This window comes from Streptomyces sp. NBC_00466 (assembly GCF_041433995.1).
Taxonomy (GTDB): Bacteria; Actinomycetota; Actinomycetes; order Streptomycetales; family Streptomycetaceae; genus Streptomyces.
The window spans coordinates 1-456416 of sequence record NZ_CP107896.1; the positions used below are offsets into that span (position 1 = coordinate 1).

Annotated in this window: 406 protein-coding genes, 2 tRNA genes and 10 pseudogenes (1 of these 418 running past the window's edge); 186 read left to right on the plus strand and 232 right to left on the minus strand. The window is 70.5% G+C overall.

The features are described from left to right. Positions 1-128: 128 nt before the first annotated feature. Entirely contained in the window at positions 129-1001 is an 873-nt protein-coding gene (locus OG210_RS00005) for an SDR family oxidoreductase (RefSeq protein ID WP_328333984.1), read from the minus strand. 91 nt (positions 1002-1092) lie between these two features. On the opposite strand from OG210_RS00005, the gene OG210_RS00010 reads away from it, so the two are divergent. Next, entirely contained in the window at positions 1093-1845 is a 753-nt protein-coding gene (locus OG210_RS00010; RefSeq protein WP_328333982.1) for a TetR/AcrR family transcriptional regulator, read from the plus strand. A 63-nt stretch (positions 1846-1908) separates the two neighbouring features. On the opposite strand, the gene OG210_RS00015 is transcribed toward OG210_RS00010, so the two are convergent. From OG210_RS00015 to OG210_RS00050, 8 genes are all read right to left on the minus strand, one after another. Further along, positions 1909-2757 (minus strand): alpha/beta fold hydrolase, encoded by an 849-nt coding sequence (locus OG210_RS00015; protein WP_328333980.1) that lies wholly within the window; start codon positions 2755-2757, stop codon positions 1909-1911. 89 nt (positions 2758-2846) lie between these two features. After that, on the minus strand, positions 2847-3131 hold the full coding sequence (locus OG210_RS00020) for a cupin domain-containing protein (protein ID WP_328333978.1): 285 nt from the start codon (positions 3129-3131) through the stop codon (positions 2847-2849). A 122-nt stretch (positions 3132-3253) separates the two neighbouring features. Then, entirely contained in the window at positions 3254-3667 is a 414-nt protein-coding gene (locus OG210_RS00025; protein WP_328333976.1) for a cupin domain-containing protein, read from the minus strand. Between the two features lie 45 nt (positions 3668-3712). Beyond that, the gene (locus tag OG210_RS00030; protein WP_328333974.1) at positions 3713-4033 is read right to left on the minus strand and encodes a carboxymuconolactone decarboxylase family protein; all 321 of its coding nucleotides are present in this window, start codon (positions 4031-4033) and stop codon (positions 3713-3715) included. A 262-nt stretch (positions 4034-4295) separates the two neighbouring features. Then, a complete protein-coding gene (locus tag OG210_RS00035) occupies positions 4296-4625 on the minus strand; it encodes a hypothetical protein (protein WP_328333972.1) in 330 nt (109 codons plus the stop codon). 11 nt (positions 4626-4636) lie between these two features. Continuing rightward, on the minus strand, positions 4637-6625 hold the full coding sequence (locus tag OG210_RS00040; protein ID WP_328333970.1) for a choice-of-anchor P family protein: 1989 nt from the start codon (positions 6623-6625) through the stop codon (positions 4637-4639). Positions 6626-6873: 248 nt separating this feature from the next. Beyond that, positions 6874-7986, minus strand: coding sequence for a M20 family metallopeptidase (locus OG210_RS00045; protein WP_328333968.1), 1113 nt, complete (start codon positions 7984-7986; stop codon positions 6874-6876). Between the two features lie 42 nt (positions 7987-8028). After that, positions 8029-9036 carry a LacI family DNA-binding transcriptional regulator gene (locus OG210_RS00050; RefSeq protein ID WP_328333966.1) on the minus strand — a complete coding sequence of 336 codons (1008 nt, stop codon included), beginning with the start codon at positions 9034-9036 and terminating at the stop codon, positions 8029-8031. Between the two features lie 143 nt (positions 9037-9179). Between OG210_RS00050 and OG210_RS00055 the strand changes: the two genes are divergently transcribed. The 8 genes from OG210_RS00055 (at position 9180) to OG210_RS00090 (ending at position 19637) form a co-directional block, all read left to right on the plus strand. Then, positions 9180-9932, plus strand: a complete 753-nt coding sequence (locus tag OG210_RS00055; protein ID WP_328333964.1) for a glutamine amidotransferase — start codon at positions 9180-9182, stop codon at positions 9930-9932. 141 nt (positions 9933-10073) lie between these two features. Beyond that, the gene (locus OG210_RS00060) at positions 10074-11087 is read left to right on the plus strand and encodes a DMT family transporter (RefSeq protein ID WP_328333962.1); all 1014 of its coding nucleotides are present in this window, start codon (positions 10074-10076) and stop codon (positions 11085-11087) included. Next, complete coding sequence (locus tag OG210_RS00065; protein ID WP_328333960.1) at positions 11084-12166, plus strand: phosphotriesterase-related protein; 1083 nt, start codon at positions 11084-11086, stop codon at positions 12164-12166. Before OG210_RS00060 ends, OG210_RS00065 begins: the two co-directional genes overlap by 4 nt. A 124-nt stretch (positions 12167-12290) precedes the next feature. Then, a complete protein-coding gene (efeU, locus tag OG210_RS00070) occupies positions 12291-14444 on the plus strand; it encodes an iron uptake transporter permease EfeU (protein WP_371534650.1) in 2154 nt (717 codons plus the stop codon). A 103-nt stretch (positions 14445-14547) separates the two neighbouring features. Beyond that, a complete protein-coding gene (gene efeB / locus OG210_RS00075) occupies positions 14548-15780 on the plus strand; it encodes an iron uptake transporter deferrochelatase/peroxidase subunit (protein WP_328333956.1) in 1233 nt (410 codons plus the stop codon). A gap of 201 nt (positions 15781-15981) precedes the next feature. Next, positions 15982-16254, plus strand: coding sequence for a hypothetical protein (locus OG210_RS00080; protein WP_371534652.1), 273 nt, complete (start codon positions 15982-15984; stop codon positions 16252-16254). Continuing rightward, positions 16166-16801, plus strand: a complete 636-nt coding sequence (locus tag OG210_RS00085; protein WP_371540116.1) for a condensation domain-containing protein — start codon at positions 16166-16168, stop codon at positions 16799-16801. The genes OG210_RS00080 and OG210_RS00085 overlap by 89 nt, the downstream gene beginning before the upstream one ends. Positions 16802-16805: 4 nt before the next feature. After that, on the plus strand, positions 16806-19637 hold the full coding sequence (locus OG210_RS00090; protein WP_371534654.1) for an amino acid adenylation domain-containing protein: 2832 nt from the start codon (positions 16806-16808) through the stop codon (positions 19635-19637). 99 nt (positions 19638-19736) lie between these two features. On the opposite strand, the gene OG210_RS00095 is transcribed toward OG210_RS00090, so the two are convergent. After that, positions 19737-20186, minus strand: a complete 450-nt coding sequence (locus tag OG210_RS00095) for a spore-associated protein (protein ID WP_328333952.1) — start codon at positions 20184-20186, stop codon at positions 19737-19739. Positions 20187-20893: 707 nt separating this feature from the next. Between OG210_RS00095 and OG210_RS00100 the strand changes: the two genes are divergently transcribed. Then, positions 20894-21238 (plus strand): MerR family transcriptional regulator, encoded by a 345-nt coding sequence (locus tag OG210_RS00100; RefSeq protein WP_328333950.1) that lies wholly within the window; start codon positions 20894-20896, stop codon positions 21236-21238. Between the two features lie 170 nt (positions 21239-21408). On the opposite strand, the gene OG210_RS00105 is transcribed toward OG210_RS00100, so the two are convergent. Further along, positions 21409-21864, minus strand: a complete 456-nt coding sequence (locus OG210_RS00105; protein WP_371534656.1) for an anthrone oxygenase family protein — start codon at positions 21862-21864, stop codon at positions 21409-21411. 96 nt (positions 21865-21960) lie between these two features. Between OG210_RS00105 and OG210_RS00110 the strand changes: the two genes are divergently transcribed. Next, entirely contained in the window at positions 21961-22539 is a 579-nt protein-coding gene (locus OG210_RS00110; RefSeq protein ID WP_328333946.1) for a TetR/AcrR family transcriptional regulator, read from the plus strand. 107 nt (positions 22540-22646) lie between these two features. On the opposite strand, the gene OG210_RS00115 is transcribed toward OG210_RS00110, so the two are convergent. The 4 genes from OG210_RS00115 to OG210_RS00130 form a co-directional block, all read right to left on the minus strand. Then, on the minus strand, positions 22647-23240 hold the full coding sequence (locus OG210_RS00115) for an RICIN domain-containing protein (RefSeq protein ID WP_328333944.1): 594 nt from the start codon (positions 23238-23240) through the stop codon (positions 22647-22649). A 364-nt stretch (positions 23241-23604) separates the two neighbouring features. Next, on the minus strand, positions 23605-24690 hold the full coding sequence (locus tag OG210_RS00120) for an ABC transporter substrate-binding protein (protein ID WP_371534659.1): 1086 nt from the start codon (positions 24688-24690) through the stop codon (positions 23605-23607). Positions 24691-24836: 146 nt separating this feature from the next. After that, positions 24837-25715 (minus strand): ABC transporter permease, encoded by an 879-nt coding sequence (locus tag OG210_RS00125; RefSeq protein WP_328333940.1) that lies wholly within the window; start codon positions 25713-25715, stop codon positions 24837-24839. Then, complete coding sequence (locus OG210_RS00130; RefSeq protein WP_328333938.1) at positions 25712-26572, minus strand: ABC transporter ATP-binding protein; 861 nt, start codon at positions 26570-26572, stop codon at positions 25712-25714. The genes OG210_RS00125 and OG210_RS00130 overlap by 4 nt, the downstream gene beginning before the upstream one ends. A gap of 293 nt (positions 26573-26865) precedes the next feature. On the opposite strand from OG210_RS00130, the gene OG210_RS00135 reads away from it, so the two are divergent. Together OG210_RS00135 and OG210_RS00140 are read left to right on the plus strand one after the other, a co-directional pair. Beyond that, entirely contained in the window at positions 26866-28524 is a 1659-nt protein-coding gene (locus tag OG210_RS00135) for a sensor histidine kinase (RefSeq protein WP_328333936.1), read from the plus strand. Then, positions 28521-29210, plus strand: coding sequence for a response regulator (locus OG210_RS00140; protein ID WP_328333934.1), 690 nt, complete (start codon positions 28521-28523; stop codon positions 29208-29210). Before OG210_RS00135 ends, OG210_RS00140 begins: the two co-directional genes overlap by 4 nt. A 61-nt stretch (positions 29211-29271) precedes the next feature. Here the strand turns inward: OG210_RS00140 and OG210_RS00145 are convergent, their stop codons facing one another. The 5 genes from OG210_RS00145 to OG210_RS00165 form a co-directional block, all read right to left on the minus strand. Next, complete coding sequence (locus tag OG210_RS00145; protein WP_328333932.1) at positions 29272-29979, minus strand: glycerophosphodiester phosphodiesterase; 708 nt, start codon at positions 29977-29979, stop codon at positions 29272-29274. Beyond that, positions 29976-31343 carry an ABC transporter substrate-binding protein gene (locus tag OG210_RS00150; protein ID WP_328333930.1) on the minus strand — a complete coding sequence of 456 codons (1368 nt, stop codon included), beginning with the start codon at positions 31341-31343 and terminating at the stop codon, positions 29976-29978. Before OG210_RS00150 ends, OG210_RS00145 begins: the two co-directional genes overlap by 4 nt. Next, positions 31340-32218, minus strand: coding sequence for a carbohydrate ABC transporter permease (locus OG210_RS00155; RefSeq protein ID WP_328333928.1), 879 nt, complete (start codon positions 32216-32218; stop codon positions 31340-31342). The genes OG210_RS00150 and OG210_RS00155 overlap by 4 nt, the downstream gene beginning before the upstream one ends. After that, positions 32215-33174 carry a sugar ABC transporter permease gene (locus OG210_RS00160; RefSeq protein WP_328333926.1) on the minus strand — a complete coding sequence of 320 codons (960 nt, stop codon included), beginning with the start codon at positions 33172-33174 and terminating at the stop codon, positions 32215-32217. The genes OG210_RS00155 and OG210_RS00160 overlap by 4 nt, the downstream gene beginning before the upstream one ends. A gap of 316 nt (positions 33175-33490) precedes the next feature. Continuing rightward, on the minus strand, positions 33491-34825 hold the full coding sequence (locus OG210_RS00165) for an MFS transporter (protein ID WP_371534663.1): 1335 nt from the start codon (positions 34823-34825) through the stop codon (positions 33491-33493). 171 nt (positions 34826-34996) lie between these two features. Here OG210_RS00165 and OG210_RS00170 point away from each other — a divergent pair, with 171 nt between their 5' ends. From OG210_RS00170 to OG210_RS00185, 4 genes are all read left to right on the plus strand, one after another. Then, positions 34997-35911 carry a LysR family transcriptional regulator gene (locus OG210_RS00170; protein ID WP_328333921.1) on the plus strand — a complete coding sequence of 305 codons (915 nt, stop codon included), beginning with the start codon at positions 34997-34999 and terminating at the stop codon, positions 35909-35911. 139 nt (positions 35912-36050) lie between these two features. Continuing rightward, the gene (locus OG210_RS00175; protein WP_328333919.1) at positions 36051-36185 is read left to right on the plus strand and encodes a hypothetical protein; all 135 of its coding nucleotides are present in this window, start codon (positions 36051-36053) and stop codon (positions 36183-36185) included. Between the two features lie 40 nt (positions 36186-36225). Beyond that, on the plus strand, positions 36226-37293 hold the full coding sequence (locus OG210_RS00180; RefSeq protein ID WP_328333917.1) for an NAD(P)/FAD-dependent oxidoreductase: 1068 nt from the start codon (positions 36226-36228) through the stop codon (positions 37291-37293). 33 nt (positions 37294-37326) lie between these two features. Then, complete coding sequence (locus OG210_RS00185) at positions 37327-37860, plus strand: DinB family protein (RefSeq protein WP_328333915.1); 534 nt, start codon at positions 37327-37329, stop codon at positions 37858-37860. Positions 37861-38018: 158 nt separating this feature from the next. Here OG210_RS00185 and OG210_RS00190 read toward each other — a convergent pair whose 3' ends face one another. Then, positions 38019-39395 (minus strand): MFS transporter, encoded by a 1377-nt coding sequence (locus OG210_RS00190; RefSeq protein WP_328333913.1) that lies wholly within the window; start codon positions 39393-39395, stop codon positions 38019-38021. Next, on the minus strand, positions 39392-40237 hold the full coding sequence (locus OG210_RS00195; protein WP_328333911.1) for an alpha/beta fold hydrolase: 846 nt from the start codon (positions 40235-40237) through the stop codon (positions 39392-39394). The genes OG210_RS00190 and OG210_RS00195 overlap by 4 nt, the downstream gene beginning before the upstream one ends. A 92-nt stretch (positions 40238-40329) precedes the next feature. On the opposite strand from OG210_RS00195, the gene OG210_RS00200 reads away from it, so the two are divergent. Then, on the plus strand, positions 40330-41298 hold the full coding sequence (locus OG210_RS00200; RefSeq protein WP_371534667.1) for a LysR family transcriptional regulator: 969 nt from the start codon (positions 40330-40332) through the stop codon (positions 41296-41298). 274 nt (positions 41299-41572) lie between these two features. On the opposite strand, the gene OG210_RS00205 is transcribed toward OG210_RS00200, so the two are convergent. Both OG210_RS00205 and OG210_RS00210 read right to left on the minus strand, forming a co-directional pair. Further along, on the minus strand, positions 41573-42097 hold the full coding sequence (locus OG210_RS00205) for an NUDIX hydrolase (RefSeq protein WP_371534668.1): 525 nt from the start codon (positions 42095-42097) through the stop codon (positions 41573-41575). 260 nt (positions 42098-42357) lie between these two features. Beyond that, positions 42358-42783 carry a helix-turn-helix domain-containing protein gene (locus OG210_RS00210; protein ID WP_328333905.1) on the minus strand — a complete coding sequence of 142 codons (426 nt, stop codon included), beginning with the start codon at positions 42781-42783 and terminating at the stop codon, positions 42358-42360. Between the two features lie 293 nt (positions 42784-43076). Here OG210_RS00210 and OG210_RS00215 point away from each other — a divergent pair, with 293 nt between their 5' ends. Both OG210_RS00215 and OG210_RS00220 read left to right on the plus strand, forming a co-directional pair. Further along, positions 43077-43721, plus strand: a complete 645-nt coding sequence (locus OG210_RS00215; RefSeq protein ID WP_328333903.1) for an NAD(P)H-dependent oxidoreductase — start codon at positions 43077-43079, stop codon at positions 43719-43721. A 192-nt stretch (positions 43722-43913) separates the two neighbouring features. Beyond that, the gene (locus tag OG210_RS00220; RefSeq protein ID WP_328333901.1) at positions 43914-44633 is read left to right on the plus strand and encodes an SDR family NAD(P)-dependent oxidoreductase; all 720 of its coding nucleotides are present in this window, start codon (positions 43914-43916) and stop codon (positions 44631-44633) included. 117 nt (positions 44634-44750) lie between these two features. On the opposite strand, the gene OG210_RS00225 is transcribed toward OG210_RS00220, so the two are convergent. Together OG210_RS00225 and OG210_RS00230 are read right to left on the minus strand one after the other, a co-directional pair. Continuing rightward, positions 44751-45572, minus strand: a complete 822-nt coding sequence (locus OG210_RS00225) for a hypothetical protein (RefSeq protein ID WP_371534671.1) — start codon at positions 45570-45572, stop codon at positions 44751-44753. Positions 45573-45649: 77 nt separating this feature from the next. Beyond that, on the minus strand, positions 45650-46297 hold the full coding sequence (locus tag OG210_RS00230; RefSeq protein ID WP_328333897.1) for an RNA polymerase sigma factor: 648 nt from the start codon (positions 46295-46297) through the stop codon (positions 45650-45652). A 222-nt stretch (positions 46298-46519) separates the two neighbouring features. Between OG210_RS00230 and OG210_RS00235 the strand changes: the two genes are divergently transcribed. The 5 genes from OG210_RS00235 (at position 46520) to OG210_RS00255 (ending at position 52617) form a co-directional block, all read left to right on the plus strand. After that, positions 46520-48880 carry a GH92 family glycosyl hydrolase gene (locus OG210_RS00235; RefSeq protein WP_371534674.1) on the plus strand — a complete coding sequence of 787 codons (2361 nt, stop codon included), beginning with the start codon at positions 46520-46522 and terminating at the stop codon, positions 48878-48880. Positions 48881-49129: 249 nt separating this feature from the next. After that, entirely contained in the window at positions 49130-49996 is an 867-nt protein-coding gene (locus OG210_RS00240; RefSeq protein WP_328333893.1) for a helix-turn-helix transcriptional regulator, read from the plus strand. Further along, the gene (locus OG210_RS00245; RefSeq protein WP_328333891.1) at positions 49993-50892 is read left to right on the plus strand and encodes an aldo/keto reductase; all 900 of its coding nucleotides are present in this window, start codon (positions 49993-49995) and stop codon (positions 50890-50892) included. Before OG210_RS00240 ends, OG210_RS00245 begins: the two co-directional genes overlap by 4 nt. A gap of 83 nt (positions 50893-50975) precedes the next feature. Next, positions 50976-51791: an alpha/beta hydrolase gene (locus OG210_RS00250; RefSeq protein WP_328333889.1), complete on the plus strand. Its 816-nt coding sequence runs from the start codon at positions 50976-50978 to the stop codon at positions 51789-51791. A 238-nt stretch (positions 51792-52029) separates the two neighbouring features. Then, positions 52030-52617 (plus strand): hypothetical protein, encoded by a 588-nt coding sequence (locus OG210_RS00255; protein WP_371534677.1) that lies wholly within the window; start codon positions 52030-52032, stop codon positions 52615-52617. Between the two features lie 283 nt (positions 52618-52900). Here the strand turns inward: OG210_RS00255 and OG210_RS00260 are convergent. After that, positions 52901-52974 (minus strand) — tRNA-Pro (locus tag OG210_RS00260). 136 nt (positions 52975-53110) lie between these two features. Between OG210_RS00260 and OG210_RS00265 the strand changes: the two genes are divergently transcribed. Further along, a complete protein-coding gene (locus OG210_RS00265) occupies positions 53111-53791 on the plus strand; it encodes a transketolase (protein WP_328333885.1) in 681 nt (226 codons plus the stop codon). A gap of 26 nt (positions 53792-53817) precedes the next feature. Beyond that, positions 53818-54735 carry a transketolase gene (locus OG210_RS00270; protein ID WP_328333883.1) on the plus strand — a complete coding sequence of 306 codons (918 nt, stop codon included), beginning with the start codon at positions 53818-53820 and terminating at the stop codon, positions 54733-54735. A 117-nt stretch (positions 54736-54852) separates the two neighbouring features. Here the strand turns inward: OG210_RS00270 and OG210_RS00275 are convergent, their stop codons facing one another. From OG210_RS00275 to OG210_RS00300, 6 genes are all read right to left on the minus strand, one after another. After that, complete coding sequence (locus OG210_RS00275; protein WP_371534679.1) at positions 54853-56043, minus strand: Gfo/Idh/MocA family protein; 1191 nt, start codon at positions 56041-56043, stop codon at positions 54853-54855. Positions 56044-56171: 128 nt separating this feature from the next. Further along, positions 56172-58394: a right-handed parallel beta-helix repeat-containing protein gene (locus OG210_RS00280; RefSeq protein WP_371534681.1), complete on the minus strand. Its 2223-nt coding sequence runs from the start codon at positions 58392-58394 to the stop codon at positions 56172-56174. Beyond that, positions 58391-59851, minus strand: coding sequence for a M1 family metallopeptidase (locus OG210_RS00285; RefSeq protein ID WP_371534683.1), 1461 nt, complete (start codon positions 59849-59851; stop codon positions 58391-58393). Before OG210_RS00285 ends, OG210_RS00280 begins: the two co-directional genes overlap by 4 nt. After that, a complete protein-coding gene (locus OG210_RS00290; RefSeq protein ID WP_328333875.1) occupies positions 59848-61521 on the minus strand; it encodes an extracellular solute-binding protein in 1674 nt (557 codons plus the stop codon). Before OG210_RS00290 ends, OG210_RS00285 begins: the two co-directional genes overlap by 4 nt. Before the next feature lie 65 nt (positions 61522-61586). Beyond that, a complete protein-coding gene (locus tag OG210_RS00295) occupies positions 61587-62447 on the minus strand; it encodes a carbohydrate ABC transporter permease (RefSeq protein WP_328335685.1) in 861 nt (286 codons plus the stop codon). A gap of 85 nt (positions 62448-62532) precedes the next feature. After that, on the minus strand, positions 62533-63543 hold the full coding sequence (locus OG210_RS00300) for an ABC transporter permease subunit (protein ID WP_328333873.1): 1011 nt from the start codon (positions 63541-63543) through the stop codon (positions 62533-62535). 340 nt (positions 63544-63883) lie between these two features. Here OG210_RS00300 and OG210_RS00305 point away from each other — a divergent pair, with 340 nt between their 5' ends. The 5 genes from OG210_RS00305 (at position 63884) to OG210_RS00325 (ending at position 72026) form a co-directional block, all read left to right on the plus strand. Beyond that, complete coding sequence (locus OG210_RS00305) at positions 63884-64870, plus strand: hydroxyacid dehydrogenase (RefSeq protein ID WP_328335684.1); 987 nt, start codon at positions 63884-63886, stop codon at positions 64868-64870. A 62-nt stretch (positions 64871-64932) separates the two neighbouring features. After that, positions 64933-66027: a LacI family DNA-binding transcriptional regulator gene (locus OG210_RS00310; RefSeq protein ID WP_328335683.1), complete on the plus strand. Its 1095-nt coding sequence runs from the start codon at positions 64933-64935 to the stop codon at positions 66025-66027. Positions 66028-66169: 142 nt separating this feature from the next. Then, a complete protein-coding gene (locus OG210_RS00315; RefSeq protein ID WP_371534686.1) occupies positions 66170-67597 on the plus strand; it encodes a M60 family metallopeptidase in 1428 nt (475 codons plus the stop codon). 37 nt (positions 67598-67634) lie between these two features. Then, positions 67635-70082 (plus strand): polysaccharide lyase 8 family protein, encoded by a 2448-nt coding sequence (locus OG210_RS00320; protein ID WP_371534688.1) that lies wholly within the window; start codon positions 67635-67637, stop codon positions 70080-70082. A 75-nt stretch (positions 70083-70157) separates the two neighbouring features. Next, positions 70158-72026: a DUF2264 domain-containing protein gene (locus OG210_RS00325; RefSeq protein ID WP_371534690.1), complete on the plus strand. Its 1869-nt coding sequence runs from the start codon at positions 70158-70160 to the stop codon at positions 72024-72026. Between the two features lie 84 nt (positions 72027-72110). Here the strand turns inward: OG210_RS00325 and OG210_RS00330 are convergent, their stop codons facing one another. The 5 genes from OG210_RS00330 to OG210_RS00350 are packed head-to-tail and all read right to left on the minus strand — an operon-like array spanning position 72111 to position 76046. Continuing rightward, on the minus strand, positions 72111-72680 hold the full coding sequence (locus tag OG210_RS00330; RefSeq protein WP_328333864.1) for a GAF domain-containing protein: 570 nt from the start codon (positions 72678-72680) through the stop codon (positions 72111-72113). Beyond that, entirely contained in the window at positions 72677-73318 is a 642-nt protein-coding gene (locus tag OG210_RS00335; protein WP_371534692.1) for an ATP/GTP-binding protein, read from the minus strand. Before OG210_RS00335 ends, OG210_RS00330 begins: the two co-directional genes overlap by 4 nt. Continuing rightward, positions 73296-73667, minus strand: a complete 372-nt coding sequence (locus OG210_RS00340) for a DUF742 domain-containing protein (protein WP_328333860.1) — start codon at positions 73665-73667, stop codon at positions 73296-73298. Before OG210_RS00340 ends, OG210_RS00335 begins: the two co-directional genes overlap by 23 nt. Positions 73668-73669: 2 nt before the next feature. After that, positions 73670-74104, minus strand: coding sequence for a roadblock/LC7 domain-containing protein (locus tag OG210_RS00345; protein WP_328333858.1), 435 nt, complete (start codon positions 74102-74104; stop codon positions 73670-73672). Further along, positions 74094-76046, minus strand: coding sequence for an ATP-binding protein (locus OG210_RS00350; protein WP_371534695.1), 1953 nt, complete (start codon positions 76044-76046; stop codon positions 74094-74096). Before OG210_RS00350 ends, OG210_RS00345 begins: the two co-directional genes overlap by 11 nt. A 392-nt stretch (positions 76047-76438) precedes the next feature. Here OG210_RS00350 and OG210_RS00355 point away from each other — a divergent pair, with 392 nt between their 5' ends. Next, positions 76439-77695, plus strand: coding sequence for a cytochrome P450 (locus OG210_RS00355; protein WP_328333854.1), 1257 nt, complete (start codon positions 76439-76441; stop codon positions 77693-77695). 239 nt (positions 77696-77934) lie between these two features. On the opposite strand, the gene OG210_RS00360 is transcribed toward OG210_RS00355, so the two are convergent. Continuing rightward, a complete protein-coding gene (locus tag OG210_RS00360) occupies positions 77935-78663 on the minus strand; it encodes a DJ-1/PfpI family protein (RefSeq protein WP_328333852.1) in 729 nt (242 codons plus the stop codon). A gap of 180 nt (positions 78664-78843) precedes the next feature. Between OG210_RS00360 and OG210_RS00365 the strand changes: the two genes are divergently transcribed. The 3 genes from OG210_RS00365 (at position 78844) to OG210_RS00375 (ending at position 81049) form a co-directional block, all read left to right on the plus strand. Continuing rightward, positions 78844-79017, plus strand: a complete 174-nt coding sequence (locus OG210_RS00365) for a hypothetical protein (RefSeq protein WP_328333850.1) — start codon at positions 78844-78846, stop codon at positions 79015-79017. Positions 79018-79169: 152 nt separating this feature from the next. Continuing rightward, entirely contained in the window at positions 79170-80396 is a 1227-nt protein-coding gene (locus OG210_RS00370; RefSeq protein WP_328333848.1) for a cytochrome P450, read from the plus strand. Next, positions 80393-81049, plus strand: coding sequence for a TetR family transcriptional regulator (locus OG210_RS00375; RefSeq protein WP_371534698.1), 657 nt, complete (start codon positions 80393-80395; stop codon positions 81047-81049). Before OG210_RS00370 ends, OG210_RS00375 begins: the two co-directional genes overlap by 4 nt. A 90-nt stretch (positions 81050-81139) precedes the next feature. On the opposite strand, the gene OG210_RS00380 is transcribed toward OG210_RS00375, so the two are convergent. The 4 genes from OG210_RS00380 to OG210_RS00395 all read right to left on the minus strand — a co-directional run bounded on the left by OG210_RS00380 (position 81140) and on the right by OG210_RS00395 (position 84232). Next, the gene (locus tag OG210_RS00380; RefSeq protein WP_371534699.1) at positions 81140-82201 is read right to left on the minus strand and encodes a hypothetical protein; all 1062 of its coding nucleotides are present in this window, start codon (positions 82199-82201) and stop codon (positions 81140-81142) included. A 127-nt stretch (positions 82202-82328) separates the two neighbouring features. After that, positions 82329-82925: a hypothetical protein gene (locus OG210_RS00385; RefSeq protein WP_371534701.1), complete on the minus strand. Its 597-nt coding sequence runs from the start codon at positions 82923-82925 to the stop codon at positions 82329-82331. Positions 82926-83198: 273 nt separating this feature from the next. Continuing rightward, positions 83199-83408: a DUF397 domain-containing protein gene (locus tag OG210_RS00390; protein ID WP_328333841.1), complete on the minus strand. Its 210-nt coding sequence runs from the start codon at positions 83406-83408 to the stop codon at positions 83199-83201. Beyond that, the gene (locus OG210_RS00395; RefSeq protein ID WP_371534703.1) at positions 83390-84232 is read right to left on the minus strand and encodes a helix-turn-helix transcriptional regulator; all 843 of its coding nucleotides are present in this window, start codon (positions 84230-84232) and stop codon (positions 83390-83392) included. The genes OG210_RS00390 and OG210_RS00395 overlap by 19 nt, the downstream gene beginning before the upstream one ends. 258 nt (positions 84233-84490) lie before the next feature. Here OG210_RS00395 and OG210_RS00400 point away from each other — a divergent pair, with 258 nt between their 5' ends. Then, the gene (locus OG210_RS00400; RefSeq protein WP_328333837.1) at positions 84491-84778 is read left to right on the plus strand and encodes a hypothetical protein; all 288 of its coding nucleotides are present in this window, start codon (positions 84491-84493) and stop codon (positions 84776-84778) included. Further along, positions 84775-85050, plus strand: a complete 276-nt coding sequence (locus OG210_RS00405; RefSeq protein WP_371534706.1) for a hypothetical protein — start codon at positions 84775-84777, stop codon at positions 85048-85050. Before OG210_RS00400 ends, OG210_RS00405 begins: the two co-directional genes overlap by 4 nt. A gap of 108 nt (positions 85051-85158) precedes the next feature. Here OG210_RS00405 and OG210_RS00410 read toward each other — a convergent pair whose 3' ends face one another. Beyond that, positions 85159-85452 (minus strand): hypothetical protein, encoded by a 294-nt coding sequence (locus tag OG210_RS00410; protein ID WP_328335681.1) that lies wholly within the window; start codon positions 85450-85452, stop codon positions 85159-85161. 335 nt (positions 85453-85787) lie between these two features. On the opposite strand from OG210_RS00410, the gene OG210_RS00415 reads away from it, so the two are divergent. Both OG210_RS00415 and OG210_RS00420 read left to right on the plus strand, forming a co-directional pair. Then, positions 85788-86300 carry a hypothetical protein gene (locus tag OG210_RS00415; protein WP_328335680.1) on the plus strand — a complete coding sequence of 171 codons (513 nt, stop codon included), beginning with the start codon at positions 85788-85790 and terminating at the stop codon, positions 86298-86300. Further along, positions 86297-86647, plus strand: a complete 351-nt coding sequence (locus tag OG210_RS00420; RefSeq protein ID WP_328333835.1) for a transcriptional regulator — start codon at positions 86297-86299, stop codon at positions 86645-86647. The genes OG210_RS00415 and OG210_RS00420 overlap by 4 nt, the downstream gene beginning before the upstream one ends. A gap of 79 nt (positions 86648-86726) precedes the next feature. Here OG210_RS00420 and OG210_RS00425 read toward each other — a convergent pair whose 3' ends face one another. Further along, positions 86727-87794, minus strand: a complete 1068-nt coding sequence (locus OG210_RS00425) for an AsnC family transcriptional regulator (RefSeq protein ID WP_371534709.1) — start codon at positions 87792-87794, stop codon at positions 86727-86729. A 168-nt stretch (positions 87795-87962) separates the two neighbouring features. On the opposite strand from OG210_RS00425, the gene OG210_RS00430 reads away from it, so the two are divergent. The 6 genes from OG210_RS00430 to OG210_RS00455 all read left to right on the plus strand — a co-directional run bounded on the left by OG210_RS00430 (position 87963) and on the right by OG210_RS00455 (position 95263). Beyond that, the gene (locus OG210_RS00430) at positions 87963-88865 is read left to right on the plus strand and encodes a polysaccharide deacetylase (protein ID WP_328333831.1); all 903 of its coding nucleotides are present in this window, start codon (positions 87963-87965) and stop codon (positions 88863-88865) included. A gap of 328 nt (positions 88866-89193) precedes the next feature. Continuing rightward, a complete protein-coding gene (locus OG210_RS00435) occupies positions 89194-90498 on the plus strand; it encodes an MFS transporter (RefSeq protein WP_328333829.1) in 1305 nt (434 codons plus the stop codon). Continuing rightward, the gene (locus OG210_RS00440; protein ID WP_328333827.1) at positions 90498-91334 is read left to right on the plus strand and encodes an SDR family oxidoreductase; all 837 of its coding nucleotides are present in this window, start codon (positions 90498-90500) and stop codon (positions 91332-91334) included. The genes OG210_RS00435 and OG210_RS00440 overlap by 1 nt, the downstream gene beginning before the upstream one ends. Next, entirely contained in the window at positions 91331-93577 is a 2247-nt protein-coding gene (locus OG210_RS00445) for a 2-dehydropantoate 2-reductase (protein WP_328333825.1), read from the plus strand. The genes OG210_RS00440 and OG210_RS00445 overlap by 4 nt, the downstream gene beginning before the upstream one ends. 212 nt (positions 93578-93789) lie before the next feature. Then, positions 93790-94632, plus strand: coding sequence for a hypothetical protein (locus OG210_RS00450; protein WP_328333823.1), 843 nt, complete (start codon positions 93790-93792; stop codon positions 94630-94632). Positions 94633-94744: 112 nt separating this feature from the next. Further along, entirely contained in the window at positions 94745-95263 is a 519-nt protein-coding gene (locus OG210_RS00455) for a DUF1203 domain-containing protein (protein ID WP_328333821.1), read from the plus strand. A 51-nt stretch (positions 95264-95314) separates the two neighbouring features. Here the strand turns inward: OG210_RS00455 and OG210_RS00460 are convergent, their stop codons facing one another. Both OG210_RS00460 and OG210_RS00465 read right to left on the minus strand, forming a co-directional pair. Further along, positions 95315-96511, minus strand: coding sequence for an MBL fold metallo-hydrolase (locus OG210_RS00460; protein ID WP_328333819.1), 1197 nt, complete (start codon positions 96509-96511; stop codon positions 95315-95317). A gap of 139 nt (positions 96512-96650) precedes the next feature. Next, on the minus strand, positions 96651-97442 hold the full coding sequence (locus tag OG210_RS00465; protein WP_328333817.1) for an SGNH/GDSL hydrolase family protein: 792 nt from the start codon (positions 97440-97442) through the stop codon (positions 96651-96653). A 271-nt stretch (positions 97443-97713) separates the two neighbouring features. On the opposite strand from OG210_RS00465, the gene OG210_RS00470 reads away from it, so the two are divergent. Continuing rightward, complete coding sequence (locus OG210_RS00470; protein WP_371534715.1) at positions 97714-98529, plus strand: tyrosine-protein phosphatase; 816 nt, start codon at positions 97714-97716, stop codon at positions 98527-98529. A 13-nt stretch (positions 98530-98542) separates the two neighbouring features. Here OG210_RS00470 and OG210_RS00475 read toward each other — a convergent pair whose 3' ends face one another. From OG210_RS00475 to OG210_RS00560, 18 genes are all read right to left on the minus strand, one after another. Next, positions 98543-98686, minus strand: a complete 144-nt coding sequence (locus tag OG210_RS00475; RefSeq protein ID WP_327294176.1) for a DUF6126 family protein — start codon at positions 98684-98686, stop codon at positions 98543-98545. An 88-nt stretch (positions 98687-98774) separates the two neighbouring features. Beyond that, positions 98775-99341 carry an XRE family transcriptional regulator gene (locus OG210_RS00480; protein WP_328333813.1) on the minus strand — a complete coding sequence of 189 codons (567 nt, stop codon included), beginning with the start codon at positions 99339-99341 and terminating at the stop codon, positions 98775-98777. Between the two features lie 87 nt (positions 99342-99428). Then, positions 99429-100826: an aspartate aminotransferase family protein gene (locus tag OG210_RS00485; protein ID WP_328333811.1), complete on the minus strand. Its 1398-nt coding sequence runs from the start codon at positions 100824-100826 to the stop codon at positions 99429-99431. Further along, the gene (dxs, locus tag OG210_RS00490) at positions 100823-102703 is read right to left on the minus strand and encodes a 1-deoxy-D-xylulose-5-phosphate synthase (RefSeq protein ID WP_328333809.1); all 1881 of its coding nucleotides are present in this window, start codon (positions 102701-102703) and stop codon (positions 100823-100825) included. The genes OG210_RS00485 and dxs overlap by 4 nt, the downstream gene beginning before the upstream one ends. A gap of 196 nt (positions 102704-102899) precedes the next feature. After that, positions 102900-103922, minus strand: a complete 1023-nt coding sequence (gene hpnH, locus OG210_RS00495) for an adenosyl-hopene transferase HpnH (RefSeq protein ID WP_328333807.1) — start codon at positions 103920-103922, stop codon at positions 102900-102902. Between the two features lie 5 nt (positions 103923-103927). Next, positions 103928-104572 (minus strand): 1-hydroxy-2-methyl-2-butenyl 4-diphosphate reductase, encoded by a 645-nt coding sequence (locus OG210_RS00500; protein ID WP_328333805.1) that lies wholly within the window; start codon positions 104570-104572, stop codon positions 103928-103930. Continuing rightward, positions 104572-106590: a squalene--hopene cyclase gene (gene shc / locus OG210_RS00505; protein ID WP_328333803.1), complete on the minus strand. Its 2019-nt coding sequence runs from the start codon at positions 106588-106590 to the stop codon at positions 104572-104574. The genes OG210_RS00500 and shc overlap by 1 nt, the downstream gene beginning before the upstream one ends. 101 nt (positions 106591-106691) lie before the next feature. Next, positions 106692-107774, minus strand: a complete 1083-nt coding sequence (locus OG210_RS00510) for a polyprenyl synthetase family protein (protein WP_328333801.1) — start codon at positions 107772-107774, stop codon at positions 106692-106694. Further along, on the minus strand, positions 107771-109159 hold the full coding sequence (hpnE, locus tag OG210_RS00515) for a hydroxysqualene dehydroxylase HpnE (protein WP_328333799.1): 1389 nt from the start codon (positions 109157-109159) through the stop codon (positions 107771-107773). The genes OG210_RS00510 and hpnE overlap by 4 nt, the downstream gene beginning before the upstream one ends. 127 nt (positions 109160-109286) lie before the next feature. Continuing rightward, positions 109287-110237 (minus strand): presqualene diphosphate synthase HpnD, encoded by a 951-nt coding sequence (gene hpnD / locus OG210_RS00520; RefSeq protein WP_371534720.1) that lies wholly within the window; start codon positions 110235-110237, stop codon positions 109287-109289. Continuing rightward, on the minus strand, positions 110234-111154 hold the full coding sequence (gene hpnC / locus OG210_RS00525; RefSeq protein ID WP_371534722.1) for a squalene synthase HpnC: 921 nt from the start codon (positions 111152-111154) through the stop codon (positions 110234-110236). The genes hpnD and hpnC overlap by 4 nt, the downstream gene beginning before the upstream one ends. 470 nt (positions 111155-111624) lie before the next feature. Further along, the gene (locus tag OG210_RS00530; RefSeq protein ID WP_328333793.1) at positions 111625-112410 is read right to left on the minus strand and encodes an ABC transporter ATP-binding protein; all 786 of its coding nucleotides are present in this window, start codon (positions 112408-112410) and stop codon (positions 111625-111627) included. Beyond that, complete coding sequence (locus tag OG210_RS00535; RefSeq protein WP_328333791.1) at positions 112403-113332, minus strand: ABC transporter permease; 930 nt, start codon at positions 113330-113332, stop codon at positions 112403-112405. Before OG210_RS00535 ends, OG210_RS00530 begins: the two co-directional genes overlap by 8 nt. A 97-nt stretch (positions 113333-113429) precedes the next feature. Beyond that, the gene (locus tag OG210_RS00540; protein ID WP_328335679.1) at positions 113430-114275 is read right to left on the minus strand and encodes a glycosyltransferase; all 846 of its coding nucleotides are present in this window, start codon (positions 114273-114275) and stop codon (positions 113430-113432) included. 50 nt (positions 114276-114325) lie between these two features. Continuing rightward, a complete protein-coding gene (locus OG210_RS00545) occupies positions 114326-115105 on the minus strand; it encodes a CDP-alcohol phosphatidyltransferase family protein (RefSeq protein ID WP_328333789.1) in 780 nt (259 codons plus the stop codon). Beyond that, a complete protein-coding gene (locus tag OG210_RS00550; RefSeq protein WP_328333787.1) occupies positions 115083-116144 on the minus strand; it encodes an iron-containing alcohol dehydrogenase family protein in 1062 nt (353 codons plus the stop codon). Before OG210_RS00550 ends, OG210_RS00545 begins: the two co-directional genes overlap by 23 nt. Further along, positions 116132-116884 (minus strand): sugar phosphate nucleotidyltransferase, encoded by a 753-nt coding sequence (locus tag OG210_RS00555; protein ID WP_371534726.1) that lies wholly within the window; start codon positions 116882-116884, stop codon positions 116132-116134. Before OG210_RS00555 ends, OG210_RS00550 begins: the two co-directional genes overlap by 13 nt. Next, the gene (locus tag OG210_RS00560) at positions 116881-118656 is read right to left on the minus strand and encodes a DUF5941 domain-containing protein (protein WP_328335678.1); all 1776 of its coding nucleotides are present in this window, start codon (positions 118654-118656) and stop codon (positions 116881-116883) included. The genes OG210_RS00555 and OG210_RS00560 overlap by 4 nt, the downstream gene beginning before the upstream one ends. A gap of 263 nt (positions 118657-118919) precedes the next feature. On the opposite strand from OG210_RS00560, the gene galE reads away from it, so the two are divergent. From galE to idi, 3 genes are all read left to right on the plus strand, one after another. Further along, positions 118920-119903, plus strand: a complete 984-nt coding sequence (gene galE / locus OG210_RS00565; RefSeq protein ID WP_328333779.1) for a UDP-glucose 4-epimerase GalE — start codon at positions 118920-118922, stop codon at positions 119901-119903. Positions 119904-120045: 142 nt separating this feature from the next. Next, positions 120046-120987 (plus strand): cation diffusion facilitator family transporter, encoded by a 942-nt coding sequence (locus OG210_RS00570; RefSeq protein ID WP_371534729.1) that lies wholly within the window; start codon positions 120046-120048, stop codon positions 120985-120987. 297 nt (positions 120988-121284) lie between these two features. Next, the gene (gene idi, locus OG210_RS00575; RefSeq protein WP_371534731.1) at positions 121285-121845 is read left to right on the plus strand and encodes an isopentenyl-diphosphate Delta-isomerase; all 561 of its coding nucleotides are present in this window, start codon (positions 121285-121287) and stop codon (positions 121843-121845) included. On the opposite strand, the gene OG210_RS00580 is transcribed toward idi, so the two are convergent. Beyond that, positions 121811-122314 carry an ATP-binding protein gene (locus tag OG210_RS00580; protein WP_328335677.1) on the minus strand — a complete coding sequence of 168 codons (504 nt, stop codon included), beginning with the start codon at positions 122312-122314 and terminating at the stop codon, positions 121811-121813. The genes idi and OG210_RS00580 overlap by 35 nt on opposite strands. A gap of 248 nt (positions 122315-122562) precedes the next feature. Between OG210_RS00580 and OG210_RS00585 the strand changes: the two genes are divergently transcribed. The 3 genes from OG210_RS00585 to OG210_RS00595 all read left to right on the plus strand — a co-directional run bounded on the left by OG210_RS00585 (position 122563) and on the right by OG210_RS00595 (position 126911). Then, positions 122563-123327: an enoyl-CoA hydratase-related protein gene (locus tag OG210_RS00585; RefSeq protein WP_328333773.1), complete on the plus strand. Its 765-nt coding sequence runs from the start codon at positions 122563-122565 to the stop codon at positions 123325-123327. A 140-nt stretch (positions 123328-123467) separates the two neighbouring features. Continuing rightward, the gene (locus OG210_RS00590) at positions 123468-124322 is read left to right on the plus strand and encodes a hypothetical protein (RefSeq protein ID WP_328333771.1); all 855 of its coding nucleotides are present in this window, start codon (positions 123468-123470) and stop codon (positions 124320-124322) included. Positions 124323-124496: 174 nt separating this feature from the next. After that, positions 124497-126911, plus strand: coding sequence for a Tex family protein (locus OG210_RS00595; RefSeq protein WP_328333769.1), 2415 nt, complete (start codon positions 124497-124499; stop codon positions 126909-126911). 186 nt (positions 126912-127097) lie between these two features. Here the strand turns inward: OG210_RS00595 and OG210_RS00600 are convergent, their stop codons facing one another. Continuing rightward, on the minus strand, positions 127098-128735 hold the full coding sequence (locus OG210_RS00600) for an ABC-F family ATP-binding cassette domain-containing protein (protein ID WP_328333767.1): 1638 nt from the start codon (positions 128733-128735) through the stop codon (positions 127098-127100). 238 nt (positions 128736-128973) lie between these two features. On the opposite strand from OG210_RS00600, the gene OG210_RS00605 reads away from it, so the two are divergent. Continuing rightward, positions 128974-130461, plus strand: a complete 1488-nt coding sequence (locus OG210_RS00605) for a M1 family metallopeptidase (protein WP_371534734.1) — start codon at positions 128974-128976, stop codon at positions 130459-130461. 191 nt (positions 130462-130652) lie between these two features. After that, a complete protein-coding gene (locus OG210_RS00610) occupies positions 130653-131687 on the plus strand; it encodes a LacI family DNA-binding transcriptional regulator (protein ID WP_328333763.1) in 1035 nt (344 codons plus the stop codon). Here the strand turns inward: OG210_RS00610 and OG210_RS00615 are convergent. After that, positions 131650-132567: an oxygenase MpaB family protein gene (locus tag OG210_RS00615; protein ID WP_371534735.1), complete on the minus strand. Its 918-nt coding sequence runs from the start codon at positions 132565-132567 to the stop codon at positions 131650-131652. The two genes, OG210_RS00610 and OG210_RS00615, sit on opposite strands and share 38 nt — an antisense overlap. Positions 132568-132868: 301 nt before the next feature. Here OG210_RS00615 and OG210_RS00620 point away from each other — a divergent pair, with 301 nt between their 5' ends. After that, entirely contained in the window at positions 132869-133630 is a 762-nt protein-coding gene (locus tag OG210_RS00620) for a MerR family transcriptional regulator (RefSeq protein WP_328333759.1), read from the plus strand. 22 nt (positions 133631-133652) lie between these two features. On the opposite strand, the gene OG210_RS00625 is transcribed toward OG210_RS00620, so the two are convergent. The 3 genes from OG210_RS00625 to OG210_RS00635 all read right to left on the minus strand — a co-directional run bounded on the left by OG210_RS00625 (position 133653) and on the right by OG210_RS00635 (position 138344). Next, a complete protein-coding gene (locus OG210_RS00625) occupies positions 133653-135824 on the minus strand; it encodes a 3-hydroxyacyl-CoA dehydrogenase NAD-binding domain-containing protein (protein ID WP_371534737.1) in 2172 nt (723 codons plus the stop codon). A 46-nt stretch (positions 135825-135870) separates the two neighbouring features. Beyond that, entirely contained in the window at positions 135871-137085 is a 1215-nt protein-coding gene (locus OG210_RS00630) for an acetyl-CoA C-acetyltransferase (protein WP_328333756.1), read from the minus strand. A 110-nt stretch (positions 137086-137195) separates the two neighbouring features. Then, positions 137196-138344, minus strand: a complete 1149-nt coding sequence (locus OG210_RS00635; protein WP_371534740.1) for a CaiB/BaiF CoA transferase family protein — start codon at positions 138342-138344, stop codon at positions 137196-137198. 129 nt (positions 138345-138473) lie between these two features. Here OG210_RS00635 and OG210_RS00640 point away from each other — a divergent pair, with 129 nt between their 5' ends. Further along, complete coding sequence (locus OG210_RS00640; RefSeq protein ID WP_328333754.1) at positions 138474-139712, plus strand: ROK family protein; 1239 nt, start codon at positions 138474-138476, stop codon at positions 139710-139712. Between the two features lie 144 nt (positions 139713-139856). On the opposite strand, the gene OG210_RS00645 is transcribed toward OG210_RS00640, so the two are convergent. Continuing rightward, the gene (locus OG210_RS00645; RefSeq protein ID WP_371534742.1) at positions 139857-142586 is read right to left on the minus strand and encodes a beta-N-acetylglucosaminidase domain-containing protein; all 2730 of its coding nucleotides are present in this window, start codon (positions 142584-142586) and stop codon (positions 139857-139859) included. Positions 142587-142830: 244 nt separating this feature from the next. Here OG210_RS00645 and OG210_RS00650 point away from each other — a divergent pair, with 244 nt between their 5' ends. The 4 genes from OG210_RS00650 (at position 142831) to OG210_RS00665 (ending at position 147231) form a co-directional block, all read left to right on the plus strand. Then, entirely contained in the window at positions 142831-143247 is a 417-nt protein-coding gene (locus OG210_RS00650; RefSeq protein ID WP_328333750.1) for an SsgA family sporulation/cell division regulator, read from the plus strand. Between the two features lie 66 nt (positions 143248-143313). Then, entirely contained in the window at positions 143314-144183 is an 870-nt protein-coding gene (locus OG210_RS00655; protein WP_371534744.1) for a class I SAM-dependent methyltransferase, read from the plus strand. Between the two features lie 278 nt (positions 144184-144461). Next, positions 144462-146060 carry an ABC-F family ATP-binding cassette domain-containing protein gene (locus OG210_RS00660; RefSeq protein ID WP_328333747.1) on the plus strand — a complete coding sequence of 533 codons (1599 nt, stop codon included), beginning with the start codon at positions 144462-144464 and terminating at the stop codon, positions 146058-146060. A gap of 193 nt (positions 146061-146253) precedes the next feature. Further along, a complete protein-coding gene (locus OG210_RS00665) occupies positions 146254-147231 on the plus strand; it encodes an acyl-ACP desaturase (RefSeq protein WP_327294211.1) in 978 nt (325 codons plus the stop codon). A gap of 173 nt (positions 147232-147404) precedes the next feature. Here OG210_RS00665 and OG210_RS00670 read toward each other — a convergent pair whose 3' ends face one another. The 5 genes from OG210_RS00670 to OG210_RS00690 all read right to left on the minus strand — a co-directional run bounded on the left by OG210_RS00670 (position 147405) and on the right by OG210_RS00690 (position 152869). Further along, the gene (locus OG210_RS00670; RefSeq protein ID WP_328333746.1) at positions 147405-148679 is read right to left on the minus strand and encodes an ABC transporter permease; all 1275 of its coding nucleotides are present in this window, start codon (positions 148677-148679) and stop codon (positions 147405-147407) included. Continuing rightward, the gene (locus OG210_RS00675; protein WP_371534748.1) at positions 148676-149398 is read right to left on the minus strand and encodes an ABC transporter ATP-binding protein; all 723 of its coding nucleotides are present in this window, start codon (positions 149396-149398) and stop codon (positions 148676-148678) included. Before OG210_RS00675 ends, OG210_RS00670 begins: the two co-directional genes overlap by 4 nt. Beyond that, complete coding sequence (locus OG210_RS00680; protein ID WP_328333744.1) at positions 149395-150864, minus strand: peptidoglycan-binding protein; 1470 nt, start codon at positions 150862-150864, stop codon at positions 149395-149397. The genes OG210_RS00675 and OG210_RS00680 overlap by 4 nt, the downstream gene beginning before the upstream one ends. Then, a complete protein-coding gene (locus tag OG210_RS00685) occupies positions 150861-151805 on the minus strand; it encodes a hypothetical protein (protein ID WP_328333743.1) in 945 nt (314 codons plus the stop codon). The genes OG210_RS00680 and OG210_RS00685 overlap by 4 nt, the downstream gene beginning before the upstream one ends. Before the next feature lie 164 nt (positions 151806-151969). Continuing rightward, positions 151970-152869, minus strand: a complete 900-nt coding sequence (locus tag OG210_RS00690) for a DUF3152 domain-containing protein (protein WP_371534750.1) — start codon at positions 152867-152869, stop codon at positions 151970-151972. A 203-nt stretch (positions 152870-153072) separates the two neighbouring features. On the opposite strand from OG210_RS00690, the gene OG210_RS00695 reads away from it, so the two are divergent. The 3 genes from OG210_RS00695 to OG210_RS00705 are packed head-to-tail and all read left to right on the plus strand — an operon-like array spanning position 153073 to position 156010. After that, on the plus strand, positions 153073-153759 hold the full coding sequence (locus OG210_RS00695) for a response regulator transcription factor (RefSeq protein WP_328333739.1): 687 nt from the start codon (positions 153073-153075) through the stop codon (positions 153757-153759). 14 nt (positions 153760-153773) lie between these two features. Beyond that, entirely contained in the window at positions 153774-155426 is a 1653-nt protein-coding gene (locus OG210_RS00700) for a sensor histidine kinase (protein WP_371534752.1), read from the plus strand. Between the two features lie 11 nt (positions 155427-155437). Next, a complete protein-coding gene (locus OG210_RS00705; protein WP_371534754.1) occupies positions 155438-156010 on the plus strand; it encodes a hypothetical protein in 573 nt (190 codons plus the stop codon). A gap of 40 nt (positions 156011-156050) precedes the next feature. On the opposite strand, the gene OG210_RS00710 is transcribed toward OG210_RS00705, so the two are convergent. Both OG210_RS00710 and OG210_RS00715 read right to left on the minus strand, forming a co-directional pair. Beyond that, entirely contained in the window at positions 156051-156296 is a 246-nt protein-coding gene (locus tag OG210_RS00710; protein WP_328333733.1) for a WhiB family transcriptional regulator, read from the minus strand. A gap of 71 nt (positions 156297-156367) precedes the next feature. Continuing rightward, entirely contained in the window at positions 156368-157147 is a 780-nt protein-coding gene (locus tag OG210_RS00715; protein WP_328333731.1) for a VOC family protein, read from the minus strand. Between the two features lie 240 nt (positions 157148-157387). Here OG210_RS00715 and OG210_RS00720 point away from each other — a divergent pair, with 240 nt between their 5' ends. Then, positions 157388-159754, plus strand: coding sequence for a DEAD/DEAH box helicase (locus tag OG210_RS00720; protein ID WP_371540120.1), 2367 nt, complete (start codon positions 157388-157390; stop codon positions 159752-159754). Between the two features lie 98 nt (positions 159755-159852). On the opposite strand, the gene OG210_RS00725 is transcribed toward OG210_RS00720, so the two are convergent. The 15 genes from OG210_RS00725 to OG210_RS00795 form a co-directional block, all read right to left on the minus strand. Beyond that, a complete protein-coding gene (locus OG210_RS00725; protein ID WP_328333729.1) occupies positions 159853-161292 on the minus strand; it encodes a gamma-aminobutyraldehyde dehydrogenase in 1440 nt (479 codons plus the stop codon). A 172-nt stretch (positions 161293-161464) separates the two neighbouring features. Continuing rightward, positions 161465-162694: a lytic transglycosylase domain-containing protein gene (locus OG210_RS00730; RefSeq protein ID WP_328333727.1), complete on the minus strand. Its 1230-nt coding sequence runs from the start codon at positions 162692-162694 to the stop codon at positions 161465-161467. Between the two features lie 97 nt (positions 162695-162791). Then, positions 162792-163583 carry a hypothetical protein gene (locus OG210_RS00735; RefSeq protein WP_371534758.1) on the minus strand — a complete coding sequence of 264 codons (792 nt, stop codon included), beginning with the start codon at positions 163581-163583 and terminating at the stop codon, positions 162792-162794. Between the two features lie 37 nt (positions 163584-163620). Further along, on the minus strand, positions 163621-164163 hold the full coding sequence (locus OG210_RS00740; RefSeq protein ID WP_328333723.1) for a hypothetical protein: 543 nt from the start codon (positions 164161-164163) through the stop codon (positions 163621-163623). 13 nt (positions 164164-164176) lie between these two features. Next, positions 164177-164809, minus strand: a complete 633-nt coding sequence (locus tag OG210_RS00745) for a hypothetical protein (protein ID WP_328333721.1) — start codon at positions 164807-164809, stop codon at positions 164177-164179. Continuing rightward, positions 164806-165318, minus strand: a complete 513-nt coding sequence (locus OG210_RS00750) for a hypothetical protein (protein WP_328333719.1) — start codon at positions 165316-165318, stop codon at positions 164806-164808. The genes OG210_RS00745 and OG210_RS00750 overlap by 4 nt, the downstream gene beginning before the upstream one ends. Beyond that, complete coding sequence (locus tag OG210_RS00755; RefSeq protein ID WP_328333717.1) at positions 165315-166577, minus strand: MlaD family protein; 1263 nt, start codon at positions 166575-166577, stop codon at positions 165315-165317. Before OG210_RS00755 ends, OG210_RS00750 begins: the two co-directional genes overlap by 4 nt. Beyond that, positions 166577-167788 carry an MCE family protein gene (locus tag OG210_RS00760; protein WP_328333715.1) on the minus strand — a complete coding sequence of 404 codons (1212 nt, stop codon included), beginning with the start codon at positions 167786-167788 and terminating at the stop codon, positions 166577-166579. The genes OG210_RS00755 and OG210_RS00760 overlap by 1 nt, the downstream gene beginning before the upstream one ends. Next, the gene (locus tag OG210_RS00765; protein ID WP_328333713.1) at positions 167785-168969 is read right to left on the minus strand and encodes an MCE family protein; all 1185 of its coding nucleotides are present in this window, start codon (positions 168967-168969) and stop codon (positions 167785-167787) included. The genes OG210_RS00760 and OG210_RS00765 overlap by 4 nt, the downstream gene beginning before the upstream one ends. Then, positions 168966-170015, minus strand: a complete 1050-nt coding sequence (locus OG210_RS00770) for an MCE family protein (RefSeq protein WP_328333711.1) — start codon at positions 170013-170015, stop codon at positions 168966-168968. The genes OG210_RS00765 and OG210_RS00770 overlap by 4 nt, the downstream gene beginning before the upstream one ends. After that, on the minus strand, positions 170012-171043 hold the full coding sequence (locus tag OG210_RS00775; protein ID WP_328333709.1) for an MCE family protein: 1032 nt from the start codon (positions 171041-171043) through the stop codon (positions 170012-170014). Before OG210_RS00775 ends, OG210_RS00770 begins: the two co-directional genes overlap by 4 nt. Continuing rightward, positions 171040-172281 carry an MCE family protein gene (locus tag OG210_RS00780; RefSeq protein ID WP_328333707.1) on the minus strand — a complete coding sequence of 414 codons (1242 nt, stop codon included), beginning with the start codon at positions 172279-172281 and terminating at the stop codon, positions 171040-171042. The genes OG210_RS00775 and OG210_RS00780 overlap by 4 nt, the downstream gene beginning before the upstream one ends. Then, positions 172278-173081 carry an ABC transporter permease gene (locus OG210_RS00785; RefSeq protein WP_328333705.1) on the minus strand — a complete coding sequence of 268 codons (804 nt, stop codon included), beginning with the start codon at positions 173079-173081 and terminating at the stop codon, positions 172278-172280. Before OG210_RS00785 ends, OG210_RS00780 begins: the two co-directional genes overlap by 4 nt. Positions 173082-173084: 3 nt before the next feature. Then, positions 173085-173951 carry an MlaE family ABC transporter permease gene (locus tag OG210_RS00790; RefSeq protein ID WP_371534764.1) on the minus strand — a complete coding sequence of 289 codons (867 nt, stop codon included), beginning with the start codon at positions 173949-173951 and terminating at the stop codon, positions 173085-173087. Then, complete coding sequence (locus tag OG210_RS00795; RefSeq protein ID WP_328333701.1) at positions 173948-174937, minus strand: ATP-binding cassette domain-containing protein; 990 nt, start codon at positions 174935-174937, stop codon at positions 173948-173950. The genes OG210_RS00790 and OG210_RS00795 overlap by 4 nt, the downstream gene beginning before the upstream one ends. 678 nt (positions 174938-175615) lie before the next feature. On the opposite strand from OG210_RS00795, the gene OG210_RS00800 reads away from it, so the two are divergent. Beyond that, the gene (locus OG210_RS00800; protein ID WP_328333699.1) at positions 175616-176560 is read left to right on the plus strand and encodes a hypothetical protein; all 945 of its coding nucleotides are present in this window, start codon (positions 175616-175618) and stop codon (positions 176558-176560) included. A 148-nt stretch (positions 176561-176708) separates the two neighbouring features. On the opposite strand, the gene OG210_RS00805 is transcribed toward OG210_RS00800, so the two are convergent. Both OG210_RS00805 and OG210_RS00810 read right to left on the minus strand, forming a co-directional pair. Continuing rightward, positions 176709-178214 carry a DUF6801 domain-containing protein gene (locus tag OG210_RS00805; protein ID WP_371534767.1) on the minus strand — a complete coding sequence of 502 codons (1506 nt, stop codon included), beginning with the start codon at positions 178212-178214 and terminating at the stop codon, positions 176709-176711. 198 nt (positions 178215-178412) lie between these two features. After that, entirely contained in the window at positions 178413-179015 is a 603-nt protein-coding gene (locus OG210_RS00810) for a hypothetical protein (protein ID WP_328333696.1), read from the minus strand. 613 nt (positions 179016-179628) lie between these two features. On the opposite strand from OG210_RS00810, the gene OG210_RS00815 reads away from it, so the two are divergent. The 7 genes from OG210_RS00815 to OG210_RS00845 all read left to right on the plus strand — a co-directional run bounded on the left by OG210_RS00815 (position 179629) and on the right by OG210_RS00845 (position 189578). Continuing rightward, entirely contained in the window at positions 179629-180831 is a 1203-nt protein-coding gene (locus tag OG210_RS00815) for a helix-turn-helix domain-containing protein (protein WP_328333694.1), read from the plus strand. A gap of 216 nt (positions 180832-181047) precedes the next feature. Next, a complete protein-coding gene (locus tag OG210_RS00820) occupies positions 181048-181509 on the plus strand; it encodes an SCP2 sterol-binding domain-containing protein (RefSeq protein WP_328333692.1) in 462 nt (153 codons plus the stop codon). A gap of 178 nt (positions 181510-181687) precedes the next feature. Beyond that, entirely contained in the window at positions 181688-183751 is a 2064-nt protein-coding gene (locus tag OG210_RS00825; protein WP_328333690.1) for an MDR family MFS transporter, read from the plus strand. A gap of 178 nt (positions 183752-183929) precedes the next feature. Next, positions 183930-184301, plus strand: coding sequence for a BlaI/MecI/CopY family transcriptional regulator (locus tag OG210_RS00830; RefSeq protein ID WP_328333688.1), 372 nt, complete (start codon positions 183930-183932; stop codon positions 184299-184301). Beyond that, complete coding sequence (locus tag OG210_RS00835) at positions 184298-185239, plus strand: M56 family metallopeptidase (RefSeq protein WP_328333686.1); 942 nt, start codon at positions 184298-184300, stop codon at positions 185237-185239. Before OG210_RS00830 ends, OG210_RS00835 begins: the two co-directional genes overlap by 4 nt. Positions 185240-185344: 105 nt before the next feature. Next, on the plus strand, positions 185345-186628 hold the full coding sequence (locus OG210_RS00840; protein WP_328335675.1) for an FAD-binding protein: 1284 nt from the start codon (positions 185345-185347) through the stop codon (positions 186626-186628). A 58-nt stretch (positions 186629-186686) separates the two neighbouring features. After that, entirely contained in the window at positions 186687-189578 is a 2892-nt protein-coding gene (locus tag OG210_RS00845) for a glycoside hydrolase family 2 TIM barrel-domain containing protein (protein ID WP_371534771.1), read from the plus strand. A gap of 63 nt (positions 189579-189641) precedes the next feature. Here the strand turns inward: OG210_RS00845 and OG210_RS00850 are convergent, their stop codons facing one another. The 3 genes from OG210_RS00850 to tdh are packed head-to-tail and all read right to left on the minus strand — an operon-like array spanning position 189642 to position 192808. Next, positions 189642-190556 (minus strand): LysR family transcriptional regulator, encoded by a 915-nt coding sequence (locus tag OG210_RS00850; RefSeq protein WP_328333682.1) that lies wholly within the window; start codon positions 190554-190556, stop codon positions 189642-189644. Beyond that, positions 190553-191740 carry a glycine C-acetyltransferase gene (locus OG210_RS00855; RefSeq protein WP_328333680.1) on the minus strand — a complete coding sequence of 396 codons (1188 nt, stop codon included), beginning with the start codon at positions 191738-191740 and terminating at the stop codon, positions 190553-190555. Before OG210_RS00855 ends, OG210_RS00850 begins: the two co-directional genes overlap by 4 nt. Positions 191741-191779: 39 nt before the next feature. Next, positions 191780-192808, minus strand: coding sequence for an L-threonine 3-dehydrogenase (gene tdh / locus OG210_RS00860; protein WP_328333678.1), 1029 nt, complete (start codon positions 192806-192808; stop codon positions 191780-191782). Between the two features lie 364 nt (positions 192809-193172). Here tdh and OG210_RS00865 point away from each other — a divergent pair, with 364 nt between their 5' ends. Next, positions 193173-193568, plus strand: a complete 396-nt coding sequence (locus tag OG210_RS00865; RefSeq protein ID WP_327294241.1) for a ribonuclease domain-containing protein — start codon at positions 193173-193175, stop codon at positions 193566-193568. Between the two features lie 6 nt (positions 193569-193574). On the opposite strand, the gene OG210_RS00870 is transcribed toward OG210_RS00865, so the two are convergent. Continuing rightward, positions 193575-194063, minus strand: coding sequence for a YchJ family metal-binding protein (locus OG210_RS00870; RefSeq protein WP_328333676.1), 489 nt, complete (start codon positions 194061-194063; stop codon positions 193575-193577). 242 nt (positions 194064-194305) lie between these two features. Between OG210_RS00870 and OG210_RS00875 the strand changes: the two genes are divergently transcribed. Beyond that, positions 194306-195229 carry a GNAT family N-acetyltransferase gene (locus tag OG210_RS00875; protein WP_328333674.1) on the plus strand — a complete coding sequence of 308 codons (924 nt, stop codon included), beginning with the start codon at positions 194306-194308 and terminating at the stop codon, positions 195227-195229. A gap of 10 nt (positions 195230-195239) precedes the next feature. Further along, positions 195240-195533 (plus strand): YciI family protein, encoded by a 294-nt coding sequence (locus OG210_RS00880; RefSeq protein WP_328333672.1) that lies wholly within the window; start codon positions 195240-195242, stop codon positions 195531-195533. Positions 195534-195762: 229 nt separating this feature from the next. On the opposite strand, the gene OG210_RS00885 is transcribed toward OG210_RS00880, so the two are convergent. Then, positions 195763-196416 (minus strand): TetR/AcrR family transcriptional regulator, encoded by a 654-nt coding sequence (locus OG210_RS00885; RefSeq protein ID WP_328333670.1) that lies wholly within the window; start codon positions 196414-196416, stop codon positions 195763-195765. Between the two features lie 189 nt (positions 196417-196605). Between OG210_RS00885 and OG210_RS00890 the strand changes: the two genes are divergently transcribed. Beyond that, a complete protein-coding gene (locus tag OG210_RS00890; protein ID WP_328333668.1) occupies positions 196606-197598 on the plus strand; it encodes a phosphatase PAP2 family protein in 993 nt (330 codons plus the stop codon). Further along, positions 197595-198656 carry a DMT family transporter gene (locus OG210_RS00895; protein ID WP_371534774.1) on the plus strand — a complete coding sequence of 354 codons (1062 nt, stop codon included), beginning with the start codon at positions 197595-197597 and terminating at the stop codon, positions 198654-198656. Before OG210_RS00890 ends, OG210_RS00895 begins: the two co-directional genes overlap by 4 nt. On the opposite strand, the pseudogene OG210_RS00900 reads toward OG210_RS00895, so the two are convergent. Then, positions 198580-200757, minus strand: a pseudogene (locus OG210_RS00900) (alpha-galactosidase); the annotation flags it as partial. The gene OG210_RS00895 and the pseudogene OG210_RS00900 overlap by 77 nt on opposite strands. 270 nt (positions 200758-201027) lie before the next feature. Between OG210_RS00900 and OG210_RS00905 the strand changes: the two are divergent. Continuing rightward, positions 201028-202113: a terpene synthase family protein gene (locus OG210_RS00905; protein ID WP_328333664.1), complete on the plus strand. Its 1086-nt coding sequence runs from the start codon at positions 201028-201030 to the stop codon at positions 202111-202113. On the opposite strand, the gene OG210_RS00910 is transcribed toward OG210_RS00905, so the two are convergent. From OG210_RS00910 to OG210_RS00935, 6 genes are all read right to left on the minus strand, one after another. Further along, a complete protein-coding gene (locus OG210_RS00910; protein WP_328333662.1) occupies positions 202107-203609 on the minus strand; it encodes a cytochrome P450 in 1503 nt (500 codons plus the stop codon). The genes OG210_RS00905 and OG210_RS00910 overlap by 7 nt on opposite strands. Before the next feature lie 82 nt (positions 203610-203691). Next, positions 203692-204306, minus strand: a complete 615-nt coding sequence (locus OG210_RS00915) for an ATP/GTP-binding protein (RefSeq protein WP_328333660.1) — start codon at positions 204304-204306, stop codon at positions 203692-203694. Continuing rightward, a complete protein-coding gene (locus tag OG210_RS00920; RefSeq protein WP_328333658.1) occupies positions 204287-204661 on the minus strand; it encodes a DUF742 domain-containing protein in 375 nt (124 codons plus the stop codon). Before OG210_RS00920 ends, OG210_RS00915 begins: the two co-directional genes overlap by 20 nt. Then, positions 204658-205065, minus strand: a complete 408-nt coding sequence (locus OG210_RS00925) for a roadblock/LC7 domain-containing protein (protein ID WP_266851262.1) — start codon at positions 205063-205065, stop codon at positions 204658-204660. Before OG210_RS00925 ends, OG210_RS00920 begins: the two co-directional genes overlap by 4 nt. After that, on the minus strand, positions 205062-206642 hold the full coding sequence (locus OG210_RS00930) for an ATP-binding protein (protein WP_328333649.1): 1581 nt from the start codon (positions 206640-206642) through the stop codon (positions 205062-205064). The genes OG210_RS00925 and OG210_RS00930 overlap by 4 nt, the downstream gene beginning before the upstream one ends. A 259-nt stretch (positions 206643-206901) precedes the next feature. Next, positions 206902-209535 (minus strand): AAA family ATPase, encoded by a 2634-nt coding sequence (locus OG210_RS00935; protein ID WP_328333647.1) that lies wholly within the window; start codon positions 209533-209535, stop codon positions 206902-206904. A gap of 323 nt (positions 209536-209858) precedes the next feature. Here OG210_RS00935 and OG210_RS00940 point away from each other — a divergent pair, with 323 nt between their 5' ends. Next, positions 209859-210632, plus strand: a complete 774-nt coding sequence (locus tag OG210_RS00940) for a DUF2127 domain-containing protein (RefSeq protein WP_328333645.1) — start codon at positions 209859-209861, stop codon at positions 210630-210632. Here the strand turns inward: OG210_RS00940 and OG210_RS00945 are convergent. Beyond that, positions 210622-211245, minus strand: a complete 624-nt coding sequence (locus OG210_RS00945; RefSeq protein ID WP_328333643.1) for a histidine phosphatase family protein — start codon at positions 211243-211245, stop codon at positions 210622-210624. The genes OG210_RS00940 and OG210_RS00945 overlap by 11 nt on opposite strands. Before the next feature lie 878 nt (positions 211246-212123). Between OG210_RS00945 and OG210_RS00950 the strand changes: the two genes are divergently transcribed. Continuing rightward, positions 212124-213551 carry an alkaline phosphatase family protein gene (locus OG210_RS00950; RefSeq protein WP_371534778.1) on the plus strand — a complete coding sequence of 476 codons (1428 nt, stop codon included), beginning with the start codon at positions 212124-212126 and terminating at the stop codon, positions 213549-213551. Between the two features lie 78 nt (positions 213552-213629). On the opposite strand, the gene OG210_RS00955 is transcribed toward OG210_RS00950, so the two are convergent. Then, the gene (locus OG210_RS00955; RefSeq protein WP_328335674.1) at positions 213630-214064 is read right to left on the minus strand and encodes an HD domain-containing protein; all 435 of its coding nucleotides are present in this window, start codon (positions 214062-214064) and stop codon (positions 213630-213632) included. A gap of 128 nt (positions 214065-214192) precedes the next feature. Between OG210_RS00955 and OG210_RS00960 the strand changes: the two genes are divergently transcribed. From OG210_RS00960 to OG210_RS00980, 5 genes and pseudogenes are all read left to right on the plus strand, one after another. Beyond that, the gene (locus OG210_RS00960; protein WP_328333639.1) at positions 214193-214918 is read left to right on the plus strand and encodes a response regulator transcription factor; all 726 of its coding nucleotides are present in this window, start codon (positions 214193-214195) and stop codon (positions 214916-214918) included. Positions 214919-214964: 46 nt separating this feature from the next. Next, positions 214965-217025, plus strand: coding sequence for a sensor histidine kinase (locus OG210_RS00965; RefSeq protein WP_371534780.1), 2061 nt, complete (start codon positions 214965-214967; stop codon positions 217023-217025). Positions 217026-217147: 122 nt separating this feature from the next. Beyond that, positions 217148-217639: a hypothetical protein gene (locus tag OG210_RS00970; protein ID WP_371534782.1), complete on the plus strand. Its 492-nt coding sequence runs from the start codon at positions 217148-217150 to the stop codon at positions 217637-217639. 125 nt (positions 217640-217764) lie between these two features. Continuing rightward, complete coding sequence (locus OG210_RS00975; protein WP_371534784.1) at positions 217765-218418, plus strand: class F sortase; 654 nt, start codon at positions 217765-217767, stop codon at positions 218416-218418. A gap of 162 nt (positions 218419-218580) precedes the next feature. Next, positions 218581-219009, plus strand: a pseudogene (locus OG210_RS00980) (SPW repeat protein); the annotation flags it as partial. Between the two features lie 183 nt (positions 219010-219192). Here the strand turns inward: OG210_RS00980 and OG210_RS00985 are convergent. From OG210_RS00985 to sucC, 4 genes and pseudogenes are all read right to left on the minus strand, one after another. Next, positions 219193-219277: transfer RNA gene (locus tag OG210_RS00985), tRNA-Leu, on the minus strand. A 204-nt stretch (positions 219278-219481) separates the two neighbouring features. Further along, positions 219482-221023, minus strand: a complete 1542-nt coding sequence (locus OG210_RS00990) for an aldehyde dehydrogenase family protein (protein WP_328333631.1) — start codon at positions 221021-221023, stop codon at positions 219482-219484. 163 nt (positions 221024-221186) lie between these two features. Beyond that, on the minus strand, positions 221187-222095 hold the full coding sequence (gene sucD / locus OG210_RS00995) for a succinate--CoA ligase subunit alpha (protein ID WP_328333629.1): 909 nt from the start codon (positions 222093-222095) through the stop codon (positions 221187-221189). Between the two features lie 94 nt (positions 222096-222189). Next, positions 222190-223316, minus strand: a pseudogene (gene sucC, locus OG210_RS01000) (ADP-forming succinate--CoA ligase subunit beta); the annotation flags it as partial. Positions 223317-223480: 164 nt separating this feature from the next. Here sucC and OG210_RS01005 point away from each other — a divergent pair. The 4 genes from OG210_RS01005 (at position 223481) to OG210_RS01020 (ending at position 230008) form a co-directional block, all read left to right on the plus strand. Beyond that, positions 223481-225163, plus strand: a complete 1683-nt coding sequence (locus tag OG210_RS01005) for a thiamine pyrophosphate-binding protein (RefSeq protein WP_328333625.1) — start codon at positions 223481-223483, stop codon at positions 225161-225163. Between the two features lie 12 nt (positions 225164-225175). Continuing rightward, a complete protein-coding gene (frc, locus tag OG210_RS01010) occupies positions 225176-226405 on the plus strand; it encodes a formyl-CoA transferase (RefSeq protein ID WP_328333622.1) in 1230 nt (409 codons plus the stop codon). Beyond that, entirely contained in the window at positions 226405-228540 is a 2136-nt protein-coding gene (locus tag OG210_RS01015; RefSeq protein WP_371534787.1) for an acetate--CoA ligase family protein, read from the plus strand. The genes frc and OG210_RS01015 overlap by 1 nt, the downstream gene beginning before the upstream one ends. Before the next feature lie 70 nt (positions 228541-228610). Then, positions 228611-230008: an OFA family MFS transporter gene (locus OG210_RS01020; protein ID WP_371534789.1), complete on the plus strand. Its 1398-nt coding sequence runs from the start codon at positions 228611-228613 to the stop codon at positions 230006-230008. Between the two features lie 168 nt (positions 230009-230176). Here the strand turns inward: OG210_RS01020 and OG210_RS01025 are convergent, their stop codons facing one another. Further along, on the minus strand, positions 230177-230854 hold the full coding sequence (locus OG210_RS01025; protein WP_328333616.1) for a GntR family transcriptional regulator: 678 nt from the start codon (positions 230852-230854) through the stop codon (positions 230177-230179). Positions 230855-231054: 200 nt separating this feature from the next. Next, the gene (locus OG210_RS01030) at positions 231055-231993 is read right to left on the minus strand and encodes a beta-ketoacyl-ACP synthase III (protein WP_328333614.1); all 939 of its coding nucleotides are present in this window, start codon (positions 231991-231993) and stop codon (positions 231055-231057) included. Between the two features lie 297 nt (positions 231994-232290). On the opposite strand from OG210_RS01030, the gene OG210_RS01035 reads away from it, so the two are divergent. From OG210_RS01035 to OG210_RS01060, 6 genes are all read left to right on the plus strand, one after another. Beyond that, positions 232291-233304: a 2-dehydropantoate 2-reductase gene (locus OG210_RS01035; protein ID WP_328333613.1), complete on the plus strand. Its 1014-nt coding sequence runs from the start codon at positions 232291-232293 to the stop codon at positions 233302-233304. 107 nt (positions 233305-233411) lie between these two features. After that, a complete protein-coding gene (locus OG210_RS01040; protein ID WP_328333611.1) occupies positions 233412-235379 on the plus strand; it encodes a molybdopterin-dependent oxidoreductase in 1968 nt (655 codons plus the stop codon). 4 nt (positions 235380-235383) lie between these two features. Continuing rightward, a complete protein-coding gene (locus OG210_RS01045; RefSeq protein ID WP_328333609.1) occupies positions 235384-237321 on the plus strand; it encodes an NAD(P)H-dependent oxidoreductase subunit E in 1938 nt (645 codons plus the stop codon). Beyond that, complete coding sequence (locus tag OG210_RS01050; protein ID WP_328333607.1) at positions 237318-238175, plus strand: 2Fe-2S iron-sulfur cluster-binding protein; 858 nt, start codon at positions 237318-237320, stop codon at positions 238173-238175. The genes OG210_RS01045 and OG210_RS01050 overlap by 4 nt, the downstream gene beginning before the upstream one ends. 78 nt (positions 238176-238253) lie before the next feature. Further along, entirely contained in the window at positions 238254-239093 is an 840-nt protein-coding gene (fdhD, locus tag OG210_RS01055) for a formate dehydrogenase accessory sulfurtransferase FdhD (protein ID WP_328333605.1), read from the plus strand. Positions 239094-239239: 146 nt separating this feature from the next. Beyond that, positions 239240-239887 carry a hypothetical protein gene (locus OG210_RS01060; protein WP_328333603.1) on the plus strand — a complete coding sequence of 216 codons (648 nt, stop codon included), beginning with the start codon at positions 239240-239242 and terminating at the stop codon, positions 239885-239887. A 14-nt stretch (positions 239888-239901) separates the two neighbouring features. Here OG210_RS01060 and OG210_RS01065 read toward each other — a convergent pair whose 3' ends face one another. Further along, positions 239902-240924, minus strand: coding sequence for a bile acid:sodium symporter family protein (locus tag OG210_RS01065; RefSeq protein ID WP_328333601.1), 1023 nt, complete (start codon positions 240922-240924; stop codon positions 239902-239904). Positions 240925-241042: 118 nt separating this feature from the next. On the opposite strand from OG210_RS01065, the gene OG210_RS01070 reads away from it, so the two are divergent. Next, positions 241043-241909 (plus strand): LysR substrate-binding domain-containing protein, encoded by an 867-nt coding sequence (locus OG210_RS01070; RefSeq protein ID WP_328333599.1) that lies wholly within the window; start codon positions 241043-241045, stop codon positions 241907-241909. A gap of 26 nt (positions 241910-241935) precedes the next feature. On the opposite strand, the gene OG210_RS01075 is transcribed toward OG210_RS01070, so the two are convergent. Further along, a complete protein-coding gene (locus OG210_RS01075; protein ID WP_328333597.1) occupies positions 241936-242940 on the minus strand; it encodes an Lrp/AsnC family transcriptional regulator in 1005 nt (334 codons plus the stop codon). A 154-nt stretch (positions 242941-243094) separates the two neighbouring features. Here OG210_RS01075 and OG210_RS01080 point away from each other — a divergent pair, with 154 nt between their 5' ends. Next, the gene (locus tag OG210_RS01080) at positions 243095-244603 is read left to right on the plus strand and encodes an MFS transporter (RefSeq protein ID WP_371534794.1); all 1509 of its coding nucleotides are present in this window, start codon (positions 243095-243097) and stop codon (positions 244601-244603) included. A gap of 448 nt (positions 244604-245051) precedes the next feature. After that, on the plus strand, positions 245052-246872 hold the full coding sequence (locus tag OG210_RS01085; protein WP_328333593.1) for an AMP-dependent synthetase/ligase: 1821 nt from the start codon (positions 245052-245054) through the stop codon (positions 246870-246872). A 66-nt stretch (positions 246873-246938) separates the two neighbouring features. On the opposite strand, the gene OG210_RS01090 is transcribed toward OG210_RS01085, so the two are convergent. Next, the gene (locus OG210_RS01090) at positions 246939-247931 is read right to left on the minus strand and encodes a chitinase (RefSeq protein WP_328333591.1); all 993 of its coding nucleotides are present in this window, start codon (positions 247929-247931) and stop codon (positions 246939-246941) included. Positions 247932-248270: 339 nt separating this feature from the next. Between OG210_RS01090 and OG210_RS01095 the strand changes: the two genes are divergently transcribed. Beyond that, positions 248271-249107, plus strand: coding sequence for an aldo/keto reductase (locus tag OG210_RS01095; protein WP_328333589.1), 837 nt, complete (start codon positions 248271-248273; stop codon positions 249105-249107). Positions 249108-249246: 139 nt separating this feature from the next. On the opposite strand, the gene OG210_RS01100 is transcribed toward OG210_RS01095, so the two are convergent. Together OG210_RS01100 and OG210_RS01105 are read right to left on the minus strand one after the other, a co-directional pair. Beyond that, positions 249247-250110 (minus strand): class I SAM-dependent methyltransferase, encoded by an 864-nt coding sequence (locus tag OG210_RS01100; protein WP_328333587.1) that lies wholly within the window; start codon positions 250108-250110, stop codon positions 249247-249249. A gap of 134 nt (positions 250111-250244) precedes the next feature. Beyond that, entirely contained in the window at positions 250245-250550 is a 306-nt protein-coding gene (locus OG210_RS01105; protein WP_328333585.1) for a 4a-hydroxytetrahydrobiopterin dehydratase, read from the minus strand. 49 nt (positions 250551-250599) lie between these two features. On the opposite strand from OG210_RS01105, the gene OG210_RS01110 reads away from it, so the two are divergent. Further along, the gene (locus OG210_RS01110; protein WP_328333583.1) at positions 250600-251406 is read left to right on the plus strand and encodes a helix-turn-helix transcriptional regulator; all 807 of its coding nucleotides are present in this window, start codon (positions 250600-250602) and stop codon (positions 251404-251406) included. Positions 251407-252247: 841 nt separating this feature from the next. Further along, the gene (locus tag OG210_RS01115; protein WP_371534798.1) at positions 252248-252652 is read left to right on the plus strand and encodes a hypothetical protein; all 405 of its coding nucleotides are present in this window, start codon (positions 252248-252250) and stop codon (positions 252650-252652) included. Between the two features lie 148 nt (positions 252653-252800). On the opposite strand, the gene OG210_RS01120 is transcribed toward OG210_RS01115, so the two are convergent. Further along, positions 252801-253205, minus strand: coding sequence for a nuclear transport factor 2 family protein (locus tag OG210_RS01120; RefSeq protein ID WP_328333579.1), 405 nt, complete (start codon positions 253203-253205; stop codon positions 252801-252803). Positions 253206-253243: 38 nt separating this feature from the next. Beyond that, positions 253244-254086, minus strand: a complete 843-nt coding sequence (locus OG210_RS01125) for a DUF1684 domain-containing protein (protein ID WP_371534799.1) — start codon at positions 254084-254086, stop codon at positions 253244-253246. Positions 254087-254545: 459 nt separating this feature from the next. Here OG210_RS01125 and OG210_RS01130 point away from each other — a divergent pair, with 459 nt between their 5' ends. After that, the gene (locus tag OG210_RS01130) at positions 254546-255529 is read left to right on the plus strand and encodes an NAD(P)/FAD-dependent oxidoreductase (protein WP_371534800.1); all 984 of its coding nucleotides are present in this window, start codon (positions 254546-254548) and stop codon (positions 255527-255529) included. A 110-nt stretch (positions 255530-255639) separates the two neighbouring features. After that, positions 255640-255774, plus strand: a pseudogene (locus tag OG210_RS01135) (IS481 family transposase); the annotation flags it as partial. Here OG210_RS01135 and OG210_RS01140 read toward each other — a convergent pair. From OG210_RS01140 to OG210_RS01150, 3 genes are all read right to left on the minus strand, one after another. Then, complete coding sequence (locus OG210_RS01140; protein WP_328333572.1) at positions 255771-255995, minus strand: hypothetical protein; 225 nt, start codon at positions 255993-255995, stop codon at positions 255771-255773. The pseudogene OG210_RS01135 and the gene OG210_RS01140 sit on opposite strands and share 4 nt — an antisense overlap. Before the next feature lie 123 nt (positions 255996-256118). Then, complete coding sequence (locus tag OG210_RS01145; protein ID WP_328333570.1) at positions 256119-256490, minus strand: hypothetical protein; 372 nt, start codon at positions 256488-256490, stop codon at positions 256119-256121. 82 nt (positions 256491-256572) lie between these two features. Further along, entirely contained in the window at positions 256573-257976 is a 1404-nt protein-coding gene (locus OG210_RS01150) for an NADP-dependent succinic semialdehyde dehydrogenase (protein WP_328333568.1), read from the minus strand. 139 nt (positions 257977-258115) lie between these two features. On the opposite strand from OG210_RS01150, the gene OG210_RS01155 reads away from it, so the two are divergent. Further along, a complete protein-coding gene (locus tag OG210_RS01155; RefSeq protein ID WP_371534803.1) occupies positions 258116-258595 on the plus strand; it encodes a MarR family winged helix-turn-helix transcriptional regulator in 480 nt (159 codons plus the stop codon). Between the two features lie 200 nt (positions 258596-258795). Beyond that, complete coding sequence (locus tag OG210_RS01160) at positions 258796-260853, plus strand: phosphocholine-specific phospholipase C (RefSeq protein WP_371534805.1); 2058 nt, start codon at positions 258796-258798, stop codon at positions 260851-260853. A gap of 133 nt (positions 260854-260986) precedes the next feature. Here OG210_RS01160 and OG210_RS01165 read toward each other — a convergent pair whose 3' ends face one another. Beyond that, a complete protein-coding gene (locus OG210_RS01165) occupies positions 260987-263068 on the minus strand; it encodes a phage holin family protein (RefSeq protein ID WP_371534807.1) in 2082 nt (693 codons plus the stop codon). A 488-nt stretch (positions 263069-263556) separates the two neighbouring features. Between OG210_RS01165 and OG210_RS01170 the strand changes: the two genes are divergently transcribed. The 6 genes from OG210_RS01170 (at position 263557) to OG210_RS01195 (ending at position 269223) form a co-directional block, all read left to right on the plus strand. Next, positions 263557-264327, plus strand: coding sequence for an MBL fold metallo-hydrolase (locus tag OG210_RS01170; RefSeq protein WP_328333562.1), 771 nt, complete (start codon positions 263557-263559; stop codon positions 264325-264327). Further along, the gene (locus OG210_RS01175) at positions 264324-264956 is read left to right on the plus strand and encodes a DedA family protein (RefSeq protein WP_328333560.1); all 633 of its coding nucleotides are present in this window, start codon (positions 264324-264326) and stop codon (positions 264954-264956) included. Before OG210_RS01170 ends, OG210_RS01175 begins: the two co-directional genes overlap by 4 nt. A 171-nt stretch (positions 264957-265127) precedes the next feature. Further along, positions 265128-266096 carry an alpha/beta hydrolase gene (locus OG210_RS01180; RefSeq protein WP_328333558.1) on the plus strand — a complete coding sequence of 323 codons (969 nt, stop codon included), beginning with the start codon at positions 265128-265130 and terminating at the stop codon, positions 266094-266096. Continuing rightward, the gene (locus tag OG210_RS01185) at positions 266089-267255 is read left to right on the plus strand and encodes an acyltransferase (RefSeq protein WP_371534810.1); all 1167 of its coding nucleotides are present in this window, start codon (positions 266089-266091) and stop codon (positions 267253-267255) included. Before OG210_RS01180 ends, OG210_RS01185 begins: the two co-directional genes overlap by 8 nt. Continuing rightward, on the plus strand, positions 267248-268558 hold the full coding sequence (locus OG210_RS01190; protein WP_371540123.1) for a sensor histidine kinase: 1311 nt from the start codon (positions 267248-267250) through the stop codon (positions 268556-268558). The genes OG210_RS01185 and OG210_RS01190 overlap by 8 nt, the downstream gene beginning before the upstream one ends. Beyond that, on the plus strand, positions 268555-269223 hold the full coding sequence (locus OG210_RS01195; protein ID WP_371534812.1) for a response regulator: 669 nt from the start codon (positions 268555-268557) through the stop codon (positions 269221-269223). Before OG210_RS01190 ends, OG210_RS01195 begins: the two co-directional genes overlap by 4 nt. A gap of 30 nt (positions 269224-269253) precedes the next feature. Here the strand turns inward: OG210_RS01195 and OG210_RS01200 are convergent, their stop codons facing one another. Then, positions 269254-270399, minus strand: coding sequence for an MBL fold metallo-hydrolase (locus tag OG210_RS01200; protein WP_328333550.1), 1146 nt, complete (start codon positions 270397-270399; stop codon positions 269254-269256). Positions 270400-270430: 31 nt separating this feature from the next. Then, the gene (locus OG210_RS01205) at positions 270431-271648 is read right to left on the minus strand and encodes an aminotransferase class I/II-fold pyridoxal phosphate-dependent enzyme (protein WP_328333548.1); all 1218 of its coding nucleotides are present in this window, start codon (positions 271646-271648) and stop codon (positions 270431-270433) included. Positions 271649-271942: 294 nt separating this feature from the next. Here OG210_RS01205 and OG210_RS01210 point away from each other — a divergent pair, with 294 nt between their 5' ends. After that, the gene (locus OG210_RS01210) at positions 271943-273448 is read left to right on the plus strand and encodes a phosphatase PAP2 family protein (protein WP_328333546.1); all 1506 of its coding nucleotides are present in this window, start codon (positions 271943-271945) and stop codon (positions 273446-273448) included. Between the two features lie 106 nt (positions 273449-273554). Here the strand turns inward: OG210_RS01210 and OG210_RS01215 are convergent, their stop codons facing one another. Then, positions 273555-275423 (minus strand): transketolase, encoded by a 1869-nt coding sequence (locus OG210_RS01215; RefSeq protein ID WP_328333544.1) that lies wholly within the window; start codon positions 275421-275423, stop codon positions 273555-273557. Positions 275424-275748: 325 nt separating this feature from the next. On the opposite strand from OG210_RS01215, the gene OG210_RS01220 reads away from it, so the two are divergent. After that, positions 275749-276558 carry a methyltransferase domain-containing protein gene (locus tag OG210_RS01220; RefSeq protein ID WP_328333542.1) on the plus strand — a complete coding sequence of 270 codons (810 nt, stop codon included), beginning with the start codon at positions 275749-275751 and terminating at the stop codon, positions 276556-276558. A 96-nt stretch (positions 276559-276654) separates the two neighbouring features. Next, positions 276655-277023, plus strand: a complete 369-nt coding sequence (locus OG210_RS01225; RefSeq protein WP_328333540.1) for a VOC family protein — start codon at positions 276655-276657, stop codon at positions 277021-277023. Positions 277024-277059: 36 nt separating this feature from the next. Here the strand turns inward: OG210_RS01225 and OG210_RS01230 are convergent, their stop codons facing one another. Then, the gene (locus OG210_RS01230; RefSeq protein ID WP_328333538.1) at positions 277060-279000 is read right to left on the minus strand and encodes a DUF5107 domain-containing protein; all 1941 of its coding nucleotides are present in this window, start codon (positions 278998-279000) and stop codon (positions 277060-277062) included. Between the two features lie 296 nt (positions 279001-279296). Between OG210_RS01230 and OG210_RS01235 the strand changes: the two genes are divergently transcribed. Next, a complete protein-coding gene (locus tag OG210_RS01235; protein WP_328333536.1) occupies positions 279297-279632 on the plus strand; it encodes a DUF6204 family protein in 336 nt (111 codons plus the stop codon). A 170-nt stretch (positions 279633-279802) separates the two neighbouring features. Here the strand turns inward: OG210_RS01235 and OG210_RS01240 are convergent, their stop codons facing one another. The 6 genes from OG210_RS01240 to OG210_RS01265 all read right to left on the minus strand — a co-directional run bounded on the left by OG210_RS01240 (position 279803) and on the right by OG210_RS01265 (position 286891). Continuing rightward, the gene (locus OG210_RS01240; protein WP_328333534.1) at positions 279803-280357 is read right to left on the minus strand and encodes a GNAT family protein; all 555 of its coding nucleotides are present in this window, start codon (positions 280355-280357) and stop codon (positions 279803-279805) included. Positions 280358-280419: 62 nt separating this feature from the next. Continuing rightward, complete coding sequence (locus tag OG210_RS01245) at positions 280420-281502, minus strand: LD-carboxypeptidase (RefSeq protein WP_371534817.1); 1083 nt, start codon at positions 281500-281502, stop codon at positions 280420-280422. Beyond that, the gene (locus tag OG210_RS01250) at positions 281499-283490 is read right to left on the minus strand and encodes a prolyl oligopeptidase family serine peptidase (protein ID WP_371534819.1); all 1992 of its coding nucleotides are present in this window, start codon (positions 283488-283490) and stop codon (positions 281499-281501) included. The genes OG210_RS01245 and OG210_RS01250 overlap by 4 nt, the downstream gene beginning before the upstream one ends. Positions 283491-283503: 13 nt before the next feature. Further along, the gene (locus tag OG210_RS01255; RefSeq protein WP_328333530.1) at positions 283504-284850 is read right to left on the minus strand and encodes a M20/M25/M40 family metallo-hydrolase; all 1347 of its coding nucleotides are present in this window, start codon (positions 284848-284850) and stop codon (positions 283504-283506) included. Then, the gene (locus OG210_RS01260) at positions 284843-285676 is read right to left on the minus strand and encodes a M55 family metallopeptidase (RefSeq protein ID WP_328333528.1); all 834 of its coding nucleotides are present in this window, start codon (positions 285674-285676) and stop codon (positions 284843-284845) included. Before OG210_RS01260 ends, OG210_RS01255 begins: the two co-directional genes overlap by 8 nt. A 267-nt stretch (positions 285677-285943) precedes the next feature. Beyond that, a complete protein-coding gene (locus OG210_RS01265) occupies positions 285944-286891 on the minus strand; it encodes an asparaginase (protein ID WP_371534822.1) in 948 nt (315 codons plus the stop codon). Between the two features lie 198 nt (positions 286892-287089). On the opposite strand from OG210_RS01265, the gene OG210_RS01270 reads away from it, so the two are divergent. Both OG210_RS01270 and nhaC read left to right on the plus strand, forming a co-directional pair. Further along, positions 287090-287767: a GntR family transcriptional regulator gene (locus OG210_RS01270; protein ID WP_328333524.1), complete on the plus strand. Its 678-nt coding sequence runs from the start codon at positions 287090-287092 to the stop codon at positions 287765-287767. Positions 287768-287937: 170 nt separating this feature from the next. Further along, a complete protein-coding gene (gene nhaC / locus OG210_RS01275; RefSeq protein WP_371534824.1) occupies positions 287938-289407 on the plus strand; it encodes a Na+/H+ antiporter NhaC in 1470 nt (489 codons plus the stop codon). Between the two features lie 92 nt (positions 289408-289499). Here nhaC and OG210_RS01280 read toward each other — a convergent pair whose 3' ends face one another. Beyond that, complete coding sequence (locus OG210_RS01280) at positions 289500-290363, minus strand: SGNH/GDSL hydrolase family protein (RefSeq protein WP_328333520.1); 864 nt, start codon at positions 290361-290363, stop codon at positions 289500-289502. Between the two features lie 472 nt (positions 290364-290835). On the opposite strand from OG210_RS01280, the gene OG210_RS01285 reads away from it, so the two are divergent. Then, positions 290836-291828, plus strand: a complete 993-nt coding sequence (locus OG210_RS01285) for an MASE1 domain-containing protein (RefSeq protein ID WP_371534827.1) — start codon at positions 290836-290838, stop codon at positions 291826-291828. A 36-nt stretch (positions 291829-291864) separates the two neighbouring features. Here the strand turns inward: OG210_RS01285 and OG210_RS01290 are convergent, their stop codons facing one another. From OG210_RS01290 to OG210_RS01305, 4 genes are all read right to left on the minus strand, one after another. After that, positions 291865-292587: a class I SAM-dependent methyltransferase gene (locus OG210_RS01290; protein ID WP_371534829.1), complete on the minus strand. Its 723-nt coding sequence runs from the start codon at positions 292585-292587 to the stop codon at positions 291865-291867. A 111-nt stretch (positions 292588-292698) separates the two neighbouring features. Next, positions 292699-295101, minus strand: a complete 2403-nt coding sequence (locus OG210_RS01295; RefSeq protein WP_371534831.1) for a SpoIIE family protein phosphatase — start codon at positions 295099-295101, stop codon at positions 292699-292701. 191 nt (positions 295102-295292) lie between these two features. After that, positions 295293-297698: an MFS transporter gene (locus OG210_RS01300; RefSeq protein ID WP_371534833.1), complete on the minus strand. Its 2406-nt coding sequence runs from the start codon at positions 297696-297698 to the stop codon at positions 295293-295295. A gap of 186 nt (positions 297699-297884) precedes the next feature. Beyond that, positions 297885-298340 (minus strand): SRPBCC family protein, encoded by a 456-nt coding sequence (locus OG210_RS01305; RefSeq protein ID WP_328333273.1) that lies wholly within the window; start codon positions 298338-298340, stop codon positions 297885-297887. Between the two features lie 146 nt (positions 298341-298486). Here OG210_RS01305 and OG210_RS01310 point away from each other — a divergent pair, with 146 nt between their 5' ends. Next, positions 298487-299542, plus strand: a complete 1056-nt coding sequence (locus OG210_RS01310; protein WP_328333271.1) for an Rv2578c family radical SAM protein — start codon at positions 298487-298489, stop codon at positions 299540-299542. 116 nt (positions 299543-299658) lie between these two features. Here OG210_RS01310 and OG210_RS01315 read toward each other — a convergent pair whose 3' ends face one another. From OG210_RS01315 to OG210_RS01330, 4 genes are all read right to left on the minus strand, one after another. Then, entirely contained in the window at positions 299659-300258 is a 600-nt protein-coding gene (locus tag OG210_RS01315; RefSeq protein ID WP_328333269.1) for an adenylosuccinate lyase, read from the minus strand. 132 nt (positions 300259-300390) lie between these two features. Then, positions 300391-301089 carry a gamma-glutamyl-gamma-aminobutyrate hydrolase family protein gene (locus tag OG210_RS01320; protein ID WP_328333267.1) on the minus strand — a complete coding sequence of 233 codons (699 nt, stop codon included), beginning with the start codon at positions 301087-301089 and terminating at the stop codon, positions 300391-300393. A gap of 72 nt (positions 301090-301161) precedes the next feature. Next, positions 301162-302640, minus strand: coding sequence for an ethanolamine permease (gene eat, locus OG210_RS01325; RefSeq protein ID WP_371534836.1), 1479 nt, complete (start codon positions 302638-302640; stop codon positions 301162-301164). Between the two features lie 158 nt (positions 302641-302798). After that, the gene (locus tag OG210_RS01330; protein WP_328333263.1) at positions 302799-303530 is read right to left on the minus strand and encodes an FCD domain-containing protein; all 732 of its coding nucleotides are present in this window, start codon (positions 303528-303530) and stop codon (positions 302799-302801) included. 74 nt (positions 303531-303604) lie between these two features. Between OG210_RS01330 and OG210_RS01335 the strand changes: the two genes are divergently transcribed. The 12 genes from OG210_RS01335 to pssA all read left to right on the plus strand — a co-directional run bounded on the left by OG210_RS01335 (position 303605) and on the right by pssA (position 318406). Then, entirely contained in the window at positions 303605-304972 is a 1368-nt protein-coding gene (locus tag OG210_RS01335; protein WP_371534838.1) for a glutamine synthetase family protein, read from the plus strand. A 20-nt stretch (positions 304973-304992) separates the two neighbouring features. After that, the gene (locus tag OG210_RS01340; RefSeq protein WP_371540124.1) at positions 304993-306357 is read left to right on the plus strand and encodes an aldehyde dehydrogenase; all 1365 of its coding nucleotides are present in this window, start codon (positions 304993-304995) and stop codon (positions 306355-306357) included. A gap of 1 nt (position 306358) precedes the next feature. Next, on the plus strand, positions 306359-307144 hold the full coding sequence (locus OG210_RS01345) for a 3-oxoacyl-ACP reductase (protein WP_328333257.1): 786 nt from the start codon (positions 306359-306361) through the stop codon (positions 307142-307144). Between the two features lie 402 nt (positions 307145-307546). Next, the gene (locus OG210_RS01350) at positions 307547-309328 is read left to right on the plus strand and encodes a 3-hydroxyacyl-CoA dehydrogenase family protein (protein WP_371534839.1); all 1782 of its coding nucleotides are present in this window, start codon (positions 307547-307549) and stop codon (positions 309326-309328) included. Between the two features lie 91 nt (positions 309329-309419). Continuing rightward, positions 309420-310235 carry a TetR family transcriptional regulator gene (locus OG210_RS01355; protein WP_328333253.1) on the plus strand — a complete coding sequence of 272 codons (816 nt, stop codon included), beginning with the start codon at positions 309420-309422 and terminating at the stop codon, positions 310233-310235. 386 nt (positions 310236-310621) lie between these two features. Beyond that, positions 310622-312016, plus strand: coding sequence for a crotonyl-CoA carboxylase/reductase (gene ccrA / locus OG210_RS01360; protein WP_371534840.1), 1395 nt, complete (start codon positions 310622-310624; stop codon positions 312014-312016). Between the two features lie 9 nt (positions 312017-312025). Beyond that, positions 312026-314038, plus strand: a complete 2013-nt coding sequence (locus OG210_RS01365) for a protein meaA (protein WP_328333249.1) — start codon at positions 312026-312028, stop codon at positions 314036-314038. Further along, positions 314035-315009 (plus strand): CoA ester lyase, encoded by a 975-nt coding sequence (locus OG210_RS01370; RefSeq protein WP_328333247.1) that lies wholly within the window; start codon positions 314035-314037, stop codon positions 315007-315009. The genes OG210_RS01365 and OG210_RS01370 overlap by 4 nt, the downstream gene beginning before the upstream one ends. A 2-nt stretch (positions 315010-315011) precedes the next feature. After that, on the plus strand, positions 315012-315515 hold the full coding sequence (locus tag OG210_RS01375; protein WP_328333245.1) for a MaoC family dehydratase: 504 nt from the start codon (positions 315012-315014) through the stop codon (positions 315513-315515). A gap of 27 nt (positions 315516-315542) precedes the next feature. Next, complete coding sequence (locus OG210_RS01380; RefSeq protein ID WP_328333243.1) at positions 315543-316748, plus strand: acyl-CoA dehydrogenase family protein; 1206 nt, start codon at positions 315543-315545, stop codon at positions 316746-316748. A gap of 169 nt (positions 316749-316917) precedes the next feature. Then, complete coding sequence (locus OG210_RS01385; protein ID WP_371534841.1) at positions 316918-317565, plus strand: phosphatidylserine decarboxylase; 648 nt, start codon at positions 316918-316920, stop codon at positions 317563-317565. Next, on the plus strand, positions 317552-318406 hold the full coding sequence (gene pssA, locus OG210_RS01390; protein WP_328333239.1) for a CDP-diacylglycerol--serine O-phosphatidyltransferase: 855 nt from the start codon (positions 317552-317554) through the stop codon (positions 318404-318406). Before OG210_RS01385 ends, pssA begins: the two co-directional genes overlap by 14 nt. 57 nt (positions 318407-318463) lie before the next feature. Here the strand turns inward: pssA and OG210_RS01395 are convergent, their stop codons facing one another. The 5 genes from OG210_RS01395 to OG210_RS01415 form a co-directional block, all read right to left on the minus strand. Further along, positions 318464-318910: a MarR family winged helix-turn-helix transcriptional regulator gene (locus OG210_RS01395; protein WP_371534842.1), complete on the minus strand. Its 447-nt coding sequence runs from the start codon at positions 318908-318910 to the stop codon at positions 318464-318466. Between the two features lie 132 nt (positions 318911-319042). Then, positions 319043-320203, minus strand: a complete 1161-nt coding sequence (locus OG210_RS01400; protein WP_328333237.1) for a glycerate kinase — start codon at positions 320201-320203, stop codon at positions 319043-319045. A gap of 94 nt (positions 320204-320297) precedes the next feature. After that, positions 320298-320834: a methylated-DNA--[protein]-cysteine S-methyltransferase gene (locus OG210_RS01405; protein WP_371534843.1), complete on the minus strand. Its 537-nt coding sequence runs from the start codon at positions 320832-320834 to the stop codon at positions 320298-320300. A gap of 32 nt (positions 320835-320866) precedes the next feature. Next, complete coding sequence (locus tag OG210_RS01410) at positions 320867-322336, minus strand: AlkA N-terminal domain-containing protein (RefSeq protein WP_328333233.1); 1470 nt, start codon at positions 322334-322336, stop codon at positions 320867-320869. A 148-nt stretch (positions 322337-322484) separates the two neighbouring features. Then, a complete protein-coding gene (locus tag OG210_RS01415) occupies positions 322485-323900 on the minus strand; it encodes an NAD(P)/FAD-dependent oxidoreductase (RefSeq protein ID WP_328333231.1) in 1416 nt (471 codons plus the stop codon). Positions 323901-323986: 86 nt separating this feature from the next. Here OG210_RS01415 and OG210_RS01420 point away from each other — a divergent pair, with 86 nt between their 5' ends. After that, a complete protein-coding gene (locus OG210_RS01420; protein ID WP_371534844.1) occupies positions 323987-324790 on the plus strand; it encodes a nucleotidyltransferase domain-containing protein in 804 nt (267 codons plus the stop codon). Positions 324791-324808: 18 nt separating this feature from the next. Here the strand turns inward: OG210_RS01420 and OG210_RS01425 are convergent, their stop codons facing one another. After that, the gene (locus tag OG210_RS01425; protein ID WP_328333228.1) at positions 324809-326293 is read right to left on the minus strand and encodes a cytosine permease; all 1485 of its coding nucleotides are present in this window, start codon (positions 326291-326293) and stop codon (positions 324809-324811) included. Positions 326294-326494: 201 nt separating this feature from the next. Here OG210_RS01425 and OG210_RS01430 point away from each other — a divergent pair, with 201 nt between their 5' ends. Then, entirely contained in the window at positions 326495-327253 is a 759-nt protein-coding gene (locus OG210_RS01430) for a GntR family transcriptional regulator (RefSeq protein WP_328333226.1), read from the plus strand. A gap of 14 nt (positions 327254-327267) precedes the next feature. On the opposite strand, the gene OG210_RS01435 is transcribed toward OG210_RS01430, so the two are convergent. The 5 genes from OG210_RS01435 to OG210_RS01455 are packed head-to-tail and all read right to left on the minus strand — an operon-like array spanning position 327268 to position 331846. Further along, positions 327268-328773, minus strand: coding sequence for an aldehyde dehydrogenase (locus tag OG210_RS01435; RefSeq protein ID WP_328333224.1), 1506 nt, complete (start codon positions 328771-328773; stop codon positions 327268-327270). After that, a complete protein-coding gene (locus tag OG210_RS01440; RefSeq protein WP_328333222.1) occupies positions 328745-329524 on the minus strand; it encodes an alpha/beta fold hydrolase in 780 nt (259 codons plus the stop codon). Before OG210_RS01440 ends, OG210_RS01435 begins: the two co-directional genes overlap by 29 nt. Next, positions 329521-330072 (minus strand): amino acid synthesis family protein, encoded by a 552-nt coding sequence (locus OG210_RS01445; RefSeq protein ID WP_328333220.1) that lies wholly within the window; start codon positions 330070-330072, stop codon positions 329521-329523. The genes OG210_RS01440 and OG210_RS01445 overlap by 4 nt, the downstream gene beginning before the upstream one ends. Further along, positions 330069-330671, minus strand: coding sequence for an amino acid synthesis family protein (locus OG210_RS01450; protein WP_371534845.1), 603 nt, complete (start codon positions 330669-330671; stop codon positions 330069-330071). Before OG210_RS01450 ends, OG210_RS01445 begins: the two co-directional genes overlap by 4 nt. Beyond that, positions 330668-331846 carry an LLM class flavin-dependent oxidoreductase gene (locus OG210_RS01455; protein WP_371534846.1) on the minus strand — a complete coding sequence of 393 codons (1179 nt, stop codon included), beginning with the start codon at positions 331844-331846 and terminating at the stop codon, positions 330668-330670. The genes OG210_RS01450 and OG210_RS01455 overlap by 4 nt, the downstream gene beginning before the upstream one ends. A gap of 303 nt (positions 331847-332149) precedes the next feature. On the opposite strand from OG210_RS01455, the gene OG210_RS01460 reads away from it, so the two are divergent. Together OG210_RS01460 and OG210_RS01465 are read left to right on the plus strand one after the other, a co-directional pair. Next, positions 332150-332641, plus strand: coding sequence for an ester cyclase (locus OG210_RS01460; protein ID WP_371534847.1), 492 nt, complete (start codon positions 332150-332152; stop codon positions 332639-332641). After that, complete coding sequence (locus OG210_RS01465; protein WP_371534848.1) at positions 332638-333198, plus strand: flavin reductase family protein; 561 nt, start codon at positions 332638-332640, stop codon at positions 333196-333198. Before OG210_RS01460 ends, OG210_RS01465 begins: the two co-directional genes overlap by 4 nt. Positions 333199-333251: 53 nt before the next feature. Here OG210_RS01465 and OG210_RS01470 read toward each other — a convergent pair whose 3' ends face one another. From OG210_RS01470 to OG210_RS01500, 7 genes are all read right to left on the minus strand, one after another. Then, the gene (locus OG210_RS01470; RefSeq protein ID WP_371534849.1) at positions 333252-334079 is read right to left on the minus strand and encodes an inositol monophosphatase; all 828 of its coding nucleotides are present in this window, start codon (positions 334077-334079) and stop codon (positions 333252-333254) included. Positions 334080-334120: 41 nt separating this feature from the next. Then, positions 334121-335923 (minus strand): gamma-glutamyltransferase family protein, encoded by a 1803-nt coding sequence (locus OG210_RS01475; protein WP_371534850.1) that lies wholly within the window; start codon positions 335921-335923, stop codon positions 334121-334123. 210 nt (positions 335924-336133) lie between these two features. Next, positions 336134-337156, minus strand: a complete 1023-nt coding sequence (locus OG210_RS01480; RefSeq protein ID WP_371534851.1) for a zinc-dependent alcohol dehydrogenase family protein — start codon at positions 337154-337156, stop codon at positions 336134-336136. 82 nt (positions 337157-337238) lie between these two features. Continuing rightward, complete coding sequence (locus OG210_RS01485; protein ID WP_328333204.1) at positions 337239-338654, minus strand: DUF2252 domain-containing protein; 1416 nt, start codon at positions 338652-338654, stop codon at positions 337239-337241. Positions 338655-338788: 134 nt separating this feature from the next. Continuing rightward, entirely contained in the window at positions 338789-339307 is a 519-nt protein-coding gene (locus OG210_RS01490; protein WP_328333202.1) for a DUF2231 domain-containing protein, read from the minus strand. Positions 339308-339445: 138 nt separating this feature from the next. After that, positions 339446-340213, minus strand: coding sequence for an FAD:protein FMN transferase (locus tag OG210_RS01495; RefSeq protein WP_328333200.1), 768 nt, complete (start codon positions 340211-340213; stop codon positions 339446-339448). Continuing rightward, complete coding sequence (locus OG210_RS01500) at positions 340206-340436, minus strand: hypothetical protein (RefSeq protein WP_328333199.1); 231 nt, start codon at positions 340434-340436, stop codon at positions 340206-340208. The genes OG210_RS01495 and OG210_RS01500 overlap by 8 nt, the downstream gene beginning before the upstream one ends. Positions 340437-340744: 308 nt before the next feature. On the opposite strand from OG210_RS01500, the gene OG210_RS01505 reads away from it, so the two are divergent. From OG210_RS01505 to OG210_RS01520, 4 genes are all read left to right on the plus strand, one after another. Continuing rightward, positions 340745-341431 carry a CBS domain-containing protein gene (locus OG210_RS01505; protein WP_328333197.1) on the plus strand — a complete coding sequence of 229 codons (687 nt, stop codon included), beginning with the start codon at positions 340745-340747 and terminating at the stop codon, positions 341429-341431. Between the two features lie 369 nt (positions 341432-341800). Further along, a complete protein-coding gene (locus OG210_RS01510; RefSeq protein ID WP_328333195.1) occupies positions 341801-342442 on the plus strand; it encodes a CBS domain-containing protein in 642 nt (213 codons plus the stop codon). A 24-nt stretch (positions 342443-342466) separates the two neighbouring features. Next, positions 342467-342916, plus strand: coding sequence for a cyclic nucleotide-binding domain-containing protein (locus OG210_RS01515; RefSeq protein ID WP_328335670.1), 450 nt, complete (start codon positions 342467-342469; stop codon positions 342914-342916). A 134-nt stretch (positions 342917-343050) separates the two neighbouring features. Continuing rightward, the gene (locus tag OG210_RS01520) at positions 343051-343755 is read left to right on the plus strand and encodes a response regulator transcription factor (RefSeq protein ID WP_328333193.1); all 705 of its coding nucleotides are present in this window, start codon (positions 343051-343053) and stop codon (positions 343753-343755) included. Between the two features lie 34 nt (positions 343756-343789). On the opposite strand, the gene OG210_RS01525 is transcribed toward OG210_RS01520, so the two are convergent. The 3 genes from OG210_RS01525 to OG210_RS01535 all read right to left on the minus strand — a co-directional run bounded on the left by OG210_RS01525 (position 343790) and on the right by OG210_RS01535 (position 347055). Further along, positions 343790-345367, minus strand: coding sequence for a GAF domain-containing protein (locus OG210_RS01525; RefSeq protein WP_371540126.1), 1578 nt, complete (start codon positions 345365-345367; stop codon positions 343790-343792). A 147-nt stretch (positions 345368-345514) separates the two neighbouring features. Further along, the gene (locus OG210_RS01530) at positions 345515-346381 is read right to left on the minus strand and encodes a universal stress protein (RefSeq protein ID WP_328333191.1); all 867 of its coding nucleotides are present in this window, start codon (positions 346379-346381) and stop codon (positions 345515-345517) included. Continuing rightward, on the minus strand, positions 346378-347055 hold the full coding sequence (locus OG210_RS01535; protein ID WP_328333189.1) for a CBS domain-containing protein: 678 nt from the start codon (positions 347053-347055) through the stop codon (positions 346378-346380). The genes OG210_RS01530 and OG210_RS01535 overlap by 4 nt, the downstream gene beginning before the upstream one ends. A gap of 233 nt (positions 347056-347288) precedes the next feature. Between OG210_RS01535 and OG210_RS01540 the strand changes: the two genes are divergently transcribed. The 3 genes from OG210_RS01540 to OG210_RS01550 are packed head-to-tail and all read left to right on the plus strand — an operon-like array spanning position 347289 to position 349531. Beyond that, entirely contained in the window at positions 347289-348275 is a 987-nt protein-coding gene (locus OG210_RS01540; RefSeq protein ID WP_371534852.1) for a nitroreductase family protein, read from the plus strand. 42 nt (positions 348276-348317) lie between these two features. Then, complete coding sequence (locus tag OG210_RS01545; protein ID WP_371534853.1) at positions 348318-349226, plus strand: universal stress protein; 909 nt, start codon at positions 348318-348320, stop codon at positions 349224-349226. A 26-nt stretch (positions 349227-349252) separates the two neighbouring features. After that, positions 349253-349531, plus strand: a complete 279-nt coding sequence (locus tag OG210_RS01550; protein ID WP_328333185.1) for a dsRBD fold-containing protein — start codon at positions 349253-349255, stop codon at positions 349529-349531. A gap of 24 nt (positions 349532-349555) precedes the next feature. Here the strand turns inward: OG210_RS01550 and OG210_RS01555 are convergent, their stop codons facing one another. Next, complete coding sequence (locus tag OG210_RS01555) at positions 349556-351100, minus strand: AAA family ATPase (protein ID WP_328333183.1); 1545 nt, start codon at positions 351098-351100, stop codon at positions 349556-349558. Between the two features lie 231 nt (positions 351101-351331). On the opposite strand from OG210_RS01555, the gene OG210_RS01560 reads away from it, so the two are divergent. From OG210_RS01560 to OG210_RS01570, 3 genes are all read left to right on the plus strand, one after another. Beyond that, complete coding sequence (locus OG210_RS01560) at positions 351332-352036, plus strand: pyridoxamine 5'-phosphate oxidase family protein (RefSeq protein ID WP_328333181.1); 705 nt, start codon at positions 351332-351334, stop codon at positions 352034-352036. Between the two features lie 103 nt (positions 352037-352139). Further along, positions 352140-353483, plus strand: coding sequence for a ferric reductase-like transmembrane domain-containing protein (locus tag OG210_RS01565; RefSeq protein ID WP_371534854.1), 1344 nt, complete (start codon positions 352140-352142; stop codon positions 353481-353483). Between the two features lie 11 nt (positions 353484-353494). Further along, positions 353495-353947, plus strand: a complete 453-nt coding sequence (locus OG210_RS01570) for an FMN-binding protein (RefSeq protein ID WP_328333177.1) — start codon at positions 353495-353497, stop codon at positions 353945-353947. Between the two features lie 18 nt (positions 353948-353965). On the opposite strand, the gene OG210_RS01575 is transcribed toward OG210_RS01570, so the two are convergent. From OG210_RS01575 to OG210_RS01605, 7 genes are all read right to left on the minus strand, one after another. Then, on the minus strand, positions 353966-354958 hold the full coding sequence (locus tag OG210_RS01575; protein ID WP_328333175.1) for an oligopeptide/dipeptide ABC transporter ATP-binding protein: 993 nt from the start codon (positions 354956-354958) through the stop codon (positions 353966-353968). Beyond that, entirely contained in the window at positions 354955-356043 is a 1089-nt protein-coding gene (locus OG210_RS01580; protein WP_328333173.1) for an ABC transporter ATP-binding protein, read from the minus strand. The genes OG210_RS01575 and OG210_RS01580 overlap by 4 nt, the downstream gene beginning before the upstream one ends. Beyond that, complete coding sequence (locus OG210_RS01585) at positions 356040-356876, minus strand: ABC transporter permease (protein ID WP_371540129.1); 837 nt, start codon at positions 356874-356876, stop codon at positions 356040-356042. The genes OG210_RS01580 and OG210_RS01585 overlap by 4 nt, the downstream gene beginning before the upstream one ends. A gap of 35 nt (positions 356877-356911) precedes the next feature. Beyond that, positions 356912-357865, minus strand: a complete 954-nt coding sequence (locus OG210_RS01590; RefSeq protein WP_371534855.1) for an ABC transporter permease — start codon at positions 357863-357865, stop codon at positions 356912-356914. Continuing rightward, the gene (locus OG210_RS01595) at positions 357862-359445 is read right to left on the minus strand and encodes an ABC transporter substrate-binding protein (protein ID WP_371534856.1); all 1584 of its coding nucleotides are present in this window, start codon (positions 359443-359445) and stop codon (positions 357862-357864) included. Before OG210_RS01595 ends, OG210_RS01590 begins: the two co-directional genes overlap by 4 nt. Positions 359446-359718: 273 nt before the next feature. After that, the gene (locus tag OG210_RS01600) at positions 359719-360177 is read right to left on the minus strand and encodes a hypothetical protein (protein WP_328333167.1); all 459 of its coding nucleotides are present in this window, start codon (positions 360175-360177) and stop codon (positions 359719-359721) included. A gap of 20 nt (positions 360178-360197) precedes the next feature. Beyond that, positions 360198-360566 (minus strand): BlaI/MecI/CopY family transcriptional regulator, encoded by a 369-nt coding sequence (locus tag OG210_RS01605; RefSeq protein WP_328333165.1) that lies wholly within the window; start codon positions 360564-360566, stop codon positions 360198-360200. 163 nt (positions 360567-360729) lie between these two features. Here OG210_RS01605 and OG210_RS01610 point away from each other — a divergent pair, with 163 nt between their 5' ends. From OG210_RS01610 to OG210_RS01630, 5 genes are all read left to right on the plus strand, one after another. Continuing rightward, a complete protein-coding gene (locus OG210_RS01610; protein ID WP_328333163.1) occupies positions 360730-361389 on the plus strand; it encodes a DedA family protein in 660 nt (219 codons plus the stop codon). Further along, positions 361386-361991: a phosphatase PAP2 family protein gene (locus OG210_RS01615; protein ID WP_328333161.1), complete on the plus strand. Its 606-nt coding sequence runs from the start codon at positions 361386-361388 to the stop codon at positions 361989-361991. Before OG210_RS01610 ends, OG210_RS01615 begins: the two co-directional genes overlap by 4 nt. Further along, positions 361988-362701 carry a phosphatase PAP2 family protein gene (locus OG210_RS01620; protein ID WP_371534857.1) on the plus strand — a complete coding sequence of 238 codons (714 nt, stop codon included), beginning with the start codon at positions 361988-361990 and terminating at the stop codon, positions 362699-362701. Before OG210_RS01615 ends, OG210_RS01620 begins: the two co-directional genes overlap by 4 nt. Positions 362702-362816: 115 nt before the next feature. Beyond that, entirely contained in the window at positions 362817-363662 is an 846-nt protein-coding gene (locus tag OG210_RS01625) for a hypothetical protein (RefSeq protein ID WP_328333157.1), read from the plus strand. A 100-nt stretch (positions 363663-363762) separates the two neighbouring features. After that, positions 363763-364812 carry a biotin/lipoate A/B protein ligase family protein gene (locus OG210_RS01630; RefSeq protein ID WP_328333155.1) on the plus strand — a complete coding sequence of 350 codons (1050 nt, stop codon included), beginning with the start codon at positions 363763-363765 and terminating at the stop codon, positions 364810-364812. 29 nt (positions 364813-364841) lie between these two features. Here the strand turns inward: OG210_RS01630 and OG210_RS01635 are convergent, their stop codons facing one another. Next, on the minus strand, positions 364842-365840 hold the full coding sequence (locus OG210_RS01635; RefSeq protein ID WP_328333153.1) for a TIGR03842 family LLM class F420-dependent oxidoreductase: 999 nt from the start codon (positions 365838-365840) through the stop codon (positions 364842-364844). Positions 365841-366282: 442 nt separating this feature from the next. Next, on the minus strand, positions 366283-366675 hold the full coding sequence (locus OG210_RS01640; protein WP_328333151.1) for a metalloregulator ArsR/SmtB family transcription factor: 393 nt from the start codon (positions 366673-366675) through the stop codon (positions 366283-366285). A 95-nt stretch (positions 366676-366770) separates the two neighbouring features. On the opposite strand from OG210_RS01640, the gene OG210_RS01645 reads away from it, so the two are divergent. Further along, positions 366771-368732, plus strand: coding sequence for a heavy metal translocating P-type ATPase (locus OG210_RS01645; protein WP_328333149.1), 1962 nt, complete (start codon positions 366771-366773; stop codon positions 368730-368732). Positions 368733-368883: 151 nt separating this feature from the next. Next, entirely contained in the window at positions 368884-369843 is a 960-nt protein-coding gene (locus OG210_RS01650; protein ID WP_371540131.1) for a cyclase family protein, read from the plus strand. A 30-nt stretch (positions 369844-369873) separates the two neighbouring features. Here the strand turns inward: OG210_RS01650 and hydA are convergent, their stop codons facing one another. The 12 genes from hydA to OG210_RS01710 form a co-directional block, all read right to left on the minus strand. Then, a complete protein-coding gene (gene hydA / locus OG210_RS01655; protein ID WP_371534858.1) occupies positions 369874-371277 on the minus strand; it encodes a dihydropyrimidinase in 1404 nt (467 codons plus the stop codon). 69 nt (positions 371278-371346) lie between these two features. Next, entirely contained in the window at positions 371347-372627 is a 1281-nt protein-coding gene (locus tag OG210_RS01660; protein WP_328333145.1) for an aspartate aminotransferase family protein, read from the minus strand. Next, a complete protein-coding gene (locus tag OG210_RS01665; protein ID WP_328333143.1) occupies positions 372624-373466 on the minus strand; it encodes a nitrilase-related carbon-nitrogen hydrolase in 843 nt (280 codons plus the stop codon). Before OG210_RS01665 ends, OG210_RS01660 begins: the two co-directional genes overlap by 4 nt. A gap of 227 nt (positions 373467-373693) precedes the next feature. Beyond that, positions 373694-375520: a gamma-glutamyltransferase gene (gene ggt, locus OG210_RS01670; RefSeq protein ID WP_328333141.1), complete on the minus strand. Its 1827-nt coding sequence runs from the start codon at positions 375518-375520 to the stop codon at positions 373694-373696. Positions 375521-375671: 151 nt separating this feature from the next. Next, on the minus strand, positions 375672-376544 hold the full coding sequence (locus OG210_RS01675) for a JmjC domain-containing protein (RefSeq protein WP_328333139.1): 873 nt from the start codon (positions 376542-376544) through the stop codon (positions 375672-375674). 4 nt (positions 376545-376548) lie between these two features. Next, the gene (locus tag OG210_RS01680; RefSeq protein ID WP_328333137.1) at positions 376549-377889 is read right to left on the minus strand and encodes a TfuA-like protein; all 1341 of its coding nucleotides are present in this window, start codon (positions 377887-377889) and stop codon (positions 376549-376551) included. 8 nt (positions 377890-377897) lie between these two features. Then, positions 377898-379208, minus strand: a complete 1311-nt coding sequence (locus OG210_RS01685; protein WP_371534859.1) for a YcaO-like family protein — start codon at positions 379206-379208, stop codon at positions 377898-377900. Beyond that, entirely contained in the window at positions 379205-379894 is a 690-nt protein-coding gene (locus OG210_RS01690; RefSeq protein ID WP_328333133.1) for a nitroreductase family protein, read from the minus strand. The genes OG210_RS01685 and OG210_RS01690 overlap by 4 nt, the downstream gene beginning before the upstream one ends. Further along, positions 379872-381548 (minus strand): TOMM precursor leader peptide-binding protein, encoded by a 1677-nt coding sequence (locus OG210_RS01695; RefSeq protein WP_371534860.1) that lies wholly within the window; start codon positions 381546-381548, stop codon positions 379872-379874. The genes OG210_RS01690 and OG210_RS01695 overlap by 23 nt, the downstream gene beginning before the upstream one ends. Then, the gene (locus OG210_RS01700) at positions 381545-382201 is read right to left on the minus strand and encodes a TOMM precursor leader peptide-binding protein (protein WP_328333129.1); all 657 of its coding nucleotides are present in this window, start codon (positions 382199-382201) and stop codon (positions 381545-381547) included. Before OG210_RS01700 ends, OG210_RS01695 begins: the two co-directional genes overlap by 4 nt. Beyond that, complete coding sequence (locus tag OG210_RS01705) at positions 382180-383367, minus strand: YcaO-like family protein (RefSeq protein WP_328333127.1); 1188 nt, start codon at positions 383365-383367, stop codon at positions 382180-382182. Before OG210_RS01705 ends, OG210_RS01700 begins: the two co-directional genes overlap by 22 nt. Positions 383368-384018: 651 nt before the next feature. Next, positions 384019-384636 carry a hypothetical protein gene (locus tag OG210_RS01710; protein WP_328333125.1) on the minus strand — a complete coding sequence of 206 codons (618 nt, stop codon included), beginning with the start codon at positions 384634-384636 and terminating at the stop codon, positions 384019-384021. A gap of 220 nt (positions 384637-384856) precedes the next feature. Between OG210_RS01710 and OG210_RS01715 the strand changes: the two genes are divergently transcribed. Continuing rightward, complete coding sequence (locus tag OG210_RS01715; protein ID WP_371534861.1) at positions 384857-386446, plus strand: CocE/NonD family hydrolase; 1590 nt, start codon at positions 384857-384859, stop codon at positions 386444-386446. Positions 386447-386653: 207 nt separating this feature from the next. Here OG210_RS01715 and OG210_RS01720 read toward each other — a convergent pair whose 3' ends face one another. The 5 genes from OG210_RS01720 to OG210_RS01740 form a co-directional block, all read right to left on the minus strand. Beyond that, positions 386654-387097, minus strand: a complete 444-nt coding sequence (locus OG210_RS01720; RefSeq protein WP_328333121.1) for a DUF6278 family protein — start codon at positions 387095-387097, stop codon at positions 386654-386656. An 83-nt stretch (positions 387098-387180) separates the two neighbouring features. Beyond that, complete coding sequence (locus OG210_RS01725; RefSeq protein ID WP_328333119.1) at positions 387181-387960, minus strand: exodeoxyribonuclease III; 780 nt, start codon at positions 387958-387960, stop codon at positions 387181-387183. A 30-nt stretch (positions 387961-387990) separates the two neighbouring features. Continuing rightward, positions 387991-388629, minus strand: a complete 639-nt coding sequence (locus OG210_RS01730; RefSeq protein ID WP_371534862.1) for an MBL fold metallo-hydrolase — start codon at positions 388627-388629, stop codon at positions 387991-387993. Positions 388630-388642: 13 nt separating this feature from the next. Then, complete coding sequence (gene pcaC, locus OG210_RS01735; protein ID WP_328333115.1) at positions 388643-389944, minus strand: 4-carboxymuconolactone decarboxylase; 1302 nt, start codon at positions 389942-389944, stop codon at positions 388643-388645. A 20-nt stretch (positions 389945-389964) separates the two neighbouring features. Next, positions 389965-391167 carry a site-specific integrase gene (locus OG210_RS01740; RefSeq protein ID WP_328333113.1) on the minus strand — a complete coding sequence of 401 codons (1203 nt, stop codon included), beginning with the start codon at positions 391165-391167 and terminating at the stop codon, positions 389965-389967. 967 nt (positions 391168-392134) lie between these two features. Between OG210_RS01740 and OG210_RS01745 the strand changes: the two are divergent. Then, positions 392135-392672 (plus strand): annotated as a pseudogene (locus OG210_RS01745) (transposase); the annotation flags it as partial. 11 nt (positions 392673-392683) lie between these two features. Here OG210_RS01745 and OG210_RS01750 read toward each other — a convergent pair. After that, a protein-coding gene (locus tag OG210_RS01750; RefSeq protein ID WP_371534863.1) for an IS5 family transposase occupies positions 392684-393491 on the minus strand; the annotation gives its coding sequence in 2 pieces (ribosomal slippage) (positions 392684-393140 and positions 393139-393491; 810 coding nt in all). Positions 393492-393804: 313 nt separating this feature from the next. Between OG210_RS01750 and OG210_RS01755 the strand changes: the two genes are divergently transcribed. Beyond that, positions 393805-394200 (plus strand): hypothetical protein, encoded by a 396-nt coding sequence (locus OG210_RS01755; RefSeq protein WP_328333111.1) that lies wholly within the window; start codon positions 393805-393807, stop codon positions 394198-394200. Between the two features lie 263 nt (positions 394201-394463). Here OG210_RS01755 and OG210_RS01760 read toward each other — a convergent pair whose 3' ends face one another. From OG210_RS01760 to OG210_RS01785, 6 genes and pseudogenes are all read right to left on the minus strand, one after another. Beyond that, positions 394464-394943 carry an SMI1/KNR4 family protein gene (locus OG210_RS01760; RefSeq protein WP_328333109.1) on the minus strand — a complete coding sequence of 160 codons (480 nt, stop codon included), beginning with the start codon at positions 394941-394943 and terminating at the stop codon, positions 394464-394466. Next, a complete protein-coding gene (locus OG210_RS01765) occupies positions 394940-399220 on the minus strand; it encodes a ricin-type beta-trefoil lectin domain protein (protein ID WP_371534864.1) in 4281 nt (1426 codons plus the stop codon). The genes OG210_RS01760 and OG210_RS01765 overlap by 4 nt, the downstream gene beginning before the upstream one ends. Positions 399221-399951: 731 nt before the next feature. Next, a protein-coding gene (locus OG210_RS01770; RefSeq protein WP_371534865.1) for an IS5 family transposase occupies positions 399952-400760 on the minus strand; the annotation gives its coding sequence in 2 pieces (ribosomal slippage) (positions 399952-400421 and positions 400421-400760; 810 coding nt in all). A gap of 224 nt (positions 400761-400984) precedes the next feature. Further along, positions 400985-401914 carry a hypothetical protein gene (locus OG210_RS01775; RefSeq protein ID WP_371534866.1) on the minus strand — a complete coding sequence of 310 codons (930 nt, stop codon included), beginning with the start codon at positions 401912-401914 and terminating at the stop codon, positions 400985-400987. Positions 401915-402012: 98 nt separating this feature from the next. Beyond that, entirely contained in the window at positions 402013-402444 is a 432-nt protein-coding gene (locus tag OG210_RS01780; RefSeq protein WP_328333101.1) for a hypothetical protein, read from the minus strand. Between the two features lie 161 nt (positions 402445-402605). Continuing rightward, positions 402606-402716, minus strand: a pseudogene (locus tag OG210_RS01785) (cation diffusion facilitator family transporter); the annotation flags it as partial. A gap of 241 nt (positions 402717-402957) precedes the next feature. Here OG210_RS01785 and OG210_RS01790 point away from each other — a divergent pair. The 9 genes and pseudogenes from OG210_RS01790 (at position 402958) to OG210_RS01830 (ending at position 410400) form a co-directional block, all read left to right on the plus strand. Next, entirely contained in the window at positions 402958-403566 is a 609-nt protein-coding gene (locus OG210_RS01790) for a phosphotransferase (RefSeq protein ID WP_328333099.1), read from the plus strand. Positions 403567-403639: 73 nt separating this feature from the next. Then, on the plus strand, positions 403640-404206 hold the full coding sequence (locus OG210_RS01795; protein WP_328333097.1) for an NUDIX hydrolase: 567 nt from the start codon (positions 403640-403642) through the stop codon (positions 404204-404206). A 17-nt stretch (positions 404207-404223) separates the two neighbouring features. Continuing rightward, on the plus strand, positions 404224-404856 hold the full coding sequence (locus OG210_RS01800) for a M15 family metallopeptidase (protein ID WP_328333095.1): 633 nt from the start codon (positions 404224-404226) through the stop codon (positions 404854-404856). A gap of 37 nt (positions 404857-404893) precedes the next feature. Beyond that, complete coding sequence (locus OG210_RS01805) at positions 404894-406405, plus strand: methyltransferase (protein WP_371534867.1); 1512 nt, start codon at positions 404894-404896, stop codon at positions 406403-406405. Positions 406406-407112: 707 nt separating this feature from the next. Further along, positions 407113-407637 (plus strand): TetR/AcrR family transcriptional regulator, encoded by a 525-nt coding sequence (locus OG210_RS01810; protein ID WP_328335665.1) that lies wholly within the window; start codon positions 407113-407115, stop codon positions 407635-407637. 115 nt (positions 407638-407752) lie between these two features. Next, positions 407753-408163: a DUF4260 family protein gene (locus tag OG210_RS01815; protein ID WP_328333091.1), complete on the plus strand. Its 411-nt coding sequence runs from the start codon at positions 407753-407755 to the stop codon at positions 408161-408163. Positions 408164-408237: 74 nt separating this feature from the next. Further along, positions 408238-408908 (plus strand): annotated as a pseudogene (locus tag OG210_RS01820) (prolipoprotein diacylglyceryl transferase family protein); the annotation flags it as partial. Between the two features lie 515 nt (positions 408909-409423). Further along, positions 409424-409606, plus strand: coding sequence for a hypothetical protein (locus OG210_RS01825; RefSeq protein WP_328333089.1), 183 nt, complete (start codon positions 409424-409426; stop codon positions 409604-409606). Between the two features lie 146 nt (positions 409607-409752). After that, entirely contained in the window at positions 409753-410400 is a 648-nt protein-coding gene (locus OG210_RS01830; protein WP_371534868.1) for a hypothetical protein, read from the plus strand. A gap of 330 nt (positions 410401-410730) precedes the next feature. Here the strand turns inward: OG210_RS01830 and OG210_RS01835 are convergent, their stop codons facing one another. Next, positions 410731-411081: a helix-turn-helix transcriptional regulator gene (locus tag OG210_RS01835; RefSeq protein ID WP_328333085.1), complete on the minus strand. Its 351-nt coding sequence runs from the start codon at positions 411079-411081 to the stop codon at positions 410731-410733. Between the two features lie 230 nt (positions 411082-411311). Between OG210_RS01835 and OG210_RS01840 the strand changes: the two genes are divergently transcribed. Next, a complete protein-coding gene (locus OG210_RS01840) occupies positions 411312-412109 on the plus strand; it encodes an SDR family oxidoreductase (protein WP_328333083.1) in 798 nt (265 codons plus the stop codon). A gap of 17 nt (positions 412110-412126) precedes the next feature. On the opposite strand, the gene OG210_RS01845 is transcribed toward OG210_RS01840, so the two are convergent. From OG210_RS01845 to OG210_RS01860, 4 genes are all read right to left on the minus strand, one after another. Beyond that, entirely contained in the window at positions 412127-414538 is a 2412-nt protein-coding gene (locus OG210_RS01845) for a site-specific integrase (protein ID WP_328333081.1), read from the minus strand. After that, positions 414535-414885, minus strand: a complete 351-nt coding sequence (locus OG210_RS01850) for a helix-turn-helix transcriptional regulator (protein WP_328333079.1) — start codon at positions 414883-414885, stop codon at positions 414535-414537. The genes OG210_RS01845 and OG210_RS01850 overlap by 4 nt, the downstream gene beginning before the upstream one ends. Positions 414886-414902: 17 nt before the next feature. Continuing rightward, the gene (locus OG210_RS01855; protein ID WP_371534869.1) at positions 414903-416006 is read right to left on the minus strand and encodes a tyrosine-type recombinase/integrase; all 1104 of its coding nucleotides are present in this window, start codon (positions 416004-416006) and stop codon (positions 414903-414905) included. 65 nt (positions 416007-416071) lie between these two features. Then, positions 416072-416248 (minus strand): hypothetical protein, encoded by a 177-nt coding sequence (locus OG210_RS01860; RefSeq protein ID WP_371540134.1) that lies wholly within the window; start codon positions 416246-416248, stop codon positions 416072-416074. On the opposite strand from OG210_RS01860, the gene OG210_RS01865 reads away from it, so the two are divergent. Together OG210_RS01865 and OG210_RS01870 are read left to right on the plus strand one after the other, a co-directional pair. Beyond that, entirely contained in the window at positions 416201-416344 is a 144-nt protein-coding gene (locus tag OG210_RS01865) for a hypothetical protein (RefSeq protein WP_371540577.1), read from the plus strand. The genes OG210_RS01860 and OG210_RS01865 overlap by 48 nt on opposite strands. Positions 416345-417092: 748 nt before the next feature. Continuing rightward, a pseudogene (locus OG210_RS01870) lies at positions 417093-417335 on the plus strand (class I SAM-dependent methyltransferase); the annotation flags it as partial. A 153-nt stretch (positions 417336-417488) separates the two neighbouring features. On the opposite strand, the pseudogene OG210_RS01875 reads toward OG210_RS01870, so the two are convergent. Then, positions 417489-417877 (minus strand): annotated as a pseudogene (locus OG210_RS01875) (winged helix-turn-helix transcriptional regulator). A 282-nt stretch (positions 417878-418159) separates the two neighbouring features. On the opposite strand from OG210_RS01875, the gene OG210_RS01880 reads away from it, so the two are divergent. Then, entirely contained in the window at positions 418160-419065 is a 906-nt protein-coding gene (locus OG210_RS01880) for an NADP-dependent oxidoreductase (protein ID WP_371534870.1), read from the plus strand. Positions 419066-419516: 451 nt separating this feature from the next. On the opposite strand, the gene OG210_RS01885 is transcribed toward OG210_RS01880, so the two are convergent. Then, a complete protein-coding gene (locus tag OG210_RS01885) occupies positions 419517-419918 on the minus strand; it encodes a helix-turn-helix domain-containing protein (RefSeq protein ID WP_328333058.1) in 402 nt (133 codons plus the stop codon). Between the two features lie 101 nt (positions 419919-420019). Between OG210_RS01885 and OG210_RS01890 the strand changes: the two genes are divergently transcribed. Next, positions 420020-420871, plus strand: coding sequence for an alpha/beta hydrolase (locus tag OG210_RS01890; protein ID WP_328333056.1), 852 nt, complete (start codon positions 420020-420022; stop codon positions 420869-420871). A 135-nt stretch (positions 420872-421006) separates the two neighbouring features. On the opposite strand, the gene OG210_RS01895 is transcribed toward OG210_RS01890, so the two are convergent. From OG210_RS01895 to OG210_RS01905, 3 genes are all read right to left on the minus strand, one after another. Next, entirely contained in the window at positions 421007-421822 is an 816-nt protein-coding gene (locus tag OG210_RS01895) for an SAM-dependent methyltransferase (RefSeq protein ID WP_371534871.1), read from the minus strand. Positions 421823-421904: 82 nt separating this feature from the next. Then, positions 421905-422123, minus strand: a complete 219-nt coding sequence (locus OG210_RS01900) for a DUF397 domain-containing protein (RefSeq protein WP_371540136.1) — start codon at positions 422121-422123, stop codon at positions 421905-421907. Positions 422124-422152: 29 nt separating this feature from the next. Continuing rightward, positions 422153-423019, minus strand: coding sequence for a helix-turn-helix transcriptional regulator (locus tag OG210_RS01905; RefSeq protein ID WP_328333050.1), 867 nt, complete (start codon positions 423017-423019; stop codon positions 422153-422155). A gap of 316 nt (positions 423020-423335) precedes the next feature. On the opposite strand from OG210_RS01905, the gene OG210_RS01910 reads away from it, so the two are divergent. The 3 genes from OG210_RS01910 to thpR all read left to right on the plus strand — a co-directional run bounded on the left by OG210_RS01910 (position 423336) and on the right by thpR (position 424982). Further along, positions 423336-423794, plus strand: a complete 459-nt coding sequence (locus tag OG210_RS01910) for an ATP-binding protein (RefSeq protein ID WP_328333048.1) — start codon at positions 423336-423338, stop codon at positions 423792-423794. A 205-nt stretch (positions 423795-423999) separates the two neighbouring features. Continuing rightward, complete coding sequence (locus tag OG210_RS01915; protein ID WP_328333046.1) at positions 424000-424380, plus strand: hypothetical protein; 381 nt, start codon at positions 424000-424002, stop codon at positions 424378-424380. Then, positions 424377-424982 carry an RNA 2',3'-cyclic phosphodiesterase gene (gene thpR / locus OG210_RS01920; RefSeq protein ID WP_328333044.1) on the plus strand — a complete coding sequence of 202 codons (606 nt, stop codon included), beginning with the start codon at positions 424377-424379 and terminating at the stop codon, positions 424980-424982. Before OG210_RS01915 ends, thpR begins: the two co-directional genes overlap by 4 nt. A gap of 58 nt (positions 424983-425040) precedes the next feature. Here thpR and OG210_RS01925 read toward each other — a convergent pair whose 3' ends face one another. Further along, a complete protein-coding gene (locus OG210_RS01925; RefSeq protein WP_328333042.1) occupies positions 425041-425601 on the minus strand; it encodes a TetR/AcrR family transcriptional regulator in 561 nt (186 codons plus the stop codon). A gap of 540 nt (positions 425602-426141) precedes the next feature. Here OG210_RS01925 and OG210_RS01930 point away from each other — a divergent pair. Further along, the gene (locus tag OG210_RS01930) at positions 426142-426822 is read left to right on the plus strand and encodes a DUF4232 domain-containing protein (RefSeq protein ID WP_328333040.1); all 681 of its coding nucleotides are present in this window, start codon (positions 426142-426144) and stop codon (positions 426820-426822) included. A gap of 311 nt (positions 426823-427133) precedes the next feature. Here the strand turns inward: OG210_RS01930 and OG210_RS01935 are convergent, their stop codons facing one another. Further along, positions 427134-427292, minus strand: coding sequence for a hypothetical protein (locus OG210_RS01935; protein WP_328333038.1), 159 nt, complete (start codon positions 427290-427292; stop codon positions 427134-427136). A gap of 791 nt (positions 427293-428083) precedes the next feature. Beyond that, a complete protein-coding gene (locus tag OG210_RS01940) occupies positions 428084-428512 on the minus strand; it encodes a helix-turn-helix domain-containing protein (RefSeq protein WP_328333036.1) in 429 nt (142 codons plus the stop codon). Positions 428513-428600: 88 nt separating this feature from the next. On the opposite strand from OG210_RS01940, the gene OG210_RS01945 reads away from it, so the two are divergent. The 3 genes from OG210_RS01945 (at position 428601) to OG210_RS01955 (ending at position 430500) form a co-directional block, all read left to right on the plus strand. Beyond that, positions 428601-429245, plus strand: coding sequence for an MBL fold metallo-hydrolase (locus OG210_RS01945; protein WP_371534872.1), 645 nt, complete (start codon positions 428601-428603; stop codon positions 429243-429245). 201 nt (positions 429246-429446) lie between these two features. Beyond that, positions 429447-430085, plus strand: a complete 639-nt coding sequence (locus OG210_RS01950; protein ID WP_328333031.1) for a fumarylacetoacetate hydrolase family protein — start codon at positions 429447-429449, stop codon at positions 430083-430085. Positions 430086-430239: 154 nt separating this feature from the next. Beyond that, on the plus strand, positions 430240-430500 hold the full coding sequence (locus OG210_RS01955; protein ID WP_371534873.1) for a hypothetical protein: 261 nt from the start codon (positions 430240-430242) through the stop codon (positions 430498-430500). An 839-nt stretch (positions 430501-431339) separates the two neighbouring features. On the opposite strand, the gene OG210_RS01960 is transcribed toward OG210_RS01955, so the two are convergent. Continuing rightward, the gene (locus OG210_RS01960; RefSeq protein WP_371534874.1) at positions 431340-431675 is read right to left on the minus strand and encodes a VOC family protein; all 336 of its coding nucleotides are present in this window, start codon (positions 431673-431675) and stop codon (positions 431340-431342) included. Between the two features lie 680 nt (positions 431676-432355). On the opposite strand from OG210_RS01960, the gene OG210_RS01965 reads away from it, so the two are divergent. Beyond that, positions 432356-433234, plus strand: coding sequence for an NAD(P)H-binding protein (locus OG210_RS01965; RefSeq protein WP_328333025.1), 879 nt, complete (start codon positions 432356-432358; stop codon positions 433232-433234). A 92-nt stretch (positions 433235-433326) separates the two neighbouring features. On the opposite strand, the gene OG210_RS01970 is transcribed toward OG210_RS01965, so the two are convergent. The 6 genes from OG210_RS01970 to OG210_RS01995 form a co-directional block, all read right to left on the minus strand. Next, positions 433327-433908, minus strand: a complete 582-nt coding sequence (locus OG210_RS01970; RefSeq protein WP_328333023.1) for a hypothetical protein — start codon at positions 433906-433908, stop codon at positions 433327-433329. Continuing rightward, positions 433908-435053, minus strand: coding sequence for an ROK family glucokinase (locus tag OG210_RS01975; RefSeq protein ID WP_327294388.1), 1146 nt, complete (start codon positions 435051-435053; stop codon positions 433908-433910). The genes OG210_RS01970 and OG210_RS01975 overlap by 1 nt, the downstream gene beginning before the upstream one ends. A 25-nt stretch (positions 435054-435078) precedes the next feature. Next, the gene (locus tag OG210_RS01980; RefSeq protein ID WP_328333021.1) at positions 435079-436074 is read right to left on the minus strand and encodes an ATP-binding cassette domain-containing protein; all 996 of its coding nucleotides are present in this window, start codon (positions 436072-436074) and stop codon (positions 435079-435081) included. Beyond that, positions 436071-437108 carry an ABC transporter permease gene (locus tag OG210_RS01985; RefSeq protein ID WP_266851542.1) on the minus strand — a complete coding sequence of 346 codons (1038 nt, stop codon included), beginning with the start codon at positions 437106-437108 and terminating at the stop codon, positions 436071-436073. Before OG210_RS01985 ends, OG210_RS01980 begins: the two co-directional genes overlap by 4 nt. Further along, a complete protein-coding gene (locus OG210_RS01990) occupies positions 437105-438109 on the minus strand; it encodes a sugar ABC transporter substrate-binding protein (RefSeq protein WP_328333018.1) in 1005 nt (334 codons plus the stop codon). The genes OG210_RS01985 and OG210_RS01990 overlap by 4 nt, the downstream gene beginning before the upstream one ends. A gap of 317 nt (positions 438110-438426) precedes the next feature. Further along, the gene (locus OG210_RS01995; protein ID WP_328333016.1) at positions 438427-439191 is read right to left on the minus strand and encodes a GntR family transcriptional regulator; all 765 of its coding nucleotides are present in this window, start codon (positions 439189-439191) and stop codon (positions 438427-438429) included. A 76-nt stretch (positions 439192-439267) separates the two neighbouring features. Here OG210_RS01995 and OG210_RS02000 point away from each other — a divergent pair, with 76 nt between their 5' ends. Further along, positions 439268-440272: a Gfo/Idh/MocA family oxidoreductase gene (locus OG210_RS02000; protein WP_371534875.1), complete on the plus strand. Its 1005-nt coding sequence runs from the start codon at positions 439268-439270 to the stop codon at positions 440270-440272. 40 nt (positions 440273-440312) lie between these two features. Here OG210_RS02000 and OG210_RS02005 read toward each other — a convergent pair whose 3' ends face one another. The 5 genes and pseudogenes from OG210_RS02005 to OG210_RS02025 all read right to left on the minus strand — a co-directional run bounded on the left by OG210_RS02005 (position 440313) and on the right by OG210_RS02025 (position 444422). Next, positions 440313-440738, minus strand: coding sequence for a PaaI family thioesterase (locus tag OG210_RS02005; protein ID WP_371534876.1), 426 nt, complete (start codon positions 440736-440738; stop codon positions 440313-440315). Between the two features lie 43 nt (positions 440739-440781). After that, entirely contained in the window at positions 440782-441969 is a 1188-nt protein-coding gene (locus tag OG210_RS02010) for a cytochrome P450 (protein WP_328333010.1), read from the minus strand. Between the two features lie 97 nt (positions 441970-442066). Next, a pseudogene (locus OG210_RS02015) lies at positions 442067-442195 on the minus strand (response regulator); the annotation flags it as partial. Between the two features lie 11 nt (positions 442196-442206). Then, positions 442207-443421 (minus strand): sensor histidine kinase, encoded by a 1215-nt coding sequence (locus OG210_RS02020; protein ID WP_371534877.1) that lies wholly within the window; start codon positions 443419-443421, stop codon positions 442207-442209. Between the two features lie 164 nt (positions 443422-443585). Continuing rightward, positions 443586-444422 carry an AIM24 family protein gene (locus tag OG210_RS02025; protein ID WP_328333006.1) on the minus strand — a complete coding sequence of 279 codons (837 nt, stop codon included), beginning with the start codon at positions 444420-444422 and terminating at the stop codon, positions 443586-443588. Positions 444423-444658: 236 nt separating this feature from the next. Here OG210_RS02025 and OG210_RS02030 point away from each other — a divergent pair, with 236 nt between their 5' ends. Beyond that, on the plus strand, positions 444659-445396 hold the full coding sequence (locus OG210_RS02030; protein WP_328333004.1) for an SDR family oxidoreductase: 738 nt from the start codon (positions 444659-444661) through the stop codon (positions 445394-445396). Between the two features lie 65 nt (positions 445397-445461). On the opposite strand, the gene allB is transcribed toward OG210_RS02030, so the two are convergent. Further along, positions 445462-446799 (minus strand): allantoinase AllB, encoded by a 1338-nt coding sequence (gene allB, locus OG210_RS02035; RefSeq protein ID WP_371534878.1) that lies wholly within the window; start codon positions 446797-446799, stop codon positions 445462-445464. Positions 446800-447097: 298 nt separating this feature from the next. On the opposite strand from allB, the gene OG210_RS02040 reads away from it, so the two are divergent. After that, on the plus strand, positions 447098-447901 hold the full coding sequence (locus OG210_RS02040) for an IclR family transcriptional regulator (protein ID WP_328333000.1): 804 nt from the start codon (positions 447098-447100) through the stop codon (positions 447899-447901). 71 nt (positions 447902-447972) lie between these two features. Here the strand turns inward: OG210_RS02040 and OG210_RS02045 are convergent, their stop codons facing one another. Next, positions 447973-448665, minus strand: coding sequence for an ABC transporter ATP-binding protein (locus OG210_RS02045; protein WP_328332998.1), 693 nt, complete (start codon positions 448663-448665; stop codon positions 447973-447975). Then, positions 448662-449705: an ABC transporter permease gene (locus OG210_RS02050; protein ID WP_371534879.1), complete on the minus strand. Its 1044-nt coding sequence runs from the start codon at positions 449703-449705 to the stop codon at positions 448662-448664. Before OG210_RS02050 ends, OG210_RS02045 begins: the two co-directional genes overlap by 4 nt. 135 nt (positions 449706-449840) lie before the next feature. Between OG210_RS02050 and OG210_RS02055 the strand changes: the two genes are divergently transcribed. Beyond that, a complete protein-coding gene (locus tag OG210_RS02055; RefSeq protein WP_371534880.1) occupies positions 449841-451046 on the plus strand; it encodes a sensor histidine kinase in 1206 nt (401 codons plus the stop codon). Then, complete coding sequence (locus OG210_RS02060) at positions 451043-451687, plus strand: response regulator transcription factor (RefSeq protein ID WP_328332992.1); 645 nt, start codon at positions 451043-451045, stop codon at positions 451685-451687. The genes OG210_RS02055 and OG210_RS02060 overlap by 4 nt, the downstream gene beginning before the upstream one ends. On the opposite strand, the gene OG210_RS02065 is transcribed toward OG210_RS02060, so the two are convergent. Beyond that, positions 451656-452012, minus strand: coding sequence for a VOC family protein (locus tag OG210_RS02065; RefSeq protein ID WP_328332990.1), 357 nt, complete (start codon positions 452010-452012; stop codon positions 451656-451658). The two genes, OG210_RS02060 and OG210_RS02065, sit on opposite strands and share 32 nt — an antisense overlap. A 13-nt stretch (positions 452013-452025) precedes the next feature. Further along, positions 452026-452334 carry a DUF5955 family protein gene (locus OG210_RS02070; protein WP_328332988.1) on the minus strand — a complete coding sequence of 103 codons (309 nt, stop codon included), beginning with the start codon at positions 452332-452334 and terminating at the stop codon, positions 452026-452028. A gap of 264 nt (positions 452335-452598) precedes the next feature. On the opposite strand from OG210_RS02070, the gene OG210_RS02075 reads away from it, so the two are divergent. The 3 genes from OG210_RS02075 to OG210_RS02085 all read left to right on the plus strand — a co-directional run bounded on the left by OG210_RS02075 (position 452599) and on the right by OG210_RS02085 (position 455896). Then, positions 452599-453168 (plus strand): NTP transferase domain-containing protein, encoded by a 570-nt coding sequence (locus OG210_RS02075; protein ID WP_371540139.1) that lies wholly within the window; start codon positions 452599-452601, stop codon positions 453166-453168. Between the two features lie 213 nt (positions 453169-453381). Then, the gene (gene aceB / locus OG210_RS02080; protein ID WP_328332986.1) at positions 453382-455004 is read left to right on the plus strand and encodes a malate synthase A; all 1623 of its coding nucleotides are present in this window, start codon (positions 453382-453384) and stop codon (positions 455002-455004) included. A 271-nt stretch (positions 455005-455275) separates the two neighbouring features. Further along, complete coding sequence (locus OG210_RS02085; RefSeq protein WP_328332984.1) at positions 455276-455896, plus strand: TIGR03086 family metal-binding protein; 621 nt, start codon at positions 455276-455278, stop codon at positions 455894-455896. Between the two features lie 15 nt (positions 455897-455911). Here the strand turns inward: OG210_RS02085 and OG210_RS02090 are convergent, their stop codons facing one another. Further along, a protein-coding gene (locus tag OG210_RS02090) for a cytosine permease (RefSeq protein WP_371534881.1) crosses the window boundary here: on the minus strand, positions 455912-456416 show its 3' end. 914 nt of this gene lie beyond the right edge of the window; only the last 505 of its 1419 coding nucleotides appear in the window; the start codon falls outside the window, past its right edge — the gene reads right to left on this strand; the stop codon is at positions 455912-455914.

The following is a 456416-nucleotide window of genomic DNA, read 5'->3' on the forward strand; positions in this document are numbered from 1 at the left end:
CGCCGTCCACCGGGAATGGCCACTGGGCGAGGGCGTCGTCGTAGGCGGCGCGGAAATGCGGTGACGCTGAGACGGCCGGCATGGTGGCCATGTTACGGAGCGGCGGCGTCGCCGCAGAGCGGAAGTGGTCAGCGGGCGTCGTTGGGGGACAGCTGCTCGCGCAGGAACGTGGTCAGGGAGATGGGCTCGCGGCCGAGCAGGGTCGCGAGTGTCGGGTCGACGGCGGCGAACTCACCGGCTCGGGAGGCCGCGAAGATGCCCAGCAGCTGGTCGGCCACCTCGGCGGGGGCACCGCCGTCCGTCAACTGCTCCCGGAACCGCTCGTCGGGTGCGGTGGTCCTCGTGATGGTGCGCCCCGTGACCTCCGCGGCGATGCGGGCCAGGTCGGCGAAGGTCAGCGCCTGCGCCGCGGTGAGCGGCGGTGTGGGCCCGTCGAAGCGGCCTTCGTCGGCCAGGATGACGGCGGCCGCCTCGGCGAGGTCGGCGTGCGTGGTCCAGCTGACAGGACCGTCGGAGGGAAGCGCGACCTGGCCGGACTCCAGGCCGTGGCCCGCCAGTTGCAGTCCGCTGGCGGCATAGAAGCCATTGCGCAACGACGTGAACGGCACGCCGGACGCGCGCAGCGCCTCCTCGGTGGCAGCATGGTCGCGGCAGGCCTGGAAGTGGGACGAGGCGCCGGCGCCGATCTGGCTGGTGTAGAGGATGCGGCGGGCGCCCGCGGCGACGGCCCCGTCGATCGCGGCACGGTGCTGCCTCACGGTCTCCTCGCCCATCCGGTCGACAGAGACGATCAGCACCTGGGACACACCCTCGAAGGCATGGGCGAGGCTCTCCGGGTCGGTGAAGCTGCCGTGCCGCACCCGTATCCCCCGGTCGGCGAACGTCTGCGCCTTCTGCGGGTCGCGGACACTCACTCCGATCCGGTCGGCCGGGACACGCTCCAGCAGGCTCTCGACAATCCGGCGTCCGAGCTTTCCATTGGCTCCGGTAACGATGATCACGGTGAACTCCCCACACTCTGTTTCCACTGGAATCCACTTCACAGTATCATCGATATTACCGAGGGAACCGCCTGGAAGGTATCGTTGATATATGCCACCACCGCCCACCAGGGACAGCGCCACCGCCGACGAGTCCGACACCGCGGCCACGGACCGCGAGCAGCCCCGGCAGCGGGTCATCGAAGCCGCGGCCGACCTGCTGGCACGTGAGGGCCGCGACGCGGTCACCACCCGCGCGGTCGCCGTCGCGGCCGGTCTGCAACCACCGGCCATCTACCGGCTGTTCGGCGACAAGGCCGGGCTGCTCGACGCGGTCGCGGAGTACGGCTTCGCCTCGTTCCTGGCGACGAAGAAGGCCAGGAACACGGACGCGGGCCCGCAGGATCCCATCGAGGGGCTGAGGGCCGGCTGGGACCTGGCGGTCGAGTTCGGCCTGGCCAACCCCGCCCTCTACTCACTGATGTACAGCGAGCCCACCAGGGCCGAGTCGGCCCCCTTCAGGGCCGGCATAAAGATTCTGAAGGGCCGCATCCAGCGGCTCGCGGCCGACGGCTGGCTCCGGGTCGACGAGGACCTCGCGGCCATGCTCATCCACGCCACGGCACGCGGCGCGGTGCTCACCTGGCTGTCCCAGCCCGAAGACCGGCGCGACCCGGCCCTGTTGACCACGATGCGGGAGTCCATGGTCGCCGCCGTCACCAACGAGAAGCCGGCTGTGCAGACCGGGGGCCCGGCCGGCGCCGCCCGCGCCCTGCGCGCGGCGCTGCCCGAACAGACGACGCTCAGCGGCGCTGAGCAGCACTTGCTGCGGGAGTGGCTGGGGCGCCTCGCCTCGGACGGCTGAGGCGAGGCGCCATGTACACCCGATGCGTTGGCCGCTGCTTGTCCCTGCTGGGGTTGAGTGCCGTCAGGAGGCCGTGGGCCGGTCCCCCTGGGCGGGTTCGGACAACCGCGTCCGGAGGAAGTCGAGCAGCACGGCGTTGAAGCGCTCGGGCTGTTCCGCGCCCGGCAGATGCCCGGCGCCTTCGATGACGCTCACCGTGGCGTACGGAACGAGCCCGCCGATCGCCTCGGCCTCGGTGACAGGTGTGTAGACGTCGTCCGCGCCGACCACGATCAGTGTGGGCACACCGGCGGCGGCGACGGTGACGAGCGTGTCGCGGTAGTCGGGACGTTCGGCACGGCCGCGCAGCGCCGCGGCAGCCCCACGGGGATCGGTGGCGCGCATCAGGCCGAGCACGTGTGCGGCCACGTCCGGGAGAGCAGCGACGTTGTACGGAGCGAGCATCTTGTCGATGACCTCGTCCGCGTAACCGTCCATCCCCTCGGCGAGCAGCCGGTCCGCGAGGCGGTTGCGGAACGCCTTGCCCTCGTCGGTCTCGGCGGGGGCCGACGTGTCGGACAGGACGAGCGCCCGTACCCGCCCCAGGTGGCTGCGGCAGAACTCCATACATATCTGGCCGCCCATGGAGACACCGCCGATCACCGCGCGTTCGATGCCCAGACGGTCCAGGAGGGCGGCGATGTCGTCGGCGAAATCGGCGAGGAGCACCTTGCCGGGCGTCACGCTGCTCTCCCCGTAACCGCGCAGGTCGGGGGTGATCACCCGGTACCCGGCCGCGCTGAGCGCTTGGGCCTGGGGGGTCCACAGCGTGCGGTCGAACGGGTGCCCGTGGATCAGCACGACCGGAATCCCGTTCGACGGGCCGAGGTCGTCGTAGTGGAGCGTGGCGTCGTTCACGGTGATGCGGCTCATCGCGTGCCTCCCTGGCGTCGCTCGTCGGCGCCGCGGGGGTGCGGCGGCGAGACATCGGGCCGCGTCGCGCGGCGGTGCGGCCACATGAGTTACTTCAGCTCGATCTCGACGAAGGCCAGTGGTGAGGTTCCGGCGTTGACGACTTCGTGTTCGCCGCCGGCCGGGCGTGCGTAGGACTCCCCCGCCCGCAGCTCCGAGGCGGTGACCGTGCCGTCGGGGGTGATCACGCTGGTCCGGCCATCGACGACCGGCACGACTACGTAGTCGTGTTCGTGCACATGGCGACCGGTGCTCTCGCCCGGCTCGAAGTCCCAGCGGGTGACGCGTACCCGCTCGTCCTCGTGCTGCTGTGTCGCGCGGGCGGTGGTCGTCATGACGTAACTCCTCATCGTCGGCTGCCCATGACGCTGCGGCCCGGTGGGCCGCAGCATTCCAGGTGGCAGGCTAACCGGCAGCCTCTACAGCTGTGGGGCGGGGCGCAGGCCGGCCAGGGTGGTCAGCGGCCGGCGGACTTCAGTGCCGCGGTGTACTGCTCGTCGGTGACCGGCTCCAGCCAGCTGGTGCCGTCGCTGTTCTCGTCGCCGACGAGCATGGCGATATGGGCCATGAGCGTGGTGTCGGTGGCGCCGTGCCAGTGTTCCTCGCCGGCCGGGCATTTGACCGTCTCACCGGCGGTGGCCAGCACGACATCGCCGTCACGGGTGCCGACCAGGCCGACGCCGTCGGTGATGTGGAGGGTCTGGCCCTTGGCGTGGGAGTGCCAGTTGGTGCGGGCGCCGGGGGTGAAGCGGACCAGGGCCGCGACGAGGCGGGCCGGGTCGGACGGCGTCTCGATCGAGTTGAGGTAGACGTCGCCGGTGAAGCGCTCGGCCGGGGCCTTGGCGGTGGGGGTGGAGGTGATGTGTTCCATGGCAGCTTTCCTTGATCGAGAGGGGGCGCGGGGCAGCGGGGCCGGTCAGGCGGGCTGCTCATCGGCGATCTTCTTCAGCAGCGTGATCGCGGTCATCGCGTTGGGCCAGCCGGCGTAGAACGCCAAGTGCGTGATGGCCTCGGACAGCTCCTCGACGCTCAGCCCGTTCTCCAGAGCCTTGCCCAGGTGGTACGGGAGCTGCTCGCTGCGGTAGAGCGCGGCCAGCACACTCACCGTGACCAGGCTCCGGTCGCGGGGGGACAGCTCGGGGCGCTCCCACACGTCGGCGAACAGCACGTCGTTCGTGACCTCGACCAGCTTCGGTGCGATCTGCGCCAGCTCCTGGGGTGCGGACTGCTTCGCCATGCGATGACTCCTTGCGATGGTGCGAACACGTACACGGCAGATCCGCTCTCGGTGAGAGCGGCCCGCCCGGCAGCCGCAGCCACTCCGAGATCAGCACCGGGATGGCGGCCGACTGCCTTCGCCATCGAGGAAACCGCAGGTCACCCGGGCGCGGAAGGTACTGTCGTGACACGTACTGACAGGACACCCCTCAGGCCCGGCGAAACGGCCCCGGGGCCGGTGGTCAACCGGCCGGCCCGCATTCTGAAGGATTCCCCGCCTGCTACAGCAGGACGTCAGCCCCGCCGTCCGCTCCCACCGTGTAGCGGCGGGTGAGGACGCGCTCCCTCAAGTGCTCGACGTAGAGCGCGACTTTGATCTCCAGCGGGAAGTCCGGGGGCCAGACCCCGCGTGTGTAGTGGAAGCGGAGGTCGCGGTAGGAGAAGGACGTTTCGGCCTGTACCTCCTCGCCCTTCTCCACCAGGGCGAAGCGCTCAAGGTGCCCACCCGCCAGACCGGCGACGCTTCCCGGCACGAAGAGTTCGGCGATTCCCTCGTGCGCGAGGACGCGGAAACGCTCCACGTAGGCGTCCCGCGTCTCCTCGGCCTCCATGGCTCCCGCCCTCACTCAGCGCAGTTGTGGACGGCGCTCGTGCTCGATCCGATGACGATATCCCCGAGGCCCCCGGCGACCACGAGGTGAACGGCGTTGACCGTGAGTCCGTGGTCGGCCCCGGCGACCGGCGTCTGCTCGTTGATCACCAGCCGGGTACCGCCGGGCAGGCTGATCGTACTGTTCGGCGCCGTCGGTACGGTGACGGTCGCGCCGCCGATCGTCAGCGCCGTCAGGGTGGCGCTGCCCGTCGCGCCGTCGCAGCGGGCGGTTGCCCTCGCGGTCAGCCCGGAGATACCGATCACGGGGACTCCGGGGAGGCCGATCGAGGCCGATTCGACGTGCGTGGTGGCGGTGGCGGTGCCCGGATCGAGAGTCGTGGTCACACCGGAGCAGAGCGCCTTGACGTCGAGGACGACCGCTGACACGGCGGCCGTGCAGGGCGGCGTCACGGTGGTCGCCCCGGCTGTCCTGACCTGGCCGGTGTCCGGCTGGTCGGGCAGGTGGACCGGCGGCAGGAGCGGCAGGTCCAGCTGGGCCGACAGACCGAAGGCACGGCCGGTGTAGTACTGGAGGAGCAGGGACGCGTCGGCGCTGGACTTCAGGTAGTTGGCGTCCCCGGCGAAGGCCGCGTGCAGCGGCACGGTCGCCGCGGCGTTGAGCGGCTGGCCGGTCACGCCGATGGTGCACCGTGCGGCTCCGGCGCTGTCGGTGGTGGCGTCGCAGGACTGCGCGGTGGCCCCCGTACCGAGGGCGAAGTGCACGGACCTGCCGGTGACCGGTGCGCCGAGGTAGTCGTCGAGCTCGCCCGAGAGCCGGACGTCCTTGCCGTTGGCGATGCGGGCGGGCCCGGTGTACTTGAGCGTCGTCGGCGACTGGACCGCCACCGTGGCGGTCGCCGATGAGGCCTCGTAACCGGAGTCACCCGCGAAGCTCACCGCGACCGGGACCGAAGTGGGCGGCTGGCGCAGGGAGTTGATGGTGCAGTCGGCGCCTCCGGTCGTACCCGTCGTACCGTCGCAGGACTGTGCGGCGTCGCCCGAGCCGATACGGAAGTGGACGGTCCGGCCGGTGACGGGGCTGCCCGTGTAGTCGGAGAGCGTGGCGGAGAGCTTCAGCGGGCTGCCGTTGACGGCGTGCGCGGGTCCGGTGTACGAGAGCTTCGTCGGCGAGGTGGGCACCACCGTGGAGGAGGTCGACGAGGCCTTGAATCCGTCGTCGCCCGCGAAACTCACCGCCACCGCAACCGACCCGGTGGGCTGGTGCAGTTGACCGATGGTGCAGCGAGCTGTACCCGCCGCGCCTGTCGTGCCGTCGCAGGACTGCGCACCGTCGCCCGACCCGACGCGGAAGTGCAGCGTCTTGCCCGCGACGGGGATCCCGAGGTCGTCGACGAGGGAGGCGGAGAGCGTCAGCGGGCTGCCGTTGGTGCCGTGGCGGGGCCCGGTGTACGTGAGGGTCGTCGCCGCGGCCGGTACGGGCGGGCCGCCGCCGCACTCGAGCCGGGGACCGGCGTCCGACGGCGCGATGCACGGCAGCATGTAGAAGGCGGTGATGATGCCGAAGGCGTACGCGTCACCGGAGCGGGGGTCGAGGACCGGGCTGTACACCACGAAGAGGTTGGTCTCCGGGTTCAGGCAGCGCACCCGGGCATCGGCGCCGGGTATGCAGTTCGCCGGGGTGCCGATGGTGTCCTGGATGTCCGTGGACGGCGGGACCGCGCCGTGGCCGCCGTCGGACGCCTCGATGTGCACCCGCCCGAAGCCGTCGAGCGGCGGCGGGTCGGACGGATCGTTGTAGTCCTCCTGGCCGGTGCGGAGCGGGACGTCGTGACCGTACTGGTCGTAGAAGAGCTTCTCCACCTTCCAGTCGATCGGGTTCGGGTTGGTCGTCGCGGCGTAGGCCGTACTCGCGGCCGCGCCCACGCCGAGCAGCCCGGCGACAAGGCAGAGAAGGGCCGCGAAGATTTTCCCGCGCAGCCATGTGGTCGGACGCTTCACCCGAATCCCCCCGAGGACCGGCGGCTGTGCGCGGTGGACAGCGCGGAACCGCCGTGGTGTAGAAGGCCAGTGGTGTACAGAGCCAGTGCTGTACATGCCAACGGGGCAGTCTAGCGGCGGACCCCCGCGCTGCCCAGGGGCTGCCGTACGCGGCGCGCCTCACCAACGACCGGTACGGGAACCGCAGTTCGGCAGCGCGGTCCAGCGGGCCTGCGGGCCTGCGGCGACCAGCTCCGGACAGGCCTTCCTCAGCGCAAACGTGACGCGCCGTCAGCCATTTCGCTCCAGGACGCGAGCAGCCGGTGGATGGCCTCGGCCGCCTCGGGGATCGCGGCCACGGCGCAGGTCTCATCCGTGACGTGCGCCTGGTCGGGATCGCCCGGGCCGTAGATGACGACCGCACGGGCGTCCAGCTTCCCGGCCAGCACCGACGCGTCGGTGAAGTAGGTCGCGTACTCCGGTCGCCCGCCGGCGTCCGCGGGGCGCAGGACATCGGCGAGGTCACGGACGAGGGCGGTGGCGGGGTCGGTGGCCACGCCGTTCAGGTCGAGCACTCGCTCGATCCTGGTCCCCGGGCCGGCGAGCCGCTCGACCGCCAGGAGCGCGTCGTCGGAGCCGAACCCCGGAATGGTACGGATATCGACCATCAACTCGGCGTGGTCGGGGACGAGATTGGGCTGGACCCCGGCGTGGAACGTACCCACGTTGACGGTGGCCGCACCGTGTGTCGCGCTGCGCGGCCAGTCCTTGTACTCGTGGATCCGGACCGCCGCCGCGGCGAGCCTGGCCAGTGCGTTGTCGCCGAGTTCGGGCCGGGATCCGTGCGCGCTGCGGCCTTCGGCGGTGAGCCGCAGCCACAGAACACCCTTGTGCCCGAGGACGATCTTGTTCGCGGTGGGTTCGGCGACCAGCAGCACCGGACTCGGCGTCAGGCCCTCCAGCCGGGCCGCTCCCTCGCAGCCGGTCTCCTCGCCGAAGGTGAGGACGAGTTGTACGTCGGTCCCGTCGGGGTGGGTCGAGACCCGGTGGGCCGCGGCAGCCACCATGCACGCCACACCCGCCTTCATGTCGCTGCTGCCGCGCCCGCGGAGCCGGTCACCGTGGATGTCGCCGCTCAGCGGATCGAAGGACCAGCCGGAGGCGTCGGCGGGGACGGTGTCCAGATGCCCGGTCAGGGTGACCGGGGTGCGGGTGCCGTAGCGGGCGACGAGATTGACCCGGCCGGGCTCCGGCTCGTCGGTCCGCACACTGAAGCCGGCGTCGGTGAGGATCGGAGCGAGGAGTCCGGCGGCGGACTTCTCGTTCCCGGCCCTGGTGTCCAGTCGGACGAGCTGCTGTGTCAGCGATACGGGGTCGAGCACGCGGGGATCTCCTGTCAGTGCTGCGGGGGGGAACCGCGGATGTCAGTGCTGCGGGGGAACCGCGGAGCCGCGGATCACGAGGTGCAGGGGGAAGGACTTCGCCACCCGGGCGCCGTCCGGGGCTTCGATCCGGTTCTGGACCACTTCCAGCGCCGAACGCGCGAGGTCGGCGACGGGCTGCTGCAGAGTGGTGAGTTTGGGGCGCAGCCACTCGCCGACACGGATGCCGTCGCAGCCGATGACGGAGAGGTCTTCGGGGATGCGCAGCCCGTGCAGTTCCGCCGCGCCGAGGATGCCGACCGCGACGATGTCACTGCCCACGAAGGCCGCTGTCGGCGGTTGTGCGGCGCGCGCGAGGTAGGGGAACGTACTGGCGCCGAACTGCTCCGTGTACGGGCCGTGCAGGACGAGGTCCTCGTCGACATCCAGTCCGGCGTGATCCATGGCATCCCGGTAGCCGCGCAGCCGGTCACGGGTGGTGGACAGCTCGCGTGGTCCGGCGATGTGCATGATGCGCCGGTGCCCGAGCTGCGCGAGATAGGCCGTCGCCTGGTAGGCGCCGCTGTAGTTGTCGACGGCGATGGTGTCGACCTCGGCCGGACTGGCGACCTCCTCGTCCAGGAGGACCACGGGCAGCCCTTCGGCGATCGCCCGGGTCAGCCGGGGGTTCTGGCGGTGCATCCCGACGTAGATCAGCCCGTCGATGGCCTCGGTCGAGGCGGCGAAGTCACTGAAGAGCGACTCGCGGCGGGCCTGCTGGCCGGTGATCCCCACGACGAGCGCCACTCCGCTGACGGCAGCCGCGGCGGCGACCTCTTCGGCCAGTTCAGCGAAGAAGGGGTTGATCAGGTCCGGCACGACCAGTGCGATCACCGGGCGGCCGGCGCGTGGAGCGGACGGGGCCGCGGCCGGTACCTCGTAGTTCAGCTCGCGTACGGCGGCATCGATCCGAGCCGCTGTCTCCGGCTGCACCTTCAGCTGCCCGCGCAAGTACCGCGACACCGTCGATGCCGACACCTGCGCATGTTGCGCAACGCTGGTCAACGTCATCCGAACCTCCCTCGCCTTGTCCGCAGTCTAGTGCGCGATCAGTTGGGCATTGACGGCGCATCGACTCGCTTCTATTGTTGCGCAAAACCAGCGCAACATTGCGCAAGATTCATATTGCGCAAGATCACCAGAAGGAGGTACGTGTGAGCCGCGTACTCATCGCAGGCGAGTCCTGGATCAACGCATCCACCGACTTCAAGGGCTACGACGCCTTCCCCCACGCCCAGCTGGAGGTGGGCGTCACCCCGCTGCTCCAGGCCCTGCGGGGTGCGGGCCACGAGGTCACGCATCTGCTCTCGCACGATGTGGCGACCCAGTTCCCGGAGACCCTGGAGAAGCTCGACGCCTATGACGTGGTGATCCTGTCGGACATTGGCGCCAATTCGCTGCTGCTCCACCCGCAGGTGTTCGCACAGGGGCGCCCGTTCCCCAACCGGCTCAAGCTCCTCGCGCAGTGGGTCCGGCAGGGCGGTGGCCTCGCCATGGCCGGTGGCTATCTGAGCTTCCAGGGCTTCCAGGCCAAGGCCAACTACCACGCCACTCCGATCGAGGACATCCTGCCGGTGGAGATCCTCCCGTACGACGACCGCGTGGAGTGCCCCGAAGGCGTAGGCGGCGAACTCACCGGGGAAACGCACGAGGTCACAGCCGGGCTGGCGCCCGAGTGGCCGATCCTCCTCGGCTACCAGCGGCTCACCGCGAAGCCGGACGCGCGCGTGCTCGCCACGATCGAATCGCGCCCCCTGCTCGCGGTCCGTGAGGAAGGCGCCGGACGCACGCTCGCCTTCGCTTCGGACATCTCACCGCACTGGGCCCCGGCCGAGTTCATCGAGTGGAAGGGCTACCAGCGGCTCTTCGACCAGGCCGTCACCTGGCTCGCCGGCGACCCGGACTGACCCCACCGACGTGCCGGGCCCGTCGGGCTCCCCCGCCCGCCGGGCCGACAAGGCCGCAACGGCCGCTATGAAACAGCCCACACGCCCAGAGATTGCATCGGTCCCGTCGGACATACTGGCTCAAAGGAGAGCGAATACACGATGACAAGCCTCAACACCGCAGGACCCGAACCGGACACCGTGTCCACGGCACCCGCGCGGACCGCCCGCCGAACCACCACGGCGGTACTGGTCCTGGCCACCGTGCTGGCCGGGCTGCTCAGCCCCCTGCAGTCCACCGTCAACGGCGCTCTGGGCAAGAACATCAACGACGGAAACGCCGCAGCCGTCATCTCCTTCGGAACCGGCCTGATCCTGATGGCCGTCATCGTGTTCGCCCGCCCGACCACCCGCCGGCAGGCGCTGAGCCTCCCCCGCCTGCTCCGCGACGGCACCATTCCCTGGTGGAACTGTGTCGCCGGCCTGTGCGGCGCCGCCGTCGTACTCTCCGAAGGCGTCACGGTGGGCACCCTCGGTGTGGCCGTCTTCCAGATCGCGCTGATCTCCGGGCTCGTCATCTCGGGCGTGGTCTGCGACCGTTTCGGGGCGACGTCCACGGTCAAGCAGCCGATCACGCTTCCCCGCGGACTGGGCGCCCTCCTCGCGATCGCCGCGACGGCCGTCGCGATATCGCCGAACTTCCAGGTACCCGGAACCATCGCGCTCGCGGTCCTGCCGTTCGCCGCCGGACTGCTCGCCGGCTGGCAGCCCGCGGGCAACTCGGCCGTGGCTCAGGGCAGCGGATCCATGCTGGTCTCGATCGGCCTCAACTTCCTCGTCGGATTCGTCGTCCTCGGGATCGGTCTGCTGGTGCGCGCCTCCACCGGCTCGGTGAGCTTCACGCTCCCCAGCACCTGGTGGATGTACTCGGGCGGTGTGCTCGGCCTGCTCTCCATCGCCCTCATGGCGCTGCTCGTACGGGGTCTCGGCCTGCTCCTGCTGGGACTGGCCTCGATCGCCGGCCAGTTGGTCGGTTCGCTGATCCTCGATGTGATCAGCCCCTCCGTCGGCCAGCCCCTGCACGCCGTGACCGTCCTGGGCACCGTCATCGCCCTCGTCGCGGCAGGTATCGGCATGATCCCCTCCCGCTCCACGCCCTCGGTGCGGACATCATGACCGGGCGCACGGGCGAGCGACCGTACGTACAGACTGTGGCCGGAGCCGTGCCCGCGGCCGAACTGGGCCTCGTACTGCCCCACGAGCACCTGTTCAACAACCTCTCGGGCGTTCTGGACAAACCGAGCTACCCGTTCTCCGCCGCACTCAAGGACGAGCAGGTCAGCGCCTCGTCCGCCTGGGCGCTGCGGCACGACCCCTACTGCTGCGCCGACAACATCGCCGCCAAGCCGGTCGAGGACGTGCACCGTGAGGCGGCTGCCTTCCAGGCCATCGGCGGGCGCACGATCGTCGACGTGACCTCCAGCTCCGCCATCGGACGCGACCCGCAACGCCTCCTCGACCTCGCGCGGCGCAGCGGCCTCAACATCATCATGGGCTGCGGCGCCTACCTGGAGAAGTTCGAGGCCGCGCGGACCCCGGCCGGCACGGTCGACCAGCAGGCGGCCGCGATCGGGAACGAGCTCACCAACGGTGTCGGGGATTCCGGCATCCGGCCCGGCGTCATCGGCGAGATCGGGGTGTCCCCCCAGTTCACCGCGGCCGAGCACGGATCGCTCCGGGCGGCAGCTCTCGCCCAGCTCGACCACCCGTCCGTTCCGTTGATGGTCCACCTGCCCGGCTGGCAACGGCGGGCGCACGAAGTGCTCGACGTCGTGCTCGGCGAGATCGGCGTCGAACCGGCGAAGGTCGTCCTCGCACACATGGATCCCTCCGGCTCCGACGTCGACTACCAGCGCTCGGTGGCGGATCGCGGTGTATGGCTCGAATTCGACATGATCGGTATGGACGTCACGTTCCCCAAGGAGGGCGAGTCGCCCGCGTCCACCGCCACCGCGGACGCCGTCGCCCGCCACATCGACCACGGCTACGGCGGCCAACTCCTGCTCAGCCACGACCTCTTCCTCAAGCAGATGTGGACCCAGCACGGTGGCAACGGGCTCATCCATGTGCCCACCGTCTTCGCCGAAATGCTCGTCGCACGGGGGATCGACCGCGATCTGATCGACACCCTCACCCGGCAGAACCCCGCCCGGATGCTCACCGGCCCCTCGCAGCGCCGGTGCGACCGGCCGTGAGACCGGCCGGATCAACGGGGGCCGAGTCCACATACAAGGGGGCCGAGTCCTCGTACGAGAGCGCCGAGTCCACGTACGAGGGGGCCAAGGCCATCACATCTGAGGCATGGCTTACCTTACTTCTATGACTTGGGCTGACGCGTTCCCCAACCTGCTGATCGGGTTGCGGGAGGGACTTGAAGCGGGACTGGTGATCAGTATCCTGCTGGCCGCGCTGCGCCGTACCGCGGGCGAGGGCCGCCGTACGTCCACCGCGCCCGTGTGGCTGGGCGTGGTCGGGGCGGTGGCCGTCGCGGCGAGCTTCGCGACGGTGCTGACGTTCTCCACCGATGTGCTCTCCAGCAGCGGCCAGGAGACAGTGGGCGGCCTGCTCAGTGTCCTGGCGGTGATCCTGGTGACCGGGATGGTCTTCTGGATGCGGAAGACCGCCGCGAGCCTGTCGGGCGAGCTGCGCTCCAAGGTGGCGGCCGCCTCACAGGTGGGGGCGGGCGCACTCGCCGCCACGGCCTTCCTCGCCGTGGGCAGGGAGGGCCTGGAGACCACTCTGTTCCTGTGGACGGCTGCCCGGGCCTCCGGCGAGACGGTGTCCCCGCTCGTCGGAGCCGGACTGGGGCTGGCGCTCGCCTGCCTGGTGTGCTGGCTGCTGTTCCGCCGGGCGATCCGCATCAACCTGGGTGTGTTCTTCTCCCGTACGGCCCTCGCGCTGCTCGTGATCACCGCGGGCGTGCTGGCGTACGGCCTCGGCGAGCTGCAGAACGCCGGCCTGCTCCCCGGCCGCACCTGGCTGGCGTTCGACGTCAGCGGGACGATCCCGACCAGCTCGTGGTGGGTCACTCTCATCACCGGCGTGACCGAGCTCACCACACGGATGACGGTGCTCCAGGTCGTCGCGTGGGCCGTGTACCTGGCAGTCGCTGTCACGCTGTTCGTCAGGGCCTCACGTTCCCCCGCGACCGCCCGCCCAGCGCCGGAAGCGAATCCCTCTCCCGCGACTGCCGGCCAGCCGGCCGGCACACAGGCTCCGGGCGCCCCTGCCCCGCAGGCGCAGAGTGTCCCCGCGGGCGACTCCCCCGCCCCGCGCGACCGCGCCGGTTTCCTGAGCCGCCGCAGCCCGTGGGCGGTCGGGGCCGTGATCGTGCTGGTGCCAGCTCTCCTGGCGACGGGCGCCGTGGTGTTCCTGCCATCGGGCGGCAGCGCCGCGGCCGGCACGCGGGTCACCGTGACGTCGTCCGGCTGCGCCACAGGGTGGTCCGCCGCGCACAGCGGCACGCAGACGTTCCAGGTGGTCAACCGGTCCGGGCGGGCAGGCGAGATCAACCTCGACAACTCCTCGGGAGCCATCGTCGCCGAGATCGAGACGCTCGGGCCGGCCACCACCGGCTCGATGAGCGCCACACTCGGCGCCGGCGAGTACACCTTCAAATGCCTGATGTCGGGCAAGGGGACGACGAGTTCACAGACCGTGACCATAGGCGCCGGGTCCGGCTCCGGAGGCAAGGCCCCGGTCGCCGTCAAGCGGGTGTCCGTGGCTGAACTCAAGCCCGCGGCAGCCCAGTACCGCGCCTACGTCGCACCCAAGCTGGCCACCCTGGCCAAGCAGGTCGCAGCGGTCCGGCGCGACATCGACGGCCACCACTTGGACACCGCGCGCAAGGACTGGCTGCCCGCCCAGCTCACCTGGGACGAAATCGGCGCCGCCTACGGGAGCTTCGGGGACCTGGGAGATGCCATCGACGGCCTGCCCCAAGGGCTGCCCGGAGGCGTCCACGACAAGAACTTCACCGGCCTGCACCGCCTGGAATACGGCTTGTGGCACCACGGCAGCACCGGCGAACTCCTGCCCGTCGCCAAGCGGCTGGAGACCGACGTCGCGACGTTGCGCAAGAAGCTTCCCCAGGTCACCGTCGACCCGACCGACCTCCCGGTGCGCTCCCACGAAATCCTGGAGGACGCCCTGCGGGACCGCCTGACCGGCGCGGCCGACCAGGGCTCCGGCGACATGTACGCCGAAACCGAGGCCGACATCAAGGGGACCCGGGTGGTCCTGGACGAGCTGGCACCACTCATCAAGCCCCGTTCGCCCAAGCTCCTGCCGACCGCCGCCGCACAGCTCGACGCGCTGGAATCGGCGCTGCGGGCGACCCGCACCGGCAGCGGCTGGCAGCCGTTCCCTGACGTGCCCCTGGCCCGGCGCCAGCAGGTCGATGCCCGCATCGGCACCGTGCTGGAGACCCTCGCCTCGGTCCCCGACCTCCTTGAGGTGCCCATCTCCCGCTGAAGCGCGCGTCCGCGCCGGACGAAACCGGACCGAAATCCGCCGGGCGTCCCCCACCTCTTTCCGCTATCCGCTCCGCCGTCACGACCGATCAAGGAGACCTGCCATGGGCGTCAGCCGACGCACGTTCATACAGGGCGGCGCCGCCGGAGCCGCCGGCACCGCCCTGACGGGCGGACTTCTCGCCGCGGGTGCCCGCGCCGACGCGAACAGCGGCGGCCACAGCTCCCACGAGGCGTCGTCCTACCCCTTCCACGGCGCCCATCAGTCGGGCATCCTCACCCCGGGCCCCCCGCACCAGCAGCGCTTCTCCGCCTTCGCCGCGTTCGACGCGACGGCGGCGAAGCGCCCGGAGCTGGTCGACCTGATGCGTACTCTCACGGAGCGGGCCCGCTTCCTCACCTCCGGCGGAACCCCACCGGACCTGGGCGTCAGCCAGCCTCCTTCGGACAGCGACGTACTGGGGCCCGATGTCCCCGCCGACGGTCTGACCGTCACCCTCGCCGTCGGATCCAGCCTCTTCGACGACCGGTACGGCCTGTCCCGTGCCAAGCCGCTGCGCCTGACCCCAATGCGGACCTTCCCCAACGATGCGCCCGAGGCCCGCTGGAGCCACGGTGATCTGCTGCTCCAGCTCTGCGCGAACCACCCCGACACCCTCCACCACGCGATCCGCGACCTGACCAAGCACACCCGGGGCGGCATGCAGCTGCGCTGGAAGATGGAAGGGTACGGATCGCCGCCGCGCCCCTCCGGCGCCCCTCGCAACCTGCTCGGCTTCAAGGACGGCACCGCGAACCCCGCCCCCGCGACGGCACAGGGCCTGGTGTGGGTGGACGACCCGGCCGAGCCCGCCTGGGCGCAGGGCGGTACCTACCAGGTCGTCCGGCTGATCCGGATGCTCGTGGAGTTCTGGGACCGGGTCTCGATCAACGAGCAGGAGATGATGTTCGGCCGCCGCCGGGACAGCGGCGCCCCGCTGGACGGCAACGCGGAGACCGACGTCCCCGACTACGCCAAGGACCCGCACGGCCAGGTGATTCCGCTCAACTCCCACATCCGGCTGGCGAACCCGCGCACACACTCCACAAGCAGCCAGCGCCTGCTGCGCCGCTCGTACAACTACGACCTGGGAATGGACGAGAACGGCAACGTGCAGTGCGGGCACATCTTCGCGTGTTACCAGCAGGACCTGCACCGCCAGTTCGAACAGGTCCAGCAGCGTCTGATCGACGAACCCCTCGTGGACTACGTCCAGCCCTTCGGCGGCGGCTACTTCTTCACCCTCCCCGGAGTGCTCAACTCCCGGGACTGGTACGCACGTCGGCTGCTCACCTGACGGCACCGTACGGGCTCCGGGGGAACCGCCCGGCCTCGGAGCCCGTCATGTGAAGTACTTACGTCGTCGACCCGCCGGATGCTGCCCCGCCGTACGCCGCAAGCCTGCGCACAGGCGCCGGGGTCCGCGACGGCCCGCACCGGTATGCGCCGGAAGAGGCTGGTCGACGCGGGACAGAGCAACTGATCCGGAGCGGTACATATGTCGAGCCTCAACTGGAGACCGCTGACCGCCGCCCAGGAGGGCATCTGGTACGCGCAGGCGATCGATCCGAAGAACCCGGACCAGAATCTGGTCGACTACCTGGACATCCGGGGGCCCTTACGGCTTGCGTTCCTGGAGAAGGCGTTCAACCAGGTGATGGCCGAGACCCGGATCCGCGCGTCTGCGGTTCCGTCAGGACGAAGCCGGACCACGGCAGGCCGTCGAACCTCCGCGCGACCACCGGCTGCCTGTGGTCGATCTGCGGGATGAGCCCGATCCTGCGGCGGCGGCCGAGGCGTGGATGCGCAGTGACGCGGCGCGTGCGGTGGATCTGCAGAACGAGCCCGTGTCCATCGTGATCACCGCCCTCCCGGTCGGCGACGACAGGACCCTGCTCTACCTGCGCACGCACCACATCACCCTGGACTTCCTGGGGTACGCCCGGTGGCTGGACCGCCTGACGGAGATCTACACCGCGCTGGAGGACGGGCGGGAGGCCCCGCCCACTCCGTTCGCGTCGCTCGACGACGTACTCGCCGACGACGCGTCGTACCGTGAGAGCGAACACTTCCGGCGTGACCAGGCGTACTGGGCCGAGCAGATGGCCGACGTACCGGAGGGTGTGACGCTGACCGGCCGGACGGCACCGGCGTCCCACTCCACGCATCGCCGGACCGGTGTGACCCCTCCCGGTGTCATGCGGTCGCTCCGGGTACTGGCGCGTACGTCGGGCGTCGCCCTGCCCGCCCTGCTCATCGGCGCCGTGGGCATCTACCTGCACCGGATGGCGAACACCCCCGAGGTCGCCCTGGGATGAGAAGTTGCCCCGGTTCGGGCGCTGCGAGACCACCTCACGCACGTATCTGGCCAACGGTGAGGTGGACGATCTGATGGTCGTCTTCTACGAGCGAGCCGACGGCCTGCGGGTGGACTTCGTCGCCAATCCGGCGCTCTGCACGGAGGAGGAGAACACCGCACACCACGAACGGTTTCTGCGACTGATCACCGCCTTGGCACGGTTGGAACCCGATGCGCTCATCGAGGAACTGGACGTGATCACCCCCCAGGAGCGCACGGACGTACTGGAACGGTGGAACGACACGGCGCGGGAGGTTCCCGAGGCCACGCTTCCCGAGTTGTTCGAGGGGCAGGTGGCACGGACGCCGGACGCGGAAGCAGTGGTCTTCGAGGGGGCCCGGCTGACGTATGCGGAGCTGAACGAGCGCGCGAACCGGCTGGCCCGGCTGCTGTCCCACGGCGCGGGCCCCGAGGGGCGGGTCGGGGTGCTGATGGAGCGTTCGGCCGATCTGGTTCCGGTGCTGCTGGCCGTGCTCAAGACGGGGGCCGCGTACGTACCGGTCGATCCGTCCTACCCGGCCGACCGCATCGCGTACCTGCTCGACGACGCGAAACCCGCCCTCGTCGTCACAGCCGCCGCGGTCGGTACGGCAGGGGCGTCAGGGGATGTACTGCCGACAGGCGTCCCGCGGTTGACCGTGGACGATCCCGGCACCTTCGCCGTGCTGGAGACACTGGACGGGCACAACCTCTCGGATACCGACCGTCCGACGGCGTTGGCGTCGTCGCATCCGGCGTACGTCATCTACACGTCGGGCTCGACAGGCCGGCCCAAGGGCGTGGTGGTGTCCCATGCGGGTGTGGTGAACCGGCTTGCATGGATACGGGATGTGTACCGGCTCACGCCGGAGGACCGGGTGGTGCAGAAGACACCGTTCGGGTTCGACATCTCGGTGTGGGAATTCTTCTGGCCGCTGAGCGAAGGCGCGACAGTGGTGCTCGCGCGGCCGGGTGGCCATCGCGATCCGGAGTATCTCGCCGAGCTGGTGCAACGTGAGCGCGTCACGGTTGCTCATTTCGTACCTTCCATGCTGCAGCTGTTCATCGCCGAACGTACCGCCCGGAACTGCACATCCCTGCGGACGGTGGTCTGCAGTGGTGAGGCGCTGCCCGGGGTGTTGCGTGACCGGTTCCATGCGGTACTGCCGATCCCGCTGCACAACCTGTACGGACCGACCGAGGCATCGATCGAGGTGACGGCGTTCACCTGCGAACCGGGTACCGACACCGGTGATTTCGTTCCCATGGGCCGCCCGGTGTGGAATACCCGTACCTATGTACTGGATGCGGGATTGCGGCCGGTGCCGGCCGGAGTGACCGGGGAGCTGTACCTCGCCGGTGCCCAGCTCGCTCGCGGCTATCTCGGCCGCCCCGGTCTGACCGCGGAGCGGTTTGTGGCGAATCCGTTCGGGGCCCCGGATGAGCGGATGTATCGCACCGGTGATCTCGTACGGTGGAATGCCGGGGGCGAGTTGGAATTCGTGGGGCGTGCGGACGATCAGGTGAAGATCCGCGGCTTCCGTATCGAGCTGGGTGAGATCGAAACGGCGCTGCAGTCCCACCCCGCTGTCGGCCGGGCCGCGGTACTGGTCCGGGAGGACCGGCCCGGTGACAAACGCCTCGTCGCCTATCTGGTCGCCGCCGCGGGCACCCAGGTCGACATCACGGCCGTCCGTACCCGGCTGGCGGGTACGTTGCCGGAACATATGGTGCCGTCGGCGATCGTCCCGCTGGATGTTCTGCCGTTGACGGTGAACGGGAAGCTCGACCGCAAGGCTCTCCCGGCCCCGGAGTACGCCACCGATGCGACCGGCCGGGGCCCTTCGAGCATGCGGGAGGTGATCCTGTGCGAGATTTTCGCGGACGTCCTCGGTCTGCCCACCGTCGGAGTAGACGACAATTTCTTCGAGCTGGGCGGGCATTCCCTGCTGGCAACGCGCCTGACCAGTCAGATCCGGACGCGACTGGGCTTCGACGTGCCCTTACGGGCATTGTTCGGAACACCCACCGTCGCCGGCCTCGACAACTCGCTCGCCGAAGGGCCGCGCCTCGCCAGGTCCGAGGAAGCATTGGCAAGAATCCTGCCGATCCGGACGCGGGGCACCAGCAGTCCCGTTTTCTGCATCCACCCCGCGACCGGGGTGAGTTGGGGCTTCTCGCCGCTGGCAGCATCGATACCCGCGGACTATCCGCTGTACGGGGTGCAGGCTCAGGGCCTCACCGGTGGGGAGGAACTGCCGCAGTCGATAAGGGAGATGGCCGCCGACTACGTAGAGCAGATCCGTTCCGTCCAGCCAACCGGTCCGTATCAGCTGCTGGGTTATTCGCTCGGCGGTGCAGTGGCCCATGAAATGGCATTGCAGCTGCAGGAGGCCGGCGACGTGGTGGGCGCCATCGTGATCATGGACTCCTATCCGGCTGACCGGATTCCGGCACTGTTCGGCCTGGACGCCCTCGCCCTCGACGCACAGGACGGCCTCCTGCCGGCCGAGTGGGAGCAGTTCATCCTCCGGGACGACGAGAAAGCCTTCAACCTCCGGGTCCTTGAGAACAGTTCGGCCATCGTGCGTGCCCATATTCCTCGTGCGTATGAGGGTGATGTGCTGCTCATCGTGGCCGCCGCGGGCAAGGTCGAAGGCTCGAATCCCGCTGAGGCGTGGGCGCCGTATGTGACGGGGGAAGTGCGAGCGGAGAGTCTGCCGTGCAGCCATGAGGAGATGACCCGACCCGACATGCTCACCCTGGTGGGAGAGCTGACGTCGAAATGGCTGAGTGAATGCCGGCGACGTCGCTGACGGGTCGCCAGAAGTGATCCGGGCCGGTTCCGGATTTCTCCGAAGCCGGCCCAGAAGTTCTCCCGGTGCGGTCCCAGGAGCCCGGGGAACGATACCGGGTCAGCGGGTTTCGGTGACCCGGTACTCCTTCAGGGCGGCGCAGTTGGAGTGCTCCACCGACACGGACACGTTGTCGATGGTGCCACCCCAGCTCACGCAGTGACCCTTGCCATAGGCGTAGGCCGGCCCCGCGTAGGACGTGTAGTTGCCGGAGTCGTCGGCCGACGCCTCCGTGTCGGGAACGTAGATGTAGGTGGACATGTACGTGGCCTTGCCCGGGGCGGAGCGGATGGTCACAACACAGTTCTTGCCGTTCGAGGAGTTGTACGTGAGGTAGACGGTGCCCCGCGAGCCGATGGCCGCCGAGTTCACGGTCTTGTAGGCGCTGCCGCAGGCGCCCTGGGGTGTGACGTTGGGTGCGGCGGAGGCGGTCGTGCCGAGCGCGGTCGTGGCGCCCACCGCCAGTGCGGTCAGCGCCCCGGCAGCCGCGATATTGTGCGCGATTCTCATATTTCCCCCTTGCGTCCCCGGGAGCGGTTTGCTCCCACTTGTTGTGACCCGCGAGCGGCACGGATAGTTGTGCCGCCTTCACGGCGGGACCCGCGGGCGGGCGCGGCGGTCACGCTTGCGGTGGGGCGACGGATCATGTGCCGGCCGAAGCCACGCGCGGCGGAGACGCTTTCCCCGGGTGCGACACGGTAGAACCACTCCCCCGCGCCACGAAGAAAATCTATCGCGGCCAGAGTAGACATTCGGCTTCGCCGGAGTTAGCGTCTTCTCGTAGCCAAGACATCGAAGAGGGCACGGCAGACATGAACTGCCGTGCATGCAGGTCAAGCAGATCGCGGAACGGCAGTGGAGTGGCGGGGCCGGAAACGGTGGGTCCCACGACTGACTGCCGGGCCGAGCGGCTCCAGGAGCCGCGAGCAGTACCGCAAGTCCAGCAGTACGACCGATTCACCGAAACCGAATGAGATAAGGAGCAGACACCGTCAGGATCGCCCGGGCGAGGAAGAAGGCCGCCCGGGTACCGCAGACCCCAGAACGGAAGGTGGTCCCCGGTCACGCATACGCGATCCCCGCACTCCCGCCCTCCCAGGCGGATACGCGGAACAAGAAGGCCGGCGCGGTCAGCCGGCAGATGGTGTTGAAAGCTCGGGGCCCGGGTGCCGTACGGCACCCGGGCCCCTCGATGCGTCCCCGAAAGAAGAGGTTCTATGCCCCCTCGCAGTCCCCGCCCCGCCGACAGCCTCGATGACGACGACTATCCCGCTTACACCATGGGGCGGGCCGCAGAGATGCTCGGCACCACCCCCGCCTTCCTCCGCACCCTGGGCGAGAACCGGCTGATCACCCCGCTGCGCTCCGAAGGCGGCCACCGACGCTACTCCCGCTACCAGCTGCGCATCGCCGCCCGAGCCCGCGAACTCGTCGACAACGGCACCCAGATCGAAGCCGCCTGCCGCATCGTCATCCTCGAAGACCAGCTCGAAGAAGCCCAGCGAATCAACGAGGAACTGCGCGCACACAACACCGGGCGGGACCCGAGGACCTCGACCTGACCCAGCGGCGCTGTGCGGTGAGGTGGAGCGGCACGGCGAACCGGGCTCGGCCCTGCGGCGAGGGCGGGGGTGGCTTCAGGCGGGCCGCGGAACGGGCATTGCCGGAACGGCCGCGACCTCGCGGGTCTCGCGCATGATCAGCAGGCCGTTGGTCACCATCGGCGTCGCGGTCAGGGCGTACAGGTGAGGGCGGCGGCCAGCAGGGCGAAGGCGGCGATGAGGGCGGCGACGCGGACGTAGTGCCAGCGGTTCCAGCGGTTCATCTGCTCCTTCCAGTCCTCGGGCCGGTTCTCAGGGGTCCACGTCTTGTTCCGGTTGTTGATCGGGACGAGCAGCAGGAGCGACATGACCACGGTGAGGATCAGCAGCGCGCCGGCGGTGACGACGAGGCCGGTGCCGTGGTGGTGCCATCCGGCGACGGCCCGGACCGCGACGAGGACGAGCGAGCCGATGTACCAGACCGGCATGACGGCGCCGAGCATCCGGCCCCCGTGGGCGTGGCCGAGTTGGCCGCTGTCCTCGGGGAGTGCGTCGAGGATCGGGCCGATGACGAAGGCGACGGAGAACTCCACCCCCACCATCACGCCGACGACCACGGTGGTGACGACCTCAAGTGCGCTGAGCATGATGACCCTCCGATATCTAGCATCTAGCGTTGCTAGCTGATGAGGCAACGCTAGTACTACTGCCGCTTGATTGTCTAGCGGTGCTAGGATCGAATCATGTCGGTACAGGAACGCAAGCAGCGCGAACGGGCGGAGCGCGAGCGCCTCATCGTGGCGACGGCCCGCGAACTCGCCGAGCAGCAGGGCTGGGACGCGGTCACCACCCGCCGGCTCGCCGAGAGCATCGAGTACAGCCAACCCGTCCTCTACAGCCACTTCCGCGGCAAGCGCGAGATCATCGGCGCCGTCGCTCTCGAAGGCGCCGCCGAGATGGCCGTGGCGCTGCGGGCCGCGACCGCCGCCGCGGACGGTCCACGCGAGCGGGTCGCCGCCCTCGCCCGCGGCTACCTCGACTTCGCCGCACGCAACCCGGCGGTCTACGACGCCCTGTTCCAGCTCGACGGCGGCCTCGCGTACGCGCAGGAGGACACCCCGGAACCTCTCAAGGACGCGTTCGCCGCCCTTCTGGAGTGCCTCGGAGAGGTCGCAGGGGACAGTGTCCACCCGGGGCTGTTCACCGAGGTGTTCTGGGCATCCCTGCACGGGCTGGCGACCCTGACCCGCGCGGGACGGCTGCCGCCGCAGGAAACCGGGCCGAGGGTGGAACTGCTGGTGGACCGCCTCACCGTGCTCTGACACACCGTCCCGGCGGGCACGCGGCCGGGGCCCCCGGGGGCATGGCCGCGCCCCGGCCGGCCGGAGCCGGACACGGGGCGCAGCGCGTGGGTGCGGGGTCGGTCGGTTCAGGTCCAGATATCCCAGCCCTGGTAACCGTTGTCCTGAGAGGTTCCGTTGCAGACGTATCCGCGCAGGAGGTCGCTGCCGTTGGGCCCTGCGTTGGAATCGTCCAGGCAGCGGCCGGTGGCGGCGTTCTGGAGCACCTGCTCGTAGTAGCCATTCGCTCTCGTGCGGTTGACGATCCGCCAGCCCTGCCAGCCGCCGCTGAGGCTCTGGGGGTAGCAGGGGAAGCCGCGCAGATAGTCGGTGCCGTCCGAGCGGGTGGAGTCGTCCAGGCACAGTCCGGTGGCGCCGTTCTTGAGCTGGGCGTAGCCGTTGGCCATGGCGTTCACCTTCCACTTCTGCCAGCCCCCGTCGTAGTTGCTCTGGAAGCAGGGAAAGCCGCGCAGCAGGTTGCCGTCCGGGAGGCTGGGCGCGGACGAGTCGTCCACGCAGCGGCCGGTGTTGTTGTTTCCGCCGAGCCAGTAGGGCAGGCCGTTGGGGTTCCACCAGTCGGTGTTGCCGTACGCCTGCGCGGAGCCGCCGGTGGCGGCGATGCCACCGAGTGCGAGCGTCGCGGCGAGGGCGCCTTGGATGGCGCGTTTGGTGATGGTACGCATGCCGGATGAACCCCCCGTTTGTGCGTGGAGGACAGCCGTGATGGGTCCCCCTGTCACCGACGAGGCTACGGCTGTCTCCCAGCGCGCCAGGGAGACGAGAACCGGCCAAGGTGTCACCTATGCCCTGATTTCCAGGGTCGGCCCACCAGGTCGGCCCACCAGGGTCGCCCCACCTGGGGCGGACCTCCTCCACCGACCGCCTGCTACCGACTTGTTCCCCGGGGCCGTGGACGGCAGGTCCCGGCCGGGGTGCCGGCTGACAGCGATCCGGGGTGTCCCGCCTGCAGAACGGTGAACAACGGTGAACAGCCCCGTTGCCGCCCGGGCTTCGTTCGCCGGGGCGGCACCGTGAGCGCGGATCGGGTCAGCCGTCGGCACCGGCCGGGGACGTGGTGGTGGTGAAGCCCTCCTTCTTGTTGGCCTTGACGGCGAAGTCGTTGGTGAACGTCTTGCTGAAGTCCACGGGCGTGGTGACGGTCCCGACCAGTTTCTCGGTGGCCATCGCGGTCTTCGGGCCGCCCGCCGGCATGATCCCGTCCGGCAGGAACTGGCCCTTGTCCTGGTCCAGGGCCTTTATGTAGTCGGCCTTGGTGACCAGCTGGTTCTGTACGAACGACGCCGGCAGCTTGTCGGTGATCTGGGTCGCGCTGTGCTTGTCGATCCAGTGCATGGTGGCGACGAGCGCGTCGACGACCCTCTGCACCGAGTCCTTGTGCGAGTTCACCCAGTCGCTGCGGGCGAGCACGCTCGCGCCCGGATAGGCGCCTCCCAGAGCCGACTTGGCGCCGTCCGTGGTGGCCAGGTCGACCGCCGAGGCGCCGACGCCCTTCTTCTCGATCGCGGCGACCGTCGGCTGTGTCGTCATGACGCAGTCGGCCTTGCCGTTCTGCAGCGCGGAGACGGCCGTGGAGCCCGCACCGACCGCGAGCCGGTGGAACTGGTTGGTCTTGACGCCCTTCGCCGCCGCCATGGACTGGGTGAGAGTGTCCGTGCCCGAGCCCAGGTCGGTGACGCCGAGTGTCTTGCCCTTGAAGTCGGCAGCCGATTTCACGCCGCTCTTCTTGGTGCACATCTCCCGTTCGCCGGGCGCACCCGACAACTGGACGACGTCCTCGACCGCCTTGCCCTTCGCCTGGAACTCGATCGTGTGGTTGTACCAGGCGCCGGCCATGTCCACCTGGCCGGAGGCCATGGCCTCCTCGGCTCCGACACCACCGTTCTCCTCGGTGCTCAGCTGGACCTTGACGCCGTACTTCTTGTAGAGGCCGAGGTTCTGGGCGAGTTGGTAGGGCAGGTAGATCTGCTTGTCGATGCCGCCGACCATGAGCTTGACGGTCGGGGTGCCCCCGGAGCCGGACGACCCGGAGCTGCCGGAGTTGCTGGAACACGCGGTGGCGGTGCCGAGGGCGAGGACGGTGATGATCGCTGCGGTGAGGGTTCTCCTGAGCATGGCGAGGCTCACACCTTTCGGGATTGCTGATGTCTGTTCGGGCAGGCGGGTGCGGAATTCCCGGAGCGGGGACGGCATTCTTCGTTGCCGGTGAGGAAAGAAGGCACGGAAGCCGAGGAAGGGAATACGGGACAAGAGGGCTTGGGTCAGAGGGTGTTCGCCTCGGACGGGGCCGGCGGGCGCCAGGACAGCAGCCGGTGTTCGAGCTTGCCGATCAGCCACTCCGCGCCGAGCACGATCACCGCGATGACGAGCATGGTGGCGAACACGCCGTTGGGGTCGAAGTTGTTCTGCGCGGTCTTGATGACCAGGCCGAGCCCCCTCTGCGCGCCGAGGACCTCGCCGACGAGAGCTCCGACGATGGCGAAGCCGAAGGCGCTGTGCAGGCTGGCGATGATCCACGTCAGCGCGGAGGGCAGAATGACGTGCCGGGTGGTCTGCATCCGGGAGGCGCCGAGCACCTTGACGTTGGCGAGGACGTTGCGGTCGACCTCGCGGACGCCCTGGAAGGCGTTGAAGAAGACGATGAAGAACACCAGCACAGCGGCGAGCAGGATCTTCGGGGTGACACCGATACCGAAGGCGACGATGAAGATCGAGCCGAGAACGATGCGCGGGATCGCGTTGACCATCTTGATGTAGGGACCGAGCACGTCGGAGAGGTATCGGCTCTGCCCGAGCGCGACACCGAACACGATCCCGGTGAGGGAGCCCACGACGAAGCCGACGAGCGCCTCCTGGATGGTCGTCCAGATGTTCTGGTAGAAGGAGCCGAACTGGGTGCCGTGCTGGAAGAGGTCGATCAGCCGTTGCCAGATGCCCGACGGCTGCCCGAAGAAGAACGGGTCGACAATGCCCCAGCTGGTGAACGCCTGCCAGCCGCCGATCACGAAGACCGCGAGGCCGATACGGCCCGCCCACACCCGGGCGACACGACGCCGCGCGGCCCGCTGCGCGTCATTCACGGCCGGCCCCTTGCCGCCATCGGCCACCGGAACCGCCGGAACGGTGGATGTCGTACTCATGCCTTGCCTCCTGCGGTGAGTGCGTAGGCGCGCTCCACCTCTTCGCGCAGCGTGTCCCAGATCTGATGCTGGAGTTCGATGAACCGGGGCTGGAAGCGGATCTCCTGGACCGAACCGCGCGGGCGGGGCAGGTCGATGTCGAAGACCGCCTTGACCGAGCCGGGGCTGGACGTCATCACGACGACCCGGTCGGCCAGTGCCACCGCCTCGTCCAGGTCGTGGGTGATGAAGACGACGGAGGGGCGGATCTGCTCCCACAGGCTCAGCAGCTCGGTCGACATGATCGCCTTGGTCTGCACGTCGAGGGCGCCGAACGGCTCGTCCATGATCAGGATCTTGGGTTCGTTGATCAGGGCCGCGGCCATCGCCACGCGCTTGCGCATACCGCCTGACAGCTGGTGAGGGTAGCGGTCCTCGAACCCGGTGAGGCCGACCCGGCGCAGCCAGTCGCGCGCCGAGGCCTGTGCCTGCTGCTTGGGCACCCCACGGAAGACGGGGCCCATCAGCACATTGCCGAGAACGGTCTTCCACGGCAGGAGCGCGTCGCTCTGGAACATGAAGCTGACGCCGTCGGTGATGCCGTCCACCTCCCGGCCACCGACCTTGACCGAGCCCTCGCTGGGCCGGTCGAGACCGGACACCAGGCCCAGCGTGGTCGACTTGCCGCAGCCGGTGGGACCCACCACGGCGCAGAACTGGCCCGGCTCCACAGTGAACGAAACGCCTTGCAGCGCTGTGAATACCTCTCCGGCGGGGGTCAGGAATCGCTTGGTGAGTCCGGAGATCTCGATGCGCGCGTTCGCCTGGTCCGCCGCACCGGCGCCCGGGCTCGTCGCGACATCATTTCGCGAAGCCATGTGGGGCCGCTTCCTTTCTGCTTCTCGGATTTCCTCGACTGTCCCGGGAGCCTCCCGGGAGAATTCCCGGGGCCTCTCGGGCCGAGGAACAGGACGCTAGAGGCGGCCACGTATGACGTCGACGTTTCCGAGCTATCTCGCGATGGTTGCGTAAAGCGGGCTTCTGCTCGTATTGCTCAGCGGACGGAGTGTGGGCAGCGTCCCGGCCATGAGGCACAATCACGCCACCCGGGCATCCAGCGTGGCCGGCCCGGCACCTCTCACCACGGAACGAAGAGGCACCCGTGATACCCATGCGACTGGGGGCACACCGCGGAGGAAGGCGGAGGCTTTCCACCCGGATCTTCGCCAACCAGCTGGTCATCCTCGCGCTGACCGGACTGATCGGCTACGTCCTGTTCGCCTTCGCGCAGCGGGCCGAACTCGACCGCTCCTACGAGCAGCGGGCCCTGGACATCGCCCGGACCACGGCTGCGGAGCCGCAGGTCGAGCGAGCGATGGCGGACGGGGGCGGCGGTGACGTGGTGCAGACGGTCGCCGAACGGATCCGCCGGGCGTCCGGGGCCTCGTACGTGGTCGTGATCGACCTGCACGGCATACGGCACTCGCACCCCAGACCCGACCTGATCGGCGACCCGGTGGCCGAACCGGTCGTGGTGAAGGACGGCCGCCCGCACGTCGGCACCGACCAGGGCGCGACCGGACGGTCGGCCAACGGCAAGGCCCCCCTGTACGGGCCGTCCGGTGCGTTGATCGGCGAGGTGTCGGTGGGCCTCCCGGAACACGACGTGCTCGGCGAGCTATGGCACGAACTGCCCCTCTTCGCGCTGTATGCCGCGATCGCCACCGCGATCGGCGCGGCAGCGGCCTATCTGCTGGCGCGGCGGCTGAAACGGACCACGTTCGGCCTGGAGCTGGAGGAGATCGCCGGCCTGCTGCAGGACCGCGAGGCGATGCTGCACGGCATCCGGGAGGGCGTCGTCGCCTTCGCTCCCGACGGGAGGATCACCGTCGTGAACGACGAGGCAAGGCGGCTGCTCGGCCTGGGCAGCGCGCTCGGCCACCGGCTGGAGGAGGTCCTGCCCGACGGCCGGCTGCGCCGTGCCCTGGACGGCACCCTGACCGGCACCGACGTCAGTGTCCTGACCGACGACCACTGCCTCGTCGTCAACCACATGCCGGTCACCCTGCAGGGCCGTGAGCTGGGCGCCGTGGTCACCGTGCGCGATCGCACCGAGCTGATCGGACTGATGCGCGAACTCGACTCCGTACGCGGACTGACCGATGCCCTGCGGGCCCAGCAGCACGAGTTCACCAACCGGATGCACACCGTGGCCGGGCTGCTGGACATCGGCGAGCACGAGTCCGCATACGAGTACGCCATCGAGACGGCCCGCTCCGGGCAGGCCCTGACCGAGGCCGTGCGCCGGCACATCGGCAACCCGCTGATGGTCGGGCTCATCGTTGCCAAGACCACCGTCGCCGCCGAACGCGGGGTTCGCGTCTCCCTCACCGACGACTCCGCTCTCGGCGACGACCCACCACACCTGCGGCGCCTGCTGACCATCGTCGGCAACCTGCTCGACAACGCCATCGACGCGACGGCCGAGGCACCACCCGCCGCCGGAGGACGCAGGATCCGGCTGACACTGGCCGAGGGCGACGGGCTGATCGTCATCCGGGTGGCGGACAACGGTCCCGGCATCGGTCCGGGCACCGCCCAGTCGATCTTCGAGGACGGCTGGTCCACCCGCCCCGAACGGGACACCGCACGCCGCGGCCTGGGGCTGGCCCTGGTGCACCGGCTGGTGCAGCGGCACGGCGGCACCATCACGGTCAGCGAAGGCCCGGGCGCGGTCTTCACGGCCCTGCTGCCGCAGCCGGCCACATCACCGGTATCGCAGGCCGCACTGTTCCCTGCCGGGTCGGCACAGGGAGGCGACCGCCGATGATCCGCACCCTCGTGGTGGACGACGACTTCCGGGTCAGCCACATCCACAGTGACTACGTACGCCGGATCCCGGGCTTCGAGGTGGTCGGCGAGGCGGGGAACCTGGCCGAAGCACTGACAGCGGTCCGCAGCCTGCACCCGGACCTGCTGCTGCTCGACATCTTCCTCCCCGACGGCAGCGGACTCGACATCCTGCGCCGGCTCAGCCTCGACCAGGACGACACCCGCCCCGACGCCCTCATGATCACCGCCGACCACGACATCGCTTCCGTACGCGCCGCGATGAAACTGGGTGCGGTCGGCTACCTGGTGAAACCGTTCGGCTCCGCCGACCTCGCGGAACGGCTCAACGCCTACCGCCAGCTCCACGACCGCGTCGACTCCCTCAGCCGGACGACCACAGCCGACCAGGCCGACGTGGACGCGCTGTTCAGCGCCGCCCGTCCGCCGGCCATCCCCCGGATCCCGGCCAAAGGTCACTCCGCGCCCACCCTCACCACGATCCACCGGGCCCTGCGCACCGCCGGCAGCGCCCTGTCGGCCGCCGAAGCCGCCGAGGCGACCGGCGTCTCCCGCGCCACGGCCCAGCGCTACCTGTCCTACCTCGTCAAGGAGGGCACGGTCCGCCTGGAACTCCGCTACGGCACCAACGGCCGCCCCGAACACCGCTATCGCATTCAGAGCTGACGCGTAGATTCACTCCCCCGGCCTCCTCCTCCTCCCGCCGCCGAGGAGACCGGACACGTCGTCAACTGCCGGACGTGGCAAGCCACTCGCCGATCCGCCCCGGGTGGTCCGTGGTCACGGCGTCCGCTCCGATCCCGACCCAGCGGAGCAGGTGGGCGCGCTCCCCCGTGGGCCAGGCATCCACCTGGATACCGGTCTCGTGACAGCGGTCCACGAGGTCCCGGGTGAGCTCGGGCTTCAGCTCCGGGCACACCCAGGTGGCCTTGAGGTCCAGCGCATCCTTGATCATTTCGACGCCGGGGTGGTGGGTGATCAGACCACGGGGGACGTGCGGCAGCCATCGGGCGGCCTCCTCCACCGCGGCCTTGCTGAAGGAGGTCAGCACCACCGACGCGGGCAGCGGGGTACGGCGCTCCCGCTCGGCAAGCGCCTGCACCGCCTCCAGGGCCTTGATCTCGATCTGGACGACGTCCCCGCAGACTTCCATCGCCTCGTCGAAGGTGGGTATGCGCTCCCCCTCCCCCGCGTCCAGCGCCTGGAGATCGGCCAGTGTGAAGTCGACGACCAGACCGGTGCCGTCGGTCGTACGGTCCACGGCCTTGTCGTGGATGACGACGAGGTGGCCGTCGGAGGTGAGGCGGATGTCGAGTTCGATGCCGTCGGCGCCGAGCGCGAGAGCCCGCCGGAAGGAACGCAGGGTGTTCTCCGGCTCGTCGGCCCGGGCTCCACGGTGTGCGTACACCACGGGACGCCTCACGGGGTGGTTCACAAGTGCTCCTCGATCATGGGGCCGTAACGGTCGACGCCCTTGCGCAGCTGGTCGGCGACCTCCGAAAAAGCCTGCTGTGCCGGGGCGTTCGCCGACCATATGCGCTGCAGAGCGGTGTAGATCCGCACGTTCGCATTCGGAATCGTCATGCGCACCTGGTCGCAGGCGCGCGTGAGGTCCAACTGTCTGACGGCCGTGGCGAAGTTCGGGTCGTCCTTCATCAGCTTGGCGAGGGTCGGCTCCTTGACCGCAGCCGGAACCACGGGCAGGTATCCGGTCTCGACGGCCCACTGCGCGGCGTTCTCAGGGCGGGCCAGAAAGCGTACGAACCGGGCAGCGGCCTCCTTGCGTTCCCGCGGCACGCGCTTGAATATGCCCAGGCCGCCACCGCCCGTGTTGACCGCGAACTTCTCCTTCCTCGGCAGGAAGCCGGTGCCCAGCTCCCAGCCGTTCGCCTTCGCCAGCTCGTTGATCTTCTTCAGGCCGCCGGTGGAGGTGACGAGCGTGGCGATCAGCTGGTTGCCCAGGTCGGCGGTGGGCTCGGTCGCCATGTAGGCGATCTTGTCGTGGAAGATCAGCTTGCGCTGCCACTCGCCCGCCGCCACGGCGCCGCCCTCGTCGATGGTGACGTCGAGGCCCTTGGAGTACGCCCCGCCCCACTGCCAGGCACTGCACTGGAACTGCCAGTCCCCGTCGACTGCCTGGTACGCCTCCAGGGCCACCCGCTTGCCGCCCACTCTCTGCCGGGTGATGTGGCGCGACCAGTCGTAGAGCTCGTCGTAGCTCTCCGGGGGGCGTACTGGTACGCCGGCCTTCTTGAAGAGGGTCTTGTTGTAGTAGAAGAGCGGCGTGGAGCGCGCCAGTGGCAGCCACCAGGTGTGCCCCTTGCGGGTGCCCTCGCTGAGCAGCCGCGGATTGTAGGTCCGCTCCAGCTCACCCCGTGCGAAGTAACTGTCCCAGGGTTCCAGGGCGTCGCCGAAGTAGAACTTGTACCACTTCACGTCGGACAGTACGCACAGGTCGGGGGCCTGTGCGCCGAGCAGGCTGATGACCGCCTTCTGGGCGCACTCGTCGTAGGTGCCCTGGAACTGCACCTCCACGTACACGTCCCGCTGCTCGCGGTTGAAGGCGTCGACGAGTTTCTGCAGGGCCGGGCCCACCGGATCCGCGAACGTCGACCAGAGCACCACCCTGGTGCGCCCCTTGAACGCATCGGGCACCGACCCGCCGGGCTGTGCGACAGTCCCCGTGGTCTGGCCGCAGGCGCTCAGTGCCGCGGCCAGGCCCAGCCCCGCGCCTGCCCCGAGCGCCCTGCGTCGGCCGAGCACGGGTCCCGCGAGCTCCCGCAGCGACGTACGCGTCATTTCCCGGCTCCCTGCGTCAGCCCCGCGATGATGTAGCGCTGGGCGAAGAAGAACACGACGAGGACCGGCACGATCACCATGACGGCACCGGCAAGGATCACTCCCCAGTTGGCGAAGGTCTCGGTGTTCTTGAGGAAGAGCAGGCCGATGGGGAGGGTTCGCATGTCCGCGCTGCTGGTCACGATCAGAGGCCAGATGAAGTCGTTCCACTTGCCGACCATCACGACCAGGGCGACGGTGATCACCATCGGGCGCGACATCGGCAGCACCACCCGGAACAGAATGCGCAGATGCCCCGCACCGTCGATCTTCGCGGCGTCCGTGACCTCCTGAGGCAGTGTCAGCATGTGCTGGCGCAGCAGGAAGGTGCCGAACACCGAGCCGAGGCCCGGCGCGATCAGGCCCGCATAGGAGTTGACCCAACCGAGCTGGGCGATGGTCAGGAAGTTCGGCAGCAGCGTGACGTGGCCGGGCACCATCATCGCGCCCAGCAGGAACAGGAAGAGGACCTTCTTGCCGGGGAACGGCAGGAACACGAATGCGTACGCACACAGCAGGGCGGCGATCAGCTCGATCGCGGTGCCGATCACCGACACGATCAGAGAGTTGAGGAAGAACCGGCCGAACGGCGCGGCGTTCCAGGCGTCGGAGAAGTTGGACCACCGCAGGTCCGTGGGGATCCAGTGCGGGGGGTAGCTGTAGATCTGCGGGTTGGTCTTCAGCGCCGAGGAGATCATCCAGTACAGCGGACCACCCGCGATGACGGCGACCAGGACGAGCAGCGCGTACAGGCCGAAGCGCTGGGCACGGCGGGCACCGGAGGGGCTGTCGGTGGCGACCGGGCGGGCGTCCGGCAGGGAGTCGGTGCTTGTCACTGGTAGTGCACCTTTCGCTGGAGGAAACGCGCCTGGAATCCAGTGATCAGCAGCAGCACCACGAACATGATCATCGCGCCGGCCGATGCCCGGCCCGCGTCGAAGGTGCGGAAGCCCTGGTCGTAGATGAACCAGCTGAGGATCGAAGTGGAGGTGCCGGGGCCGCCGTTGGTCATCATGGCGATCACATCGAATGCCTGGAAGGTGCTGATGGTGCAGGTCACCAGCAGGAAGAAGGTGACGGGCGAGAGCAGCGGCAGAATGATGCGGCGCAGCCGCGTCCACGCTCCCGCGCCGTCCAGGGCCGCCGCCTCGAACACGTCCCGGGGCAAGCCCTGCAGACCGGCGAGGTAGACCACGGCGACGAAGCCGGTGTTCTTCCAGAGGTAGACCAGGACGAGACCGGACAGCGCCCACTTGGAGTCGGTCATCATCGCCGGGGCGGTCAGGCCGAGGGGGGCGAGCAAGGGGCGTATCAGCCCGTAGTTGGGATCGAAGAGAAACAGCCACAGGGTGCCGACAGCGGCTCCGGAGAGCACGTACGGGGTGAAGGCCAGCGTCCGTACGACGTCCCGCCCGCGCAGCCGCTGGTTGAGCAACAGGGCGGTGGCGAGGCCGAGTACCAGTCCGCCCGCGACGATTCCGACGACGAACAGCACGGTCGTCCACAGGCTGCCGCGGAAGTCCGGGTCGGCGAACAGCGACGTGTAGTTGTCCAGGCCGATCAGGTGCCACGACGAGGAAACCATGTCCCAGTCGGTGAGGCTCAGATAGGCGTTGTAGATCACCGGCCAGTAAGCGAAGACCAGCAGGAAGAAGAAGTTCGGGGCGGCGAAGGCGGCGAACAGCAGGTACTCGCGCCGCCGGCGCCGTGCGCGGGTCCTGAGCCCTGTCCCACCGGCAGTCGCCGGACTTGGCGGGGCGGCTCTGCCGTCCTGCATTAACTCGCTCGTCAAGACAGCGTTGTCCTTCCGGTGAGGCGTACGGCGCCCCCGGCCGGGCGCGGTACCGGCCCTAGGAATACCAACAAAGTGAACGAGAAGAGAACACCGCTGCGTGTTACGAATTGGCAGCCAGGACGCCGGACGACCCCCGCGCGATATCAACTATTTCCGCCCTGACCTGGCGCTTTCCTGAGCGTCAGGGGGCGGCGGCCGTCTCACATCTGTCGTGCGATGACGGCCCGGCGAGCGCGGCCGACGACCAGGAGGGCGCCGGCCCGGAAGGGCGGGGCCGGCCGGCGGTGGCCGGCGCCGCGGTCGGGGAGGGCGGTCAGCGGGCCCGGGCGAGACGGAGCCGGAAGAAGAGCACCGGCAGGACGAGGACCATCGCCGCGGCGTTGAGCCCGCCGAAGCCGATGTGGTGCATCAGGGGCCCGGCCAGGCCGGCGCCCACGGCCGCGACGACGTTCATCGCGGTGTCCGTGGCGCCCTGCACACCCGGCCGAAGCGCGGTGGGCGTGGCCTCGCTGAGCATCGCGGAGCCGGCCACCACGCTGAAGGACCAGCCGAGGCCGAGCAGGAACAGCCCGGTCATCAGCAGGGCGACCGAGCCATGGCTGAGCCCCGACAGCAGCGCGGAGGCGAGGAACACGGCCTGCCCGGCGAGGGCGATCGGCAGATGGCCGAACCGGTCGGCGAGAGCGCCGACGACGGGCGAAAACGCGTACATGCCCAGCAGATGACCGCTGATGGTGATGCCGACGACGGTGAGCGTCGCGCCGTGCTCCGCCATGCCGACGGGCGTCATCGTCATGACCGCCGCCATCGTCGTGTTGGCCACGACCATGCTCACGAACGCGAAGGCCACCCGCGGCGAGTAACGCAGATGGCGCAGGCCCGCGCGCACCGTACCGGTCCGCGCATCCCGCGCCTGTGCGGCGGCCCCGCCCGCCTGCCCCTGTGCACGCGACCCGCCGGCCGGCTGTCCTTCGGTGTCGGGGTTCTGCTGGGCGAGCAGCAGCGGGTCGGGGCGGAGCCCGGCCCACAGGAGCAGTGCCGCCAGCGCCACACCGAGGGCGGCCAGGACGAACGCCCCGGCCAGCGGGGGAAGGTGCAGTACGGAGGCCACCCGGTCGCCGGGACCGGCGAGGTTCGGGCCGATGACGGAACCGATGGTCGTCGACCACACCACGACGGACAGGGCACGGGCCCGACGGTGCGGGGCGGCCAGGTCGGCCGCCGCGTAACGGCTCTGCTGGTTCGTCGCGCTGCCGACACCGAAGAGCAGCATCCCCACGATGAGCAGGGGTACGGACACAAGCACCGCGGAGATGACCAGGACGGCCCCGCCGACGGCGGCCGTGAGCCAGCCGGTGCTCAGAGCGGTCCGCCGTCCGCGGCGCTGTGCGAGGAGGGCGAGGGGGATGCCGATGACGGCGGCGCCCGCGGTGGTGGCGGTGCGGGCCAGGCCGGCGTAGGTCTCGCTGTGGGCGACGGATTCGGCAAGGAGTGAGCCGATCGACACCGACACCCCGATACCGATCCCGCCGAGAATCTGGGCCGCCGACAGAAGCCGGACCGTGCGCTTCTGCACGGCACGCACATGCGCTTCGCTCTGCCACGGCACAGCGCGTATGCCCTGTTCCTGCCCTTGTGACGCGGTCACGTCCCGGTACTCCTTCCGGATGCCACCTGGTGGCGCACAGCTGGTGCGGGATGCTGGACGGACGGCCCCGCACATAGCCTTCGGTTATGTTGGACGAACGACCGCCAACCATAAGAGCAGTACGTGACCCCCAGTAGGGCACAGCACTGAATAGGGATATAGACAATGGCTATGAGCGAGCGGATGAACCTCGAAGGGCTCCGCTACGCGCAGGCGGTCGGCGAGACCAAGTCGTTCACCGCGGCCGCCCGGGCGTACGGCGTGACGCAGCCCGCACTGTCGAACGGGATCGCCAAGCTGGAGGAGCGCCTGGGCGAGAAGCTGTTCGACCGTTCTCCGCGCGGGGTGACCCCGACCGCCTTCGGCGCCCGGATGCTGCCGCTGATCTCCTCCGCGGTGGCCGCCCTGGACGCCGTCGCGGCGGAGGCCAGGCGGCTGACCGAACCCGGAGAGCGGAAGATCCGGATGGGGATGTCCCCGCTGATCGCACCGGACCTGGTCGCACGGTCCTTCGCCATGGTCCGCGGCCTGCCCGTGGCCCGTGACCTCGTACTGCGCGAGGCGGACATGGCGGAGCTGCGCGCGGAGCTGCGCGCCGGTGAACTCGACCTCATCCTGATCCCGGCGGTGTCCGCGATGCCGCGCTTCGAGCACCGGGTCATCGACGTCGAGCCGATCGTCGTCGTCGGCCCCGAGAACGGCTGGGGGGACGCGGAGCCCGGTGAGGGGGCTCCGGTGGAACTGGCGGAGGTGGAGAACGAGCAGTTCATCCTCGTCCCCGACACCTGCGGCCTGACGACGTTCACCAGCCGGCTCTTCCAGGCCCACGAGACCCCGCTGCGCACCTATCCCGGCGAGGCCGCCAGCTACAGCGTCCTGCAGCACTGGGCGAAGCTGGGCCTGGGCTCGGCGATGGTCCCCCGCTCCAAGCTCGCCTCCCCCGGCACGCCCTACCGCCCACTGATGGACGACGGGCGCGCGGTACAGATCTCCTTCGAGGCGGTGTGGAGCGCCGAATCCCCTCTCGCGGCCGACCTCATCCGGCTCGCCGACGGGCTCGCAGCCACCCGGCAGACGGCAGCCTGAGACCCGCAGCCATACCGTCTGGCCATACCCGGATTCACCGGCCTCGCCTACCGGGCACCGTAGACGGCTCGTAACGTCCCAGGAGTCGAGCGGTTCACCACTGGATCGCACACCTCTCACAAGCCTGCGAGGCATCACCATGGCCCATCTCGAAATGACACTGCAGGTCGACCCGAGTCCGGGCCCGCAGCAGGCCGCTGGCGCGGTCCGCGCGGGGCACGCCCGCCTCCGGATGGTGCGTGCCACCGAACCGGCCGACACCGCCGACGCCTGACGGAATACACAGAGAGGCGTACGCAGAGAAGGGATTCGCCTTGCCGCAGCAGGCAACGCATGACGTCATCGTGGTCGGCGCCGGCATCGGCGGCCTCGCCACGGCCACCGCACTGAGTGGCGCCGGACGCGACACCCTGGTCCTGGAGGCCCGCGGCCGGGTGGGCGGCCGCGTGCTGAGCATCCCCGCCGAAGGCGGCGCCATGGACCTGGGCGCCAGCTGGTTCTGGGACAACGAGCCGCGCATCGCTCAGCTCGCGGAAGACCTCGGCGTCGACTCCTTCGCCCACCGCCTTGCGGGCGACACGATGTTCCAGACCGCCGAGGGAGTGCAGCGTTACCCGGGCAACCTGGCCGAGGGACCCGCCCGCCGCTTCGTGAAGGGGACCGCCGGTCTCGCCCACGGCATGGCAACCAGCCTCCCCGACCAGGCCGTCCGGTTGAACACCCCGGTGACCGCGATCCGCCGCGCCGCCGCCGGGCAGGGCCTTGAGGTGTACACCACGGACGCGGTGCTGCGCGCTGGTCACGTGGTGCTCGCCGTACCCCCGGCGCTCGCCGTCGCCCGCGTCGACTTCGACGGCGGGCTCCCCACGGATCTGGCCGAGGCAGCCCGCTTCACGCCCGTGTGGATGGGCGCCGTCGCCAAGGTCCTCGCCCGCTACGAGCACCCGTTCTGGCGCGAAGCCGGTCTCGCGGGCGCGGGCGTGAGCCGCCTCGGCCCGCTGCAGGAGGTGCACGACATCTCCGGGCCCGACGGCAGCCCCGCCGTGCTGTCCGGCTTCGCCCGGGCCCAGCCCGCCGGCCGCCCCCGCTTCGAGGACCGGGTACGCGCCCAACTCGCCGCCATGTACGGCCCCCAGGCCGGGCACCCCGCCGAACTGCTCGTACAGGACTGGGGCCAGGAGGAGTGGACCTCCCCCGGGGATGTGCTCCGCCTGACCACCTACCAGCTGTTCGGCCATGAGCTGTACCAGCAGCCCGCCCTGGACGGACGGCTGCACTGGGCCTCCACCGAGACCGCCCCGGACTTCGCCGGCCACATCGAAGGCGCCCTCGCCGCAGCGGAACGGGCGACGCACACGATCATGTCCGGTCTGTCCGGCTGAAACCCACGTCCCCCAACTGAGGAAGGCAACCGTATGCACCGCATCGACGCCCTGCTGCGCGAGTACGATCGCGCCCGCGCCTACACCGACGACCTGTGGAAGGACCTCACCCCGGACGAGGTGACCTGGCGACCCCACGAGAACTCCAGCGCCATCGGCTGGCACCTCGGCCACCAGGCCCATGTCGCCCACTTCATGATCCGCAACCTCACCGCCGCCGAACCCAGCCCCGACCCGGAACTGGACGGGCTCATGGACTCGGCGAACCCGGAGAAGTTCCGCGGCGCCCTGCCCACCGTCGGACGCCTCACCGCCTTCCGCGACACCGTCGCGACACGCGTCCATGCCCGCATCGGAGACATCGCCGCCGGCAAGGTCGGCGCTCCCGCCCAACTGGCCGTCGTCGCTGATCACTTGCTGACCGTGCTGATCAACCACGAGTACCAGCACGACCAGTGGATCAGCGAGGTCCGCGCCGACAGCCTCGGCCACGCCCTCCCTCCGGATCCGGCCTCGGACTGGCTCAGCCGCGTCGACGGCTACCTCGTCTGCAACCCCTGTGCCTGACCCCGGCTCCGCCGGATCCGCCTTGATCCCGCCGAGCACCACATGTGGGCCATCCACGACCTCGCCGGCTGGCGGGAGTTGATAGCGCCCCGGGCGTCTACCCGTCCCGACGCCGTCGTCGGAGCTCAGCTGCGCGTCCTACATAAGTGCCCTTCGGCTTAACCACTGTGGCCGTGCACAGGCTCGGTGTCAGGCCGGTGGCGGAGCCGGAGGCTGATCAGCGCGGTGATCGTGAAGGCGGCGACCTGGTAGAACATGGCGTGCCGGAACGCGGTGTCCGCATCGGCGGCGGGGGCGTAGTAGGCGAGTCCGGCCGCGGTCACTCCGATGGATCCGCCGAGCTGCTGTGCTGTGGGCAGCAGTCCGGAGACCGAACCGGCGGCGGGGCCGTGCACCTCGGCCAGGACCAGGGCGAACACCGACGCGGTGAAGGCGCCGAACGCGGCTCCGCCGACGGCCAGCACGGGCAGTGCCGCCTGGCGTCCCGCCGCCGAGTCGACGAGCGGGGCCAGCGCCAGGCACATCCCGGCCAGCACCAGGGAGGCGACGGTGAGCACCGTCGGCCCGTGCCGGCGGGTGAGAGCGGGCGCGGCTCTGCTGCCGGCGACAGCGGCGGCGGCGAACGGTGCCGACGTCAGCGCGGCCGCCAGGGCCGAGTACCCGACGGCGGACTGGAGGTGGAGGAAGAGCAGGTAGGTGAAGGAGGGAACGCCCGTGTTGAACACGAACACCAACAACGTGCCCGTCCGCGCCGACCGGTCACGCAGCACCGCGGGATGGATCAGCGGGTCAGGCCGGTGCGGGAGGCTCCGGACGAAGTGGCCGAGGGCAGCCACAGCCACGGCGAAACCGGCCCACGTCCACCAGGGCCAGCCTGCTTCCCGCCCCAGCGCCAGGGGCAGGACCAGCGCGCCGGCTCCCACGGTGACCAGCAGCCCACCCAGCTTGTCGACGCGGAGTCCGTACGCCCCGCGGGTGCGAGGCAGCGCGGTCGCTCCGGCCAGCGAGGCGAGCGCCACCGGCACGGTGAGGAGCATCACCGGCCGCCAGCCGAGGCCGAAGAGATCGGCACTGAGGACGAGGCCGCCGATCAGCGGCCCGGCCAGTGACGCGACGGCCATGGTGGCGCCGTACAGGCCGAAGGCGCGCGGCCGGCGTGCCGCGGGAGTGGCGGCCTGGATGAGCGAGAGGACCTGGGGCGCGACCAGACCACTGCCCGCGCCCTGCACCAGCCGGGCCGTGATCAGCGATACGGCGTCGGGGGCGCACGCGCCGGCCACCGAACCCGCGGTGAAGATCACGGTGCCCGCCACGAACAGCCGGCGGTAGCCGTACCGGTCGCCCAGCCGTGCTGCGGGGATGAGCAGGCACGCGTACGTCAGGGTGTATCCGGCGAGGACCAGTTGCACGGAGCCCGGACCGGCGCCCAGGCCGGCCTGTATCGCCGGCGCAGCCACCTGGGCGACAGTGACGTTGAGCAGTTGCACAAAAGTGGCGCTGAGCACCACCGGCAGCACGAGGCGTCCGCCGCTCACGGCAGCAGCGCCGCGGCAAGCTCACGGGGCCGGGCGGCGAACGGGCTGTGGCTGCCCGGGAGGGTGCGCACGGTGAACGGGTTGCCGGGCATGGCCCGGTCGGCTTCCGCGATCATCAGATCCTGCACGGCCGGCGGCAGCGCCCGGTCGTCCGCGCAGCGCAGGAAGGTCCGCGGGACGCTCCCCCAGCGTTGCGGAGTCACGATGACCGGGGTGGTTGGGATCGCCAGCGGCAGGTCGGGGCTCAGTGCCGAGCGCCAGCGGTCGAAGCGGTCCGGAGCGGTGTCGTGGTAGTGGGTTTGCCGCAGTTCCTCGACGTAGGCGGGATCCTGCGAGAGCGGATTGATCCGCACAGCACCCAGTTCCGCGGGGTCGCCGAGGTTGAGGCTCTGGCCCCGTGCCGTGGCGTTCTCGGGCGAGCCGAGATAGTCGAAGAACCGGGGCCGTCCGGCGGGTACGAAGGCCGACAAGTAGATGATCTCGTTGACGAGTTCGGGTGCGCGCTCGGCGGCCAGTGACGCGGGGCCGCCGCCCGCGCTGTGCGCGACGAGCACGACACGACAGTGGTGGCGGGCCTGGCGCAGCGTGTCCAGCACGGCCTCGGCGCTGTCGTCCATCGTCACGGTGGCGAGCGCGGACTTCTCGGTCAGCAGACCCGGCTGGCCCGGCTGAAGGTATCCGGTGGGCAGTGGCGCATCGAAGCCGTGCCCCGGCAGATCGATGGCCATGCTCGCGGCACCCAGTGCGGCGAGTGCCCGCTGCGTCGCCGCCCACTGCCCGGAGCCGTGCCAGGCCCCGTGCACGAAGACGAAGACGGTGTCTGTGGAAGAAGAATCAGTCATGCCCGCATTCCACGCGACCCGGCCCCGATCATCCAGCGAAAGATCTGACAAGCTGGCCGACGATACATGTGAGATATGGCTGGGAGGCTGACATGGAGGCGCGGCACCTGCGGTACGCACTGACCCTCGCCGAGCACGCCCACTTCGGCCGGGCGGCCGGTGCGCTGGGTATCGCGCAGCCTCCGCTGTCCAAGCAGATCGCCGACCTCGAACGGGAAGTGGGCGCCCGCTTGTTCGATCGCACCCGCCAGGGGGTGTTCCCGACGGCTGCGGGCGCGGCCTTCCTCTCCCGGGCGCGCAGGGCGCTCGACGAGATCGCGGCGGCCTCGGTCGACGCGGCCAGGGCAGCGCGCGGCGAGACGGGACGGCTGCGCCTGGGGTTCATCGCCTCGGCGCTGCTCGAACCCCTGCCGGACGTCCTCGGCCGGTTCGGCCGCGAACGGCCCCATGTGCGGCTGGAACTGCACGAGATGGCGACCAGGCGCAGCACGGCTGCGCTCGTCGCCGGCGAACTGGACGTGGCGATCGGCCTCGGCCGGCCAGGGGGCGTGGGGGCCGAGCAGTTGGTATCGGTCCCGATCGGACACGACCACCTGGTCGCGGTCGTGAGCAGCACGCACCCGTACGCGGGGCAGTCGTCGGTGGACGTGGACCAGCTGCGGCGACAGCCGCTGATCGTTGCGCCGGGGGAGGACGAGCCCGCTGTCGCCACCGGGCTGCGGACCCTCCTGGGCAAGGACTCCCCAGCGCTCTCCGGCGCGACCGTCGCGAGGGACATCCACACCATCATCGGCCTCGCCGCCTGCGGGGTGGGCGTCGGCCTGGGGCCCTCTCGCATGCTGACGGCCCCACGACGGGGCACGTGGTTCTGCGAGGTGACCCCGCGCACGCCTCTGCCCGATCTGGTCCTGTCCTTCAGCGCCCGGGACCGTTCCCCGGCACTGAACGCCTTTCTCGACGTCATCCGCAAGAACTGCCCCGAGGTCGGTGCCGCGCTCGACCACCGGCTCGGCCCACTGGTACCAACAGAAGAAGGCGACCGCGACTCGACCCTTACCTGACTTCGCCTCTGCGTGTTCAGCGACGGCAGCCGCGCCACAGCAGTTCGGCCCCGGTCGCGGCGGCGGCCGTGTACAGGTCGCAGGGGGAGAACCGCGGTCGGCCAACAACAGCATGCCCGGCACCGGGACGGCTTACGGTGGCGTACCCGCGCCGGAAAGCCCTGGCGGGCCGTGCCCGAGCGATACGGCCCGTGGGACCGCGATGTGTTCACCGCCGCCTGCGGGGACCAGCTGTCCGAGCTGCGCGGCCCGAAGCCGCGACCCGCATCGCCGGTCATCCGGCCGCCGGCTCGCCCGCACCGCCGCCGCCGAATCCGGACTCCAGATACCGGCGCAGAGCCTCCCGCCCTCCCGGAACGAAGAGCCATTCGTCAGCGACTTCACGCAGTGCGTCCACTGTCATCCAGTCCTGCCAGCCGATCTCATCCGGGTCCGGCACCAGAGCGTCCGACACGACGGCCTCATGCACCCCGAACCAGACGGGGCTGATCCCAGCCCGGCAAAGGAACTTGAACAGGAACCGCACCGGCACACGAACGCCCAGCTCTTCGGTCAGCTCGCGGACTGCCGCCTGCTCGTACGACTCGCCCACGTCCACGGCGCCGCCGACCATCACGTCGTAGTAGCCGGGGAACCGGGACAACGTCTCGGCCCGCCGCAGCACCAGGATCCGCCCCTCGCGATCACGACAGATCGTCGTTGCGATGCGATGCGGCCAGTTCTCACGCACCGCCTCATCCCGGTCGACGACTCCCAGTACGCGGTCCTGCTCATCGACATGCTCCACCAGTTCACTCATGGAGGCACGATCTCAGCCCCCACTGACAACAAGGCCGTGCGGGAAGGGACCGCCGCCGGCCCAGGTCTTGCCGGGGACAAAGAAGCTCTCCAAGAGCGAACTCATCAACTCGCGCTCCAAATAGTGCAGTTCAGCATGGCGGCGACATCACGGTCAGCCGCGCCGCCTCCTTCCGGAAGACGCGGATCACCGTGCGGGGTTTAGGCCACCGAATGCCCCGGACTTGTGGCTCCCGTGCCCCAGGGAGCCGTTCCCGGCCCTCAGCGCGCCGTGGCCGCGGTGGTTTCCCCGGCGCGGGCACGGCTCTCCCTGATTTCGTCGTGATGGTCGGCGGCCCAGCCGATCAGCTGCATGACGATCTCGTGCAGGCCGCGGCCGAGCGGGGCGAGCGCGTACTCCACACGCGGCGGCACCTCGGCGTAGGCGGTGCGGGTGATCAGGCCGTCCTCCCGGAGCTGGCGCAGCGTGTGGGTGAGCATGCGCTGAGAGATGCCAGGGATCTGGCGCTGCAGGTCGGTGTAGCGCAGTGGCCCGCCCTGCAGGACAGCGATGATCAGCATGCTCCACTTGTCGCCGACCCGGTCCAGAATCTGCCGGATCAAGGCCATCCGGTCGGCGGGGATGCCCGCGCACGGCCCGATCGCCGCCGTCATCTCCATATCAGCACTGTCCTGCATGGCGTCCATTCCTCTCCGTCGCGCACACCGATGTGCCTTTTGTAGCGCCTTCCATACTGGCGCATCATGGCGTTACGAACAAATGAGAGGAATTGGAGGTCAGGCCATGAAGGCAGAGATCTGAGCCGAGATCACCTGCCCCTGCTCGACCTGCTGCGTACCGCCTGGGACGCAATCCACCCGGTCACTCTCACTGCTGCGGGCGGCGCCCAGAGCTGTGGCCCCGACGGCTGCGCCGTCCCGGGCGCCCCTGACTCGCCGCCCATCCCTACCCCTGCATCTCGGTGAAAGGCCCAACCGCCATGTCGTACCTGCTGCACATCGACTCCTCCTCGCTCGGCGAAGCCTCCGTTTCCCGTCAGGTCGCCCAGTCCTTCCGCGATCAGTGGCAGGGCCCGGTCGTCCACCGCGACCTCGCCGTCTTCCCGGTGCCGCACCTGACGGCTGCGGGCATCTCCGCCCGCATCACCGACCCGGCCCAGCACACCCCCGAGCAGGCCAGGGCCGCCGCGCTCCAGGACGAGCTGATCGAGGAGTTCCTCGGCGCCGGCGCGTACCTGTTCACGGTGCCGATGTACAACCTGTCGATGCCGTCGGTGTTCAAGGCGTGGCTGGATCAGATCATCGTTATCGAGCGCACCATGAGCCACACCGGTACCTCCCCGGCTGCGGGCCGCCCTGCCCTGGTGATCTCCGCACGGGGCGGCGGCTACGGTCCCGGCACCCCCAGAGAGGGCCTGGACCTTGTGGTGCCCACGCTGGAAGCCGTCCTGGGCCACGACGATCTCCTCGGCCTGGACGTCACCACCGTGATACCCGAGCTGACCATGGCCCCGACCGCTCCGGCCCTGGCCCCGCTCCTTCCCGTGCACGAGGCGTCCATGACGGCCGCTCATGACCGGGCCCGCACCCTCGCCACGGCCTTCGGCACACCGCGTGCCGCCTGACGCATCTCCAGGTGATCCCCGTGTCCCACCGCCGGGGGGCGGCGGCCTCCTGGAGCACCTGGAGTCCGGTGCGGCCGCTGCCGCCGGAACAAGCGTCACCGCGTCAGGGCCCTGGCCCGCGATCCCGATGCCCTGCAGGCCCCGGCCGGTGTCGAACTGATCCAGGGCACGCCTGACAACTCAAGGAGAACCATGTCCCAAGTCATCGCCATCTTCGGCGCAGGCCCCGGTCTCGGCACCGCGGTCGCCCGCCGCTTCGCCGCCGAAGGCTTCCGCGTCGCCCTGGTCGCCCGCCGCAAGGAGCGCCTCGACGCGCTCGTCGAGCAGCTGACCGCCGAAGGGGCCGACGCGGCAGGCTTCACCGCAGACCTGTCCGCCCCCGAAGAGATCGCCACGGTCATCGGCGCCATCCGCGAGCACTACGGCCGCATAGACGTCATCGAGTACGGACCGATCCCCAGCAGCGGATTCACCCCCGCCGCCGAGTTGCAGCCCGACGCCCTGGCCCAGGGCGTCCCCCTCCTGATGCTCACCCCGCTCGCCCTCGCCCAAGCCGTCCTCCCGGAATGGAAAGAGCGTGGCGACGGCGCCTTCCTGATGACCACCGGCGCCACCGCCGTCCACCCCATGCCCTACGCGAGCGGCGTCGGCCCGCTGATGGCCGCCGCCCGCAACTGGCTGTACTCCCTCAACGGCGAACTCGCCACGTCCGGCATCTACGCCGGCACCCTGTCGGTCGCCGCCTTCATCACCGGCAGTGAAGCCGCGGAAGCCGCCGCGGCGGCAGGCGACCCCACACTGGCCGCGGTGCCGGTCGTCGACCCGGCCGAACTGGCCGCGCTCTACTGGGACATGTACACCAAGCGTGACCGCGTCGAGCAGGTACACCCCGAGCCGCACGGCGGCCAATAGCCCGGCCCACCCGGTACTCGGCGGACAACGACGCCGCCGAGCAAGGACATCATCCGGCCATCGCTGCCCCGGCACATCGCCGGGGCAGCAATGAGGTCGGTCGAAAGGGCCGACTGACTACTTGTCGGCGAACTGCGGGTCCTTCTCCTGGTTGTAGATCTCCTTACCGGATGCGTCGTAGGCATGGACGTAGGGGCTCGGGCCCGCATAGTGCGGGCTGGTGTTCTTGGTGGAGAGAGCGGCCGCGTAGACGAACGCGCCGCCTGCCATGACCGCCGGGTACTGCTTCGGGTTGTCGCCGTAGCTGATGGTGATCCTGGCAATGTTCGATGCGTAGTGCCCGGCGCCCAGCATGAGGTAGCGCCCCTTACCGGCGGGCTCGCGCACGGAGTCGAAGTACTCGACCGTATGACCAGTGCCCCACAGGCGATTGTTGATGAACGTGGGCGGGGAATCCTGGCTGTTGCCCTTGTCGCCCTTCGACTCGCATTGCACGTACTGATGGGCGGAGTTGACGGCGATGACCACGCCGTCCCCGTCCTGCGAGGTGACGGGAGCGCGGGCCGCGACCACCGCCTGGTACTGCGATGCGTCCGAACCCAGACAGGAGGCCAGGATCTTGGCGACGGTCCCGGCGTCGATCGGGGTCGTCGTACCGCTGGTGATGGTGAATGCGTCCGGGGTGGACGTCGTACGAGTCGAGGACGGCGACGAGCCGGTTCCGGCCGACGTGGAGCCGCGCGCTGTGCTCGGACTCGGTGACGCGGTGGCGCTCGTCGGGTTTCCGGCGGGGTCGGCCAGGAGCGGCTTGGCATCCCCTACCCCGCTGAAGACGGCCACCGCCGCGACGCTCACCGCCGCAACACCGGCGGCAACACCCAGCGGCACCCCCCACCCGCGTCGCAGCGAAGCACGGTTGTCCTCTGGACCGATCTTCATCAGTAGCTCCTCTCGGGTCCGCCGGTGGTCCGGCAGATCACGATCGGAAGGAGCCGCAGGAATGCCCTGCATGTCATTCATCGTGCGACCTCTTCCACATGGACGGGATTCTTGGAAATCAATGGCGCCGGAACCGCGGCTCCGCCGAGGAGGTCGGCCCCCAGCCTCCGCCGCGCCCGGTGCAGTCTGGACTTCACGGTTCCGACCGCCACCCCCAGCACTGCCGCAGCCGCCTGCTGATCCAGGCCCGACCACACACAGAGCTCGACCACCTCGCGTTCGTGGCGCGGTAGCCGGGCCAGCGCCCGGTGGATCTCCGACATACGACGCTCGTCGTCGACCAGCACGGCGACGCGGTCCGCGTGGTCGCCCACCGGCTCGTCATGCGAGACGAGCCGGTGCAGCAAGGCCTCGGCCCGCCTCAGCCGCCGCCGGGTGTTCGACAACAGGCGGTCGGCGATGCCCAGTAGCCACGGCAAGGCCGAGTCACGGTCCAGCACCGTCTCCGACCGCCGGCGCCAGGCATGCAGGAACACGGTCGACGTGAGGTCTTCGGCCTCGGACCAGTCGGCCGTCCGCCGGAACAGGTAGTTGTAGACGGTCTTCCCATGACGGTCGAAGATCCGACCGAACGCCTCCCGGTCGCCGTCGACAGCCCTCGCCCACAGCTCCCGGTCAGATATCCCCCCGCCCGGTACGGCGGGACCGGCGTTGTTCAGTTCCATGCCCTGTACGTGTCCGGCAACCGGCCGAAGGTTCCCGCTGAGCCGGTTCCGTTGTGACGGACCGATCCGGCCCCGCTGCGTCAGCGGCACTGGGCGGCCGTTCAGCGCCCGGCCGTCCACCGAGGTCGGGGCAAATCGTCTCTTGCGGTCAACTGGATTGACGGAGCCGGAGTTGGAGGGCAAAGTTCGCACTTTGACAACGTTGTCACAGAAAGGATCGCGATGAGAACGTGGAAACGCGTGTTCGCCGCCTTGCTGCTCGCCACCACCGTGGCCGCGGCGTCCTCCACGCCCGGGGTCGCAGACACCAAGGAGCGGGGGCCGGAGTTCGCCGCCGACCCCACCACACTGGTCGACACGTCGATCGGCAACAACGGTGACGGGACCACTTTCCCCGGCGCCTCCGTTCCGTTCGGCATGGTGCAGTTGAGCCCGGACACTCAGCTCAATCAGTACGCGTCCTACGACTACAAGCAGGACAAGATCCTCGGCTTCAGCCACACGCACCTCTCGGGCGTCGGCTGTCAGACGATGGGCAACTTCCGCTTCATGCCGACCACCGGTGCGGTTACGTCGTCCGACCCGGCGCAGTACGCGGCGAAGTTCAGCCACGCCAACGAGACCCGCGCGCCCGGCTATTACGGAGTGAAGTTCGACAACGGCATCCAGGCCGAGCTCTCCGCGACACAGCGGACCGGCCAGCACCGCTACACGTACCCCGCCGGATCAGGCCCCGAGAACGTGCTCATCGAGACCGGGGAGAGTAACGGCAGCACCTACGCGGGCGACGTCCATGTAGTCGGCGACGACACCGTCGAAGGCTGGCTCCAGGGCGGCAACTTCTGTGGTGAGACCGGTAAGGAGCGTTACCGGATCTACTTCAGCGCCACGTTCGACCGGAAGTTCTCCAGCTTCGGTACCTGGACCGACGGCACCCTCACCCCGAACCGGCGCGACGCGTCGCGCGGCACCAAGCGGGCCGGGGCCTGGGTGACATTCGACCAGACCAAGGGCGCCCACGTCGGCGCTTCGGTGGGGCTGTCCTACACCTCGGTCGGCGGCGCGCGCCTCAACCGCAAGGCGGAACAGCCGAAGTCATTCGACAAGGCTCGTACCTCCGCGCACCACACCTGGCAGCAGGAGCTCAGCCGGATGCGAGTGGCCGGCGGCAGCACCGCCGACCAGCGTACGTACTACAGCGCGCTTTACCACTCGCTGCTGCACCCGTCCGTCGGGTCCGATGTGGACAACCATTACCGCGGCTTCGACGACCGAGTGCACCGCGCGGATTCCACGTACTACCAAATGTTCTCGCTCTGGGACACCTACCGCTCACAGAATCAGCTGGTGGACCTGCTGAACCCCGACAAGGCCGCTGATATGGCCAAGTCGGTGCTGCACATCTACCAGGACGGTGGCTGGCTGCCACGCTGGGCGCTCGGCAACAGCGAGACCAACGTGATGAGCGGCGACCCCGTCACGCCATGGATCGTGGACATCTACAACCGCGGCCTGCTCGACAACCGCACGGCGCACCAACTCTTCGGCGCACTGTGGAAGAACGCCAATGAGGTCCCCGCCGACCAGTCGGTCTTCCGCGGTCGTGACGGCAACCCCACGTATGTCAAGAACGGCTGGGTGGGTTACCAGAATCTGCCCGGTTACAAGTACGGCGACAGCCGCCAGTCGGGTTCGGCCACACTTGAGTACTCACTCGCCGACTGCGCACTGTCCACGATGGCCGGCGGCCTCGGCTACAAGGACAAGGCCGCGACACTCGCCGCGCGCTGCGACAACTTCACCAAGCTCTGGGACCCCAGCATCACCTCGCAGGGTTTCTCCGGATTCCCGGTTGCCAAGAACGCGGACGGCACCGTCGCGGGCGACCCCGATCCCGCCCAGGCGAGCGCGTTCCACGAAGGCACCGCATGGCAGTACGAGTGGCTCGCCCAGCAGGACCCGCAGAAGCTCTTCGGGCTCATGGGCGGCCCCTCGCAGGCCGAACAGCGGCTCGACAAGTTCTTCGACATGCCGACCGTGCTCACCGACCCGGCGAAGGCCGCTTCGGACTCATGGGTGACCGGCGCGTACGACTACCACAACAACTTCGCCTTCAACCCCAACAACGAGCCCGACTTCCACACGCCGTGGATGTACGCGTGGACGGGCGCGCCATGGAAGACCTCCGCCGTGCTGCGTGCCATGCGGACACTCTTCACCGACAACGTGTACGGAATGCCCGGTAATGACGACCTCGGCGCCACCTCCTCGCTACTGGTCTTCGCCATGGCCGGCATCTTCGAGGCCCAGCCCGGCTCCGCCACCTACGTGATCTCCGCGCCCATGTTCGAGAAGGTCGAGATCCGGCCCGAACATGGCCGCACGATCAGGATCGACGCCCCGGGCGCCAACGCGTCGAAGCTCCAGTACGTGTCCTCTGTGGCCACGGACAAGGGCGCGTTGCGTCAGAGCTGGCTGTCCCACAAGGACCTGCTCCGCTCCGGCACGATCAAGATCAACCTCTCCGGCAAGCCGACGAGTTGGGGAGTCGACGCCGCCCCGCCCGCCATGGCCCGGCCGTAAGCCTCCGGGGTGCGGGCCCTCCCGCGAGGGACCGCACCCCGGGTCCCCGAGAATGACCGAGGGTCGGTTTCGGATTGCTCCGAAACCGGCCCTGACCAGTCCAGCAGGTGAGGGAAGGCACTGGCTGTATTGCCCTGTGAGGTCGGGGACGCGGCCGGCGACCGGCTTCCATACGGGATGCCGCCGCAGCCCCGGGTGGGTGCATCGCACCCACGCCCCGACCCATGGGCCGGGTCTAGCGTGGCGGACATGGAAAGCAACAACGAGCTCGGCGAGTACCTGCGTGCTCGCCGCGCGACAGTCACGCCGCGAGATGTCGGACTGCCCGACGGCGGGGACCGGCGTGTGCCGGGGCTGCGGCGGGACGAGGTGGCGCTGCTGGCTGGGGTGAGCACGGACTACTACATCCGCCTGGAGCAGGGTCGTGAGCGGAACCCGTCCGAGCAGGTGCTCCGGGCGATCGCTGCGGCACTGCGGCTGGACGGTGCCGCGACGGGGCACCTGTACCGGCTCGGCCTGCCCGTCTTCGCCGCGGCGGCCGCGGCACCAACCGTCGCCCCGGAACTGGTGCGGCTGATGGACGGCCTGCGCGACGTGCCGGCCTTCGTGGTCGGCGCGGCTCAGGACGTACTGGCCGCCAATGCGATGGCGTCCGAGCTGTACCGCGGGTTCGCCCGGTACGACAACCTGCTGCGAATGATCTTCCTCGACCCATTCGCGCGGGAATTCTACGTCGACTGGGACAAGGCGGCGCGCACGGCTGTGGGCAACTTGCGGGCGTCCTCCTCGCAGTTCCCCGAGGACGAGCGGATCGAGCGGATCGTCGGCGAGCTCAGCGTGCGCAGCCCCGCCTTCACCGCACTGTGGGCACGTTACGAGGTCCGTCCCCGCACGCAGGAGGACAAGCGCTTCCGGCACTCCCGCGTGGGTGAGGTGCAGCTGCACTTCGAGGCGCTGGCCGTCACCAGCGCCCCGGGACAGCACTTGTCCGTCTACAGCGCGGAACCGGGCAGCACCAGCGCCGATGCCCTGGTCCTGCTCCGCCGACTGGCCGATCGGGGCTCGGCTTCCACCGTTCCGGACACCACCGCAGAGGAAGAAGGCCTCCGATCATGACCGCCGCTTTGTCCGGCACCGCCGGCACCTTCAAGATCGCCGGCAAGGAAGTCACCCGTCTCGGCTTCGGCGCCATGCGCCTGACCGGGCTCGGTGTGTGGGGCGAGCCCGACGATCGCGACGCGTGCGTCCGCGTGGTGCGCCGGGCAGTCGAACTCGGCGTGCAGCTGATCGACACCGCGGACTCCTACGGCCCCCACGTCAGCGAGGAGATCATCCGGGAGGCGATCCACCCCTACCCCGACGACGTGCTCATCGCGACGAAGGCCGGACTGACCCGCAACGGCCCGGACGTGATCAGGACCCGCGACGGGCTGGTGCGCTTGGGCCCCGACGCGTGGCCGCCGGTCGGGCGCCCGGAGTACTTGCGCCAACAAGCCCTGATGAGCCTTCGCCGGCTCGGCCTGGACCACATCGACCTGTTCCAGCTGCACCGCGTCGATCCGGGAGTCCCGCTGGAGGACCAGGTCGGTGAGCTGAAAAGGCTCCAGGACGAGGGGAAGATCGTCTCGATCGGCCTGTCCCAGGTCACCGTCGACCAGATCGAGCACGCGCGCACGATCGCGGAGATCGCCACCGTCCAGAACCGCTACAACCTGACCGACCGCAGCTCCGCCGACGTCCTGGACCACTGCACGCGCCACGGCATCGGCTTCATCCCCTGGGCGCCGGTAGCTGCGGGCGAGCTCGCCCGCCCCGACGGGCCACTCGACCGGATCGCGACCGCCCACGGCGCCCGGCCGTCCCAGGTGGCACTGGCCTGGCTACTCGCCCGCTCCCAGGTCACGCTGCCCATCCCCGGCACCTCCAAGGTCGCGCACCTGGAGGAGAACCTGGCCGCGGCAACGCTGCGCCTGACCGACACGGAACTCGGCGAACTCACCGACGCCGCATGACCCGCACCCGCCGCGGGACCGGTCGCTGCACCTGCACCGGCCGACTCTGCCGCACACACTCACCGAAGAAGGCACCTCAAACCATGCTGCTCCCCTTCACCGAGGCGGGCCGGGGACGGCCCGTCGTCCTGCTGCACGCCCGGCCCACCGACCGCACCATGTGGGGCGCCCACCTCCCGCTGCTCGCCGAGGCGGGCGTGCGGGCTATCGCCCTTGACCTGCCCGGCCATGGCGATGCGACCGTGCCCGACCGCCGCGAGGTGGCCCCCTGGTCGGACGTGCTCGACACGCTCGACCACCTCGGGGCCGACAGCTTCGTACTCGCCGGGAACTCACTGGGCGCCCTGGTGGCACTCCAGGCCGCCGTCACGGCACCCGAGCGGGTGGAGGGCCTGGTACTGGTCGGGTACCGGCCCCACGACCAGCCCGCCTCCTCACGTCTGGACGCCGCCTGGGAGGCCGAACGGACGGCGCTGGCCGTCGGCGACCTGGACGCCGCGGTGAAGGCCGGCGTCGAGGCATGGACCTCGGCCGAGGCCACCGAGGAGGTACGCACCCACGCCGCCCGCATGCTCCACCGGCAGCTGACCGAACAACTCACCCATGGCGAACCGCCGCAGGCGGCGGATCCCCTTGGCGCGGGCCCGGCAGCGCTGCGCACGCTGAGGGGCGTGCCCGCTCTGGTCAGCGTCGGCGAGCACGACATGCCCGACTTCCACGAGGGCGGCGATGGACTGGCCCGCGACCTCGATGCGGACCGGACCACCGTCATCCCCGGCGCCGGACATCTGGCGCCGCTGGAACAACCCGCGGCGTTCTGCGCCCTGCTGCTGGACTTCGTCCGCCGCCTCCCACAGCAGCCGTCGCCCGCGCACAGGTCATCGTCCTGCAGTCACTGAAATGGGCCGGAGAAGATCCGCGACGTCGCCCAGGCCGCCCCGGCCGCGGTAGAGGTGAGTGACGATGAGACCGAGGGCTGGGCTGAGGAGCATTCCCGTCTTCATGGCACCATCCGTGCCTCGCGATGTTCTGTTGGACAGACAAGAGATCGCCCTACGGAAGCCACCCGCCTGTTACCCGCACCAGTTTCGTTCCGGGGGGCTGCCGAACACGGCAGCCCCCCGGCACACTGCCCCCATGGAGACGAGCGAAGCAGCACGGAGAGAATGGGAGGAGTGCCGCTCTCTGGCGGAGAGCATCCGCGCCGCTGGGGATGCTCACGTCAGTGACGCGGCTGCCGATCGACACGACCGCTTCCACACCTGGAAGATCAGTAAGGAATCCGGCGAAGCACTCACCACCACGCTCATCGGCCTCGCGATCCACGCTCAGCTCCAAGACCAGCGCGCCGCGACACCACTCGCGGGCGCCCCGGGCGGCCTGGACGGGGTGCTTCTTCGGACGCTGGCGGAGAGCCTCAACTCCCGCCCGCGCCACGAGCTGTTCTCCGGCGTCTCACAGGATCTTGCCGATGAGGACCGGTCCCGGATCGAGGCCTTGCGCCTGATGACGTACAGCATCCGGCCCACGGCCGTTCTATCGCTGGAGCGCCTCGCCCAGGTAGCCCGCACCGTCATCCTGCAAACGGCAGAGGCCGGTACTGACCCCGCCCGCCGACGGCTTTCCCCGTACCCCTTTGGTGCTCCCAACCGCCCGGAGAACCACCGCACTTGCCCCCGAACCAATAGCAGATTCCACGAACCACCAGCCGCGCACGGAAAATGAGCACACTGCCCATCTCGGCCGAGATGGCGCTCTTCCGTCTCTCCTGACGGGACGGCTGCACTACCGGTCGGGCCGGCGGATACCTGGTTCGCCGACGCGGGGCAGCCGGCACCGCCCTCTCCGCACACCTCAGCGTGCTCCGTGCACCGCGCACCCTGCCGAGCCCGATCGCCATGACCGCTGACCCCGGCCAGTGAGGCAGGTCCCCAACTGGTCCCCGACAATGGCCAAGGGCCGGATTCGGATTACTCCGAAACCGGCCCTGATCTACGACTGTCTCCAGTCGGGACGACAGGATTTGAACCTGCGACCCCTTGACCCCCAGTCAAGTGCGCTACCAAGCTGCGCCACGTCCCGATGCCCGCTCCGGACCGGGGCTGGCCCGGCCGAACGCGCACCGAAACAATACCGCACTTCAGCCGGTGGTCACGAACTCGATCCTCCGGCCGCTCCGCTTGACCTCAAGTGCGCTTGATGTTGGATCGTCGGCTGCATGGACACGGACACAGACCTGAACCGGCTGATGGCCCTCATGACGGGCGACGAAAAGCACGGGCCCGCGGCGACCTCGACCCTGGACGCGCTCTGGGTGCTGTACGACCGGGTGCTGCGGGTCACGCCGCAGACCGTCTCTGCGCCGGGCCGGGACCGCTTCCTGCTGTCGAAGGGGCACGGCCCCATGGCGTACTACGCGGTCCTCGCGGCGAAGGGGTTCTTCCCCGACGCGCTGCTGGCGGGCTTCGGCTCGTACGACTCGCCGCTCGGCCACCACCCCGACCGGCTGCTCGTGCCCGGTGCCGAGATCGGCAGCGGGTCGCTCGGGCACGGGCTGCCGCTCGGCGTGGGCACGGTGCTCGGGCTGCGGGCGCAGCGGCTCACCGAGCCGCGGGTGTGGGTGCTGATCGGGGACGCCGAGCTGGACGAGGGCTCGGTGCACGAGGCCATCGCCTACGCCGGGCCCGCCGGCCTTGAGCAGCTGCACACCGTGGTGATCGACAACGCCTCCGCAAGCTACAGCGCCCCCGGTGGGATCGCGGCCCGTTTCGCGGCGGGCGGGTGGTCCGTCGAGACCGTCGACGGGCGGGACCACGAGCAGCTGTACGCCGCCTTCACCGCACCGCATCCGGGCCGGCCGCACGCCGTGGTCGCCCGGGTCGAGCCCAAGAACACCTGAGCGGGACCATTCGAGAGGGATTTGTCATGGACAACATGCGTGAGCGCTTCGCCGCCACCACGTCGCGGCTGCTGGACGAGGACACGCGGCTCGCCGTCGTACTGGCGGAGATCACCCGCGACGGTTTCGCCGGCGCGGCACGCGCCCACCCCGACCGGGTGGTCAATGTGGGGATCCGGGAGCAGCTGCTGATCGGCGCGGGCGCCGGGATGGCGCTGACCGGGATGCGCCCGGTCGTGCACACCTTCGCCAGCTTCCTGGTCGAGCGCCCGTTCGAGCAGGTCAAGCTGGACCTCGGGCACCAGGGCCTGGGGGCCGTGCTGGTCAGCGCCGGGGGGTCCTACGACTGGCCGGCCGGTGGTCTCACCCATATGGCGCCAGGCGATGTGGCGCTCCTGGACACGCTCGACGGCTGGACCGTGCACGTACCGGGCCATCCTGACGAGGCGGAGGCCCTGCTGCGCCAGGCCGTGCGCGGGGACGACCGGGTGTACGTACGGCTGTCGATGCAGGCCAATCGGCGAGCGCAGCCGGTCACCGGGGACGGGTTCCACACCGTGCGGGAGGGGCACGGCGGGGTCGTGGTGGCGGTCGGACCGATGCTGGACGCCGTTCTGGAGGCGACGGAGGGCATGGACGTCACCGTGCTGTACGCGACGACCGTGCGGCCCTTCGACGGCGCGGCCCTCCGCTGGGCCACCGATGCCCCGGACCGGGCCGACGTGGTGCTGGTCGAGCCGTATCTGGCGGGCACGTCGACAGCCGCGGCGAACGACGCCCTGGCCGACCGGGCGCACCGGGTGCTCGGCCTCGGGGTCGGCAGGAAGGAGCTGCGGCGCTACGGGGAGATCGAGGAGCATGTCGCCGCGCACGGCCTGGACGCCGCCTCGCTGCACCGGAGCATCACCGGATTCCTGACCGGGGCCGTCCAGCCGCAGGGGTGAGCCCCGCCGCCGGGCCGCGAGCGGCGGCCCGGCGCACCCGGGGCAGAGCAGCGAACGGCGGCCCGGCTCACCGGCGGGTCGGAGCCACGAGCGGCGGCCCGGCCCCGCCCCTGCCGGTCACCCCGTGCGCTGCTGGCCGCGGTCGAAGTAGTCCGCGAGCGCCGGGGCGAGCGGGGTGATCCGGCGCGGGGTTCCGCCGTCCCGGAGCGAGTCCGTGGCCCGTACCCCGGCGGCCACCGCCATCCGGGCGGCGACCGGTGAGGTGTCGGTGCGGCCGCCCTCGCGCACGAACCGCAGGAACTCGTCCATCAGCAGCGGGTCGGCGCCGCCGTGGCCCGCCTCGTCCTGCGCTTCCGGGACGGCGTGGATCTCGTCGGCGTCCTCGCGGTAGAGGGAGCGGCGGGTGTTCCAGACCTTCACCTGGCTGCCCGGCCCGTCGCCGAAGTTCTCCAGGCGGCCCGCGTCGCCGATGACGGTGTAGTTGCGCCAGTAGTCGGGGGTGAAGTGGCACTGCTGGTAGGAGGCCAGCACGCCGTTGTCCAGGCGCATGTTCAGCAGGGAGACGTCCTCGATGTCGATGACGGGGTTGAGGGCGCGCTGGGTGTGCGGCGGCCAGTGTCCGTCCTTGGTGTACCAGTCGGCGGCCTTGGGCTCACCGGGCGCACGGCGGTTCGGGTTGTCGCCGTAGACCATCAGGTCGCCCATGGCCTGGACGTCGCGTGCGTACCCGCCCGCCAGCCAGTGCAGCACGTCGATGTCGTGGGCGGCCTTCTGGAGCAGGAGTCCGGTGGTGTGCTTCCGCTCGGCGTGCCAGTCCTTGAAGTACCAGTCGCCGCCGTAGCCGACGAAGTGCCGGACCCAGACGGTCTTGACCTCGCCGATCGTGCCGGCCGCGATGAGGTCGCGCATCAGCCGGACGACCGGCATGTGGCGCATGTTGTGGCCGATGTACAGACGGGTGCCGGTCTCGTACGCGGTGCGCAGGATCTCGTCGCACCGCTCGACCGTGATGTCGAGGGGCTTCTCCACGAAGACCGGTTTCCCCGCGCGCAGCGCTTCGCAGGCGAGCTCGGCGTGGGTGTGGTCGGGGGTGACGACCAGGACCGCGTCGATGTCCGGGGCGTCGATGACCGTGCGGTGGTCGGCGGTGATCAGTGCGTCGGGGAAGGCCGTGGCCGCCTCCGTACGGGCGGCCGGGTCGGGGTCGGCGAGTGCGGTGACGCGCGAGCCGGCTCCGGGGCGGTGGGCGGTGCGCGCGATGCTGCCGCGCAGGCCGTAGCCGAGGACGCCGATACGGAGGTCGGACATGGGGCTTCCTTCGCTGGTGCGGATGGGGCGGGCCCTCGCAAGGGCCCGCCTTCGGGCTGCCTCTTCAAGCTTCGGAGCTACGGAGCTTCGGAGCTACGGAGCTACGGAGCTACGGAGCTACGACAGCCTTACGGATGGACGGCGACCTGGGCGAGCCCGACCCTCCCCGTACCCGTGAGCTGGATCTTCACGTACCGGGTGTCGGTGTTCAGGTCCAGCACCGTGGGCCGCAGCGCCTTGCCGCTGACGTGGACGGTCTTGTTGTCCGTGCGGACGTCGAAACCGGCCGTCGTGGTCGAGGCGTCGTTCCAGATCTCGATCCGGCCGACGTGCCGGACGGACCCCAGATCCACCTGCCACCAGGCGCCCTGCTCGGAGAGCGTCCGGGTGTCCGTGGAGGTGTCCCCGTCGATGGCGAGTGCGGCGGCGGCCCCGTCGGTGGACGACTGGGTGGCGGTGCCGGTACGGGCCAGGTCGGGGCTGAGCTGCTCGACGGGGCCGTGGTGCGCGCCGGCCGCCGAGGCGGTCTTCAAGGCTGCCGCCGGGAGCTCTTCCAGGCGGGTGTGGTTGTCGCTCATGGTCGAGCCGGTCCCGGCCATGGCGGGCGCGTCGGTGTCGACCCAGTTTCCGCGTGCGGTGTTCTTGATGCCGTAATCGGCCCAGTTGGAGACCCACTTGTAGCCGAGCCGGGTCAGGACGTTGTTCTCGACGGTGATGTACGAGGACTGCTCGTCGAGGTAGATACCGTTGCCGTCGCGCTCGGTGTTGCCGTACGCGGAGCGGTTGATGTAGTTCCCCGAGATCACCGTGCCGGGCTGGGCGCCCTGGGTGTAGATCGCGCCTCCGTCGTGCTGGGCGTCCTTGACCTGCATGACGTTGGTGATGCGGTTGTCGGTGATCCTGTTGTCGCGCAGCACCGACTTCTGCGACTCGGGCTGGTTCCAGCCCCAGCCGACCGAGATGCCGGAGTAGGGCAGCTGGTCGAGAGTGTTGTGGTCGACCGTGAGTCCGGCCTCGTAGCCCGCCCAGACCGCGGCCGCGTCGGTGTACTCGACTGCTGCGCGGGTGACCGTGTTATAGGCGAACGTGTTGCGCTCACCGGCCAGTTCGGGGGCCGGCATGGGGTCGGTGTCGCCGATGTACGCGGCGCCCGACGACAGGTCGGTGAAGTCCGAGTGGGTGATCCCGGAGTCCTTCGTACCGGCTTCGAGGATCGCACCGGCCCCACCGAGGTGGGTGAACGACGCCCCGTCGACCGTGACATGCCGGCCGCCGTGCACGGTGAGCGCGGCCGATGGCTTGGTGTAGTAGCGGCCGGAGTGGTCGACAGGACCGGTGGCGCCGGTGAGGGTCAGCCCGGCCTGCATCCCGGCGTAGCCCTCGTCGGTGTCCGGCTGGCGGTAGGCGGCGTACGCGAAGCCGATCCCCCGGATGGCGACGTCGTGCGCGCCGTCGACCGTCACCAGCTGCTCGGTGGCGGGTGTGACAGCCGTGGCGTGCCGCATGTTCTCGCCCTTGCGCGGCAGGTACGTGATGGTGTGCGTGGCCGAGTCATGGACGAACTCGCCCGGCTGGTCCAGGAGTTCGGGTGCGTTCTCGAAGAACGCGACACCCGAGTAGCGGGTGGAGTCCACAGTCGTGGAGTCCCAGGCGGGGCCGGTGCGGTCGGTGCCGCTCGCCGAGTTGGTCCAGCAGGGCTGGGCGAAGGTCATCGTGTCGCCGCTGACCCCGGCGATCCGGCAGTGGTAGTTGCGCCAGCGGACCTTGATGACCGCCTCGGCGTCGGTGGGCCGCTTCCAGTCGGCGATCCCGGTGGCCTTCGCGCCGGTCATGCCGGTCTTGGTGGCGTCGCAGACACTGGCGGCGCAGGCTCCGCCGCGGGCGGGGGTGGCCCGGACGCCGTTGACGAAGAGCTGTCGGGGTGTGATGCCGTCGGGCACCCGGGCGGTCCAGGCCCCGCCGGACGTCCTGGTCCAGCCGGTGACGGTGTCGCCGCCGGAGAGGACGGGGCGGGCTCCGGGCGCCGCAGTCCAGGTGGTGCCGGAGTCGGCCGCGGTGAGCTTCAGGGCCGCGGTGCGGGTGTACGTACCCCCGGCGAGCTGCACGGTGACGTCATCGCCGTCGAGGGTGCGGGCCTTGTCGCGGGCCCCGTCCAGGGAGCAGGGGCGGCTGTGGGTGCAGGACGCTCCGGCGCCGTGCGGGGCCGCGTAGAGAGTGACGGCGTGCGTGGGGCCGGCGGCCTGCGCGAGCGGCGCGGTGGCGAGCAGCGCCGCGACGGCGGCGAACGCGGTGCCGATACGGCGGGCGGCCGGGCGGTGCGTCGCCGGGCGGTGGATGGTGCGGCGGTTCATGCGGCGGCCTTCCAGTCGGGGTGGCCCGGCATCGGCGGGTTGGTGGCGCCGAACAGCCAGTCGCGCAGAAAACGGTCCAGGGTGCGGTCGCCCGTGACGTCGACGGTGTGCCGGATGAATATCTCGCTGGTGTACGTCGAGTCCTTGAAGCGCTTGACCCACTCGCGCATGATCCGGTCGAACGTACGCTGACCGACCTGCTGGTTGAGCGCGTACAGGACGAGCGCCCCGCCGTCGTAGATGTTGGCGCCGCCGAGCGCCTTGGGCAGTCCTGGCGGACCGTCCTTGGCGCGGACCGCGTCCAGCGTCCCGTAGGTGGCCTTCATCTTGTCCGCGACGACCGACCAGCCGCACTCCTCGCTGTACACGGCGGCGTAGTAGGTGGCGGGCCCTTCGTTGAGCCAGGCCTGCTGCCAGTCGTGCGGGGTGACGGAGTCCCCGAACCACTGGTGGGTCATCTCGTGGACCATGGTGTTCTCGTACGTCGGGTTGCCGTCGGCGTTGAGCTTGAACCAGTTGGTGCCCATCAGGGGGAGGGTCTGGTTCTCCAGCGCGTCGGTGTAGCCGTCATAGATGTGGAGCCCGTACGTGGAGAACGGGAACCGCCCGAACTTCGCCTCAAGCCAGGCCAGATGGTCGGCGGTGCGCGCGACGATCGGCGCGTACGTGTCCTCGTGGCCCTGCGGCACGATGTGGCGCAGCGGCAGACCGGTGTGGCTGCTGCCGTACAGATAGGTGCCCTTGACTACCGCGATGCCGAGCAGTTCGGTGGGCATCCGCTCGCGGAGCGCGAAGTGCCAGACCGCCGAGCCGTCGGCGCGCGGGGTCCGGTGCAGCAACTCGCCGTTGGCGGCGGCCACATAGCCCTTCGGGGCGCTGATGTGGAAGGCCCAGGTGGCCTTGTCCGACGGGGTGTCGTTGCAGGGCAGGAAGGTGTCGGCGCGGGAGGACTGCACCGCGGAGGCGAAGCCGCCCTCGCTGCCGAACACCCAGCCGTTCAGGCCGGTCCGCTTGTCCTTGCCGTTGCCGTGGTAGCGGATCTCGACGGTGAAGGGCCGGCCGTCGTGCAGCGGGCGGGCCGGGGTGAGCGTCAGCTCCTGGCCGCTGCTGCCGGCCGACAGCTCCCAGCGGGCGGCGGCGCCGTCGACGGTGACCGCGTCGATGGTGTGGCTGTCGGTGTCCAGGTTGAAGGCGGACAGATCCTGGGTGGCCTGCGCCGACATCCGCACGGCGGCGGTGAAGTCGTAGGTCACCGGGGTGAAGTCGAAGGTCAGGTCGTAGTGCGTGACCTGGTAGCCGCCGTTGCCGAGGGTCGGGAAGAGCGGGTCGCCGACGCCGCTGGAGCCGGGCTTCGGGTCGAAGGAGCGGGCCAGGGCTGGCGTACCGAGGACCGGTACGGCCGCGGCGGCGGCCACTGCCGCGCCGCCGAGCTGGAGGACGGTGCGCCTGGTGGTCACTTCTTCCCCTTCTGGACGGCCTCTTCGAACTCGTGGCGGGCCTGCTCGGCGCCGTGCGACAGGTGTTCCTTGGTCAGCTGGTCGTAGTACGACATGGGCTTGCGGCCGGACACGATGTCCTTGAGACCGTCCAGCTTGAGGGTGTAGAGGCTGCCGTAGCCCTTGGAGTCCCAGGTGGGCGACGAGACCTTGAGGGTCGGGTCCTGCTCCATCATCGGGATCATCTTCGCGTACGCCTCGTGGACGTACCGCACCCCCTTCTCGGTGTCCGTGCTGAACACGGCCGGGACGGCGGAGGCGAGCATCTTCCACGGAACGGTGGCGTCCTGGCTGCCCTGCTTGGTGAGGATCGGGTTGCCCTTGGCGTCACGGGTGAAGTCGGTGCCCTCCACGCCGTAGTTGATCAGCGTGTACTCCAGGCTGCCGAACGGCGACGCGGCGAAGTCGGCGAGTGCCAGGAGCTGCTTGACGCGCTCGGTGGACGCCTTCTTGATGTGCGTGTTCTGGAGCGCGACATTGTCCATCCAGGCGATGGCCTTGTCGCTGAACGGGGTGATGGGCCGGGGGTCGAACTTCTTGTTGACGGCCGCCATCGCCGCCACGTACCCGGTGCTGGGGGTGTAGTACGACGGCATCCCGTCGTACACATAGGCACCCTTGCCGTTCTTGAACATGTCGGTGTACTGGGACTTCTGCGCGCCCGACATGCCGATCGTGCCGGGGTAGTAGCAGCCCGCCTTGTACAGCTTGCGCGCCGTCTCGATCGCCAGGCGGTACTCGTCGGTCTCCAGGTCCGTCACGAACTTGCCGGTCCTGGGGTCCATCCGCCAGTCCTTCGGCGCCCCCGCCGACATGGCGAGCAGGTTGTTGGCGCCCGCGATGATGGCGTACTGGTCCTTCTTCGGACGGGTCAGCTCCTTGCAGACCTCGACGAACTTGTCGAGGCTGGTGATCTCGTCCAGGCTGGAGATCCCCACCTCGGCGAAGAGGTCGTGGCGGTAGAAGCCCGCGCCGCCCGTTCCCATCCGGGAGATCGGGATGCCGAAGAGCTTCCCGCCGAAGATGGCGCCCTCCCAGGCCGCCTGCGGTATCGCCGCGAGGTTGGGGTAGTCCTTGACCTTGTCACCGGCCAGGAACGGCGTCAGATCCGTGCATTTGGCCGCGAGGAACGCCGCCCTGTTGTCGACTCCGCCGGTCTCCGGGTACATGAAGATGTCCGGCAGGGTGTCGCTCGCGACCATCGTGGTGAACTTGGTCGAGTAGTCGTCGGTCGGCACCGCGGTGACGTCGACCTTCCCGCCGAGCAGCTTCTCGATCGCCTGCCAGGCCGCGTTCTTGCCGCGCGCCGGGGGCGGCGGGGAGAAGGTCTCCATGGCCGCCGATACCGGCTTCGCGCCCTTGAGGACCTGGCCCTTGGTGGCGCGCGGGGTGGTGGCCGGGTACCGGTAGAAGGCCTGCGGCACCCCCGCGGCCGTGCCGGGCAGGTCGGGCTTCAGGCCGACGTTGCGCACCGTGGTGGTGGGCAGCAGGTCGGCGCTCTTGGCCTCGGCCTTGGCGGCCGTACCGCCGTCGCCGCAGGCGGCGAGCAGCGGGGTCGCGGCGAGGCCGAGGCCAAGGCCCGCTCCCATGCGGAAGAGAGTTCTGCGGTTCATCGGGGTGGAGCTCGGCACGGACATCTCCTTGAGAGAAGGGAGGGAAGGCCGGGGGGTGGCGGAGCGGGTCAGCAGGAGGCGGTTCAGCCCTTGATGGCGCCGGTGAGTACGCCCTTGGTGAAGTAGCGCTGGACGAACGGGTAGACGAGCAGGATCGGTACGACGGCGACCACCAGGACGCCCATCTGCACGGCCTCCTGCGGGGCGACGCTCTCGCCCGCCGCGGCGCCGCTGAGGCTCTGGCCCTGCAGGACGAAGGTCCGCAGCACCATGGGCAGCGGCCACTTGTCCGAATCCTGGAGGTACAGCAGTGAGTTGAAGAAGGCGTTCCAGTACGCGACGGCGTAGAAGAGGCCGACGACCGCGATGACCGCCTTGGAGAGCGGCAGGACGACCTGGAGCAGGATGCGGAAGTCCCCGGCGCCGTCGACGCGCGCCGCGTCGTACAGCTCCTCGGGCAGGTTCATGAAGAAGGCGCGCAGCACGACCAGGTTGAAGGCGCTCATCAGGGTGGGGATGACGAGAGCGGCGTACGTGTTGTAGAGGCCGAGCTGGTTGACCAGCAGGAAGTTCGGGATGATCCCGGCGTTGAAGAGCATCGTGAACAGGGCCGTCATCAGGATGAAGCGGGAGCCCGTGACACTGCGGCGGGAAAGCCCGTACGCCATGCCGATGGTGGCCAGCAGGCTGGCCGCGGTACCGAAGACCGTGATGCCCACACTCACCAGGAGCGCCCGGGTCACGACACCGCCGGTGAAGATGGTGCGGTACGCGTCGAGCGTCGGGTGGTCGGGCCACAGGACGAGACCGGTGGACTTGATGATGTCGGTCTGCGAGGCGAAGCTCGTGCCGATCACGCCCAGCAGCGGGTAGGCGACGGCGACCACGACGAGCACCAGGACGATGCCCTTGCCGGTGAGGCCGAGGCGGGTCGGGCGTTCCATCCACGGCGGGCGGCCGTCCGACGGCCTGATCGCGGGCGCCGCCGCCGGGGGCGCCGCGGTGACGGGGGCTTTCACCGGTGACTTCTCAGCTGTCCGCACCGCGGTACACCCCTTCATGGCCGAGACGGTGGGCGAACTTGTTCGCGCCCAGGACGAGGACGGTTCCCACGACTGCCTTCACCAGGCCGACAGCCGCCGAGATGCCCCACTGGTTGTCCTTGATGCCGTGGTAGTAGACGTAGGTGTCGAGCACTTCACCGGAGCCGGGGCCGACCGCGTCGCGCTGGAGCAGGATCTGCTCGAAGCCGACGGAGAGAATCTGGCCGAGGTTGAGGATCAGCAGCAGGATGATCACCGGGGCGATGCCGGGGAGCGTGACGTGCCACAGCCGGCGCCAGCGGTTGGCGCCGTCGATGGCCGCCGCCTCGTACTGCTGCTTGTCGATGCCGAGCAGCGCGGCGAGGATGATGATCGTCCCCCAGCCCGCGTCCTTCCAGATGGACTGGAGGGCGATCAGCCAGGGAAAGGCGTTCGGGTCGCTCATCATGTCGTAGCGGGGCAGCCCCACGTCCGCGAGCAGGTCGGGCAGCAGCCCGGCGCCGCCCAGGACCTGCTGGAAGATCGAGACGATGATGACCCAGCCGATGAAGTGCGGCAGATAGACCACGCTCTGGATGAACCGGCGGAGCTTGTCGCTGACGATGCTGTTGAGCAGCAGGGCGAGCGCGATCGGCACGGGGAAGAAGAAGATCAGCTGTACGAAGGCGATCTCCACCGTGTTCGCGGTCGCCGACCAGAAGGCAGGGTCGGCGAAGGCGCCGGAGAAGTTGGCGAAGCCCGTCCACGCGCTGTGCATGTATCCGAGGTACGGCTGGTAGTCCTGGAAGGCGACCATGTAGCCGAGCAGCGGGATGTAGTGGAACACCACGAAGTACAGCAGTCCGGGCAGGGTCAGCAGCAGCATCACCTTGTCGCGCTTGATCCGCTGCCACAGGGACAGCCGGTGCTGGGCGACAACGGATGGGGATGGCGGTGATGGCGCTTTGGACTTCCTGCGCCGCTTGTCCAGCGGCATCGGAGGTGCTGTTTCAGCCATGGTGCGGTCCTGTTCGGCTGGGGTGGCGCAGAGCGAGCCTTCTGCCGCCGCAACGTAGTAAGCGGTTAACCCCACCGTCAAGGGATCGGAAGAAACGTCTGCGTTACTCGATGTTTCTGCCATGAAGATCGCCCGGAAAGGTCCCCAAATAGCGGCTCAAACAGGGCAGATGGCCCCGCAGATCGCTTGACGTGCGACGCCTGCGCTCCCTAGCGTGCCGCTCATCAATAGAACGCGTTTACTGTCCGGAGGCAGGGTGCGAACCACCGACGAGGCACCGGCCCAGACCGGTACGGACGAGCCGGACCCGCCCCCGCGGCGGCCTCGCACCGTACTGGCCATGGACCCCGGACTGATCGACGACATCTTCCCGCCACGGGTACGGACCCGTCTCGAGGAGTCGGCCGATCTCCATCCGCCCTATGTCATCAGGGAGTTCAGCTCCCCCGACGCCGCCGCCGCACTGGCCGGCGCCGAGGTGCTGCTCACCGGCTGGGGCTGTCCGCCCATCGACGCCGGGCTGCTGGAGCGGGCGCCGAAGCTGCGGGCCGTCATCCACGCCGCGGGCACGGTCAAGACGTTCCTCGCCAGGGAGGCGTACGAACGCGGGGTCGCCGTGTCGTCGGCGGCCGACGCCAACGCGGTACCGGTCGCGGAGTTCACCCTGGCGGCGATCATCATGGGCGCCAAGCGCGCCTTCCCGTTCGCCGGGCTCTTCCGCGAGCGCCGCACCCACCGCACCGCGGCCGACCTCCACCGGCAGCACTGGATCGGTACGCACGGCCTGACCATCGGCGTCATCGGCGCCTCCCGGATCGGCCGCCGGGTGATCGAACTGCTCCGGGTGCTCGAAGCGGACATCCTGCTGTACGACCCCTATGTCACCGCCGCCGAGGCCGAGTTGCTGGGGGCCGCCTCCACCGACCTCGACACGCTGATGGCCACCAGCGACGTGGTGACCGTGCACGCGCCCGACACACCCGTGACCCGGCATCTGCTCGACGCCCGGCGGATCGGGCTGATGCGCCCCGGCACCCTGCTGGTCAACACCGCGCGCGGGCGCCTGGTCGACACCGAGGCGCTCACCGGGCACCTGGTCAGCGGACGGCTCGACGCCGTACTCGATGTGACCGACCCCGAGCCGCTGCCCCCGGGGCACCCCCTGTGGGACCTGCCGAACGTGTTCATCACCCCGCACATGGCGGGCGCCCAGGGCAACGAGGTCGGCAGGCTCGGCGCGCTCGCCGTGGACGAGCTGTGCCGTTACGCGGGCGGGCTGCCGTTCAATCACCCTGTCCACCTGGCCGACTTGGAGCGGATCGCATGAACGGCCCCGTCCCGCAGGCCATAAGCTCAGCGGCACAGGACGACAACCAGGGGGTGGGACGGATGCGCCGCCAGACCTCGGCAGCCGACGGCCGACGACGCGCGACCGTCACAGACGTGGCACGGCTGGCGGGGGTGTCGACCGCGACCGTCTCCCGTGTGCTCAACCGCAACTACCCGGTGGCCGCGGCGACCCGGGAGCGGGTCGAGGAGGCGATGCGTGAGCTGGGCTATGTCGTCAACGCGCACGCCCGCGCGCTGGCCGGGGTGTCGGGGCGCACGGTCGGCATCATCGTCAACGAGCTGATCGACCCCTTCTACGCCTACATCGCCCGCGGCGTGGAGCGGGAGGCGAGCCTCGGCGGACGGCTCTGCCTGGTCTGCTGCACCCAGGGCGATCCCAAGCGCGAGCTGGCCTTCATCGAGCTGATGCACGAGCGCCGCGCCGACGCCGTGGTCGTCGTCGGCGGCAGCGTCGCCGACCGCGCGCACACCGCCGAACTGGGCCGCAGGGCCCGTGACCTGGAGTCCGGCGGATCGAAGCTGGTGCTGTGCGGGCGGCCGTCGCTCGGCGAGGAGGCGTGCGGCGCGGCCGTCGAGTACGACAACGAGGGCGGCGCCTTCGTCATCACCGACCATCTGCTGGCCCAGGGCCATGAGCGCATCCTCTACCTCGGCGGCCCGCCGGCCCTCTCGACCACCCGTGACCGGCTGGCCGGGCACCGGCGCGCGCTGGAGCTGCGCGGCGTGACCAGGGACCCCGAGCTGGAGCAGCTCGGCTCGTTCAGCCGCACCTTCGGGCGTAGCAGGATGGCCGAACTCCTCCGGGACGGACCGGACTTCACCGCGGTCTTCGCCGCCAACGACAATGTCGCGGCCGGCGCGGCCCAGGCCCTGGAGGAGGCAGGCGTCCGGGTACCGCAGGACATGTCACTCGCGGGGTACGACGACATTCCGGTGGCGCAGGAACTGCGGCCCCGGCTGACGACCGTGCACATCCCACTGGAGGAGATGGGCCGCCAGGCCGTACGGCTCGCGGTGTCCGGCGGCGACGAGGACGAGTGGCGGGAGCCGGCCACCGGGACCGTACGGCTCGGCACCCATCTCGTCGTACGCGATTCCGTGGCTCCGCCGCCGGCGCGCGGCCGCCGGCCGTGACCGCTTACTTACGGCCTGTCCCCAGTTGGCCATAGTAAAAGACAGTAACTTCCCCGATCCCCTTGCGGGTTGATAGCAACCGCTTACATGCTGACGCGCAGTTCGTACGCCACTCCACCACCTCTGCCCCCTGGGAGTCCGGATGCGCCCTGCCCACCTGCCCCTCACCGCCTCCGCGGTCAGCCGCCGCTCCGCGCTCGCCGCGCTGGCGGGTGCCGGAGCCCTCACCCTGCTCGGCACCGGGAGCGCTTCGGCGGACGGCTCCGCCGGCCGTACCGGCGGCCCGGCGGACGGCCTCTCCACCGGCCTCTCCACCGACGGCCCCACGCTGCTGATCGAGGCATTCCCCGGCGCGGAGACCGAGCGGCTGCGGCTCGACCGGTCGCTGCGCGCCAGCGAGTTCATCCCGACCGGCCGCTACACCGCCCCCGGCGCACAGGTCACGGTGCGGATCCGGCCGGGGCACGGGGCGCTGCCCGTCCTGCACATCGGGACCTTCGACGACTACAACACGAACCCCGACCTCAAGGCCCCCCGGGTGTTCCCGCTGCGGGCCGGCCTCAACACGGTGTCCGACGTCTACGGCGGCCCCCTCTATCTGAGCTTCGCAGGACACGGCCAGCAGGCGGCGGTCACCTTCGTCTCCGGTACGCAGCGGATGGCCGGATTCGAGCTGGGGCGCACCTCCGAGGCGGACTTCCAGCGGCAGTTGGACAGCATCACCGATGTGCCGTGGGTGGAGCTGACCACCGGGCACGCCATCCTGACGCTGACCCGCGAGGGCGCGCTGCTCTACCGCGGTGAGGACCACGCCGCGCTGCTGGGGCTCTTCGACACCATCATCGACTCGCACAACAGAATCAGCGGCCTGGACGGTTCGACACGGCTGAACCGCCCCAAGGCCGGCCGGTACCACTTCAACGAGGTGAGCGTCGTCCCCAAGGGGGTCGGCGCCTACGCCTGGCACGGCTTCAACGGCTTCCCCCGCGCCTATATGGACCGCCTCTGCACCGTGCAGGGGCTGCGCACCCGGGGCTGGGGGCTCTACCACGAGCTGGGCCACCTCAACCAGCAGGCCGCCTACCAGGCGGGCGGACTCACCGAGGTCACCGTCAACATCTACTCGCTGGCCGCCCAGCGCACCCTGGGCCAGCCGTCCAACCTGCTCACCAAGGACGCGACGACCGGCCTCAACTGGTTCCAGTCGGCGGCGCCCAAGGTCGGCACGCCCGGTATCGCGTACGAGACGACGTTCGGCCCGTACGAGCAGCTGGTCCCGCTGCGCCAGCTGGAACTGGCCTTCGGCGACGACTTCTGGCCGAGGCTGCACCAGCTGGTCCGCACCGAGCACCAGCACGACGCACCGGTCGAGGACTACGACCACGACCCGGCCGTGGAGGCCAGGCAGTACCGGGCGCTCTCCACCTACGCCAGCCGGGTGTCGGGGTACGACCTGACGGACTTCTTCGTACGGAAGTGGGCCTTCCCCATCGATGCCACCGGGGTCGCCGAGATCGCCGCGCTGCGGCTGCCGAGTCCGCCCGTCGACCCCAGCTCGCTGAGCGACTGACACCGCCCGACCGACTCCGGAACCGAAGGGAACCGCCATGGAACAGCCCCATTCCGCCCTCAGCAGGAGAACGCTCCTGGCCGCCGGGGCCGCGTCGGTCGTCGTCCCGGTCGTCACCGGGGCGGCGGGCGCGGGAACGGCACAGGCCGCCGCCCGGACCACCACCGCGGCCGGTGCGGCCGACCCCGCCGACCCGTACGAGGCCGCGCTGACCCGCGCCGAAGAGCTCATCACCGGGGGCGCGTTCGACGCCTCCGACCCTGACTTCGCCGCCGCGCTCGCCGCCCTCGACGCATCGGCCGCCGACTTCTGGAAGCGGCTCGACCGCACCGCCGCCCGTACCGCGCTCTGGCCGGACTACGTCCCGGTGACCGATCCGGGGATGTTCAGCCAGAGCTACACCCGGCTGCGGACCCTCGCCACCGCCTGGGCGACCACCGGCGCCGCGCTGAGCGGCAGCGACGAGGTGGCGGACGCGCTGGTGTCCGCGCTGCGCTTCCTGCACGACACCGCGTACAACAAGGACAAGCGCGAGAGCGGCAACTGGTGGTTCTGGGAGATCGGGGCGCCGCGCGCCCTGCTGGACTGCTGTGTGCTCCTCAGGACGCGCATCCCCGCCGACGACCTGGCGGCCCACCTGGAGAGCGTGGCGAAGTTCGCGCCGAATCCGGACCGCCGTACCAACTCCCCGACGCTGGCCGAGACCGGTGCCAACCGGTCGGACAAGGCGGTGATCGTGGCCCTGCACGGGCTGCTCGCGAAGGACACGGCGATGGTCGCGCTGGCCCGCGACGGCCTCTCCGACGTGCGCGACAAGGGCCTCAACAGCCTCTTCCAGACCGTAACTTCGGGTGACGGTTTCTACGCGGACGGCTCGTTCATCCAGCACGACACGGTCGCGTACACCGGCTCGTACGGCACGGTGCTGCTCGGCGGGGCCGCGTACCTGAGCGCGCTGCTCGCCGGTTCGCCCTGGGCGGTCACCGATCCGCAGATCTCCGTGATGTACGAGGCGGTCACCGGGACCTTCTCGCCGGTGATCTTCGACGGGCTGATGATGGACGCGGTGCGCGGGCGGGCGATCTCGCGCGAGCGGGCCGCCGACCACACCGACGGCGCGGCAGCCGTATCGGCCATCCTGCTGCTGGCGAGCGCGGCGCCCGCCTCCGTCGCCGACGGCTGGCGGGCGACGGTCAAGGGCTGGATCGAGCGCAACCGCACCGACCCCTATCTCGGTCTGGTCGGCATCCCGCAGGTCGCGCTCGCCAAGGGGCTGCTCGCCGACCGGAGCGTCACGGCGGCGGACCGGGTGACAGGTCACCATGTCTTCGCTGACATGGACCGGGTGGTGCACCGGCGGCCCGGCTGGTCCCTGTCGCTCGCCCTCTCGTCGAAGCGCATCGCCGCCTATGAGGCGGGCAACGGCGAGAACCTGCACGGCTGGTACACCGGTGACGGCATGGCGTACCTCTACACCGGCGACGACCTCGGCCAGTTCGGCGACGGCTTCTGGCCGACCGTCGACCCCTACCGGCTGCCCGGCACCACGGTGGACACCCGGCGGCGCGCGGACCTCACGACCGGCTCGGGTACCGGGACCTACCTGCCGGTGAACAGCGTCGCGGGCGGCGCGGTGCTCGAAGGCCGGTACGGCGCGGCGGCCATGGAGCTGGCGGCGCAGGGCAGCACGCTGCGCGCCCGCAAGTCGTGGTTCCTCCTCGACAACGCGGTGATCGCGCTGGGAGCGGGCATCACGGCGAGCGACGGCCGCACCATCGAGACCGTCGTGGAGAACCGCAATCTGCATACGTCCGGTGAGCCGCGGCTGACTGTCGACGGCCGGCGCCAGCCGTCCGGGCAGGGCTGGAGCGGCACGTTCGACGGCGCCCGCTGGGCCCATCTGGACGGTGTCGGCGGCTATGTGTTCCCGTCGTCGGGCACCTCGCTGAAGGCGCTGCGCGAGGAACGCACCGGCCGCTGGAGCGATCTGGACACGGGCGCGGACACCGCCGGTTCCACCACTGCGGTCACCCGCCGGTACGCGACGCTCTGGCTCGACCACGGGGTCTCCCCCACCGACGCCTCGTACGCCTACATCCTGCTGCCCGGCGCGTCAGCGGCCGCCACCGCGGTCCAGGCGCACACCCGCCCGGTCCGGATCGTGGCCAACAACGCCACCGCGCAGCTGGTCGAGATGGCCAGGACAGGGCTGACCGCGGCCACGTTCTGGCAGGCGGGGACCGCGGCGGGTCTCACCGCGTCCGGCCCGGCATCGGTCCTGCTCCGGAGGCACGGCGGCGGCTTCTCGGTCGCGGTCGCCGACCCCGGGCACGAGCAGCACACACTGACGCTCGAACTGCCCTTCCGCGTGCGGGAGGTGGTCCGTGCCGACGACACGGTGACCGTCGCCACCGGGCGCCGCCCGGTCCTGACGATCGCGGTGGCCGGTTCACGCGGTCACACGCACACTGCCGAACTCCGCTGACCGCCGGTGCCGGTGGGGCCCGAGGGCCCCGCCGGTACCGGCCCACACTTCCCACAGCCCAGGAGCACCACCCGGATGACCCCGCCCTTCCTCACCCTGCCCCCGACCGACCGGCTCCTCTCCTCGCGCACCGGCTGGACCCGCGCCCACTGGGAGGCGCTGGCCGACCGGATGCTGGACGCGCTCGTGCCGTACGCGACCCCCGGTTTCGCGCAGTACCGGCTGCCGGGGCGCGGCAGTTGGTCGGGGGTGGTGTCGGACGGCCTCGAAGGGTTCGCCCGCTCCTTCCTGCTCGCCGCCTGCCGGATCGCGGGAGCGGGCGAAGCGGCGGACCCGCGGCTGGTGGAGCGGTACGCGCAGGGCCTGGCCACCGGCACCGATCCGGGGTCGCGCGAGGCCTGGCCGAGGCTGACCGAGTGCTCCCAGCAGATGGTGGAGGCCGCGTCGGTCGCGGTGGCGCTGCACGAGACCCGGCCCTGGATCTGGGACAAGCTGGATACCCGGGTCCAGGAGCGGGTGGTCGACTGGTTCTCCGGCTTCGTCGGCAGCCGTACGTGGGACAACAACTGGCGGCTGTTCCAGGTGGTGTCCGAGCAGTTCCTCGCCTCGGTCGGCGCCCCGTACAGCCAGTCGGACATCGACGGCGGTCTCGACCGGATCGAGGACTGGTACGTCGGCGACGGCTGGTACACCGACGGCGACGGGCAGAACTTCGACTACTACATCGGCTGGGCGCTCCATCTGTACCCGCTGCTCTGGTCCCGGATCGCCGGTGAGGACCCGGACACCGGGCGCACCAAGGTCTACCGGGAGCGGCTCGGCCAGTTCCTCGACGGCTACCAGCACTTCTTCGGCACCGACGGCGCACCGGTGCACCAGGGCCGCTCCCTCACCTACCGGTACGCGGCGCTCGCCCCGGTCTGGATGGGCGCGCTGGCGGACTGCACCCCGCTCTCCCCCGGCCGTACCCGCCGCCTCGCGTCGGGCACCATGCGGCACTTCGCGGAGCGCGGGGTGCCCGACGAGCGGGGGCTGCTCACGCTGGGCTGGTACGACACCTTCCTGCCCACCACGCAACCGTACTCGGGGCCCGCTTCTCCGTACTGGGCGTCGAAGGGCTTCCTGGGGCTGCTGCTGCCGGCCGACCACCCCACCTGGACGGCGCGTGAACAGGCCCTGCCCATCGAGGAGTCGGACCAGTACACCGCGCTGCCCGCACCCGGCTGGCTGCTGCACGGGACCCGGGACGACGGCATCGTGCGGCTCATCAACCACGGGAGCGACCACAACCCGCCGCAGGGCGAAGGGGAGGACGACCCGCACTACGCCACGTTCGGCTACTCCTCGGCGACCGCGCCCGAGTCGGCGCCCCACGCGCGGGTGCGGGCCGTGGACAACCATCTCGCGGTGATCGGCCCGGACGGTGTGCCGTCGCGGCGGCGGCGGATCAACAGGCTGGCCTGCGAGGGGCGGACCGCGTCCTCCTGGTACGAGGATGCCGGGGCCCGGGTCGAGACGACCAGTGTGCTGCACGGCCCCTGGGAGATCCGGGTGCACCGGGTGGATGCCGCGCAGGGCGTGACCGTACGCGAGGGCGGCCATCCGGTGGCCGCCGGGGAACGCCCGTGGTCCGACGAGGGAACCGGGTGGGCGCTGACCCGTACGGCGGACGGTCTGACGAGTGCGCTCGTGGGGCTGTACGGCTGGGACGGAGCGGAGGCGGCGGTCGCCCGCGATGTGCAGGCCAACGCGTACGGCCCGCACTCCGCGACGCCGTGTCTGAGCCGCGGCCGGCACCCGGGCGGGCGGAGCGTGCACGTCAGCCTGGTCGCTCTCTCGCGGGACGCGGTGCACCCCAGGGCGCTCCAGGAGTCGGTCGCGGTCGCGGTCACGGACGGCTCGGTCGAGCTGGCGTTCCCGGACGGCACGACCGTGACCGCCTGACCGCCCCGTCCGCAGCCGTCTTGCGCCGGAGGAGGGCCGGTGTGCCGGCGAAGGGCGGCGTACCGGACAAGGGGCGACGGGTGGTCAGATCCCGCCGTCCTCCCGGTGGTGGATCTGCGCGACCAGCTCCGCCGCCGCCGCTTTGATGGTCTCCAGACCGGCGAGCCCCCACTGCCTCGGCACGGTGTCCACGACGCACACCGCGCCGAGTGCGGTGTCCGTACGGTCGATGAGGGGCGCGCCCAGATACGAGCGGATGCCGATCTCGTCCACCACCGGATTCCCGGCGAACCGCGGGTAGTCGCAGACGTCCTCCAGGACGAGCGCCTTGCGGCGGGCGACCACATGCGGGCAGTACCCGTGGTCGCGGGCCATGACGCGGTTGATCCCGAAGGCCGCGGCCACCGCGCTCAGATCGCCGCCCGAGTGGGTCCCGGCCGGGGTGTGCAGTCCGGCGAAGAACTGCCGGTTCTCATCGATGAAGTTGACCAGGGCGTACGGCGCCCCGGTCGCCTCGGCGAGCCGCCGGGCGAACTCGTCGAAGACCGGGTCGGGGTGCTGCCCCAGGCCGAGTCTGCGCAGCCGCCGGCCCCGGACGCTCGCATCCCGGTCGACGGGGGTCAGCAGCAGCCGCCCGGTCGGGTCGTACGTCATGGATGGACTCCCTGGGTGGTGACCCGATCCGATACCTGGCCGGTTACCGGGTCTGTTGCCGGGCCGGCCTCCGGCGCGGTGTCGAGCAGATGGCCCACGAGGGTGACCAGGGTGCGGATTCCCGAACTGGCGATACGGGCGTCGCACAGCACCACGGGGATGTCGGCCCGCAGGTCGAGTGCGGCCCTGATCTCATCAGGCCCGTAACGGAACGCGCCGTCGAACTCGTTGACGGCGACGATGAATCCGATGCCCCGCTGCTCGAAGAAGTCGATCGCGCCGAAGCACTCGGTGAGACGGCGGGTGTCGGCGAGCACCACGGCGCCGAGTGCGCCGGCGGAGAGTTCGTCCCACATGAACCAGAAGCGCTCCTGGCCGGGCGTCCCGAAGAGGTACAGCACATGCTGCGGGTCGAGGGTGATTCTGCCGAAGTCCATGGCGACGGTGGTCGTTGACTTGGACTCGACCCCCTCCAGGCTGTCCGTCTGCTCACCGGCCTGGGTGAGCATCTCCTCCGTGCTCAGCGGTGAGATCTCGCTGACCGCTCCCACGAAGGTCGTCTTGCCGACCCCGAAACCGCCCGCGACCAGGATCTTCAGCGCGGTGGGAAAGAGATCAGAGCCGTCGTCGTAGGCCATCGAGCACTGCCTCCAGCAAGGAAAGGTCGGTGGGGTCTTCGTCGGAGCGGGGCGCACGCGTGGTGACCGCCCCGCTGTCCATCAGGTCGGAGAGCAGTACTTTGGCGACGACGACGGGCAGCCGCAGATGGGCCGCGATCTCCGCCACCGAAGTGGGCCGCTCGCTCAGCCCGAGTGTCTGCGCGTGATCGGGGCCGAGGTGGGCCGGGAGCGGCACCCCGGTCGCCATCACCTGGGAGAGCAGGTCCAGCTGGGCTGTGGGCCGGGTGCGGCCGTTGCTCACGGCGTACGGGCGGATCAGCCGGCCGGCCGCCTCGTCGAGCCATGGGCTGTCCTGCTGGAACGGCACGTTCAGCGCCCCGTGGCGCTCGATGCGCCGACCCGGCTGCGGGCCGGTGTCACCAGATAGGGCCGCACACTCTTCACCAGCATGGCCATCTCGTATCCGAGCACAGCCGCGTCCGTCTCGCGCCCGGCCAGTACGGCGAGACAGGTGCCGGAACCCGCGGTGGAGACGAACAGCAGGGTGGTGTCGAGCTCGACGACCACCTGCCGGACCTCCCCGCTGTCGCCGAAGCGGGTCCCGGCGCTGCGGCCGAGCGAGTAGAGGCCGGAGGCGAGGGCCGCCATGTGGTCGGCGCTGTCGGCGTCGAGCCCGTGCACGGACTTCACCAGTCCGTCGGCGGAGAGCAGGACGGCGTTGCGGGTGAATGGGACGCGCTGGACCAGGCCGCTCAGCAGCCAGTCGAGATCGGACACATGCGCGGTCGGCGCTTCACTCGCCATGGTGCATCTCCTCCTTGGAGGATTCGTCGGAGAAACCGTCGGGGAAATCGTTGTCACGGTGCGGCGGTTGGCCGTGGTCCGCGCTTTCGGGCTCGGCGTCGGGCCCGGCCTCGGGCTCGGCCTCGGCGAGGCTGATGCCGCGCTGGAAGGCCGCCATCAGGCCCGGGTCGTGAACGGCGGGGTGCTCCTCGTCAGGCCGGGGGGCGGGCGCGTCCTTGAGCTGGGGGACCAGGTTCTGCTGGCTTCTGCGCCGGGGCAGATCGGGCCGGTTCGCGGGCGGGAGCAGCGGTACGGGCCCGGTGTCGTACCGCGCGCTGTCGGTCACCGCTCCGGCGTCCGGCGGCAGTCCGTGGTGGGCGCCCGGGAGGGCCGCGGCCGGATTGGGCCGCTCGCCCTCCGGCTTCCGTACGGGCAGCGGCGGGGCGGAACGGCCGGACGCGGCCGCCGGCTCGTCGGGGGCGAAGGGCGAGTGGGGCCCGGCCTGGAGCAGTGCGTCCGTCGTCCGCGGTCCCGGCAGCAGCGGGTCCTGGTGTGCCTGTGGGGCCTGGAGTGCCTGTGGGGCGTGCGGTGCCGGTGTGGCCAGGGGTTCCTGTGAAACCTGGTGTGCCTCGGGTGCCTGCTGGGCCTGCTGGGCCTGCGGTGTACGTCCGGCCGCCCCCGTCTGCAGCCCGGTCTCGTCGGCGCCGAGCAGGGCGGTGGGCAGGACGAGTACGGCCTGGACCCCGCCGTAGATATTGGTCTGGAGCCGGACCGAGACACCGTGCCGACGGGCCAGCGCGGCGACCACGTACAGGCCGATCCGGCCGTCCTGGAGCAGATGGCCGACATTGACCTGGTCGGGCTCGGCGAGCAGGGCGTTCATCCGGTCCGTCTCGGTGACGGACATGCCGAGGCCCCGGTCCTCGACCTCGACGGCGAGTCCGGCGGTGACGTGCTGGGCGCGCAGCAGCACCTGGGTGTGCGGGGCGGAGAACACCGTGGCGTTCTCGACCAGTTCCGCCAGCAGATGGATGACGTCGGCGACGGCGTGGCCGCGCAGCGTTCCGTCGACCGGCGGCACCAGTTTGACGCGCGGGTACTGCTCGACCTCGGCGACAGCGGAGCGCATCACCTCGGTGAGGGAGACCGGGTTGGACCACTGGCGCCGGGAGATGGCGCCGCCGAGCACCGCGAGGTTCTCCGCGTGCCTGCGGATACGGGTGGCCAGATGGTCCACCTGGAAGAGGCCCTTGAGCAGTTCGGGGTCCTCCACCTGGTTCTCCAGCTCGTCGAGCAGCTGGATCTCCCGGTGCACCAGCGACTGGAGGCGCCGGGCGAGATTGACGAAGACCTCGACTTTCTGCTCGTCGACCGTGGTCACGGCGGGCGGGGCGATCCGCGCGGCCCGCACCACGGACTCCACGGCGGCTTCCTGCGCCCGGTTCAGCTCAAGGGCGAGCAGGTCGAAGGCGTCGCCCCGGGACGGCCCGGCGGTACCGTCCCGTCCGCCGGGCGGCGCCTCCCCCCTGCTGAGCCGGTCGACCACGGCCCGCAGGTCGGCCTGGCCGCGCGCGCTGGAGCGGCGCAGCCCGTTGCACCGGTCGAGGACTGTCCTGGTGACCCGGTCGGCGCCCAGCGCGGCGGCGGCCATGGCGGCTGCGGCGAGCGCGGCGCAGCCGGCCAGCACCCCGCGCAGCGCCACCGAGGGGTGGACCCCGGCGGAGTGGATCGTGTAGACAACGGCCGCGGTGCCGCTCAGCGCCGCCACGACGGTGGGGAGAATGGCGGTACGCAGCAGCTGAGGCCGTATGCGGGCCTCGGGTGCCGGCGGTACGGACCGTGAGCGGCGGGCGGACGAGGCCGGGGAAGGGCCCGGCCGGGGGGCCGGGCGGTGGCCCGTCCGGCCGTGCCGTCCGCCTTCCGGCCGGTCGTTCCGCGCTTCGGGTGCGCGTGGTTGAGACATCAGCGTCCTCGGTACGTGGGATACCAGGGCTCACCGACAGGGAATGCAACTCACCTGACGCGTCTCCCTGTTGATCAGCAGCCACTCACAGTAGTCGCCACGCCGTGCGGCCCGATGTCTAGTTGCCGAACTTGCGCGCCGATCGTCCCGCTCTGGTATGAGGGCTCGTACGCGCGGCCGAAAATTATGCTGGTGTCACGGCCCCGATATGGCTGGCGGCGCCGACATGACCGACGGAGCTGACATGACGGGCGGAGCTGACCATGGCTGACAGGGTCAACAGAGCTGACGGTGCCGACAGAACTGCCGGTGCCGGCCGGGCATCGGGCCTGCGGAACGGCCGGGCATATGGTCCGGGCAGTATTGCGCGCATGACGAATATCCGTTCACGCATGACCACGTGGCTGGGCCGCCGGTATCTGGCGAATATCCGCAAGAAGGGCTTCGATCTTTCCCGCGCTTCGATGCTTCCCGAGGCGACCCTCATGCCGTTGCGGCGCACCGGCCTCGACCCGGTGGCCGATCTCGGCGCACTGCGGGAGCGGGAACCGGTCAGCAAGCTGTCCGTACCGCTCGCTATGAACATCTGGCTGGTCACGGGCTACGAGGAGACCAAGGCGGTACTGGGCCGCACCAAGGGCTTCAGTAACGATTTCACCAATTTGATAGGCAGCGGCGGCGTCACCGAGGACCAGCAGCACCCGGGCGGCCTCGGCTTCTCCGACCCGCCGGTCCACACCCGTCTGCGCCGCCTGCTCACGCCGGAGTTCACCATGCGCCGGCTCGCCCGGCTCACCCCGCGCATCCACGAGATCGTCGAGGAACGGCTCGACGAGATGGCGCGGACACCGGGCCCGGTCGACCTCGTCCAGGCCTTCGCGCTGCCGATACCCTCTCTGGTCATCTGCGAACTCCTCGGCGTCCCGTACGAGGACCGGGAGGACTTCCAGCGCCTGGGCACCACCCGCTTCGACCTCTTCGCCGGGGCCGACGCCTCGTTCGGCGCGATCTCCGAATCCCTCTCCTACCTCCGCGACATCGTCAAGAAGCAGCGCGAGAACCCGGGCGACGGCCTGCTCGGCATGCTGATCAAGCAGCACGGCGACGCCATTGACGACGAGGAGCTGACCGGCCTCGCCGACGGCGTGCTGACCGGCGGCCTGGAGACCACCGCCAGCATGCTCGCCCTGGGCACCCTGGTGCTCCTCCAGAACCGGGACCACTTCGAGTCCCTCCGCGAGGACGACGCGGCCGTGAGCCCCTTCGTGGAGGAGCTGCTGCGCTATCTCACGGTGGTCCAGGTCGCGTTCCCGCGCTTCGCCCGCGAGGACATGGAGATCGCCGGTACCCAAATCTCCGCCGGTGACATCGTGCTCTGCTCCCTCAGCGGCGCCGACCGGGACGCGTCCCTCGGCCCGGACATGGACACGTTCGACCCCACCCGCCCGTCCTCCTCGCATGTCGCTTTCGGTTACGGCATCCACCGCTGCATCGGCGCCGAACTCGCCCGGATGGAACTCTGCGCGGCCTACCCGGCCCTGCTGCGACGCTTTCCGGCTATGTCGTTGGCAGTACCGGAGGAGGAGCTCGCGTTCCGCAAGTACTCCGCCGTCTTCGGCGTCGACTCGCTGCCCGTACACCTGGGCTGACCGGCGCCGGCCGGCGTGCCGTCCGGTCCCGCCGGAGCAGGGGCGGGCGGGACCGGCGGGACCCGGGGACCGAGCCCCCGCCCGCTCGGGATCGGCCCGCCTGTTCCCAGCATGTCCTCCCAGCGGCTGGTCAGACACCGCTGGGTGGTGGAGCGCACCCACCATGTCCTGGCTTTCCGCTGCTCCCTCCCCTTACTCGACCGAGTCCTTTCATCTGTCCCGGGCGGGACCGCCCTCGGTCAATTCTTCCGCCAGACGGTTCCGCGCGCCTCGTACTCCAGCATCGTCTCCGCGCCTGTCGCCACATCCGGCCCCAGTTCACGGTTGACCAGCCACAAGCCCAGGTCGAGACCCGAGGTGATACCCCCGGCCGTCACAAGATCCCCGTCATCGACCACGCGGGCGTCCTTGACGAGACCGCCCTGTTCCCTCAGATAGTCTTTCGCGCCGTGGTGTGTTGTGCACGGGCGTCCCGTCGTCAGGCCGGCCGCAGACAGAATCACCGCTCCGGTACACAGCGAACTGATCGTCAGCCCTTCACGGGGAGCGGCAGCGAGGGCACGGGGGAGAGTGGCGCCATCGATTTCGGCCCATACGCCGGGACCTTCACGGTGGGCGTAGCCGCCGCCCGGCACGATGACCACGTCCGCCGCTTCCGGCGACCACCGATACTTCACCTCTATGCCCGTGCCGTATCCGCAGCGGACCAGCCCAGGCTGTCCCGTTGTGACGTATCGGACCTCGATGCCGTTCGGACTGTGCATGGCTGCGGCGGAGAAGACCTCGTACGGGCCGATGCAGTCCATCTCCTCAACACCGTCGAACATCACGATGTGGACGCGCAGCGCGCCTGTGCGCCGCGTCGAGGCGACTGCTGCGCCGTCGTCCAGGGCGGTGGCAGCCAGTGCCCCTGCGGACAGGACGCCCGCGGCTGCTGACGTGTGGCGGATGAATTCTCTGCGGTGCATGGATGTGCCTTCCTGCGTGTGCGCCGGGGGCGTTGGTATCGGGCCCGCTTTGTGGCCCGCCCTCTGTAGTGGTCGTTCCGGGCGGTCGCAGAGTTCCTGCACGAGGACGTGTTTCCGCAGGGGGACGGTACTTATGAGTCAGCGGGCACCCACAACCTGCTGATCACCATGTGGCTGCGGATGGTTGACGACGTACACCGGCTGGAGACGAAGTTCGCCGTCACGTACCCCACACTGCGCGTCCTGGACCGGACGGTCACCCTGCACGTGCCGAAGCGCATGGGGCAGATCTTCGACGCCGACGGTCACGCCTCCGCGACGGTCGCGCTGGGATCGTGGGCCGGCGTGGCCTGATCAGGCCCCACGCGGCGAAGCCATGACGGAGCCAGGCCATGGCGGAGGGGTGCCCTCTTTTTAAGTCACACGCTTGACTTATGTCGGCGGGCTCCCTTCACTGATCGCGTACGCCGGAGACGACCCGGGCACGGGATGGCGAAGGGGCCGTGATGACACAGGACTTCCGCGAGGGCACGATTGACTACCCGCTGGAGATGGCGAGCGCGCTGGAACCGCCGGCCGAGTGGGCGGAGCTGCGGGACAAGTGCCCGGTGGCGGGCATCAGACTGCCCAGCGGGGACGAGGCGTCGCTGCTCACACGGTACGAAGACGTCCGGCTGGTCCTGTCCGATCCGCGCTGCACACGCCGGCTGGACGCGGACGACGCCGCCAGGATCTCGGAGAACGACACCGGCGGAGTCTTCAACGACTCGATGGCGGAGTCCATCAACTCCGCCGGGCAGGCGCGCTGGCGGCGGATGCTGACCAAGTGGTTCACCGCGAAGCGGATGACCGCGCTGCGCCCGGGGATCGAGGCGATGACCCATCAGCTGATCGACGGGATGATCCAAGGGGCCGCCGGGGGCCGCAACACCGCGGACCTCAAGGCGAGTGTCGGGTTCCCGCTGCCGGTCTGGGTGATCTGCGATCTCCTCGGCGTCCCGGACACCGACCGGGACCGCTTCGCCCGCTGGTCGGACATGCTGCTGAATCTGACGCGGTACGGCCAGAGCGAGATCGACGCCGCGAAGGCCGAGTTCCACACGTATCTGGCGGAGCACCTGGAGACGAAGCGGGCCGAGCCGGGCGACGACCTGCTCAGCGCGCTGATCACCACCGTCGATCCGGACGGCGGACGGCTCACCGACGACCAACTCGTCGCCACCGGACAGGCGTTGCTGGTCGCCGGACATGAGACGACGGCCAACATGATCGGCAAGATGATGGCCATGCTGCTCGCGGACCGCGGGCGGTGGGAGCGTCTGCTCGCGGACCGCTCGCTGGTGCGTCCGGCGGTGGAGGAAGTGCTGCGGTTCGACGCCAACCCCGGGTTCGGGATGCCCCGTTACGTGAACGAGGACATCGAGGTCTCCGGCACCGTACTGCCCCGTGGCACCACCGTGGTGTGCAGCATGGCCGCGGCGAACCGGGACGAGGCCGCGTTCGACGGGGCCGGCGCCATGGCGCTCGACCGGCGCCCCAACGCCCACCTCGCCTTCGGCGCGGGCCCGCACTCCTGCCTGGGGCAGTCGCTCGCGCGGACCGAGCTGCAGACCGTGCTGGACGTCCTGCTGGAGCGGCTGCCGACTCTGGAACTCGCTGTCCCGGCGGACGAGTTGCGCCGGGTCGAGGGTCTGGTCGTCGGCGGGCTCCGCGAGCTTCCGGTGCGGTGGTGACCGTGTCCGCCGCGAGAAGCACCCGTTCCCCGCGGGCCGACGGGACAAAGGAGGCCATTCTCGACGTGGCCGAGCGGATGTTCGCCGAGCACGGCGTGTTCGCCGTCTCCAACCGTCAGATCAGCGAGGCCGCGGGGCAGGGCAACAACGCCGCCGTCGGCTACCACTTCGGCACGAAGACCGACCTGCTGCGCGCGATCGTCCGCAGGCACAGCGAGCCGATCGACACCGTACGGCGGCGCATGGTCGACGCGGCCGGCGACTCGGCCGACGTACGGGACTGGGTGGCCTGCCTGGTCCGTCCGAGCACCGAGCACCTGGCCGAGCTGACCCACCCCACGTGGTACGCACGGTTCGGCGCGCAGCTGATGACCGATCCGGTACTGCGCGAGATGGTCATCGACGAGTCGTTCGGCCCGTCGGTCCAGCAGACCCTGGACGGACTCAACCGCTGCCTGCCCGGACTGCCGCTGCCCGTACGGATCGAGCGCGGCGACATGGCCCGCAACCTCCTGGTCCACATGCTCGCCGAACGCGAACGCGCCCTCGCCGACGGAGCCCACACAGCCCGGGCCAGCTGGCACACGTACGCGACCGGCCTGATCGACGCGATCACCGCGATCTGGCTGGCCCCTGTGACACCTGCCGACTGAGCGGTCTGCCGGCCCATTCCCGGTCCGCGCGCTGCCGCCTTGGCCTGCAAGGGGGCGCAGGGGTCTCCCCGGCCGCCAGGACCGGGGAGGTCACTCCGGCTTGCCGGCCTGCGCCGGGCTCAGTTCCGTGCGGAGGAGTGCGAGTGCCGCGCTGACCGGGGGCACGACCAGTGCCGTCAGGAGCAGCAGACTCACGGCGGCCGGGACGATCTCCATCACGGAGCCGGCGGCGTAGGGGTTGTCGTTCGTGAGCCACAGCACCGCGAGGCCGACCGGGTGGGCGAGGGGCTCCGCCGCGTACGACAGGGCGAGGTACGCGGCGACGGCGGCGGCCGTGAGCAGCGCGCAGACGGGCAGCGCCCGCCGGCGTCGTGCGCCGCCCGTCAGCGACCAGGACCGGCGTACGGCAGCCCGGGCGGTCGACGCGCCGTTCGCCGCGGCGGCGGTGGCGAGGCTCAGGCGGAGCCATACGAAGAGCGCGACGATGACGACGACGGACGTCAGACCATTGGCCAGCAGCCGGTAGCGCGTACTGCTCCAGTAGTCGAGTGGCTCGAACTCGATGCCCATCATGCCTCCGTGCCGGAAGAACCCCGCCACGAAATAGGCCAGCAGAGCCAGGGGCACCGTGCACAGGAGCGTCAGCAGCTGCACACGGAAGGCGAGCCAGAGGTACGGGCGGCTGCGCCGCCACAGCTCACCGGGGCCCAGGTGCCGGCCGTCCGCCTCCGCGTCTCGAACGGCCACGGCGTTCGCGATGTGCAGCAGGGCGAGGGCGAAGAAGGCGAAAAGCAGCAGCAGTCCCATGAAAGGGAGGCTCCTGAGGAAGATGGAGGTGTACTGCTCCGGGAAGTAGCCCACGGGCGGATCCTCGTACGCTATGTCGGAGCGAGCGAACTTCCACGTGAGGGCGAAGTTGTGCCAGGAGAGGGCGAACGCCGCGGCCACCAGCGCGGAGCCCACGAGCGCGGCGAGCAGTGCGACGCCGAACGAAAAGCCGTACAGGCCATGCCAGTTGCCGCGGATGAGCCCCAGGGTGTCCGCGGTGAGCCCGCGCCGTCGCGGCGGCCGTCCCTGGGTTCCAGTTCCCTCCGGGAACTCCCGGTTCTCCGTTCCGTCCGGCAACGCTGCCTGCCGGTTCTCACGCGTCACTGCTCGCGCCCCTCTCCGTACCGTGTCGGCGGAGCCGTCCTCCGCCGGTTCCGCGTATGCCCCCACCGCATGACGTCAGTCACCGCCGCTGTCCTCACTCCGGAGACGCGGCGCTGAGGACGCCCGGTCAGTGCTTGACCGGCGGGCAGTAGCCGGTGTCCGCGCCGATGGAGTTGATCTCGGCGTTGGAACGGGAGTCTCCGGCGTAGTTGATCTGGTTGGTGCAGCTGACTCCGGACTTCGCGGGGGTACCTGCGGGCGTGCTCTTCTTCTCCGGTGCCGGGCAGTGGCCGGTGTCCGCGCCGATGCTGTTGATCTCGGCGTTCGAACGGGGGTCGCCCGCGTAGTTGATCTGGTTGGTGCAGCTGACTCCGGACTTCGCGGGGGCACCTGCGGGCGTGCTCTTCTTCTCCGGTGCCGGGCAGTGGCCGGTGTCCGCGCCGATGGAGTTGATCTCGGCGTTCGAACGGGGGTCGCCCGCGTAGTTGATCTGGTTGGTGCAACTCACCCCGGACTTCGCGGAGGTGCCGGAGGTCCCGCCCTTGGCGGACTTGGATGCGGGAGCGGGGGACTGCGCACTTGAGGAGGAGGAAGAAGAAGAGGACGAGCCGGCCTGGGAGGACGAGGCCGAGTCGGTGCCGTTGTTGTCACAGGCCGTGAGCGCGAGGCCGGCCGCCACAGCGACGAGGGTGAACATCGAGATCTTCTTCTTCCGAACGAGCATCATTCTCTCCTCAACGAGTTCCTGCCCCCTTGCGGGCAGGCGCCATCTGACCTTGGGAACACCGGCCGACCGGCCGGTGACCGGGCCTCTTGCCGTGGTTCTGCAAGGTGTGATGCCGGAGTGTCCCCAGGAAGTTCCTGGCAGGATCGCCGTATGACAGGACCGTGACATTCGGCCCGGAGGACTGACTTGGCGCTCACGAGCAACGACACAGCCCCCGCCGACCAGTGCCGGTCGGCGGGGGCTGTCGGTGACTCAGGGTTGCGGCTACGGTCAGGCGCTCAACTCGCCGTCCCGCAGGGCAGAGACGAACGCCGCCCACCCGTGCGCGGCGAACGTGAGCGCGGGACCGTGCGGGTTCTTGCTGTCGCGTACGGGAACGATGGCGGCGAAGTCGTCGGAGACCTCGACGCACTCGCCGCCATCCGAGTTGCTGTACGAACTCTTGCGCCAGGACACCGAGCTCAGGTCGAGGGATCGCACGGTACTTCCTCCAACAGATTCAAAACGAACTTCCGCGACTCAGCAGGGGACATCGCCAGGTCACGCACCTCATCGTACGTGCGTTGGAGCCGATCCACCGGATTGTTCTCCTCGATGAGATCGCCCCTGTACGCATTCTCTGTGTACGCGACCGTACGCCCGTCCGGAAGCCGTAGGAACATCAGCGTCGTGCTGTCCAACCCGTACGGTCCCGCGCTGAATGGGAGAACGTGAAGTGTCACGTTGCCGCGCTCCGCAGCCTCCGCCAGGTACTCCAACTGCCTCCGCCACTGGCCAAGATCGCGCAGTGGCGTCCGCAAGACCGCCTCCGAAAGGATCGTCCGGAATGGAGGCGCGCCCGCCCCTTCAAGCAACTCCCGCCGCCCCATCCGAGCCTCCACCTGCTGCGTCAGCTCAGGCTCCTTGATCCCACCAGCAGCCAGCACTTCCCGCGCGTACCCGGGCGTCTGCAAGAGCCCCGGCAGCACGCTGACCCCGAAATGCCACAGGCTGGTCGCATCCGACTCCAAGGACATGTACTGCCGGTACCGCTCCCGGAACTGCGTACGGTCCCTCATCGCCAGCTCCCACAGGACGAGCAGCATCCCCTGAGTGCCGAAGAAATGGTCCAACGCCTGGGCCACCTCGGGCCCACCCAGTGTCTCGCCCTTCTCCATCTTGCCGAAGAGCGAATAGTCCCAGCCGACCCGCTCACCGAGCTGCCGCAGACTGATCCCGCGTTCGACACGCAGATTCCGTAACTCCTCCGCGAACCGCTGACGCGGCTCCTGGCTGCGGCTGGTGACGAGGCGTCGTTGCGGCATGGCGCTCCTTCCAGGGCGGTCCCGGCCTGCCCGGAATCCGCCCCCGTACCGGTACACATACACGCGCGCCCGCCCGTCCCCCGCATTCCCAGTGGAACGTGTGGAACGACCCGGACCGCAGGAGAACGAGAACGCGCCATCGGTGTACCCCGGCCCACCTGGGCGACATTCTCGTAACACCCCCACTACGCACCGTAATTCACCGCTGGTGGGCCCGGCAGCGAAACCGCCCAACAATCCGCGAGGAGACCCCAAGCCATGTCGACGCCTCCCCCGCTCCCCCGCCGTACCCCCCACAGCGGCCCCTCCACCGACAGCCCGAAGGTCCAGGAGGCGCTCGACGCACGGGACACGCTCGCAGAGGCTCTGACCACCGCCGGCATCCAACTCCCCGCCATGGACGTACGCACGCCCTGGTTCGAGCCCGGGCCGGACCAGGACGACACCCCGGCGAGCACCCGGTACGCGCTGGTGTATCTCGGTGTGTGTTCCGCGCCGGTCGCGCTCGCGCTGGCCGCCGTCATCGCGAAGGGCGCGGGGCAGTGAGCGCCATCCGGCAACCGGACCCTTCCCCCACCGCGCTCCCCCGTCCCGGAACGGCCGTTCGCGACATCGCTAGCAACCGCGTCGGCATCGTCATGGCGCACGAGGGCCCTTGGATCCAGCTCCGGCCGCTGGGTGGCGGTCGCGAGTGGGACGCCGACCCGGCCCGCGTACGCCCGGTCGGCCCGGCCGAACTGCTACAGGCCCGCGTCGCCGAGGCCAACGCCCGCAGCCGATCCGGCCTGGGCACCGGCACCGCACCGGAGCCGAACTGAACCTCGCACAGGCGTCGGTCTCGCCCGAGGGACGCCGGTCCGGCCGGCGCCCCTCGGTCACTGCTGCGCGAGTACCGGGTCAGCACTGTGCGGGTGCTGACCCCTTGGTCACTGCGCCCCGGAGCAGATGCCCTGGACGGTCACCCAGATGTTGTTGTCGGGGGTGGTGCCACTGGCCACCACTCCACCGGATTCACAGCCGGGCGGAAGCTTGTAGTCCGCGTTCGCCCGGGCACCGTCCAGCGAGCTGCTGACCCCGGTGACATAGACGTAGTAGGTGGACGAGTCCATCGACACCACTCCCCGCACCGGCGCGGCAGTGGCGGCCGACGCCGGGGCGGCCAGCGCCACCCCGGCCAGCAAGGCCGCCGCGACCGCGGCGAGTCTGGTCGTCGCTAACATTCCGTTCAAGGGATTCTCCCCATCAATGGCCTTACGGCGCACGGTAGTTACGCCGCACGCATGGAATTTAAGGGGCAACTCCGTGCGCTGCAACAGCCGTTGCATCCTGCGCAACCGAGGGCAGCGCGATGCGGATGGGCAGCACACCGCAGCACATCGGCCAGGCCGAAGACGACCAACAGCACCCGCGGTGACGGCCCGCAAGTGGAGGCCGGTATCCACTGATGCCTCTCACTGAGGGCGACGGACGGGCAACCACTTTCCACACTGGAAAATATGTGGCACGATGGAAAACGTCAGTCCGATCGTGTGCCCCAGGGAAGGTCCGTGTGCTCATGCCGCCGCAGGAGAACGAGTCCGCGCTCAACGCCGAAACCGGCTCGGTGGAGTACGCCGCGGGTGCCCTGCGGGACGTGGAGACGGCCCAGGAGCGGGCCCGCCTCCGGTCCGGTCTTCTCCCGGCGTGGTACGGGCCGACCGCGGCTGTGGCCGTGATCGTGCCGAGCGCGGTGCGGGCCTGGAGCGACGACAAGGGCGGTCAGGCAACCCTGATAGCGCTTGTGGTGGCGCTTCTGGCATTCGCCGTCATCGTCGTGCTCGCGCGGGCAGCGCGCAGGGGAGCCGGGGTTCTGATCGACCGGTCCTGGCCCGCGCGGCTGTGGCGGAGTCGGATCGCGCTGCCGGCCGTCTTCCTGGCCGGCGGTCTGGCCGGATGGCTGTGCTGGGCCCTCGGAACAGGCCAAAGCACCGCGCAGCTCACGGCGTTCGTCGTGGCCGGGCTCGGTGTCTGGGTGACGTGCCTGGCCCGCAACGCGGTGATCAGACGGACCCTGGCGGAGCTGGCATGACGGGCACTCCACCGGGACAGGGACGGCCGGCGCTGGACGAGACGATCCAGCATCCGACCCGGCTGGCCGTCGCCGCCTTCCTCTCCGCGTGCGACGAGGCCGACTTCGCCGCCGTACGCGACGGCTGCCAGGTGTCCGACTCGGTCCTCAGCAAGACCGCCTCCGCGCTGGAGGCAGCCGGATACCTGGACATCCGCAAGGGCCATGTGGGCAAGCGCCCCAGGACCTGGCTGTCCCTCTCCCCCACCGGCCGGCAGGCGCTGGACGACCACCTCACCGCGCTGCAGGACATCGTGGCCGCGGCCCGGCAGGCCAGCGCCCGCGAGCAGGCCGGGCAGGGCGGCTGAGCCACGGGGCATCTCGACCCGGCCCCGGGCAGGCGTCACGAGGAGGCGGGAGGGGCCGAGGCCTGCCGGCCGCAGCGGGTCACCCCGCCTCCGGGACCGCGATGTCTCCGTCGCACCACGGGTCGATGGGTGCACTCTCCAGACAGCGCCCCAGTTCGTCGAGAATCCATCCCTGGCGCTTCACCGTCCGCAGCACGATGCCGTGGTCGGCGATCTCCAGCCCCGGACACTCCGCCCCGATGCGCTCCTCCAGGTCGTGGGCGCTGTCCACGGAGTGCAGCCACGTGGACATGAGGATGTTCGTCTCGCCGCTGGTCGCCGTCAGCAGCCGGATGCCCGACATCCGGCTGAGCCGCTCACAGATCTGTCGCCGCTGCGGGACCGCCACCCGCGCCCACATGAGTGAGGTGACCGGCCACCCCGTGATGTGCTGGGCGATCTCGCAGCGGAACGCGACGGCGCCCGTCCGCTCCAGCCGCGCGAGACGGCGACGGGCCGCGGTCTGGCTGGTACCTGTGCGCTCCGCGAGATCGGAGACGGGCAGTCGGCCGTCCGGGGCGAGGGCCAGCAGCAGGTCTCTGTCCGGACCGTCCAGCGTGCCGGGCAGGGCCTGGCGCGGCGCGGTCTCGTCCGCGACGGCCTGGAGGAGCAGCTGCTCCGAGCGAGGGAGCGCATCCAGCCGCCAGTCGCTCCCGGCGACAAGGATGCGCGTGGTGATCTTGGTACTGACCCGCACCACACCGGGCAGACGGCTCACCCGGTCCAGGATGAACCGGGACAGGCCCGGCAGATCCCGGGTCACCGCGTTGATGTGGATGTCCCGTCCGCTGGCCAGCTCCATGACGGATTTCGTCCGTGGGTCCCTGGCCAGGGCGAGTGCCACCTCGTGCCGGGCCGACGGCTCACAGTCCACGTCGATGAACGCGTTGCACAGGGATCGCCACAGGCCGGGGCTGCCTGTCGCGGTGACCCAGGCCAAGCCGCGGTCCGAGATCCGGCCCCAGCGGCGCGCGACCGTCACCGCGCTGAGTCCGAGCACCTCGCCGATCGCCGTCCAGGAGGCCCGTGGCGCGATCTGCAGGGCGTGGGCGATGGCCATGTCCGTCTCGTCCAGCTCGGCCTGGAGCGCGACGGCGGAATCCTTCACACGAAGACGGTCCATGGCGATTCTCTTCGATTTCCTGGGTCGGTGGACGGGAGGTGCCCACGATGGGCCATCAGCAACGGGCCACGCAAGAGTGGCGGACGGAGCGCTGTCTCCTCGGGCGACCCCGGAGAACACAGAGCGCATCTCTCACGAAAGGGTCGGATTCCGATGACGCAGAGTGAGCAGCAGCCGTGGGAATGGGACGAGTCGACCTGGCGCGGCCATGTCGGGCACGTACGCGCCGGGCGCTCCCTCGCACCGGACGCCTGGCCCGGCGGCGCCCGCTGCGCGGTAGCCGTGTCCTTCGACTCGGACCACGAGACCCCGGCTCTGCGCGACGGTGAGACGCGCCCCGCGAAGCTCGCCCAGGGCGAGTACGGCGCCCGCGTGGCCGTGCCCAAGATCCTTGACCTGCTGGAGCGCCACCGCATTCCCGCGAGTTTCTTCATGCCGGCCGTCTGCGCGCTGCTGCGTCCGCAGGAGGCGAGGGCCTACACGGCCGCGGGCCACGAACTGGCCGTCCACGGCTGGATCCACGAGCGCAACACTCTGCTCACCGCGGGGACCGAGCGTGAGCTCCAGTTGCGGTCCGCCGACACCCTGGAGCGGATCGGCGGCGTACGCCCCGTCGGTATCCGCACACCGAGCTGGGACTTCTCGCCGCACACCCTGGCGATCACCCGTGAGATGGGCCTGCTCTACGACTCCTCGCTGATGGCTGACGACGAGCCCTACGAGCTGGTCGAGCACGGCGAGGCGACAGGCGTGGTGGAGATCCCCGTGGAGTGGATCCGCGACGACGCGCCCTATTTCATGATGGATCGCTTCGCCTCGCTGAGGCCCTACATCGCGCCGCGCGACGTACTCCGGATCTGGCAGGACGAGTTCGCCGCCGCGTACGCGGCCGGCGGCCTGTTCCAGCTCACGCTGCACCCGCATATCATCGGCCACCGCTCGCGCCTCGTCGTACTGGACGAGTTGCTCGCACACATCGGTGAGCACGACGCGGTGTGGTTCGCCACCCACCGGGAGATCGCCGAGCACTGCCTCGCGCAACGCCCGGCCCGCTGACCTCAACGGCCGCCGCACTGCTGATCGTTACAGACGACGGCGCCTCATCGCCCCACCCGGCACAAGCCGCATCCGTCACATCCGGACGCACCTCGGCGCCCCGGCTCCCGTTCGCGACCCCCGGGGCCCGCTCCCACGCCGCCGTGCCCGCTCGCCGGCCCGCGTGACCACACACCGCGCGACTCCCCCCGGCGCGTCCATCCCCGTTCCACCGAGTTCATCCCGCTCACCCCCACCCGGCATCACCGCTCGCACCCAGGACTCTGCCCCCGTGCTCCCGCCGCCGATCCGTCCCCCGTGACGCTCCAAGGAAAGCGAGGATTTCCTCGTGCCACTCGACACCGCCGCATCCGGTATCGCCCCATCTCCCAAGCTGACACCCCGGCAACGCAAGGCCCTCGTCGCCGGAGCCGTGGGCAACACCGTCGAATGGGTCGACTGGGCCCTCTACGGCATCTTCGTGAAGATCATCGCGGATGTCTTCTTCCCGAAGGCCGACGGAACGGTGGCACTGCTCTCCACCCTCGCCGTCTTCGCCGTCGGCTTCGTGATGCGCCCGGTGGGGGCCGCCTTCCTCGGCGCGTACGCCGACCGGCACGGCCGCAAGAAGGGACTCGCCCTCACGATCGGCCTGATGGCAGGCGCCGGCTTCGTCATCGCTCTGACCCCGGGCTACGGGACGATCGGCATCGCGGCCCCCCTGGTCCTCCTGCTGTCGCGGCTGGCCCAGGGCTTCTCCGCAGGGGGCGAGTTCGGCTCGTCCTCGGCGTTCCTGGTGGAGTCCGCCTCGCCCGGCAGACGTGCCTTCGCCGGGTCCTGGCAGCAGGTATCCGTGGCGGGCGGCGTCCTGATCGCGTCTCTGCTCGGCACCACCTTCACCTCGTTGCTCAGCGAGGACGCCCTGCACGCCTGGGGCTGGCGGGCCGCCTTCATGATCGGCGCACTGCTCGGTCTGGCCGGGCTCTGGCTGCGGGTCTCCGTCGAGGACACCGACTCCTTCAACGAGGCCAGGGCCGACGGCCAGGCCAGGAAGAACCCGTTGAAGGCCATGCTCGTCGAGCACCCGGCCGCCGCGCTCCGGGTCGCGGGCATCACGGTCGCCGGCACGCTGACCTACTACATCTGGGTCAGCTACCTTCCGACGTACGCCAACCTCACCACGGGTATACCGCTGAACCGGGCACTGCTCTCCCAGACGCTGTGTCTGATCGTCTTCCTCGTGCTGCTGCCTTTCGCGGGGCTGCTCTCGGACCGGCTCGGGCGCAAACCCACCATGGCGGGCTTCGCGGCCGGCTTCGTTGTCCTGGCCTGGCCGATGCTGCACATCCTGAACGACAGCTTCCTCGTGCTGTTCCTGGTACAGCTCACCGGCATGCTGCTGATCCTCGGCTACTCCGCGAACTGCGCGGTGATCATGGCCGAGCAGTTCCCGCCGGAGGTACGCGCCACCGGCATCGCTCTCCCGTACGCGCTGGCCGTCGCCGTCTTCGGCGGCACCGCCCCGTACGTCACGACCTGGATGAGCGACTCCGGTCACGCCGACAAGCTCTGGCTGTATGTCTCCGGCTCCGCCCTGATCTCTCTCATCATCTACCTGACCATGCCCGAGACGAAGGACAAGGAGTTCACCTGATGGCGCACGTACTGGTCACCGGTGCCGCGAGCGGCATCGGACGGGCCGTCGCCGAGCACTTCGCCGCCGCCGGCCACCGACTGACGCTCGTCGACATCGACGCCACCCCACTCGCGGACACGGCGAAAGCACTGGGCGCGGCCCACCAGGTCCGTGACCTGTGCTCGGCCGACGGCCCGTCCGATGCCGTCAGCGACGGATGGCAGGCCCAAGGGCCGGTGGACGTGCTGGTCAACGCGGCCGGTATCTACCCGTCGCTCGACATGGCCGAGGTCACCGCCGCCGACTGGGACCGCGTCCTCGCCCTCAACACCCGCGCCCCGGTGCTCGCGACGGCCGAATTGGCACGGCGGGCCATCGCCTCCGGCAGGACCTCGTCGGTGGTCAACATTTCGTCCGGCGCGGCACTGCGTGCCCGGCCCGGCGGGGGCCCGTACGCCGCGTCGAAGGCGGCGCTGGAGATGGCGACCCGCGCAGCCGCCCTCGAACTGGGCCCGCACGGCATCCGCGTCAACGCCGTCAGCCCCGGCTTCATCGACGTCGACAGCACCTGCAACCCCGTCACCGATGCCTACGCGGCGGCTGTCTCCGTCAACCCGCTGGGACGGCCCGGCACCCCGGCGGACATCGCCCGCGCCGTCGTGTGGATCGCCGGCCCCGACGCCTCCTGGGTAACCGGCGAGATCCTGCGCGTGGACGGCGGCAGCGGCACCGGTGCGACCCACCTGCCCCGGCTGTGGCCCCCGCCGGTCACCTCCCCCACCGGCGGCACCGCCGCCACCGGTACTCCTGCGCCGGACCCGGACCCGGACACCACGAAGGGACTCACCTCATGACCGGCGATGCCTACACCGTTGTCGGGGCGGGCGCCATCGGCGGCACCCTCGCCCACAGTCTCGCGGCCGCCGGACACCCGGTCACCGTCATCGACACCGACGCCGGCCACGTGGCAGCGATCCGGGCGGACGGGCTGACCATCCTGCGCCGCGGGGAACGCGAGAGCGTCCGCCTCGACGCGGCCACCCCCGACACGTACCAGGGGCCACACCTGGAGCGTGTCCTGCTCAGCGTCAAGGCACATGCGACCGAGCAGGCCATGCGCTGGATCGCACCGCGCCTCGCCCCGGACGGCTACGTCGTCTCCGTACAGAACGGCTTCAACGAAGCGCTCATAGCCGAACACATCGGCGCCGACCGCACCGTCGCCGCCTTCGTCAATATCTTCGCCGACCTCGTCGAACCGGGCGTGGTGCGCGACGGCGGTCCCGGCGCGTTCGTCATCGGCGAAGTGGGCGGGGCGCCGGTCTCCGCCCGGGTGCGCGCCCTGGTCGCCGATCTCCAGGCGTGGGGTCCCGCACTCGCCACCGACAACGTCGAGGGCTACCTGTGGGCGAAGGCCGCGTTCGGCGCGATGCTCTCGGCCACCGCGCTGGCCGACGCCCCCATGGCGGACCTCACGGACCGCCACCGCGCCACCATGTACGCGCTGGCCGCCGAGGTATACGCGGTGGCAGACGCGGCCGGTGGGCGCCTGGAGTCCTTCGACGCCTTCGAGGCGCCCGCCTTCCGGCCCGACAACGACCCCGCCCTGCGCGGCGCCGCATGCGACCGGCTGACGGCGTGGCTGCGCACCCAGCCCAAGGACCGTAGCGGCATCTGGCGCGACCTGGCCGTCCGCCGCCGCCCGGTGGAGGTGACCACGCACTACGCACCGGTCCTCGAACAGGCGCGGCGCGCGGGCCTGGATGCTCCGGTGCTACGGGCCGTCCTGGACGGTCTGCGGGAACTGGAGCAGGACCCGTCCACCATGTCCGAGTCCCGGCTGGACGCCCTCGACCGCCTCGCCATGTCCGGCGGCCGCACAGCCGGGACCGGCGGACCCGACTGCCACACCCTGCCCGCGGGGCCCGTGCTCACCGAGGCGCAGGCCGTCGCCGTCCACGGCTGGCTGGACGAACACCGTGACGCGATGGACGCCGACCTCGCCGCCTACACCTCCCAGGAGAGCTCCAGCGACGACACCGTGTCCCTCGCCGCCTGCCTCGACTGGCTGCGCGGCTGGCTCGACGCCTCCCTCGGCGCACCCGCGAGCGAGGAGGTGCACCCGCGCGAGGACGCGGGCGACATCCTGATCCGCCGCTACGCCGGCACGGGCCCGTCAACAGGGGCCCCGGTACTGCTCGTCGGCCACTACGACACCGTCTGGGCCACCGGGACCCTGCCGGACTGGCCCTACCGCCGGGAGGGGGACCGCATCTCAGGGCCGGGCGTGTTCGACATGAAGGCAGGACTCGTCCAGGCCGTCTGGGCCCTGCGCGCGCTCACGGCGCTCGACTTGCCGCGTCCTGAGTGCACCTTGCTGCTCAACGGGGACGAGGAGACCGGCAGCAGGGCGTCGAGCGACGTCATCGTCGCCGAAGCGCGGAAGTCCCGGGCGGCACTGGTTTTCGAGGCGAGCGCGGACGGGGCGGTGAAGACGACCCGTAAGGGGGTCGGACTGTTCTCCCTCACCATCACCGGTGAGGCGGCCCACGCCGGCCTCGACCCGACATCCGGTGCCAGCGCGGTCAACGAGATCGCCCGCCAGGTGCTCGCGCTGGAAGCCCTCGCGGACCCGGCAGCCGGGACCACCCTCAACGTGGGCGTGCTGCACGGCGGTACCCGCAGCAACGTCACGGCGGCGGAGGCGACCGCACAGCTGGACATCCGGGTCGCGACCGACGACGAACGCGCCCGTCTGGACGTCGCCCTGGCCGGACTCGCCCCGGCCGACACCCGGACCAGCCTGCGGCTCGCCGGAGGATGGAACCGTCCTGTCTTCGAGCGCACCGAGGGCGTCGGCCAGATCTTCGCCCTCGCCAGGTCCTGCGCCGCGCCGCTCGGCCTGGATCTGCGCGAGACAGCCGTGGGCGGCGCCAGCGACGGGAACTTCGTCCTCGCCGCGGGTACCCCCGTCCTGGACGGACTCGGCGCGGTGGGAGGCGGTGCCCACGCCCGCAGCGAGCACGTGAAGCTCAGCGGCATGGTCGAACGCTCCGCCCTGGCGGCGGGCGTCCTCGCCGCCTTCGTCACCGCCTGACGCGGGGCACCAGCGGGTGACGGTGTGGCGCCTTACGTCCCGGGTCGAACGTCGGCCCGGGACGTAGGGGCCCGGAGAGGGCCCGGAGTAACTGCCGCTGGTAGCGGCGTTGTCCGGGTTCGACGACGTGACGGCAGTACGGGCGGCTGGGTGGCCGCGTCCGGCGGCGTTGCGCCCGGCTGAGGGACCGGCGGGCCGTCTAGTATCGGCCTGTGGGACAGCCCGACCAGCGCGCCGAAGGCGCGGGACCGTTCACCACCCGGCTCACCTGGCACCCGCCCGGCGGCGGCACCGCCATCTGGGAATCCCGGCTCGCCCGGCGCCGCGGACTCATCGCCGTCCACCCACGCGGAGCGGCCACCGTCCATCACGCCAGCGCCGACGACACCGCCGTCGCCCGCCTGCGCAACCTCAACGCGATCGCCGCCACCGCCTTCATCATCGGCGGGGCGCTCTTCGCGGCCGGTGCCGCCGTCGCCCAGTTCGGCTCCGGCGACGCCACCACCTCCGCGTCGATCTACTTCGCCGGCGGTCTGTTCTTCAACACCGGCGGGTATGTGTCCCTGCTCCAGGTCATCAACGCCCCGCGCCCCGTGGCCGGGGGCGAAGGCGCCCTGGTCACCCGGAACTGGCGGTGGTGGAGTTACGAGCCGAAACACCTCGACTGGCTGGGCGCGTTCGTCCTGTTCGTCGGCACCCTGGTGTTCGCCGTCAACCTGCTCGACTCCTTCCTGCACGGCCTGAACGTCCAGCAGATCAACCGACTGATCTGGTCGCCCGACGTCATCGGCTGCGGGCTCTTCCTCATCTCCGGCCACCTCGCGTTCGTCGAGATCTGCCACGGCCGGCCGTGCATCCGGCAGCGCAGCCTCGGCTGGTGGATCGTCGCCGTGAACCAGCTCGGCTCCGTCCTGTTCATGGTCTCGGCACTCGCCGCCTACACCCGTCCCGCCACCGGCAGCCTGGTCAACGCCGGCATCGCCAACTGGGGCACGCTCACCGGTGCCCTCTGCTTCGCGCTCGGCGGTGTCCTCCAGCACGACGAGCACCCCTGACCTGGCCCCGCCAACGCCGTGACGGCTCCCGGTCTCACGCCCGCCACGGCCGGCCGGACTCGGCGTCAGAATTCCGCCAGCACCTCCGGGGCGCGCCGCCGACAGTGGAGCCATGACCACTTACGCAGCTCTTCCCATTCCGCCCGCCGCTCTGCGGGAACTCCGCGTCTCCGACGACTCCGGCCGGCCGCTGCAGCCGTACACCGCCCGCGAGGACGGCGTTCCCATCGACTGCGTGGGCAGCCCGCTGCGCTGCTGTCTGCGGTCCATCGAGCCCGGTGAGCGGGTCGCTCTCGTCTCGTACGCACCCGTGCGGCGCTGGGCGGCGGCGACGGGCGCCGCCCCCGGGGCGTACGACGAAGCGGGGCCGGTGTTCATCCACGCCGACGCGTGCGAGGGCCCGGACGGCGCCCACGGCTACCCCTTCGCGCGGCCGGGGGCGCTGCGCACCATCCGCCGGTACGACGCCGACGGGCACATCGTCGGCGGGCGCCTCTTCGAGATCCCCGAGGACGCGGGCGCCGGTTTCGACCGGGCCTTCGATGAGGCGTTCGCCGTCCCGGAGGTGGCGATGGTGCATGTACGCGCCCTGGAGTACGGCTGCTTCCAGTTCGCGGTGCGGCGGCCGTAGGCAGTCAACTCCCGCTCACCCGCCGGGGAGGTGAGCGGGGGCCGCCCGCGCTCAGGAGTGCTGCTCCTCCGCGAGGTCGAGACCGCTCCGGCCGACGGCCGGGGCGGTGTCCGGTCCGGCGGAGAGGCGCCACGGGTGGGCGATCGGCGGGGACACCGCACGCCACCACGGCTCGGACGGGATCTTGCCCGAGGGCTCGAAGGGTTCACCGGCCCGGGGCAGCGCCACCGCCTGCCCGGCCTCGCCGGCGGCGTCCCGCGTCCACTCGCCGGGCTCCGCCCACGGGTGGGTGGCGAGGTTGAAGGTGCCCCAGTGGATGGGCAGCAGCACGCCACCGGGCTTACCGCCCTGCAGATCGAGATGCGCCCGTACGCCTTCGGCCGGGGTCATGTGGATGTCGGGCCAGTACTCCGAGTACGCGCCGATCTGGATCATCGTGGCGTCGAAGGGACCGTGCGCGGCACCGATGTCCTTGAATCCGGGGAAGTACCCGGTGTCGCCGCTGTGGTAGATCCGGTGCTCGGGTCCCGCGACGGCCCAGGACGCCCAGAGCGTGTGCTGCTGGTTGCGCAGCCCGCGGCCGCAGAAGTGCCTGGCCGGCGTGGCGGTGAGCCGGATGCCGGCCACCTCCGCGGTCTCGTTCCAGTCCAGCTCGCGCAGCCGGTCGGCGGGCACGCCCCAGCGCTCCAGGTGGGCGCCGACGCCGAGCGGTACGGCGAAGACCGTGTCGGTCCCCGCGAGTGCCTTGATGGTGGGGAGGTCCAGGTGGTCGTAGTGGTCGTGCGAGATCACCACGACGTCGACGGGCCCGAGAGCGGCGAGCGGCAGCGGCGCGGGGTGCAGCCGCTTCGGCCCCGCGAACGAGAACGGTGAGCAGCGCTTGCCCCAGACGGGGTCGAACAGCACCCGTCGGCCGTCGATCTCGGCGAGCACGGTCGAGTGACCCATCCAGGTGAGCCGCAGGCCCGATGCCGGCGGCTTCGCGAGGTCGGCGACGGTGGTGGCGTGGACGGGCACGGTGCCTTCGGGGAATCGGAGGACCCGCTCCTCCTTGCGGAAGTAGACCTTCGCGAACTCGGCCATGGAGCCGGACGGCCGGGTCCTGGCGCCCACCGGGTTCTGGAACACGCCATCGGCGAAGTTCGGTGAGCGGCGGATACGTGCCATCCGCTCTCCGGCCGGGTCCGCACCGAAGCCCTCCGGCCGCAGCGCGCGGAGCCGGGGCGACAGAGAACGGGAATCGGGCACGAGGACCTCCAGGTGTGCGATGTCGATCCATTATGTGCGGCGGGCACGACGGTGGAGGAACGGCCTCGTGAACGGTCGCCGCCGCCACCGGGCACGGATCTGTCCCCGCCGGATCCGTGCCGGTGCGTACCGGCCCGTGTCAGAGCGGCAGCAGGTCGGGGCGCTTGGCCTCCACGTGGTCGCCGGAGGATTCTCCTCGGAGCCTGCGGCCTATCCACGGCACCAGGTGTTCACGGGCCCAGTGGATGTTGTCGCGCCGCACCTCGGCCGAGCCGCGCGGCGGCTCCGGGGGCCACGGCTGGTCCGGGTCGGCCGGTACGTCGAGGCCGAGCACCTGCGCGGCCCGCAGCGCGACACGCGTGTGGCCCTCGGGCGACAGATGCAGCCGGTCGTCGTCCCAGGCGCGCCTGTCCTGGATGGTCTTGAGGGACCACAGGTCGAGCACCGGGGCGCCGTGCCGTGCGGCGATGACCCGTACGTGCTCGTTGTACGTGGCGATCTTGCCGCGCAGATGGCGCAGGACCGGGACGCCGCGGGTATCGAACCCGGTGGTCACCATGACGGTGCCGACCGAGCCGGTCAGATCGGCGAGCGCCCGCTCGAAGCGCTCGGCCGCGTCGTCCGGGTCGGAGCCCGGCCGGATGATGTCGTTGCCGCCCGCCGAGAAGCTGACCAGGTCGGGGGCGAGTTTCTTGGCCCGCGGGACCTGCTCTTCGACGATCTGGTCGAGGAGCCGTCCCCGTACCGCGAGGTTCGCGTAACGGAAGGTGTGTTCGGGGACGCGGTCGTCCAGAAGTACGGCGAGCCGGTCGGCCCAGCCGACGAACTTCCCGTCGGGTCCGGGGTCCCCGACTCCCTCGGTGAAGCTGTCGCCGATCGCCGCGTACGACCCGATGATGTCTCTGTTCTTGATTGCCGAATCGTCTGCCACAACGGCCAATCCTGCACCTCACGATGTGACCTACGCGACCGTATTTAGGGGGTGACAGGCCGTGAGAAAAGCCACCTGGTCAGTTTGCCTGAAGAAGGAATAAGGGAGGCCACCGTGGATCTCCGGGGCACGATGCCTGCATGGCGCACCGATGTCGTATCGTCAAAAATCCAGGGCCGTTACGACACGGCCGGCGGCGGGTGCCACGGCACCGGCCCACCACGCGCCGACGGCGGCGACCAGCCACGCCGGCAGGACACCGAGGAGCCCCGTGACGCAGCAACTTCCGCAGGTCCCGTCGGCAGAACCCGACCTTGCCGGGGTGCGCAACTTCCGTGACGTGGGCGGGCTGCCGACCGTGGACGGACGGCGGGTGCGCCAGGGCAGGCTGTTCCGCAGCGGTCACCTCGCGCACGCCACCACGGAGGACGCCGTGTTCCTGTCCTCGCTCGGGCTCCACACGATCTTCGACTTCCGTAACGCCGCCGACGTGGCCCTGGACGGAAAGGACGTCGAGCTGGCGGGCGTCCGTCATGTCAATATCCCGCTGACGGACCCGGCCGACGGTTCCGAGTTCTGGCGCATGGTCCGCGACGGCGATCTGGACCATCTGCGGCGGGTCCTCTCCGATGACCGGGCCGCCGGCCGGATGTCCGCCTCGTATCGCTCGATCATCACCACCAAGACCGCCGAGCACAGCCGGGTGCTGCACTCGCTCGCCGAGGACAGCGTGCCTGCCCTGATGCACTGTGCGGCGGGCAAGGACCGGGCGGGGCTCTCGATAGCGGTGACGCTGCTCGCGGTGGGCGTGGAGCGCGACGCCGTCGAGGCGGACTACCTCAAGTCGAACGATCCCCGGCGGCGCTACCTGGTCAAGCGCAGTGACGAGTCGGCCGACGCGCACTCCACCGAGGTCATGCAGCTGCTGAGCCCGCTCTTCGAGGCCCGTGCCGAGTATCTGGAGACGGCCTTCGCGACCATCGACGAGACGTGGGGCACGACCGAGCGGTATCTCACCGAGGGGCTGAAGCTCGCCCCTGAGACACGCGAGAAACTGCGCGCCCGGCTGCTCGACGACGCCGCCTGAGCCGGGAGGACGGCTACTGCCGGCCGCCGAGCGTGAACAGCAGATAGACGAAACCGGCGAAGAGGTGGCCCGCCACCAGATAGGCGACAAGCCGGATGACGAGTCCACGGGGGAACTTCTTCTCCTCGTTCGCCTTCACCGGATTGGTTTCTGGCATGGCGGGGCCTCTCTTCGGAACGGATCGCGTGCGGGACTGGGCTCGTTGCGGGACTGGCTCATGGCGGAACTGGAGTGCAGGCCGGAGGTCAGTGCAGGTCGGGGCTCTGCAGCAGGGTGTGCATGAAGAGCAGCTCGGTCCCGCTCCGGGTCGCGGCGGCGATCCGGTGCGGGGTGAGCGAGTCGAAGTGGGCGCTGTCCCCGGGGTCGAGGTCGTGCGCCGCGTCGCCCAGGGTCAGCCGCAGCTTCCCGCTGAGGACGTAGAGCCACTCCTCACCGGGATGGACCCGGACGAGCTCGCCCTGCGCCCCGTACGGCACCTCCACCCGCAGGGCCTGCATCGCCCGGCCCGGGGAGCCCGCAGTGTGGTACGTCCAGCCGTCGGCCTCCACGGAGTCCCGGCGGCCGCCCCGGATGACGGGGTCCCGCTCGGGCGGCACCTCGCCGAGCAGCTCGGAGACCGACGTACCGTAGATGCGGGCCAGTGACAGCAGCATGGGCAGCGACGGCTGCCGAGCACCGGTTTCGAGCCGGGAGAGGTGCGCCGGGGAGAGACCGGCCCTGCGGGCCGCGGCCTCCAGGGTGAGCCGCCCGCGCCGGCGCAGTTCACGCAGGCGCGGGGCGACATCGGGCAGATCCTCCGCGGGGGTGCTCATACACCCCATTGGGACAGCAGAATGCCTCAGAGGCAAATAATTTGCCTCTGAGGCAAAATGCTCGGCCTTCCGCGGCCCGGTCGGGGCTCAGCGGTTGGCGACCGCCTGCTTCACCAGGGTCCGCCCGAAGTCCCACATGAGTCCGCCGCCGCCGTGCGCGTCGTCCATGACAGCGGTGAACGCCTCGACGAAGCGGTCGACCTCCGCCTCACCGATGACCAGCGGCGGGATCAGTTTGATCACTTCCAGATGGTCCCCGGAGACCTGCGTGAGGATGCGGTGCTTCTGGAGCAGCGGTACGACGACCATCTGCGCGAAGAGCCCCTTGCGGGCAGCCTGGAGCATGGTCCACCGGCTGCGGAGCTTCAGCGAGGTGGGGCGGCCGAACTCGATGCCGATCATCAGCCCCCGGCCGCGTACGTCGTGCAGCAGCTCGTACCGGGGAATCAGGGCTGCCAGCCGGGACTTCAGCAGCTCGCCGGTCGCCCGGGCGTGGGCGACGGTCTCCTCGTCCTCCATCACCGAGAGCACGGCGAGCCCGGCAGCCATCGCCTGGGCGTTGGATCCGAAGCTGGCCGAGTGGACCAGCACCCGGTCCATGGACGAGTAGACCTTCTTGAAGATCCAGTCCTTGCCCAGCGTCGCACTCACCGGCACGTACCCGCCGGAGAGCGACTTGGCCACACAGACCAGGTCCGGTTCGACGCCCTCCTCGTGCTGGTAGGCGTAGAAGTCGCCGGTCCGCCCCAGTCCTGTCTGCACCTCGTCGGCGATCAGCAGTGCCTTGTGCCGGTGCAGCAACTCCTGTGCCGCGCGCAGGAATCCGGGCGGGGACTCCAGGACCCCCTTGCCCTGGATCGGCTCCACCACGAAGCCCGCCACGTCCCCGCGCTTCAACTCGCGTTCCAGCGCGGCCAGATCGCCCATCCCGATTGCGGTGTCGGGCAGCAGCGGCGCGAATCCGTCGCGGAAGCCGTCCTCGCCGTTGACCGAGAGCGAGCCGGTCGTCAGCCCGTGGAAGGCATGCGAGCAGTACAGGATCCTGGGCTTGCCGGTGGCGTACCTGGCGAACTTCAGCGCCGTCTCGACGGCTTCGGTACCGCTGTTGCCGAAGAACACCCGGTCCAGGTGCGGCGAGTGGGCCAGCAGCTTCTCGGCGAGCAGGCCGGGCAGCGGCTGGCAGTCGAAGCGGGTCAGGTCGGCGAGCGAGGCGTCCAGGACGTCGTGCAGCGCCTTGCGGACGACCGGATGGTGCCGGCCGAGCCCCATGACCCCGAAGCCCGCGAGCATGTCGAGGTAGTCGTTGCCGTCCGCGTCCCAGAAGTGGGCACCCTCAGCCCGCTCGTAGACGTTGTCGAAGCCGATGGTGTGCAGCATCCTCGGCAGCTGGTGGTTGAGGTACCGGGTGTGCAGCTCGTAGCGCTCGGCGCCTCGCTCGGCCAGCAGGCTCGTCAGGTCGAAACCCTTGGGTGCGCCTTCCGTCATTCCGTCTTCTCCTTGGCTTTCAGGGCGGCGCTGATCCGTCCTGCGATCTCGACGGGCGTGAGCCCGATGTCGGCCAGCACTTCGGCACGTTTGGCGTGCGGGAGGAACTGCTCGGGGATTCCGAAGGTCCGCAGCGGTACGTCGACCCCGGCGTCCCGCAGCGCCTGGCCGACCGCCGAACCCACGCCGCCGCTACGGCTGTTGTCCTCGGCGACCGCGACCAGCCGGTGCCCGCCGGCGAGCCCGGGGAGTTCGGCGTCCACGGGTTTGACCCAGCGCGGGTCGACGACCGTGCAGCCGATGCCGTGGCCTTCGAGCAGTTCGGCCGCCCGCAGGCAGACCGGGGCGAGCACCCCGACGGCGACCAGCAGCACCTGCGGCCGGTCGGCCCGGTGCAGTACGTCCATACCGCCGACCCGGCCGACCGCCGGGAGCGGCTCGCCCACCGACTCCTTGGGGAAGCGCAGGACGGTCGGCGCGTCGTCCACATCGACCGCCTCCCGCAGCTGGGCGCGGAGCTGGCCGGCGTCCCGGGGCGCGGCGATCCGCAGTCCCGGTACGGCCTGGAGGACGGACATGTCCCACATGCCGTTGTGCGAGGGTCCGTCGACGCCGGTGACCCCGGCCCGGTCGAGGACGAACGTCACCCCGCACCGGTGCAGGGCCACGTCCATCAGGAGCTGGTCGAGTGCCCGGTTGAGGAAGGTCGCGTACACGGCGACCACCGGGTGCAGACCGCCGGTGGCGAGTCCGGCGGCCGAGACCGCCGCGTGCTGTTCGGCGATCCCGACGTCCCAGACACGGTCCGGGAAGCGCTCGGCGAACTCGGTGAGGCCGACCGGGTGCAGCATCGCCGCCGTGATGGCGACGACATCGGGCCGCTCGGCGCCGATCGCGGCGATCTCGGCGCCGAACACCGAGGTCCAGGAGGGGCCGCCGGGCGGGGCGAGCGGCGCGCAGGTCAGCGGGTCCATGCCGCTGATGGTGTGGAAGCGGTCCGCCTCGTCCTCCAGCGCCGGCCGGTAACCGCGCCCCTTCTCGGTGAGGCAGTGCACGAGCACCGGCCCGTGGAAGCGCTTGGCCCGGTTCAGTGCCGACTGCACGGCCGCCAGATCGTGCCCGTCGACCGGGCCGACGTACTTCAGCCCCAGGTCCTCGAACATGCCCTGTGGCGCGAAGGCGTCCTTGAACCCCTTCTTCGCGCCGTGCAGCGACTCGTACAGCGGCTGTCCCACGACGGGCGTCGCCTGGAGCACATCCTTGCCCCAGGCGAGAGCCCGCTCGTAGCCGTCGGTCGTGCGGAGGGTGGCGAAGTGGTTGGCGAGGCCGCCTATCGTCGGGCCGTACGAGCGGCCGTTGTCGTTCACGACGATGATCAGCGGGCGGTCCCTGGCGGCCGCGATGTTGTTGAGCGCCTCCCAGGCCATGCCGCCGGTGAGCGCGCCGTCGCCGATCACGGCGACCACATGGCCGGTCCTGCCGAGCACCTCGTTGGCCTTGGCGAGGCCGTCGGCCCAGCCCAGCACCGTGGAGGCGTGCGAGTTCTCGATGACGTCGTGCTCGGACTCCTCGCGGGAGGGGTAGCCGGAGAGGCCGCCCTTGCTGCGCAGTTTGGAGAAGTCCTGCCGGCCGGTGAGCAGCTTGTGCACATAGCTCTGGTGGCCGGTGTCCCACAGGATGCGGTCGACGGGTGAGTCGAAGACGCGGTGCAGCGCGATGGCGAGTTCGACCACCCCCAGGTTCGGCCCCAGGTGCCCCCCGGTCCTGGCCACCGCCTGGATCAGGAACTCCCTTGTTTCTACGGCCAGTTCACCGAGTTCCGCCTCGGCGAGCGCCTTCAGGTCGTGCGGTCCCCGGATATTCTCCAAGATCGACACGCTTGGGCCCCCTCTCGGATTTCGTTCAGCTCACACATCCGGTGCCGGTCGGTGACGGAGCCTGCGCCCGGGTCATCGACAGCACCGGGACCGGCGCGTACGCACGTACGCGCCTACGGCCGCCGGCCCGACCTGGACAGGTCGGGCCGGCGGCTCGGGGAGCCCGGGTGCGGCAGGCTCTCCTGCGACCGTCACGTCACCCGCGGTTTCCTGAAACCGTCTCGCGGGCGGCGCGGATGGTCTCCTTGAGGGAGCCCATCGTGGCGAGTACGGCAGTCGGCTCGTAACCGCAGTGCGCCATGCAGTTGGCGCAGCGGTCGTCCTTGCCCCGGCCGTACTTGTCCCAGTCGGTCTTCTCGACCAGCTCCTTGTACGTGGGGACGTACCCGTCGTTCATCAGATAGCAGGGGCGCTGCCAGCCGAAGAGCGAGTAGTTGGGAATGGCCCACGCCGTGCAGGGGAAGTCCACCTTGCCTTCCAGGAAGTCCAGGAAGAGCGGCGAGTGGTTCAGGCGCCAGCGGCCCCTGTTCCCACCGGCGAAGGACTTCTTGAAGAGTTCCCGGGTCTGTTCGACCCCCAGGAAGTGCTCCTGGTCCGGGGCCTTCTCGTAGGCATAGGCAGGCGAGATCATCATCTCGTCCACCTCCAGATCGTCATTGAGGTAGTTGAGCACCTCGATGATGTTCTGGGGGGTGTCCGTGTTGAAGAACGTGGAGTTGGTCGTGACGCGGAAGCCGCGCCGCTTGGCCTCCTTGATGGCCTCCACGGCCTCGTCGAACACCCCCTCCTTCGCCACCGACTCGTCGTGCCGCTCGCGCAGCCCGTCGATGTGCACGGTGAACGCGAAGTAGGGCGACGGCGTGAACTTGTCCATCTTCTTGCGCATCAGCATCGCGTTGGTGCAGAGGAAGACATATTTCTTCTTCGCCACCAGCTGGCGCACGATCTCATGGATCTGCGGGTGCATCAGAGGTTCACCACCCGCGATGGAAACCATCGGAGCACCCGATTCAAGGACGGCCCCCACTGCCTGCGCCACCGGCATGCGCTGCTTGAGCACTCCCGCCGGGTGCTGGATCTTCCCGCAGCCCTCGCACGCGAGGTTGCACGCGAAGAGCGGCTCCAGCTCGACGATCAGCGGGAACTTCTCACGCTTGCGGAGCTTCTGTTCGAAGAGATACGTCCCGACCCTGATGGTCTGACGGAGCGGCATGGCCATCTAGCTCACCTCCTGGGGAGCAGCAAAGAACGGTGCCATTCATAGAAAGCTGGAAGGACGGCACGGAGTACACGGAAGGCCGATATTCCACCGCGCACCGTCCCAATACGGACGAGTTCATGTTCTGGAGCGTCCACGACCACTCGTACGGCCGCAACCGGGCGGGGCCCGGTCCGTACGGCGCTCCAGAGCGTCGCCGCGGATTCCATGTCCACGGCGATCGCCCCTGTGGCACGCAGCTCGGCCCTTTCATGGCCGCGTACAACATGGTCTGACCCGGTCAGCGGACCGGTGTGCACAGTACGCCCGGGCAGGGCGGCAGCGAGTGCCTTCGCGAGCACCTCGGTACCCACGCAGGCGGTGGCGCCCCTGCTGTCCCTGGTCTCATCGGCGACGATCACGTCGCCCGGATGCATTCCGGGTGCGAGACCGGCGCAGAAGCCGGACGCGAGCACGGCGGTCTCCCGCGAGGGGAGCTCGCCGAGTGTGCGGGTGACGGCGTACGCGGCCGCCTCGGGCCCCATGCCCGTACGGAGTACGGTCACCGGGCCCGGTGCGCCGCCGCGGCGGGCGCCCGTGCGCAGGGCGAAACGCTCGATGCCCAGCGCACAGGCGATCAGCAGCGGGGCGCTGCCCGGAGCCTCTGCCATCAGCTCCCCTGCCGGATTCCGGCGAAGGGCTCACCGTTGACGTACCGTCCCAGCGCGGTCAGCGGGAAGACCTGCCGGTAGAGGTTGTAGTTGATCGAGAAGTCCCAGGGGAAGCCGGTACCGGTGAAGTACGGCTCGTCCCAGGCGCCGTCCTGGCGCTGCGTTTCGGCGAGCCAGCAGACACCCCGCTCCACGGCCTTGTTCTCCCGCTCCCCCGCCGCGAGCAGCGCAAGGAGCGCCCAGGCGGTCTGGGAGGGCGTCGAAGCGCCGTGCCCGATCCACTCCTCCTCCTTGTACGAGCGCAGGTCCTCGCCCCAGCCGCCGTCCTCGTTCTGTACGGACTCCAGCCAGGAGACCGCACGGCGGATCGCCGGATGGGAGACGGGCAGCCCGGCCGCGGTGAGCGCCGGGACCACCGACCCGGTGCCGTAGATGTAGTTGACGCCCCAGCGCCCGAACCAGGCGCCGGTCGCCTCCTGTTCGGCGAGCAGCCACTCGATGCCGCGCCGGGTGCGCGGGTCGTGCGCCTTGCCCTCGATGGCGAGCATCTCCACGACATGGCCGGTGACATCGGCCGATGGCGGGTCGATGACCTCACCGAAGTCGCAGAACGGCAGCCTGTTCGGAAAGGGGCTGGTGTTGTCGGCGTCGAAGGCGCCCCAGCCGCCGTCCTTGGACTGCATACCGAGGTTCCAGCGCACACCGCGTGCGATGGCCCCCTCCAGCCGCGCCCGGTCCGGCACCCGGACCCTGCGCAGTGCGAGCGCGACCTCGGCGGTGTCGTCGATGTCGGGGTAGTTGTCGTTGTGGAACTCGAACGCCCAGCCGCCGGGGGCGAGTCCGGGGCGGCGCACCGCCCAGTCGCCGGGCCTGTCGATCTCCTCGGCGAGCATCCACTCGGCGGCCCTCACGAGCGCCGGATGGTCGGGGCTCAGACCCGCGTCCGCCAGCGCGATCGTGGCCAGACAGGTGTCCCACACCGGGGACTGGCAGGCCTCGATCATGCGGGCGCCGTCCTCGCGCCAGATGGCGAACCGGTCCAGCGACTCCAGGCCCGCCCGCAGCACGGGGTGGTCGATGTCGTAACCGAGCAGATGGAGCGCGATGACCGAGTACACGGCGGGCGGCTGGATACCGCCCCAGCAGCCGTCGTTCTCCTGCCGCTCGATGATCCACCGGGCCGCCGCGTTCATGGCCACCTTGCGGAGTCTTCGCGGGGCGACCTTGTGGTAGATGTGCAGCACCTTGTCGAGGTGCTGGAACGCTCCGTCCCAACTGACCAGCGGGGCAGGCCGCTTGGCCGGATTCGGGTCGGCCGGGTCGGTGTGCAGCTCGTCGAGCGGGAAGGGAGCCGGGCGGACCGGGCGCTTCGCGGAGACGACGGTGAGCGGCACGATCGTCTGCCGGGCCCAGCAGCCGAAATCGTAGATGTTGAGCGGGAACCACTTGGGCAGGAAAATCATCTCAGGTGGTAGCTCGGGGAGGTCGTCCCATTTCCACCAGCCGAAGAGAGCGAGCCAGATCCTGGTGAACACCCTGCTCGCGGCCACGCCTCCGTTGGCGCGGATGAAGGCGGACGCCAGCGCCATGTGCGGGGCTTCGGGGTCGTCCCCGGCGAGCCGCAGCGCCACGTACGCCTCGATGGTGGTGGAGAGTTCGCCGGGGCCCTCGAAGAACGTGGCCCAGGTGCCGTCCGCGCGCTGCTCACCCCGGATGAACTGCCCGGCGGCCTTGGTGGTGCGCTCGTCCTGGATTCCGAGGAACTGCCGCAGCAGCAGGTCTTCGGCGTCCATGGTCACGTTTGTTTCCAGGTCGCCCTTCCACCAGCCCTGGGCGTCCTGGGCTTCCAGCAGGTACGCGACCGAGCGCTCCGCGGCCCGCTCGGCGGCGTCATGCACCGGGTGACCGGCAAGAATCGTTTCGGTGGTTTCGGAAATTGCAGTTGTTTCAGCTGTTCCGGTTGCCGAGGCTGCGCGGGGCTCCATGGCTCCCGGGCTTCCGTCGGTCGTCGCTGTCATGGCTTCCCCTTCGTGCAGTGCTTCCTCTGCTGTGCTGGGGTCTCCGTCGGCCGGTGTCCCGTGGACACCGGCCGGCGACGCGAATTATGTGGCGATGGTGATCATCTCTTCCGTACTACGACGAAGTCGGCGAGCGCGATGAGCTGCGCCCGCACCCTTTCCGGCATGTCGACCCCGGTGAGCGCGTCGATCGCGATCGCGTGCTGCCTGCGGGCCTCCTGCGAGGTCCACTCCCGGCCGCCCGCCTCCTCGATCAGAGCCGCCCGTGCGGCGAACTCCTCCTCGGAGAAGGTGTCGAAGTCACTGCTCTTGGCGTCGGCTGCGAGCAGTTCGCCCAGCCGTTCCGACGCCGGTCCGCCGGCCGCGAGTGCCGCGACGACGGGCAGGGACTTCTTGCGCTGGCGCAGGTCGCTCCAGGTCTGTTTTCCGGTGGTCTCCGGGTCGCCCCAGATGCCGAGCAGGTCATCGACGGCCTGGAACGCCAGGCCGAGGTGGTAGCCGTACGCCTCCAGCGTGTCGGCCGTGCGGTCGTCGGCGCCGCCGAGCACCGCACCGATGGAGACGGCGCAGGCGAGCAGGGCGCCCGTCTTGTTGCCCTCCATCTCCAGGCACTCCTCGACGGTGACCCGTTCGCGGTGCTCGTAGGAGATGTCCTGGGCCTGACCGTCGATCAGTTTCCTGGTGGCGGTGGTCAGCCGGCGCGTGGCGCGGCCGGCCTCGACGGTGCCGAGCTCCAGCAGGATCTCGTTCGCGAGCGCGAAGAGCGCGTCGCCGACAAGGATCGCCTGCGCGGGGCCGTGCACCTTCCAGACGGTGTCCCGGTGGCGGCGCTGTTCGTCACCGTCCATCAGGTCGTCGTGCAGCAGCGAGAAGTTGTGCACGAGTTCCACCGCGACGGCGCCCGGGATCCCGGCTGCGGCCGAGGCGCCGGCGGCCTCCGCCGACAGCAGTGCGAGCGCGGGGCGTACGGCCTTGCCGCCGTCCCCGTCGGCGGGGCGCCCCTGGGCGTCGATCCAGCCGAAGTGGTAGGCGGCGACCGTGTCCATGGGCGGTGCGAGCCGGTCAATGGCAGCGCGCAGCACCGGTGAGGACAGGGTCCGTCCGCGCTCCAGGAGCGCGACAATATCGACGGTGTCTGCGGCCGGGGTCACAGGCTCTCCTCTTGTTCCAGTAACAGTGCTCATGCCGCCTCCTGAAGCGGATGGTCGTGGGTACGGCCGAGCGTGGTGAGCACGGCACCGGCGGCGCTGAGACCGCTGCGCACCGCGCCCTCCATGGTCGCGGGCCAGCCAGTGGCGGTCCACGCCCCGGCCAGACAGAGGCCGGGGATGCGGGTACGGGCACCGGGACGCAGCCGTCCGACGCCGGGGGCGGGTGCGAAGGTCGCGGTCCGCTCACGGGTGACGAAGAAGTCCCGTACACCGGCGCCGCGCGCCGCGGGCAGCAGGCGCTCCAGCTCCGGGAGATAGCGCTCTCTGAGCACGGAGACGGGCTGGTCGATGTCGTCGTCGGCAGCGGACTGGGACACCGCGAGGTACTGGCCGCCGCCCTGCAGGCCCGAGGATTCCGTACGGTCGAAGACCCACTGGACCGGAGTGCCGAGCGCGGCGAAGAAGGGCCGGCGGAGCACCTTGCGGTCGTACACGACATGGACGTTGAGGATCGGTGACGTACCGATCTCCAGCAGCCTGTCCGGTGCGTCGAGCGCCCCTTCGGGGAGCAGCGCATGGGCCTCGCGCTGCGGTACGGCGAGTACCACGGCGTCGGCCTCCAGCGTCTCGCCGTCCGTCTCCACCCGCCAGCTCCCGTCCGCGGCCCGGACGGCGCCGGAGACCTTGGCGCGCAGTTCAGTGCGTACTCCCGCCGCGTCGAGGGCCTTGCGGGCGAGCGTGTCGTGCAGGTCACCGAGCGGCGCCTGGGCCCAGCCGATGTCGGCCGCACCCGCCTCGGAGAGCAGCCCGGTCTTGAAGACCATCGCGGCGAGACCGAGCGAGGCGTGCGGCGCGGTCGCGTTGAGCGTCGCGACGCCCACCAGGTCCCAGAGGGCCTCGATGGTGCGGTCGGACTGCCCGTGCGCGCGCAGCCAGCTCGCGAAGTCGGTGTCGTCCAGGGCGGGATCGGCGAGGTCGAGCCCCTTGAGCGCCATCGCGGCGCGGCCGACGCTCGCCCGCTCTGCGAGCGAGAGATGCGGGTATGTCGCGAGGCTCCGGGCGAGGTGCAGCGGCACCGGCAGTCCGGTGCGGCGCAGCCGGCCGAGGCGCGGGCCGCCCGCGGGCGCGATGTCGAGCACGGGCACGTCGAGCCGGTCCTGCAGGGGCGCGAGGGCGGCTCCGCCGACCCGGTCGAGGAACCACCGGTAGGCGGTGCAGCAGCGCAGGTACACATGCTGGCCGTTGTCCACGGTCAGTTCGCCGCGCCGGAAGGAGAAGGCGAGACCGCCCAGCCGGGGCCGGCCTTCGAGCAGGGTCACGTGTACGCCCGCGTCGGCGAGTTCGAGTGCGGCGGTGGTGCCGGCCAGCCCTCCGCCGACCACGACCGCGCGCGTCGGCCGTGCCGCGTCGGCTGTCATACGCCCCCCTTCCGGAACCGGCCGTCGGCGTACGGACGGCAGGTCGTCGAAGTCAGGGACGCGTGATCTTCCCCGGAGGTTGAGTACCGCTCGGCGGACCGTCGCGGAGCGGGTCTGTCGAGGGGCATCAGGCGCGCCTCCGGGCGCTCTGACGTGTGATGTTCCGGGTGTCGAGTCCGGAGAGACCACGGACCGCGACGTACGCCTTCTCCCGGCCCGGCAGCGAGACCCGGCCGCGCAGGACCGCCTCGGGGTCGCGCTCGATGCGGTCCAGGAGGCGCCGGTAGATACCGGCCATCGCGGCGACACACGCCCCGCTGCGGCGGTCGAGGAAGGGCAGCAGCCGGTAGCCCTCGGCGAACAGGGCGCGGGCGCGGCGGACCTCGAAGTGCACAAGACCGGCGAAGTCGGAGCCCGCGGGCGGTGTCGCGCTGTGGAAGCCCTCCGAGCAGCCGAACTTGGCGAGGTCCTCGGCGGGCAGATAGGTGCGGCCGTTGCCCGCGTCCTCACGGACGTCCCGGAGGATGTTGGTGAGCTGGAGGGCGAGTCCGAGCGTGTCGGCGTACTGGGACGCCCGGTCGGCGGCGGCCGCACTCGCCGCGTTGCCGAAGATCCCGAGCGAGAGCCGGCCGATGGCGCCCGCGACACAACGGCAGTAGACCTCCAGGTCGTCCCAGGTCTCGTAGGTCTCGCCGCGTACGTCCATCAGTACGCCGTCGATGAGTTCGTCGAGCCCGCCGAGCGGGATCGGGAACCGGCGTGCCGCGTCGGTCAGGGCCACCGCGACCGGGTCGGTGTCGTCCTCCTCCACGGCTCCTTCGCGGATCCGTCCGAGGAGTTCGCGCGTCGACTCCAGCCGCTCCCGCTTGACGTCGGGTGCCAGCTCCCCGTCACCGATGTCGTCCACGCGTCGCGAGAAGGCGTACAGCGCGGACATGGCCTGCCGCTTGTCGGCGGGCAGCAGCCTGATGCCGTACGCGAAATTACGCGCCTGCTGTCCTGTGACGGCCTCGCAGTACGTGTACGCGGCCACCACGGGCCCCGAAACCGGCGTTTGTCCCTCCACGGTCCGGCTCACCCCTCTCTACGCGTTCCTCGCAAGACGGCTCCCGTTTCGCGCAACAGGCCGAGCTTGGTGGCTTTGGGCGGTCCGGGGAGCACGTCGAATCCGGCGGCGGAGACCGCCTGGAGAGCGGCGCTTCCACCGGCCACGAACCCGGCGAGCAGCAGCTTGAGCCTGCCATGGACGCTACCCACCAGCGGGGCGCCTTCATTCAGCAGACCCCGGGCGCGTTCGGCTTCGTAGGCGATGAGCGAGCGCACCGATGCGCCCGCGCTCGGGACCGCCAGATCCGCTTCCTGGACGTGGAACTCCTTCATGTCCTGGGCGGGCAGGTAGATGCGGTCGCGGCCGAGGTCCTCGGCGACGTCCTGGAGGTGCTCGGCGATCTGCAGCGCCGTACAGACGGCGTCGGACCGCCGGATGCGTTCGGGGCTCGCCGTGCCCGTGATCTGCAGGACGAGACGGCCGACCGGGTTGGCCGAGAGCTCGCAGTACGCGAGGAGGTCCTCGTAGGTCTCGTAGCGCCGGACCGTCTGGTCCTGGCGGTTGGCCGCGATCAGCCCGAGGAACGGCTCAGGGGTGAGGGCGCAGCGGCGGACGGTCGGCCGGAGCGCGCGCAGGATGGGGTGGCGCGGCTGCTCGCCGGGTCCGGCGAAAACCCTGCGGAGGTCGGCCTCGAACGCGTCGAGCATCGCGAGGCGGTCGTCGGCGCGCGCGGGGTCGAGCCCCAGCAGCCGGGCCTCGGCCGCAGGGGACGCGAGGTCCCCGTCGCCGATGTCGTCGACGAGCCGGGCGTAGCCGTAGACCGCCATCAGGTCGTCGCGCCAGGCGCGCGGCAGGAAGAACGGCGCTACCGGGAAGTTCTCCCCGGACGCCTTGTCGAGTGTGGTGCGCGCATGGCTGTCGGTGCCCGCGTCCCGGACGCCCGTCACCGCATACTGCCAGGCGCGGGAACGGCGGAACCATCGCGGAGCTGGGACACGTCCGTTGCCATTGCCGTCACATCTCCCGTTCTACACTGCCGACTCAATACAACCCATTTCGGACACGCCGCGCGGACCGTCAGGCAAGGCGACGCCGGGCTGGCGACGCAGGGTGAAGACCCTGCTTGCCGTGAATCAGCACCGGTACAGCTTACGTTGTACAACGACTGGCACGTCAGCGGGGTGCAGCGTGCATCACAAGAACACTCCAATCATCCGCAACCTTCCCCGCACGCACAGTACTTGACGATCACTTGACTCGCCCGGACCTGTGTACGACGGTCTGTCATTGGCCTGAACACCCTGCTCGCACCGGCGTGTCGGGATGTTGCGTCCGGCGGGTGACCGCACGGCAGCGGCCCCCGCCGGAGGTTCCGGCGGGGGCCGCTGCGGGCAGGCGGGAAGATCCGGCCAGGCAGTTACTTGCCTGTCTCCTTCTCGTACGCCTTGACGACCTCCTCGGTCGGGCCGTCCATCAGCAGTTCGCCCTTCTCCAGCCACAGGACGCGGTCGCAGGTGTCCCTGATCGACTTGTTGCTGTGGCTGACGAGGAAGACCGTGCCGGCTTCCTTGCGCAGTTCGCGGATGCGCTCTTCCGAACGGATCTGGAACTTGCGGTCGCCGGTGGCCAGCGCCTCGTCGATCATGAGGACGTCGTGGTTCTTGGCCGCCGCGATGGAGAACCGGAGCCTCGCCGCCATGCCCGACGAGTACGTCCGCATCGGCAAGGTGATGAAGTCGCCCTTCTCGTTGATGCCGGAGAAGTCGACGATCCCCTGGTACCGCTCGCGGATCTCCTCGCGCGACATGCCCATGGCCAGACCGCCGAGGATGACATTGCGCTCGCCGGTCAGGTCGTTCATCAGCGCGGCGTTGACACCGAGCAGCGACGGCTGGCCGTCGGTGTAGACCTTGCCGCTCTCCGTCGGCAGCAGTCCGGCGATGGCCCGCAGCAGGGTGGACTTGCCGGAGCCGTTGGAGCCGATGAGGCCGATGGCCTCGCCGCGGTAGGCCGTGAAGGTCACCCCGCGTACGGCATGCACCTTGCGGACACCGCGCGCGGCGCTCTTGTCCTTGCCCACGATGCGGCTGAGCGCGGCGGTGGCCGCGCCCTTGCCGCCACCGCCGGCGTTGACGCGGTACACGATGTGCACGTCGTCCGCGATGACCGTGGGGATGCGCCCCTGATTGATTACCTCAGCCACGGCCGTACCGCTCCTCAGCCTTCCAGAAAAACACGAAGCCCACGAGGCCCAGCAGGACCGCCCAGGCCGCTGCGGCCGCCCAGACGTGCGGAGGCAGGTTCTCGGCGCCGTAACCGTCGATCATGGCGAACCGGACCAGGTCCATGTAGACGGTGGCCGGATTCCACTGGAGTACATGGGCGATCCACGGCGGCTTGCCCTTGAGCATGACCGTGATGGAGAACATCACGCCCGACGTGTACATCCAGGTACGCATGATGAACGGCATCAGCTGCGCGAGGTCGGGCGTCTTGCTGCCGAGCCTGGCCATGATCAGGGCCAGGCCCGTGTTGAACACGAACTGCATCACGAGAATGGGGATGACCAGAAGCCAGGACAGCGAGGGATAGCTGTGGAAGCAGACGGCGACCACGATCAGCACGATCATCGAGTACAGCAGCTGCTGGAGCTGCTGGAGCGCGAACGAGACGGGCAGCGAGGCGCGCGGGAAGTGCAGCGCCCTCACCAGCCCGAGGTTCCCCGAGATCGCCCGGACTCCGGCCATCACCGAGCTCTGCGTGAAGGTGAAGACGAAGACCCCGGTCACCAGGAACGGGATGAAGACGTCGTGCGGCAGCCCCCGCCTGGTGTTGAGGAGCAGGCCGAAGATGAAGTAGTAGACCGCCGCGTTGAGCAGCGGGGTCGCCACCTGCCAGACCTGGCCGAGCTTGGCCTGGCTGTACTGGGCTGACAGTTTCGCGGACGAGAAGGCCAGGATGAAGTGGCGCCGTCCCCAGATCTGGCGGACGTACTCCATGAGTCCAGGCCGGGCACCGCTCACCGACAGGCCGTACTTCCCGGCCAGCTCGGCCGAGGACAGACCGTCGTCGGGAGACGGGCGGTCGCTCAGCGCGACTGCTCCGTCATGGGTTGTGTCACTCACAAGTTGAAACTTTCGTGTTCAAGATGCGCTGCCGGATCGGGACCGGGCTCGGATGCCGGGTCCCGGAGTACGTCCGATGCTCTCAGAATCGAGCTTCTCAGATCACCGGAGGCCGACCCAGCCGGGTCAGCCGCCAGACCGTACGCCATTTCATCGGTCGGCGTGGTCCGCAGGGAGTCGTCCAGCCCTCCTTGAACCCGCCGAACCATGCCTTGAGCGCGGCTCCGGAGGGGCGGCGGACCAGCGTGAGCAGCATCCACACCCCCAGGTAGACCGGCACCAGCGGTGCGGGCAGGTTCCGGCGGGCCAGCCAGACGCGGTTGCGGGCCACCATGCGGTGGTAGACCGCGTGCCGGGACGGGGCCGTGGTGGGGTGGTGCAGCACCATGTCGGACCGGTAGTCGATCATCCAGCCGGCGTCGAGGGCCCGCCACGCCAGGTCGGTCTCCTCGTGTGCGTAGAAGAACTCGCCGGGGAGCGGTCCGGCCTCGGCGATGACCTTGGACCGTACGGCGTTGGCCCCGCCGAGGAAGGTCGTGACGCGCGAGGAGTGCATGGGGTCGGATGCGCGCAGCCGGGGAACGTGGCGGCGCGCGGTGACCCCGGTGTCGGGGTCGGCGATCCGGAAGCTGATGATGCCCAGCTCGGGGTCGGCCGCGAAGGCCCGGCGGCACAGCTCGGCCGTGTCGGTGTTGGGCAGCAGACCGTCGTCGTCGAGGAAGAGCAGGATGTCGACGTCGGTGCCGGCCGGGCCGAAGGCCTCGATGCCGACGTTGCGGCCGCCGGGGATGCCCAGGTTCTCGGGCAGTTCGACGGTCCGTACGCCTTCGGGGACGTCCGGCACGGGCGCGCCGTTGCCGACGACGACCGTCTCGACCGGGTCGCCGTCCTGCTTGGCGACGGAGTCCAGCAGTGCGCGCAGCTCGTCGGGGCGGTTGCCCATCGTGATGATGACCGCGCCGACCTTCGCGGAGCCGCTTGCGCCGGGGGCCGTCACTTGAGCCTGCTCGAAGCGAGGACGGACACGAGGTGGAGCACGGACTGGAGCAGCGCGATACCGGCCAGCACGGCGACGCCGAGCCGGGTGAAGAACAGGTCGCCCCTGATCTGGTCCACGATCGCGAGCACCAGGATCAGCAGCGACGCCTCGATCCCGAGGACGAGCCGGTGGAACTTCAGCGCCCCGGCGGCCCTGCGGGCCAGCGCCATGCCGGAGGAGCGCGGCTCGGACGCCGTCTCCTTGACCGGCGGCAGCCCCTGCTGGTGACGGGCGACACCGACGAGGTCGGTCTCGGACTTGATCATGACGGCGCCGAGGGCGGCGAGGGTGCCGAGGAAGGCCCACAGCCAGTCGATACGCCCGGAACCCCAGATGTCGGCCGCGCGCAGCCCGAAGCCGACGAGGACCGCGGCGTCCAGTACATAAGCGGCTACGCGGTCCACATAGACGCCGACCATCGAGTACTGCTTCTTCCAGCGGGCGACCTCGCCGTCGACGCAGTCGAGAAGCAGATAGAGCTGAGCCATCAGCACGCCGAGCACCGCGCCCCAGATCCCCGGCACGAGGAGGGCAGGGGCGGCGAAGGCGGCGGCGACGGTCATCACGTAGGTCAGCTGGTTGGGCGTGATCCGCGTGTTCACCAGGTGCCGGTCCACGCGCAGCGATACCTCGCGCATGTAGAGCCGGCCACCCCAGTGCTCGCCGCTCCGCCGGTCCTTGACGCCCGGAGGGTGAACGACCGGGCGGAGTTCAGCTACCGATGGCTTTTGCATAGTCGGCGTAAGCGTCCTTGATCTGGTCTGCGGACAGGTTGAGGTGTTCCAGGATGGTGAAGCGCCCGGGGCGGGTCTGCGGGGCGTACTGGACGGCCTGGACGAACTCGTCCACGCTGAAGCCGAGTTCGCCGGGCAGTACGGGCAGGCCGTGCCGGCGCAGGACGTCGGCGAAGAGTGCGGCCTCCTCGGCCGCGCCGCGCAGGTGCATCGCGAAGGCCGCGCCGAGGCCGACCTGCTCGCCGTGGCTGCCGGCCCGCTGGGGGAAGAGCAGATCGAAGGCGTGGCAGATCTCGTGGCAGGCGCCGGACGAGGGCCTGGTGTCGCCGCTGATCGAGATCGCGATGCCGGACAGGACGAGCCCCTCGGCGAGCACCATCAGGAACTCGTCGTCGCCGACCCCGCCGGGGTGGCGCAGGACCGCCTCGCCCGCGGTGCGGGCCATGGCTGCCGCCAGGCCGTCGACCGCCTCGCCGTTGATCTTGTGGGACAGCTCCCAGTCGGCGATGGCCGAGATGTTGGAGATCGCGTCGCCGACGCCGGAGCGGATGAAGCGGGGCGGTGCCTCACGGATCACATCGAGGTCGATGACGATCGCGATGGGGGTCGGGACCCCGTACGAGCCCCGTCCGTTGTCGTTGTCCAGGGTCGACACCGGTGAGCAGATGCCGTCGTGCGAGAGGTTCGTCGCGACGGCGACCATCGGAAGGCCCACCCGGGCCGCCGCGTACTTCGTCACGTCGATGATCTTGCCGCCGCCGAGGCCGACCACCGCGTCGTACCGCTTGCCCTTGATGCCGTCGGCCAGCCGCACCGCGGAGTCGATGGTGCCGTCGGCGACCGAGTACCAGTCGGCGCCGGGCAGTACCGGTGCGAGCCGCTCGCGCAGCGCCCGGCCGGAGCCGTCACTGACGGCGAGAGCGAGCTTGCCCGAGGCCGAGATCCGCTGGTCGGCGAGGAGGCCCGCCAGGTCGTCGAGGGCGCCGCTGCTGATGTCGACGACGACCGGGGACGGGATGAGCCTCGTCAGTACTGGCACGCGATGCCACGGCCCTTCGCGAGGTCGTCGTGGTTGTCGATCTCGACCCAGGCGACATCGCCTATCGGGGCCACGTCGATACGGAAGCCGCGGTTCACCAGCTCCTGGTAGCCGTCCTCGTAGTAGAGGTCGGGGTCGCGCTCGAAGGTGACCTCGAGTGCGTCCGCGAGTTCCCCGGCGGCCTCGGGCTCGATGAGGGTGACGCCGATGTACTCACCGGTGGCCGTCGAGGGGTCCATCAGCTTGGTGATCCTGGTCACGGCGTCGGTGCCGTCCGTGATGACCTTCATCTCCTCGTCGGCGAGGTGCTTCACCGTGTCGAGGGCGAGGACGATCCGGCGGCCGTCGCCGCGCGCGGCGAGCAGCGTCTTCTCGACGGAGACCGGGTGCACGGTGTCGCCGTTGGCGAGGATCACACCCTGCTTGAGCACCTCACGGGCGCACCAGAGGGAGTAGGCGTTGTTCCACTCCTCGGCCTTGTCGTTGTCGATCAGCGTGATCTTGACGCCGTACCTGGCCTCGAACTCCGCACGGCGGGCGTACACCGCCTCCTTGCGGTAGCCGACGACGACCGCGACCTCGGTGAGTCCGACCTCGGCGAAGTTGCTCAGCGCGATGTCGAGAACGGTGATCGGCTCGCCCTCCCCCTCGGGGCCGACGGGCACGAGGGCCTTGGGCAGCGTGTCGGTGTAGGGGCGCAGACGCCTGCCTGCGCCGGCCGCCAGTACGAGGCCGATCATGCGGGTTCTCCTTCGTCATGTACAGCGGGTGCTCCGGAGGACACCCAGAAGCGGATGCTCTCCGCGAGCACCACGATCGCCACGGCCACGGCAAGCACCGTGAGCGCGACAGCGAAACCGTCACCGGTGGTGTGCCGAGTCGTGAGTACGGCGGCGAGTACGGCGACCACCAGGGTCCGGCCGTCGTGGCCGCCGATCGTACGCACGAGCCACCGGGGCGGCGCGCCGGTGCCGCCCTTGATGCGGTAGACCGTGTCGTAGTGATGGTAGGCGACAGCCGCTACCAGGCCGAAAGCCGCGGGCAGCGCCTCGTGGACGTCGGAGCGTGCCGCGAGCACCAGGACGGTGACGTATTCGGCGGCCCGGAAGACCGGGGGCACCAGCCAGTCGAGCGCGCCCTTGAGCGGGCGCGAGACGGCCGTTCCGGAGAGTACGCAGTACACGGCGGCGGCCGCGGCGGGCCACCAGCTGCCGACCGGCGCGAAGAGCGACACCGCCACCACGAGGGCACCGCCCGCGAACGCGATCACCGGCAGGGCGCCGCGCGGTCCCCTGAGGAACCGTGCGAAGAACTGGGCGAGCGGGCCGGAGTCGGCGAGATCGGCGAGTGCCTGGGCGGCGCGGTCGGTACGGGTGGCCCGGCGGGTCAGCGAGCGCAGGATCCGGCCGGCCGTGGTGTAGCAGGCGGCCAGGGCGCAGCCGATGAGGAGCGCGTAGAAGACGATCCGTGGGGTGGTCACGGCGGTGAGCACGGCGATCATGGCCCAGCGTTCACCGATCGGGAGCACGATCATGCGGCGCACCCAGACCGTCCAGCCGACGCTGTCGAGCTTGTCGGAGAGGGCGGCGGTGGGGCTCGTGTTGCCGCTCGCGTCGTGGTTGGCCTCGTTGAAGGAGAAGTCCACGACGTGGCGGCAGGTCTGGAGGACCATCGCGCCGAGGGCCAGCACCCAGATGTCGTCGCCGTTGCGGGCCGCGCCCAGCGCGAGCCCCGCGTAGTAGGCGTACTCCTTGGCCCGGTCGAAGGTCGCGTCCAGCCAGGCGCCAAGCGTCGAGTACTGGAGCGAGTACCGGGCGAGCTGTCCGTCCGTGCAGTCCAGGACGAAGGAGCAGAGCAGCAGCACTCCGGCGGCGATGTATCCGCCGCGGGTGCCGGTCGCGGCGCAGGCCGCCGCTATCAGCGCGGTGATCAGCGAGGCGGTGGTGACCTGGTTCGGGGTCAGCCCGTGGCGGGCGCACCAGCGCGCGATGTACCGCGAGTAGGGGCTGATGCAGTACGTCGTGAAGAAGCCGTCCCGGGACTTCACCGCCGTACGGAGCCGCACGGCCTCGTCATCGACGGCGGCGACGGCGGCCCTGGCCTCGTGGCGGGACTGCGGGTCCTGCGGGACCGAGGCGATGAGGGTGCCCAGCTCGGGGCGCTGCACGGGGGTGCCGGCGCTCTCCAGGGCCGTGGCCAGGGCATCGGGGCGCGGTTCCGCACCCGCCAGTACGCGGTTGAGCGCGGGGCGCGCCTCCGGCTGGACGGTGAGCGCACCGGGGACCGCGGCCGCCGCGAAGCGGGGATCGGTCAGCCCCAGCCGGAGCGAGTGGAGGTGGCCGACGAAACGGGTGTCGACGACCGCCACGCGCTCGTCTGCGGGTGCGGCGGTGAGCAGCTGCGCGGTCTCTGCCGCGTCGGCTGCGATGCGTACATCGAAGCCCAGCGACCGCAGATCGCCCTCCAGCGACGATCCGGGTACCGGCGCACCGGCGAGGATGGCGGTCGACAGACGAACTCACTCCTTGGAGCTGGCGTGACACACGCGGAGACGGCCCGCTCCCGGCAGGGGCGGGCGGCATGTCGGCAGAGGCTATCGGATGGACGGAAGCAGGAGTTCACGGCCCGTTTACGTCCCGATTACGTCCCGGTCCGACCGGTCATGACCCCGGGCCACCTGCTGCGGTCATCATGATCGATCCATGCCTCGCCCCACAAACCGTGCTCCCGCTCCGCTCGGAAGAGGCGGAGCCGGGGTGTCTTAGGGTGGCCGGTATGACGTGGCTGATCACAGGTGGGGCGGGGTACATCGGAGCGCATGTGGCGCGGGCGATGGTGGCGGACGGCGAGCGGGTCGTCGTGCTGGACGACCTGTCGAGCGGGCTCGCCGAGCGCCTTCCGGCCGGAGTCGAGCTGGTGCGCGGCTCGGTGCTCGACCGCGGACTCCTGGACGCCACCCTGGCCGCTCACGGAGTCACCGGGGTGGTGCATCTCGCGGGCAAGAAGCAGGTCGGGGAGTCCGTGGAGCACCCGCTGAGCTACTACCGGGACAATGTGCACGGCATGACCGTGGTGCTGGAGGCCGTGGTCGCGGCCGGGGTGCGGCGCTTCCTCTTCTCCTCGTCGGCCGCCGTCTACGGGGTGCCCGATGTGGAGCTGATCACCGAGTCGACGCCCTGCGCGCCGATCAATCCGTACGGCGAGACGAAGCTGGCCGGCGAGTGGCTGGTGCGGGCGGCGGGCAAGGCGCACGGGCTGTCCACCGCCTGCCTGCGCTACTTCAATGTGGCGGGTGCGGCCGCGCCCGGGCTGGCCGACACCGGGGTCCACAACGTCATCCCGATGTTCTTCGACCGGCTGACCCGGGGTGAGGAACCGCGGATCTTCGGCGCCGACTACGCCACACCCGACGGCACCTGTATCCGTGACTACATCCATGTCGCCGATCTCGCCGACGCCCATGTCGCCGTAGCCCGCAAGCTGTCGCCCGACGGCGGTGCGGGGGATCTCACACTGAACGTCGGCCGGGGTACGGGCGTATCGGTGCGCGAACTGGCGGATCTCGTCGCCTCGGTCACCGGGCTGCCGATGTCCCCCATGGTCGAGCCGCGCCGCCCGGGCGACGCGGCGAAGGCCGTCGCTTCGGGCGAGCTGATCGCAACGGAGCTCGGCTGGAAGGCCTCGCGCGGGGTGCGCGAGATGGTCGAGTCGGCCTGGGACGGCTGGTGTCTGCGACACCCCGGCGCGCGCCGCAAATGATCTCGCGCCCCATCCTGACCTGCCATTATTTCCGCAGGTCAGGGTGGCTGACAATGGTGTTCGGTCTCGTGTTGCCCGATACCCCTACCCCGTAGTTGGCTGACCTCTCGGACCGGCACGCTCACGATCGGGAGGCGCTCTCATGGGGGCTGGGCACGACCACGGGCATTCGCACGGCGGACCGCCGCCGACCGGAACCGCCGGGGCCGCTCACCGGGGCCGGCTGCGCATCGCGCTCTGCATCACGCTGACCGTGATGGTGGTGGAGATCACCGGCGGTCTGCTGGCCGACTCGCTGGCGCTGCTCGCGGACGCGACGCATATGGCGACGGACGCGCTCGGGCTGGCGATGGCGCTCCTGGCGATCCACTTCGCCAACCGCCCCGCCAGCGGGAACCGGACCTTCGGCTATGCGCGGGCGGAGATCCTGGCCGCATTCGCCAACTGCCTTCTGCTGCTGGGCGTGGGCGGTTATGTCCTGTACGAGGCGATCCAGCGCTTCATCACGCCGACCGCGACGGCGGGCGGCCTGACGATCGTTTTCGGCCTCATCGGTCTGGTCGCCAACATGATCTCGCTCTCCATCCTCGTCCGGGGGCAGCAGGAGAGCATCAATGTCCGCGGCGCCTATCTGGAGGTGATGGCCGACGCGCTCGGCTCGGTCGCCGTGCTGATCTCGGCCACCCTGATCCTGACGACCGGCTGGCAGGCGGCCGACCCCGTGGCCTCGATCATCATCGCCCTCATGATCGTTCCGCGTACGGTCAAGCTGCTGCGCGAGACACTCGACGTACTGCTGGAAGCGGCCCCGAAGAACGTCGACATGGGCGAGGTGCGGGCCCACATCCTGGGCCTTCCCGGGGTGGCCGACGTCCACGATCTGCATGCGTGGACGATCACTTCGGGGATGCCGGTCCTCTCCGCGCACGTGGTGGTCAGCCCCGACACCCTGGACGCGATCGGTCACGAGAAGATGCTGCACGATCTGCAGGGCTGCCTCGGCGCCCACTTCGACGTCGTGCACTGCACCTTCCAGCTGGAGCCGGGCGGCCACGCGGAGCACGAGGCGAAGCTCTGCCACTGAGGCTTTCGCCGCCCCGCTGACCGAACAACCCCTCTCCGGCGGCATGTTCGATCCCGTCCGGGCGGAAGGCGTGTGGACCACCGCGAGTACGGCGACGCATACGGACTGTGCAGCATATGTGCTGTACGCGATGCACGGGGCCGGTTTCCCGGCAGCCGCCGAATTCTGATATTCCGGTCGGTGGCTCTGCCACGCAGTGTGGCGGGGGCACCGACACGTCCCGCGCTCCGAAGTGCGGACAAGCCGCTTTTGTACGGCAGACTGAGGAGCCGGTGACGCCCGATGCGAAGGATGGTTATGTCGAACGGCGCAGCAGAAGCGATCATGCTCGAACTGGTCGATGAGAGCGGCAGGACCATCGGAACGGCGGAGAAGCTCGCCGCCCACCAGGCACCCGGTCAGCTGCACCGGGCCTTCTCGGTGTTCCTCTTCGACGGGGCGGGACGGCTGCTGATCCAGCGTCGGGCACTGGGCAAGTACCACTCCCCAGGCGTGTGGTCCAACACCTGTTGCGGGCACCCTTATCCGGGCGAATCCCCCTTCGCCGCGGCGGCCCGGCGCACCTACGAGGAGTTGGGCATCTCCCCGGCGCTGCTCGCCGAGGCGGGCACCGTGCGTTACAACCACCCGGACCCCGACTCGGGCCTGGTGGAGCAGGAGTTCAACCACCTGTTCGTCGGACTCGCCCAGGCGGAACTGCGGCCGGACCCCGACGAGGTGGACGACACGGCGTTCGTCACCGCCACCGAATTGGGCGAGCGGCACTCCTCCGCGCCGTTCTCCTCGTGGTTCATGACGGTGCTCGATGCCGCACGCCCCGCCGTCAGAGAGCTGACGGGGCCGAACGGGGGCTGGTAACGACAGGGGCGAGCGGCAGTGCGGACCAGATGACCTTGCCGCCGCTCGCCGTCTGCTCGACACCGCAGGTCCCGCCGGCCTCAGCGGTGACCTCGCGTACGAGCATCAGACCGCGCCCCCCGGTCTGCCCCTGGTCCGCGTCCAGCGCCTTCGGCCGGTAGGGGTGGTTGTCCTCGACCGACACCCGGATCCAGGAGGCCCCGACGGCGACCTCCACGGCCACCTCCGGGGAGAGCAGCGCGGCATGGCGTACGGCGTTGGTGACGAGCTCGGAGACGATCAGCAGCAGGCCCTGGACGGTGTCGCCGCCGACCGGTACCTGCTGGCGCGACAGAAGGTCGCGTACGGCGTGCCGGGCCTGCGGTACGGAGATGTCGACCGCCGGGGCGGTGAACCGCCAGACGCCTTCGTAGGGCAGGGAGCCGGCGACCGCCGGGTCGGGCGGGCTGTTGGTCCCGCGGCTCTCCATATTCCGGCTCCCGCCCTCGCGCTCGATGGTGACCACGCATTGAGTGTTGGGAATGAGCTGGTCCGCACCGAGCAGCTGAACAGAAGTCAGCACCAATCGGCGCTATTCGATGGAATGCGACTGACCCTGTTAAAAGCGTGACAACTTCTGGTCTTCTGATTCCGTTCTCTTCATTCTGGTCTCCTGTCGAAGACCGTCAGCACGATCCGTCCGATCACCAGCGGGCCGGGCCGGATAGCATCCGGCCCATGGAGCCGCAGCTGCAGCACACCGTCGCCGACGGGGTCGCCACCGTCGTGATCAGCAACCCCGCCAAGCGCAATGCCATGACGGCTGCCATGTGGCGGGCCCTGCCCGTGCTGCTCGACCGGCTGGCGGACGATGACGCCGTCCGCGTCCTGGTCCTGACCGGAGCCGGGAACACTTTCTGCGCCGGCGCCGACATATCGACACTCCGGGACCCCCGCGAGGACCCCCAGCGGCTCGCCGTCCGGGCCGAGGAGGCCCTCGCCGCCTTCCCCAAGCCGACGCTCGCCGCCGTGCGCGGGTACTGCGTGGGCGGCGGCTGCCAGCTGGCGGCGGCCTGCGACCTGCGGTTCGCCGAGGAGGGGTCCCTGTTCGGGGTGACTCCGGCGAAGCTCGGGATCGTCTATCCGGCGGCCTCCACCGCACGGCTGGCCTCGCTGGTGGGCCCGGCGACCGCCAAGTACCTGCTGTTCTCGGCCGAGTTGATCGGCACGGACCACGCGCTGCGGACCGGCCTGCTGGACGAGGTGGTACCCGTGGACCTGCTCGGCCCGCGCGTGGCGGAGTTCAGCCGGGTGCTGGTGTCGCGCTCGCAGCTGACGCAGACGGCGGCCAAGGAGTTCACCGCGGGCCGGGACGACCGGGGCGCGTACTGGCGGGCGGCGGCGCGGGACTCCGACGACCCGGCGGAGGGGGTCGCGGCGTTCCTGGAGCGGCGGGAGCCCCGCTTCACCTGGACCCCCCGCTCCGGGGCGGTTCCGCGGTGAGACCCGTCCCACTTTCCTGACATCCGCCTTCCGTCTTCCCCGCCCCGTCCGCCGCCCGCCTTCCCGCCTTCCCGCCTTCCCGCCATCAGCTTTGCCGCCGTCCCTTCCTCCCGTACCGACCAGTCGGTAACATCCAGGCCATGACCTCGCTCCAGCCGCGCGCCGGCCGTCGCTGCCACCATTCCGTCAACCCCCTGCACTCGACGCTCTACTTCTCCCCCGACTTCACCGAGCAGCTCGCCGGTATCGGGATCGACGACGCGGGCGCCGCCTACTTCGCCGGGCGCGGTGCGGCGATGGGGGCCGTGGGCCCCGGCACGATCGCCGCCGCCTTCTACAACTTCAACCCCGAGCTGATCGCCAGGCACGTACCCGCCGTGTGGGAGACGGCCGCACCGCAGGCCGTGCTCGACGCCCGGCTACGCGCCGCCGACGCCACGCTGCGGCGGCTGCTCGGCGATGAGGCGGTCGCGTCCGACACGATGGCCGAGGCGGCGCGGCTCGCACTGCGCGCGGCCGAGGCCTGCACCCGGCACGCCCGGCCGCTGTACTCCGCCCACGCCGACCTGCCGGTCCCCGAGCAGCCCCATCTCGCGTTCTGGCACGCGGCGACGCTGCTGCGCGAGCACCGGGGCGACGGCCACCTCGCCGTGCTGCTCGCCGCCGGGCTCGACCCGCTGGAGGCGCTGGTGAGCCACACGGCGACCGGCAAGGGCATGGCGCCCCGCTGGATCCTCGCGACCCGCGGCTGGAACCGGAGCGACTGGGACGCCGCCGTGGAGCGGCTGCGCGGGCGCGGGCTTCTGGACGCGGACGGCGGGCTCACCGAAGCGGGCACCCAGCTCCGCCAGGACGTGGAGTCGGACACCGACCGCCTCGACCTCGCGCCGTACGAACACCTCGGCGCCGAGGGCGTAGAGCGCCTCACCGAGCTGGCGCGCGGCTTCCTCACCACCGCGGCGGCGGCCGGCGCCTTCCCGTCGAGCCTCAGCTGATCCGGGCCGGAGCGGCGTGATCCCCGCCCTGTCGGCGCCGCCTGCCACAATGCTGATGCACTGTTTTCCCGCGCGGCGGCGGTCCGGCTCCCACCGGCGGACCGTTCACCCCGCGGGGTCCGGGGGCTGCTCCGGAAGAATGCGGCAAGCTCAGCGAGAAGGCGGTACGGGATCGTGACCACGACCACCCCAGTTTCCATCGAAAGCAGGATCGCGGAGGAGCTCGGCGTCAGGGAACGGCAGGTGAAGGCCGCCGTCGAGCTGCTCGACGGCGGCTCGACCGTGCCGTTCATCGCGCGCTACCGCAAGGAAGCGACCGAGATGCTCGACGACGCACAGCTGCGCACGCTGGAGGAGCGGCTGCGCTATCTGCGGGAGCTGGAGGAGCGGCGGACGGCAGTTCTGGAGTCCGTACGGGAGCAGGGCAAGCTCGACGACGCGCTGGAGGCGCAGATCCGGGCCGCGGAGACGAAGGCCCGGCTGGAGGACATCTATCTGCCCTTCAAGCCGAAGCGCAGGACCAAGGCCCAGATCGCGCGTGAGGCCGGTCTCGGGCCGCTCGCCGACGGGCTGCTGGCCGACCCCTCGGTGGAACCGCTCGCGGCTGCGGCGGCGTTCACCGATGCGGACAAGGGCGTCGCCGATCCGGCTGCCGCACTGGACGGCGCACGCGCCATCCTCACCGAGCGGTTCGGTGAGGACGCCGACCTCATCGGTGAGCTGCGTGAGCGGATGTGGACGCGCGGGCGGCTCACCGCGAAGGTGCGGGACGGCAAGGAGGAGCAGGGCGCCAAGTTCGCCGACTACTTCGAGTTCGCCGAGCCGTTCACCGCGCTGCCCTCGCACCGGGTGCTGGCGATGCTGCGCGGCGAGAAGGAGGACGTGCTTGACCTGGTACTGGAGCCGGAGGAGCCGTCGGACACCGCAGGGCCCTCGGCGTACGAGTCGATGATCGCGCGGCGCTTCGGGGTGGCCGACCGCGGCAGGCCCGGCGACGCATGGCTCGCCGAGACGGTGCGCTGGTCCTGGCGCACCCGCATCCTGGTCCACCTCGGTATCGACCTGCGGCTGCGGCTGCGGACGGCGGCCGAGGACGACGCGGTCAAGGTCTTCGCGTCCAATCTGCGCGACCTGCTGCTGGCCGCGCCCGCCGGGACCCGTGCCACGCTCGGACTCGACCCCGGGTTCCGTACGGGTGTGAAGGTCGCCGTGGTCGACGCGACCGGCAAGGTCGTGGCCACCGATGTGATCCACCCGCATGTCCCCGCGAACCGGTGGGACGAGGCGCTGGCCAAGCTGGCCCGGCTGGCGAAGGAGCACGCGGTCGACCTGATCGCGATCGGGAACGGCACCGCATCACGCGAAACGGACAAGCTCGCCGGTGAACTGTGCGCGAAGCACCCGGAGTTGAAGCTGACGAAGGTGATGGTCTCCGAGGCGGGGGCTTCCGTCTACTCGGCGTCCGCCTTCGCCTCGCAGGAACTGCCCGACATGGACGTGACGCTCCGGGGCGCGGTGTCGATCGCCCGCAGGCTCCAGGATCCCCTCGCCGAACTGGTCAAGATCGACCCCAAGTCGATCGGGGTCGGGCAGTACCAGCACGACCTCTCCGAGGTGAAGCTCTCCCGTTCGCTGGACGCGGTCGTCGAGGACTGTGTGAACGGTGTCGGCGTGGACGTGAACACCGCGTCCGCCCCGCTGCTCTCCCGGGTCTCCGGTATCGGCTCGGGGCTGGCCGAGAACATCGTGGCGCACCGCGACGCCAACGGCCCCTTCAGGTCGCGCAAGGCGCTCAAGGACGTGTCGCGGCTGGGCCCCAAGGCGTACGAGCAGTGCGCGGGCTTCCTCCGCATCCGGGACGGCGACGACCCGCTGGACGCGTCGAGCGTGCACCCGGAGGCGTACCCGGTGGTGCGGACGATGACCAAGAAGGCGGGCGGCGGCTCGCTCGTCGGGAACGCCGCGCTGCTGCGCTCGCTGGATCCGGCCGAGTTCGTGAACGACACCTTCGGACTGCCGACGGTGACGGACATCCTGCGCGAGCTGGAGAAGCCGGGGCGCGACCCCCGGCCGGCCTTCAAAACGGCCACCTTCAAGGAGGGTGTCGAGAAGCTGGGCGATCTGACGGCGGGGATGGTCCTGGAGGGCGTGGTCACCAATGTCGCCGCGTTCGGCGCGTTCGTCGACATCGGGGTGCACCAGGACGGCCTGGTGCATGTGTCCGCGCTGTCCAAGACGTTCGTCAAGGACCCGCGTGATGTGGTCAAGCCGGGCGACATCGTCAAGGTGAAGGTGATGGACGTCGACATCCCGCGCAAGCGGATCTCGCTGTCCCTGCGGCTCGACGACGAGGCCGGGGCCAAGCCGGGCGGCGGCGGCAGGGATCGGCAGGACCGGGGCAGGAAGGCGCAGGACGGCCAGGGCGGCCGGCCTCCGCAGCAGCGGCAGGGCGGCGGAGGCCGGCGCGGCGGCGGCAGTGGCGGCGGCCGGGCGGCGGCCCCGGCACCGGCCAACAGCGCGATGGCGGACGCACTGCGGCGGGCCGGGCTCACGGACCCCGGGCAGAGCAAGGGCAAGGGCCGCGGCTGACCCGTGGTTCCTGCCGCCGGATGACCTGACGCACAGGCCGGGCGCGCCCATCAGGGCCCGCCCGGCGCGTGCGTCAGCGCGCGTGCATCAAGGCGCGTGCGTCAGAGCGCGTGCGTCTGAGGGGCCCGGCAGGGCGGTGTGCCGGGCAGTGGGTCAGGAGGGGGCCCGGGTCAGGAGAGGCTCGGGTCAGACTTCCGTGACCTTGCCGTCGGCCACCTCGATACGGCGCGTCGTTCGGACCGCGTCCAGCATCCGGCGGTCATGGGTCACCAGCAGCAGAGTCCCCTCGTACGAGTCGAGCGCCGACTCCAGCTGCTCGATGGCCTCCAGATCCAGATGGTTCGTGGGCTCGTCCAGCACCAGCAGGTTGACGCCCCTGCCCTGCAGGAGCGCGAGGGCGGCCCTGGTCCGTTCCCCCGGCGAGAGCGTGGTCGCGGGGCGCAGCACATGCGCCGCTTTCAGGCCGAACTTGGCGAGGAGCGTACGGACTTCGGCAGGCTCGGTGTCCGGGACCGCCGCGCAGAACGCGGCCAGCAGGGTCTCCGTACCGTAGAAGAGGCCGCGGGCCTGGTCGACCTCGCCGACCACGACGCCGGGGCCGAGCGCCGCGTGCCCGGTGTCCAGCGGTACCCGGCCCAGCACCGCGCCGAGCAGGGTGGACTTACCGGCCCCGTTGGCCCCGGTGATGGCGACCCGGTCCGCCCAGTCGATCTGGAGGTGCGCGGGGCCGAAGGTGAAGTCCCCGCGGACGACAGTCGCGTCCCGCAGGGTGGCCACGACGGAGCCGGAGCGCGGAGCGGCCGCGATCTCCATCCGCAGCTCCCATTCCTTGCGGGGTTCGTCCACGACGTCGAGGCGCTCGATCATGCGCTGCGTCTGCCGGGCTTTGGCCGCCTGCTTCTCGCTCGCCTCGCTGCGGAACTTACGGCCGATCTTGTCGTTGTCGGACGCCTTGCGGCGGGCGTTCTTGACGCCCTTGTCCATCCAGCCGCGCTGCATCTGGGCCCGGCCTTCGAGGGCCGCCTTCTTGTCGGCGAACTCGTCGTACTCCTCCCTGGCGTGCCTGCGGGCGGTCTCCCGCTCCTCCAGATAGCCCGCGTACCCACCGCCGTACAGGGTGATCTGCTGCTGGGCCAGGTCGAGTTCGAGGACCTTGGTGACCGTCCGGGTCAGGAACTCGCGGTCGTGGCTGATGACGACGGTGCCCGCGCGCAGCCCGCTGACGAAGCGCTCCAGCCGGTCCAGGCCGTCGAGGTCGAGGTCATTGGTCGGCTCGTCGAGCAGGAACACGTCGTACCGGGAGAGCAGCAACGAGGCAAGACCGGCGCGGGCCGCCTGGCCGCCGGAGAGGGAGGTCATCGGCTGGTCGAGACCGACGGTGAGCCCCAGCGACGCCGCCACCTCATCGGCACGCTCGTCGAGATCGGCCCCGCCGAGGTCGAGCCAGCGCTCCAGCGTGGTGGAGTACGCGTCATCGGCTCCCGCGACCCCGTCGACCAGGCCCTGGGTGGCCTCGTCCATGGCGCTCTGGGCGGCGGCCACACCCGTACGCCTGGCGAGGAACTGGCGTACGGTCTCGCCCTCGCGGCGCTCGGGCTCCTGCGGGAGGTGGCCGACGGTGGCGGTGGGCGGCGAGAGCCTCAGCTCGCCCTCCTCCGGGGTGTCGAGCCCGGCGAGCAGGCGGAGCAGGGTCGATTTGCCCGCGCCGTTCACACCGACGAGACCGATCACGTCTCCCGGCGCCACGACGAGGTCGAGGCCGGAGAAGAGCGAGCGGTCGCCGTGGCCCGCGGCGAGGTCTTTGGCGACAAGGGTTGCAGTCATGAGGGAACCGATCCTAATCGGGCTGTGCCCTGCTCTCCGGACCAGGGAGCCCCTCCGGACCGGGCCGCGAGCCGGGGGCAGGTAGTGCGGCGGGACGGGCGGCGCCGGCTGCGGTGGTGCGGCTGGTCCATGTCGGCCGAATGGCGATCCTGTGACAGCTGCGACCGTGGACATGACCAGTGGCGGGTGGGCTGAATAGGGTCGAACACAACGACGACCCCCACGACTTGGAGCATCAGTGCACCGCAGACTCATCGTCCCGAGCGTGCTCGCGGCCTCGCTCATGCTGGCGATCCCGGCATCGGCGGCCGACTTCACGCCCGGGGCACCGGGCATCGGCGACCCGTACTACCCGGCGTACGGCAATGGCGGATACGACGTCTCGCACTACGACCTCAAGCTGAAGTACCAGCCGTCGACGGACCGGCTGGACGGCACCGCGACGATCCTGGCCACCACCACCCAGGACCTCTCCCGGTTCGATCTGGACTTCCTGCTCGATGTGAGCGAGGTACGCGTCAACGGCGCCAAGGCCTCCTTCGCCACTTCGGGGCAGCACGAGCTGGTGGTCACCCCGGCCAAGGGGCTGGCCAAGGGCTCCGCCGTGACCATCGTGGTGCGGTACAGCGGTGTGCCGTCCACCAAGTCGGCGTACGGCTTCAACACCTGGCACCGCACCCCGGACGGCGCGGTCGCCGCGGACGAGCCCGAGTCGGCCTGGTGGTGGTTCCCGAGCAATGACCACCCGCTCGACAAGGCCACGTACGACGTGTCGGTATCGGTGCCCGACGGCACCCAGGCGATCAGCAACGGCGTGCTCCAGTCGCAGCGATCGCAGCTGGGCCGGACCACGTACAACTGGCGGTCCAGCAAGCCGCAGGCCACCTATCTGACCACGCTCGCGGTCGGCAAGTTCGACATCACCACCGGCACCTCGGCGGCCGGCGTGCCGATCACCAACGCGTACAGCAAGGACCTGGGCGACAACGCCGGAGCGGCGCGCGCCAGTGTGGAGCGGACCGGTGAGGTCGCCGACTGGCTGAGCGGGTACTTCGGCCCCTACCCCTTCAACGCGCTGGGCGGCTATGTGCCGAACACCACCACCGGGTACGCGCTGGAGACCGAGACCCGGCCGTTCTACAGCCCGAAGCAGTTCGCGAACGGCGCCAACGTCTCGGTGGTCGTCCATGAGCTGGCGCACCAGTGGTACGGCGACGACGTATCCCTCAAGGGCTGGAAAGACATCTGGATCAACGAGGGCTTCGCGTCCTACGCCGAGTGGCTCTGGTCCGAGAGCCAGGGCGACGGAACGGCGCAGGAGCTGGCGGACTACGTGTACGCCTCGCACCCGGCCGACGACGCGTTCTGGAAGGTGAAGCCGGGCGACCCCGGCCCGGCGAACCAGTTCGACGACGCCGTCTACGACCGGGGCGCGCTCGCCATCCAGGAGCTGCGCGACAAGATCGGCGACACCGCGTTCTTCAAGATCCTCAAGGGGTGGCCCACCGAGCACGCCTACGGCAACGCTTCGGTGGCCGACTTCGAGAAGTACGCCGAGCAGGTCTCGGGCAAGCCGCTGGCCGCCTTCTTCGACACCTGGCTGTTCACGCCGTCCAAGCCCGCCGCGCAGTCGGGACAGGCCCGGACCGTGCGCCCGGAGGCCCGGCCCGTGGCGCCGAAGTCCTGGCGGCAGATCGAGCGGACGCACACCGTCCACGACCGCTGACCTGCGGCCACCGGAGCCGCGCCGCCCCACTGACCGGGGGCGGCGCGGCTCCGCGTCTCGCGTACGGCCGGGGCGGCGCGGCTTCCGGCGTACGGCAGGCGGTGGTTACGCTGCTCCGGCACCGCGGCGCGAGCACCGCCGCGGAGCGAGTGCCCGCACGCCCCGCTGCCGCGCCCGACGAGGAGTACCCGTTGCCCGATCCGATCCACGGCTCCCGGCCGACTCTGGAGGCCGTCGCGGCCCGCGCGGGCGTGTCGCGGGCGACGGCCTCGCGCGTCGTCAACGGCGGCGCCGGTGTGCGGCAGCCGCTGGTGGACCGAGTCCAGCAGGCTGTCGAGGAGCTCGGCTACGTACCGAATCACGCGGCCAGGACGCTTGTCACCCGGCGCAACGGCGCGGTCGCGGTCATCATCGCCGAGCCGGAGATCCGGATCTTCTCGGACCCGTTCTTCTCCCAGCAGCTGCGCGGTATCAGCCGCGAACTGACCGCGCATGACTCGCAGTTGGTGCTGCTGCTGGTGGAGGGCAGGAAGGACTACGACCGGATCGGCCGCTATCTGGCGGGCGGCCATGTCGACGGTGCGCTGGCCTTCTCCCTGCACACCGAGGATCCGCTGCCCGCGGTGATCCACCGGGCCGGCATCCCCACGGTCTTCGGCGGCCGGCCGGTGTGGGCGGGCCCGGAGTCCGGTCTCGCCCTGCCCTACGCCGACTGCGACAACCGGGGCGGCGCCCGCACGGCGGTCCAGCATCTGGTCTCGCTCGGACGCCGGCACATCGCGCACATCGCGGGCCCGCAGGACCAGACATCGGGGATCGACCGGCTGGACGGTTACCGGGATGTGCTGCAGGACGTCGACCCCGGGCTCACCGCGCAGGGGGCCTTCACGGCGGAGAGCGGCGCCGCCGCGATGTCCGGACTCCTTGAGCGGCGGCCCGAAGTGGACGCGGTGTTCGCGGCCAACGACCTGATGGCATCAGGGGCGCTCCAGGTGCTGCGGGAACACGGCAGGCGGGTCCCCCACGACGTGGCGGTGGTGGGGTTCGACGACATGGAGAAGGTCGCGGAGTGCACCGACCCGCCGCTGACGACGGTCCGTCAGGACATCGAGGGCATGGGGCGGTTGATGGTACGGATGCTGCTCCGCCTCCTGGACGGGGAGAGCGTCACACCGCCGGATTCCGTGATCATGCCGACCGGCCTGGTGCGCCGGGCCTCCGCGTGACGTCGGGCGCGCCGCCGGACATCGCGGCCCGGTGGCCGGCCCGCGCCGCACGGGCCAGCGGCAGATAGCGCACCCGCTCGGGCAGCACCGGCACCACGGCCCGTACACACCGGCCGAAACGGCGCAGCGCCCGCTCCTGGGAGTCCGTCCACTCCAGACCGATCGCCTGGCGCGCCTCCGGCGGCATCAGCCCCACGGTGACGAAGTGCCGGAAGCGGGCGATCGGCGGCAGCAGCACCGGCCAGAGCATCCGGAGCAGCACGCGGAGCGGGCGGGGGCCGCGGTCCGGGGGCGGTACGGGACTGTCCGGGTCGGTCAGCTCCCGCACCACCGGGGTGGCCTCGATCTCGTCGGCCAGCATTTTCCGGTAGTACGGCCAGAACTCCTCGATGGTCTGCGGCATGTCCCGGTCGGCGATGCCGAGGACCCGCCCGACCTGGAGCCACTCCGCGTACAACTGCCGTTCCTGCGCGTCGGTGTAGGGGCGTCCGAGGTACTTCCGGCCCTGCAGGAAGACCGGGAAACCAGTGGCGTGCACCCAGGAGAAGGTGGCCGGAGCGAGGGCCTGGTACGGGCGGCCACGGGTGTCGGTGCCGCGGATGGTCCGGTGCATACGGCGCAGCCTGCGCCCCTCTTCGGCGGCGGCCTCCCCGCCGTACACCCAGAGCTGCATCGAGCGCAGCGAGCGCTCGCCGCGGCCCCACGGATCGGTACGGAAGACGGAGTAGGCGTCGACCCCGGCGCCGACGGCAGGGTGGGCCACCTGCATGGTCAGCGCCGCGGGCAGCGTGAGCAGCACCCGGATGTCCCCGACCTCGCTCCACAGCACCCCGCCCGGCGGTGGCGGTGGCGGCCCCGGCGGCGTGGTGCGGCTCCTCATGCGTGGGCTCCCGTCGCTGCTCCCGTCGGCATGGCGGGCTCCGGCCGGATGCCCGCTCTGTTCCAGTATGCGACGGCCGGGGTCGGAGGGGCGCGGGGGAAGGGAGGTACGGGAGGTACGGGAGAGGCTCGGCGGCCCCGGCCCCGGCCCCTGACGACCCGGCGGGCGGCTCGCGCTTTCACACCCGGGCTTTCACAGCCGGGCTTTCACCAGGGTGGTGGGACAGCAATACTGTTGCACCGGACCAGCCGAGTGATCGACCCAGTGCTCGGCCGGGTATCCGGGAAACGAGGCACAGGCAGTGGCGACCTGCCCCGACAACACGGCCGCGGCCACCGCCGCGGCCCTCACGGTCGACGAACTGGCCGCGCGCGCAGGGGTGACCGTCCGCACGGTCCGTTTCTACAGCGCGCGCGGCCTGCTCCCCCCGCCGGTGATCGGGCCGCGCCGCGTCGGCCTCTACGGCCCCGCGCACCTGTCCCGTCTCGCCCTCGTCGAGGAGCTGCGGAACCACGGGATGACGCTCGCCGCGATCGAGCGCTATCTCCGGCAGCTCCCCGACGACCTGAGCGCACACGATCTGGCCATCCACCGCGCGGTGGTGGCCTCATGGGTGCCGGAGGGGGCGGACGACGCGACCCGTGCGGAGCTGGAGCGCCGGGCCGGGCGGCCGCTGCCCGAGCCGGACATCGACCGGCTCGCGGCGATGAACGTACTGGAGCGGGTGGAGGGCGAGAGGGACGCCTTCCGGGTGGATCCGGGGCTGCTGGCGCTCGGTGTGCAGCTGCTGGACGTGCCGATCGCCCACGAGACGATCCTGGCCGCGCGCACGGTGGTCCTGGAGCACACGCGGGCCGCGGCGAAGGAGCTGACCCGGCTCTTCCAGGACGAGGTGTGGGGCCCCTACCGGGAGCGCGAGAGCGACCCCGAGGCGGTGGAGGCGATGAGGTCGCTCTCCGCCGACATACAGCCCATGGTCGTGCAGGCGCTGGTGACTGCGTTCCAGCGGTCGCTGAAGGAAGAGCTGCGGGCCCGTTACGCGGACGGGCCCGCAGCCCCCTGACCTGCTTCGGGGAGATCCGGCCTCAGCTGTCGCCGAACGTCTCGCCCCGCTCGGCCTTCGCGATCAGCAGCGCGGGCGGCGCGAACCGCTCCCCGTACCGCTCGGCGAGTTCACGGGCGCGCGCCACGAAGCCCGGCAGGCCGCCCTCGTAACCGTTGATGTACTGGAGCACACCGCCGGTCCAGCCCGGGAAGCCGATGCCGAGGATCGAGCCGATATTGGCGTCGGCGACCGAGGTCAGGACGCCCTCCTCCAGGCAGCGGACGCTGTCCAGCGCCTCGGAGAAGAGCATCCGCTCCTTCATGTCGGTGAAGGGGACGTCCGCCCCGGGCTTCGTGAAGTGCTCGCGCAGCCCCGGCCAGAGTCCGGTCCGCTTGCCGTCCTCGTACTCGTAGAACCCCGCTCCCCCACTGCGGCCCGTCCGGCCGAACTCGTCGACCATCCGGTCGATGACCGCGTCCGACGGGTGCCCGGCCCAGGTGCCGCCCGCCTCCTCGGTGGCTCGCTTCGCCTCGTTGCGGATCTTGCGCGGCAGGGTGAGCGTCAGTTCGTCCATCAGCGAGAGCACCTTGGCCGGATAGCCGGCCTGGGCGGCGGCCTGCTCGACCGACGCGGGCTCGACGCCCTCGCCGATCATCGCCACGCCCTCGTTGATGAACTGGCCGATGACGCGCGAGGTGAAGAACCCGCGGGAGTCGTTGACGACGATCGGGGTCTTGTTGATCCGGCGTACGAGGTCGAAGGCGCGCGCCAGCGCCTCGTCACCGGTCCGCTCGCCCTTGATGATCTCGACCAGCGGCATCTTGTCCACGGGCGAGAAGAAGTGCAGCCCGATGAAGTCGCTCTGCCGCTGGACGCCTTCGGAGAGCAGCGTGATGGGGAGCGTGGAGGTGTTGGAGCAGAGCAGCGCGTCGGGCTCGATGACGCCCTCGATCTCCTGGAACACCTTGCGCTTGAGCGCCACGTCCTCGAAGACGGCCTCGATCACCGCGTCGCAGCCCGCGAGGTCGGCCGGGTCGCCGGTCGGGGTGATGCGGGCGAGCAGCGCGTCCCGCTGGTCCTCGGTGGTGCGGCCGCGCGAGAGCGCCTTCGCGAGCAGCTTCTCCGAGTACGCCTTGCCCTTCTGCGCGGCCTCGGCCGACACGTCCTTGAGGACGACGTCGATCCCGGCGCGTGCACAGGAGTAGGCGATGCCCGCGCCCATCATTCCGGCGCCGAGCACGGCGACCTTGCGGACCTCGCGGGGTTCGACGCCCTGGGGGCGGTTGGCACCGGAGTTGACCGCCTGGAGGTCGAAGAAGAACGCCTGGATCATGTTCTTCGCGGTCTGTCCGGTGACCAGCTCGGTGAAGTACCTGGCCTCGATGGTCAGCGCCGTCTCGAAGTCGACCTGGGAGCCTTCGACGGCGGCGGCGAGGATGTTGCGCGGCGCGGGATAGGGGGCGCCCTGCAGCTGCTTCTTCAGGTTGGCGGGGAAGGCGGGCAGGTTGGCGGCGAACTTCGGGTTGGACGGGGTGCCGCCGGGGATCTTGTACCCCTTGACGTCCCAGGGCTGCTGCGACTCGGGGTGGGCGTCGATGAAGGCGTGTGCCTGGGCCAGCATCTCGTCGGCGGTGGCCGCGAGTTCGTGGACCAGGCCGTTCTCCAGGGCGCGCCGCGGGTTGTAACGGGTGCCCTGCAGGAGCACCTTGAGCAGCGCGTCGGCGATGCCCATCAGCCGTACGGTGCGGGTGACGCCGCCCCCGGCGGGCAGCAGACCGAGGGTGACCTCGGGCAGACCGATCCGGGAGCCGGGCGCGTCGAGGGCGATGCGGTGGTGGCTGGCGAGGGCGATCTCGTAACCGCCGCCGAGCGCCGAGCCGTTGATGGCGGCGACGACCGGCTTCCCCAGTGTCTCGATGCGGCGCAGCGAGTTCTTGATGGCCGTACCGGTGTCGAAGGCCTGCTGGGCCTGAGCGGGACCGACCTGGATCATGTCCTTGAGGTCGCCGCCCGCGAAGAAGGTCTTCTTCGCGGAGGTGTAGATGATGCCGCGGATGGAGTCCTTCTCGGCCTCCGCGCGGTCGGCGACGGCCGCGATCGACTCCTTGAACGCCTGGTTCATGGTGTTCGCGGACTGGTTGGGGTCGTCGAGGACGAGGGTGACGACGCCGGTCCCGTCCTGTTCCCAGCGGATGGTGGTGTTCTCGCTCATGGTGTGGCTGCTCCGTGAGGGCCGTGGGTCGTGGGAGGGGACGCGGTCAGAGACGCTCGACGACGGTGGCGACGCCCATGCCGCCGCCTACGCAGAGCGTGGCGAGGCCGTACCGCTGGTCGCGGCGCTCCAGTTCGTCGATGAGGGTGCCGAGGATCATCGCGCCGGTGGCGCCGAGCGGGTGTCCGAGTGCGATGGCTCCGCCGTTGACGTTGATCTTGTCCAGCGGGAGTTCCATGTCCCGGGCGAAACGCAGCACGACACCGGCGAAGGCTTCGTTGATCTCCACGAGGTCCATGTCGCCGATGGTCAGACCGGCCTTGGCGAGCGCCTTGCGGGTGGCGGGCGCGGGCCCGGTCAGCATGATCGTCGGCTCGGATCCCGAGACCGCGGCCGAGACGATACGGGCCCTGGGGGTCAGTCCGTACCGTTCGCCGACCTCGCCGGAGCCGATGGCGACCAGCGAGGCGCCGTCCACGATGCCGGAGGAGTTGCCCGCGTGGTGGACGTGGTCGATCTTCTCGACCCAGTGGTACTTCTGCAGCGCCACCGCGTCGAAGCCGCCCATCTCGCCGATGGCGGCGAAGGACGGTTTGAGGGCGGCCAGCGAGTCGGCGGTGGTGCCCGGCCGCAGGTGCTCGTCGTGGTCGAGGACGACCAGGCCGTTGCGGTCGGTGACGGGGACGACGGAACGGGCGAACCGGCCGTCCTTCCACGCCTCGGCGGCCCGCTCCTGCGAGAGCGCGGCGTAGGAGTCCACGTCGTGCCGGGTGAAGCCCTCGATGGTGGCGATGAGGTCGGCGCCGACGCCCTGGGGTGCGAAACCGGTGTCCCAGTTGGTCATCGGGTCCATCGCCCAGGCTCCGCCGTCGGAGGCCATCGGGACGCGGGACATCGATTCGACCCCGCCCGCCAGGATCAGGTCCTCCCAGCCGGAACGGACCTTCGCGGCGGCCAGGTTGACGGCTTCCAGGCCGGAGGCGCAGAAGCGGTTCTCCTGGACACCGGCCACCGTGTCGGGGAGGCCGGCCGCGACGGCCGCCGTGCGGGCGATGTCGGAGCCCTGGTCGCCGACCGGGCTGACCACGCCGAGCACGATGTCGTCGATGGCCGCCGGATCGAGACCGGGGAACCTGCGGCGCACCTCATGGATCAGCCCGACGACCAGGTCGATCGGCTTGGTGCCGTGCAGGGCGCCATTGGCCTTCCCGCGCCCGCGTGGGGTGCGGATCGCGTCGTACACAAACGCTTCGGTACTCAAGACGGCAGCCTTTCGGAAATGCGGATCGGGTTGCGGATCGGGATACGGCGGGTGGGCGTCGGGCGAGGAGCGAGCGGCCGGTGATCTCCTTCATGATCCGGTCTCCCCGGTCATGGCGCTCGTCCGGACGGACCGGCCGGTCCGGTGAGGCCCGGCACGTCCCAGTCCCGGGCGACTCCGGCCGTGTCGGCGCCGGGCTGGGCGGGTCCGAGCCGTACGGAACCGGGGGTGGCGGAGAAGCGCGGCGCGGGCGCGGGCTGGGTGATCCCGCTGTGCTCGGTGAACGTCCCACGGGCGGCGAGATGCGGATGTTCCGGCGCCTCACGCAGCGAGAGCACCGGCGCCACGCAGGCGTCGGACCCCTCGAAGAGCGCCGTCCACTCCGCCCGGGTCCGGGTCAGGAAACGGGCGGCGATCGTCTCGCGCAGCCCGTCCCAGCGTGCGAAGTCCTTGCGGGCCGGGGCTTCGGACGCGATACCGAGCAGCTCCACGAACTCGTCGTAGAACTGCGGCTCCAGGGCGCCCACGGCCATGTACTCGCCGTCCGACGTCTCGTAGCTGCCGTAGAACGGACAGCCCCCGTCGAGCAGGTTCGCCCCGCGCCTGTCCTGCCAGCCTCCCGCCGCCAGCATCCCGTGGATCATGGTGGCGAGGTGCGCGGCGCCGTCCACGATCGCGGCGTCGACCACCTGCCCCGCTCCCCCTTCGGTGCGCGCGTGCTGGAGCGCGGCGAGGATGCCGATGACCAGATAGAGCGAGCCGCCCGCGTAGTCACCGACCAGGTTGGCGGGGACGGTGGGCGGCTCGCCGGAGCTGCCGATCATCCCGAGGGTGCCGGTGACGGCGATGTACGCGATGTCGTGCCCGGCGCGTTCCGCGAGCGGCCCCTCCTGCCCCCAGCCGGTCATCCGTCCGTACACGAGCTTCGGGTTGCGGGCGTGGCACTCCAGCGGGCCGACGCCGAGACGCTCGGCGACGCCCGGCCGGTAACCCTCGATCAGGATGTCGGCGCGCTCCACGAGTCCGAGGACGCGGGCGGGCCCGTCGTCGGCCTTGAGGTCGATGAGCACGGAGCGTTTGTTGCGGTTGGTGAGGTCGTACGCCGGGTTGACCGCGAGCCCGCTGCCGCCCGGCCGGTCGACCCGTACGACGTCGGCGCCGAGGTCCGCGAGGACCATCGCGGCGAAAGGACCGGGACCGATCCCCGCCAGCTCCACCACCCGGATTCCCGCCAGCGGACCGGTCCCTGCCTCTGCCATCACGCCCCCAGGACTGTGACACAACTGATGTGACATCAATGATGTTAAGAACGTGTTCCACTCCGCACAAGACTTTTGGCTGAGCATCCGCTTAGTGAGGCAGTGCGGGGTCGCATAGGCTCGGCGGCGATGACCAACAACCTCACGCCGCTCGGTCCCAAGGCCGACAAGGACACCGTACGGCGGCACAATCTCAGTCTGGTGCTGCGCGCCGTACGGGAGCAGGGCGAGGCCACCCGGGCGGGTGTCGCCGCACGGGTGGGGCTGACCCGGGCGGCCGTCTCGTCGCTGGTCGAACAGTTGCTCGAGAGCGGCTTCCTCGCCGAGTCGGGCAAGACGTTCAGCGGGCAGGCCGGGCGGCCCGGCACGGTGCTCAAACCGGCCCGCACGGGGGTGGCGGGCGTCGGCGTCGAGATCAACGTCGACTATGTGTCGGTCTGTGTGGTGGACCTGGCGGGCACCGGCCGCGTACGCCTGACCGAGCACCTGGACAACCGGGGCGCGCCCCCGGCCGGTGTACTGGCCCGCGCCGCCCGGGTCGCGGCGCGGGCACTGGAGTCGGCCCGGGAGCAGGACCTGCGCCCCGTCGGCGTCCAGCTCGCGCTGCCCGGCCTGGTCTCGGGCGGGACCGTGCGGCAGGCGCCCAACCTCGGCTGGAACCGGGTGGCGGCCGAGGGGGTTTTCGCCCAGGCGCTCTCGGCGCTGCGGCCGGACAGCCGCCCGCTGCCGGTCAGTTCGGAGAACGAGGCCAATCTGGCGGCGCTGGCCGAGCTGTGGTTCGGCGGGATCGGGGCGATCCGCAGTTTCCTCTATCTGACCGGCGAGATCGGGGTGGGCGGCGCCCTGGTCCTGGACGGTGAACTGCTGCGCGGTGCGCACGGGTTCGCCGGTGAGATCGGCCATGTGGTGGTGGATCCGGCGGGTCCGGAGTGCCGGTGCGGCTCGCGCGGCTGCCTGGAGCAGTACGCGGGCCAGTCGGCGCTGCTGTGGGCCGCCGGTATCGACGAGAGCGCCGGACCGGCCGGGGTCGCGGAGCTGGAACGGCGTGCGCACTCCGGCGACGAGCGCACCGTGGCCGCCATCTCGGAGGCCGGGGTGATGCTGGGACGGGTGCTGTCGGGAGCGGTGAACCTCTTCGACCCGGACGCGGTGGTGCTCGGCGGGATCTACCGCGGCCTTATGCCCTGGCTGGCGCCCGGCGCCGACCGGGAGCTGACCGGGCGGGTGATCTCCGGGCTCTGGCCGCGCGGCAGCGGCAGGCTGCGCGCCTCATCGGTATCGGGGGACGCCGCGCGGGGTGCGGCGGCGCTGATCGTCCAGGAGGTGCTGGCCGATCCGGTCGCGTACACGGAGCAGCGGGCGGGCTGAGCGCGGGCCGGGAGCCCTCTGCTGGGGCTGCCCGGCGGGCTCCGGTGCGCCGGGGCCGATTTCGCAGCGCTGTCGGGACAGGCCGTGGGGGCCCGGCGGTTCGTGGCCGCCCGGCCCCCACGCCCCTGCGCGGTGTTCCCGCGGCTACTGCACGGCCACCTCGTTGATCTGCGGCGCCGCCGAGCCCTCGGCCCACAGCAGGCGGACCGCGTCGGCGGTGACCGCACCGGTCGTGATGCGTGTGTACGGGCCGGTCGTGGCGCCGAGCGTCCGCCACTGGCCGCCGGTACGGATCTGCACGGCCGCCTTGACGCCCTGCACTCCTTCGGGAGCCAGTACGGTCACCGTGCGCACCGCCTCGGCCTGCGGCAGGGCGACGTCCAGGGACTCACCGGCCGCGGGCGCCCGCGAGGCGCGGTAGACGCTCTCCGCGTTCCCGTCCGCGGCGGATGCCTGGCTGCTGCCGTCCGCCGCGGGCGGGTTGCCCGTGACGGCCGGTGCGTCCGCGCCGCCCACGTGGAACTCCCGTACCACCACCCAGTTGGTCTGGTCGGCGGTCGCCCGGGCCCGTACGTACCGCGCGGTGGTGCCCCCAGGTGCCGTCGCCGTGACCGTCGGCTGATCCTTGAACGAGCCCAGCTCGTGCCAGGTGCTGTTGTCCGACGAGTACTCCAGGACACCCTGGTGGAGGTAGTCGGACTCGCTGCCGGACTTGCCCATGGTGACGGTGACATCGGTGATGGGGCGCTGGGCGCCGAGGTCCACACCGACCCAGTCGTCCTTGGCCGCGGCGGCGCTGCTCCAGAAGTAGGTGGAGTCGTCGCCGTCGGTCATCCGGGCCGGGGCGTTGCCCGAGTAGACGCCCAGATCGCTCTGGCCCACCGGCTGCGGCGGAAGCCCGATGAGCCGGCCCTCCTCGGTGAGCGCCCGGGTCACGAACGCGTCGAGCACACCGTCACCCACGACCACCGGGATCTTCCCGCCGTTCATGTCGGTGTAGACCGGTGCCTTCGCCTTCGCGACCAGACCGGCAAGCTGCTGCCGCTCCTGCCACGCGGCGGCGCCGTGCCCGGCCTTCGCGTCGTCCAGCATCCGCAGCGCGGCGAGTGTCGCCGTGCCCCACGCCTGCGCGGAGTCGAGCCACGGCCCGGCGTCGGTGACGAACCCCTTGTCGGGCAACTGCGCACGCAGCACACCGGGGGCGTCGTGCAGCTCGCGCAGAGATGCCGCGAGGGTGCCGGACGACGCCTTGCCGTCCCAGTAGCGGGAGATGACCGCGGACAGCTCGGGCGCCTCCTGCTTGTTCAGCGACGAGCTGTAGTTGACGTCGGTGAAGGCCCGCAGGGCCCGCTCCACCCCCGGGCTGCCGCCCGAGAGTTCGTGCACTGCCTGCCGGTAGGAGCGGTCGGCGTCGTACGCCGCGTCGTTCCACGTGTAGTCGGCGACGGTGTACAGCGCGAGCTTCGACGCGTACGGCTGGATCATCGGGTTGGCCGTGATCCCCGCGAGCTGTTCGGCGAGCCCCTTCTCCCGCCCGTTGAACGGGCCGAGCAGCAGCCGGTTGGTCACGTAGTCGTTGACCGGGTAGTTGTCCCAGGTCAGGATCTGATGGCCGAACACCGTCCGGGCCGACTTCGCCTGTGCGACCGTCATGGTCGGTGCGACGACACCGACACCGGTCCACTCGACCAGGACGTCCTTGTCGAGCTGCCCGGCGATGGCGGTCTTGTACGGGGACGGGGTGACGTCGTAGTACTCGGTCGGCACCATCTCCAGCGGCTGTGCGCCCTGATGGGTCTTGATGAACTGCTGGTTGACCCGGTTGAGCAGATACGCCTGCGCGGCTCCGGCCGCACCACCACCGGTGCCGAACTTCGCCTGGTCGGCGTCACAGTTCCAGTGGGTGTAGCTGATGTCGTCGAGCGGGACGGCGAACTGCCGCACACCGATGTCCCAGATGGTCTGGAGCTTGTCGACCAGTGCCTTGAGGTCGTCGTCGGAGCTGTAGCAGGCGCTCAGTCCGGGCGAGAGCGCGTAGGTGAACTGGACGTGGTTGGCGCGCGCCCGGTCCACCAGTTCCTTGATCCGGTCCAGCTGGTCCGGCGGGTACGCGTCGCGCCACTTGTCGCGGAGGTAGGCGTCGTCCTTCGGCGAGTACACGTAGATGTTCATCTTGTGCGCGCCGTAGAAGTCCATCTGATCCAGGCGCGCGGCCTGCGACCACGGGGTGCCGTAGAAGCCCTCGATGGTGCCGCGTACCGGTGTGGACGGCCAGTCGCGCACCTGCAGGCCGGGCACCGGGGCACCGGGGCCGCTGCGGTGCGGGAGCACCTGACGCAGTGACTGGGCGGCGTAGTAGGTGCCGGTCGTGTCGGTCCCGGAGAGCACGATCCGGCCCGCGCCGTCGCCGTGGGCCCGGCCGGCCGCGAGTACGTAGCCCTCTGCGGCGAGACCCTGCGGGCCCTGCACTCCGAGTGCGGTGAGGGCGGCGGCGGACGACGGGTTCTCGCCCGGACCGCCGACGTAGACCGCCAGCCGGTCCTGGCCGGTGCTCTTCGGCCCGACGGACAGGTGGGCGGCTCCGGCGGCCTTCAGGGACTTCTCCACCAGGGAGAGCGCGGCGGCGTCGGTCGTGCTGCCGGTGACGATGTCGACCGACGGGGTGATACGCACGCTGTCGGAGCGGGTGGACTCGGACTGCGGTGCGGGGGTGATGACGGGGGCGGCCGGCTTCGGGGCCGCGCTCGCGGTCCCGGCGGTGACCGCGCTGAGCGGGGCCGCCGACAGGGCCAGCGCGAGGCCTGCCACGAGGGGGCTGAGCAGAGGCCCGGAGAGCGGTCTGCGATGCGGTCCGGCCGGCTTTTTGCGGAACATCAACGATCCTCCACGGTTCGGCACCGACCCCTGAGCGGGGCCGTAGAGGACTAGACCACTCGCCTGATTGTGTGTCAATGATGCGCGCAGGAAGGCTCTTCCGAGCAGTTGCGCGCATAAGTCTGCACCTTTCGCCGCGGGGTGATGGATGTCACTCGGTCTCCCGGTGCACGGAACGGTCCCGCCGGTCGTCTGACCCTTCGAGGGAACACTGCCGGCCGAACCGCGAGAAGGGAGCGAGACCTTGCCTCACGTCGTCATACAGGCAGTCCAGGCTCGCCTGGTCACACCCGCACCCCGGTTGGAGACCGTCCCGACCACCCTGCGCTACGACCGTGCGGACCCCTTCGCGGTCACCGTGGGCTTCCCGCCGCAGGCCACGCTGGCGGGTGTGGCGGTCTCCTGGGCGTTCGCACGCGACCTGCTGGGCGCGGGGCTCCGTGCGCCTTCCGGTGTGGGCGACGTACGGATCCGGCCGTTCGGCTACGACCGGACCGTCCTGGAGTTCCACTCCCGCGAGGGCGTCGCGATGGTCCATATCCACACCGCCGAGCTGCGCCACTTCCTGAAGCGGACGGAGACGCTCGTACCTTCCGGGCGCGAGCACCGCTATCTCGACGTGGACCAGGACGTCGTGGAACTGCTGCGGGACGCCTGCTAGCGCGACGGCCGGGCACCTGCCGGGCCTGCGCTCCCGCGCCCGGCCAGGATCGGCGATACTCGCGGCATGGCTGACCATGGTGCGGACGACGGCGCGGACAACGGATACCTGCTCGACAACCAGCAGGCGGAAGCCGGCATCCGCTTCGACGCCCTGGCCGAGCTGTTCGATCCGGTGACCTTCCGGCACATCGACCGCCTCGGCATCGCAACGGGCATGCGGTGCTGGGAGATCGGCGCCGGCGGCCCCACCGTCCCCCTGGGGCTTGCCGCACGGGTCGGCCCGGACGGCGCCGTGGTGGCCACGGACATCGACACCTCGTGGACCGAGTCCGCGCTGGGCACCGGCACCGGCACCGGCACCGGCACCGGCACCGGCGGGACCATCGAGGTGCTGCGGCACGACGTGGCGGCCGACCCGCCGCCGCCCGGCGGATTCGACCTGGTCCACGCCCGGCTGGTCCTGGTCCATGTCACCGACCGGGCCGAAGCCCTGCGCCGGATGGTGCAGGCGCTGCGTCCCGGCGGCCGGCTCCTGATCGAGGACGCCGACCCAGGACTGCAGCCGCTCCTGTGCCCCGACGAGTCCGGCCCCGAGCAGCGGCTCGCCAACCGTCTGCGGTCGGGTTTCCGCGAGCTGATGGCCGCGCGCGGTGCGGATCTCGCGTACGGGCGGACGCTGCCCCGGCTGCTGCGCGAAGCCGGCCTGGACGACGTACAGGCGGACGCCTACTTCCCCATCACCTCGCCGGCCTGCACTGTCCTGGAAGCTGCCACCGTGCGCCAGATCCGCTCCCGTCTCGTGGCAGCCGGGATCGCCACCGACCACGACATCGACCAGCATCTGGCGAACGTCGCGACCGGCCGCCTCGACCTGGCCACGTCCCCCATGATCTCCGCCTGGGGGCGCCGCCCCGCTGTCCGGCCGACGGTGTGACCGCGCGCTACGGCGCACGACCGGACGCCTGCGCGGTAAATCGCTTTGCGGGCGGGCCGGATCGGCCGTAACGTTCTCCCTGGCCCTGTCGTCGTTGATCGGAGTAGGACATTGCGCTACTGAGGTCTTGAGACACCGTGCCGTGCAGTGACCACACCTGCGCGCACCGCGTGTGACCTCGGTATTCGAGCTGTCCTCCCGGAACAGGGCCTTCTCTGTGCCCTGCGGTGTCTCCACCCGTTGCCCCCACCCCTTTTCGCAGCAACCGGGAGACCCGTATGTCAACCCATTCGTCCACCCACATCTCCTGCACCGCGCTCTCCTTCTCCTGGCCGGACGGGACCTCGGTCCTCGACCGGTTCCAGCTGGCCGTCGGCCCCGGCAGGACGGGCCTCATCGGCGTCAACGGGTCGGGGAAGTCGACCCTGCTCCGGCTGATCGCAGGTGAGCTGACCCCGACCGAGGGAACCGTCCGCGTCACCGGCGACATCGGGTACCTCCCGCAGAACCTCGTGCTCGACACCGCGCTGCGCGTGGACCAGGCGCTGGGCATCGACGTCCAGCGTGCCGCGCTGCACGCCATCGAGGCGGGTGACGCGAGCGAGGAGCACTTCACGGCGGTCGGCGACGACTGGGACGTGGAGGAGCGCGCCCACGCGGTGCTCGGCCAGCTCGGACTCGGCTCGGTCGGTCTCGACCGGACCATCGGCGAGGTCTCGGGCGGCGAGTCCGTCCTGCTGAGGCTCGCCGCGCTGCTGCTGCGCAGGCCGGACGTCCTGCTGCTCGACGAGCCGACCAACAACCTCGACCGGCACGCCAGGCAGCGGCTGTACGCGGCGGTCGACGCCTGGCCCGGTGTGATGGTCGTGGTCAGCCACGACCGTGAACTCCTGGAGCGCGTCGACCAGATCGCCGACCTGCGGGACGGCGAGGTCCACTGGTACGGCGGGGCACTGTCCGCGTACGAGGAGGCGCTCGCCGTGGAACAGGAGGCGGCCGAGCGCATGGTGCGGGTCGCGGAGGCCGATGTGCAGAAGCAGAAACGCGAACTGGCCGACGCCCAGGTCAAACTGGCGCGACGCAAGCGGTACGGGCAGAAGATGTCGGACCAGAAGCGCGAGCCCAAGATCGTGATGGGTGCGCGGAAACGCGCGGCGCAGGAGTCGGCGGGCAAGCACCGCATCATGCACACCGAGCGGCTGGACGACGCGAAGGAGCGGCTCAGCGAGGCGGCGGACGCGGTGCGGGACGACGACGAGATCCGTATCGAACTGCCGTACACCAAAGTGCACCCCGGCCGGAGCGTGCTGACCCTGCGGGAACTCCACCTGCCGTACGGGAGCGGTGTCGAGGGCGAGTTCACCGCCCACGGACCCGAGCGGATCGCCCTGGTCGGGCGCAACGGAGCAGGGAAGACCACGCTGCTGCGGACCATCGCGGGTCAGCTGGAGCCGGTCTCCGGGGAGGCGACGGCGCATGTGCCGCTCCGGTTCCTGCCGCAGCGGCTCGACGTGCTCGACGACGGGCTGAGTGTCGTGGAGAACGTGGCACGCAATGCGCCGGAGGCCGGTAACAACCTGATCCGGGCACGGCTCGCCCGGTTCCTCTTCAAGGGGGCGCGTGCCGACCAGCCGGCCGGCACGCTGTCGGGCGGCGAACGGTTCCGGGCCGCGCTCGCCGCGCTGCTACTGGCCGAGCCCGCCCCGCAGCTCCTGATGCTCGACGAACCGACCAACAATCTGGACATGGCCAGCGTGCGCCAGCTGACGGCCGCGCTGGAGTCCTACGAGGGGGCGCTGATCGTGGCGAGCCACGACCTGCCGTTCCTGGAGTCGGTCGGTATCACCCGGTGGCTCACGCTGGGGGGCAGCGAATAGCCGGAATCCGGCAGCGAATAGCCCGGCATCGAAGCGTGATATGGCTCTCCGTATCGAGGCCCGACCTGGCGGCATAACAGACCGTAACGGCACATATCGGAACAGGGGGTTGGCTGGGGCTTACTGCCGCCTTAACCTACGGATACGTAACCTACGAATCCGTAGGTAAATACTCCCGTCCCCAGGAGCCCCCGTGACGATCACCTCTCCCCACCTCGGCAGTACGGACGCGTGGACAGACGCCCGGCTGCTGTATGCGCTGGAGGAGGTGGTGGAGAAGGAACTCAACCGCCATCTCTCCGTGGCCAAGGACTGGATGCCCCACGAGTACGTGCCGTTCTCCGACGCACGTAACTTTCCCGGCTTCTTCGAGGACGGGAAGGCGTGGGAGCCCGAGCAGTCCAAGGTCACGGACATCGGCAGGACCGCGCTCGTGGTCAACCTGCTGACCGAGGACAACCTCCCCAGCTACCACCACGAGATCGCCTCGCTCTTCGGGCGCGACGGAGCCTGGGGCACCTGGGTGCACCGGTGGACCGCGGAGGAGGGCCGGCACGGCATCGTGATGCGCGACTACCTGCTGGCCTCGCGCGCCGTCGACCCGGACAAGCTGGAGCAGTTCCGGATGGCGCACATGTCGGAGGGCTTCGAGTCCGACAACCGGCACTCGATGCTGCACTCGGTCGCGTACGTCGCGTTCCAGGAGCTCGCCACCCGGGTCTCGCACCGCAACACCGGCCACCAGTCGGGCGACCCGGTCTGCGACCGGATGCTGGCGCGGATCGCGACCGACGAGAACCTGCACATGGTCTTCTACCGCAATCTGCTGGGCGCGGCCTTCGAGATCGCCCCGGATCTCACCATGCAGTCGGTGCGCGACGTCGTCGTCGACTTCCGGATGCCCGGACACGGGATGCCCGGCTTCGAGCGGGCCGCCGCACAGATGGCGATCGGCGAGATCTACAACATGCGGATCCACCACGACGACGTGCTCCAGCCCGTGCTGCGGTACCTGAAGGTCCTGGACATCGACGGGCTCGGCCCGGAGGGACTGAAGGCGCAGGAGGAGCTGGGTATGTACATGGGCGGCCTGGACGCCGAGGCCGCCAAGTTCGACGCGAAGCTCGCGGCCCGCAAGGCCCGGGTGGCCGCACGCGCCGCAGCGTCGTAGACCCGGAGAGGCCGTGGGCCCTCCTGCCGTAGCCGGTGGCTACGGCAGGAGGGCCTGCGTCTTACACGGCGCAGCCACCGTCTTCCACTGCGCCGTCACCGTCGCGGCGGTCCGCTCATGGCTCCGCCGCGAGCACCCCCGGGCCGCGGCCCGGCCTCCCTTCCGGGGCTCGGCTACGAGCGCAAGGCGTCGACCGGTTCCATGCGGGAGGCCCGCAGTGACGGGTAGAGGCCGGCCAGAAGTCCTACAAGGGCTCCGGCGACCGGGGCTCCGAGCGCGAGGCGCACGTCCAGGACCGGGGTCCAGTCCCTGACGGCGGAGACGACCACCACCACGACCATGCCCAGGGCGGCGCCCACGACACCGCCGAGCAGTCCGATCGTCGTCGACTCCACCAGGAACTGGCCGGCGACCTGACGCCGCGAGGCCCCGAGGGCACGGCGCAGTCCGATCTCCCCGATCCGCTCCATGACCGTCACCAGCGTCACATTGGCGATACCGATGGCCCCGACCACCAGCGAGACCAGCCCGAGGACCAGGAACAGGCCGTTGACGTCGCCCTGCACTCCCTTGCGGGCCCTGGCCGGATCGGGCGGTGCCGTCACGGTCAGGGAAGCCTCGGCGCCGGGGGCCAGCGCGGTCGGTGCCTGGTGGGCGACCTGGTTCGCCGCGCCGAGCGAGGTGTTGATCAGTATCCGGGTCACGGTTCCCAGCCCCATCCGGTCCGCGGCCGTCGTGGGCGGCAGGATCACCGCGGTGGCGAGCTGCTGTTCCCGCTCCACTCCGCCGAGTATCCCGATCACCGTGTACGCCTGGCCCTTCAGGAAGACCGCGGGAGCGTCCTCGACCGAGCTGATGCCGAGGAGCCGCGCCGCCTGGTCGCCGAGGACCGCCAGCCGGTCGTGCCGGGCGATGTCCCCGTCGTCGAAGAAGCGCCCGGCGGTCATCCCGCCCCGTACCGCGGCCGGCAGCGTGGGAGACGCCGCGACGACCGCCATGGTCTGGCCGCTGACCTCGCCGGGAGCGACCACGTCGTTGGAACGCACCTCGACGCTCGCGGTCTCCTGGGAGTCGGCGATCGCCGCCACCGACTCGACCCCGGCCAGCCGGCGCACCGCGCCGACACCCGACCAGTCCACGAGCGGGCCGGAGCCGGCCGACGCCACGGAGGGCACCCCCACCGTGACCGAGGTGGCGGCGAGGGCGTCGAACCGGCCCACGATCTGGTTGCCCGCCGTGGACGAGATCCCGATGGTGATGACCAGGGTGGTGATGCCCAGAACGGTGCCCAGCGTGGTCAGGGCGGAGCGCATCGGGCGGGCGAGCACCCCCGCCAGCGCCTCGGACCACAGGTCCCTGAGGTCCATCCAGGGGCGCTCGACGGCGCCCCCGGCCCGTGCTGTGCCCCCGGGAGCCGCAGCTTGCACGGCGCGTGTCCGGGACCTCATAGGTGCTCCTCGGTGAGCCGTCCGTCGCTGATCCTCACCCGCCTGTCGGCCCGCCGGCTGACCGCCTCCTCGTGAGTGATCACCACCAGGGTCATGCCCTGCTCGCCGAGCCGGCCGAAGAGGTCCAGCACCGACTCGGTGTTCTCGCTGTCGAGGTTGCCGGTGGGCTCGTCGCAGAGCAGCAGGGCGGGCTCGCTCATCAGCGCCCTGGCGATCGCCACCCGCTGTCTCTCACCGCCGGAGAGCCGGTCCGGCCGGAAGCCGGCCCGGTGCGCCAGGCCCACCCGTTCCAGTGCCTGCTCGGCCCTGGTGGGGCGGCCCGCCCGGCCGCGCCCGGGGCGCGGCCGGCGGTAGGTCTCGGCCAGCATGACGTTCTCGTCCACGGTCCGGTACGGCAGCAGGTGGAAGGACTGGAAGACGAACCCGATCCGGCTGCCGCGCAACGAGGTGCGCTCCAGGTCGCCGAGCACGTTGGTCTGCACCCCGTCGAGCCAGTAGGCCCCCGATGTGGGGCGGTCCAGCAACCCCAGGGTGTTGAGCAGTGTCGACTTGCCGGAACCGGACGGACCGACGATCGACAGGTGCTCCCCGCGCCGGACGGTCAGGTTCACGTCCCGCAGGGCGTGCACCGGCGGTTCGGAGTCGAAGGTCCGGTCCACGGCAGTCAGTTGGATGACAGTGTCCGCGTCGGGCACGACGGAGGACGGCGGACCGGTCATCGCCCGACCACCACCTGGTCGCCGGCCTTCAGCGCGGCACCGGACGACGGGGTGACCTCCACCTGGCCGTCCGCGGAGAGCCCGGCCTCGACGGGTACGTCCACCACCCTGCCGCCGCGCGCGACCTGCACCCGGGCCTTCTCGTCGGCGGAGGTGTGCAGCGCGGCGACGGGCACGGTCAGTACCTTGCCGTCCGACGAGCCCACCTCAATGGTGACCTTCGCGGATTCGGTGGCGTTCTTGGTCAGCTTCCCCGCCGGCACGGAGATCTGCACCGGTACGGGAGCCGAGGTGCCCTCGCTCCCGCCGGCCGGGGTCCCCTGCTGTTTGTCGGCGTCGGCCGAATCGCCCTTCGGTACGTCGTCGGCGAGTGCCACCACTTCTCCGTCCGCCTTCGTGCCGTCGGTGGTCTCCACCCGGGCCTGCATGCCCTTGTGGAGCAACTTGGCGTCCTCGGCCGGGACCACGGCCTGCACCACGACCTTGGAGCTGGTCACCGTGGCGACCGGCCCGGAGGGGGTGTCTCCGGTCTTCGCGGACACCTTGTCCAGCCGGGCCGGGAGGTCCGGCAGGAAGACCACCTCACCGGCGGGGACCTTGGTTCCGTAACCGGCCTGGAAGGCGGAGAGCGCGGCGTCGGCCGCGTCCAGCTGTTGCTGCGCCGATTTGAGTTGCAGCTTCGCGGTGTCCCCGCCGGTGCCCGCGCCGCCACCCGGGACGCTGCCGGATCCCTTGGAGCCACCGGTTCCCTTGGAGCCGTCGGTTCCCTTGGAGCCGCCGCCCGGGTTCCGTGCCGCGAGAAGGGCCTGCTGTGCGGTGGTCACCGCCGCTTCGAGCGTTCCCAGCTGCTGCTTGTCGGCGACGGTGGGCTCCATGGCGCGGTAGCCCCGGCTCTTGTACCAGCGGCTCACCGCCGCTGCGTCCGGCTGCCCGTACGTCCCGTTGGCCGAACCGGGGTTGAAGCCCAGCCGGGTCAGCGCCTGCTGGAGCTGCCTGACATCGTCCCCGGAGGCGCCGGGGCCCAGCGTGCGGTACATCGGCACGGTGCCCCGCAGCACCAGGACCGGCCGGCCGCTCACCTGCATCAGTACATCCCCCTCCTTCAACTCCGCCCCGGCGGACGGTGCCTTGGTGACCCGCTGGGCGACGCTGTCACCGGCCCCCGATCCGCCGGACCCGGACCCGGACCCGGAGTCCGGAGAGCCGACGGAGCCGGCCAGGGTCACTTTCCTCGGCGAGCCGAACTCCACCGAGCCCTGGGCCACCACACTCGCGGTCAGCGAGCGGCGCTCGACCGTGACGGTGACCGGACGCGCCTTCGGCGGCCGGTGCGCGGCGGCGGCGTCCGCAGGCGACTGCATCCGCGATCCGGCGAACCAGCCGCCCGCTCCGACCAGCGCCACCGCGGCGACGACGACCGTCAGCTGTCCGGGACGGGTACCGATCAGCTTGGGGCGCTTCCTCACCCGGCACCGCCACCGCTGGTCGGGGCCTTCAGGAACTTCGGGAAGTAGGCGGCCCGGAACTCCTTGCCGCACTTCAGGTCCTGCATCGCCACCTCGATGTCCTTGGTGAGCAGAGGGAGGGCGTCCTTCTTGCTCATGGACTTGCGGGTGTTCCCGTCCGCTTCGACGGGGGCGATGCCGCCGGCCCCGGCCGGAGCGGACTTGAGCGCCTGGAGCCTGACCATCTCCCCGATGCCGGTCGGCTGCGTGGTCGTCACGGAGATGCCGTCCTTCGTCAGACACGAGGCGTACGACTGCGCCAGCGCGACCAGCTTCGGATCTCCGTTGAGTGCTTGCGCGTTGGCCTGGTTCTGGTTCGCGGTCCTGGTGCTCCGCTCCTGGGCCGTCGCGGAGCCGTAGACCTTCTTGTCGGCCTCTCCCTGACAACCGGTCCAGTTCTTCTCCCCGGTCTTCGGGTCGGGGGGAGCACCCAGCGCCTTGTTGTACGCGGTCTTCTGCTCGGGAGTGAGCGTGTCCACATAGGCCGCGTTGGGCGTCCTGCCCGAGTCCTTCCGGGCGGCCGTACTCCCCGATGAACCGGCGTCGTTGGGGTAGACGATGCCCGAATAGATGCCGAATCCGTACTTCTGCCGGTACTTCTTCGTCAGCGCGTAGTCCGCCCCGTCGGTGGCCCAGGAGGCGGCGGGATCCTCGGGTGCCACGGGGGTGTAGGTGAATCCCTGCTTCTTCATGCAGGCCGCGATCGCGTTCTCCAGGAGGTACTGCTTCTTGAGATCGGCGTTCGCGTCGGCGGGGATGTCGAGCTGTCCCGACGAGCCGGCCGTGGTCTTCGCTCCGTTCGCCGAGTGGGATTCCGAGCCGGTGCCGGTGCCGCAAGCCGCCAGCAGCGGCAACAGGCTCACCGCCGCGGCCAGTCTCCGGACAGCGCGGGATCGATTCATTACTTCCATCCGATCGGGAGGGGGGTTCTGCCTGCGGGCGCGGGAGAACGTGGAGTTCACAGTGGCGCCGGCAGTTCATGGCCGTGGGTTCGGCACATGACCGGGCTGTAACGGCCCCCGCCGTATGACCGCCCCCGGCGACCGCCCTCAGCGACCGGCGCCGGTCATGCAGGCGGCCCGGTGACCAGGACACCGTTCTTGTCGTAGGGCCAGGCGTTGGCGACGCACCCGTGCAGGCCCTTGATCTGCTGCATCATCACGGGGGCCAGTCGTCCGGCGCCCGCGCAGGTCACATGCGAGTAGCCGAGGAAGTGCCCCATCTCGTGGTTGATGATCAGCGCCCGGTAGTCATGGATGGGTCCGTCGAAGGTGGGCGAGCCCTTGACCCAGCGCTTGAGGTTCACCACCACCCCGCCGGGAACCTCGCAGTTGTACTCGCCTTCGGTGTCCTGGTGGATGCCCGTCCAGCACAGGGCGTCCGCCGTCCCCGGTGTCGCGATTCTCACCGTGAGATCGTGCGGCGCTCCCGCGCTCACCAGCTGGAACGCGAAGTGCGGATCGTGGGTCCAGCCCCGCGGAGCGGCCAGTATCCCGGCGATCTCCTTGGCCGCCTGGGACGCCGAGGTGTCGAGGCCGGTCTCGACCTCCACGACGTAGCGCAGCGGGTGGGGACCGCTGCCCACCGTCGCGCCACTGGCCTGTGCGGTGACGAACGTCCCGCTGCCCTTCGAGGGGACGGCGGTCCCTGTCCGGCTCGGCTTGGGCGTCGGCTTGGGGGTGTGAGTCGGCGTGTGAGTCGGAGTGGGGGTGGGGGGAGGAGTGGGGACGATGTGTGTGCTCAGCGGGCGCGGTGCGTCGCTCGACGCGTCGCTCCGCCCACTCCCCAGGTAATACGTCGCCGGGCCCAGCAGGCCCGCGGCCACCAGCGCGCCGATCAGCAGTCTCCGGCCCCGGCGGCGCGGGCGTGCCCGGCCATGGGAGGACCGGCGCCGACGGCCGCCGCGGTGAACGGCCGGAGTGCTGCCTGCAGGGGGTGCGGATTGACGCTGTCGTGCCGAGTGCATGACAGCTCAACATGGTCGTTTCAGTTGACCGCCATGAGCCAGGACCGTAACAAAATGGCAACAACACATGGTTTCAGGGTGGCTTCCGCCGATTCGGGCCCGAACACCCGCCACCCCCGGCCCGTTGTGATCGTTGTGTAACGGCCCTCGGAGAGGGTCCTCCTCAGGACAGCCATGTCATCCGATCTGCTTACACTTTCGAAATGTCACGGATCCTGATCGTCGAAGACGACCAAGATGTCCGCAGGGCTGTCCAGTTGGGCCTGCGGCATCAGGGGCATGAAGTCCTCGGCGTGGAAACGGGTGAAGAGGGGCTGGAACAGCTCCGCCCCTTCCGGCCGGACGTCGTCGTACTCGATCTCATGCTGCCCGGCATCTCCGGCCTGGACGTGTGCCGCCGGATCAGGGACCGCCACCAGGTGCCGATCATCATCGTGACGGCCCGGGGGGACGACATCGACGTGGTCGTGGGGCTGGAGGCCGGCGCGGACGACTACGTGGTCAAGCCCGTACAGGCGCGGGTGCTCGACGCACGAATACGGGCCGTACTGCGAAGACAGGACGCGTCGGTACCGGGCGGCGCCCGGCCCCGGGCGGAGACGCACGGCGAGCTGATGGTCGACCGGGCCGGGCTCGTGGTGACGCACCGCGGCGAACCCGTCCCCCTCGCCCCCTCCGAACTACGGCTGCTGCTGACCCTGTCGGCCTCGCCCGGCCAGGTGTTCAGCCGCCAGCAGTTGCTGGAAGCGGTCTGGGAACACAGCTACCACGGCGACATACGGCTCGTGGACGCCTGTGTGAAGCGACTGCGCAACAAGCTCGGCGAGGACAGGAATCCCTGTTACGTGCAGACCGTACGCGGATTCGGCTACCGCTTCGGCACCTCGTGAGCGGCCGGACATCCATGCGGACGCAGAAGACCGCGCCGGCGCGGAGAACCGTGCGGGCACGCAAGGCCGAGCATCTCCACGAGGCCGGCACGGCCGACGAGTTCCCCGCCGCCGTACGGGGAACCAGCCCCCTGCGGTTCCTCCGGGCGGCCTTGGCGCGCATCCCGCTCCCGCTGCGCGGCCTGCGCCCCCGTCTGCTGGCGGCCTTCGTCCTGGTGGCCATGGCCAGCGCCCTGGGCACCGGCCTCCTCGCCTTCCGCGAGGCGCGCACGGGGGTGCTCCAGCAGAGCCAGGACTCCGTCATCCACCAGTTCCGTACGAGCGTCAACGCCGTCGCGCCCTACCTCACCACCACACCGGACCGGTCGAATCTCCAGTCGGCGGTGAACCAGGTGCTGTACGCGAACCCGTCGTCGGGGTGGCGGGTCATGGCGACGTCCGGCCGCCTCCGCGTCTATGCGCCGAGCGCTGATTTCGACGAGCCGAGCCCCGCACTGCGCCGGTCCGCGCGGGACAGACGTGCCGCGGTGTTCCAGCGGGTGAACGTAGACGGGCGTCCTCGTCTGGTCGTCGGCATGCCCATCACGTACACCTCCGGCCAGGGAACGGAGGCCAGGCTCTCCGGGGTCGTGATGTACCTGGAGGTCCCGCAGAACACCGAAGAGGCGTACGTCAAGGCCATGGTCAGCGGCATCGAACGAGCCACCCTGGTGGCCCTCAGTCTCGCCGTCGTCCTGGCGCTGCTCGCCGCGAGCGGCGTACTGCGCCCCGTACGGGCGTTGCGCGGGGCGACGCGCCGAATGGCCGCAGGGCACCTCGACGTCCGGCTGGCCGTCACCGGTTCCGACGAACTCGCCGACCTCTCCCGGTCCTTCAACGAGACGGCAGCCGAACTGGAGCGGACCGTGGGTGAGTTGCGCCGCCTGGAGTCCCAGGCACGCCGCTTCGTGGCGGACGTCTCCCACGAGCTGCGCACGCCTCTGGCGGCGATGTCGGCGGTCACCGACGTGCTGGACGAGAAGGCGCTGCGTCTGGAAGGGGAGACCGGTGACGCGCTGCGGCTCATCAGCGAGGGGACGGGCCGGCTGAGCGGACTGGTGAACGACCTGATGGAGATCTCCCGCTTCGACGCGGGGGCGGTCGAACTCAACCGGGACGAGATCGACCTGGCCGAGTCCGTACGGCGCACCCTCGCCTCCCGGGGGTGGCAGGGGCAGGTGGAGACCCGGCTGCCCGGGCCGGGTGAGCTCCGCGCGCGCGTCGATCCGCGCAGGCTCGATGTGGTGATGGCCAATCTGGTCGGCAACGCGCTGCGGCACGGGGCGCCGCCCGTGCGGCTGACCGTGGGGGTACGGGAGGAGGGGGCGGGCGTGGCGTGGGCCGTCATCGAGGTGACCGACAACGGACCGGGGATCGCCGAAGAGGCCATGCCCCATGTCTTCGAGCGGTTCTACAAGGCGAGCACCTCCCGGACCAGGAGCCAGAGCAGCGGGCTGGGCCTGGCCATCACGGCGGAGAACGTGCGCCTGCACGGGGGGCGCGTCCGGGCGGCGAACCTGCCCCGGGGCGGCGCGGTGTTCACGGTCGAACTCCCGCTGCTCCGCGACGACACCGATACCCATGCCGATACCGATACCGATGCCGACGTCCGCGGGGGTGCCCGGTGAGGGGCTCACGGGTGGCAGCGCTGCTGACCGGGCTCACGGCCGCGGTCACGCTCGCGGCGTGCGGAGTCCCCCCGTCCGGTGCCATCGAGGCCGGTGAACCGGCGAGCGGCATGTTCTCCCCCAGCTCGCAGCCCACGACGTCCACCACCGTCTTCCTCTTCTTCCTGCACGACGGAGACCTGACGGCCGTCCCCCGCCGGACCGACGACCCCGGGAACCTCGGAGCCATTGCCCGTCTGCTGTTCGAGGGGCCGACCGCGAGAGAGGCCGCGACGGCCACCACGGAGCTGCCCCATCTGACGGATACGCCTCGGGTGTCGACCGGCAACGACGGCACCGTCTCCGTCCGGCTCCCCGGCGTCGCGGCCCCGCTGAGCCATCAGGCCGCGCTCCAACTGGCGTGCACGGTGGCTCCGTCGATCCCGCCCTCGGTCCCCCGCACGCAGCGGGAAACCGACGGCGCTGCCGCGCGAAGCACCTCCGCGCACAGCAGCGTCCGTGTGCTCGGGGACGGGTGGACGATGACGCGGTCGCACTACGCGTGCCCCGTCGCGCACCAGCCGCAGGAGGCGCCGGAACGCTGACCCCACGGTCCCTCCGGCCTGTGCCCCCGCCCGGCCCGCGTCAGCTCGCGTCGCGTCTCAGCCCGGACCGCTCCTTCTCGGAGAGTCCTCCCCAGACTCCGAACCGCTCGTCGTGATCGAGTGCGTACTCCAGACAGGCCACTCGCTCCTCGCAGATTCCGCAGAGCCGCTTGGCATCACGCGTGGAGCTTCCGGGGTCGGGAAAGAAGAACTCCGGCCCCGTCTGGGCGCACAGTGCCCGCTCCTGCCAAGCGAGCTCAGGCGCGTTGCTGATGGTGATCGACATGATGGACACAGTGCCCGGCAGCGATCAATGTCCGGTCAACAAACGATGAACGAGCATCCCCGCGACGGGTCTCACCCACCGCCGGACTCACCCTTGATCAGCGCGAACCGCGCTCCGTAGGGGTCGGTCGCCTTGGCGATCCGGCCCACGCCCGGCAGATCGACCGGCTCCATGACGACGGAGCCGCCCAGCCGCTGCGCGGATGCCACGGCCGCGTCGGTGTCGGACACCTCGAAGTACGGCAGCCAGTAGCCCGCGTCGGCAGCGCCGGCCTGGACGAAGCCCCCGATGTTGGCCTCGGGGCCGCGGCCCGCCGGGGCCGCCATCGTGTACGTACCCCCCTCGTACGGCGCGGAGTTGGTCTCCCAGCCGAACACCGAGTGGTAGAACGCGGCGGCAGCGGGGACATCCGTGGTGTACAGCTCGGTCCAGCAGAGCGTGTTCGGGTCGTTCACCACGCCCATTCCCTTGTGCTCCTTGGGCTGCCAGGTCGAGAAGGACGCACCTGTCGTGTCCGTGAATCCGGACATGCGGCCCAGCGTGGCCACGTCGTGCGGTCCGAACAGCGATCCACCGCCCGCCGCCTCGACGGCCCGCACGGTCGCGTCGGCGTCATCGGTCTGGAAATAGACGGACCAGGACGCCTTGCCCGCCGGGCCCTCCGTCCCCTGCATCACCCCGCCGACCATTTTCCCGTCCAGGGCATACATGCCGTAACCGCCGAACTCGGGGCCCGCCGACTGGAACTCCCAGCCGAACAGCCCGCCGTAGAAGGCAGTGGCCCCCTCCTGGTCGGGGGTCGCGAGATCGATCCAGTTGGGTGAGCCTGCGACAAACGGAATGCTCAGCATGGTGCGCTCTCCTTGGCTTGGGGGGCGGTGTCCCCCGTCGACCTGCGTTTCCGAGTCTTGCACCGGGCACTGACAGTCCGGCCCGCCACGGGCCTCCGGGTACGGCCGGGCGGGTAGCGGGGCGACCCCAATGGCGTACCTGATCCACACCCCGGACGGCGCCGCGCCCGCACCTCCGGCGTACTCCAGGACCGGCCGGAGTTGTCCGCATCGCGTGAGATCATCCCTCCGGTGAGCGGCGTGAAGCAGGGTCCGGCCCCGGTCGGCAGAAAAGCCCGAGCCCTCCTCCTGGAGGCGGAGCGGCTGTTCGGTGCGGCGCGGGCCGTCGTCGCCGACCGTGCCGCGGCGGCCGACGCCGTACGGAGCGCGCTCACCCCGCTCCAGCAGGAGCTGGCCAGGGCCGAGCTGGAGCCGATCCCGCTCTCCCGGCTGCGGGACGTCACCGAGGGCCGGCTGCGGCTCGGCGCCCTGGAGCAGGCGGGTTTCACCACGGTCGCCCAGGTGCACGACGCGGGCCGCTACGCGCTGCGGCAGCTGCCCGGCGTCGGCGCCCAGACCGCCGACCAGGCCGTCGCCGCCGCCGGACAGATCGCCAGGGCGGTCGAGGAGACCGTCACCGTACGGATCGACATCGACCGCCCCGAACCGCGCACGACGGCGCTCGTCAGATCGCTGCACGTACTGGCCCAGGCCGGGCCCGAACTGCGCCGCGCCCATGACGCGGCGCAGCGGCTCGGTACCGAGCTCGACCGGCTCCTGCCGCAGGCCGGGCCGGGTCGCAGCAGGCTCCGGACGGCGCTGGCCGGCCGGACCCGGCGTACGGAGGTGCTCGCCGCGCTCGAAGCCGTCGCGTGCCTCACCCGGCAGTCGGCGGCGGACGGGGTGCCGCTGCTGCTCGCCCAGGTATCGGCCGATCTGCTGCGGGTGCCCGTGTCCGACGCCGAGGCATGGGTCGGGTTCGAGCTGCGCTCCGCCGACTACTACAGCCTCCTGGCGGAGTTCGCGGGCCAGGGCCCCGATCTCGCCGCGGCGGAGGGGTTCGTGCCGTCCGGCATCGCCGGGCGGGTCCGTGCCCAGCCGCTGGACGACAGCAGGCTGCGGGTGTCCCTACGTGGCTACCAGGCCTTCGGCGCACGGTTCGCCCTGGTGCAGCGCCGGGTGATCATCGGTGACGAGATGGGGCTCGGCAAGACGGTCCAGGCCATCGCGGCGATGGCCCATCTCGCGGCGGGCGGCGCCACGCACTTCCTGGTCGTCTGCCCGGCGAGCGTACTGATCAACTGGACGCGCGAGGTGGGCTCCCGCTCCACGCTGGCCGTCCGGCCGGTGCACGGACCGGGTCGCGGGACGGCCTTCGCGGAGTGGTGCGAGCGGGGCGGGGTCGCCGTCACCACCTTCGATGTACTGCATCTGCTCGCGGTCCCGGACGACGTACGCCCGGGGATGCTCGTCGTCGACGAGGCGCACTTCGTCAAGAACCCCCTCACCCGGCGGGCGAAGGCCGTGGCGGACTGGACCAACCCCTCCGAGCGGGTGCTCTTCCTGACCGGTACGCCGATGGAGAACCGGGTCGAGGAGTTCCGCAGTCTGGTCCGCAGGCTCCAGCCCGAGCTGGTGCCCGCCGTCCGGGACCGGGACGCGGCAGCCGGCTCACAGGTGTTCCGCAGGGCGGTCGCTCCGGCCTATCTCCGCCGCAACCAGGAGGATGTCCTGACGGAGCTGCCCGCGCTGGTGCACGTGGACGAGTGGGAGGAGCTCAGCGCGGGGGACCTGGCCGCCTACCGGGAGGCCGTGGCGGACGGGCACTTCATGCGGATGCGCCGGGCCGCGTACGCCCGCCCGGAGAGTTCGGCGAAGCTCCGGCGGCTGCGCGAGCTGGTCGGTGAGGCAGCCGCCAACGGGCTGAAGGTCGTGGTGTTCTCGTACTTCCGCGACGTACTGGCCACGGTGGGGACGGCCCTCGGCGGGACGGCGTACGGGCCGGTGGAGGGCGGTCTGCCGGCTGCCCGCCGCCAGGAGCTGGTCGACGCGTTCTCGGCGGCCCCCGGGCACGCGGTGCTGCTGAGCCAGTTCCAGTCCGGCGGGGTGGGCCTCAACATGCAGGCGGCTTCCGTCGTCATCCTCTGCGAGCCGCAGATCAAGCCGGCCATGGAGCACCAGGCCGTGGCACGCGCCCACCGGATGGGCCAGGTCAGAACGGTGCGGGTGCACCGGCTGCTGGCCGCCGACAGCGTGGATACGCGGATGCTCGGCGTACTGGCCGACAAGGCCCGGCTGTTCGACGCGTACGCCCGGCGCAGCGAGGTGGCCGAGGCGACGCCCGACGCGGTCGACGTCTCCGACGGGAGCCTCGCCCGGCGGATCGTGGAGGAGGAGCAGCTGCGGCTGTTCCTGGCGAAGCGGGAACTCGCCGAGCGGGCAGTCGCCGGGGAAGAGCCCGCAGAGGGGCAACTCCCCGCGCGGGCGACGCCGGAGACCCGGGAGACGCGGGAGACGCGGGAGACGCGGGAGACGCGGGAGACGCGGGAGCTCCCGAGGCAGGGGACCTCGAACGAAGGGACCCCGGAGCTGCGGGTATCCGAGCGGGAGGCGGCCGGGGACGGGTGAAGGCCCGCATTCCTGCGGGCCTTCACGGGTACCGGTGCCGCGGCGGACCGTCAGGGGTCAGTGCGCGGTCATCAGGGTCGGAGCGCGGTCATCAGGGGTCAGAGCGCGGTCATGACGTGCTTGATGCGTGTGTAGTCCTCGAATCCGTACGCCGAGAGGTCCTTGCCGTAACCGGAGAGCTTGAATCCGCCGTGCGGCATCTCGGCGGCGAGCGCCCCGTGGTTGTTGATCCACACGCAGCCGAAGTCCAGGCTCCTCGACATCCGCATCGCGCGCTGGTGGTCCTTGGTCCACACCGATGAGGCGAGGGCGAAGTCCACGCCGTTGGCGTAGGCCACGGCCTGGTCCTCGGTGGTGAACGACTGGACGGTGATGACCGGGCCGAAGACCTCGTTCTGGATGATCTCGTCGTCCTGGTGCAGTCCGGAGACGACCGTGGGTGCGTAGAAGTACCCCTGGTCGCCGACCCGGTGACCGCCCGCCTCGACCGTGGCGTGGCCGGGCAGCCGGTCGATGAAGCCGGTCACCTGGGCCAGCTGGTTCGCGTTGTTCAGCGGGCCGAAGAACGCGTCGGCGACGTCCGGGCCGCCGGTCGTGGTGGCTGTCGCCGCCTTGGCGAGCGCGGTGACGAACGCGTCGTGGACGGACTCGTGCACGATGACCCGGGTCGCGGCCGTGCAGTCCTGGCCCGCGTTGAAGTAACCGGCCACCGCGATGTCCTCGGCGGCCTTGGTGAGAGCTTCGTCGTCGAGGTCGTCGAAGACGACGACCGGCGCCTTGCCACCCAGCTCCAGGTGGACCCGCTTGACGTCCTTGGCCGCCGAAGCCGCGACCTGCATGCCCGCCCGTACCGAACCGGTGATCGCGGCCATCGCCGGGGTGGCGTGCTCGACCATCAGCCGGCCGGTCTCGCGGTCTCCGCAGAGGACGTTGAACACGCCTTCGCTGTGGCCGAGCTCGGCCAGCACTCCGCCGATGATCTCCGCGACCAGGACGGTCGACGCGGGGGTGGTGTCGGACGGCTTGATGACGACCGTGTTGCCGGCCGCGAGGGCCGGGGCGAACTTCCAGACCGCCATCATCAGCGGATAGTTCCACGGCGCGACCTGCGCCACGACGCCGACCGGCTCCCGCCGGATGATCGAGGTAAGCCCCTCCATGTACTCGCCGGCCGACCGGCCCTCCAGCAGCCGGGCCGCCCCCGCGAAGAAGCGGATCTGGTCCACGACCGGCGGGATCTCGTCGTCCGTCAGCTGCGCGAGCGGCTTGCCCGTGTCGCGCGCCTCGGCCGCGATCAGCTCGGCCGCACGCTCCTCGAAGACATCCGCGACACGCAGCAGCACCTTCTGGCGTGCGGCGGGGGTCGCGTCGCGCCACGCGGGGAACGCGGCGGCCGCGGCCTCCATGGCGGCGTCGACGTCGGCGGCCCCCGACAGCGCGGAGGTCTCGTACACCTCTCCCGTGCAGGGGTCGATCACATCGAGAGTGCGGCCGTCGGCCGCCTCCTTGAACTCACCGTTGATGTAGTTGCGCAGCATGCACACCAGCCTCACGGAATACACGGCCCGCGTGACCGGACAATGTGGAGCATCCGCCACCGCCATCCCCTACAGAACGGCACAGTCGGAGGAACGGCACGCTCGGAGGAATGGCACGCTCGGAGGAGCAGTGCAGCCGCCGGAGCGGCAGTGCAGTCGCCGGAGGGGCAGGTCAGGACGGCGCACCCGGGTCTGCGGGGCCGGACGCGCAGCCGTCGCCCGGCGTGCCCGTCGGGCTCGGGCCTGCGGTGGGCGAGCCGGACGGGGACGGTGACGGCGACGGGCAGTCCGGCGGTGTGCTGCCGCCGCTGCCGGGATCGGGCGACGAGGTGTCCGGCGGCCCCGATGTGGGGCCCGACGAGGGCGAGCCGGTGCCGCCCGGATCTCCCGGGGCACTCGGTGAACTGCCGGGCGGAGTCGGCGGGCCTCCGGCGGACGGGCTCGCGGACGGGGTGTGGGAGGGCGCGGGACCGATGACGATCCCGCCACCGCCATGGGCTCCGTGTCCCTGCCCGTGCCCGTCTCCGCCGTGGTGCGCCTTGCCGGGCGGCGTACCGCTGCCGTCGGACACGCTGCCTGCGCCCGGGCTGCGCGGCAGGACCCCTTCGCCGTCCGGGACCTCGTGCGTCCCGTTCCGGTAGAAGGAGAGCCAGGACAGCACCAGCCGCAGATAGGCGTCCGAGTGGTTGTAGCTGAGGACCGCGCTGTCCAGACCGCCACTGCTGCGGAGATCACGGCCCCCGGCGCAGAGGTAGTGTCCGGCGGCGAGCGCCGCGTCGAAGACGTTGTTGGGGTCCTTCTTGCCGTCGTGGTTCCCGTCCTGCCCCCAGGTCGCCCACGTCGACGGGATGAACTGCATCGGGCCCACCGCCCGGTCGTACGTCGTGTCCCCGTCGTACGCGCCGTGGTCGGTGTCGGGGATGTGCGCGAAGCCCGAGCCGTTGAGCACCGGGCCGAGGATCGGCGCGAGGGTGGTGCCGTGCTTGTCGACCGCCCCGCCCCGCGCCTGCCCCGATTCGACCTTGCCGATCGCGGCGAGCAGCTGCCAGGGCAGCCCGCAGGCGCGGTCGCTGCGGCGCAGCTGTGCCTCGGCGGACCGGTAGGCGGCCAGCACGGTCGCCGGGATCCCGGACTGCTCGTACACCGGTCCCGCACCAGTGGCGTCGACCGGATTGCCCGGCGGAGGCGGAGTGACCAGCGGCGGGATCTCGGTGTGGAACGAGTTGTCCGTGGGGCCTTCGACCTGCGCGGTGGGCTCACCGGCCGGTACGGACGATCTCTTCGGCAGCGGCAGCTGATGGTGCACGAGTCCTGGTGCCTGCGAGGCGGTGAGCGCGGCCATGGCCACCGCGGCCACCGCGCTTCCACCCAGTCCCCGCCGCATCCGCCGCACGTGCCTCATACGCCGCTCCCTCATCGGAATTCCGGAATCCTCGGGCTGTTCGCGCTGTGCTGGTCACCGAACCGGATCAGGCTTGGCCGGGTCAGGCTTGGCCGGGTCACCGGGCGAAGGTGTCGATGTTCGCGATCCGCCACTTGCCGCCCCCGCGCACCGCGTCGACGGCGAACATGGCTGCGGCGTAGGTCGTCCGGTCCTTCTTCGCCGCCGTGTCGGTGTTGCTCTGGTCGGCGTAGAGGAGCACGCGCGCGCGGTCGCCGTCGATCAGCTCCACACCGCTCTCGGTGACGGTGGTGGTCAGCACGAGCTTCTGTTTGGCTGCCTGCGCGCGTACGGCCGCCAGCATGTCCTTGTGCTGCTTGACCGCCTTGCCGGTGAGGAGGGTCGCCGCGGCCCGGTCGGCCTTGGCCGTGTTGGTGTAGTCGTACGAGAAGAGGGCGTTGACGGCGCTGGTGACCTGGCCCTTCACCTCGGTCGTACGGGCCACGTCGGTCAGTGCGCCGTTACTGGTCGCGGCGTCGTCGTGCAGGGCGGACGCCCGTGTTCCCGCGTAGGCGGCGAACCCGCCGAGCAGCACGGTGAGGACGGCGAGCAGCACGGGCAGCCGCACCAAAGTACGGAGCCACGGACGTGGAGCGCCGGCTTTCCCGGACGCGGATCCGGCCCCGGCCCCCGTAGTCCCCGCCTCTTCGGGTTCGGCTTCTACGGGTGCGGTTCCTACGGGTTCGGCTTCTTCGCCTTCAGGCCCTTCGCCTTCGGGCCCTTCGGCGTCGGCATCGGGACCGGGGCCTGGTGCTTCGGGCGGTTCCTCCGCCGGCCGCGGTCTGACGCGCACCGGGGCCACGGCCGCCAGTCGCCGCTGCCGGTTGATGAGATGACGGGTGGTCGACATGTCGTCCTCAGCTCCTCTCCTGGGTCAGCCGGTTGGGTCAGTCGGCGGTGTTGCCGACGGGTGCCTGGCCCAGGGCGCTGAGTTTCCAGCCCCCGGACGTACGCGTGAGCTCACCGAGCAGCCGGCTCTCCTTCTCGGCCGGCTTGCCCTTCGGCGCGGTCACCGTGATCCGCAGCGCCACCATCACGCTCGCCCTGCCCGCCCGGTCGTCCAGTTCGGTGACCGCGCCGGAGAGCACCTTCGCCGTGGAGACCGTCTGCGCCTGCTTGATCTGCTTCTCGAACTCGGGCCTGCCATCGGTGAGTTGCTTGTGAAGATCCCCCGTCGTCGACGCCTCCCACGTGTCGAGCCCGGTCGTCAGCTTCCGGTGGTCCAGCGTGTTCATGTTCTGTACGGCCTGCTCCCCCGCGGCCAGTACCCGGTCCCGCGACCGTGCGTACGCTGCGGAGCCGTCGTGCGCGGCCGCGTACCAGGACCACCCTCCCCAGCCCGCCGCACCCGCGGCCAGCAGCGCCAGCGCGAGCGCCACGACCGTCAGCGGATTCCTTGCCGTGCTCAGCGTATGGAGCGTCCTGGACATGTACGTGTCCCCCTCAGCGGGCCGTGATGTCGGTGATCAGCCAGTTGCCGCCGCGCAGTTCGGCGGTCACCGACAGCTGCGCGGCCACCACCCCCGCCGGTCTGCCCTTGCGCTGTGCGGTCTGGTCGAGGAAGACCAGCAGCTGCGCCTCGCTGCCGGTCAGCCGGGTGACTCCGGCCCGTACGACCTGGGTGGTGAGCGTCAGCTTCTGCTCCTTCGCCCGCTTCCCGACCTGCCCGAAGAGCGCGTTGTACTGCTTCGCGGCCTTCCCGGCGAGCAGTTCGCGCGCCGACTGCGCGGTGACGTCGGTGGCTTGCGGTGTGTAGGAGAGGACCTTGCCGAGCGTGTCGCTGACGTCCCCGGTGACCTGCGAGGTGGCCTCGGTGTCGGTGAGGGCGTGGTTCCCGGCGGCCGGGGTGGTCCTCAACTGGTGGGCCCTGAACAGCATTCCGGCGCCACCGAGCACCAGCAGCAGGACGGCCAGGCCTGCCGCGACCAGGGCCCGGCGGCGGGCACAACCGCTCGCCCCGGGCGCCTCCTCGTCCGGAGCATCCGAGGCGTCCGAGGCATCCCGCGCCTCCCGGGCGTCCTGCGCGTCCTGCGCGTCCTGCGCGTCCACTCCGGTGTCCTCCACAGTGCCGCTCACGCGCCCTCCTTACCGACCGGCACTGCGCTGAGTGCGGTGACTTTCCAGCCGTCCGGGGTGCGGGCGAGCGTGGCCGTGAAGCGTTTGCGGTCGGTCGTCGCCGTACCGCCCCTGGGGGTGATGGCGACCTGGACGGTGGCGATCATCGCCGCAGTGCCCGCCCTGTCGTCGAGCGCGGTGAGCGCGGCGTCGGTGACGGTGCCGCGCGCGGAAGTTCCGGCCTTGGTGAGGGTGGTGCGGTCGGTGGCGCGAGTGGCTGCCAGCTTGTCGTGGAGCGCTCCGGTCGACGCGTCGAGCCACTGCGCCAGCCCGCTGTCGGTGTCCTTCACATCGAGTGTGTTGAGCTCGGCGACCCGCTCGCGCCCGGCCGCCAGCGCGGCGTCCCGCGATGCCGCGAACCTCAGCGAACCGTCCTGGTGCGCCTGCCAGTACACCCACCCGGAGACGGCGCAGAAGACGACGGCCACCACGACGGCCAGCAGGCTCAGCACCTTGGTACGAGTCGTCACGCGCCGCCTCCGAGACCGAGCAGGCCGCCCAGACCGGTGGGGCCTCCGGCGGGCAGCGCGGGTGTCCCCAGGGCGCCGGGGAGTGACCCCGGCCCTCCCGCGTCCGTTCCCAGAAGCAGGGATCCGGGCTTGGCGGGCGCCGGGACGGGGCCACCGCCCGGTGCGTTCGCCGAACCGCGCACCTCCTTGCCGGTGCTGGGCGGCGAGGTGCAGCGGGCGCTGGTGTTCAGCTCCGAAGTGGCGCTGGTGTCCAGGCCGTTGCGGTACGTCGTCCCGCCGTACCCGGCGGTGCACGGCAGGGGCGAGAAGAAGGTGACGGCCATACCGAAACGTGCTCCCTTGGCGTTGATCGCTGTCGACCCCGCCGCGGCCACCGCCGGCAGTTTCACCAGCAGTTCCTCCGTACCGCGCTGCCGGGTGACGGCCACGTCGGAGGTGGTCAGCAGATTGGCGACGACCACACTCAGATCGGGGTTCAGATCTCTGAGCAGTCCGCTGACCTGTGTAGCGGCCTCGGGGGTGGCCGCGATGAGCGCGCGCAGATCGGTGTCGGAGTCCACCAGCTGTCCGGCAAGCCCCTTGGCGCCCCTGGCGAAGGACTTCAGCGCCTCGCCCTCCTGCGTCTGGGTGCTGAGCACGGTCTCGCCGTCGGTCATCAGCTTGGTATCGGTGGGCAGCGCCTTGTCCGCGGCCTTGAGGAAGTCCCTACTGCTGTCCATCAGGACCTGGAGGTCCTCGCCCCGCCCGTCGAACGCGGTGCCGAACTCGTCCACGACCGTGCGCAGCGCGTCCGTATCCACCGAGGACGTCAGGTCGTTGACGCTGGTGAGGACGTTGGTCACCGGGGCCGGGATGCTGGCGTCGGCCCGAGCGATCCGGGAGCCGTCCTCCAGGTACGGGCTGCCCGTGGCGGTCGGCCGCAGGTCGATGTACTCCTCACCGACGGCCGACAGGTTGGCGACGACCGCTTTCAGGTCGGCGGGGATGGCGGGCGCCGAGTCGCTGATCCGCAGGTCGGCCTCCACTCCGTTCCCGGTCAGCCGGATCGGTCCGACCCGGCCCACCGAGACGCCCCGGTAGGTGACGTTGGCATGGGTGAACAGGCCCCCGGTCTCCGGGAGTTCGACTTTCACCACGTAGTAGCCGCGCAGCCCGACCAGATGCCCGAGGTCGGCGTAGCGGGCGCCGAGGTAGCCGAGGACGAGCACCGCGATCAGCAGGAAGGCGATGTTCTTCAGCCGGGTGGCCCTGGTGACCATCAGTGGCCGCCTTCCGTGGACGGGGCGGTGATGGAGGGCAGCGGCAGCGGCGGGGTGGCAGGGCCGGCCTTCCGCGACGCCGTGGCACCGTCGGTGCCGCCTCCCTGGGCGCCGCCTCCCGACAGGGTGATCGGCGGAACGATCCGGGTCCCCGGCACGGCCGTCACATCCAGATAGACATTGAGGTAGTCGCCCTTCACGCCGCGCAGCACCTCGTCGGTGAAGGGGTAGGTGAAGAGCACCTGCAGCGAGTCGGGCAGGTCCTTGCCGGAGTCGGCGAGCTGCTGGAGCGTCGGCGCGAGCGCCTTCAGGTCGGCGACCATGTCGGCCTTGCTCTTGTTCACGGTGTCGACGGCGACTCCGGAGAGGGTGTCGAGCGCCTTGAGCATGGTGAGCAGGGAGCCGCGCTGCTTCTCCAGCACCTTCAGCCCGGGGCTGAGCCCGGTGAGCGCTTTACCGATCGACTGTTTGCGGGTGGCGAGCGTCGCGGAGAGCCGGTTGACGCCGTCGAGTGCCTGGGTGATGTCGCTCTTGTGCCCGTCCAGGCTGGTCACCAGGGTGTTGACGGACTGGAGCGTGGAGCGGATCTGCGGCTCCCGGCCGCCCAGGGTCTTGTTCAGTTCGGTGCTGATGGTCTTGAGCTGCTGGACGCCGCCGCCGTTGAGCAGCAGCGAGAGCGCCCCGAAGACCTCCTCGACCTCCGGGTTGCGGTTGGTGCGCGAGATCGGGATGGTCTGGCCGTCGCTGAGCCGGTCGGCCGAAGCACCCTGGTCCGGCGCGGTGAGCTGGATGAACTTCTCACCGAGCAGGCTGGACTGTTCGAGATGGGCGTAGGCGTTCCGCGGCAGGCGCACCGTGCCGTTGACCCGCATGGTGACCCGCGCCGACCAGTTCTCCGGCGAGAGCGTGATCTTCGAGACCCGGCCGACGGCCACGTCGTTCACCTTGACCGCGGCCTGCGGGACCAGGTTCAGTACGTCGCCGAAGTCCGCGGTGATCTCGTACGGGTGCGAGCCGAGGTCGGCGCCGCCGGGCAGCGGCAGGTTCTCGATGCCGGAGAACGACGGCGCGGCGCAGCCGCCGAGCGTGACGGTGCAGCCGACGGCCAGGGCGACCACGGCCGCGATGCCCGTACGAGAGGTGCGGGACGTACGCGAGGTGCGAGAGGTGCGGGACGCACCGGAACTGCGGGAAGCGGTGGTCCGGCTCATCGGGCGGCCCCCTTGTGTGCCGTGGGTTCAGCGGCCGTCTTCGACGGGGAGCCGTACACCTCGCCGACCGCCGGGAGCGGCAGCGTGGGCAGCGACTTCTGCTGTGACGGCGGTACGGGGACCAGACCGTCGAGCCCCGCGCCGGCGGGGACCCCGCCGGCAGCGCCGCCCGCCGGCCCGGCCGTGGACTCGGCGTCCGCACCGCTGAGCCGGCCGTTCATGCTGATCTCGTTGAGATTGCCCCGGCCGTCGATGGTGCGGTGCACCGGGTCGTAGGCGTTGAGCAGGTTCCCGGCGGCGAGCGGTGCGTCGTCCAGCATCTCGGCGAGCGAAGCCCGCTGTTGGACCAGGGTGTCGGTGATGGGCCGCAGCCGGCTGACGCTCTTCTTGAGCGACCCGCGGTTCTCCTCGATGAAGGTCTTCACCTGGCCGAGCGCGATGCCCAGTTCCTTCAGGGCGGTGCCGAGATCGTCCTTGTCGGCGTCGAGGAAGTTGGAGACCGTGGCGAGCTGCTGCTCCGCCGTGTGCACCTTTCCGTCGTTGCCCTTGAGCATCGTGGTGAAGGACTGGAGGTAGGCGAGGGTGTTGAAGAGGTTGCCGCTGCTCTTGTCGAGTGTCTTGGCCGCCTTGCCGAACTGCTCGATCGAGTCGCCGATCGCCTTGCCGTTGCCGTGCAGGTTGGCCGCGCCGGTCTTGAGCAGATCGTCCAGCGCGCCCTTCGAGTTGGCGCCCTTCGGCCCGAGTGCGGTTGCCAGCTGGGTGACGCTCGCGTACAGCTGGTCGACCTCGACGGGGGTGGCGTTGCGGTCGGCCGCGAGTGTGGCCCGGTCCTTGAGCTGCGGGCCGCTGGTGTACGCGGGTGACAGCTGCACGTACCGGTCGGCGACGATGCTCGGCGCGACGATCAGGGCGCGGGCATCAGCCGGCACCTTGACGCCCTCGTCGAGGACGAGCACCACCCGTACCTCACGGCCCTCCGGCCGTACGGAGTCGACCGTGCCCACCTTGACTCCGAGGATCCGCAGGTCGGAGCCCGCGTACAGGCCGGTGGCCCGGTCGAAGTAGGCGGTGATCCGGTGGCCCCCCGCGCTGTCGAGGGCCAGGACCCCGGTGGTGGTCACGCCCGCGACCAGTACGAGTCCGGCCCCGATGCCCACGAAACGCCTGGTGGTGTGGTTCATCGGCTGCCTCCCTGGGTCTGCCGGGGCGACATGCATCCGGTGGCCGGAGGCGTGCCCGCCGGCAGGTAGTTCTTCGGGACGAGCCCGCAGATGTAGCTGTCGAACCAGCGGCCGTTGCCCAGGGTGTTGCCGACGAGCCGGTAGTAGGGCCCAGCCAGTGACAGCGCCTTGTCCAGGCTTTTGCGGTTCTTCAGCAGCACGGTGGTGACCTTGTCGAGTGCGGTCAGCGTGGGCTTCAGCTGCTTGTTGTTGTCCTTGACCAGACCGGTCAGCTCGGTGCCGAGGTCGGTTGTCCCGGTGAGCAGCAGATGGATGGAGTCCCGCCGGTTCTGGATCTCGCCGAGCAGCAGATTGCCGTCCTTGAGGAGGGCGTCGAAGCTGCTGTTCTTGTCGGAGAGGGTCTTGGTGAGCTGCTTGCTGCCCTTGAGCAGCCTGGCCAGTTCGGCGTCGCGCTGCGAGACCGTCCGCGACAGCGCGGAGAGACCGGTCGCCGCGTTCTTCACATCGGGGGGCGAGTTCTTGAAGGTGTCCGAGATCGTCTCGAAGCTCTTCGCGAGCTGCTTGGTGTCGAGGTCTCCGATGGTGTCGCTGAGTCCGCTGAACGCCTGGGTGACGTCGTACGGCGATGTGGTGCGGCTCAGCGGGATCCGCTCCGAGGGGTTCTGCGGCCGGGTGCCGACCGGGTCGAGTGCCAGGTACTTGTCGCCGAGCAGCGTCTTGATGGCGATGGCCGCCGTGCTGGAGTCGCCGACCCAGGCGCCCTTGACCTTGAAGGACACCTTCACCTTGGCGCCGTCGAGCGAGACCGCTTTCACCTGGCCGACCCTGACCCCGGCGATCCGTACCTCGTCGCCGGGGCTGATGCCCGCCGACTCGGTGAAGTCGGCGGTGTACGTGGTGCCGCCGCCGATGAAGGGCAGCGAGTCGGCGCGGTAGGCGGCGAGCCCGATCAGCGCGAGCACCAGCAGTCCGACCACGCTGACGGCGACCGGGTTGCGCTCCCGTACGGGCCTGAGCCGCGGGAGCCGCAGACGGGGCGGGTTCATCCCTGGCACCTCGATTCGGTGACCGCGATGCCGGTGGGCGGTTTGCTGCCGTCCGATGTGGTCACGCCCGTCACCCGGGCCTGGCAGAGATAGAGGTTGAGCCACGATCCGTAGGAGGCGAGCCGGGTGACGGCCTGCATCTTGGCGGGTGTGTTCCGCAGGAAGTCCTGCAGCTGCGGTGTGGCGTCGCCCAACTGCTCGGACACCCTGCCCAGTTCGCTGATGTCCTTCTTCAGCGGCGCCCGGCCGTCCTGGAGCAGTCCGGCGGTCGAGTTCGTCAGTGCGCCCATCGCGGTGATCGCGTCCCCGAGGGGCTTGCGGTCCCCGGCGAAGCCGGTGACGAGCTGCTGGAGGGTGACGACGAGGTCGTTGAAGTCCGACTCCCGGTCGTTGACCGTGGTCAGTACCGTGTTGAGGTTCTTGATGACCTGGCCGATGACCTTGTCCTTGGCGGCGACCGTGGTGGTCAGCGATCCGACGTGCTGGAGCAGGCTGTCGACGGTGCCGCCCTCGCCCTGGAGCACCTGCACGATGGAGTTGGCGAGCTGGTTCATCTCGGCCGGGGCCAGCCCCTGGAGGAGCGGCTGGAATCCGTTGAACAGCTCGGTGAGGTCCAGGGCCGGTGTGGTGTGCGAGAGCTGGATGGTGTCGCCGGGCGCGAAGTGCTTCCCGACGGGCCCGGTGCCCTGCTCCAGGTCGACGTACCGCTGGCCGACCATGTTGAGGTACTTGATCGACGCGGTCACCGACGCGGGCAGCGTGCGTCCCTTGTCCACCGCGAAGCGCACCTCGGCGAGCCGCCGGTCGGCGACCTTCACGGACTCGACCTGGCCGACCTTCACCCCGGCGATCCGTACGCTGTCCCCGGCGATCAGCCCGGTGGCGTCGGTGAAGCGGGCCCGGTAGGAGACGGTGTCACCGACATCCGTGTTGGCGATGCTCAGCCCGAGGACCGCGGTGGCCAGGGACGTCACCAGGACGAAGACCAGGGACTTGACGAGCGGGGCCGTCAGGCTGCGGCGCTTCACTTGAGCTTCACCTCCGCACCGCGGAAGACCGGGCCGGCCAGCAGGCTGCTCCAGTCGGGAAGGGACTGCGCCGGCGTCTTCGCGCCGGGGGCCAGCAGTTCATTGACGAGCTGGTTCTCCTGGGGCGAGTTGGGCAGCCCGAGGCTGTCGGACCTGCCCGCCCCGGTGGCGGCGGTCGGCACGGTCTTGCCGGTATAGGGGACGGAGTAGCAGTGCGGCCCGCCGCTCGCGGTGTAGGACGGGGTGTCCCGGCCCGGTGTGTACTTCCCGAGCGAGGGGACGGAGACGAGGCTGACATGGAGTCCCGGCTCGTCCGTTCCCTTGCCCAGTGCCTTGTCCATGGCGGGGACGAAGCCCGCCAGGGTGCTCAGGGTGCAGGGGAACTCGGGGGCGTACTTCGCGAGGAGTTCCAGGGTGGGCCGGCCGGTCGCGGAGAGCCGGATGATGTTGTCCTTGTTCTGCTGGAGGAAGGCCGTGACGTCCTGGGCGGTCCTGGTGGTGGTGGAGTACAGGCCCGCGAGTCCGGCCTGCTTCTCGGCGAGGGTCGAGCTGGTGGTGGTGAAGTCGGTGAGCGCGGTGAGGATGTCGGGCGCCGCGTCCGAGTAGACCTTGGTGACCTTCACCAGTTCCGCGATGTCCCGGTTGAGCGTGGGCAGTTGCGGGTTGAGCTTCTTCAGATAGGTGTCGAGGGTGACGAAGGTGTCGCCGAGCTGCTGGCCCCGGCCGCTCAGCGCCTGCGAGACGGCGGTCAGCGTGGCGGAGAGTTTCTGCGGCTCGACCGCGGTGAGCAGCGGGAGTACGTGATCGAGCACCTGCTCCAGCTCGATGGCGTTGCGCGAGCGGTCCTGCGGAATGGTGTCGCCCGCCTTCAGCGCGCGGGTGGACGCGTGTGCCGGGGGTACGAGTGCGACGTACCGCTCGCCGAACAGCGTCGTCGGCAGCATCTGCGCGGTGACGTCGGAGGGGACCTGGCCGAGCTTGTCCGGCTGGATGGCGAGGGTGAGCCGGGCGCCGCCGCCGTCCGAACTGATGCCTCGCACCTGCCCGATGACGACACCGCGCAGCTTTACATCGGCGTTGAGGTGCATCTCGCTGCCGACGGTGTCGGTGTCCACCCGGACCGTCGCGGAGTCGGTGAAGTCCTTCTGGTACACGGCGATCGACAGCCAGATCAGCAGTGCGGGGACCACGATGAAGACCACACCGGCGAGCCTGCGCCGTACGGTCCGCGCGCTCATCCCGCCACCTTCACGGTCGTCGTGGCGCCCCAGATGGCGAGGGAGAGGAAGAAGTCGGTGACGCTGATGAGCACGATGGCGTTGCGCACCGAACGGCCGACCGCCACCCCCACCCCGGCGGGGCCGCCGGTCGCGCGGAAGCCGTAGTAGCAGTGGGCCAGGATCACCAGCACGCTGAAGATCAGCACTTTGAGCACGGAGAGCAGGACGTCGTCCGGGGAGAGGAACAGGTTGAAGTAGTGGTCGTAGGTGCCGGACGACTGCCCCTTGAAGAGGACGGTGACCAGCCGGGACGCGACGTACGAGCTGAGCAGCCCCATGGCGTACAGCGGGATGATCGCGACGACCCCTGCGATGATCCGGGTGGTGACGAGGTACGGCATGGAGCGCACCCCCATCGCTTCGAGGGCGTCCACCTCCTCGTTGATGCGCATCGCGCCGAGCTGGGCGGTGAAGCCCGCGCCGACGGTCGCGGAGAGGGCGAGTCCGGCGACCAGCGGGGCGATCTCGCGGGTGTTGAAGTACGCGGAGATGAACCCGGTGAAGGCGGCGGTGCCGATCTGGTTGAGCGCGGCGTATCCCTGGAGGCCGACGACCGTCCCGGTGAAGAGGGTCATGCCGATCATCACGCCGATGGTGCCGCCGATGACCCCGAGGCCACCGCTGCCGAAGGCGACCTCGGCGAGCAGTCGCTGGACCTCTCTGATGTAGCGGTGCAGGGTGCGCGGGATCCAGATGAGCGCCCGTACGTAGAAGACGAGTTGGTCGCCGGAGCGGTCGAGCCAGCCGAGCATGGACATCTCTCAGCTCCCCTTCGCGGGGACGATCTGGAGATAGACCGCCGTGAGGACCATGTTCACGAAGAACAGCAGCATGAACGTGATGACGACGGACTGGTTGACCGCGTCACCGACGCCCTTGGGGCCGCCCCTGGGGTTCAGACCGCGGTAGGCGGCGACGATCCCGGCGAGGAACCCGAAGATCAGCGCTTTGACCTCGCTGATGTAGAGGTCGGGCAGCTGGGCGAGCGCGGAGAAACTGGAGAGGTAGGCGCCGGGTGTGCCGTGCTGCAGGATCACGTTGAAGAAGTAGCCGCCGAGTGTGCCGACGACCGAGACCAGTCCGTTCAGCAGGACCGCCACGAACATGGTGGCGAGTACCCGGGGGACGACGAGGCGCTGGACGGGTGAGACGCCCATGACCTCCATCGCGTCGAGCTCCTCGCGGATCTTCCGGGAGCCGAGGTCGGCGCAGATCGCCGAGCCGCCGGCGCCCGCGATCAGCAGCGCGACGATCAGCGGGCTGGCCTGCTGGATGACGGCGAGCACGCTCGCTCCGCCGGTGAACGACTGGGCGCCGAGCTGCTGGGTGAGCGAGCCGACCTGGAGGGCGATGACCGCGCCGAAGGGGATCGAGACCAGGGCGGCGGGCAGGATGGTGACGCTCGCGATGAACCAGAACTGCTCGATGAACTCCCTTACCTGGAAGGGTCTTCGGAAGACGGCACGGGTCACGGTGGCCCCGAGGGCGAAGAGCTTCCCGGTCTCGCGCAGCGGCGCGAGTACCCGCAGCGGCGGGCGGGGCTGCCGGTACTCGGCCGCCTTGCCACCGGCGCCGTTCCCGGACGGCCCGGACGGCCCGGACGGTCGGACCGGAACCTGTGCGCTCATGGCCGGCCACCGCCGGAGGCCGGGGCGGTGTAACTCCTGAGGATGGCGGTGCGGGCCGCTTCGGGCAGCTCCGCCAGCATGCCCAGCACCCGTTCCCTGCGCCGCAGTACGGCCTGGCGCTCGGGCAGCCCTTCGGACGGTTCGAGCTGCGGGACGATGGGCCGCGGCACCTGCGGGCGGGAGCCGGCCGCGCTGCGCTGCTCGGCCGCGAGGGTCGCCGCGTCCTTCTCCTCGGACATCCCGATCGGCCCTTCGCGCCGGCCGCTCAGGAACTGCGCGACCACCGGCTCCTCGCTGGTGAGGAGCAGTTCGCGGGGCCCGAACGTGACCAGGTTGCGCAGGAAGAGCATCCCCATGTTGTCGGGCACGGTGGCCGCGATGTCGAGATTGTGGGTGACGATCAGCATCGTCGCGTCGAACTGCGCGTTCAGGTCGATGAGCAGCTGGGAGATGTACGAGGTACGGACCGGGTCGAGTCCGGAGTCCGGTTCGTCGATGAGGATGATCTGGGGGTCGAGTACGAGGGCGCGCGCGAGACCGGCCCGCTTGCGCATTCCGCCGGATATCTCACCGGGGAGTTTCTCCTCCGCGCCCAGAAGGCCCACCATGTCCATCCGCTCCATGACGATGCGGCGGATCTCGGACTCCTTCTTCCTGGTGTGCTCCCGGAGCGGAAAGGCCACGTTGTCGAAGAGGGTCATCGATCCGAAGAGTGCACCGTCCTGGAACATCAGGCCGAAGAGCTTGCGGGTCTCGTAGATGTCGCGCTCGGGGCTGTTCACCATGTCGACGCCGTTGATGAGCACGCTGCCCCGCTCGGGTTTCAGCAGCCCGATCAGAGACTTGAGGAACACGGTCTTTCCGGTTCCGGAAGGGCCGAGCATCACACTGACCTCACCGGCCGGGAGCGTGAGTGTCACGTCCTGCCAGATTCTCTGCTTGCCGAAAGACTTCGTGAGCCCTTCAACAACTACTTCGATTCCCATCTCACCTCCTGCATGCACTCACGAAGTGACAGAAGTGCGCCGAGAGGCGCACGTTAAGTTCACCGGCGCCGTCGGGACAAGCCCTTGAACAGGTAACTCCCCAAGAAATTGAGCTACTTGTCATAGGGTGACAAGCCCGTGCGGAAACCTTGTTGAAAAGTGCTCACTCACAGCAGGGACGCAGGTGAGGGACTTACGCCCCGGCCTCAACCGGCCGAGTGGTTCGCGGAGAGCGACGTTACGGCCGGGTAACCTGGCGCCGCAATACCAGTCCCCCAAGTTTCGTCCCGCCGTCGTGCCGCCACTCTCTTCTTTGCGGTGAATGAGTAGCGCGGGACGGAAACTCATCCAGAAGTGATAAATTCCGCCGGCCGTCGGGAACCGCGTGCGGGCGCGGTATGCGGGCGAGGTGTGCGGGCGCAGCGTGCGGCGGCACCGGCATATCGGGGGACCATGCGCACCGGTGCGCACCAACTGACAAGCGGCGCCTACCCCTTGCTCATCCCGGCACAAGAAGAACCGGGCAGCCGAAGTTCATCAAACAGCGGGATTGTGCAGCGGTGTTTCCCGCCAGTAACCTCACGGCTCGGTGAATTCACACCTGTTCCGGCACGCCGCAGACCCATCAGGTCCGAGTACGGCACCGCCTTACGGCCGGCTGCCGAAAAAGGGGAAGACATGAGATCCGTTTCCACCCGGTTGCGTCTGGGGCTGCTCGCCGGCTCCACCGCCCTCACCGCGTTCGTGTCCGTGGGCACGGCCACCGCCGCCGGCGGGCCCGTCAGCCTCAACGGCAGCTGGGCGCCGTTCTCCCGGTGCCCCGTGGACGCTCCGGCCATGCTCGCCGCCGACGGGCAGAACGACACGGCGCTCTGCGTCTCCTCACACTCGGCGAACGGCTCCATCAAGCTCGGCAACTCCGTCGTACCCACCGGGGCGAGCGATCTGCAGCTCGGAGTGATCACCCACCCCGACGGATCGTCGACGCTGGTCTCCCCCGCCGGCGGCGCCCTGGTGGCCGACTCCGCGCAGCTCCCGGGCGGCCTGCTCGGCCTGATGTGCCCGAGCAACGTCCCCGTGGTCAGCGGCATCTGCAAACAGATCACCGACAACACCCTCAACAGGGTCACCGCCACCATCGAATCGGTGAACAACCCGAGCGGCTTCACCCTGCTGGCCGGGGCCACCACGGGGAAGCCGATCGTGACGCTGCCGGTCCGGATCCATCTGCAGAACCCGTTCCTGGGCGACAAGTGCTACATCGGCACCTCGTCGGACCCCATCCTGCTGCGCCCGCAGAACCTCACCGCCCCGACCCCCGGAACCGAGGCGTTCGACGCCGACGGCACCGCCGACCCGGACGGCGCCCTGGGCCGGATCAACCTCGTGGGCGCGAACCAGGGCGACTCGTCGTACGCGGTCCCCGGCGCCAGCGGCTGCGGGCTTGACCTGCTGAACTGGGCGGTGAACCTGAAGACGGCGCTGCCGTCCCCGTCGGGTAGGAACAGCGTGACCCTGAACAGCGCGGCGACCTATGTCGCCACGCTCAACGACCCGGGGAGCGTCGCCCCCGGCGAGGGCAAGGCACTCTCGGACGCCTGGCACTCGGCCGTCCGTCCCTGACGGTCCAGCACGGCCTGCCCCGATGGGGCCGCCCCGGCAGCCGGGGCGGCCCCATCGGCCTGCCGGCCCCGGTGGCGCGGCCCGGCACAGGGCCCGGTGCCGACAACCAGCCATTCATGACGGGCGGCCGATGTGACGGAGCGTCACATCACCGCTTGGCGGCCCCGGAGCCCGGGAGTTCCGGCATATCGGGCGGGCAGAGGTTGTTGGGCGAGTCAGGAATGCACGTCGTCCCCTGGTTCATCTCGATACTGTTCCCGGGCCCGGAAAGGGATGCGGTGAAAAGCGGGTCCAGGTCCTCACCGTTCGCACCGCACCCGGAGAACCTGGGAATGTCTATCGTGCCGTCGAGTGTGCCGCCGTAGAAGACATTGGTGTATTTGGCACCACCGTTGAGAACCACCTTGTACGGCGTCGCGGTCCGGCAGGAACTGCCGACATCCAGAGGGGTCCCGTTCACCTTCACGTCGTACAGGCGCAGGGACTGTTTGAACGAGATCACCGAGAACACGCTCGTGCCGACATTCCCGGTCGATATGGTGACCGGCCCTGTCTCGAAATGCACCTTCGCCGTGACCGGCTGGAAGCCGAACGTCAGAAACGTCGATTCGGCGTCGGGGAGCCGCAGGTCCGCCAGCGAGTCGAGCCGCAGATAGAGGCCGCCCGGCTGGACGCTGGACCGCACCGATGAGTGGACGACCGCCAGCACACTGATCGTCACCGGCTTGTGCTTCGGGTCATTGATGATCATCGCGCCGTTGAGCTTGCTGACGTTGGCCACCCCGAGGGCGTACGCGCAGCCCGGACTCCCGGGCAGGTCGTACTCCCCGGGTGTGGCGCCCGGCGGCGCCACCGGCGCGTCGCTGATGTCGACCTTCCCCTTCGGCAGCACGGTCGGGCACTTGCCCACCGGGGCGGGGTCGGACCTGGGCTGCACCGTGACGCCGCCGTCCGCCTCCTTCCGCCCCTTCCCGTCGGCCGGAGTGCTGGGCTCCGGGCTGCCAGGCGCCGTGGAGGGTCCGGCGCTTCCGGCCCCCGGCACCGGAACGGTCCCCAGCCGCAGGTCCTGTCCGGCGGCCGGCTCGCAGCTCAGCGGCACCGGTTCCGGGGCGCCCTGCTGTCCGGTGGAGGGCGTCGCGCTCAGCAGCCCGAGCTTCAACTCGCCTGCTGCCAGGGTGACATCACCCGTGCCGCCCACTGTGACGGTGGGCACAGGGCCCGAGTGGACGAGCCGCACATCGCCCTCCGCCGGGACCGGCGTACTGGGCGCGGCGAGATCCGACCACATCGCCGTGGCCGACTGGTCGTTCTGGCTCACCTTGACGGCGAGTGACGCGGTACTCAGTACCGCGTCGGCACCCTTCGGCAGCAGCGCCGACAGGTCCTGGCGCGCCAGCCCGACCGTGACCTTCACCGGCCCCGGCTGCACCGGTTTGCCGACCTGGGCGGATGCCGGCAGGTTCATCGCCACCTCGACGGTGGCGTGGCCGGAACCGGAAGGGAGGCCGCAGTCGTACGAGAGGGTGGCCGGGGTACCGCCCTCACCGGCGGCCGAGCCGTTGCCGGCCAGCAGTCCGGCGACGAGCGCGGCCGCCGCGGCGGAGGCCAGCCGTACCGGCCGTCTGCCGCCCTGCAAAGGTGTCCTGGGATTCATGCCGGCCCTGCCCTCCGCCTCATGAGGCGCCTCATACGGTCTGTTCTCTGTTCTCCGGCGGTCGTCCGCCGCCGCGCGGTCCCGCCGGACCGTCCCGCCGGACTGCCGCGCGGCCTGTCGGCTGCCGGACCGCAAACGTGAAATCCGGGCCGGAGGCAGCCCTGCTGCCTCCGGCCCGTACCGCTGCGCCCACCGGGGTTACGGCGTGCTGATCACCGGCAGGGTGCTCACGGCGTACGAGGCGTTGAAGCTCGCCACGTCACCGTTGTTGATGAGGCCCAGGCAGCTCGCGTTCGACGCGACCAGGCCGTTGCCGGTGCCGTCGATCACCAGGGCGTGGGCCGTGTTGTCGTAGTGGCCGTTGACCGTACCGGTGAAGTCGGCCGCGCAGCCGACGCCCGAGATGTGCGCCGAGATGGCGCTGACGGTGCCGTTGACCCAGGTCGGGTGGGTGGCGTTCATGCTGACCGCGTTGATCTTCCACGGGGTGGCCTTCATCGTGACGTTGAAGGAGATGCCGGCCACGCTGCAGCTGGTGAACTTGATGGTGCCGATGGTGCCGATCCCGACGCCGTCGGGGCTCGTCGCCTGGAGCGAGCCCGCGGTCACGTCGGACGAAGCGCAGTTCAGAGTCGCCGCGGGCACCGCCAGTGAGGGGTTGACGGCGTGCGCGGTGTAGGCGCCGGAGTGGGTGACCGTCCACGAGGACGTGGCGGTGGCCGAGGCCGATGTCGCGGCCAGCCCGACGGCCGCACCGATGGCGGCGGTCACGACTGCGGCTCTTGCGGCAAGCTTGTGCATGGTGTGATTTCCCTTCGTGGCGTCTTGATCAGATTCCCGGAGTTCCGTCCCGAGCAGAACGGAGCCCCCACGAGGTTCACTTGGCCGGACGGCGGTTTCGTCCCGGGCGACCGCTTGTCCCGACCGTGCGGCGATGACGCTACGATTGAGTAACCTGAGTCCGCAATGGCCCGTACGAAGAAATCCGGGCGCGGGTTCTGCGGGTTCGATTTCCTGTTGTCCGGCGAGTAAGGGAACAGGTCCGCATTAGCCGAAAGTGAGTAATTCCGCACGGCCCGCCGTGCACCCCGGCGTCAGCTGCCCGTTCCGGGACGGACCAACTCACGGTGTCACAGCACCCGTTCCGGCCCGTGCTTTTTCTTGTCAGGAAATGACAAGGGAACGCGCCGGAACAGGAGAGGAATTGACCGGCCGACCCGTCCGGCGACCGGAACTCACGCCACCGGTTGGCTGGATACGCTCCCCGCTCACCTCCGTCACTGTCATGGCTGTGTCCACCCGCCCCCGGCTTCGGCTATGTTCGGCAACCCAAATTGGTACGCACCTGAAGGTCTCCGGGAGCGCTCTCCCGTCGGCCACCCCCACCGGGCGCCGGAGAGCAAGGGGTCGAGGAATGCCGGGAGTTGCACAACCCTCGGACATAGGAGAACCACTGGGACCGCTTCCCCAGGAGTTCGCGGCCGTCATGCGGCCCGAACTCCCCAGCCTGATCAAGGAAATCGGGCTCGAGGTCACCCGCGCCTACCCCGAGTACGCACGGCTGCTCGAAGGCCCCTACGCCCAGGGCATCCGGATCGGCGTGGAGCAGAACATCTCCGTCTTCATCGACCAGGTCGCCGAGCCCACCACGTCGTCCGCGCTGCGGGACGAGATGTGCCGGAGATTCGGCCGCTTCGAGGCGTACGAGGGCAGGAGCCTGGACCAGCTCCAGGGCGCGTACCGGCTCGGCGCCCGGATCGCGCTGCGGCGGGCGAAGCGGGTGGGGCGGCGCTACAACCTCTCCCCCACCCTGATGCTCACCTTCGCCGACGCGCTGTTCACCTATGTCGACGAGCTCGAAGCGCTCTCCCGCGAGGGCTATCTGGAGGTCAGGACGGCCGACGGCGACCAGCTGGACACCCAGCGGCGCCGCCTGCTGCATCTGATCCTCGCGGGTTCACCGGTACCGCGCGCCGCCGTCGCCGAACTCGCGGAGCAGACCTGCTGGACGCTTCCCGAGCAGGTCACCCTGGTCGCCCTGCGCCCACCCGCGGGTATCCCTACGGCCCTTCTGGACAACGATGTCCTCGTCGATCCGGCGGAGCCGCAGCCCCATCTGCTGGTTCCCGGGCCTTTCGACGAGCGAAGACAGCGCATGCTCGACGCCGCACTCCCCGGAGCGCACCGCGCCATCGGCCTCGACGTCCCACTCGCGAACGCCGCGGACTCGCTCCGCTGGGCCCGCCGGGTGCTCGACCTCGTCGACACCGGGATCATCGGGGACGCGCCGACGATCCGCTGCGAGGACCACCTGGTGACTCTCTGGCTGCTCTCCGACCGGGCCCTCCTCGAACAGCTGGCCGGGCGTGAGCTGGCCCCCGTCTCCCACCTAACCGCGAACCGCAGGGACCGTCTCCTGGAGACGCTGCACGCCTGGCTCGCGACCCGCGGCACCGCCGCCCAGCTGGGTGAGGTCCTGGACGTGCACGCACAGACCGTCCGCTACCGGATGCGCACCCTGGAGAGCATCTTCGGCCAGCAACTGTCCGATCCGGAGCGGCGGTTCGCCATCGAGATCGTCCTGCGCGCGATGCGGCTCGAATCGAGCGGCAGCTGATCCCGTCCGCTCCTCCAGGCCCCCCTCGCTTCTTCAGGCCCCCTCGCCCCTTCAGACCCCCTCGCTCCTTCAGACACCCGCTTCGTCAGACCCCCGCCTCTGCGGGCACACTCCCCCGGGACGCCGGCCCGGCCGTGGACCGCTCGCCTTGCCCGTACGCCTACCGCGCCATAACGTGACCCATCAGTAAGTTTACTCAGCAGTAAGGAAGCGCTCGTGGCGGACAGCATCAGCGAGAGACTCGCGGAGCTGGATTTCGCGTCCGTCTCCCCGCAGGAGTTCGCGAAGATCATAAAGGGGCTCTCCACCAGGGAACTCGGTGAAATCGCCCGCAGCGACCTGCGACAGCGGGTGCTCGCGGAGGTATTCGGGCGCGTGGAGCGGCAGTTCCGCCCGGAGAACGCCGGTTCGCTCGCCGCCGTGATCCGCTGGAAGGTCACAGGCGCGAGCGACGTGGTGTACGAGACCACGATCGGCGACGGGGTGTGCACCGTCACCGAGGGGCGCTCGGAGGCCGATCCGCGTCTCACGCTCACCATGGGCGACGCCGATTTCCTCAGGCTGGTGTCCGGCAACGCGAGCCCGGTGGCCCTCTTCCTGCTGCGCAAGGTCAAGATCGCGGGAGACGTGGGCCTGGCCTCGGGACTCACCCGGTACTTCGACATTCCCAAGGCCTGAGCAAAACCTGAGACGTGGTCAGAAGACAGGTGGCCCGGAGGACCGCAGCACGCGTGGACCCGGGCGTCATATCCACTGAGTCACGGGTACCGCCGAACGGCTGAACCTCACGGCCGGGCGATCGCTGGTCCGGGCCCCAGCGTGTGCGCCGTTCGCGCGCCGGTGTGAGGGTGCCACTGTGACCACCGCCAGCAGTACGGCCCCTGCCGCGCCCCCGGTCCTCGACGTACGGCAGCGGAACATCGTGTTCGGCACGATCATGCTGGGTGTGCTGCTGGCCGCTCTCGACCAGACGATCGTCGGTACCGCGCTGCCGACGATCGTCTCGGACCTGGGCGGGGCGTCGCACATGTCCTGGGTGGTCACCGCGTATCTGCTCGCCGAGACGGTCTCGACCGTCCTGGTCGGCAAGTTCGGTGACCTCTTCGGCCGCAAGCTGATCTTCCAGGTGTCGGCGATCATCTTCATCACGGGCTCCTTCCTGTGCGGCCTGGCCACGGACATGTCCCTGTTGATCTCCTGGCGTGCGGTCCAGGGCATCGGCGCGGGCGGGCTGATGGTCACGGCGATGGCCCTGATCGCGGATGTCATCCCACTGCGCGAACGCGGCAAGTACCAGGGCGCGATCGGTGCCGTCTTCGGGGTGTCCACGGTGATCGGCCCGCTGCTCGGCGGTGTGTTCACGGACCATCTGACCTGGCGCTGGGCGTTCTACGTCAACGTCCCGATCGCCGTCCTGGTGGTGATCGCGGCCGCCCGCAACATCCCGTCCGTCAGATCCGCCAGCCGGCCGGTCATCGACTACCTGGGCATCGCGCTGGTCACGGTCGGGGCGAGCGCGCTCATCCTGGCCACCAGCTGGGGCGGCAACCAGTACGCCTGGGGCTCCGGCGAAATCATCGGTCTCTTCGCTCTCGGCCTCGCCGCGCTCGCGCTGTTCTGCGTCGTCGAGACGCGTGCGGCAGAACCGATGCTGCCCATGCGGCTGTTCACCAACCCGGTGTTCGCGGTCTGCTCGATCCTCAGCTTCATCGTCGGCTTCGCGATGCTCGGGGCGATGACCTTCCTGCCGACCTATCTGCAGTACGTCGACGGGGACTCGGCGACGATCTCCGGTGTACGGACGCTGCCGATGGTCGTCGGGCTGCTCATCGCCTCCGTGTTCAGCGGGAACGTCGTCAGCAAGACGGGCAACTACCGGATCTTCCCCATCGCCGGATCGCTGGTGATGGCGGCGGGGCTGTTCCTGATGTCCCGGATGGGCCCGCACTCGGGGGTGTGGCGCGAGTCGCTGTACATGTTCGTCCTCGGCCTCGGCATCGGGCTCTGTATGCAGGTGCTGACCATCGCCGTGCAGAACACCGTGGACTACGCCGATCTGGGCACCGCGACCTCCGGCGTGACCTTCTTCCGTACGCTCGGCAGCGCCTTCGGTACCGCGGTGTTCGGCACGATCTACGCCAACACCCTCAAGCCGAAGCTCAGTACGGCCATCGGTGAGGCGGCGGGGGTGTCCGGTACCGCCCCGGCGCAGATCGCCCGGGCCGCACAGGACCCGAAGTCGCTGCACCGGCTCCCCGGCGCCACGGCGGCCCCGATCATCCAGGCGTACGCGCACACCATCCACACCGTCTTCCTGTGGACAGTGCCGGTCGCGCTCATCGGTTTCGTCGTGGCGCTGTTCCTGAAGCAGGTGAAGCTCCGCGACTCCGCCCGCGCCGGGTCGACCGACATGGGTGAGGGCTTCGCCGCCCCCGCGTCCGGTGACTCGGCCAAGATGCTGGAATTCTCCGTCGCGAAGATCCTGCACAGCCAGGATCCGGACCTGGCCCGCCGGATCGTCGCGGAGTCCGACACCCGGCTCGACATGGCGGGCGCGTGGGCCGTGATGCAGGTCGAGCTGCTCACCCGGCTGGTCGGGCACGCGAGCATCGGGGTGACCGCCGCCCGGTACCGGATCCCGCCGGAGGTGCTGGTGCCGGTCTTCGACCGGATGGTCGACGAGGGCTACCTCACCCGGGACGGCAACCTCTTCTCGCACACCGAGGCCGGCCTCCGGGAGGCCGAGACGATCACGGCGGCCTGGGCGCACTGGCTGAACACCCGGCTGGAGGCGGACACCGGCAGGCCGCGCAGCGCCGAGCTGCGGGCGGCGGCGGACGCCATCGCCAAGCGGCTGCTCGCCGAGGATCTGGCGACCGGTCTGCCGCGCGCCCGCGGGACGGCGACGGCCGCGCGCTGACCCGGGCCGGGCTCGGCGTCCCCCGGGAGAACGCCGCAGGTCAGGGGGGGCCGGAGTCAGAAGGCCGGGCGTTCTTTCATAATGGTGTTCGGAGCTTCCGCTGCGGAGGCCCCGGACGACCACGGCAGTCAGGCCCGCCGGCCGGACCAGCAGCGCCCATTCCTGGAGGAAGAACCGCATGAGCGAGGAGCACCCGGAACGGCGCCCGGCCGGCGAGCTGGAGGCGAGCGTGCTGGCCGTGCTGTGGGCGGCCGGGGAGCCGCTGACCCCCGCCGATGTGCAGAGCACCCTCGGCCGGGGGCTCGCCAGGACCACCGTGACGACGATCCTGAGCCGGCTGCACGACAAGGGATGGGTCACCAGGTCCCGGGAGGGCCGCGGCTTCGCCTACACCCCGACCGAGGACTCCCCGGGGCTCACCGCCCGCCGGATGCACTCCGAGCTGGAGAAGGAACAGGACCGCTCCACGGTGCTCGCCCGGTTCGTCTCCCGGCTGAGCTCCGACGACGAGCGGCTGCTGCGCGAGCTGCTGGAGAGCGAGGGCAAGTGATCTACGCGGTGTGGGTACCCCTGCTGATGCCCCTGCTCGTGGCGCCCGCCGCCCGGTGGCTCGCCGAGCTGCTGGCGCCGCGGCAGGCCGTGCGGCTGCTGACGGCCGCGGCGCTCACGCTCGGCGGCTGCTCGGCCACGGCGCTGGGGCTGCTCGTCGTGGCGGGTCTGCTGCGGCTGCCGCCGGTCGCCGCCCTCGGCCGGCTGATCCACCCGGTGAGCGGTGGCGGGCCGGGCACCACCGTCGCGGCCGTGGCGGCCGGTGCGGCGCTCGCCGTCTGCGCCACCGCGCTGGTACGGACCGTACTGCGGCAGCGCGCCGAGCTGCGCGCCGCCCGGCGCCACGTCGGGGCCGGCGGTGAGCTGGCCGTGGTCCGGGACACCGCCCCCGACGCGTACGCGCTGCCCGGCCGCCCCGGCCGGATCGTCGTCACCACCGGGATGCTGCGGGCCCTGGCACCGGCCGAGCGCGAGGCCCTGTTCGCCCATGAGCGCGCGCACCTCACGGGCCGCCACCACCTCTTCATCGCGGCGGCCGAGCTGGCGGCGCACTGCCACCCGGCGCTGCGCGGACTGCGGGCACCGCTCGGTTACGCCCTGGAGCGCTGCGCCGACGAGTCGGCGGCCGGGGCCGTGGGCGACCGCTCGCTCGCGGCCCGTGCCATCGGGCGCGCCGCGCTGGCCGCCCACCGGGTGCCCGCCGCGCGCCCCAGCGTCGTACTCGCCGCCACGGCCGGTCCTGTCCCTCGCCGGGTCGCGGCGCTCCTGGGCCACCGTCCGGCCGGCGCCCCCCGCCACGGGTGGCACGGGCGGGCCGCCCGTGCCCTCGCCGGGGCGCTGCTGGTGTGCCTCTCGCTGTCGGCGGGCGGGGCGCTCGACGCCGCGACCGATCTGCACGGCGGCATCGAGGCGGCGCAGGCCGCGTCCGGCCACCACTGACGCGTCCGCCGGGGCGTTGCTCCAGCGCACCGGACGCGCACCCGATGCGCCCCGGCGGAATGCCCCACTCAACACCCCTGCTGTGGCGGCCGACCGCCGATTAACATCTCGAAGATGTTGACGAACTGGGCGGGGAACATCGCCTTCACGGCACAGCGCATCGACCGGCCCACCACCCTCGACGAGCTCCGCAGGCTCGTCGCCACCTCCGCCCGGGTGCGCGTGCTGGGCAGCGGTCACTCGTTCAACACCATCGCGGACACCGGCGGCACGCTGGTCTCGGTGGCCGGGCTGCCCCCGGAGATCGAGGTGGACCGGGCCGCGTCCACGGTCCGGGTCGCGGCGGGCGTACGGTACGCCGAGCTGGCCAGGGAGGTGCACGCGCACGGACTCGCCCTGCCCAACATGGCCTCCCTCCCGCACATCTCCGTTGCGGGCTCCGTGGCCACTGGTACCCATGGGTCGGGGGTCGCACTGGGCGGGCTGGCCACTGCGGTCAGGGAGCTCGAACTGGTCACAGCCGACGGCGAGTTGCGGACGATCGGCCGCGACCGGGACAGCGAGCGCTTCGCCGGGTCCGTGGTCTCGCTGGGCGCGCTCGGCGCTGTCACCTCGCTCACCCTGGATCTGGTGCCGGGCTTCGAACTGGCGCAGCGGGTCCGCACCGGGCTGCCCCTGTCGGTCCTGGACGAGCACTTCGACGCGGTGACATCGGCGGCGTACAGCGTCAGTCTCTTCACCGACTGGAGCGGTCCGCACTTCGGGCAGGTGTGGCTCAAGTACGCGGCGGGCCACGAGCCCGAGTTCCCCTGGGCCCCCGAAGCGCCGGGTCCGCTGCACCCCGTACCGGGTGTGCCGCCCGTGCACTGCACCCAGCAGCAGGGCGTGCCGGGGCCGTGGCACGAGCGACTGCCGCACTTCCGGGCGGAGTTCACGCCGAGTTCGGGCGAGGAGATCCAGTCGGAGTATCTGGTGGACCGGCGCCACGGGCTCGCCGCGCTGCACGCCGTGGACGCGATCCGGGACGTTGTCGCACCGCTGCTGCAGGTCTGCGAGGTGCGGACGGTGGCCGCCGACGACCTGTGGCTGAGTCCGGCCTACGGCCATGACACGGTCGGGCTGCACTTCACCTGGCTCAAGGACACCGCGGCCGTCCTGCCGGTGCTCCGGCTGCTCGAAGAGCGGCTGGAGCCGTTCGCCGCGCGTCCGCACTGGGGGAAGCTGTCCACCGTGCCGGCCGGGCGGCTGCCCGCGCTCTATCCGAAGCTGGCCGACTTCCGGCGCCTGGCCAGGGAGTCCGACCCACAGGGCAAGTTCACCAACGCCTTCCTGGCGCCGCTGCTCGATGACGCCCGAGCGACGGACACGAGCTCGTCGTACCCGTCGTAAGGGCGTTGTCGCGCCCACCCCGGCCCGGGAGACCCCAGAGCGAGGAGAGCAAGCACCGATGAGCACCCCGTACTACGAAGACGTGTCCCCCGGCAGCGGCGTCCTTCCGGCGCGTGCCAGGTATGCGGCATCCGATGCCATGGCCATGTCGCTGAACGGAAGGTGGCGCTTCCGGCTCTCGCCGACCGCCGACGCGGCCGACGACTCGTTCGCCGCGCGGGGGTACGACGCGAGCGGCTGGGACGAGGTGGCGGTCCCCGGCCACTGGGTCCTCCAGGGACATGGTGCGCCGATCTACACCAACCACCTCTACCCCTTCCCGGTCGACCCGCCACGCGTACCGACCGGCAACCCGACCGCCGACCATCTGCACACGTTCGACCTGCCGTCGGAGTGGCCGTCGGCCGGTGACGCCGTGCTGCGGTTCGACGGGATCGAGTCGTGCGCCCGGGTCTGGCTGAACGGCGAGGAGCTGGGCGAGTTCAAGGGCAGCAGGCTGCCCCACGAGTTCGCGGTGGGCGCACTGCTGCGGCCCGGCGGCAATGTGCTCGCGGTCCGCGTCCACCAGTGGTCGTCCGGGTCGTACCTGGAGGACCAGGACCAGTGGTGGCTGCCGGGTATCTTCCGCGATGTCACGCTGCTGCACCGTCCGGAGGGCGCTGCGGGGGACTTCTTCGTGCACGCCGCCTACGACCATGTGACCGGCCTGGGGACCCTGCGCGTGGACAGCACGGTCCCGGGCCGGGTGACCGTACCGGAGCTGGGGGTCGAACTCGCGGCAGGCGCCGAGGTGTCGGTGCCGGTCGAGCCCTGGACGGCGGAGACCCCGAGGCTGTACGACGGTGAACTGGCCACGGCCGGTGAGCGGGTGGCGCTGCGCATCGGCTTCCGTACGGTCCGGGTCGAGGACGGCGTCATCAAGGTCAACGGGCGGCGGATCCTCTTCCGCGGGGTGAACCGCCACGAGTTCCACCCGGACACCGGCAGGACGCTGGACCTGGCGACCATGCGGGCCGATGTGACGCTGATGAAGCAGCACAACATCAATGCCGTACGCACCAGCCACTACCCGCCCCACCCCGACTTCCTCGGTCTCTGCGACGAGCTGGGGCTCTGGGTAGTCGACGAGTGCGACCTGGAGACCCACGGCTTCACCGAGCAGGACTGGCGCGACAATCCGGTCGACGACGAGCGCTGGACCCCTGCCCTGCTGGACCGGGCGGCCCGCATGGTGGAACGCGACAAGAACCACCCGTCGGTCGTCATCTGGTCGCTGGGCAACGAGTGCGGGACCGGACGCGGGCTCACCGCGATGGCCGGCTGGATCAGGGACCGCGACCCGGACCGGCCCCTCCACTACGAGGGCGACCCGTCGTGCGCGGACACCGACATGTACTCGCGGATGTACGCCTCGCACGCCGAGGTGGCGGCCATCGGCCGCGGCGAGGACGGCGGACCCGCCGAGCGGCGCCGACTCCCCTTCATCCTCTGCGAGTACGGGCACGCCATGGGCAACGGTCCCGGTGGCCTCACCGAGTACCAGCAGCTCTTCGACGCGTACGAGCGCAACCAGGGCGGCTTCGTCTGGGAGTGGATCGACCACGGTCTGACCCACCCCGGACTCGGCTACGCGTACGGCGGTGACTTCGGCGAGGAACTGCACGACGCCAACTTCGTCTGTGACGGGCTGCTCTTCCCGGACCGCACCCCGTCCCCCGCGCTCGCCGAGTACAAGAAGGTCATCGAGCCGGTCGGTATCGACGGCGGTGCGGCGGCGGGGACGGTCCGTATCCTCAACCGCTACGACTTCACCGGTCTGTCGCACCTCGTCTTCGAGTGGTCGTACGAGGCGGCGGGCGGGACCGTGGGTACAGGCGTCCTCGACGTACCGGCGCTGGCACCCGGCGAGCGGGCCGAGGTACCGCTCCCCGCACCGCCGGACACGGACCCGGACACCGAGAGCTGGTGGACGGTGCGGGCGCTGCTCGCCGACGGCAGCCGCCACGAGGTCGCCTGGGCCCAGCTGCCCGCCGCGCCCCGGCAGCGGACGGCCCCGGCCGTGCCGGAGAGCGCCGGCCCGCGCCGCGACGGGGAGCTGATCACCCTCGGCCCGGCCGCCTTCGACGCGCGCACCGGGGAGTTGCGGACGGTCGGGGGCACCGCGCTGCGGGGGCTGCGGCTGGACGTCTGGCGGGCGCCGACGGACAACGACAACGGCAGGGACCCGGTGACCGGCGCCCGCTACGGGCAGCTCTGGCGCGAGCTGGGGCTGCACCGGATGCAGCACCGCCTGGACGCCGTCGAGCTGTCCGGCACCGCGCTGACCGTACGGACCAGGGTGGCGCCCGCGGCGCGGGACGCCGGCCTGGCGACCGTGTACCGGTGGACCGGCGACGGGACCCGGTTGCGGCTCACGGTGTCCGTCACGCCCGAAGGCGGGTGGACGGTGCCGCTCCCCCGGCTCGGCATCCGCTTCGCGCTGCCGGCCGGCGCCGACTCGGCCGTCTGGTTCGGCGGCGGCCCCGGCGAGGCGTATTCCGACACCCGGGCGGCGTCGCGGCTCGGCCGGTGGGAGTCGTCGGTCGACGGCCTCCAGACGCCGTACGTCCGCCCGCAGGAGAACGGCGCCCGGGCCGACGTCAGGTGGGCCGCGATCGGGGGCGTACGGGTGGCGGGTGACCCGGAGTTCTCCTTCACGGCGCGCCGCTGGACGACCGAGCAGCTCGACGCGGCGGAGCACCGTACGGACCTGCGCCCGGCCGGCCGGGAGGTCTGGGTGAACCTCGACCACGCCCAGCACGGCATCGGCTCGCAGTCCTGCGGGCCCGGTGTCCTCCCGCAGCACCAACTCCACGCGGAGCCAGCCGAGTTCGGCTTCACCTTCACCGAGGAGACCGGGGAGACCGAGGAGACCAGGGAGACTGAGCAGTCCGTCGAGTCCGTGTCCTGAACCGGTACGCACAACGGGCCGGGCCGGGCCGGGCCGCACACCGGCGCCGGGCCCGGTGTGCGGTCAGCCCGTGGGCAGTCCGGCCGCGGCGGCGACCAGGGCGTCGAGGAGCGGCCGGAACAGCGGATGGTCCTCGGCGCCGCTGCGTACGGCGGCGAACACCCGGCGGGTGGCGGCCGGGCCCTCCACCGGGCGGACCACCGTGTCCTTCAGCTCCATCCCGCGCAGCGCCGAGCGGGGCACCAGCGCGACCCCCGCGCCCGCGCCGGCGAGCGCGACGACCGCCCTGAAGTCGTCCGACGAGTGCACCAGGCGTGGCTGGAACCCGGCGCGCTCGCAGGCGAGGAGCACCACGTCGTGGCAGGGGTTGCCCGGATAGGGCCCGATCCACTCGCTGTCGGCAAGCTCCGCGAGGGTGACGTGCGGGCCCTGGCCGAGGGGGTCGTCCGCGGGCAGCACGGCGTCGAAGGGCTCGGCGTACAGCGGCACCCGGGCGAGCCTGCGGTCGTCCTCGCGGGGAGCGCCCCGGTACTCGACGGCCAGCGCCAGATCGGCCTCCCCGTCCAGGACGAGGGTGAGGCTCTCGTCCCCCTCGGAGTCCCTGGCCCTGACCCGGATGCCGGGGCTGCGCTCGGCGAGGCTGCGGATGGCCGGGGCCAGCACCTCGGCGATCCCGGTCGCGAAGGCGGCGACGGTCACCTCGCCGGATGCTCCGCCCGCGTAGGAGGCCAGCTCGGCCTCGGCCCGCTCCAGCTGGGCGAGGACGGCGTGGGCGTGCGTGAGCAGGATCTCACCGGCGGCCGTCAGCCGGACCCCGCGGCCGCTGCGGGTCAGCAGCGCGTGCCCGGTCTCCTGCTCCAGCGCGGCGAGCTGCTGGGAGACGGCCGATGGGGTCAGATAGAGCGCTGCGGCCGCGGCGGTCACCGTACGGTGGTCCGCCACGGCCCGCAGGATGCGCAGGCGGCGAGGGTCGATCACCCTGCCATTGTCGCCCGTGCGTCGATGAACGCCGCCACGGCCCGCTCCACGTCGGCGGTGGAGTGCGCGGCCGAGAGCTGGACCCGGATACGCGCCTTGCCCATCGGGACCACCGGGTACGAGAAGCCGATCACGTAGACCCCGCGTTCGAGGAGCAGCTCGGCCATCCGGCCCGCCTCGGCGGCGTCGCCGATCATCACGGGGGCGATGGCGTGGTCGCCGGGGAGGATCTCGAAGCCGGCTTCGGTCATCTCCGTGCGGAACAGCCGGGTGTTGGCGTCGAGGCGCTCGCGCAGCTCACCGGCCGACTCGATCAGGTCCAGGACCTTGAGCGACGCGGCGGCGATCACCGGGGCCAGCGAGTTCGAGAAGAGGTACGGGCGCGACCGCTGGCGCAGCAGGGCGACGATCTCGGCGCGGGCGGCGACGTATCCGCCGGAGGCTCCGCCGAGCGCCTTGCCGAGGGTGCCGGTGATGATGTCGACCCGGTCCATCACCCCGTGCAGCTCCGGGGTGCCGCGGCCGCCCGCGCCGACGAAGCCGACGGCGTGCGAGTCGTCCACCATGACCATCGCGTCGTAGCGGTCGGCCAGATCGCAGATCTCGGCGAGCGGGGCGACGTACCCGTCCATGGAGAACACGCCGTCCGTCACGATGAGCCGGCGGCGGGCCCCGCCCTCGGTCGCGGCCTTGAGCTGCTGCTCCAGGTCGGCGAGGTCGCGGTTGGCGTAGCGGAAGCGGCGGGCCTTGGAGAGGCGGATGCCGTCGATGATGGAGGCGTGGTTGAGGGCGTCGGAGATCACCGCGTCCTCGGCGCCGAGCAGCGTCTCGAAGACTCCGCCGTTGGCGTCGAAGCAGGACGAGTAGAGGATCGTGTCCTCCTGGCCGAGGAAGGCCGACAGGCGCTGCTCCAGCTCCTTGTGGACGTCCTGGGTACCGCAGATGAAACGTACGGACGCCATGCCGTAGCCCCAGCGGTCCAGCGCATCCTTGGCGGCGGCGACCACGTCGGGGTGGTCGGCGAGGCCGAGGTAGTTGTTGGCGCAGAAGTTCAGTACCTCGCCGGACGCGACGCCGACGGCCGCGCTCTGCGGGGTGGAGATGACACGCTCTGGCTTGAAGAGACCAGCTTCGGTGATCTCGTCGAGGGTGGCGCGCAGACCGTCGCGGACGGACTCGTACATCAGGGTGCTCCTCGTGGTGTTCGGGTCAGGAGGTCCGGGTCAGGCCGTCCAGTCGAGAATGATCTTGCCGCAGTGGCCGCCGGCGGCCTCGTCGAAGGCCGCGTCGAAGTCCTGGTACGCGTACTTGCCCGTGATCACCGGGGAGAGGTCGAGACCGCCTTCGAGCAGCACCGTCATCGCGTACCAGGTCTCGAACATCTCCCGGCCGTAGATGCCCTTGACCGTGATCATCGAGGTGACGATCTTCGCCCAGTCGACGGCGAACTCCTCGGCGGGCAGGCCCAGCATCGCGATACGGCCGCCGTGGGTCATGTTGTCCACCATGTCGCGCATGGCCTCGGGCCGCCCGGACATCTCCAGACCGATGTCGAAGCCCTCCTTGAGGCCCAGGCTGCGCTGCGCCTCGGCGATGCCGCTCTCGGCCACATTGAGCGCGAGGGTCGCACCGGCCTTGCGGGCCAGGTCCAGGCGGTAGGGGCTGACATCGGTGATCACGACGTTGCGCGCACCGGCGTGCTTCGCCACGGCCGCCGCCATGATGCCGATCGGGCCCGCGCCGGTGATCAGCACGTCCTCGCCGACCAGCGGGAAGGAGAGCGCGGTGTGGACGGCGTTGCCGAACGGGTCGAAAATCGCGGCGACATCGAGGTCGACCTTGGTGCGGTGCACCCAGACGTTCGACGCGGGGAGCACCACGTACTCGGCGAACGCGCCGTCGCGTCCCACGCCGAGGCCCACCGTGGAGCGGCACAGGTGCCGGCGTCCCGCGAGACAGTTGCGGCACTTGCCGCAGACCAGGTGGCCCTCACCGCTGACCAGGTCGCCGACGGCGATGTCGCTGACGTCGGCGCCGACCTCGGCCACCTCGCCGACGAACTCGTGACCGAGGACCAGCGGTGTCCCGACGGCCTGCTGCGCCCAGCCGTCCCAGGAGCGGATGTGGAGGTCCGTGCCGCAGATGCCGGTGCGCGCCACCTTGATCAGTACGTCGCCGGGTCCGGCCTCGGGCTCGGGGACGTCCAGGAGCCACAGCCCGGGCTCGGCATGCTGCTTGACAAGGGCCTTCATCGCGGCGGCTCCAGGCGTGACGGTGACGTACGGGACGTTCGGGACGTCCGGTGGACATCACCAATCTGCCGAGCGGCGGCCTCCCAAGTCCATCGAGGATTTCTTAAGCGGGGTCACAGCGGAGCTTCACGCGGCGTCCCGGCGGCCTTCGCCCGCCCTCTCCGAACCGCCCCCGAGCCACCCCCGAGCTGTCCCCGAGCTGTCCCGCCGGCAGCCCAGGACGCTCCCCGGAACCACACACCGACCGGCCCACGCACGCGCATCGCGTGAAAGTTCGGTGGAGGTCAATCACCCCCGGGTAAAGCGGAAGTGACGGTTCATCACTTCTCTTCCGCTGGGCTCCCGGCCCCTTCATCCTGGACCCATGCGAATCACTCTACGCGCGTTGCGCACTCGTGCTGCTGCCGTCGGCATCGCCACCGCGATCGTCGTCACGCCTACCGTGTTCCTCGCGACCGAAGCCCACGCCACCGTGAGCGGCACCATCTGTTACGGCGCCCTCCCCTCCCAGGCACACGACACACTGGACCTCATCAAGACCAACGGCCCGTTCCCGTACTCGCAGGACGGAGTCGTCTTCCAGAACCGGGAGGGCGTACTGCCGTCGCAGTCGACCGGCTACTACCACGAGTACACGGTGAAGACCCCGGGCAGCCCGACCCGCGGGGCCCGGCGCATCATCACCGGTGAGAAGACCGCCGAGGACTACTACACCGCCGATCACTACGTCACGTTCAAGCAGGTCGACTTCACCTGCTGACCGGGATCACCGCTCCGCTCCGCCGTCTCCGTCCATGACCCCGTCTCCCTCCACGGATCCGTCCACGTACACCCAGGCGCCCTCGTACCGCTCGAACCGGCTGTGCTCGCGAAGCTCGCCGGGCTCCCCCCGAAAGGTGTAGTGGGCGCGGAAGGTGACGGTGCCCGTGGTGTGGAAGGCGGTGCCCCCGGTGGTCGCCAGGATCTCCAGGCGCTGCCACCGCTGCCCCGCGTCGAAGTCGACGCGGGGCGGCCTTGTTTCCGGGTGCCAGCTGCGCAGGAGATACGCGGAGTCCTCGACGGCGAAAGCGCTGAACCGGGACCGCATCAGGGCCTCAGCGGTGGGCGCGGCGGACTGCCCGCTGTGGAAGCGCCCACAGCACTCGCCGTACGGGGCGGGCAGACCGCAGGGGCAGGGCGCGTCGGCGGCGGGCCGGCTCCGCTGGGACTGGCGGGGCTGCTGGGGACGGTGTGACCGGGGAGTACGTCGGGACATACCCAGCATTCTGCCCGCAGACGGCATTCGGCGGCGCGGGGGCTCCCGTACGGGGCGGACATCCGCCTGCCGGATATCCGCTTGCTGCGGCGGCGGTGCGCTGACTAGGTTCACCGGGCCTCCCGAACCGCCTTCGCCGTACGAACCGCCCTCGCCGCCCGAAGGTCCTCGCGATCCGCACCGCCCTCGCGATCCGCACCGTCCTCGCCACCCGAACCGTCCGCATCTGCCCTGGAGTTGCCTTGTCCGTTCGCGTCACTCCGCTGACCGACCCGGGGAGCAGCCCGTCGAGCCACCGCCTGGTCTGGCTGGCGTCCGACGCGGACGGCAACCCTGTCGGCTCGCTGTTCCTGCGGCTGTTCACCAAGCCGGGCCAGGACCATCTCGCGGAACTGGAACTCCAGGTGCACCCGGCCGAGCGGCGCAGGGGTACGGGGTCGCTGCTGCTCGAAGCGGCCGTGGACGCCGCCCGGCAGGACGGCCGCGGCACCGTCATCGCCCAGGCCGGAGCCGGTTCCGACGGGGCGGCCTTCCTGGCGGGCCGGGGCTTCCGTGCTGTCCTGAGCCTCACCTTCACACGGCTCGCGCTCGCCGGCGCGGACCTCCCCGCCCTGGCCCGCATCGTCGCGCAACGCAGGCCCGGCTACCGGTTGCTGTCCTGGGACGGGACGGTGCCCGACGAGCTGGCGGACACGTTCGCGGCGTCGCACCGCGCGATGGACGACATGCCGATGGGCGACACGGACTACGGCACGGTGGTCTGGGACGCGGACCGCGTCCGGGAGGCCGCCGCGGTCGTCCGTGAACGGGGCGACCTGCTGTACACCGTGGCGGCGGTGGACGAGTCGGACGGCTCGATCGCCGGGTTCACCGAACTGGTCGTCCCCGGCGACGGTACGGGCGACGCCCAGCACTACGGCACCGGCGTACTGCCCGGGCACCGGGGGCGCGGACTGGCGCGCTGGATGAAGGCCGAGGCGATCCGCCGGACCCGCGAACGCCACCCCGCGCTAGGCGGGCTGCTCACCGACACCGCCGACAGCAACCTGCCCATGCGGGCCGTCAACGACGCGCTCGGCTACACACCGACCCACCGGACGACCGAGTACCAGCTCGATCTGGACCCGAGCGGGGAGCGGGGAGCGGCAGCCGCACCGGCCAGCTAGCCTGCGGATCATGTTCGTACTGGAATTGACCTACACCGGCCCCATCGAGCGCGTGGACGAGTTGCTCGGGGAGCATGTCGCCTGGCTGGACACGGCGTACGCGGCAGGCGTCTTCATCGCGTCGGGCCGCAAGAACCCACGCGACGGCGGGATCATCCTCGCGGTCGGCGACGACCGCACATCGATGGAGAAGCTCACCGCGACGGACCCGTTCGCCATCGCGGGCGTCTGCGCCTACCGGATCACCGAGTTCATCGCGACGAAGACGGCACCCGAACTCAACGCGTACCGCCAGGAGTTGTAGCGCGGAGCGGTGGTCCGGCCGCCGGGCAGCCTCCCTGCGCCGCCCGGAGCCCGCCGTCGTACGGGCGGGCTCCGGGCGGAGGGGCGCGCCGCCCCCGTCCCCACGGTGCGGCGCAGGCGGTCCGCCGTCATCCGCTCGGCGACGGCCGCCAGTCTTCAGGGCCCGTGTCTTCCGGGCCCGGTGTTTTCAGGGCCGGGTGTTTTCAGGCACCCGGGCCTCTCGGTGTGCGTCAGGCCGGACTCGCGGGGTCCGGCACCTTCGGGGCCTCGCGGTCACGGGAGCGGCCCGCCAGTCCCAGCGCGGGGAGTACCGCGCCCTCGATGAAGCGGCCGAGGTACTCCGCATCACCGTAGTGGCCCTCCAGCATCGGCCGGATACGCATGGCACCCAGCAGCTGCGGCGCGACGAACTCCAGCGCCGGGCTGTCCGCCGCGACCTCTCCACGGGCCACCGCACGGGCGACCATCGCGTTGATCGCGGCAGCCGCCGGCTCGACCAGTCCTTCGCGCAGCGCCTCAAGGAGCTCCGGGTTCTGCAGGGCCGCGTGACTGAGCGCGTGCATCAGCGGGGTGTCGCGCCCCGAGTGCGCCCCCAGCGACTTCGCGGTCTCCCGCAGGTCCCCCGCGAGCGTACCGGTGTCGATGCTGGTGAGGCTCCCGCCGCGGGTGCCGCGCAGGGCGCAGGCCACCAGCTGCGGCTTGCTCCCCCACTGCCGGTAGAGCGTGGACTTGCCGCAGCGCGACCGGGACGCGACGCCCTCCATCGTCAGCGAGTCGTAGCCGCCCTCACGGAGAAGTTCCAGTACCGCCTCGTAGAACTCCTGCTCACGCTCCGGTGTGATCTTGGAGCGCGAGGACGGCGTCGCGGAATCCTGGGACGACATGGCTTCTCCCTTTCCGTTTCCGTGTGACGAGCGGCATCGCCACTTCATCCTACCGATACGCCAGTGTACCGATACGCTGGTGTACCGATACGTCTCCGTATCGGTACACTGTCGTTTCGATGAGGTGTGATCCGGATTCCCTGGACCCCGCCTCGAACTTTCGGTACGGAATGCAAAGGAGTCGGGGTGATGGGTGCCCTCGCCGAGCCAGTCGAACGGGAGCCGGACACCACAGCCCGGCCCCCGCTCGCCCGTGAGCTGCTGCTGGTCGTCGGACTCTTCCTTGTCTACAAGCTGGGCCGTCAGGTGGCGAGCGGTCACGTGGCCGAGGCGTTCCACAACGCGGACCGCGTCTGGAGCTTCGAGCGCGCGGTGCGTCTTCCCGACGAGGGCTCGGTCCAGCGGGCGCTGCTGCACAGCGATTCGCTGATACACATCGCGAACACCTACTACGCCGCCGTGCACTTTCCGGCGATGATCCTCTTCCTGGCCTGGCTGTACTGGCGTCGGCCGCCCCACTACGTATGGGTGCGGCGCGTCCTCACGGCGTTGACCGGCGCCGCGCTGGCCCTGCATCTGCTCGTCCCGCTGGCGCCGCCACGGATGCTGGCCGAGGCGCACCTGGTCGACACCGGGCAGGTCTACGGCCCGACCGTGTACGGCTCCGCACCGGCCACCGACTCGATGGCCAACCAGTACGCGGCGATGCCTTCGCTGCACTTCGGCTGGGCGCTGATGACCGCGATCGGCCTGATCGCCGCCACCCGGTCCCGCGCACGGTGGCTGTGGCTGCTGCACCCGCTGGTCACCCTGCTGGTGATAGTCGGCACGGCGAACCACTACTGGCTCGACTCGATCGTCGCCACGGCGCTGCTCGCCGTCGCGCTGGCCTTCATCCGGCTGCCGCTGCCCGGAACACTGCCGGGCCGGCGGGCCGGCGGCCTTCGCGGCCGGAAGGGGCGGGCCACCGCTGCGGGGCTCGCGGCCGACCCGCCCGCGGTCGCCGTACCGGGTCCCGCAGTGCTCGTAGCCGCGCCCGCCACGTCCGGCGTCTCCGAGCCGCCCCGTGTCTCCGAGCCGTCCCACGACCCCGAGCCCTCCCATGTCCCAGGGCCGGCCCCCGACCCCGAGCCGTACCCCGAGCCCGCCCGCGCACTCGCTGCCCGAGGAGCGTGCCCATGAACGCCACCCTGGCCGCCGTCGCCCTCTCGCTCCTCTCCGCCGTCGGCTACGCCACGGCCGCGGTCGCGCAAGAGCGCCTCGCGTCCCGTACCCGGCCGGGCTCCGGGCTGCTTCGGATGCTCGGCCACGGTGCCTGGTGGTGGGCGGTCGGCCTCAACGCGGCAGCGGCCCTGCTGCACGTGGCGGCGCTGAAATACGGGTCGCTCACCCTCGTACAGCCGCTCGGCGCACTCACCCTGGTCGCGGCCGTCCCGCTGGGAGCGCGGCTCGCCGGGCGCCGGGTCGCCAGGACCGAGTGGCGCGGCACCGTCCTCACCCTTCTCGGCCTGGCGGCGCTGCTGCTGGCCGCCGGGGGCACGCCCCCGCACGAGACGCTCTCGCTGCCCGAGGCGCTCGGTATCGCGGCGATCGCTGTCGTGCTGGTCGCCGCGCTCGTACGGCGCGCGGGCAGGCCGGGCGCACGTCCCGGGCTGCGGTTCGCCACCGCCTCCGGGCTCGTATCGGGCGTCGCGTCGGCGCTCACCCAGACCGTGACGGTCTCGGTCACCGACCACACCCACGGTCCGGTGATCAGCTGGCGCACGGCCGTCGTGGCGCTGCTCGTCGCGGCCTTCGCGGTGGGCGGGCTGCTGCTGTCGCAGACCGCGTACCGGGGTGGCCTCGGCGCCCCGCTCGCCATGGTCACGCTCGCCAACCCCGTCGCCGCTTCGGCGATCGGCCTGGCCCTGCTGGGCGAACGCCTCCAAGGCGGCGCCGTCGGAGTGCTGCTCGCTGCCGTGGGGGCGGTGGCCGCCGCCCGGGGCGTGGTCCTCCTCACCCGGGCGACCACCACCGCACCGGAGGCTGCTCAGCCACCGGCCGCACCGCCGTCACCCACCGCGGCCGAGCCGCCCGCCCTTCCTCCGCCGGCCGCCAGGACCGAGCTGCCGACCACCGTCACAGTCCGGCCGACGCAGGCCCCGCCTGCACCGTCCGGTCCGCCCCCGCCACCCTCCGTACCTCGATCAGCAGTGCCTGCCCCGGATCGAGTACCGGCATCGGCACCCCAGCTCCACTGAGCACCGCTCCGGGCAGCGCCACCCACCCGTCCAGGGCGGCCGTGACCCAGGCGGGCGCCACCACTTCGCGGAACGACGGCAGCCCGGCCTCCGTCCTGATCCGGACCCGGTAGCTCCCCGTACGGGCCAGTCCTGGCAGCGCGATACGCCCGGCCTGGGCCTCCGGCGACGTGGCCAGCTGCGCCCAGCAGTACACGGCGGCGCTGATTCCGGGGGCCACCACCCCATGCAGCAGCGCGGCGTCACCGTCGAGATCCGCGCGGACCACCCGTCCGCTGTGCAGCAGCGGCCGCAGCTCCTTGTAGAGCGCGCCCCAGGCCCTCAGCTCCGCCAGCTCGTCCGGTGAGCAGGCGCCGAGGTCGCGCTCGATTCCGGCATGCGCGAACAGCGCGGTGAGCAACCGGAAGGAGCTGTCCGTGAGCCGCCCGGTGGTGTGGCTGCGGGCCTCGCCGACATGCGAGCCGATCAGCTCGGGCGGCAGCAGCTGACCGGTCCAGCGCTGGATGGCCTGGCGCTCGACGGGGTCGTTGCAGTCCGAAGCCCATACCCGGTCCGTGCGGTCCAGGACCCCCAGGTCGACGCGGGCCCCGCCGCTGGAGCAGCTCTCGATCTCAAGACCTGGGTGCCGTTCCCTGAGTGCGTCGAGCAGCCGGTACAGCGCCTCGGTCTGCGCGTGCACGCCCGGCCGGTCGCGGCCGTCCGCCGACCGCTGGACGGCTTCGTGCAGGTCCCGGTTGTGGTCCCATTTCAGATAGTCGACGGAGTACCGCGTGACGATCGCGTCGAGCGACTTGAGCAGATGCGCCCACGCCTCGGGGTGCCCGATGTTGAGCGCGTACTGATGGCGGGAGCCGGGGCCGAGTCCGGCGCTCGGCCCGAGGATCCACTCGGGGTGGGCGCGGGCCAGCTCCGAGTCGAGGTTGACCATCTCCGGCTCGACCCAGAGCCCGAACTGCATGCCGCGTTCGTGTACCCGGTCAGCGAGCGGGGTCAGCCCGTCGGGCCACACCGAGGTGTCGACGGTCCAGTCCCCGAGCCCGGCGGTGTCGTCCCGGCGGCCGAGGAACCAGCCGTCGTCCAGCACGAACCGCTCCACTCCGATGTCGGCCGCCGTGTCGGCGAGGGCGACAAGACGCTCGGGCCGGTGGTCGAAGTACAGGGCCTCCCAGCTGTTCAGCGTCAGCGGGCGCGGGGTCACCGGATGCGAGGGGCGGGCCCTGAGCAGCGCGTGGAACCGGTCGGCGAGCCCGTCGAGCCCCATGCCGGACCAGCCGAACCAGCAGACCGGCGCGGTGTACGTCTCCCCCGGCGCCAGGCGTATCTCACCCGGCGCGAGGAGTTCCCCGCCGCCGAGCACGGCGGCGTGAGCCCCGGCGCCCTCGGGCAACCGCTCGGCCAGCCAGCGCTGGTTGCCGCTCCAGCCGATGTGGACGCCCCACACCTCGCCGGCGCGGAATCCGAAGCCGGGCACCCCGGCCGTGAGGAGGTACGGGGCGTCCTGGCCGGTCCTCCCCCTGCGCTGCTCGCGTACATGGCTGCCGTGACCGAGCGGCCTGCGCTGCGGGGACCGTTCGCGACACCATCTGCCGGTGAAGTCGAGGATCTCCGAGGCCCTGCGCGGCAGCGGCAGCAGAGTGGTGACACCGCTGAGGTCGTACGGAACGGGGTCCGCGTCCGGCCGCCGGGCGACCGTGGTCCGTACCGCCAGCACCCCGGAGGGGTCCAGCCGGTAGGCGAGGGTGAGATCGAGACCCGCGCCGTCCTCGGTGAGGCGGACGACCAGTTCGCCGTCGCTCTCATCGGCGGCGACGAAACGGGGCTTCGGCGTGGTGGCGGTGCCTGCCAGATGGCCCTGGTGGGCGGGGGTGCCGGACCAGCCGTCGGCCTCGGTGGGCCAGACGGTGAACTGCCGTGGTTCGTCCAGGGAGTTGTGCAGCGCGGCGCCGTCGGCGGTGAGCGCGAGCGCGGCGCACTCCTCGTCCGTCAGGCCGCCCAGATCCTCACCCCAGTGCAGGATCCGGGGCAGTGGAGCGGACAGGTCGACGACCAGACCGACACCGGCTGCGCGCAGTTGGACGGTTCTGGGGGCGGTGCAGGTCATACGGAGGGTCCTCTCTGCCGGCCCCGGCGGCGAGGCCACCGAGTACCGGATACATAGGAGGTACCGGACAGATACGGGTACCGGCTGCATCTCGGATCCAGGCCCGGGTCACAGACCATCGACCGCGGAACACACCTGCGCTAGATTCGATTCAAGACAATTATTGATCAATTGAGGTCACACGTCCGGTAGTTGTAAGGTAAACAACGATCGGGCCTGGGCGTATACGCTCCAGCGCATCGTCAGGCATTCCGCACTTGGAGGCTGATCATGACCATCGCCCCGCAGCAGCGGCTGGTTCAGCAGCTCCCAGCAGCGCCTTTCTACTGCCCGGTGCCACCCGCCGCACACCCCGCGTCGGCCTCGCTCAATGAGGCGACCGTACGGTGGATGCTGCAGCAGGACCTGGACACCGACGAGCAGCAGCGGCGCCGTCTCACCCTCTGCGACTTCGGTGGCCTGACCGCATCGACCATGCCGTACGGATGGATCGAGCCACTGACCCTGATGGCCCGGCTGCACGCCGTACTGTTCTCGCTCGACGACGGACTGTGCGACGAGTCCTACGCCACCGCCGGCCTGCTCGCCCAGGAGACCGGCCGCATCATGCGCGCCGTCGAGGCCCCGTACGCGGCCCCCGCCCCCGGCGAGTCCGCGCGCACGGCCGCGTTGCGGTCGATCAGGCTCGACCTCGCCCGCCATGCGACACCGGTCCAGCTGCGCCGCTGGACCGAGGCCATGCGCGTCTACACCTCCGGGCTCGTCTGGGAGGCGTCCTGGCGCAGCAGCCCCGGCCTCCCCTCACTGGACGACTACGTCACCCTCTGGATGCGGGCCATAGGGATGGCCCCCTCCACCGCGATGATCGAGATCACCGGAGGGCTGACGCTCACCGACGAGGAACTGGAAGACCCCCGGATACGCGCGCTGACCGAGATCGCCTGGACGCTGGTCAGCTGGGACAACGACCTCTACTCCCGCAACAAGGAGATCCTGCGCGCCGACGACGATCTGAACCTGATCGACGTACTGGCCCAGGAGTACGGCATCGACGCGCACCGCGCCCAGCAGGAGGCCGTGGTGATGCGCGACCGGGTGATGGTGCTCTTCATGCGGCTGCGGGAGCGCGCGCTCCCGGACGCCGGACCCCAACTCCGGCAGTACGTCGACGGGTTGGGCCAGTTCGTGCGCGGCCACCTGGACTGGGCCTCGGTCTGCCCCCGGTACACCGTGCCGGGCGCCCCCTCCACCGGGCCGGACGGCTGGTGGAAGCGGCTCCCGGCCGTGGTGGACCAGGACCCGCTCCCACTGCCGTCCGTCTCCTGGTGGTGGGACCAGCTCGACGAGGGTCAGTAGCCGCGCCACCAGCTGGTCATCGCGCGCCAGAGCCGCTTCGGGGCCGAACCGCGCTGGGCCGGAACCGCTGCTGCGGGCTGCGGCGTTGCTGCGGGCGGCGCCTGGACCGGCGGTGCGGGCTGCGGTACGACGGGCGGCGCGGCCGGTGCGTGTGAGGTGACCTCCCAGTCGGCGCGGGGCGGCGGCATCGCCGCGGGGGACGGCGCCACCATGATGTCCTGTGGCGGGCGCGGCGCGAACGTCACGGGCAGCTGGTCCAGATGACGGGACATCAGCGAACCGGTCCAGCTCAGTTCGTGCTCCTCCAGGGCCAGTTCCACATCGGGCAGCCGCATCAGCAGCGCGTCGACACCGACGTCGGCGATGGCGCGCCCGATGTCCTGCCCGGGACACTCGTGCGCACCGCCGCTGAAGGCGAGATGGGCCCGGTTGCCCTGCATGGAGGCGTTCGGGTCGGGGCGGACGACCGGGTCGATGTTGGCGGCGGCGATCCCGACCACGAGGGCGTCGCCCCCCTTGATCTGCTGGCCCCCCAGCTCGGTGTCACCGACCGCCCAGCGGCCGAAGATCGTGGTGAAGGGCGGTTCGTCCCACAGCGTCTGCTCGACCGCCTCGGGCACCGTCATATGGCCGCCGCTCAACTGGGCCCTGAACCGCGGGTCGGTGAGGACCATGCGCAGCACGTTGGCGATCAGGTTCGCGGTGGTCTCGTACGCGGCGATGAGCACCAGCCGCAGGTGCTGGCTCACCTCGTCGTCGGTCAGCCCGGCGGGATGCTTGATCAGCCGGCTGGCGAAGTCATCCCGCGGTGCTGATCTGCGCTGGGCCACCAGCCGGTTGAGCGCGGCCATCACGAAGGCGTTGCTCACGATGGCCGTCTCGGTGCCCTTGATCATGTCGCGGGCGGCCTGCACCAGGCGTTCGCTGTACTCCTCGGGCATCCCGAGGATCTGGCACATCACCATCATCGGCAGATGTTCGGCGAACCGGCTGACGAGATCGGCCTTGCCGTCCTGGCAGAAGTCGTTGACCAGCCGGTTGCTGTAGCGGTTGATGAAGCGCCGGGTGCTGCGGGTGTCGATGTGCGACATCGCTTCGGTGACCGCGCCGCGCAGCCGCTCGTGTTCGGCGCCATCGGCGAAGACACAGATCGGCTGCCAGGTGAAGATCGGCGCGAGCGGGTGGTCGGGGGCCGCCGTGCCGTCCTGGAGGGCGCGCCAGCGGCGGGAGTCACGCGAGAAGAGCGAGGGCGTACGGGTCATGTACAGGTTCTCGCTGTGGCCGAGCACCAGCCAGGCGGGAACGTCGCCGTGCAGCAGCACGGGTGCCACCGGGCCGTGCTCGGCGCGCAGCTTCTCGTACAGGCCCATCGGGTCCTGCTCTGCCTCGGTCCCGTACAGCCGCCGCAGCCCGCCGGGCCCGAGCCCGTGGGCCGGGCACTGCGGCGGCGGGACTGCCGCGCCGGTGCCGGGCTGGTGGTCGAAGGGGGTTGTCACGGTCACTCCAATACGTACGGACGGGACGGTACGAGAGGGTCTGAGCACGTCACGCGAGGTCCAGGACTGTGTCACGAGGGGTCTAGGCACGCCGCATGGCGAGGGAGTGCAGATAGCGCATGAGGGCCATCAGGGTGTCGCGGCTGGAGGCGCGCCGGCGCGCGTCGCAGTCCACGATCGGGATCTCGTCGGGCAGGTCGAGTGCGGTCCGCAGCGCGTCCAGGCGGTGGCGTGGCGCGTCCGGGAAGGTGTTGATGGCGACGATGAACGGCACGCCGCGCTCCTCCAGCCTGCCGATCACGTCGAAGCTGACCTCCAGCCTGCGGGTGTCGACCAGGACGACGGCGCCGAGCGCGCCCTCGAAGAGGCCGTTCCACAGGAACCAGAAGCGCTCCTGGCCGGGGGTGCCGAAGAGGTAGAGCACGAGTTGTTCGCTGATACTGATCCGGCCGAAGTCCATCGCCACGGTGGTGGCGGTCTTGCTCTCCACACCGGAGTTGTCGTCGACTCCGACCCCGGCCTGGGTCATCGTCTCCTCGGTGGTCAGCGGGCGGATCTCGCTCACCGAACGCACCATCGTCGTCTTGCCGACCCCGAACCCGCCCACGATCACGATCTTGACCGCGGCGGTGGCCGTGTCGGGCAGTACGTCTTCCCTCCTGGGGCCTGCGATCGTGTCAGAGCTTCTGGAGTCCATGCATCACCGCTTCGAGAAGGGCCCGGTCCGGCAGCGCGGCGCGGACGATGGGCGCGCGCGACTCGACCAGTTCGGCCGCGAGGAGATCGGTCAGCAGCGCGGTCACCACGCTGAACGGCAGGCGCAGATAGGCGGAGATCTCGGCCACGGACAGCGGCGACTTGCACAGCCGTACGATCGCGGCCTGTTCCGGCTGGACGGTCGGGGACGGCTCGGCCCGGGACACCACGATGGTGACGAGGTCGAGCGCGGCCCGTTCGCCGCCGTCCGGTCCGCCGGTGATCACATAGAGCCGTTCAGGGTCCCCCGAGTCCGGCTCCGCCTTCCGGCGTTCTCTGCGGGGCGGCGAATTCATCCGGCCTTCCCGTCGTGCCGCGGCGGACTGGCCAGATGGGCCCCGATCCGTACCACCATGTCGCGCATCTGCGCGCCGACCAGGCCCGCTTCGACCCGTTCGTCGGTGAGGACGGCCAGATAGGAGCCGGTGCCCGCGGCCATCAGATAGAAGAACCCGCCGGTGATCTCGATGACGACGAGCCGCATTCGGCCGTCGCTGTCCGGGATCTCGGTGGCGACCGCCGCTGCCAGGCTCTGGAGTCCGGCGCAGGCCGCGGCGAGCCGGTCCGCGCCGTCCGGGTCACCGCCGTGCCGGGCGATCCGCAGCCCGTCCGCCGAGAGCACCACGATCTGCTGGATCCCTGGAACCCCGTCGGCCAGCTCCTTGAGCATCCAGTCCATGCTGCCCAGTTGCTGAATCACGCCAGGTCCCCCTTGTCCCATGGTTCGCCGGACTCTCCGACGGCCGACGGCTCCTGCGGCACTCCGTTGGCCGCCTTCGTGAAGGCCTCCAGCCAGATTCCCGGCTGGGGCTCCTCCTTCTCCGGTTGCTGCGTCTCCTCGGGCGCCCGGGGCGTGTACGGGTCGGGCTCGGGCGCCGGTGCGGGCACCGCGGCCTGCTCGGAGCCGAAGGACGAACGGAGGCGGCTGCGGCGCTGCGGCAGTCCGTTCGGGGTCCACTCGGTCACCACCGGTACGTCGTCCTCCATCGACAGCGCCGCCGGGGCGGGCCGCTTCGGCGCGGGGGTCTTGCGCGGCGCCCTGGAGGGGACGCGGTCGGCGAACGCGCCGATGTCCGTGTCCGCTCCGGTGCGGGGCTGTCCGGCCGCACCGATTCCGTGTGCGATCCCGGGGGCGGGGCCCGTGGTGATCATCTCGCGGGGCACGATCAGCACCGCCCGGACGCCGCCGTACGCCGACTGACGCAGCGCCACCTTGAGGTTGTACATCTGGCTCAGCCGGCCGACGACGGCCATGCCGAGCCGGGGCGACTCGCCCAGGTTGTTCAGGTCGGCGCCGGCCTGCGCCTTGATCAGCATGCCCTCGGCCCGCTTGCGGGCCTCCTCGCTGAGGCTGACCCCGCCGTCCTCGATCTCGATGGCGATCCCGGTCTGCACCTCGACCGCGGTGACATGGACGCGGGTCTGCGGCGGCGAGTAGCGGGTCGCGTTGTCGAGGAGTTCGGCAACGGCGTGGATCAGCGGTTCGACGGCCGGGCCCACGATGGCGACCTTGGCGATGGAGTGCAGGTCGACCCGCGGATACTCCAGGATGCGGGACATCGCGCCGCGCAACACGCTGAACAGCGGTACGGGCTTGGGCCACTGGCGTCCCGGCCGGGCACCGCCGAGTACGGAGATGCTGTCGGCGAGTCGGCCGATGAGCGCGTTGCCGTGGTCGAGCCGGAGCAGGTCGTCGAAGACCTCCGGCTGGCGGCCGTGGTCCTCCTCCATCTCCCGCAGTTCCGCCGCCTGCTGGTGGACGATGGCCTGGACGCGGCGGGCGATACCGACGAACGCGAACTGCGCGCCCTCCCGCTGCGACTCCTCGTCGTCGACGATCTTCAGCAGTGAGGCGAGGATCTCGCGCTGCGCGGAGGGGAGGTCGCGGTACATCTCGCTGTTGTCGACGAGGATGCGCATGACCTCAAGGGGCGACTCACCGTGCTTGAGCCGGTGGATCGCTGCGGGCATCAGCTCCTTGGCGAGCCGCACGGTCTCCGCGTCATGCGCGGCGAGCCGCTGTTCCAGGAACGCCAGCCGCTCACCGTAGGCCCGGTGGAGCGTGCGGGTCGCGGAGGCGCGGCGGACGAGTGCGGTGACGAGTACGGCGATGACGACGGTGGCCAGTGCGCCGGCCCAGACAAGGGGTATCCGGGCGGCCCGGTCCACCGCGACCGCGCCGACGGCCGTGGCTGCCGACGTCAGAACGACGGAGAGCAGCAGCGCACGAACCAGTGGCGCTGTCCGATCGGTTGGAGGCGCCTCAACGCGAACCATGTGATCCCTCTGGCAGTTGACGGTGGGGAGAATCGAACTATCAAGACATGTGGGAACAAGTGCATGAATACATGTCATCTCAACTCACAATGAGCGAGCGTAGCCCGATCAGATCACCGCGGCGGCATATTCTCCCAACCTTGTGCGGTGGCCACTCCAGAGGAATAGACTCGCCGGTTTTACACAGTCAGCTCCCTTTCACACACGGGGAGTCACCGAACATGTGTCCCAACTGCCCCCGAACAGGGACAGGTTGGTATCAGCGCAGGTGCAGGGCGCGCCGGGCCCGGTCGGCAAGACCGTCGGCGCCGCAGGACTCCGCGAGGGCGAGCCCGCGTACGAGGTCGGGCTCGGAGCGGGCGGCGATGGCGAACTCCACCCGGGCCTGGGCGTGTTCGTACGCGCAGGGTGACGCTTCGAGATAGGCGACGGCTCCGCCGAGCAGCTCCACGGCACGGCCGCCGGTCTCCAGGACGGCCGCGGTCCGCAGCGACTCACCGATGGCGGTGTCCGTACCGAACCGTTCGGCCCGGTCGCGGACGTACGTCACCAGCCGCGCCGCGCGGGCCGGGTCCTCGGTGGCGAGGGCCCGCACCAGATCGGCAGCCCAGGGTGCCATGACGCTGTTGTGCCGGCCGCGCCCGCGCAACGCCTCGCCCGCGGCCTCCAGTTCGGCGATGGCCTCCTTGGTGCGGCCGCAGGCCAGCAGCAGCCTGCCGCGCACGGAAGGCGCGTCGGGAATGACGATGGTGGAGGGGTACGGGGGCGCGAAGCCGTACTGTTCCGCGGCCGCGCAAGCGGCCTCGACATGACCCCGGGCCAGCAGCGTGTCGATGAGCATGCAGGCGGCGTCCCAGTTCATCGGGAGGCCGTTGCCGACCCGCTCCGCGAGGCGCAGGCTCTCACGCAGATAGGTCTCCGCCTCGGCCAGCCGGCCGCGCCTGCGCTGGAGATAGCCGACGAGCGCGTTGGCGAAGGAGAGATGGCCGCCGCTCCAGCCGGACACCTCGAACGAGCGGAGCGCCTCCGAGAAGAGGCTCTCGGCCCGGTCCAGCCGGTCGGCGAAGGCATACGAGAGGCCGAGGAGCGCGGCGGGCTCGAACCCCCAGGAGGTGCCGGTCCAGCCGATGCCCGGTGGCAGCCGTCCGTTGACCAGGGCCCGGTCGCAGATCTCGACGATCTCCTCGGCGCTCTCGCCGCGGGCGGTGCCGTCGAACGCGCGCAGTATGAGCAGGATCCGCTCGGAGTTGTCCTGGCCGCCCAGGCTGTCGGCCATCTCGGCGAGGCGGCGGGAGCGCGCGGGTCCGTCGTCCTCGACCGCCTGGACGCCCTCCCAGAGGAAGTGCGCGGTCTGGAGCCGCCGCCTGGCGGGCCCCGGCTCCGTCACCTGCGCCTCGGCTGCCACCACCTCGGCCGCCTCACGGGTCTGGTTGTTGTGGGTCAGCGCCTGGGCCAGCCGGAAGACCGCGTCCACCCGCAGGGCGTCGTCGAGCCCCGGCAGGGCGAGCGCGGCCCGCAGATGGCCGACCGTGGTGGCCGGTGAGGTCAGCAGCGTGGCGCAGCCCAGCTCGTACAGGACGCTGGCGCGCACGGTCGGCAGCGGCGGCTCGTCGAGCGCCCGCTCCAGACACCGCCTGGCCGCGTCCGGCGCGCCCACCGCGAGGTGTTCGGCCGCCGCCTCCCTCAGCTGTGCGACCAGTTCGGGGTCGTCATCGGGGTGGACCTGGAGCAGATGCGGTGCGGCGGCCGCCGCGCCCCGGCCCGCCATGGTGACGGCCCAGGCCGCCTGGCCGTGCATCGCGGTACGGGTGGCGGACGGCACGGCCCGGTAGACGACGCCTGCGATCAGCGGGTGGACGAACTCCATCGGGTCGGTGCCGGTCAGGATGCGGGCCGACCTCAGCCGCGCGGCGCAGTCGGCCGCCTCGCCCTCGTTCATGCCGGCCAGCCGCCCGGCCAGGCTCAGCGAGATGCCGGTGCCCAGGATCCCGGCGGCCCAGGCGAACCGGGTGGCTCCGGTGCCCAGTTCCTCCAGCCGCGCGATCAGCCCCGAGCCGCGCGCCGACGCACCCAGCGCGCGCAGGGCTCCCGCCGACTCCTCCACCGGGTCCAGCGCGTCGTCCCGCACCCTGGCGAGAAGCTCGACGGTCTCGTACGCGTTGCCGCCGGTGACCGCCCAGACCTCGCGGCAGAACGGATCGTCGGCGTGCTCGCCGAGCGCGCTGCGGGAGAGCTGGGCGATGGCGTCGGGCGTGAGCGCACGCAGCTGCACGCTCTTCTGGGCCGCCGATTCCAGCATCCGCAGATACTCCGCGGCGTCGCCCACCGCCTCGCCCGTGCGGTACGCGAGGACCACGAGCACCGGCGGGCCGCCCTCGCGCCCGGTGAAGGAGGCCAGCCAGGCGAGCGTCTCCAGATCACACCACTGCGCGTCGTCGACGATGAACACCAGCGGACGGAACAGATCGGCGATCCGCACGGCCACCACGTCCAGACCGTCGCGGACCCCCTGCGGGTCGGCCTGCTGCGCGCTGGGCGGGGCGACGCCGAGTGCGGGCCCGACGATGTCGTACCGGTCGCCGAGCAGATCGCGGGCGTCCCGGACCCCGGGCATCGTCAGTGCGGGCTGCAGGAGTTGGCGCACGACGTGGAAGGGCACGGAGGTGAGCGTCTCGCCGCCACGGGCCGACCACACCGTGCAGCGGCCGGCCGCCCTGGCGCTGACCGCGTCGAGCAGCGCGGTCTTGCCCAGACCCGCCTCGCCGCTGTAGATGAGGAGGCCCCCGGCGGACTCCCCCGCGCACAGCGCGTCGACGGCGCGCACACCCACGGCGATCTCGTTCTCCCGCTCCAGCAGCGGTACGGCAGCCGGGCGTTCCTTCCGGGACCCCATCGTTCCTCCCCTGCCTGCAAACGGACTTCGAGAATATCCCGGCAGGCCGAGGCTGCGGGGCGGTCCGGAGGGACCGGTTCACGAGTGAGCAGAAGTTCGCATGCCCTTCGGGCGTTGGCAGTAATCTTGTTGACCGCCCCTGTCTTGATCTCCCGCGCCCCGTTCTCCCCTGCCGTGATCCTTCCCCGGCCTCGTCTCCGCCGCCTGTCGGTGCCCTGTCATCCGGGCGCATACGATGCCCTGCTACGGTCCGCGCTGGACCGGTCCGGCCGGCGCGGCCGCCGCCAGGAACACCAAGAACCGACGAGCACGGGGACGACTGCATGAAGATCGACTGGGACCGGCGCACCTGCGCACGGCGCGGGCATGTGACATACGCCCCGCAGGAACCGGAACTGGCGGCGCGGCTGCGCGCCGATACGGGGCTCGGCGAGGCCTGGCGCTGCCTCCGCTGCGGGGACTTCGCCCTGGGGGACCCGCACGGAGCGGGCCCCGCGCAGGACGCTCCGCTGGTGCCGCGCGGCAAGGTGCTGCGCGATCTGTTCATCCTGCGCTTCCTCGCCGTGGAGCGCGCGGTGCGCGGCGTGTTCATCGTGCTGGCGGCGGTGGCCGTGTGGAAGTTCAGCAACAGCCAGGACTCGGTGCGCCGACTCTTCGACGAGAACCTGAACGTCCTGCGCCCGGTGTTCCGCCACTTCAACTACGACCTGGACAACTCGCCCGTGGTCGGCACCATCCAGAAGACCTTCGGCTACAAGCACTCCACGCTGCTGCTCGTGGCCGTGCTGCTGCTCGTGTACGCGCTGATCGAGATCGTCGAGGGCGTCGGGCTGTGGCGCGCGAAGCGCTGGGCCGAGTACCTGACCGTCGTCGCCACCGCGATGTTCCTGCCACTGGAGATCTACGAGCTCACCGAGAAGATCAGCTGGCTGAAGATCGCCACGCTGACGATCAATATCCTGGCGGTGCTCTACATCCTGCTCGGCAAGCGCCTGTTCGGGCTGCGGGGCGGGCACGCGGCCTTCGAGGCGGAGCGGCAGAGCGCCTCGCTCCTCGAAGTGGAGACGACGGCCGGGGTGGCGCCCGTCACCCGCTGACGGGCCCCGGGACCTGGTTCCACACGGCGAGGGCGGGCCGGCCGTGTTCGGTACCGATCCGGCTGACCGATGCGGTGTCCAGCCGGAACAGCGCTCCGGCGGAGGCCGGCAGACCGAGGCGCCGGGCCGTCAGCACCCGCAGGAAGTGGGCGTGCCCGACCAGGACGACGTCTCCGCCCTCGCCGTCGAGGTCGGCGTCGCGCAGCGCCACGTCGACCCGCTTGAGGACACGGTCGGCGCGCTCGCCGACCTGCTGCGGGGTCTCACCGGGGTGCTCGGGCGGCCCCTCGGCCACTCCGTCGGTCCAGAGGTCCCAGTCGGGCCGGTCCCGGTGGATCTCCGCGCTGGTGATGCCCTCGTACGCCCCGTAGTCCCACTCGTGCAGGTCGGCCTCGGCGAGGGCGGGCACCAGCCCGGCCAGCTCGGCCGTCCGCCTGGCCCGGGCCAGGGTGCTGGTCAGGGTGAGCGCGATCCGCCGCTCGGCCAGCAGCGGTGCGACCTTGCGGGCCTGCTCCTCACCGGACGCCGTCAGCGGCAGATCCGTCCAGCTGGTGTGTTTCCCGGTGCGGCTCCAGCTGGTCTCACCGTGCCGTACGAGAATCAGCTCTCCCATGACCGCCCTGCCTTTTCGCGTCTGTCACCTCGGGCCGCCGATGTGCTGCCGGTGGCGGCGATGACGTCTCTGTTGATGTCGTACAAGGGCTTCAGCCTGTCACGACCAGCGAAGATTCCCGTGGAGGGGGCCCACGGGTGTGATTCCCGGCGCACTGCACGCCGTCCCCCGTGACCCGTCCCTCCAGCGGAGCGCACCGGCCGCGGGCGCGCACCCCGGGTCACGACTCCAGCGGCCGTCCGATGCGCAGGTTCCACCGTCCGGCCCTGCCGCTCTGCCCCGGTCAGGGTCAGCGGCGCCGCGGCCGGCCGCCAGAACACCTCGGCGGGAAGGCCGTCGCGTGCAGTACGGCTGCCCGCACCACGGCGGGGCCGGCCACCGCGGGACCCGGCCGCCCTCGCCGGCCGGTCCTGCCGGCCGGTCACCGGTCCGCTCGCGCAGCCCGTGCAGCCCGTGCAGCCCGTGCAGGGTTCACCGCGGTGCGGCGCAGCCGAAGGGTCGGCCGGCCAGGCGGCCACCGCATCCGGTCCACGCTTGGTCAGCCCCGTCAGAGGCCGCTCTTCGGTCACCTCGCCGAGCGTCATCTCCTGCCGAGGTCAACCCCCGCACGCGACGCGAACGGCGCGGCCACGCAGACGGCTGCTCCTGTCAACTGAGCGCGGGGCGACCGGACTTCGACCGGTGACCTACTGATCCCGTCCGGACCAGGTCCGGGCGGGATCCTCCTCTGTCCGAACACCAGGTTCTGGCTTGGCCAAGCCCTTGCCGCTCGTTGGCCACCTCTTCATCGTTTCACGCCTCCCCTCCTCACCGGCCGCCCGGGAAAGTTCGGAAGGGCCCGCAAAAAGGGCCCGTCCGAGCTTGAGAAGGGGATGTTCATGGCCGAGTTGACGCGACGCAGACTCCTTGGCTCAGCGGCAGGCGCCGTCGCCGGTAGCGCGGCACTCTCACTGCTGCCGCCCAGCGTGCAGAAGGCGGTCGCGGCCGGACCGCCGCGCCACGGCTCCCTGCGCGACATCGAACACGTCGTCATGCTGATGCAGGAGAACCGCTCGTTCGACCACTACTTCGGCACGCTGTCCGGCGTGCGCGGCTTCAGCGACCCGCACGCGCAGAAGCTGGCCCATGGCAAACCGGTCTTCTACCAGCCCGACGCGGTGAACCCGAAGGGCTATCTGCTCCCGTTCCACCTGGACACCCACACATCGAGCGCCCAGGCCATCCCGTCCACCAGCCACGCCTGGTCCGTTCAGCACGAGGCGTGGAACGGCGGCCGGATGGACCAGTGGCTCCCCGCCCACCGCAAGGCCGACGGCCTCAACGGCCCGTACGTCATGGGCTATTACACCCGCGAGGACATTCCCTTCCAGTTCGCGCTGGCGGAGACCTTCACCATCTGCGACAACTACTTCTGCTCGGTGTTCGGTCCGACCTGGCCGAACCGGCTGTACTGGATGACGGGCACCCTCGACCCGAACGGCACCCATGGCGGCCCGATCCTGAACAACACGGCCCCCACCCCGTACCGTTGGACGACCTACGCCGAGCGGCTGCAGTCGGCGGGCGTCAGCTGGAAGGTCTACCAGCAGGACGACGACTACGGCTGCAACATGCTGGAGAACTTCCAGACCTTCAAGAACGCCAGACCCGGCGACGAGCTGTACGAGCGCGGGGTGCGCCCGCAGCCGGAAGGCACCTTCGAGGACGACGCCCGCAACAACCGGCTGCCGGCCGTCTCGTGGATCATGCCGACGAGCTACCAGTCCGAGCACCCGGACTACCTTCCGGCGGCGGGCGCGGACTTCGTGGCCCAGAAGATCGAGGCCATCGCGTCCCATCCGAAGGTGTGGGCGAAGACGGCCTTCATCCTCAACTACGACGAGAACGACGGCCTGTTCGACCATGTGGCGCCGCCGACCCCGAAGCCCGGTACGACGGACGAGTTCGTCCAGGGCCTGCCGATCGGCGGCGGCTTCCGGGTCCCCGCGATCATCGTGTCGCCCTGGACCGTGGGCGGCTGGGTCGCGGGCGAGCGCTTCGACCACACGTCGGCACTCCAGTTCCTGGAGCGGTTCACGGGCGTACGGGAGCCCAACATCACCCAGTGGCGCCGCCGTACCTTCGGCGATCTGACCTCGGCCTTCCGCTTCTCCGACGCCCAGCACCGCCCGCCGCACCTGCCGGAGGACACGGCCGAGCAACTGGCACAGGCGAAGGAGGAGGTGGCCAAGCTCCCGAAGCCGACGCTGCCGGGAGCCCACCAGAGCTTCCCGCGGCAGGAGCGGGGGCACCGGCCGCGTACCTGACCCTTCCGGATCCGGATCAGGCCGGGTCCGGTGCGCGGTACGGGACCCGGCGCACTCGGTATGGGACCCGGCGCAAGGTCAGCCGAGCCCCAGAAGACCGCGCATCCGGGCGTACTTGGCCGTGAGCCGGTCCCTGGTCGGGGTGTCCAGTGCGGCCAGCCGCCGCGGGTCGGCGTTGTGCGCGATATCGGCTTCCTTGATCAGCAGCGCGCCCGGAACCGCGAGGATCCGGGCCGCGTAGGCCTCCGGGCTCTCCCCCGTCCGCTTGGTCATGGCGAACACCATGTCCTTCACACCGCGCGACAGCGGTGCTTCCTCCAGCCAGGCCGCGCTCAGCGCACCGTCCTCGACCGAGTCGTGCAGCCAGGCGGCGGCGATCTGCTCATCGGTGCCGCCGCGTACGGCGACTCCTTCGGCGACCGCCGCCAGGTGCACGGTGTACGGCCGGCCCGCCTTGTCGGTCTGCCCGGCGTGCACCCGGCGGGCGAGCGCCTCGACCTCGGGCAGGCTCAAGTGGCCGCCGGGCCTTCCCGGCACGGGGGACGGTGCGGTGTGTGCTCCGGCCGGCTGTCCGGCCTTCTCCCAGTTCGCCATGTGCCGTCATGATAGGCGGGTTTCCGAACTCATCTACGATCAACAGCGTGTGCGCACATGTCATCGTCGCTGAAGACGACGAGAAACAGGCCGAACTGGTACGCCGATACCTGGAACGCGAGGGCCACGCGGTCACGGTGGTGGGTGACGGCCTGGCGGCCCTGGAGGAGGTACGGCACGGAACACCGGACCTCCTGGTCCTGGACGTGATGATGCCGCGCGCCGACGGACTGGACGTCGTACGGATCCTGCGCGCCGAGTCACGGGAGCTGCCGGTGCTCATGCTGACGGCCCGTACCACCGAGGACGATCTGCTGCTCGGGCTCGATCTGGGCGCGGACGACTACATGACCAAGCCGTACAGCCCGCGGGAGCTGATGGCGCGGGTCCGCACGCTGCTCCGCCGCTCGCAGCGGTCCCCGGTGACGGCGCCCGTCGCCGATCCGCTGCTGGCGGTGGGCGCGCTGGTCGTCGATCCGGAGCGGCACTCGGTGTCGGTCGGCGGCCGGCCGGTCGACTGCACCCCGGGCGAGTTCCGGGTGCTGGCCGCGATGGCCGCCGAGCCCGACCGGGTCTTCACCCGGCAGCAACTGCTGGCCGAGCTGCACGGCTTCGACCGGTACATCAGCAACCGCACGGTCGACGTACACGTCATGAACCTGCGCAAGAAGATCGAGACGGCCCCGCGCAGGCCCGCCCGGCTGCTCACCGTGTTCGGCGTCGGCTACAAACTGACCGACCCGGCGAAGGGCGCCCACCTTGCGTCGCAGTAGTCGCATCAGTCGCAGCAAGAATCCCGGTGAAAGCCGGGCCGGGCGTGTGGCGCGGACGCGGCTGCCGCTGCGCAAGAGTCTGCTCGGCCGGCTGCTGGCCGTGTCGGCGCTGGTGGCAGCGTGTTCGGTGGTGGCGACCGCCTGGCTCGCCGCACAGACCACATCCGGTGCGATCAAGCAGGAGCAGGGCCAGAATCTCACCGCCGACACCCGCATCTACAACACCCTGCTCGGCTACGCCGCCGCGCATCCCCGGTGGGACGGCGTCGAGGCGACGGTACGCGAACTGGCCCGCCAGTCCGGCCGCCGGATCGCCCTGACCACGGAGAACCACCAGTCCCTCGCCGACTCCGCGGCGGCCCGGAAGCCGCTGCCGGCGCTGCCGCCCCAGGTGTCGGCGGTCGTCGACCCGCTCTCCCTGGACACCACGCTGGCGGCGCGGAGTTCCGCCAAGACCGACACATCGGCCGACCGGATCGACCCACGGGCGGTCGGCCCGTTCCGGCTGCCCGCGTCGGAGCGCGAAAGGCTGAAGAAGGCCGCCGACCACGCCGTGACCTGCCTCAGCGGCCTCGGGATCGCGTCGGACGCGGTGGTGGGGCCGAGCGGCCGTCCCCGTATCCAGCCGGTGGGCAACGACCCGGACCGCACGCAGGGAACGAGGTGCGGGACGGAGGCGCTGGACGCCCCCACCCCGACCGAGCGGAAGGCGCTCACCGCGCTCAACCACCTGGCGGACGCCTGTCTGGACCGCCAGCACCGCCCCGCGATACAGCTGAGCCTGAACCTCTCGTGGAACGAGTCGGCCGCCGTGGCCGCGGTCCCCGAGCCGAAGGCGGGCTCGCGACTCGCGTCCCCCGAGCCCACTCCCGTACCGCCGAGCGTCCGCAACAGCGACGACGACCGGGCCATCGCGTCCTGCGTCGGCACCGCGCGCCGCGAACAGCTCAGCTCGTACGTCGCGTCGCCCGCCCTGCTGTTCATCGGCGACCAAGGCGGGGCCACGGTCCCTGGGTTCAACCTCTCCCCGGCCAACACCGCCCGTATCGCGGGTGTCGCGGCTCTCGTTCTCGCCCTCACCGTCGGCGCTTCGGTGCTCGCGGGAGCCCGGCTGGTACGCCCGCTGCACGCGCTCACCAACGCGGCGCAGCGGATGCGGGACGGCGGAAGCTCGGAGCCCGTCGAGGTCACGACGGACAACGAGATCGGGCGGCTGGCGGCCACGTTCAACGACATGTCGGCGCACCGCGCACGTCTCGAGGAGCAGCGCAAGGCGATGGTGAGCGATGTCGCGCACGAGCTGCGCACCCCGCTCAGCAACATCCGCGGCTGGCTGGAGGCCGCACAGGACGGCCTGGCCGAACCCGACCCGGCCTTTGTCTCGTCGCTCCTGGAGGAGGCGGTGCAGTTGCAGCACATCATCGACGACCTCCAGGACCTGTCGGCCGCCGACGCGGGGGCGCTGCGGCTGCATGTGGAGCCGGTACGGATCCAGGACCTCCTGGGCCAGGTCGCGTCGGCCCACCAGGCCCGCGCGGAGACGGCGGGGGTGACACTGACGGTGACCGGCGCACCACCGGGAACCCCGGCGCTGGTCCTGGCGGCCGACCCGGTGCGGCTGCGGCAGGCGGTGGGCAACCTGGTCTCCAACGCGGTACGCCACACACCGCCGGGCGGACAGGTCACGCTGCGGGTGCGGGGCGGCACGCCGGATCCGGCCGGAGGTCCGGCCACGGATGCGCCCTTCACGAAGGCGGCCGTCACTGCGCCCTTCACGGATGCGGCCTTCACGGAGGCAGTGGTGGAGGTGGCCGACACCGGTACCGGTATCCCCGCCGAGTACCTTCCCTATGTCTTCGACCGCTTCTGGCGCGCCGAGAAATCACGTAACCGCCGTACGGGCGGCAGCGGCCTGGGTCTGGCGATCGTCCGCAAACTGGCCGAGGCGCACGGCGGCACCGCGAGTGCGGCGAGCGCGGAGGGAGAAGGCTCGGTCTTCACCCTCCGGCTGCCCCTGGGACGGCCGGAGTTGGCAACGGACGGGGCCGACGAGCCGGCCGGGAGAACACAGAGCCCGGCGGCTGAAACATCGCCGCCCTCGCCCTGATCCGATGACCACAGCGTCCTGACAGCTTCCTCATAACTGCTTGCCAGTCTGTCGCTGTGCCCGGCGCCTGCTGCGAACCGCAGCCAGGAATCACCAAGGCCGGGCTGGAACTGGAGCTGTTCATGTCCCCTCGTCTGTCCCTGCGTACCGCTGTGCTCGCCGCCGTGGCGGTCGGCACGGTGATCGTCCCTTCGACCGCCGCCTTCGCGTCCGACAGCCCCAAGCCCGTTGCCCCCAAGGCTGAGCCGTCGGCGGCTTCGTCCGCCCGCGGCACCGCCAAGGCCGAGCCGTCCGCGGTGCCCTCCGACCGCAGGTCCGAGGCCGCGAGGCGGGCGGCGGCCGAGCGGCCGACGGTGGCCCCGCGAGGTGGCGTGGCCGCGGGCGACAAGCCCACCCCGGCGGCGCGGGCCGCCGCACCCGCCGTGAACCCCCGGGACGCCAAGGCCAAGGCAGCGGCCGCCACGCCGCGAGGCGGTGTCGCCGCAGGTGAGCGGCCCGCCGGGAACAGCAGCAACACCACGGCGCTCATCGGCTCGGCAGCCGGGGCCGCCCTTCTCGCGGGCGCGGGCACCATCGTCCTGCGCCGCCGCTCCGCCGCACAGCGCAACGGCTGACGCACCCCCCAGCAGTGGCGCCGTCCGTCACCGGGCGGCGCCACTGCCTGCGTCCCGCGCCCTCACCCGTGTTCTCCCCCAGCCCCGCGCTGCTCTCCCGTAGCCCTGAACGTCCTGGAGCCCTCATGTCCCGTACGCACCAGCCGATATGGCGATCCGCCGCACTGTCCGCAGCAGCCGTCTGCCTCACCCTGGCAGCGCTCACGGGCTGTTCGTCCGGGTCCTCGGACTCAGGGCACAAGTCCACCGCTACGGCAGGCACCGAGTCGGGCTCCGACGCCGGCAAGAGCACCGCGACCGGAGCCAAGACCGACACCAAGCCGGACACGAAGCAGCCCGCGCCCCCGACAGAGGTGTCGATCCCGTCGATCGGGGTGAAGAGTTCGCTGCTGCAGCTCGGCCTCAACGCGGACCGCACGGTCGAGGTCCCGCCGGCGGACAAGGGCATGACGGCGGGCTGGTACACGGGCAGCGCCACCCCCGGCGAACCGGGAGCCGCCGTCCTGATCGGCCACAACGACACCCGCTTCGGCAGGGCCGTCTTCCACGACCTCAGGAAGATCCACAAGGGCGCGGACATCGCCGTCCGCAACACGCTGGGCAAGACAGCCCACTTCACGGTCACCGGCACGGAGAGCGTCAGCAAGAAGGCGTTCCCGACCGACCAGGTCTACGGCAAGACCACGGACCGCGCCCTGCGCCTGATCACCTGCGACGGATCGTTCGACGCACAGGGCCACCCGGTGAACAACCTGATCGTCTTTGCCACGCTGCACTGACCGCCGGCCCCTCCCGGAGCCGTTGCCCCGGACGGTCAGGGACCGAAATCCAGGGCGTTTTATCTTCTCTATACAAAGCACCCAAACAGGCGCAAAATGGAACTTGCGCGGCTTAGCCGTGCAAACGCGGTCGGACTTGCAGCAGAGAAGGAGGCGAGTCGCATGGCCGACGTCTCACACACAAGAGGCGATCTAGCAACCCACCCCGACGTTCCAGAAATGCGGGCCCGGTATGACCGGATGCTCGGCGGGCGCGATGTGGTGCTCGTGGACGGGCCGGTGTTCCTCGTCGGTGTGTACTGCGCGGTGTCCGCGTGGGTGATCCACTTTTCGAGCACCCAGTCGGCGCTGACATTCCACAACCTCATCATGGGCATCGCGATCGCCCTGCTGGGCCTCGGATTCACGGCCAGGCCGGAGCGGATGTACGGCCTCAGCTGGGCCATGGTAGTCATGGGCGCCTGGCTGGTCGTTGCCCCGTGGGTCGTGGGCAGCCACCCGGACAAGGGCATCATCTGGAGCAACGCGGTCATCGGAGGCGTCACCGCCCTACTCGGGTTGGTGTGCACCGTCGTAGCAGCCAGGCGTAGTCGTACCGCTCACGCGGCGGGCTCCATGGGTTCCAGCGGAGCAAGCCGCCTCAGTCGCGCACGGCGACCCGACCGCGCCGACTGATGTGACGTCCAGCGAAAACGGGAAGTGACAGGAGTACGAAGAGACGGGTGGTGTGGACCGGATATCCGGTCCACACCACCCGTCTCTTCGTACTCGAAGTGTCCGAGGGGGGACTTGAACCCCCACGCCCGATAAAGGGCACTAGCACCTCAAGCTAGCGCGTCTGCCATTCCGCCACCCGGACAAGGTGCCTGTCGACCGCGTCGTATTTCCCCGCGGCGACAAGGACAACAATACCAGGGGTTTGCGGTCGCCCTCACCTGCATTTGCCGTGGTCAGCGGCGGGCCGCGCGCAGCGGCCCGCGCTCTTCGGTGACTCCTCACCGCCGTCGGCACCCTGGGTTACCGATGGCTCACCATCGGTGTCCGGGGACGCCCCCGAGGGCTGTCAGGGCTGGAGCTGGTAGTCCGGGAAGTTGCCCGGCGCGCCCTCCCCCGCCGAGCCCTCCGTCACCGCGTGGACCAGTAGCTCACCGCCCACGAAGGAGCCGCGCCATGATGCCCCGTGGCCGCCGAAGAGCTCGTCGCGGTCGCCTCGCGAGCGTGGCTTGGAACGGCCGACCTTGAAGGCCCGGATCTGCGGAGCCAGCCGCTCGTACGTCTTGGGGTCGTCGGTCGACAGGGTGGCGACCAGCGCTCCGTTGGAGACGTTCATGGCGGCCAGCAGTTCCGCCTCCGTATCGACCAGGACGATGGAGTCGACCGGACCGAAGGGCTCGGCGTGGAAGAGCGGGGAGGACGGCGGCGGGCTGAGCAGTGTGACCGGAGCAAAGTAGGCGCCGGTGTCCTGGCCGGCGAGGAAGCGGCCGCCGGCCAGGCTTCCCCGGTGCAGCGGGATCGCGCCGCGGTCGATGGCCCCGGCCACCTGGTCGTCCAGTTCCCTGGCCTTCGCCGCGTTGATCAGCGGCCCGAAATCCAGCTCGGGGAGCGGATCCGCGGGGTCCTCGACAGCCAGGGGGTGGCCCGTACGGATGGAGCGTACGGCGGGCAGATACGCCGCCAGGAACGCGTCGAACGCGCTGCGCTGCACGACGAACCTCGGGTAGGCCGTGCACCGCTGCTTCCCGTAGTCGAAGAGCTTGGGAATCACCGCGGAGAGCGCGGACCAGTCCGTGTAGTTCCAGAAGCCCCAGGTGTTGAGCCCCTCCTGTTCGAGGATGTGCCGCTTGCCGAGGTCGGCCACCGCGGTGGCGATCCTCGCCCCCGTGTCACGGCCGCCCACGAACGAGACACACCCGATCTCCGGGGAACGGACCAGAGCCTCGGAGAGCTCACCGCCGCTGCCGCTGACGAGGGTGACCGGAACGCCCTCCCTCGCCGCGAGTGCGCAGGCCAGTGTCAGACAGGCGACACCACCGTCGGTCGGCGCCTTGGCGATGACCGCGTTTCCGGCCAGCGCCTGCACCAGCATCGCGTGGACCAGCACCGACATCGGATAGTTCCAGCTGGCGATATTGGAGACCGGGCCTTCGAGCGGGGCCCGGCCTTCGGTCATCGCCTCGATACCGGCGACGTACCAGCGCACACCGTCGATGGCGCGGTCGACATCGGCCGTGGCCAGCCGCCAGGGCTTGCCGATCTCCCAGACCAGCAGGAGGGCCAGCAGTTCGCGGTGGGCGGTGAGCGCGTCGAGCGTGGCGGAGACCCTGGCACGGCGTTCGGGCAGCGGGACGTTCCGCCAGGCGCGGTGCTGGTCGAGGGCCGCCCGTACGGCCTGCTGGGCGGTGGGGGCGTCGAGGCGTGGCGGGCCCGCGATGCGGCTGCCGTCGACCGGACTGGTCGCGGGCAGCGCACGCCCGTCGGCCCGCCATGCGCCGTTCCAGAGGTTCAGTACGCGGTCGTCCCTGAATGCCTCGGGCGCGACGGCGAGGCAGCGCTGCCAGGCGTCGGCCCAGGAGGTTCCGGGCTTGAGGGTGAGGGTGGGTGCCATCGGTGGTCTCCGCTCATGAGGGGCGGGGCAGGTGGTGGCTTTCCTGGTACGGCGGTCCTGCCGGTCTTGGTGGTCCTGGTGGTCTTGGTGGTCCTGGTGGTCTTGGCGGTCCTGGTGGTCTTGGCGGTCCTGGCGGAGTCGGCGCTGTGCGGCAGTGCCGCGGTCAGCGGACGCCCTGTGCCGTGCCCCGCAGGGCCGTGAGACGCGCCAGGACCAGTGCCGCGGTCTCCGAAGGGGTCGAGCCGACACTCACGCCCGCCGCTTCGAGGGCCGCCTTCTTGGCCTGGGCGGTTCCCGACGAGCCCGAGACGATCGCTCCCGCATGTCCCATGGTCCTGCCCTCCGGAGCCGTGAAGCCCGCGATGTATCCGACCACGGGTTTGGTGATGTGCCCGGCGATGTATGCGGCGGCCCGCTCCTCGGCATCACCGCCGATCTCTCCGATCAGGACGATCAGCTCGGTGTCCGGATCGTCCTGGAACGCCGTGAGGCAGTCGATGTGTGTGGTGCCGATGACGGGGTCTCCGCCGATACCCACGGCCGATGAGAAGCCCTCGTCGCGCAGCTCGTACATCAGCTGGTAGGTGAGCGTGCCGGACTTGGAGACCAGTCCGATCCGGCCGGGGGTGCCGGCGATGTCGGCGGGAATGATGCCGGCGTTGGACTGTCCTGGGCTGATCAGGCCCGGACAGTTGGGTCCGATGACACGCGTGCCCCGGTTTGCGGCGTACGCCGTGAAGACTACCGCGTCGTGCACGGGGACGCCCTCCGTGATGACCACGGCGAGGCCGATCCCCGCGTCGGCGGCCTCGGCGACCGCGGCTCCTGCGGAGGGCGGCGGGACGAAGACGACGGTGACGTCGGCCCCGGTGGCCTCGATGCCCTCGCGCACCGAGCCGAAGACCGGGACGGTCACACCGTCGAAGTCGACGGGCAGTCCGGCCTTGCGGGGGTTGACTCCGCCGACGACGCGCGTCCCCGCGGCGAGCATCCGCCGGGTGTGCTTCATGCCTTCGGCGCCGGTCATGCCCTGGACGAGTACCTTGCTCTCCGCGGTGAGGAAGACGGCCATCTCAGGCTCCCGGGTCGGTGTGGGCCACGGCGTGGGCGCCGGTGAGGGCATCGGCCGGCGTGGCATCGGTGGGTACGGCACCGGAGGGTGTGCCGGTGCCCGCGAGGACGGCTGCCCGGCGGGCCGCGCCGTCCATCGTGGTGACCTGCTGGACGAGTGGGTGGGCGCGGCGGTCGAGGACCGCACGGCCCGCTGCGGCGCTGTTGCCGTCGAGCCGTACGACCAGCGGCTTGGTCACCTCGACCGACTCCAGGGCCTGGACGATGCCGTCGGCGACCGCGTCGCAGGCGGTGATACCGCCGAAGACATTGACCAGGACCGACTTCACCTGGGGGTCGGAGAGGACGAGCGCGAGGGCGTCGGCCATCACGCGGGCCGACGCGCCACCGCCGATGTCGAGGAAGTCCGCAGGCCGGGCGCCGCAGCCGGCGACGACGTCGAGGGTCGACATGACGAGGCCGGCGCCGTTGCCGATGACGCCGACCTCGCCGTCGAGCCGGACGTAGTTGAGCCCCTTGGCCAGGGCCTGCGCCTCCAGCGGACCGCCGTACGGCTCGGTTTCGTCCGCGCCCCAACGCGCCTGCCGGAAGCGGGCGTTGTCGTCGAGGGTGACCTTTCCGTCGAGGGCGAGCAGCCCGCCGCCGGTGGTCCGTACGAGCGGATTGACCTCCACCAGCAGGGCGTCCTCGTGGACCATGACCTGCCAGAGCCGCTGGAGCACGCCGGCTGCCCCGGCGGGCAGGCCCGCGGCGTGCGCGATCGCTTCGGCCCTGGCCGCGGTGACGCCTTCGGCCGGATCGACGGGGACCCTGACCACGGCGTCGGGCCTGGCCGCCGCCGTCTCCTCGATCTCCGTACCGCCATCGGCCGACCCGATGGCGACGAAGGTCCCCGCCGCGCGGTCGAGGACGTAACTCACGTAGTACTCCGCCTCGATGTCGGCCGGCCGGGCCAGCATGACCTTGTGGACCGGGTGGCCCTTGATGTCCATGGCGAGCATCTGACGGGTGGTCATTTCTGCTGCGGCCGGGTCCGCCGCGAGCTTCACACCGCCCGCCTTGCCCCGGCCGCCGGTCTTCACCTGGGCCTTGACCACGACGCGGCCACCGAGGAGTTCCGCGGCGCCCGCGCCTCGCGCGGGGCGGCGACGACGGCCGCGTCCGGTACCGGGATGCCGTGGGCCTTGAAGAGTTCCCTTGCCTGGTGCTCGTACAGATCCATGCCCGTACCTGCTCCCTGTGCTGTGAAGGAAAGTGCCGCACGCCCCCTGGACACCAACCACCGGATGAGGGATAACAAGTTCATACAGTATTCGTCGACTGTATGCAATCTGCGCGCAGCTCGACCAGAGCTCCAGTACCCCTACGAAGGGAACGGACTTCGCCATGCCCGACCCCAGCCAGGACCTCATCTCCGGTGGGCACTTGGTCGCCAAGGCGCTCAAAGCGGAGGGTGTTGACGTCGTCTACACACTCTGCGGTGGCCACATCATCGACATCTACGACGGCTGTGTGGACGAGGGCATCGAGGTCGTCGATGTCCGCCACGAGCAGGTCGCCGCCCACGCCGCCGACGGCCACGCGCGCATCACCGGCAAGCCGGGCTGCGCCGTCGTCACGGCGGGTCCCGGCACGACCGATGCCGTCACCGGTGTCGCCAACGCGTTCCGGGCCGAGTCACCCATGCTGCTGATCGGCGGTCAGGGAGCGCTGAGCCAGCACCGGATGGGGTCCCTGCAGGACCTCCCGCACGTCGACATGATGACGCCGATCACCAAGTTCGCCGCCACCGTGCCGCACACCGCACGCGCCGCCGACCTCGTCTCGATGGCCTTCCGCGAGTGCTACAACGGCGCGCCGGGCCCGTCGTTCCTGGAGATCCCTCGTGATGTGCTCGACGCCAAGGTGCCGGCCGCACAGGCCCGTGTCCCGGAGGCCGGCCGATACCGGGCCTCGACCCGCTCGGCCGGTGATCCGGCCGGTATCGAGAAGCTCGCCGATCTCCTCGTCCACGCGGAGAAGCCGGCGATCCTGCTCGGCAGCCAGGTGTGGACGACCCGGGCCACCGAATCGGCGGTCGAGCTCGTCCGTACGCTCAATGTCCCCGCGTACATGAACGGCGCGGGGCGCGGGACACTGCCGCCCGGCGACCCGCACCACTTCCAGCTCTCCCGGCGCTACGCCTTCTCCAACGCCGATCTCATCGTCATCGTCGGCACCCCCTTCGACTTCCGGATGGGATACGGGAAGCGCCTCTCGCCGGACGCCACCGTGGTCCAGATCGATCTCGACTACCGCACGGTCGGCAAGAACCGGGACATCGACCTCGGGCTCGTCGGCGACGCGGGGCTGATCCTGAAGTCCGTCACCGAGGCGGCGTCCGGCCGGGTCAACGGCGGTGCGGTCCGGCGGAAGGCCTGGCTGGACGAGCTGCGGGCCGCCGAGCAGGTGGCGATCGAGAAGCGGCTGCCGTCGCTGAAGTCGGATGCCTCGCCCATCCACCCGTACCGCCTGGTGAGCGAGATCAACGACTTCCTCACCGAGGACTCGGTCTACATCGGCGACGGCGGCGACATCGTCACCTTCTCCGGGCAGGTCGTGCAGCCCAAGTCGCCCGGCCACTGGATGGATCCGGGGCCGCTGGGCACGCTCGGCGTCGGCATCCCCTTCGTGCTCGCCGCGAAGAAGGCACGGCCGGACAAGGAGGTCGTGGCGCTCTTCGGGGACGGGGCCTTCTCGCTCACCGGCTGGGACTTCGAGACGCTGGTCCGCTACAACCTGCCCTTCGTCGGGATCGTCGGCAACAACTCGTCGATGAACCAGATCCGTTACGGCCAGGCGCAGAAATACGGCCCGGAGCGCGAGCGGGTCGGCAACACCCTCGGAGACGTCCACTACGACGAGTTCGCCCGGATGCTCGGCGGCCACGGCGAGGAGGTCCGCGACCCGGCCGACATCGGACCGGCGCTGCGGCGCGCCCGCGAGTCGGGCAAGCCCTCCCTCATCAACGTCTGGGTCGACCCGGACGCGTACGCACCCGGAACCATGAACCAGACCATGTACAAGTAGGGGAGCCCCGCCATGACCAAGGCTCTTGAGGGCGTACGCGTCCTCGACATGACCCACGTCCAGTCCGGCCCCTCCGCCACCCAGCTGCTGGCCTGGCTCGGCGCCGACGTCGTCAAACTCGAAGCGCCGCACGGCGACATCACCCGCAAGCAGCTGCGGGATCTGCCCGATGTCGACTCGCTCTACTTCACGATGCTCAACTGCAACAAGCGGAGCATCACCCTCAACACCAAGTCCGAGCGCGGCAAGGAGCTCCTGACCGAGCTGATCCGCCGGTCGGACGTGATGGTGGAGAACTTCGGCCCCGGCGCCGTCGACCGGATGGGTTTCACCTGGGAGAGGATCCAGGAGATCAACCCACGGATCGTCTACGCCTCCATCAAGGGCTTCGGCGAGGGCCCGTACACCAACTTCAAGGCGTACGAGGTCGTCGCCCAGGCCATGGGCGGGTCGATGTCCACCACCGGCTTCGAGGACGGTCCGCCGCTCGCCACCGGAGCGCAGATCGGCGACTCGGGCACCGGTGTCCACCTCGTCGCCGGGATACTCGCGGCGCTCTTCCAGCGTGAGCACACCGGCCGCGGCCAGCGCGTCAACGTCGCCATGCAGCACGCCGTACTGAACCTCTGCCGGGTGAAGCTGCGCGACCAGCAGCGGCTCTCGCACGGCCCGTTGGCCGAGTACCCGAACGAGGACTTCGGCGACGAGGTGCCGCGCAGTGGCAACGCGAGCGGCGGCGGGCAGCCCGGCTGGGCCGTCAAGTGCGCGCCGGGCGGCCCCAACGACTACGTGTACGTCATCGTCCAGCCCGTCGGCTGGCAGCCGATCAGCAGGCTGATCGGCCGGCCCGAGCTGGCCGACGACCCCGACTGGGCCACGCCGGAGTCCCGCCTGCCCAAGCTCGGCAAGATGTTCCAGCTGATCGAGGAGTGGTCGTCGACCCTTCCCAAGTGGGAGGTGCTCGACCAGCTCAACGCCCACAACGTGCCCTGCGGACCGATCCTCTCCACCAAGGAGATCATCGAGGACACGTCCCTCGCCGCGAACGAGATCGTGGTCGAGGTCGAACACCCGGAGCGCGGCACCTTCACCACCGTCGGCTCGCCGCTGAAGCTCTCGGACTCCCCCGTCGATGTGCGTACCTCGCCGCTGCTCGGCGAGCACAACGGGGAGGTGTACGTGGGTGAACTCGGCCTGGGCCACGAGGAACTGCGGCTGCTGAAGACGGACGGAGTCATCTGATGGGGCAACAGGACAAGGCGGCGGTACGGGCGGTGCTCGACGCCGCGCTGGCCGGTGGCCGCCGGGCGCTCACCGCGCCGGAGGCGAAGCTGATCGCCGACGCGTACGGCATTCCGGTCCCGGCCGAGGCGCTGGCCGAGTGTGCGGACGAGGCCGTCGCGCTCGCCGACCGGATCGGGTTCCCGGTGGTGCTGAAGATCGTCTCTCCGGACATCGTGCACAAGACGGACGCCGGCGGGGTGCGGGTCGGAGTGCGGTCCGCCGCCGAGGTGCGGGCCGCCTTCACCTCGATCGTCTCCAACGCCCGTGCCTACAGCCCCCAGGCGGCCATCAAGGGCGTCCAGGTCCAGCAGATGGTGCCGGCCGGCACCGAGGTACTGGTCGGCACCGTCACCGACCCGACCTTCGGCAAGATCGTGGCCTTCGGCCTCGGCGGGGTGCTGGTGGAGGTGCTCAAGGACATCACTTTCCGTCTCGCACCCGCCTCGCGCGACGACGCGCTGTCGATGCTGGACTCGGTCCGGGCCGCCGAGGTGCTCCGCGGGGTCCGCGGCGGGGCTGCCGTGGACCGCGCGGCACTCGCCTCGCTGATCACCGGGGTCTCCGGACTGGCCGCCGACTTCCCGGAGATCGCGGAGATCGACCTCAACCCGGTCTTCGCGTCCGAGGACGGGGTGATGGCCGCCGACGTACGGATCCTGCTCGACCCGTCGCCCGTGACACCGCGGCGCAGCTACAGCCGCGCCGAGATCCTCACCTCGATGCGCCGGCTGATGGAGCCGCGGTCGGTCACCGTCATCGGCGCTTCCAGCGAGGACGGCAAGATCGGCAACTCGGTGATGCGCAATCTCGTCGACGGCGGGTTCGCCGGGGAGATCCACCCGGTGAACCCCAAGGCCGACGACATACTCGGCCGTAAGGCGTACAAGAGCGTGCTGGATGTTCCCGGTGAGCCGGATGTGGCGGTCTTCGCGATCCCCGCGAAGTTCGTCGCGGCCGCCCTCGAAGAGGTCGGGCGCAAGGGCATACCGAACGCCGTGCTGATCCCCTCCGGCTTCGCCGAGACCGGGGAACACGCCCTGCAGGACGAGATCGTGGCGGTCGCCGAGCGGTACGGAGTCCGGCTGCTCGGCCCGAACATCTACGGGTACTACTCGACGTGGCAGGACCTGTGCGCCACGTTCTGCACGCCGTACGACGTCAGGGGCGGGGTGGCGCTCACCTCGCAGTCCGGCGGGATCGGCATGGCCATCCTCGGGTTCGCCCGTACGACGAAGACCGGTGTCTCGGCCATCGTGGGGCTCGGCAACAAGTCGGACCTGGACGAGGACGATCTGCTCACCTGGTTCGGCGAGGACCCGCACACCCAGTGCATCGCCATGCATCTGGAGGACCTCAAGGACGGCCGGGCGTTCGTCGAGGCGGCCCGGGCGACCGTGCCGAAGAAGCCCGTCGTGGTGCTGAAGGCGGGCCGTACCGGTGCGGGCGCCAGGGCAGCGGGTTCGCACACCGGCGCGCTGGCCGGTGACGACGCGGTGTACGAGGACATCCTGCGGCAGGCGGGAGTCATCCGGGCACCGGGTCTCAACGACATGCTGGAGTACGCGCGTGCGCTGCCCGTGCTGCCCACGCCCCGGGGCGACAACGTCGTCATCATCACCGGGGCCGGGGGTTCGGGGGTGCTGCTCTCGGACGCGATCGTCGACAACGGGCTGTCGCTGATGGAGATTCCGCCGGATCTGGACGCGGCGTTCAAGGCGTTCATCCCGCCGTTCGGGGCCGCCGGCAACCCCATCGACATCACCGGCGGTGAGCCTCCGGCGACCTACGAGGCGACGATCCGGCTCGGCCTGGAGGATCCGCGGATCCATGCGCTGGTGCTGGGCTACTGGCACACGATCGTCACTCCCCCGATGGTCTTCGCGGAGCTGACCGCGCGCGTCGTCGCGGAGTTCCGGGCGCGCGGCATCGAGAAGCCCGTCGTGGCGTCGCTGGCCGGTGACGTCGAAGTCGAGGAGGCCTGCCAGTACCTCTACGAGCGGGGAGTCGTCGCGTACCCGTACACCACGGAGAAACCGGTGGAGGTACTCGGCGCGAAGTACCGCTGGGCCCGGGCGGCGGGGTTGCTCGGCTGACCCCGCCTCCTCGGAGCGAAAGGTTTGGACAGGGGGCGCTGGCCAGTTCTTTCGAGACCAAGGGGACCTGATGAGTACAGGGAACGAACGGTCGGCGGCCGGGACGGTCGCATACCGGGAAGTGTCGGACAGCAAGGGCCGCGTCTACCGCGTCGGCGAGACGGACCGGGATCTCCTGGGCCACTCGCGCAAGCTCATGGTGTATCTGCCGTGGGTCGCGATGATGGCCATCAGTGTGTCGGAGTACGCATACGGTTCGGCCGAGGACACTCTCTCCTCGGCTCATGGGTGGACGCAGAGCAACACCTTCTGGATTCTGAGTGTCTGGGTCTTCTTCCAGGCCGGAATCGCCTTCCCCGCGGGCTGGCTGCGGGAGAAGGGGATTCTCAACGCCCGCCGGGCGACGGTTCTGGGCGCTGTTCTCTGTCTCGTCGGTTTCGTCGCACTCGCCCATCTCGACAATGTCTTCCTGGCGATCTGCGGTTTCGGCGTCATCGGCGGACTCGGCTCCGGCCTCGTCTACGCCACCTGTATCAACATGGTCGGCAAGTGGTTCCCCGAACGGCGCGGTGCGAGGACGGGGTTCGTCAACGGCGGATTCGCCTATGGGTCACTCCCCTTCATCTTCATCTTCAACTACGCCTTCGACACCTCCGATGCCGCCGAGGTACTGGATCTGATCGGTGTCTATGTGCTGATCGTCGTGGTGGTCTGCGCGTGGTTCTTCAAGGACCCGCCGAAGAACTGGTGGCCGTCGGAGATCGACCCGCTGAACTACAGCGGCAACCGGAAGAGCGCACGGAGCCTGGCCAAGAATCCGCCCGCGGTGAAGCAGTTCACCCCGATGGAGGCCATCAGGAGCGGCATGCTCCCGTTGATGTGGGTCACCGTGGTCATAACCGCCGGTGTTTCGATATTCGGTATCTCCTTCCAGGTCGACTTCGCGAAGCAGGTGGGCTTCGGCCCGCTCGTGGCGGCCACGTCCATGGGCTTGATGGCGGTCGTCAACGGCGTCGGCAGGGCGGTGGTGGGCTGGCTATCCGATCTGTGGGGACGCAAGCTCACCCTGTTCTTCGTCATCCTGGTCCTGGGTCTCGCGCAGTTCGGCGTGATCTGGGCCGGTGACATCCACAGCGAGTGGCTGTTCCTGGTCTTCGCGTTCCTGTCCGGATTCGGCGGCGGTGCGTTCTACCCGATGTTCGCGGCCCTGACCCCGGACTACTTCGGAGAGAACTACAACGCCACCAACTACGGTCTGGTGTACAGCGGAAAGCTGGTCAGCGGACTGTTCGGCGGCGGGCTGGGGTCGATGGTGGTCGACGCCTGGGGGTACAACGGCGCGTACGCACTCGCCGGGGGCATCTCCGTGGTGGCCGCGGTCATCGCGCTGCTGCTGAGGCAGCCGGGGCGGCCACGCGCCGCCGGTATCGCTCCGAACCCGCTGCCGGTCAGCAGGGAAGCCGTCTGATCCGGGCCCTCATCGGGGTGCGGAACGGCGCAGCGCAGCAAGTGGCCCTCCACACGGCTCGGTTCGAGCCGCGCGGAGGGCCGCTGCCGTCGCCGTGTACCGGCTGTCCGCACCGGATGGCGGCAGGACCGCACCGGCGGCCCTGCCGGCCGCCGGGCATCCGGGCGTTCAGCCCTTCTCGCGCTGGTGGTAGGTCGTACGGGTGTGCTCCGTGTGCGCCTGCATGACCGCTGTCGCGGCCTGCTCGTCCCGTGCCGAGATCGCCGCGATCAGCGCCCGGTGCTCGGTCCAGGACTGGGTGCCGCGCTGCCTGGCGACCGGCTGGTAGTACCAGCGCACCCGCCGGTCCACCTGCCCCGCCAGCTCCGACAGGACGACATTGCCGGCCAGTTCCATGACCTTGGCGTGGAACTCGGCGTTGGTCGCCACGGCCAGGTCGACGTCGTCGTCCGCGACCGCACGCTCGCCCTTGGTGCACAGCTTCTCCAGCGCGGCGATTCCCGCGGACCCGGAGTTCGCCGCGGCCAGGCGTGCGGCCTCGGCCTCCAGGAGCGTACGGACCGAGAGCAGCTGGTCGGCCTCCTGCTCGGTGGGCTCATGGACGAACGCGCCCTGTGCGGGCCGCAGATCGACCCACCCCTCGGTGTTGAGCCGCTGCAGCGCTTCGCGCACCGGCTGGCGGGAGACTCCGAGATGTCCTGCGAGTTCACTCTCGACCAGATGCTGGCCCGGGGTCAGCGCCCGTGTGGTGATGAGTTCGAGCAGCGCCTCGTACACCCGCTCACGCAGCGGTCCAGGCCGTTCGAGCTTCGGTACGGCCCCTTGCGGCAGTCCTGTGGACAACATCACGGTCCCCCTTCTGACCCGGAGGGGCCAGCGGCGTGTCGGCGTAGAGCGATTGGCTATCGTCTACAGTCTACCGAGCGCAATGCGCCGTAACCGGACTACCCGGCCCCAGTGACGTACCCCTCACCCGCTCCCCGCGGCCCGGCCCCGGGGGGCGCGGCCGGCGGCGGGGCAGCGGTGCGGGAGGGGCGCGCGGGCCGTCACGGGCAGCGGACGACCTGCCCCGCGTACGAGAGGTTCCCGCCGAAGCCGAAGAGCAGGACCGGCGCTCCGGACGGGACCTCCCTGCGCTCCACCAGCTTGGACAGGGCCATCGGGATACTGGCCGCCGACGTGTTGCCGGAATCGACCACGTCCCGTGCGATCACCGCGTTCACGGCGCCGATCTTCGCGGCGAAGGGCTCGATGATCCGCAGGTTGGCCTGGTGCAGCACGACGGCCGCCAGCTCCTCGGGGGTGATCCCCGCCTTCTCGCAGACCTTGCGGGCGATGGGCGGCAGCTGGGTGGTGGCCCAGCGGTAGACGGACTGCCCCTCCTGAGCGAAGCGCGGCGGTGTCCCCTCGATCCGCACGGCGTCCCCCATCGCGGGGACCGAGCCCCACAGCACCGGGCCGATGCCGTCGTCCGCGCAGGCCTCGACCACGGCTGCGCCCGCGCCGTCCCCCATCAGGACACAGCTGGAGCGGTCGGTCCAGTCGGCGATCTCGGTCATCTTGTCGGCACCGATCACCAGAGCACGCTCGGCCGACCCGGCGCGCACCGCGTGGTCGGCCACGGCCAGGGCGTGGGTGAAACCCGAGCAGACGACGTTGACATCCATGGTCGCGGGCGAGCCCATGCCCAGCTTGGCGGCCACCCGGGCCGCCATGTTCGGCGAGCGGTCGATCGCCGTGGAGGTCGCGACGAGTACCAGGTCGATCTCGCCCGGCGCGAGCCCGGCGGCGGCGAGAGCCTTGGCTCCGGCCTGGGCAGCGAGTTCGTCCACCGGCTCGTCCGGTCCGGCGATGTGGCGGGTCTTGATGCCCACCCGGGTCCGAATCCATTCGTCGCTGGTGTCGACAAGGGCGGCGACATCGTCGTTGGTGAGCACCTTGGCCGGCTGGTAATGGCCGAGTGCGGCGATGCGTGTTCCGGTCATGCCCGGGACCCCTCTGCTGCTGATGTCAGGAGCCCTCCAGTCTCGTCAGCGACTCACGGGTACGACGGCATGTAAAGCAACAGGATTCGGGCGTTCCTCTTGGAGGCTTCGGATCACCGCCGGGCGTGGACCGGGCGGCAGCGGCGGGCGGGGAAGTGCGGCACCACCCCTTGTCGACCGAAGCCCGATACTGTAGACACTATTTTGTCGACAGAGTGTGCGTACGTCGGCAGACTTCGAGCACTCCGAGTGATCACCCGGTTTCCATCGGTACCTTCGACCGAACGGAGAGCCCTCGTGAAAGTCGCAGTTCTCGGCGCCGGAGCGATCGGCGCCTATGTCGGAGCCGCGCTGCACCGCGCCGGCGCCGACGTCCATCTGGTGGCCCGTGGACCGCACCTGGCGGCCATGAGGCGGGACGGAGTCCATGTCCTGAGCCCGCGCGGTGACTTCACCGCACGGGTCCACGCCACGGACGACCCGGCAGCCATCGGCCCGGTCGACTATGTCTTCCTCGGCCTCAAGGCCAACTCGTACGCGGCGTGCGGGCCGCTCGTCGCACCGCTGCTCCAGCGGCACACCGCACTGGTCGCCGCACAGAACGGCATCCCCTGGTGGTACTTCCACCGGCACGGCGGCCCGCACGAGGGCCACCGCATCGAGAGCGTCGACCCCGGCGGCGCGGTCACCGCCGTCCTGGCACCCGAGCGCGCGGTCGGCTGCGTCGTGTACGCGGCGACGGAGCTGGCCGGGCCCGGGGTGGTCCGGCACCTGGAGGGAACCCGGTTCTCCATCGGCGAGCCGGACCGGTCGACATCGCGGCGCTGCCTGGACTTCAGTGCCGCGATGACGGCGGGCGGCCTCAAGTGCCCCGTCGAGGGCGACCTGCGCAAGGACATCTGGATCAAACTGCTCGGCAATATCTCCTTCAATCCACTGAGCGCCCTCACCCGGGCGACCATGCGTCAGATGTGCGTCCACCGCGACACCCGCAGGGTCATCGAGGTCATGATGGCCGAGACGCTGCAGGTCGCCACGGCGCTCGGCAGCCGCCCCGACATCTCCATCGAGAGGCGGCTGGCCGGCGCGGAGCGGGTGGGCGACCACAAGACCTCCACGCTCCAGGACCTGGAGAAGGGCAAGCCGCTCGAACTCGACGTGCTGCTCGCGGCGGTGGTCGAGCTGGCCGGGGTGACCGGCGTCCCGGTGCCCACGCTGCGGACCGTGCACGCCATGGCGGACCTGCTGGGCCGTTCGACCACCGCACCGGCGGCACCACCCGCGACGAGTGCGACGAGCGCGACCGCCTGACCGGGCCCGGCCGACCCGCAAATCCCTTGCGCGGGGCTTCCGTTCGGCCGTCGCCTACAGGATACTGTATGCAATTGGGCGCTGATCATCTCCATGAGGTCATCTCCATGAGGAGCGCAAGCGTGAAGAAGCGAGACCGAATCCCGAAGACCTACGCCCGGCTCACCCATCCCCTGGTGCGTGACAGCAACGGCACGCTGCGCAGGGCGAGTTGGGACGAGGCGCTGGACCGGGCCGCCGAGGGCTTCCGGGCGGCGCGCGGCGCCTTCGGGATGTTCTCCTGCTCCCGGGCCACCAACGAGATGAACTATGTGGCGCAGAAGTTCGCCCGGGTCGTGATGGCCACCAACAACGTCGACTCCTGCAACCGAACGTGCCACGCGCCCAGTGTCGCGGGGCTCTCGGCGGCGTTCGGTTCCGGCGGCGGCACCTCGTCGTACGGAGAGGTCGAGCACACCGATCTGATTCTGATGTGGGGCTCCAACGCCCGGTTCGCCCATCCGATCTTCTTCCACCACGTACTGAAGGGGATCAGGAACGGCGCCCGGATGTACGCGGTCGATCCGCGCCGCACTTCGACCGCCGAGTGGGCGGAGAGCTGGCTCGGGCTGAACGTCGGCACCGACATCCCGCTGGCGCACGCCGTGGGCCGCGAGATCATCCACGCGGGCCTGCACAACAGGGCGTTCATCGAGCGGGCCACGACAGGGTTCGACGCGTACGCCGCCGAGGTCGAGCCGTGGACGCTCTCCGCCGCCGAGCAGGTCACCGGGGTACCGGCGGAGGCCATCCGCGACCTGGCACACGCCTACGCACGCGCCGAGCGGGCCCAGCTGTGCTGGACGCTGGGCATCACGGAGCACCACAACGGCACCGACAACGTACGGGCGTTGATCAACCTCTCGCTGCTGACAGGACACGTCGGCCGGTACGGCTCGGGCGTACAGCCGCTGCGCGGGCAGAACAATGTGCAGGGCGGCGGCGACATGGGCGCCATCCCCGACCGGCTGCCCGGCTTCCAGGACATCCTGGAACCGGCGGTCCGCAGCAAGTTCGAAGCCGCCTGGGACACCGTCATCCAGCCCTCGTACGGTCTCAATCTGACCCGGATGTTCGAGGCCATGGAGAGCGGCGGCCTGAGAGCCGTCTACTGCGTCGGAGAGAATCCGGCCCAGTCCGAGGCCGACAGCGAACAGGCCGTGGACCGGCTGCGGCGGCTCGACTGCCTGGTCGTGCAGGACATCTTCCTGACGAAGACCGCGGAACTGGCCGACGTGGTACTGCCGGCGACCGCCGCCTGGTGCGAGACCGACGGCACCACGACCAGCAGCGAACGGCGGGTGCAGCGGGTGCGCAAGGCGGTCGGCCCGCCCGGCGAGGCGCGCGAGGACATCGAGATCATCTGTGACCTCGCCGGGCGGCTCGGCCATCCCTGGAAGTACGCCGACGCGGAGTCCGTCTGGAACGAGCTGCGGTCGGTCTCCCCCGAGCACTGGGGCATGACGTACGAGCGTCTTGAGGAGCACCAGGGCATCCAGTGGCCGTGCCCCGACACCGGGAAGCTCGAACCGCCCTTCCTGCACGCCAGGTTGTGGGAGTCCGAGCCGGGACGGCGGGGCCGGCCCGCGCCGTTCGGAATCGTCCGGCACGACCCGCCGGTCGATCTCACCGACGAGGGCTTCCCGATCCGGCTGACGACCGGGCGGCGGCTCGACTCGTACAACACCGGTGTGCAGAGCGGCAGTTTCGCCTCGCCGCTGCGGCGGGGCGAGTACATCGAGCTCTGTCCCGAGGACGCCGCGGCGTACGGGGTGGAGGCGGACGAGGAGGTACGGATCGCCTCACGGCGCGGTTCGGTCGTCGCCCCGGTGTGGATCGACCCCGGTCTGCGTCCCGGTCTTGCCTTTATGACGATGCACTTCCCGGACGAGGTGGACACCAACCAGCTCACCATCGAGGCGAACTGCCCGATCGCCGGCACGGCCGAGTTCAAGGCGTCGGCCATCCGGATCGAGAAGCTGTCCGCCGCGGTGGTGACGGACAGCACGGACAGCATCGCGGCCGTGAGGAGCTGACGCAGTGGACCTGCACTTCGGTGACAGCAAACCGACCGACGAGGAGCGGGAAGCGGTCGACGCGCTGCTCGGACCGCCCGCTTCGGCCTGGGAGGGCGGGGCGGAGCGCACGGACGCGGATCTGCGCTGGGCCGTCGGCGGCCGGGCCGCACGCGAGCGGCGCGATCTGCTGCTGCCGGCCCTGCACGCGGTCAACGACCGGACGGGCTGGATCAGCGAGGGGGCTCTGGACTACCTGTGCCGCCGGCTGACCGTGCCGCCCGCCGAGGCGTACGGGGTCGCGACGTTCTACTCGATGTTCGCGGTCCGGCCCCGGCCGGCCACAGTGGTGCACGTCTGTACCGACCTGGCCTGCGCGGTGAACGGGTCCGCCGGGCTCTGCGCGGGGATCGAGGAGCGGCTGGGTGCGGCCGGTACGGCCGCCGGAGGTGCGAGCTGGCAGCCGAGTCCGTGCCTGGGGCTGTGCGAGCGGGCGCCGGCGGCGCTGGTGCTCCGGGCCGGTGAACCCGCGCCCGCGCCCGGGGCCGGCCGGCCGGCTGCCGACCGCGGCGCCCCGCGGCGCCGGGCCTCCGCCGTAGTCGCTCCCGCCACCGCCGATGGCGTCGCGCGGGCCGCCGCCGCTCCCGGGGCGGCCGCGGCCGGACCGCCCGCCGCCATGGCCGTACCGCAGGCCGGGCAGGACGGGCTGATCCTCCTGCGGCGGGTCGGCGTCGTCGATCCGGCCTCGCTCGACGACTACCGCGCGCACGGCGGCTACTCCGCGCTGCGCCGCGCCTTCGACCTCGGTCCCGTGGGGGTGATCCGCGAGGTGACCGACGCCGGTCTTGCCGGACGCGGCGGCGCCGCCTTCCCCACCGGGCGCAAATGGCAGGCCACCGCGGGTCAGCCGGCCCATCCGCACTATCTCGTCTGCAACGCGGACGAGTCCGAACCGGGCACGTTCAAGGACCGGGTGGTGATGGAGGGCGACCCGTACTCACTGATCGAGGCCATGACCATCGCCGGGTACGCGACGGGCGCCCACCGGGGGTACCTGTACATCCGCGGCGAGTACCCGCTGGCCGTGGCCCGGCTGGAACACGCCATCGGCCGGGCCAGGTCCCGCGGGTTCCTGGGCGATGACGTCCTGGGGCAGGGGTACGCGTTCGACATCGAGCTGCGGCGCGGCGCGGGCGCGTACATCTGCGGCGAGGAGACCGCCCTGTTCAACTCGATCGAGGGCTACCGGGGTGAGCCGCGGTCCAAGCCGCCCTTCCCGGTCGAGAAGGGCCTCTTCGGGAAGCCGACGGCGGCCAACAACGTCGAGACGCTGGTCAATGTGGGGCCCATCCTGACGATGGGCGCCGAGGCCTACGCCGCGATCGGTACGGAGGCGTCCACCGGGCCCAAGCTCTTCTGCGTCTCGGGACGGGTGGCACGGCCCGGGGTCTACGAGCTGCCGTTCGGTGCGACCATCGGCGAACTGCTGGATCTGGCGGGCCGCCCGGAGTCCCTGCGGGCCGTGCTGCTGGGCGGAGCCGCGGGCGGCTTCGTACGCCCGGACGAGCTGGACATCGCGCTCACCTTCGAGGGGACCCGGGCGGCCGGGACGACTCTCGGCTCCGGTGTCGTCCTCGTCATCGACGACACCGTCGAGCTGCCCCGGATCCTGCTGCGGATCGCGGAGTTCTTCCGTGACGAGTCGTGCGGGCAGTGCGTGCCCTGCCGGATCGGGACCGTACGGCAGGAAGAGGCGCTGCACCGGCTGCTGGACCGCGAAGGCGCCGGCGCGGCGGCCGATGTGGCGCTGCTGCGCGAGGTGGGGCAGGCGATGAAGGACGCGTCGATCTGCGGTCTCGGGCAGGCGGCCTGGAGCGCCGTCGAGTCCGCGATCGACCGCCTCGGCGTCTACGGAACACCGCGGGGATCAGAGACCGGGCAGGGACCGAGGGGTGACAAGTGACCGCGATACCGCTGCAGCCGCCGAGGCGGCTCATCGAATTCAGCCTGGACGGGGAGGAGACGCGGGTTCCCGAGGGGTCCACGATCCTGGAGGCGTGCCGGGCGGCGGGAAAGGACATCCCGACGCTCTGCGAGGGCGACACGCTCACCCCCAAGAACGCCTGCCGGGTCTGCGTGGTCGAGGTCGAGGGTGCCAGGACCCTCGCACCGGCCTGCTCGCGCCGGGCGGAGCCCGGGATGGCGGTGCGGACGGACACCGGGCGCGCCCGGCACAGCCGGAAGACCGTCCTCGAACTGCTGGCATCGGCGACAGACCTCTCCACCACACCGCGCGCCGCCGAATGGATCAAGGAGTACGGCGCCGAGCCCGGCCGCTTCGGGACGGACGCGGCCCGGCTCAACGAGGAACCCAAGGTCGACAACGACCTGTACGTCCGCGACTATGACAAATGCATCCAGTGCTACAAGTGCGTGGATGCCTGCGGTGACCAGTGGCAGAACACGTTCGCGATCTCGGTGGCGGGCCGCGGCTTCGACGCCCGTATCTCCACCGAGCACGACGCACCGCTCACCGGTTCGGCATGTGTGTACTGCGGCAACTGCATCGAGGTGTGCCCGACCGGGGCGCTCAGTTTCAAGTCGGAGTTCGACATGCGCGAGGCGGGGACGTGGGACGAGTCGGCGCAGACGGAGACGACCACGGTCTGCGCCTACTGCGGGGTGGGCTGCAATGTCACCCTCCACGTCCAGGACAATGAAATCGTCAAGGTCACCTCGCCGCACGACAACCCGGTGACCCACGGCAACCTGTGCATCAAGGGCCGCTTCGGCTTCCAGCACGTCTCGCAGCACTGAGTCACCGCTGATCACCGCAGTATTGATCACCGCAGTACTGATCACCGCAGTACCGATCGAAGAGTAGGACTGATTCCCATGGGCCGGGTCACCGAACGCCGCCGCACCATCCGTATCCGGGACGGAGCGGTGACGACCCGCCCCGACACCCTGGTGGCCGAGGAACCACTGGAGATCCGGCTGAACGGCAAGGCCCTCGCCATCACCATGCGCACCCCGGGCGACGACTTCGCCCTGGCCGCCGGCTTCCTGGTCAGCGAGGGCGTGCTCGGTTCGGCGGACGAGCTCCAGTCGATCGTGTACTGCGCGGGGGCCACCGCCGACGGCTCGAACACCTACAACGTGGTGGACGTCAGGCTGGCGCCGGGCGTCGAGCTTCCCGACATCACGCTGGAACGCAACGTGTACACCACCTCGTCGTGCGGGCTCTGCGGCAAAGCCAGCCTGGACGCGGTCCGGACCACCGCGCGCTTCCCGATCGCCGACACTCCCCCGGTCCGGGTGGACCCCGAAGTGCTCGCCGTTCTCCCCGACCGGCTGCGGGCGGCGCAGCAGGTGTTCGACCGGACCGGGGGTCTGCACGCGGCCGCGCTCTTCACGCCGGAGGGCGAACTGCTGGACATACGCGAGGACGTGGGCCGCCACAACGCGGTGGACAAACTGATCGGCCTGGCCCTGCAGAGCGGCCTGCTCCCGCTCTCCCAGGTCGTTCTCCTGGTCTCCGGCCGCGCCTCCTTCGAACTGGCCCAGAAAGCGGTGATGGCGGGGATCCCGGTCCTCGCCGCCGTGTCCGCCCCGTCCTCGCTGGCCGTCGACCTGGCTGCCGAGTCCGGCCTGACCCTGGTCGGTTTCCTCCGCGGCTCCTCCATGAACGTGTACGCGGGCGACGAGCGGGTCGCCCTGCACTCCGGGGTCTGACACGCCCCGCGGCACGGGTCGGCGGACCGGCCGGCGGGGAGCGCCCCCTGCGCCGGCCGGCCCCGGGCCCGCCGTTCGCGTCCACGCCCCGAAGGGAGCCGGCAACCGCTGTCGCTGTGCCGTCCGGCGGCAGTACGGTCAGGAACATGACCCGCCAGCCGTCCGCAGCCCAGCGCCGGGCGATCCGCACCGCCGACGCCGAGTCCGGACTGCTCCGGGGCCCATCGGCGGCCCTGGCCTCGCTGGTCACCCAGGGGCTGGCACTGCGCCACCCACGCCCCCCGCACCGGCACTATCTGACGCCGGCCGGACAGCGGATGCGGGAGCGGCTGGCCGCCGAGCCGGTCAGGCTGGTCCCGCCGCCGGAGCCGGGCCCCGCACCCGTGCCGGAATCCGGGGCCGGGGAGCCGCCCGGCGTGTTCCACGCCCGTACCGCCACCGGAAGCGCCGAGACCGCGGCAGCGGACCCGGACCCCGTACGGGAACGTGAGGTGCGCAGCGCCTGGGCCGGCCTGGTCGAGATGCGCCGGGTCACCAACCCCGACCGCTCCGTGGAGCGGCCGTGCGACTGGGAGCGTACGCATCTGACGCAGGCCGCGGCCCTCGCGCTGGAGGCGGGCTGCTGCCGCGGCTATCTGGTGAGCGAGTCGGCGCAGCCCCAGGCGGTCCGGGTGGACGGTCCGGGCTCCCGGGCGTACGCGGAAACGCTGGAGCGTGCGGGCTGGCAGACCTCGGCGCATACGGACCGGCGCGTGGGCACGGCCTATCTGCTGGCCTCACCGCGACGCGTCTGACCTGACCGCCGGACTCATGTCATGGCGGCCTCGGCGGATGCGGCCTGCTCCACCTCTTCGGGCAGCGGGTCGCGCGAGCGGCGCTTGGCGATCACCGCGCAGACCATCAGCTGCATCTGGTGGAAGAGCATCAGCGGCAGCACCGCCAGCGAGGCCTGCGCGCCGAACAGCACACTCGCCATGGGCAGTCCGGCCGCCAGGCTCTTCTTCGACCCGGCGAACTGGATGGCGATCCGGTCACCGCGGGCGAAGCCGAGCCGCTTGGCCCCGTACCAGCTCAGGGCGAGCATGAGGGCGAGCAGCACCGCCTCGGCCGCGAGCAGCCCCAGCAGCCGGACGAAGCTCACCTGGTGCCAGACACCGCGCACCATGCCCTCGCTGAACGCGGCGTAGACGACCAGCAGGATCGAGCCCCGGTCGACATAGCCGAGGACCTTCTTGTGCCGTACCAGGAAGCCGCCCACCCAGCGGCGCAGCAACTGCCCCGCCACGAAGGGCACCAGCAGCTGGAGCACGATCTTCAGCAGGGAGTCCGTGGAGAAACCGCCGCCGCTGTTGCCCAGGACCAGCGCCGCGAGCACCGGGGTCACCACGATGCCGGCGAGCGAGGAGAAGGAGCCGGCGCAGATCGCCGCGGGCACATTGCCGCGGGCGATCGAGGTGAAGGCGATCGACGACTGGATGGTCGACGGCACCAGGCAGAGGAAGAGCAGCCCGTTGTAGAGCTGCGGCGTCAGCACGAACGGCACGAGCCCCTTCGCCGCGAGACCGAGCAGCGGGAACGCTACGAAGGTGCAGGCCAGGACCGTGAGATGGAGCCGCCAGTGCTTCAGCCCCTCGACCGCCTCGGCGGTGGAGAGCCGGGCGCCGTAAAGGAAGAAGAGGAGGGCCACCGCTCCGGTCGACGCTCCCCCGGCCACATCGGCCGCCGTGCCACGGGCCGGCAGCAGCGCCGCCACCGCGACGGTGCCGATCAGAGCCAGGATGTACGGATCGATCGGCAGCCAGGACGGGAACTGCATCTTGCGGCGGCTCATGTTCTCCACTTGCTCTCGGGGGTCGGAGGTTGCCCTCCCCATCGTCCACGCCCTCTCCATGATCGGGAATCCTGCATACCACTCTGACTGAGATCACGATGCGCGATAACCTCGCCTCATGTACGACCCCGCGCAGCTGCGCACCTTCCTGACCGTGTCGCAGACCCTGAGCTTCACCCAGGCCGCCCACCGCCTCGGGCTGCGCCAGTCGACGGTGAGCCAGCACGTCCGCCGGCTGGAGGACGCGACGGGCCGGACGCTCTTCACCCGTGACACGCACAGCGTGGAGCTGACCGAGGACGGCGAGGCGATGCTCGGCTTCGCCCGGACGATCCTCCAGGGGCACGAGCGGGCGGCGGCGTTCTTCGCGGGCACCCGGCCGCGCGGCAGGCTGCGGTTCGGCGCGTCGGAGGACTTCGTGCTGACCCGGCTGCCGGAGATCCTGGAGTCGTTCCGCACCAACCACCCGGAGGTGGATCTGGAGCTCACCGTCGGCCTCTCCGGCATCCTGCACGAGCAGCTGGCGGCAGGCGCGCTCGATCTGGTGCTCGCCAAGCGGCGCGACGGGCACAGCCACGGCGAGCTGGTCTGGCGCTCCACCCTCACCTGGATCGGCGCCCCCAGGCTGCGCATCGACCCCGACCGGCCGCTCCCGCTGATCCTCTTCCCGCCGCCCGGCATCACCCGCGCCCGTGCGCTGGAGGTACTGGAGGAGGACGGCCGTGCCTGGCGCATCGCCTGTACGAGCACCAGCCTCAGCGGACTGATCGCGGCGGCCCGCGCGGGCCTCGGCATCATGGCGCACACCCGCGGCCTGATCCCGCCCGGGCTCACCCAGATCCCGGCCCGGGCCGGGCTGCCCGACCTCGGGGGCGTGGAGTTCGTCCTGCTGCACGGCCGTGCGGGCGGCAGCACCCAGGAGGCCGCCGACGCACTGGCATCGGCGATCCTGACGGGCGCCGACCGGCTGCACCACCAGGCCTAGGGCGGCCTGGTCCCAACGCAAACGCCCTAGGAGACCGTGCGGCCGGTGAGCCGCTCCTCGTACTTGAGCTGCTTGACCCGGCGCAGCATCGGGGTGCACTCCACGTGCTGGACCCCTTCCAGCCGGCCGAGGCGTGCGCTCACATACGCGTACAGCTCAGGGGTGTCGCGGCAGACCACCACCGCGAACAGATTGCACGGCCCCGAGACGGCGCTCGCGGTGGCCACTTCCCGGTGGGTCGCCAGCGCCCGCCCGACGGAATCCAGGGCCGAAGGGGCCGCGGTGATCCACAGCAGGGCCGCGACGCCGTACCCGAACTGCTCGGAGTCGAACTGCACATCGACGAAGAGAGTGCCGGAGCCGAGCAGCTGGTCGAGCCTGCGGCGCACCGCCGATTCCGAACGGCCCGTCGCTTTCCGGAGTTCGGCGAAGGTGGCGCGGCCGTCGCGTTCGAGCGCGGCGACCAGTGGCTCGTCATCCGCGGTGATGCCGGAGTCCTTGATACCGGTGCCCTCCGTCCGCCCGGCCCAGGACGGACGGAGCGCCGCCACCTGCGCCTCGGTCAGGACGCGGCTCTTGCCGAGCCAGCCGGCGGGACCGCCGTAGAAGCGGTGCAGCAGCTGGTGGGCCCTGATCTCGGTGATGCTCGGGGTGCGCGGCAGCTTGCCGAGCAGCAGCTCCTCGTGTTCGCCGCGGGTGCGCGCGCTGGTCTGGCCGACCACTTCCGTACCGCCCGACGTGAGTCCGATCCAGGCGGTGTCGGGGCGGCGGGCGAGCGCCCTGGCGATCGAGTCGGCGGCGTCGGGCGCACAGCGCAGCCGGAGCATCCAGGTGTCCTGACCGAGGCTCGCCACGTCACGGACCCCGATCACCCGCAACCCGCCTTCGGTGTACAGCCTGCGGTACCGGCGGGCGACCGTCTGGTCGGAGACGCCGAGTACGGCCGCGAGCCGGCTGAAGGAGGCACGCGCGTTGACTTCGAGTCCGTGCAGCAGCCGGAGGTCGAGCTCGTCGAAGTCGTGCGATTCCACCGGATCTCGCCTCCTGGTGTCGGGTTCCGGCGGATTTTCCGGCCGTGGTTAACACATCCTGCCGTCGACCACCGATCGTACGGGTGGCCGGAGGCAGTACGGACAGCCGCCGCGGAACACGGAACAACGGAACACGGAAACACGGGGAAACGATATGCGTAAGTGGGGGCCGCTCATAGCGGTCTGTCTGGGCACCTTCATGCTGCTGCTCGATGTGACGATCGTGATCGTGGCGCTGCCCGACATGGCGGGTTCGCTGCACGCGTCACTCTCGGATCTCCAGTGGGTGATCGACATCTACGCGCTCGCGCTCGCCGCGCTGCTGCTGGGTGCGGGGGCGGCGGCCGATGTCACCGGGCGGCGCAGGCTGTACGCGGCGGGCACCGCACTGTTCGCGCTGGCCTCGCTGGCGTGCGGGCTCTCGACGAGTCCGGCGATGCTCATCGCGATGCGCGGGCTGCAGGGGGTGGGCGGCGCCGCCATGTTCGCGACGACCCTCTCGCTGCTCGGCGCCGCCTACCAGGGGCGGGACCGTGGCGTCGCGCTCGGGGTGTGGGGTGCGGTGAGCGGCGCCGCCGCGGCCATCGGCCCGGTGCTCGGCGGGGTGCTGACGCAGTCGCTGGACTGGCGGTGGATCTTCTTCGTCAATCTGCCGGTGAGCGCGGCAGCCATCTGGATCACGCTGCGTACGGTCACCGAGTCGCAGCGGCAGACCGACCGCAGGGTCGACTGGGCCGGCACCGCGGCCTTCGCGGTGTTCGCCGGAGCCCTGACGTTCGCCGTGGTGCGCGCGGACACCGTGGGCTGGACCTCAGGACGTACCGGGGCCGCCGTGGCCGTCGCCGTGGTGGCGCTGGCCGCGTTCGTGGTGGTCGAACGGCGTGCCGCCCATCCGCTGCTCGATCTGGGGCTGCTGCGCCGGCCGTCGTTCGCCGTGGTGATGGTGGGCGCGCTGGCCTTCAACGCCGCCGCCTTCGGCGTGCTGCCCTACACCTCGATCTGGCTCCAGACGCTGCTCGGGATGAGCCCGATTCGGGCGGGGCTCGCCGTACTGCCGCTGGCCGTGGCCTCGTTCGTGGTGGCGGCGGCCGGTGGCCGGCTGCTGCACGGCAGGTCGCCCAGGCTGGTGATCGGCGGTGGGCTGGTCCTCATCGGCGCGGGGGCGCTGGCCCAGGCGACGCTGGACGCGGGGTCGGACTGGACCGGTCTGTCGGCCGGGCTGGTGCTGGCCGGGATCGGGGTCGGACTGGTGTCGCCCGCGCTGGCGGGCGCGGCGCTCGCCTCCGTACCGCCGCGCAACGCGGGCATGGCGGGCGGCGCGGTCAACACCTTCCGCCAGCTCGGGTTCGCGCTGGGCGTCGCGGTGTTCGGCACCGTGCTCACCTCGCGGATGGAGGGGGCGCTGCCCGGCCCCTCCGCACCGGCGCACACCGCCGCCCATGTCCTGGCGGGCGGCGGGGCGTCCGCGCTGCGCTCCCGGATCCCGGACGCGACGCTGCACGGCGCCTTCGCATCGGGGCTCAACGGCGCCGCGCTCATCGCGGGCATCCTGGGCCTGGTGGCCGGAATCGCCGTGCTGGCCTTCCTGCGGCCCGCGCCCGCCGCGCCCGCCGCGCCCGCGCCGGTACGCGTCGAGGAGCCGGAGGTCGCCGCGGTGCGGTGACCACGCTCCGCTGATCCGGCACGGCCGGAAACAGCGGCCGGAGGCAGCGCACGCAATCACGGAGGGTGCCCGGACGAGTCGTCCGGGCACCCTCCGTGTTTTCATCCCGCCCCCTGTGACACCCCCGCGATCACAGAGGGATCACAGGGACGTCACGGGTGGCTGCCGCCGACGGAACGTCCGCTCCACACGCCCACCGCAGGTCACAGCGGTTGAGCGGCCTCCGTGCCTTCTCCGTACAGATTCGGTGGAGATTCCACCTCGCGGAACTTACCGTTCGGTCAGGAACGTGCCCAACGCTTTCCCAAGTGGGCACATTTCACCCGCCGGGCCCCTGCGGAGCCTCGCGATATCCCCACATTCCGGTCACCGGACCCCTCTCCCGCCGGATCTCGCGTTGGGGTAGCGTCACGGCGCTGTGCGGAGCGTCACATAGGAGCAGGTCATTTTGCGCGAGTTCACTGTCCCACCCATAGTGACGGCGCCCCAGGTCGGCGGACTGGCGGACGTCGTGTTCGAGCACGCCGACGACGATCCCCACCGGTCTGCCCTCGGCCGGAAGGAGAACGGGCACTGGTACGACATGACGTCCGGCGAGTTCCGCGACCAGGTGCTCGCGCTCGCCAAGGGACTGCTCGCCGACGGAGTGCGGTTCGGCGACCGTGTCGCGATCATGTGCCGGACCCGCTACGAGTGGACGCTCTTCGACTTCGCCCTCTGGTCCTTGGGCGCCCAGCCGGTGCCCGTGTACCCGACCTCGTCCGCCGAGCAGGTCTTCTGGATGCTGTACGACTCCGAGGTCAGCGCGTGCATGGTCGAGCACGAGGACCACGCCATGACCATCGGCTCGGTGATCGACCGGCTGCCCGCTCTGCGCAGGCTCTGGCAGCTGGACGCGGGCGCGCTGGACGAACTCCTCGCAGCCGGCGTCGGCCTCGATGACGAGGTGGTGCACCGCCACCGGCGGGCCGTGACCCCGGAGTCCGTGGCCACCGTCATCTACACCTCGGGCACCACGGGCCGCCCCAAGGGCTGCGTGATCACCCACGCCAATCTGATGTACGAGGCGGACACCATGGTCGCCCGCTGGGAGCCGGTGTTCCGCTCCAAGCGCGGCGAGACCTCGTCCACCCTGCTCTTCCTGCCGCTCGCCCACGTCTTCGGCAGGATGGTCGAGGTCGCCGCCGTACGCGGCCGGGTCAAGCTGGGCCACCAGCCCGAACTGGCGGCCCGTGCGCTGCTGCCCGATCTCGCCGCCTTCCGGCCGACGTTCATCCTCGCCGTGCCCTACATCTTCGAGAAGGTCTTCAACGCCGCGCGCCGCAAGGCCGAGACCGACGGGAAGGCGGGGCCCTTCGACAAGGCCGTCGAGGTGGCGGTGCGCTACGCGGAGGCCTTGGAGCACAAGGCGTTCGGTCTTGGCCCCGGCCCCTCGGCGAGCCTGCGGATGCAGCATCAGTTCTTCGAGAAGGTCGTCTACGCGAAGGTGCGCGCGGCGATGGGCGGCCGGGTGCGGCACGCGATGTCCGGCGGCTCGGGGATGGACCGGCGGCTCGGTCTGTTCTACGAAGGTGCCGGTGTCTCGATCTACGAGGGGTACGGGCTCACCGAGTCGTCGGCGGCGGCCGCCGCCAACCCGCCGGAGCGCACCCGCTACGGCACGGTCGGCCAGCCGATCCCCGGCTCCACCGTGTACATCGCCGACGACGGCGAGGTCTGGGTGCGCGGCCGGAACGTGTTCGCCGGGTACCTCAACTCCCCCAAGGCAACCGACGCCGTACTCCACGACGGCTGGCTCTCCACCGGCGACCTCGGCTCGCTGGACGACGACGGTTATCTCACGATCACCGGCCGCAAGAAGGAGATCCTGGTGACCTCCGGCGGCAAGAGCGTGTCGCCGGCCGGCCTTGAGGAGCGCGTACGGGGCCATCCTCTGATCGCGCAGTGCCTCGTCGTGGGCAACGACCGGCCGTACATCGCCGCGCTCGTCACGCTCGACCAGGAGGCCGTCGCCCACTGGCTCTCCCTGCACGGCAAACCGCCGATGACCCCGGCCGCCCTGGTGCGTGATCCGGATCTGGAGACCGAGGTCCGGCGGTCGGTGGTGGCGGCGAACACCCTGGTCTCGCAGGCCGAGTCGATCAGGACGTTCCGGATCCTCGCCCATCAGTTCTCCGAGGAACACGGCCTGCTCACGCCGTCGCTGAAACTCAAGCGCAAGGCGATCGAGACGGCGTACAGCGAAGAGGTCGAGGCGCTCTACCGCTGAGACCGGGCGGCGGACTGCGGGGGCAGAACCCCCGCCGTCCGCCGCCCCGCCCTCATCCCCCCGCTGTCAGCCCGTGTACTTGACGGCGATCTTGGTGAAGGCGTACGGCGACTGCGTGATCCCGCTGCACGAGTCCCCGTCGCCCCCGGACCCGCACTGGCGGTCCCGGTTGACCGCCCAGAAGGAGAACCGCGCGATGTGGTGCTGCTGCGCGTAGCCGAGGATCGTGTTGAAGTCCCCGGTGGTGACGGTCTCGTCGGATTCGTCGGTCTTCCCGTTCATCGACGAGACACCGATGTGCCGGTACGCGGTGGCGTCGTCGTAGCCGTACGCGCTCTTGACCGCCGCCGTGAGACCGTCCATGGCCCCGACCGTCACCTGGCCCATCGAGCCACTGTGGCCACCGAAGTCGAACGGCATGATCACCCAGGCGTCGTTGGCGAGTCCGGCCGCCGCGCCCTTCTTGATGAGGTCCTTGCCGGTGGAGTCGGGACCGCTCGGGGTGGTGCCCATCGTCACGTACGTCACGATGCCCGCGTTCTTCGACTTGACGATCTTCAGTGCGTCCACGACGCGCTGGCGGACCGTGCTGTTCGTGAACTCGGTGTCCTCGATGTCGATATCGAGCGCCTTGAGGCCGTACGCGTCGATCACCTTCTGGTAGGCACCCGCCAGGGCCGAGGCGCTGGAGCACTTCTCGCCGAGCTTGTTGCCGCTCCAGCCGCCGACCGAGACGACGACATCGCCGCCCTTCGCCCGGATCGCCTTGATGGCGGCCTCGTCGGAGCCTCCCTTGAGCGCCCGGTCACCGTCCCACTTCGGGTTGCAGCCGCCGTCGGAGAGGACGAAGGCCAGGGTGAACCACTTCACGCCGGTCGCCGCCATCACATCGGCCGGCTTCTGCGGGCTGCCCCAGCCGAGGTATTCGTACGGGGCAACCGCCATGGCGCCGGGAGCCGCCGCCGGGGCGGTGGACCGCGCTGCGCTGGCCGCAGGGGCGAGCGCGACGAGGGAGACCAGGCCGAGGGCCGCTGCGGGTACCGCCGTGACTCTGCGCATGTGGGGGTGGTCCTCTCGGAGAAGTGTTAGGAAACTTTCCTGACCGACACCGCATATCAGCGCCAGGAACACCGGTTGTCAAGAGGACGCACAGGATCAACTCGAACTGCCCGCAAGGGAGTTCGAGCCGACAGGGCAGCCCGGAGCGGGGCGGCGGCGCCTGTGCACGCCGGGCTCCTTCCCGACGCCGGGTTCCCTCCCGACCCCAGGTTCGTTCCGGACGCCGGGTTCCTTCCGGGCGAGGGAGGCGGGAATGGGCCGCGCCGTGTGATCGTTGACCATTGAGGTATCAACCCGATGACGTACTCGCCATCGCGCACCAAGAGGAGTCAACCGCTCGTGAGCAAGGTCCCCTTCATCACCCTCAACAACGGCTCCCGGATGCCGCAGCTCGGCTTCGGGGTCTGGCAGGTCGCCGACGACGAGGCCACGAAGGCCGTCGGCACCGCGCTGGAGGCCGGCTACCGCAGCATCGACACCGCTGCGATCTACGGCAACGAGGAGGGCACAGGGAAGGCGCTCGCCGCATCGGGAATCGCCCGCGACGAACTCTTCGTCACCACGAAGCTGTGGAATTCCGAGCAGGGGTACGACTCGACCCTGCGCGCCTTCGACACCTCGCTGTCCAAGCTCGGCCTCGACTACGTCGACCTGTACCTGATCCACTGGCCGGTCCCCTCCAAGGACGCCTACGTGGACACGTACAAGGCCTTCGAGAAGATCCACGCCGACGGCCGTGCGAAGGCCATCGGTGTCTCCAACTTCCTTCCGGAGCACCTGGAGCGGCTGCTGGGCGAGACCTCGGTGGTCCCGGCCCTCAACCAGATCGAGCTCCACCCGCACCTGCAGCAGGCCGGGTCCCGCGCCTTCCACACGGAGCACGGCATCCACACGGAGGCCTGGTCCCCGCTCGGCCAGGGCAAGGGGCTGCTGGAGGTCCCGACCATCGTCGCCATCGCGCAGAAGCACGGCCGCAGCGCCGCCCAGGTGGTGCTGCGCTGGCATCTGCAGACCGGCAACGTGGTCATCCCCAAGTCCGTGACGCCGTCGCGGATCAAGGAGAACATCGACGTCTTCGGCTTCGAGCTGGACACCGACGACCTGGCGGCCATCGCGGCACTCGACGAGGGCAAGCGGCTGGGCGCCGACCCGGCCACCATGGCCCTCGGCGTCTGATCCCCGCACCGGCGCGATCAGCCCGTACGGCGGCGGCGCCGCCCGGTTCGTTCCGGGCGGCGCCGTCGTGTGCGTGGCCGGTGTCCCGCCGTGTGCGTAGCCGGTGTCCCGCCGTCGGCGGGGCCGGCCTGCCGGTGCGTCAGCCCCGGCGTGCGGTGTACACCGTGCGGGCCGTCAGCAGAAACGTGTCGTCGCGCAGCAGCAGCCCGCGCGGGTCCTCGGGGGTCAGCAGCAGATCGAGGGTGGCCGCGTCGTCCGCCGCCAGCCGGTCCGCGAAGATCTCCCGCAGCCGGGTGAAGTGCGCGACGAGCTGCTCGCGTACGGCGTGCGGCAGCGGTGCGGGGAGGTCGAGCAGGAACGACCGGGTGCCGCTCGGCGCGAGCCCCACCGCGGCCAGCAGCGCGCGCCAGTCCTCGACCTCGCGCTTGGCGCCGGGCAGCTTCGCCCGCATCTCGTTGAACCACTCGGCCCCGGCCTCGTCCAGCCGCGCCTCCAGGTCCGGGCTGCCGATACCGGTGTCACGCGGCAGATGGCGTGCGGTGAGGCCGCCCTCGACCAACGCGAGGAGACCACCGGAGCGCAGCAGCCCGGCGAAGCCCTCAAGTGCGGCGCGCTGGTCGCCGATGTGGTGCAGGGAGCTGCCCGCCCAGATCAGATCGGCGTCACCCAACTCGCCCAGCCCCTGGGGCAGTTCGGTGCAGTGGGTACGAACGCGGTCACCCAGTCCGGTGCTTCCGGCCCGCTGCCTGGCGCGGTCGAGCAGAGCGGGTGAGGCGTCGACCGCGACCACTTCCGCGTACGGAAATGCCTCGGCGAGCAGGCAGGTGACGACTCCTGGGCCGCTGCCGATGTCGAGGATCCGGCGGACGCCGGCCACGGGAATCCGTTCGGTGATCCAGGCCGCCGCTTGCTGGTGGGCGGGCCGGTGCAACTCGGCGCCCCGCTCCAGGAGCGGGGCCATGACGTCCCAGTCGATTTCGGTGGTGTCGTGGTGGTGAGTCATGCGGCCAGGGTGCCCTGTCCCGCCCCGATTGCGGGGGCTTCGTTGCCGTTGCGGCAAATGCGTCACGCTGCGCGACGGAACGCGGGCAGCTGCGGACCCGCCCTCAGGGAACGCATCCTCAGCGGGACGCGTCCTCAGCCGGCGCCGTGCCCGGGAGCGGCCTCCTCGACCCGCTGGGCCAGTTCGAAGTCCTTGGCGGTGATCGCGCCGCCCGCGTCATGCGTGTGCACGTTCAGCGCCACGGTGTTGTACCCGAGGGTCAGATCGGAGTGGTGGCCCAGCTCCTCCTGGATCTGTGCGATGTGGACGACCATCGCGGTGGCGGCGAAGTGTCCGGGAAGCTGGTAGGAACGGGCGATCCGGTCACCGTCCAGGGACCAGCCGGGCAGCTCGCGCAGCCGGTCCTCGGTCTCTTTCCGCGTCAGCGGTTCTGCGGGCATGTGCGGGACTCCTTCCGGGAGACTGTCGGCACGACGTTACGGTCTGGGTATGACAACTGTCGCTCTCGACACCGGAGTGGGGCCACTGCTGCGCGACTGGCGCAGGCAGCGCCGGGTCAGCCAGCTGGAGCTGGCCCTGCGGGCCGACTCGTCGGCCCGCCACATCAGCTTCATCGAGACGGGCCGCGCGCGCCCCAGCAAGGAGATGGTGCTACGCCTCGCCGAACACCTGGACGTACCCGTCCGTGAGCGCAACGCCCTGCTGCTGTCGGCCGGCTATGCGCCGGGGTACCCGGAGACCCTGCTCGACGACCCTTCGATGGGTGCGCTGCACGAGGGGATCAACCAGCTTCTGCGCGGATACGAGCCGTATCCGGCGGTGGTGGTCGACGGGCGGTACGACGTCGTCGCCGCCAACCGTGGAATCGCGATGCTGCTGGAGGGGGTGCCCGACGCGCTGCTCGCGCCCCCGCTGAACGCGATGCGGCTCACGCTGCACCCTTCCGGGCTGGCGCCCCGTATCCGCAATCTGCGGGAGTGGCGGGGGCATCTGCTGCACCAGATGGAGCGCCAGATGGCGCTGGTCCGTTCCGATTCACTGCGTGAGCTGTACGAGGAGGTGGCCGCCTATCCGCTTCCCGCGTCGGCGGAGGGGCAGCCGGAGCGGCCTCCGGGGTCCGCTCCGCGCTTCGCGCTGCCGCTGGAGATCGAACACGACGGGCGGGTGCTTTCTTTCCTTTCGTCCATCTCCACCTTCAACACACCGATGGACGTGACGGTGGCCGAGCTGGCGATCGAGACGTTCCTCCCGGCCGATCCCGCGACGGTCGCCTATCTGCGGTCACTGGCAGCCTGAGGGTTCCAGGGGGTTCCAGGCGGTTCCAGTACTCCAGTGCGGTTTCGTGATCTATCCAGCGGGTTCGTCGATAGATCGTCGTCGGTAGTGGCTGAGGCGGGCTGGGTTCTGGCACAGCTTCCGTGCAGCTGTGACCGAGAGTTGCAAGGCGGCAAGGCGGACGCCTCGGTGACCAGGGCCGGGTTTGATCCTGCCCCACGACGTTAGGGTGCTACGCACAGGTCCACTGCGAGCTGCGCTACGAGCCCGAACCCGCCCTGGACGCCCTGGGGCGCTTTGACTCGTGGTTCTTTCACGACACCGATGCGGACCTCGACCAGTGGTTCGCCACCGTGGAGGGGCATCTCGAACTACTGCTGGAACGCGCGCCCTCCGAGATTGACGTGTACGAGGAGCCGGTATAGGCCGTGCCCCAACAGTGGGAGGTCGCGAGGCCTGTCACGCAAGCAGGACGCTTGACGGTACGCCAGGACATCCCGAGCTGCCGCTGGATCGAGCGGCGGCCGTGTCCCGCCTTCAGCAGGGCGTGGACGGCAGCGTGCCGGGCCCGGGTCCGGTCGGCGAACCGGTGTCCTCGTGACCAAGGTGACGCGGATGGGTCCGCGGCCGGAACGGCCTCGGGTTCACCGCGAGTGGTCGGCGTCGACGAGTACGTCACCCGCAAGGGCCGCCACTACGGCACCGTCCTGGCCGGGCTCACGCCGGCCGCGGCCGGGGCCGCCGTGGAACTCACCAGCGAACGGTATCCCAGAAGTGTGGGATGGCCGCGTCGCTGCCCCGGTGCCAGCCTCGTTCCGGAAAACGGAAAACGGAAGGCGAAGTCGCAGGAGGTACCGCGGCAGTGTCCCCGTCCATGCTCACCGTCGGACTCGATCCCGCGCTGGTCGACGACGCGCCCTCGTCGCGGGCGGCGTTCCCCGAGATCGACGCCGAAGTGGTCCGGGCAGGCGTGGCCGCCGAGCGGGCCCGGCTCAAGGAACTCGGCTTCACCGTCGACGCCTGCCTCCTCGACCACGGAGGCACGGCCGAGGCGGTCTACCGCGCCGCGCTGTCCAGGAAGGTCTACGACATCGCGATGATCGGCGCCGGCGTCCGGCTGGACCCGGCGCTGACCCACCTCTTCGAGGTCCTGGTCGACACCACCCGCGAACTGGCACCCGGCGCGAAGCTCTGCTTCAACGTGAGCCCCTCGACCACCGCCGAGGCCGTCCAGCGGTGGTGGCCCGAACGCAAACCGCTCGCCTGACACCCCCGCCGTGAAACGTGACCCGCACACCCGGGACACCAATTGCCCCAGGTAGTGGCCGGCGCGTGATCGTGTCCGGTGACGGCGCCGCCCCGACCAGGCGAACCAGCGGCGGCCCGGTCTGGCCGCCGCTGGTTCGCGGCCGCGATCAGCGCTGTCCGGACGAGCCGGACGACGGCATGGACGCGTCGAGCGGTACGACGTTGAAGTACTCCTCGATGCGGTCGATGAGGTCGCCGTCGAACCGGAAGTACATCGCCGCGTGTACGTCACTGCGGGACCCGTCGGTCATGGTCAGGTGGAGTACTTGCTGCTGGAGCACTTCGTCACCGTCCTGGAACTGCCGCACGATGTCGTACCGAAGTTTCTCGACGTCGGCGGCCAGTTGCTTCAGGAGTTCCATGTTCTCGTCGATCGGCTGGTCGCCGCTTCCGTCGTTGTGCCACACGGTGGCGGTGTCGGTGCACAGGGACCGCATCGTGGTGTAGTCCCGCGCCTCCCACTGCCGGAGGTAGTGCACTGCTGCTGCGCGAAGATCCTGGTCGTGTGTCATCGTTTCTTCCTTTCGGGGCGTGCTGGTTGCGGGGGAGGTCAGACGGCGGGGGTAGTGGTGCCAACGGCCGCGTTCTCTTCGAAGACGGGGGTGCGTTCTCCCGCCTCGACACGCAGGGGGAGGTGGTTCTCCCGGGGCGGCATGGGGCAGGGGAAGGCCGCCGAGAACATGTGGTGGGGGACAACGGCGCGGTTGAAGTCGATACGGACCGTGCCCTTGGCGTCCTTGGGCTGGGGCAGGATCAGCCACCGGCCCATGGCGGGCGTGTCCGTGCCGCTGGTGCCGTCGGTGAACGTGACCAGCAGGACGTCGCCGCCCACGCCGAACGCCCGGAGCGTGTGCCGCTCGCCGCGCAGATCGAAGACGAAGTCCCCCGGGGCCGGGAGGGCGTCCTGCGTACTCGGGCTGGTCAGCCGGGTCACCTCCAGGCGGCGTCCGGCATCCGCCGGACGGTACTCCGCCTCAACGATCCAGGCCGGGTCGCACTGCCACGCCTCGATCCCGCGCAGACCGACGAGGGTCGGCGCGGCCGGGTCCCACACGACCAGGACGTGGGCTCCCTGCAGTTCCTCGATGGTGCCGCGCAGCCCATCGGGGAAGGACAGGCGGCTGGCGTCGGTCAGTTCCACCGTGCCGTCGACCGCGTGGCCATCGGCCCACACGCCGTCGGTACGGGCCGCGGTCAGCGTCAGGCTCCCCGAGAAGCCGGTGGACGTCCACCGCCCCGGAACCTCGGGGAACTCCTGGCCTGGTTCCGTGATCAGTCGATAGGCGATGCGGCCCGCCTTCCCGTCCGGGCCCGCCATCTCCTCCCACCGGCTCCGGCGCCACCCGTCGTACCCGGTCAACTCACCGTCATCGTCGAAGCACTCGCTGGACACAGCGTTCTCCTCTCCAAGGTGGCGGTCACACGCGACCGCAGTCAGGAATCACCACCGGCCGGAAACGCCGACCGGTTCGACGGCCGGTCGACGGCCGGCGCAGATCGGGCAGGGACGGCATGCCCCCCGCGCGGCGCGTCCCCGCACCAGCCCCGACCACCGCGGTCCGACCGGCCGTGTCGATGGTGTGGATGGTGCGCCCACCCCTAAGAATGGGCAAACCAGCTTGCCAATACGGCAAATTGGGAGCATCGTGCCGGTGCCGGCGCTCGCACTCTGACGTCACCCTTGGCGTCGCTCTACCGTCGCCCTGCCATTGCCCTGAAGAACGTCACGCCGGCCGCCGTGGAGGCCCGCTTGCGCGCTACTCCACGGCTCGCCACTCGCCCCGTTGGTCGAATTTTGCGGACTCGGCAAGTTCTTTTGCTTTACCGGCCAGGGCAAGTGAACATGCCCGACATGAACACAGACCAGTCCGTGGAAGTGATCGTCATCGGCGGCGGTGCCGCCGGTCTGTCCGGGGCACTGACCCTGGCCCGAGCACGCCGCTCCGTGGTGGTGATCGACTCGGGGGAGCCGCGCAACGCGCCCGCCTCCGGCGTGCACGGATTCCTCTCACGCGACGGCATACCGCCTCACGATCTCGTCGCTCGTGGGCGGGAGGAGGTGGCCCGCTACGGCGGCAGCCTGGTGTCCGGTCGCGTGGTCTCCGTCGAGCGGCTCGACGGGCGGGTCGAGGTCGTGACGGAGGCCGGCGAACGCTACCGCGCCCGGCGGCTGCTGGTGGCCACGGGGCTGACCGACGAGCTGCCCGAGGTGCCGGGTCTCGCCGAGAGGTGGGGCCGCGATGTCCTGCACTGCCCGTACTGCCACGGGTGGGAGATCCGCGACCAGTCCTTGGGAGTGCTGGGAACAGGGCCAATGTCGGTGCACCAAGCGCTGCTCTTCCGGCAGTGGACCTCGCGCGTCATCCTGTTCCCCGCCGACCGGGTCGAGGTCACCGACGATCAGCGCGAACAGCTGACCGCGCGCGGTATCGACGTCGTGCAGGGCGCGGTGGCAGCCGTCGAGGTGGACGAGGACCGGCTGACCGGGATCCGCATGGCTTCCGGCCGGGTGGTCGAGGTCGCGGCGGTGGCCTTGAGTCCGCGGATGCGCGCCGGCAAGTTGCTGTCGGGCCTCGGCCTCGACCCGGTCGAGCACCCGATGGGGGTCGGCGAGCACATCGAGGCGGACGCGACCGGCCGCACCGCGGTGCCGGGCGTGTGGGTGGCCGGCAATGCTACCGACCTGACCGCTCAGGTCGTCGGCGCGACGGCGGCCGGCACTGTGAGCGCCGTCGCGATCAACGCCGATCTGGTGGCGGAGGACACCAGCATCGCCGTCGCCACGCTGCGGCGCGCACGAGAGGACCGGGTGCGGGCGCAGGCCCAAGGACGGTGAACACCTTCTGGCTCGGCGGTCGCAACCCTCACCGGGCCAGAAGGCCCTCGCCCCTTTCAGGCACCTCCGCAGACGTGTCGCCGGTCACCAACGCACCAGGACAACACACCTACCGGTCAGAACAGGAACGACGCGACGCCTACCCCGCCTGGCTCCACACCTACAATCACCACCGCGGACACACCACGCTCACAGGCAAACCACCCGCCAGTCGCGTCCCCAACCTCACAGGGCAATACACCTAGGGGACCTGGCGCAGATACAGGGCGCCGCAGGTGTGGCAGAAGGGCTGGCTCTCGGGCGTACCCCAGACGTCCGTCGACTGTTTGGGTGCGGCCGGGTCCAGCTCGCGCCCGCACAGAGCTGTCGTCTCCCTGACGTGCGCGATGTGCCACCACTGCACCCTGGGGTGCTCGTCCGTGGGCGACGAACCCTCCTGGAGATGGGCCTGCATAACGTATTCCATTTCCGCCTCCTCCCCTCCAATTCTCCCACCTCGGCAGGTGCTCGAACCGGTCACGACGGTCTGGAACAGTACAAGTCGGGGTATGCCGGATGACCGGTGCGATGACCGGTGCGATCCGGCGGACTACCTGTTCTCCAGCTGGAGGTTCAGCTCCTTCTCCTGGTCACCGAGGGCTTCGCCCTGCTCCTCCACGGAGAACACGGTGCCCAGCGCGTTCCGCACCAGGTCGACCGCGTGGTAGCCGCCCTGCACGGTCGCCATGACCGGTCCCGTCAGGCTGGCCGCTCCGAGCTTCCCCGGGTCGGCGTCCAGCACCTCGTAGGACGCGGCCCACACGGTCACCCGGCCGGGGATCTCCGGCTGCGGGGCGTCCCCCGCGGGCCGGTCGCAGGGGAAGGCCGAGCGCAGCGCGCCGAAGACGGCCGCCGCGTCCTCCTCCGAGTGGCCGGTGAGCGCCACCGTGACGAGCGTGTCCTGGTTCTCCGTGTCGGCCATCGTGCTCACTTTCCTTGCTGATTCACGCTTTCCTTGCTGAATCGCGCGGGGTACGGGGACGGGCCCGGGGACCGGCTCCGGGTCACTCGCCGGGGTCGGCGCCGTGCCAGACGGTGGTGATGTTGCAGAACTCGCGGAGGCCGTGGCCGGAGAGCTCGCGCCCGTACCCGGAGCGCTTGGCCCCGCCGAAGGGCAGGGCCGGGTGGGAGGCGGTCATGCCGTTGAAGAAGACACCGCCCGCTTCGAGGTCCCGTACGAACAGGTCCACCTCGTCCTCGTCCCGGGTCCAGACGTTGGAACTCAGCCCGAACGGCGTGTCGTTGGCCACCCGCACCGCTTCGTCGGCGCCCGTCACCCGGTAGACGGTGGCCACCGGGCCGAACGCCTCCTCGTGGTGGATCCGCATGTCGCTGGTGATGCCCATCAGGACGGTGGGCGAGAAGAACCAGCCGCGGTCGGCCCCCTTCGGCCGCCCGCCGCCGCAGAGCGCGGTCGCTCCCCTACGTACGGCGTCGTCGACCAGCTCCTCCACATCGGTGCGGCCCTGCTCGGTGGCGAGCGGTCCGACATCGGTCGACTCGTCCAGCGGGTCGCCGACCGTCAGTGCGGCCATCCGGGTGGTGAACTCCTCCATGAATGCGTCGTAGACATCCGTATGGACGATGAAGCGCTTGGCGGCGATGCAGGACTGCCCGTTGTTCTGCACCCGGGCCGTCACCGCGGTCCGCGCTGCCCGCCCGATGTCGGCCGACGGCATCACGATGTACGGATCGCTGCCGCCCAGCTCCAGTACGGTCTTCTTGACCTCGTCGCCCGCGACGGCCGCGACCGAGCGGCCGGCCGGTTCGCTGCCGGTGAGGGTCGCCGCGGCCACCCGGGGGTCGCGCAGGATCGCCTCGACCGCGCCCGAGCCGATCAGCAGGGTCTGGAAGCAGCCCTGCGGGAATCCGGCCCTCTCGAAGAGTTCCCCCAGGTAGAGGGCGGTCTGCGGCACATTTGACGCGTGCTTGAGCAGGCCCGTGTTGCCCGCCATCAGCGTGGGCGCGGCGAACCGTACGACCTGCCAGAGCGGGAAGTTCCATGGCATGACGGCCAGCACGACGCCCAGCGGGCGGTAGCGGGTGTACACGCGGGCAGCGCCGGAGTCCGCGGCGTCGGCCCGGGACGGGTGCTCGTCGGCCAGCAGCTCGGCCGCGTGCCTGGCGTACCAGCGCATCGCCTTGACGCACTTGGCGGCCTCGGCGCGGGCCGCGGCGACCGGTTTGCCCATCTCGGTGGTCATCGTGCGCGCGATGTCCTTCTGCTCGCTCTCCAGCAGATCGGCGGCACGGTTCAGCAGCCGGGCCCGCTCGGCGAACTCCGTGGTGCGGTACTCACGGAAGGTGGCGTGGGCCGCCGCGAGGCGGCGTTCGATCTCCTCGGCGCCCAGCGCCTCGAAGGTCTGGAGCGTTTCACCGGTGGCGGGGTTCACCGTGGCGATGGGCATGGGTGGGTCCTCCTCGTACTCGCCCTTCCGACCTTCGCGCGCCCGGTGCCCCGCCGCAACGCGGGCGCGCGGACGGGCGGGGCGGGACGCACCCGCCCGAATGGTTCGCGGCACGAACCGTCCGCCCTATGCTGGCCCGATGGCGATGATCAAGGGTGAGGAGCCGATGGGGATCGCGGCCGCGCTGGTGCGGACGTCGTTCCTGGTGCAGGCCGTGTACACGGAAGCCAGCCGGGAGTACGGACTGCCCGTACAGCAGGCCCAGTTGATCTGCGTACTGATGGCCCAGCCGCGCGGCATGGGCGAGTTGAGCACCATGCTGGGCCTGGAGAAGTCCAGCCTGACCGGTCTCGTCGACCGGGCGGAGCGGCGCGGGCTTGTGCACCGGGAGCCGGATCCGCTGGACAGGCGCGCGGTACGGGTCGCGCTGTCCCCCGAGGGCGCCAGGATGTCCGGCGACTTCTACGCCGGCGCGAGCGCGCGGATGGAGGCCCTGGCCGACGGAATCGGCCCGGCGGAACGCGACCGGCTGGCGGCGGTGCTGGGGCGGCTGGTGCGGAGCAATGAGGTACCGATGGTCTTCATCGAGCCGAAGCCGGCCGGGGCGCCCACGGTGTGAGGACACGCGGTGTGAGGGCGCGCTGCGTGAGGACACGCTGGGTGAGGACACGCCGGGGAAGACGGGCCGAAATCGGCCTGGTTGTTCGCATCGTGTGTCCTGGTCCGTCACTTGGGCGCCATTACCCCTTCCCTTTCACCCCCTCATCTGGGAAGACTCGGCTGGATATTGCCCTCACACCGCGAGAGGTACCCCCACACATGCCTCAGTTCAATCGGCGCCGCTTCCTCCAGATCGCGGGCGCGACCGCGGGCTTCTCGGCCCTGTCGAACAGCATCGACCGCGCCGCCGCCATCCCCGCGCAGCGGCTCTCGGGAACGATCAAGGACGTCGAGCACATCGTCGTCCTCATGCAGGAGAATCGTTCGTTCGACCACTACTTCGGGTCCATGAAGGGTGTACGCGGCTTCGGCGACCCCCGCCCGGTGACGCCCGTCGGCGGGAAGCCGGTCTGGTACCAGTCGGACGGCACCAAGGACGTGCTGCCCTACCACCCGGACGCCGAGGACCTCGGCATGCAGTTCATCGCCGGCCTCGACCACGACTGGGCAGGCGGCCACAAAGCCTGGAACCAGGGCAAGTACGACCAGTGGATTCCCGCCAAGTCCGCGGGCACGATGGCCCATCTGACCCGCGAGGACATCCCGTTCCACTACGCGCTGGCCGACGCGTTCACAGTGTGCGACGCCTACCACTCGTCGTTCATGGGGGCCACCGACCCCAACCGCTACTACCTGTGGTCCGGTCACGTCGGCAACGACGGCAAGGGCGGCGGCCCGGTGCTCGGCAACGCCGAGGCCGGGTACGACTGGACGACCTACCCCGAGCGTCTGGAGGCGTCCGGGGTCTCCTGGAAGATCTACCAGGACACCGGCGACGGCCTGGACGCGGCCGGCTCCTGGGGCTGGATCGACGACGCGTACCGCGGCAACTACGGCGACAACTCGCTGCTGTACTTCAACAAGTACCGCAACGCGAAGCCCGGCGACCCGCTGTACGAGAAGGCGCGCACCGGCACCGACGCCAAGAACGGCGACGGCTTCTTCGACATACTCAAGGCCGATGTGAAGGCGGACAAGCTCCCTCAGGTCTCCTGGGTCGCCGCCCCCGAAGCCTTCTCCGAACACCCCAACTGGCCTGCCAACTACGGTGCCTGGTACGTCTCGCAGGTGCTGGACGCACTGACCTCGAACCCGGAGGTGTGGAGCAAGACGGCGCTCTTCGTCACCTACGACGAGAACGACGGCTACTTCGACCACGCCCTCCCGCCGTTCCCGCCCGCCTCCGCGGACCGGGGCCTCTCCACCGTGGACACCTCGCTCGACTACTTCCCCGGCGACGCGAGTTACGGCGCGGGGCCCTACGGCCTCGGCCAGCGCGTCCCGATGACCGTCGTCTCCCCTTGGAGCACGGGCGGTTACGTGTGCTCCGAGGTCTTCGACCACACCTCGGTCATCCGCTTCATGGAGCGCCGCTTCGGGGTGGCCGAGCCGAACATCTCGCCCTGGCGCCGGGCCATCTGCGGTGACCTGACGTCCGCCTTCGACTTCGGTCTGCAGGACACCGAGCCGGCCACGCTGCCGGACACCGACGGTTTCAAGCCGCCGGACAACAAGCGGCACGACAGTTACGTACCCAAGGCGCCCGCGGACCCTGCGCTGCCCAAGCAGGAGGCGGGGTCGCGGCCGTCGCGTCCGCTGGCCTACGCGCCGCTGGTGGACGGGCAGGCGGCGCCGTCCGACGGGAAGTTCACGCTCACGTTCAGCGGGGGCACGGCCGCCGGAGCCTGCTTCACAGTGACGTCGGCCAACCGCGGCGACGGGCCGTGGACGTACACCGCCGAGGCGGGCAAGCAGCTCTCGGACACCTGGAACACGTCGTACTCCAAGGGCTCCTACGATCTGTCGGTGTTCGGCCCGAACGGCTTCCTCCGCACGTTCAAGGGCCCTGGCACCACGGCCGGTCCCGAGGTGACCGCCCGTCACCAGGCCACCGACGGCTCGGTCGAGCTGACGATGACCAATGCGGGCAGCGCCGACTGCCACCTCACGGTCACCAACGCGTACGGCGGGAAGAGCGAGACCTTCACGGTCCGCACGGGGAAGACCGTGGTGTACGCGGTGGACCTGCGCTCCACCCGGCAGTGGTACGACCTGACCGTGGTCTCGGACCAGGACAGCGGCTATCTGCGCCGGCTGGCCGGACATGTCGAGAACGGCCGGCCCGGTGTGAGCGACCCGGCGATCATCACCGGCTGAACCACTCCATGGCCGAACGGCAGAACGGCAGAACGACTGAACCGCTGCCGGTGCCGGGTCCCGCGAGCCGGGGCCGGGCACCGGAGCGGACGCTGTCGGACCAGGAACGTCGGAAGCGCGGCGGGCGCCGGGCTCAGGCCGTGGCGTCGGGCCCGGCGCCGTCCGCTACGGGGACCGCTGCCCCGAGCGGGACCTGGGGGCCCTGGCACTCGGTCAGCCAGCGCCGCAGGACGCCGTGCACCTGCTCGGCGCCGACCAGTTGCTGCCCCTCGCCCACCGGCGGCGAGAGATCGAGCGGCGCCAGCAGGAAGGGCGCCGACTGCTCGCCGCCGAGGCCCCCGTGCGAGCCGATCTGCCCCTCGAAGGCGTGCACGGCGCCGGTCTCCGGGTCGTACATCGAATTGACCATGACATCGGCGACATGCGGGAACGCGTCGGTCCTGCGAACGGCGTCGGCCGCACCGGGCCCGAAGCCCCGGAGCGGCCCCTCGCCGTCGGCCAGCAGGGCGACGGGCACCTCGGCGCCGCCCGGCCCGAGCACCACCGAGCCGTGCTCCTCGCTCGCCAGGAGCAGGAACCCGATCCCCGGGTGGTTGGCCAGGGTGGGCAGCAGCGCCGGGTGGCGGCGGTCAAGCTGCTCGCGCGTCATCCGGCCGGGCGCGCCGGGGAAGGAGATCAGCCCGAGGTTCCCGGAGGCCAGCACGACCGGGTCGGAGCCGGGGTCCGGCGGGGTCTCGTCGCCGGCCGGCACCGGCCGGTGCAGCACCACGCGGACCGCGGCCCTCGCCTCCGAGCCGCTCATCGTCCGCTGCGCCCGGCGCGGGACCGGCAGCCCGCAGCCCGCCCGCACCAGGTCCCTGAGCGTCAGCCCGTACGCGCCCTCGAAGGTCTGCCCGGGGCTCTGCCCGTGGTCGGAGAGCAGCACGATGCGGTACGGGCGCGGTGCGTGGTTCTCGGCCTTCGCGATCAGCGCCAGCGACCGGTCGAGCCGGGCGAGCACCTTCGCCGCGTCCCTGCTGTGCGGCCCGCTGTGGTGCGCCACCTCGTCGTACGCCACCAGGTCGGCGTAGACCGCGGTCCGCCCGGCGAACATGTCACCTATCACCGCGGACACCACCACGTCCCGCTCCACCACGGTCGCGAAGGCCCTGATGAACGGGTAGAGGCCGCCGCGCTTGAGCCGCGGCTCCTCCTTCCGGGCGCGGGCCCGCGTCGACTCACCGATCTCGCGGCCGACCTCGGCGAAGAACGAGAGCGCGGTACGGACGGCGTTCGCCGGGTCGGAGAAGTACGCGAAGTAGCCGGCCCGGGAGCGGTGGTCGCGGTCCCGCCGTGCGGCGACCGAGAGCACCAGGGCCAGTTCGTCGGCTCCGCCGCTGAAGAGGTTGCCGCGGCTGGCGCCGTCCATGCTGAGCAGCCCGGCGTCGCCGGTGCGCGCGGCCGCCCGGCGCTGGAGCTCCGCCGCGCTGGCCGGCCGGTTACAGACCATCACGCCGCCGGTCTCCTTCTCGTACCAGCGGAAGGCGGGGATGTCGTGGTTGGAGCCGTGCAGGATGCCCAGCTGGCTGGCGCCGGTCTGGCTGGACCAGTCGGTGCGCCAGGCGTCGAGCCGGTGGGTCGAGCCGATCCATCCGGCGACGGTGGGCATCAGCCCGTCGTGGACCGCGCGCAGCAGTGCCGCGTGGCCCACCCCGTCGAGCTGGAGGAAGACCGTGCCGTGCGGTCCGCCCCGCCCGGTGTCCTCGCCGCGTCTGCGCCGTCTGCGGGAGGCGAGGCGCGAGAGCCTGCGGCGGTACGCCTCGTCGTCGCGCACCGCGAGAGCGGTGGAGGTGGCGGAGGCGACGGCGGACATCACGGCGGCGACCACCACCGCCGTCTCGGGGTTGGACGTTCCGCGGCCGTTCGGGATCAGGTCCAGGGCCACCAGCAGGAGCGAGCCGTTGAGGAAGAAGACCAGCAGGCCGAGGACGAGGGCCGGGACCAGCAGCAGCGCGCGCACCACCAGGGGCCACACCAGCGCGCTGAGCAGACCGAAGGCGGCGGCGCCCCAGCCGGCGGTGATCGCCACCGTGGTGGCGCTGTCGCCGTTGGCGGACTCCAGCCGGAAGTCCGGCAGGATCCCGGCGAGCGCCAGCATGGTCAGTGTGGACACGGCCCACACCACGATCACCCGGAACAGAGCGCTGCCCGCCCTGCGCCATCGCCCTGCGGCCACGCCTCTTCCACCTCACGTCCTGCGGGACCCCGGGTGGGCCCGTCGGCCAGCTTTTCACAGGAACCGACGGCGGCCCGGCGACGGCCGCGGCCACCGGGCGGCAGGGGCGGCGGTCCGGTCCCACCGCCGTGACGCGTGTCACGGCTGGGACGACGGTGCGAATGTCGGGGCGGGGACATCAGGGTGGGGGCGTGAGGGCCGGGACATCACGGCGGGGACGAGTACCCGCAGGAGTGGCAGATCTTCCAGCCGTCCTGCGTGACGGCGAGGACACCTCCGCAGCGCGGACACTGCACCGAGTACAGGGTCACGGAGCCTCCTCCCGTTTTGCCTGATCGCTACCCACCATGGGCCGGGACAGACGTGACACGCTGTCCCGGGAACGGGGCGCATAGAGTCGCGTGGAACCGGACGCGACCCGATACGAGCCGACGCGTATGGACGCATACCGACGCGTACCGCCGCGACCAGAGGTGAGGAGGCAGCAGGTGCCGGTCGATGTGACCTGGTGGGGACATGCCACCTGCACGGTCGAGGACTCCGGGGTCCGGGTGCTGACCGACCCGCTGTTCACGCACAGGCTCGCCCATCTCCGCCGCCGCCGCGGCGCGGTGCCGCCGCCCAGAGCCGCGGCCGCCCGGGCCGTCCTCGTCTCGCATCTGCACGCCGACCATCTGCATCTGCCGTCGCTGGCCCGCCTCGCGCCGGGCACCACGCTGATCGTGCCGCGCGGCGCGGTCCGTGCCGTGCCGGGGCTGCGGCGGCTCGGCCTGGACATCACCGAGGTCCGGGCGGGCGACGAGGTCCGGGTCGCCGATCTGGTCGTCCGTGCGGTGCCCGCACGCCACGACGGCCGCCGGATGCCCTTCGGCCCGCAGCGCGCGCCCGCGCTCGGCTTCGTCGTCAGCGGTGAGGCGCGGACCTACTTCGCCGGGGACACCGGCCTGTTCGACGCGATGGCCGAGTCCGTGGGCGACATCGACGTGGCGCTGCTTCCGGTCGGCGGCTGGGGCCCGTTCCTCGGGCAGGAGCACCTGGACGCCCGGCGGGCCGCCGAGGCGCTGGCCGTCCTGCGGCCGCGCTCCGCCGTCCCGGTGCACTACGGCACGTACTGGCCGGTCGGGATGGACGCTGTGCGTCCGCACGAATTCCACACGCCGGGCGACGAGTTCGTACGGCAGGCTGCGCTGCTGGCGCCCGAGGTCTCCGTGTACCGGCTCACTCACGGTGAACTGGTGCGGCCGGAGGTGGCCCGGTGATATCCGCACTGGTGAGCCAGGTCCCCCCCGAGTCCACTCAGCAGGCCGTGGGCTATCCGTCGCTGTTCCTGCTGGTGGCCCTGGGGTCCCTGGTGCCGGTGGTGCCCACGGGCGCGCTGGTGAGTTCCGCGGCCGTGGTCGCCCTCCACCAGACCGATCCACTGGCACTGCTCCTCGTGTTCGCGGTCGCCTCGTCCGCCGCTTTCCTCGGGGACATGGCGCTGTACTGGCTCGGCCGGCGCGGTGTGCACTCCAAGAACGGCTCGCGCTGGCTGGAGGCGCTGCGCAACCGGGTCCCGCAGGCGCGTCTGACGAAGGCGCAGGACCAGCTCGACAAGCACAGCAATTCGGTGCTCGTGCTCTCCCGGCTGGTCCCGGCCGGGAGGATTCCGGTGATGCTTGCCTGTCTGCTGGGCGAGATGCCGCTGCGCAGGTTCGCCCGCGGCGACATTCCGGCCTGTCTCGCCTGGGCCGCCGCGTACCAGCTCATCGGCATACTCGGCGGCTCGCTCTTCGACGAGCCCTGGAAGGGTGTGGTCGTGGCGGTCGCACTCACCCTGCTGGTGAGCGGGGCGCCCGCCGCGTGGCGCAGGCTCAGGACGCGCACCGGTTCGCCCGCGCCCCGCTGAGCACTCCCCCAACTTCCCGGCCACCTGGCCCCGTTCGCACTGCCCCACCCCTACCCGTAGTACTCAGGAGTGACGCGGGAGGTTCGCTCCGCAGCGGGACGCCGACCAGGCGGGGTGATCCATAACTTCTGTACCGGAAGCACGAAGCCATCCGGTACGGAAGGACCATCCATGGCGTCCCGCCCGCACAGCACCCGACTGCGCCGCGCCCTGCTCACCGCACTCGTCACCGCTTCGGTGGCCGTGCCGGTGTCGGGTGCGGCCCGCCCGGCGGCCGTCCCCGCACCCGCGCCGACGGCCCTGGCCCCCCTGCGGACCGTCGCACCGGCGGCCCTCGCCGTGCGGTACGCCACGACCCGCGCCGACATCAGGGCTGCGGCGCGCACCGCCCTGGCCGACGGCGACACCAAGCGCGCCCGTTCGCTCCGTGTCATGGCACGGCCGGGGCGCCACTTCCTCAGCTTCGACGGGCGCGACGGCGGGCGCACCGCCGAGGTCTTCGGCGACCTGTCGCGGGCCCGGCGGATCGCCGTACTGGTCCCGGGTTCCGACACCGGACTCGACCAGTACGGACGGCTGCTGGCCGGTGCGGAGGCGCTGCGGCGGCAGTTGGGCGGCGGGTCGGCCGTCGTGGCCTGGCTCGGGTACGCGACACCGGCCACGGTGAGCCCCACCGTGCTGACCACCGGCCGCGCGGACGACGCGGCACCCGTACTGCGCCGTTTCGTCCGGGAGTTGGGCGGGGCCGCGCCGGCCGCCCGGATCTCGCTGCTCTGCCATTCGTACGGTGCGGTGGTCTGCGGCCGGGCCGCCGCCGGGCTCGACGTCAACGGCATCGTCCTGTACGGCAGCCCCGGCGCCGGACGGGGCAGCGCCGCCGCCCTGCACACCCGGGCCACCGTCTGGGCCGGCCGGGGCGGCGACGACTGGATCGCCGACGTGCCCCACGTACGGATCCCGCTGCCGTTCGTCACCGTCGGTCTTGGCGCCGATCCGGTCGCGGCCGGTTTCGGTGCCCGGGTGTTCGACGCGGGCGACGGCGGCCACAGCGACTATCTGAAGCCCGGTTCGCTGTCGCTGGCGAACCTCGCCCGGATCGTCTCCGGGCAGACCCCTTCCGGGGTGGTCCGCCATGCGTGACCTCGTCCGGCGGATCGAGTCCGCGACCCCGCCCGGCCGCGACCGGGCCGTCGACGCGCTGCGCGCCCTCGCGATCCTCGGTGTGGTGCTCGGCCACTGGCTGGTGACGGCCCTGGTCACCGACAGCGGCACGGTGCACGGCGCGAGCCCGCTGCAGCACATGCCCGAACTCACGCCGGTCTCCTGGCTGTTGCAGACCCTGGCGGTCTTCTTCCTGGTGGGCGGCCAGGTGGGTGCGGTGAGTTACGCGACGGCCCGGGGCCGGGGCGTCAGCTACCGGCAGTGGCTGGGGGCCCGGCTGGTGCGGCTGGGCCGGCCGGTCGCCGCGGTGCTGGCGGTGTGGACCGTGGCGGCGGCTGTGATGCTCGTGTCGGGCGTCGGCCCGGAGACCGTGCACGCCCTGCTCAAACTGGTGCTGTCGCCGCTCTGGTTCCTGCTGGTCTTCGCGGGGCTCACGGCGGCGACCCCGCTGGTCACCCGGTTGCACCCGCTGTGGCCGATCGCCGTCGTGCTGCACGTCGACCTGATCCGCTTCGGTCTCGGCGGGCCCTCCTGGCTCGGCTGGATCAATGTGGCGGCGGGCTGGCTCGTGCCGTACTGCGTGGGCACGGCCTGGGCGCGCGGCGCGCTCAACGACCGCCGGACGGCCTGGACCCTGCTGCTGGGCGGCGCCGCGGCCACCGCGGCGGTCGTCCTGTGGGCGGGATACCCGGCGTCCATGGTCGGGGTGCCGGGCTCCCGGATATCGAACCTCGATCCGCCCACCCTCGCCGCCGTCACCTTCGGTCTCGCCCAGTGCGGTGCCGCTCTGCTGCTGCTCGGCCCGCTGCGCCGGGTGCTGGCGCGCCCGGCCGCCTGGGCCGCGGTGGCGCTGGTCAACCTCTCCGCGATGACGGTCTTCCTCTGGCACCAGACTGCGATGATGGCCGTCACCGCCGTCGGTATGCTCACCGGCCGGGCACTGCCGGGCCTGCACACCGTCCCCGACGGCTGGGGCTGGGTGCTCGCGCGGGCGGCCTGGCTGCCGGTGTTCGCCGCGGCACTGCTGGTGTGCTGGGCCGCGTTCCACACGTACGAGCAGGGGCGGCGCGGGCACAGCAGGGTCGTGCGGACCGGGGCGCCCGCCCCACGGGGGGAGACACATCATGGCCATGTCTGAGGCGGACCGGGTGACACGGCAGGGGCCGCCCCGGTGGAGCCGGGAGGGGGCGAGGGCAGCCGTGCGCCGTGCGCCGCGCGCCCTGCTGCACGATCTGACGGACCCGGCCGACCCGGTCAGGGAGTGGCCCGGACATACGTCGTGGCGGCCGGTGCTGGTGGTTCCGATGGTCCTGTGCGCGGTGCTGCTCGCCTTGATGCAGGCGAACAGTCTCGCGCCGGACAACGACGGCGCCGTACCCGGGTTCCCGCTGCTGCTGGGCATCGCCCAGGCGGTGGCGCTCGTCGCCGCGATGTTCCGCCCTGTGGCCGCCTGGTGGGCGTCGACGGGCCTGGTCACCACCCTGGCCCTCACCGAGCCGGGGATCGGCGCCACTGTGCCCTACCCGTGGACCGTTCCCGGGATGTTCCTGACCGGCGGGACGCTGTTCCTGCTGGCGCTGCGGGTACGGCCCCGGCGGGCGGGCGGGGCGCTGGTGGTCACCCTGCTCGCCGGAGCCGCCTGCACCGTCATCACCGCACAGCCGCACAACTACGACGTCGACCGCGCGGTCCCCGTCCTGCTCGCCGTCGTGGTGGTCGCCTCCTCGCTGCGCGGCCTGCGGAAGGCCCGCAGGGAGACCGACGCCCAGGCCGAACTCACCGCCGAGGAGCGGACCCTGCGCACCCTCCTGGAGGAGCGCAACCGGATCGCCCGCGAGCTGCACGACGTCGTGGCGCACCACATGTCGGTCATCTCCATCCAGGCCCAGGTCGCCCCGCATCTGGTCGAGAACCCGTCCGACGAGCTGCGCGAGAACCTCGCGGGCATCCGCGAGAACGCCGTGACCGCGCTCACCGAACTGCGCCGCGTCCTGGGGGTGTTGCGCTCCGACGACGCGTCGGACGACAGCCTGCGGCACGCGCCGCAGCCCACCCTGGACCAGCTGGACGCACTGCTCGGCCGGGTGCGCAAGGCCGGACTCACCGTCACCGCTGACACCACCGGGCTCCCGCACGCACTGCCGCCGGGTGTCGGTCTCACGGCGTTCCGTATCGTGCAGGAAGCGCTCAGCAATGTGCTGCGCCACGCGCCCGGAGCAGAGGTACAGGTGGAGATCGCGTACCGTTCGTCCGCCGTCGGCGTACGCGTCACCAACACCGCACCGGCCGGACGGCCCGCACCCGCGACCGCAGGCGCCGGCCACGGGCTGCTGGGGATGCGCGAGCGCGCCGCCATGCTGGGCGGCGACTTCGCCGACGGGCCGACCCCCGGCGGCGGGTACGAGGTGGCGGCGGTACTTCCCCTGGAGGGGCGCTCATGACCATCCGGGTGCTGATCGCCGACGACCAGATGATGGTCCGTCAGGGTTTCACGGTGCTGCTCAACGCGGAGCCGGACATCGAAGTCGTCGGCCAGGCGGTCGACGGGCTCGACGCCATCGCCCGGGTCGCCGAACTCGCCCCGGACGTCGTCCTGATGGACATCCGGATGCCCGAACTCGGCGGTATCGAGGCCACCCGCCGGATCACCGGGCCCGGCGGTGCGGCCGTGCGGGTCCTGGTGCTGACGACCTTCGACCTGGACGAGTACGTGTACGAGGCGCTCCGCGCGGGCGCGGCGGGCTTCCTCCTGAAGGACGCGTCGGCGGACGAACTCGCCCGCGCGGTAAGGGTGGTGGCGGCCGGTGACGCGCTGCTCGCCCCGAACATCACCAAACGCCTCATCGCCGAGTTCTCCCGGGTGACCAGCTCCGCCCGCACCGCGCCGAAGGGCCGGGCCGGCGATCTGACCGAGCGCGAGACCGAGGTCCTCTCCCTCATCGCCCAGGGGCTTTCCAACGCGGAGATCGCCGGGCAGCTGGTGGTGGCGGAGCAGACCGTGAAGACCCATGTGAGCCGGATCCTGGTCAAGCTGGGGCTGCGCGACCGGACCCAGGCCGCGGTCTTCGCGTACGAGACGGGCCTGGTGCGCCCGGCCGGATACTGAAGGGCCGCACGGCCGGAGGCCCGTGGCCGGTCAGTCGGCGGCGGGCACCTCCTGGAGCACCCTGGACCCGCCGACCGGCAGGTCCCAGAGCTCGTCGCGCGGGCGGCCCGCCAGCTCCCAGGCCGCCCGGACCCGGGTGAGCGGTTCGAGCACCGGCTCGGCGGAGAGCAGGAACGCGCCCCAGTGCATCGGCGCCATCCGGCGCGCGCCCAGATCCTCGCAGGCCGCGACCGCCTCCTCCGGGTCGGTGTGCACGGGCCCGAGCATCCAGCGCGGTTCGTACGCCCCGATCGGCAGCAGCGCCAGATCGATGCCCGGATGGCGGTGGCCGATCTCCCCGAACCAGTGCCCGTATCCGGTGTCGCCTGCGAAGTACACCCGCTGCCCCCGCTGGTCGGTGAGGACCCAGCCGCCCCAGAGCGAGCGGCAGGTGTCGGTGAGGGTGCGCTTGGACCAGTGGTGGGCGGGCACGAAGTCGAAGCGGACACCGCCGGTCTCGGCCGACTCCCACCAGTCGAGCTCGGTCACGCGGGTGAACCGGCGGCGCCGGAACCAGCGGGCCAGTCCGGCCGGGACGAAGAGCGGGGTGTCGCGCGGCAGCCGCTTGACCGTGGGGGCGTCCAGATGGTCGTAGTGGTTGTGGCTGATGACCACGGCGTCGATCTTCGGCAGGTCGTCCCAGCGGACCCCGACCGGGGTGACCCGGGCGGGCGTACCGAGGATCCTGCGCGACCAGACCGGGTCGGTGAGGACGGTGAGACCGCCGATGCGCACCACCCAACTCGCGTGGCCCGCCCAGGTGACGGCGATGGTGGTGGCGTCGGCCTCGGGGAGCGGGGCGGGGGCGTACGGCAGCAGCGGGATGTCGCGCAGCCCGTCGGAGCGTGGCCGCACCGCGCGTTCGCGGGCCAGTCTGGCCATCGCCCTGACACCGGGCAGCGGAGCGGTGAGCCGGTCGGCGAAGGACTTCGGCCAGAGTCTGATCTCGCCCGGCGGTCGCAGGAGGCCGGGGGTGCGGGTGCGGGGCCTGGGCCGGGTGTGCGGCCGGAGCTGTGTCTTCCCCGCGGCGGGGACTTGCGGCCCGGGCCGGGGCCGGGACCCGGTCGGGGCTTGCGGCTGCGGCAGTGGCTGTGGTGGCTGCGGCCCGGTGAGGGAGCTCTCGGTCCGTTCCGTCATCGAAGGGCTCCGTCCGGTGGCGGTGAGTCGTTCATCGCAGGTGCTCCAGGGCCGTCGCAAAGGTTCTCAACGCGCGGGCCACATGGGGTAGTTCGAGTGGCTCCGCCGAGTTGAGGGACTCCAGACGCTCCCGGGGGGTTGATCCGACGAGCGGACCCGTCGCGAACCTCACCCGCAGGGCGGCCGGATCGTCGCCGAAGCGGTGGCCCCCTGGCGCCGGTGCGCCGATCCGCTGCCCGAGATAGTCCTCCAGTTCCATCGCGTCGGTGACCCCGAGGGCCGCGAGGCCGGAGCGCAGCGGGTCCAGGTCCGCGTAAAGGTGGCGCCCGGCCTGCGGGGGCCTGGCGAGCGCGCCCGCGGCGAGCACCGCGTGGTGGACCGCGGTGGCCACCCGGGCGTGCAGCCGGTTCGCCCGCGCCGACCGTTCCCGTACGGCCGCGGGTTCACCCAGCGCGCAGGCCGCCGCCGCGGCGACCGGTGCGGACACCGGCGCCCCGATCGCGGTGAGCACGTCCAGCGTTCTGGCGCGCCGGGCGGCCCCGTCCGCGGTGGCGGGGAACCGGGCGACGGCCACCGGCCAGGCCGTCGGGGTCAGCGAACCCGCCAGGTCGGACAGGACGGTCACCTCGGCCGGGCACATCTCGGCCGGGCTGAGCAGCACGGTCTCGCCGGGACGGTGCCTGGTGTCGCGCCAGGTCTCGTCGCTGATGATGTGCAGCCCCTCGGAGAGGGCGGCCTCACAGGCCTGGTGCAGCAGCTCGGGCGGGGCGGCGGTCGCGGTGGGGTCGTCGGCGACGGAGAGCAGCAGCAGCCGGGGGTTGCCGCCCTCGGCACGCACTCTGCGTACGGTCTCCAGGAGCGCGTACGGATCGGGCACCCCGCCGCACTCCGCCGGGGTCGGCACCGGGTACGCGGACCGCCCGACGAGACGTGCCTGCGGTATCCACCAGGCGGGGCACGGGCGGGGCAGCATGAGGTCGCCGCCGTCCGCGGCGAGGAGCGCGAGGAGCAGCGACTGGGCGCCGCCGGCGGCGACCGTGTCGCCCGGTGCGCAGCCGAGTCCGCGGCGGGTCCAGTATCCGGCGGCCGCCGCCCGCAGCACGGGCCCGCCGCCGGGCGGCTCGGGGTCGGTGCGGAAGGCGGCGCCGGTGAGTGCGGCGGCCAGTTCGGGGAGCACCGGCAGTCCGGGTCCGGGGGCGGGCGGCCCGTAGCGGACCGGGCCGCGGCTCTCCGGAACCGTCCGCTGCATTCCCGCACCTCCGCTGTCGCCGGCCCCCAGAGACCTTTATACGTAGATTTGCCCGACCGGGCGACCGTGGGAACCGGGCCTCTCCGGGCGGGGTCCGCGCCCGCTGTCGGGGCTTCCGGCGCTCAGGTCCGGCCGGTGGCGCCCGCGACGTGTGACGACGCGCCGGGACCGGCGGAGGCATCTACCGGGCCGGACGGGGTACGACGATCGGTCAGCAGAGCCGCCGCACGGGGCCGTCCGCCGCACGGGCAGCCGTCCGGGGCGCGTAAACGATCACTGAGAGGGTTGGTCTCCATGGCATCCGCCGTCCCCCACAGCGGCCCGGTCCGCTTCGAACGGCTCACGGGCTGGCTCGGCGCCCGGGACCAGGCCCTGTTCCGGTCCGCGGCCGTCCGGCACTGGCCGGCCGCGGCGCCGGTGCTGCCCCGGCTGAGCCGCAGCGCCAACCATGGCCTGCTCTGGTTCGGCGCCGCCGCCGGGATCGCCGCGGTGGGCCGCTCGACCCGGGCGCGGAGGGCCGCGCTGCGCGGGGTGACCTCGCTGGCCGTGGCCTCGGCCGTCGTCAACACGGTGGCCAAGCGGTCGGTCCGCAGATCGAGACCGATACTGGACGCCGTACCGGTGATGAGACAGCTCAAGCGGCAGCCGCTCACCACGTCCTTCCCCTCCGGGCACGCGGCCTCGGCCGCCGCCTTCGCCACGGGCGTCGCACTGGAGTCGAAGGGCTGGGGCGCGGTCGTCGCGCCGCTCGCCGTCAGCGTCGTCGCGTCCCGCGTCTACACCGGGGTGCACTACCCGAGCGACGTGGTGATCGGGGCGGCGCTCGGGGTGGGTGCCGCCTTCGCGGTGCGGGGGCTCGTACCGACCCGCGACCAGCTGCCCGCCCCCGGCCGCCCGCACACCGAGGCACCGGTCCTGCCCGGTGGCGAGGATCTCGTCGTGGTGGTCAACAGGGCATCGGGTTCGGCCGCGGCCAAGTCGGCCCTCGTCAGGGACGCGCTGCCGCTCGCCGAGGTGGTGGAGTGCGATCCGGGCGAGCTGGTGGCCACCCTGGAGAAGGCCGCGCGGAACTGCCGGGCCCTGGGCATCTGCGGCGGGGACGGCACGGTCAACAGGGCGGCCGTGGTTGCGGCCCGGCACGGTGTGCCGCTGGCCGTCTTCCCCGGCGGCACCCTGAACCACTTCGCGTACGACGTCGGGATCGAGGAGGTCCACGACACCTGCCGGGCGCTGGCATCCGGCGACGCGGTCAAGGTCGACCTGGGCCGCTTCACACCGGGGCCGGACGGGCCCGGTGGCGGGCCGGGGCACTTCCTCAACACCTTCAGCCTGGGCTCCTATCCGGAGCTGGTGCGGATCAGGGAGCACTGGTCCCCGAAGATCGGCGGCTGGCCCGCCGGGGTGCTGGCGGCGGCGCGGGTGCTCAGCTCGCAGCGGCCGCTCCGGGCCGAGTTCCAGGGCGAACAGCGGACCCTGTGGATGCTGTTCGCGGGCAACGGCATGTACCAGCAGATGGGGCCGACCCCCGGCCGGCGTTTCGATCTGGCGGACGGGCTGCTGGATGTCCGGGTGGTGCACGGCGGCCGGCTGCCCGGGCTGCGGCTGCTGGCGGCGGCGCTCGCGGGGCCGCTGTCCCGCTCCCCCGTGCACGCGGCGCAGCGGCTGCGCCGGGTCCGGGTCGCCGGACTGGCGCCCGGCACGCCGCTCGCCTTCGACGGGGAGATCACGGAGGCACCGCCCACGCTGTGGATCGACAAGGACGACGAGGCGCTCACGGTGTACCGTCCACTGCCGCTGTAGCGGCGTCCGTCACATCGGGACAGACCTGGCCGGCCTCCGGCCAGGTCTTCTCGATGCCCCACCGGCGGAGCCCCGCTCAGGCAGCCCGGCCCGCAGGCAGCCCCGCTCAGGCAGCAGAGCCCGGGCGGATCACCGCCCTCTCCACCAGCAGCCGGGCGGCCGCCGCGATGCTCCGCGCGTCGATGCCGGCCGCGGCCAGCTGCTCCTGCGGGGTGGCCGACCCCGGCATGTTGCCGACCGCGAGCCGGACCAGCCGGGGCACCGGCCTGCCGTCGGTGAACGCCTCGGCGACCGCGTCCCCCAGACCGCCCTCGGGGTGGTGGTCCTCCACCGTGACCAGGCAGCCCGTCTGGTCCGCCGCGGTCCGCAGGGTCCCCGCGTCCACGGGCTTGACCGAGTAGAGGTCGATCACCCGCACGGCGATGCCCTCCTGCGCCAGGATGTCGGCCGCCGCCAGGCACTCGTGGAGGGTCTGGCCCGCGCCGACCAGGGTCAGTTCGTCGTTCGCGCCGGAGCGCAGGACCTTGCTGCCGCCGACCGGGAACTCCTCGTCGGGCCCGTAGATGACCGGGGTCTCCCCGCGGTTCGTGCGCAGATAGCGGATGCCGTGCGCGTCCGCCATCTCCGCCACCAGCCGGGCCGCCTGGTTGGCGTCGCTCGGATACAGAACCGTGCTGCCGTGGATCGACCGGAACATCGCCAGGTCCTCGAGCCCCATCTGGGACGGGCCGTCCTGGCCGATCGCCGTACCGACGTGCGAGCCGACGACGTTGATGTCGGCGGCGCCGACCGCCGCCATCCGGAAGAAGTCGTGCGCCCGGGTGAGGAACGAGGCGAAGCTGCACGCGAACGGAACATAGCCGCACGCCTGCATACCGACCGCGCCCGCCGCCAGCTGCTGTTCCGCGATATAGCACTCGAAGTACCGCTCGGGGTGCTTCTTCGAGAAGAACTCGGCGCGGGTCGAGTCGCCGACCTCCCCGTCCAGTACGACCACTTCGCCGCGAGCCGTGCCGAGGGCGGTGACCGCTTCGCCGAACGCGTTGCGCGTCGCGACCTCGTCGCCCTTCTCGTAGCGCGGCAGCACGAGCTCCCCGCTGCCGGTGATCCGCTGTGGCTCTACATCGGCGGGCTTGTGCACGTCGACCCGGATGGACCGCCGGCCGCCCAGCTCCTCGACGGCAGCGGCGGCGTCGGGCAGCGGTTTGCCGTGCATGCCCTCGCGGTCCTCGACGGAGGCCACCCCGCGTCCCTTGCGGGTGCCCGCGATGATCGCCGTGGGCTTGTCCGTGACGGCGAGCACCTCCTCGTACGCGGCGTCGACTGCGGCGATGTCGTGCCCGTCGACCTCGACCGTGTGCCAGCCGAAGGCCCGCAGCCTGCGCCCGTACGCCGCGAGGTCACGGCCGTGCCGGGTGGGTCCGCGCTGTCCGAGCCGGTTGACGTCGACGATCAGGGTCAGCCGGCCGAGGTTCTCGAACCCGGCGTGTTCGGCTGCCTCCCAGACGGAGCCCTCGGCCATCTCGCTGTCCCCGCTCAGCACCCAGACCCGGTAGTCCACCTGGTCCAGGCACTTTCCCGCGAGCGCCATGCCCACGCCGACCGGCAGCCCCTGCCCCAGCGATCCGGTGGCCACGTCCACCCAGGGAATGCGCGGCGTCGGATGGCCTTCGAGCCTGCTGCCCTCCTTGCGGAAGGTGAGCAGTTCCTCGTCGTCAATGGCCCCCGCCGCGCGGTACATCGCGTACAGGAGCGGTGTGGCGTGCCCCTTGGAGAGGACGAAGCGGTCGTTGCCGGGATGGTCAGGCCGGTCGAAGTCGTAGCGCAGATGCCGGGCGAGCAGTACGGCGGCGAGGTCCGCCGCGGACATCGATGAGGTGGGGTGCCCGGAGCCTGCCGCGTCCGCGGCGCGCACCGCGTCCACGCGGAGCTGCTGGGCCAGTTCGAAGAGTTCCGCGTGCTGATACGTGGTCATTGCTGTTCCCTTCCCGCGACCGGACCTTCAGCCGGGCCGGCGGTGCGGTGTCGAGCGGGCCGCCCCATCGGTGGGCGTGCCCGTTGCTCAGCCTGTCCCGGTCGCACAGCACCGCGTACCCGGTGCGCCGCGACGCGCACACGTTTCCCCGGCTTGGCGGCAGAGACACCGCCCCGGCCGGCCCCCGTGAATCGATCGGCGCACCACATCCAGGTACCAGAATGCGGGTATCAATATGCGAGATAGGTATCTCACTATTCGGCAGGAACCTCTACGGTGGTGACACCACTTCGGATGAGTTCGACGTCGAACAGGGAGATCCGCCATGCCGGAAGAGACAGCCGTATACACCCACGGTCACCACGAGTCGGTGCTGCGCTCGCACACCTGGCGGACCGCCGCCAACTCGGCGGCGTATCTGGTGGGCGAGCTCAAGCCCCATATGCGGATCCTGGACATCGGCTGCGGCCCCGGCACCATCACCGCCGACCTGGCGGCCCTGGTCCCGCAGGGCAGCGTCACCGGAGTGGACAGGGCGCCCGGGGTCCTGGAGAAGGCGCGCGCGCTGGCCGCCGAGCGCGGCCTGACCAACACCGGCTTCGCGGTCGCGGACGTCCACGCGCTGGACTACCCGGACGACACCTTCTGCGTGGTCCACGCGCATCAGGTGCTGCAGCACGTGGGCGACCCGGTGCAGGCGCTGCGCGAGATGCGGCGGGTCACCAAACCGGGCGGCATCGTCGCGGTGCGCGACGCCGACTACGGGGCGTTCACCTGGTACCCGGAGTCCCCGGTGATGGACGACTGGCTGGACCTGTACCACCGGGTCACCCACGGCAACGGCGCCGAACCGGACGCCGGGCGGCGGCTGTTCTCCTGGGCGCGGCAGGCGGGCTTCACGGACATCAGGACGACGGCCACCAACTGGGTCTTCGCCACTGAGGAGGAGCGCGCCTGGTGGAGCGGGCTGTGGGCGGACCGTACGACCGAATCGGTCTACGCGCAGCAGGCGGTCGAGGGCGGCCACGCGACGCCGGAGCAGCTGGCGGCGGTCGCGGACGCCTGGCGCGAGTGGGGCGCGCAGGACGACGGGTGGTTCCTGGTACCGCACGGCGAGATCCTCTGCCGGGTCTGAGGCACCCCGGAGGGGGCGGGGCTGCCGGGGTCCGCTCCCGCCGCCCCGGGGCCCGCTCCCGCCGCCCCGGATCTGACGTCAACTAGGCTTCTCCGCATGGAGATCCTGGGAACGACTCTGCGTATCTGCGTCGCCGACCTCGAAGCTTCGGTGTTCTTCTACGAACGCCTGACCGGCGCCAAAGCGCTGCGCTTCGAGCGCGGCGGGGTGTCCGTCGCCGCGGTCGGCTTCTTCCTTCTGATGAGCGGTCCCGAGTCGGAGCTGGAGATTCTGCGCAAGGTGACGGCGACCATCGCGGTACGTGATGTCGACGAGGCCCTCACCACGCTCACCGAGGTCGGCGCACAGGTCATCGCGGGGCCGGTACCGACCCCGGTGGGCCGCAATCTGATCGCGGTCCACCCCGACGGGTCGGTGTTCGAGTACGTCGACAGGAACGGGACCGGGGCCGGGCCCACCGCCTGAGCCGTACGGCCGCCCGGCCCCGGGTCCCCGGGGCCGTCAGCTCCGCGGCCGCATCCGGTACTCGTACGCCTCCGGCAGCGGATCGTCCGTGAGGGCCGACCAGACCTCGTTGAGGATCTCCGCGCCCTCCCGGAGGTCCGCCACCTCGAAGCCCGCTTCGAATACCGCACGCGCCGCCCCCGCATCCCCTTCGGCGAGCAGCAACTGGGCCTCGATCAGCCGGAACCGGCCACGGGCACGGGTCTCCTGGCCCAGCCGGTCCCAGACGCTCCGCGCGTCCGCTGTGCGTCCCACCGCGAGCAGTACGTCGATCGCCTCGCGCCCCAGGGCGGCCGTCACCGCCGTCCAGTCCCGGCCTTCGCGGCGCTCCTCGCAGAGGTCGTCGAAGGCCTCGGCGCAGCGGTCGGCCGCCCTCCCGTCGTGGCCCTCGCACCGGTCGGCGACCGCGAGGCAGCGCAGCAACGGCCAGCGGGACGGAGCCCGTTCAAGACCGCGCTCCCAACTGCGCACCGCCTGGGCCCGGTCGCCGCCGTGCCACTGGGCGATCCCCAGGTGGTACTCCGTCAGCGGCTCGGCGCGCGACGTCTCCAGCATGTCCCGCCAGTGCCTGGAGACCAGCGACGGGCCGGGCGGGGTGACCTCGCGCGGCGCCGGGAAAGCACCCGAACGGCACAGTTCGAGCCAGGGCTGCTGGTCGTCGCCGAGCGCGGACTCGTCGAACGGCGTACCGGGCAGCTTGTACCCGCCGCGCAGCACTTCGAGCGCGCCCCAGCCGGAGCCGGTGGCAAGCATCTCGTGCGGTTCGCGGTCCACGCTGCCGCGCCACGCCTCGTGGGCGGCCTCGACCGCGGCCCTGGGCAGGGCGGCTTCGAGCCGGGCCGCCGCCTCGCCGCGCGCCGCGGCCCAGTCGTCGCCGTGGACGGCCGACGCATCCGCTTCGAGCGGCCCGTACGCCTCCAGCCAGCTGAACTCGGCGCCCGCTTCCAGGCGTACGTGCTCCAGCTGGGTACGGGCGAGACCCGCCTGGATCTCCGCGTAACCCACGGTGCCCGGTTCGGTCAGCCACTGCTGCCAGCGCCGGCCGCCGGTACCCGAACCCCACAGGAAGAGCTTGCGCCCGCGCAGCTGGTCGGTCGATGTCTGGACGAGCCCCCGTCCTTCCTCGTCCAGCGAGGCGATCCACTTCCTTGCCTCGGGCGGGACTTCGTAGAAGTAGTCGGCCGGGTACTCGCTGCGGAGGGGATACGTGCGGTCGGCGCCGTTCCACTCGGGGACCGGGACGCGGCGCAGGCTGCGCTCGTAGCCGAAGTGCCAGGCCTCGTCGGCGGGGGCCAGGACACGGGTCCCCGGGCCCTCGGGCACGGCGATGTTGGACCACCAGTAGGTGGGCACCGGCTGCTCGTGCGGGTTGCGGATCCGGACGCCGACGTAGAGGAAGTCGGAGTCCTCCGGCAGCCAGAGGTCCACCTGGAAGGGCAGGTCGCGCAGCCGCTCCCACTCCCAGAGCCGCAGCATCTCACCGCCGTCGGGCGCGGTCACCAGCGCGGCGTGCAGCGGGGCGCAGCTGAGGGTGGTGTGTCCGGTCGCGCCGATGTTCCACTCGATGCCGCCGGAGAACCAGGCGCCGTTCAGCGCGAAGTCCGCGGGCTGGAGCACGGGGTTGCGGTAGAGCAGCTCCCGGCCGGACGGCTTGTGGAACAGGGATTGGATCCGGCCGCCGAGGCCGGGCAGCACCGTGGCCCGCAGCCGGTCGTTCTCGATCACGATCGTGTCGATGCCGGTGGCCGTGCGGTCCCTGCCGTACCCGTCTAGGACGCGCACGGGCAGCACACTGGTCAGCGGCTCGTACCCGACCTGGCGGGCCATGTCGTGCGGGAGTCCGGCCCGCCCCTCGACGTCCACGGTGTGCATCTCGTCGAGCGGGCGCAGCGCGGGAAGCGGGTTCTCCGGCCCCAACGGGGCAGCGGGCAGCGTCATTACGGCACGTCGCACGGTCGTGGCCAAGGCAACCTCACTCGCTCGTGGGGGCAGCCGTCCGCCCGGCCCCTCCCCTGATGACCATGGAACACCGGCCGGCCAGGTCTGACCAGGGGTTCCCGCAGACCGGTTTATCCGAAAGGCTGCCCGATCCACGCGGCGGGCCGCTCGCAGGAAGCGGACGGCCTCTCTGGGAAATGGGCGGGCCGCTCGAAATAAAATTGGTCGGCGCCGGACGCGGAGCGCCCCGTACCCTTCGCCGGGAACGGTGTACGAACGAGACGAGGGCGGACGAGATGGCCGAGCAGCACACCTACCGGGTCATTGTGCGGGGCACCTGGGACGGGCTGACCGACGATTCACGGACCCGGCTGCTCGCCGAAGTCGACGACCACGGGCTGACGCAGATGCACTTCACCGAGCAGGGCTCCCTCACCTACGACAGGGTTCTGAAGCACTTCTCGTTCCGCTATGTCGTCGTCTCCGACGCGGCGGACGGCGAGGAGATGGCGGGCGCCATCGCCGAGGACCGGGCCGAGACCGCGCTGAAGGAGCTGGGGCACGGCTTCGGGCCACTGCGCTCGACCGTGACGGACATGGACACCATGAAAATCAACCGCAAGGGCCGCTGACCGGGCCGACGCGGTCGGGGCGGTCGGGAACGGTCCGGAACGGTCCGGAAGGCGGGTCCCGAGCGGTCCGGTCCGGAAGACGGCCCCGGCTCCAGAGGGCAGAGTCCAGGGGTCCGTCCGGCGGGCCCGGGGATCCGGCGGGCCCGGGGGCCCGTTCGGCGGTGCCGCCGTCAGCGGACCGTCATCTCGGCGGTGAACGCCCAGCGTTCGTGGTCCCGCCAGACCCCGTCGATGAAGAGGAAGTCCGGCGAGTACCCCTCGAGCCGGAAGCCGGCGCGGCGGATCAGCGTCAGCGACGCCTCGTTGGCGGGCTGGATGTTGACCTCAAGGCGGTGCAGGCCGAGCGGGCCGAAGGCGTACGCCATCACCAGGCGCAGCCCCTCCCCCATCAGGCCCCGGCCGGCGGCGTGCGCGAACGCGCCGTATCCGAGCGCCCCGCTCCGGAACGCGCCCTCGACGATGTTGTTGATGTTGATGAACCCCGCGATGCGCCCGGCCGCCTCACCCTCCCGTTCGCAGACCAGGAAGCCCGCCTTGGTCGGGTCCTCGATCAGCCGCCGCGCGTAGACCAGGAAGCTTTCGGGGTCGGCGGGCGGGGCGAGCCAGGGGTGGTGCAGTTCCCTGCTCTCCCGTACCAGTGCGGTGAACTCCCCGGCGTCCTCGTACGAGAAGGCGCGTACGCCCACCCGGGGCCCCGAGGCCAGATATTCGGTCGTGTCTGACATCGGGCCAGATTAGACCGCCCGGGGCGCGCGCTACGGGTGGCCCGGGTTCGCGCCCCGGCGGTTCAGATCAGTGCCGGGACGTCCAGGGTGAGGGTGCCCGCGCCTGCGTCCAGGACCGCGGGTACGCCGAGCGGCATCGTCTGCGCCGTGGAGCAGTGCCCGAAGCCGAACTCCCCCGCCACCGGGACACCGAGACCGCCGAGCCGGTCCAGCAGTACCTCCCGCACCTCGTCGCCCGGGGTGCACTCCTCCCAGGAGCCGAGAGCGATGCCCGCGACGCCGTCCAGCAGGCCCGAGCGGAGCAGCTGGGTGAGGATCCGGTCGATGCGGTAGCCCTCCTCACCGATGTCCTCGATCAGCAGCAGCCCGCCTCGCCCGGTGGGACGGGCGTGCGGAGTGCCGAGTTCGGCGGCGAGGAGCGAGACGCAGCCCCCGAAGGTGATTCCGGCCGCCCGGCCCGGGACCAGGGTGCGGGCGGTGCCGAGGCCGAGCGTGCGGACCGTGTCGGGCTCGAACAGCGTGGCGCGCAGGGATTCCTGGGTCTCCGCGTTCTCGATGAAGCTGAGCGCCGCGGTCATCGGGCCGTGCAGGGTGGAGAGCCCCATCCGTACCGCGAACGCCTCGTGCAGCGCGGTCACATCGCTGTAGCCGACGAACACCTTGGGCCCGGCCGCGCGCATCGCCGCCCAGTCCAGCAGATCGGTCATGCGCTGCGCGCCGTAACCGCCGCGTGCGCAGAGGACCGCGGAGACCTCCGGGTCGCACCAGGCCGTCTGGAGGTCGCGGGCGCGCGCCTCGTCGGCGCCCGCGAGGTACTTGAACCGCGGGTGCCTGTCGAGCACATGGGGCATCACGACCGGGTCCAGGTCCCAGCCGCGAAGGATGTCGAGCCCCGCCGTGAGCCGGTCCTCGGGGACGGGCCCGCTGGGCGACACAACGGCGACCCTGGCACCCGGCCGCAGCCGGGCGGGCCGGGTCAGCGGCACCAGGGCGGGTGCCGCGATGCCGGGCGGCGTGGGGCCGGGAGCCGCCGGGGACCGCGCGGCGAGGGACGACTGCGTGAGGGACGGGGATGTCAGGGGCGGCGGAGGGGTGGACGGCGGCGTGAGGGACGGAGGTGTGATGGGCGGCGGCGTGAGGCTCATTGCTCCAGCTCCAGGGCGGGTACGTCGGGCCGGTCGATGCCGAAGGTCTGTGCGTACAGGGAGAGTTCGGCCTCCAGCGCGCGGACCATGGTGTCGGCCCTGCGGAAACCGTGCCCCTCGCCCTCGAACGTCAGATAGGCGTGCGGCACGCCCCGGCCGGCCATCCGGTCCAGGAACCGCTCGCACTGCACCGGCGGGCAGATCACGTCATCCAGCCCCTGGAGCAGCAGGAACGGCGCTGACACCCGGTCCGCGTGCTGGGCGGGCGAGCGGTCGTGGTACCGCTCGGGAACCTCGGCGAGCGGCCCGATGAGGGTCTCCAGGTACTGGGACTCGAAATCGTGGGTGCCGTCATCGGACGCCCAGTCGGTCAGATCGAGGATGGGATACATGATGGTGCCGCAGGCGTAGACACCGGACGACGCCAGCGAGGCGGCCGAGGTCCAGCCGCCCGCGCTGCCGCCGCGGATCGCGAGCCGGGCCGGGTCGGCGGTGCCCTCGTCCGCGAGCGCCCCGGCGACGGCCGCGCAGTCCTCCACGTCCACGACGCCCCACTGCGCGCGCAGCCGGTTGCGGTACTCCCGGCCGTAGCCGGTCGAACCGCCGTAGTTCACCTCGGCCACGCCGATGCCGCGCGAGGTGAAGTAGGCGATCTCCAGGTCGAGTACGAGCGGCGTACGGCTGGTGGGGCCGCCGTGCGCCCAGACCACGAAGGGCGGCAGCTCGCCGTCGGGTGCGGTCAGGTCCGGGCTGTGCGGCGGGTGGATGTGGGCGTGGATCTCCCGGCCGCCGGGCCCGGTGAACGTACGGGTCTGCGGATCGGGGTAGTAGGCGGGATCAACCGCGTCCCGGTGCGGGGAGCCGATGACCCGGATATGGCCGGTACTGGTGTCGAGTTCGACGATCTCGAACGTGGAGCGCGGACTCGCCGCGAGGCCGACCACCTGGCTGCCGTACGCGGACAGGGCCGGGGCCCACTCGCTCCAGCGGCCCGGCGCGTCGACGAGTTCGCCGGTCTCCGGGTCCAGTACGCCGAGCGCGGTGCCGCCCGCTCCGTGGACGACGGCGATCAGCCCGCTGTCCAGCGGCTCGAACCACTTCTGGCCGATCTTCCAGAGCGGTCCGCCGAACTCCTCGTCGCGGGGGCAGAGCGCGACGGCCGCGCCGTCCTGGTCAGCCCGGTAGAGGTTCCACCAGCCGGTGCGGTCGGACGCGAACAGCAGCCGCCCGTCGGCCGTCCAGCCGACCTGCGCGACGGACTCGCCGGGCCCCCCGGCGAAGTGCCGGGCCCCCTCGAAGAGGCCGTCGTCCGTGACATCGGCGACCATGACGTCGGTCCCGTCCCACGGCATCCGCGGATGATCCCAGCCCAGCCACGCGGCGCGCCGCCCGTCCGGCGAGAGCCGTGCGCCGGTGACGAAACGGTGCCCCCCGTCGGAGAGTTCGCGTACGGCAGCCCGGTCCCCGGCAGCGGAGCCGTCCAGCGGTACGGCCGCGAGGACCCGGCGCACGTCGGTGGGCGAGCCGCCGGTGAACTCCTCCAGTACGCACCAGACTTCGCCGCGGTCCAGGTGAATCTCCGGGTCCACCCAGCGCAGTCCGCCGCCCACGACGGAGACCGGGGTGAGCGGCCTCGGCTGCCCCGTGCCGTCCTGCGCGTCCGGCTCGTACGCGTAGAGCCGCTGGTCGGCGAAGTGGACGAAGACCACGAGCGGTCCGCCCGCGGGCCGCACCGCTCCGGCCCAGGGCTGCCCCCCGTACTCGATGACCCGGCTGCGGACGTTCCACGGAGCGGGCAGGGCCGTCTCCTCGCGGCCGTCCGCCCGCCGCCGCACCAGCGCGCGCCGGCCGCCCTCGGCGGGGCGCGGCGCGGTCCACCACACCTCCTCGCCGACCGTGCCGACGAACTCGGGACGGCCGTCCTGCGACGCCGCGAGGGCGGCGTCGATCGGTGAAGGCCACGTTCCGTAGGCCCCGGTGGATGCCATGCTGCCAACTCCCCTATGCGGTACGCAGATAGTGATCGAGCACCCGGACACCGAAGTGCAGTGCGTCCACCGGCACCCGCTCGTCGACCCCGTGGAACAGGGCCTGATAGTCGAACCCGGCGGGCAGCCTCAGCGGCGAGAAGCCGTACCCGGTGATCCCCAGCCGGGAGAACTGCTTGGCGTCCGTGCCCCCCGACATGCAGTAGGGCACCACATGCCCCTCCGGTGCGAACTTCTCGACGGCCGCGCGCAGTTTCGCGTACGTCGGCGAGTCCACCGGCGCTTCGAGGGCCACCTCGCCGTGGTCGAACTCCCAGTCGACGTCCGGCCCGGTGAGCCGGTCGAGCGTCGTGCGGAACTCGTCCTCGCCGCCGGGGAGCATCCGCCCGTCGACGTACGCCGTCGCGCGCCCTGGGATCACGTTGACCTTGTAACCGGCTTCCAGGATCGTCGGGTTGGCGCTGTTGCGGACGGTCGGCTCGACCAGCGCGGCTGCCGGGCCGAGCTTCGCGAGCAGCGCGTCCACGTCGAAGTCCGGTGCGGTGGTGTCGGTTTCGATGCCGTGCAGCGCGGCGATCTCGGTGAGCGCGGCCCGCACGGTCGGGGTGAGCCGCACGGGCCACTGGTGTTCGCCGATCCGGCCGACGGCGGCGGCGAGCCTGCTGACCGCGTTGTCCCGGTTGACCTTGGAGCCGTGGCCGGCCTTGCCGTGCGCCGTGAGCTTCAGCCAGGCGGTACCGCGCTCACCGGCCGCGATGGGGTAGATGGGCAGGTCGGAGCCCGCGTGGAAGGTGAAGGCACCGGATTCGCTGATCCCCTCGGTGCAGCCCTCGAAGAGTCCGGGGTGGTGGTCGGCGAGGAAGCCGGAGCCGTCGACGGCGCTCGCCTCCTCGTCGGCCGTGTAGGCGATGACGATGTCGCGCCGGGGGCGCACGCCCTCGCGCGCCCAGGCCCGCACCACCGCGAGGACCATCGCGTCCATGTTCTTCATGTCGATGGCACCGCGCCCCCAGACCACACCGTCGCGGATCTCACCGGAGAACGGGTGCACGGACCAGTCGTCCGGTTCGGCGGGCACCACGTCGAGGTGACCGTGGACCAGCAGCGCGTCCGCCGACGGATCGGTGCCCGGGATCCTCGCGACCACATTGGTCCGCCCCGCGGTGCGCTCAAGCAGCGTCGGCTCGATCCCCGCACCGGCCAGGCGCTCGGCGACGTACTCCGCGGCGGGCCGCTCCCGGCAGTCGCCGCCGCCCCGGTTGGTCGTGTCGATCCGGATCAGTTCCGAGGTGAAGTCCACCACCTCGTCGAGCGCCCGGGCGTCCAGCTGGACCGCCGCCATCGGGTTCACGTCAGCCATACTGTTCCTCCACCGCGGACGAGACGAGCGTCGTAACCGCCTTGAAGGTCCGAATGCCCTCATACATCGTCGCGCTGGTGTACGCGACACGCCGTTCGGCCGTCCGCCGGACCCCCGGAACGACGCTCGCGGCACCCACCAGATGCTCCGCGTCGAACTCCAGCTCCACCGTGAACGACGTACCGGTAACGGGTTCGTGGCGCACGGCGAGCGCGGTGGCTTCCGCTGCGGCCGACCGGATGTCGGAGGCCGTACGGGCCGGGGTGCGGCAGACCGCCGCGTACCGCGAGACATGGTCCTTCACCGCCACCGTACGGGCCCGGGGCGCGTAGCCCAGCGCGTCGGCGCAGGCCAGGTCGTCGCCGGTGACGAGCACCACGGGGACTCCGTACTCCGCGACGACATGTGCGTTGAGAAGGCCCTCGCTCGCCCGTACGCCGTTGAGCCAGACCCCGGTGATCGAGTTGGCCAGGTAGGTGTGGGCGAGTACGCCCTCCATGCCGGCGCCGGTGTGGTAGCCGACGAAGGCGATCCCGTCGACATCGCCGTGCTGGACGCCCTCCACCATGGACAGCGACTTATGACGGCCCGTGAGCATCTGGACCCGCTCGTCGAGCTGCTCGATGAGCAGATTGCGCATGGACCAGTGGGCTTCGTTGATGAGCACCTCGTCGGCGCCCCCGTCGAAGAAGCCCAGGGCGGCGGCGTTCACGTCGGACGTGAACAGGGACCGGCAGCGTTCCCACTGCGCGCTGCCGGGCAGCACGTCACCGGGCCAGGTCACACCGGTCGCGCCCTCCATGTCGGCGCTGATGAGGATCTTCATGCCTCGAAACCGTACGCGCTGCCGAGCCGCCTCGGCCACAGCTGTGGATAACTATCGGTGGTCCAGACCAGTGAACTCACCTCGTATGGCCTACGACCAGCCCTTTCCGCGGAAGCGACCGGTCGTACTACTGACGGGCCTTGCCACCGGAAGCGGCCAGGCAGCCTTGCCGGCCGGCCGCGGACTCCGCCCGTCCCGGGCACCGCGCGCCCCTGACCGCACGGTGCCCGGCCACCTCACAGCGCGGCTGCTCCCGCCCTCGCTCCGTCAGAACGTGGGGCGGACCGCCCCGACCGGCTCGCCGTGGCCGAGTACCGGCGCGGTGGCGAGTGCCCGAAGCGTCTCGTCGCCGTCCACGTCCACACCGAGGTGGCGCAGCGCGGCGACCATCACCACGGGCCGGGACCGCTGGGAGCCGTCGGCGATCTTGAGCGACACGGCGGACCCGTCGGGCAGGCCGAGCGCGTACACGCCCTCGGCGCCGTCCTTGACGACGGCCCCCGGCAGGGCGCCCATGATCCGCGTCACGTCCCGGCCGGTGCCGCCGACGTACTGCGGGTGTGTGTTCATCGCGCGGGCCACGCGCTGTTCGAGACTGCCGTCCGGTGCCGAGGCCAGGCGCCCGAACGCCCGGCCGAGACCCCGCAGGCTGATGGCGAACAGGGGCGCGCCACAGCCGTCGATCCCCGTGGCGGCGACCCGCTCGCCCGCCAGTTCCTCCAGCGTCTCGCGCAGCACCACCTGGAGCGGGTGCTCCGGGTCGAGATACGTGGCGGTGTCCCAGCCGTTCACGACGCAGGTCGCCAGCATCGCGGCATGCTTGCCCGAGCAGTTCATCGTCAGCGGCGAGGGCTGTCCCCCGCCCGCCAGGTACGCGCGCAGCGCGCCCTCACCGATGGGCAGGGCTGCCGTGCAGCGCAGCGCGTCCGTGCCGAGCCCGGCCGAACCGAGTATCGCCCGCACGCCGTCCAGGTGGATGTCCTCCCCGGAGTGGCTGGCGCAGCCCAGGGCCAGGAGTTCGCCGTCGAGGCCGAGCCCGGCGCGGAGCATGCCGAGCGCCTGGAGGGGCTTGTTGGACGAGCGCGGGTACATCGGGGCGTCGACGTCCCCGATCCGCAGGATCTCCGAACCGTCCGGGCCGGTCGCGAGGACCGTCCCGTGGTGCACGGACTCCAGGAAATCCCCACGCCAGACCTCGGCCACCACGGTGTGCATCAGATACGTCCGCCTCTCCAGTTCGAGTCAGGTCGAGTCAGTTCGAGTCAGGTCGATTCAATTGAGTCAACTGTCGACAGTTATCACTTGGCATCGAACCTGTCGAATACGAAGGCGATTTCGCCAACCACCCTTGACACCTGCGGAAACGTGGCTGTCAACTGTCAACACTTTGGCGGTCCAGAGGAGGCGTTCCCCGTGAGTGAAACACTGCAACGCGGACTCGCCGTCCAGATCGCCGAGGTGCTGCGCGAACGCCTGCTCGGCGGCCACCTGCGGCCCGGGACCCGGATCAACGAGGTGGTTCTCGCAAGGGAGCTCGGCACCAGCCGGGGTCCCTTGCGCGAGGCCGTACGGCAACTCGCCAGCGAGGGGCTGCTCGTGCACAACCCCAACCGCGGCGCCACGGTGTTCGCGGCCGAACCCGACGATGTCCGGGCCCTGTTCGAACTCCGTACGGCGCTGGAGACGACGACCGCCCGGCTCGCCGCGGAGCGCCGCGACGAGAAGGACGTCGCCGCGCTGCGCTCGGCCTGTGCGCGGGCGCGGAAGACCATCCAGAGCGGCCGGCGCTTCGTGCACCGGCTGGACCTGGACTTCCACCGGACCCTGACGGACACCGCGCGAAGTCCCCGCATCGCCGAGCAACTGTGGCGGGTGCAGCAGCAGATCATCCTGCTGCGCAGTCCGCTGGACGTTCCGGCGGCCCACACGGCCGACTCCCTGGACGACCACGAGGAGATCACCGCCGCCGTCGCGGACGGTGACGGCGTGCGCGCCGCGGCGCTCATGGATCTCCATCTCGGCCGGGTGCGGTCCCACATGGCAAGCGCCCCGGCCGTCGGCTCACCCCTGACGGGCCCGGCCGCCGGCTGACCCCTGACGGGACAAGTCCCGTCACCGTCGGGCGGGTGCCTCCGCGCTCCGGCGCGGTTCACCCTGCCCTTTCCGCCTCCGGCCGGTGTTCCCCGGCAACCGGTCCGCTCCCTCCTCCCCCGTCACCCTGCCGAACCGTCCGGCCCCGCCGGGCCACTGGAGTACCCGAAATGACCGAACCCTCTGCCGTGGCGGCGCCCTCGCGCGAGCGCCGCACCCCCGGACTGCTCGTCGCCGCACTGCCCGTGGTGCTGATGCTGGCCCTCATGATCGTGGGCACTCTCCGGTTCGACCTCGACCCCGTGGTCCTCCTCGTCGCGGCCTGCGCCGTCACCGGCGTCATCGCCCGGTGGCTCGGCGTCACCTGGAACGAGATGCTCACCGGCATACGGTCGAAGATCGACGACGCGATGCCGGCGCTGCTGATCCTGATCTCCATCGGCATGCTCATCGGCACCTGGACGCTGAGCGGGACGATCCCCATGATCGTCGACTGGGGCCTGAAGGCCATCCAGCCCTCGTGGATCGTGGTGCTGGCGTTCCTGATCACGATGGTCGTCTCGACCGTGACCGGCACCTCCTGGGGCTCCGTCGGCACCGTCGGCGTCGCCCTGATCGGCGTGGCCGGCGGACTCGGTGTGTCCCTGCCCATGACGGCGGGCGCCATCATCTCGGGCGCCTACTTCGGCGACAAGATGTCCCCGATGTCGGACACCACCAACCTGGCTCCCGCCGTGGCCGGTTCGAACCTCTTCGAGCACATCCGGCACCTCCTCTGGACGACCGGCCCGGCCGCAGTGCTCTCCTGCGTCCTGTACCTCTTCCTGGGCCGCACCCAGCACGCCGACGGCCATGCCGCCCAGCGCACGGTGGCCCTGCGGACCGTGCTGGAGCAGGGGTTCCACTTCAACCTGCTGCTTCTCCTGCCGCCCGCGGCGGTGCTGGTGGGCGCCATCATGAAGAAGCCGCCCCTGCCGACGATCCTCGTCTCGTCGGCGGTCGCGGGGATCCTGGGCGCCGTCTTCCAGGGCTTCTCCCTCCAGCAGATCGGCGCCTCCGCCTCGACCGGCTTCACTACGTCGATGCTGAGCGGCCACCCCCAGCACCTGTCCGCGGCGGCGGACACGCTCCTCAACCGCGGTGGCATGTCGTCGATGGCGTCGACCATGCTCATCGGACTCGCCGGCTTCGCCTTCGCGGGCATCCTGACCGAGACCGGCTGCCTGGACGTCCTGATGCGCCGGCTGCTCACCAAGGTCCGCCGGACGGGCGGAATCGTCCTCGCCACCTCGCTGACCTCGGTGGGCGCCGCTCTCACGATGGGGGTCTCGTACCTGACGATCATCGTGCCGGGCCAGGCGTTCCGCGAGATCTACCCCGAGCGCGGGCTCGCCCCGAAGAACCTGTCGCGCACCCTGGAGGACTCCGGGACGGTCTTCGTACCGCTGGTGCCGTGGACCGAGGCCGCCACCTACATGTCCACGACCCTGGGCGTCGCGACGATGGCCTACGCGCCCTACGCGTTCCTCAACTACTTCGGCGTGATCATCGCCGTGATCTGCGGCTACACCGGCCTCGGCATCGCCCGCCAGGAACCGGTACGCAAGGCCGCCGAGGTACCGGTGCCGGCCGCCGTCTGAGGGCCGGCCCTGGTGAGCGGGGCCCGCCGGCTCCGGCCGGAAGGTGTTTCCGGCCGGAGCCGCGCACAACCGCCGGTCCAGCGGCGCCCGGGTCAGCCGAGTCCGAGGGCACTCATGGTCTGGTCGGCCATGTGCTGCTCCCCGAGGGCGTTGGGGTGGACGGGCACGATGTTCCGCCCGAACAGGAGCGGCTCGATCCACCGGGTGCCGACGGCCTTGCACGCGTCATGCCCCTCGGACGCCTGGGAGAAGTCCACGTAGACGGCTCCGGTCTCCTGGGCCGCACGCTTGACGGCGGCGTTGAGGTGCGCCTGGATGGCGCGCAGATAGGGCACGTCGCCGGAGGCGATCGGGAGCTTCGCGAAGCAGGACGGGTCGGCGGTCGCGGGCGTGATCCAGGGGTAACCCAGCGCGGCCACCCGGGCGTTGGGCGACTTGGCGCGGATGTTCCGCAGTGACTTCACGAGCGCGGGATAGGTGTTCGCGTCGATCTGGTCCTCGAACGAGGAGCCGTTCTTGTCCTTGCAGGGGCTGCCCTTGCCGCCGCTGAGGACGCCCGCGGTGCCGCAGGCCAGCAGGGCGTTGATGAACGTGCTGTTGTCGTTGCCGCCCATCGTGAACGTCACCAGGTCGGTGCCGGCGCTCAGCGCGTCCGTCTGGGGCGCCACTCCCGGGTACTGGGATTCGGTGAAGTCCTTGGTCTGAGCTCCGCCGCAGGTCACGTCCTTGAGATGGGCGCCCGTCGCGGAGGCGATGTCGTGGGGGTAGTTCGCGGTGGAGCGCAGGCACAGCAGGTTGCTGGTGTCGATGGGCAGAATGCCCGAGCCTGCGCTGTAGCTGTCGCCGAGGGCGACGTAGTCCAGAGGCGACGTGGCGTGTGCGGTGGCGCCGGTGAAGCCGGCGGTCAGCGCACCCGCCAGAGCTGACGCGACCATGGCATGGCGGAGCTTGGGCATGTGCTCTCTCTTCTCACGAGGGGCGGAGGCGCAGCCGCAACGGACACGGCCGGCCTTCACGAGAAAAAGCGGCTTGAGCAAAAGCAGGCGACAGCACCGCCGGCGCGCGCGCCTTTGGCCATGGAGTACCGAATACGGGATTACCGTCGGGTACTACCGATAGGTAATGTGGCCCAACAGCGCTCAGGGGTCAACGGTGTTGGCAGCGGTTTCTGAACGTTCCTCCGCTCCACGGCACACCGACACGTCGGCAGGCGAACGGCCGGCGTCTCGTCATCCCCATCGGCGGTGGCCGGGCAGAACCCAGCCACCACCAGAAGGACCAGAGGTCTACGCCGGTGGAGGCCGGTCGGTCTGGGCCCAGGGAGGCCCGGTTGGTCTGGATCGGCTAACTTTCCCGGATTCGGCACATCCACGGCCCTCCACGGGGAATACCGGATCAAATCGACTCCTCTCCCCCCGGGGCGCACTGATGGCGACTGCTCTGTTCGCGCCGGACACCCGGCGCCCGATGGTGCTCGTCGCGCAGATGGTGCTGGTGGCCGCCGCCTACTACGGATCGGCGCGCCTCGGCCTCCTCAGAGAGGTGCTCGTCGACGGTGCGGTGATCACGCCGCTCTGGCTGCCCACCGGTGTCGCGCTCAGCGCCCTGCTCTACATGGGGCTGCGTGTCTGGCCCGGTATCGCCGTCGGCGCCCTGCTCTCCATCGCCACGATCAGCAACACCCTCACCAAGCCCGGTGTCACCATCGCGGCAGGCAACACTCTGGCTCCCGTCTGTGCGTTCCTGCTGCTGCGCAGGGTGGGCTTCCGCCCGGAGCTCGACCGGCTGCGGGACGGCGTGAACCTGGTCTTCCTGGGTGCCATGGCGGCGATGCTGGTCAGCGCCTCCATCGGCTGCGGGACACTGGCGGCGACCGGCCAGCTCCCCCTCCGGGACTTCTGGCCGGTCTGGGCGGCGTGGTGGACCGGTGACGTGACGGGGGTACTCGTGGCCACCCCGGTACTGCTGGTGCTGCGCAAGGCCAGGCTCCCCCGGGCCACCGACAGATGGCTGGAGGCGAGCGCGCTGGCCGTCGCCGCGGTCGTGGTCACCCTGCTGGCCACGCGGAACTCGATCCCCCTCCTCTTCCTCGTCTTTCCGCTGCTCATCTGGGCGGCGCTCCGCTTCCAGCTGCCCGGCAGCGCACCCTGTGCGTGTCTGGTCTCGGTCTTCGCAGTGCTCGCTGCGACCGAGTACAGCGGCCCCTTCCGCCACCGGAGTCTCTACGAGGCGACGGCCAATGTCGCGGTGTTCAGCGGCTCGGTGGCGCTGACCGCCCTGCTGCTGGCCGCGATCGTCACCGAGCAGCAGAACATCCGCAGCAAGATCGAGCTGGCCTGTGTGGAACTGGCCGACCTGGTCGAGCAGCTCGCCCCCGGGCAGATGGACATCCTGCCGCCCGCCGGCGACGAGCCCGGCTGACCCACCCGCCCGGCCGGGTCAGCCGGCTCGGTGGCCTCAGGAAGCCGCAGCGAGCACGAACCAGCGCGCCGGCAGCTCGATCCGGGTGCCGTCAGCCATGTGTTCGGTCTGGGCCAGCGCCGTGTCCCCGCTCGCCAGTGCCGTCAGCCCCGCGCCGATGAGCAGCTCGGGCACCTCCTCCTCGGAGGCGTCGGCCGGCTTGAGACCGTGTTCGATGACCTTGCGCAGCTTCGCCGGCGGCCCGCCGGGACCTGCCGTCGCCTTCTGGAGCACCTCCTTCGACTCGGGTGTCAGCTCCACGACGAAAGCCCGCCCCCGCTCGCCCAGCAGCGCCGCGACGGCCGCGGCGACTGCCGGGCGCGCCTCGGGTTCGCTCTGGTGGATGACCGCGCGCATATAGACGTTGGTGTCCCCGATCCGCCGGCTCAGCGCCCGGACCGCGTCCGCGTCGACCAGGTCGAGCTGAGCGAACTCGGCCACACCCGCGGTGTCGGCCCGGCGCGCGTGCCCGATCGCGGCGTGCGAGAGGTCCACCCCCAGCGCGCGGGCGAAGACGGTGGACAGATAGCGGGTCTGGGTGCCGTTCCCGCAGCCGAGGTCCACGACCGGCAGTGAGGTGTCGGCGTACGGCAGCAGCAGCTCACTGTGCGGTACGGAAGTGAGCGACGGATCCGAGTCCCAGATCGCCTCGCCCGGAGTGTCCGATGTGGTCGACCAGAACCCTTCCCACGACTCCCGGTACTGCGGCGACACGTGCATACGTACTCCCAAGTCCCTTGCGCCCTCGGTGCTCTGCTGAAGAACGACTACCGTTTCCGGGTCGGTGTCGGCAAGAGCACGGACGGACTCAGCCGCCTGCGGCCGCCGCTCTCACCTGGTGCTCGCTCCGGGGCGCGGCGCCCGGGTCAGCGCCTGTTCGAACCAGACGGTCTTGCCGTGCGCGTTGGCGCTGGTACCCCACTCGCGGGCGAGAGCGCTCACCACCAGCAGCCCACGGCCCGACTCGTCGTCGCTGACCTCGCAGAGCAGGGCGGCCGTCCTGACCAGGCGCAGCCCGACCTCGTGGGTACGGCCGTGCCTGACGGCGTTGGTGACGAGTTCGCTGACCATCAGCTCGGCCGGCTCCACCGCGTCCGGCAGTCCCCAGTCGAGCAGTTGCCCGCGGACCAGCCGCCGGGCCCGCGCCACTTCGCGGGGGTCGAGGGCGAGCTGCCACTCGGCGACGTCGTCGGCGGGGATCCCGTTCACCCTGGCCATCAGCAGGGCCACGTCGTCCTTGCGGCCGCCGCTCGGGTTCAGCGCGCGGATGATCGTGTCGCAGGCGTCGTCCATGGAGGCGGCGGGGTGTGCGGCGGACGCGCAGAGCGCGGCGAGGCCCGCCCCGATGTCCTGGCCGCGCACCTCGACCAGACCGTCGGTGCAGAGGATCAGCCGGTCGCCGGGGCTCACCCGTACGGTCGCGGTCTCGAAGGCGACACCGCCGACACCGATGGGCGCGCCGGTCGGCAGATCGAGCAGTTCGGCCCGGCCGTCGGCGGCCCGGACCAGGACCGGCGGGATGTGCCCGGCGTTGGCGATCTGGAGTTCGGAGCGGATCGGGTCGTAGACGGCGTACAGACAGGTCGCCAGATACTGCTCGCCGAGCCGCTGCGCCAGGTCGTCGAGGTTGCGCAGCAGCTGGGCGGGCGGCATCTCCATGGTGGCCATGGTCAGTACGGCGGTCCGCAACTGGCCCATCATCGCGGCCGAGTTGAGTCCGTGCCCCATCACGTCACCGACGACGAGCGCGGTCCGGGAGCCGGGCAGCTTCACCGAGTCGAACCAGTCGCCGCCGACCCTGCCGAGCCGGGCGCCCGGCAGGTAGCGGGTGGCGATGTCGCAGCCGGCCATCCGCGGTTCGACCGTGGGCAGCATGCTGTCCTGGAGCGTCTCGGCGACGTTCTCCTGGTAGGTGTACATACGGGCGTTGTCGAGGACGAGTCCGGCACGGGCGGCGAGTTCGGCGCCGGTGGTGCGGTCCATGTCGTCGAAGGGCTCACGGCCCGGCCGGCGCATCAGCACCATGAAGCCGAGCACCACGTCGCGGGCCTTCAACGGCACGATCAGCAGCGACCTGTGGGTGATCAGCGGCCGCAGATCACGCTTCTCGAACTCGCCGGAGATCCGGTTGCTCAGCTCCTCGTCCACGTGCCGTACGAGAACGGGCTCACCGGTGACCATGCACTGGAAGAACGGCGTGTGCTCGGGGAACGCGATGGCCTCGCCCACCGGCACGGTGTCGTCCCAGCGGCCCGGTTCGTCGTTGTGCTCGACCCACACCCGGTGCCAGACGGTGGTGACGTCGGGCGGGCCGTCGGGGAAGCCTTCGCCCGCGAGCACCGCGGCGCGCAGATGGGTGCCCGCGAAGTCGGTGAAGCGGGGAACCGCGGCGCTGGTCACCTCGCGGATGGTGCGTTCCAGATCGAGGGAGGTGCCGATCCGCCCGCTGGCCTCGTTGAGGAACTCCAGCCGCTCGCGGACAGCGGCGTACTCCAGGTCGAGTTCGGGGCGGGGCGCCGTGCGGGCCGCACGGGGGCCGTCGCCGGTCCCCCGGGACGCATCACCGGGCAGGCCGCGCGGGGTGTGCCGCGGCACACCCCAGTCCGGGGTGACGGGGAACTGGTCGCGGCGGCTGAACTCCATTACCGGATAGCCGAGTTCGAGGACCTGGGCAACGATCCCGGTCGCCTCCTGGACACTCATGTTCGGCAGGATCTCGGGGAGCCGTCCGGCCAGCTCCAGGTAGCCGGGGAAGTCGGTGTGGAGGGCGAAGCCTGGGGCTACGGTCCCAGGGGTGCCGTCCCCTTCGTCTTCCGCCGCCTGCGCGGCGTCGGCCGCGAGGACGAGCAGCCGCTCCGGGCCGGGGCCGACCAGCGGATACGCCCACCAGAGCACATCGATACGGCCGCGCACCGGCTCGTCGAGCCGGGCCCGGCCGGCTGACGGGTAGGCGATGATCCCGCTGATCGAGTTGTCGAGTTCCGGGCCGAGGTCGGCGTACGTCCCGTCCGGGCCGCGCTCTCCCTCCTGGCGCAACGCCCCGGAGACCGGCAGGAGTTCGCCCGCGGCGCAGCCGATCGCCTCCTCGCGCGGTACGCCGAAGAGCCGGCGGGCGCCCGTCGACCAGTGCGAGACCAGCCCTTCGCTGTCGACGACCACCACGGCGAGCGGCACACGGCCCACCGCGGCGTCGCGCGGCGGCTCCGGCCTCTGTGGCGGTACACCAACGTCCATGGCTGGAAGGCTCCTTCCCGGCCGCACTGCTCTGCGGTACGTGGGTCCACCGTACGGCCCCGCGTCCGGCGCCCGGGGGCCATCGGCGGAATCGGCCCCGACGGGTGGTGCGCCCGGCGCGCGCCCCGGCCCGGTACACCCGCCGGGGGCCGGTCCTCACGGGCCGGCCCCCGGGGATCGGTTCTCCCGGGTCAGTCCTCGTGGCCGAGCTGGAGATCGCGCTCGGTGCGCCCGCCGCCCGCGACCTGGAGCACTGTCGCCACCGGCGGATAGCCCGCCGCGATCACCGTGTACTCGCCGGACGACAGATCCACGAAGCGGAAGGTGCCGTCGGGGCCCGTGGTGAGGGTGTCCACGACGTTTCCGGCCGCGTCGAGCAGCGTCACCCGCGCGTCCTCGACGGGCCGGCCGCCGCTCGCACGCACGGTGCCGCGCAGCACGGCGCCGCCGGCGAGTTCGACGTCCTGCCGGGTCTCGCGTGCTGCCTGCACACTCACCGGCATCGCGGCCGGGCGGAACGCGGGGGCGCTGCCGGCGAGTGTGTACTCACCGGCCACCAGCTCGTTGATGACGTAGCCGCCCTCCCGCCCGCTGCGGGTGGAAGCGACCACCTCACCGCGTACGTCGGTGAGCGTCACGGCCGCGTCGCGCACCGGCGTGCCGTCGGCGGTGACCACGGTCCCGGCCAGCCGTCCGGCGCCGCCGAGCACCACGTCGAGATCGACGGGGCGCTCGCCGACCGTGACACTGACGGCCTGCGGCTGGTGGCCGCCCGCCGCCGCGATGAGGACGTACGAACCGGATCCGGGCACGCTCAGCGCGTACCGCCCGTCCTCGCCGCTCGCACCGCGCCCGATCTGGCGTCCGGTGATGTCGATGAGAGTGAGTGCCGCGCGGGGCACCGTTGATCCGTCGTAGTGCTGGACGGTCCCGCAGACGGGGACGCCCGGGACGTACGGGGCTTCCGGAGTGCGGGCCGCGGGCACGGTGGCATCCGGTGCGGCGGTGGGGGCGTTGTGGGACACCAGCGGTTTCTCCTTGAGGAAGAAGGCGATGAACAGGCCGAGCACGAGCACCGGCACCAGGTAGAGGAAGATCCGGGGCATGGCGTCGGCGTACGCCCGGATGTAGCCGTCGCGTACGGCGGGCGGCAGCGAGCGGACCAGCTGCGGGGTGATCGACTCGGGGTCGGGAAGGTGCGCGCCGGACGGGATGCGGACCTTGAGGGCATGGGTGAGGCGGTCGGCGAAGAGCGCGCCGAAGACGGCCGCGCCGACGCTGCCGCCGATCTGCCGGAAGTAGTTGTTGGCGCTGGTGGCGGTGCCGAGGTCGCGGGGTGGCACGGAGTTCTGCACGGCCAGCACCAGGATCGACATGATCAGCCCGATGCCGATGCCGAGTACGGCCATCCAGATGCTGTACGTGAGCTGGGGGGTGTCGGTCTCCAGGCGCGAGAGCAGCCACATCCCGACAGCCGAGATCGCGCTGCCGAGCACCGGGTAGATCCTGTACCGCCCGGTGCGGCTGGTCAGTTGCCCGGAGACGATGGAGGCGATGACGACGCCACCCATCATCGGCAGCATGAAGAGCCCGGACTCGGTGGCGCTGGCGCCGTCGACCATCTGCAGGAAGGTCGGCAGATAGCTGGCGGCGCCGAAGAGCGCGACGCCCACGACGGCCCCGACGAGCGCTGTCACGTTGAAGATCGAGTCGCGGAACAGCCGCAGTGGGATGATGGGTTCGGGCGCGCGGTGCTCGACGGCGAGGAAGAGCAGGGTCGCCACGGCGCATCCGGCGGCCAGCCCGACGATGGTGCGCGAGCCCCAGGCGTACTCGTTGCCGCCCCACGTCGTCAGCAGCACCAGGCAGGTCGACGCGACGGCAAGCAGCAGCGCGCCGAGAATGTCCAGGCGGGGCCTGGCAGTTGGCTTCGGCAGCTTCAGCACGACCGTGATGAGAGCCAGGGTGACCAGGCCGAACGGCACATTGATGTAGAAGCACCAGCGCCAGGACGCGTGGTCGGTGAAGAAGCCGCCGATGAGCGGTCCTGCGACGGAGGCGAGCCCGAAGACCGCGCCGATCAGCCCCATGAACCGGCCACGTTGGCGCGGCGGCACGATGTCGCCGATGATCGCCTGCACGCCGATCATGAGGCCGCCGCCCCCGATGCCCTGGACGGCGCGGAAGGCGATCAGTTCGTTCATCGTCCGGGACCAGCCGGCCAGGGCGGAGCCGATCACGAAGACGATGATCGCGAACATGAAGATGCTCTTGCGGCCGAAGAGGTCGCCGAGCTTGCCGTAGACCGGCAGGCCGATCGTGGAGGCGAGAAGGTACGCGGTGACGGCCCAGGACATCTTGTCCAGGCCGTGCAGTTCACCGACGATCTTCGGCAGCGCGGTCGCCACGATCATCTGGTCGAGGGCCGCGAGCAGCAGCGTGAGCATCAGCCCGAAGAAGACCATCCGCACCCGGCCGGGGCTGAGTTCGGGCTGCTCCCCCGGCGCGGGGGGTGACGGGGGCGGGACGGCCGCCGCTTCCGTCAGGACATCGGTCTGCCCGTCCGGACCGTCCTTCACCAGAGTGATGCCACCCACGTACCGCTCCCCTCGTCGCGCCTGCGCCGCCCTTTTCTCGCATTCGGCGACAAGGGGTGCAAGCGCGACGATTGGCGCGCGAGGCGCACGCCGGGGGCTTCAGGGCCGGTGGGAGCCCCTACGGCGCACAACGGGGCCGTACAGAAAACCACTCGAACCGGTGAGCTTCATTTCCGCCCGAAGGGGTTACGCAGCTGACTGCTTGCCCACTTCGGCTTCGAGCTTCGCGAGGAGCTCGTCGTAGATGCGGCCGAGGCCCTTGGGGGCGAAGGTCTTCTCGAAGAATCCGCCGATGCCGCCGGCGCCGTTCCACACGGTGGAGACGACGGCCTTCGACTTGCCCTCCCCGGCGGGGGTGACCGTCCAGGTGGTCACCATGGAGGAGTTCCGGTCCTTCTCGACGAGCTGGCCGTCGGTCGGCTCGGTCACTTCGAGCAGGCAGTCCCGGATGCGCTTGCTGGTGGCCTGGAGCTTCCAGTGGACGAGCGTGCCGTCGCCGTCGCCGCCCTCCCGGACCTCGTACTCGCTGAAGTGCCCCGGCAGGAGCTTCTCGCGGGTACCGCTGTAGTCGGCGAGTGCATCGAACACTGCCTCGGCGTCCGCCGTGATGATCCGCTCCGTGGTGGCCTCGACCTGCGCCATACCAGTTCCTCCAGCTGTCGTTCTTCAGTCGGTGTGATGAACCGCGCCCTGAGCCAACCACCTCGGGTGCGGGCACGGAAATCCGGGTTGCACGAACCATGGGAACAGGTGTTCTATTCAGGAGTACGTGCTATCGAGGAGGCGCCATGCGCTGGGACCAGCTGACCCGGAACGCCGGGAACGACACCACCGCAGGGGACGGCGGAACCGGTGGGAACGCCGCGCTGTTCGGAGCGGACTCCGTGACGACCCGCACCTTCGACACCCCGGAATTCCGCGGGATCACCTTCCACGAGGTACGGGCCCGTTCGATCGTGAACCGGGTGCCCGGCGCCTCCCGGATGCCGTTCGAATGGACGGTCAACCCCTACCGGGGCTGCAGCCACGCCTGTGTGTACTGCTTCGCCCGCAAGTCCCACAGCTATCTGGACCTCGACACCGGTCTCGGCTTCGACTCGCAGATCGTCGTGAAGACCAACGCGCCGGAACTGCTGCGCGGCAAGCTCGCCTCCCGCCAGTGGCAGGGCGCACACATCGCGATGGGCACCAATGTCGACTGCTACCAGCGGGCGGAGGGGCGGTACGGGCTGATGCCGGGCATCATCTCGGCCCTGCGCGACTACGCGAACCCGTTCAGCATCCTGACCAAGGGCACGCTGATCCTGCGCGATCTGGAGCTGCTCCAGCAGGCCGCGCTGGTCACCGATGTCGGCGTCTGTGTCTCGGTCGGCTTCGTGGACGAGGAGCTGTGGCGCACGGTGGAGCCGGGCACCCCCGCACCGCTGCGCCGGCTCGATGCCGTACGCACCCTGACCGACGCGGGGATCGGCTGCGGGGTGCTGATGGCCCCGGTGATCCCGTTCCTCGGTGACCACCCGGACCAGCTGCGCGCCACCGTCCGCGCCGTGGCGGCCTCCGGGGCGACCTCGGTGACCCCGCTCGTCCTGCATCTGCGGCCCGGGGCGCGCGAGTGGTTCATGTCCTGGCTCGGTGAGCGCCATCCGCAACTGGTCAGGCGCTACGAGCGGTTGTACGCGGAGGGGGCGTACGCCCCCAAGTGGTACCAGCGCCGGATCACCCGCCAGGTGCACGAGCTGGCCGCCGAGTACGGCATTGGCCCCGCCCAGCGCGGTGTGCCGCGCCGGATCCCGGCACCGCCCGAGACCTCACCGGCGGTGCCCACCCAGCTGACGCTGATCTGAACGGGCCCTGCCTGAACGGGGGACGGCCCTTGCCCGAGCAGGAGCGGTCTCGTCCCCCCGGGCAGGAACGGCATTTGCCCGAGCAGGAACGCCTCCTTGCCCGAGCAGGAACGGCCCTATCCGAGCAGCCCCAGCGCCCGGGTCGCCGCTGCGTGCAACGCCGGGCGGGTCAGGGCCGCTTCGAGCACCGGACGGGCGCGCGGGTCGCCGAGCAGCCCCAGCCCCTCGACACAGCCGAGCGCGACCCGCGGATGCGGGCCGTCGGGTGCCAGCAGCGGCGCCAGTGTGCGGATCAGCGCGGGCGCGGACTCGGGGGCCCGCAACTCCGTGAGCAGCCGCACCGGCTGGAGCGCGTAGGCCGTGCGCAGCGGGTTGGTCGCGAGGGCCGCCGCGGCGCGGGCGGTGCGCGGGTCACCGAGGCGGGCGAGCGCGTACGCCGCCAGGACGCAGCGCTCCGGGTCGCGGTGGTTGAGCAGCAGCACCAGGGCCTCGAAAGCCCGGCGATCCCGGGCGCAGCCCAGCCGGAACGCCGCCAACTCCCGGGCCCACAGCGGCTGTCCCGTCTCGGTCAGGACCCCGGCCAGCTCCTCCAGGTCCGCGGTGGCGGCCAGCCGTTCGTACGCCGCCGAGCCCCCGGCCTCACCGCGCAGCCGGTCCGTGAACGACCGCGAATCCTCGTCCGTGCCGGAGTCGTCCATGCCGGAAGCCTCGTCCATCCCGGAAGCGTAGTGCCGTGGCCGCGGCCATGAAGGGCGGACGGCTTCCGTGGCTGAAACGGGCAGGGCGGCCGGCCGCCCGTGAACGCCGGTCCGCCGGCCCCCTCCTCACCGCCTCACCGCCTCACCGCCTCACCGCACGGCGGACCCCTCGCGGGCCGCCGCCACCAGCGCGGCCGCCACCCGGGTGTCGTCCCCGGCCTCCGGATGCCACTGCACGGCCAGGGTGAAAACACGCGCGCCGGGCAGTTCCAGCGCCTCGACGGTGCCGTCCTCCGCGTACGCCGAACCGAGCAGCCCGCGGCCGAGCCGGTCCACCGCCTGGTGGTGGTAGGTCGGCACGGACACCGGCTCGGGCAGCGTCCCGCCCAGGAGCGTCCCGGGGACGGGCCTGACGACATGCCGGTCGAAGACGCCGGGCGCGCCCGCGTGTCCTTCGAGGTGCTGGACGAGGGTGCCGCCCAGCGCCACGTTCAGCAGCTGCAGCCCCCGGCAGATGCCCAGCAGCGGTACACCGCGCTCCAGCGCGGCCTCGATCAGGGCCAGTTCCCAGGCATCCCGGTCCAGGGCCGGCGGCCCCGTCCTGGGGTGCGCGGCGGCGCCGTAGCGGGCGGGCTCGACGTCCGCGCCGCCTGCGATCACCAGCCCGTCCAGGCGGGCGACGGCCGACGCGGCGGCCGACGGGCTGTCCGGCGGCAGCAGCGCCGCGAGCCCGCCCGCACGCTGCACCAGCCGGTGGTAGCCGGCGGGCAGCAGGGCTGCGGGCAGCGACCACACCCCCCAACGGGCCTCCTCCAGATACGTGCTGATGCCGATCAGCGGCTGGGACATCGGCTCCTCCGTGCGTGTGTAGGGCGGGTGGCCGGCGAGGGCCCGGGTGCGGGGCCGGGCCGCCCGGCCGGGTCAGTCGCGTTCGAGTTCGGCCTCGGCCGCCGCCAGCGCCGCGAACTCCTCCTCGGGCGCCGCGGCCACCAGATGGTGGCGGGAGTAACACGCGAAGTAGGCCAGCGCCACGCCGTAGACGCCCAGCGCGATGAACGCCGCCTCCTTGTCGACCAGGAACGTCGCGACCAGCGCCGAGCAGGCAAGCACGAACGCGACGGACGAGGTCAGCATCCCGCCGGGGGTGCGGTACGGGCGGTGCAGGCCGGGTTCGCGCCGGCGCAGCACGATGTGCGAGAGCGACATCAGCGCGTAGGAGATGGTGGCGCCGAAGACCGCGACGTTCAGCATCCGGGCGCCGTCGCCGGTGGCCGCGGCGAGCGCGAAGCCGAGCGCGCCGGGGATCAGCAAGCCGAGGTAGGGCGCCTTGCGGCGGCTGGTGAGGGAGAGGAAACGGGGAAGGTAGCCGGCCCGGGAGAGCGCGAAGAGCTGCCGCGAGCCGGCGAAGATGAGGGAGAAGAACGAGGCGACCAGGCCCGCGAGACCCGCGTAGTTGACGATCCGGCTGACCACCGTCGGCTCGCCGTGCGGCTGCAGCGCGTGGACCAGTGGATCGCCCACGGACTGGATCGCGGCGGAGCCGCGTGCACCGGTCGCCGCGGTGAAGGTGACCAGGGCGAGCAGCAGCAGAATGCCCATAGCGGCGGCCATCGCCTTCGGCAGGACGCGGGCCGGGTCCCTGGTCTCCTCGGCGGCCAACGGTACGCCCTCGACACCGAGGAAGAACCACATACCGAACGGGAAGGCCGCCCAGATGCCCAGAACACCGAACGGCAGCCAGGAGTTGGCCCCGAGGGTGCCGCCGTGGACCGGGATGTCGTTGAGCGTGTCCACATGGAAGTCGGTGAACGCGGCCAGCGCGAAGACGACGATCGCGGCGACGGCTATCGCGGTGACGACCAGGCTGAACCGCAGCGCCTCGCCGACGCCCCACAGATGGATGCCGATGAAGATCACGAAGCAGGCGAGATAGACCGGCCAGCCCGAGTGCAGGCCGAACAGGCCGAGCGCTTCGACATAGTCACCGAGGAAGATGGCGATCGCGGCGGGCGCCAGCACATATTCGATCAGGATCGCGGTCCCGGTGAGAAAGCCGCCCCAGGTGCCCAGCGCGCGCCGGGCGAAGCCGTAGCCACCGCCCGCGGTCGGCAGGATCGAGGACAGCTCCGCCAGCGCGAAGACCAGGCAGGTGTACATCAGGCCCATCAGGACGGCGGCGACGGCCAGGCCGCCGAAGCCGCCGTGCGCCAGACCGTTGTTCCATCCCGAGAAGTCTCCCGACACGACGTAGGCGACGCCCAGACCGGTCAGCAGCAAGGGCCCGGCGCTGCCGCGGCGCAGCGCCCGCCGCTCCAGATAGGCGTCCTCGGGCGATGCGCTGCCGCCCGGTAAGGAAGCGGGCGGTGGTGCGGTCCGTGCGGTTTCCTCGCTGTCGGCCATGAGCCGCTCCTGCCTCGCCGTCGGGGATCCGGAGTAAAGGTTCAGCGGCATACCTTTGCCGCCCGTACCGCTCCGGCGCAAGACCCGTGCGCGAGACTTGTGCGCGCAAGAGCTGTACGCAAGACCTGTACGCGCAAGACCTGTACGCCGACGGGCCGTCAGGGCGCCGGGGCCGTCAGGAATCCCCGCAGCAGGGCGGCGGTCCCGCAGCAGTGCTCGCGCATCACCTCGCGCGCGCCGTCCGCGTCGCCCTCCAGCACCGCCTCCACCAGCGCACTGTGCTGGGTCTGCGAGTGCTCCAGATTCCGCACCAGGAGCGGAATGCAGTCCAGCAGATCGTTCACCCCGGCCCGCACCGCCGCGTACTGAGCCGCCAGCGACGCCGAACCGGACAGCTCCGCGAGCGTCAGATGCAGCATCGTGTCGCGCCTGCGGTAGTCCGCCAGCGGCGCGTCATGGGTCGCCGCCAGCGCGGAGCGCAGCCGGTCGCCCTCCGCCCCGGTCAGCCCGTGCGCCGCACACAGCCCGGCCGCACCGACCTCCAGCACCTCCCGGAACCGCAGCGCGTCCTCGACATCGATCTTCCCGATCCGGCGCCGCAGTTCGGCCTCGCCGGGATTCTCCGTACGCACCCGTACGAACGTTCCGCCGTAGCGCCCGCGTCTGGCCTCCACCAGACCCTGGTCCTGCAGGACCTTCAGCACCTCGCGCAGCGTCACCCGGCTGATCTGCAGCCGCTCGGCCAACTCCCTTTCCGAGGGCAGTCGTTCACCCTGGGAGACCAGGCCGAGCCGGACTATCTGGAGTATCTGCTCCAGCGCCTCCTCGAAACCGTTGCCCGCCCGCACCGGCCGCAGCACGGGTGCGAGCCGATCCAACGCACCGTCCATCACCAACACCTTCCCAATCAATGGTTCACGCGCATACCTTATGACCTCCGGATGCAGTGACAGGAGGCAGAACCGTGGCTGACCGCACGCCCCCACTCTCGGTCGAGGAGCTCAGAGTCCTCGTGGAAGCCGGAGAGATCGACACTGTCGTCCTCGCCTTCACGGATATGCAAGGCAGGCTCCAGGGCAAGCGGTTCGCCGCCCGCTACTTTCTCGACACCGTCCTCGAACACGGCACGGAGGGCTGCAACTACCTGCTCGCCGTGGACGTGGACCTGAACACCGTCGGGGGCTACGCAATGTCCTCCTGGGAACGCGGTTACGGCGACTTCGCCCTGCACGGCGACGCGGCCACCCTGCGCCGCACCCCCTGGAACCCCGGCACCGCACTGATCACCGCCGACCTGGCCTGGCACGACCGCTCACCGGTCGTCGCCTCCCCCCGGCAGATCCTGCGCCGCCAGCTCGACCGGCTCGCCGAGCGGGGCTGGAGCGCGTACGCGGGCACCGAGTTGGAATTCATGCTCTTCAAGGACACCTACGAGGACGGCTGGTCACGCGGCTACCGCCAGATGAGTCCGGCCAACCAGTACAACGCCGACTACTCGGTGCTCGGCACCGGCCGCGTCGAACCCCTGCTGCGCCGCATCCGCAACGAAATGGGCGGGGCCGGCATGACGGTCGAGTCGGCCAAAGGCGAGTGCAACCTCGGCCAGCACGAGATCGTGTTCGTCTACGACGAGGCGCTCACCACCTGCGACCAGCACAGCATCTACAAGACCGGCGCCAAGGAGATCGCGGCGCAGGAGGGCATGTCGCTCACCTTCATGGCGAAGTACGACGAGCGGGAGGGCAACTCCTGCCATATCCACCTCTCGCTGCAGGACGCGGACGGCCGGCCCCTGCTGGCCGACGACAGCGGCCCGTACGGCATGTCGCAGGTCATGCGGCACTTCCTCGCTGGCCAGGTCGCCGCCATGCGGGACTTCACGCTCTTCTACGCCCCGAACATCAACTCCTACAAGCGCTTCCGGGCCGGCTCCTTCGCACCCACCGCCGTCGCCTGGGGCCCGGACAACCGGACCTGCGCCCTGCGGGTGATCGGCCACGGCCGCTCCCACCGCCTGGAGAACCGGCTGCCCGGCGGCGATGTGAACCCCTACCTGGCGGTCGCCGCGATGGTCGCGGCCGGCCTGTACGGCGTGGAGAACGAGCTGGAACTCCCCGATGCATGCACCGGCAACGCCTACAACAGCGACGCCGCCCATGTCCCCACCACGCTCCGCGAAGCCGCCGAGCGCTGGGAGAACAGCCCGATCGCCCGGGCCGCCTTCGGCGACGAAGTCGTCGACCACTACCGCCACATGGCCCGCGTCGAACAGGACGCCTACGACACCGCCGTCACCGACTGGGAACGCTTCCGCTCCTTCGAGCGCATGTGAGGAACAACCACGTGGTCAATGTGCATGAGCTGGACATCATCAATCCGGCGACCGAGGAACTGGTGGCCACCGTCCCCACCACGTCCCCCGCCGAGGTCGACGCCGCGGTACGCCGGGCCGGCGCCGCCCAGGTGAAGTGGGCCGCCCTGGCACCCGCCGACCGGGCCCGCGTCCTGCGCCGGTTCGCCGATGTCGTGGACGCCCACCGCGAGCCTCTCGCCCGGCTGGAGATGCAGGAAGCCGGCCACCCGCTGGGCAACGCGGAGTGGGAAGCGGGCAATGTCCGCGATCTGCTGCACTACGCCGCCGGCGGGGTGGAACGCCTCAACGGCGCCCAGATCCCGGTCGCGGGCGGACTGAACGTCACCTTCCACGAACCCCTCGGCGTCGTCGCCGTCATCGCCCCCTGGAACTTCCCGATGCCGATCGCCGCCTGGGGCACCGCCCCCGCGCTCGCGGCCGGCAACGCGGTCCTCCTCAAACCGGCCGAGACCACCCCCCTCACCGCGCTCCGGCTCGCGCAGTACGCACTGGACGCGGGGCTCCCCGAGGGCCTCTTCCAGGTCCTGCCGGGCAAGGGCCCGGTCACCGGCGCCGCCCTCGTCGACCACCCCGCCGTCGCCAAGGTCGTCTTCACCGGCTCCACCGCCACGGGCCGCCGGGTCGCGGCCCGCTGCGCGGAGCAGACCAAGCGGCTGACCCTGGAACTCGGCGGCAAGAGCCCCAACATCGTCTTCGCGGACGCCGACATCGAGGCCGCCGCGGCCGCCACCCCCGGATCCTTCCTCGACAACACCGGCCAGGACTGCTGCGCCCGCAGCCGCATCCTCGTCCAGCGCTCGGTCTACGACCGCTACATGGAACTGCTGGAGCCGGCGGTCAAAGCGTTCGTGGCCGGCGATCCCGCCGACCCCGCCACCCTGATGGGCCCGCTGATCTCCCACGCCCAGCGCGAACGGGTACGGTCCTACGTCCCCGAGGAGGCCCCGGCCGCCATCCGCGGCGACGTACCCACGGGCAAGGGCTTCTGGTACCCGGCCACCGTCCTGGAAGGGCGGCCCGGTGACCGTACGGCCGTCGAGGAGATCTTCGGCCCGGTCGCCGTCGTCCTCCCCTTCGACGACGAGGCCGACGCGGTCCGGATCGCCAACGCCACCGACTACGGGCTCTCCGGCTCCCTGTGGACCCGCGACGTCGGCCGGGCGCTGCGGGTCTCGCGCGCTGTCGCGGCCGGCAACCTCTCCGTCAACTCCCACAGCAGCGTGCGCTATTCGACACCCTTCGGCGGATTCAAACAGTCCGGACTCGGCCGTGAGCTGGGCCCGGACGCGCTGAACGCCTTCACCGAGACCAAGAACGTCTTCATCGCCTCCGAGGAGTACTGAAGTGACCGACCAGACTTCCGTGTGCCGTCGGCTGGTGGGCCGCACCGCAGTGATCACCGGTGCCGGCAGCGGCATCGGGCTGGCCAGCGCCCGCCGGCTGGCCTCCGAAGGCGCCAACGTCGTCTGCGCCGACATCGACGGCGAGGCGGGCAAGGCCGCCGCCCAGGAGGTCGGCGGCCTCTTCGTCCAGGTGGACGTGGTCGAACCCGACCAGGTCGAGGCCCTCTACAGGACCGCCTTCGACACCTATGGCTCGGTCGACATCGCCTTCAACAACGCGGGTATCTCCCCGCCCGACGACAACTCGATCCTCACCACGGAACTGGACGCCTGGAAGCGCGTCCAGGAGACCAACCTGACCTCGGTCTACCTCTGCTGCAAGCACGCCCTGCCCTATATGCGGGACCAGCGCCGCGGCTCCATCATCAACACCGCGTCCTTCGTGGCCGTGCTGGGTGCCGCCACCTCCCAGATCAGCTACTCCGCCTCCAAGGGCGGCGTGCTGTCGATGTCCCGCGAACTGGGCGTCCAGTTCGCCCGCGAGGGCATCCGGGTCAACGCCCTGTGCCCGGGGCCGGTCAACACCCCGCTCCTGCGGAAGCTGTTCGCCGACGACCCGGCGCTTGCCGAGCGCCGCCTTGTGCACGTCCCCGTCGGCCGGTTCGCCGAGCCCGAGGAGATCGCGTCCGCGGTCGCCTTCCTCGCCAGCGACGACTCCTCGTTCGTCAACGCTGCCGAGTTCCTGGTCGACGGCGGGATCGCGGGCGCGTACGTCACGCCCGTCTGACCCCTTGCCCCACCACCTCTCACCGGGACCGGCACCACCCGTGCCGGTCCCGGACCTCCGGCGTCCGCAGGCCGGGCGGCGCGGCAGCGATCCAGATCACAGCGCCCCAGGTATGGCGCGCTCGTTACTCGCCGGTTACTCTCAAGTGAGCGGGACACCACCCCGCTCGTTCCACCTCAGCGCGGCCTGGTGACGCAGCCGCCCAGAGTGTCTGTCGGTTCAGCAGTTCTCAGCAGAACAGAGCAGTTCTGCAGGACTCAGCAGTTCTGTACGACGTGGCCCCGGGACCGGGTCCGTCGGCCCCTCTCACGACACCTCACACGCACTCCCCCCGGCGTACCCCTGGTACGGCCCGGGCACCGCGTGCACCCCTCAGTCGTCACTCATCCCTGGAGTCCCCTGATGGACATCCCTCTGCACACCATCGCCGTGGTCGGCCTCGGCACCATGGGCACCGGCATCGCCGAGGTCCTGGCCCGCGGCGGCCGCGAGGTCATCGGAATCGACGTCAGCGCCGACGCGGCGGCCCGCGCGGTGGCGGCACTGGAATCCTCCACCGCCCGCGCTGTGCGGCGGGAGCGCCTCACCGGCCAGGAGCGGCTGGACGTCCTCGCCCGGTTCCGCACCTATTCCGATCTCCAGGCCGCGGCCGAAGCCGACCTGGTGATCGAGGTCGTACCGGAGTCGTACGAGACGAAGCAGCAGGTGCTCCGCGCCCTGGACGGGATCGTGCGCCCCACCACGGTGCTGGCCACCGGCACCAACGCCCTGTCCGTGACCCGGCTCGCCGCCGACACCGCGCACCCCGAGCGCGTCCTGGGCCTGCACTTCTTCAACCCGGCCCCGGCGATGAAGCTGGTCGAGGTGGTCTCATCGGTGCTGACCGCCCCGACGGCCGTCGACGCCGTCACCGAGCTCGCCCGTGATCTCGGCAAGGAGCCGGTCGCGGTCGGCGACCGCCCCGGTTTCGTCGCCGACGGCCTGCTGTTCGGCTATCTCAACCAGGCAGCGGCGATGTACGAGGCCAAGTACGCGTCCCGCGAGGACATCGACGCGGCGATGCGGCTCGGCTGCGGGCTGCCGATGGGCCCGCTCGCACTGCTCGACCTGATCGGCATCGACACCGCGCGCACCGTCCTGGAGGCGATGTACTCGGCGTCCAGGGACCGGCTGCACGCCCCCGCGCCGATCCTCAAGCAGCTCAGCAACGCCGGGCTGACCGGGCGCAAGTCGGGCCGCGGCTTCTACACGTACGAGGAGCCGGGCAGCGCCGATGTGGTGCGGGACGCCCTCACCCCGCTCGACGGTACGCAGCTCGCCACGGCCCGGACCGTCACATTGGTGGGCGTCGCGGGCTCGGGGACGATGGCGTCGGGCATCGCCGAGGTCTTCGCCAAGGCCGGTTACGACGTGGTGCTCGCCGCCCGCAGCCCGGAGAAGGCCGACGCCGCGAAGGCGCGTGTCGCCAAGTCGCTCGCCCGCTCCGTCGACAAGGGGCGGATGACCGCGGCGGCCCGTGACGAGACGCTGGCCAGGATCGCCCCGGCCGGCTCGCTCGACGCGTTCGCCGAGGTGGATCTGGCCGTCGAGGCGGTCGCCGAGGACCTGGAGGTCAAGCAGCAGCTCTTCGAGACGCTCGACAAGGTCTGCAAGCAGGGCGCGGTGCTCGCCACCACCACCTCGTCGCTCCCGGTCATCGCGTGCGCCCGCGCCACCTCGCGCCCGCAGGACGTCGTCGGGATGCACTTCTTCAACCCGGCCCCGGCGATGAAGCTGGTCGAGGTGGTCCGTACCGTCCTCACCACCGACGACATCCACGCCACGGCCCGCGAGGTCTGCACGAAGGTCCGCAAGCACCCGGTGGACTGCGGCGACCGCGCCGGTTTCATCGTGAACGCGCTGCTGTTCCCGTACCTCAACAACGCGGTCAAGATGGTCCAGGAGCACTACGCGACGCTCGACGACATCGACGCGGCGATGAAGCTGGGCGGCGGCTATCCGATGGGCCCCTTCGAGCTCCTGGACGTGGTCGGCCTGGATGTCTCGCTCGCCATCGAGCGGGTGCTGCACCGCGAGTTCCGCGACCCGGGTCTCGCCCCGGCGCCGCTGCTCGAACACCTGGTGGCGGCGGGCTGCCTCGGCCGCAAGACCGGGCGCGGTTTCCGTGAGTATGCCCGTCGCTGATCCGCCGGGCGACTGGGGCGGGCTGCTGGAACCGGGCGGCGGCCCGCCCCCGCAAACACGTTCCGCCGGTCCGATGCAGTACGTTCGGACCATGCCCGAGCTCACCGGCCCCGTCCGACGGCCTGTCCGCAAGAACGCGTCGTCAGACGCCCCTGAGAGTGCCGCAGGCAGCCGCGCGGCCGCCCAGCGCCTCAAAATGCGCCGCGAACTGGCTTCGGCGGCGATGGAGCTCTTCGCGGCCAAAGGGTACGAGGCGACGACCGTCGACGAGATCGCGGCGCAGGCCGGGGTCGCCCGCCGGACCTTCTTCCGGCACTTCCGCTCCAAGGAAGAGGCGATCTTCCCGGACCACGACGACACGCTGGTGCGGGCCGAGGCGGTGCTGAACGCGGCGCCGCCGCACGAGCATCCGCTCGACACCGTGTGCCGGGGCATCAAAGAGGTCATGCGGATGTACGCGGCGTCGCCGGTGGTCTCGGTGGCGCGGTACAAGCTGACCCGCGAGGTGCCGACGCTCCGGGAGGCGGAGATCGCCTCGGTGGCCCGCTACGAGCGGCTGTTCACCCGCTATCTGCTGGGCCACTTCGACGAGCACGAGCAGCACGACGGCAACGACGACCCGCTGCTGGCCGAGGTGGCGGCGTCCGCCGTGGTCACCGCGCACAACCATGTGCTGCGCCGCTGGCTGCGGGCCGGCGGCCAGGGCGACGTGGAGGCCCGGCTCGACCACGCCTTCTCCATCGTCCGGGACACCTTCGGCACCGGGATAGGCGCCGGCCGCACCGCAGAGCGCACCCCGGCCGCGACCGTGCGGAGCAGCGGTGAGGTTCTGGTGACGGTGGCGCGTACCGATGCCCCGCTCGACGAGGTCATGCGCACCATCGAGCAGGCGCTGAGGAAGCGCTGAGCACGAAACCGACCAGCATCTGACCGATCCGCACCGCGACGGCCGCCCCTCCGGGGGCGGCCGTTCCGGTTTTTCGCTCATACGTGGCCCGCCGGTGACAACTGAGAGAATTTGTTGGCACTCAGTGTCTTGCGGCTTGGCACGGGGTGCCATACGTTGAAGGTGTCCGAGCGGCCGGCGTGCAGCGACCTTCGTATGCCGGCTGTCCCCGTGAACCATGTGTTCACGCGCCCGGACGCCTGCGTCACAGGCACCTTCAGCGCCCCACCACGGCGCGCCACTCCAGCTCACGCCGAACCGACGGCACACCTCCACAGCAGCAGCCCCGCCTCCCGCGGGGCTCACCCTGACCAACTCCCCCAACACGCTTCGCCGGAGGCAGCACCGTGAAGGAAATCCTGGACGCGATCCAGTCGCGGACCGACACAGCAGACGGCTCCACCGCTGCGACGGCGGCCGACTTCGCCGCCCTGGCACTCCCCGAGTCGTACCGCGCGGTGACCGTGCACAAGGACGAGGCCGAGATGTTCGCCGGCCTCGAAAGCCGCGACAAGGACCCCCGCAAGTCCCTCCACGTCGAGGACGTGCCGGTGCCCGAACTCGGCCCCGGCGAGGCCCTGGTGGCCGTCATGGCCAGCTCGGTGAACTACAACTCCGTCTGGACCTCGATCTTCGAGCCCGTCTCCACGTTCTCCTTCCTTGAGCGGTACGGCAGGCTCAGCGAGCTCACCAAGCGCCACGACCTGCCGTACCACGTCATCGGCTCCGACCTGGCGGGCGTCGTGCTGCGGACCGGCCCCGGCGTCAACGCCTGGCAGCCGGGCGACGAAGTCGTCGCGCACTGCCTGTCGGTGGAGCTGGAGAGCTCCGACGGCCACAACGACACGATGCTCGACCCCGAGCAGCGCATCTGGGGCTTCGAGACCAACTTCGGCGGCCTGGCGGAGATCGCCCTCGTCAAGTCCAACCAGCTGATGCCCAAGCCCGGCCACCTCAGCTGGGAGGAGGCCGCCGCCCCCGGCCTGGTCAACTCCACCGCGTACCGCCAGCTGGTCTCCCGCAACGGCGCCGGGATGAAGCAGGGCGACAACGTGCTGATCTGGGGTGCCAGTGGCGGCCTCGGCAGCTATGCCACCCAGTTCGCGCTGGCCGGCGGCGCCAACCCGGTCTGTGTCGTCTCCAGCGACCAGAAGGCGGACATCTGCCGCCGGATGGGCGCCGAGGCGATCATCGACCGCAACGCCGAGGGCTACAAGTTCTGGAAGGACGAGCACCACCAGGACCCGCGCGAGTGGAAGCGGTTCGGCAAGCGCATCCGCGAACTGACCGGCGGCGAGGACGTGGACATCGTCTTCGAGCACCCGGGCCGCGAAACCTTCGGTGCCTCGGTGTACGTGACGCGCAAGGGCGGCACGATCGTCACCTGCGCCTCGACGTCGGGGTACACCCACGAGTACGACAACCGCTATCTCTGGATGTCGCTGAAGAGGATCGTGGGCTCCCACTTCGCCAACTACCGCGAGGCCTGGGAGGCCAACCGGCTCATCGCCAAGGGCAAGATCCACCCCACCCTGTCGAAGGTGTACTCGCTCGACGACACCGGGCAGGCCGCGTACGACGTGCACCGCAACCTGCACCAGGGCAAGGTCGGCGTCCTCGCGCTGGCCCCCGCCGAGGGGCTCGGTGTGCGCGACCCGGAGCTGCGCGAGAAGCACATCGACGCCATCAACCTGTTCCGCAGCGACCCGGCGGAGCAGAGCTCCGCCGGCCGGAACGTCTGAGGTCTCCAGATGACTGAACGTCACAAGGACCGCCCCTGGCTCATGCGGACGTACGCGGGCCACTCGACGGCCGAAGCGTCCAACGAGCTCTACCGGCGCAACCTCGCCAAGGGCCAGACAGGTCTGTCCGTCGCCTTCGACCTGCCCACGCAGACCGGCTACGACCCGGACCACATCCTGGCCCGCGGCGAGGTCGGCCGGGTCGGGGTGCCCGTCTCCCATCTCGGCGACATGCGGCGGCTGTTCCAGGACATCCCGCTGGAGCAGATGAACACGTCGATGACCATCAACGCCACGGCCATGTGGCTGCTCGCGCTCTACCAGGTGGTCGCCGAGGAACAGGGCGCGGACCCGGACCGGCTCCAGGGGACGACACAGAACGACATCGTCAAGGAGTACCTGTCGCGCGGGACACACGTGTTCCCGCCGGGGCCGAGCCTGCGGCTCACCACCGACATGATCACGTACACGGTGGCCCACATCCCCAAGTGGAACCCGATCAACATCTGCAGCTACCACCTGCAGGAGGCCGGCGCCACCCCCGTCCAGGAGATCGCGTACGCCATGTCCACCGCCATCGCGGTCCTGGACGCCGTACGCGACTCGGGGCAGGTACCGCCCGAGCGGTTCGACGCGGTCGTCGCACGGATCTCGTTCTTCGTGAACGCGGGGGTCCGCTTCATCGAGGAGATGTGCAAGATGCGCGCCTTCGGCCGCATCTGGGACCGGCTGACGCAGGAGAGGTACGGGATCACGGACGCCAGGAAGCGCCGCTTCCGCTACGGCGTCCAGGTCAACTCGCTGGGGCTCACCGAGGCGCAGCCGGAGAACAACGTCCAGCGCATCGTCCTGGAGATGCTGGCGGTCACCCTGTCCAAGGACGCACGGGCCCGCGCCGTGCAGCTGCCCGCCTGGAACGAGGCGCTGGGGCTGCCCAGGCCCTGGGACCAGCAGTGGTCGCTGCGGATACAGCAGGTACTCGCCCAGGAGAGCGATCTGCTGGAGTACGAGGACATCTTCGACGGATCCCATGTCATCGAGGCCAAGGTCGAGGAGCTCGTCGAGGAGTCGCTCGCGGAGATCGAGCGCATCCAGCAGATGGGCGGCGCGATGGCGGCCGTCGAGTCCGGCTACCTCAAGTCGGAGCTGGTCTCGTCGCACGCCGGCCGGCGGGCCAGGATCGAGGGCGGCGAGGAGAAGATCGTCGGCGTCAACTGCTACGAGTCGACGGAGCCCAACCCGCTCACCGCCGACCTGGACACGGCGATCATGACGGTCGACCCGGAGAACGAGGCGCGGGTCGTGGCCGCCTTGCACACCTGGCGCGACAACCGCGACGAGAGCGCGGCCCAGGAGTCGCTCGCGCTCCTCAAGGCGACCGCGGCCGGTGACGGCAACCTCTTCGGGGCGACGGTGGCGTGCGCCCGCGCGGGCGTCACCACGGGCGAGTGGTCCTGGGCCCTGCGCGACGTGTTCGGCGAGTTCCGGGCGCCCACCGGGGTGGGCGGCGCGCCGGTCGCGGTGACCGCGGAGGAGGGCACCCCGCTCGCCGCCGTACGCGCCGCCGTGACCCGTACGGCCCAGGACCTCGGCAGCGGACGGCTGCGCCTGCTGGTCGGCAAACCGGGCCTCGACGGGCACTCGAACGGCGCCGAGCAGATCGCCGTACGGGCCCGCGACGCCGGGTTCGAGGTGGTCTACCAGGGGATCAGACTGACCCCCGAGCAGATCGTCGGGGCGGCCCTGGCCGAGGACGTGCACTGCGTGGGCCTGTCGATCCTGTCGGGCTCGCACGCCGAACTGGTCCCCGACGTGCTGCAGCGGCTGCGCGAGGCGGGCGCATCCGACATCCCCGTGATCGTCGGCGGGATCATCCCCAACGCCGACGGCGCGGCCCTCAAGGACGCCGGCGTCGCCGCCGTATTCACCCCGAAGGACTTCGGGATCACCGAGATCATCGGACGTATCGTCGACGTGATCCGGAAAGCGAACAAGCTCGACCCTCTGGAGGTCCCCGCATGACCGAGTCGACCAGCCCCGTGAACCGTCTGCGTCCGAGGCGCTCGTGTCTCGCCGTTCCCGGATCGAACCCGCGCTTCCTGGAGAAGGCCCAGGGCCTCCCGGCCGACCAGGTCTTCCTCGACCTGGAGGACGCCTGCGCACCGCTCGCGAAGGAAGGCGCCCGGCACACCATCGTCGAGGCACTGAACAAGGGCGACTGGACCGGCAAGACGCGCGTCGTACGCGTCAACGACTGGACCACCCACTGGACCTACCGCGACGTCATCACCGTCGTCGAGGGCGCGGGCCACAACCTCGACTGCATCATGCTCCCCAAGGTCCAGGACGCCCAGCAGATCGTCGCCCTCGACCTGCTGCTCACCCAGATCGAGAAGACCATCGGCCTCGAAGTCGGCAAGATCGGCATCGAAGCACAGATCGAGAACGCCAAGGGCCTCGTCAACGTCAACGAGATCGCCGCCGCCTCACCCCGTAACGAGGCCATCATCTTCGGCCCCGCCGACTTCATGGCTTCCATCAACATGAAGACCCTCGTCGTCGGCGAGCAGCCCCCCGGCTACGGTGCCGACGCCTACCACTACATCCTGATGAAGATCCTGATGGCCGCCCGGACCTACGACCTCCAGGCGATCGACGGCCCCTACCTCCAGATCCGCAACGTCGACGGCTACCGCGACGTCGCCAAGCGGGCGGCGGCTCTCGGCTTCGACGGCAAGTGGGTTCTGCACCCGGGCCAGGTCGAGGCGTCCAACGAGATCTTCTCGCCCTCCCAGGAGGACTACGACCACGCCGAGATGATCCTCGACGCCTACGAGTGGTGCACATCCGAGGCCGGCGGCAAGAAGGGCTCCGCCATGCTCGGCGACGAGATGATCGACGAGGCCAGCCGCAAGATGGCCCTGGTCGTCTCCGGCAAGGGCCGCGCCGCCGGACTGCGCCGCACCACCGCCTTCGAAGCCCCGGAGGCCTGACCATGCAGTTCGGACGCACCTACGAGGAGTTCGAGGTCGGCGCCGTCTACAAGCACTGGCCCGGCAAGACGGTCACCGAGTACGACGACCACCTCTTCTGCCTGCTCACCATGAACCACCACCCCCTGCACATGGACAGCAACTACGCGGAGAAGACCACCGACTTCGGCAAGAACGTCGTCGTCGGGAACTACGTCTACTCCCTACTCCTCGGCATGTCCGTCCCCGACGTGTCCGGCAAGGCCATCGCCAACCTGGAAGTCGAGTCGCTCAAGCACATCGCGCCGACCTTCCACGGCGACACCCTCTACGGCGAGACCACCGTCCTGGACAAGACCCCTTCCAAGTCCAAGAGTGACCGCGGAATCGTGTACGTCGAGACCAAGGGCTACAACCAGGACGGCACCGTCGTCTGTGTCTTCCGCCGCAAAGTCATGGTCCCCACCGCTGCCTACATCAAGGAGCGCGGCGGAGAACAGCCCGGCCGCCCCACGCCCGCCAACTAACTGCGTGACGTCACAGGAGAAGCAGTCATGAGCCGACTCGCCCGGACATCGGGTCTCACCGATGTGCAGCAGGAAATCCTGGCCACCGTCAGGGACTTCGTCGACAAGGAGATCCTGCCGGTCGCGACCGAACTCGAACACCGCGACGAGTACCCGTCCCAGATCGTCGAGGGCCTCAAGGAACTCGGCCTGTTCGGGCTGATGATCCCCGAGGAGTACGGGGGCCTGGGCGAGTCGCTGCTCACGTACGCGCTGTGTGTCGAAGAAATAGCGCGTGGCTGGATGAGCGTGTCGGGCATCATCAACACGCACTTCATCGTGGCGTACATGCTCAAGCAGCACGGCACCCAGGAGCAGAAGGACAGCTTCCTGCCGCGGATGGCCGCCGGCGAGGTCCGCGGCGCGTTCTCGATGTCCGAGCCCGCGCTGGGCTCGGATGTGTCCGCGATCACCTCGAAGGGGATCAAGGACGGCGACGACTACGTCCTGAACGGCCAGAAGATGTGGCTGACCAACGGCGGCACATCCTCACTCGTCGCGGTCCTGTGCCGCAGTGACGAGGGTCACCCCGAGGGGACGGCCCCGCACAAATCGATGACGACCTTCCTGGTCGAGAAGGAGCCGGGCTTCGGCGAGGTCCGTCCGGGCCTGACCATCCCCGGCAAGATCGACAAGATGGGCTACAAGGGGGTCGACACCACCGAGCTGATCATGGACGACCTGCGAATTCCGGCCAATCGCGTACTTGGTGGCGTTACGGGCCGAGGGTTTTACCAAATGATGGACGGAGTCGAAGTCGGGCGGGTGAATGTCGCAGCGCGTGGCTGCGGCGTGGCACAGCGCGCCTTCGAGCTGGGCATCAGCTACGCCCAGCAACGTCACACCTTCGGCAAACAGATCGCCCAGCATCAGGCAATTCAGTTCAAGCTGGCCGAAATGGCCACCAAGGTCGAAGCCGCCCATGCGATGATGGTCAATGCAGCACGCAAAAAGGACTCCGGGGAACGAAACGACCTCGAAGCAGGAATGGCCAAGTATTTGGCCTCCGAGTACTGCAAGGAGGTTGTGGAGGACGCCTTCCGCATCCATGGTGGATACGGGTTCTCCAAGGAGTACGAGATCGAGCGGCTCTACCGCGAGGCCCCGATGCTGCTGATCGGCGAAGGCACCGCCGAGATCCAGAAAATGATCATCGGCCGGCGCCTCCTCGAAGAGTACCGATTCCAGGGTTGATTGTCCCTTTCGTGGCGATATATCAGCGAAGAAGATCACAGCCAGTCATCATCTTCCAGCCGCCGACTCGGCTTCCTGGCTTGCCCAGTTGTGGTCCACAACCGATAGCATCGCCCGAAAGCCGCCGTCCCCCGTTCCCGCGCGGCATCATCCGCTACGAAGGTCATTCATGCCCCACAGCCAAACCTCTGCACCACGCGGTCGAGTCCGTCTTGCGCGCGGAGCCTCGCCGTGGCTCCTGCCGACTGTCGCGACCGCGGCGCTCAGCCTGGCCCGGGCCCGCCGGTCCGGCCGCTGGGCTGCTGCCGCCGTGCCCACCACCGCCCTCGCGGCGGGAATGCTGTGGTTCTTCCGCGACCCCAAGCGGGAGATCACACAGGGCAGGGTCATCTCGCCGGCCGACGGTGTAGTGCAGAGCATCATGCCGTGGAAGGACGGGCGCACCCGCGTCGCGATCTTCATGAGCCCGCTGAACGTCCACGTGAACCGCGCACCGCTGGCGGGCACCGTGACGTCCGTCGAGCACATCCCCGGCGGTTTCGTCCCGGCGTTCAACAAGGAGAGCGAGAACAACGAGCGCGTTGTCTGGCACTTCGACACCGAGCTCGGCGACATCGAGATGGTGCAGATCGCCGGTGCCGTCGCACGGCGGATCGTGCCGTACCTCCCCCAGGGTACGAAGGTGGAGCAGGGCGAGCGGATCGGCCTGATCCGCTTCGGTTCCCGCGTCGACATCTACCTTCCGGAAGGTGTCGATGTCGCGGTCGAGGTCGGCCAGCCCACCACCGCGGGGGTGACTCGAATTGACCGTGATTGATCCGGAGACGCAGACCAGCTGGGTTCCCGAGGCGGAGGCCGAGGACGACATCGAGGACATGCCGCTCTCACTGCGGCTGTCGATAGCGGACACGCTGACTCTCGGTAACGCGACATGCGGATTCATGGCGGTGTACTTCACCACCACCGGAATCCTCATCCCGCACCTCCAGGGCAGCCAGGAGGCCGGCATGGGGCGGCACTCCGCCGCGACCGCCGTGATCCTGATGCTGCTCGCCGCGATCTTCGACCTCTGCGACGGGCTCGTGGCGCGCAAGCTGCGCAGCTCGGCGATGGGGGCGGAGCTGGACAACCTCTCCGACCTGATCAGCTTCGGGCTTGCCCCGGCCTACTTCGTGCTCGTGTACGGGATGGTCGCGGACGACGCCCACCAGCGCGTGGCGGCGGTGGCGGCGATCGTGGTGCTGCTGGCGGTGGTGCTGCGGCTTGCCCGGTTCTCCTGCGTGACCATGAAGGACGGCACCTTCCAGGGCATGCCGTCGCCGTTCGGGGCGCTGACCGTGGTCTCCATCGTGCTCCTTCAGCTGCCCTTCGTACCGACGCTGCTCGCGGTCATCGGGGTCGCCTGGCTGATGGTGAGCCGGGTCGAGTACCCGAAGCCGCGGGGTGTCCTCGCGGTGGGAATGCTCAGCTGGATCGTGGGCGCCATGGGCCTGCTCGCCGCCTGGGCGTTCGACGCCCCCGGTGGCCAGCTGCTCCTGCAGACCGGCTGTGCGCTCCAGGTGGTGCTGGGTGCGGTCATTCCGCTCTTCGCCACCGCGCGCCGGGTGAACACCTTCCGCGGCAACCGCCGCGAGGCGCGTACGGCGCAGCTGCCGTAGCTCCTGGACGACGCCGGAGGGCCCCGAGTGCATCGCACTCGGGGCCCTCCGGCGTCGTCAGGGGGTCCGGCCGGCCTCGGCGGGGGCTGCGAAGACCCGCTCCAGCAGGTCCGCGAGTACGGTCCGGTCGGCGTCGGGCAGGGCTTCGAGACCGGCCAGCGTCGTGTGCATCCCCGCCCTGATCGCGTCGACGGTGCGCTCGCCCGCCTCGGTGAGGAGGACGTTCTTGACGCGCCGGTCGGTGGGGCTGGGTTCCCGGCGTACGAGTGCGCGCTTCTCCAGCCGGTCGATGATCCCGGTCATGTTGGAGGCGTCACAGGCCAGTGTGACCGCCAGGGCGCGCATCGCGGACGGCCCCCGGCGCAGCACGCTGAGCGTCTTGCCCTGGCTGGCCGTGAGGCCCTCGGCGGCGGCCGCGGCCGTGAAGTCGCCGTAGTAGGCGCCGAGCGAGACCGAGAGCAGCTCCATGAGCCGGCCGGTGCCCGGACCGGGGGTTTCTGGCATGGGACCATGCTACGCCAGGAAAGTTGACCATCTCAAACATTCGGACGGGGCTGGACCGCCTCCGCCCGGCAGCACGGGCCGGGCCGGGCGGCGCCCCGCCCGGCCCGGTTCACACCCCGGAGTGGCCCGCTGTCACTCACGCACCAGGAAATCGCGGGCGATGTTCTCGGCGGCCTGCTCCAGGAGCGGGCCCGCGTTGGCGATACAGCGCTCCACGTCGGGCTCCAGCTCCGTGAGGGCGTACGCACGGCGGATGCCCGCCCTGCCGAGGACCTCCGCCGGGAGCGTGAGACGGCCACAGACCGCCACGACCTCCTTGCCCGCGGCCCTCGCCGCCGCGGCGACACCCGCCGGCGCCTTGCCGTGCAGGGTCTGCTCGTCGAGCGAGCCCTCGCCGGTGACGACCAGGGTCGCCCGGGCCACGGCCGGGGCGAAGCCCAGGACGTCGAGCATCACGTCGATACCCGCGCGGAAGCTCGCCCCCAGGCCGACCAGCGCCCCGAAGCCGATACCGCCCGCGGCGCCGGCTCCCGGCGCGAGAGCGGCTTCAGCGGCCCCCGCCCCGATGGACTTCTCCAGGACGGCGGCGAAGTGCGTCAGCGCGGCGTCCAGGGCCGCGACCTGCTCGGGGGACGCGCCCTTCTGCGGCCCGTACACCGCGGGTGCGCCCTTGGGCCCGGTCAGCGGGTTGTTCACATCGCTGGCAAGAACGATCTCCGTACCGGCCAGACGGGTGTCCAGACCGGACAGATCGGCGGTCGCCAGCTCGCTCAGTCCCCCGCCGCCCGGCCCCACGGGCTCTCCGGCGGCGTCCAGGAAGCGGGCGCCGAGCGCGGCCAGCATCCCCGCGCCGCCGTCGGTCGTGGCGCTGCCGCCGACGCCGAAGACAATGGACCTGGCCCCCGCGTCGAGCGCCGCGCGCAGCAGCTCACCCGAGCCGTACGTGGTGGCGGTCAGCGGAGCGAACACCCCTGCGGGGAGGTGCTGGAGGCCGGATGCCTCGGCCATTTCCACCACGGCCACACCGTCGCGCAGCGCGAACGCCGCGGTCAGCTGCTCGCCGAGGGGCCCGGTGACCCGTACCTCATGCCGGTCGAAACCTGCCGCGACCGCGGCGGCGACGGTGCCGTCCCCGCCGTCGGCGACGGGCAGGGTCTCGACCTCCACGCCGGGAACGATCCGCCGCAGGCCGGCCGTCACCCGCTCGGCGACCTCCACGGCCGTGAGGGACCCCTTGAATTTGTCGGCCGCCACGAGCACCCGTGCGGCCTCAGTTACTGCTCCGTCCGTCACCTTGTTTATCCCTTGCTTTCGAACAGGCAGTCGCGCCGCTCCGACCCTATCCGCACCACCTGCCCGCTGCCCATACGGACCGGTCAGAAACCGGTCAGAAAAGGGCGTACTCCTCCGGACCGGCGCCGCCCGACTCGAAGGCCAGCAGCCGCTGTTTACGGTCGAGTCCGCCGCCGTAACCGGTGAGGCCGCCCGTCGAGCCGATCACGCGGTGGCACGGGACGATGATCCCGACCGGGTTCTTGCCGTTCGCCAGGCCCACGGCCCGTGCGGCGCCCGGCCGGCCGAGCCGGTCGGCGAGGTCGCCGTACGAACGGGTCTCGCCGTACGGAATCTGCCGCAGCTGCTCCCAGACAGTGCGCTGGAAGGGCGTGCCCACCAGGTGCAGCTCCACGGTGAACTCGGTCAGCCCGCCGTCGAAGTACGCGGTCAGCTCCTCCCTGACCTGCCCGAAGGGCCTGGGGTCGGGTTTGCCGAAGGTCTCGTCTGGCGGCCTGTGGCGCTGTTCCGTCATATACAGGCCGCTCAGCAGGCCGTCGGTCGCCACGAGGGTGAGCGGACCGTACGGGCTGTCGACCACGGTGTGCCGTTTCGCGGCCGGATTCACAGACATGGCAGGGATGGCAGACATGGGGTGCTCTCCTCTCCCCGGAACTGCGGGAGTCAGACGGGTAGTTGGTTGATGGGGTGGGAGTCTGTGGCCCACAGGTACTGCACGGCGTACGCCCGCCAGGGCCGCCAGGCCGCGGCCCTCGCGGTGAGCGCGGCAGGTGTCGACGGCAGGCCCAGCTCCCCCGCCGCCCGCCGGATGCCCAGGTCGGTGGGGAGGAAGGCGTCGGGGTCGCCCAGGGCGCGCATCGCGATGACCTCGACGGTCCAGGGGCCGAAGCCGGGCAAGTCGAGCAGCCGGGTGCGGGCCTCGTCCCAGTCGCTGTCCACTCCGAGCGTGAGCGACCCGTCGGCGAGCGCGCCGACCAGGGTGGTCAGGGTGGTGCGCCTGCTGCGCGGCAGCGCCAGGGCCTCCGGGTCGAGGGCCGCCAGGGCCTGCGACGACGGGAAGAGATGGGTGAGGCCGCCCCTGGCATCGTCGACGGGCACCCCGTGCGCGGCGACGAGCCGGGCGGCGTGGGTACGCGCCGCGGCCGTCGACACCTGCTGGCCCAGCACCGCTCGTACCGCGAACTCCGCCGTGTCGACGGTTCGGGGCACCCGCCGGCCCGGTGCCTTGTCGACCATCGGCGCCAGCAGCGGGTCGTTGCGCAGCTCGCCGTCGACGGCCACGGGGTCGGCGTCGAGGTCGAGCAGCCAGCGGCAGCGGCTGATGGCGTGGGTGAGGTCGCGCAGATCGGTGAGCGAGAGCAGACAGCCGATGTGGTCGGGCCGGGGCGTGAGTTCGGCGATGCCGTGCCCGTACGGGAGGGAGAGCGTCCTGCGGTACGCGCCGTCCCGCCACTCCTCCACGCCCGGGACCCCGGTCGCCGCGAGGTGGCCGAAGAGGTTGTCGGGGTTGAGGGGCGCACGGAACGGGAGCCGGAGCGGGATGGTGCCCGGGGTGTGCGGCCGTGCGCCGCGCGCGACGCGGGAGCGCAGTTCGCCCGGGGCGAGCGCGAAGACCTCGCGGACGGTGTCGTTGAAGGTGCGGATGGAGGAGAACCCGGCGGCGAACGCCACGTCCGCCATGGGCAGTTCCGTGGTCTCGATGAGGATGCGCGCCGTCTGGGCACGCTGCGCGCGGGCCAGTGCGAGCGGGCCGGCACCGAGCTCGGCGCGGAGCTGGCGCTCGATCTGCCGGGTCGAGTATCCGAGCCGCTCGGCGAGGCCGGGCACGCCTTCCCGGTCGACGATGCCGTCCCGGATCAGGCGCATGGCGCGGGCCACGGCGTCGGCGCGGGCGTTCCACTCCGGGGAGCCGGGGCTGGTGTCCGGGCGGCAGCGCTTGCAGGCCCGGAACCCGGCCTGCTGGCAGGCGGCGGCGCTCGGGTAGAAGGTCATGTTCTCGACCTTGGGCGGCACGACCGGGCAGCTGGGGCGGCAGTAGATCCTGGTGGTCAGGACGGCCGTGAAGAACCAGCCGTCGAAGCGGGCGTCCTTCGACTGGACGGCGCGTACGCAGCGCTCGGTGTCGGTGTGCATGGCTCAAGCATCGGCCACCTCCGGTACCGGCGGCTGGCGAGAATCCGACATCTCCCTCTGCTGGATCTCCGCCGGCCTCCCCCTGATCCCCCCGGATCTTGCCGGATCCCGACGGATCTCCGCCGGGCCCCCACCGGTCCCTGTCCGCTCACGTCCTGCGCAGCCGCCGCCATACGGCCTTCGCCGCGTTGTGACCCGACATACCGTGGACGCCGGGTCCTGGCGGGGTCGCCGCCGAGCAGAGGTACACCGCCGGGTGCGAGGTCGTGTAGGGGAACAGCGAGACCTTGGGCCGCAGGAGCAGTTGCAGGCCGGAGGCCGCCCCGCAGGCGATGTCGCCGCCCACGTAGTTCGCGTTGCGCGCGAACAGTTCGGCGGGTCCCGCGGTGGCGCGGGCGAGCACACGGTCGCGGAAGCCGGGCGCGAAGCGTTCGATCTGCCGCTCGATGGCCTCGGTGAGGTCGCCGTCCCAGGCATGCGGCACATGTCCGTACGTCCAGAAGACGTGCTTGCCTTCGGGCGCTCTGGAGGGGTCGACCAGGCTGGGCTGGGCGCTGATCAGGAAGGGCGTATCGGGGGCGCGGCCGCCCGCTGCCTGGCGCAGCGCCGTACCGATCTCGCGGCTGCTCGGGCCGATCTGCACGGTCCCGGCGGCCCGGGGCGCCTCCGCCGTCCAGGGCACCGGCCCGTCGAGCGCGTAATCGATCTTGAAGACGCTCGCCCCGTACCGGTATCCGTCGTAGGCCCGGCCGAGACCGGCGATGCGCGCGGCGGCCGTCGGCGAGGTGTCGAAGATGTACGCGCGGGCGGGCGGCAGGTCGTCGAGCCGCTTCACCTCGTAGCCGGTGTGCACCACCCCGCCCAGATCGCGCAGATACCCGGTCAGCGCGTCGGAGATGGACTGCGAGCCGCCGCGCGGCAGCGGCCAGCCGCCCTCGTGCGCGGCCAGCGCGAACATCAGGCCGACGGCGCCGGTGGCGAGGCCGTCGAGCGGTGCGATGACATGGGCCACGAGACCGGCGAACAGGGCGCGCGCCCGGTCGTCACGGAAGCGCTTCATCAGCCAGGTGGACGGCGGGAGACCGGCCAGCCCGAAGCGGGCGAGGGTCAGCGGATCGCGCGGCAGCGCGGTGAGCGGCAGCGACATGAAGTCCCGGGCCAGCGTGGACCACCGGCCGAGGAAGGGGGTGACGAGCCGCCGGTACGCACCCGCGTCGCGCGGCCCGAAGGAGGCCGCGGTCTCGGCGACCGAGCGGGACAGCACGGCTGCGGTGCCGTCGTCGAAGGGGTGCGCCATGGGCAGCTCGGGGTGCAGCCACTCCAGGCCGTACCGGTCGAGCGGCATCGTCTTGAAGACCGGCGAGCCGATGCCCAGCGGGTGGACGGCGGAGCAGGGGTCGTGGCGGAAGCCCGGGAGCGTGAGCTCCTCGGTCCGCGCGCCCCCTCCGACGGTGTCCCGGGCCTCGAAGACCTCGACGGCGAATCCGCGGCGGGCCAGCTCCACGGCGGCGGTCAGCCCGTTGGGCCCCGCCCCCACGACGACAGCATCGAGCATCGACGGCACCTTCGGACTCCTTCGTCAGCCGACGGCCAGAGCCCCAAGGATATTCCCGCGCACCGACAGTGCGGCCCGGGGTAGCGTCACGGCCGATGAATCCGACGATCGAGACCATGGCTGACCGGCTCCGCACCCTGCCCGGGATCAGGGCGGTGGCCCTCGGCGGGAGCCGTGCGCGGGGCGCCGAACGGCCCGGATCCGACTGGGATCTCGGCCTCTACTACCGCGGCAGCCCGGACACGGCGGCGCTCACCGCGCTCGCCTCCGCGCTGGCCGGCCGGCCCGTCGAAGTGGCGGGCCCCGGCGGCTGGGGGCCCTGGGTCGACGGCGGCGCCTGGCTCACGGTCGGCGGGGTGGCGGTGGACTGGATCCTGCGCGACCTCGACCGGGTGGAGCGGGTCTGGTCGCAGTGCCGCGAGGGCCGCTACGAGGTGGGCGTCCAGCCGGGCCATCCGCTCGGCTTCTGGTCCCCGGCCTACCCCGGCGAGGTGGCGCTGTGCCGCGTACTCGCCGATCCGTCCGGGGAGTTGACGGCGCTGCGCGAGGAGACGCGCCGCTACCCGGAGCCGCTCCGCACCGCGCTGGCCGGAGCCGCCTGGGAGGCGGACTTCTCGGTGGCCGCCGCCCGCAAGTCCGCGGGCAGCGGGGACACCTTGCATGTCTCGCTCTGCCTCTCCCGCGCCTTCGGCATCCTGGCCCAGTCCCTGCACGCGCACCACCGCGTCTGGTGCGTCAACGAGAAGGGTGCGCTGGCGGCCGCCGCAGCGTTGCCGCAGACTCCGGACCGCTTCGGCGAGCGGGTGTCGTCGGCGCTCCGCGCACTGGACCCGGCGGCCGTGGAGGCGGCGGCCGCCCTGGTGGCTGAGGTACGCGCGGTGCTCGGCCCCGGCGGCTGACGGCCGGGGCGGGCACCGTCAGGGCTTGGCCGGTACGTGCTGATCAGCGGCCGGGGCGCCCGTCTCCGCTGCCATGGACTCCCCCGCAGCAGCCTGTTCCGGCAGCTCGGCGGGGACGCGGTGCCACAGCGGCGGCAGGCGGTAGGTCAGCAGGTAGAGCACGGCGGCGACAGCGAACCCCACGTAGTACGTCAGCTCCCCCCAGCCGGGGTGCGCGGCGGCGACCGGGCCGGTGTAGAGGTCCGACTGCCAGAAGGGCACGGAGCAGACGACCCCGGCCAGCCAGGCCACGAAGCCCCACTCCAGGATGCGGCGCTTCTCGTACAGCTCGGGGATGCGCGCCTTGTCGCGGCGCGGGCCGACGGAGTAGTCGAGCAGGATGACGGCCACGTACGGCGCGATGAAGTAGGCGGTGAGGTTGAGGAACACCTCGAAGGACGTGTAGATCCCGCCGGCTCCCCACAGGCTGACGCCGAAGGCCGCGACGCAGATGAGAGTGACGCTCTGCCAGCGCTTCAGGGGCAGCCCCAGTGTCTGCAGGGAGATCGCGCCGCCGTAGACGTTGAGGAAGTTCTGCGAGAAGGAGGAGAGCAGGATCGCCAGCATCGCCGGGACGGACCACGGCCCGGTGAGTTCCTTCAGGGCCAGGATCGGGTCGTCCGTGGTGGTCGCCGCACCGGCCAGGACGACTCCCGCGATTCCGAGCCAGGACAGGGTGACGAAGTTGCCGAGCGCGGTCAGCAGGCCGGCGGAGGTGCTGACCCGCTTGCTGTCCGGCAGATAGCGCGAGTAGTCCGATGCGAACGGCAGCCAGGCGATGAGGAAGGCCAGGAACCAGCCGCCGAGCGTGACCCAGCCTCCGGCGGACCCGATGTATCCCGGCGCGCGGGGGTTGGCCGCCAGGAAGTGGCCGCCCCGGTACAGCGCGACGACCGTCACCAGGGCGAAGAGCACGAACAGGACGACGGCCAGGATCCGCTGCAGGTAGTGGATCATGTTGTAGCCGAAGACGGCGACGGTGAGCTGGAGCGCGGTCAGCACCGCGGCCGAGAGCCAGAACGGCGTCCCGAGCAGGACGCCCAGCGCCTTGCCGCCGAGGATGACCGTGACGGCGGCCCAGCCGACGCCCGCGAAGACGTTGATGTACGCCACGGGCAGCAGATTGCCCACGAAGCCCAGCGGGCCGCGGGCCTGCATCTGCTGGGGCACACCGAGGCGCACCCCCATCCGGGACATGATCCCCATCGTGGCCGAGCCGACCAGGGCCCCGGCGAGGATGGCGGTGACCGCGGCGGTCATGGACAGACCGAGGGCCGCGGCGCTGAAACCGAGCAGCATGATCGGGAAGTTGAGTCCCGCGGCGAACCAGATGGAGAACTGGGAGCCTGCTTTTCCGTGGCGCTCCACTTCGGGGATGTGGTCCACGCCGTACGGCTCCACCTTCGCGATGCTGTCGCGATACCCCAGGTCGGGCGGTTGCTGCGCGGGCTTGTCACGGTCCATGCCATGCCTCCTACAGACTGCTGCCATGTTGTATGCCAGTGGTCAGAGTGAAAGTGCCATGTGTGCTTGTCAAGGGTTCCGGCACGGGCCGGCCACACCCGCTCAACGGCCTTACGCAGGCAGCCAGAGGGGTGTGCGAGGGTGCAACAGCGGCGCGATATCGTCTTGACGCTGCAACAGAGAGCACCCTAGGTTCGTGCCATGCAAGATACTTCTTCGAGCGAGGGTGCACTCGCTGCCGACCGCAATCCCGCTGTACGCAAGCAGCGGCTGAGCGGTATGAGCATCCAGAGCCGGGTGATCGTCGAGTTGCGCGGCCGCATCATCTCCGGCGAACTCGCCCCCGGGACCAGCCTGTCGGAGATCGTGCTGGCGGAGGCGTTCGGCGTCAGCCGCACCCCGGTGCGCGAGGCTCTGAAGCAGCTGCAGACCGAGGGGCTCGTCGACATCCGGCCCCGGGTGGGGACCTTCGTCGCCGCGCCCTCGCGGCGGGAGATCACCGAGCTGTTCCAGATGAAGGAACTGCTCGAAGGCGCCGCCGCGCGCCTGCTCGCGCAGCGCGGCCGGGTCCCCGAACTGGACGCGCTGGAGGCCAATCTGTCCACCGCCGATGCCGCGGTGCGCAGTGCGGACCAGGAGGGCTACGCCGAACTGGTCCACGAGTTCCACGACTTGGTGATGCGCGGCGCGGACAACGCGAAGCTCGCCGACCACTACCGCACCCTCATGAACCAGCTCGCCTACCCGCGCCTGGTGCACACCTCGCTGGCGCAGCCGGGCCGCCCCACCAGGTCCGACTCCGAACACCACCATGTGCTCGAACTGATCCGGGCCAAGGACGGGGACGGCGCGGAACGGGTGATGCGCGAGCACGTGCGGGCGAGCCACCGGGCGCTGATGGACGGTCTCGACCGGGCCGCTCCCGCCGCGGACGGCGGAGCCGACGGGGAGCCCGGCTGAGCGTCATCCGGGCTTCAGGACTTCAGGACGAACGGGTCGTCGGCGGGGCCCTCACCGGTGTTGATCCAGACGCTCTTGAGCCGGGTGTACTCGCCCATCACCTCCGTGCCGTGCTCCACGCCCATCCCGCTGGACTTGAAGCCGGAGCGCGGCGACATCGGGGACATCGAGCGGTAGGTGTTGACCCAGACCGTGCCGGCGTCGAGCCGGGACGCGACGCGGTGCGCGCGGGCCAGGTCGCGGGTCCACAGCCCGGCGGCGAGCCCGTAGTCGGTGTCGTTGGCGAGCGCCACCAGTTCTTCCTCGGTCCCGAAGGGCATGATCGCCACGACCGGACCGAAGATCTCCTCCCGGCAGAGCCGCATGCTGTTGTCGGCCTCGACGAAGGCGGTGGGACGGTAGAAGAACCCGTCGAGCCCGCCGAGCCCGCCGGGTTCGGGCCGGCTGCCGCCCGCGACGGTCACCGCGCCCTCCGCCCGGCCCACGGCGACGTACTCCTCCACCTTGTCGCGCTGGCTCTCGATCGCCAGCGGCCCGAGCTGGGTCGCCGGGTCCAGCGGGTCGCCGAGCCGGATGGCGTCGGCCCGCGCCGCCACCCGCTCCACCACCTCGTCGTAGACGTCCTGTTGGGCGTAGACCCGGCTGCCCGCCACACAGGTCTGCCCGGCGGCGGCGAACACTCCGGCGACGATGCCGACCGACGCGTTCACCACATCCGCGTCGCCGAAGACGATGTTGGGCGACTTGCCGCCCAGCTCCAGCGTGGTGCGGACGAACCGGGAGCCGCAACTCGCCGCGATCCGCGACCCGGTGCCGGTGCTGCCGGTGAACGTCACCTTGGCGACCAGCGGGTGCTCCACCAGCGGCGTGCCGACCTCGTCCCCGTAACCGGTGACGACGTTGACGACACCCGGCGGGAAGCCGGCCTTCTCGAGCAGCGGAGCGAGCTGGAGCAGCGAGGCCGAGGTGTGCTCGGACGGTTTGACGACGACCGTGTTCCCTGCGGCCAGCGCGGGCGCCAGCTTGGTGATGGTCAGCAGCAGCGGCGAGTTCCACGGGGTGATGGCCACGACCACACCCAGCGGTTCGCGCACCGTGTAGTTGAGGATCTCCTTGCGGGAGGCCGGGATGGTGCTGCCGTGCACCTTGTCGGCCAGGCCCGCGTAGTAGTGGACGTACTCCGGCAGGCTGGCCAGCTGGGCACGCATCTCGCTGAGCAGTTTGCCGTTGTCCAGCGTCTCGGTACGGGCCAGTTCCTCGCCGTGCTCGCCGATGAGTTCGGCGAGCCGCCGCAGCAGCGCGCCGCGCCGGGTAGGCGTCAGATCGCGCCAGCTCGGGTCATCGAACGCGGCGCGCGCGGCCCGCACGGCGCGGTCGGCGTCGGTGGCGTCGCCGCGCGCCGTCTCGTACCAGGGCTTCGCGGTCGTCGGGTTGACGCTGGGCAGATAGGCGCCGCTCGCGGGCTGCACCCAGGCGCCGTGGATGTAGTGGTCATGCCGCGGGAGCCGCTGTGCGGTCACGGTCCACCTCCGTGGTGTGTCGGATGATCTCGTCGGTGAGCCGGCCCGGCGCTTCCAGCGCGAGCAGATGCCGGGCGCCGGGAATGACCGCGGCCCGCGCACCGGGTACGGCACCGGCCAGCGCCCGGGTCATCGCCTCGGTCGAGCCGGGGTCGGCGCCGCCGGTGACGGCGAGCGTCGGCACCGTGAGCGAGGGCAGCTGGGGCCACAGCTCGGCGTCGGCCCGGGTGAAGACCTCGTAGCAGGCCAGGTACGAGACGTGGTTCTGACCGAGCAGGGTCGCCCTGACCTCTTCGACCAGGCCGGGCTCGGCTGCCTGCCACTCCCGGGTGAACCAGCGGTCGATCGCCGCGTCCACCGAGCCCGGGAAGTCCTCCCGGGCGCGTTCGAGCCGGCCGGCCACGTCCCGGCTCTCCTCGGGGGTACGCCGGGCCACCGATGAGACCAGGGTCAGGGACGCGACGGCGGTCGGCCGCAGCAGGGCGGCCCGGGTCGCCACCAGGGCGCCGAGCGAGAATCCCACCAGGTGGGCGGGGCCTTCGAGGGTGTCCAGGACGTCGGTGGCGAGGTCGTCCAGGGTGATACCGGGCGCGGCCGGCGGTGAACCGGCGTGGCCGCGCAGATCGACGGCCCGCGTACGGTGCCGGGCCGCGAGCGCCGGAAGGCAGCGGTCCCACATGTGCCGGTCGAGGCCGACCCCGTGCAGCAGGACGAGGTCCGTGCCGCTGCCGTGGTCCTCGTAGCCGATCACTGCTCGGTCGCCAGGGGCGCGAGGCGGGCCTGCGGACGGCCCTGGGCGGCGGCGGCCAGCGCGACCACGATCTCACCGGCGCGCGGGGCGTCGGGGATACGGACCTCGGTGGTCTGGTGGTGCGAGCGGATGGTGGCGTCGGTGATGTGCTTCAGCGGGATGTCGAAGACCGCGCCCGCCCCGGCGCGCTTCTCGACCGCGGGGAGCAGGGTGGTGGCGGCGGTCGCGTCCCGGAAGTGGTTGCCGAACTTCAGGGTGTGGATCAGGGCCGAGCCGTGTTCGGTCTCGCCGTCCAGGCCGACGATGGCCGCCTTTCCGTAGGCCTCGACGGTCTCCCCGAGTGCTTCGACGACCAACGGCGCGAGCAGCGCGCCCAGTTCGGAAGCGGTCGCCTCGATACCGGGGCCGAGGTCCTGGACGAAGCCCTGGCCCGCCCAGGGGTTGTCGATGACGGCGGCGACCACAGCGGTACGGGCGGCCGGTTCGACGGGGACGCCGCCCTCGGTGTGGATCTCGTCCACGAGGGTGACGATCTTACGGATGTTCATGGGGTCCTCTCGGGGGTTGCCAGGGTCTCCAGGGTCACCACGGGGTCGGTGCGCCGGTCCCCGATCCGGGCGTTGGGGCGCGGCCCGGTGGCCGCGGCGGCGACGATCACCAGTTCGTCCGCGCGGGGGCCGTCGGGGATCCTGATCCGGGTGGCGGCGTAGTGCGAGCGGGTCGCAGCGGCGGTCTTGTGCCAGATGGGGACCGTGACCGTGGTCCCCGCCGGGGCCTGCTCCTCGCTGAAAGCGATGATCGAGGTGCCTTCGAGGATCTCGCGGACGACATTGCCGAAGTACGGGGTGTGGATGAGGGCCCCGCCGTGCTCGCTCTCGCCGTCCAGGCCGACGACGGCGGCCTTGCCGAAGGACTCGATGGCGTCCGCGCCGCCGAGCATGGCGGTCAGCCGGCCGGTGATCTCCCGGGCCAGGACGGGTGCGAGTTCCCGCGCCTCGGCCGACAGGTCGGGCACGGTGCCGCGGCCGGCCCAGGGGTTGCGTACGACCACCGCGACGGAGCCGCGCCGGACGGTCGTGGCGACGGGCTCGCCCAGTTCGCTGACGAAGTCCTCGCAGGAGGAGACGATGCGCCGGATGACGGTCACGAGCGGCCCGCGCCGCTGGTCCCGGAGGTGCTGATCGCTGAGGTGCTGATCTCTGAGCTGAAGCGGGGCATCACCTGCTCGGAGAAGAGCTCCAGGCTGCGCATGGCGTTCTTGTGCGGCAGTCCGGGGTGGGTGGTCCACAGCATCAGATGCTCCAGACTGATCTCGTCCTGGAGTTCGCTGATCTTCCCGGCCACGTAGTCGGGGGTGCCCACCAGCAGGTTGCGGTCCTGGAGGAAGTCGAAGCTCAGCTCGTGCTCGTCGGTCAGCTCCTCGCCCTCCTCCATGAGGTTGGACAGCCCCCGCCAGTGCGTGACCCACCGGTAGGTCTGCAGGAGCGCCTCCTGGAACTCCTCCCTGGCCTGCTCCATCGTGTCGGCGACATAGACGTCGCGGACCAGGGCGAGCCCCTCACCGAGGGCGTGCTCACGGCCGGTCGCCTCGGTGGCGGCCCGCCGGTACAGGTCGAACCGTCCCTTGAGCGCCGAGACCGGCGGCAGCCAGAGGATGCCCTGGATCCCGTTCCTGGCACAGGACTCGATGGACCGGGGCGAGTCCACGACCTGCCACATCGGCGGGTGCGGGCGCTGGTACGGGGCAGGGGTGACGGCCAGCTTGGTTATCTCGCCGTCGGTGGTGAAGTCCTCGGTGGCCGGAGAGAGCGGGTGGCTCCACTTCAGGCCGGGGGCGGGGAAGTCGTAGAAGCGGCCGTGGTGTTCGAAGAACTCGCCGGACCAGGCCTTCTTCAGGATCTCCAGGGTCTCTTCGAACAGGGCGCGGTTCTGCTCCTGGTCGCGCGGGTCCGCCTGCGGGTTGAGGTTCATCGCCTCACGGCCGTAGAGCCCGCGGCCCACCCCGACCTCGACGCGCCCGCCGGAGAGCTGGTCGAGCAGCGCCAGGTCCTCGGCGAGGCGCAGCGGATGCCAGAAGGTGACGATATTGGCGGCCTGGCCGATGCGGATACGCTCGGTGCGCGCGGCGATGTCCGTACCCATCAGTACGGGGTTGGGCGTCAGCTCCTGGCCCTCGTGGCCGAAGTGGTGCTCGGTGTACCAGACCGACCAGAAACCCGCGTCCTCCGCAGCGACCGCGAACTCGCGCGCCTCCCGCATCAGACGGTGGTACTCGCCGAGCTGCCCGGGAGCGCCGAGCGCGTGAAAGATCGAGAAACGCATGGACCTGCCTCTCTGTGCCGGCCAGCAGCTGCTGGCATACAACAGACCGTAGGTGTCTGTTCTTTCAGTCGTCAAGACTCGGAATGGCGTTTTTCAGAACGGTCCTTTTGGCTGCGATATAGCCCCTATATCCGTACAGAACAACGGAGTTGGGACCGCGAGGACAGCGAGAACAGGGCGATCTCTTGACATGCAAGAGGAGCGTTCATAGCGTCCTGCCACACAAGAGCAGTGCACGGCGGAGCGGAACCGGCGGATCATCCCGGACGCGGCTCCCCGCAGAAAGGACACGGTGGACGACGTATGAGTACCGGAAGCACCGACATCAGGGAACGCATCGCCGCGGCCTGGGGCGCGGCCTGGCAGCGCGGCGAGGTCGACGTACTCGACACGGTCCTGGCCGATGGCTACCGGCGGCACGGGCGCACCGCGCAGGACGCGGCGGACCTCAAGGCCAACATCACCGCGTGCCGTGCGGGCTTCCCCGACCTGGTCACGGTGATCGAGGACTGCGTGGTCGAGGGGGACCGCGTGGCGACCCGCTGGGTCAGCAGGGGCACGCACACCGGCCGCCTGATGGACGTACCGCCGACCGGCCGGACCGTCACGGTCTCCGGCGCCACGTTCTCCCGCGTCGAGGACGGCATGGTCGCCGAGGAGTGGGTCACCTGGGACCCCCGTCAGCTGCTGACCGCGCTGGGGGTCATCCCGCTGGACAGCGCCCGGTCCGATGCCCCCGCGGAGGAAGCGGCCGACGCCCGGGGGCGCAGCGCCCGATCGGCGGTGGCGTCATGAGCACCACCGCCAGGAACCAGCCGGCCCCGGACACGACCGAAGTGGACGACCTCCGCGATATGCCTGACATACCCGATATTGCCGATGTGAAGGGACTCCACCGCAAGTTCATCACCGGGGTCACCATCGTGACCACGATGGACGGCGAACGGCCGCGCGGGCTTGCCGTCAACGCCTTCTCCAGCATCTCGCTGGACCCGCCGCTGGTCATGGTCTGCGTCCAGCGGACCTCGTCGACCTATGAACCGCTCTTCCGCGCGGACCACATGGGCATCAGCATCCTCGCGTCCGACCAGCTGCCCGTGGCGACGGTCTTCGCGGGCAAGGGCGACGACAAGTTCGCCACACTGCGCTGGACCGCCGGGGCCCACGGCTCGCCGCTGATCGACAGCAGCGCGGCCGTACTGGAGGCGCGGATCCAGGAACGCCTGCAGACCAGTACGCACACCATCTTCATCGGACGGGTCACCCAGGCCGCCCACTCCGAACGGCCGCCCCTGATCTACAGCGCGGGCGGCTTCTACGACGGCGGAACTCTGGATGCCGCCGCCCTCTGACGGGAGTTCCGGCCAAGGCCGGCGGGCGGCCGGAGCAGCGGCGGATCCGCGCCTCAGGCTCCCGCCGCCAGCAGCTGCCGCACCCGGCGGGCCGTGGCCGCGTCGCGGGCGGCTGTGAACGGCAGCGCGTTGCCGCCCGTCACACGGAACGGCTTGCCCGTGAGCGTCAGATGGGCGCCGCCGGCCTCCTCCACGAGGAGCAGACCTGCCGCGTGGTCCCAGGCAAGTTCCCAGCTGAACGCGGTCGCGTCGAGGGCGCCCCTGGCGATGGCCAGATACTCCAGGCCCGCCGAGCCGCACGGCCTGGTGCGGACGCCTTCGGTACGGAGGGCGAGCAGCGAGCTCTTCTGTTCGGGGGTGGTGAAGTCCGGGTGGGAGGTGGCAACTTGGAGTTCCGCGCCGGGTACCGGCGAGCCCGCCAGGAGGGGTTTCCCGTTGAGGCGGGCGCCACCGCCCCGTAGGGCCACGGCCATCTCGTCCAGCGCCGCGGCGTACGTCCATGAGGCGAGGAGTTCGCCGTGGTGGGCGAGCGCCACCAGAGTGCAGAAGCCCGGTTCGCCGCGCACGAACTGGCGGGTGCCGTCGACCGGGTCGACGATCCAGACGGGCGCGTCGCCGCGTATCGCCTCGTACGAGGACGGATCGGCCGCCACGGCCTCCTCACCGACCACCACCGAGCCCGGCAGCAGTGCGGTGAGGGCGGCCGTGAGGTGTTCCTCGGCGCCGCGGTCGGCCACCGTCACCAGGTCGTGCGGACCGCTCTTCTCAGCGATCTCGTGCGCGGCGAGCTGCCGGAAGCGCGGCAGGATCTCGGCGGCGGCCGCCTCGCGGACCACCGCCTCGACCTCGGTCAAATCCCTGGCCAGAAGCTGTTCGGTCATGCGTCCATCTCAGCACACCCCGGTGAAGGCCCCGTACCGGTTCAGCGGCCGACGGCGTAACCCTGCATGCCGCGCGGGTTCGCGGCGGCGCTCAGCACCCCGGTCCGCGGGTCGCGGGCGACCGCGCACAGCCTCCCCTCCGACCATGCCTCGCCGACGGTGACGTCGTGCCCGCGGCGGCGCAGCTCCGCGATGGTCTCCTCCCCGATCCGCGACTCGACAGTGACGCTGCCGGGCCGCATCGCGCGCGGATAGAAGGAGCTGGGGAAGGAGTCGTTGTGCCAGTTCGGGGCATCGATCGCGCCCTGGAGGTCCAGGCCGCCGCGGACCGGAGCGGTCAGCGCGACCGCGAGGAAGAAGTGCAGCTGCCACTGGTCCTGCTGGTCGCCGCCCGGCGTTCCGAAGGCGAGCACCGGCACACCGTCGCGCAGGGCGAGCGAGGGGGTGAGGGTGGTGCGCGGACGGCAGCCCGGGGTGAGCGAGTTCGGCAGCCCCTCGTCCAGCCAGGTCATCTGGAGCCGGTTGCCGAGCGGGAAGCCCAGCTCGGGCACCACCGGGTTGGACTGGAGCCAGCCGCCGCTCGGGGTCGCGGAGATCATGTTCCCCCAGCGGTCGACGATGTCGAGGTGGCAGGTGTCGCCGCGGGTGGCGCCGTCCTTGGCGACGGTCGGCTCGCCCGCGCCCGCGGCGGAGATCCCCATGGCGTCGAATCCGGGCTCGCCCGCCGCCACGGCGGTGGCCTGCCTGCTGAGCCGGGGCCTGCGGCCGTCGGGGCTGCCGGGGCGCAGCTCGTGCGAGGCCTCGCCGGTGATCAGGGCGCGGCGCCCCGCGTTGTACTTGTCGGAGAGGAGCGTGCCGAGCGGTACGTCCCCGGCGTCGCCGTACCAGGCCTCCCGGTCGGCCATCGCCAGCTTGCAGCCCTCGACGAGCAGGTGGACGTAGTCGGCGGACCCGTACCGGGGAAGCTCGTCCGGGAGCAGGGCGAGCTGCTGGAGGAAGGCGGGGCCCTGACTCCAGCCGCCGGCCTTGCAGAGGGTCCAGCCGTTCCAGTCGTACGTCGCGGGCGCCTCGTAGGACGCCGACCAGCCCGCCAGGTCCGCCGCGGTGAGGGTGCCGGTGTGGTGGGCGCCGCTGGTGTCCTTGGTGGGGCGCTGCGACTGGCGTACCAGCGCCTCGCCGATGAAGCCCTCGCGCCAGACCGCGCGGGCGGCGTCGATCCGGCCGGCCCGGTCCTGCGCCCGCGCGGCGGCCTCGTCGATCAGCCGCCGCCAGGTCGCGGCGAGGGCGGGGTTGCGGAACAGCTCGCCGGGCGCGGGCGACCTGCCGCCGGGGAGGTACACATCGGCGGAGGACTCCCACTCGGTCTCGAAGAGTTCCCGTACGCTCTCGACGGTCTGGCCGACGCGCTCGACGGGCGCGTGACCGTCCTCGGCGTAACCGATGGCGTACTTCAGGACGTCGGCGAGGGACTTGGTGCCGTGGTCGCGGAGCAGCAGCATCCAGGCGTCGAAGGCTCCGGGCACCGCGGCGGCCAGCGGTCCGGTGCCGGGGACCAGATCGAGGTCGAGCGAACGGTAGTGCGCGACGGTCGCGCCCGCGGGGGCGGGACCCTGCCCGCAGAGCACCCGGACCTCGCCGTCGGCGGGGGCGATGATCGCGGGCACCTCGCCGGCCGGCCCGTTGAGGTGCGGCTCGACGACATGCAGGACGAAGCCGGCGGCGACGGCGGCGTCGTAGGCGTTCCCGCCGTCCTCAAGAACGGCCATCGCGGACTGCGAGGCGAGCCAGTGGGTGGATGACACCATGCCGAAGGTGCCCTGCAGAGTCGGCCGAGTGGTGAACATGGCGCGTTCCCTTGCTAGTTGTGCCTGTGAACGAACCGATCACGGCTCACCGACGAGCCTGGGGAGAATCTGGGGAGTTCGGTCCCGCCGGCCCGTTCACCTGATCTTTGGGCAGGCTATCGATCGCCCGTCCCCCCTGCTACCCACTGCGTGCATGAAGTACGGCATGAAGTAGGTGCGCCCCCTGACACCGGCCCGGCGCGGGTGCGTTCAGTCCGGCAGCAGGACGGCCGCGCCGTCGACCCGGTCGGCGGCCAGGTCCGCGAGAGCCCGGCCGGCGTCCGCGAGGGCGTAGCGGGTGACCGTGGTACGGACCCCATGGCGTTCGGCGTGCTCCAGGAAACTCGTGCCGTCCTCCCGGGTGTTGGAGGTGACGCTGCGCAGACCGCGCTCCTGGAACAGATGCCGCGCGTAGTTCAGCTGCGGGATGTCGGTCAGGTGAATCCCGGCGACGGCGAGGGTGCCGCCCCGGTCGAGCGCCTCCAGCACGGTCGGCACCAGGTCCCCCACCGGCGCGAAGAGGATCGCGGAGTCCAGCGGTTCCGGCGGTGCGTCGCGGGAGCCACCCGCCGAGGACGCGCCGAGCCGCAGCGCGAGCTCCCGTGCGCGTTCCGACCGGGTCAGGACATGCACGGTGGCGCCCTCGGCGACTGCCACCTGGAGCGTGAGGTGCGCCGAGGCGCCGAACCCGTACAGGCCCAGGCGTCCGCCGGAGGGCAGGGCGCTGCGCCGCAGGGCCCGGTAGCCGATGATCCCGGCGCACAGCAGGGGCGCGAGGTGTGCCGGGTCGGCATCATCCGGAAGCGGGTACGCGAAGCGTTCGGGCAGTACGGTCAGGTCGGCGTAGCCGCCGTCCGCGTCCCACCCCGTGTACCGCGAGTGCGGGCACAGGTTCTCCTGCCCCGCCCGGCAGTAGCGGCATACGCCGCAGGTGCTCCGCAGCCACGCCCCGCCCACGCGACGGCCGGGCGGGAAGCGGGTGGCGCCGGGGCCGGCCGCCAGCACCCGGCCGACGATCTCGTGTCCCGGGACGGTGTCCGGCCGCTTGGGGGCCAGGTCGCCTTCGGCGAGGTGCAGGTCGGTCCGGCAGACCCCGCATGCCTCGACCCTCACCAGGATCTCGCCGGGGCCGGGCGACACCGGCCGCTCGGTCCGTTCCAGCGGGTGGTCCCCGATCGGCCCGGGGCGGTGGACCGCCCACCCGTGCGCCACGAGGCCCGTATCGACTGACATATCCCCAGCGTGCGATCGGTGGCTCCCTGTCGCAACGTGGCGGCCGGCCTGGGCGGTCTCACTGGCGGCCCCGACAGAACACCTAAGCCACCCGGGCGCTGATCCGGCCGGCCTTGACCGCGTCGAGCAGCGCCTGGTGGTCGCGTTCGTTCTGGTCCGCGTAGCTCTCGGCGAACCGTGCCACGGCCCGGTCGAAGACGTCACCGCGACCGAGGTAGGCGGCGATGGCGATCCGGTCACCGGACCGCGCATGGGCCCGGGCGAGCGTCCCGCCGCAGACCTCACCGAACGCCTCCATGGTGTGCGGCACTTGGCGCGCGGGTTCCGCGATGGCCTTCCAGTCGCGCAACTGCCGGACGTAGAAGTCCCGTTCCCGGCCATCGGGCGCATGCACGCGTTCCCAGCCCAGGAAGATGTCACTGGCCGCCTGCATCAGCCGCTGACCGGCGACGACCCGTTGACCCTGGGTCGGGTACTCGCTCGCACCGGCGTAGGGGGCGAGTACCGACTCCCCGGCCTCCTTGGCCTGGAGGAACAGCGGATCATCTCCGTCCCTGCCGAGCAACAGGATGATCCAGCAGCGGGTGCCGACGCTGCCGACGCCGACCACCTTGCGCGCCATGTCGGCCATGGTGAACTGCCGCAGCAGGTGCTCGCGGTCGGTGGGGAGGCTGCGCCCGTACCGCGACACGAGGTCGCGGAACATGTCCTCCAGCTGGGCCCGTTCGAGGTCGGGCAGCAGATCGGCCGCCCGCACGACGGTGGGTGGTGCGGAAGCGATGAGCCTCTCCCCGTCGACGACCTCGGTCAGCTTCTCGAACGCCTGGAGACTGTCGCGCGTGCGCGCCTTGCTCATGGCGGCGGACAACCGCTTGCTCTCCCGCCGCGGCAGCCGCTCGGATGCCAGCGCCCGCAGCTGCCTGGCATCGGCCTTCGCGTACCACACGTCGAGGTTGCGCATCCCGGCGTAGCCGCGCATACGCTCTCGGTAGGACCGCACAGCGGAGCGAACGATCGTCGCGCGCTCGACGCGGGTGAAGCCGTTCTCCCGTCCCGCGATGGCCAGACTGGCGGCCAGCCGCTTGACGTCCCACTCCCACGGCCCGGGCAGGGTCTCGTCGAAGTCGTTGATGTCGAACAACAGGTTGCGTTCCGGTGAGGCCAGCAGCCTGAAGTTCAACATGTGCGCGTCACCGCAGAGCTGGACGCGCAGGCCCGAATCCGGGGTGGTGGCCAGGTCGCCGGCCATGATCGCGGCGGCGCCCCGGTAGAACCGGAACGGTGACTCCGACATCCGTCCGTAGCGGATCGGGACCAGCTCCTGGAGCCGGGTGGCCGACTGCTTCTCGATGGTGTCCACGGGGCTCGTCCGCAGCTCGGACGGCTCGAAATCACCGTGCCCCGAACGGGGAGAGCGGGCCCGCGCCGACTTGCCGAGTACGGCGCTTTCGTGCGGGGAGAGCCGCTGCTCCGGTGTGCTCACCGTGTACGCGGCCATGGAACAACCTCCTCATGGCGCCCAGCCTGTGCCTGAACGGGTTCCCGTACCGATCGTCACACCTGCCGAAGCCCGCGGCATCCCGGGTGGCTCCCCCGCCTCGTCCCAGCGGTCGTCCTGCTCGATCGTCGGTGTCAGCTGTGATCGGAGTGGGCGGTGGCGGAGTAGCCGTCGTGCCAGGCGGCTTTGGCACCCGAGTCGCCGATTCGGTAGACCTGCACGGCCGCGCCCACGCCTATGACGAGGGACAGCGCGGCAGCGGCGATACGCAGCGGCGTGGCCACTGTCAGGCTGGTGGATCCAGCCGCGCCGGGCGAGCTGTGGGAGGCGCGGCGGTAGAACCACCACACCGCTGCGGCCACCAGGAACAGCGCGACGACCCAGGGCAGGAGTCCGTCTCCGAGTTCGGTGTGTTTGCGGACCAGTGCGTCGCTCTCCACATGGCGCTCCAGCCACTCGCCGGCCTGCGTCGTCAGGGGCACGCTGATCAGCGTGACCAGGGCCAGGACCGGGAGGGCGAGACCGAATCGGCGCATGACCGAGGGCCAGACGGCGCACAGGATGAGCGCCAGTGCGGTCAGCGGTACCAGAACCACGACAACGTGCACGAACAGGACGTGCGCGGGGATGCCGTTGATCAGGTCGGGTCCCATGGAGGGGCTCCTTCAGAGCTGGTGTCGAACGCTGGACAAGGTATGGGTCAGGGCGGTGCGGTGTGGTGTGTGAGGGAGAAGGCGTGGGCCGAGACGGGCCCCGCTCCCCCACGGTCGGTCAGGGGCCTGTGTCCTGCTTCATGACCCGTATCGGCTGAATCCCGTGGTCCGCCATTCCTGGCCGTCGGGCAGGATCGCGAGGGCTTCGTAGCCCTCCAGGGATTCCAGCCAGTCCCGGGCGCCCTCTCCTCTCGCGAAGGCGGCGGTGGCGTAGGTGTCGGTCGTGGTCAGGTGCGGGCCGATGACGGTGAGGGAGGCGAAGGTGGTGACAGGGGTGCCGTCGTGCGGGTCGAGGATGTGCGCGCCGCGTTCGGCGGTGCCGGAGGTGGCGACGGCCAGTTCGTGGTGGGCCGTGACGACGGTGGCGAGGTCGCCGGTGCGCAGGGGGTGGGCGATGCCGATGCGCCACGGGGTGTCGGGGGCCGCCTGGCCGCGGAGTTGGAGGTCGCCGCCGCCGTTGACGCAGGTGTTGCGTGCGCCGGCTTCGTGGAGGAGATCGGAGGCGGCTTCGGTGGCCCAGCCCTTGACGAGGCCCGAGGGGTCGAGCACACCGGCGGGGACGATGCTGAACCAGCCGTCGCTGTCGCCGGTGGCCTGTGCGCAGAGGGAGAGGACCTCTGGAACTTCGGGCGGGCAGTCGGCGAGCCGGATGTCTCCGCGGTCGAGACGGCTGATGTGGCTGTCGGGCCGGTAGGTGGAGAACATGGCGTCGACCCGGTGGAGGTGGCGTACGGCCTCGGCGAGAGCGCGGTGGATGGCGGGGGTGGGCTCGTCCCGGATGTCGAAGGAGAAGGCGGTGCCCATCACGTGCTCGACGTGGCGCAGCCCGCGTGCGGTGTCAGGCATGGGCATCCTCCGGAGCGCTCTGGAGGGACCGGATGTGGCCCTGGCCCTGTCCGGTGCGGTCGGCGCCGGGGACGGCGTCGATGTGTGCGTTCCGGACGCCTGCCGCCTCCTGGGCGGGTCTGGGCAGCGCGCGGGCGGCGATCTGCCGGTCCGTCCCCGTGGACGGACCCGACGAGGCGCCCGCGAGGGTGTGCGGGACGGACGGGACGGATGTGCTGGTCATGGGGCACCTCCAAAAAGGGGGGACTCGCTCAGCCTGGGCTCGCTCCGGCCGTGGATGGCCAGCCTCACAGCTCAACTTCTGTGAACCTTCTGAATTCCACCCGGCGGCGGCCCTCAGAGCCGATTCCGCGGCACCTCGGAGACGCGGCAGACGCGGCTCCCCCGGCGACCACCCCCGTTCACCGTCGCCTGCGAGGAGGCCCGGCGCAGTGGGCACCCCCGGCCGGACCCGGGGCCGGTCGGCCCCTTGCATGCCAGCCACGGCGAACTCAGGCTTTTGTGAACAGCGCTTCTCGTCCAGGAGGGATCATGCACTCCCCGCACCTCGTGAGCGATGTGATGACGCGGCCCGTGGTCGCCGTGAGTCTGGATGCCGGGTTCAAGGAGATGGTCGAGACCCTGGGCAAGTGGAAGGTGAGCGCGCTGCCGGTACTGGTGGGTGACGGGCGGGTGGCCGGGGTGATCTCCGAGGCGGATCTGCTGCTCAAGGAGGAGTTCAGGGACGCGGATCCGAGCCGTTCGGATCAGGAGCGCCGGCTCAACGATCTCCGCAAGGCAGGGGCGCTGACGGCCGGGGAACTGATGAGCGTTCCGGCCGTGACGATCCACGAGGACGCCACCTTGGCGCAGGCCGCGCGGACGATGGCGGTGCGAAAGGTCAAGCGGCTGCCGGTTGTCGATTCCGCAGGCATGCTCCGCGGGATCGTCAGCCGTTCCGACCTGTTGAAGGTCTTCCTGCGGTCCGACGACGACATCGCGGAAGACGTACGCGGAGAGGTCGTCCAGCACCTCTTCCTGGCTCCCCAGGAGAGTGTCCAGGTCGCTGTCGAGGCAGGTGTGGTCACTCTCAGCGGCACCGTTCGCGACACAGCCCTGGTGCCGCTCGCCGTCCGTCTCGCGCGGGCGGTCGAAGGGGTGGTCGATGTCGAGTGCGAGCTTGCCGGACCAGCGGCGGCCCGGCCGGCAGGACCACCGCCGGCCGGGCCCCCGCCCTGAACTTCAGGACCGTACGGCCTGTATGGCCTCACGGGGCCGGGCGTCACCCCACACCTTCCCGACCTTCCCGCGTTGCCGGGGCGCGGGCAGCGTTGTCCTTCGTACCGGGCAGACCGAGCCGGCGTGCCGTGCCGTGCCGGGAGCAACCGTGGTCGTCCGGTCCCCGAGCGCCATGTGGATGGGATCCTCGTCGGAATCCGGGACGGCGACGCGTACGCGTTCCGCCCGGACCCCTCCACCCATGGGGGTCCCGCCCGAAGGGCCGGACGGCCCCGGTCAGGGCACCGGACAGCCCCAGCGCGCCTCCCGTCCGGGAACCGATGGTGGAAGCCGGTACTACTCCGCGGCCGAGCGACCGAAAGGCGCGAGATGAGATTCCGTACGGCCGGCGATGTCATGACCGGCGAAGTCGTCAGCGTGGGGTACGCCACGCCGGCCGGGGACGTGACCCGGTCGCTGGCGGAGCACGGTATCGGCGGGCTGCCGGTGGTGGACGACGACGACCGGGTGATCGGGGTCGTCACCCGGACCGACCTGGCACGGCACGGCACGGTGCCGGGGCTCCCCGGCACCGCCCCGCCCCGCGGGTGGTACGACGCCGGGCTGCGTACCACCGGAGAGCTGATGTCCGCCCCGGCGGTCACGATCCGCGCGATCGACACCATCGCTCTGACGGGCCGCACCATGGCCGCCCGGGATGTCGGCCGGCTCCCCGTGGTGGACGAGGAGGCCCGGCTCGTCGGCATCATCACCCGGCGCGATCTGCTGCGGGTCTTCGTGCGCCCTGACTCCGACCTCCGCGACGAGATCCTCGACGAGGTCGTGGCCCGGGCCCTGTACCTGTATCCCGCCCCGCTCATCGTGTCGGTCCAGGACGGTGTGGTGACTCTGCGTGGCCGCCTTGAGCAGGATACGGACGTGTCCGTCGCGGTACGGATGGCAGCCCGGGTGGACGGAGTGGTGGCGGTCGTGAACCGTCTCACCGGTCAGCACGCGCGGGCTCCGGAATGAGGTGCGACGACAGTGGCAGCGACCATGAACCTGTTCGAAGGACTGCCTCCCGACCGGCGCGAGCGACTGCGGGAAGTCGCCTCGGACGTGTCGTTCACCGGAGGCACCCGGATCTTCGAGGAGGGCCGGCGTGCCGACCGGTTCTGGGTGGTACGGAGCGGCCGGGTGACACTGGACCTGCATGTGCCCGGACGCCAGGCGGCCGTGGTCGACGCCGTGGGGCCGGGCGAGTTGCTCGGCTGGTCCTGGCTGTTCCCCCCGTACGTCTGGCACTTGGGGGCGCAGGCCGTCCGTACCGTCGAGGCCGAGCAGTACGACGCGACGGTCGTACGGGCACTGTGCGAGGCCGATCCGGTGTTCGGCCGTGCGATGTACCGCAGCGTCGCCGAGGTGGTGGCGGCCCGGCTGCGGGGAAGCCGTACGCGCCTGCTGGACCTCTACGGACCGCACGGCAGCGGCACCGGACCGGGGTGACCCGGGCAGAGCCCGTTCACCGTGGTCCGGGCCGCTGCCCTGTGGCCCTCGTGCCGGACCAAGGTCACCATGGAGGAAGCGGGGGTAGGCAGGAAAAGGGGGTCTGTGATGGACGAGTGCGCCCAAGGAGAGCCATGAGCGAGGGACGGCCGTTCTCACCGCAGGACCCGATCCGGGTCTTCCTCCTCGACGATCACGAGGTCGTCCGGCGTGGTCTGTGGGACCTGCTCGACGCGGAGCCCGACATCGACGTCGTGGGTGACGCGGCCACGGTCGATCACGCTCTCGCGCGCGGGCCCGCGCTGCGTCCTGACGTTGCCGTGCTCGACGTCCGGCTGCCGGACGGCGACGGGATCACCGTCTGCCGGGAACTGCGCTCGCGTATGCCGGAGCTCGCCTGTCTGATGCTCACCTCGTTCGACGACGACGACGCGCTGCTTGACGCGATCATGGCCGGGGCCGCCGGTTACGTGCTCAAGGACATCAAAGGGGCGGATCTCGTCGCGGCCGTGCGGACTGTCGCCTCCGGGCAGTCCATGCTCGACCCGGCGACCACCACCCGGCTGATGAGCAGTCTGCGCGGCGAGGAGGACGACACCGGACCGGAGGCGGACGCGCTGTCCCAGCTCTCGCCGAGGGAACGGGAAGTCCTCGTCCTGATCGGAGAAGGACTCACCAATCAGGAGATCGGAAAGCGTCTGTATCTGTCGGAGAAGACCGTCAAGAACCACATCTCGCGTCTGCTGGCCAAGCTCGGCGTCACACGGCGGGTGCAGGCAGCTGTTCTCGCCACCCAGGCCGCCCCGCACCCTGCCGACACCGAGCACGGGTACCACTGACCGCTGTGGGCCACTGACTGCTGTGGGCGCCGGCTCACCCGTGGCCGAGCGGCACGGTCCACACGAGGCGGGTCCGGCACGCGCACGCCGACGCCGCCGAGGTCTCCCTCACGGTCCGTGGCGGCCGACTGGCCCTGACCGTCTGCGACAACGGCACCGGTATCGCGCCGGACAGCCACCGCAGCGGGCTCGACAACCTCGCCCGCAGAGCGGAGGATCTCGGCGGGGAGCTGACCGTCGGGACATCTGACCACGGGGGGACACCTGACCACGGAGGCCCTTGGCGGTCACGCTCCGTCGCCGGGGCCCGGAGTCCGAAGATCGTCGAACGAATGATCTTGATGGTCTCGTCCAGGTCGTCCACGGCCCGCAACAGCCGCTCGCGTGCCTCCGGGTGGTCGACGAACCGAACGGCGCTCTGCAGAGTCATTCCGGTCGCGAACAGCCGCTGGATGGCGAGGTCGTGCAGGTCGCGGGCGATCCGGTCGCGGTCCTCCAGCAGGGCGAGCTGTTCGGCGGAACGCCGTCGCTCGGCCAGCTCCATGGCGAGCGCCGCCTGACCGGCGAAGGCCAGCAGCGGGGCCGTCCCCGCTTCGGTGAACGGCTCCCGTCCACGGCTGCGTGCCAGCACCAGGACACCCCGCACCGTATCGCCGACGATCAGGGGCACCGCGACGGCCGGCTCCAGCCCGCCCCACCGGGGCGGGCCGGCGGTGACGCGCGGATCGTGCTCCACGTCGGCACTGGTGATCGTTCCGCCGGCCTGGAGCGCGGCGCCGACGAAGGAACCCTCGCGGGGCAGGACCAGCCCGTCGTGCAACTCGGCGTCGACACCGGAGGCCAGTGCGACCCGCAGACTCTTCCCGCCGTCGGCCGGCAGCGCCAGGGCGCCGAGGTCGGCCGAGAGGATGCTGCGCGCGCGGTCCACGGCAAGACTCAGCACCTCGCCCTCGCCCGCCCCCGACAGCAGACGGGCGATGATCTCGGCGTTGGCCTCGAGCCACTGCTGCCGGTCACGGGACATCTCGTACAGGCGCGCGTTCTCAATGGCTGTTCCCGCCGCCATGGCAAGCGTCAGCAGGACAGTCTCGTCATTGTCGTCGAAGTCCGCGGCGCCCCGCTTCTCGGTCAGGTACAGATTGCCGAACACCTCATCACCGACCCTGACCGGCACCCCCAGGAACGAGTGCATCGGCGGGTGGCCCGGCGGAAATCCGTACGACGCGGGATGCCCGGACAGCTCCGACAGGCGCAGGGGCTCGGGATGCCGGATCAGCTCACCGAGGATTCCGTGACCGGACGGGAGCGATCCGATGGACGCGGCACACTCCCGGCTCACACCGGTGGTCAGGAACTGTGCGAGTTTCGTGCCCTCCCCGACGACGCCCAGCGCCCCGTACTCGGCGTCCACCAGCACCGTGGCCGCCTCCACGATGTGCCGCAGCACCTGGGCGAGCTCAAGATCCCGGCCGACGGAAAGCACGGCTTCGAGGAGGCTCCGCATCGTCTCCCTGGCGCCGTGCTCAACGGTGGCCAGACGCTCCTGCAGCTCGGACGGCAGTGCTTCGGGATGTTTCGGCGCACCGTCCGCCCGTTCGCGGTCCTCGGTCACCGTGTCCTCCGTCAGGCCCTGCCGAGCAGAGAGAAGCACCTCGTCTCTCCACCGTAGCGGCGAGCGGTGCCGGGGCGCCTTGCCAGCGGGCGCCCGGCACCTTGTTCCCGGGCCCTTCGGACTGCCCTGCCGGGCTCTCCGGGACAGTCAGGTGTGGGGGACGACGGCAACCGGGCACGGAGCGTGGTGCACGGCCGCCGACGGCACATGACCGATACGACGGGAGAATGCTGGACGCTTCACCCGGCGGCCGACGACGAGCAGTCCCGTACCGGCGATGTCGCGGACGATGGCGCGCGCCGGGCTCTCCATCCGCACCTTCTCGACGACCCGCACGTCGGGGAACCGGTCGCGCCATGGACTGAGCGTCCTGGTGAGATCCTGCTGCGCCTCGCGGGTCAGTTCATGGGAGAGGTACGGGTCGAGGCCGCCCCGGGTGTAGGCCGATGGCGGCAGATTCCTGCCGTGCACCGCTCGCAGAGTGGAGTCCCGTCGGATCGCCGCGTCGAAGGCGTACTCGATGAGCTCGTCGCACGGACGGCGCAGGCTCAGCCCCAGCACCACATCACCGTCCTCCGTGATCGGGGCCTCATCCTCCCTGGCCCGTACGAGGACCGTCGGAACCTCGGCCCGCGCGAGGACGTGCATGCCGATGTCACCGAGGAAATATCCGGTCAGCGAACTCAGTGCGCGTGAACCGAGGACCAGCGTCTGCGACTCCGCGGCCGCTTCCAGCAGGGCGCCCATCGGCTCCTTGGCGACCAGGTCCTCGTAGACCCGCAGGCCGGGGAAGCGCTGCCCGATGGCGTCGCGTGCGTCGGACACGATCCGCTTGGGCCAGTAGTTGGGGTCGCCCTCCGGCTGCTCCGCAGCAGGCGCTTCTGGTGCGAGCAGCACCCAGGCGTGCAGCAGCCGCAGCGTCGCACCGCGCGCCGATGCCTCCTGAGCTGCCCAGAGCGCGGCAGACAGCGACTCGGGGGTGCCGTCCAGTCCCACCGTGACAACCGCATTCATGACATCGCTCCGTTTCCCGCGCGGACGGGAGCCGTCCGGTAGCTCAGCCGCTCGGAGACCGAGACGACTCCGTCCACGCTGGTGCACAGCCGTATCAGCACGGGGACCAGACTGCTGTCGTCCACCGTGCCGCGCAGAAGGACCTGCCCGTCGGTGACCTCGACGGTGACGTCGGACGGCGCGAAACCCAGCGTCGTGGTGAGTACGTCGTGCACGATCTCCTCATGGATGGCGCGGTCCTGCCGCAGAAAGACGCGCAGCAAGTCAGCACGGGCGACGAGGCCCAGCGGGGTGTCTGTCTCGTCGACCACGGGCAGACGCTTGACGTGGTGCACGGCCATGAGCCGGGCCGCCTCCACGACGGTCCAGTCCTGATGTGCGCACACCGCCGGGGCGGACATGACCTCTTCCGCGTTGTGGCCCTCGGCCCTGGCACGCTCCCACGCCTCAAGGCGGGGCAGAGGTGTCCTGCCGGACAGATCGGAGCGGTCGGCCGCCTCGCGCAGCAGATCCGCCTCAGAGACGATCCCGGCCGGGCGGCCCGCACGGTCCAGCACCGGTACGGCGCTGACATCGTGTTCCGCGAGTGTCCGGGCGATCTCCTTGAACGGTGTATCGGTCCGCACGCTCACCACATCGCGGGTCATGAGTTCACTGATCCTGCGGTGATCCATGTCCTCACTCCCTTTCGCCGTAACCGCCGAACCGCGGCCACATACCAAGGGTGCGCGCTCGCTGCCGTACTGCGGCAGGTGCCACCCGGCCCCTCCCGGACGGCCGGGAAGGCCCGCGGCGGCGGATCCGTATAGGCCATGAGGCTCGCGACCGGGCCCTACCGGCCCCTCCCACGAGACGCTCCCTCCGGGGGACGCTGGTGAAGGAAACCCGACGCGCCTTGGAGGACCTGGTGTCCGCACACACTCCGGACGAGGTGGACGCGGCCCGCCTCGTCCTTGACGCGACGGCCGCGCCGTCCATGCACAACGCACAGCCCTGGCGCTTCCAGTACGCGCGAAGCAACGCCGTCTTCAGCCTCTTCGCCGATCTGACGCGCGCCATGCCGCACTCCGACCCCACGACCCGCGGGCTGCACATCGGCTGTGGTGCTGCCCTGTTCAACCTTCGGGTAGCGGCGTCCCACGTCGGCCTGCGGCCAGTCACCCGCCTGTTTCCCGACCCGGCCGTCCCCGAGCTCCTGGCGACCGTACGACTCGACGAGCCCGATGACCGGACGGACGGACTTGCTCTTCTGTACCCGGCGATCCACGAGCGTCGCACGAGCCGGGCCCCCTTCACCGACCGGCGTATCCCGGAAGAGGTCCGACAGGCGCTCGGTGAGGCCGCGCACCAGGAAGGCGCGACCCTGGCCCTCCCGGCCGGGCCCCACCTGCAGACCGTGCTCGACCTCATCAATGACGCCGAGGGGTACGACCACATGGACGCGGCCAGGGAGGCCGAGACGGAACAGTGGACACGGAACACCGATGATGAGGCAGCCGTGGACGGTGTACCGAGGTACGCCTTCGGGCCGCTCAAGCGCGGCGGCTCAGCTCCCGCACGGGATTTCGCCGGCCCCACACCGGCCGGCGGACGTCCTCGGGCGAACTTCGAGGACCGCCCCCAACTGGCACTGCTGAGCACCGCACGCGATGAACCGGCCGACTGGCTGCACGCGGGGCAAGCCCTGGAACGCGTCCTGCTCGTCGCCACGCTCCACGGGCTGAGCAGCTCCTTCGCGACCCAGGCCCTCGAATGGCCCGAACTGCGGCGGGTACTGCGCGACCCGCTCTCGGGCACCGGGCAGGTCCAGATGGTGGTGCGGCTGGGATACGGCCCGCCGGGGCCGGAGACACCGCGCCGCCCCGTGGCAGACGTGCTGACGGTCGAAGGCTGACTGCCGGTGATCACATCTTCGAGGGAGAAGGCGGTGGGAGCGATGGAACTTCCCGTGGTGGTGGGAGTGGACGGATCGGAAGGGAGTCTTCAGGCGGTCGACTGGGCGGCGGCAGAGGCAGAACGGTCCAACCGGGCCCTGAGAATCGTCCATGCCTCCCTGTGGGAGCACTACGAAGGGGTACGGCCGCGCATCTCGGCTGACCGCCCTTCCGAACAGGTCCACGCCGAGAACCTGGTCGCCACGGCCCAGGAGCGCGTGCACTCGCTCGCTCCCGGCGTCAAGGTCGCCACCGACGTGCGGCCGGAGGACCCGGTGGCAGCGCTCCTGGCCGAGGGCACCGAGGCAGCCCTCCTCGTACTCGGACCTCGTGGGCACGGTCCGATCGCGGCCATGCTCCTGGGATCGGTGAGCCTGACCGTCGCGGGCCGTGCCCACTGCCCGGTGTTCGTGACGCGGGGGGAGTCGCAGGCCGGGGCGCCCACGTACGGGCGGGTCGTCCTCGGGGTCGGGGGGACGACAGGGAGCACGTCCGCCGCACGCTTCGCCTTCGAACAGGCGCGCTCCCGGGATTGCGAACTCCTCGCGGTACGTGCCTGGAACTGCCCGCCTTACGCGAGCATGCCCTACCCGTTCCTCGGAGGTGCTCAGGAGACGGCATACCGGCGGCAGGCGGACGAGACAGTCGACCGGATCCTGGGAGTCGTCGACGGCGACTACCCGCAGGTGACGGTCGAGCGCAAACTCGTCCCGGGCACCGCGCACCAGGCGCTCCTGGAGGAAGCGGCCGGCGCTGATCTGCTGGTCGTGGGGGCGCAACGTCGGCATGCTGCCATCGGGTTGCAGCTCGGGCGCATCAATCACGCGGTGCTGCACCATGCCCCCTGCCCCGTGGCGGTCGTCCCGGAATGGTCGGACGGTGCGCATCCAGAGGAGCAGCAAGCAGCATGAGAAGAGCAGTGCCGAAGGGAGCGATCATGCAAGCCAAGCAGTGGACCGCACAGATTTCCCTCACCGAGGACGGCGACGAGACCCGGGCCCGCGCGGTTCTGACCACGCAGGACTCCTGGCGTGACAACACCGCACACGTGGTGGGCCGAGGCGTCGCACGCCGGAATCCGATCGACCGGCCGATCCCCGAGATCGGCGACGAACTGGCCGCGAGCCGTGCGCTGGAGGACCTCGCAGTGCGTCTGCACGATGTCGCCGCGGACGACATCGTGGACATGGCCGGGCCGGCCGACCCACCCCGGTGACGGCTGCGGGGCGGCCCTCAGTCCTCAGTCCTCAGTCCTCAGTCCAGTGCCAATGAACGGCCGTCGGGAGATCCCTCGTGCGCCGGCGCCGTCAGGGCGCACCGCCGCGACCGCTCGTTCGACGGCGGCCGCCGGGGACCCGCTGGTGTCTACTGTGACGGCCTCCGGCCACGGTTCCGCCGCCGCTGCCATCGCATCGCCCACCACCGGACCGGCGTCGGACGGACCCGGCGGGCGGGCGGCGAGTCGCATCGCGGCGACATCGCGTGGGACCTCGCAGCGCAGGGCGACCAGGTCGGCGTCGTGGCGCCGCGCCGCCTCGGTCGCGGCACGCCGCCACACATCGAGGTTCCAGGACGCGTCGACCACCACGGATTCCCCGGCAGCCAGCAGTGCCGAGGCGCGGCCGAGCAGCTCCTCATAGGTGCGCCGTGTCCACGCGGGGGTGTAGATGCCCCTCTCGTACTCGGCGGGGGCGGGCCGCTCGGGCGGGAGACCCGCCACCTCCTTTCGCACGCGGTCACTGTTCAGCAGGGTCAGGCCGAGCCGGTCGGCGAGCCCGCCCGCCAGCGTGGACTTGCCGCCGGCGGGAGGGCCACCGATCAGGACGAGCCGTACCGCCGATGCCCGCAGGTGGCGGACCGTGATGTCCGCGAAGCGTTCCGCATCGGATCGCGCGGCGGGGACGCCTTGCTGCTCCCGGAACAGCGAGACCTTGGCGCGGACGAAGGCGCGGTAGGCGACGTAGTGATGGCGCAAGGACGCGGGCGCGTGGTCACCGGAGTACTCGCTGTACCGGGCGAGGAAGTACGCGGCGGCCTCGGGTGCCCCGAGCCGCTCCAGGTCCATGGCGAGGAAGGCCGCGTCGTCGAGACCGTCGACATGGCGCAAGGTCTCGTCGAACTCCAGGCAGTCCAGCACGCGGGGGCCGTCGTCGAGGCAGAAGATGTCCTCGGCGAGCAGGTCGCCATGGCCGTCCACCACGCGCCCCTCGCGGATACGGGTGTCGAAGACGTCCTGCCGGCCGGCCAGATAGCGGCGTACGAGATGCGCTGTCTCACCGATGTGGGGCAGCGGAAGCCGTGCCTTCAGCGCATGGATCTGCTCGAAGCTGTCCTCCCAGCGGGCAAGCAGGGCGTCCCGGGTCCCCTCCTGGGAGATCGAGGCCGTCCGCGGGGAGCCGGCGTGGCACGCTGCCAGCAGCCGGGCCGTACGCCGCAGTGCGTCATCGACCGGAGCCCCGGCAGTGACCAGGTGGGAGAGTCTGCGTCCGGCCGGCATCCGCCGCATCACCACGACCGGCTCGGGCGGCCCGCCCCACGGCAGACCGACCTCGGCGACCCCTTCGTACACGTCGGGGGCGAATCGCCGGTTGAGCAGGACCTCCCGTTCGCACGCCGCGTGCCGGGCCCTGGCCGTACGGAAATCGAGGAAACCGAGGTCGACCGGCTTCTTCAGCTTGTAGGCGTGGTCCCCGACGAACATCACGACCGCGGTATGCGTCTCGGTGATCTCAGCGGGCCGCGGCTTTTCCGTACCGCTGGAGTCTTCTACGGAATTCGATGACATCACCGGCTCCTCCGCGCAGCGGCCGGCACCCGCTACGAGATCGCGGGGCGCGTCGCCCCCTGTCCATGGTGCGCGTATCGCACCAGGTGCGCAGGACCGTCCGGACCAGCGCACCGCCTGCGGGCCGGACAGTCCCGTTCCGGAACCGGTCGGCCCATGCGGCGCACCCGACGGGCGGGCAAGGTGACATGGACAGGGACCCGTCCGTAGCGCGAAGGATGTGTGTACACCATGGCGGATCAACCCCAGGGGACATCGCGTGGCCAGGCCGCCTACGTGCCGTCAAGCGACCTCGGCCGACGCGTCATGGCCCGCCGTGAGCAGCTGGGACTGAGCCGGGAGGCGCTGGCCGAACGAGCAGGGTCCGTATCCGGCTACCTTGAGTACGTCGAGGAACGGAAGGCTGCCCCAAGCATCGGATTCATGCTGAGTCTCGCCGACGCGCTGGAGACAACGGTCGACGCACTGACCGGAAGCGATACGGAGCTGCCCCCCGGCACAGGGCAAGCTGCCTACCATCCGGAGCTGAGGACTCTGAGCAGCGAGGAGTGCGGCGAACTGCTCTCGACCCACGGTGTCGGCAGGGTGGCCGTCTCCACGGGGGACGGGCCGGCCGTCGTACCTGTCAACTACGTTGTCGCTCAAGGCAAAATCGCATATCGCACCGCTCCCGGGACGGTAGCCGCAGAGGCCGTCGGCCAAGAGGTCGCCTTCGAGGTCGATCACATCGACGAAGCGATGAGCAAGGGCTGGAGCGTCAACGTGGTCGGGACCGCACGGGCCGTCACCAGTGGCGCGGCAGCCCAGGATCTGGACCAGCACGCCTATACCACCCCATGGGCGGGTGGCGACCGCAGCCTGTGGGTGTCGATCGCGCCCACCCGTACAACGGGCCGCCGGATCGGCATCGCGTCCGCCGACGGGCCGGAGCACTGACCCACCTGAGCGGACTCGCCAGGGCCGCGGCCGGGCTGTCGTTCTCAGAGGCTTCTCAGAGGTCGCGTCGTCACACTTGGTATGAGGTGGAGAGTGAGGCTCCATGAGTACGGCGAAACACCATTCGGTGATCCGCTCCCGTCGCCCGCGCTCGCTGGTTCCCCTCCTGACGCAGTGCGCGATCTGGGCGGGTGCAGCGGGAGTGCTCGCCCTGTGGTGGACCGACACCACCTCGGTGGTGGGCGCAGCGGGGTGGCTGACCGACGCGGGCCGGATCACGGGGCTGCTGGCGGGCTATTCCTGCGCCGTGCTGGTGGCTCTCATGGCCCGCGTACCCCTCCTGGACCACACCATCGGCAGCGACCGGCTCGCGCGCTGGCACGCGACGGGCGGCCGGTACACCATCTCCCTGGTGCTCGCCCACACGCTGCTGATCATCTGGGGGTACTCGCTGACCTCCCACTCCGGCGTGGTGCACCAGACATCGACGCTGGTGCTGCACTATCCGGACATGCTCAAGGCGACCGCCGCGTTCCTCCTGCTGGTCGCCACCGGGATCATCTCGGTCCGGGCCGCGCGCCGCAGGATGCGTTACGAAACCTGGCACTACCTGCACTTCGCGACCTATCTGGCGGTCTTCCTCGCCTTCTTCCACCAGCTCAGCAACGGCGCGGACTTCGCCGGCAACCTCCCCGCCCGGGTGGCGTGGTACGTCCTGTACCTCGGGGTGGCCGCGCTGATCGGCTGGTACCGGTTCGTCGTTCCCGTACGGCGCGCCCTGCGCCACCGGGTACGCGTCGCCGGTCTGCGGGACGAGGCCCCGGGGGTCGTCTCCATTCGCCTGACCGGCGACCATCTGGACGAACTGGGCACCCAACCGGGGCAGTTCTTCCGCTGGCGCTTCCTGACGCCCGGTCTGTGGTGGGCCGCCAACCCGTACTCACTTTCCGCGCCCCCGCTCCCGCATGAGCTGCGGATCACCGTCAAGGCGGCGGGCGCACACAGCGCTGCCCTCGCCACGTTGCGGCCGGGAACACGGGTGTGGGCCGAGGGCCCGTACGGTGCTTTCACCGCGGCCCGGAAACGGTCGTCCAGGATCCTGCTGCTGGCGGGCGGTGTAGGGATCACGCCGCTGCGGGCGCTGTTCGAGACCTTGCCGGGAGAGGTGACACTGATATACCGGGCCCGCCGCCCCGAGGACCTCGCGCTGCGGGACGAACTCGACGCGATCGCCGCCGACCGGGGCGCCGTTGTGCACTACGTGGTCGACCAGCCGGCCGCGTCGTCGCCGCTCACCGCCGACGCGCTGGCCCGCCTGGTGCCGGACCTCACCGCCCACGAAGTCTATCTCTGCGGCCCGCCCGGCATGACCGATGCCGCTCTGCACGCCCTGCGCGTGGCCGGGATCCCGCGCCGGCATATCCACCACGAGTCGTTCGCGTTCTGAGGAGGCCCACTATGTCCGTGGCAGTCCGCCGAGCCGTGCTGGCCGCTGCCTCGACCAGCGCCGTGGTCGTCATGCTCCTCTCGTTCAAACCGCACCACTCCGAAGAAATGGCGGCCGCGCAACCGGCGCCGACCGCGCCCCCGCCCCGGAGTGTGCCGTCGCCCCCACCGGGCGGCTCGCACCCGGTGAGCGGCACCTATACCGGCGATGCCGTGCCCACCAAGTACGGCACCGTGCAGGTCACGGCGACCGTCAAGGACGGCCGGCTGACCAGCGTCAAGGCCCTTCACACCCCGTCCGGGGACGACCACAGCCGGCAGCTCGCCGCCTCGTCCGTACCCCGGCTGACAAAGGAGGCACTGGGGGCCCACAGCGCTCATATCGACGCGGTTTCCGGCGCCAGTTACACCAGCCAGGGCTACGTCCAGTCCCTGCAGAGCGCACTGGACAAGGCCGGTATCTGACGGCCCCGGCGCAGGACCTCAGCCCCGTCCGCCCGGTACGGCGGCGGACGCGTCAGGCGCGGCGCCGTCGTCGGTGACCAGGTGGCAGGAGACCTGCCGTCCCCCGTCGAGGGTCCGCAGCGCCGGGATCTCCGTGCGGCAGCGGTCCACGGCGAGCGGGCAGCGGGTGTGGAACCGGCAGCCGGGCGGCGGGTCGTGCGGGCTCGGCAGCTCGCCGCTGAGCACGATGCGCTCACGGGCGCGCTGGGTGACCGGGTCGGGTACCGGCGCCGCGGAGAGCAGAGCCTGGGTGTACGGATGCTTCGGGTCGGCGAACAGCTCGGCGGTGGGGGCCTGTTCGACGATCTGGCCCAGATACATCACAGCGATCCGGTCGGCGAGGAACTCGACGGCGGCGAGATCGTGGGTGATGAAGAGGCAGCCGAAGCCGCGGTCCCGCTGGAGGTCCGCGAGCAGGTTCAGCACGGATGCCTGAACGGAGACGTCGAGCGCGGACGTCGGCTCGTCGGCGACGAGCAGTGCCGGGTCGACGGAGAGCGCGCGGGCGATGGAGATGCGCTGGCGCTGCCCGCCGGAGAGTTCGTGCGGGTGGCGGTCGGCGTGCTCGGGGCGCAGCCCGACCTGGCCGAGCAGTTCCTCGACCCTGGCCCGTACCGCGGGCCCCTTCGCCAGACCGTGCAGGGTGATCGGTTCGGCGATGATCTGTCCGGTGGTCATCCTCGGGTCGAGGGAGGACGAGGGGTCCTGGAAGACCAGGTGGAAGTCCTTGCGCAGCGGCCGCAGCGCACGTCGCTTCATCCGGGTGATATCGGTGCCGTTGACGGTGACGGTACCGGCGGTCGGCTCGTCCAGGCGTACGGCGCACCGGCCGACGGTGGACTTGCCGCTGCCCGACTCCCCCACCAGGCCCACGACTTCGCCCCGGCCGACGGTGAACGAGACGCCGTCGACGGCGCGTACCGGTCCGAAGTGCCGGGTGAGGCCGCTCAGTTCGAGTACGGAGTCGGTCACTGTGCGTTCTCCTCAACCGTGGATGGTACCGGGGTGTCCGCATGCCAGCAGGCTGCCTGGTGCCGGGCGCCGGCGCCCGGCCCGAGTGCCACGGCCCGGAAGCCGGGGCGCTTCGTGGTGCACTGTTCGTCGGCGAGTGCGCAGCGGGGTGCGAAGGTGCAGGCGTCCGGCTGCGCATCGAGGCTGGGGACGAGTCCGGGGATCTCCGGCAGCCGGCGCTTGCCCTGCCCGCCCGGTGTGAGCACGGCTCCGAGCAGCCCGCGGGTGTACGGGTGCCGGGGCGTCGCGAACAGCTCGTGGACCGGGGCCTGTTCGACGGCGCGGCCCGCGTACATCACCAGGACCCGGTCCGCGGTGTCGGCCACCACGCCCAGGTCATGGGTGATGAGGACGATCGCGGTGCCGAGGCGCTCGCGCAGCGACTGGAGGACCTCCAGGATGCCGGCCTGGACCGTGACGTCGAGTGCCGTCGTCGGTTCGTCGGCGATCAGTACGGCGGGGTCGCAGGCGACCGCGATGGCGATCATCACGCGCTGCCGCATCCCGCCGCTGAGCTGGTGCGGGTACTCGTCGATCCGCTGCCGGGGTGCGGGAATGCCGACCAGGCCGAGCAGTTCGACCGCCCGCTCCCGGGCCTCCCTGCGGCTGAGCCCCCGGTGGCGGCGGAGCACCTCACCGATCTGGCGTCCGACGGTGAGCACCGGGTTGAGTGAGGTCATCGGCTCCTGGAAGATCACGGCGATGTCGTTGCCGCGTACCCTGCCGAGTTCCTTCTCGCCGGCCCCCACCAGCTCCTGTCCGCTCAGCAGCACCGACCCGGTGACGGTCGCGGTGGGCGGCAGGAGCCCCATGACGGCCAGGGAGGTGACGGATTTGCCGCACCCCGACTCGCCGACCACCGCGAGGACTTCGCCGGGCATCAGGTCGTACGAGACCTGGTCGACGGCGTGCACGGTGCGCCCGCCGGAGCTGAAGGAGACGGACAGGTCGCGGACGCTGAGCACGGGAGGCCGGGAACCGCCGTCCGGGGCGGGGTCGCCGGGACACCGGTGTTCCTGCTGAGGGTCCTGCTGCTGAGGGCTCATCGGGTGGCTCCACGGGGGTCGAGGACGTCACGCAGTCCGTCGCCGAGCAGGTTGAAGGCGAGCGTCGCCGCGACGATCGCGAGGCCGGGGAAGACCGCCATCCAGGGTGCGGGAGCGAGGAACGACTGCGCACTGGAGAGCATCACACCCAGCGAGGCGTCCGGCGGCTGGACACCGAGGCCGAGGAAGCTCAGCAGCGCCTCACCGATGATCGCGGCGGGGATGCCGACGGTCCCCTGGACGATCAGCGCCGATGTGGCGTTGGGCAGGATGTGCCGGAAGAGCACCGTCCCGTCGCCGCCGCCGTTGGCGACCGCGGCGGCCACGAAGTCCGCGTGCTTGAGCCGGAGCGTCTCGGCCCTGGTGATCCGGATGACCGCCGGGATCTGCGAGATGCCGATGGCGATGGTCGCATTGGTCAGCGAGGGCCCGAGGATCGCCGCGAGACCGACCGCGAGCACCAGGAACGGGAAGGCCAGCATGGTGTCGGTGAGCCGGGAAACGGCGCCGTCGGCGAGCCTGCCGTAGTACCCGGCGGCCAGCCCCAGCGGTACGCCGACGAGGAAGGCCAGCACCACGGCGAGCACACCGACCTGCATGGAGGCGCGGGCTCCGTAGACGATCCTGGACAGCTGGTCGCGTCCGAGGTCGTCGGTGCCGAGCCAGTGCGACCAGCCGGGCTGGGCCAGCACATGGCCGAAGTCGGGCTGCGCCGGGTCGTAGGGGGCGATGAGCGGGGCGCAGAGCGCGGCCAGGACGAAGACCGCCGCGATGACCCCGCCGGTGAGCGCGAGCCGGTTGTGGCGCAGGGCGCGCAGCTTGGCGCCGCCCACCCGGGTTGTCCGTACCGCTGTGAGGGTGGTCGCGGTCACCGGGCACCTCCGAGCCGGATGCGCGGGTCGATGACCGAATAGAGTACGTCGACCAGCAGGTTGATGAGGATGTACGCGGCGGAGGTGCAGAGCACCACGCCTTGCAGCGTCGCGTAGTCGCGGGTGAAGACCGCGTCGATGGTGAGCTTGCCGAAGCCGGGAAGCACGAAGATCTGCTCGGTGACGACCGCGCCGGAGATCAGGCTGCCGAGCTGGAGTCCGAGCACGGTCACCACCGTCACCAGGGAGTTCCGCAGGGCGTGGCCGCCGATGACCTCCCGCCGGGACAGGCCCTTCGCCCTGGCGGTGCGCACGTAGTCGGCGGAGAGCGAGTCGAGCATCGCGGCGCGCGTCTGGCGCATCACGACGGCCGCGAGCCCGGAGCCGAGCACGATGGCGGGCAGCACCATGCGCCGCAGGTTGTCCAGCGGGTCGGTGGCGAACGGCACGAACCCGGAGCCCGCGAAGACCGGTACGGCGATGGCGAAAGCGAGCACCAGCACCATGCCGAGCCAGAACGTCGGGACCGAGAGCCCCAGCAGGGCGATGGCGTTGGCGAGCCACTCGGCGGGCTTTCCGCGCCGTACGGCCGCCACCATCCCGGCGCCGATTCCGAGGACGACGGCCAGCAGCAGTGCCAGCGCGGAGAGTTCGAGCGTGACGGGCAGGGCGCCGCCGATCGCGTCGGCGACCGGGAGCCCGGTGCGGGAGGAGTTCCCCAGGTCGCCGCGGAGCGCGTGGGAGAGGTAACGCCCGTACTGTACGAAGAGGTTGTCGTCGAGCCCGTAGCTCCGGCGGATGGCGGCGAGTGCGGCGGGGCTGCGCTCCTCGCCCGCGATGGCGAGCGCCGGGTCGCCGGGCAGCGCCCGGACGCCCGCGAAGACGACGACGCTCACCAGGAAGAGCGTGATCAGGGACTGACGCACCCGCGTCAGCAGGTACTTGGTCACCGTGTGTACCCCGCACTCTTCACTCGGACCAGGCCGTCTCCGTACACCTGGATGCCGGAGACCTTCTTGCCGGCGACGACGTAGTTCTTCTGCCGGTAGAGGTAGATGAGCGTGTGCGCGTCGGCGATCCGCTTCGCGAGCTCGTGGTAGATGCGGGTGCGCGCGGCCGGGTCGGCCTCGGTGCGGCCGCGTTCGATGAGCCGGTCGGTCTCCGGGTCGCCGTAGCCGTAGGCGTTCATCGCGCCCGCGGTCTGGAGGAAGTTGGAGATGTTGCCGTCCGGGTCGAGCCGGCCGGACCAGCCGCTCGTGAAGGCGTCGTAGTGTCCGGCGTCGGTCTCCTCCAGGAGCGTGGCGTACTCCATCGGCTGGAGGACGACATCGAACCCGGCCTCCTTGGCCATGGCCTGGACGACCTGGCCGATACGGCTCGACTCGGGTGAGGTCTGCACCTTCAGCCCGATCCGCACCGGGGTCCGCACCCCGGCCTCCTTCAGCAGCTTCTTCGCCCTGGCGATGTCGCGCTTGGGGCAGGCCGACGGCTTGACGCCGGGGGCGACCGGGGATTCGGGCGACACGGGGCCGCAGGCCGGTTCGTACATCCCCTGGAAGACGACCTTGTTCAGCAGATCGCGGTCGATGGAGAGTTCGAACGCCTCCCGGACCCGGACGTCCCTGGCGATGGGGGTGCTGAGCTTCCCCGGCTTCTGGCCGAGGCCCTTGACGTTCCCGACGTTCAGCCCGATGCCCTGGTAGCCCAGGGAAGGCGAGTTGAAGAGCTGGAGCCTGGATTCGGCGAGTGCGCTCTGCACATCGACCGGGGCCATCTGATCGCCGATCTGGACGTCCCCCGAGCGGAGGTTCGCCAGTCTGACGTTGCTGTCGGGGATCGGCTTGTAGATCACCTGCTGGAGGTGGACATGCGCGGCGTCGTAGTAGTCGGGGTCCTTGCGCAGGACGATCCGGTCACCGCCGACCCGCTCGACGAAGCGGAAGGGGCCCACGCAGGAGGGGTGGTCGGTGAAGTCCTTGCCGTACTTCTTGAGCGCGGCCGGGGACATCACCATCCCGGCCCGGTCGGCGAGCACACCGGTGAGCGGGGTGTACGGCTGCTTCAGACGCAGCTGCACGGTGTACGGGCCGGCGGCCAGGATGTCCCGCAGCGGGGCCAGTTCGGTGGCGCGGGCCGAGCCCGGCAGATCACGGTGGCGCTCGAGCGAGGTGACGACGGATGCGGCGTCGAGGCCGGTCCCGTCGCTGAACCGCAGGCCCTTGCGGATCCGTACGGTGACCGTCCGGCCGTCCGCCGACGTCTTCGGCAGCGCGGCGGCCAGCTGGGGCACGACCGTGCCCTGCTGGTCGATGTCGTAGAGCTTCTCGCACATGGCGGCGAAGACGGTCCGCCCGACGAGGGTCTGGGAGAGCGTCGGATCGAGCTTGTCCGGATCCGCGTTGAGGGCGACGGTCAGCGTGCCGCCGTCGCGCACGGGCCGGGCGTCCGCCATCCGCTCCCCGCCGATCCGGGCCGCCGGGGACTGGAGTGACGTACAGCCCGATATGAGGAACACCAAGGCAACTGCCATCAGGGCAACCGCGTTTCGGCGCACGAGGGACTACCTCCCGCCAAGGACGATCAAGGAATACCGCAGACCGTATTTCGCATACAGTCCACGGACAAGCCCTCTGCCGGGATAGCGGGTGACTCTTGACGAAGATCCCGTAACACCCCACAGCAAAAGGGGCATCACGCCGTCGACGGCCGGTCGCGCGGCGGCCGGGAAGTCAGGAACGCGGAAGGACGCACGGAAGAGAACCGGTGCGCGGAGAAGGCCGAGGGCGGGTCGCGCCGCAGGCGCTCACGGCCGGTGGTCTCCCGTGCCGGGCCCGTGCTCCCGTCGGCGCGGGGGACGTCTGCGGAGGTCCTGGCGAGGGGGAATCCGGTGGTGCGGGCGGTGGACCGGCCGGGCCGGCCTCCGCCCGGTCCGGGTCCGCCGCGCGGCGGACCGGCCGCCCTCGCCGCCCCCGCCGGACGCGATCTCGCCACCGCCGCCGCTGCCGGATCCCTCCGCCCTGCCGGATCCCTCCGCCCGCTCGGCGGCCTGCGCCTGCCCGCGCAGCCGGAGCCCCTGGGCGGCGAAGACCGCGGCGATGACGATCCACAGAACGGTGGCGATCCAGGCGTCCGGCTTGGGCGCCCAGGCCAGCCAGATGAACGCCCAGACGAAGAAGATCCCCGCCAGCGCGAAGTACCTGGTCGCCGTGGTGCGGACGAGCCACCTCGAAGCGGTTGCGGTCGGCCGTTCATCGCGCTCCATGAACGGAACCTACCCCGCGATCACGCCCCGCCGTCCTCAAGCAGTCCGCGCAGCAGGGACTCGTCCTCGGCGCTCAGCTCGGCGACGAAGCGGGCCAGCACCGTGCGCCGGTCACTGTCGCTGTCCAGCGCGCGGTGCATACGGAGGGCGGTGAGCCCCTGGGCGTCCTGGAGCGGCACATACGCGAAGCCGCGGCCCGAGCGTTCCCGGCCGACGACGCCTTTCTCGTACAGCCGGGACAGGATCGTCGCGACCGTGGTCCGGGCCAGCGGCAGCGCGAGGCGGCGCCGCACCTGCCCCGGGGTCAGCGGGGCGCCCGCGGCCCAGAGAGCCGCCACCACGCTCGCTTCGAGCGCACCCGGCGGACGGCGCTCGGCGCTGTCTCTCATGGAACGCTCCTCAGCCCGTTATCGTCTACAGTTACGTAGACCGTCTACTGAACTGTAGTCGCTTCGGTGTGGTCCGCCACCCCCTGGCCAGGACCGCACCGCCCGTCCGGCGTGGCGCCCCGGCCCGGACTCCCTCCCTCGTCCTACCGGAAAGGCCGGGACCTTGCTCACAGCCTCGACACTCGCGGTGAACATCCTGGACGCCCAGTCCGTGCTGACCGCCTTCGGCGTGGCCGGTATCGCGGTGGTGCTGTTCGCCGAGACCGGCCTGCTGGTCGGCTTCTTCCTGCCGGGCGACTCCCTGCTGTTCACCGCGGGGCTGCTCTGCACCGGCAGTTCCACCGGCAGCCTGAAGCTCTCGCTGCCCACGGTGCTGCTCGCGTCGGCGGTCGGCGCGCTCGCGGGAGCGCAGTGCGGCTATCTGATCGGACGGAAGGCGGGGGGCGCCCTGCTCGCCCGCAGCCGTTCGGAACATCTGCTCAAGGGAGCGGCCCGCGCCGAGGAACTGCTGGGCAAGTACGGCCACGCGAAGGCCATCGTGCTCGCCCGCTTCGTCCCGGTGGTGCGCACGGTGCTCAACCCGATGGCGGGCGCGCTCTCCGTACCTGCCAGGACGTTCACGCTCTGGCAGGTGGTCGGCGGGCTCATCTGGAGCCAGGGCCTGGTGCTGGCCGGATACGCGCTGGGGTCGTCCATCCCGAACGTGGACCGCTATCTGCTGCCGATCATCGCGGTGATCGTCGTCCTCTCCCTGCTGCCCCTCGCCCTGGAGCTGCGACGCTCCCGCAAGAACCGCCCGCGCACAGACGGAGTCAGTGAATGAACCTCGCGTACGACGGATCGTCGATCGACGGCGGTCTCTACACGGACACGGTGGATCTCGCCCACCGCGCCCCCGGGTGGCTGGACTCGGCCGTGTCGGCCTGGTCGGGGTACGGCCTGGCGCTGTTCGCCGTGCTGATGCTCGCCGGGTGGTGGCGGGCGCGCCGGGAGGGAGCCACCGCCGGGCTGATGGCGCTGGCCGTGCCGGTGATCGTGGTGCTGGCGTACTGCGTCAACGACGCGGTCAAGCTGGTCGTGCGCGAGGACCGGCCGTGCCAGAGCCTGCATGTGACGACGCTGGAGGCGTGCCCGGCACCGGGCGACTGGTCCTTCCCCAGCAACCACGCGGCCCTCGCCTTCGCGGCCGCGGTGGCCCTGCTGTTCGTCTCCCGGCGTCTTGGCGTGGCCGCCCTCGTCTGCGCGGTCGCGATGGCGGCATCCCGGGTCTGGGTGGGCGCCCACTACCCGCACGATGTCACCGTCGGAGCGCTGGTGGGCGCGCTGGTCGCGCTGGTGCTCGCGACGGCCCTGCGCCGGCGGCCGGAGGCCCTGGCGAGGCGGCTCACGGACACCAGGCTCCGGCCGCTGCTGGTCTCGTCGTGAACCGCAGGGGCGCCGCCGACCTGGCCGTGTCCGTGGCCGTGGGGACCCTGGTCGCCTTCGCGCTGCTGGCACTTCTGGTGTCGGGGCACCACGGCGCCCCGCTGCTGACGGACCGCGGACTCCTCTCGTGGTCGGTGCGCCACCGGCCGCCGGTCGCGGTCGCCGCGGCGCGCGGCGTCACCGACACGGGCACCGGTGTCGTGCCGTACCTGCTGGCCGTACTGGCGGGTGTGATCGCCGGGCGCAGTGCGCGGCAGCGGGTCACCGCCGCCGTCGCCTGCCTGGTCTGCCTGGGCCTGGCGCAGTTGGCGCGGTACGGGGTGATGTCGCTGGTCGCGCGGGCGCGCCCGCCCGTCGGCGACTGGGCCACGCAGGCCACCGGCTGGTCGTTCCCTTCCGGGCACACCACCACGTCGGCGGTGACCGCGGGGCTACTCATCGCGGCGGTGCTGCTGCGGGCACCGCACGGCAGAAGGACGATCGCGGCCGGCATCGGCTGCTGGGCCGTGCTCGTCGGACTGAGCCGGGTGTATCTCGGGGTCCACTGGTCCACGGATGTCGCCGGCGGCTGGCTGTTCGCCCTCTGCTGGCTCTGCGTCTGCTTCCGGCTGGCCGTCCGGTTCTGCCCTGCCGTCCCGCGCACGCCGGACGACGGAGCTGCCCGGCTGCCGGACGAGGCGCCCGCGTACCACCCGCACCGTCTACAGTAACGTAGACGCTCGACGGGCCGGCGGGACTGCGGTCGGCCGTCGGCTTGCACCGGACCGGGAGCGCCCGGACGGCAGTTGACGCGGCGCGCGGCGCCCGGAGGGGTGACAGAAAAGCATGCGAGAGCCAGTAGGCCGAACGGCCGTCGGACCCGCGCACGCGGTGCGCAGCCCGCAGGGACGGGCCCGGGGACGGGCCGTGTCGGGGTGGAGCAAAGTACCCGAGGTGACGGTCTGGTTCTGGGTCGTCAAGGTCCTCACCACCGGGATGGGGGAGACGGCGTCGGACTACCTGGCCCGGACACTCGGCCCGGTCGTGGCCGGCGGCCTGGGACTGATAGGCCTGGTGGCCCTGCTGATGCTCCAGTTCCGCACGGCCCGTTACGGCGCCTGGACCTACTGGTCGGCGATCGTGATGGTCAGTGTCTTCGGCACGATGGCCGCCGACGTCGTCCATGTGGTGGTGGGCGTCCCCTACGCGGTCTCGGCGGGGGGCTTCGCGGTCATCCTGGCAGCCGTGCTGATGACCTGGTACGCCTCCGAGGGCACCCTCTCCATCCACAGCATCCGTACCCGCCGCCGCGAGGGCTTCTACTGGGCGACCGTGCTCACCACCTTCGCCCTGGGCACCGCGGTCGGCGACCTCACCGCCGGGACCCTGCACCTGGGCTACCTCCCGTCGGGTGTGCTCTTCGCCGTCCTCATCGCGGTCCCGGCACTGTGCAGGCGCTTCTTCGGACTCAACGCGGTGGCCGCGTTCTGGTGGGCGTACGTCCTGACCCGGCCGCTCGGAGCCTCGTTCGCCGACTGGATGGGGGTGCCCGTGCACCGCGACGGACTCGGCTGGGGCACCGGCCCGGTCAGCCTGGCCCTGCTGGTGCCGATCATCATCCTGGTGAACCACCTGGCCGTCAGCGACCGCCGGCAGACCCCGAAGACACCGGCCCCGGCCCCGGTCGACTGACACACGGCGGAATGACCCCGCCGGCTCCGGCGTTGTTGCTGGCCGGAGCTGGCGCGCGGATGGATCCGCGGGTGGGCCGGGCGGATCTGGAGGCAACGCTGTGCACGGTGAGTACAAGATCCCGGGCGGCAAGCTCGTCGTCGTCGACCTGGATGTCGAGGGCGGCGCACTGCGCAACGTCCGGGTGGCCGGGGACTTCTTCCTGGAACCCGACGAGGCGATCCTGGACATCGACGCGGCCCTGGAAGGCGCGCCCGCCCACACCGACGCCGCCGCGCTCGCCGCCCGGATCACCGCCGCACTGCCCCCGGCCGCCGTGCTGCTCGGCCTCTCCCCCGAGGGTGTCGCGGTCGCCGTACGCCGGGCCCTCACCCGGGCCACCGAGTGGAGCGCCCACAGCTGGCAGCTGATCCACGACCGCCCGCAGTCCCCCGCCCTCCACATGGCGCTCGACGAGGTCATCACCGCCGAGGTCGCCGCCGGCCGGCGCCCGCCGACGCTGCGGGTCTGGGAGTGGGCCGCCCCCGCCGTGATCATCGGCAGCTTCCAGTCCCTGCGCAACGAGGTCGACCCGGAGGCCGCCGAGCGCCACGGCGTGACGGTCGTCCGCCGGATCTCCGGCGGCGGAGCCATGTTCGTCGAGCCGCGGAGCACCATCACCTACTCCCTCTCCGTACCCGAGTCGCTGGTGTCCGGCCTCTCGTACGCCGACAGTTACGCGTATCTCGACGACTGGGTGCTCGGCGCGCTGGCCGACATGGGCATCAAGGCCTGGTACCAGCCGCTCAACGACATCACCACCGAGTCGGGCAAGATCGCGGGTGCGGCGCAGAAACGCCTCGCGGGCGGCGGCGTGCTGCACCACGTGACCATGGCGTACGACATCGACGCCGACAAGATGACCGACGTGCTGCGCATCGGCCGCGAGAAACTGTCGGGCAAGGGGATCGAGAGCGCCAAGAAGCGCGTCGACCCGCTGGCCCGGCAGACGGGCCTGCCGCGCGAAGAGGTCATCGAGCGGATGATCGGGTCCTTCCGCAGCCGTTACGGCCTCGCCGACGGCGGCGTCACGGAGGAGGAGATGGCCCGGGCACAGGAGTTGGCGGCGGCCAAGTTCTCCACTCCGGAGTGGACGGCGCGGGTGCCCTGACCGCCGGGGCCGGGTGACGCGCGGCGAGGTCAGCCGAGGGCCGGGATGATCTGCTCGCCGTACGCGTCGATGACGGTCTCGCGCGCGTCGTGCATCGCGTACACCGCGAACTGGTCCACGCCCAGGGCCTGCAGCGCCCGCAGCTTCTCGATGTGCGCCTCGGCGGGGCCGAGCAGACAGAAGCGGTCCACGATCTCGTCGGGGACGAACTCGGTGTCCGGATTGCCTGCGCGGCCGTGGTGGCTGTAGTCGTACCCCTCACGCTGCTCGATGTACGTGGTGAGCGCGTCGGGGACCAGCGCGGAGTGCTCGCCGTAGCGGGCCACCAGATCCGCGACGTGGTTGCCCACCATCCCACCGAACCAGCGGCACTGCTCACGGGCGTGGGCCAGATCGTCGCCGATGTACGCGGGCGCCGCGACGCAGATCTTCACGGAGTCCGGGTCCCGGCCCGCGTCGGACGCGGCCGTCCGCACCGCCGCGACCATCGACTCGGTGAGGAAGGGGTCGGCGAGCTGGAGGATGAACCCGTCGGCCTTCTGCCCGGCCAGGGCGAGGGCCTTGGGGCCGTACGCACCCATCCAGACCGGCAGTTTCCCGTCCTCGACCCAGGGCAGCCTGAGCGGCCGGCCGTCCACGTCGGCCTCGCGCCCCTCGGCGAGATCACGGATCACGCCGATCGCTTCGCCCAGCGTGGCCAGCGTGTTGGGCTTGCGCCCCGCGACCCGCATCGCAGAGTCGCCGCGTCCGATACCGCAGACCGTGCGGTTGCCGTACATCTCGTTGAGCGTGGCGAAGGTGGAAGCGGTGACCTCCCAGGTCCGGGTGGACGGGTTGGTGACCATGGACCCGACGATCAGGCGGGTGGTGTGCTCCAGGATGCGGCTGTAGATGACGAACGGCTCCTGCCAGAGGACGGCCGAGTCGAAGGTCCAGCCGTAGCGGAAGCCGTTGCGCTCCGCGCGCCGCATCAGTCCGACGACGGCAGAAGCGGGCGGATCGGTCTGCAGGACGAGTCCGAAGTCCAAGGCGTGGCCTCCTGGTGCGGGTGCGGATTCCGGGGGTTTCGGAGATGCGAGTTTCGGAGATGCGGGGTCCGGTGAAACAGGGTCCGTTGTGGCGGGGTCCGGTGAAGCAGAGTCCGGTGAAGCAGAGTCCGGTGATGCAGGGTCCGATGAGCCCGCGGCCGGGCAACTGCGGCCGGGCGGAAGCGGTCCGCGCCCCGGGAGATCCTTCCACATCGGGCCGTGCAGAAGCCTGTGCGACAACGCCCCGGACGCGAGTCGCGAGGGGACAATCCTGGACCGCTTGCCGGGTCTTGGGAAGACGGCCGCACAGACAGCCGCACAGACACCTGCCCACGGCATCCGGGATACAGGCGGCGGGCCGGGCCTGGCTCGCCGGAGCCTGAAGGCCGCGCGGGACCGGCCGAAGGCGCGGCGCGAAGCCGGGAAGCGATCGGCGCTCCCGTCAGCGCACCGGCTGTGCGGCACTCTCCGGAACGTCGGCCGGGGTGTCGCGGACGCCCAGCCGCAGGTGCTCGACGTGGTAGAGCGCCTGGTCGAGGAGTTCGGCCACGTGGTTGTCGTAGAGGGCGTAGATGATCGAGCGGCCCTGGCGCTCGCCGGTGACGAGGCCGAGGTTGCGCAGCAGGCGCAGCTGGTGGGAGCAGGCCGACGGCTCCATGCCGACGGCGGCCGCCAGGGCGCTGACCGAGCAGGGGCCTTCCTGCAGCCGGGCCAGTATGTGCAGCCGCGAGGGGGTGGCGAGTGCCTGGAGTGTCGCGGCCACGTCAGCGGTCCCGACCGCGTCAAGACGCTCGCGGGTGGTGGCGCTGCCGGTGGTGTCGACTTGATGGCCCATGGAGTCATCGTACCCACAACACGTGAATACCTCTTCAGGTATTCCTGTACGGTGTGCATGTTGCCGCCGGTCCACCCGCGAAGGGTCGTTTCGTCATGTCCTCTGTCCTCGACCAACACCCCGCGCCGGTCACGGCCGGGCCGCCGCCCGCTCCGCCGCGGCGGCGCACCCGTGTCCTGGCCCTGCCGGAGGCGCGGTGGGCGCTCGCGTCGCTGGTGCTGTTCCTCCTCGCGCTCCCGCTGAGCCTGCTCGGCGCCCCGGCGTGGGCGTGGGGCCCGCTGTTCGCCGCCGCTTACCTCACCGGCGGGTGGGAGCCGGGGTGGGAGGGCCTGAAGGCCCTGCGGGACAGGACCCTGGACGTGGATCTGCTGATGGTGGTCGCCGCCGTCGGTGCCGCGGCCATCGGCCAGGTCCTGGACGGAGCGCTGCTGATCGTCATCTTCGCGACCTCCGGCGCGCTGGAGGCGCTCGCGACCGCCCGCACCGCGGACTCCGTACGCGGTCTGCTCGACCTCGCACCCGCCACCGCGACCCGGCTGCTGCCCGAGGGCTGCGAGGAGACGGTCGCCGCGGAGGAGTTGGGCGTCGGGGACACCATCCTGGTGCGGCCGGGTGAGCGGGTCGGCGCCGACGGCCGGATCCTGGACGGCGCGAGCGACCTCGATCAGGCCACCATCACGGGCGAGCCACTGCCGGTGGCCAAGCAGCCGGGCGACGAGGTGTTCGCCGGGACCGTGAACGGCACCGGCGCACTGCGCGTACGGGTCGAGCGGGACCCGTCGGACTCGGTGATCGCCCGCATCGTGAAGATGGTCCAGGAGGCATCCGAGACCAAGGCCCCCACCCAGCTCTTCATCGAGAAGATCGAGCAGCGGTACTCGATCGGCATGGTGGTCGCCACCCTCGCCGTCTTCGCCGTGCCCCTCGCGTACGGCTCCGGGCTCCAGCCCGCGCTGCTGCGCGCGATGACCTTCATGATCGTCGCCTCGCCCTGTGCGGTCGTGCTCTCCACCATGCCGCCGCTGCTGTCCGCGATCGCCAACGCAGGCCGCCACGGCGTGCTGTCCAAGTCCGCCGTCGTCATGGAACGCCTCGGGCAGGTCGACGCCGTCGCCCTGGACAAGACCGGCACCCTCACCGAAGGCACTCCGCGCGTCACCGCGCTGCGGCCCCTGCCCGGCACCGGGCTGACCGACGACACGCTGCTGACCCTGGCGGCCGCGGCCGAGCACCCGAGCGAACACCCGCTGGCCCGCGCCGTTGTCGACGCCGCCCGCGAACGTCGCCTGCCGCTGCCCGTCGCGCTCGGCTTCGCGTCCACGCCGGGTCACGGAGTGCGCGCCACCGTCGACGGCCGCACCGTCACGATCGGCTCCCCCGCCCGCCTCCTGCCCTCCGCCACCGGGCCCGTACGGGAGTTGGTGCAGGAGCTGGAGGGCGCCGGACAGACCGTGATGCTGGTCCTGTACGAGGGCGCTCCGGCCGGTGTCATCGGCGTCGCGGACCGGCTGCGGCCGGACGCCGCCGCCACCGTCGCCGCCCTCACCGAGCTGACCGGGCGCGCCCCGGTCCTGCTGACCGGCGACAACGAACGTGCCGCGCGGCACCTGGCCGGCCAGGTCGGCATCACCGATGTCCGCGCCGGGCTGCTGCCCGAGGACAAGGTCGCCGCCGTACGGGAGTGGGAAGGCGAGGGCCGCCGGGTCCTGGTCGTCGGCGACGGCGTCAACGACGCCCCGGCGCTGGCTGCCGCACACACCGGAATCGCGATGGGCAGGGCAGGCAGCGACCTCGCCCTGGAGACCGCCGACGCCGTCGTCGTACGCGACGAACTCTCCACCGTCCCGACCGTCCTGGCACTCTCCAGGGCCGCCCGGCGCCTGGTGGTCCAGAACCTCGTCATCGCGGGCGTGTTCATCACCGCCCTGGTGGTCTGGGACCTCGTCGCCACGCTTCCGCTGCCGCTCGGCGTCGCCGGTCACGAGGGCTCCACCGTGATCGTCGGCCTCAACGGCCTGCGCCTGCTGCGGGAAACGGCCTGGAAGAGTCCGTCCTGACCGGCCCACACGGTGCCCTGCGGGCCCTGCTGGTCCGCGACGAGGCCCTCACCAGCTGAATCCATCGCGACGGTGCCATCATGGACGGGCCGCCGGTCAGCATGTTCGGCGCGCTGCGCACCCGCTGCATCATGGAGGAGACCAAGTGGGCCTGAACCGCCACGACCCGGAAGGCGCGATCGCCGAGTCCGCCAAGGCGTACTCGAACTGGGGGCGTTGGGGCGCCGACGACGTACTGGGCACCCTGAACTTCCTCGACGAGGCCAAGCGCCGCGAAGGCGCGGCCCTCGTGCGCCGCGGCGCCAGCTTCTCCCTGTCGCAGAGTTTCGACATGGACGGCCCGCAGAACGGCTGGCGGCGGCGCACCAACCCCGTCCACACCATGCTCGACACCGGCACCGACGCCGTCCTGGGCCACCAGGGCTTCCCGCACGGCATCGGCGGCGCCGACGACGTGATCTCGATGCCGCTGCAGTGCTCCACCCAGTGGGACGGCCTCGGCCACATCTTCGACCACGGCATGGCCTGGAACGGGCGGCCGGCGGAGCACGTCGTCACCTCCGCCGGTGACCTGGTCACCGGTGTCGAGCACATGGCCCCCTATGTCGCGGGGCGCGGTGTCCTGCTGGACGTGGGCCGGTTCGCCGACGGCGGAACGGGCGAGCTGCCCGACGGTTTCGCCATCACCGAGGAGCAGTTGACCGCCACCGCGCAGGCCCAGGGCGTCACCGTCGGACGCGGCGACATCGTGGTGGTGCGCACCGGACAGCTCACCCGCGTCCGCCGCGACGGCTGGGGCGAGTACGCGGGCGGACCGGCCCCCGGCCTCTCCTTCACCACGGCCGGCTGGCTGCACCGTACGGAGATCGCCGCGATCGCCACCGACACCTGGGGCTTCGAGGTCCGGCCCAACGAGTTCGAGGCCTCGTTCCAGCCGCTGCACCAGGTGGTCATCCCCAACATGGGCCTGCTGGTCGGCGAGTTGTGGGACCCGGACGCACTCGCCGAGGACTGTGCCCGCGACGGTGTGTACGAGTTCTGGCTCACCGCCGCCCCGCTGCCCATCACCGGAGCCGTCGGCTCTCCGGTCAACCCGATCGCCGTCAAGTAACGCGATCGCGCCCCGTGCGCCGCCGCGGGCTCAGTGCGCGTACTCACCGAGCCCGCGCGGCACGAAGGCCCCGTGCCCGGCGTGGCCGGTGTACTCACGGCTGTCGATCACCGGGACACCCCGCGACAGCACCGTCTCCACCCGGCCCGTCACCCGCTTGCCCTCGTACGCCGAGTAGTCGACGTTCATGTGATGCGTCGCGGCGGACATGACCTGCTCGGCGGCCGGGTCGTAGACCACGATGTCGGCGTCGGCGCCCGGGGTGATCGTCCCCTTCTGCGGATACAGGCCGAACATCCGCGCCGGCGCCGCGCAGGCGATCTCGATCCAGCGGCGGCGGCTGATGTGCCCGTCGACAACGGCCTGGTGGAGCAGGTCCATACGGTTCTCGACGCCCGGCATACCGTTCGGGATCTTCGAGAAGTCGCCCTTCCCCAGGTCCTTCTGGCCCTTGAAGCAGAACGGGCAGTGGTCGGTGGAGACCACCTGCAGATCGTTCGAGCGCAGCCCGCGCCACAGCGCGGCCTGGTGCTCGGCCGGACGCAGCGGAGTGGAGCAGACGTACTTGGCGCCCTCGAAGTCCGGCTCCGCCAGGTTGTCGGTCGACAGGAAGAGGTACTGCGGACAGGTCTCGCCGTACACCGGAAGGCCCTCGTCCCGGGCCCGTACCAGTTCGGCGACGGCCTGCTGCGCCGACACGTGCACCACATAGAGCGGGGCGCCCGCCACCTGGCTCAGCTTGATCACCCGGTGTGTGGCCTCCGCCTCCAGGAGCGCGTGGCGGACCTCGCCGTGGTAGCGCGGGTCCCGCTCGCCGCGCGCCAGGGCCTGCTCCACCAGGACGTCGATCGCTAGACCGTTCTCCGCGTGCGTCATGATCAGACCGCCGTTGGACCCGGCACGCTGCATGGCCCGGAGGATCTGGCCGTCGTCGGAGAGGAACACCCCCGGGTACGCGGTGAAGAGCTTGAACGAACTGACGCCGCCCGAGACGAGCCGGTCCATCTCCTTGAGCGACGACTCGTTCACATCGGACATGATCATGTGGAAGGCGTAGTCGATCGCGCACTTCCCGTCCGCTTTCGCGTGCCAGGTGTCGAGGCCCTCACCGAGCGATCCGCCCTTGGACTGGATGGCGAAGTCGATGATGGTCGTCGTGCCGCCCCAGGCCGCCGCCCGGGTCCCGGTCTCGAAGGTGTCGGACGCGAAGGTGCCGCCGAAGGGCATCTCCATATGCGTATGGGCGTCGACACCGCCGGGGATCACGTACTTCCCGGTCGCGTCGATCGTACGGTCGGCGGTCCAGGCGTCCGCGGCGGCGGAGCCGTGCGCGGCGAGAGCGGCGATCCGGCCGTCCTCGATGAGGACGTCGGCGTGGGTCTCCTCCGCGGCGGTGATGACGAGACCGCCGCGGACCAAGGTGCGCGTACTCATGGTGCTCTGCTTCCTCTCTCGTACACAGGTGAGTGCTGCTCCCGTACACCGGTGCGCGGAACCCGCCGACTAGCCTGCGTGCAGGGCCTGTTCGAGGATGGCCGCGCCCTCTTCGGCCTCTGCGACATTGAGCGACAGCGGCGGTGCGATGCGCAGCACGCTGGTGTCGTGCCCGCCGCCCTTGCCGATCAGCAGCCCGCCCTCCCTGGCCGCTTCCAGGACGGCGGCCGCCGCCGCGGGGTTGGCCTCGTCGGTGCCGGGCTTCACCAGCTCGACGCCGATCATGAGGCCCCGGCCGCGCACTTCGCGTACGAGCGGGGACTGCGCACCGACGGCCCGCAGCCGTTCGAGCAGGAGGCCGCCGATCCGGCGGGCGTTGCCCTGGAGGTCGTGTTCCAGGAGGTACGTGAGGTTGGCGAGGCCCGCGGCCATCGTGACCGGGGAGCCGCCGAAGGTCGAAATGGAGTTGGCGTCCAGGCAGTTCATGACGTCGGCGCGGGCGACGACACCGCCGATGGACATGCCGTTGCCGATGCCCTTGGCGAAGGTGAGCATGTCCGGCGGGCCGTTCTGGGCGTGCGCCTGCCAGCCCCAGAAGTGGTCGCCCGTGCGCCCCCAGCCGGTCTGCACCTCGTCGGCGATCCAGAGGATGCCGTGCCGGTCGAGTACTTCGCGGAACGCGGCGTACAGGCCGTCGGGCGGGGCGGTGAAGCCGCCGACGCCCTGGATCGGCTCGGCGATCAGGGCCGCCGCGTCATGGGTGTGGCCGAGCAGGTCCTCCAGGTCGGCGACGCACGCCTCGATGAACCGGGCGTCGCTGAGCTCCGCGTAGGGGCCCCGGCTGCGGACAGCGCCGTGCACATAGAGCGTCTGGAGCGGGGAGAGACCGGTGGGCGACCAGCTGCGGTTGCCGGTGATGCCGACGCTCGTGAAGGAGCGCCCGTGGTAGCTGTTGCGCATCGCGAGGATCTGGCTGGACCTGCGGTACGCGGTGGCGAGGAGCAGCGCGGTGTCGTTGGCCTCGGTCCCCGACGTGGTGAAGAAGACGCGGGCGTCCGGGATCCCGGAGAGTGTCGCGATCCGCTCGGCCAGCTCCACCATCGGCCGGTTGAGATAGAGCGTCGAGGAGTGCACGATCCGGCCGGCCTGCTCGCTGACCGCCTTGGTCACCTCGGGCAGGGCGTGGGCGGTCATGGTGGTGAGGATGCCGCCGAAGAAGTCGAGGTAGCGGTTGCCGTCCGCGTCCCAGACGTGCCGGCCCTCACCGTGGGTGATCTCGATCGGCTCCCGGTAGTACGTGGCGAGCCACTCGGGGAGGACGGCCTGATGCCTGTTGTACAGGTCGCTCACGGCTGCACCAGCCCTTCGTACGCGTCGGGCCTGCGGTCCCGGTAGAACGCCCACTGCTGCCGGACCTCGTCGATGAGATCCAGGTCGAGGTCGCGGACGAGGAGTTCCTCGCTCTTGTCACCGGCGACCTCGCCGACGAACTGGCCGCGCGGGTCGACGAAGTAGCTGGAGCCGTAGAAGTCGTTGTCGCCGTACTCCTCCTGGCCGACCCGGTTGATGGCGGCGATGAAGTACTCGTTGGCGACCGCTGCGGCGGGCTGCTCCAGCTGCCAGAGGTAGGCGGAGAGACCGCGCGAGGTGGCGGAGGGGTTGTAGACGATCTGTGCCCCGTTCAGGCCGAGTTGGCGCCAGCCCTCCGGGAAGTGACGGTCGTAGCAGATGTACACGCCGACCTTGCCCACGGCCGTGTCGAAGACCGGCCAGCCCACATTCCCCGGTTTGAAGTAGTACTTCTCCCAGAAGCCCTTGACCTGCGGGATGTGGTGCTTGCGGTACTTGCCGAGGTAGGAGCCGTCGGCGTCGATGACGGCCGCCGTGTTGAAGTAGAAGCCCGACTGCTCCTGCTCGAAGACCGGAACCACGATCACCATGCCGGTCTCGCGGGCGAGTTCCCGCATCCGGGTCACGGTCGGCCCGTCGGGCACGGACTCCGCCCAGCGGTAGTGCTCGGCCTCCTGCACCTGGCAGAAGTACGGGGCGTTGAAGACTTCCTGGAATCCGATGATCCGCGCACCCTGACGGGCCGCCTCGCGGGCGTGCTCCTCGTGCTTGGCGATCATGGATTCGGTGTCGCCGGTCCAGGTGGCCTGGACCAGTGCGGCGCGTACGACGTGGGACACGAGCAGCTCCTTCAACAGGGCGCCACGAAGCTCTACGCACGTAGACGGGTTGCGTAGGAGGAGAACGTAAGCCCCGTCACACACTGGGGCAAGACCATCACCGTTAACCGGCCGAGTCGATCACGTTTCGCCTCTTCATGATCATTCGGCATCCCACCGTGATCGGATTGCGTGCCCGCCGCGGCGGCCGGCCGTGATTCCCTGGCCGGCCACCGCGCGCGGCCCCCTCAGGGGCGCCCGTCCGGGCGGACCACCATCGCGGAGCCGCCGCCCCGGCGGACCGGTTCCGCCGCGGCCAGCCACCGGCCGTCCGGCAGCCGCTGCACCCCGGTCGCCGCACCGATCTCCGGGTTGAGCGTGAACGAGTGCCCGAGCGCCTCCAGTTGGCCCCGCAGCGGGCTGTTGTACAGGGCTGGCTCAAGCTCGGTGGTAGCGGCGTTGCGCTGGCTCGCCCGTGGTGCGGCGATCGCGTCCACCAGGGGCAGTCCCCGGTCGAGATGGCCGATGAGCGTCTGGAGCACGGTGGTGATGATGGTCGCGCCGCCCGGCGATCCGACGGCCAGGACCGGCTTCCCGCCCTGCAGGACGATCGTCGGCGAGATCGACGAACGCGGCCGCTTCCCGGGCCCCGGGAGGTTGGGGTCGTGCACCGACGGGCTGGCCGGGGCGAACGAGAAGTCGGTCAGCTCGTTGTTGAGCAGGAACCCGCGGCCCGGCACGGTCATCGCGCTGCCGCCCGTCTGCTCGATGGTCAGCGTGTACGCGACGACGTTGCCCCACTTGTCGGCCACCGTCAGATGTGTGGTGTTCTCGCCCTCGTACGTGGTGGGGGCCGCGTTGCCGCTGTTCCGGCACCGCTCCGGGTGGCGCGGGTCGCCCGGCGCCAGCGGGCTGGTCAGGACCGCGTCGTCCTTGATGAGGCAGGCGCGGGAGTCCGCGAAGCGCTGGGAGAGCAGCTCCTTGGTGGGTACGGACTCGAAAGCCGGGTCACCGACCCAGCGGCCCCGGTCCGCGAAGGCGATCCGGCTCGCCTCGATGTAGTGGTGCAGATACTGGACCTGCGACGCCTTCGAAAGGTCCGTGCGCTCCAGGATGTTGAGCGCTTCGCCGACCGTCGTACCGCCGGAGGACGACGGCGCCATGCCGTACACGTCGAGACCGCGGTAGGACGTCTCGGTGGGAGCGCGGTGCAGCGGCTCGTACGCCCGGAGGTCCTCCGCGGTCAGGTCCCCGGGGCGGGCGTTGCGGGTCGAACCGGGTGCCAGGTCCGGCTTGCGGACGGTACGTACGATGTCCTGCCCGAGGCTGCCCCGGTAGAGCTCGCCCACGCCCTTGCGGCCCAACTCCTCGTAGGTGCGGGCCAGATCGGGGTTCTTCAGCGTGGAGCCCACGGCGGGCGGCTGCCCGCCGGGCAGGAAGAGCTTCGCCGTCGCGGGGAAGTCCGCGAAGCGGGCCTGGTTGTCCTGCGTCTGGCTGCGGAAGGTCGGGTCGACGGTGAAGCCGTCCGTGGCGATCCGCTCGGCCGGTTTCAGCACTGTCCCCAGCGACTTGCGGCCCCAGGAGGCGAGCGCGGAGTCCCAGGTGGCGGCGGTGCCCGGGGTGCCCACGCTCAGACCGCTGGTCACCGCGTCCGCGAAGGGCAGCGGTTTGCCGTTCTCCAGGAAGAGCGAGGAGTCGGCTGAACGCGGCGCGGTCTCGCGGCCGTCGATGGTGCGCACCCGGTGGGATTTCGCGTCGTAGTAGACGAAGTAGCCGCCACCGCCGATGCCCGCCGAGTACGGCTCGGTCACGCCGAGTGCGGCGGCCGTGGCCACCGCGGCGTCCACCGCGTTGCCGCCCTCACGGAGCACCTCGATGCCCGCGGCCGACGCGTCCTGGTCGACACTCGACACCGCGCCGCCGTAGCCGACCGCGACCGGAGACTTCGCCGCCGCGGTCCCCCGGGGCTGTCCCGGTGGCGCTCCGGCGGCGGAGGGCGGCGCGGTCGCGCCCACCGACAACAGGGCGGCGGCGACGGCCAGATACGAGAGCTTCCGGACGGTGACACGGCGCATCCATGACCTCCAGCGGAGAGACGTAGGGCGCAGCGTAGCCCGCGCACCACCCCTTCGTCATGAACACGTCGATAGCCGGCGGCGGTCGCCCCGCACCACCGTCGCGGCGCCGCCACCCCTCTTCCGGACCGCGCCGGCGCGTGAACTCCCGCTACCCGTGACGCGGGCTGGGCGCGACAGCTCTCATACGGGCGCGGGCCCGGCCGACCAGCTCCTCGGCCGTCAGCTCGGACAGCGCAGACCGGGCGTCGGCGAGCATCCGGTCGGCGGCGGCCAGGAGCTCGGTCTCGCCGACCGGGCGCAGCGGACCGCTCCGGCCGGTCAGCAGATCGGCCAGAGCGGCGTGCAACTGGGTCCCGCCCGCCTCGCGCACAGTGAACGACAGGTGGGCAGAGGCGCTGCCACCGGCGGCGACGGCGCGATGCGCGTGGCCGCGCGGAACATAGAGGACCTCGCCCGGGTCGAGGCGGGTGGTGAACCCGGGTTCACCGGCCACGGCGGCGGAGCCGGGCGCCCACCGGTCGCTGTCCGGGCCGCCGTACAGGTGCCAGTCCTTGGCCCCGCTGATCTGGACGACGAGGACATCGGCGTCGTCGCGGTGCACCGGCCGCCCCTGGGTGCCGGGTGGTGTGACGAAGCAGAACGCCTCCACCTGGCGGCCGAGTTGCTCCCGCATCGAGGCGCAGAACGCGCGGATGCCGGGATGCCAGTGGTCCATGTAGCGCAGCAGCAGGGTCGCCTCGGTCCGCAGCTCCTGTACGGCGGCGCCGTCGACGTAGCCGTGCTCGACCCGGTTCAGGACCGCGCGTGGCGGGCAGAACCGGGGCAGCTCGATCTCTCCGTGCTCGGTCACCAGTTGCAGGTACGGCACCCGCAGCAGGCCGGTGTCGAGCCAGTGGTCCAGCTCGTCGAGCGGGAACAGCTCGGTCGGCGGGTCCGCCGGGCGGAACACCGCCGGCTTCCGTTGCGCAAGAGCGGCGTGGAAGGTGCCGGTGTCGTCGGTGAAGCGGTGCAGCACGTCCATGGCGTCAGGTCCTCGGTGCGAGCTTGATCAGCGGGTAGTACGGCCGGGCCGCTTCGATCGCCGCCGCGAACGAGCCGAATCCGCGGTCGAGCGCGCCGAACTCGGCATCGGCGCGGTTGCCGCCCCACTGTTGGACGAGCAGTTCGGCGATCCGCTCGGGCGAGATCCGGTCCACCGTGAATTCCGGTCTGTCCCTGGACAGTTCGTCGGTGAAGCGGTGGCAGGCGGCGGCCGTGCGCGCGGCCCGGGCGAATTCGGCGGTGGGTTCCAGAGCGTCGAGGAACACCGCGTCCCCACCCGTCCCGGGACCGGTCTCGAAGCTGCGGGACAGGAACAGTCGGAGCTGGTGCCGCCGGTCGCCGCAGGCCGCCTCGTCGTCGGTGAGCCACGAGCGCAGGAAGCCGAAGCCGTCCGGGTGCTCGTCCGGATCCGGGTACACCCCGCGATGCACCCCGTGGGTGATCGCGGCGTCTCCCCCGGCCGGTTGGGGACCGCAGGATCCGGCGCATTCGCGGGCCAGCAACGCCAGAACCCGGTCGCGGCGGAGTTCCGGAAAACCGGGCGAGAACAGTTGCAGCACCCGTAGCGCCGTCAGACTGCCCGGGTGGTCCGCGGACTCACCGGCGGGCCGCCGGGCCCGGTCCTCCCATTCGGCCAGGAACACGGTGCGCGGCACTGGGCCGCCGGAACGGTCGCCGGCCGGGCCGTCGGCACGCATCGACTCGATCAGGGCGAGCGCGTCGGCGCGCTTGACGTCGCGGCGGTTGCGCGCACAGTGGCGGCCGAGTGCGGCCAGCTCCCCGGGATTGAGGCCGGTCGTCCCAGCCAGCTCGGGAAACCCCTGGTAGGAGCGGAGTGCGTACGGGACCGACCGCAGCGCGGCGATGATCCGATCGGCCGTCACCTGCGCGCACACTCCCTCCCGCACCGCCGCCGAGAGACCGGCGCGGATGTTGACCAGGGGTTCGGACATCGCGCGGTAGCCGCTCTCGGGCGGGCCGTGCAGCAGGGCGACCTCGTCGTCGGCTTCGAGTCGCCCGCGACGGTAGTCCGCGTAGATCCGCCCGACCCCGCGCATCCCGAAGGTGTCGAGTTCGGCGGCGCGCAGGGCACCTGTGCTGGCCGCGCCGAGTACCGCGACGCCGCGGTCGAGCAGGGCGAGGATCTCCTTGTGCGGCACCGCCCGGACCTGATGGAAGTAGCCGTCGACGATGCCGACGGTGTCACCGGCGGCGAGCGGGAGGGCGAGCAGATCACCGGCGGCGACCGGCGGCCGGAGCACGATACCGGGCGGTGGCACGAGGCCGGGCACCGAAGGTCCGATGAACAGGTAGCGCGTGGTCACGGGTGGCCTCACAGAGCGGCGGGCATCGTCAGCCCGGGACAGATCACGTGCACGACCGGGACACCGAGTTCGGGACGGGTGTGGTCGACCACCAGCGGAGCGCGGCCGGTGACGGCGGCGATCCGGTCGGTGAGCAGGGCGGCCTCGGCCCGGTGGCCGGGCACCCGTACCGAATCGACGGTGTCGAAACCGACCGTCGGCCGGGCGTCCGGCGGCGCCGGCACCGGCGCACCGGCCATGGTCCGGCGCAGCCGCGCGTAGTAGCGGTCGTCCAGGTCGTCGCGGGCGCCGGCGATCACCGACACCCGGACCTGGGCGGCTTCGGTGAGCGCCCGGCACAGCGCGACCTGTGCGTCGAGGTGGCAGCCGTAGCCGTAGACCGGCAGCGGGAATCCGTCGCTCACGATGGCCACGCTGAAGCAGGGCAGGCCCAGCGGTGTGGCCAGCATGCCGATCCCGACCCGTACCCCGGCCGCCCGGAACCGTTCGAGCAGCCCGGCCGCCGGTGCCGCGACAGTGGCGGGGTCGATGACGGTCGCGGGCCCGGCGGGAGTGCTGCGGTGGATCGCGTCGCGTTCGATCACCTCGTACAGGCCGTGCACGATCGCCTCGTAGCGGGTGTTCCCGCCGGCCAGGCCGTTGCTGGTGGCGGCGAACAGCGGCGGGCGCCAGCGCGGACCGACCCGGCGGTCCAGGCTCAGACACTCCAGCGGCACCAGCGACCTGCCGCCGTCATCGAGACGTACCGCGGCACGCCAGTCGAGCCGGGTGGCCGGGTTGAGACAGTGCCGTGGGCGCAGCGTGAGTTCGTCGAGCCGGTAGCCCAGCTCGGGCTCCACCTCCCCGGCGGTGCCGGTGTGGTCGGGCCGGGTGTCCAGGTGCGCGCCGTGCCACCGTTCGATCGCCTCCATGGCCGCCGACACCTTCGCGGAAATGTGGTCCAGGCCCTTGCCCTGATACACCGACAGGTAGCGATTGGCCGGGCTGATGGCCTGGTAGACCGGGATACCGATGTCGTCCAGCCAGGTCACGTCGGCGATCCTGGTGACACCGGCGGCAGGCAGCAGCGGGGCGATACGGGCCCAGGTCTTCGCGGGCGGGCACACCCGATGCGTACCGGTGAAGTACGCCTTGTCGCCGTCTTCGTCGTGCCCGTCGTGTCCGCCGTATCCGTCGTACCCGTCATCGGACGCGGTCGCGGTCGCGGTCGCGGTGACCGCACCGGTGGTTGTGCCGTCGGCAGCCGCGCCGACGGCCCGTCCGGCCGCCGCGCCGGTGGCGGTGGCCGCCCGGACCGCCGCGGCGTCGGTTCCGCTCATCGAGTTGCCGGCCGGTGATCCGTGGACGACCGCGGGCCAGGTGGGACCGGGTCGGGCGCGGGGTGGCCGAGGGTCAGGCTGAGCAGGTGACGGCGGCCCGGGCCGCCTGCGGCGAACGCTGCGGTGGACAGGTACTGCGCACGGCCGCGCAGACATCCGCCGAACCCACGACTGATCGCCAGCAGCCAGGAGTTGTGGGCCAGTGCGGCGGCCCGCACCAGCAGATCGGAGTATCCGGCGACACCCGCGCGGCGCACCGCTGCCCGTACATCGCCGCCGAACGACAGGACCACGGGTGCGTCGTCGAAGTGCGCCGTCGGATCAGGCAGCTCCGGCGCCCCGGCCACACGGGTGCAGGTGCCTTCGGGGGCGACCTCGTACCACCCGGCGGCCAGCCCGCGCACGCGATGGACCTGCATCAGCACCGTCAGATCGTCCGGTGTCCGGGCGGGCCACCGGTCGCGCTCGGTGGCCAGGGCGGTGGCGAGCAGCTCGGACAGGTCGGTAGCGGCGATCGGCCGGTCGGCGAAGGACCGCACCGAGTGCCGGGACGACAGCACCTCCCACAGCGAACCGGCCGGCAGCGGCACCGCACGGCCGGTCGAACCCAGCGCGGGCACCGGCCGGTCCGCGGCGAGTCGCGTGGCGAACTCGTCCATCACGTCACGCTGGTCGAGCAGCGGCATCGCCGGTGTCCTTCCCGTAGAGCCCGATGATTCCCAGCGCCAGCTGATCGGCCGGGTTGAGATCCAGTTGTCCGGCGAGGTCGCCGACGTCGCCGGTCACCAGCTCGGCGTTCAGACCGAGTTCGGCGGCGACCAGCGCGCACTGGGCCAGGGCGCAGCCGGCGTCGAGGTGGGTCAGCCGGAAACCGAAGTCGCCGTATTTTCCGCGCAGTTGGTACACCGCACCGGTGACCACCACCGCCGCCCGGGGAGGCCGTCCGGCCAGGCCGGTACCCGCCAGCAGCTCGGGCAGGGACGGTTTGTCGGCGCGGACCGCGATCAGGGTGCCGGCGTCGCCGTCGTATTTGAAGACGGTGCCGGGCAGTCCCGGCCAGCCCGCCTCGGTGAGCAGATAGAGCTGGACCGAGGCACGGTTGCCGCCACTGGGACACCAGCGCGACTCGAACCCGCCGTGTGCCCCGGTGGATTCGCGTGGTCCCGCGGTGCGGGACAGCAGCAGGCCGACCGCCTGTTCGTCCAGTAGCCCCGGCGTACAGGCGGCGCTGTCCGGGGTGGCCAGCGGGCGTCTAGGGCTGGTCGTGAGATCGAGGACGTCGAGTGGCTCGGGCCAGACCGTGGCTGCGGTGTCGCCCTGGAAGGCTTCGTCCGGCGTGCCCTGCAGCAGCCATTCGACGGTGTCGAGCTCCTGCTCCGCGCCCGTGCCGACGGGCCCGCACCCACGACAGCCGGGCTCCGGGGCGACCGTCCAGCGCCGGCTGGTGTGATCCGGCAGCGTCAGGCGCCACAGGTCACGGCGCGGCACCGGCTGGCCGGTGCCCGCCAGCACAGCGGTGATCTGGGCCGCGACCAGCCCGGCGAACAGATCCGCCACCGCACCGGGCAACTCACCGGATACGTTGTCGACCGGTGCCGCGTCCTGCGACACCGCGTCCTTCGGGAAGGCACGTTCGTGGCCGGTCCGGAGGCAGTCCGGGCACGCTGTGTGGCCAGGGTGGAAGCGCGGTCCGATCTCGATCGCCGCGATACGGCCGGCCGCGCGCCGCACGCTGTACCGCAGGACCTCGAAACCCTCCGCCGCACCGATCCGGTACGCCTCGCCGACTCGGTCCGCCTCGTCGTCCCAGACCACGAGCAGGTTCGCCGGACCGGTCGGTATCGGGTCGCCTTCGGGCACGGCAGCGATCTCACCCACGCCACAGACCCGCAGGTCGTCGGCGATACGCCCGGTCACAGCGGCCGGTCCGGTCAGCACGACGCGGCTCATGGCCAGCCGGGCCAGCGCGTTCACCGATCCGCCGTCGGCGGCGGCCACCGGTCCGGTGCGGGACAGATAGTCGGCGACCGTCTGCTCCGCTGTCACGGCGCCGGCCGGGGCGGGTTCGAGCAACCCGCGGTCGGCCAGCATGTCCAGGACCCCGGTGATCTGGTCGACGTCCAGCCGGAGTTCGGCGGCCATCTCGGCGAGGTCGCGGGAACCGTCGAGCAGGGTGAACAGTCGCGGCAGCACGTCCGTGGCCGCCGCGCCGCCGAACAAGTGCCGTCGGCCCACCCCCTCGACGACCAGCCCCCGCTCGGTCGGGACGACCGTGAGCCCGCGACGCAGACGCGAGTTGCCGACGCGGCCGGGATCCCGGGTGGTCGCAGGTGCGCTCATGCCGGAACCCCGTGCGGTGCGGTGGCGTTGCCCGGGCGGAGCAGCTCGGCCAGTGCTCCCGTGCGGTCCAGGCCGGGAACGGTTCCGGGGGCGCAGCGGTGGCAGCCGTGGCAGCGCAGGACCCGCTGGGAGTCGAGGTTTCCGCTGCGCATACTGAGCGCGACCACCGTCCCGGGATCCGGCGGCTCTTCGAGCAGGCCATGTGCCACGCCTGCCGCCGCCCGGGCGTGCTGCGGCAGGAATCCGCGCGGTCCGCACTCGGGGTCGTCCGCGCAGGCCGCCCGGACGGCGGCGGTGATCGCGGACTGGTCGTCGTGCTGGACCCGCCGCGCCAGATAGCAGTCGAAGCAGGGCCCCGAACCGGGCACCACCCACGGGCCGACCCGGACGGCCAGGTCCTCGTCGGCCACCGGCAGCCACGGCACCCCGTGCTGCCAGGCCGCACGGTCGGCGCTGCGGAACACCTCCGGCACCGGATGCTGGGAGGCCACGACGACCGCGCCCGGCCGGCGGGCGAAGGAGCCGGCCAGGTCGTCCGGACCGATCCGGTACGCGCCGGCGATGCCGTCACACAGCAGCTCGGCCACCCTGGAACCAAAGGCGCCGAGGCCGAGGACCGGCACGGTGCCGGTCAGGCGAACGGTTGCGGCCATGGATTGAGCTCCTCCTCGGAGTGGACGGGGAAGCCCATCGCGGCCGGTGCCCGGTACAGCCGGGGATGGGCGCGGAACTGGGCCAGCGGCAACAGCGACATCGGCTGCAGGCCGGGGATGACGACGTTGACTGCGGTCAGGCCGACCGAGCGGAGTTCGAGGTGGCTGCGGTCGACCGCGAGCACCTGCATGTCGAGTGCCGACAAGCGCTGCAGCAGAGTGTCCAGGGCGGCCTGCGGCGACGCCGGCAGATCGGGGGGCGTACGGCGCGGCCCGGCCGCGATCCCCTGGTGGAGGAAGTCGAATGCTTCGGCTCGTTCCGGTACACCCAGGTAGCGGGCGCCGTCGGCGATGTCGGCGAACTCCTCGAAGGACTCCGGCACGCTGGTGCCGGAGTAGATCAGGCCGCGGATGCTGAGGGTCTCGGCCAGTGCCTTCTCCGCGGCTGCGGACAGGGTGCGGTCGGCCGCACAACCCACCACGTGCCGCGCCCGCGGGTCGTGCTCGGCTATCTGCACGCAGTACACGGTCGGCACCCCGAGGTCGGTGGTCGCGTCGAGCAGCAGGGTGTGCAGGAAATGCCGCTCCGCGGCGGCCAGCAGCTGGTCCAGCCGCGGTGAGTGCGCCTCGGCCGGGATCGGCGGCAAGGGCATCCGCTGCAGCCAGGTGAGCGCGATCGCGTCGCGTTCGATCACTTCCAGGATGGCGCGGACCAATGCCTCCACCGGATCGGTGTGGACGGCGAAACCGGTGGACAGCTGGTACCAGAACCGTTCTGCCGGTCTCGCGGCGTGCAGGCGGTACGTCGACATCACCGCCGGCAGCCAAGTCCGTTCCCGCGTCACCAGATCCAGGCCCTGTACCCAGCGCACCGGTGAGCCGGCGTCGAACGGGGTGATCGAGCAGGCGGGATTGGCCAGTTCGGCCGCCGAACAACGGGGCAGCCGGGTGGTGTCGAGGACAGGTCCTTCGAGTTCGGCGACCGTCGCCCACCGGTGTTCGGCGGTGGGTGGCTCGTAGGCCGCATAGCGTTCGGCGGCTTCGGCGATGGCGATCATGCGGGCATGCGCCGGGTCGCCGAAGGCGCGGCCGCAGCCGGTACTGGTGGAATGGCCCGCGCCCCGGCCGGGGCATCCGCTGCCGCCGTCGGCCAAGGAGACGTTCATGTCTGCCAGCCAGCCCGGTGCGCGGTTCGCACCGGTGGCGTGAATGACGCCGTATGGCGACACCAGGTCGTCGAAGCTGTCTGCGGCGCTTACGGTGAGCCCTCACTTGTCTGTTGCGGGGTGGCAGAGGCAGGGGTGGCAGCGGTAGGGGTGGTAGAGGTAGAAGCAGAGCTGCCGCTACCTCTACCGTTCAGACCTCGGTGCGCGGCACCGGGTCTGCCGACGGGACGAACGTCAGATGCAGCAGCCCGAACAGCCGCCGCAACAGCCACAACCACCGGTGCACTGGCAGTCGGCGGCATAAACGCTGTCCGAGACCAGATCTGTGGACAACTCGTCCCAGGTCCTGGGCGTTACATCGATGACATCCAAGTCCAACGTCACTACAGAATTCATGGCGTTCTCCCCTTCCTTCGAAGTGCGGCGGACCGAACTCCACCGCGGGCAGCCTAGCCCTCCAGCGCGTCCCGGAGACGGGCGCGCAGACGCTCCGGACCCGCCAACTGGCCTAAATAGGCGTTGACTTGGTCATCCGCGGCTGCTGAAGGGGGTCAACTCCCAGGCGTACGGCCCGGCTCGGGCGAACGGCTGGACCGGGCGTACGGCCTGGTCAGACGTACGGCCCTGATGCGGTGGCGCCGATCGCGGACGTCACCCGCGGGGCGCGGACCCCGGATTCCGGTACCTCATACCGGCCGGGTCTCCGACGGGGACGCTGCCGGGCGCGTACTCCCTGATCAGCGCCACCAGCTCGGCCGGGTCCACGTCGAAGACCTGCGCCTCGACGCAGAGGCCCTGCGCCCGCTCGTCCCGGCCGAGCGACGGTGCGAGCCTGCGGTACATCGAGCGCGGCCGGCAGAACCGGGGCAGCGCTTCCGTGCCGGGCGCGAAGTCCACGACCACATGGGCGCTGGTCCTGCCGCCCTCGGCGACCTCGGTGGCCGCCACGCCCGCCACCGCGGACCACGGCACGGTACGGGAGGGCCAGCTGGGCAGACGTACGGTCAGACCGTCGGCCCCCGGAGCCAGCCGCAGCGGCCGCACCAGATAGCCGACGAACGTGGCCGTGAAGAAGGCGAGCAGCAGTCCCGCGATCACCATCAGGGTGCCGCCGACCGCTCCGTACGCCCCGGAGACGACCGGCGGGATGGCCACCACCCAGGCGACCAGCACCACCACCGCCGCCACCGGGACCCACTGCAGCTTCCCCCTGAGCCGCAAGGTCATGTCCGTTCGCCCCCGGTCCGCGCCGTTCTCTGAATTCGTCACACCGAGAGCTTGGGACGCCGGATGCGTTCGCGCCAGCGTTTCCCTGAATCCCGGTCAACAATCCTCCGGCGGCGGCCGGGTGTCGGGACCGGGTCCGCACGGCGCCGTTGACACCATGTCCAACAATCGTTACCCGCACGTAACTTACTGGCCGGTTACCAGAGGGAGCCTCACGCGGTTAACGTCCCCACTCTGCAACGGTGCGAGTGAGGAGCGATTCATGGCACACCCCCGAAGGGCCACGGCTGCCGCGGTGACCGCAGCGGCGCTGTTCACCGGCGCCGCTTTCGGCCTGGCCCCGACGGCGGAGGCGGCGGGCGCGGCGCCGGCCGCCGTGTCCGCTTCGAGCCTGAAGTTCTACGACATCCCCGGCTCGGGCGGCATCACCCTCAAGGGCAATGTCTTCGCACCGGCGGGTGCCACCGCGGCCGGCGCGGCGAAGTACCCGCTGATCGTGCTGCCGACGAGCTGGGCGATGCCGCAGGTCGAGTACATCGCCCAGGCCAGGAATCTCGCCGACTCCGGTTATGTGGTGGTGAGTTACACCTCGCGCGGCTTCTGGGAGTCCGGTGGTGAGATCGAGGTCGCGGGACCGCCCGACATCGCTGATGTCTCGTCCGTCATCGACTGGGCGCTGGCGCACACCGCGGCCGACCCGGCGGAGATCGGCATGGGCGGCGTCTCGTACGGTGCGGGCATCAGCCTCCTCGCCGCCGGGTTCGACAAACGCATCAAGGCGGTGGTGGCGATGAGCGGCTGGGCCGATCTCATCGACTCCATCTACAGCGGCCGCACCCAGCACGCCCAGGCCGCCGCCCTGCTCGGCGGGCTCGGCGAGCTCACCGGACGCCCCAGCCCCGAGCTGCGGCAGACCCTCAAGGACTTCCTCGGCTCCAGCCTGGCCAAGGAACAGGACATGATCGACTGGGGCCGGAAGCGCTCCCCCGCCACCTATCTCGACCGGATCAACAAGAACGGCGCCGCCATCATGCTCGGCAACGCCTGGGGCGACACGATCTTCCCGCCCAACAGCTACGCGAAGTTCTTCGACGCCCTGACCGGCCCCAAGCGGCTCGAACTGCGCCCGGGCGACCACGCGACCGCCGAAGGCACCGGACTGCTCGGCCTGCCCAACGACACCTGGACCAACGCCCACCGCTGGTTCGACCACTACCTCAAGGGCGACGACAACGGCGTCGAGCACGAGCAGCCGGTGCAGCTCAAGTCCCGCTCCGGCAACGCGTACGAGGGGTACCCGAGCTGGGCCGCCGTTCCGAACGACAAGGAGAGGCTGGATCTCGCCGGGACGAAGAAGATCCTGACCAACGTCGATTCGGGCGCTGACGGCGGCGTCGCCATACTCTCCAACGCCCTCGACCAGTTCCTCAAGATCCCGCCCATGGCGTCCGTACCGCTGCTGCCCCGGTCGTTCGCGGCCGTCTGGCAGTCCGGGGCCTGCGCCACCGAGCGGCGCATCCGCGGCACGGCCACCCTCCACACCACCCTCACCAGCACCAAGGAGAGCGGCACCCTCATCGCGTACCTCTACGACGTGGGGCCGCTCGGCCTCGGCAAGCTGGTCAGCAATGCGCCGTACACCTTCCACGGGAAGACTCCCGGCAAGGCGTTCCCCGTGGACCTGGATCTGTTCTCCACGGCGTACGACGTGCCGGCGGGCCATCATCTGGCCCTGGTGACCGACACCGTCGACCCGCTGTACATCGAGCACAACCCGACCGGCGCGCAGCTGACCTTCTCCTCACCCGAGTCCGACCCGTCGTACCTGTCGGTCCCGCTGCGCGAGAAGTGATCACCGGCTGCTGCCGGGCGGGCTTGGTGCCCTACGTGCTACTGCGCACCCGGCAGCAGCGTTCCTGGTGAGGCCGGACCCGGCCGTATGCGGACGGTCGATGACGCAAACTATCCACCCCGACAAGGGACTTCACACCCGACACGCGCTAAGTGCCCATAAACCGTATTTGTATTGAAAAGCGGTGAAGTGGGCCAATTCGGGCGGTCAGGCCTCCGCTGCCTCCGAGTAGACCTGTGAGAGTTCGGGCGCGCCGGTGACCGCCCAGTCGAGTCCGGCCTCGACCACGTTGATCTCGCGCCCCGACTCCAGGCGGACCACCGGGGTGCCGCCCGGCAGAACGTCCCAGACCGCGCCCGGGACGGTCCTGACGACGATGGTCCCGAGGTAGAGACCCGCGTCGTTGCCCAGCCAGGGCAGCTCCTCGGGGTCGTCGCGCCAGCGCGGCGGAAGCTGGTCGAGTGCGGTCAACGAGGCCGGTGAGTCGTCGAGTTGAAGCCCTTCCTGCCCGGCTCTGGCACGCAGCAGCTCGCACTCAGCGAGCAGCTCGCCCACTCCCTGCGGGTTGTTGCGCACCGCCGTGGCGAGCGTCTCCGCGTGTTCCGTGCCGCCGTGCCGTCTGCGCCAGTGTTCAAGGAAAGGGATGTTCACACCGCTCAGCCTCGCATTCCGCCGGACAGTCGCACCAACAGGCGCGCGGACCCCCCGGCCCTATGAGGTCACCCGACAGCCGCTCAGACGTCGAGATCGACGACGACCGGAGCGTGGTCCGACGCGCCCTTCCCCTTGCGCTCCTCGCGGTCGACATAGCTGTCCTTGACGGCAGCCGCGAACGGCTCGTTGCCGTACACCAGGTCGATGCGCATGCCCTTGTTCTTCGGGAACGCGAGCTGCCGGTAGTCCCAGAAAGTGTACGGGCGGTCGTACTTGAGCGGGCGGGGCATCACATCACTGAGTCCCGTCCCCCGGAGCTCGGTGAGCGCGGCCCGCTCGGCCGGGGTGACATGGGTGGCACCCTCGAACAGCGCCGGGTCCCAGACGTCCTCGTCCGCCGGGGCGACGTTGAAGTCCCCGAGAACGGCGAACGGGCGCCCGCCCGCCGCGTCCGTGGCGGCCGCCTCCTTCAGCGCGGCGAGCCACTGGAGCTTGTACGCGTAGTGCGCGTGCTCGACCTCGCGGCCGTTCGGCACGTACACCGACCAGACCCGGACCGGGCCGCAGGTCGCCGAGATGGCCCTCGGCTCCTCTGTGCCCTCGTACTCCGGGCCACCGGGCAGTCCCCTGACCACGTCGTCCAGTCCCAGCCGGGAGATCAGTGCCACCCCGTTCCACCGGCCGGTGGCGTGGACCGCCGACTCGTATCCCAGCTCGCGCAGCTCGTCGGCGGGGAACTGCTCGGCGGAGCACTTGGTCTCCTGGACGCACAGCACGTCCGTGCCGGTGCTCTCCAGCCAGGCCAGCAGCCTCGGGAGACGGGCGGTGATCGAATTGACGTTCCAGGTGGCGATGCGCATAGGACCAAACCTAACCGGTGGCACCGACAGTCACAGGTCCGTGGCGTCGCCCGGCATCAGGCGGGTGTGGCCGGCACCGCCGAGGTTGCCGATATGTGTGTCGTACACACCGCGCGCCAGATCCTTGAGCAGCACGTCGTGGATGTCGATGGCGCGCTGCGGCCGCACCTCGCGCACATAGTCGATCACCTCGGAGATCTTGTTCCACGGGGCGTGCACCGGAAGCATCAGCGTCTCGACCGGCTGGTCGGGAACGGTGAAGGCATCGCCCGGGTGGAAGACCGAACTGTCCACCAGATAACCGACGTTGGTGATCCGCGGCAGATCCGGGTGGATCACCGCGTGCAGCTCGCCGTGCACCTGGACGCCGAACCCGGCGGCCTCGAAGGTGTCGCCGTGGCCGACGGTGTGGACCCGGCCGGGAAACGCCGCGGAGAGCTGCTCCGCGACGCTGCGCAGGGTCCAGATCTCGGCGGCCGGGTTCGCCTCCATCCCGGCGCGCAGCCGGTTCTCGTCGAAGTGGTCGGGGTGCTCGTGCGTCACGAGGATCGCGTCGGCGCCGAGCGCCGCGTCCTCCTCGCTGAACCCCCCGGGATCGATGACGAGCGTCCGCCCGGCCTTCTCCAGCCGGATGCAGGCGTGGGTCTTCTTCGTCAGCTTGATCGTCATACCCACCATTCTGCTACGCCTCGGGCGTGGTCTCCTGCTGGATCACGGCCCTGGCCACCTCGAAGGCCGAATTCGCCGCGGGAACACCGCAGTAGACCGCGGTCTGGAGCAGCACTTCCTTGATCTCCGTGGGGGTGAGCCCATTGCGCAGGGCCGCGCGGACGTGGGAGGCCAGCTCCTGCGGATGACCGCCGGCGACCAGCGCCGTCAGAGTCACCACGCTGCGGGTACGGCGGTCGAGCCCGTCCCGGGTCCAGACCTCGCCCCAGGCGTAGCGGGTGATCAGCTCCTGGAAGTCGCCGGTGAACGCGTCGGCCGCGGCCTCCACCCGGTCCACATGGGCGTCGCCCAGTACCTCCCGGCGTACCTTGACGCCCGCGTCGTACGGATCGGGGCGCCCGGCGGGCACGGCGTCCGGCTGGACCGCCGCGGGGGCGATCTCCGCGATGGGCGCCACCGGAGCCGAGAGGCCCGGCACGTGCGGCGGCACCGGTATCGACGTCGAGGTGGTCGAGCTGGTCGACGAGGCGTTGTCCTGCCACCCGGTGGAGAAGTGCCGTACCAGCAGATCGGTGACGGCCGCCGGCTGCTCGACCGGCGCCAGATGGGAGGCGGCGGGGACCATCGCGAGCCGGGCGTCCGGTATCCCCGCCACCAGGGTGCGGGCGTCGCCGGGTCCGGTCACCCGGTCCTCGGCGCCGACCACGACCAGGGCGGGCACGCCGATCCGGCCGAGTTCGGCGCGGATGTCGAAGGCCGCGAGGGCCTCGCAGGCCGCGATGTAGCACCCGGGGTCGGTGGTGCGGACCATCTGCACGGCCCACTCCACGATGGCCGGCTGCGCCGTCGCGAAGCCGTGCGTGAACCACCGCTCGGGCGCGCTGCGCGCCATCGGGTCGAGCCCGTTGGTGCGGACGATCACCCCGCGCTGGCGGAACTCGTCCGCCGTGCCGAACCGGGGAGAGGCGGCGACCAGCGCCAGCGAGGCGACCCGCTCCGGGTGGCGCAGCGCCAGCTCCATACCGATCGCGCCACCGATGGAGCACCCCGCGTAACCGAAGCGCTGCACACCGAGCTCGTCGAGCGTGGCCAGCAGCCGCTCGGCGATCCCGGCGACCGAGGGGACTGCGTGGGCGGGAGCGCCGCCGTGTCCCGGCAGGTCGAAGCGCAGGACACGCCAGGTCTTGGACAGCTCGGGCGTCTGCCGGTCCCACATGTGCCATGTGGTACCAAGGGAGGGTCCCAGGACCAGCACTGGAGCGTGTTCTGGCCCGTCAAAACGGTATTGGAGGGTCTGCTGCGTCGTCTCGCTCATCCGCCTCACGCTCTCATATCTCACAATCTCTCACGACCACGCGGTATGTCGTCCCCGGACCCATGCAGCCCACCCCACACTGTGGCAGCTGCACGAAGATCCTCCACGCCCGGCTTGACGTACCACCTCTTGGTGGTCAGGACGTTCGCGTGTCCCGCCCACCGAGCCAATAGGTGGTCCGGCACCCCCATGTTGGCTAGGTATGTGAAGCAGGACGCCCGAGCGTCGTACAGGCGCACCTGACGTAGCCCCAGAAGCGCCATGATCCGGTATGCCCGCCGACGGAGTTGCTTGATGTTACGAACCTCCCCCACCTCGTCCACCAGGACGTAGCCGGAATCAAGGTAATCCGGCCCGAGGGCCAGCTTTTCCTTGGCCTGGAGAGACTTGAACGACCGGAGCGCGTCCCAAACCGGGACTGGCAAGGGAAGCTCCCGCTCTCCAGCCATCGACTTTGTATCTTTCTCCACCACCGTCTTGTTCCCCATCATCGTGCGGGTATTAGCGATGCTGATAGTTCCGGACTCCAAGTCGATATCCTCCCAACGGAGTCCACAAATTTCTGCCGGGCGAAGACCCATGAGAGAAAGCAGGAGCGGGGCGTAGAGCCTATCCACCCTGATCCCCTGCACGAATGCATGGACCTCTGCGACGCTCCAAGGCTTCAGTTCCTCCTTGGTTTTCCGCTCTTCTTTTCGCGCCCGACGCGGAATTGTAAGATGCTGAGCCACGTTCGTAGGCACCAGTCGCTTAGTCACTGCGCGATTCAAACACTCTTTAAGCCGCGCTAGACTCATGTCCACAGTCGTAACTCCAAGCGGAGTCCCAGCTTTTCCTCCACGGATACGACCGTATTTTAGGGCCCATTTCATCCACTCCTCCACATCCTCTTCAGTAAGTTCCTGAAGCAGGATCCCCCCGAGCTTTCCCCGGACTCGATTCAGGGTGATTCGGTAGTTATATATAGTGGTTTCTTCGAGGTCTTCTGCTTTCTTTCCCAGCCATTGATCAATCCAATTATTGACCGTCAGCCGATTAGGCGGAACGAACACACCCGAGCCCTGTTCGCTTTCTATTCTAAATAGTTCCGCCTTGGCTTCTCGGAGCGTGGCTCGAGTAACCGTTAGCTGCTTACGCTTACCGTCCCCTCCCCGCCCGATGTCGAGAACAAATCGATACCTCACTTTTCCCGACGAAAGCGTAATTTTCTTGATATCGGTCAATTACTCTACCCTTCCTAGCCAGCCCCGTTCAGGAATGGACGCATAGTCAGAGGCATCATTGTGTTACATCCACAACGAGCGCCAATTCAATACCCGCCGCACGCCGGCTCGCTCTGAAGAGACGCACGACTGGCTCTACCGCCACGTGCAGCCCCATCCCGTTGCCCCCATGGTGGTCACGATCGCCGGTTTGGCCAACCGGCGATCGTGGTCTATGTTGCGGGTCGCATCAGCAAAAGAAGCTTGCCTCCGCACCGGCATCGCTCAGGAAAGCCAACCGGTATGAGCGCAAGGCTGGCGCCGTCCGTGACTAGCACCAGCAGACCGTCATCAACGCGACGGTTCAGATTTCGAAGCACGACACGCTCTGGAGCCCCAATGGCACGGGCCACGCCCCCCATCGAAGCATAGGGGTGCGCCGCAACGTGTGCGAGGACGGCCCGGTCGCGGCGATAGCCGCGATGCAGTAGGTCCTCGCCGAACAGCCCGGCCGCGCAGACGCAAACACACAGCCCAATGGACACGACGCCGTAGTCGCTGGCTGCCCGACCGGACCAAGCGCTCAGTGCGCGAGCGCAAAGAGGACGGGTGGAGTGAAGCGGGCAGATCGGATTGCGGATTCAGACAGACGGGCCTCCAAAGTAGGAGCTACGCCAGCGGGCCAACACGCGCGGAGCGTCATTCCGAGCGGTTTCGGAAACCTGATCGCAGCCGAGCAGTAGCACCGTCTGACCTGGTGTTCTGCGGGACCGTTGTACGTTGACATAGTCCTGGCACAGCTATCCAGTCTTTCGGTGTTCTTTCTTGTCTGCCGTAGGCGAATGCCTCGCTGTCGCAGTCGCAAGCGTCACGGCACAGAACGGGAGCGAGGCTTAACCTGCGCGTTTCACTAGGGCTTTGGTCCGGATCATGAGCGGTAACACGAAAGTGCCTTCCGAGCTGGAACGATGAACCTTGTCGAGGGGTTCTGTCGGTCCAGGCGGAAGGCACTTTCTGCGTGAAGGGTATCGGTTCTCGTCCCAAGCTCCTTGTTTCCGCTGATGGTTCGGGGGTGGTCGGTCATGCCGGGGCCCGGTTGCTGGCGGATCTTGCCGATGCCACCGGGCTGACCGCCGCGTACTCCGTCGCTCTCAAGCCGCTTCGGCCGCGCGGGACCGGGCATGATCCAGGTCGGATAGCCGCGGATCTGGCGGTGATGCTCGCCGATGGCGGCGAGGCCATTACGGATCTGGCCGTGCTGCGGGACCAGGCCGAGGTGTTCGGCTCGGTTGCCTCCACCCCCCACGGCCTGGCGGCTGCTTGCCGACACCGACGAGGCCGCGCTCGCCTCGATGCGAGCGGCCCGCGCTTCAGCCCGGGAAGTCACCTGGATGCAGGCCGCCGAGACCGGCGAGGGCATACCCGCGGTGACGGTCGCAGGGCGTGAACTTCCCGGCCTGGTCCTGGACCTCGACGCCACGCTGATCACCTGCCACTCGGAGAAGGAGCAGGCCGCACCCACCTATAACTGATCGTTTCAGAATGAGGTTCTGAGTCGTCTCAAGCAGATGATGCTGCAGGCGAGTTGGAGGAGTCCCAGGTGGAGGTCGGCGCGTATCTCGTAGCGGATGCGGAGCCGTTTGAACTGGTGGAGCCAGGCAAAGGTCCGCTCGACAACCCACCGGGTCTTGCCCAGGCCGGAACCATGCGGGGCTCCACGGCGGGCGATCTTGGGTGTGATGCCGCGAGCTCGGATGAGACGGCGGTACTTGTCGTAGTCGTAGCCGCGGTCGGCGAACAGCCGCCGGGGCCGGTGCCGTGGCCGGCCGCGCAGACCACGGATACGGGGCATCGCGTCCAGCAGGGGCATGAGCTGAGTGACGTCGTGACGGTTTCCGCTGGTCAGAGAGACAGCGAGCGGAGTTCCGTTCCGGTCGACGATGAGGTGGTGCTTGCTGCCCGGCCGCGCTCGGTCAACCGGCGAAGGTCCGGTGTGAGCCCCCTTTGAGGGCCCTGACGTGCGAGGCATCGATCGCCGCGTCGTCCATCTCCAGCAGTCCCTCTCTACGAAGTTCTGCCAGCAGGACTTCGTGCAGGCGGGGCCACACTCCGGCCTCGGTCCAGTCCCGCAGACGACGCCAGGCCGTCACCCCACTGCACCCGACCAGCTCAGCGGGGACGTCTCGCCAGCTCACACTCTTGCGCAGCACGTAAACGATCCCACGCAGAGCAGCACGGTCATCGGCAGGCAACCGCCCCGGGTAGCGGTGCCGACGCGGCGCACGAACCGGCAGCAGCGGAGACACACGTTCCCACAGGTCATCAGACACAAGATCAGCAGACACCCAACAGATCCTGCCGACACATCACCCAACTGCCAAGGGACACATGAAACTTCATTCTGAAACGATCAGTAAGAGATGATCTGTCTCCTTTACGGTGACGACTGAGGAAGGAAGTTGCCCCCAAAGGGCCCGTTCGTGAAGGAGCGCAAGGTCTCCCCTGAGAGATTCCGCTCCCGGTAGATGAGCCCCGGCCGCCAGGAGGGAAGGGCCCACAACTGGGCCTCCCCCTGGCGCCGCGTCAGGCCCTTCGCTCTGCCCTGACGCAAGAGGTGCGTTTCCCGGTGGGTCCGTGTGTGCCACGTAGCCTCTCCCGATGACGGGCGCTCATCACATGTTCGAGAATCCCCCCGCACTGCGTCACGACGTCGTTGCCGAGGCAGTCGAAGGAGCACTCCACAACAGCATGCTGGAAGCCCACGCCGCGGTCGCGCTGGTCGGCGCTGCGATGAACGACAACGATCGCGCTTTCATCGAGCACTGCTGCATCGAAGTGGGAACAAGGGCGGCTGCTGGCAGCCAACTGCTTGGGCTTGTCGGCCTGTGCCTGGGACACGCAGCCCCCAGGTTCGGGCACCTCAGCGATCGAGCAATTCTGCTGGCTGAAACCCTGGCCACCCGGGCAGAGCTGGACCCATTGGACGTTGACGGGCGAGCTCTCGACGGACTCGACGACATCCGGTCCTACCTGCGCTGCGACGAAGGCGAGTAGAGCGGTAGGGCTCCGGAGCGCAATGGCTTCGAGACCCTCGCTCAGCGGACCGATCCTTACTGCTGGTTTCAGAGTTGATGCTGACGGGGCGAGGCGTTATGGGCAGGAGTGGGGAGGTTGGGTAATGGAATTGGAATGTTGTTGTCTGACTAAAGGGGACGCCGAAGGGGTGACCGACGGCGTTATGGTCGGCAGCCTCGCGTAGTTTTCGAAACTACGAGGGCGGGCGGAAGAATTTCCGCCCGCCCTCAAGGCGATTGTCTCTACGTACTCATGGCTCGCTGACACTCTTGCAGGGCGAAGGACCCGAAGTTTCCTCCGACCTTCTCCATGCTGTCACGGTCTGGAAGTCCGGGATTCCAGGCGAACACCGGGTACTCGCCGTCCTGGTCTCCCTGTGAGGTGTCGAGAACAACATATGCCCATACGTCGTCGACCATGACGACCATCAGGTCGGCTGGCAGACCGACTTGACGACGAGCCTCTAGGGTTTGCTCGACCGTCCCCAAAAGGGAATCCCCTCCGGCAGGCGACTTGTAGACGCCAAAGAATTCCTTTCCCGCGATTTCCCAGGTGCCGAATTCTTCGAGGAGGCGCCGGTAGGACGGAGGGAACACGAGACCCATCTCACGCTCCGCAGAGTCCAGTATCTCGAGGTCGCAACCGTCGGCATGGTTCGCGCTGTCCTCGTTGTTACGCACCAGCGCGATCGTCTGTTCGCTTGCCTCGACGGCTCTCGTCATTGGCTGAATCCCTTCGCCCTGTCTTTCCAATACAGCTTCTTCCACTTGTCGAACTCTGGGCGGTCGATTCCGCTCGGAATCTTGCTGCCTGACTTCCAGTGGAGCTGATGGTAATTCTCGTCGAGATGCATCTTCTTTGTCACCTCGGCCATGGGCCCGTCCTGGGTCTGAAGCATGTGGTGGAGGTTCAGAGGATTGTCGTCTGGGCCCATTGGCGCCAAGCCCTGCTGCATCCGCTTGAGATTCGTACGAGTATAGGGGTCCTTGGGTGATACGTAGTCAGGGCGTATCAGATCGTCCCGCTGGTACACGCGCTGCCCCTCGAAATCGGCCAGCTTCCAGAACTTGCAGGGCGGTCCAGCAACCGTCGCTGCTGCTCTTGCGAAACCCAGCGCGTCGACGGCCTGGCAGGCAGCTTGGATGTCCTCCTCGTACGCCGACAGAGTGCGCTCAATGTTGGCTAGCGTTGCGGGGTTCACTCCGTCAAGGGCTTTGAGTGCCTGGTAGGCGTCCTTAACTCCGATCCCGGTACGCAGCGAAGCATCAATGGCCTTAATGGCATCCACGATGGCCTTGGTGGCCTTGCCCCCGAAAACGGCGGATCCGATATCGAAAGCCGCCCAGGCGCATGCCCCCCAGCTACCGCCCGCACCACCCGGTGCGATCTTCTGACCACACTTGATGAAGTCTTCGAGAAGGATCTTCACCGGGTCGATGCCCTGATTAAATTCGAGCATTGAGATGGTATGGGTGACCGTCTTGCTCTGCTCTTCGAGCGATTGGGTACCGAGGAACAGGGTCTCCTGCTCGGGGCATCCAGATTGCGTGGCGGGCATATCCAGCGCCGTGCAAAGGTAGATGTCGATCACAGGACGAAATGTGATTTTCGCGGTGATCGTGCAGTCCCCGGTGTGAATGATCGGGTTGCAGTTGTCCTTCTTCACCTCCTCCGGTTCGCCAACCAGTTCCGTACGGGGGACGTAAAACAGGTTCCCGATGCCGGTGGTGGCGCCGTTCGCGATCTGGTCGTTGTTGTCTTTCGCCTCGGTGCGTGTCGCTGCTTCCTGGGCGTCCTTGGCATATTTGTCGGCGTCTTTCGCGGCCTGTTCGGCTTCGGTCGCTGCGGTGTCGGCGCGGTCGGCTGCTGCGCGTGCGTCCGTCGCGTCCTGCTCGGCTTGGGTGGCCGCGGTGCGGGCGGCTTCGGCGTCGAGTGCTGCTTGGTCGGCGGAGTCGCGGGCGTCTTTGGCGTAGCCCTCGGCCCGGACTGCTGCCGCGTCGGCTGCGGTTGCGTCGGCGGTGGCCTGGTTGTCGTACGTGATGGTGCGGGCCAGTGACGCGGTCGCCTTGGACGCGGCGGTGGCGGCGTCGGCTGCGTAGCCGAGGGCGTCCTTGGCGTAGGTGCGGGCGTCGGCCGCGTAGCCGGCGGCGTTGGCGGCGGACTGGTAGGCGGCCTTCGCGTCACCTGTGGCCTGGTCGGCGAGGGCCTTGGCGGCGGCTGCTTCCTCCTGTGCGTTCTTGGCGTGGGCGTCGGCGACGGCCTTCTGCTGCTCAGCGATCGTCTTGGATGCCTGACCGGTCAGCACGACGAGACCTGCGGCCGAGTCCGTGGTGACGTAGGGCGAGCCGAGCTGGATGGCGTCGTTCGCCGGGTTGGCGACCTGTGCAGCCGCGTTGCCCGCGTCCTCAGCGGCCTGTGCGGTGACATGGGCGAAGCCCGCGGCTTTCGCCGATGCGGCCAGGGCGTTGCTGGCTTCCTTACTTGCCGCGTCCGCCTGGGTCTTGGCGGTCTTGGCCTGTGCTTCGGCTTCGTCCGCGAGCTTGACAGCTGTCCTGGCCTCGGATGCGGCGTGCTTGGATGCTTCGATCGCGTCCGCTGCGGCGCTGGTCGCGGTCTTTACTGCGGCATCGGCCTTCAGCTTCGCCGCCTGTGCTCCGTCCGCGTCTGAGCGGGCGCGTTTGGCGGCTGCCTCGGCGCGAGTGGCCGCGGCGTCCGCGTCTGCTGCTGCCTGTGTCGCGGCATCCGCCTCGGAGCGAGCCTTCGTAGCGGCGGCCTCGGCGTCCGATGCGTGCTGGTCCGCCGCATCGGCCGCGGTCCTGGCGTCGGTCGCGGCATCACCCGCGTCGAGGGAGTCGGCGTAGGCGTCCTTCGCGTCCGCCTTGGCGCGCGCTGCGTTCGCCTTCTCTTCGGCGTCCCATGCGTCGTCCCGCTTCGCCTTCGCGGCGTTGCTGGCCTTGACCGCCGCGTCCCGCTTCTCGCTCGCGGTGGCTTCGGAGGCTTCTGCCTTGTCCTTGGCGTCCTTCGCCTTGGTCGCCTCACCCTCCGCGTTCTTCTTGTGCTCCGCGGCCTCGGCCTGTTTCGCGGCGGCGGTCTCCTTCTCCGCCTTGGCCGTCTTCTCCTCGGCCTCGGCGGCGAGCCGCTTCGCGTGCGCCTGCGCGGCCGCCGTCTTGGCATCGCTCTCGGCCTTCAGAGATTCGGCGAGCTTGGCCTCGGCCTCCTCCTTGTCCTTCTTCGCGTTGTCCCGGTGGACCTTCGCCGCGTCGGCTGCGGCCTTCGCCTGCAACTCGGCGCTGTGCGCTGCTTCCTTGCGGAACTCCGTCTTCACCTGCGCCGCCTGGGCCAGCGCACGCTGCGCGATGGTCTCGCTGTCCCCACCCGATGCGCGGGTGGCGGCCTCGGCGGTCTCGCCGGCCTTCACCATCGCGTCCAGAGCGGCAGACGCCCCCTGGGTGACCTGCGCCTTCTGCTCTCCGACCAGCAGCCCACGACCCCGGGGCGCGCCGTTCTTGTCCGCGATGGAGTACGCGGCGTTCTCGGCGGTGTCCGAGGCAGTGGTGGCCGTCGTCGCTGCCGTGGCCTGGGCCTTGAGGGCGGCGAGTTGCGTCTTGGCGGCCGCCTGGGCGTCGATGACGCCCTTCTTCGCCTGGTCGAACTGGGCCTTGGGCGGGACCGTCCCGGTATGTCCGGACGGCTTGATGTCGAACTGCTGGGCCGCGGTGTTGTTGCACGTGTACAGCTGCGAGTTGAGACCGTCGGTGAACGTGTGCAGGTCAAGGCACTTGCCGGTCCCGACGTTCTTCAGGCTCGTGGTGGCGTGGAGGTTGTACTCCCAGGTCTGCGCCGGGTTTTCGTGGCAGCCCCAGATCTGGATCTGTGTACCGTTGACCGCGGCGTTGCCGTTCACGTCGAGGCACTTGTTGGAGTTCACGTTCTGCAGGTGAAGACCCACATCGTCGCCGTAGACCCGCCACGCCTGCGCCGCGGAACCGTTGCACGTATACACCTGGACCGGGGTGCCATCGGTCTTCGCGGCACTCTGTACGTCCAGGCACTTGTTGTTCGCGGCGTGGACTTCGATCACCCCGGGCGCGTCACCGACCCATCCGGCGCCGCCCGGCGACCAGTAGTCCTGCCAGCGGGCAAGATGGTCAGCGATCCAGGACTGGCCCAGCAACTCGCCCAGCGCCTTCGCCCCAGTGGCGAGAGCCTTCGTGGCAGTGGTGTTCGCGTCCAGGATCTGGTTGCGCTGAACCTGTTGCGAGGCGACTTCCTGCTGCCACTCTGTGGCGGCGGTTGCGGTGATGCTGCTGAGGACCTGGTCCGGGTCGATTGGATCTCGCCACGCGCACCCGGCGAACCGGGCCTTGAGGTCCTCGACGGCGATCCGGTACTCCGCGCTTCCCGGCTGCGGAGCCGCGTGCGGGAAGCCCCCGGACCCAAGGAAGATACGGGCGTCGTCCGCGCCCGCGTTCCCTCCCTGCCCTTCGTGCATCCACTCGAAGGCATCGTGTTCGGCAACCGCACGGTTCCACTCGTCCGACGTCAGGCCGGCGGGATCCGGGTCCTTGCCGTAGAGAGGGGCGCCCACGGCGTCAACGGCCTTGAGCGTTTTCGCATCAGCCGCCGGGGTGGAGTCCTGGTAGAAGTCGCTCTCGTCTTTCCAGAAGCGGTCGGCGACCCACTGGTTCAGACCCGTCTGACCGTAGAAGTCGTCCTTCCCGTCGCCGGGCGATCCCGGAGGCCACTGGAAGTCGGTGTCCGTGAAGCCGGCCGGCGACGTCAGGCCCGAGAGCGGCTTTTGCCACGCGGCGGGCCGGGCCCCGAGGGCATCCAGTTCCTTGCCCGCCGCATCACGGTCCGCCGTGTAAGCGGTGGCGAGCGGGGTCTTCTGCCAGTACTGCCGGTCAGCCAGCACACGAAGCTGATCTGGCGTCAGGTTGAGACCGCCCTGCGCGGTCCTGGCCATCGACGGACCGCCCAGACGCAGTACATCGCCCACCAGACACTGGTCCTGCCGCAACTTCTCAGCAGCCGTGTCCGTGTACCAGTCGTACGAGTCGCCAACTGGTTCGGCACCCCGCCCGAGATCCAGCAAGTCCGGGCGAACAGTCAGGCCGCACAACACAGCCAGAGCCAGCACACCCGTCATGACAGACGTGACCCATCTGGATCTTCGCCGTCCGGGTACCAGGAATTCGGATATGGGTCGCAACAGAGCATCCTTCGATAGGTGAAGGGCCCACCGAAGGGAAGCAGAACAGCGGATCATAACTGTTGCGCGGCACTCCCCCCGGTGTGCCGGTCAGGACAGCGCCACCAGCAGAACAAAGATCAAGATCCCCGGCTGAGGCGCGGCATGCACCATAGACATGAGCCAACAGGTCGTCACAAGAGGTGACACCAAGCCCACGCGAACACGCCACCCGCACAGACACCAGCCTCAGCACAGGCAACTCCCGTGCTCAACCTGCAAATTATCCGTGATGGAGCTGTGAAGAGATCGCGTGACTCGACCCCCAAACCAGAGCAAAATTGGCTCAAAGTCACCGCCTAGCGTGTCGGATCAGTACGCCCGCCGGGCCGAGGACATGGCGAGGCGGTCACCGCTGAGCTGGGCGCCCCTCTGGCACTCTCCCGCAGCCTGCACGTCCCCTCAGGCCAGTCCCAGTTTCACCATGCAGCGCGGGCTCTGCGCCACCTAGCTCCAACGCCGTTCAGTTACTGATCGTTTCAGAATGAGGTTCTGAGTCGTCTCAAGCAGATGATGCTGCAGGCGAGTTGGAGGAGTCCCAGGTGGAGGTCGGCGCGTATCTCGTAGCGGATGCGGAGCCGTTTGAACTGGTGGAGCCAGGCAAAGGTCCGCTCGACAACCCACCGGGTCTTGCCCAGGCCGGAACCATGCGGGGCTCCACGGCGGGCGATCTTGGGTGTGATGCCGCGAGCTCGGATGAGACGGCGGTACTTGTCGTAGTCGTAGCCGCGGTCGGCGAACAGCCGCCGGGGCCGGTGCCGTGGCCGGCCGCGCAGACCACGGATACGGGGCATCGCGTCCAGCAGGGGCATGAGCTGAGTGACGTCGTGACGGTTTCCGCTGGTCAGAGAGACAGCGAGCGGAGTTCCGTTCCGGTCGACGACGAGGTGGTGCTTGCTGCCCGGCCGCGCTCGGTCAACCGGCGAAGGTCCGGTGTGAGCCCCCCTTTGAGGGCCCTGACGTGCGAGGCATCGATCGCCGCGTCGTCCATCTCCAGCAGTCCCTCTCCACGAAGTTCTGCCAGCAGGACTTCGTGCAGGCGGGGCCACACTCCGGCCTCGGTCCAGTCCCGCAGACGACGCCAGGCCGTCACCCCACTGCACCCGACCAACCCAGCGGGGACGTCTCGCCAGCTCACACTCTTGCGCAGCACGTAAACGATCCCACGCAGAGCAGCACGGTCATCGGCAGGCAACCGCCCCGGGTAGCGGTGCCGACGCGGCGCACGAACCGGCAGCAGCGGAGACACACGTTCCCACAGGTCATCAGACACAAGATCAGCAGACACCCAACAGATCCTGCCGACACATCACCCAACTGCCAAGGGACACATGAAACTTCATTCTGAAACGATCAGTTAAGCGGCCATCTCCTCTCGGGTCCGGTCCAGGGCCAGTTCGGCTTCGCCCCGTACGTCGGGCAGGCGAAGGCCTGCCGTTCGGAAAACCCGCTGGAGCTGATGCGGCAGTCCGGGCGCGGGGCGCCACCCGGTGGGTGGCACCCCGCGGGTCTTCAGCCGACGTTGAGGGTCAGGGCTGCGGTGTGGAGCGTGCCGCCGGTCTGGAACTGCAGGAAGAGCCGCCAGTTCCCCGCTGTCGGCAGTTCCGCGTTGAAGGACAGTTCCGGTCCGCCATGGTCGCCGTTGACCTTGGTGGTCGGGTGCAGGTGCGCGAAGGCGGTGTCGCCCTCGTGGAAGGCGGTGAGGTGGGCGTAGGTGTCGAGGTAGGGCTGGAGATCGGTGACGGGCTTGCCGTCCTTGGTGACGGTGACCGTCAGCCTGTGCGCCATGCCGGCCATCGGGTCGCCCTTGACGGTGACGGTGTAGCCGTCGGCCTCGGCGGTCTTGGCGGCGGCCGGCAGCGGGGTCTTCGTTGCCGTGCCCGGGACGGAGACGGTGCGGGACAGCACGAACGCTGTGCCCTTGCGGGCTCCGCTGTCGGGGGTGAAGGAGGCGAACATGCGCCACGAGCCGGGCGGGAGCGTGTCCAGGTCGGCTGTCCAGGTGCCGTCGGCGGCCATGGTCGGATGGATGTGCTGGAAGCCGGTCAGGTCGGAGCGGATGGCGTAGAAGTGCATCCGCTTGGTCTGGTCGACCGCGAAGCCGGTGACGGGCTTGTTGTCCGGGCCGGTGACCGTGAACCGGTAAGCGGCCTGCTTGCCGGCCGCCAGGGCCGTGTCCTTGCTGGAGAGACGGTAGCCGTCCTTGTTGTCGGACAGGCCGTCGCCTGCGGCCATGTGGTCCATGCCGGGCATGTCACTCATGGAGGGCGAGGCGTTCGCCGAGGATGACGCGGACGGCTCGGTGTTGTGGTCCATGCCGGGCATCGAGGAGGAACTGTCGTCGGAGGAGCCGCAGGCGGCCAGCGTCAGCGCGAGAGCGGCTGCGGTACCGGCTGCCGCCAGGGCACGACGGCGCACGACGGGACGGGTGGAAGCGAACATGTGGGTGTCTTTCCGGGTGGGCGCACCACGCCGGGCGGGCGCGCGGAGGTGAGCAGGGCGGTGCCGGGCCCGGAGATCCGGGTTCCGGCCAGGTCCTGTCAGGTCCGCGCGATACACACGTGGAGGAGCAGACTTCGCCCGCCTGGTGGCGGTGGGCCGCGCCGCCGGGTCCGGCCCGGGGCCAGGGTGCGGCCGGCCAGGAACAGGGACGCGAGGACCGCGACGACGGCCGGCAGAGCGGGTGTGGTCAGCGGGACCGTGTCGCGTGCGGGCGTCGAGACGCACGTCGCGCCGTCCATCGCCGCCGAGCCTGACGCCTGCTGCACACCGGGATGGGTCATGACGGGCGCCGTCCGGGACTGCGTCGCGTGGGGACCTTCGTGCATCCCGGCGGGCGCGGACATCGCGCCGTGGCAGCCCGCGGCGGCTGTGGCCGGTGCGCCGTGCATGAGGAACAGGCCGAACAGGACCGCGCACAGCGCCGGCAGCCGGGCGATACCCCGCCTGCGCGCCGGTCCGCTGCCTGCCACCACTGCTTCCCTTTCCCCACGCCATCGACCACGCCCGATGTGCCGCTGTCGCGGCTCGACCATACCCCGGACCGGTACCCGGTGGGGCCGGTCCATCAGTCCGGTACGGCCATCGCCCTATCCCTTGCGGGCGTCATCGGGCGTGGTGGGTCAGGGGGGCGCAGACCGTCGGCAACGAGGGCTGCGGAGCCGATCTTGCGGCCGGTGCGGATGCGGTAACGGGCCACCCACTCGTTGCCGATGAAGCCGGCCACCGCCGCGGCGGCGACGGCCTTTGCCTTGGAGATCGAAACACGCGCGCCCCGAGCCTCGTTGCCTATGCAGTTCCTGTACGTACTTGTGCCCTCCGGAGGTGCGATGCAACAACATGGCATTCATGTGACAGCGGTCGATGGAGTCGAACCTCGTCCTTCACTTCGTGGGCTTCCAGCGATGGCGGCGCACCGTCGGGGTGGGGGCCTACGAGTTCCCCACCCGCAGTCCGAGTACGACCGGGGTCGCTGCGGAACCGAGGTGCACCAGCCGCTCTGTCGGAGCGGGTGCCCTGAAGGCCATCAGCTACCTCTCGAACATCTCAGTGCGGCAAGTGGTCAATGGTCAACAGCAAACCCTGCCAACAAGCGGGAGCGTGAAATCCTCTGCCTGATCGGTGAGCCGGCCCGCCGCATCCGCCAAGCCGCTCCCCCACGGACCGCCCCCGCAGACAGCGGCCCGCCCGTCGACAAGACCGAGCGGCATCCGTCGGACGCCCGGTCTCATCTCGCCCCGGGCTACGAGCAGTTCGTCCGGGAACGTGTCCGCCGGGCAGAATTCCTGCCGGCGCTCGACTGGGTCGAGACCCACGGGGATTTCCAGCTCCGCAACATCCTGCGCGACGGCGCTGACGACGGATCCGTGGCGTTGATCGGCTGCGAGGGGAGCGAGCCCGGCCCCGCGGTACGAGATCCGGTCCGGCTGTCCGACGCGTGGGCCGGTCGCCCCGACCTCTACCAGGAGTTCCTGGCCGGGTACGGGCGGCACTTGACCAATGCCGAGGAGGACCGCGCCTGCTCATCGACTCGGCCCTCGACGCGGCGAGTGGGATTGCCTTCGGCGTCGCCCACGATGATCCGAGCTCGTTGAACGGGGCCGACGAAGTCCGGCCCGGCTGCGCGCCGCGCAGCAACTCGCCTTCAGGAGAGAACGCATGAATGAGATGGAACTCGCCGCTACCGGGCAGCAAGCGGTCCGCACGGCCACGCCCGCCGACGCCGAACGCAGCAGGACCTGGATGCCGCCCGAGCAGTATGCCGAAATGGTACTCAAAGCCACTGCCTGGGCATGCGTGTACTTCACCGACGAGGAAGACAGGCCACTGCAGATGCACTCCGTCTACTCCCCCGAGCACCCGTGGCAGCTGGTCGGCGGAACGATGGACCCGGGTGAGCGGCCCTGGCAGACTGCTGTTCGTGAGTGCCGTGAGGAGACCGGCATGACGCTGGCCGGCCCGCCCCGGCTGCTGGCCACCGTGTACGGCCTCCCCGGTGCCGGTTGGCCCTACAGCACGTTCGGCTGCGTCTTCGACGGCGGCCGGCTCGGCGCCGCGCAAGTTCGTGATATCGCCGTGAGCCCTGAGGAGCACGACGAGGTCCGCATCCTGCCCTTGGCCGAGTGGGAGGCGCTGATGCCGCCCAGAGACTTCATGCGCTTGCGCGCAGTGGCAGAGGCACGCCGCACCGGCACGGCCGGGTACGTCGATACCTGGGACTGGGGGAACGAGTGACCAGCAGCGTTGTGTTGATGTCCGACCGGCGGGTGGCCGCGATCCCGCTCCGGGAATGCGGCGAGGGCCTCGTCGATGTCCGAGCGCACGGCCTCCAGGCCGATGACCGTAAACAAGACGTGACCGGAGCCTTCGCCCAGGTACGGCAAGGGGTCCTCACCCGGCTCTTGCACGCGCAGTCGCTGCTGCCCACCGGTGTGCACCTCCTGTTCATCGAGGGCTATCGGCCTCCGGCTTTGCAGCGAAGGTACTTCGAGGAGTACTCCGACGAGCTGGTGCGGGCTCACCCCGGTTGGCAGGGCACCGAGATCCGCGAGGCCGCCAGCCGTTTCGTGTCGCCCCCGGAGATCGCGCCGCACTCCGCCGGCGCGGCCGTCGACCTGACGCTGATCGACCACCAAGGGCACGAACTGGACATGGGCACTCGCGTCGACGCCAGCCCGGAGGAGAGCGGCGGCGCCTGCTACACCGACGCCCCCGGCCTCAGCGACCGAGCCCGTGCACACCGGATCACCCTCGGCAACGCCCTGTCCGTAGCAGGCTTGATCAATTACGGCACCGAGTGGTGGCACTGGTCGTACGGCGACCGGTACTGGGCTCTGCAGACACAGCAGCCCGCCGCCGTCTACGGACCCACCGAAACGCCGTAGCTCCGCACCGTCTCGCCTTCACAACGAGGAGTGAACTGTGGGATACACCCGAGCCGACTGGTCCGAGCACTACAAAGACGGGCGCGGATTCCGGCCGCTGCGCGACGTGGAACGAGACCTGCTCATCCGGCACGCACCCGCCCCCGACGGCGGCCGGGCGCTGGAGGTCGGCTGCGGCACCGGCGAACTTGCCGCCCACCTCACCCAACTCGGCTACGCAGTGGATGCCCTCGACTTCGCCGAAGGCGCCCTTGCCCGAGCCCGGCAGACGCACGAGCACGTCGAAGGCGTGCGGTGGCTGTGTCTGGACATCGAGCACGACGACCTGGCCGACCTCGACGGCGAGGGTTACGACCTGGTGATCATGCGCTTGGTGTACGCCTTCCTCGGCGACCGCACCAGCGCGGTGCGCGCCCTGGCAGCTCGGCTGCGACCGGGCGGGGCGTTGGTCGTCATCACCCCGGTAGCGGCGAGCACTCCCGGGGAGCGTCGGTATATCGCCCTGGACGAGGACGAGATCGGCCTGCTGAGCGAGGGCTGGGAGCAGGTGGAGCGATGCGACGCGGAGGGGCTGGCCTTCGTGATCCTGCGTGGCCCGGGCTCGGACGAGGCTCCCTTGCGAAGCAGTCCACCCGCCGGAGTGCAGAGCAGGCCGTCCGGCACCGGCAGTCCTTGGGCCGCCGGGGCCGCCGGGGCCACGTCGTCGCGGCGGCACGCCTTCCGCCTCTTGGGGCGCCACTACGCACAGGTGGAATCGGGCCGAAAGACGATCGAGGTACGCGTCCGCACTCCCACGAAGGCGGCCGTCGAAGTCGGGGACACGGTCGTCTTCCACGACCAGGACAGCGGTCGGGAACTCGACATCATCGTGAAGCGAGTCACCCCGTACGCCTCGTTCGACGACCTGCTCAGCGCGGAGGACCCCGCCCGCATCGATCCGGACGGACCGCGCGAGGAACTGCTGACCAGCCTGCGCACCAACTTTCCGGTGGCTGAGGAGTATCTCGGCACCCTCGCCTTCGAGTTCGACCACCGCCCCGCTCAGCCCGGCCGCCCCATGCCGATGACACCCTCGCAGTACGCGCAGACCATCCCGCACCACACGGTGTACGGCTGCCTGTACGTACGTGACGAGCACGACCGGCCGGTGCAGCTGCGCTCGGTCTACGGATCCCGGCTCTGGCAGTTCCCGGGCGGCAACCTCGACGCGCAAGGAGAAGACCCACTGCAGACCGCCCGCCGCGAAACCGTGGAGGAGACCGGCCTCGAACTCGGCCTGGGCACACCGCGACTGCTCCTGACACACTTCCTGCACGCCGGCGGCCCTCGGATGCCCCTGAACAAGATGGGTCTCGTCTTCGACGGAGGCCGGCTCAGCGCGGACCAGCTCCACCGGATCCGCCTCGATCCCGCCGAGCACGACATGTGGGCCATCCACGACCTCGCCGGCTGGCGGGAGTTGATGGCGCCCCGGGCGTTCGCCCGTCTCGACGCCGTAGAACGAGCCCGGCTCGGCGAAGGCCCCGCGTACCTCATCACACACACCTGACCGCGTCGCGCCACCCCCACCGAGGAGACACCGTGACCGCCGAGGATGCTGGTAGTTCCGGCTATCACAAACTGCGGAATACCAAGGCGTTGCCGAGCTGCGGACTGGTTGCGCGGTGGCGCGCGTCAGCCCCGGGAGGACGTGGACGCGGGGTGCCAGGGTGCGTCAGCGCGCGTGGCGCGGGCGCCTGCGGCCAGACAGATTCCGTATACCGGGCGGCTGCGCGGGAGGGTGACGCAGAGCAGTCCGGTGCCGTCGACGGTGAGGTCAGCTGGGGGTATCGGGTCGGTGGGCCTTGACGGCTAACACCGTAAGCCGTACCGTGGCGCACGCAGCTAACACTGTTAGTCGCGTTGATTGATCGTCATGTGAGGGGGATGCAATGACTGCTGCCGCAGCCAGCACCCCGCGCGGCAACCACTGGCCCCGGCCCTGCCGGAGAGTACGGGCAGCGCCAGTGCTCCCCTTGAGGACGTTGGTGGTCTCCGGGGAAGAGCGCCCATCGCCAGCGACCGCACGCGCATGCTTTGCTGGGCCGAGCCCGTTCTCACCGAACCCCGCGCATCGCACCGCGGGCATGCGGCGCCCCGGGCTCTCTTCGTGCGAGGTCCCGCCAGCCGTCCAGACGGCGACTTCCGGCTCCGGATGGCTCACCCCCATCGAAGTCGGGCGAACGGTCCGCCGTGGCTGACCGCGCACAACAAATCATGTCCGCCGCCCGGGAACTGCTCGACGCCGAAGGGCCGGATGCGTTGTCGATGCGGCGCATCGCGGAGCGTGTTGGCATCCGGGCGCCCTCTTTGTACAAGCACTTTGCGGACAAGACCGCTCTCGTGGCCGGGCTCCAAGCGCAGGGGGTGACCCTCCTGGCAGAGGTTCAGGAGGCCGCCGAAGCTGAGATCGGCACCGACCCGCCCCTGCTTGTGCTCGGCTACGCCTACCGACGTCATGCGCTCGCCAGCCCGCACCTGTACCGCATCACGCACGGTTGGCCGCTCGCCCGCACCGCGCTCCCCGAAGGGCTCGAAGACCGAGCGGCGCTGCCGCTGGCCCGCGCGGTGCACGGCGACATCGATATCGCGCGTTCGTTCTGGGCATTCGCCCACGGCATGGTCGTGCTCGAACTCGACGGCCGCTTTCCACCCGGCGCGGACCTGGACGTGGCCTGGCGCACCGGCTGCGAGGCGTTCACCCAGGCAATCCGGAACAAGCCGCATGGAGGCACGGCATGACCACTCTTACCGGGGTACCCGCTCCCGGTTCCGTCGCCCGAACCGCGGGCTACGTACACGCCGCCACATGCGGAGCTGAGCTCAGAGATGTCACCTCCTCGCCAGGAGTGGCCATATGACACCCCCTGCGGTCCAGGGAGCTACCCGGAGCTCGGCCTCGGGTCCGGTCCGCGGCGCCTGGGCCCTGTTCGGCGCATTTCTGCTGTTCTGGCTCGTGTTGGAGATGGTCAACCATGGTGGCGCGACGATTCCGCTGGGAATTGCGGGCCTCTTCGCTCCTGATCTGACGCTGTTCGTCGGGCCGTCGGGGTCGCACGGGGCCGGGCAGCTCCCCCGCGGCAGGGTGCCGGGCTACAACCTCGTCCACCGGCCGGCTGTGCCTCTCCTGTGGCTCGCCGTCTGCATTGTGCTGCCCGACCCGCCTGGCACCGCCCTGTTCACCTTCGGACTCGCCTGGCTGCTGCACATTGCCCTCGACCGCACGCTCGGCTATGGACTGCGCACCGCCGACGGCTGGCAGCGCTGAGCGACGGCCGAACTACCCGTGCCGTCGGGCGTGCCACCTGAAGCCCTCCACGACCTCGACCAAGGCTCTCGATCATGGACCTCGCTTACCTTCCCAGCCCTTCGACCGGCGTCCTTCACCTCGGCCCCGTTCCTTTGAGGGCATACGCCTTCTGCATCATCCTGGGCGTATTCGCGGCAGTCTGGCTCGGCAACCGGCGCTGGGTCGCACGCGGCGGTGAGCAGGGCGTCATTGCGGACGTCACCCTCTGGGCCGTGCCCTTCGGCCTCGTCGGTGGACGGCTGTACCACGTGTTCACCAGCCCCGACGCGTACTTCGGCGAACGGGGCGAGCCCGTCCGAGCCCTGTACGTGTGGGAGGGCGGGCTCGGTATCTGGGGTGCCATCGCCCTGGGCGCGGTCGGCGCGTGGATCGGCTGCCGTCGCCACCGCATTCCCCTGCCCGCCTTCGCGGACACGGTCGCCCCGGGCATCGTCCTGGCCCAGGCGATCGGCCTGGGGCCTGGAGATCGACCGTGCTCACCGTCCGGCCGGCATGCTCGACATCGCGACGTATCACCCCACCTTCCTCTACGAATCCCTCTGGAACATCGGCGTCGCCGCACTGGTCCTCTGGGCGGCGAGACGGTTCCCGCTCGGTCACGGCAGGACCTTCGCCCTCTACGTCGCCGCCTACACGGTCGGCCGGTTCTGGACCGAGTACCTGCGCATCGACGAGGCCCACACGTTCCTCGGTGGATTGTTGTCGGCTGGCGATTTCGGCGGCGTAGGCGTTGTCCTGGCCGCCGATGCGCTTCCAGGAGTCGGCGGTGTTCTGGTGGACACCGAGCAGTCGACTGACCATGACGGCCGCGAGTTCGGAGGCCAGCTCGACGAGGGCAGTGTTGCGGGCCATGCGGGGCCGGATGCCGAGCGGATGGAGGCGGCGGACGAGCTGGCTGCGGCTGAGGTGTTGGGCCGGGAATCGGCCTGGGAGCAGCCAGCGCTCGCCTGCGGAGTCAGTGGTCATCGCCTGGGCGTGGAGCGCAGCCCGTCCAAGGTGTCATGGGTGATCGGCCCGGTTCCGGCTGCCAGGGTGCGCAGCACGCTGAGCCGGGCGGGGCGGCGGTTCAGCCAGTACAGGACGTTGGTGCCGGGCTGCCTCAGCAGGGCGTTGAAGACTGGTACGACGCCGGGGCGCATGCGTCCTCCGGGGCTGAGAATGTCTCGAAGCCGTGCGCGGGCGGCGCAGTCGGGGCAGAGGCCGTAATGGTGCAGGTGGGTGGCCGTGCCGCACTCGCTGCACGGCCGCTTGCGGGCCGGGTGGTGGCGCCAGCAGGTGGGGCACAGTTCGTCGCCGTTCGGCGTGATGCCGTGGATGCGCGGCGTCCGGCCGCACTGGGCGCAGGGGCGGTGGGTGGCGCCGCAGGAGGAGCACAGCGGCTCGCCGTCGGCCGTGCGGTAGCTGACCATGTTGTCGCGGTGGCAGCCGGCGCAGATGGCGCGGGGGCGTCGCTTGCGTGTGCACGGAACGCAGATGGGGGCGTCGGTGGAGATGTGCAGGCACGGGCGCTGTTCTCCGCAGTCGCTGCAGGTCGCGGTGGGGTATTGGTGGCAGCGCTGGCACAGGGGGCGGCCGTCTTCGCGGGCCTGGGTGTAGCGGCGTTCGCCGCACTGAGCGCAGACCTGATGGACGACTGGGTTGTGGTGCCGACAGGCGTGGCACAAGGGCAGGCCGTCGTGGGTTCGGCCCATCACCGGCCGGTCGCGTCCGCACCGGGCGCATGGCTCGGCGCGTGCGGCGGATCGGCACTCGGTGCAGCAACGGAGCCCGTCACGTGTACGCGGCAGCGGCACGTCCCGGCCGCAGTAGGGGCATGCCGGGGCCATCACATTCAGCGCGCCTCGCTCTTGGAGCGCAGCGATGAGGTGCAGGACCTTGACCGGGCCGTGGGCGCCCTGGCCGGTCAGCAGGTCGGGGCGGTCTTCCAGGGCCCACAGCAGTTTGCGCTGCCGGGCGGTCACCGGCGCAACCGCTCGAACGGCTTGGGCAACCGTCTGCGGGGCCAGGTTCGGGCAGGTCTGCTGGATGATCCGGCACAGCCCTTCCATCGGGTCGGCGCCGTCGTCTGGGGGGGGGTGAGCTCGACAGCGGGGCTGCCCGTCGCGGTCCCGGGTCAGGAACTCGTGGCGGCCACAGACAGCGCAGGGATTCGCCTTCTGCCGGCGTCGTCCCTCACAGGTGTTGCAGATGCGTGACGTGCTGTCGGGAAGCATGCCGACGAGGCGTCGCGCTTGACCGCAGGTCCCGCAGCGTGGCTGCTGTACGTGCACGGCGCCCTGTTCGCGCAGGGCTCGGATGAGCCGTTCCACGATGGTGGGCGACTCCGAACTCCCCCGCGTCAGCCACGCCATGTCCCGCTGGAGGAGCTCGGCAAGCTTCCGCCGCTGAGTGCCGCGGGGAAAGGTGCCCTTCACCACGGACCGGATCAGCTCGGGGGACATGGCCGGTTCGACGGCGGCGACCGCCTCGGCGATCACGCCTTCGGGGTCGATGGCAAAGCGGGGAAGGGCGGCGGCGTCCACGCGCTACTCCCCCGTGGGCGTGATACGGGCCCGCTTGGGCCGGTACTCGCCGACCCCGGCTGCGGGGCCGACAGCCGGGCCGTCGCCTCCTGCTGCTGCCGTCTTCCTGCCGGCCGCCCGGGCGGCCACCGGTTCGATCAGGTCCTCCATGCGGCACTGGAGGATGTCGAGGAGCGCTATCAGTGTGGTCAGGCTCAGCCGTTCCGGACGCTCGACGACCAGCCGGTAGACCTGGCTGGCCGACAGGTCGATTCCGCGTTCAGCCAGCAGGGGCCGCAGATCGGTGGTGGAGAACATGCCGCGGGTGGCCATGACCTCCCGCAGATGCCACCGGTAGTCCAGTTTCGTCGTCACGTCGTCTCCCTACTGTCCCGGGTGCAGGGCCTTGTCCAAGACCTTGCGCATCATCGTGTTCATGAAGTCCCCGCTCACGCCTAATGGTGGAGTCGGGTATTGGAACTGCCTGAATACCTGTCTGATCTATGCCATGTGTGCCTTGTGGCGGCTAGGTCTCCGCGTGTGACTGTGGCAGCGACCGGGAAAATCGGGTGCCGTGCGAAGGGTGGCCCGCCAGGATGAGGATCATGACTGGTGAGACGCCCTTGGGGAGACGGCAGCACGTGGGAGAAGCGGGGCGCCCGCTTGCCTTGGTCACGGGGGCGGGCCGTTCGGCGGGGATCGCGGCGGCCGTGGTGCTGAATCTGGCCCGGGCCGGGTGGGATGTGGCCTTCACGTACTGGACTCCGTATGACGCGCGGATGCAGTGGGGCCTGGAGCCGGGTGCGCCCGAAGAGCTGCAGAAGAAGGTGGCGTCGCTCGGGGCGAGAACGCTTGCGGTCGAGGCGGACCTGAGCGACCCGGCCGTGCCGGCTCAGCTCTTCGACAGAGTCGAGCGTGAACTGGGAAACGTCACCGCGCTGGTGCTCTGCCATTGCGAGTCGGTCGACTCCGGCTTGTTGGACACCACGGTGGAGAGCTTCGACCTGCATTTCGCAGTCAATGCGCGGGCAACCTGGCTGTTGATCCGGGAGTACGGGCTGCGGTTCCGCGGACAGCACGGCAGCGGGCGGATCGTCAGCCTGACCAGCGACCACACGGCCGGCAACCTGCCTTATGGGGCAAGCAAGGGAGCGATGGACCGGATCACGCTGGCGGCCGCCCGTGAGCTCGCCCACCTGGGAGTGACCTGTAATGCGATCAATCCCGGACCGACCGACACGGGCTGGATGACCGAAGATCAGAAGGCGGACATGATCCGCTTCACGCCCCTGGGACGCCTCGGTGTGCCGCAGGACTGCGCGAATCTTGTCTCCTTCCTCTGCTCTGCAGAGGGCGGATGGATCAACGCCCAGCTTCTCCAGAGCAACGGCGGCATGGGTTAGCAGCGCATGGCATTGGCTCACGGGCGGCTGGCGACGTCGGCTGCGTAGGCGGCCCAGTCTCCGGCGGCGGCTCGCTGCCATTTGACGGCGACGGTGATGTCGATGCCGAGGGTGCGGGCGAGGACTGCTGCGGGCAGTTCCGTGGCGAGCTGGAAAAGAGCAGTCGAGCGGGCTTCCGCGAGGCGGATGCCGAGTTTGCGGAGGCGTTCGCCCATGGCCCAGGCGCTGATCGGGCGGCCGGGCTGGCCGCCGGGGAAGAGCCAGGGTGAGTCCGTCCGGGCGAGGACGGCATGGCTGCGGCGGACCGCGACTTGGTGGAGGGCGAGTTCAGCGACGGGTGTCGGTAGTTCGACCGGGACGGCGCCGAGGTGGATACGGACGGCTGTGTCCGTCTCCTCGACGTGGTCGACGGTGAGCCGGGAGATCGTGGCGGGCCACTGGGCATAGAGGAGCAACAGCAGGCCGGCGAGGCGGTCTTCGGGCTTGAGGGCGTCGTCGTGCAGCAGGCGTCGCGCGGTGTCCCAGCGGGCCTCGTCGTCCATCGGCTGGGTGGGGCCGTTCCATCTGACGGCCGGGAAGCTGAGGTCGCGGGTGATCTTCTGGGCCAGGGCCCAGCGAACGAAGTGGCCTGCCTCTGTGCGAAGGAGGACGCCGTCGCTGGTCATCCAGCGATCAAGATCGGCCTGTCGGCAGGTGGTCAGGGTCAGATTCTGTTCCTCGAGCCAGTCCAGGAGATAGACGGCCGCCCGCAGGTGCTGCCGCGCGGTCGCGAGCTGGTAGTGGGTGATCTCCTTGCCGCGGCTGCGTCGGCGAAGCCGACGTAGAAGGTGCCAAGTTGCGTACCGGTGCAGAATTTTGCGTCCCTCGACCGTCGTATGGGAGGTGACGAGGTCCTTTACGTGCCGTTCGAGACGGATCATCTGCTCGTCTCGTTTAGGCAGGACTCCGGCGGCGACGAGAACGCTGCGGATGTGCTCCACGACCTTGCCTTCCGGGAGCTCATCCAGGGCCTGGTGGGTGAGAGGGCGGCGGCCGGAGCCAAGATCGGACAGGACGGTGGATACGATGCCTTTGGAGAGCCAGCTCATCGCGGTGCGGGCCCGTTCGGTGCTGGCCAGGGCGTCGTAGAGGGGCTGCAGCTTCGAGGGTATGGAGCCGGTATCGTCGGCGAGGAGATCGTGGAGCCGCTGCTTGAGAGTGCAGCGAGGACACGGACCCGGCGCGTGCAGCCGCTCGGCTTGTCCGCAAGTGGGACATGGGCGCCAGAGCTCGGCGTCCGGTGTCGTGCACGGACCGCAGATGGGCGCGTCGGCGGTGCCGGAGTGGATGCCGCGGAGTCCTCCGCAGATGGTGCAGTGAGCTTGTCGTTGGAAACAGCCGCGGCAGCGGGGCAGGCCGGTGAGCTTCGAGAGTGTGCCGGGCGCGGTGCGGCCGCAGATCGCGCAGACCAGGACGGGCAGGGGGCAGCAGTTGGGGCAGAGGGGACCGTCGGCGGTGCGGTTCTGTACTCGGCGTCGTTCGCCGCAGCTGATGCAGACCTCGGTATTCGCGGGGTCGGTGATCAGGCAGTTCGGACACAGCGGTCGCCCCTGGTCGTCGCGAGTGGCCGGCTCACGCCGGGCCCCGCAGCGTACGCATTCTTCGACGCGGGACTTGGCGATGCAGTTGCGGCAGACCCGCTGTCCGTCCAGCGGCTTGTCGATGCGGACCACCCGGCAGCAGCGAGGACAGGCAGGCCGGACGATCCCAGCGACACCGGCCTCGTGCAGCAGCTCGATGAACTTCAAGATGGCGCGATGCGGCGCCAGGTAGCCCTCTCCGGTCAGCAGCCGGGGATTCTCCTCCAAGGCCCAGACCACTCGCTGGCGATAGTGGGGACGGTCGGGCGCCGTCCGGCGGAGAGCCTCGGCGACCGCATCACGGTCGGCGCCCGGGGCGATCGCGGTGATCAGGTCCTGGACGACCGTGACAGGATCGCGGTGGTCGTGGTCGGGACACACCTTGCAGCGCGGCAGGCCCTTACGGTCGCGGAAGCCGACGCGACGGACGTTGCCGCAGGCGGTGCACTCGGCGGTTTCCTGCCCGCAGACTGAGCAGTACCAGTCCTGCCCCTTGCGTTGAAGAGTCCGCAGAATCTTGCCGCACTCGGCGCAGAGAGGTGGTGCGATCACCGAGGCGCCGGCCTTGCGGAGCTCGATGAGCAGATCGCCGATGGCCCGGGGCGCCGGGGACCGGCCGTCGGTGAGGACAGCGGGCCGTATGGCCAGGGCCTTGGCCAAGCTTCGTGACTTCGCTCGGCCGCCCGCGACCGCGGTGACCACGGCCCGGATCATCTCGATGCCGAGTTCCCTCTCGATGTCGGCGACGAGGTCGGTGATCAAGCCGACCGGGTCTGTGACGGCGCGGTCGAGCTGGTCAGCCGTGGTCATGACCGGTCAACACTCCTGATCCGAGCCCGCTTTGGCCGCAGCCCGCCAAGCCCCTCCACGGAAGGTGCCGAGCCACCGGCAGCGGCCTTCTTCGGCTTCTTCACGGCGCCGGCCGCCGCGATGGGCTCGATGAGGTCGTCCATGGTGCAGTCGAGGATGTCGAGCAGGGCCATGAGGATCTTCAGGCTCAGTCGCTCCGGTCGCTCGACGACAAGCCGGTAGACCTGGCTCGATGACAGGCTGATGCCGCGTTCCTTGAGCGGTGGGAGGAGGTCGGTGGTGGAGAACATCCCGCGGTCGGCCATGACTTTGCGCAGGTGCCAGTGGTAGTCGAGCTTGGCGGCCATCGCCGGATCCTTCCTCTTCAGGCTCCGGCGAACGCCGGGGCCAGTGCCTTGTGCAGGGAAGTGTTCATGAAGTCGTCGCTGACGTGCGTGTAGATGGCCAGGGAGCTGTCGCACTCGTGGCCGACCTGCTGCTGGATGAACCGGCGGTCGACTCCGTCCTCGGTCAGATGCGTGACGTAAGAATGTCGGATTGAGTGGGGAGTCAGGTCTTTTGGGAGCTTTAGAGCGTCTCGGTATGCCTCGAACCGGTCGTTGATGGAGCCGGGCTGGAGACGGCCCCCACGTTCCGTGATCCACAGAGCCGGGTGATCGGGGAACCCGAAACGAGGCCGAACGTTTTCGACGTAGTCGGCGACCGCCTCGACGGCCCAGTCCATCACCGACAGCACGTTCCGCCGCCGCGGCGGCTGGCCCTTCTTCGCCTTGCCGTAGCGGACGTTGAGCGTGCCGTACCGGCCGAACTGCCGGGCCTGCGGATTGCGTCCGAAGTCGACGACATCGAGCTTGGACGTCTCGGTCCGGCGAAGCCCCCACCCGTAGATGACCTTGAACAACGTGGCGTCGCGGTAGGCGGCGAGGGCCCCCTTGCGCTTGGCCTTCACCGCGCGTGCGACCTGGTCGTCGGCGTAGTCGAGGAAGCGCTGCAGCTCTTCCCTTGTGAACGGCCTCGCCTCTGGATTGCCTTCGTAATCCTGCAGGTGAGGGAGGGTATTCCACTCATGGCAAATCGCCACCGGGAAGGTGCCGAAGGCTTCTTCGCACGCTGGGACCCAGCCGTATCGGGCATCGATGAGGAGCTCGGTGAACAGCCCAACGGTGCCCTGGTAGCTGCGGATCGTGGAGGGTGCCAGGCGCCTCTCGCTCGTCAGCGAGGCCGACCATTCGTCCAGATGGGAAGGCGTCCATCGCCAGGGGTACTCGTTGGTGAACTCCAGGAACCGGCGGATCAGCCGTTCCCTCGGGGCGATCGTCTCGTCCTTCAGCCCTCGCGACTTCTGCTGAGCACGCCAACCGCGCAGCATCGCGTCGAACATCGCGTCCTCGGGACGCAGCTGAACGACCCCGGAGACGAGCTCCATGTGGGCCGAGCCGGCCAGGGCCACCTTGCGCTGATGCACCACTCCAGACCATCCCTTCTGGAGAGCAGATCATGCATCAGAAGGGATCAACTCGGCAACATCCCTGTTCAGGAGGCCAGTTCGTAGAGGCTATGGACTCCTTCCGTTTCCCCCCACGACCAGGCGACCTGCGGTTTCTCGCCCGTCTGATGCAATTCCGGAGGGTTGGTGTAGAGCGCGGTCGTCGAGGCGTAGCGGTGGCCGACCTGCCGCTGGACGAACGCTGGGTCGGCTCCGTCCTCAATCTGGTGGGTGACATGGCTGTGCCGCAGACAGTGCGGCACGAGATCGGAGTCCTCTCCTCACGAGTCATCGGCCGTCGACCCGCCTGCCCCTCGTAGTCGACGAGGTGTGCGGCGGTGTTCCACTCGTGGCAGATCTGCACCGGGTGCGTGCCGAAGCGCCGTTCACATTCCTGGGGCCACTGGTAGTGCGGCGAGGTGATGTAGTCGCTGAACAGGCGAACGGCCGTCTGGTGGCCGCGGATCGTCGACTCCGCGCGGTGAAGTTCCGCGATCAGGTACGTCGTCCACTCGTCCATCGCGGCGGCCGACCAGTTCCACGGGTAAGCCCCAGCGAAGTCGTTGAACTGGCGCACCACGCGCAGACGGTCGCCGATCGTCTACGCCTGCAGTACGCCGGCCTCCACGTTGCTGCCGCGTCCAGCCCTCCAACATCGCCTCGAAGACGGTGCCTTCGGGATGCAGCAGCGTCACACCGTTCAGCAACACCAGCCCGGCAGAGCCTTCGCTCAAGTCCGTCGTCGTCACGCCGCCCTCTTCCTCAGGGTGCGCGAATCATGTGTCAGATGACTGATCCACGGCAAGAACACAGGTCAACAGCCTGCCCCGCCCACCCTCAGGAAACACAGTGATGCCGCAGGTCCCCAGCTCAAGCCGCCCGCATTCACCCATCAAATGCAATTCCCCGGAGTCCATCAACACCCAAGCCTGGACCGCCTACGGCAAACGCCAACTGGCCCGCGCCTGCATGCCGCCCGTTCCCGACCAGATGTCCTGGGCGCCCTGAGAGGAGGCCGGTCCGGGGCTGCCATCCTCGGGCGACATCTCCGGCCGGCGTGTCCTGGACATCGGCTCCGGCGCCGGCCACCACGCCGTGTATCTCGCCCAGGCCCACGGCGCTCGCGTCACCGGAATCGGGCTGTCCCCGACTCAGCACGAACGCGCCGTGTCCACGCACGCGGCTGTGCCCGGCGTGGAATTCGCGCACGGGGATGTGGCTGGCTACCTCGCCGGGGCTGAGCCGTTCGATGCCGCTTATGCCATCGGCACCTTGGCATTCATCGACCCCCACCGCGTACTGCCCGCGGTGCGCGAGCCTCGGGTTGTGTTCACGCCGCACTACCTGGACGCGGGCCGTTCCGTCACGGCAGGCAGCCTCTCGCGGTACGCCTCCTTTGCCCGCACCAAACGTCAGCACAGAGGTGCGGCTCGTCCGGTGCGGCACGCGCCAAGCAGTTTCGAGTCAGCCGATGGAGGAGATGCCGCCCTCGCGGGCGTCGAGCAGCTCGTCCCAGTGCTCGGCAGCCCATCGGCAGCCCATCGGCACGCGGCGGCCAGCGGCTCCAGCATGCTGCGGCCCAGCGGTGTCAGCGCGTACTCCACCCGCAGTTTCGGGTCGGCGTACACCGTGCGTGACACGAACCCGTTCCGCTCCAAGCCGCGGAGCGACTGGGTGAGCACCTTCGGGGTGACGCGGCCCAGTGGCACGCGGAGTTCGGAGTATCTGCGCGGGCCGTCATCCAGGCAGCGGAGGACCATGGGTGCCCATTTGTCACCGAAGCGGAAAGGCAGCAGCGAGGACGGGCACAGCTCGTCGAACAAGTCGGGTGGCAGCGGCGGCCGTTGCGTCATCGAGAGTCTCCCGTCTCCGGTCTTGGTATCCAGCTGGTGACCGACCTGCTGGATATCTTCCTGAGCATCGGCGCAACGGGAGGTATTCCGACGACGGGCAGGATCGTGGCTTTCGGGGCGGGTGGCCGCCCGCCTGCTCGGCAACCTCACCGATCCGCACCCGTCCCCCTCTGGGCGGAAGGCAGTCGGCTTGCCGATTCGCACCTCATCAGAGGAACGGGCGTCGAATGAACACCATTATTTCGACCTATAAAGGTAAGGCAGAACACTATGCAAGACACTATGCGTGCAGCCCGCTTCCATGAATACGGCGGGGCGGAGAGCCTGGTGATCGAGCAGGCCCCCGAGCCCCACCCCGGACTTGGTGAGATACGTGTCCGTGTCGCGGCGGCCGGCGTCAATCCCATCGACTGGAAGCTGCGCGCCGGCGCCCTGCAGCAGCTGATTCCCCTGGAGCTACCCGCCGTTCCCGGGCGCGACGCCGCCGGCGCGGTCGACGAAATCGGTGACGGAGTGCAGGGGGTGAGCATCGGCGACCGCGTCTTCGGGCTGGGCGGTGTCACCGGCGCAACCGCAGAGCTGGTCGTCCTCTCGGCCTGGGCCCACACCCCCGACACGTGGAACGACGAGCAGGCCGCGGGCGCCGGTCTCGCGTCCGTGACTGCGATGCGGGGCCTGAACGCGCTCGGCTCCCTCGCGGGGCGCACCCTGCTCGTCGAGGGCGCCGCCGGAGGCGTGGGCAGCGCGGCAGTCGAGATCGCTGTGGCACAAGGTGCCACCGTGATCGGGACAGCCAGCGAACGCAACCACGAGTTCCTCGCCTCTCTCGGCGCCGTTCCCACCACCTACGGCCCCGGCCTCGCGCAGCGCCTGTCCGCTCTCGCTCCGCACGGCGTCGACATCGCGCTCGACACCGCGGCCTCCGGATCCCTGGCCGACCTCGTCGCGATCACGGGCGACCCGGAGCGCGTCGCGACGGTCGCCGACCATGCGGGCGGGCAACGCCTGGGCACGCATGTGGTCAACGCGGAGAACGACTCCACCCTCCTGTCCGCGGCCGCGGAACTGGGCCGGCAAAGCCGCTACACACCCCGTATCGAACAGACCTACCCCCTGGAGCGGATCGCCGACGCCCACGCGCACGCCGAGCGCGGACGCACACGCGGAAAGATCGTGATCTGCATCTGAAGCGGGGGCATGGCACAGATGCGCCAGTCCGCCAAGCGATGATCTTGGTGGGCCGGCGCTGACTGCTCAGCGCTGGACGTCTGCCACTGACGGATGCTCGAGTCCGACGGGAACGTGATAGGAGACGCGCCGGATCAGCAGCCGAGGCCGGGCCCGAAAGCGTCGGCAAACGACCGTCGTCCGACACTCATACGCGTGATCACAAATCCGCAGGTGAGCACTGTCGACAACTCCCGCCGGAAATCAACGTCGGTGAACGGTCGTCGAGGTGGTTTCCGACAATGCTTCTTGGCTACTGCCGCACTTCGACGGCCGACCAGAACCCCGACCACCAGATCGACGCGCTTCTCCGCAACGGCGTCGATGCGACAACATCCACGTCGACGTCGACGTCGACGGCACGATCAGCTGGACCGGGGCACCTTGAACGCTTTGGCCGGACAGCTCGTCGTCACTCGTCGGCGAACTGGTTGTTGCGGTCGATCTCCGGCATGTGTGTCTCGGCCCAGACCCGCAGGGCGGAGAGCGGGCCTTCGAGGGACAGGCCGAGCCCGGTGAGCCGGTAGTGGACGGCAGGCGGCACCGTGGCTTCCACCCGGCGCGCGACCAGGCCGTCGCGGGCCAGGCTCTGCAGGGTGACGGACAGCATCTTCTGCGAGATGCCCGGGATACGGCGCCGCAGTTCCGCGAAGCGGAGCTCGTCCGGAGCCTCTTCGGCCAGCACCTTGACCACCATCGACGTCCACTTGGTGCCGATGCGGTCGAGTAGCTGACGGGTCGGGCAGCGCGGATCCAGCAGGTCACCGCGGACACCGGGCCGCTGGTCACGTCCGCTGGGCGTCGACGTGGTCACCCGGAGCTCACCACCTGATTCAGAAGTGCCGTCTTGGGCGGGCCAGGTTAGTTCCCTAGCGTGACCTTGTCACCATCGTTCACCACACCTGGAGGGCCCCCATGCCCGAGCTGCGACGCGTCCCCGTCAACGGTGTCGAACTGAACGTCGCCCTCGCCGGATCCGGCCCGGCCGTCCTGCTGTTGCACGGCTTCCCGCACACCTGGGAGCTGTGGACGGATGTCATCGCCGATCTGTCCGGCCGCTACCGCGTCATCGCACCGGACCTGCGCGGGTTCGGCGCGAGCAGCCGGGCCGCCTCCGGGTACGACGCGGGCACCCTGGCCGAGGACGCCGCAGCGCTCCTCACCGCGCTCGGCGTGTCCTCGGCCGCGGTGGTGGGCATCGACGCGGGCACCCCGCCGGCCTTCCTCCTCGCCCTGCGCCGCCCCGGTCTCGTCCGGCGCCTGGTCGTCATGGAGGCCCTGCTGGGCGGGCTGCCCGGTGCCGAGGACTTCCTCGCCGACGGACCGCCGTGGTGGTTCGGCTTCCATTCCGCCGCGCCCGGCCTCGCCGAGACCGTGCTGGAGGGCCACGAAGCCGCGTACGTCGACTGGTTCCTGCGCTCCGGCACGCTCGGCGCCGGGGTGCGCCCCGCCGTCCGGGACGCCTTCGTCCGCGCGTACACCGGTCGGCAGGCGTTGAGCTGCGCGTTCTCGTACTACCGGGCCCTGCCCGAGAGTGCGGCACAGATCGAGCGGGCAGTCGCCGCCGGCCGCCTGACAGTGCCGACGATGGCGCTGGGCGCCCGGCCCGTCGGTACTGCGCTGGAACGCCAGCTCCGCCCGGTCACCGACGATCTCACCGGACACGTCATGGAGGACTGCGGCCACATCATCCCGCTGCACCGGCCGCGCGCCCTGCTCACGCTGCTGCGTCCGTTCCTGGCCGGTGAGGACGCCGTAGCAGCCTGACCGGAGCGAGGGCCCGAGGGACCGCGCGCCGCTGTCGAGGACACTCTTGCGGGTCTCGTGCTCCCACGGTTTCCCCTGGTCACCTGCGCTGCGGACGCAGGTGACCAGCCGGCCGGACTGTCGGTCCGACCCCGGTCAGCGTTTGATGCCCACGCCCGCCAACAGGCTGATCTGGGCGTCCGTGGGCTCCGTCCCGTCGGTAGGCCCGGCGGGCCGCCAGCGGTGGCAGCAGCAGATGCCGGGGTCGATCAGGTCGAGCCCGTCGAAGAAACGGCGGACGTCGCTGTGTGAACGGAACTGCACCGGAGTCCCGGAGCCGGTGTAGATCTCCGCGACCTTGTTCCAGGTGACCGGGTCGAAGTCGGGCGTGCAGTGGTTCATGGCGAGGGCGCTGCCGACCGGGAGGGAGTCGAGCAGCCTGCGGACGATGGCGTGCGGGTCGTGCGGGTCGGTGATGAAGTGCATGAGCGCGTTGAGGTTGAGGGCGATGGGCTGGTCGAAATCCAGGACCCCCGAGGCGTCCACGGCGCTCATCAGTGCGTCGGGGTCGGTGACGTCGGCCTCGATGTAGGCCGTGCGTCCCTGCGTCGTGCTGCGCATGAGGCGTTCGGCGTACTTGAGGACGAGGGGGTCGTTGTCGGCGTACACGACGCGGGCATCGAGCGCGACGGACTGGGCGACCTGGTGCAGGTTGGGCTCGGTCGGGATGCCCGTACCGATGTCGAGCCACTGGCGGATGCCGTGCTCCTGCGCCAGGACACGGGTGGCCCGGTGCATGAACGCCCGGTTCTCGCGGGCGGTCACGAAGATGCCGGGGTGGGCGTCGGCGGCGACCAGAGCCGCCTCCTTGTCGATCTCGAAGTGATCCTTGCCGCCGAGAAAGTAGTCGTACATCCGGGCCGAGTGCGGCCTGCTCGTGTCGAGATCCCGGCCGGCCTGGCTGGTGGTCATGTTCTCCCCTTCATGCGTGTATCTGTCGGCCCGCAGGCCAGGATCGGGACCGGTGTCGCCGCCCCTTCCGCTCGCCGCCGGCTCACCCGGCGGCCAAGTGATCGGCCAGACCCTCTTTGACCCCGCGGACGAACGCGGCGATCTCCTCCGGCGCGTAGATCAGCGCCGGCCCGGCCGGGTCGGTCGACTGCCGTACGGCCACACGGCCGTCGGCGAGCTTCTTCGTCTCGACGCACTGACCGCCGTTCGGCCCGCTCCACGGGCGCTCCCAGCCCTGGTCCCCGAGATCGCGGGCCGACATTCCGTTGTAGACGCCCTTGTCGGTGATCGTCACGAGTACTCCTTGCGCATGCGGTTCAACAGCGCCCTGCTGTCCTCCGACGACGTCAGCAGCGCCATACGGGAATGCGCCTCCAGATGGGCGACGACGTCCGCGCGCTGGTCCAGGTAGACGGAGGCAGACAGGAGTTCGCTGTAGACGATGTCGGGCAACTCGGGTTCCTCGAACCGGAAATACGTGAACGGGGCACACGCACCGACATGCGCACCGGCGGCGAAGGGAACGATGTCAATGCTGACGTGCGCGAGCTCCGACATGTCCAGGAGCCGCTCGATCTGCTCCCGCATCACGTCAGAACTGCCCACCGCCCGGTGCAGGACGGCTTCCTCCATGACCACCCACAAGGTGGGGGCGTCCTCCCGCTCCAGCAGGCTCTGGCGGCGCAGCCGCAGCTGCACGCGGCGCGTGAGCTCCTCCTCGCTGCCGTTCGGCAATCCGCCGAGCAGCACGGCGCGGGCGTAGTCGGGAGTCTGCAGGAGGCCGGTGACGTACTGGGGTTCATAGGTGCGCAGGGTCTTGGCGCCGGTCTCCAGGCTGACGTAGGCGGTGAACCAGCTGGGGACGGCGTCCCGGTAGGAGTGCCACCAGCCGGGCTCATTGGCCTGTTCGGCCAGGTCGACGAACTCGTCTATCTCCTGGCGGTCCGCGCCGAAGGTCTCCAGGAGCTTCTCCACGTAGAGAGGCTTCAGCGCGACCTCGGCCTTTTCCAGCCGACGGATCGTCAGGGTCTTCACGCGCAGTGCTTGTGCCGCGTCCTCCAGCGAGGCACCGGCGCCGAGCCGCATGTCCTGCAGCCGACGGCCGAGGATCATGCGCAGGACTGTCGGTGCGCTGGCGCCGGAACGGGCTTCACTCACGCCCAACCTCCTGAGGGATCATCAAGAACGCCATTCTGACAGTGCCTTGATGACGACGCCAGCCTGATAGCCGCGCTGCTGAAATTATCAGGGAGTCGGTTGCAGCGTGAGTGGATCACGCGCATAGTTGACATGTGAGCGGTCAAGTCATAGCTCTGACACAGCATCCGGCCCCGGACAGAACACGTGGTGCTGATGCCGTCGTCGGCGCCCACCTCGGGGCGCCGGTCTCGGCACACGCCTCTCACGCCCTCGGGCTGCAGCCCGCATCCCCACATCGCGCCTGCCCCCCGGAAGGCACTGGAAGGCGACATCCGTGAATCTGCCCACGCCCTCAGCCCCGGTCTCGACTCCCGCCTTAGCCACGTCCGCGCCTCGTCGGGAGCACTGGATCGGCCTGCCCGCCCTGCACACCAGCGCGCGATCCGCCCGCGACACCGTGCGCGATCGGCTCCGCGCCTGGCAGGTGCCCGGCGACACATGCTGTGACGCGGTGCTGCTGGTCTCCGAACTGACCACGAACGCGGTGGTCCACACCGACAGTGCCCGTGTCCTGTGCGGCCTCATGCTGACCGGTGACGAGCGGCGCCTGCGTATCGAACTCCACGACGACGACCGCACCCCGGTGCGCCCGCCCGAGCACCTCGCCGGGCCCGGCGAGGAAGGCGGGCGAGGTCTGTTCCTCGTCCAGCAACTCGCGGACCGCTGGGGCTCCGCACGCTCGACGCGGGCCGAAGGCAAGGTCGTCTGGGCGGAGTTGACGGCCTATCCCTGACGCCACAGGTACCGGCCGGGCACCGAATACGGTGCCCGGCCCAGCAGCGACAGTCCGGATCCAGCCTGTACAGGGACGGCCTAGTGCGCACCGGGACAGTTCCCCCGGCCAGCGGCAAGGACCGCAGCCGGCAACCGCACGGCCCCGCTACGTCCCCTTCACGCGGCGAGGAATCTTCTCCTCGATCCACCTACAGAAGGCGCCCATGACCCCGCACGGTGAAACCGCTTCTCCCGTCGTGCTGTACGTATGCGCCGACCGGGCCCCGGGCACCCCGGGGCCAGCCACCCAGCGCGCGCAGACGGAAGGCCACGCCTTCGCCCAGGAGCGCGGACTGACGATCGCCGAGGTCGTCACCGACACGTTCGGTGAGCCCGACCCGGCCCGGCGCAGAGGGTGGCGGCGTGTGAGACAGCTGGTGCAGACAGGCGACGTCACCGCGGTACTCGTCCGCTGGCCCAGCGCCATCGCCCCGGAGTCCGCGCAGGATTTGCGGCACCGCGAGACCGCCTGGCTCCACGACCGCGGCGTGCGCGTCCGGTACACCTGGGCGCCCCTGTCGTCAAAGAGCGACGAGGCCCGATGATCCCGCCGGGCGGTGTCCAGAACGAACAGGCTCAGCCCGCGACCGTTCGCGTGTTCATCGCCCTCGCCCCACCCGACGACGCGAAAGAGGAACTCGCGCGTGAGCTGCTCCCGGCCTACGACGCGTACCCTCACATGCGGTGGAACCGCATCGAGGACTGGCACATCACCCTGGCGTTCCTCGGAGAGCTTCCGACCGAGGCGGTCGCGCTCCTGCGCCCGGAGCTCGCGCAGCTCGCAGCGGCCGCGCAACCTCTCCGCCTGGCGCTGCGCGGCAGCGGCAACTTCGACGAACGGGTGCTGTGGAGCGGGATCGACGGGGATCTGGACGGGCTGCGGCTGCTCGCATCCGACGTGCGTGCCGCAGCCAGGAGCTGCGGCGTCGTCTTCGAGGACCGGCCGCTGTGCCCCCATCTGACGCTGGCCCGTGCCCGCAGGGACGATCGTTCCTCCGCAACGAAGATCGCCGCGGGACTCGCCGGATTCACCGGCCGGCGATGGCAGACCGAACGCCTGCACCTCGTCGGCAGCAACATCGGCCGCGGGCCTGGGCCGATCCACTACCGGGACATCGAATCCTGGAGCCTCGGCAGCGGTAACTGAACCAATCCCCGGCGGTTGCCGGCAGCCCTGGTGACGCGCTGCTCCCTCCCCACCACGGTCAACGCCTCAGTGCGTCCATGAAGAGGTCGACGAGTGTGCGGGCCTGCTCCTTGGTGCCGCACTGCACGGAATAGGCAATGCCACCCATGAGGAGCAGGACATTGCCGGGAGCGACATCGGTTCGCAGGCTGCCGTCTCGGGCGCCGGCCGCGAGGAGGGTGGCGACGGCGTCGGTAAGGAGGGCGCGGCTGTCGGAGTACGGGTCGATTCCGGAAGCGATGACCGCGTTGAGGGCTTCGGACATACCGCTCTTGGCCGTGGCGTACTGGATGAAGTGTTCCATCCACATCCGGGTGGCGTCGGCGCCCGAGTGCCGGGTGAGGAGATCGTTCACCTTCTCGCACACGTGGGTGAGTTGGCGCCGGTAGGCGGCATCAATGAGCACTTCCCGAGTCGGGAAGTGCCGATAGAGCGTGCCGACACCGACGCCCGCCTGCCTGGCGATGGCGGCAGGCGCGGTGTCCAGTCCCTGTTCGGCGAAGACCTGCGCGGCGACCTCCAGGAGGCGCTCCCGGTTCTGCAGTGCGTCACTCCTGGTACGGCGGGGTGCAGCGGGCATGCAGGTTCCTTCAGCGCCGGATTCCGGTTGTCTTGCGGAACGCGTTCCACTCAACTCTAAGCGGAATATGTTCCGCTAAGACTCTATGCCAGGAGACACTCATGCCCCTCTCTCCGACAAGGCCGTACGTCACTGGTTCGCCACCGGAGCCTCCGGCGGCCTGGGCCGCCATCTGACCGAGCACGCCCTCCGGAATGGCGACCGCGTCTCGGCGGCCGTTCGCCGCCCCACCCGCACCGGTTTCACCTCGGCCCTGCAATACACATCGTCCCAACCAGCACTCCTGCGCAATCCCATCGGATTGTGAGCATCCTCAGAGAACACGAAGGGCCCCGGGATCGAACGGCACTTCCAGCAACCGTATTTGAACCCCGCTCAGGGCGTTGCTGAGACTGGTGACCGTACGGCGACGCTCCGGCGGACCGCGAGGTCAGTACCCCTGTGACAGAACGAAGACGTCGCTGAGGATCCCCTGTGACTCGGTGCGAGATAGAAATACACCCGACCGCATGCACCGCATCACCACTCCTGGGGAACACCATGAAGCACACGCGCATCGCCGCTCTCGCCGCCGTCAGCCTCGCCGCCACCCTCTCGCTCACCGCCTGTGGCAGCGACAACTCCGCGCAGGGCTCGGTATCCAAGGACTCCTCGTCCACCGCGGGCTCCTCCTCCTCGGACAACCAGTCGTCCTCGGACACCGGCTCGAAGTCGCAGAGCAACTCCGGCTCCGACGGCTCGCAGGCCGGCAGCGCGAAGTCGGGCTCCGGCCAGGACACCGCGGCAGAGACAATCTCGAACGGCACGACGACCGGCGGCAAGACCACGTTCTGCAAGACCAAGGACCTGGCCATAGACGCCGCGCCCGACTCGGCGGACCCCGGCAGGGTCAACATCACCATGATGAACCGGGGGGCGACCACCTGCTCGGCAACAGGCTTCGCGGGCGTCGACATCAAGGACGCCGACCACACTTCGAACCCCATCGAGCGCGGCCACGCCCAGCCCCGTATCACCACCCTCAAGCCCGGCGACGCCGCTGTCTTCGACATCGCCTACACCGCCGACAACAGCGGCAACAGCCTCTCCTCCCCGACCAACATCCTGGTCACACCCCCGAACGAGACCCACACCGTGACCCTGAACTGGCCCACCGGCGCAAGCGACATCAAGGGCGCCTACACCGACGTCCAGGTCTACCCCACCCACACCGTCAACTGAGCCGTGATACCCGCAGCCGGCACGTTGGAGCCGAGCCACGTCCAAGTAGGTGCGGTCGCCCGTGCGGCAGGCCGCCCCCATCTGGTCGAGCCGATCGCTGGGTCCGGGGCGGTGGTGTTCGGCGCTGCCGGCGTGGTGGACATGGCGCCCCTGTGCCAAGAGCGTGTCGAGACTCAGCCCCTGCGGGTGAAATCCATGATCCAGTTCGTCACCCAACTGCGTTGGTTGTCCGCAGAGAAGGCCTGCTCCCAGCGGGCGGTCTTGTCGATGATGTCCGACCACAGGAACCGCATGCATACCGCCGTGTCCGCCTACGTGTCATCGCCGTAGAACTCACCGACACCGTCCTCCCGGAGCCGCCCCCGCACTGGCGGGTCCAGTCGGCCGAACCTGCTGTTGGACCAGTTGAGCGACCACTCTTCGGTGTACTGGTCGAACAGACGCAGCGTCAGTTCTCCACCGGTTCTCATTCCACCAATCGGACGGGACCACGGGCGAAGTAGTTCCGCGCACCAAGTGCGCGAGCAGCCCTTGAGACAGATCTACCTCCCACTGCGTGTAGGCGCTTGAGGCGCCCGAGAGTACGGGTGTCTTGTATTCGTTGCCGCCGCTGGCAATCACTACGGTCATCTCCGCCGGGCTCCCAGGAACCCACGCGTTCAAGGCCGCCGCGGCAACATTCGCGGCGCGGGCCCGAGGACCTGCGGTGCCTGCTGGCGAGAGAAGTACGCCGGGTGCCGGCGGCAACGGGGACATACCCAAGTAGGTCTTTCCCGGTTCCATCCAGAAGAGACCGACCATGGTGCCAAGGTCCTGGGGGTAATGCTCTGGCGGCGTCGATTCCAATGCCAGCCCCTCACTTCTCGGCCGACTGTCGGGAGGCGGCCTACGCCGGAACTCCCGAACTTGGACGGGCTCTTGAGCGATGCTGCTCGGTTTGAGCCACGCATCAGGTACGGGATGGACCAGCTGCGCACGTGCTGCGCCCGTTCGCTACACCGAGCAACTGCTGTCTTGCAGCCCCGAGGGCTGGGCATCGGTCTCCCCCGGCTGGCGGCCGTCCCCCGCACCGCAGCACGGAGGAGAGCTGGTGCCGCCGATCCAGACGGCGCTGGACTTCGCCTTCACCCCGATCGAGCTGAAGCATCTCGTCCGCGTCTCACCCACCACGACAAAGGCCCTGGCCTGGCCTGGCCCCAGGCTCGCGCACCCCCGCAGACCTACCGGCAGCGCTGCGCGGCTTCGGGAGAGATCGCGGCGGTCAGGGGCGGATCCGGGCGCTGAGGCGATTCAGCAGTTCGATTCCGCGTCGGAGTTCCTCGCGCTCCTGCACGGTGAGCTCGGCCTCGATGGCGTTTCCCAATACGTCGGCGCGGGAGCTGCGGTCCTCCTCCAGGACGGCACGGCCGTGGACAGTGATGTGCACCAGCAGTTTGCGGCCGTCGGTGGGATGCGCCTCGGTGCTGACGAGGCCGACCGCGGTCAGGTCCTTGACCGTTTTGGCGGCTGACTGATGACGGACCCCACGCGCCTGAGCGAGTTCGGCGATGTTCCGCGGGCCGTCCCGGTCGAGGAGCCCGAGGACGGCGCTTTCGGCGGCGGGCATCGAGTCGACGCCCTGCTTCGTGCTGCGGACCAGCCGTCCTACAGCTTTACGGAGGTCCTCGGCAAGCTCGCGACTCTGTGTCATCAGGCCAGCCTACCGGAATATCTACAAGTGTACTGTACAGTTTGCTTGTAGATATTGACTCCTTCGGTATGGCAGAGAGAGACACCCCATGCGGCTCACCAAGTACGGCCACGCCTGCGTCCAGGTCGAACAGGACGCTCGGCGACTGGTCATCGACCCCGGTGGCCTGACCGACCCTGCTGCCCTGCACGGCGCCTCCGCCGTCCTGGTCACCCACGAGCACTTCGATCACTTCTCCGAGGCTGCGCTGCGTGCCGCCGCCGATGCCGACTCCGGCCTGGAGATATGGACGAACGCCGCGGTGGCCGAGCAACTGGACGGCCTGGGCGGCCGGGTGCACCGGGTCGGCGACGGCGACGTCTTCACCGCCGCCGGATTCGAGGTTCAGGTCCATGGCACCTGGCACGCGGTGATCCACCCGGACATCCCGCGCGTCACCAACATCGGCTTCCTCATCGACGGCACCGTCTTCCACCCCGGCGACGCGCTGACCGTCCCCAACCAGCCGGGCCTGGGCACCCTTCTCCTGCCGGTCCACGCGCCCTGGTCCACCGTCGGCCACCTCGTCGACTACGTACGCGAAGTCGCCCCCAAGCGCACCTACGCCATCCATGACGGCGCCCTCAACGACACCGGGATCGCCATGGTGGGCGGGCTCCTCGGCGAACACGGCCCCGGAATCGGTGCCCCCTACACCCGGCTGGCCACCGGAGACACGGTGGCAGTGAACTGAATGGAGCCGCCGTGCGCTACACCACGATCCTCCACCGGGGGCGGACCGCCGCGGCGCGGATCCAGGGCGACCGTCTGATCGTCCTGGACGCTGCCGACGCGGTCCAGGCCATGACCAACCCCACCCCCTGCGGGAGATCGCCGAACTCAGCCCTGCTGACGCTCACTACGCGCCGGTCTCCCCGAATCCGGAGCACATCTTGTGCGTCGGGCTGAACTACCGCAGCCACATCGCCGATCTGAGGCTGGCGACACCCCGCTACCCCACCCTGTTCGCGAAGTTCCGCTCTCAGCACTCGCCGGTCCGTACACATCACTGCCGGATCCCGGCAACAGTGACCAGATCGACTGCGAAGCCGAACTCGCCGTCGTCGTGGGCCGCCCGGCCCACAGAGCGGAACCGGACCAGGCGGCGTTGGCCATCGCCGGCTACACGGTTGTCAACGACATCTCCATGCGCGACTGGCAGCACCGCACCAGCCAAGCGCTCCAGGGCAAGACCTTCGACCGCACCACCCCGCCCCGACCCGTCCTGGTAAGCCCCGACGAAGTCGACCACGCCCACGACCTCGCCATCGGCTGCGACGTCGACGGCCAGTCCCGCCAACGAGGCTCCACCCACGACCTGCTTTTCACCCCTGCCGACCGCGTTTCCTACGCCGGTCAGTTCCTGACCCTGCTCCCCGGAGACCTCATCTTGACCGGAACCCCATCGGGCACTGGCGAACCCACGGCCGACCACCTCCGCCCCGGCCAGACCTCGCATACCTGGATCGACGGCATCGGAGAATGCCGCAACACCATCACCCATGACGACAACTCCACAGCCACAACCCGCTGATACATCGAGCACCAAAAGGTGTCCTGCTCGTGCCGGTGGCGGAAGGCGTCCAGCTCGATCGCCCCGGCGGCAGCATCAGCGGCTCGTCCGAGTCCGCACTTCCCATGCCCGCCGTCTGAATCTGCCGTCTGTCACCCCGCGCACAGGGCAACCCGTGGGCGATCGTCAACTCTCCGACCGGGACGGCGAGATGGAAGTCCTGCACTTCCCCGCCTCCTACAACCTCGTCCAGCACACACTCATCGAGGACAACGTCGCCTCCGGTTACGGTGCCGTCGGGTCGGTGTTGGCCGCATACCTGGCAGTCACTCTCCTAGCCACCGCGCCGCATGGGGCGGGACAGCGCCGGGACCGGCGCGGCTGCGAGCGGGTGCTGATCCGGGAGGAGACTCTCGGCTCAGCACGTCCCAGGTAATCGCCGCTGCTCACCGGTCTCCTGACGGCTCGGTCACAGTCGCCCACGTCGACAACCGTTGGGGCGATGGAGCCTATGGCTACCGCCGAGCTGGATACGCCGATCCGGCCGGCTGGCACGACTATGAGACGGCGGTCTTCCAGACAGCCGGGCGGAATTGTACCCGGGGGTCCTGCTCTAACGTCCGGACAACGCGAACCGGAACATCTGAGGCCGATTTCGAAACGCGCCCCAGGTACTGAGCGCATGAACGGCCCGGCTTGCCGTGTCGGTTCGGGGTGCTGGGGGACGCTGCAGCCAGAGCGCCCGTACCTCACGCCTCACGCGCGCGAGAATTAGCCAATTACCCTTAATGGTAATTAATCTACCCCATGTCGCGATTGTCGTTCATTAGTCAAATTATCCATTTGACGCAAATGCGCTTGTTAAGCGTAGGCAATTACCTAAAGGTGGGCCTGTGGGTAGACCAGCCCACAGGCATAACTCAAGGGGGAACCATCAAAAACGGAATGAAGATCTCCGCTGCAGGATTAGCCGCCGCATTGATTGCACTGGGCGCATCGGCCGCACCTGCTGCCGCGAAAGACGGAACAGATACTTCCCGAGCCGCCGTAGATGCAAAGCTGCAGGAAGTTGTCGGCTGTACTTTCACTGCGGAGGCACCCGGGAAGCTGACCACGAGCACAATGGTTGGCGCCGGAAGGATCAAGACATGCACGACGCCGAAGCCCGGCTCGTGCCGCCTTCAAGTGAGCATAATGAAGGGCGTCAGCACGATCGCCCACAAGGACGGCGGCTGGGGAGCCTGCAAAAAGACCCTCGGACCCACGCACAAATGCTCAAACCTGGTATCCAAGGTCGTGTACTACACCGAATCCATACTTCAGGTTGAGTACAAGGGCCAGCACGACTGCCCCGAGGCCCGTCAGCCTGGAAACCTCGTCAACGAGCGATCCCTGCATCGGATTCAGCCACAGTCGCGTCCGGCTTCGCGGGCGCTGAGAGTCTCGCTCTTCGACAAGGTAGAGAGACATCGGATGTTGGTCCCCGGGAGACGCGATGTGAACGCCGTCTTTACCGGGCCCGATCGGCGCTTGCAGTACTCCGCTCCAAAACTTCCCCAGTTCCAGAGGATCAGAGCACTCTATTTCGATCTCACGCATTGCTAGGCCCATGCCGCCACGTTACCTTCGGCCCATCACAGATAGGACTGGAACGCGGTGATAGGCCCGGCGAGCGCTGGACCCAGCCAGGCACCCCGGGATCCGGACGGGGGAACTACGGCGGAGCCATGCGGCCAGCACCACCGCGACCCTGTGCGCACACGCCCCGACCCTGAGCATGGCCTGTTCAGCGATGAAGCGTGAAGTGGTCAGGCACCAGGCAATGCCTCGGGCCGGGTCATCCTCGTCCGTCATGGACGGTGCGGCCTGGTGCAGGTCGAGGGACCTCGCATTGCGACAGTTAGGTTGCCTTCTGGGGGTGGGCCACCATCGAGACCCTGCGGCACTCCCGAGTACGCATCGAAGAGCTCTTTGAGCTGACCCACATGAGTATCCGCCAGTATCAACGGGCGGACAGCCCAACGACTTCGCCTACCTTGCCCAGGTCGGGGACCGGCTTTGAGCCTTCGAAGACCGCTACAACGCCACTGCACAGCCGATCCCCCAGGAAAACCCTCCATCGCGCCGGCAGCTTGATCAGCCCAGAGGGACTTCCGGAGCCGACCACCGAGCGATGGCGCCCGCGGAAGCGGCCTGACCGGGTCCGCGGTCCCGGCGGCTCGTTCGTCCGGCCAGAGTAAAATCTATGACCGAGTTGCTTTTTCCATCAGGTACCCCTTTCCATGGGCACCATGAATCAGCCAGACATTCCTCCCGTGCTCGTCACCGGGGCGACGGGCCGGGTCGGCCGCGTCGTCGTCGACCAACTCCTCGACGCGGGCGTGCCGGTCCGCGCCCTCACCCATCGCTCCGAGGCGGCGGCGACGCTGCCGGCGAAGGTCGAGGTCTTCACCGGCGACCTCACCGTCCCCGAGTCGCTCGACCCGGCATTGAACGGTGCCGGTGCGGTCTTCCTCGTCTGGACCGCCCCGCCCCGGACCGCCGCGGCAGTCGTCGAGCGGCTGGCAGCCCATGTGCGGCGGGTCGTCTTCCTCTCCTCCCCGCACCAGACGCCGCACCCCTTCTTCCAGCAGCCCAATCCCATGGCGGTGCTGCACGCCGACATCGAGCGGCTCATCGCGGCCACCGGACTTGAGTCGACGATCATCCGGCCGGGGATGCTCGCGTCGAACTCGCTGGCCTGGTGGGCGCCCGCGATCCGGGCGGGCGAGGTCGTCCGGTGGCCCTACGGCGCTGCCGAGACGGCACCGGTCGACGACCGCGACGTCGCAGCCGTCGCGGCGCGGACGCTCCATCAGGACGGTTACGTCGGCGGCGACTACGTCCTTACGGGTCCCGAGTCGCTGACCCAGGCCGCGCAGGTGGGCGTCATCGGTGACGCCCTGGGGCACCGGATCGCATTCGAGGAGATGACACCGGACGAGTTCCGGAGCCTGTCGGACGGCACCGCGCCCAGCTCGGTCGTCGACATGCTGCTCGCCGCGTGGAGAGCGGCGGTCGGACAGCCCGCGTACGTCACCACTGCGGTGGCCGACATCCTCGGGAGGGCGCCGCGAACGTATCGGCAGTGGGCCGCCGACCACGCCACCGCGTTCACAGAGGGTTCGTAACCTCGTCGACCGCGGCCTGCGCCCCCGGCCGCAGCCCTCAGTCCGCCGCCGCCCCAGCGGTCGCCGGCGGGACGGCGTGCCGGACCGGGGCTTCAGGGAGTGTCGGTCGAGACGAGGTACACCCTCTTGCCGTGCGGGAAGGTCCGGTCGACGGTGATGTCGACCGTGGGCTGCGGGCTCTTGCGGGTGACGGTCGTACCGGCCCAGTCGCGGGTGTCGGGGAACTTCCAGCCGACGGTCTTCGCGTCGCGCGGGCTGACGGTGATCTTCCCGTCCTTGAGCGCGGCGGTGCTGGTGCCCGCCTTCTTGAGGAAGGCGTCGAGGCCGGCCTGGTTGGTGGTGAACCGCACGTACAGCCTGCTGACCTTCCAGTTGCTGGTCTGGTAGTACCAGACGCCCACCGCGTTCTCCGGGATCGGTACGTCGAACGTGCGGCGCAGCACCTTCGACGGCCAGTGGTGGGTGAGGCCGGTCGCCATGGCCTCCTTCTCGTTGGCCCGGCCGCCTTCGCGGCTCTGCGCGGCCGAGATGGCCAGATAGCCGGCCGGGATACCGATGAGCAGCACGATGATGACCGCGGTGAGCCATCGGCGGCGGATCATGTGCCGGTGGTCCTCCGGCGACTGTCCACCGCCCTCGGGGGGCGAGGTCTGCTGCGGCACGGACGTCGTCATTACGGGGATCCCTGGGTGGTGCGGGTGGTACGGGCAGCCTGTGCGTACCGCTCGTAGCGCTCCACACGGCGGCGGTTCGCCCTGCGGAACCGCCGGGCGATCAGCCTGGAGAGGTCGGCCGCCCCGACCATACCTGCCTCGGGGCCGAGCTGCGCCTTCGTGATCCTGGCCTCGGGGCGGTAGCCGCGGCCGGTCAGCTGGCGCCGGAAGGCGTCCCGCGCGGGTCCGATGAGCAGGTCGTCGGCGGCGCTGACGCCACCCCCGATGACGAAGCAGGACGGGTCGAGCGCGGCGGCGAGATTGGCGATGCCGACGCCCAGCCACTGGCCGATGTCCTGGAACAGCTCGACGCACATCGCGTCGCCCTCGCGGGCGAGTTCGGTGATGAGCGGCCCGGTGATGTCGGGGATGTTGCCCTTGACCCGGTCGATGATGCTGTACGCCACCGGGGAGTCGGCGGCGGCCATCTCCTTGGCCTCACGGACGAGGGCGTTGCCCGAGCTGTACTGCTCCCAGCAGCCGCGGTTTCCGCAGGGGCAGCGGTGGCCGCCGGGGACGACCTGCATATGACCGAATTCACCTGCGACGCCGTACTTGCCGCGCTTGACCTGACCGTCCTCCAGGATCGCGCCGCCGATACCGGTACCGAGCGTGATCATCACCAGATGGTCCTCGCCCCGGCCGGCGCCGAAGCGCCACTCGGCCCAGGCCGCGGTGTTGGCGTCGTTGTCGACCATGACGGGAACGGCGAGCCTGCCCTGGAGCGCGTCGCGCAGCGGCTCGTCGCGCCAGGCCAGGTGAGGGGCGAAGAGGACCCTGGAGCGGTCGGCGTCGACCCAGCCGGCCGCTCCGATGCCGACGGCGTGCACATCGTGGCGGTCGGAGAGATCGAGGACCAGCTCGACGATGGTGTCCTCGACGACCTTGGCGCTCTTGGACTTGTCCGGCGTCTCGGTCTTGATCTTCTCCAGGATGACGCCGTCGGCGTCGACGACGCCCGCCATCACCTTCGTACCGCCGATGTCGATGCCGACGGTCGGGACGCGGGGCGCTGTGAGGTGCGAGCGCCGCTCGCGGGTCCCGACGGTCCGCAGGACCGTGGCGCGGGCGGAGCCGCGGTGCGCGAAGTCACGGTACGTACTCATCGGACTGATGATGCCACCCGAATCCTCAGGAGGCTTCCCCGGCGGGGTTTCCGTCCGTCTTGTCGGGGCCGGACTTGTCAGGGCCGGGCTCGTCGGGGCCGGACTCGTCGGAGCCGGGCTCGCCCGGTTCCGGCGATCCGGGTCCCGGCTCTCCGGGCCGCGGCGCACGCCGGAGCTCGTGACTGAGCTCCTCCAGTTCGCTGCCCCCCGCCATCTGCCGGGTGAGCTCGTCCAGGGTGATCTGGTCCTTGCTGTGGCTGCCGAACATCGCGCCGCGCTTCAGCAGTACGAAGCGGTCGCCGACCAGGTAGGCGTGGTGCGGGTTGTGCGTGATGAGGACCACGCCCAGCCCGGCGTCCCGGGCCGCCGCGACGTACTTCAGCACCACCCCGGACTGCTTCACGCCGAGCGCGGCGGTGGGCTCGTCGAGGACCAGCACCTTGGCCCCGAAGTGGACGGCGCGGGCGATGGCCACACACTGGCGCTCGCCGCCGGAGAGCGTGCCGATGGGCTGGTCGACGTCGCGCAGGTCGATGCCCATGCGCAGCAGCGCGGAGCGGGTCGTCTCGCGCATCAGCCGGACGTCGAGGCGCTTGAGCGGGCCCGTGCCCTTCGTCGGCTCTGAGCCGAGGAAGAAGTTCCGCCAGACCGGCATGAGCGGGACGACGGCGAGGTCCTGGTAGACGGTCGCGATGCCCCGGTCGAGCGCCTCACGCGGCTTGCCGAGGCTCGTCTCGTCGCCGTCGATCAGGAAACGGCCCGCGTCATGCCGGTGCAGCCCGGAGATGATCTTGATGAGGGTCGACTTGCCCGCGCCGTTGTCGCCGAGCACACAGGAGATCTCGCCCGCGTGCACGACGAGGGAGACCTCTTCGAGCGCCTTGATGTTCCCGTAGAACTTGCTGACGCGGTCCAGCTCCACCAGCGGTGTGGTTCCCACTGGCGGTGTGGTCCCTGCCGGCGATGTGGTCCCCTCCGGCTCCGGCCGCTCCGGCTGACCCGGCGCTGTCTGCTCCGTCATCGCGACGCCTCCGCTCGCTTGCGCACCCAGGCATTGAGCAGGGCGGCCAGGAGCAGCATGGCTCCCAGGAAGAACTTGAACCAGTCCGGGTTCCACTCCGCGTACACGATGCCCTTGCTGGTCATGCCGAAGATGAACGCGCCGACCGCGGAGCCGATCGCCGAACCGTAACCGCCGGTGATCAGGCAGCCGCCGATGACGGCCGCGATGATGTACGTCAGCTCGTTGCCGACGCCCTCGCCCGACTGCACCACGTCGTAGCTGAAGAGCAGGTGCTGGCCGGAGATCCAGGCCGCGAAGGCCACTCCCATGTAGAGGCCGATCCGGGTCTTGACGACCGGGACACCGACCGCGCGGGCCGCGTCGTCGTTGCCGCCGACCGCGAAGATCCAGTTTCCGGCCCGGGTGCGCAGCAGCACCCAGGTCGCCACGGCGATCAGCGCCGCCCACCACAGGAGGGTGACCTTGAGGTCGACGTTGCCGATGGTGAGCTGGGAGGCGAAGACCTTCTTCGCCGAGGGGAAGCCCTCCATGTCACCGATGGACTTCGTCGACACGGTGCCGCTGATCAGCTTGGTGAAGCCGAGGTTGAGCCCGGTCAGCATCAGGAAGGTGCCCAGCGTGATGATGAAGCTGGGGAGCTTGGTGCGGGTCAGCATGAAGCCGTTGAAGACGCCGATGGCGAGCGTGACCAGCAGCGAGACGCCTACGCCCACCCAGACGTTCGCGGTCATCTGGTAGCTGAACATCGAGGAGATCAGCGCCGAGCTGGTCACCAGGACCCCGGCCGACAGGTCGAACTCGCCGCCGATCATCAGCAGCGCCACCGGTACGGCCATGATCCCCAGGGTCGACGCCGCGTAGAGCACCGTGGAGAGGCTGGAGGGCCGCAGGAAGCTGTCCGCGACGACCGAGAAGAAGATGAAGACGGCGACGGCGCCGACGACCGAGCCCAGTTCGGGGCGGCCGAGCAGCCGGCGCAGCGGTGAGGAGCGCAGCAGCCGTTCGTCCGGCGTCTGTGCGGCGGTGCTCATCGAGTCCCCCGCTGGGTGTATGCGGCCAGCGCGCCCGCGTCCTGCTTGGTGATGACCTGGGGGCCGGTGAGGACCGGGCGGCCGCCGCCGAGGACGTTGGCGTTGTACTTGTAGAGCCAGAGCAGGTCGACCGCCTCGTACCCCTGGAGGTACGGCTGCTGGTCGACGGCGAAGCCGAGGGTGCCCTTCTGCAGGGCGGACGCGACCTTGGCGTTCAGGTCGAAGGTGTCGATCTCGGCCTTGCTGCCCGCGGTGTCCTTGGCCTGGACGGCGGCGTCGGCGAACGGTGCGCCGAGGGTGACGACCGAGTCGATGGCCGGGTCGGCCTGGAGCTTGGCCTCGATGGAGGACTGGACGTCGGGCATGTTGGTGCCGTCGACGTACAGGTTCTCCATCGTGCCGTGGAAGTTCTTCTTGGCTCCGGCGCAGCGCTGCTCGTGGCCCACGTTGCCCTGCTCGTGCAGGATGCAGAGGGCCTTCTTGCGGCCGCGCTTGTTCAGCTCGTCTCCGACGGCCTCGCCCGCGATCGTCTCGTCCTGGCCGATGTGGCTGAGCGCGCCGAACTGCTTGGACTCCTCGGAGCCGGAGTTCACGGTGATGACCGGGATGCCGGCCTTCTCGGCCTTCTGCACGACGGCCTTCATCGAGTCGGGCTTGGCGAGCGTGACGATCAGTCCGTCGACCTTCTGGTCGATCGCGGTCTGCACCAGCTGGGCCTGCTGCTGGCCCTCCTCGCTGTGCGAGTAGAGGAAGGTGATGTTGTCCTTGGCGGCCGCCTGCTTGGCGCCCTTCTGGACGATGTCCCAGAAGGTGTCCCCGTCGCCGGAGTGGGTGACCATCGCGATCTTCCAGCGGGGGGTGTTCACCGCGGCCTTGCCGACGGCCGCGGCCCGCGAGGCACGCTCCTCGGCCCGCTTGCCGCCGGTGCTGCTGCATCCCGCCAGGGAGAGCCCCAGCGCTAGCGCCAGCGCCCCGCTGACCCAGGTTCGTACCCTTGCCACGACGTGATGCCCTTCTCGGTGTTCCTGTGCTTGCTGCGGGCGCTGCGACTGCTGTGCTCGCTGCGGACGGTGGCCGGTCGTGTCCGGACCGGCGGCCCAAGTATGGGTCACCGCTGATCGCCGGCGAGTCATCGGGTACCGAACCTTGCCTGCTGCGGCACTTGGTGCGCTGCTGCTGTACAGGTCATACGCAAGGGGGGTCCGCCCTCTCTCCCGGCCGCCGGGTTGCGGCAGAGGAGTTCTAGCGGCGGGCACCGTGGCTCGTCAATGGTTTGTCAGAACATTCTTACGAACCGTACGGCTGCTCATCGGCTGTCCTACGGGCGCACCAGCAGCTGGAAATCGAAGGCGTACCGCGAGGCGCGGTAGATATGCGTGCCGAACTCGACGGCCCGTCCCGTGGAGTCGTACGTGGTGCGCTCCATCGTCAGCAGCGGCGCCCCCTCGGGCTCCGCGAGCCGTATGCCTTCCTCCGCGGTCGCGGCCCGGGCGCCGACCGACTGGCGGGCGCTGTGCAGGGTGATCCCGGCGGCGCGCAGCAGCCGGTACAGGCCGGTGGCCTCCAGCCGCGGGGTTTCGAGGGTGAGCAGCCCTTCGGGCAGGTAGTTGCGGAGCTGCGCCATGGGCTCGCCGTACGCGAGCCGCAGCCGCTCGATGTACCGGACCTGGCTGTCCTCGGGCACCGCGAGCGCGGCGGCGACCTCGGCCGTCGCGGGGACGGTCTCGTTGCGCAGGACCCGGGTGGTGGGCCGCTGGCCCGCGGCGAGCAGGTCGTCGTAGAGGCTGCTCAGTTCGAGGGGGCGCCTGACCTGGCTGTGCACCACCTGGGTGCCGACGCCTCTGCGGCGTACCAGCAGCCCCTTGTCGACCAGCGACTGGATGGCCTGGCGGACGGTGGGGCGCGACAGGCCGAGCCGGCCCGCGAGGTCGATCTCGTTGCCCAGCAGGCTGCCCGGGACGAGCCTGCCCCGCTCGATGGCCGACTCCAGTTGCTGGGCGAGCTGGAAGTACAGCGGGACCGGGCTGCCGCGGTCCACGCTGAGCTCAAGGCTGAGGGCGGGGTCGACCGCGGGTTTGGACACGCCGAGAGGGTAGCCCAGGTCCGGTTGTCAGGACAAAGGCTTGACAGTGGGCGGAGCTGCGGCCACGTTGGGGTCCATGCGTATCGGACTCATCGGGACAGGCCGGATCGGTTCCTTCCACGCGAAGGTGCTCAGCGGCCACCGGGACGTCAGCGCGCTGGTGGTGGCCGACACCGAGGGGGCCCGCGCCATCGAGGTCGCGCGGCGGACCGGGGCGACTGCCGCCCCTTCGGTCGACGAGGTCTTCACTTCGGGCCTGGACGCGGTCGTCATCGCCTCTGCGACCTCGTCGCACGCCGCTCTGATCGGCCGGGCCGCCCGCGCCGGGCTGCCCGCCTTCTGCGAGAAGCCGGTCGCCGGGGACCTGCCGGGCACGCTGGCAGCGCTGCGTGAGGCCGAGGAGGCGGGCACTGTGCTCCAGCTCGGCTTCATGCGCCGTTTCGACGCCGGGTACGCGGCCGCGCGCGAGCGCGTGCGGTCGGGTTCGCTGGGCCGGCTGCACACCGTCCGCGCGCTCACCTCCGACCCGGCGCCGCCGCCCGCCGCGTATCTGCCGCTCTCCGGCGGGCTCTACCGGGACTGCCTGGTGCACGACTTCGACATGGTGCGCTGGGTGACCGGGCACGAGGTGGCCGAGGTGTACGCGACCGGGTCGGACGCGGGGCCCGCGATGTTCCGCGAGGCCGGTGACGTGGACACGGCCGCCGCGCTGCTCACCCTGGACGACGGCACCCTGGTCACCGCGACCGCCACCCGGTGCAACGGCGCGGGCTACGACGTCCGGATGGAGCTGGCAGGGGAGCTGGACCAGATCTCGGTGGGGCTCGGCGACCGTACGCCTCTCAGCTCGGCCGAACCGCAGGACCCGCCGCCCGCGGACCGGCCGTGGCCCGGCTTCCTCGAGCGGTTCGCCCCGGCCTACGAGGCCGAGCTCGACGCCTTCCTGCGGGTGGCGCGGGGCGAGCTGCCCAACCCGTGCGACGGCCGGGAGGCGCTGGCCGCGCTGCGCATCGCGGAGGCGTGCGAGCTGTCCCGGCGCGAGCGGCGCCCGGTCCGCCCGGACGGGCTCGTCACCGGCTGAACCTGCGATCGCACCGTGCACACCGGATATTGACGCCCGGTCAGGGCGGTGGCACAGCAGCCGGGAGCACGGTCCCCTGTGCCACGGCGCAGAGCACCTCCTCACCGTCGTCGCGCACCATGACCAGATCGCAGCGGACGGTGGCCTGGCGCCGCCCGGTGTGCACCACCTCGGCGCGGGCGACGAGCGTCCGGCCCGCGCCGGGGCGTACGTACTGAATGGAGAAGCCGCCGGTCAGTACGGCGGCCCCCAGCGTCGTCCCGGCCGCGAAGGTGAGGGCGTTGTCCGCCGCGTACGCCAGCACTCCCCCGTGCAGAAAGCCGTTCTGCTGCAGCAGTTCGTCGCGTACGTCCACCTCAAGGACGGCCACGCCGCCGCCGAACCCCGTGACGCGTGCCCGCAGCAGACGGCTGAACGGCTGTGCGTCGAGCGTCCGGCGCGCGAGGTCCAGGTCGAGTTCGCTCATCGCGCCGCTCCCCGCCGGCCGTTGCCGGACCGCGGGCCCCGCCTCACCAGCGCACCGGCAGTTTCCGCACCCCGTGCATCAGCAGTCCCGGAATCCAGGTGTACGCGCCGCCGTCCGGGTCGAGTTCCAGAGCGGGGCAGCGCTCCAGCAGCGTACGGACGGCGATCCGGCCCTCCATCCTGGCGAGGGGCGCGCCGAGGCAGAAGTGAATGCCGTGCCCGAAGGCGAGGTGCCCCTGCGGGGCGCGCCGGATGTCGAACCGGTCGGCGTCCGGGAAGCGGGCCGGGTCGCGGTCGGCCGAACCGAGCGAGACCAGTACGGGCTCGCCCGCCGCGATGTCCGCGGAGCCGATCCGCAGGGGCTCCGCCGCGTGCCGGTAGGTGGCGGTCTCCACCGGGCCGTCGTAGCGCAGCATCTCCTCGACCGCGCCGTCCAGCAGGCTCATGTCGGCGCGCAGCGCGGCGAGTTGCTCGGGGTGGGTGAGCAGAGCTCGTATCCCGTTGGAGATCAGGTTGACGGTGGTCTCATGGCCCGCGACGAGCAGCAGGAAGGCCATACCGACGAGTTCCGGGGCGGACAGCTGGTCACCGTCCTCGTCGCGGGCCCGGATCAGCGCACTCAGCAGATCGTCGCCGGGCCGCTCCCGCTTGGCCTCGATCAGCGAGACGAGGTATCCGCTCATCGCCCCGACCGCGGCGCTCTCCTGGTCGCCGCCGGTCGGGCCGACCAGCTCGTTGGACCAGACACGGAAGCTCGCCCGGTCCAGGTCGGGCACACCGAAGAGTTCACAGATGACGGTCATCGGCAGCGGGAACGCCAACGAGTCCACCAGGTCGGCCGTGCGCTCCGGGGCCGCGAGCATGGCGTCGATGCAGGCGTCGGTGACCTCCTGAACGCGCGGGCGCAGCGCCTGGACGCGGCGTGCGGTGAACTCCCCCACCACCAGCTTGCGCAGCCGGGTGTGGTGCGGCGGGTCGGCGTCCAGCATGTTGGTGAAGAGGCCGTCCGAATCGTCCTGCCAACCGGCCGTCTTCCGGGGGTCCTTGATGAGCCGGGGATCGTTGAGCGCGGCCCGCGCCTCCTCGTGGCCGACGACCAGCCAGACACCGGCGGGGTCGGTCTCCTGGGTGCGCACGCGGTGCACCGGCCCGGCGGCGCGCATCTTCTCGTAGTACGGATACGGATTCGCGTTGAAGTCCTGGGTGTCCTGCCGCAGATCGATCAGCGTCATCACCTCAGCGTACGTGGCCGTCCTCGTCGAGGAACCCCGCTTCGTGGACCAACAGCGCGATCCGGACACGGCTGTTGAGGCCGGGCCGGGCCGGCACACGCGGCACCTGTTCGTCGGCGTGGAAGGCGGTGAGCATGACGACCTCGGGCGCACCGGGGACACTCCGCAGCCGCTCGGTGGCCGTCAGCCCGTCCACACCCGGCATCCGGATGTCCATCACGACGAGGAGCCTGATGGTCACGCGGGCCAGGGCAGCCAGGCGGTGACCCGGAAGCCGCCGCCGTCGGTCGCGCCGTGGTCGAGACGGCCGCCCGCAAGGGTGGCCCGCTCGGTGAGGCCGATCAGTCCCTGCCCGGATCCCGGCACCTTCGGCACGTCTCCGGGCGGCGGCGGATTCCGTACCTCGACGGTCAGCCCGGCCCCGGGGCTGCCGGTGACCGTGACGGTGACCTCGGCCCCCGGCGCGTGTTTGCGGGCGTTGGTGAGCCCTTCCTGGACGATGCGGTAGGCGGTACGGCCGGTGGCGGCGGGGACGGTGGCCGGGTCCGCGACCTGGTTGTGCAGGGTGACCGACATCCCTGCCTCCCGGGACTCGGCGGCCAGGGCTTCGAGCGTGACCAGCGTGGGCTGCGGCCGGTTCTCCTCGCCGTCGCCGGGGGTCCGGAGCACCCCGATGATCTCGCGCAGGTCCTGGAGGGCCTCGTGGGCGCTGTCCCGGATGACCCCGGCGGCGCGTGCGACCTCGGGCGCGGGCGCGCCGGGCCGGAATTCCAGGGCTCCGGCGTGGACGCTGAGCAGGGTCAGCCGGTGCGCCAGTACGTCGTGCATCTCCCGGGCGATGGCCTCGCGGGCCAGCCGCTGCGCCTGTTCGGCACGGAGGTCGGCCTCCGCCTCGGCGCGGTGGGCGCGTTCGCGCAGTACCACGACGAGCTGGCGCCTGGAGCGTACGAACAGGCCCCAGATGATCACCAGCAGGACCAGCACCGTGCCGTAGAGCGTCGAGCTGATCCAGGACATGGTCGGGTCGGGCCGCAGCGCGGCCTGCACTCCCCCGGCCGCCACCGCCGCTGCCCCCAGTACCAGGACCGGCCGGAACGGGCGGTGCACAGCCAGACTGAACAGCGCCACCAGCACGGCGCCCGCGGCGAGCGGAGCGAACGCGCTGACCACCACGAGCACCGCGGCGAGCCCCACGGGCCAGCGTCTGCGCACCCACAGCGTGCAGCAGGAGAGTGCGCCGAGCACCTGGTCGGCGGCGCTGTCGATGTCGGTGTAGCCCGCCTGGTTCTTGATGGAGTCCAGGGCCAGCACACCGATGCCCAGCGCGATCAGGAGGGCCGTGATGTCCACGATCCAGTCGCGCAGGGTCCGGCGCGGCCTCGCCCCGTCCTCGGCAGGCTCGCTGCCCGCCAGGGCCGAGGGCAGCAGCCAGCGGTACTCCGAACGCGTCATGTCCACAAAGTTACGCAGGAGCCGCGGCCGGTGCGGTGTTCAGCGCGCAGCCGAGACCGAAGTCGCGGAGTCCGGGACTTTCGGAGTGATCGCGCAGGACTCGCCGGCCGGAGCGCCTCCCCGACCGGGCCGGACAGGACCTGTCCGACCTGTCCGGACAGGGCCTATCCGGCGTTCGTCGAGAAGAGCCCGCCCGTGGGCCCCTGCTTGTCGCCGCCCTGCGCCTTCTTCAGGGCATTCGCCAGACCCTCGATGGTCAGCGACTGGAGGATGACCCGGCCGTTGCCCTCCAGCGTGGCCAGGGACAGGCCCTCGCCGCCGAAGACGGCGTTCATCATGCCCTGACGGTTGAGGCCGCCGATGCGCTCGACGCCGTACTCGATGCCCTCCTCGAAGGCGACGATGCAGCCGGTGTCGACCTCGATACGGCCGCCGAAGTCGGCCGGGTTGAGGTCGATGAAGTTGCCGGCGCCACAGATGATCACGGTCCCGCGGCCGGTGAACTTCTCCAGGATGAACCCCTCACCGCCGCTGCGGCCGGTCCGGCCGCCCTGCCAGGCGATACCGAAATCGACGGTGGACTCCGCCGCGACGAACGCGTCCTTCTCGGCGAACCACGCCCGGCTGCCGTTCAGCTCCAGGGCGCGCATCTCGCCCGGGAGCACGCCCGCGAAACCGACCGTGCCCTCGCGGCCGTCGGTGGCCGCGAAGTACTGGAAGGCGAGCGATTCCCCCGCCAGGGCCCGCTGGCCGACCTGCATCGCGGTGCCCATGGCCTGCCTGAGGATCCCGCCCATGCCGCCGGCCTGCCCCTGCTGGCCGCCCTGTCCCTGCTGACCGCCACCGCCACCGCCACCGGGCCCGGAGAGACGCGTCTCCATGCTCACGTTCGAGGTCTTGAAGAGGAACTTCCCGGCCTCGCAGTAGACGGTCTGGCCGGGCTGAAGGTTGACGACGGCCATCTGCATGGCGTTGCCGACGATCTCTTGCTGGAGGGTCACGGCCGGTTCTCCTTGGGGCGATGACGGGGGCGGTGGCGGGGCCGGTACGTCCGTACCAGCAGGTGAACGGCCGGCACCCGCTGTTCGGTTCCGGCTGTCCGGTTCCGGGCGGGGCTGTTCCGGCCCCGGACCCGGCCGCCGGGCTCGCAGTCCGTTTCCCGCCGGTACGGGTGGCCGCCCGCCGCTTTGCTGGGACGTGCGAACACTACCGACGAAACGATGGGGCGGGACACATCATGTCTTCTCTGAACAGGTCAGCTCTGGACGGCCGGGCGGCGCTGGTGACCGGCGGCAGCCGCGGGATCGGGGCCGCCGTGGCGCTTCGGCTGGCGCGGGAGGGCGCGGACGTCGCGATCACCTTCGAACAGAACGAGACCGCCGCCAAGGAGGTCGTCGCCGGGATCCAGGCGGCGGGCCGCCGGGGTCTGGCACTGCGTACGGACGCGGCGACCGCCGTGGCCCGTACCACCGAGGAGTTCGGCGGGCTCGACATCCTGGTGAACAACGCGGGGGTCGGCGTGCTGGGTCCGGTCGGCGACCTCACGGCGGCCGACCTCGACCGTACGCTCGCGGTCAACGTACGAGAGGTCTTCCTCGGCTCACAGGCCGCGGCCGCGGTGCTCCGGCCCGGTGGCCGGATCATTTCGACCGGCACGGCGCTGACCCGCTACGCGGGCGGTCCCGGGGCCAGCCTCTACGCAATGAGCAAGGCGGCGCTGACCGGGCTGACCAGGTCACTCGCCCGGGAGCTGGGCGAGCGGGGCATCACGGTCAACGTGATCCAGCCGGGCCCGGTCGACACGGACATGAATCCGGCGGACGGTCCGTACGCCGGGCCCCAGCGCGCGGCGACGGCGCTGGGACGCTTCGGTACGGCGGACGAGGTGGCCTCGCTGGTGGCGTATCTGGCGGGTCAGGAGGCCGGGTATGTGACGGGGGCCGAGCTGCTGGTGGACGGCGGGCACGCCGCGTAGCACCAAGGCAGGGGCCTCCGCCCCGGACCCGGGAACTCGCGGGTCCGGGGCGGAGGCCGGCAGGCTCAGGCGTCGCGTTCGAGCAGCCGGCCCACCGGCTCGCCCAGCACGCCGTTCTCGGCGATCCGCTCGCCCCGCAGCCAGGTGGAGCGCACGACCCCGTACAGGGTCTTCCCGGCGTACGCCGTCACCTGGTTCCGGTGGTACAGCTCCGCCGGGTCGACGGTGAACGTGTCGTCCGGCGCGAGCACCGCGAAGTCGGCGTCCCGGCCGGCCTCGATCGCGCCCTTGGCGGAAAGACCGGCGAGCGCGGCGGGCGCCGTGGACATCCAGCGGACCACGTCGTCGAGGCTGTGACCCCGCTCGCGCGCCGCCGTCCAGATCGCCGGGAGCCCCAGTTGGAGGGAGGAGATACCGCCCCAGGCATCGGCGAAGTCGGGGGTCTTGAGGTCAGTGGTGCAGGGCGAGTGGTCGGAGACGATGCAGTCGATCGTCCCGTCGGCCAGCCCCTGCCACAGCGCGTCCTGGTTGGCGGCCTCGCGGATCGGCGGGCAGCACTTGAACTCCGTTGCCCCGTCCGGGACTTCCTCGGCCGTCAGGGTGAGGAAGTGCGGGCAGGACTCCACGGTGACCCGGACGCCCTCGCGCTTGGCGGCGGCGATCAGCGGCAGCGCGTCGCTGGACGAGAGGTGCAGGACGTGGATCCGCGCGTCCAGCCGCCGGGCGAGCGCGATGAGTCCCTCGATCGCCGCGTTCTCGGCGGCGCGCGGGCGGGAGGCCAGGAAGTCCGCGTACTGCGGGCCGCTGCGCTGCGGGGCGTCGGCCAGCTGGTGCGGGTCCTCGGCGTGGACGATCAGCAGCCCGCCGAAGCCGGCGATCTCGGCCATGGACCGGGCGAGCTCCTCCTGGTCCAGCTCTGGGAACTCCTCGACGCCGGAAGGCGACAGGAAGCACTTGAAGCCGAACACCCCGGCGTCGTACAGCGGGCGCAGGTCCTTGACGTTGGACGGGATCGCGCCGCCCCAGAAACCGACGTCGATGTGCGCCTTGCTGCGGGCCACGTCCTGCTTGGTCCGCAGGTTGGCGGCGGTCGTGGTCGGCGGCAGCGAGTTGAGCGGCATGTCGAGCAGTGTGGTGATCCCGCCCGCGGCCGCGGCCCTGGTCGCGGTCCAGAACCCCTCCCACTCGGTGCGGCCGGGGTCGTTCACATGGACATGGGTGTCGACGAGGCCGGGGAGCAGCACATCGTCGCCGAAGTCCGCCAGCCGGGCACCCTCCGGCACCTCCGCGTCGTAGGGCAGCACTGCTGCGATCTTCCCCTCGGCGACGGCGACCGATGCGGCGCGTGTCCCCTGGGGGGTGATGACACGCGTCGAGCGCAGAACCAGTTCGGTGGTGGACACCCGAGCCCCTCTTTCCATATAGCGAAATTCACGTTCCAATAATGGAGTGTTCGCTGCGCGCCGCGACTCGTCAAGACCGGACCGGCCGCCTGGATGATTCCACAAAGCGAAAGCCGAATTTCGGTTGCCGGAATGTAGTTCCCTCCGGTATCCCTGGGTCCGGATCGTACCCATCCGACGGCCCGATCCGGACAAAGGGGTCCTGACCGGCCCCAACGCCTGCCGCCGAGGGGGATACAGCGGACTCCGGCCCGGTAGGCTGGCGCCTTGCCCCGCCCGCCTCGAAAGGACCGCCGCCGTGCCGCAGTCCCACACCAGCGCACCCGACGCCAAGACCGCAGCACCGAGCGGTGGCGTGCAGTCCCTGGAGCGCGCCTTCGATCTGCTGGAGCGGATGGCCGACGCCGGTGGAGAGGTCGGCCTGAGCGAGCTCTCGGCAGCCAGCGGTCTGCCGCTGCCCACGATCCACCGGCTGATGCGCACCCTGGTCGCCTGCGGCTACGTACGCCAGCAGCCCAACCGGCGTTACGCGCTGGGCCCGCGCCTGATCCGGCTCGGCGAGTCGTCGGCCCGGCTGCTCGGGACCTGGGCCCGCCCCTATCTCGCGCGGCTGGTCGAGGAGACCGGGGAGACGGCGAACATGGCCCTGCTCGACGGGGACGAGGTCGTGTACGTCGCGCAGGTCCCGTCGAAGCACTCGATGCGGATGTTCACCGAGGTGGGACGGCGGGTCCTGCCGCACTCCACCGGAGTCGGCAAGGCGCTGCTCGCGCACACCTCACCGCCCGAGGTCAGGGCGCTGCTGGCGAGGACCGGAATGCCGGCCGCCACCGAGAAGACGATCACCACACCCGAGGGGTTCCTGGACGCCCTGGAGGTCGTGCGCCGCGCGGGGTACGCGGTGGACGACAACGAACAGGAGATCGGGGTCCGCTGCCTCGCGGTCCAGGTCCCCAACTCCCCCACGGCCGCGGCGATCTCGATCTCGGGTCCGGCGGGCCGGGTGACGGAGGAGGCGACCGAGCGGATCGTGCCGATCCTCCAGGGCATCGCCCTGGAGCTCTCGGCCACACTCGCGAGCGCGGGGCCCCAGCAGGCCTGATCCCCGCAGATTTGATCCGGCCGGGGCCCGGCGGATCCCGGCTCCGTACAGCGGTTCGGACGACCGGCGGTTCAGACGACCGGCGGTTCGGCCACCGGCACGGTGAGCCGCCCGTCGGCCATCGAAACCGTCCGGTCCATCCGGTCCAGATGCGCGTGGTCGTGGGTGACCAGCACCGTCGCCGTCCCGCGCGCCCGGGTCAGCGTGACCAGCAGGTCCAGCACGCCCGCACCCCGCTCGTGGTCGAGGGCGCTGGTGGGCTCGTCGACCAGCAGGACGGACGGCTCGTTCATCAGCGCCCGCGCGATGTTGACGCGCTGCCGCTGACCGCCGGAGAGCTGGTGCGGGCGTCGGCCCGCCTGCTCGGCGAGGCCCACCGCGTCCAGCAACTCCATGGCACGGCCGCGGACTTGGGCGGCCGGCCGCCCCGAGAGGTGCGCCATCACCTGGAGCTGCTCGGCGGCGGTCAGCGCGGGCAGCAGATTCGGCTGCTGGAAGACGATCCCGATGCGTTCGCGCCGGAGCGCCGCCTTCGCCGCTCGGTTCAGCGAGGCCGTGTCCGCCCCGTCGACGACCACCCGGCCCCGCTCCGGCGTCACCAGCGTCGCCGCCACGGCCAGCAGGCTGGACTTGCCGGATCCGGACGGTCCGACCACCGCGGTCAGCGAACCGGCCGGAACATCGAGGGTCACCGCGTCCAGCGCGACCACCCGGCCGTCCCCGTCGGGGTAGGTCAGCGTCACATCGTCCAGGGTCAGGGTCATCGTGCGCTCCCGAGAGCGGTCAGCGGGTCGACGGCGGTGATCCGCCGGATGGAGAGGGCCGCGCCGAGCACGCCGAGGGCGACGATCACGGCGGCCGGGAAGAGGGAGGTCAGCGGGTCGAGCACAAAGGGGACGCTCGCGGGCACGACGGCACCGACCCCGGCGGCGATGGCGGTGCCCAGCAGCGTCCCGGCCAGCAGCATCAGCACCGCCTGACCGAGAGCGTCGCGCAGCAGATACGGGGTGGAGGCGCCCAGCGCCTTCAGGACGGCGATGTCGCCGCTGCGCTGGATCGTCCAGACCGTGAAGAACGCGCCTATCACCATGGCCGAGATGACGAAGAGGAAGCCGCGCATCAGCTGCAGCGAGCCGTTCTCCGCCTGGTACGAGGGGAGCGCGCTCAGCGAACCGTCCAGGGTGAGCGTCTTCGTACCGGCCGCCCGGTCTCCCGCGCCGAGGTCCGCCCCGCCGGTGGTGGTCAGGGCCACCACACTGGCGTGCTCACCCGCGCGGAGCGAGGTCCAGGCGACCGGGGTGTGGCTGTACGAGTCGTCCCCGGCGACCGCCGTCACCTTGAGCTTCCTGCCGGAGAGCGTGACGGTGTCCCCGGCCGCCGCGCCCAGGTCGTCCGCGGCGCCCCTGGACAGCACCACACCGGAGTGCCCGGGCTCCGCGGGCGCCAGACCTGAGCCGGGCCGTACCGCGAACTCGGAGACCGCGGCCGTACGGCTGCCCGCTTCCGCGTTGCCGGTGCCGATGGCGACGGGCTGCGCGCTCTTCACCCCGGGCTGCGCGGCCCAGGTCCGCCAGGCGCTCTGCGGCAGCTGCGACCCGGTGAACGACGCGGACTGCCCCGAGGGCGGCGCGGCGAAGGCCAGGTGGTCGGCGGACAGGCCGGTGACGGCCGACGTGTTGTCCCTGGCCAGCCCGGCGGTCAGCCCGGACAGCAGTCCGACCAGCAGGGTGATGAGCACGATGACCGTCCCCATCAGGGCGAACCGGCCCCTGGCGAATCTCAGATCTCTCCATGCGACGAACATGTGCCCAACCCTGCGGGCACCGGGGGTGCTTGGGCATCGCGCCACGGATGGCTCCGGGCGGATCAAAAGACGGAGCCGGCAATCAAACTTTCGATTGAGGGCGTTCCGGGACGATCCGCCTACGCTGGGAGGATCATGGATCCCCGTGCACTGACCCCCGCGCTGCTCGTCCTGCGGCTCTGCCTCCATCTGCTGATGGCGGGGCTGCTGGTGCTGGCCGCGGTACGGGCGCTCGCCGGTCACACGGCGAACGCGCCCGCGGTGGTGGCGGCGGCCGCGGTGCTGGGCGCGGTGTATGGGGCGGGCGCGGTCTGGCCTTCGGTACGCACCTCGCGCCGGTCCGCCGCCGTCTGGCTCGGCGTGCTGGGACTCGCGTGGCTGGGGCTGCTCGTGCTCTCCCCTGACGGGCTGTGGGTGGCGTTCCCGCTGTACTTCCTCCAGCTGCATCTCCTGCCGGTGCGCTGGTCGGTGCCGCTGGTCGTCGTCACGGCGGGCGCGGCCATCGCCGCGTACGTGGGGCATGGGGCGGCGCTGAATCCGGGTGCGTTCATCGGCCCGCTCCTCGGGGCGGCGGTCGCCGTGGCCACCGTCCTCGGCTACCAGGTGCTCTACCGCGAGAGCGAGAGCCGCCGCCGGCTGATCGAGGAGCTGATCTCGACCCGGGCCGAACTCGCCGCAGCCGAACGGACCGCGGGCACGCTCGCCGAGCGCGAGCGGCTCGCCCGCGAGATCCACGACACCCTCGCCCAGGGGCTCTCCTCCATCCAGCTGCTGCTGCGGGCCGCCGGGCGCACCCTGCCCGCCGACGCGCCGGCCGCCGCCCACATCGAACAGGCCAGGCAGGCCGCGCAGGACAACCTGGCCGAGGCCCGCCGCTTCGTACGGGCGCTGTCGCCGCCCGCGCTGGAGCACGGTTCGCTGGCGGCCGCGCTCGACCGTCTCTGCACGGGCGGCCCCGGGCCGCGCGTCCGCTTCTCCACCAGCGGTACGCCGGTCGCGCTGCCCACGCCGTACGAGGTGGCGCTGCTGCGGATCGCGCAGTCGGCGCTCGCCAACACCGTCCAGCACGCCGGGGCGTCCCGCGCCGAGATCACCCTGAGCTTCATGGAGACCGCGGTCGCCCTGGACGTCGTCGACGACGGTTCCGGCTTCGATCCGCTGCTCGCGGGTGCCGCGTCCGGTGACGGGGGTTTCGGGCTGCCCGCCATGCGTTCACGCGTCGAGTCACTGGGCGGCACCTTCGCCGTCGAGTCCACACCGGGTCAGGGGACGGCCGTCGCGGTCACGCTGCCGCTGCCCGAATCCGAAGAGGTCCCCGTATCCGGAGGTGCGTCCCCATGACGATCCGGCTGCTGCTCGCCGACGACCATCCGGTGGTACGGGCCGGGCTGCGCGCCGTCCTCGACACCGAGCCGGGTTTCCGGGTGGCCGGGGAGGCGGCGACCGCCGAACAGGCCGTGGAGCTGGCCGCTTCGGGAGAGTTCGACGTCGTCCTGATGGATCTCCAGTTCGGCGCGGGCATGCACGGCGCGGAGGCCACGGCCGCCATCGCCGCCGTCGAGGGGGCGCCCCGGGTCCTGGTGCTGACGACGTACGACACGGACGCGGACATCCTGGCCGCCGTCGAGGCCGGTGCGAGCGGCTATCTGCTGAAGGACGCGCCGCCCGAGGAGCTGGCCGCCGCTGTGCGGACCGCGGCGGCGGGCCGCTCGGCGCTGGCGCCCGCCGTCGCGCACCGGCTGATGGACCGGATGCGCGCACCGGGTGAGTCGCTCACCCGCCGGGAGCTGGAGGTGCTGCAGCTGGTCGGGGACGGTCTGTCGAACCAGCAGATCAGCAAGGCGCTGTTCCTCAGCCAGGCGACGGTGAAGTCCCATCTGGTGCACATCTACGCCAAGCTGGGTGTGGACTCCCGTACTTCGGCGGTGGCCGTTGCATCGGCGCGGCGGCTCATCCGCCGTGCCGGTGGCTCAGCACATTGACCACCTTGCCGTTCGGATCCCGTACGAAGAACCGCCGTACGCCCCACTCCTCGTCCCGCAGCGGGTGCACGATCTCCGCCCCCGCGGCCAGCACCGCCGCGTACACCGCGTCCACGTCCCCCACCTCGACGGAGAGGTCGGGCTGCACGGCGGCGCTCGCGTCGTGCGTGGTGAGGGTGATCTGTGCGGTGGGGTTGACGGACGAGGCGAGCGTCATGACCCAGCCCTGGTTCATGACCTCGCCGAGCCCGAGCAGACCGTAGAAGTCCCGGCTCTCCGCCATGGCGTGCGTCGTGATGTCCGGCACCACCCTGCGGACGGACATCAGCAGGCCGCCATCATGAGCCCGATCCGAACAGCTCCACCGCGTTCCGCACCTCGGAGAGCGACACCGCGAGTGCGCTGACCGAGCCGATCGCCCCCGCGACCAGCAGCAACGAGCGACGCAGCCGCAGGATTTCCGGCACTCCGCTCCGGGCCATCTCCTCCAGAGCCGCCAGTTCGTCCTCGGCGATGGCACGGTCCGGGAACTGGGCCGGGTGAGCGGCCAGTTCACAGCGGAGCCGGGAGACGGAGGCGCTGAGCTCCGACACTCTCGGGTCCTCACCGATGCCCGTTACGCGTTTCTGCCCCGCACTTCGCAACAAAGTTCCCCCTCGCACCACTCTGTGCCGGTCATTCCCTACGGTTGATCGACCGTGTGGCGCTGGTCGGACACCGCGGGTCACGAGTCAGTTAACGCCACCACTCGTCGTTCTCGCCACTCCACAGCGGGAATTCAGCCGGACGAGGTGGTGTCCATGAAGTATCCAGTCCTGATGCGATACGAAGGCGGAACCGAAGTGAACAACACGGACACGGATGCCTTCCGGCCGGGACCTGACCGGCCGGCCGGACCGGTGGTCGCGGGACTGCTGCTCGCGGCGGGCGGCGGCCGGCGGCTCGGCGGACGCCCCAAGGCCCTGCTCGAGCACCGCGGCCGGCCGCTGGTCGAGCACGCGGTCCGGGTCCTGCGCGAGGGGGGCTGCGGTCCGGTCCATGTCGTACTGGGTGCCGCCGCGGACGACGTACGGAAGCGGGCCGAACTGTCCGGCTGCGTGCTGGCCGACAACCCCGGGTGGGAGGAGGGCATGGGGTCGTCGCTGCGCGCCGGACTCGCGTCACTCGCCGGGTCGGGCGCGGACGCCGCCCTCGTCCTGCTGGTGGACCAGCCGGGAATCGGGGCGGCGGCGGTGGCCCGGGTACGCGAGGCGGGCGGCTCCGCGACCAGCCTGGTGGCCGCCTCGTACGAGGGGAAGCGCGGCCACCCGGTCCTCTTCGGCGCCGACCGCTGGGCGGACATCGCGGCGACCGCGGTCGGGGACCGCGGGGCCCGCAGCTACCTCAAGGCCCACCAGGCGGCCATCACCCTGGTGGAGTGCTCCGACATCGCCGAGGAGTACGACATCGACACCGTCGAAGACCTGTTCCACTTGGAGTGACCGACCTGGCACTCTGCGACGAATTCTGTCGATCCGGAGAATCTCGATGTCAACATACGTTGAACTTCCACCATGAGGAAACTAGTATCCACACGTCAGAAGCGCTCTGTGCCCCGCAGAGCGCCTGCGGCCGTATCGCGACCCCGTGGCACTCCGTGCCACCATGAGAGTCCCGCGGCCGTCAAGTACCGCCCGCTGAAGGAGTGACAGCTCATGTCCGCACCGGCGCCGTCTCCGCTGGCCATCGTCGATGCCGAGCCCCTGCCCCGGCAGGACGAGGTTCTCACCGATGCGGCCCTGGCCTTCGTGGCCGAGCTGCACCGGCGGTTCACCCACCGCCGTGATGAGCTGCTCGTCCGCCGTGCCGACCGCCGCGCCGAGATCGCCCGGACGTCCTCGCTCGATTTCCTCCCGGAGACCGCGAGCATCCGTAACGACGACAGCTGGAAGGTGGCGCCGGCCCCGGCCGCGCTCAACGACCGCCGCGTCGAGATCACCGGCCCGACCGACCGCAAGATGACCATCAACGCCCTGAACTCGGGCGCCAGGGTCTGGCTCGCAGATTTCGAGGACGCGTCCGCCCCGACCTGGGAGAACGTTGTCACAGGCCAGCTCAATCTGACCGACGCCTATGAGCGCCGGATCGACTTCACGGACCCGAAGTCCGGCAAGTCGTACGCGCTGAAGCCCGCCGCCGAGCTCGCGACCGTCGTGATGCGCCCGCGCGGCTGGCACCTCGACGAGCGCCACCTCGTGCTGGACGACCGTCCCGTCCCCGGCGCGCTGGTCGACTTCGGCCTGTACTTCTTCCACAACGCCAAGCGCCTCATCGAGCTCGGCAAGGGCCCGTACTTCTACCTCCCGAAGACCGAGTCCCACCTGGAGGCGCGCCTCTGGAACGAGATCTTCGTCTTCGCGCAGGACTACGTCGGCGTCCCGCAGGGCACCGTCCGCGCGACCGTCCTGATCGAGACGATCACGGCGGCGTACGAGATGGAGGAGATCCTCTACGAGCTGCGCGACCACGCGTCCGGGCTGAACGCGGGACGCTGGGACTACCTGTTCTCCATCGTCAAGAACTTCCGCGACGGCGGCTCCAAGTTCGTCCTGCCGGACCGCAATCTGGTCACGATGACGGCGCCGTTCATGCGCGCGTACACCGAACTCCTGGTCCGCACCTGCCACAAGCGCGGCGCGCACGCCATCGGCGGCATGGCCGCCTTCATCCCCTCCCGGCGCGACGCCGAGGTCAACAAGGTGGCCTTCGAGAAGGTCAAGGCGGACAAGGACCGCGAGGCCGCCGACGGCTTCGACGGCTCCTGGGTCGCCCACCCGGACCTGGTGCCGATCGCCATGAAGTCGTTCGACGCGGTCCTCGGCGAGAACCCGAACCAGAAGCAGCGCCTGCGCGAGGACGTCGCGGTGGCACCGGGCGACCTGATCGCGATCGACTCCCTGGACGCCAAGCCGACGTACGAGGGCCTGGTCAACGCGGTCCAGGTCGGCATCCGCTACATCGAGGCATGGCTGCGCGGCATGGGCGCGGTGGCCATCTTCAATCTGATGGAGGACGCCGCGACGGCGGAGATCTCCCGCTCGCAGATCTGGCAGTGGATCAACGCGAACGTGGTCTTCGAGAACGGCGAACACGCGACGGCCGAGCTGGCCCGGAAGATCGCGGCGGACGAACTGACCGCGATCGAGAAGGAGATCGGCGAGGAGGCGTTCGCAGCGGGCAAGTGGCAGCAGGCGCACGACCTCCTGCTGACGGTGTCCCTGGACGCCGACTACGCGGACTTCCTCACCCTGCCCGCGTACGAGCAGCTGGGGAGCTGAGGCACCACCCGCCGGCTGTGCGACACCGGTCGCGCGGCCCGCTGATCGCTGGGGCTGCCCCGGAGCTGTACGGCTCCGGGGCAGCCCCAGCTGTTTTCCGGGCGTGCACGGGGACGGGCGCCGCGCCAGGCCCTGGGACAGGCACCTTCCGGCGCCCGCCAGAACTCCCGCACCCTCGCCCGCACCCCCGCCCGACCAGGCAGGATGCCGGTGAGTCCAAGGGATTCTCCGCCGACCGATGAGTTCTCGTAACGGGTCCGGTCTGAAGGGTATGGACACGGATACGCACACCGATGCACCCAAGGAACCCGACAGCGCTCTGCCCGATCTGGAGCCCCCGGCGCGGTACATGGCGAAGCTCGCCGACGCCGTCAGCGACGCACAGCTGGGTGATCCCACACCCTGCCCGGACTTCGCGGTCCGGGACCTGCTCGCCCACATCTCCGGACTGACGGTGGCGTTCCACTCGGCGGCAGGGAAGGAATTCGGGCCGCACACCGACACGGCCCCGGGCACCGGCGCCGGCCCCGAACTCGCCGCGGACTGGCGGACGGCGCTGCCCCGGCAGTTGGAGGAGCTGATCGTGGCCTGGCACTCCCCCGCCGCGTGGGAGGGCGACACCAGGGCGGGCGGATTCACCTTCCCCGCCACGGTCGCCGGACGGATCGCACTGAACGAGCTGGTCGTGCACGGCTGGGACCTGGCCCGCGCGACCGGTCAGCGGTACGCACCCGATCCGGCGAGCCTCGGCGTCTCGTACGCACTGCTCGCTCCGGCGGACAGCCCGGCGCGCGAGCCTGCCTTCGGCCCGGCGGTCGAGGTGCCGCAGGACGCGCCGTTCCTGGACCGGGTGATCGGCCTCAGCGGGCGCAGCCCGGACTGGAAGCCTTAGGGTCTTCCGTTCGGATCAGGCCGGGCTCGCGTCCGGCAGGGTGGTCCTGCTGCGGCGCAGCCTGAGGGGTGCGTAGACGGCGAGCGCGGTGAGGAAGGCCGCGTAGTAGGCCAGGTCGGCGCCGTGCAGTGCCGCAGCCACCGGGCCTGTGTAGAGGCCCGTGTTCATGAACGGAACCGCTGCGGCGAAGGCCGCGCAGAATGCCACCAGAGCGGGCCTGCCGGACCGCGAGCGGACGCTCTCCGCTGTGGGATCGACCGGTTCGCCCGCGCGAGCCCGTGCGAACCAGTCGACAGCGACGACGGCGACGAAGCCGGGGATCCAGTAGCCGACGAAGAGCAGTACGTTCTGGAAGCGCGCGGCGGTGTCGGCGGCATGCATCCACAGCACCAGCGGGAAACCGAGTACGGCGGCGAGAGCGGCCGCGAACGGACGCGGGACGCGCAGACCGATGGTCTGCAGAGCCAGCGAGCCGCTGTAGTCGTTCATGGCATTGCTGCACAGAGCGGCCAGCGCCACG

Excerpts from the sequence above, each read along its gene's own strand:
- OG210_RS01385 (WP_371534841.1), top strand. The coding sequence starts at position 316,918 with ATGCCCCACAGCCAAACCTCTGCACCACGCGGTCGAGTCCGTCTTGCG.
- OG210_RS00135 (WP_328333936.1), top strand. The coding sequence starts at position 26,866 with ATGCGACTGGGGGCACACCGCGGAGGAAGGCGGAGGCTTTCCACCCGG.
- OG210_RS01890 (WP_328333056.1), top strand. The coding sequence starts at position 420,020 with ATGCCCGAGCTGCGACGCGTCCCCGTCAACGGTGTCGAACTGAACGTC.
- OG210_RS01295 (WP_371534831.1), bottom strand. The coding sequence starts at position 295,101 with ATGGACGTTGGTGTACCGCCACAGAGGCCGGAGCCGCCGCGCGACGCC.
- OG210_RS01595 (WP_371534856.1), bottom strand. The coding sequence starts at position 359,445 with ATGGCAGTTGCCTTGGTGTTCCTCATATCGGGCTGTACGTCACTCCAG.
- OG210_RS00920 (WP_328333658.1), bottom strand. The coding sequence starts at position 204,661 with ATGAATTCGCCGCCCCGCAGAGAACGCCGGAAGGCGGAGCCGGACTCG.
- OG210_RS00890 (WP_328333668.1), top strand. The coding sequence starts at position 196,606 with ATGGGTGCCCTCGCCGAGCCAGTCGAACGGGAGCCGGACACCACAGCC.
- OG210_RS00295 (WP_328335685.1), bottom strand. The coding sequence starts at position 62,447 with ATGGAACGCCCGACCCGCCTCGGCCTCACCGGCAAGGGCATCGTCCTG.
- OG210_RS02085 (WP_328332984.1), top strand. The coding sequence starts at position 455,276 with ATGGACACGGATACGCACACCGATGCACCCAAGGAACCCGACAGCGCT.
- eat (WP_371534836.1), bottom strand. The coding sequence starts at position 302,640 with ATGGCCGACAGCGAGGAAACCGCACGGACCGCACCACCGCCCGCTTCC.
- OG210_RS01105 (WP_328333585.1), bottom strand. The coding sequence starts at position 250,550 with ATGCCCGCAGAACCGCTGACGCGGAAAGAGACCGAGGACCGGCTGCGC.
- OG210_RS00480 (WP_328333813.1), bottom strand. The coding sequence starts at position 99,341 with ATGAGCACCCCCGCGGAGGATCTGCCCGATGTCGCCCCGCGCCTGCGT.
- OG210_RS00255 (WP_371534677.1), top strand. The coding sequence starts at position 52,030 with ATGGAGACGAGCGAAGCAGCACGGAGAGAATGGGAGGAGTGCCGCTCT.
- OG210_RS00580 (WP_328335677.1), bottom strand. The coding sequence starts at position 122,314 with ATGGAGAGCCGCGGGACCAACAGCCCGCCCGACCCGGCGGTCGCCGGC.
- hydA (WP_371534858.1), bottom strand. The coding sequence starts at position 371,277 with ATGAGTACGCGCACCTTGGTCCGCGGCGGTCTCGTCATCACCGCCGCG.
- OG210_RS01290 (WP_371534829.1), bottom strand. The coding sequence starts at position 292,587 with ATGCACGTGTCGCCGCAGTACCGGGAGTCGTGGGAAGGGTTCTGGTCG.
- OG210_RS01815 (WP_328333091.1), top strand. The coding sequence starts at position 407,753 with ATGACACCCCCTGCGGTCCAGGGAGCTACCCGGAGCTCGGCCTCGGGT.
- OG210_RS00395 (WP_371534703.1), bottom strand. The coding sequence starts at position 84,232 with ATGCCGCAACGACGCCTCGTCACCAGCCGCAGCCAGGAGCCGCGTCAG.
- OG210_RS00895 (WP_371534774.1), top strand. The coding sequence starts at position 197,595 with ATGAACGCCACCCTGGCCGCCGTCGCCCTCTCGCTCCTCTCCGCCGTC.
- OG210_RS00130 (WP_328333938.1), bottom strand. The coding sequence starts at position 26,572 with ATGGCTTCGCGAAATGATGTCGCGACGAGCCCGGGCGCCGGTGCGGCG.
- OG210_RS00315 (WP_371534686.1), top strand. The coding sequence starts at position 66,170 with ATGCGCCCTGCCCACCTGCCCCTCACCGCCTCCGCGGTCAGCCGCCGC.
- OG210_RS01800 (WP_328333095.1), top strand. The coding sequence starts at position 404,224 with ATGTCCGACCGGCGGGTGGCCGCGATCCCGCTCCGGGAATGCGGCGAG.
- OG210_RS01570 (WP_328333177.1), top strand. The coding sequence starts at position 353,495 with ATGTCCGTGGCAGTCCGCCGAGCCGTGCTGGCCGCTGCCTCGACCAGC.
- OG210_RS00780 (WP_328333707.1), bottom strand. The coding sequence starts at position 172,281 with ATGAGCGCGCGGACCGTACGGCGCAGGCTCGCCGGTGTGGTCTTCATC.
- OG210_RS02020 (WP_371534877.1), bottom strand. The coding sequence starts at position 443,421 with ATGACGCGTTCGGAGTACCGCTGGCTGCTGCCCTCGGCCCTGGCGGGC.
- OG210_RS00655 (WP_371534744.1), top strand. The coding sequence starts at position 143,314 with ATGGCTGACCATGGTGCGGACGACGGCGCGGACAACGGATACCTGCTC.
- OG210_RS01775 (WP_371534866.1), bottom strand. The coding sequence starts at position 401,914 with ATGTTCGCTTCCACCCGTCCCGTCGTGCGCCGTCGTGCCCTGGCGGCA.
- OG210_RS02050 (WP_371534879.1), bottom strand. The coding sequence starts at position 449,705 with ATGTTCGTCGCATGGAGAGATCTGAGATTCGCCAGGGGCCGGTTCGCC.
- OG210_RS01070 (WP_328333599.1), top strand. The coding sequence starts at position 241,043 with ATGTACGACCCCGCGCAGCTGCGCACCTTCCTGACCGTGTCGCAGACC.
- OG210_RS00020 (WP_328333978.1), bottom strand. The coding sequence starts at position 3,131 with ATGACGACCACCGCCCGCGCGACACAGCAGCACGAGGACGAGCGGGTA.
- OG210_RS01280 (WP_328333520.1), bottom strand. The coding sequence starts at position 290,363 with ATGCCCAAGCTCCGCCATGCCATGGTCGCGTCAGCTCTGGCGGGTGCG.
- OG210_RS00175 (WP_328333919.1), top strand. The coding sequence starts at position 36,051 with ATGGCCCATCTCGAAATGACACTGCAGGTCGACCCGAGTCCGGGCCCG.
- OG210_RS01925 (WP_328333042.1), bottom strand. The coding sequence starts at position 425,601 with ATGCCCGCTGCACCCCGCCGTACCAGGAGTGACGCACTGCAGAACCGG.
- OG210_RS01210 (WP_328333546.1), top strand. The coding sequence starts at position 271,943 with ATGGCATCCGCCGTCCCCCACAGCGGCCCGGTCCGCTTCGAACGGCTC.
- sucD (WP_328333629.1), bottom strand. The coding sequence starts at position 222,095 with ATGGCCGTCTTCCTCACCGCGGAGAGCAAGGTACTCGTCCAGGGCATG.
- OG210_RS00305 (WP_328335684.1), top strand. The coding sequence starts at position 63,884 with ATGGACCCCGGACTGATCGACGACATCTTCCCGCCACGGGTACGGACC.
- OG210_RS00990 (WP_328333631.1), bottom strand. The coding sequence starts at position 221,023 with ATGGCACCCACCCTCACCCTCAAGCCCGGAACCTCCTGGGCCGACGCC.
- OG210_RS00510 (WP_328333801.1), bottom strand. The coding sequence starts at position 107,774 with ATGAGCACTGTTACTGGAACAAGAGGAGAGCCTGTGACCCCGGCCGCA.
- OG210_RS00815 (WP_328333694.1), top strand. The coding sequence starts at position 179,629 with ATGCCGGGAGTTGCACAACCCTCGGACATAGGAGAACCACTGGGACCG.
- OG210_RS00640 (WP_328333754.1), top strand. The coding sequence starts at position 138,474 with ATGACCAACAACCTCACGCCGCTCGGTCCCAAGGCCGACAAGGACACC.
- OG210_RS02060 (WP_328332992.1), top strand. The coding sequence starts at position 451,043 with ATGACGATCCGGCTGCTGCTCGCCGACGACCATCCGGTGGTACGGGCC.
- OG210_RS01495 (WP_328333200.1), bottom strand. The coding sequence starts at position 340,213 with ATGCCTGACACCGCACGCGGGCTGCGCCACGTCGAGCACGTGATGGGC.
- OG210_RS00740 (WP_328333723.1), bottom strand. The coding sequence starts at position 164,163 with ATGTCCAGGACGCTCCATACGCTGAGCACGGCAAGGAATCCGCTGACG.
- ggt (WP_328333141.1), bottom strand. The coding sequence starts at position 375,520 with ATGCGCCGTGTCACCGTCCGGAAGCTCTCGTATCTGGCCGTCGCCGCC.
- OG210_RS01755 (WP_328333111.1), top strand. The coding sequence starts at position 393,805 with ATGACGGGCGCTCATCACATGTTCGAGAATCCCCCCGCACTGCGTCAC.
- OG210_RS01060 (WP_328333603.1), top strand. The coding sequence starts at position 239,240 with ATGACCCGCCAGCCGTCCGCAGCCCAGCGCCGGGCGATCCGCACCGCC.
- OG210_RS01840 (WP_328333083.1), top strand. The coding sequence starts at position 411,312 with ATGACTGGTGAGACGCCCTTGGGGAGACGGCAGCACGTGGGAGAAGCG.
- OG210_RS00935 (WP_328333647.1), bottom strand. The coding sequence starts at position 209,535 with ATGGGGTCCCGGAAGGAACGCCCGGCTGCCGTACCGCTGCTGGAGCGG.
- OG210_RS01380 (WP_328333243.1), top strand. The coding sequence starts at position 315,543 with ATGAGCCGACTCGCCCGGACATCGGGTCTCACCGATGTGCAGCAGGAA.
- OG210_RS00400 (WP_328333837.1), top strand. The coding sequence starts at position 84,491 with ATGTCGACGCCTCCCCCGCTCCCCCGCCGTACCCCCCACAGCGGCCCC.
- OG210_RS00770 (WP_328333711.1), bottom strand. The coding sequence starts at position 170,015 with ATGAACCCGCCCCGTCTGCGGCTCCCGCGGCTCAGGCCCGTACGGGAG.
- OG210_RS00355 (WP_328333854.1), top strand. The coding sequence starts at position 76,439 with ATGACCACGTGGCTGGGCCGCCGGTATCTGGCGAATATCCGCAAGAAG.
- OG210_RS00410 (WP_328335681.1), bottom strand. The coding sequence starts at position 85,452 with ATGTTAGCGACGACCAGACTCGCCGCGGTCGCGGCGGCCTTGCTGGCC.
- OG210_RS01700 (WP_328333129.1), bottom strand. The coding sequence starts at position 382,201 with ATGGCCGCAACCGTTCGCCTGACCGGCACCGTGCCGGTCCTCGGCCTC.
- OG210_RS01025 (WP_328333616.1), bottom strand. The coding sequence starts at position 230,854 with ATGTTGTCCACAGGACTGCCGCAAGGGGCCGTACCGAAGCTCGAACGG.
- OG210_RS01530 (WP_328333191.1), bottom strand. The coding sequence starts at position 346,381 with ATGAATGCGGTTGTCACGGTGGGACTGGACGGCACCCCCGAGTCGCTG.
- OG210_RS00675 (WP_371534748.1), bottom strand. The coding sequence starts at position 149,398 with ATGACCGGTCCGCCGTCCTCCGTCGTGCCCGACGCGGACACTGTCATC.
- OG210_RS01205 (WP_328333548.1), bottom strand. The coding sequence starts at position 271,648 with ATGCAGCGGACGGTTCCGGAGAGCCGCGGCCCGGTCCGCTACGGGCCG.
- OG210_RS00025 (WP_328333976.1), bottom strand. The coding sequence starts at position 3,667 with ATGGAACACATCACCTCCACCCCCACCGCCAAGGCCCCGGCCGAGCGC.
- OG210_RS00930 (WP_328333649.1), bottom strand. The coding sequence starts at position 206,642 with ATGGTTCGCGTTGAGGCGCCTCCAACCGATCGGACAGCGCCACTGGTT.
- OG210_RS00320 (WP_371534688.1), top strand. The coding sequence starts at position 67,635 with ATGGAACAGCCCCATTCCGCCCTCAGCAGGAGAACGCTCCTGGCCGCC.
- OG210_RS02010 (WP_328333010.1), bottom strand. The coding sequence starts at position 441,969 with ATGACGCTGATCGATCTGCGGCAGGACACCCAGGACTTCAACGCGAAT.
- OG210_RS00170 (WP_328333921.1), top strand. The coding sequence starts at position 34,997 with ATGAGCGAGCGGATGAACCTCGAAGGGCTCCGCTACGCGCAGGCGGTC.
- OG210_RS01110 (WP_328333583.1), top strand. The coding sequence starts at position 250,600 with ATGACAACTGTCGCTCTCGACACCGGAGTGGGGCCACTGCTGCGCGAC.
- OG210_RS00845 (WP_371534771.1), top strand. The coding sequence starts at position 186,687 with ATGAGCACCCCGTACTACGAAGACGTGTCCCCCGGCAGCGGCGTCCTT.
- OG210_RS01065 (WP_328333601.1), bottom strand. The coding sequence starts at position 240,924 with ATGAGCCGCCGCAAGATGCAGTTCCCGTCCTGGCTGCCGATCGATCCG.
- OG210_RS00150 (WP_328333930.1), bottom strand. The coding sequence starts at position 31,343 with ATGACGCGTACGTCGCTGCGGGAGCTCGCGGGACCCGTGCTCGGCCGA.
- OG210_RS01465 (WP_371534848.1), top strand. The coding sequence starts at position 332,638 with ATGAGCACCACCGCCAGGAACCAGCCGGCCCCGGACACGACCGAAGTG.
- OG210_RS01965 (WP_328333025.1), top strand. The coding sequence starts at position 432,356 with ATGAATCAGCCAGACATTCCTCCCGTGCTCGTCACCGGGGCGACGGGC.
- OG210_RS00795 (WP_328333701.1), bottom strand. The coding sequence starts at position 174,937 with ATGGGAATCGAAGTAGTTGTTGAAGGGCTCACGAAGTCTTTCGGCAAG.
- OG210_RS00940 (WP_328333645.1), top strand. The coding sequence starts at position 209,859 with ATGAAGATCGACTGGGACCGGCGCACCTGCGCACGGCGCGGGCATGTG.
- OG210_RS00220 (WP_328333901.1), top strand. The coding sequence starts at position 43,914 with ATGTCCCAAGTCATCGCCATCTTCGGCGCAGGCCCCGGTCTCGGCACC.
- OG210_RS00310 (WP_328335683.1), top strand. The coding sequence starts at position 64,933 with ATGCGCCGCCAGACCTCGGCAGCCGACGGCCGACGACGCGCGACCGTC.
- OG210_RS00715 (WP_328333731.1), bottom strand. The coding sequence starts at position 157,147 with ATGCTGAGCATTCCGTTTGTCGCAGGCTCACCCAACTGGATCGATCTC.
- OG210_RS01080 (WP_371534794.1), top strand. The coding sequence starts at position 243,095 with ATGCGTAAGTGGGGGCCGCTCATAGCGGTCTGTCTGGGCACCTTCATG.
- OG210_RS01490 (WP_328333202.1), bottom strand. The coding sequence starts at position 339,307 with ATGGGACCCGACCTGATCAACGGCATCCCCGCGCACGTCCTGTTCGTG.
- OG210_RS01180 (WP_328333558.1), top strand. The coding sequence starts at position 265,128 with ATGGCGTCCCGCCCGCACAGCACCCGACTGCGCCGCGCCCTGCTCACC.
- OG210_RS01220 (WP_328333542.1), top strand. The coding sequence starts at position 275,749 with ATGCCGGAAGAGACAGCCGTATACACCCACGGTCACCACGAGTCGGTG.
- OG210_RS01555 (WP_328333183.1), bottom strand. The coding sequence starts at position 351,100 with ATGTCATCGAATTCCGTAGAAGACTCCAGCGGTACGGAAAAGCCGCGG.
- OG210_RS00590 (WP_328333771.1), top strand. The coding sequence starts at position 123,468 with ATGACCTCGCTCCAGCCGCGCGCCGGCCGTCGCTGCCACCATTCCGTC.
- OG210_RS00880 (WP_328333672.1), top strand. The coding sequence starts at position 195,240 with ATGTTCGTACTGGAATTGACCTACACCGGCCCCATCGAGCGCGTGGAC.
- OG210_RS01455 (WP_371534846.1), bottom strand. The coding sequence starts at position 331,846 with ATGCGTTTCTCGATCTTTCACGCGCTCGGCGCTCCCGGGCAGCTCGGC.
- OG210_RS00360 (WP_328333852.1), bottom strand. The coding sequence starts at position 78,663 with ATGCACCGCAGAGAATTCATCCGCCACACGTCAGCAGCCGCGGGCGTC.
- OG210_RS01580 (WP_328333173.1), bottom strand. The coding sequence starts at position 356,043 with ATGAGCCCTCAGCAGCAGGACCCTCAGCAGGAACACCGGTGTCCCGGC.
- OG210_RS00800 (WP_328333699.1), top strand. The coding sequence starts at position 175,616 with ATGAGATCCGTTTCCACCCGGTTGCGTCTGGGGCTGCTCGCCGGCTCC.
- OG210_RS00710 (WP_328333733.1), bottom strand. The coding sequence starts at position 156,296 with ATGTCGATCACCATCAGCAACGCGCCTGAGCTCGCTTGGCAGGAGCGG.
- OG210_RS00635 (WP_371534740.1), bottom strand. The coding sequence starts at position 138,344 with ATGGCAGAGGCAGGGACCGGTCCGCTGGCGGGAATCCGGGTGGTGGAG.
- OG210_RS01355 (WP_328333253.1), top strand. The coding sequence starts at position 309,420 with ATGCCCGAGCTCACCGGCCCCGTCCGACGGCCTGTCCGCAAGAACGCG.
- OG210_RS00060 (WP_328333962.1), top strand. The coding sequence starts at position 10,074 with ATGACAAGCCTCAACACCGCAGGACCCGAACCGGACACCGTGTCCACG.
- OG210_RS00555 (WP_371534726.1), bottom strand. The coding sequence starts at position 116,884 with ATGATCGGCCTCGTACTGGCGGCCGGCGCAGGCAGGCGTCTGCGCCCC.
- OG210_RS01615 (WP_328333161.1), top strand. The coding sequence starts at position 361,386 with ATGAACCTCGCGTACGACGGATCGTCGATCGACGGCGGTCTCTACACG.
- OG210_RS01850 (WP_328333079.1), bottom strand. The coding sequence starts at position 414,885 with ATGGCCGCCAAGCTCGACTACCACTGGCACCTGCGCAAAGTCATGGCC.
- tdh (WP_328333678.1), bottom strand. The coding sequence starts at position 192,808 with ATGAAGGCCCTTGTCAAGCAGCATGCCGAGCCCGGGCTGTGGCTCCTG.
- galE (WP_328333779.1), top strand. The coding sequence starts at position 118,920 with ATGACGTGGCTGATCACAGGTGGGGCGGGGTACATCGGAGCGCATGTG.
- OG210_RS00790 (WP_371534764.1), bottom strand. The coding sequence starts at position 173,951 with ATGAGCGCACAGGTTCCGGTCCGACCGTCCGGGCCGTCCGGGCCGTCC.
- OG210_RS01535 (WP_328333189.1), bottom strand. The coding sequence starts at position 347,055 with ATGGATCACCGCAGGATCAGTGAACTCATGACCCGCGATGTGGTGAGC.
- OG210_RS01640 (WP_328333151.1), bottom strand. The coding sequence starts at position 366,675 with ATGGGCCATCAAGTCGACACCACCGGCAGCGCCACCACCCGCGAGCGT.
- OG210_RS01600 (WP_328333167.1), bottom strand. The coding sequence starts at position 360,177 with ATGGAGCGCGATGAACGGCCGACCGCAACCGCTTCGAGGTGGCTCGTC.
- OG210_RS01980 (WP_328333021.1), bottom strand. The coding sequence starts at position 436,074 with ATGACGGAGCAGACAGCGCCGGGTCAGCCGGAGCGGCCGGAGCCGGAG.
- OG210_RS01160 (WP_371534805.1), top strand. The coding sequence starts at position 258,796 with ATGCCTCAGTTCAATCGGCGCCGCTTCCTCCAGATCGCGGGCGCGACC.
- OG210_RS01725 (WP_328333119.1), bottom strand. The coding sequence starts at position 387,960 with ATGCGCATCGCCACCTGGAACGTCAATTCGATCACCGCCCGTCTCCCG.
- OG210_RS01505 (WP_328333197.1), top strand. The coding sequence starts at position 340,745 with ATGCACTCCCCGCACCTCGTGAGCGATGTGATGACGCGGCCCGTGGTC.
- OG210_RS02065 (WP_328332990.1), bottom strand. The coding sequence starts at position 452,012 with ATGTCCGTCCGCAGGGTGGTGCCGGACATCACGACGCACGCCATGGCG.
- OG210_RS01260 (WP_328333528.1), bottom strand. The coding sequence starts at position 285,676 with ATGAAGATCCTCATCAGCGCCGACATGGAGGGCGCGACCGGTGTGACC.
- fdhD (WP_328333605.1), top strand. The coding sequence starts at position 238,254 with ATGGGCCGGGTCACCGAACGCCGCCGCACCATCCGTATCCGGGACGGA.
- OG210_RS01760 (WP_328333109.1), bottom strand. The coding sequence starts at position 394,943 with ATGACGAGAGCCGTCGAGGCAAGCGAACAGACGATCGCGCTGGTGCGT.
- OG210_RS01845 (WP_328333081.1), bottom strand. The coding sequence starts at position 414,538 with ATGACCACGGCTGACCAGCTCGACCGCGCCGTCACAGACCCGGTCGGC.
- OG210_RS01150 (WP_328333568.1), bottom strand. The coding sequence starts at position 257,976 with ATGCCCATCGCCACGGTGAACCCCGCCACCGGTGAAACGCTCCAGACC.
- OG210_RS00475 (WP_327294176.1), bottom strand. The coding sequence starts at position 98,686 with ATGCCAGAAACCAATCCGGTGAAGGCGAACGAGGAGAAGAAGTTCCCC.
- frc (WP_328333622.1), top strand. The coding sequence starts at position 225,176 with ATGACCAAGGCTCTTGAGGGCGTACGCGTCCTCGACATGACCCACGTC.
- OG210_RS00110 (WP_328333946.1), top strand. The coding sequence starts at position 21,961 with ATGTCGGTACAGGAACGCAAGCAGCGCGAACGGGCGGAGCGCGAGCGC.
- OG210_RS01560 (WP_328333181.1), top strand. The coding sequence starts at position 351,332 with ATGGCGGATCAACCCCAGGGGACATCGCGTGGCCAGGCCGCCTACGTG.
- OG210_RS00735 (WP_371534758.1), bottom strand. The coding sequence starts at position 163,583 with ATGTCGACCACCCGTCATCTCATCAACCGGCAGCGGCGACTGGCGGCC.
- OG210_RS00870 (WP_328333676.1), bottom strand. The coding sequence starts at position 194,063 with ATGTCCCGACGTACTCCCCGGTCACACCGTCCCCAGCAGCCCCGCCAG.
- OG210_RS01810 (WP_328335665.1), top strand. The coding sequence starts at position 407,113 with ATGTCCGCCGCCCGGGAACTGCTCGACGCCGAAGGGCCGGATGCGTTG.
- OG210_RS01015 (WP_371534787.1), top strand. The coding sequence starts at position 226,405 with ATGGGGCAACAGGACAAGGCGGCGGTACGGGCGGTGCTCGACGCCGCG.
- OG210_RS01940 (WP_328333036.1), bottom strand. The coding sequence starts at position 428,512 with ATGACACAGAGTCGCGAGCTTGCCGAGGACCTCCGTAAAGCTGTAGGA.
- OG210_RS00265 (WP_328333885.1), top strand. The coding sequence starts at position 53,111 with ATGGACACGGACACAGACCTGAACCGGCTGATGGCCCTCATGACGGGC.
- OG210_RS00765 (WP_328333713.1), bottom strand. The coding sequence starts at position 168,969 with ATGAACCACACCACCAGGCGTTTCGTGGGCATCGGGGCCGGACTCGTA.
- OG210_RS01985 (WP_266851542.1), bottom strand. The coding sequence starts at position 437,108 with ATGAGCACCGCCGCACAGACGCCGGACGAACGGCTGCTGCGCTCCTCA.
- OG210_RS00415 (WP_328335680.1), top strand. The coding sequence starts at position 85,788 with ATGCCGCCGCAGGAGAACGAGTCCGCGCTCAACGCCGAAACCGGCTCG.
- OG210_RS01405 (WP_371534843.1), bottom strand. The coding sequence starts at position 320,834 with ATGTCTGCCATCCCTGCCATGTCTGTGAATCCGGCCGCGAAACGGCAC.
- thpR (WP_328333044.1), top strand. The coding sequence starts at position 424,377 with ATGATCCCGCCGGGCGGTGTCCAGAACGAACAGGCTCAGCCCGCGACC.
- OG210_RS01565 (WP_371534854.1), top strand. The coding sequence starts at position 352,140 with ATGAGTACGGCGAAACACCATTCGGTGATCCGCTCCCGTCGCCCGCGC.
- OG210_RS01395 (WP_371534842.1), bottom strand. The coding sequence starts at position 318,910 with ATGCCAGAAACCCCCGGTCCGGGCACCGGCCGGCTCATGGAGCTGCTC.
- OG210_RS01430 (WP_328333226.1), top strand. The coding sequence starts at position 326,495 with ATGCAAGATACTTCTTCGAGCGAGGGTGCACTCGCTGCCGACCGCAAT.
- OG210_RS01935 (WP_328333038.1), bottom strand. The coding sequence starts at position 427,292 with ATGAGAACCGGTGGAGAACTGACGCTGCGTCTGTTCGACCAGTACACC.
- OG210_RS00195 (WP_328333911.1), bottom strand. The coding sequence starts at position 40,237 with ATGACTGATTCTTCTTCCACAGACACCGTCTTCGTCTTCGTGCACGGG.
- OG210_RS01020 (WP_371534789.1), top strand. The coding sequence starts at position 228,611 with ATGAGTACAGGGAACGAACGGTCGGCGGCCGGGACGGTCGCATACCGG.
- OG210_RS01715 (WP_371534861.1), top strand. The coding sequence starts at position 384,857 with ATGGCACACCCCCGAAGGGCCACGGCTGCCGCGGTGACCGCAGCGGCG.
- OG210_RS00370 (WP_328333848.1), top strand. The coding sequence starts at position 79,170 with ATGACACAGGACTTCCGCGAGGGCACGATTGACTACCCGCTGGAGATG.
- OG210_RS01550 (WP_328333185.1), top strand. The coding sequence starts at position 349,253 with ATGCAAGCCAAGCAGTGGACCGCACAGATTTCCCTCACCGAGGACGGC.
- OG210_RS01285 (WP_371534827.1), top strand. The coding sequence starts at position 290,836 with ATGGCGACTGCTCTGTTCGCGCCGGACACCCGGCGCCCGATGGTGCTC.
- OG210_RS01470 (WP_371534849.1), bottom strand. The coding sequence starts at position 334,079 with ATGACCGAACAGCTTCTGGCCAGGGATTTGACCGAGGTCGAGGCGGTG.
- efeB (WP_328333956.1), top strand. The coding sequence starts at position 14,548 with ATGGGCGTCAGCCGACGCACGTTCATACAGGGCGGCGCCGCCGGAGCC.
- OG210_RS00225 (WP_371534671.1), bottom strand. The coding sequence starts at position 45,572 with ATGAAGATCGGTCCAGAGGACAACCGTGCTTCGCTGCGACGCGGGTGG.
- OG210_RS00585 (WP_328333773.1), top strand. The coding sequence starts at position 122,563 with ATGGAGCCGCAGCTGCAGCACACCGTCGCCGACGGGGTCGCCACCGTC.
- OG210_RS01310 (WP_328333271.1), top strand. The coding sequence starts at position 298,487 with ATGCGCTGGGACCAGCTGACCCGGAACGCCGGGAACGACACCACCGCA.
- OG210_RS01520 (WP_328333193.1), top strand. The coding sequence starts at position 343,051 with ATGAGCGAGGGACGGCCGTTCTCACCGCAGGACCCGATCCGGGTCTTC.
- OG210_RS01350 (WP_371534839.1), top strand. The coding sequence starts at position 307,547 with ATGGACATCCCTCTGCACACCATCGCCGTGGTCGGCCTCGGCACCATG.
- OG210_RS00945 (WP_328333643.1), bottom strand. The coding sequence starts at position 211,245 with ATGGGAGAGCTGATTCTCGTACGGCACGGTGAGACCAGCTGGAGCCGC.
- OG210_RS00205 (WP_371534668.1), bottom strand. The coding sequence starts at position 42,097 with ATGAGTGAACTGGTGGAGCATGTCGATGAGCAGGACCGCGTACTGGGA.
- OG210_RS01915 (WP_328333046.1), top strand. The coding sequence starts at position 424,000 with ATGACCCCGCACGGTGAAACCGCTTCTCCCGTCGTGCTGTACGTATGC.
- shc (WP_328333803.1), bottom strand. The coding sequence starts at position 106,590 with ATGACAGCGACGACCGACGGAAGCCCGGGAGCCATGGAGCCCCGCGCA.
- OG210_RS00440 (WP_328333827.1), top strand. The coding sequence starts at position 90,498 with ATGGCGCACGTACTGGTCACCGGTGCCGCGAGCGGCATCGGACGGGCC.
- OG210_RS00830 (WP_328333688.1), top strand. The coding sequence starts at position 183,930 with ATGAGCGAGGAGCACCCGGAACGGCGCCCGGCCGGCGAGCTGGAGGCG.
- OG210_RS00700 (WP_371534752.1), top strand. The coding sequence starts at position 153,774 with ATGCGGACGCAGAAGACCGCGCCGGCGCGGAGAACCGTGCGGGCACGC.
- OG210_RS00120 (WP_371534659.1), bottom strand. The coding sequence starts at position 24,690 with ATGCTCAGGAGAACCCTCACCGCAGCGATCATCACCGTCCTCGCCCTC.
- OG210_RS01330 (WP_328333263.1), bottom strand. The coding sequence starts at position 303,530 with ATGGACGGTGCGTTGGATCGGCTCGCACCCGTGCTGCGGCCGGTGCGG.
- OG210_RS00250 (WP_328333889.1), top strand. The coding sequence starts at position 50,976 with ATGCTGCTCCCCTTCACCGAGGCGGGCCGGGGACGGCCCGTCGTCCTG.
- OG210_RS00950 (WP_371534778.1), top strand. The coding sequence starts at position 212,124 with ATGGCCGAGTTGACGCGACGCAGACTCCTTGGCTCAGCGGCAGGCGCC.
- OG210_RS01510 (WP_328333195.1), top strand. The coding sequence starts at position 341,801 with ATGAGATTCCGTACGGCCGGCGATGTCATGACCGGCGAAGTCGTCAGC.
- OG210_RS01625 (WP_328333157.1), top strand. The coding sequence starts at position 362,817 with ATGCGAGAGCCAGTAGGCCGAACGGCCGTCGGACCCGCGCACGCGGTG.
- efeU (WP_371534650.1), top strand. The coding sequence starts at position 12,291 with ATGACTTGGGCTGACGCGTTCCCCAACCTGCTGATCGGGTTGCGGGAG.
- OG210_RS01945 (WP_371534872.1), top strand. The coding sequence starts at position 428,601 with ATGCGGCTCACCAAGTACGGCCACGCCTGCGTCCAGGTCGAACAGGAC.
- OG210_RS01265 (WP_371534822.1), bottom strand. The coding sequence starts at position 286,891 with ATGCACACCGTGGTGGCCGAGGTCTGGCGTGGGGATTTCCTGGAGTCC.
- OG210_RS01970 (WP_328333023.1), bottom strand. The coding sequence starts at position 433,908 with ATGACGACGTCCGTGCCGCAGCAGACCTCGCCCCCCGAGGGCGGTGGA.
- OG210_RS01100 (WP_328333587.1), bottom strand. The coding sequence starts at position 250,110 with ATGACTCACCACCACGACACCACCGAAATCGACTGGGACGTCATGGCC.
- OG210_RS01480 (WP_371534851.1), bottom strand. The coding sequence starts at position 337,156 with ATGTCAGTCGATACGGGCCTCGTGGCGCACGGGTGGGCGGTCCACCGC.
- OG210_RS00970 (WP_371534782.1), top strand. The coding sequence starts at position 217,148 with ATGTCCCCTCGTCTGTCCCTGCGTACCGCTGTGCTCGCCGCCGTGGCG.
- OG210_RS00365 (WP_328333850.1), top strand. The coding sequence starts at position 78,844 with ATGGTTGACGACGTACACCGGCTGGAGACGAAGTTCGCCGTCACGTAC.
- OG210_RS00010 (WP_328333982.1), top strand. The coding sequence starts at position 1,093 with ATGCCACCACCGCCCACCAGGGACAGCGCCACCGCCGACGAGTCCGAC.
- OG210_RS00805 (WP_371534767.1), bottom strand. The coding sequence starts at position 178,214 with ATGAATCCCAGGACACCTTTGCAGGGCGGCAGACGGCCGGTACGGCTG.
- OG210_RS01930 (WP_328333040.1), top strand. The coding sequence starts at position 426,142 with ATGAAGCACACGCGCATCGCCGCTCTCGCCGCCGTCAGCCTCGCCGCC.
- OG210_RS00430 (WP_328333831.1), top strand. The coding sequence starts at position 87,963 with ATGACGCAGAGTGAGCAGCAGCCGTGGGAATGGGACGAGTCGACCTGG.
- OG210_RS01370 (WP_328333247.1), top strand. The coding sequence starts at position 314,035 with ATGACCGAGTCGACCAGCCCCGTGAACCGTCTGCGTCCGAGGCGCTCG.
- OG210_RS00500 (WP_328333805.1), bottom strand. The coding sequence starts at position 104,572 with ATGGCAGAGGCTCCGGGCAGCGCCCCGCTGCTGATCGCCTGTGCGCTG.
- OG210_RS00485 (WP_328333811.1), bottom strand. The coding sequence starts at position 100,826 with ATGACGGAAGGCGCACCCAAGGGTTTCGACCTGACGAGCCTGCTGGCC.
- OG210_RS00275 (WP_371534679.1), bottom strand. The coding sequence starts at position 56,043 with ATGTCCGACCTCCGTATCGGCGTCCTCGGCTACGGCCTGCGCGGCAGC.
- hpnH (WP_328333807.1), bottom strand. The coding sequence starts at position 103,922 with ATGGCCATGCCGCTCCGTCAGACCATCAGGGTCGGGACGTATCTCTTC.
- OG210_RS01420 (WP_371534844.1), top strand. The coding sequence starts at position 323,987 with ATGAATCCGACGATCGAGACCATGGCTGACCGGCTCCGCACCCTGCCC.
- OG210_RS00445 (WP_328333825.1), top strand. The coding sequence starts at position 91,331 with ATGACCGGCGATGCCTACACCGTTGTCGGGGCGGGCGCCATCGGCGGC.
- OG210_RS00695 (WP_328333739.1), top strand. The coding sequence starts at position 153,073 with ATGTCACGGATCCTGATCGTCGAAGACGACCAAGATGTCCGCAGGGCT.
- OG210_RS01645 (WP_328333149.1), top strand. The coding sequence starts at position 366,771 with ATGTCCTCTGTCCTCGACCAACACCCCGCGCCGGTCACGGCCGGGCCG.
- OG210_RS01200 (WP_328333550.1), bottom strand. The coding sequence starts at position 270,399 with ATGACGGAACGGACCGAGAGCTCCCTCACCGGGCCGCAGCCACCACAG.
- OG210_RS00455 (WP_328333821.1), top strand. The coding sequence starts at position 94,745 with ATGACCACTTACGCAGCTCTTCCCATTCCGCCCGCCGCTCTGCGGGAA.
- OG210_RS00670 (WP_328333746.1), bottom strand. The coding sequence starts at position 148,679 with ATGAGGTCCCGGACACGCGCCGTGCAAGCTGCGGCTCCCGGGGGCACA.
- OG210_RS01445 (WP_328333220.1), bottom strand. The coding sequence starts at position 330,072 with ATGAACATCCGTAAGATCGTCACCCTCGTGGACGAGATCCACACCGAG.
- OG210_RS00975 (WP_371534784.1), top strand. The coding sequence starts at position 217,765 with ATGTCCCGTACGCACCAGCCGATATGGCGATCCGCCGCACTGTCCGCA.
- OG210_RS01900 (WP_371540136.1), bottom strand. The coding sequence starts at position 422,123 with ATGTCGGCCCGCGATCTCGGGGACCAGGGCTGGGAGCGCCCGTGGAGC.
- OG210_RS00600 (WP_328333767.1), bottom strand. The coding sequence starts at position 128,735 with ATGACTGCAACCCTTGTCGCCAAAGACCTCGCCGCGGGCCACGGCGAC.
- OG210_RS00115 (WP_328333944.1), bottom strand. The coding sequence starts at position 23,240 with ATGCGTACCATCACCAAACGCGCCATCCAAGGCGCCCTCGCCGCGACG.
- OG210_RS01250 (WP_371534819.1), bottom strand. The coding sequence starts at position 283,490 with ATGGCATCCACCGGGGCCTACGGAACGTGGCCTTCACCGATCGACGCC.
- OG210_RS01795 (WP_328333097.1), top strand. The coding sequence starts at position 403,640 with ATGGAACTCGCCGCTACCGGGCAGCAAGCGGTCCGCACGGCCACGCCC.
- OG210_RS00865 (WP_327294241.1), top strand. The coding sequence starts at position 193,173 with ATGCGAATCACTCTACGCGCGTTGCGCACTCGTGCTGCTGCCGTCGGC.
- OG210_RS01685 (WP_371534859.1), bottom strand. The coding sequence starts at position 379,208 with ATGAGCGGAACCGACGCCGCGGCGGTCCGGGCGGCCACCGCCACCGGC.
- OG210_RS01695 (WP_371534860.1), bottom strand. The coding sequence starts at position 381,548 with ATGAGCGCACCTGCGACCACCCGGGATCCCGGCCGCGTCGGCAACTCG.
- OG210_RS00330 (WP_328333864.1), bottom strand. The coding sequence starts at position 72,680 with ATGACGTACGACCCGACCGGGCGGCTGCTGCTGACCCCCGTCGACCGG.
- OG210_RS00230 (WP_328333897.1), bottom strand. The coding sequence starts at position 46,297 with ATGGAACTGAACAACGCCGGTCCCGCCGTACCGGGCGGGGGGATATCT.
- OG210_RS01245 (WP_371534817.1), bottom strand. The coding sequence starts at position 281,502 with ATGAGCCTCACGCCGCCGCCCATCACACCTCCGTCCCTCACGCCGCCG.
- OG210_RS00270 (WP_328333883.1), top strand. The coding sequence starts at position 53,818 with ATGGACAACATGCGTGAGCGCTTCGCCGCCACCACGTCGCGGCTGCTG.
- OG210_RS01235 (WP_328333536.1), top strand. The coding sequence starts at position 279,297 with ATGGCCGAGCAGCACACCTACCGGGTCATTGTGCGGGGCACCTGGGAC.
- nhaC (WP_371534824.1), top strand. The coding sequence starts at position 287,938 with ATGACCGAACCCTCTGCCGTGGCGGCGCCCTCGCGCGAGCGCCGCACC.
- OG210_RS02030 (WP_328333004.1), top strand. The coding sequence starts at position 444,659 with ATGTCTTCTCTGAACAGGTCAGCTCTGGACGGCCGGGCGGCGCTGGTG.
- OG210_RS00855 (WP_328333680.1), bottom strand. The coding sequence starts at position 191,740 with ATGTACGAGTCCGTCCGCGACGGTCTGCGCGCCACCCTCGACGAGATC.
- OG210_RS00325 (WP_371534690.1), top strand. The coding sequence starts at position 70,158 with ATGACCCCGCCCTTCCTCACCCTGCCCCCGACCGACCGGCTCCTCTCC.
- OG210_RS00725 (WP_328333729.1), bottom strand. The coding sequence starts at position 161,292 with ATGCTGCGCAACTACATCAACGGTGAGTTCAAGGAGGCGGCCGACGGC.
- OG210_RS00125 (WP_328333940.1), bottom strand. The coding sequence starts at position 25,715 with ATGAGTACGACATCCACCGTTCCGGCGGTTCCGGTGGCCGATGGCGGC.
- OG210_RS00240 (WP_328333893.1), top strand. The coding sequence starts at position 49,130 with ATGGAAAGCAACAACGAGCTCGGCGAGTACCTGCGTGCTCGCCGCGCG.
- OG210_RS01255 (WP_328333530.1), bottom strand. The coding sequence starts at position 284,850 with ATGGCTGACGTGAACCCGATGGCGGCGGTCCAGCTGGACGCCCGGGCG.
- OG210_RS01880 (WP_371534870.1), top strand. The coding sequence starts at position 418,160 with ATGCGTGCAGCCCGCTTCCATGAATACGGCGGGGCGGAGAGCCTGGTG.
- OG210_RS01460 (WP_371534847.1), top strand. The coding sequence starts at position 332,150 with ATGAGTACCGGAAGCACCGACATCAGGGAACGCATCGCCGCGGCCTGG.
- OG210_RS01130 (WP_371534800.1), top strand. The coding sequence starts at position 254,546 with ATGAACACAGACCAGTCCGTGGAAGTGATCGTCATCGGCGGCGGTGCC.
- OG210_RS01475 (WP_371534850.1), bottom strand. The coding sequence starts at position 335,923 with ATGTTCACCACTCGGCCGACTCTGCAGGGCACCTTCGGCATGGTGTCA.
- OG210_RS01040 (WP_328333611.1), top strand. The coding sequence starts at position 233,412 with ATGAGGAGCGCAAGCGTGAAGAAGCGAGACCGAATCCCGAAGACCTAC.
- OG210_RS02055 (WP_371534880.1), top strand. The coding sequence starts at position 449,841 with ATGGATCCCCGTGCACTGACCCCCGCGCTGCTCGTCCTGCGGCTCTGC.
- OG210_RS00905 (WP_328333664.1), top strand. The coding sequence starts at position 201,028 with ATGACCATCGCCCCGCAGCAGCGGCTGGTTCAGCAGCTCCCAGCAGCG.
- OG210_RS00015 (WP_328333980.1), bottom strand. The coding sequence starts at position 2,757 with ATGAGCCGCATCACCGTGAACGACGCCACGCTCCACTACGACGACCTC.
- OG210_RS00645 (WP_371534742.1), bottom strand. The coding sequence starts at position 142,586 with ATGTTCCGCAAAAAGCCGGCCGGACCGCATCGCAGACCGCTCTCCGGG.
- OG210_RS01425 (WP_328333228.1), bottom strand. The coding sequence starts at position 326,293 with ATGGACCGTGACAAGCCCGCGCAGCAACCGCCCGACCTGGGGTATCGC.
- OG210_RS01960 (WP_371534874.1), bottom strand. The coding sequence starts at position 431,675 with ATGGGCCTAGCAATGCGTGAGATCGAAATAGAGTGCTCTGATCCTCTG.
- OG210_RS01605 (WP_328333165.1), bottom strand. The coding sequence starts at position 360,566 with ATGAGAGACAGCGCCGAGCGCCGTCCGCCGGGTGCGCTCGAAGCGAGC.
- OG210_RS00050 (WP_328333966.1), bottom strand. The coding sequence starts at position 9,036 with ATGACGTTGACCAGCGTTGCGCAACATGCGCAGGTGTCGGCATCGACG.
- pcaC (WP_328333115.1), bottom strand. The coding sequence starts at position 389,944 with ATGAGCGAGACGACGCAGCAGACCCTCCAATACCGTTTTGACGGGCCA.
- OG210_RS01240 (WP_328333534.1), bottom strand. The coding sequence starts at position 280,357 with ATGTCAGACACGACCGAATATCTGGCCTCGGGGCCCCGGGTGGGCGTA.
- OG210_RS00420 (WP_328333835.1), top strand. The coding sequence starts at position 86,297 with ATGACGGGCACTCCACCGGGACAGGGACGGCCGGCGCTGGACGAGACG.
- aceB (WP_328332986.1), top strand. The coding sequence starts at position 453,382 with ATGTCCGCACCGGCGCCGTCTCCGCTGGCCATCGTCGATGCCGAGCCC.
- OG210_RS01320 (WP_328333267.1), bottom strand. The coding sequence starts at position 301,089 with ATGTCCCAGCCGCTGATCGGCATCAGCACGTATCTGGAGGAGGCCCGT.
- OG210_RS00335 (WP_371534692.1), bottom strand. The coding sequence starts at position 73,318 with ATGGCCTACGACGACGGCTCTGATCTCTTTCCCACCGCGCTGAAGATC.
- OG210_RS00105 (WP_371534656.1), bottom strand. The coding sequence starts at position 21,864 with ATGCTCAGCGCACTTGAGGTCGTCACCACCGTGGTCGTCGGCGTGATG.
- OG210_RS00760 (WP_328333715.1), bottom strand. The coding sequence starts at position 167,788 with ATGAGCCGGACCACCGCTTCCCGCAGTTCCGGTGCGTCCCGCACCTCT.
- OG210_RS01005 (WP_328333625.1), top strand. The coding sequence starts at position 223,481 with ATGCCCGACCCCAGCCAGGACCTCATCTCCGGTGGGCACTTGGTCGCC.
- OG210_RS00035 (WP_328333972.1), bottom strand. The coding sequence starts at position 4,625 with ATGGAGGCCGAGGAGACGCGGGACGCCTACGTGGAGCGTTTCCGCGTC.
- OG210_RS01515 (WP_328335670.1), top strand. The coding sequence starts at position 342,467 with ATGAACCTGTTCGAAGGACTGCCTCCCGACCGGCGCGAGCGACTGCGG.
- OG210_RS01675 (WP_328333139.1), bottom strand. The coding sequence starts at position 376,544 with ATGGACGTGCTGCACCGCTTCACCGACGACACCGGCACCTTCCACGCC.
- OG210_RS01410 (WP_328333233.1), bottom strand. The coding sequence starts at position 322,336 with ATGCACACCGACACCGAGCGCTGCGTACGCGCCGTCCAGTCGAAGGAC.
- OG210_RS00690 (WP_371534750.1), bottom strand. The coding sequence starts at position 152,869 with ATGCACTCGGCACGACAGCGTCAATCCGCACCCCCTGCAGGCAGCACT.
- hpnE (WP_328333799.1), bottom strand. The coding sequence starts at position 109,159 with ATGACAGCCGACGCGGCACGGCCGACGCGCGCGGTCGTGGTCGGCGGA.
- OG210_RS01145 (WP_328333570.1), bottom strand. The coding sequence starts at position 256,490 with ATGGCCGACACGGAGAACCAGGACACGCTCGTCACGGTGGCGCTCACC.
- OG210_RS00730 (WP_328333727.1), bottom strand. The coding sequence starts at position 162,694 with ATGAGGCACGTGCGGCGGATGCGGCGGGGACTGGGTGGAAGCGCGGTG.
- idi (WP_371534731.1), top strand. The coding sequence starts at position 121,285 with ATGTCGAACGGCGCAGCAGAAGCGATCATGCTCGAACTGGTCGATGAG.
- OG210_RS00245 (WP_328333891.1), top strand. The coding sequence starts at position 49,993 with ATGACCGCCGCTTTGTCCGGCACCGCCGGCACCTTCAAGATCGCCGGC.
- OG210_RS00215 (WP_328333903.1), top strand. The coding sequence starts at position 43,077 with ATGTCGTACCTGCTGCACATCGACTCCTCCTCGCTCGGCGAAGCCTCC.
- OG210_RS00625 (WP_371534737.1), bottom strand. The coding sequence starts at position 135,824 with ATGAGCGAGAACACCACCATCCGCTGGGAACAGGACGGGACCGGCGTC.
- OG210_RS00080 (WP_371534652.1), top strand. The coding sequence starts at position 15,982 with ATGTCGAGCCTCAACTGGAGACCGCTGACCGCCGCCCAGGAGGGCATC.
- OG210_RS00545 (WP_328333789.1), bottom strand. The coding sequence starts at position 115,105 with ATGCAAAAGCCATCGGTAGCTGAACTCCGCCCGGTCGTTCACCCTCCG.
- OG210_RS00280 (WP_371534681.1), bottom strand. The coding sequence starts at position 58,394 with ATGAACCGCCGCACCATCCACCGCCCGGCGACGCACCGCCCGGCCGCC.
- OG210_RS00615 (WP_371534735.1), bottom strand. The coding sequence starts at position 132,567 with ATGAGGAGCCGCACCACGCCGCCGGGGCCGCCACCGCCACCGCCGGGC.
- OG210_RS00350 (WP_371534695.1), bottom strand. The coding sequence starts at position 76,046 with ATGTCTCAACCACGCGCACCCGAAGCGCGGAACGACCGGCCGGAAGGC.
- OG210_RS01730 (WP_371534862.1), bottom strand. The coding sequence starts at position 388,629 with ATGACGATCAAGCTGACGAAGAAGACCCACGCCTGCATCCGGCTGGAG.
- OG210_RS01190 (WP_371540123.1), top strand. The coding sequence starts at position 267,248 with ATGTCTGAGGCGGACCGGGTGACACGGCAGGGGCCGCCCCGGTGGAGC.
- OG210_RS00385 (WP_371534701.1), bottom strand. The coding sequence starts at position 82,925 with ATGCTCGTTCGGAAGAAGAAGATCTCGATGTTCACCCTCGTCGCTGTG.
- OG210_RS00785 (WP_328333705.1), bottom strand. The coding sequence starts at position 173,081 with ATGTCCATGCTCGGCTGGCTCGACCGCTCCGGCGACCAACTCGTCTTC.
- OG210_RS00200 (WP_371534667.1), top strand. The coding sequence starts at position 40,330 with ATGGAGGCGCGGCACCTGCGGTACGCACTGACCCTCGCCGAGCACGCC.
- OG210_RS00030 (WP_328333974.1), bottom strand. The coding sequence starts at position 4,033 with ATGGCGAAGCAGTCCGCACCCCAGGAGCTGGCGCAGATCGCACCGAAG.
- OG210_RS01195 (WP_371534812.1), top strand. The coding sequence starts at position 268,555 with ATGACCATCCGGGTGCTGATCGCCGACGACCAGATGATGGTCCGTCAG.
- OG210_RS01215 (WP_328333544.1), bottom strand. The coding sequence starts at position 275,423 with ATGACCACGTATCAGCACGCGGAACTCTTCGAACTGGCCCAGCAGCTC.
- OG210_RS00685 (WP_328333743.1), bottom strand. The coding sequence starts at position 151,805 with ATGAATCGATCCCGCGCTGTCCGGAGACTGGCCGCGGCGGTGAGCCTG.
- OG210_RS01895 (WP_371534871.1), bottom strand. The coding sequence starts at position 421,822 with ATGACCACCAGCCAGGCCGGCCGGGATCTCGACACGAGCAGGCCGCAC.
- OG210_RS01155 (WP_371534803.1), top strand. The coding sequence starts at position 258,116 with ATGGCGATGATCAAGGGTGAGGAGCCGATGGGGATCGCGGCCGCGCTG.
- OG210_RS00540 (WP_328335679.1), bottom strand. The coding sequence starts at position 114,275 with ATGGGCAACCGCCCCGACGAGCTGCGCGCACTGCTGGACTCCGTCGCC.
- OG210_RS00210 (WP_328333905.1), bottom strand. The coding sequence starts at position 42,783 with ATGGACGCCATGCAGGACAGTGCTGATATGGAGATGACGGCGGCGATC.
- OG210_RS02045 (WP_328332998.1), bottom strand. The coding sequence starts at position 448,665 with ATGACCCTGACCCTGGACGATGTGACGCTGACCTACCCCGACGGGGAC.
- OG210_RS01500 (WP_328333199.1), bottom strand. The coding sequence starts at position 340,436 with ATGACCAGCACATCCGTCCCGTCCGTCCCGCACACCCTCGCGGGCGCC.
- OG210_RS00660 (WP_328333747.1), top strand. The coding sequence starts at position 144,462 with ATGTCAACCCATTCGTCCACCCACATCTCCTGCACCGCGCTCTCCTTC.
- OG210_RS00185 (WP_328333915.1), top strand. The coding sequence starts at position 37,327 with ATGCACCGCATCGACGCCCTGCTGCGCGAGTACGATCGCGCCCGCGCC.
- OG210_RS01545 (WP_371534853.1), top strand. The coding sequence starts at position 348,318 with ATGGAACTTCCCGTGGTGGTGGGAGTGGACGGATCGGAAGGGAGTCTT.
- OG210_RS01230 (WP_328333538.1), bottom strand. The coding sequence starts at position 279,000 with ATGACGCTGCCCGCTGCCCCGTTGGGGCCGGAGAACCCGCTTCCCGCG.
- OG210_RS00095 (WP_328333952.1), bottom strand. The coding sequence starts at position 20,186 with ATGAGAATCGCGCACAATATCGCGGCTGCCGGGGCGCTGACCGCACTG.
- OG210_RS00235 (WP_371534674.1), top strand. The coding sequence starts at position 46,520 with ATGAGAACGTGGAAACGCGTGTTCGCCGCCTTGCTGCTCGCCACCACC.
- OG210_RS01485 (WP_328333204.1), bottom strand. The coding sequence starts at position 338,654 with ATGGCCGCGTACACGGTGAGCACACCGGAGCAGCGGCTCTCCCCGCAC.
- OG210_RS01690 (WP_328333133.1), bottom strand. The coding sequence starts at position 379,894 with ATGCCGCTGCTCGACCAGCGTGACGTGATGGACGAGTTCGCCACGCGA.
- OG210_RS02005 (WP_371534876.1), bottom strand. The coding sequence starts at position 440,738 with ATGAGCGAACTCGACCTGGACCTCGCGCGCCGGACGCTCGACGCACAG.
- OG210_RS00885 (WP_328333670.1), bottom strand. The coding sequence starts at position 196,416 with ATGTCGTCCCAGGATTCCGCGACGCCGTCCTCGCGCTCCAAGATCACA.
- OG210_RS02000 (WP_371534875.1), top strand. The coding sequence starts at position 439,268 with ATGCGTATCGGACTCATCGGGACAGGCCGGATCGGTTCCTTCCACGCG.
- OG210_RS01090 (WP_328333591.1), bottom strand. The coding sequence starts at position 247,931 with ATGCGCAGAGTCACGGCGGTACCCGCAGCGGCCCTCGGCCTGGTCTCC.
- OG210_RS00100 (WP_328333950.1), top strand. The coding sequence starts at position 20,894 with ATGCCCCCTCGCAGTCCCCGCCCCGCCGACAGCCTCGATGACGACGAC.
- OG210_RS00915 (WP_328333660.1), bottom strand. The coding sequence starts at position 204,306 with ATGGACTCCAGAAGCTCTGACACGATCGCAGGCCCCAGGAGGGAAGAC.
- OG210_RS01140 (WP_328333572.1), bottom strand. The coding sequence starts at position 255,995 with ATGGAATACGTTATGCAGGCCCATCTCCAGGAGGGTTCGTCGCCCACG.
- OG210_RS01975 (WP_327294388.1), bottom strand. The coding sequence starts at position 435,053 with ATGAGTACGTACCGTGACTTCGCGCACCGCGGCTCCGCCCGCGCCACG.
- OG210_RS00570 (WP_371534729.1), top strand. The coding sequence starts at position 120,046 with ATGGGGGCTGGGCACGACCACGGGCATTCGCACGGCGGACCGCCGCCG.
- OG210_RS00300 (WP_328333873.1), bottom strand. The coding sequence starts at position 63,543 with ATGGCTGAAACAGCACCTCCGATGCCGCTGGACAAGCGGCGCAGGAAG.
- OG210_RS01120 (WP_328333579.1), bottom strand. The coding sequence starts at position 253,205 with ATGACACACGACCAGGATCTTCGCGCAGCAGCAGTGCACTACCTCCGG.
- OG210_RS01030 (WP_328333614.1), bottom strand. The coding sequence starts at position 231,993 with ATGACCGGAACACGCATCGCCGCACTCGGCCATTACCAGCCGGCCAAG.
- OG210_RS00140 (WP_328333934.1), top strand. The coding sequence starts at position 28,521 with ATGATCCGCACCCTCGTGGTGGACGACGACTTCCGGGTCAGCCACATC.
- OG210_RS01185 (WP_371534810.1), top strand. The coding sequence starts at position 266,089 with ATGCGTGACCTCGTCCGGCGGATCGAGTCCGCGACCCCGCCCGGCCGC.
- OG210_RS00065 (WP_328333960.1), top strand. The coding sequence starts at position 11,084 with ATGACCGGGCGCACGGGCGAGCGACCGTACGTACAGACTGTGGCCGGA.
- OG210_RS01375 (WP_328333245.1), top strand. The coding sequence starts at position 315,012 with ATGCAGTTCGGACGCACCTACGAGGAGTTCGAGGTCGGCGCCGTCTAC.
- OG210_RS00345 (WP_328333858.1), bottom strand. The coding sequence starts at position 74,104 with ATGGCGAGTGAAGCGCCGACCGCGCATGTGTCCGATCTCGACTGGCTG.
- OG210_RS00810 (WP_328333696.1), bottom strand. The coding sequence starts at position 179,015 with ATGCACAAGCTTGCCGCAAGAGCCGCAGTCGTGACCGCCGCCATCGGT.
- OG210_RS01365 (WP_328333249.1), top strand. The coding sequence starts at position 312,026 with ATGACTGAACGTCACAAGGACCGCCCCTGGCTCATGCGGACGTACGCG.
- OG210_RS01315 (WP_328333269.1), bottom strand. The coding sequence starts at position 300,258 with ATGGACGAGGCTTCCGGCATGGACGACTCCGGCACGGACGAGGATTCG.
- OG210_RS01225 (WP_328333540.1), top strand. The coding sequence starts at position 276,655 with ATGGAGATCCTGGGAACGACTCTGCGTATCTGCGTCGCCGACCTCGAA.
- OG210_RS00755 (WP_328333717.1), bottom strand. The coding sequence starts at position 166,577 with ATGGTCACCAGGGCCACCCGGCTGAAGAACATCGCCTTCCTGCTGATC.
- OG210_RS01705 (WP_328333127.1), bottom strand. The coding sequence starts at position 383,367 with ATGAACGTCTCCTTGGCCGACGGCGGCAGCGGATGCCCCGGCCGGGGC.
- OG210_RS01305 (WP_328333273.1), bottom strand. The coding sequence starts at position 298,340 with ATGGCGCAGGTCGAGGCCACCACGGAGCGGATCATCACGGCGGACGCC.